At 68.4% G+C, this 458629-nt stretch carries 398 protein-coding genes, 2 tRNA genes and 1 pseudogene (2 of these 401 running past the window's edge); 195 read left to right on the top strand and 206 right to left on the bottom strand.

All coding sequences use genetic code 11. The annotated features are described in order from the left end of the window. Together ACEI37_RS03365 and ACEI37_RS03360 are read left to right on the top strand one after the other, a co-directional pair. A protein-coding gene (locus ACEI37_RS03365) for a hypothetical protein (RefSeq protein ID WP_373377324.1) crosses the window boundary here: on the top strand, window positions 1-311 show its 3' portion. 31 nt of this gene lie to the left of the window's left edge; only the last 311 of its 342 coding nucleotides appear in the window; its start codon lies off the left edge, out of view; its stop codon occupies window positions 309-311. Between the two features lie 37 nt (window positions 312-348). Beyond that, a complete protein-coding gene (locus ACEI37_RS03360) occupies window positions 349-1101 on the top strand; it encodes an SDR family NAD(P)-dependent oxidoreductase (RefSeq protein WP_373377323.1) in 753 nt (250 codons plus the stop codon). A 340-nt stretch (window positions 1102-1441) separates the two neighbouring features. Here the strand turns inward: ACEI37_RS03360 and ACEI37_RS03355 are convergent, their stop codons facing one another. From ACEI37_RS03355 to ACEI37_RS03345, 3 genes are all read right to left on the bottom strand, one after another. Further along, window positions 1442-2998 (bottom strand): amidase family protein, encoded by a 1557-nt coding sequence (locus tag ACEI37_RS03355; protein WP_373377322.1) that lies wholly within the window; start codon window positions 2996-2998, stop codon window positions 1442-1444. Continuing rightward, the gene (locus ACEI37_RS03350; RefSeq protein WP_373377321.1) at window positions 2959-3930 is read right to left on the bottom strand and encodes a Bug family tripartite tricarboxylate transporter substrate binding protein; all 972 of its coding nucleotides are present in this window, start codon (window positions 3928-3930) and stop codon (window positions 2959-2961) included. Before ACEI37_RS03350 ends, ACEI37_RS03355 begins: the two co-directional genes overlap by 40 nt. A 128-nt stretch (window positions 3931-4058) precedes the next feature. Beyond that, window positions 4059-4952 (bottom strand): MBL fold metallo-hydrolase, encoded by an 894-nt coding sequence (locus tag ACEI37_RS03345; protein ID WP_373377320.1) that lies wholly within the window; start codon window positions 4950-4952, stop codon window positions 4059-4061. Between the two features lie 106 nt (window positions 4953-5058). On the opposite strand from ACEI37_RS03345, the gene ACEI37_RS03340 reads away from it, so the two are divergent. Then, window positions 5059-6027, top strand: coding sequence for a LysR substrate-binding domain-containing protein (locus ACEI37_RS03340; protein ID WP_373377319.1), 969 nt, complete (start codon window positions 5059-5061; stop codon window positions 6025-6027). Window positions 6028-6110: 83 nt separating this feature from the next. Here the strand turns inward: ACEI37_RS03340 and ACEI37_RS03335 are convergent, their stop codons facing one another. After that, window positions 6111-7025, bottom strand: coding sequence for a LysR substrate-binding domain-containing protein (locus ACEI37_RS03335; RefSeq protein ID WP_373377318.1), 915 nt, complete (start codon window positions 7023-7025; stop codon window positions 6111-6113). Window positions 7026-7089: 64 nt separating this feature from the next. Between ACEI37_RS03335 and ACEI37_RS03330 the strand changes: the two genes are divergently transcribed. The 3 genes from ACEI37_RS03330 to ACEI37_RS03320 are packed head-to-tail and all read left to right on the top strand — an operon-like array spanning window position 7090 to window position 11070. Beyond that, window positions 7090-8313 carry a M20 aminoacylase family protein gene (locus ACEI37_RS03330; RefSeq protein ID WP_373377317.1) on the top strand — a complete coding sequence of 408 codons (1224 nt, stop codon included), beginning with the start codon at window positions 7090-7092 and terminating at the stop codon, window positions 8311-8313. Then, window positions 8310-9299, top strand: coding sequence for a tripartite tricarboxylate transporter substrate binding protein (locus ACEI37_RS03325; RefSeq protein ID WP_373377316.1), 990 nt, complete (start codon window positions 8310-8312; stop codon window positions 9297-9299). The genes ACEI37_RS03330 and ACEI37_RS03325 overlap by 4 nt, the downstream gene beginning before the upstream one ends. A gap of 31 nt (window positions 9300-9330) precedes the next feature. Further along, window positions 9331-11070 (top strand): amidohydrolase, encoded by a 1740-nt coding sequence (locus ACEI37_RS03320; RefSeq protein WP_373377315.1) that lies wholly within the window; start codon window positions 9331-9333, stop codon window positions 11068-11070. Window positions 11071-11337: 267 nt separating this feature from the next. Here ACEI37_RS03320 and ACEI37_RS03315 read toward each other — a convergent pair whose 3' ends face one another. Continuing rightward, window positions 11338-12648: an MFS transporter gene (locus ACEI37_RS03315; protein WP_373377314.1), complete on the bottom strand. Its 1311-nt coding sequence runs from the start codon at window positions 12646-12648 to the stop codon at window positions 11338-11340. A 342-nt stretch (window positions 12649-12990) separates the two neighbouring features. Between ACEI37_RS03315 and ACEI37_RS03310 the strand changes: the two genes are divergently transcribed. Both ACEI37_RS03310 and ACEI37_RS03305 read left to right on the top strand, forming a co-directional pair. Beyond that, complete coding sequence (locus ACEI37_RS03310; RefSeq protein WP_373377313.1) at window positions 12991-16989, top strand: DUF748 domain-containing protein; 3999 nt, start codon at window positions 12991-12993, stop codon at window positions 16987-16989. A 106-nt stretch (window positions 16990-17095) separates the two neighbouring features. Next, window positions 17096-17293, top strand: coding sequence for a rubredoxin (locus tag ACEI37_RS03305; protein WP_018008339.1), 198 nt, complete (start codon window positions 17096-17098; stop codon window positions 17291-17293). Between the two features lie 44 nt (window positions 17294-17337). Here ACEI37_RS03305 and ACEI37_RS03300 read toward each other — a convergent pair whose 3' ends face one another. Beyond that, window positions 17338-17505, bottom strand: coding sequence for a hypothetical protein (locus ACEI37_RS03300; RefSeq protein ID WP_373377312.1), 168 nt, complete (start codon window positions 17503-17505; stop codon window positions 17338-17340). Window positions 17506-17551: 46 nt separating this feature from the next. Beyond that, window positions 17552-17731, bottom strand: coding sequence for a hypothetical protein (locus ACEI37_RS03295; protein ID WP_041228702.1), 180 nt, complete (start codon window positions 17729-17731; stop codon window positions 17552-17554). 283 nt (window positions 17732-18014) lie between these two features. Between ACEI37_RS03295 and ACEI37_RS03290 the strand changes: the two genes are divergently transcribed. The 6 genes from ACEI37_RS03290 to ACEI37_RS03265 all read left to right on the top strand — a co-directional run bounded on the left by ACEI37_RS03290 (window position 18015) and on the right by ACEI37_RS03265 (window position 23615). Continuing rightward, a complete protein-coding gene (locus tag ACEI37_RS03290) occupies window positions 18015-18518 on the top strand; it encodes a hypothetical protein (RefSeq protein ID WP_111516864.1) in 504 nt (167 codons plus the stop codon). Between the two features lie 212 nt (window positions 18519-18730). Continuing rightward, window positions 18731-20089 carry a cytochrome c oxidase subunit II gene (locus ACEI37_RS03285; protein WP_373377311.1) on the top strand — a complete coding sequence of 453 codons (1359 nt, stop codon included), beginning with the start codon at window positions 18731-18733 and terminating at the stop codon, window positions 20087-20089. A gap of 10 nt (window positions 20090-20099) precedes the next feature. Further along, entirely contained in the window at window positions 20100-21857 is a 1758-nt protein-coding gene (gene ctaD / locus ACEI37_RS03280; protein ID WP_373377310.1) for a cytochrome c oxidase subunit I, read from the top strand. After that, window positions 21854-22501, top strand: coding sequence for a bb3-type cytochrome oxidase subunit III (locus ACEI37_RS03275; RefSeq protein WP_373377309.1), 648 nt, complete (start codon window positions 21854-21856; stop codon window positions 22499-22501). Before ctaD ends, ACEI37_RS03275 begins: the two co-directional genes overlap by 4 nt. A gap of 23 nt (window positions 22502-22524) precedes the next feature. Then, the gene (locus tag ACEI37_RS03270) at window positions 22525-23232 is read left to right on the top strand and encodes a heme-copper oxidase subunit III family protein (RefSeq protein ID WP_373377308.1); all 708 of its coding nucleotides are present in this window, start codon (window positions 22525-22527) and stop codon (window positions 23230-23232) included. Between the two features lie 8 nt (window positions 23233-23240). Then, window positions 23241-23615 carry a cytochrome C oxidase subunit IV family protein gene (locus ACEI37_RS03265; RefSeq protein WP_373377307.1) on the top strand — a complete coding sequence of 125 codons (375 nt, stop codon included), beginning with the start codon at window positions 23241-23243 and terminating at the stop codon, window positions 23613-23615. Between the two features lie 74 nt (window positions 23616-23689). Here the strand turns inward: ACEI37_RS03265 and ACEI37_RS03260 are convergent, their stop codons facing one another. Then, on the bottom strand, window positions 23690-25117 hold the full coding sequence (locus tag ACEI37_RS03260; RefSeq protein ID WP_111516869.1) for an NAD-dependent succinate-semialdehyde dehydrogenase: 1428 nt from the start codon (window positions 25115-25117) through the stop codon (window positions 23690-23692). Window positions 25118-25254: 137 nt separating this feature from the next. Beyond that, window positions 25255-26049 carry an MHYT domain-containing protein gene (locus ACEI37_RS03255; RefSeq protein WP_373377306.1) on the bottom strand — a complete coding sequence of 265 codons (795 nt, stop codon included), beginning with the start codon at window positions 26047-26049 and terminating at the stop codon, window positions 25255-25257. 430 nt (window positions 26050-26479) lie between these two features. On the opposite strand from ACEI37_RS03255, the gene ACEI37_RS03250 reads away from it, so the two are divergent. From ACEI37_RS03250 to ACEI37_RS03235, 4 genes are all read left to right on the top strand, one after another. After that, window positions 26480-27970: an MATE family efflux transporter gene (locus ACEI37_RS03250; protein ID WP_373377305.1), complete on the top strand. Its 1491-nt coding sequence runs from the start codon at window positions 26480-26482 to the stop codon at window positions 27968-27970. Between the two features lie 431 nt (window positions 27971-28401). Beyond that, on the top strand, window positions 28402-28863 hold the full coding sequence (locus ACEI37_RS03245; RefSeq protein ID WP_116341298.1) for a tripartite tricarboxylate transporter TctB family protein: 462 nt from the start codon (window positions 28402-28404) through the stop codon (window positions 28861-28863). 13 nt (window positions 28864-28876) lie between these two features. Further along, window positions 28877-30379 carry a tripartite tricarboxylate transporter permease gene (locus tag ACEI37_RS03240; RefSeq protein ID WP_092310851.1) on the top strand — a complete coding sequence of 501 codons (1503 nt, stop codon included), beginning with the start codon at window positions 28877-28879 and terminating at the stop codon, window positions 30377-30379. A gap of 210 nt (window positions 30380-30589) precedes the next feature. Beyond that, the gene (locus ACEI37_RS03235) at window positions 30590-30916 is read left to right on the top strand and encodes a transcriptional regulator (RefSeq protein ID WP_373377304.1); all 327 of its coding nucleotides are present in this window, start codon (window positions 30590-30592) and stop codon (window positions 30914-30916) included. A 72-nt stretch (window positions 30917-30988) separates the two neighbouring features. On the opposite strand, the gene ACEI37_RS03230 is transcribed toward ACEI37_RS03235, so the two are convergent. From ACEI37_RS03230 to ACEI37_RS03195, 8 genes are all read right to left on the bottom strand, one after another. After that, window positions 30989-31771, bottom strand: a complete 783-nt coding sequence (locus ACEI37_RS03230) for a DUF4397 domain-containing protein (protein WP_373377303.1) — start codon at window positions 31769-31771, stop codon at window positions 30989-30991. Between the two features lie 327 nt (window positions 31772-32098). Further along, window positions 32099-33124 carry a diguanylate cyclase gene (locus ACEI37_RS03225; RefSeq protein WP_373377302.1) on the bottom strand — a complete coding sequence of 342 codons (1026 nt, stop codon included), beginning with the start codon at window positions 33122-33124 and terminating at the stop codon, window positions 32099-32101. Between the two features lie 53 nt (window positions 33125-33177). Continuing rightward, window positions 33178-34215 carry a chemotaxis response regulator protein-glutamate methylesterase gene (locus ACEI37_RS03220; RefSeq protein ID WP_373377301.1) on the bottom strand — a complete coding sequence of 346 codons (1038 nt, stop codon included), beginning with the start codon at window positions 34213-34215 and terminating at the stop codon, window positions 33178-33180. After that, entirely contained in the window at window positions 34212-36509 is a 2298-nt protein-coding gene (locus tag ACEI37_RS03215) for a hybrid sensor histidine kinase/response regulator (RefSeq protein WP_373377300.1), read from the bottom strand. Before ACEI37_RS03215 ends, ACEI37_RS03220 begins: the two co-directional genes overlap by 4 nt. Beyond that, complete coding sequence (locus ACEI37_RS03210; protein ID WP_373377299.1) at window positions 36506-37234, bottom strand: chemotaxis protein CheW; 729 nt, start codon at window positions 37232-37234, stop codon at window positions 36506-36508. Before ACEI37_RS03210 ends, ACEI37_RS03215 begins: the two co-directional genes overlap by 4 nt. After that, entirely contained in the window at window positions 37227-38522 is a 1296-nt protein-coding gene (locus ACEI37_RS03205; protein ID WP_373377298.1) for a CheR family methyltransferase, read from the bottom strand. The genes ACEI37_RS03210 and ACEI37_RS03205 overlap by 8 nt, the downstream gene beginning before the upstream one ends. Further along, window positions 38519-38992: a chemotaxis protein CheW gene (locus ACEI37_RS03200; protein WP_373377297.1), complete on the bottom strand. Its 474-nt coding sequence runs from the start codon at window positions 38990-38992 to the stop codon at window positions 38519-38521. The genes ACEI37_RS03205 and ACEI37_RS03200 overlap by 4 nt, the downstream gene beginning before the upstream one ends. A 39-nt stretch (window positions 38993-39031) precedes the next feature. After that, window positions 39032-40726, bottom strand: a complete 1695-nt coding sequence (locus tag ACEI37_RS03195) for a methyl-accepting chemotaxis protein (RefSeq protein WP_373377296.1) — start codon at window positions 40724-40726, stop codon at window positions 39032-39034. 208 nt (window positions 40727-40934) lie between these two features. Here ACEI37_RS03195 and ACEI37_RS03190 point away from each other — a divergent pair, with 208 nt between their 5' ends. After that, window positions 40935-42263, top strand: a complete 1329-nt coding sequence (locus ACEI37_RS03190) for a putative bifunctional diguanylate cyclase/phosphodiesterase (RefSeq protein WP_373377706.1) — start codon at window positions 40935-40937, stop codon at window positions 42261-42263. 275 nt (window positions 42264-42538) lie between these two features. After that, entirely contained in the window at window positions 42539-45238 is a 2700-nt protein-coding gene (locus ACEI37_RS03185; protein ID WP_373377295.1) for a DUF6600 domain-containing protein, read from the top strand. A gap of 89 nt (window positions 45239-45327) precedes the next feature. Here the strand turns inward: ACEI37_RS03185 and ACEI37_RS03180 are convergent, their stop codons facing one another. The 6 genes from ACEI37_RS03180 to ACEI37_RS03155 all read right to left on the bottom strand — a co-directional run bounded on the left by ACEI37_RS03180 (window position 45328) and on the right by ACEI37_RS03155 (window position 50235). Then, window positions 45328-46500 (bottom strand): ABC transporter substrate-binding protein, encoded by a 1173-nt coding sequence (locus ACEI37_RS03180; protein ID WP_373377294.1) that lies wholly within the window; start codon window positions 46498-46500, stop codon window positions 45328-45330. Between the two features lie 123 nt (window positions 46501-46623). Further along, complete coding sequence (locus tag ACEI37_RS03175; RefSeq protein WP_062803471.1) at window positions 46624-47331, bottom strand: ABC transporter ATP-binding protein; 708 nt, start codon at window positions 47329-47331, stop codon at window positions 46624-46626. Continuing rightward, window positions 47318-48082: an ABC transporter ATP-binding protein gene (locus ACEI37_RS03170; protein WP_012356559.1), complete on the bottom strand. Its 765-nt coding sequence runs from the start codon at window positions 48080-48082 to the stop codon at window positions 47318-47320. The genes ACEI37_RS03175 and ACEI37_RS03170 overlap by 14 nt, the downstream gene beginning before the upstream one ends. After that, entirely contained in the window at window positions 48075-49118 is a 1044-nt protein-coding gene (locus ACEI37_RS03165) for a branched-chain amino acid ABC transporter permease (RefSeq protein ID WP_373377293.1), read from the bottom strand. The genes ACEI37_RS03170 and ACEI37_RS03165 overlap by 8 nt, the downstream gene beginning before the upstream one ends. 10 nt (window positions 49119-49128) lie before the next feature. After that, entirely contained in the window at window positions 49129-49992 is an 864-nt protein-coding gene (locus tag ACEI37_RS03160) for a branched-chain amino acid ABC transporter permease (protein ID WP_025585314.1), read from the bottom strand. A gap of 111 nt (window positions 49993-50103) precedes the next feature. Beyond that, a complete protein-coding gene (locus ACEI37_RS03155) occupies window positions 50104-50235 on the bottom strand; it encodes a hypothetical protein (protein ID WP_373377292.1) in 132 nt (43 codons plus the stop codon). A 373-nt stretch (window positions 50236-50608) separates the two neighbouring features. On the opposite strand from ACEI37_RS03155, the gene ACEI37_RS03150 reads away from it, so the two are divergent. Together ACEI37_RS03150 and ACEI37_RS03145 are read left to right on the top strand one after the other, a co-directional pair. Next, the gene (locus tag ACEI37_RS03150; protein WP_373377291.1) at window positions 50609-51688 is read left to right on the top strand and encodes a glycosyltransferase family 4 protein; all 1080 of its coding nucleotides are present in this window, start codon (window positions 50609-50611) and stop codon (window positions 51686-51688) included. A gap of 32 nt (window positions 51689-51720) precedes the next feature. Next, complete coding sequence (locus ACEI37_RS03145) at window positions 51721-53931, top strand: glycogen debranching N-terminal domain-containing protein (RefSeq protein WP_373377290.1); 2211 nt, start codon at window positions 51721-51723, stop codon at window positions 53929-53931. Window positions 53932-53979: 48 nt separating this feature from the next. Here the strand turns inward: ACEI37_RS03145 and ACEI37_RS03140 are convergent, their stop codons facing one another. After that, complete coding sequence (locus tag ACEI37_RS03140; RefSeq protein WP_373377289.1) at window positions 53980-54930, bottom strand: LysR family transcriptional regulator; 951 nt, start codon at window positions 54928-54930, stop codon at window positions 53980-53982. A 122-nt stretch (window positions 54931-55052) separates the two neighbouring features. On the opposite strand from ACEI37_RS03140, the gene ACEI37_RS03135 reads away from it, so the two are divergent. From ACEI37_RS03135 to ACEI37_RS03125, 3 genes are all read left to right on the top strand, one after another. Next, complete coding sequence (locus tag ACEI37_RS03135; RefSeq protein ID WP_373377288.1) at window positions 55053-56882, top strand: gamma-glutamyltransferase family protein; 1830 nt, start codon at window positions 55053-55055, stop codon at window positions 56880-56882. A gap of 66 nt (window positions 56883-56948) precedes the next feature. After that, on the top strand, window positions 56949-57917 hold the full coding sequence (locus ACEI37_RS03130) for a Bug family tripartite tricarboxylate transporter substrate binding protein (RefSeq protein WP_373377705.1): 969 nt from the start codon (window positions 56949-56951) through the stop codon (window positions 57915-57917). A 1-nt stretch (window position 57918) separates the two neighbouring features. Continuing rightward, window positions 57919-58431: a GAF domain-containing protein gene (locus tag ACEI37_RS03125; protein ID WP_373377287.1), complete on the top strand. Its 513-nt coding sequence runs from the start codon at window positions 57919-57921 to the stop codon at window positions 58429-58431. A gap of 85 nt (window positions 58432-58516) precedes the next feature. On the opposite strand, the gene ACEI37_RS03120 is transcribed toward ACEI37_RS03125, so the two are convergent. Next, the gene (locus tag ACEI37_RS03120; protein ID WP_373377286.1) at window positions 58517-59704 is read right to left on the bottom strand and encodes a CaiB/BaiF CoA transferase family protein; all 1188 of its coding nucleotides are present in this window, start codon (window positions 59702-59704) and stop codon (window positions 58517-58519) included. 89 nt (window positions 59705-59793) lie between these two features. On the opposite strand from ACEI37_RS03120, the gene ACEI37_RS03115 reads away from it, so the two are divergent. The 6 genes from ACEI37_RS03115 (at window position 59794) to ACEI37_RS03090 (ending at window position 65549) form a co-directional block, all read left to right on the top strand. Beyond that, window positions 59794-60933 (top strand): acyl-CoA dehydrogenase family protein, encoded by a 1140-nt coding sequence (locus ACEI37_RS03115; RefSeq protein WP_373377285.1) that lies wholly within the window; start codon window positions 59794-59796, stop codon window positions 60931-60933. An 8-nt stretch (window positions 60934-60941) separates the two neighbouring features. Then, entirely contained in the window at window positions 60942-62087 is a 1146-nt protein-coding gene (locus ACEI37_RS03110; protein WP_373377284.1) for an acyl-CoA dehydrogenase family protein, read from the top strand. Beyond that, a complete protein-coding gene (locus ACEI37_RS03105) occupies window positions 62080-62862 on the top strand; it encodes an enoyl-CoA hydratase/isomerase family protein (RefSeq protein WP_373377283.1) in 783 nt (260 codons plus the stop codon). Before ACEI37_RS03110 ends, ACEI37_RS03105 begins: the two co-directional genes overlap by 8 nt. 46 nt (window positions 62863-62908) lie before the next feature. Continuing rightward, window positions 62909-63871 carry a Bug family tripartite tricarboxylate transporter substrate binding protein gene (locus ACEI37_RS03100; RefSeq protein WP_373377282.1) on the top strand — a complete coding sequence of 321 codons (963 nt, stop codon included), beginning with the start codon at window positions 62909-62911 and terminating at the stop codon, window positions 63869-63871. Window positions 63872-64021: 150 nt separating this feature from the next. Further along, on the top strand, window positions 64022-64693 hold the full coding sequence (locus ACEI37_RS03095) for a TetR/AcrR family transcriptional regulator (protein ID WP_373377281.1): 672 nt from the start codon (window positions 64022-64024) through the stop codon (window positions 64691-64693). A 118-nt stretch (window positions 64694-64811) separates the two neighbouring features. Continuing rightward, window positions 64812-65549: an IclR family transcriptional regulator gene (locus ACEI37_RS03090; protein WP_373377280.1), complete on the top strand. Its 738-nt coding sequence runs from the start codon at window positions 64812-64814 to the stop codon at window positions 65547-65549. Window positions 65550-65563: 14 nt separating this feature from the next. On the opposite strand, the gene ACEI37_RS03085 is transcribed toward ACEI37_RS03090, so the two are convergent. Beyond that, complete coding sequence (locus tag ACEI37_RS03085; RefSeq protein WP_373377279.1) at window positions 65564-66466, bottom strand: CoA ester lyase; 903 nt, start codon at window positions 66464-66466, stop codon at window positions 65564-65566. Between the two features lie 165 nt (window positions 66467-66631). Between ACEI37_RS03085 and ACEI37_RS03080 the strand changes: the two genes are divergently transcribed. From ACEI37_RS03080 to ACEI37_RS03025, 12 genes are all read left to right on the top strand, one after another. Beyond that, a complete protein-coding gene (locus ACEI37_RS03080) occupies window positions 66632-68092 on the top strand; it encodes an MmgE/PrpD family protein (RefSeq protein WP_373377278.1) in 1461 nt (486 codons plus the stop codon). Further along, on the top strand, window positions 68089-68625 hold the full coding sequence (locus ACEI37_RS03075) for a MaoC family dehydratase (RefSeq protein WP_373377277.1): 537 nt from the start codon (window positions 68089-68091) through the stop codon (window positions 68623-68625). The genes ACEI37_RS03080 and ACEI37_RS03075 overlap by 4 nt, the downstream gene beginning before the upstream one ends. A gap of 26 nt (window positions 68626-68651) precedes the next feature. Continuing rightward, complete coding sequence (locus ACEI37_RS03070; RefSeq protein ID WP_373377276.1) at window positions 68652-69866, top strand: acyl-CoA dehydrogenase family protein; 1215 nt, start codon at window positions 68652-68654, stop codon at window positions 69864-69866. Continuing rightward, window positions 69863-70351, top strand: a complete 489-nt coding sequence (locus ACEI37_RS03065; RefSeq protein WP_373377275.1) for a MaoC family dehydratase — start codon at window positions 69863-69865, stop codon at window positions 70349-70351. The genes ACEI37_RS03070 and ACEI37_RS03065 overlap by 4 nt, the downstream gene beginning before the upstream one ends. Next, window positions 70348-71589 carry a CaiB/BaiF CoA transferase family protein gene (locus tag ACEI37_RS03060; RefSeq protein WP_373377274.1) on the top strand — a complete coding sequence of 414 codons (1242 nt, stop codon included), beginning with the start codon at window positions 70348-70350 and terminating at the stop codon, window positions 71587-71589. Before ACEI37_RS03065 ends, ACEI37_RS03060 begins: the two co-directional genes overlap by 4 nt. 56 nt (window positions 71590-71645) lie before the next feature. Then, on the top strand, window positions 71646-72557 hold the full coding sequence (locus ACEI37_RS03055) for a CoA ester lyase (RefSeq protein ID WP_373377273.1): 912 nt from the start codon (window positions 71646-71648) through the stop codon (window positions 72555-72557). Window positions 72558-72652: 95 nt separating this feature from the next. Beyond that, window positions 72653-73690, top strand: coding sequence for a Bug family tripartite tricarboxylate transporter substrate binding protein (locus ACEI37_RS03050; RefSeq protein WP_373377272.1), 1038 nt, complete (start codon window positions 72653-72655; stop codon window positions 73688-73690). Window positions 73691-74031: 341 nt separating this feature from the next. Then, window positions 74032-74544 (top strand): cupin domain-containing protein, encoded by a 513-nt coding sequence (locus ACEI37_RS03045; RefSeq protein ID WP_373377271.1) that lies wholly within the window; start codon window positions 74032-74034, stop codon window positions 74542-74544. Beyond that, a complete protein-coding gene (locus tag ACEI37_RS03040) occupies window positions 74522-75322 on the top strand; it encodes a carboxymuconolactone decarboxylase family protein (protein ID WP_373377270.1) in 801 nt (266 codons plus the stop codon). Before ACEI37_RS03045 ends, ACEI37_RS03040 begins: the two co-directional genes overlap by 23 nt. 326 nt (window positions 75323-75648) lie before the next feature. Then, window positions 75649-76590 (top strand): IclR family transcriptional regulator, encoded by a 942-nt coding sequence (locus tag ACEI37_RS03035; protein ID WP_373377269.1) that lies wholly within the window; start codon window positions 75649-75651, stop codon window positions 76588-76590. Window positions 76591-76639: 49 nt separating this feature from the next. Further along, window positions 76640-77452, top strand: coding sequence for an SDR family oxidoreductase (locus ACEI37_RS03030; protein WP_373377268.1), 813 nt, complete (start codon window positions 76640-76642; stop codon window positions 77450-77452). 95 nt (window positions 77453-77547) lie between these two features. Then, window positions 77548-78525: a Bug family tripartite tricarboxylate transporter substrate binding protein gene (locus tag ACEI37_RS03025; protein WP_373377267.1), complete on the top strand. Its 978-nt coding sequence runs from the start codon at window positions 77548-77550 to the stop codon at window positions 78523-78525. A 223-nt stretch (window positions 78526-78748) separates the two neighbouring features. On the opposite strand, the gene ACEI37_RS03020 is transcribed toward ACEI37_RS03025, so the two are convergent. From ACEI37_RS03020 to ACEI37_RS03010, 3 genes are all read right to left on the bottom strand, one after another. Next, window positions 78749-80140 (bottom strand): MFS transporter, encoded by a 1392-nt coding sequence (locus ACEI37_RS03020; RefSeq protein WP_373377266.1) that lies wholly within the window; start codon window positions 80138-80140, stop codon window positions 78749-78751. 133 nt (window positions 80141-80273) lie between these two features. Continuing rightward, the gene (locus tag ACEI37_RS03015; RefSeq protein ID WP_373377265.1) at window positions 80274-83693 is read right to left on the bottom strand and encodes an ATP-binding protein; all 3420 of its coding nucleotides are present in this window, start codon (window positions 83691-83693) and stop codon (window positions 80274-80276) included. Window positions 83694-83705: 12 nt separating this feature from the next. Beyond that, a complete protein-coding gene (locus tag ACEI37_RS03010) occupies window positions 83706-84353 on the bottom strand; it encodes a response regulator (RefSeq protein WP_373377264.1) in 648 nt (215 codons plus the stop codon). Between the two features lie 407 nt (window positions 84354-84760). Between ACEI37_RS03010 and ACEI37_RS03005 the strand changes: the two genes are divergently transcribed. Next, window positions 84761-84925, top strand: a complete 165-nt coding sequence (locus tag ACEI37_RS03005; protein ID WP_018008406.1) for a zinc ribbon domain-containing protein — start codon at window positions 84761-84763, stop codon at window positions 84923-84925. Between the two features lie 144 nt (window positions 84926-85069). Then, a complete protein-coding gene (locus ACEI37_RS03000; RefSeq protein WP_373377263.1) occupies window positions 85070-85324 on the top strand; it encodes a hypothetical protein in 255 nt (84 codons plus the stop codon). A gap of 17 nt (window positions 85325-85341) precedes the next feature. Here ACEI37_RS03000 and ACEI37_RS02995 read toward each other — a convergent pair whose 3' ends face one another. After that, window positions 85342-85785: a BLUF domain-containing protein gene (locus ACEI37_RS02995; RefSeq protein ID WP_373377262.1), complete on the bottom strand. Its 444-nt coding sequence runs from the start codon at window positions 85783-85785 to the stop codon at window positions 85342-85344. 52 nt (window positions 85786-85837) lie between these two features. Further along, window positions 85838-86596, bottom strand: coding sequence for a GTP cyclohydrolase I (gene folE / locus ACEI37_RS02990; RefSeq protein ID WP_373377261.1), 759 nt, complete (start codon window positions 86594-86596; stop codon window positions 85838-85840). A 296-nt stretch (window positions 86597-86892) separates the two neighbouring features. Here folE and ACEI37_RS02985 point away from each other — a divergent pair, with 296 nt between their 5' ends. Further along, window positions 86893-87084 carry an arsenite efflux pump ArsB gene (locus tag ACEI37_RS02985; protein ID WP_265920447.1) on the top strand — a complete coding sequence of 64 codons (192 nt, stop codon included), beginning with the start codon at window positions 86893-86895 and terminating at the stop codon, window positions 87082-87084. Window positions 87085-87094: 10 nt separating this feature from the next. Here ACEI37_RS02985 and ACEI37_RS02980 read toward each other — a convergent pair whose 3' ends face one another. Genes ACEI37_RS02980 through ACEI37_RS02970 form a run of 3 tightly spaced genes read right to left on the bottom strand, consistent with a single transcriptional unit; the run spans window position 87095 to window position 91487 of the window. Beyond that, window positions 87095-88348 (bottom strand): arsenic transporter, encoded by a 1254-nt coding sequence (locus ACEI37_RS02980; RefSeq protein ID WP_373377260.1) that lies wholly within the window; start codon window positions 88346-88348, stop codon window positions 87095-87097. Between the two features lie 34 nt (window positions 88349-88382). Next, window positions 88383-90491 carry a penicillin-binding protein 1A gene (locus tag ACEI37_RS02975; RefSeq protein ID WP_373377259.1) on the bottom strand — a complete coding sequence of 703 codons (2109 nt, stop codon included), beginning with the start codon at window positions 90489-90491 and terminating at the stop codon, window positions 88383-88385. 42 nt (window positions 90492-90533) lie between these two features. After that, window positions 90534-91487 (bottom strand): alpha/beta hydrolase, encoded by a 954-nt coding sequence (locus ACEI37_RS02970; protein ID WP_373377258.1) that lies wholly within the window; start codon window positions 91485-91487, stop codon window positions 90534-90536. A 191-nt stretch (window positions 91488-91678) separates the two neighbouring features. Here ACEI37_RS02970 and ACEI37_RS02965 point away from each other — a divergent pair, with 191 nt between their 5' ends. After that, a complete protein-coding gene (locus tag ACEI37_RS02965; protein WP_010812795.1) occupies window positions 91679-91921 on the top strand; it encodes a hypothetical protein in 243 nt (80 codons plus the stop codon). Between the two features lie 114 nt (window positions 91922-92035). Here ACEI37_RS02965 and ACEI37_RS02960 read toward each other — a convergent pair whose 3' ends face one another. The 4 genes from ACEI37_RS02960 to ACEI37_RS02945 form a co-directional block, all read right to left on the bottom strand. Next, window positions 92036-93130, bottom strand: a complete 1095-nt coding sequence (locus ACEI37_RS02960; protein WP_373377257.1) for a CaiB/BaiF CoA transferase family protein — start codon at window positions 93128-93130, stop codon at window positions 92036-92038. A gap of 233 nt (window positions 93131-93363) precedes the next feature. Continuing rightward, the gene (locus ACEI37_RS02955) at window positions 93364-94365 is read right to left on the bottom strand and encodes a tripartite tricarboxylate transporter substrate binding protein (RefSeq protein WP_373377256.1); all 1002 of its coding nucleotides are present in this window, start codon (window positions 94363-94365) and stop codon (window positions 93364-93366) included. A 77-nt stretch (window positions 94366-94442) separates the two neighbouring features. Then, complete coding sequence (locus tag ACEI37_RS02950) at window positions 94443-95624, bottom strand: acyl-CoA dehydrogenase family protein (protein WP_373377255.1); 1182 nt, start codon at window positions 95622-95624, stop codon at window positions 94443-94445. A 24-nt stretch (window positions 95625-95648) separates the two neighbouring features. Beyond that, window positions 95649-97202, bottom strand: coding sequence for a long-chain fatty acid--CoA ligase (locus ACEI37_RS02945; protein WP_373377254.1), 1554 nt, complete (start codon window positions 97200-97202; stop codon window positions 95649-95651). A 134-nt stretch (window positions 97203-97336) separates the two neighbouring features. Between ACEI37_RS02945 and ACEI37_RS02940 the strand changes: the two genes are divergently transcribed. Continuing rightward, window positions 97337-98230 (top strand): LysR family transcriptional regulator, encoded by an 894-nt coding sequence (locus ACEI37_RS02940; protein ID WP_373377253.1) that lies wholly within the window; start codon window positions 97337-97339, stop codon window positions 98228-98230. Window positions 98231-98235: 5 nt separating this feature from the next. Here ACEI37_RS02940 and ACEI37_RS02935 read toward each other — a convergent pair whose 3' ends face one another. From ACEI37_RS02935 to flhC, 3 genes are all read right to left on the bottom strand, one after another. Further along, on the bottom strand, window positions 98236-99114 hold the full coding sequence (locus ACEI37_RS02935) for a lipid A biosynthesis lauroyl acyltransferase (RefSeq protein WP_373377252.1): 879 nt from the start codon (window positions 99112-99114) through the stop codon (window positions 98236-98238). Window positions 99115-99391: 277 nt separating this feature from the next. After that, window positions 99392-99772: a hypothetical protein gene (locus ACEI37_RS02930; RefSeq protein ID WP_373377251.1), complete on the bottom strand. Its 381-nt coding sequence runs from the start codon at window positions 99770-99772 to the stop codon at window positions 99392-99394. A 111-nt stretch (window positions 99773-99883) separates the two neighbouring features. Then, window positions 99884-100483, bottom strand: a complete 600-nt coding sequence (flhC, locus tag ACEI37_RS02925; protein WP_373377250.1) for a flagellar transcriptional regulator FlhC — start codon at window positions 100481-100483, stop codon at window positions 99884-99886. Between the two features lie 310 nt (window positions 100484-100793). Here flhC and ACEI37_RS02920 point away from each other — a divergent pair, with 310 nt between their 5' ends. Both ACEI37_RS02920 and ACEI37_RS02915 read left to right on the top strand, forming a co-directional pair. After that, complete coding sequence (locus tag ACEI37_RS02920; RefSeq protein ID WP_373377249.1) at window positions 100794-100997, top strand: hypothetical protein; 204 nt, start codon at window positions 100794-100796, stop codon at window positions 100995-100997. Window positions 100998-101193: 196 nt separating this feature from the next. After that, window positions 101194-102036: a BON domain-containing protein gene (locus ACEI37_RS02915; protein ID WP_373377248.1), complete on the top strand. Its 843-nt coding sequence runs from the start codon at window positions 101194-101196 to the stop codon at window positions 102034-102036. 7 nt (window positions 102037-102043) lie between these two features. Here ACEI37_RS02915 and ACEI37_RS02910 read toward each other — a convergent pair whose 3' ends face one another. The 3 genes from ACEI37_RS02910 to ACEI37_RS02900 form a co-directional block, all read right to left on the bottom strand. Beyond that, complete coding sequence (locus ACEI37_RS02910) at window positions 102044-102883, bottom strand: SDR family NAD(P)-dependent oxidoreductase (RefSeq protein ID WP_373377247.1); 840 nt, start codon at window positions 102881-102883, stop codon at window positions 102044-102046. A gap of 59 nt (window positions 102884-102942) precedes the next feature. Beyond that, the gene (locus ACEI37_RS02905; protein ID WP_115700053.1) at window positions 102943-103215 is read right to left on the bottom strand and encodes a hypothetical protein; all 273 of its coding nucleotides are present in this window, start codon (window positions 103213-103215) and stop codon (window positions 102943-102945) included. 84 nt (window positions 103216-103299) lie between these two features. After that, on the bottom strand, window positions 103300-103791 hold the full coding sequence (locus ACEI37_RS02900) for an NAD(P)H-dependent oxidoreductase (RefSeq protein WP_373377246.1): 492 nt from the start codon (window positions 103789-103791) through the stop codon (window positions 103300-103302). A gap of 253 nt (window positions 103792-104044) precedes the next feature. On the opposite strand from ACEI37_RS02900, the pseudogene ACEI37_RS02895 reads away from it, so the two are divergent. Next, window positions 104045-104338: pseudogene (locus ACEI37_RS02895) on the top strand (M24 family metallopeptidase); the annotation flags it as partial. A 16-nt stretch (window positions 104339-104354) separates the two neighbouring features. On the opposite strand, the gene ACEI37_RS02890 reads toward ACEI37_RS02895, so the two are convergent. The 5 genes from ACEI37_RS02890 to ACEI37_RS02870 all read right to left on the bottom strand — a co-directional run bounded on the left by ACEI37_RS02890 (window position 104355) and on the right by ACEI37_RS02870 (window position 111243). Beyond that, window positions 104355-105377, bottom strand: a complete 1023-nt coding sequence (locus ACEI37_RS02890; protein WP_373377245.1) for a Bug family tripartite tricarboxylate transporter substrate binding protein — start codon at window positions 105375-105377, stop codon at window positions 104355-104357. Window positions 105378-105443: 66 nt separating this feature from the next. After that, a complete protein-coding gene (locus ACEI37_RS02885; protein WP_373377244.1) occupies window positions 105444-106424 on the bottom strand; it encodes a Bug family tripartite tricarboxylate transporter substrate binding protein in 981 nt (326 codons plus the stop codon). After that, window positions 106421-107737, bottom strand: a complete 1317-nt coding sequence (locus ACEI37_RS02880; protein ID WP_373377243.1) for a DUF1254 domain-containing protein — start codon at window positions 107735-107737, stop codon at window positions 106421-106423. Before ACEI37_RS02880 ends, ACEI37_RS02885 begins: the two co-directional genes overlap by 4 nt. Before the next feature lie 12 nt (window positions 107738-107749). Beyond that, window positions 107750-109063 (bottom strand): DUF1254 domain-containing protein, encoded by a 1314-nt coding sequence (locus tag ACEI37_RS02875; RefSeq protein ID WP_373377242.1) that lies wholly within the window; start codon window positions 109061-109063, stop codon window positions 107750-107752. After that, window positions 109060-111243: an acetate--CoA ligase family protein gene (locus tag ACEI37_RS02870; protein ID WP_373377241.1), complete on the bottom strand. Its 2184-nt coding sequence runs from the start codon at window positions 111241-111243 to the stop codon at window positions 109060-109062. The genes ACEI37_RS02875 and ACEI37_RS02870 overlap by 4 nt, the downstream gene beginning before the upstream one ends. 150 nt (window positions 111244-111393) lie before the next feature. Here ACEI37_RS02870 and ACEI37_RS02865 point away from each other — a divergent pair, with 150 nt between their 5' ends. From ACEI37_RS02865 to ACEI37_RS02855, 3 genes are all read left to right on the top strand, one after another. Next, on the top strand, window positions 111394-112131 hold the full coding sequence (locus ACEI37_RS02865; protein WP_373377240.1) for a GntR family transcriptional regulator: 738 nt from the start codon (window positions 111394-111396) through the stop codon (window positions 112129-112131). Window positions 112132-112234: 103 nt separating this feature from the next. After that, on the top strand, window positions 112235-112588 hold the full coding sequence (locus tag ACEI37_RS02860) for a DUF2880 domain-containing protein (protein WP_373377239.1): 354 nt from the start codon (window positions 112235-112237) through the stop codon (window positions 112586-112588). A 143-nt stretch (window positions 112589-112731) separates the two neighbouring features. Next, window positions 112732-113214: a DUF1579 domain-containing protein gene (locus tag ACEI37_RS02855; RefSeq protein WP_373377238.1), complete on the top strand. Its 483-nt coding sequence runs from the start codon at window positions 112732-112734 to the stop codon at window positions 113212-113214. A gap of 3 nt (window positions 113215-113217) precedes the next feature. Here the strand turns inward: ACEI37_RS02855 and ACEI37_RS02850 are convergent, their stop codons facing one another. From ACEI37_RS02850 to ACEI37_RS02835, 4 genes are all read right to left on the bottom strand, one after another. After that, entirely contained in the window at window positions 113218-115491 is a 2274-nt protein-coding gene (locus ACEI37_RS02850; RefSeq protein WP_373377237.1) for a VTT domain-containing protein, read from the bottom strand. A gap of 170 nt (window positions 115492-115661) precedes the next feature. Beyond that, window positions 115662-116000, bottom strand: a complete 339-nt coding sequence (locus ACEI37_RS02845; protein ID WP_373377236.1) for a hypothetical protein — start codon at window positions 115998-116000, stop codon at window positions 115662-115664. A gap of 157 nt (window positions 116001-116157) precedes the next feature. Then, on the bottom strand, window positions 116158-116355 hold the full coding sequence (locus ACEI37_RS02840; protein WP_373377235.1) for a hypothetical protein: 198 nt from the start codon (window positions 116353-116355) through the stop codon (window positions 116158-116160). Between the two features lie 210 nt (window positions 116356-116565). Further along, the gene (locus ACEI37_RS02835; RefSeq protein WP_373377234.1) at window positions 116566-116838 is read right to left on the bottom strand and encodes a DUF2188 domain-containing protein; all 273 of its coding nucleotides are present in this window, start codon (window positions 116836-116838) and stop codon (window positions 116566-116568) included. Between the two features lie 301 nt (window positions 116839-117139). Here ACEI37_RS02835 and ACEI37_RS02830 point away from each other — a divergent pair, with 301 nt between their 5' ends. Continuing rightward, window positions 117140-117283 carry an entericidin A/B family lipoprotein gene (locus ACEI37_RS02830; RefSeq protein WP_012355598.1) on the top strand — a complete coding sequence of 48 codons (144 nt, stop codon included), beginning with the start codon at window positions 117140-117142 and terminating at the stop codon, window positions 117281-117283. A 62-nt stretch (window positions 117284-117345) separates the two neighbouring features. Here ACEI37_RS02830 and ACEI37_RS02825 read toward each other — a convergent pair whose 3' ends face one another. Then, window positions 117346-118332, bottom strand: a complete 987-nt coding sequence (locus ACEI37_RS02825; protein WP_111517074.1) for an AraC family transcriptional regulator — start codon at window positions 118330-118332, stop codon at window positions 117346-117348. Window positions 118333-118479: 147 nt separating this feature from the next. Between ACEI37_RS02825 and ACEI37_RS02820 the strand changes: the two genes are divergently transcribed. Both ACEI37_RS02820 and ACEI37_RS02815 read left to right on the top strand, forming a co-directional pair. After that, window positions 118480-119658 carry an acyl-CoA dehydrogenase family protein gene (locus tag ACEI37_RS02820; protein WP_373377233.1) on the top strand — a complete coding sequence of 393 codons (1179 nt, stop codon included), beginning with the start codon at window positions 118480-118482 and terminating at the stop codon, window positions 119656-119658. Beyond that, complete coding sequence (locus ACEI37_RS02815) at window positions 119655-120230, top strand: flavin reductase family protein (RefSeq protein WP_373377232.1); 576 nt, start codon at window positions 119655-119657, stop codon at window positions 120228-120230. Before ACEI37_RS02820 ends, ACEI37_RS02815 begins: the two co-directional genes overlap by 4 nt. Here ACEI37_RS02815 and ACEI37_RS02810 read toward each other — a convergent pair. Both ACEI37_RS02810 and ACEI37_RS02805 read right to left on the bottom strand, forming a co-directional pair. Next, a complete protein-coding gene (locus ACEI37_RS02810; protein ID WP_373377231.1) occupies window positions 120227-121096 on the bottom strand; it encodes a DMT family transporter in 870 nt (289 codons plus the stop codon). The genes ACEI37_RS02815 and ACEI37_RS02810 overlap by 4 nt on opposite strands. A gap of 18 nt (window positions 121097-121114) precedes the next feature. After that, on the bottom strand, window positions 121115-122050 hold the full coding sequence (locus ACEI37_RS02805; RefSeq protein ID WP_373377230.1) for a 2-hydroxy-3-oxopropionate reductase: 936 nt from the start codon (window positions 122048-122050) through the stop codon (window positions 121115-121117). A gap of 341 nt (window positions 122051-122391) precedes the next feature. On the opposite strand from ACEI37_RS02805, the gene ACEI37_RS02800 reads away from it, so the two are divergent. Further along, window positions 122392-123384, top strand: coding sequence for a tripartite tricarboxylate transporter substrate binding protein (locus ACEI37_RS02800; protein ID WP_373377704.1), 993 nt, complete (start codon window positions 122392-122394; stop codon window positions 123382-123384). A gap of 31 nt (window positions 123385-123415) precedes the next feature. After that, on the top strand, window positions 123416-124879 hold the full coding sequence (locus ACEI37_RS02795; RefSeq protein ID WP_373377229.1) for an aldehyde dehydrogenase family protein: 1464 nt from the start codon (window positions 123416-123418) through the stop codon (window positions 124877-124879). A 13-nt stretch (window positions 124880-124892) separates the two neighbouring features. Here the strand turns inward: ACEI37_RS02795 and ACEI37_RS02790 are convergent, their stop codons facing one another. Then, on the bottom strand, window positions 124893-125972 hold the full coding sequence (locus ACEI37_RS02790) for a maleylacetate reductase (RefSeq protein ID WP_373377228.1): 1080 nt from the start codon (window positions 125970-125972) through the stop codon (window positions 124893-124895). A 152-nt stretch (window positions 125973-126124) separates the two neighbouring features. On the opposite strand from ACEI37_RS02790, the gene ACEI37_RS02785 reads away from it, so the two are divergent. Together ACEI37_RS02785 and ACEI37_RS02780 are read left to right on the top strand one after the other, a co-directional pair. After that, window positions 126125-127156: a LysR family transcriptional regulator gene (locus ACEI37_RS02785; protein WP_373377227.1), complete on the top strand. Its 1032-nt coding sequence runs from the start codon at window positions 126125-126127 to the stop codon at window positions 127154-127156. 119 nt (window positions 127157-127275) lie between these two features. Then, window positions 127276-128151: a LysR family transcriptional regulator gene (locus tag ACEI37_RS02780; RefSeq protein WP_373377226.1), complete on the top strand. Its 876-nt coding sequence runs from the start codon at window positions 127276-127278 to the stop codon at window positions 128149-128151. A gap of 98 nt (window positions 128152-128249) precedes the next feature. Here the strand turns inward: ACEI37_RS02780 and ACEI37_RS02775 are convergent, their stop codons facing one another. From ACEI37_RS02775 to ACEI37_RS02760, 4 genes are all read right to left on the bottom strand, one after another. Continuing rightward, window positions 128250-129248: an NAD(P)H-quinone oxidoreductase gene (locus ACEI37_RS02775; RefSeq protein WP_373377225.1), complete on the bottom strand. Its 999-nt coding sequence runs from the start codon at window positions 129246-129248 to the stop codon at window positions 128250-128252. Window positions 129249-129521: 273 nt separating this feature from the next. Continuing rightward, window positions 129522-130625 carry a malate/lactate/ureidoglycolate dehydrogenase gene (locus tag ACEI37_RS02770; protein ID WP_373377224.1) on the bottom strand — a complete coding sequence of 368 codons (1104 nt, stop codon included), beginning with the start codon at window positions 130623-130625 and terminating at the stop codon, window positions 129522-129524. Between the two features lie 127 nt (window positions 130626-130752). After that, window positions 130753-131037, bottom strand: coding sequence for a hypothetical protein (locus tag ACEI37_RS02765; RefSeq protein WP_373377223.1), 285 nt, complete (start codon window positions 131035-131037; stop codon window positions 130753-130755). 104 nt (window positions 131038-131141) lie between these two features. Then, on the bottom strand, window positions 131142-131897 hold the full coding sequence (locus tag ACEI37_RS02760) for a GntR family transcriptional regulator (RefSeq protein WP_373377222.1): 756 nt from the start codon (window positions 131895-131897) through the stop codon (window positions 131142-131144). Between the two features lie 170 nt (window positions 131898-132067). Between ACEI37_RS02760 and ACEI37_RS02755 the strand changes: the two genes are divergently transcribed. The 6 genes from ACEI37_RS02755 to ACEI37_RS02730 all read left to right on the top strand — a co-directional run bounded on the left by ACEI37_RS02755 (window position 132068) and on the right by ACEI37_RS02730 (window position 140807). Further along, window positions 132068-133288, top strand: coding sequence for an alanine--glyoxylate aminotransferase family protein (locus tag ACEI37_RS02755; protein ID WP_373377220.1), 1221 nt, complete (start codon window positions 132068-132070; stop codon window positions 133286-133288). Window positions 133289-133437: 149 nt separating this feature from the next. Next, complete coding sequence (locus ACEI37_RS02750; RefSeq protein WP_373377219.1) at window positions 133438-136482, top strand: FAD-binding and (Fe-S)-binding domain-containing protein; 3045 nt, start codon at window positions 133438-133440, stop codon at window positions 136480-136482. Continuing rightward, complete coding sequence (locus ACEI37_RS02745; protein ID WP_373377217.1) at window positions 136475-137641, top strand: DSD1 family PLP-dependent enzyme; 1167 nt, start codon at window positions 136475-136477, stop codon at window positions 137639-137641. Before ACEI37_RS02750 ends, ACEI37_RS02745 begins: the two co-directional genes overlap by 8 nt. 80 nt (window positions 137642-137721) lie before the next feature. Further along, complete coding sequence (locus ACEI37_RS02740; RefSeq protein ID WP_373377216.1) at window positions 137722-138717, top strand: Bug family tripartite tricarboxylate transporter substrate binding protein; 996 nt, start codon at window positions 137722-137724, stop codon at window positions 138715-138717. A gap of 71 nt (window positions 138718-138788) precedes the next feature. Continuing rightward, window positions 138789-139295 carry a tripartite tricarboxylate transporter TctB family protein gene (locus ACEI37_RS02735; RefSeq protein WP_373377215.1) on the top strand — a complete coding sequence of 169 codons (507 nt, stop codon included), beginning with the start codon at window positions 138789-138791 and terminating at the stop codon, window positions 139293-139295. A 12-nt stretch (window positions 139296-139307) separates the two neighbouring features. Next, on the top strand, window positions 139308-140807 hold the full coding sequence (locus tag ACEI37_RS02730; RefSeq protein ID WP_373377214.1) for a tripartite tricarboxylate transporter permease: 1500 nt from the start codon (window positions 139308-139310) through the stop codon (window positions 140805-140807). Between the two features lie 45 nt (window positions 140808-140852). Here ACEI37_RS02730 and ACEI37_RS02725 read toward each other — a convergent pair whose 3' ends face one another. The 11 genes from ACEI37_RS02725 to ACEI37_RS02675 all read right to left on the bottom strand — a co-directional run bounded on the left by ACEI37_RS02725 (window position 140853) and on the right by ACEI37_RS02675 (window position 156966). Next, on the bottom strand, window positions 140853-141254 hold the full coding sequence (locus tag ACEI37_RS02725) for a DUF779 domain-containing protein (RefSeq protein ID WP_373377212.1): 402 nt from the start codon (window positions 141252-141254) through the stop codon (window positions 140853-140855). Window positions 141255-141256: 2 nt separating this feature from the next. After that, window positions 141257-142777 (bottom strand): aldehyde dehydrogenase, encoded by a 1521-nt coding sequence (adh, locus tag ACEI37_RS02720; protein WP_373377211.1) that lies wholly within the window; start codon window positions 142775-142777, stop codon window positions 141257-141259. A 382-nt stretch (window positions 142778-143159) separates the two neighbouring features. Then, the gene (locus ACEI37_RS02715; RefSeq protein WP_373377210.1) at window positions 143160-144443 is read right to left on the bottom strand and encodes a c-type cytochrome; all 1284 of its coding nucleotides are present in this window, start codon (window positions 144441-144443) and stop codon (window positions 143160-143162) included. Beyond that, entirely contained in the window at window positions 144443-145003 is a 561-nt protein-coding gene (locus ACEI37_RS02710; RefSeq protein ID WP_373377209.1) for a (2Fe-2S)-binding protein, read from the bottom strand. Before ACEI37_RS02710 ends, ACEI37_RS02715 begins: the two co-directional genes overlap by 1 nt. Beyond that, complete coding sequence (locus ACEI37_RS02705; RefSeq protein WP_373377208.1) at window positions 145000-147834, bottom strand: xanthine dehydrogenase family protein molybdopterin-binding subunit; 2835 nt, start codon at window positions 147832-147834, stop codon at window positions 145000-145002. The genes ACEI37_RS02710 and ACEI37_RS02705 overlap by 4 nt, the downstream gene beginning before the upstream one ends. Before the next feature lie 314 nt (window positions 147835-148148). After that, window positions 148149-150629, bottom strand: a complete 2481-nt coding sequence (locus ACEI37_RS02700; RefSeq protein ID WP_373377207.1) for an FAD-dependent oxidoreductase — start codon at window positions 150627-150629, stop codon at window positions 148149-148151. 99 nt (window positions 150630-150728) lie between these two features. Next, window positions 150729-151580, bottom strand: coding sequence for an EamA family transporter (locus ACEI37_RS02695; RefSeq protein ID WP_373377206.1), 852 nt, complete (start codon window positions 151578-151580; stop codon window positions 150729-150731). 125 nt (window positions 151581-151705) lie between these two features. After that, complete coding sequence (locus ACEI37_RS02690) at window positions 151706-152839, bottom strand: 2-aminoethylphosphonate--pyruvate transaminase (RefSeq protein ID WP_373377205.1); 1134 nt, start codon at window positions 152837-152839, stop codon at window positions 151706-151708. Between the two features lie 49 nt (window positions 152840-152888). After that, window positions 152889-154709, bottom strand: a complete 1821-nt coding sequence (locus ACEI37_RS02685; protein WP_373377204.1) for a putative 2-aminoethylphosphonate ABC transporter permease subunit — start codon at window positions 154707-154709, stop codon at window positions 152889-152891. Continuing rightward, complete coding sequence (locus tag ACEI37_RS02680) at window positions 154700-155839, bottom strand: putative 2-aminoethylphosphonate ABC transporter ATP-binding protein (RefSeq protein WP_373377203.1); 1140 nt, start codon at window positions 155837-155839, stop codon at window positions 154700-154702. Before ACEI37_RS02680 ends, ACEI37_RS02685 begins: the two co-directional genes overlap by 10 nt. Window positions 155840-155931: 92 nt before the next feature. After that, window positions 155932-156966: a putative 2-aminoethylphosphonate ABC transporter substrate-binding protein gene (locus tag ACEI37_RS02675; RefSeq protein WP_373377202.1), complete on the bottom strand. Its 1035-nt coding sequence runs from the start codon at window positions 156964-156966 to the stop codon at window positions 155932-155934. A gap of 264 nt (window positions 156967-157230) precedes the next feature. Here ACEI37_RS02675 and ACEI37_RS02670 point away from each other — a divergent pair, with 264 nt between their 5' ends. The 5 genes from ACEI37_RS02670 (at window position 157231) to gdhA (ending at window position 163474) form a co-directional block, all read left to right on the top strand. Then, a complete protein-coding gene (locus ACEI37_RS02670; RefSeq protein ID WP_373377201.1) occupies window positions 157231-157947 on the top strand; it encodes a phosphonate utilization associated transcriptional regulator in 717 nt (238 codons plus the stop codon). A gap of 83 nt (window positions 157948-158030) precedes the next feature. Beyond that, window positions 158031-159293 carry a phosphonoacetate hydrolase gene (gene phnA / locus ACEI37_RS02665; RefSeq protein WP_373377200.1) on the top strand — a complete coding sequence of 421 codons (1263 nt, stop codon included), beginning with the start codon at window positions 158031-158033 and terminating at the stop codon, window positions 159291-159293. Between the two features lie 76 nt (window positions 159294-159369). Continuing rightward, window positions 159370-160833, top strand: coding sequence for a phosphonoacetaldehyde dehydrogenase (phnY, locus tag ACEI37_RS02660; protein WP_373377199.1), 1464 nt, complete (start codon window positions 159370-159372; stop codon window positions 160831-160833). A gap of 158 nt (window positions 160834-160991) precedes the next feature. Beyond that, window positions 160992-161747 carry a DeoR/GlpR family DNA-binding transcription regulator gene (locus ACEI37_RS02655; protein WP_092310324.1) on the top strand — a complete coding sequence of 252 codons (756 nt, stop codon included), beginning with the start codon at window positions 160992-160994 and terminating at the stop codon, window positions 161745-161747. Window positions 161748-162130: 383 nt separating this feature from the next. After that, window positions 162131-163474, top strand: a complete 1344-nt coding sequence (gdhA, locus tag ACEI37_RS02650; protein WP_373377198.1) for an NADP-specific glutamate dehydrogenase — start codon at window positions 162131-162133, stop codon at window positions 163472-163474. Between the two features lie 45 nt (window positions 163475-163519). Here the strand turns inward: gdhA and ACEI37_RS02645 are convergent, their stop codons facing one another. The 6 genes from ACEI37_RS02645 to ACEI37_RS02620 all read right to left on the bottom strand — a co-directional run bounded on the left by ACEI37_RS02645 (window position 163520) and on the right by ACEI37_RS02620 (window position 166413). Beyond that, the gene (locus ACEI37_RS02645) at window positions 163520-163822 is read right to left on the bottom strand and encodes a hypothetical protein (RefSeq protein WP_373377197.1); all 303 of its coding nucleotides are present in this window, start codon (window positions 163820-163822) and stop codon (window positions 163520-163522) included. A 17-nt stretch (window positions 163823-163839) separates the two neighbouring features. Further along, window positions 163840-164175 (bottom strand): hypothetical protein, encoded by a 336-nt coding sequence (locus tag ACEI37_RS02640; RefSeq protein WP_373377196.1) that lies wholly within the window; start codon window positions 164173-164175, stop codon window positions 163840-163842. Then, window positions 164172-164471: a hypothetical protein gene (locus tag ACEI37_RS02635; protein ID WP_373377195.1), complete on the bottom strand. Its 300-nt coding sequence runs from the start codon at window positions 164469-164471 to the stop codon at window positions 164172-164174. The genes ACEI37_RS02640 and ACEI37_RS02635 overlap by 4 nt, the downstream gene beginning before the upstream one ends. Window positions 164472-164543: 72 nt before the next feature. Next, on the bottom strand, window positions 164544-164972 hold the full coding sequence (locus ACEI37_RS02630; protein WP_373377194.1) for a hypothetical protein: 429 nt from the start codon (window positions 164970-164972) through the stop codon (window positions 164544-164546). Window positions 164973-164998: 26 nt separating this feature from the next. After that, a complete protein-coding gene (locus tag ACEI37_RS02625; protein ID WP_373377193.1) occupies window positions 164999-165904 on the bottom strand; it encodes a hypothetical protein in 906 nt (301 codons plus the stop codon). Beyond that, window positions 165901-166413, bottom strand: a complete 513-nt coding sequence (locus ACEI37_RS02620; RefSeq protein ID WP_373377192.1) for a C39 family peptidase — start codon at window positions 166411-166413, stop codon at window positions 165901-165903. The genes ACEI37_RS02625 and ACEI37_RS02620 overlap by 4 nt, the downstream gene beginning before the upstream one ends. A 440-nt stretch (window positions 166414-166853) precedes the next feature. Between ACEI37_RS02620 and ACEI37_RS02615 the strand changes: the two genes are divergently transcribed. Beyond that, window positions 166854-167159, top strand: a complete 306-nt coding sequence (locus ACEI37_RS02615; protein ID WP_373377191.1) for a DUF1272 domain-containing protein — start codon at window positions 166854-166856, stop codon at window positions 167157-167159. On the opposite strand, the gene ACEI37_RS02610 is transcribed toward ACEI37_RS02615, so the two are convergent. Beyond that, complete coding sequence (locus ACEI37_RS02610; RefSeq protein ID WP_373377190.1) at window positions 167156-167590, bottom strand: phasin family protein; 435 nt, start codon at window positions 167588-167590, stop codon at window positions 167156-167158. The two genes, ACEI37_RS02615 and ACEI37_RS02610, sit on opposite strands and share 4 nt — an antisense overlap. A 281-nt stretch (window positions 167591-167871) precedes the next feature. On the opposite strand from ACEI37_RS02610, the gene ACEI37_RS02605 reads away from it, so the two are divergent. Continuing rightward, on the top strand, window positions 167872-169413 hold the full coding sequence (locus ACEI37_RS02605; protein WP_373377189.1) for a methyl-accepting chemotaxis protein: 1542 nt from the start codon (window positions 167872-167874) through the stop codon (window positions 169411-169413). A 345-nt stretch (window positions 169414-169758) separates the two neighbouring features. Continuing rightward, entirely contained in the window at window positions 169759-171996 is a 2238-nt protein-coding gene (locus tag ACEI37_RS02600) for an NADP-dependent isocitrate dehydrogenase (RefSeq protein WP_373377188.1), read from the top strand. Window positions 171997-172080: 84 nt separating this feature from the next. Here the strand turns inward: ACEI37_RS02600 and ACEI37_RS02595 are convergent, their stop codons facing one another. Next, complete coding sequence (locus tag ACEI37_RS02595; protein ID WP_012356439.1) at window positions 172081-172308, bottom strand: hypothetical protein; 228 nt, start codon at window positions 172306-172308, stop codon at window positions 172081-172083. A gap of 281 nt (window positions 172309-172589) precedes the next feature. Here ACEI37_RS02595 and ACEI37_RS02590 point away from each other — a divergent pair, with 281 nt between their 5' ends. The 4 genes from ACEI37_RS02590 to ACEI37_RS02575 all read left to right on the top strand — a co-directional run bounded on the left by ACEI37_RS02590 (window position 172590) and on the right by ACEI37_RS02575 (window position 174143). Next, window positions 172590-172793 (top strand): cold-shock protein, encoded by a 204-nt coding sequence (locus tag ACEI37_RS02590; protein WP_012356438.1) that lies wholly within the window; start codon window positions 172590-172592, stop codon window positions 172791-172793. A 178-nt stretch (window positions 172794-172971) separates the two neighbouring features. After that, window positions 172972-173271, top strand: coding sequence for a hypothetical protein (locus ACEI37_RS02585; RefSeq protein WP_373377187.1), 300 nt, complete (start codon window positions 172972-172974; stop codon window positions 173269-173271). Between the two features lie 66 nt (window positions 173272-173337). Next, complete coding sequence (locus ACEI37_RS02580; RefSeq protein ID WP_373377186.1) at window positions 173338-173664, top strand: hypothetical protein; 327 nt, start codon at window positions 173338-173340, stop codon at window positions 173662-173664. Window positions 173665-173768: 104 nt separating this feature from the next. Next, on the top strand, window positions 173769-174143 hold the full coding sequence (locus ACEI37_RS02575) for a hypothetical protein (protein ID WP_373377185.1): 375 nt from the start codon (window positions 173769-173771) through the stop codon (window positions 174141-174143). A gap of 53 nt (window positions 174144-174196) precedes the next feature. Here the strand turns inward: ACEI37_RS02575 and ACEI37_RS02570 are convergent, their stop codons facing one another. The 4 genes from ACEI37_RS02570 to ACEI37_RS02555 all read right to left on the bottom strand — a co-directional run bounded on the left by ACEI37_RS02570 (window position 174197) and on the right by ACEI37_RS02555 (window position 176457). Next, the gene (locus ACEI37_RS02570; RefSeq protein WP_018008446.1) at window positions 174197-174451 is read right to left on the bottom strand and encodes a hypothetical protein; all 255 of its coding nucleotides are present in this window, start codon (window positions 174449-174451) and stop codon (window positions 174197-174199) included. Window positions 174452-174534: 83 nt separating this feature from the next. After that, on the bottom strand, window positions 174535-174756 hold the full coding sequence (infA, locus tag ACEI37_RS02565) for a translation initiation factor IF-1 (RefSeq protein ID WP_008646230.1): 222 nt from the start codon (window positions 174754-174756) through the stop codon (window positions 174535-174537). 107 nt (window positions 174757-174863) lie between these two features. Further along, a complete protein-coding gene (locus tag ACEI37_RS02560) occupies window positions 174864-175097 on the bottom strand; it encodes an isochorismatase (RefSeq protein ID WP_373377184.1) in 234 nt (77 codons plus the stop codon). A 451-nt stretch (window positions 175098-175548) separates the two neighbouring features. Further along, entirely contained in the window at window positions 175549-176457 is a 909-nt protein-coding gene (locus ACEI37_RS02555; protein WP_373377183.1) for a LysR family transcriptional regulator, read from the bottom strand. Window positions 176458-176605: 148 nt separating this feature from the next. Between ACEI37_RS02555 and ACEI37_RS02550 the strand changes: the two genes are divergently transcribed. Continuing rightward, window positions 176606-177283, top strand: a complete 678-nt coding sequence (locus ACEI37_RS02550) for an isochorismatase family protein (protein ID WP_111517116.1) — start codon at window positions 176606-176608, stop codon at window positions 177281-177283. Window positions 177284-177369: 86 nt separating this feature from the next. Continuing rightward, the gene (ycaC, locus tag ACEI37_RS02545) at window positions 177370-177996 is read left to right on the top strand and encodes an isochorismate family cysteine hydrolase YcaC (protein ID WP_373377182.1); all 627 of its coding nucleotides are present in this window, start codon (window positions 177370-177372) and stop codon (window positions 177994-177996) included. Window positions 177997-178101: 105 nt separating this feature from the next. Here the strand turns inward: ycaC and ACEI37_RS02540 are convergent, their stop codons facing one another. From ACEI37_RS02540 to ACEI37_RS02525, 4 genes are all read right to left on the bottom strand, one after another. Further along, entirely contained in the window at window positions 178102-179457 is a 1356-nt protein-coding gene (locus ACEI37_RS02540) for an MFS transporter (RefSeq protein ID WP_373377181.1), read from the bottom strand. A gap of 47 nt (window positions 179458-179504) precedes the next feature. Next, window positions 179505-181109 (bottom strand): benzoate-CoA ligase family protein, encoded by a 1605-nt coding sequence (locus ACEI37_RS02535; protein WP_373377180.1) that lies wholly within the window; start codon window positions 181107-181109, stop codon window positions 179505-179507. 96 nt (window positions 181110-181205) lie between these two features. After that, window positions 181206-182753, bottom strand: a complete 1548-nt coding sequence (locus ACEI37_RS02530; protein WP_373377179.1) for a 3,4-dehydroadipyl-CoA semialdehyde dehydrogenase — start codon at window positions 182751-182753, stop codon at window positions 181206-181208. A gap of 8 nt (window positions 182754-182761) precedes the next feature. Beyond that, window positions 182762-183226, bottom strand: a complete 465-nt coding sequence (locus ACEI37_RS02525) for a DUF4863 family protein (protein WP_373377178.1) — start codon at window positions 183224-183226, stop codon at window positions 182762-182764. Window positions 183227-183601: 375 nt separating this feature from the next. Between ACEI37_RS02525 and boxC the strand changes: the two genes are divergently transcribed. From boxC to boxA, 3 genes are read left to right on the top strand one after another with little or no spacing between them, the layout of a single operon-like run. Next, window positions 183602-185260 carry a 2,3-epoxybenzoyl-CoA dihydrolase gene (gene boxC / locus ACEI37_RS02520; RefSeq protein ID WP_373377177.1) on the top strand — a complete coding sequence of 553 codons (1659 nt, stop codon included), beginning with the start codon at window positions 183602-183604 and terminating at the stop codon, window positions 185258-185260. Between the two features lie 45 nt (window positions 185261-185305). Next, window positions 185306-186733 carry a benzoyl-CoA 2,3-epoxidase subunit BoxB gene (gene boxB / locus ACEI37_RS02515; protein ID WP_373377176.1) on the top strand — a complete coding sequence of 476 codons (1428 nt, stop codon included), beginning with the start codon at window positions 185306-185308 and terminating at the stop codon, window positions 186731-186733. Between the two features lie 46 nt (window positions 186734-186779). Continuing rightward, a complete protein-coding gene (gene boxA / locus ACEI37_RS02510) occupies window positions 186780-188060 on the top strand; it encodes a benzoyl-CoA 2,3-epoxidase subunit BoxA (protein ID WP_373377175.1) in 1281 nt (426 codons plus the stop codon). A 97-nt stretch (window positions 188061-188157) separates the two neighbouring features. On the opposite strand, the gene fusA is transcribed toward boxA, so the two are convergent. Both fusA and ACEI37_RS02500 read right to left on the bottom strand, forming a co-directional pair. Further along, window positions 188158-190221 (bottom strand): elongation factor G, encoded by a 2064-nt coding sequence (fusA, locus tag ACEI37_RS02505; protein WP_373377174.1) that lies wholly within the window; start codon window positions 190219-190221, stop codon window positions 188158-188160. A gap of 201 nt (window positions 190222-190422) precedes the next feature. Continuing rightward, on the bottom strand, window positions 190423-191313 hold the full coding sequence (locus ACEI37_RS02500; protein ID WP_373377173.1) for an oxidoreductase: 891 nt from the start codon (window positions 191311-191313) through the stop codon (window positions 190423-190425). 192 nt (window positions 191314-191505) lie between these two features. On the opposite strand from ACEI37_RS02500, the gene gcvA reads away from it, so the two are divergent. Then, window positions 191506-192402, top strand: a complete 897-nt coding sequence (gene gcvA, locus ACEI37_RS02495; protein WP_373377172.1) for a transcriptional regulator GcvA — start codon at window positions 191506-191508, stop codon at window positions 192400-192402. Between the two features lie 145 nt (window positions 192403-192547). Here the strand turns inward: gcvA and ACEI37_RS02490 are convergent, their stop codons facing one another. Further along, on the bottom strand, window positions 192548-193849 hold the full coding sequence (locus ACEI37_RS02490) for an MFS transporter (protein WP_373377171.1): 1302 nt from the start codon (window positions 193847-193849) through the stop codon (window positions 192548-192550). 330 nt (window positions 193850-194179) lie between these two features. Between ACEI37_RS02490 and ACEI37_RS02485 the strand changes: the two genes are divergently transcribed. Further along, a complete protein-coding gene (locus ACEI37_RS02485) occupies window positions 194180-195097 on the top strand; it encodes an NAD(P)-dependent oxidoreductase (RefSeq protein ID WP_373377170.1) in 918 nt (305 codons plus the stop codon). Between the two features lie 44 nt (window positions 195098-195141). Then, the gene (locus tag ACEI37_RS02480) at window positions 195142-196572 is read left to right on the top strand and encodes an aldehyde dehydrogenase (protein WP_373377169.1); all 1431 of its coding nucleotides are present in this window, start codon (window positions 195142-195144) and stop codon (window positions 196570-196572) included. A gap of 152 nt (window positions 196573-196724) precedes the next feature. On the opposite strand, the gene ACEI37_RS02475 is transcribed toward ACEI37_RS02480, so the two are convergent. Then, entirely contained in the window at window positions 196725-197099 is a 375-nt protein-coding gene (locus tag ACEI37_RS02475) for a hypothetical protein (RefSeq protein WP_373377168.1), read from the bottom strand. 113 nt (window positions 197100-197212) lie between these two features. Next, window positions 197213-198112, bottom strand: a complete 900-nt coding sequence (locus ACEI37_RS02470) for a hypothetical protein (protein ID WP_373377167.1) — start codon at window positions 198110-198112, stop codon at window positions 197213-197215. Window positions 198113-198499: 387 nt separating this feature from the next. On the opposite strand from ACEI37_RS02470, the gene ACEI37_RS02465 reads away from it, so the two are divergent. Continuing rightward, the gene (locus ACEI37_RS02465) at window positions 198500-201355 is read left to right on the top strand and encodes a winged helix-turn-helix domain-containing protein (protein WP_373377166.1); all 2856 of its coding nucleotides are present in this window, start codon (window positions 198500-198502) and stop codon (window positions 201353-201355) included. 87 nt (window positions 201356-201442) lie between these two features. On the opposite strand, the gene ACEI37_RS02460 is transcribed toward ACEI37_RS02465, so the two are convergent. The 11 genes from ACEI37_RS02460 to ACEI37_RS02410 all read right to left on the bottom strand — a co-directional run bounded on the left by ACEI37_RS02460 (window position 201443) and on the right by ACEI37_RS02410 (window position 212470). Further along, on the bottom strand, window positions 201443-203653 hold the full coding sequence (locus ACEI37_RS02460) for a xanthine dehydrogenase family protein molybdopterin-binding subunit (RefSeq protein WP_373377165.1): 2211 nt from the start codon (window positions 203651-203653) through the stop codon (window positions 201443-201445). A 13-nt stretch (window positions 203654-203666) separates the two neighbouring features. After that, window positions 203667-204650: a xanthine dehydrogenase family protein subunit M gene (locus ACEI37_RS02455; protein WP_373377164.1), complete on the bottom strand. Its 984-nt coding sequence runs from the start codon at window positions 204648-204650 to the stop codon at window positions 203667-203669. Beyond that, window positions 204650-205336, bottom strand: a complete 687-nt coding sequence (locus tag ACEI37_RS02450; protein WP_373377163.1) for a 2Fe-2S iron-sulfur cluster-binding protein — start codon at window positions 205334-205336, stop codon at window positions 204650-204652. Before ACEI37_RS02450 ends, ACEI37_RS02455 begins: the two co-directional genes overlap by 1 nt. 319 nt (window positions 205337-205655) lie before the next feature. Continuing rightward, entirely contained in the window at window positions 205656-206888 is a 1233-nt protein-coding gene (locus ACEI37_RS02445; RefSeq protein WP_373377162.1) for a CaiB/BaiF CoA transferase family protein, read from the bottom strand. Window position 206889: 1 nt separating this feature from the next. Next, on the bottom strand, window positions 206890-207309 hold the full coding sequence (locus ACEI37_RS02440; protein WP_373377161.1) for a PaaI family thioesterase: 420 nt from the start codon (window positions 207307-207309) through the stop codon (window positions 206890-206892). Next, window positions 207306-208289 carry a tripartite tricarboxylate transporter substrate binding protein gene (locus ACEI37_RS02435; protein WP_373377160.1) on the bottom strand — a complete coding sequence of 328 codons (984 nt, stop codon included), beginning with the start codon at window positions 208287-208289 and terminating at the stop codon, window positions 207306-207308. The genes ACEI37_RS02440 and ACEI37_RS02435 overlap by 4 nt, the downstream gene beginning before the upstream one ends. 32 nt (window positions 208290-208321) lie before the next feature. Continuing rightward, window positions 208322-209125 carry an enoyl-CoA hydratase/isomerase family protein gene (locus ACEI37_RS02430; protein WP_373377159.1) on the bottom strand — a complete coding sequence of 268 codons (804 nt, stop codon included), beginning with the start codon at window positions 209123-209125 and terminating at the stop codon, window positions 208322-208324. Between the two features lie 10 nt (window positions 209126-209135). Further along, window positions 209136-209900 carry an SDR family oxidoreductase gene (locus tag ACEI37_RS02425; protein WP_373377158.1) on the bottom strand — a complete coding sequence of 255 codons (765 nt, stop codon included), beginning with the start codon at window positions 209898-209900 and terminating at the stop codon, window positions 209136-209138. A gap of 1 nt (window position 209901) precedes the next feature. Next, complete coding sequence (locus tag ACEI37_RS02420; protein ID WP_373377157.1) at window positions 209902-211047, bottom strand: thiolase family protein; 1146 nt, start codon at window positions 211045-211047, stop codon at window positions 209902-209904. Between the two features lie 29 nt (window positions 211048-211076). After that, window positions 211077-211430 carry a Zn-ribbon domain-containing OB-fold protein gene (locus ACEI37_RS02415; protein ID WP_373377156.1) on the bottom strand — a complete coding sequence of 118 codons (354 nt, stop codon included), beginning with the start codon at window positions 211428-211430 and terminating at the stop codon, window positions 211077-211079. A gap of 197 nt (window positions 211431-211627) precedes the next feature. Then, a complete protein-coding gene (locus ACEI37_RS02410; RefSeq protein ID WP_373377155.1) occupies window positions 211628-212470 on the bottom strand; it encodes a LysR family transcriptional regulator in 843 nt (280 codons plus the stop codon). Between the two features lie 842 nt (window positions 212471-213312). On the opposite strand from ACEI37_RS02410, the gene ACEI37_RS02405 reads away from it, so the two are divergent. Continuing rightward, the gene (locus ACEI37_RS02405) at window positions 213313-214086 is read left to right on the top strand and encodes an SDR family NAD(P)-dependent oxidoreductase (protein ID WP_373377154.1); all 774 of its coding nucleotides are present in this window, start codon (window positions 213313-213315) and stop codon (window positions 214084-214086) included. Here ACEI37_RS02405 and pdeM read toward each other — a convergent pair. The 8 genes from pdeM to ACEI37_RS02365 form a co-directional block, all read right to left on the bottom strand. Next, window positions 214071-214790 carry a ligase-associated DNA damage response endonuclease PdeM gene (gene pdeM, locus ACEI37_RS02400; RefSeq protein WP_373377153.1) on the bottom strand — a complete coding sequence of 240 codons (720 nt, stop codon included), beginning with the start codon at window positions 214788-214790 and terminating at the stop codon, window positions 214071-214073. The two genes, ACEI37_RS02405 and pdeM, sit on opposite strands and share 16 nt — an antisense overlap. Next, window positions 214787-217492: a ligase-associated DNA damage response DEXH box helicase gene (locus ACEI37_RS02395; RefSeq protein WP_373377152.1), complete on the bottom strand. Its 2706-nt coding sequence runs from the start codon at window positions 217490-217492 to the stop codon at window positions 214787-214789. Before ACEI37_RS02395 ends, pdeM begins: the two co-directional genes overlap by 4 nt. Then, window positions 217489-219162, bottom strand: coding sequence for an ATP-dependent DNA ligase (locus ACEI37_RS02390; RefSeq protein WP_373377151.1), 1674 nt, complete (start codon window positions 219160-219162; stop codon window positions 217489-217491). Before ACEI37_RS02390 ends, ACEI37_RS02395 begins: the two co-directional genes overlap by 4 nt. Next, window positions 219159-220262: a ligase-associated DNA damage response exonuclease gene (locus ACEI37_RS02385; protein WP_373377150.1), complete on the bottom strand. Its 1104-nt coding sequence runs from the start codon at window positions 220260-220262 to the stop codon at window positions 219159-219161. Before ACEI37_RS02385 ends, ACEI37_RS02390 begins: the two co-directional genes overlap by 4 nt. A 234-nt stretch (window positions 220263-220496) precedes the next feature. Further along, the gene (locus ACEI37_RS02380) at window positions 220497-221942 is read right to left on the bottom strand and encodes an NAD(P)/FAD-dependent oxidoreductase (RefSeq protein WP_373377149.1); all 1446 of its coding nucleotides are present in this window, start codon (window positions 221940-221942) and stop codon (window positions 220497-220499) included. Window positions 221943-221958: 16 nt separating this feature from the next. Continuing rightward, entirely contained in the window at window positions 221959-222360 is a 402-nt protein-coding gene (locus tag ACEI37_RS02375) for a nuclear transport factor 2 family protein (RefSeq protein WP_373377148.1), read from the bottom strand. 140 nt (window positions 222361-222500) lie between these two features. Beyond that, window positions 222501-224063: a PLP-dependent aminotransferase family protein gene (locus ACEI37_RS02370; protein ID WP_373377147.1), complete on the bottom strand. Its 1563-nt coding sequence runs from the start codon at window positions 224061-224063 to the stop codon at window positions 222501-222503. A 76-nt stretch (window positions 224064-224139) separates the two neighbouring features. Continuing rightward, the gene (locus ACEI37_RS02365) at window positions 224140-225576 is read right to left on the bottom strand and encodes an amino acid permease (protein WP_373377146.1); all 1437 of its coding nucleotides are present in this window, start codon (window positions 225574-225576) and stop codon (window positions 224140-224142) included. A 334-nt stretch (window positions 225577-225910) separates the two neighbouring features. Here ACEI37_RS02365 and ACEI37_RS02360 point away from each other — a divergent pair, with 334 nt between their 5' ends. Genes ACEI37_RS02360 through ACEI37_RS02350 form a run of 3 tightly spaced genes read left to right on the top strand, consistent with a single transcriptional unit; the run spans window position 225911 to window position 229554 of the window. Further along, a complete protein-coding gene (locus tag ACEI37_RS02360; RefSeq protein WP_373377145.1) occupies window positions 225911-226759 on the top strand; it encodes an IclR family transcriptional regulator in 849 nt (282 codons plus the stop codon). A 48-nt stretch (window positions 226760-226807) separates the two neighbouring features. Beyond that, a complete protein-coding gene (locus tag ACEI37_RS02355) occupies window positions 226808-227836 on the top strand; it encodes an AAA family ATPase (RefSeq protein ID WP_373377144.1) in 1029 nt (342 codons plus the stop codon). Then, on the top strand, window positions 227833-229554 hold the full coding sequence (locus tag ACEI37_RS02350; protein WP_373377143.1) for a cobalt chelatase: 1722 nt from the start codon (window positions 227833-227835) through the stop codon (window positions 229552-229554). The genes ACEI37_RS02355 and ACEI37_RS02350 overlap by 4 nt, the downstream gene beginning before the upstream one ends. Window positions 229555-229567: 13 nt before the next feature. Here the strand turns inward: ACEI37_RS02350 and ACEI37_RS02345 are convergent, their stop codons facing one another. The 4 genes from ACEI37_RS02345 to ACEI37_RS02330 form a co-directional block, all read right to left on the bottom strand. After that, window positions 229568-229897: a 2Fe-2S iron-sulfur cluster-binding protein gene (locus tag ACEI37_RS02345; protein ID WP_111517149.1), complete on the bottom strand. Its 330-nt coding sequence runs from the start codon at window positions 229895-229897 to the stop codon at window positions 229568-229570. Window positions 229898-229930: 33 nt separating this feature from the next. Beyond that, on the bottom strand, window positions 229931-230248 hold the full coding sequence (locus ACEI37_RS02340) for a ferredoxin (protein WP_373377142.1): 318 nt from the start codon (window positions 230246-230248) through the stop codon (window positions 229931-229933). Between the two features lies 1 nt (window position 230249). Then, complete coding sequence (locus ACEI37_RS02335; RefSeq protein ID WP_373377141.1) at window positions 230250-230585, bottom strand: 2Fe-2S iron-sulfur cluster-binding protein; 336 nt, start codon at window positions 230583-230585, stop codon at window positions 230250-230252. Between the two features lie 61 nt (window positions 230586-230646). Beyond that, window positions 230647-232185: a hypothetical protein gene (locus ACEI37_RS02330; protein ID WP_373377140.1), complete on the bottom strand. Its 1539-nt coding sequence runs from the start codon at window positions 232183-232185 to the stop codon at window positions 230647-230649. 317 nt (window positions 232186-232502) lie between these two features. Here ACEI37_RS02330 and ACEI37_RS02325 point away from each other — a divergent pair, with 317 nt between their 5' ends. The 10 genes from ACEI37_RS02325 (at window position 232503) to ACEI37_RS02280 (ending at window position 242336) form a co-directional block, all read left to right on the top strand. After that, window positions 232503-233270, top strand: coding sequence for a sulfite exporter TauE/SafE family protein (locus ACEI37_RS02325; RefSeq protein WP_373377703.1), 768 nt, complete (start codon window positions 232503-232505; stop codon window positions 233268-233270). 56 nt (window positions 233271-233326) lie between these two features. Continuing rightward, window positions 233327-234259, top strand: a complete 933-nt coding sequence (locus ACEI37_RS02320; protein ID WP_373377139.1) for an ornithine cyclodeaminase family protein — start codon at window positions 233327-233329, stop codon at window positions 234257-234259. A gap of 176 nt (window positions 234260-234435) precedes the next feature. After that, window positions 234436-235167, top strand: a complete 732-nt coding sequence (locus ACEI37_RS02315; RefSeq protein WP_373377138.1) for a TenA family transcriptional regulator — start codon at window positions 234436-234438, stop codon at window positions 235165-235167. A 25-nt stretch (window positions 235168-235192) separates the two neighbouring features. Then, the gene (locus tag ACEI37_RS02310; protein ID WP_373377137.1) at window positions 235193-236638 is read left to right on the top strand and encodes an aldehyde dehydrogenase family protein; all 1446 of its coding nucleotides are present in this window, start codon (window positions 235193-235195) and stop codon (window positions 236636-236638) included. A gap of 29 nt (window positions 236639-236667) precedes the next feature. Next, window positions 236668-237147 carry a heme-binding protein gene (locus tag ACEI37_RS02305; protein WP_373377136.1) on the top strand — a complete coding sequence of 160 codons (480 nt, stop codon included), beginning with the start codon at window positions 236668-236670 and terminating at the stop codon, window positions 237145-237147. 21 nt (window positions 237148-237168) lie between these two features. After that, window positions 237169-238170: a 2Fe-2S iron-sulfur cluster-binding protein gene (locus tag ACEI37_RS02300; protein WP_373377135.1), complete on the top strand. Its 1002-nt coding sequence runs from the start codon at window positions 237169-237171 to the stop codon at window positions 238168-238170. 71 nt (window positions 238171-238241) lie between these two features. Continuing rightward, window positions 238242-238952, top strand: coding sequence for a GntR family transcriptional regulator (locus ACEI37_RS02295; RefSeq protein WP_373377134.1), 711 nt, complete (start codon window positions 238242-238244; stop codon window positions 238950-238952). Window positions 238953-239060: 108 nt separating this feature from the next. After that, complete coding sequence (locus ACEI37_RS02290) at window positions 239061-239237, top strand: hypothetical protein (protein ID WP_373377133.1); 177 nt, start codon at window positions 239061-239063, stop codon at window positions 239235-239237. A gap of 259 nt (window positions 239238-239496) precedes the next feature. Beyond that, window positions 239497-240987 (top strand): amidase, encoded by a 1491-nt coding sequence (locus ACEI37_RS02285; protein WP_373377132.1) that lies wholly within the window; start codon window positions 239497-239499, stop codon window positions 240985-240987. Window positions 240988-241031: 44 nt separating this feature from the next. Beyond that, window positions 241032-242336 carry an MFS transporter gene (locus tag ACEI37_RS02280; RefSeq protein ID WP_373377131.1) on the top strand — a complete coding sequence of 435 codons (1305 nt, stop codon included), beginning with the start codon at window positions 241032-241034 and terminating at the stop codon, window positions 242334-242336. Between the two features lie 25 nt (window positions 242337-242361). Here the strand turns inward: ACEI37_RS02280 and ACEI37_RS02275 are convergent, their stop codons facing one another. From ACEI37_RS02275 to ACEI37_RS02240, 8 genes are all read right to left on the bottom strand, one after another. After that, window positions 242362-243132, bottom strand: a complete 771-nt coding sequence (locus tag ACEI37_RS02275) for a sulfite exporter TauE/SafE family protein (protein ID WP_115701393.1) — start codon at window positions 243130-243132, stop codon at window positions 242362-242364. Then, a complete protein-coding gene (pta, locus tag ACEI37_RS02270; RefSeq protein ID WP_373377130.1) occupies window positions 243129-244160 on the bottom strand; it encodes a phosphate acetyltransferase in 1032 nt (343 codons plus the stop codon). Before pta ends, ACEI37_RS02275 begins: the two co-directional genes overlap by 4 nt. A 221-nt stretch (window positions 244161-244381) precedes the next feature. Then, on the bottom strand, window positions 244382-246148 hold the full coding sequence (gene xsc, locus ACEI37_RS02265) for a sulfoacetaldehyde acetyltransferase (protein ID WP_115683707.1): 1767 nt from the start codon (window positions 246146-246148) through the stop codon (window positions 244382-244384). Window positions 246149-246545: 397 nt separating this feature from the next. Then, on the bottom strand, window positions 246546-247721 hold the full coding sequence (locus tag ACEI37_RS02260) for a cytochrome c (protein WP_373377129.1): 1176 nt from the start codon (window positions 247719-247721) through the stop codon (window positions 246546-246548). Window positions 247722-247761: 40 nt separating this feature from the next. Next, window positions 247762-248619, bottom strand: a complete 858-nt coding sequence (locus ACEI37_RS02255) for an ABC transporter ATP-binding protein (protein WP_373377128.1) — start codon at window positions 248617-248619, stop codon at window positions 247762-247764. Then, the gene (locus ACEI37_RS02250; protein ID WP_373377127.1) at window positions 248613-249674 is read right to left on the bottom strand and encodes an ABC transporter permease; all 1062 of its coding nucleotides are present in this window, start codon (window positions 249672-249674) and stop codon (window positions 248613-248615) included. Before ACEI37_RS02250 ends, ACEI37_RS02255 begins: the two co-directional genes overlap by 7 nt. A gap of 4 nt (window positions 249675-249678) precedes the next feature. Then, window positions 249679-250695: an ABC transporter substrate-binding protein gene (locus tag ACEI37_RS02245; RefSeq protein ID WP_373377126.1), complete on the bottom strand. Its 1017-nt coding sequence runs from the start codon at window positions 250693-250695 to the stop codon at window positions 249679-249681. A gap of 39 nt (window positions 250696-250734) precedes the next feature. Then, complete coding sequence (locus ACEI37_RS02240; protein ID WP_373377125.1) at window positions 250735-251832, bottom strand: LLM class flavin-dependent oxidoreductase; 1098 nt, start codon at window positions 251830-251832, stop codon at window positions 250735-250737. 193 nt (window positions 251833-252025) lie between these two features. Here ACEI37_RS02240 and ACEI37_RS02235 point away from each other — a divergent pair, with 193 nt between their 5' ends. The 3 genes from ACEI37_RS02235 (at window position 252026) to ACEI37_RS02225 (ending at window position 255573) form a co-directional block, all read left to right on the top strand. Then, a complete protein-coding gene (locus ACEI37_RS02235) occupies window positions 252026-253237 on the top strand; it encodes an acyl-CoA dehydrogenase family protein (protein WP_373377124.1) in 1212 nt (403 codons plus the stop codon). Between the two features lie 108 nt (window positions 253238-253345). Further along, a complete protein-coding gene (locus ACEI37_RS02230) occupies window positions 253346-253963 on the top strand; it encodes a cysteine dioxygenase (protein ID WP_373377123.1) in 618 nt (205 codons plus the stop codon). Next, on the top strand, window positions 253960-255573 hold the full coding sequence (locus tag ACEI37_RS02225; protein ID WP_373377122.1) for a rhodanese-related sulfurtransferase: 1614 nt from the start codon (window positions 253960-253962) through the stop codon (window positions 255571-255573). The genes ACEI37_RS02230 and ACEI37_RS02225 overlap by 4 nt, the downstream gene beginning before the upstream one ends. 22 nt (window positions 255574-255595) lie before the next feature. Here the strand turns inward: ACEI37_RS02225 and ACEI37_RS02220 are convergent, their stop codons facing one another. Next, entirely contained in the window at window positions 255596-255955 is a 360-nt protein-coding gene (locus ACEI37_RS02220) for a type II toxin-antitoxin system PemK/MazF family toxin (protein ID WP_373377702.1), read from the bottom strand. 5 nt (window positions 255956-255960) lie between these two features. Continuing rightward, on the bottom strand, window positions 255961-256179 hold the full coding sequence (locus ACEI37_RS02215) for an antitoxin of toxin-antitoxin stability system (protein WP_373377121.1): 219 nt from the start codon (window positions 256177-256179) through the stop codon (window positions 255961-255963). Window positions 256180-256488: 309 nt separating this feature from the next. Between ACEI37_RS02215 and ACEI37_RS02210 the strand changes: the two genes are divergently transcribed. The 4 genes from ACEI37_RS02210 to ACEI37_RS02195 all read left to right on the top strand — a co-directional run bounded on the left by ACEI37_RS02210 (window position 256489) and on the right by ACEI37_RS02195 (window position 262851). Continuing rightward, a complete protein-coding gene (locus tag ACEI37_RS02210) occupies window positions 256489-256899 on the top strand; it encodes a cobalt-zinc-cadmium resistance protein (RefSeq protein WP_373377120.1) in 411 nt (136 codons plus the stop codon). 217 nt (window positions 256900-257116) lie between these two features. Continuing rightward, the gene (locus ACEI37_RS02205; protein ID WP_373377119.1) at window positions 257117-258565 is read left to right on the top strand and encodes a TolC family protein; all 1449 of its coding nucleotides are present in this window, start codon (window positions 257117-257119) and stop codon (window positions 258563-258565) included. A gap of 2 nt (window positions 258566-258567) precedes the next feature. Continuing rightward, window positions 258568-259728, top strand: coding sequence for an efflux RND transporter periplasmic adaptor subunit (locus tag ACEI37_RS02200; RefSeq protein ID WP_373377118.1), 1161 nt, complete (start codon window positions 258568-258570; stop codon window positions 259726-259728). A gap of 6 nt (window positions 259729-259734) precedes the next feature. After that, window positions 259735-262851, top strand: a complete 3117-nt coding sequence (locus tag ACEI37_RS02195) for an efflux RND transporter permease subunit (RefSeq protein WP_373377117.1) — start codon at window positions 259735-259737, stop codon at window positions 262849-262851. Between the two features lie 264 nt (window positions 262852-263115). Here ACEI37_RS02195 and ACEI37_RS02190 read toward each other — a convergent pair whose 3' ends face one another. The 5 genes from ACEI37_RS02190 to ACEI37_RS02170 form a co-directional block, all read right to left on the bottom strand. Next, window positions 263116-263700, bottom strand: a complete 585-nt coding sequence (locus ACEI37_RS02190; protein WP_373377116.1) for a class I SAM-dependent methyltransferase — start codon at window positions 263698-263700, stop codon at window positions 263116-263118. An 11-nt stretch (window positions 263701-263711) separates the two neighbouring features. Then, the gene (locus tag ACEI37_RS02185) at window positions 263712-264062 is read right to left on the bottom strand and encodes a hypothetical protein (protein WP_062804128.1); all 351 of its coding nucleotides are present in this window, start codon (window positions 264060-264062) and stop codon (window positions 263712-263714) included. A gap of 169 nt (window positions 264063-264231) precedes the next feature. After that, window positions 264232-265347, bottom strand: a complete 1116-nt coding sequence (locus ACEI37_RS02180; protein WP_373377115.1) for an NAD(P)H-dependent flavin oxidoreductase — start codon at window positions 265345-265347, stop codon at window positions 264232-264234. Window positions 265348-265411: 64 nt separating this feature from the next. Then, window positions 265412-266299 carry a LysR family transcriptional regulator gene (locus ACEI37_RS02175; protein ID WP_373377114.1) on the bottom strand — a complete coding sequence of 296 codons (888 nt, stop codon included), beginning with the start codon at window positions 266297-266299 and terminating at the stop codon, window positions 265412-265414. Between the two features lie 156 nt (window positions 266300-266455). After that, window positions 266456-268921: a DUF3772 domain-containing protein gene (locus ACEI37_RS02170; protein ID WP_373377113.1), complete on the bottom strand. Its 2466-nt coding sequence runs from the start codon at window positions 268919-268921 to the stop codon at window positions 266456-266458. Between the two features lie 382 nt (window positions 268922-269303). Here ACEI37_RS02170 and ACEI37_RS02165 point away from each other — a divergent pair, with 382 nt between their 5' ends. Together ACEI37_RS02165 and ACEI37_RS02160 are read left to right on the top strand one after the other, a co-directional pair. After that, complete coding sequence (locus ACEI37_RS02165) at window positions 269304-269972, top strand: alpha/beta hydrolase (RefSeq protein ID WP_373377112.1); 669 nt, start codon at window positions 269304-269306, stop codon at window positions 269970-269972. A 167-nt stretch (window positions 269973-270139) separates the two neighbouring features. After that, window positions 270140-270871, top strand: coding sequence for a BON domain-containing protein (locus tag ACEI37_RS02160; protein WP_373377111.1), 732 nt, complete (start codon window positions 270140-270142; stop codon window positions 270869-270871). Window positions 270872-270893: 22 nt separating this feature from the next. Here the strand turns inward: ACEI37_RS02160 and ACEI37_RS02155 are convergent, their stop codons facing one another. The 3 genes from ACEI37_RS02155 to ACEI37_RS02145 form a co-directional block, all read right to left on the bottom strand. Beyond that, on the bottom strand, window positions 270894-271616 hold the full coding sequence (locus ACEI37_RS02155) for a GntR family transcriptional regulator (protein ID WP_111517184.1): 723 nt from the start codon (window positions 271614-271616) through the stop codon (window positions 270894-270896). Window positions 271617-271693: 77 nt separating this feature from the next. Continuing rightward, the gene (locus ACEI37_RS02150) at window positions 271694-273022 is read right to left on the bottom strand and encodes an MFS transporter (protein WP_373377110.1); all 1329 of its coding nucleotides are present in this window, start codon (window positions 273020-273022) and stop codon (window positions 271694-271696) included. A 124-nt stretch (window positions 273023-273146) separates the two neighbouring features. Then, window positions 273147-274802 carry a GMC family oxidoreductase gene (locus tag ACEI37_RS02145; protein WP_373377109.1) on the bottom strand — a complete coding sequence of 552 codons (1656 nt, stop codon included), beginning with the start codon at window positions 274800-274802 and terminating at the stop codon, window positions 273147-273149. A 129-nt stretch (window positions 274803-274931) separates the two neighbouring features. Between ACEI37_RS02145 and ACEI37_RS02140 the strand changes: the two genes are divergently transcribed. Next, window positions 274932-275756, top strand: coding sequence for an IclR family transcriptional regulator (locus ACEI37_RS02140; protein WP_373377108.1), 825 nt, complete (start codon window positions 274932-274934; stop codon window positions 275754-275756). 22 nt (window positions 275757-275778) lie between these two features. Here the strand turns inward: ACEI37_RS02140 and ACEI37_RS02135 are convergent, their stop codons facing one another. Next, window positions 275779-276423, bottom strand: a complete 645-nt coding sequence (locus ACEI37_RS02135) for a uracil-DNA glycosylase family protein (RefSeq protein WP_373377107.1) — start codon at window positions 276421-276423, stop codon at window positions 275779-275781. A 181-nt stretch (window positions 276424-276604) separates the two neighbouring features. Between ACEI37_RS02135 and ACEI37_RS02130 the strand changes: the two genes are divergently transcribed. Beyond that, window positions 276605-278098 (top strand): sorbosone dehydrogenase family protein, encoded by a 1494-nt coding sequence (locus ACEI37_RS02130; protein WP_373377106.1) that lies wholly within the window; start codon window positions 276605-276607, stop codon window positions 278096-278098. Between the two features lie 27 nt (window positions 278099-278125). Here the strand turns inward: ACEI37_RS02130 and ACEI37_RS02125 are convergent, their stop codons facing one another. Then, window positions 278126-279136: a tripartite tricarboxylate transporter substrate binding protein gene (locus ACEI37_RS02125; protein ID WP_373377105.1), complete on the bottom strand. Its 1011-nt coding sequence runs from the start codon at window positions 279134-279136 to the stop codon at window positions 278126-278128. A gap of 24 nt (window positions 279137-279160) precedes the next feature. After that, entirely contained in the window at window positions 279161-280342 is a 1182-nt protein-coding gene (locus ACEI37_RS02120; protein WP_373377104.1) for a M20 aminoacylase family protein, read from the bottom strand. A 159-nt stretch (window positions 280343-280501) separates the two neighbouring features. Between ACEI37_RS02120 and ACEI37_RS02115 the strand changes: the two genes are divergently transcribed. The 3 genes from ACEI37_RS02115 to ACEI37_RS02105 all read left to right on the top strand — a co-directional run bounded on the left by ACEI37_RS02115 (window position 280502) and on the right by ACEI37_RS02105 (window position 283101). Next, entirely contained in the window at window positions 280502-281410 is a 909-nt protein-coding gene (locus tag ACEI37_RS02115; RefSeq protein WP_373377103.1) for a LysR family transcriptional regulator, read from the top strand. Window positions 281411-281546: 136 nt separating this feature from the next. Then, window positions 281547-282119, top strand: coding sequence for an AraC family transcriptional regulator (locus tag ACEI37_RS02110; protein WP_373377102.1), 573 nt, complete (start codon window positions 281547-281549; stop codon window positions 282117-282119). Between the two features lie 79 nt (window positions 282120-282198). Further along, on the top strand, window positions 282199-283101 hold the full coding sequence (locus tag ACEI37_RS02105; protein ID WP_373377101.1) for a LysR substrate-binding domain-containing protein: 903 nt from the start codon (window positions 282199-282201) through the stop codon (window positions 283099-283101). Window positions 283102-283124: 23 nt separating this feature from the next. Here the strand turns inward: ACEI37_RS02105 and ACEI37_RS02100 are convergent, their stop codons facing one another. The 3 genes from ACEI37_RS02100 to ACEI37_RS02090 are packed head-to-tail and all read right to left on the bottom strand — an operon-like array spanning window position 283125 to window position 287246. Beyond that, the gene (locus ACEI37_RS02100) at window positions 283125-284657 is read right to left on the bottom strand and encodes a class I adenylate-forming enzyme family protein (RefSeq protein ID WP_373377100.1); all 1533 of its coding nucleotides are present in this window, start codon (window positions 284655-284657) and stop codon (window positions 283125-283127) included. Window positions 284658-284692: 35 nt separating this feature from the next. Continuing rightward, the gene (locus ACEI37_RS02095; RefSeq protein WP_373377099.1) at window positions 284693-285901 is read right to left on the bottom strand and encodes an acetyl-CoA C-acetyltransferase; all 1209 of its coding nucleotides are present in this window, start codon (window positions 285899-285901) and stop codon (window positions 284693-284695) included. Window positions 285902-285941: 40 nt separating this feature from the next. Continuing rightward, window positions 285942-287246 carry an acetyl-CoA hydrolase/transferase family protein gene (locus ACEI37_RS02090; RefSeq protein WP_373377701.1) on the bottom strand — a complete coding sequence of 435 codons (1305 nt, stop codon included), beginning with the start codon at window positions 287244-287246 and terminating at the stop codon, window positions 285942-285944. A gap of 304 nt (window positions 287247-287550) precedes the next feature. On the opposite strand from ACEI37_RS02090, the gene ACEI37_RS02085 reads away from it, so the two are divergent. The 12 genes from ACEI37_RS02085 to yedA all read left to right on the top strand — a co-directional run bounded on the left by ACEI37_RS02085 (window position 287551) and on the right by yedA (window position 302864). Further along, on the top strand, window positions 287551-288717 hold the full coding sequence (locus ACEI37_RS02085) for an acyl-CoA dehydrogenase family protein (protein ID WP_085960217.1): 1167 nt from the start codon (window positions 287551-287553) through the stop codon (window positions 288715-288717). A 299-nt stretch (window positions 288718-289016) separates the two neighbouring features. Beyond that, window positions 289017-292853, top strand: coding sequence for an autotransporter outer membrane beta-barrel domain-containing protein (locus tag ACEI37_RS02080; RefSeq protein WP_373377098.1), 3837 nt, complete (start codon window positions 289017-289019; stop codon window positions 292851-292853). A 170-nt stretch (window positions 292854-293023) separates the two neighbouring features. Further along, window positions 293024-293368, top strand: coding sequence for a hypothetical protein (locus tag ACEI37_RS02075; RefSeq protein ID WP_373377097.1), 345 nt, complete (start codon window positions 293024-293026; stop codon window positions 293366-293368). Window positions 293369-293468: 100 nt separating this feature from the next. Further along, a complete protein-coding gene (locus ACEI37_RS02070; protein WP_373377096.1) occupies window positions 293469-294686 on the top strand; it encodes a TolC family protein in 1218 nt (405 codons plus the stop codon). After that, a complete protein-coding gene (locus ACEI37_RS02065) occupies window positions 294683-295252 on the top strand; it encodes a hypothetical protein (protein WP_373377095.1) in 570 nt (189 codons plus the stop codon). The genes ACEI37_RS02070 and ACEI37_RS02065 overlap by 4 nt, the downstream gene beginning before the upstream one ends. Beyond that, complete coding sequence (locus ACEI37_RS02060) at window positions 295252-296370, top strand: efflux RND transporter periplasmic adaptor subunit (RefSeq protein WP_373377700.1); 1119 nt, start codon at window positions 295252-295254, stop codon at window positions 296368-296370. The genes ACEI37_RS02065 and ACEI37_RS02060 overlap by 1 nt, the downstream gene beginning before the upstream one ends. Before the next feature lie 9 nt (window positions 296371-296379). Further along, window positions 296380-299484 carry an efflux RND transporter permease subunit gene (locus tag ACEI37_RS02055; protein WP_373377094.1) on the top strand — a complete coding sequence of 1035 codons (3105 nt, stop codon included), beginning with the start codon at window positions 296380-296382 and terminating at the stop codon, window positions 299482-299484. A gap of 52 nt (window positions 299485-299536) precedes the next feature. Next, window positions 299537-299923: a hypothetical protein gene (locus ACEI37_RS02050; protein ID WP_373377093.1), complete on the top strand. Its 387-nt coding sequence runs from the start codon at window positions 299537-299539 to the stop codon at window positions 299921-299923. Window positions 299924-300030: 107 nt separating this feature from the next. After that, a complete protein-coding gene (locus ACEI37_RS02045; RefSeq protein ID WP_373377092.1) occupies window positions 300031-300336 on the top strand; it encodes a hypothetical protein in 306 nt (101 codons plus the stop codon). Between the two features lie 167 nt (window positions 300337-300503). Continuing rightward, window positions 300504-301388 carry an SDR family NAD(P)-dependent oxidoreductase gene (locus tag ACEI37_RS02040; protein ID WP_373377091.1) on the top strand — a complete coding sequence of 295 codons (885 nt, stop codon included), beginning with the start codon at window positions 300504-300506 and terminating at the stop codon, window positions 301386-301388. Between the two features lie 189 nt (window positions 301389-301577). Then, a complete protein-coding gene (locus ACEI37_RS02035; RefSeq protein ID WP_373377090.1) occupies window positions 301578-301763 on the top strand; it encodes a hypothetical protein in 186 nt (61 codons plus the stop codon). 225 nt (window positions 301764-301988) lie between these two features. Then, window positions 301989-302864, top strand: a complete 876-nt coding sequence (gene yedA, locus ACEI37_RS02030; RefSeq protein WP_373377089.1) for a drug/metabolite exporter YedA — start codon at window positions 301989-301991, stop codon at window positions 302862-302864. Window positions 302865-302889: 25 nt separating this feature from the next. Here the strand turns inward: yedA and ACEI37_RS02025 are convergent, their stop codons facing one another. From ACEI37_RS02025 to ACEI37_RS02015, 3 genes are all read right to left on the bottom strand, one after another. Then, window positions 302890-303582, bottom strand: a complete 693-nt coding sequence (locus ACEI37_RS02025) for a GntR family transcriptional regulator (RefSeq protein WP_373377088.1) — start codon at window positions 303580-303582, stop codon at window positions 302890-302892. Window positions 303583-303721: 139 nt separating this feature from the next. Continuing rightward, entirely contained in the window at window positions 303722-305335 is a 1614-nt protein-coding gene (locus tag ACEI37_RS02020) for a glucan biosynthesis protein (RefSeq protein WP_373377087.1), read from the bottom strand. 107 nt (window positions 305336-305442) lie between these two features. Then, window positions 305443-306216, bottom strand: a complete 774-nt coding sequence (locus ACEI37_RS02015) for a TerC family protein (RefSeq protein WP_373377086.1) — start codon at window positions 306214-306216, stop codon at window positions 305443-305445. 191 nt (window positions 306217-306407) lie between these two features. Here ACEI37_RS02015 and ACEI37_RS02010 point away from each other — a divergent pair, with 191 nt between their 5' ends. From ACEI37_RS02010 to ACEI37_RS01960, 11 genes are all read left to right on the top strand, one after another. After that, a complete protein-coding gene (locus ACEI37_RS02010) occupies window positions 306408-307385 on the top strand; it encodes a 2-dehydropantoate 2-reductase (protein WP_373377085.1) in 978 nt (325 codons plus the stop codon). A 269-nt stretch (window positions 307386-307654) separates the two neighbouring features. Then, window positions 307655-308374 (top strand): GntR family transcriptional regulator, encoded by a 720-nt coding sequence (locus tag ACEI37_RS02005; protein ID WP_012356329.1) that lies wholly within the window; start codon window positions 307655-307657, stop codon window positions 308372-308374. Between the two features lie 313 nt (window positions 308375-308687). Beyond that, the gene (gene frc, locus ACEI37_RS02000) at window positions 308688-309920 is read left to right on the top strand and encodes a formyl-CoA transferase (RefSeq protein ID WP_373377084.1); all 1233 of its coding nucleotides are present in this window, start codon (window positions 308688-308690) and stop codon (window positions 309918-309920) included. A 169-nt stretch (window positions 309921-310089) separates the two neighbouring features. Then, window positions 310090-310872: a fumarylacetoacetate hydrolase family protein gene (locus tag ACEI37_RS01995; protein WP_373377083.1), complete on the top strand. Its 783-nt coding sequence runs from the start codon at window positions 310090-310092 to the stop codon at window positions 310870-310872. 37 nt (window positions 310873-310909) lie between these two features. Further along, entirely contained in the window at window positions 310910-312469 is a 1560-nt protein-coding gene (locus ACEI37_RS01990; RefSeq protein ID WP_373377082.1) for a Re/Si-specific NAD(P)(+) transhydrogenase subunit alpha, read from the top strand. A 16-nt stretch (window positions 312470-312485) separates the two neighbouring features. Further along, window positions 312486-313883, top strand: coding sequence for a Re/Si-specific NAD(P)(+) transhydrogenase subunit beta (gene pntB / locus ACEI37_RS01985; RefSeq protein ID WP_373377081.1), 1398 nt, complete (start codon window positions 312486-312488; stop codon window positions 313881-313883). A 432-nt stretch (window positions 313884-314315) separates the two neighbouring features. After that, entirely contained in the window at window positions 314316-316055 is a 1740-nt protein-coding gene (gene oxc, locus ACEI37_RS01980; protein WP_373377080.1) for an oxalyl-CoA decarboxylase, read from the top strand. 40 nt (window positions 316056-316095) lie between these two features. Continuing rightward, window positions 316096-317346 carry a formyl-CoA transferase gene (gene frc, locus ACEI37_RS01975; protein ID WP_373377079.1) on the top strand — a complete coding sequence of 417 codons (1251 nt, stop codon included), beginning with the start codon at window positions 316096-316098 and terminating at the stop codon, window positions 317344-317346. Window positions 317347-317502: 156 nt separating this feature from the next. Then, window positions 317503-317940, top strand: a complete 438-nt coding sequence (locus tag ACEI37_RS01970) for a PAS domain-containing protein (protein ID WP_373377078.1) — start codon at window positions 317503-317505, stop codon at window positions 317938-317940. Between the two features lie 241 nt (window positions 317941-318181). Continuing rightward, window positions 318182-318307: a hypothetical protein gene (locus ACEI37_RS01965; protein ID WP_373377077.1), complete on the top strand. Its 126-nt coding sequence runs from the start codon at window positions 318182-318184 to the stop codon at window positions 318305-318307. Between the two features lie 19 nt (window positions 318308-318326). After that, window positions 318327-319607, top strand: a complete 1281-nt coding sequence (locus ACEI37_RS01960) for an Nramp family divalent metal transporter (RefSeq protein WP_373377076.1) — start codon at window positions 318327-318329, stop codon at window positions 319605-319607. Between the two features lie 32 nt (window positions 319608-319639). Here the strand turns inward: ACEI37_RS01960 and ACEI37_RS01955 are convergent, their stop codons facing one another. Both ACEI37_RS01955 and ACEI37_RS01950 read right to left on the bottom strand, forming a co-directional pair. Then, window positions 319640-320539, bottom strand: a complete 900-nt coding sequence (locus tag ACEI37_RS01955; RefSeq protein WP_373377075.1) for a manganese catalase family protein — start codon at window positions 320537-320539, stop codon at window positions 319640-319642. Window positions 320540-320825: 286 nt separating this feature from the next. Continuing rightward, window positions 320826-321380 carry a hypothetical protein gene (locus ACEI37_RS01950; protein ID WP_373377074.1) on the bottom strand — a complete coding sequence of 185 codons (555 nt, stop codon included), beginning with the start codon at window positions 321378-321380 and terminating at the stop codon, window positions 320826-320828. Window positions 321381-321392: 12 nt separating this feature from the next. Between ACEI37_RS01950 and ACEI37_RS01945 the strand changes: the two genes are divergently transcribed. Next, window positions 321393-322673 carry an SDR family oxidoreductase gene (locus tag ACEI37_RS01945; protein ID WP_373377699.1) on the top strand — a complete coding sequence of 427 codons (1281 nt, stop codon included), beginning with the start codon at window positions 321393-321395 and terminating at the stop codon, window positions 322671-322673. After that, the gene (locus ACEI37_RS01940) at window positions 322655-323113 is read left to right on the top strand and encodes a DUF2269 family protein (protein WP_373377072.1); all 459 of its coding nucleotides are present in this window, start codon (window positions 322655-322657) and stop codon (window positions 323111-323113) included. Before ACEI37_RS01945 ends, ACEI37_RS01940 begins: the two co-directional genes overlap by 19 nt. 55 nt (window positions 323114-323168) lie before the next feature. On the opposite strand, the gene ACEI37_RS01935 is transcribed toward ACEI37_RS01940, so the two are convergent. Together ACEI37_RS01935 and ACEI37_RS01930 are read right to left on the bottom strand one after the other, a co-directional pair. Next, window positions 323169-323474 (bottom strand): hypothetical protein, encoded by a 306-nt coding sequence (locus ACEI37_RS01935; RefSeq protein ID WP_012356314.1) that lies wholly within the window; start codon window positions 323472-323474, stop codon window positions 323169-323171. Between the two features lie 116 nt (window positions 323475-323590). Then, window positions 323591-324532: a LysR family transcriptional regulator gene (locus ACEI37_RS01930; protein ID WP_373377071.1), complete on the bottom strand. Its 942-nt coding sequence runs from the start codon at window positions 324530-324532 to the stop codon at window positions 323591-323593. 306 nt (window positions 324533-324838) lie between these two features. Here ACEI37_RS01930 and ACEI37_RS01925 point away from each other — a divergent pair, with 306 nt between their 5' ends. The 5 genes from ACEI37_RS01925 (at window position 324839) to fdhF (ending at window position 332807) form a co-directional block, all read left to right on the top strand. Further along, window positions 324839-325762, top strand: coding sequence for a LysR family transcriptional regulator (locus ACEI37_RS01925; RefSeq protein ID WP_373377070.1), 924 nt, complete (start codon window positions 324839-324841; stop codon window positions 325760-325762). A gap of 135 nt (window positions 325763-325897) precedes the next feature. Next, window positions 325898-326116, top strand: a complete 219-nt coding sequence (locus ACEI37_RS01920; RefSeq protein WP_373377069.1) for a hypothetical protein — start codon at window positions 325898-325900, stop codon at window positions 326114-326116. Window positions 326117-326744: 628 nt separating this feature from the next. Next, entirely contained in the window at window positions 326745-328064 is a 1320-nt protein-coding gene (oxlT, locus tag ACEI37_RS01915; RefSeq protein ID WP_373377068.1) for an oxalate/formate MFS antiporter, read from the top strand. 184 nt (window positions 328065-328248) lie between these two features. Continuing rightward, entirely contained in the window at window positions 328249-329958 is a 1710-nt protein-coding gene (locus tag ACEI37_RS01910; protein WP_373377067.1) for an NADH-ubiquinone oxidoreductase-F iron-sulfur binding region domain-containing protein, read from the top strand. A gap of 26 nt (window positions 329959-329984) precedes the next feature. After that, window positions 329985-332807 (top strand): formate dehydrogenase subunit alpha, encoded by a 2823-nt coding sequence (fdhF, locus tag ACEI37_RS01905; protein ID WP_373377066.1) that lies wholly within the window; start codon window positions 329985-329987, stop codon window positions 332805-332807. 50 nt (window positions 332808-332857) lie between these two features. Here fdhF and ACEI37_RS01900 read toward each other — a convergent pair whose 3' ends face one another. From ACEI37_RS01900 to ACEI37_RS01870, 7 genes are all read right to left on the bottom strand, one after another. Then, window positions 332858-334957 carry a TonB-dependent siderophore receptor gene (locus ACEI37_RS01900; RefSeq protein WP_373377065.1) on the bottom strand — a complete coding sequence of 700 codons (2100 nt, stop codon included), beginning with the start codon at window positions 334955-334957 and terminating at the stop codon, window positions 332858-332860. A 135-nt stretch (window positions 334958-335092) separates the two neighbouring features. Next, window positions 335093-336139 (bottom strand): AI-2E family transporter, encoded by a 1047-nt coding sequence (locus ACEI37_RS01895; protein WP_373377064.1) that lies wholly within the window; start codon window positions 336137-336139, stop codon window positions 335093-335095. 52 nt (window positions 336140-336191) lie between these two features. Further along, complete coding sequence (locus tag ACEI37_RS01890; RefSeq protein WP_373377063.1) at window positions 336192-336410, bottom strand: DUF2188 domain-containing protein; 219 nt, start codon at window positions 336408-336410, stop codon at window positions 336192-336194. Window positions 336411-336582: 172 nt separating this feature from the next. Continuing rightward, window positions 336583-336876, bottom strand: a complete 294-nt coding sequence (locus tag ACEI37_RS01885) for a GYD domain-containing protein (protein WP_252678164.1) — start codon at window positions 336874-336876, stop codon at window positions 336583-336585. Window positions 336877-337307: 431 nt separating this feature from the next. Beyond that, entirely contained in the window at window positions 337308-337640 is a 333-nt protein-coding gene (locus tag ACEI37_RS01880) for a DUF2917 domain-containing protein (RefSeq protein ID WP_373377062.1), read from the bottom strand. A 14-nt stretch (window positions 337641-337654) separates the two neighbouring features. After that, window positions 337655-338671, bottom strand: coding sequence for an alpha/beta fold hydrolase (locus tag ACEI37_RS01875; protein ID WP_373377061.1), 1017 nt, complete (start codon window positions 338669-338671; stop codon window positions 337655-337657). A 166-nt stretch (window positions 338672-338837) separates the two neighbouring features. Next, entirely contained in the window at window positions 338838-339452 is a 615-nt protein-coding gene (locus tag ACEI37_RS01870; protein ID WP_373377060.1) for a TetR/AcrR family transcriptional regulator, read from the bottom strand. 338 nt (window positions 339453-339790) lie between these two features. On the opposite strand from ACEI37_RS01870, the gene ACEI37_RS01865 reads away from it, so the two are divergent. The 3 genes from ACEI37_RS01865 (at window position 339791) to fahA (ending at window position 343181) form a co-directional block, all read left to right on the top strand. Further along, window positions 339791-340174 (top strand): helix-turn-helix domain-containing protein, encoded by a 384-nt coding sequence (locus ACEI37_RS01865; protein ID WP_373377059.1) that lies wholly within the window; start codon window positions 339791-339793, stop codon window positions 340172-340174. A 409-nt stretch (window positions 340175-340583) separates the two neighbouring features. Then, window positions 340584-341903 (top strand): homogentisate 1,2-dioxygenase, encoded by a 1320-nt coding sequence (gene hmgA / locus ACEI37_RS01860; RefSeq protein ID WP_373377058.1) that lies wholly within the window; start codon window positions 340584-340586, stop codon window positions 341901-341903. A 15-nt stretch (window positions 341904-341918) separates the two neighbouring features. Further along, window positions 341919-343181, top strand: coding sequence for a fumarylacetoacetase (fahA, locus tag ACEI37_RS01855; RefSeq protein ID WP_373377057.1), 1263 nt, complete (start codon window positions 341919-341921; stop codon window positions 343179-343181). A gap of 24 nt (window positions 343182-343205) precedes the next feature. On the opposite strand, the gene ACEI37_RS01850 is transcribed toward fahA, so the two are convergent. The 9 genes from ACEI37_RS01850 to ACEI37_RS01810 all read right to left on the bottom strand — a co-directional run bounded on the left by ACEI37_RS01850 (window position 343206) and on the right by ACEI37_RS01810 (window position 353095). Next, on the bottom strand, window positions 343206-343685 hold the full coding sequence (locus ACEI37_RS01850) for a hydroxymyristoyl-ACP dehydratase (protein WP_373377056.1): 480 nt from the start codon (window positions 343683-343685) through the stop codon (window positions 343206-343208). Next, entirely contained in the window at window positions 343678-344490 is an 813-nt protein-coding gene (locus ACEI37_RS01845) for a beta-ketoacyl synthase chain length factor (protein WP_373377055.1), read from the bottom strand. The genes ACEI37_RS01850 and ACEI37_RS01845 overlap by 8 nt, the downstream gene beginning before the upstream one ends. Before the next feature lie 9 nt (window positions 344491-344499). Next, window positions 344500-345702 (bottom strand): beta-ketoacyl-[acyl-carrier-protein] synthase family protein, encoded by a 1203-nt coding sequence (locus ACEI37_RS01840; protein WP_373377054.1) that lies wholly within the window; start codon window positions 345700-345702, stop codon window positions 344500-344502. A 65-nt stretch (window positions 345703-345767) separates the two neighbouring features. Beyond that, the gene (locus tag ACEI37_RS01835) at window positions 345768-346616 is read right to left on the bottom strand and encodes a polysaccharide deacetylase family protein (protein ID WP_373377053.1); all 849 of its coding nucleotides are present in this window, start codon (window positions 346614-346616) and stop codon (window positions 345768-345770) included. Beyond that, on the bottom strand, window positions 346613-349027 hold the full coding sequence (locus ACEI37_RS01830) for an MMPL family transporter (RefSeq protein WP_373377052.1): 2415 nt from the start codon (window positions 349025-349027) through the stop codon (window positions 346613-346615). The genes ACEI37_RS01835 and ACEI37_RS01830 overlap by 4 nt, the downstream gene beginning before the upstream one ends. Next, window positions 349024-349659 (bottom strand): LolA-related protein, encoded by a 636-nt coding sequence (locus tag ACEI37_RS01825; RefSeq protein WP_373377051.1) that lies wholly within the window; start codon window positions 349657-349659, stop codon window positions 349024-349026. The genes ACEI37_RS01830 and ACEI37_RS01825 overlap by 4 nt, the downstream gene beginning before the upstream one ends. A 17-nt stretch (window positions 349660-349676) precedes the next feature. Further along, window positions 349677-350651: an acyl-CoA synthetase gene (locus ACEI37_RS01820; RefSeq protein ID WP_265921207.1), complete on the bottom strand. Its 975-nt coding sequence runs from the start codon at window positions 350649-350651 to the stop codon at window positions 349677-349679. After that, window positions 350645-352366: an AMP-binding protein gene (locus ACEI37_RS01815; RefSeq protein WP_373377050.1), complete on the bottom strand. Its 1722-nt coding sequence runs from the start codon at window positions 352364-352366 to the stop codon at window positions 350645-350647. The genes ACEI37_RS01820 and ACEI37_RS01815 overlap by 7 nt, the downstream gene beginning before the upstream one ends. Before the next feature lie 45 nt (window positions 352367-352411). Continuing rightward, the gene (locus ACEI37_RS01810) at window positions 352412-353095 is read right to left on the bottom strand and encodes an acyl carrier protein (RefSeq protein WP_373377049.1); all 684 of its coding nucleotides are present in this window, start codon (window positions 353093-353095) and stop codon (window positions 352412-352414) included. A gap of 310 nt (window positions 353096-353405) precedes the next feature. On the opposite strand from ACEI37_RS01810, the gene ACEI37_RS01805 reads away from it, so the two are divergent. Both ACEI37_RS01805 and ACEI37_RS01800 read left to right on the top strand, forming a co-directional pair. Next, on the top strand, window positions 353406-353666 hold the full coding sequence (locus ACEI37_RS01805) for a phosphopantetheine-binding protein (RefSeq protein ID WP_062802929.1): 261 nt from the start codon (window positions 353406-353408) through the stop codon (window positions 353664-353666). A 39-nt stretch (window positions 353667-353705) separates the two neighbouring features. Further along, window positions 353706-354524, top strand: a complete 819-nt coding sequence (locus ACEI37_RS01800; protein WP_373377048.1) for a glycosyltransferase family 2 protein — start codon at window positions 353706-353708, stop codon at window positions 354522-354524. Window positions 354525-354623: 99 nt separating this feature from the next. On the opposite strand, the gene ACEI37_RS01795 is transcribed toward ACEI37_RS01800, so the two are convergent. The 4 genes from ACEI37_RS01795 to ACEI37_RS01780 form a co-directional block, all read right to left on the bottom strand. Further along, complete coding sequence (locus ACEI37_RS01795; protein ID WP_092309867.1) at window positions 354624-354800, bottom strand: glycine zipper 2TM domain-containing protein; 177 nt, start codon at window positions 354798-354800, stop codon at window positions 354624-354626. Window positions 354801-354969: 169 nt separating this feature from the next. Continuing rightward, window positions 354970-355848, bottom strand: coding sequence for an NAD(P)-dependent oxidoreductase (locus ACEI37_RS01790; RefSeq protein WP_373377047.1), 879 nt, complete (start codon window positions 355846-355848; stop codon window positions 354970-354972). 289 nt (window positions 355849-356137) lie between these two features. Beyond that, window positions 356138-358450: a cation:proton antiporter gene (locus ACEI37_RS01785; RefSeq protein WP_373377046.1), complete on the bottom strand. Its 2313-nt coding sequence runs from the start codon at window positions 358448-358450 to the stop codon at window positions 356138-356140. Beyond that, window positions 358447-359403 (bottom strand): LysR family transcriptional regulator, encoded by a 957-nt coding sequence (locus tag ACEI37_RS01780; RefSeq protein ID WP_373377045.1) that lies wholly within the window; start codon window positions 359401-359403, stop codon window positions 358447-358449. Before ACEI37_RS01780 ends, ACEI37_RS01785 begins: the two co-directional genes overlap by 4 nt. A 112-nt stretch (window positions 359404-359515) precedes the next feature. On the opposite strand from ACEI37_RS01780, the gene ACEI37_RS01775 reads away from it, so the two are divergent. After that, complete coding sequence (locus tag ACEI37_RS01775) at window positions 359516-360505, top strand: 3-hydroxyacyl-CoA dehydrogenase family protein (protein ID WP_373377044.1); 990 nt, start codon at window positions 359516-359518, stop codon at window positions 360503-360505. Next, on the top strand, window positions 360502-361389 hold the full coding sequence (locus tag ACEI37_RS01770; protein ID WP_373377043.1) for a 3-keto-5-aminohexanoate cleavage protein: 888 nt from the start codon (window positions 360502-360504) through the stop codon (window positions 361387-361389). Before ACEI37_RS01775 ends, ACEI37_RS01770 begins: the two co-directional genes overlap by 4 nt. Window positions 361390-361442: 53 nt before the next feature. On the opposite strand, the gene ACEI37_RS01765 is transcribed toward ACEI37_RS01770, so the two are convergent. After that, on the bottom strand, window positions 361443-361718 hold the full coding sequence (locus ACEI37_RS01765) for a hydroxyquinol 1,2-dioxygenase (RefSeq protein ID WP_373377042.1): 276 nt from the start codon (window positions 361716-361718) through the stop codon (window positions 361443-361445). Window positions 361719-362023: 305 nt separating this feature from the next. On the opposite strand from ACEI37_RS01765, the gene ACEI37_RS01760 reads away from it, so the two are divergent. Then, window positions 362024-362275, top strand: coding sequence for an H-NS family nucleoid-associated regulatory protein (locus ACEI37_RS01760; protein WP_373377041.1), 252 nt, complete (start codon window positions 362024-362026; stop codon window positions 362273-362275). 44 nt (window positions 362276-362319) lie between these two features. On the opposite strand, the gene ACEI37_RS01755 is transcribed toward ACEI37_RS01760, so the two are convergent. Next, window positions 362320-362745 carry a hypothetical protein gene (locus ACEI37_RS01755; protein WP_373377040.1) on the bottom strand — a complete coding sequence of 142 codons (426 nt, stop codon included), beginning with the start codon at window positions 362743-362745 and terminating at the stop codon, window positions 362320-362322. Between the two features lie 209 nt (window positions 362746-362954). On the opposite strand from ACEI37_RS01755, the gene ACEI37_RS01750 reads away from it, so the two are divergent. The 5 genes from ACEI37_RS01750 to ACEI37_RS01730 all read left to right on the top strand — a co-directional run bounded on the left by ACEI37_RS01750 (window position 362955) and on the right by ACEI37_RS01730 (window position 368096). Further along, entirely contained in the window at window positions 362955-363644 is a 690-nt protein-coding gene (locus tag ACEI37_RS01750) for a heavy metal response regulator transcription factor (RefSeq protein WP_018008628.1), read from the top strand. Beyond that, on the top strand, window positions 363641-365098 hold the full coding sequence (locus tag ACEI37_RS01745) for a heavy metal sensor histidine kinase (RefSeq protein ID WP_373377039.1): 1458 nt from the start codon (window positions 363641-363643) through the stop codon (window positions 365096-365098). The genes ACEI37_RS01750 and ACEI37_RS01745 overlap by 4 nt, the downstream gene beginning before the upstream one ends. 117 nt (window positions 365099-365215) lie before the next feature. Next, window positions 365216-365626: a VOC family protein gene (locus ACEI37_RS01740; RefSeq protein WP_373377038.1), complete on the top strand. Its 411-nt coding sequence runs from the start codon at window positions 365216-365218 to the stop codon at window positions 365624-365626. Between the two features lie 14 nt (window positions 365627-365640). Further along, window positions 365641-365928, top strand: coding sequence for a hypothetical protein (locus ACEI37_RS01735; RefSeq protein ID WP_373377037.1), 288 nt, complete (start codon window positions 365641-365643; stop codon window positions 365926-365928). A 62-nt stretch (window positions 365929-365990) separates the two neighbouring features. Beyond that, a complete protein-coding gene (locus tag ACEI37_RS01730) occupies window positions 365991-368096 on the top strand; it encodes a heavy metal translocating P-type ATPase (RefSeq protein WP_373377036.1) in 2106 nt (701 codons plus the stop codon). A 190-nt stretch (window positions 368097-368286) separates the two neighbouring features. Here the strand turns inward: ACEI37_RS01730 and ACEI37_RS01725 are convergent, their stop codons facing one another. The 7 genes from ACEI37_RS01725 to ACEI37_RS01695 are packed head-to-tail and all read right to left on the bottom strand — an operon-like array spanning window position 368287 to window position 375496. Further along, window positions 368287-369192: a polysaccharide deacetylase family protein gene (locus ACEI37_RS01725; protein ID WP_373377035.1), complete on the bottom strand. Its 906-nt coding sequence runs from the start codon at window positions 369190-369192 to the stop codon at window positions 368287-368289. 12 nt (window positions 369193-369204) lie between these two features. After that, on the bottom strand, window positions 369205-370257 hold the full coding sequence (locus ACEI37_RS01720) for a bifunctional UDP-4-keto-pentose/UDP-xylose synthase (protein ID WP_373377034.1): 1053 nt from the start codon (window positions 370255-370257) through the stop codon (window positions 369205-369207). After that, window positions 370254-371195 (bottom strand): formyltransferase, encoded by a 942-nt coding sequence (locus ACEI37_RS01715; protein ID WP_373377033.1) that lies wholly within the window; start codon window positions 371193-371195, stop codon window positions 370254-370256. Before ACEI37_RS01715 ends, ACEI37_RS01720 begins: the two co-directional genes overlap by 4 nt. Further along, entirely contained in the window at window positions 371195-372151 is a 957-nt protein-coding gene (locus ACEI37_RS01710) for a glycosyltransferase (protein ID WP_373377032.1), read from the bottom strand. The genes ACEI37_RS01715 and ACEI37_RS01710 overlap by 1 nt, the downstream gene beginning before the upstream one ends. Then, complete coding sequence (locus ACEI37_RS01705) at window positions 372148-373320, bottom strand: DegT/DnrJ/EryC1/StrS family aminotransferase (protein WP_373377031.1); 1173 nt, start codon at window positions 373318-373320, stop codon at window positions 372148-372150. Before ACEI37_RS01705 ends, ACEI37_RS01710 begins: the two co-directional genes overlap by 4 nt. A gap of 52 nt (window positions 373321-373372) precedes the next feature. Beyond that, window positions 373373-373744: an EamA family transporter gene (locus ACEI37_RS01700; protein WP_012356262.1), complete on the bottom strand. Its 372-nt coding sequence runs from the start codon at window positions 373742-373744 to the stop codon at window positions 373373-373375. 18 nt (window positions 373745-373762) lie between these two features. After that, a complete protein-coding gene (locus ACEI37_RS01695) occupies window positions 373763-375496 on the bottom strand; it encodes a glycosyltransferase family 39 protein (RefSeq protein WP_373377030.1) in 1734 nt (577 codons plus the stop codon). Window positions 375497-375952: 456 nt separating this feature from the next. Between ACEI37_RS01695 and ACEI37_RS01690 the strand changes: the two genes are divergently transcribed. Then, a complete protein-coding gene (locus ACEI37_RS01690; RefSeq protein WP_373377029.1) occupies window positions 375953-376852 on the top strand; it encodes a hypothetical protein in 900 nt (299 codons plus the stop codon). 81 nt (window positions 376853-376933) lie between these two features. On the opposite strand, the gene ACEI37_RS01685 is transcribed toward ACEI37_RS01690, so the two are convergent. Continuing rightward, complete coding sequence (locus ACEI37_RS01685; protein WP_373377028.1) at window positions 376934-377248, bottom strand: amino acid ABC transporter permease; 315 nt, start codon at window positions 377246-377248, stop codon at window positions 376934-376936. A 186-nt stretch (window positions 377249-377434) separates the two neighbouring features. Further along, window positions 377435-378376, bottom strand: coding sequence for an amino acid ABC transporter substrate-binding protein (locus tag ACEI37_RS01680; RefSeq protein ID WP_373377027.1), 942 nt, complete (start codon window positions 378374-378376; stop codon window positions 377435-377437). 359 nt (window positions 378377-378735) lie between these two features. Here ACEI37_RS01680 and ACEI37_RS01675 point away from each other — a divergent pair, with 359 nt between their 5' ends. The 5 genes from ACEI37_RS01675 to ACEI37_RS01655 all read left to right on the top strand — a co-directional run bounded on the left by ACEI37_RS01675 (window position 378736) and on the right by ACEI37_RS01655 (window position 388903). Continuing rightward, the gene (locus ACEI37_RS01675; RefSeq protein WP_373377026.1) at window positions 378736-380937 is read left to right on the top strand and encodes a type I secretion system permease/ATPase; all 2202 of its coding nucleotides are present in this window, start codon (window positions 378736-378738) and stop codon (window positions 380935-380937) included. Further along, window positions 380921-382303 (top strand): HlyD family type I secretion periplasmic adaptor subunit, encoded by a 1383-nt coding sequence (locus ACEI37_RS01670; protein ID WP_373377025.1) that lies wholly within the window; start codon window positions 380921-380923, stop codon window positions 382301-382303. Before ACEI37_RS01675 ends, ACEI37_RS01670 begins: the two co-directional genes overlap by 17 nt. 88 nt (window positions 382304-382391) lie before the next feature. Next, window positions 382392-386996 carry a beta strand repeat-containing protein gene (locus tag ACEI37_RS01665; RefSeq protein ID WP_373377024.1) on the top strand — a complete coding sequence of 1535 codons (4605 nt, stop codon included), beginning with the start codon at window positions 382392-382394 and terminating at the stop codon, window positions 386994-386996. A 173-nt stretch (window positions 386997-387169) separates the two neighbouring features. After that, window positions 387170-388510 (top strand): TolC family outer membrane protein, encoded by a 1341-nt coding sequence (locus tag ACEI37_RS01660; RefSeq protein WP_373377023.1) that lies wholly within the window; start codon window positions 387170-387172, stop codon window positions 388508-388510. Between the two features lie 105 nt (window positions 388511-388615). Continuing rightward, entirely contained in the window at window positions 388616-388903 is a 288-nt protein-coding gene (locus tag ACEI37_RS01655) for a DUF2917 domain-containing protein (RefSeq protein ID WP_373377022.1), read from the top strand. Here ACEI37_RS01655 and ACEI37_RS01650 read toward each other — a convergent pair. Beyond that, a complete protein-coding gene (locus ACEI37_RS01650) occupies window positions 388872-389804 on the bottom strand; it encodes a LysR substrate-binding domain-containing protein (RefSeq protein WP_373377021.1) in 933 nt (310 codons plus the stop codon). The two genes, ACEI37_RS01655 and ACEI37_RS01650, sit on opposite strands and share 32 nt — an antisense overlap. Window positions 389805-389975: 171 nt before the next feature. Between ACEI37_RS01650 and ACEI37_RS01645 the strand changes: the two genes are divergently transcribed. The 8 genes from ACEI37_RS01645 to ACEI37_RS01610 all read left to right on the top strand — a co-directional run bounded on the left by ACEI37_RS01645 (window position 389976) and on the right by ACEI37_RS01610 (window position 398416). Next, window positions 389976-391244, top strand: a complete 1269-nt coding sequence (locus ACEI37_RS01645; RefSeq protein ID WP_373377020.1) for an MFS transporter — start codon at window positions 389976-389978, stop codon at window positions 391242-391244. Between the two features lie 295 nt (window positions 391245-391539). Beyond that, entirely contained in the window at window positions 391540-392664 is a 1125-nt protein-coding gene (locus tag ACEI37_RS01640; RefSeq protein ID WP_373377019.1) for an acyltransferase family protein, read from the top strand. 268 nt (window positions 392665-392932) lie between these two features. Beyond that, complete coding sequence (locus ACEI37_RS01635; RefSeq protein ID WP_373377018.1) at window positions 392933-394171, top strand: GTP cyclohydrolase II; 1239 nt, start codon at window positions 392933-392935, stop codon at window positions 394169-394171. Next, window positions 394168-395463 carry a URC4/urg3 family protein gene (locus ACEI37_RS01630; protein ID WP_373377017.1) on the top strand — a complete coding sequence of 432 codons (1296 nt, stop codon included), beginning with the start codon at window positions 394168-394170 and terminating at the stop codon, window positions 395461-395463. Before ACEI37_RS01635 ends, ACEI37_RS01630 begins: the two co-directional genes overlap by 4 nt. Before the next feature lie 72 nt (window positions 395464-395535). Further along, window positions 395536-396231 carry a uracil phosphoribosyltransferase gene (gene upp / locus ACEI37_RS01625; RefSeq protein ID WP_373377016.1) on the top strand — a complete coding sequence of 232 codons (696 nt, stop codon included), beginning with the start codon at window positions 395536-395538 and terminating at the stop codon, window positions 396229-396231. After that, window positions 396231-396911, top strand: coding sequence for a TetR/AcrR family transcriptional regulator (locus tag ACEI37_RS01620; RefSeq protein WP_373377015.1), 681 nt, complete (start codon window positions 396231-396233; stop codon window positions 396909-396911). Before upp ends, ACEI37_RS01620 begins: the two co-directional genes overlap by 1 nt. Before the next feature lie 32 nt (window positions 396912-396943). Then, window positions 396944-398230, top strand: coding sequence for an amidohydrolase family protein (locus ACEI37_RS01615; protein WP_373377014.1), 1287 nt, complete (start codon window positions 396944-396946; stop codon window positions 398228-398230). Window positions 398231-398329: 99 nt separating this feature from the next. Further along, window positions 398330-398416 (top strand) — tRNA-Leu (locus ACEI37_RS01610). Between the two features lie 240 nt (window positions 398417-398656). On the opposite strand, the gene ACEI37_RS01605 is transcribed toward ACEI37_RS01610, so the two are convergent. Next, entirely contained in the window at window positions 398657-400486 is a 1830-nt protein-coding gene (locus tag ACEI37_RS01605; protein WP_373377013.1) for a GGDEF domain-containing protein, read from the bottom strand. Window positions 400487-400737: 251 nt separating this feature from the next. Here ACEI37_RS01605 and ACEI37_RS01600 point away from each other — a divergent pair, with 251 nt between their 5' ends. Next, window positions 400738-401658 carry a hydrolase gene (locus ACEI37_RS01600; RefSeq protein WP_373377012.1) on the top strand — a complete coding sequence of 307 codons (921 nt, stop codon included), beginning with the start codon at window positions 400738-400740 and terminating at the stop codon, window positions 401656-401658. Between the two features lie 84 nt (window positions 401659-401742). On the opposite strand, the gene ACEI37_RS01595 is transcribed toward ACEI37_RS01600, so the two are convergent. Continuing rightward, a tRNA-Arg gene (locus ACEI37_RS01595) sits at window positions 401743-401819 on the bottom strand. An 80-nt stretch (window positions 401820-401899) separates the two neighbouring features. Next, entirely contained in the window at window positions 401900-403597 is a 1698-nt protein-coding gene (locus ACEI37_RS01590; protein WP_373377011.1) for an MBL fold metallo-hydrolase, read from the bottom strand. A gap of 258 nt (window positions 403598-403855) precedes the next feature. Between ACEI37_RS01590 and ACEI37_RS01585 the strand changes: the two genes are divergently transcribed. The 3 genes from ACEI37_RS01585 to ACEI37_RS01575 all read left to right on the top strand — a co-directional run bounded on the left by ACEI37_RS01585 (window position 403856) and on the right by ACEI37_RS01575 (window position 406247). Beyond that, window positions 403856-404233, top strand: coding sequence for a short-chain fatty acid transporter (locus tag ACEI37_RS01585; protein WP_115713090.1), 378 nt, complete (start codon window positions 403856-403858; stop codon window positions 404231-404233). A gap of 56 nt (window positions 404234-404289) precedes the next feature. After that, window positions 404290-404586, top strand: coding sequence for a YciI family protein (locus tag ACEI37_RS01580; RefSeq protein ID WP_373377010.1), 297 nt, complete (start codon window positions 404290-404292; stop codon window positions 404584-404586). Window positions 404587-404834: 248 nt separating this feature from the next. Continuing rightward, window positions 404835-406247 (top strand): DUF1254 domain-containing protein, encoded by a 1413-nt coding sequence (locus ACEI37_RS01575; RefSeq protein WP_373377009.1) that lies wholly within the window; start codon window positions 404835-404837, stop codon window positions 406245-406247. Between the two features lie 93 nt (window positions 406248-406340). On the opposite strand, the gene metE is transcribed toward ACEI37_RS01575, so the two are convergent. After that, entirely contained in the window at window positions 406341-408719 is a 2379-nt protein-coding gene (gene metE, locus ACEI37_RS01570) for a 5-methyltetrahydropteroyltriglutamate--homocysteine S-methyltransferase (RefSeq protein ID WP_373377008.1), read from the bottom strand. A 129-nt stretch (window positions 408720-408848) separates the two neighbouring features. Between metE and ACEI37_RS01565 the strand changes: the two genes are divergently transcribed. Then, entirely contained in the window at window positions 408849-409772 is a 924-nt protein-coding gene (locus ACEI37_RS01565; RefSeq protein ID WP_373377007.1) for a LysR family transcriptional regulator, read from the top strand. A 16-nt stretch (window positions 409773-409788) separates the two neighbouring features. Here the strand turns inward: ACEI37_RS01565 and ACEI37_RS01560 are convergent, their stop codons facing one another. Beyond that, complete coding sequence (locus tag ACEI37_RS01560) at window positions 409789-410130, bottom strand: AsnC family transcriptional regulator (RefSeq protein WP_373377006.1); 342 nt, start codon at window positions 410128-410130, stop codon at window positions 409789-409791. Window positions 410131-410282: 152 nt separating this feature from the next. Here ACEI37_RS01560 and ACEI37_RS01555 point away from each other — a divergent pair, with 152 nt between their 5' ends. Then, entirely contained in the window at window positions 410283-410753 is a 471-nt protein-coding gene (locus ACEI37_RS01555) for an Lrp/AsnC family transcriptional regulator (protein WP_373377005.1), read from the top strand. Here ACEI37_RS01555 and ACEI37_RS01550 read toward each other — a convergent pair whose 3' ends face one another. After that, window positions 410754-411284 carry a riboflavin biosynthesis protein RibA gene (locus tag ACEI37_RS01550; protein WP_373377004.1) on the bottom strand — a complete coding sequence of 177 codons (531 nt, stop codon included), beginning with the start codon at window positions 411282-411284 and terminating at the stop codon, window positions 410754-410756. It lies immediately after the preceding gene. Between the two features lie 262 nt (window positions 411285-411546). Here ACEI37_RS01550 and ribA point away from each other — a divergent pair, with 262 nt between their 5' ends. From ribA to ACEI37_RS01535, 3 genes are all read left to right on the top strand, one after another. After that, window positions 411547-412143 (top strand): GTP cyclohydrolase II, encoded by a 597-nt coding sequence (ribA, locus tag ACEI37_RS01545; RefSeq protein WP_062802974.1) that lies wholly within the window; start codon window positions 411547-411549, stop codon window positions 412141-412143. A gap of 105 nt (window positions 412144-412248) precedes the next feature. Next, window positions 412249-412728 (top strand): MarR family winged helix-turn-helix transcriptional regulator, encoded by a 480-nt coding sequence (locus tag ACEI37_RS01540; RefSeq protein ID WP_373377003.1) that lies wholly within the window; start codon window positions 412249-412251, stop codon window positions 412726-412728. Between the two features lie 46 nt (window positions 412729-412774). Further along, a complete protein-coding gene (locus tag ACEI37_RS01535) occupies window positions 412775-414145 on the top strand; it encodes a serine hydrolase domain-containing protein (RefSeq protein WP_373377002.1) in 1371 nt (456 codons plus the stop codon). A 39-nt stretch (window positions 414146-414184) separates the two neighbouring features. Here ACEI37_RS01535 and ACEI37_RS01530 read toward each other — a convergent pair whose 3' ends face one another. Both ACEI37_RS01530 and ACEI37_RS01525 read right to left on the bottom strand, forming a co-directional pair. Further along, window positions 414185-414526 (bottom strand): HigA family addiction module antitoxin, encoded by a 342-nt coding sequence (locus ACEI37_RS01530; protein ID WP_373377001.1) that lies wholly within the window; start codon window positions 414524-414526, stop codon window positions 414185-414187. A gap of 15 nt (window positions 414527-414541) precedes the next feature. Continuing rightward, window positions 414542-414784 (bottom strand): type II toxin-antitoxin system RelE/ParE family toxin, encoded by a 243-nt coding sequence (locus tag ACEI37_RS01525; protein ID WP_373377698.1) that lies wholly within the window; start codon window positions 414782-414784, stop codon window positions 414542-414544. 273 nt (window positions 414785-415057) lie between these two features. On the opposite strand from ACEI37_RS01525, the gene uvrA reads away from it, so the two are divergent. The 4 genes from uvrA to ACEI37_RS01505 all read left to right on the top strand — a co-directional run bounded on the left by uvrA (window position 415058) and on the right by ACEI37_RS01505 (window position 422993). Beyond that, window positions 415058-420928: an excinuclease ABC subunit UvrA gene (uvrA, locus tag ACEI37_RS01520; RefSeq protein ID WP_373377000.1), complete on the top strand. Its 5871-nt coding sequence runs from the start codon at window positions 415058-415060 to the stop codon at window positions 420926-420928. A 103-nt stretch (window positions 420929-421031) separates the two neighbouring features. Next, entirely contained in the window at window positions 421032-421400 is a 369-nt protein-coding gene (locus tag ACEI37_RS01515) for an endonuclease (RefSeq protein WP_373376999.1), read from the top strand. Window positions 421401-421435: 35 nt separating this feature from the next. Then, window positions 421436-422323, top strand: a complete 888-nt coding sequence (locus ACEI37_RS01510) for an endonuclease/exonuclease/phosphatase family protein (protein ID WP_373376998.1) — start codon at window positions 421436-421438, stop codon at window positions 422321-422323. After that, window positions 422310-422993 (top strand): BON domain-containing protein, encoded by a 684-nt coding sequence (locus tag ACEI37_RS01505; RefSeq protein WP_373376997.1) that lies wholly within the window; start codon window positions 422310-422312, stop codon window positions 422991-422993. Before ACEI37_RS01510 ends, ACEI37_RS01505 begins: the two co-directional genes overlap by 14 nt. An 82-nt stretch (window positions 422994-423075) precedes the next feature. Here the strand turns inward: ACEI37_RS01505 and ACEI37_RS01500 are convergent, their stop codons facing one another. The 3 genes from ACEI37_RS01500 to ACEI37_RS01490 are packed head-to-tail and all read right to left on the bottom strand — an operon-like array spanning window position 423076 to window position 424168. Next, complete coding sequence (locus ACEI37_RS01500) at window positions 423076-423474, bottom strand: hypothetical protein (RefSeq protein WP_373376996.1); 399 nt, start codon at window positions 423472-423474, stop codon at window positions 423076-423078. 42 nt (window positions 423475-423516) lie between these two features. Further along, window positions 423517-423747: a hypothetical protein gene (locus tag ACEI37_RS01495; protein WP_025585081.1), complete on the bottom strand. Its 231-nt coding sequence runs from the start codon at window positions 423745-423747 to the stop codon at window positions 423517-423519. Between the two features lie 49 nt (window positions 423748-423796). Beyond that, window positions 423797-424168 carry a BON domain-containing protein gene (locus ACEI37_RS01490; protein ID WP_373376995.1) on the bottom strand — a complete coding sequence of 124 codons (372 nt, stop codon included), beginning with the start codon at window positions 424166-424168 and terminating at the stop codon, window positions 423797-423799. Window positions 424169-424634: 466 nt separating this feature from the next. On the opposite strand from ACEI37_RS01490, the gene ACEI37_RS01485 reads away from it, so the two are divergent. Next, window positions 424635-425201: a malto-oligosyltrehalose synthase gene (locus tag ACEI37_RS01485; protein ID WP_373376994.1), complete on the top strand. Its 567-nt coding sequence runs from the start codon at window positions 424635-424637 to the stop codon at window positions 425199-425201. A 10-nt stretch (window positions 425202-425211) separates the two neighbouring features. Here ACEI37_RS01485 and treY read toward each other — a convergent pair whose 3' ends face one another. The 8 genes from treY to ACEI37_RS01445 all read right to left on the bottom strand — a co-directional run bounded on the left by treY (window position 425212) and on the right by ACEI37_RS01445 (window position 446270). Further along, window positions 425212-427881 (bottom strand): malto-oligosyltrehalose synthase, encoded by a 2670-nt coding sequence (gene treY / locus ACEI37_RS01480; RefSeq protein ID WP_373376993.1) that lies wholly within the window; start codon window positions 427879-427881, stop codon window positions 425212-425214. After that, window positions 427878-429881, bottom strand: coding sequence for a malto-oligosyltrehalose trehalohydrolase (gene treZ, locus ACEI37_RS01475; protein WP_373376992.1), 2004 nt, complete (start codon window positions 429879-429881; stop codon window positions 427878-427880). The genes treY and treZ overlap by 4 nt, the downstream gene beginning before the upstream one ends. A gap of 189 nt (window positions 429882-430070) precedes the next feature. Continuing rightward, window positions 430071-432614 carry a glycogen/starch/alpha-glucan phosphorylase gene (locus ACEI37_RS01470; protein WP_373376991.1) on the bottom strand — a complete coding sequence of 848 codons (2544 nt, stop codon included), beginning with the start codon at window positions 432612-432614 and terminating at the stop codon, window positions 430071-430073. A gap of 120 nt (window positions 432615-432734) precedes the next feature. Continuing rightward, complete coding sequence (malQ, locus tag ACEI37_RS01465; RefSeq protein WP_373376990.1) at window positions 432735-434987, bottom strand: 4-alpha-glucanotransferase; 2253 nt, start codon at window positions 434985-434987, stop codon at window positions 432735-432737. Beyond that, window positions 434984-437179, bottom strand: a complete 2196-nt coding sequence (gene glgX / locus ACEI37_RS01460) for a glycogen debranching protein GlgX (RefSeq protein WP_373376989.1) — start codon at window positions 437177-437179, stop codon at window positions 434984-434986. Before glgX ends, malQ begins: the two co-directional genes overlap by 4 nt. Beyond that, window positions 437176-439470, bottom strand: a complete 2295-nt coding sequence (glgB, locus tag ACEI37_RS01455) for a 1,4-alpha-glucan branching protein GlgB (protein ID WP_373376988.1) — start codon at window positions 439468-439470, stop codon at window positions 437176-437178. Before glgB ends, glgX begins: the two co-directional genes overlap by 4 nt. Further along, a complete protein-coding gene (gene treS, locus ACEI37_RS01450) occupies window positions 439467-442820 on the bottom strand; it encodes a maltose alpha-D-glucosyltransferase (protein ID WP_373376987.1) in 3354 nt (1117 codons plus the stop codon). Before treS ends, glgB begins: the two co-directional genes overlap by 4 nt. Window positions 442821-442841: 21 nt before the next feature. Beyond that, complete coding sequence (locus ACEI37_RS01445) at window positions 442842-446270, bottom strand: alpha-1,4-glucan--maltose-1-phosphate maltosyltransferase (RefSeq protein WP_373376986.1); 3429 nt, start codon at window positions 446268-446270, stop codon at window positions 442842-442844. Window positions 446271-446608: 338 nt separating this feature from the next. Between ACEI37_RS01445 and ACEI37_RS01440 the strand changes: the two genes are divergently transcribed. The 3 genes from ACEI37_RS01440 to ACEI37_RS01430 are packed head-to-tail and all read left to right on the top strand — an operon-like array spanning window position 446609 to window position 448092. Beyond that, on the top strand, window positions 446609-446980 hold the full coding sequence (locus tag ACEI37_RS01440) for a hypothetical protein (protein ID WP_373376985.1): 372 nt from the start codon (window positions 446609-446611) through the stop codon (window positions 446978-446980). Between the two features lie 36 nt (window positions 446981-447016). Further along, entirely contained in the window at window positions 447017-447451 is a 435-nt protein-coding gene (locus ACEI37_RS01435) for a PA2169 family four-helix-bundle protein (RefSeq protein ID WP_373376984.1), read from the top strand. 23 nt (window positions 447452-447474) lie between these two features. After that, window positions 447475-448092, top strand: coding sequence for a diguanylate cyclase (locus ACEI37_RS01430; protein ID WP_373376983.1), 618 nt, complete (start codon window positions 447475-447477; stop codon window positions 448090-448092). A gap of 102 nt (window positions 448093-448194) precedes the next feature. Here the strand turns inward: ACEI37_RS01430 and ACEI37_RS01425 are convergent, their stop codons facing one another. Both ACEI37_RS01425 and ACEI37_RS01420 read right to left on the bottom strand, forming a co-directional pair. After that, entirely contained in the window at window positions 448195-448539 is a 345-nt protein-coding gene (locus ACEI37_RS01425) for a hypothetical protein (protein ID WP_373376982.1), read from the bottom strand. Between the two features lie 81 nt (window positions 448540-448620). Beyond that, the gene (locus ACEI37_RS01420; protein ID WP_373377697.1) at window positions 448621-449187 is read right to left on the bottom strand and encodes a CinA family protein; all 567 of its coding nucleotides are present in this window, start codon (window positions 449185-449187) and stop codon (window positions 448621-448623) included. Between the two features lie 295 nt (window positions 449188-449482). Here ACEI37_RS01420 and ACEI37_RS01415 point away from each other — a divergent pair, with 295 nt between their 5' ends. The 4 genes from ACEI37_RS01415 (at window position 449483) to ACEI37_RS01400 (ending at window position 451944) form a co-directional block, all read left to right on the top strand. After that, entirely contained in the window at window positions 449483-450646 is a 1164-nt protein-coding gene (locus tag ACEI37_RS01415; RefSeq protein WP_373376981.1) for a flavodoxin family protein, read from the top strand. A 32-nt stretch (window positions 450647-450678) separates the two neighbouring features. Then, on the top strand, window positions 450679-451233 hold the full coding sequence (locus tag ACEI37_RS01410) for a BON domain-containing protein (protein ID WP_373376980.1): 555 nt from the start codon (window positions 450679-450681) through the stop codon (window positions 451231-451233). 22 nt (window positions 451234-451255) lie between these two features. Further along, window positions 451256-451531, top strand: coding sequence for a BON domain-containing protein (locus tag ACEI37_RS01405; RefSeq protein WP_373376979.1), 276 nt, complete (start codon window positions 451256-451258; stop codon window positions 451529-451531). A gap of 95 nt (window positions 451532-451626) precedes the next feature. After that, a complete protein-coding gene (locus ACEI37_RS01400) occupies window positions 451627-451944 on the top strand; it encodes a hypothetical protein (protein ID WP_373376978.1) in 318 nt (105 codons plus the stop codon). Between the two features lie 120 nt (window positions 451945-452064). Here the strand turns inward: ACEI37_RS01400 and ACEI37_RS01395 are convergent, their stop codons facing one another. Both ACEI37_RS01395 and ACEI37_RS01390 read right to left on the bottom strand, forming a co-directional pair. Then, window positions 452065-453462 (bottom strand): erythromycin esterase family protein, encoded by a 1398-nt coding sequence (locus ACEI37_RS01395; RefSeq protein ID WP_373376977.1) that lies wholly within the window; start codon window positions 453460-453462, stop codon window positions 452065-452067. Between the two features lie 59 nt (window positions 453463-453521). Further along, complete coding sequence (locus ACEI37_RS01390; protein WP_018007233.1) at window positions 453522-453743, bottom strand: DUF2188 domain-containing protein; 222 nt, start codon at window positions 453741-453743, stop codon at window positions 453522-453524. Window positions 453744-453916: 173 nt separating this feature from the next. On the opposite strand from ACEI37_RS01390, the gene ACEI37_RS01385 reads away from it, so the two are divergent. After that, window positions 453917-454225, top strand: a complete 309-nt coding sequence (locus ACEI37_RS01385; protein WP_010814535.1) for a hypothetical protein — start codon at window positions 453917-453919, stop codon at window positions 454223-454225. Window positions 454226-454281: 56 nt separating this feature from the next. Here ACEI37_RS01385 and ACEI37_RS01380 read toward each other — a convergent pair whose 3' ends face one another. From ACEI37_RS01380 to ACEI37_RS01365, 4 genes are all read right to left on the bottom strand, one after another. Further along, window positions 454282-455658, bottom strand: coding sequence for an MFS transporter (locus ACEI37_RS01380; RefSeq protein ID WP_373376976.1), 1377 nt, complete (start codon window positions 455656-455658; stop codon window positions 454282-454284). A gap of 153 nt (window positions 455659-455811) precedes the next feature. Further along, window positions 455812-456036 (bottom strand): DUF2783 domain-containing protein, encoded by a 225-nt coding sequence (locus ACEI37_RS01375; RefSeq protein WP_373376975.1) that lies wholly within the window; start codon window positions 456034-456036, stop codon window positions 455812-455814. Window positions 456037-456072: 36 nt separating this feature from the next. Next, window positions 456073-457815 (bottom strand): FAD-dependent oxidoreductase, encoded by a 1743-nt coding sequence (locus ACEI37_RS01370; protein WP_373376974.1) that lies wholly within the window; start codon window positions 457813-457815, stop codon window positions 456073-456075. A gap of 59 nt (window positions 457816-457874) precedes the next feature. After that, window positions 457875-458629: the 3' portion of an MBL fold metallo-hydrolase gene (locus ACEI37_RS01365; RefSeq protein ID WP_373376973.1), read on the bottom strand. It continues 205 nt past the right edge of the window; the window shows 755 of its 960 coding nt (coding positions 206-960); its start codon lies beyond the right edge, outside the window; its stop codon occupies window positions 457875-457877.

The following is a 458629-nucleotide window of genomic DNA, read 5'->3' as shown; positions in this document are numbered from 1 at the left end:
CGGTCAGACTGGAGCATCGCAGCCGGTTCGATGCGTTCATCAACGCCGAAATCCTGCCGCTGATGAAGCAGTTCCCGGGCGCAGTATCGGTTCGCGTGATGCGGGCAGACACAATCGAGGAGGTGGGACCGTCTCTCTACATGACTTTCGAGACGGTCTATCCTTCTGTGGAAGCCATGGAGTACGCATTCGCGCAGCCGGTCCGGCATCGCTTGAGGCAAAAGCTCAGCGAGATCATGCCCTTGTTTGAAGGACGCGTCTTCCATATCACTCACACCCTGGTCGCAGACGCGATGGTGCCCGCGGAGTAGTGCGTCAGGTTCCCCGCAACTATATGAAGAGAATGCTATGAATCAAGTGAACACATCGGCCTCGGGTCGGGAGATTGCGTTTGTTACCGGAGGGGCTTCGGGCATCGGACGCGCCACGGTCGCGCGCCTCGCAAGAGATGGGTTTCGTGTTGCCGTTATCGATCGGAACGAGAAGGCCGTGAACGACACGGTGTCCGCTCTCCGGGCTCAGCAATTGGACGTCGCTGGCTACGCACTCGATGTAACCGACCGTGCCGGGATTGCACGGGCGATGGACACTGAAGGTCGCGTCGACGTTGTCGTCTGTGCAGCCGGGGTCTATAAGCCGCGTAGTTTTGATCAGGTCACTGACGAGGACTTCCGCCATACGCTGGAAGTGAACCTGATTGGGGTGTTCATTCCGTCCCAGGAGGGTGCCAGAAGGATGCGCGAAGGCGGCCGGATCGTTACGGTATCGTCGCGCGGTGCACTCGGGGGACTCGGTTTTCCCGATTACGTCGCTTCGAAGGCCGGAGTTATCGGGCTGACGCGTGCCATGGCGATGGAACTGCGTAGCAAGAGGATCGCCGTTAATTCGATTGCGCCAGGGTTCACGGATACGCCGATGACCCGCACCATGCCGCCTGAGCAATACGCCGCAGCGGTGGCGCTGGAGCCGGGCAAGGCGCCTGCTTCACCGGAAGACATTGCGAACGCGATCGCGTTCTTTGCCTCTCCGGGCATTAGATTCGTCACGGGACAGACGCTGTTTGTCGACGGCGGTAAATCCTTGGGTGGTCTCGGCCTCTGATTCGAAGCCAGCCGCGACGATCCGCTCGCTTCCCCGCAAATGAAAGTAGCTGTATTCCCCTTCTATTTCTCCTGATGAATGAGGTGGAATACACGCGTTTCCCAAGTACGGCGCTACTGCTGAGTCCTGGCAATCTTCGCGTTGGTGTCCGGCGTGGGGTGCGTTTGCGGTGGTCTCCACACCGGAGTCCCTGTTCGGCCAGTCAACATGGTATTGGCGGGCCCGTGGTGTCACGGGCCACTTTACCCACCACAGTTTCTGTGCCTTAGACGGTGTCTGAGCTAGGACGTTAGGGGGTTGGTCCGCTGCTCCCTATTTCTTGCTGACTCTCAGAAATTCACTACCTCTCCCTGTCTGCACGCGGACCGGGACTTGCGGCGTTTTCCGAGCCAGCATAGGGAAGCGAAGCATGGAGCGCCAACTCGACCTCAATGAGATGCGCTACCTGTATGGATTCGAGGTCAGCACCCTCCCGCGAGACAACCTGGACGCCAATGGGTAAGCCGTCCGGGGATAGGCCAATGGGAACCACCGTGGCTGGCAAGTAGCACATGCCGATGATCCCGGGCCAGAACTCCTGATCGTAGTAATCAATATCGATACCATCCACCTTGAGCAAGCGTGTTTCGGGCGTTCCTTCGTGATAGGTCTCGAAAGCGTCCCTCAGTGTCACCGGACATATTAGAACGTCCCATTCCTTGAAGAATTCTTGCCAGGCATGTCGCAACGCATGGCGAAATTCGTTATACCGGGCCCAGTCAAGGTGCGACATGGTGGCGAAGCTGGCATGGCGTTTTCTTACGCCTTCTGCGGGATCGCTTGCAAGGAATTTGCGATACTCAGCCAACGTGTCGCTTGACTTGCCGGTAATGACGGCCGCTACGCGCAAGGCACTGTAGGCACGCCGCGCTTCCGCGGGGTCGAAGAACGGCTTGAACTGGCTGACTGATTTTGCCTCTTTGGTCAGTGCCTCCAATAGCCTGTGGAGCTGACCTACAACCGCTTCCCCGGTCCTGACTGTCGAGACTTCCGACCATACCGCGATGCGATAATCTTTCAGGGATTTTCCCCGAGGTGCGGTCAAGTCAAAGCGCCAGGCGCTGGCCGCGGGCGAAGCGGAATTGACGAGCACCCGATGAAACAGGGCAAGGTCTGCCGCAGTCTTTGCCATGGGACCGGCAGTCGCAATATCCGATGGTGCGATGTGCCCATGCAGGGAATCGCCTCGCGCCGTCACGGTTCCCCATGTGGGCTTGTGGCCGAATATGCCGCAGAAGGATGCCGGCACACGAATGGATCCGGCACGATCGCTGCCTAGTTCCAGGGGACTCAGCCCCGCGGCCAGCGCAGCGGCCGAACCCCCTGAAGAGCCGCCAGGCGATCTGCCGGTGCGCCAGGGGTTGTGGGTTTCGCCATACACCGCGTTGTCGGTCTGCCAGTCGGCGCACATGAATGGGACATTCGACTTTCCCAGGATAACCGCGCCCGCGCGCCGGACGGTTTCAATTAAGGCGGAATCCCGGTTCACGACCTGTCGGGTGCGCAGCGGATCGCCATAGGTGACAGGAAGTCCGTCGACGAAGAATGACTCTTTCACCGTGATGGGAAGCCCATGCAGCGCACCGATGGGTTCGCCCCGTGACAGCGCAAGGTCGGCAGCTCTTGCGTGGGCCATGGCCCGGTCGAAATCACGCACCGGGATCGCGTTGATATGCCGGTCGTGCTGTTCTATCCGGTCAATGAAATACTGCGTTGCCTCCTGCGAGCTGATTTCTTTCCTGCGGATGGCATCGACAATGGCACCGGCCGATTGCGCATGCATTGGTCCGTCAAATTTTCTCGCGGTCATCTGCTCACCTATTTGGCAATTTTGTCTTCCCGGATCACTTTCGCCCATCTGGCGGTATCCGCCTGGATCACTTTTGCGAAAGCATCCCCCGCCACTCCTGTGATATGCATATCCAGTTGGCCGATGCTGTGCCTTACCTTTTCCTCTTTGAGGATCTCGGCGACTGTCTTTCCAATGCTGTCCGTTACGGCGGCCGGCGTGCCAGCGGGCGCAAGCAATCCATACCATCCTTCTCCGCTGATCAGGTCGAACCCTTGCTCAGCTGCGGTCGGCACCTCGGGAAGCAATTGGGAGCGGTGGTTTGCGAAGATTGCCAAGGGCCGTATCTTGCCGGCTTTGACATAGGGATACTGCGACATGACCGCATCGAACATCAGATCAATCCTGCCGGATAGCAGATCGACGCGCGACTGGCTGCTCGACGTATAGGGAACGAAAAGCATCTTGATTTTCGCCATATTCGAAAACAGCACCGAGTAAAGGTATGGCAAGCCGTACTGATTGCTGACCGACGCATAGCGCAGTTCACCAGGCTTGCTTCGTGCAAGCGCAACCAGCTCGTTCAGATTCCTTGCAGGAACCGCAGCATTGACTGAGAGCGAAACCGCCAACGTGCAGACCTGCGTAATCGGCGCAAATTTTTTCAGCGCGTCATAGTCTGCAATTCCATCCAGGGCGGGACTGATGGTAAGGGCGCCGGCCTGTGTGAACAAAATCGTGTACCCATCCGGCTTGGCGCGACTGACGGTATTGGCTGCAATCAAGCCTCCAGCCCCGACTTGATTTTTCACTGTGACCGGCACCCCCCATCTGGCCGCCAGTCGTTCTGACACTAGCCTCGCCAGCACATCAAGCGAGCTGCCCGGCCCTGCTGGCGTGACGATCTCTACCACACGGGCCGGATAGTCGGCGGCCATGGCGATGCCCGAAAGCATCGATGCCACCATCGCAAGCCCAATCCTGATCAATCGAGTTCTCATGATGAAGATTCCAGCAAATAGGCACCGAAGCTGAGCTGCATCGCTCGTTTCCCGCTTTTCGCCTGCCCCCGGCCCTGACTTCGCCTCGTCGCTCAGCCGATTCGGTTGTGAATCCGCCGTACAAGCGATTAAAGATCGATGCGCATCAGGTCGTGTGCCAGCCGAAGCGGTCCGCGGTAATTCTTGCGAATATCAGCAACGATCTCGTCCATCAGATGTGGCCCCATCAAATCCACCGGCAGATGCTTGGCGGCTGCCCGCTTCAGCACCGGGCTGGTGGAATCAAAATGGCCAAAGTGTGTAGCGACCAGGCTCTTGACCCTGGAGCGAGCCGCGATTTTGCCAAGATCCGTGGGGCTGGTGTGTGAGTACGTTCCCACGCCTGTCTTCGCCCGGTGTGCGATGAAGGATTCGGGGAAGGTGCATTCATGGATCAGCAGATCGGCGTCCTGCGCCAGACCAACCATTGCCTCGCACGGTGCAGTGTCACCGCTGAAGGCAATCACCTTGCCTTCGGCCTCCACCCGCACGCCGAAGCACTCGCATACCTCACGGGGAATGTGTTCAACCCAGTCGACCGTAATCCTGACATGCCCGTCCTCGAACACCACCCCGGGACTGACTTCCCGCACTTCGGGGCGGATCGCTTCCAGGTTCTCCTGACGCGCCGGATAGGCGCTGCGGGCCTGGAAGTCAGTTTGATAGGCACCATGTTCGAATAAATGATCGACGAAATGCCGGGTTCCTTTTGGACCCAGGACCAGCGGTGCGCCCCGCTTGTTGAGCATCCAGCTCGAGATGACGAAATACGGATAGTCGCAGATATGGTCGTGATGCAGATGGGTCAGGAACACGAATCCGACCGATGCCGGATCGATATTCGCCCGCACCATCTGCCGCGTGGCTCCTTCCCCGCAGTCGAACAAGTAGTGTTTGCCATTGTCCAGCGTCAGGAGGATGGCGGACTGCGCGCGGTCCGGGTCAGGCAGGGCGGCTCCGGTGCCAAGCATGGTGATCTTCATGGTGTCTCCGTCACTGTTTTCGTCGTGGTCCCATGAAGTATGTAAGTTTGCAGTGGAAACCGGGTAATGATAGTTTGTGATCCAGTGAAAACTGCCAGGAATTACCATGACCGGCGAACGTGTCGCTAGCAGCCGACAGATCCGCTCTAGGCTTAGAATCAGGCACCTGGAACTACTCCTCGCGCTAGGCGAGTTACGCAGCCTCCACAAGGCTGGAGCTCGGCTTGGCATGACCCAGCCTGCAGCAAGCAAGCTGTTGCAAGAAATCGAGGAAATGTTCGGCGTGCATCTGTTTATCCGCTCCGCGCGCGGCATCGCCCCTACTGAATTCGGCACCGCACTGTTGCGCAAGGCTGAGTTGTTGCTGTCAGACCTGGACAGCGCGCGTGAGGAAATCGACAGCCTGGTACAAGGCGCTGCAGGCCGGATCCGGGTCGGCGCGCTCCAGGTCGCGCTTCCCGCGCTGCTGCCACGCGCGTTTGCCCAGCTGCGATCGACCTATCCGCGCATCAGCTTTCTGTTGCAGGAGGGGGCCAGTGACGTTCTGCTTACCGCCCTGGCAAGGGGCGAACTCGATTGTGTGCTAGGGCGCGTAGCGCCCGAGATCCCGCCCACGGAGCTATTTAGTACGGAGATCCTATATGAGGAACCAGTGTGTGTTGCCGCCCGTGTTGGCCACCCACTCGCGGACACCGATTCCGTCACGCCCGAAGTCCTCGCCCGCCAGGAATGGATACTCCCCGCCCGGGACGCCCCTCTGCGTCATACGATAGAGCGCTATTTCCGTGAGGAGGGCCTCGCGGCCCCCTTTGCGATGATCGAATCTGTTTCCGTGCTGGCTAACGCCATCTTGATGCGCGACACGGATTTGCTGGCGGCGATGCCGCTGGCCGTGGCAAATCACTATGCAGAACTGAATGTGCTCACCATCTTGCGTTTTCGTCCGGACTGGACTCTGCCCCAAGTCGGTATCGTGATGCGCAGCAACGCGCCGGACTCACCTGTGATGACGGCTTTTCTCTCGACTTTGCGCGCAGTTGCTGGCGAGCTTGGGCGGAGGGATGTCTTTGCCTGAAAATTGAATCAATAGGCTAGCGCCGCTCACCTGTCGCCAGATAACAGCCAACTCGCGCGGGCGCTCACAACGCGGCCGTGGCCTTACTCCACCTTCAATTGCCTGACGAAGAGCGCCGCAAGCGGACGCGCGGCACTGCTCAGCGGCACGCCGCGCAGCGTGATCAGTCCCAGCGCCATCGGCGGGGGCAAGGGCTCGATCTCAAAGCGGTGCAACCCCGAGCCGTAGGTCTCGTCGTCAAGCAGCGTGGTCGGACAGAACCCCACCATGTCGGTCCGGCGCATGAGTTCGGCCATCAGCATCGGCGAGGTGCACTTGACGATCTTGCGCGGCATCGGATGCCCATTCTCGCGCAACCATGCCACCAGGGTTTCGCTTTGACTGCCAGCCGAGAAATTCATGACCCACGTGGCCTCCTTCAACGCTTCCCAGCTGCGGGCGCCAGCCAGCGGGTGGCCGCGCCGGCCGGCCGGCAGTGCCACGACGGGCGCCAGCGGCTCAAACACCAGTTCGTAGGGCAGGTCGGCCGGATCAGCGATGGCAACGGCGAAATCCAGCCTCCCTTCCAGCAATGCGGGCACCAGGCTGCTCAGGAAACCTTCGCTGAGCGATAGCTCCGCATCGGGCTGCAGTTGGGTGAAAGCCATTGAAACTTTCGGCAACACCTCGATCGCCAACAAAGGGGAGAGCGCGATCGCCACGTGCGCGCCGGCACCGCCCCGGATGAGCCGAATCTCTTCGCGTGCCTTGTCCAGGACCGACAAAGCCAGCCTCGCATGCGTGAGCAGGGCCTGTCCCGCCAGCGTGAACTCAATGCCCTTGTAGCTGCGGACCAGCAGCTCGGCACCGACATCTTCCTCCAGCTCTCGCAACGCCTTGGTCAGGGAGCTCTGGCTGAGATGCATGGCCCGTGCTGCTGCGCGGATCGAGCCGCTCTCGGCGATCTGGGTGAGGGCGCGTATCTGGTGGTTCTTCATGCACTCTTTGAGTGATTCCATTTGGATGTCACCCCGGAAAAGATATCGCCTTTTGGGTTTCATGCCAAGGTCATAGCATGCTTCCATGCACGAAGAGCTCAACTTCTACATTGACATCGGGGCCATGACGAGATGGCGCCACGCCATTCACCGCCGGCCGGAACTAGGCTTCGAGGAATTCCACACCAGTGCGCTGGTCGCACGCTGCCTTCGCGAGTGGGGCTATGAAGTCACGACCGGCCTTGCCGGAACCGGCCTGGTCGGCACGCTGGTCTTCGGGCCGGGTCTGCGACGCCTTGCCCTGCGCGCCGAGATGGACGCACTGCCGATCCAGGAGACGACGGGCCTTCCCTGGGCCAGCGAGGTACCCGGCCAGATGCATGGCTGCGGCCACGACGGGCATACCGCCATGTTGCTCGGCGCTGCGCAGGCGCTCGCACGCTTGCGCGACGCGGGTACGGATTGGGACGGTACCCTGCACGTGATTTTTCAGCCGGCCGAGGAACTGGGTGGCAGCGGCGGCGCGCAGCGCATGATTAACGAAGGCCTGTTCGAGCGCTTTCCGTGCGACGCCGTATTCGCCATGCATAACCTGCCGGGAGCGCCTGCTGGACACTTCTACTTTCGGGAGGGGCCGTTCATGGCCTCATCCGATCGTGTCCTGCTCACGTTCGGCGGCCGCGGCGGCCACGGTGCGCTGCCGCACCTGGCGGCCGACCCGACCGTTGCCGCGGCGGCCACGGTGATGGCGCTGCAGAGCATCGTTGCGCGCAACGTAGACCCCCTGGCCTCGGCCGTGATCACCGTGGGCCGGCTGCAAGCCGGAAAGACCTATAACGTCATCCCGGAGTTGGCCGAGTTGGAACTGAGTGTGCGCGCGTTGACGCCAGGGGTGCGCGATCTGCTGGAAAAGCGTATCCACGCGGTAGCCGAAGGGCAAGCGCAGAGCTTCGGCCTGACCTGCAGCGTGGATTATCAGCGCGGCTACCCCGTGCTGGTAAACAGCGCGCCCGAAACGCAGCTCGCGCTGCGGGTGGCCCGTAGCGTGTTTGGCACCGCCCATGTCATCGATGGCGCCGACCCGCTGTGCGCAAGCGAGGACTTTGCCTACATGCTGGAGCAGCGCCCGGGCTGCTACCTGTTTGTCGGCAACGGCGATAACGGTTATGCCGATGGGCAGCACTGCGGGCCGTGCAGTGTGCACAACCCGGGTTTTGACTTCAATGACCACAACTTGGGCCCTGGCGCGCGCTTCTGGATTGCGCTGGCCCGCGCCTTTTTTCTTCCCGACCACAAGGAATCGACATGACCCGCATCGGCCGCCTGGCCGCCGCAGCCATCGCGCTCACCGCCGTCCTGGGTGCCAAGCATGCACCTGCCGCCGAGCCTTTCCCTTCCCGTGTCGTGACGCTGCTCGTGCCCTATCCGGCCGGCGGACTGTCGGACTCCATCGCGCGAGCACTGAATGTTTCGCTGGGCCGATCGCTCGGGCAGCAAGTTATCGTCGAGAACCTTGGCGGTGTCAGCGGGGCACTGGCAGCGCAGAAGGTCATCAATGCACCGGCCGACGGCTATCTCATATTTCTGGGCTCACCGAACGAGGTCATCCTATCGCCGCTGGGCAATGCCGCGGTCAAGCTCAAGGCGGAGGATTTCCGCTTGCTGGGGCAGGCCACCGTCAACCCGCTGGTACTGGTTGCACGCAAGGAACTGCCGGTCCAGTCTGCCGATGAACTCATCGCGCTGGCCAAGGCACGAACGGGCAACAGCCTTTCATACGGCAGCGTCGGGATCGGCTCCATGTACCACCTGCTTACGGAAAGCCTAGCCCAGCAGACCGGAATCCAGGTCACGCACGTGCCATACAAGGGAATGGCACCGCTGCTGCAGGACATGGGCGGCAATTCGGTGGACTTCGCGATCCTGCCATATGCAACGAGCTTTCGCGGTCTGGCTGATACGGGCCGCATCAAGTTGCTAGGGTGGCTTGGCAACACGCGCAGCCGCCTCGACCCGGCCGTGCCCGCAGTCGGTGAGGGCAAGACGCTCAAGAACTTCAGCCACGCGACCTGGGCCGGCCTGATGATCAGGAAGGGAACGCCGGACGACATCGTGGCGCGCCTGCACACGGCTTTGAACAAGGCCCTGCAGGATCCCGAGGTGCGTCGCCAATTGGAAGCCACGGGCTCGGAAGTCGCCGCGCCGATGTCGCAGGATGAGGCTGACCGAAAGCTGCGGGAGGAAACCACGAAGTTTCGGGCGATGGCGCGAAGCATTCGTCTGGAGCCGCAATAAGAAGCTCAAATTATAAGGGAGGAGACTAAACATGCACGCCTTGAAATCGCCAGGTTCGTTGTCAAACGCAATTGTCGCCGTTGCAGTCGCCGGCATCGTGTCGGCCTGTGGTAGCGACGATGTACCTCAGGCAGAGGTCGCGGATGCCGTCTACACCAATGCCAAGGTGTTGACCGTCGATGGCAGCAACTCGGTTACCCAAGCGTTCGCGGTCAAGGATGGGCGCTTTCTCGCCGTCGGCGAGAGCGCCGACATCAGGAAACACATCGGCGCCAATACGACGGTCGTCGACTTCGGCGGACGCACCGTAGTCCCGGGTCTTAGCGACGGGCATATCCACGACGTCGGCGGTGGTCCCGGCATAGACCTGTCGCAGACACGCTCGATCGCCGAGATGCTGGCGACGTTGAGCATGGCTGTTGCCAAAGCCAAGCCAGGGGACTTGCTGATCAGCAACCCGGACTGGTATCACGGTCAACTGAACGAACGGCGGATGCCGACCAGGAGCGAGCTTGATTCAGTGGCACCAGGCAACCCGGTGGTGCTGCTTCGTGGCGGTCTGACGGCTGTGCTCAACAGCGCGGCCTTGCAAAAATGGAACATCACCGAGAGTACGCAATCGCCGCCAGGCGGCCTGATCGAGAAGGACGCCAACGGCAAGCTGACAGGCGTCCTCATCAATGCGGCGAAGAACCTTATGTCGCTGCCACCCGATCCTCCGTTCGACGCTACAAGGATGCAAGCGCTTCAGCAAAAGCTGAACGCGCTCGGCATCACCAGCGTGCGCGTGCCCGGGGCCTTCACCGGAACCAGTGTGCCGGCAGCATACAAGCTGATAAGGCAATTGCAGAGCGAAGGTAAGCTGACCCTGCGCTTCGACTTGTTGCTGGATTCGCGAGTGAGTTCTGCCCAGGAGGTTCGCAATATCATGGCCTCCGCCGGCCTTGCTCCAGAAAGCGGAGACGAATGGGCGAGGATCTGGGGTGTAAAGACCTATGTCGACGGAGGTTTCGAAGGCGGCTTCATGACGGAGCCCTTTGCTGAACCCCATGGCCACGACGGCACTTACTTTGGACTGCCGCTTGTCACGGGGGAACAGCATGAGGCCGTGGCCGGAGAATGGGCCAGGAACAAGTATCGGGTAGCCGTGCACGTGGTCGGCGATGCCGCGCTGGATCAGGTCCTCACGAGCTGGGAGAAAATGGAAAGGGCCGCTCCCGGCACGGTGAAGGACTGGGTGATCGAGCACGCGCTCGTGGCCCGGCCGGACCAGATCCCTCGGATCAAGGCCTTGGGCGTCAAGCTATCCATGCAGCCGCACCTGTACTACGCGGCGCCCATCCTGTCGAACCTTTGGGGCAGGCAGCGTGCGGAGACCGTGACGCGAACCAGGGAATTCGTCGAGGCCGGCTTCAAGGTCATGGGAGGATCGGATTCACCGCTGGTTCTGAATCCCTTTCTCACGATGTATCACTTCGTCGTCCGGGACACGATCAATGATGGCATCTACGGAACTCAGGAGAGGATCAGTCGAACCGATGCGCTGCGGATGTTCACCATCAATTATGCAGAGCTGAACCATGAAGCAGCGGACAAGGGATCGATCGAGAGAGGCAAGCTGGCGGACTTCGCAGTTCTGCCCAACGACTACATGACCATGCCGGAGGAGGGTATCAAGCATCTCGCGCCAGTCGCCACATACGTGGGTGGTCGCCAGGTCTACCGGAGCAACTCCGTGACCTTCGGCCAGCACATCGGCAGAAAATACTGATTGAAGCGTGACGAATCCGGCCGGTTCATTATTCCAGGGACCCGGCCGGGCGGCAGTCCGATAACTCGCTGCCCTATCGCGCCTCAGCGAAATGCGAGCGCGATGGCACGCCGATGGCTGCTGCGCTGAGGGCTGAGTTAGTCGTCGTCAGCGGGAACCGCATGCCCTTGGTCCGGTAAGGCCTGCAAGGCAATAGCCGACCCGGCCATTCACGCCCCGCGTAGGGCATTCGCCCTCCCTCTTGACTGGCTTGCCGCGACAGCCCCATCACCCCCGCGCCCGCTCCTTCACAAACAACGCCGTCACCATCCCCAGCACACACAGCGCCACCACATAATGCGCCGGCGCCAGCGGATCGTTCTTCAGCATCAGCGTCACCACCATCGGCGTCAGGCCACCGAAGATCGCATAGGACACGTTGTAGGAGAACGACAGCCCCGAGAACCGCACCTGCGGCGGGAACGCGTTGACCAGCACGAACGGCACCGCGCCGATGGTGCCGACCAGGAAGCCCGCCAGCGCGTACAGCGGCAGCAGCAGGTCGGGGCGGGTGAAGATGGTGGTGTAGAACGCGTAGGCGCAGAGCGCCAGAAGCAAGCCACCGAAGAACAGCGTGCGGCGCGCGCCGATGCGGTCGGCCAGGGCGCCCGAGACGATGCAGCCGACGGTCAGGCACAGCGTGGCCACGCTGTTGGCGACCAGCGCGGTGCGGGCGTCGAAGCCATACAGCTTCTGCAGGAAGGTGGGGGTCATCAGGATCACCACCACGATGCCGGCCGACAGCATCCACGTCAGCAGCATCGACACCGCGACGCTGCCGCCGTGGTCGCGCATCACTGACTTCAGCGGCATTTCCGCCGCCAGTGCCTTGCGCTGCTGCAATTCGGCGAAGACCGGGGTCTCGTGCAGCCAGCGGCGCAGGTACATCGAGGCGATGCCGAACACGCCGCCGATCAGGAAGGGCACGCGCCAGCCGTAGTCGGCCAGTTCGGCGGGGGTGAACACGGTGTTGATGCCGGTTGCCACCAGCGAGCCGAGCAGGATGCCGGCGGTCAGCCCCGCAGTCAGCGTGCCGCAGGCATAGCCGACATGGCGCGCCGGGACGTGCTCGGAGACGAAGACCCAGGCGCCCGGCACTTCGCCGCCGACGGCAGCGCCTTGCAGGATGCGCAGCACCAGTAGCAGCACCGGCGCGGCCAGCCCGATGGACTGGTAGGTTGGCATCAGGCCCATCAGCAGCGTTGGCACGGACATCAGCAGGATCGACAGCGTGAACATCTTCTTGCGGCCGAGCAGGTCGCCGAAGTGCGCCATGATGATGCCGCCCAGCGGCCGCGCCAGGTAGCCCGCCGCGAAGATGCCGAAGGTCTGCAGCTGGCGCAGCCAGTCGGGTACCGACGGCGGGAAGAACAGCTGGCCGATCACCGTCGCGAAGAACACGAAGATGATGAAGTCGTAGAATTCGAGCGCGCCGCCGAGGGCGGCAAGGGAAAGCGTCTTGTAATCCTGGCCGGTGAGGGCGCGCGCGCCGGCGCGCGGCGTGCCGACACCCGCGGCGGTACTGCTGGTGGTAGACATGGAATGGACTCGCATGGAAGAGAACGCATGCGAAGCGCGCAGCACGGAATAACGTGAGGAGTGTGGCCGGGGGGTACAGCGCGGGAGAGGCAGGCACGACGCGGCGGGTAAGCCACAGGCTTGCGACGGGACGCTTCGCAAAGGACGTAAAGATACCAGATCGGCGCTCGGGCCGTTGAGCGGTCAAACCGACGCCGAGTCAACGCCAGCCTCGCGCAGAGCTTCGCCTGGCCAATTTCTTTGCTTTGTCCAAAACCGTTGCCATAATGTCGAAAAATGTGAAATCCGGGGCACAAAGAAGCGTGCAGCGCCGGATTGTGGGGTCGGAATTTCTGGAACGTCATGGCATTCAAGCAATCCATCCAGGCGGCAGCCACGGTGGCTGCCACGCCGCGCGGCCGATTGGCCGTGCGCATTGCGGGCGGCGTGGCGGTGGCGCTGGCGGTGTTCGGGCTGGCGGGGTATTTCGGCGGGCCGCCGCTGATCAAGTACCTGGTCGAAAAGAACGCGACCGAGGCGCTCGGGCGCAAGGTCACGCTGGGGCAGGCCCAGGTGCGGCCGTTCGAGCTGGCGGCCACGCTGACCGACCTGACCATATACGAGCGCGACGGCAAGACGCCGGCGCTGACGCTGGGCGAGGCACAGGCCAATACCTCGCTGGCCTCGGTCTGGCACCTGGCGCCGGTGGTCGACAACCTGCATGTCGACCGTCTGGTCGTGCACGTGGTGCGGGGCGCCGACGGCCGCATGAGCTTCGCCGATGTGCAGGAGAAGTTTGCGGCGCTGCCGCCCAAGCCGGCCGATGCCAAGCCGGCGCGCTTCTCGGTCAACAACATCGCGGTGACCGGCAGCAGCCTGCGCTATGACGACAAGCTGCTCGACACTACCCTGCGCGTCGACAATCTGACGCTGACGCTGCCGTTCCTGTCCAACCTGCCGCACGACGTCGAGATCGTGACCCGACCCACGCTGAGCGCGCAGGTCAATGGCACGCCGCTGGCGCTGGACGGCGAGGTGCTGCCTTTTGCGGATTCACGCCAGACCCGGCTCAACCTCAACCTCGACGGGCTCGAGGTGGCGCGGATGATGGCGTTCGCGCCGCCGTTGCGCGATGCCGAGGTCAAGTCCGGCAAGCTCGATACGCGGCTGACGGTGGCGTTCCGCCAGCAGCAGGACACGCAGGAGATGGTGGTGCTGGGCACCGCCGCGCTGCGCGAAGCCGACGTGCGCACGCGCGCCGGCCAGCCGCTGATCCGCAGCGGCAAGCTGGCGGTCGATATCGCCAGGCTGGAGCCGCTGGCGCATCGCGCGCAGCTGCGCAGCGTCGAGATCGACGGGCTGGCGGTGGAGGCGGCGCGGCGTGCGGACGGCTCGCTGAACCTGGCCACGGCCTTCCTGCCGCAGGCGGTGAGCCGGTCCACCGATGGCGTGGCACCGGCACCGGCACCGGCCTCGGCCCCCGCCGCTGCCTCGGCCGTGCCGGCAGCCCCCGCGACGGCCGCGGCCAAGGACGTGCCGTGGCGCTATGCGGTCGACCGCATCGTGGTCAGGCAGGCCCGGGTCGGATTCGAAGATGCGCTGGCGCCATCGGGCCCCGGCAAGCTCGCGCTCGGACCGCTCGATGCCGAGGTCAAGGGCTTTGCCGGCACCGACGGCGACAAGCCGGTGCGTGTCGAGGCCACCTTGACCGTGGCCGACGGCCAGACCCTGCACCACAGCGGCGACCTGCTGCTGCGCGACGGCTCGATGGCCGGCACGCTGGAAACCACCGGCTTGCGGCCGCAGGGATTTGCCGCCTGGTGGCCGCGCGAGCTGCGCAGCCAGTTCGGCACCACCGCGGTCAACGCCGAGCTGCATTACCGCATGGCGTGGGGCGCGCCGCAGTTCCAGTTCGTGCTGGAAAAATCGCGCCTGGAGCTGGCGCCGCTGTACGTCGCCACGCGCGACCCGGTGGTGATGCCGGCGGCCGCCGCACCGCGCGCCAACGCAGCCGATGCGCATGCCGCGGACAGGCCGCAGGGCGCCGGCCGCCGCACGCGCGACCGCGCCGGCGAGCGCGGCAGCGACCGCGACGGCGCCGCGCTGCCTCTGCTGCAGGCGCAGAAGCTGGTGCTGGACGATATCCAGTTCGACCTCGCCAAACAGACCTTTGCCACCAGCCAGGTGACGCTGGCGCAGCCGCAGATCGCCGCCACGCGCGACCATCGCGGCGAGCTGATCGAGATGGCGCGGCTGTGGGCGAGCGAATCCGCGCAGCAGGCGCGCGCGGCGCCGCGGCGCACGGCCAGCGCCAATGGAGCCAACAGCGCTGCCGCCGGCGGCGGCTGGAAGGCCAATATCGGCAAGGTCGTGGTGGAAGGCGGCAGCGCCCGCCTCGCGGACTACCAGCCGGCGCAGGCCAACCGCGGCCGCCCGGTGATCCACCAGTTCCGCAATATCGCCCTGAGCACCGGCGCGGTGGCCTGGCCGCTGACGCCGGCGGCCGTGCCGGTCAAGCTGCATGCTGAATCCGGCCGCCGTGGCGTGATCGGCATCGATGGCACGGTGTTGCCGGCGCTGCCGGCGAGCCGGCTGCAGCTGGACCTGCGCCAGGTCGACGTGAGCCCGTTGCAGCCTTACCTGGCCGACCGCTTCAACGCCGCGCTGCGCAGCGGCACGCTGACGGTCAAGGGCAGGCTCAATGTCGATGCGCCGGCCGGCAAGCCGCTTGCCGCGCATTTCAACGGCAATGTGCAGACCGGCAACGTGCGCACGGTGGACCGCGTCAGCGGCGACGACTTCCTGCGCTGGCGCTCGCTGGCGGTGTCGGGCATCGACTTTGCGATGGACGAGAGCAAGGGACCGATGCGCGTCACCCTGGGCAAGATCGCGCTGTCCGACTTCTACGCCCGCGTGATCCTGAACGCCAACGGCCGCCTGAACCTGCAGGACGTGATGGCCGGCGGCGCGGAGAAGGGCGAGGCCGCGCCATCCACCAGCCTGACGCAGGCGAATCCGACCTCGACGCCGACCTCGACGCCGACCTCGACGCCGGCTTCGGCCCCGGCCGCGCCGCCGGTGCAGGCCGGCGACACGCGCAGCGCGCAGGTCGAGCAGAAGCCGGGCGGGCCCAAGCCGCAGATCCGCATCGGCGGGGTCTCGGTCGACAAGGGCAACATCAATTTCTCGGACTTCTTCGTCAAGCCCAACTACACCGCCAACCTGACCGGCATGAAGGGCTCGGTGTCCAAGGTATCGTCGGGCGACCCCACGCCCGCCGACCTGGTGCTGGACGGCCGCATCGACGACGACGCGCCGGTCAATATCAGCGGCAAGCTCAATCCGCTGGGCGAGCAGCTGTTTCTCGACATTGCCGCCAAGGCCGCGGGCGTCGAGCTGACCCGGCTCACGCCGTATGCCGCCAAATACGCCGGCTACCCCATCACCAAGGGCAAGCTGACCGTGGACGTGGCCTACAAGATCGAGAACGGCAAGCTCGATGCGCGCAACCACCTGTTCCTCGACCAGCTTACCTTCGGCGAGCGCGTCGACAGCCCCGATGCGACCAAGCTGCCGGTGCTGCTGGCGGTGTCGCTGCTCAAGGACCGCAATGGCGTGATCGATGTGAACCTGCCGGTGTCGGGCTCGCTGTCGGATCCGGAGTTCAGCATCGGCGGCGTGATCGTGCGTGTGATCGTCAACTTGTTGACCAAGGCGATCACCTCGCCGTTCTCGCTGATCGCCTCGGCCTTCGGCGGCAGCGGCGAGGAGCTGGGCTATGTCGAGTTCGCGCCCGGCACCGCCACGCTGACCCCGGCGGCCAGGGACAAGATCGCCAAGCTGGGGCAGGCGCTCAATGACCGGCCCTCGCTGCGCCTGGAAATCAGCGGCCGCATCGATCCCGCCACCGATGAAGCCGGCGCCCGCCGCGCCTGGCTGGATGCGCGCGTGGCCGAGCAGAAGCGGCGCGACCTGCGCGACAACGCACAGGCCGGTGCCGAAGCGGGCGATGACGAGGCCGGCGAGCAGGGCGCCGAGGTCAAGGTGTCGAAGGCCGAGTACCCCAAGTACCTGGAGCAGGTCTACAAGCGCACCTCGATGAAGAAGCCGCGCAACTTCGTCGGCTTTGCCAAGACCTTGCCGCCCGAGGAGATGGAAAAGCTGCTGATGGCCAACGCCACGGTGACCGAGGCCGACCTGAAGCGCCTGGCCGAGCAGCGTGCGCTCGTGGTGAAGCAGTCGCTCGAACGCGAAGGCAAGGTGCCCGAGAGCCGGCTGTTCCTGACCGCGCCCAAGCTCAGCGCCGAAGGCATCAAGGACAAGGGCACGCCCAACCGCGTGGACTTTTCCATCCGCGGCTAGCGCGGATGGCGGCGCCGCAGCGCGCGGCGCCGCCACGGGTCCTGCCGGGAAAACCGGTATGATTCGGCCCGGACAATCCGTTCCATCGCCGAATCAGGAGTGAATTTTGCAGCAGGAGCCAATGGAAGCCGCCGTCGCCTACAAGACGTGGGTGTGCGTGATCTGCGGCTGGGTGTACGACGAAGAGCAGGGCTGGCCGGAAGACGGCATCGCCCCCGGCACGCGCTGGGAGGACATTCCCGACGACTGGCGCTGCCCGGAATGCGACGTCGGCAAGGGCGAATTCGCGATGATCGAGCTGTAAACGGCCCGCTGCGCTCTTTACGACGCCTGGCAGACTCTGGCTGGCTAGCCGTCGTGGCGCCTGTGTCCCGGCCGCCACAGCCCCGCGCGCTGTCGCTGCACCCCGCACCGCCGATACCGCATCCGGTACGGATGACTGCAGCGCCACAGCGCCCGCCACACGGTAATGCACAGCAGCGCCACCATGATGGCGGCAAGCAGGCCGATCGACATAGCGGGGCCCTCCTCCCACTACGTGTGAACCGGACTCCCGCGGGAGTCAGATCAGCAGCGGTAATGCCTCCAGCACCAGCACCGCGACCAGTGCGCCGATCAGCGCGCCCATGGTGCGGCAACTGATGCGCAGGAACTTGGCGGTCACCGGGATCGAGCCCATGGCGATCACGCCTACCAGCGCCATCGGAATCAGGAATACAAGATCATGCGCGGTGAAGTGCATGGCGGTCTCCTGTCTCTCTCTTTTGTGATTCCAGTATAGGCAGTGTGTGCCGTATGAACGGTGTGCGCATCGGGATTGTCCCCGATGCGGCGCTTGCACCCGCCCCTGCAGGTATCGGCGGCCGCACTTGCCTCAGGCGGTCGTTGCGCGACGTACGCAATCCGAGCCTTTTTTCGGCTGGCCGCTGTCGAAGCGCTAAACGCGTGTCCTATGCTGAGCAGAGACGCGGGGCGTGTTTCCCCTTTCGTGCGATGCCCCGCCGACGAGAGAGACGGAGGTGGCTATGGAACTTCACATGCAATCGCACCACTACGTGCGACGACTGCCGGACTGGACCGCGGCAGCGGTGTCGGGGCTGGCGGCGGGCGCGTTGCTGCTGGTGCTGGAACTGTTCTGGTCGTCGATGGTGTCGGGCGTCAACCCCTGGGTGGCCACGCGCATGATCGCGGCGATCGTGATGGGGCCTGAGGTGCTGCAGACCTCGCTGTTCAGCGTCGGCACGGTGGCGGCGGCACTGGTGATCCACTTCGTGCTGGGCGCGGTGCTCGGCATGATCCTCGCGGCGATCCTGGCGCCGTTCACGCTCGACTCCAGCCTGGGCCTGGCCATGCTGGCGGGCGCGGTGTTCGGGGTGCTGGTCTACGTCTTCAACTTCTACGTGATGACGCGGGCGTTCCCGTGGTTTGTCGAGGTGCGCGGCTGGCATACCTTCGTCGGCCACCTGATCTTCGGCATCGCGGCGGCGGCGTGCTACTGGAAGCTGGAAAGCAAGGACGTGTCGCACTGAGCGCGAGCCGGCCGGCACATCTCACCGGCACACCGCAGCGGCGGCGGGGACCACGGGTTCCCGCCGCCGCTTTTTCCTTGTGCGGCGCACTTGTGCAGTGCGACACCAATGCTCCGGCGTGTCGCCTTGCAGTGACCTGACGGCATGCACTAGTCTTATCTCTACCTGCGTGACTTGCGCATCCCTCGCCGCGCGCGAGGAGGAGGGTGGATATGGCGATGGCCATCGCACTCGTCGTCATGGTTGCCGCGTCGGTGCTCTTTCATTTCCTGAGCCCGTGGTGGGCAACGCCGCTGGCGTCCAACTGGAAACAGATGGACGACACGCTGACCATTACCCTCGTCATCACCGGCATTTTCTTTATCGGCATCAACCTGTTCGTCGGCTACATCGTCTGGCGCTTTCGCCATGATGCGCCGCATCCCAACGGCGGCAGCGGCCACCGCGCGTCCTACCACCCCGAGAACAGCAGGCTTGAACTGTGGCTGATCGGCGGCACCACGCTGGGCGTGATCTTGCTGCTGGCGCCGGGTTTGTTCGTCTACGCCGACTACGTGCGCCCGCCGCGCGAGGCCATGGTGATGGAGGTGGTCGGGCAGCAGTGGTCATGGGCCTTCCGCTTTCCCGGCAAGAGCGGGCAGCTGGGCGCGTCCGACGCGCGCTTCGTCACCGGCGCCAATCCGCTTGGGCTGGACCCGGACGATCCTCGCGGGCTCGACAACATCGTCATCGTCGGGCCGGAGGTGCACCTGCCGCTGAACCAGCCGGTCAAGGTGCTGCTGCGCTCCAAGGACGTGCTGCATGACTTCTACGTGCCGCCGTTCCGCGCGCGCATGAACATGGTGCCGGGCATGGTGACGTCATTCTGGTTCACGCCGACGCAGGCGGGGCGCTTCGACATCCTGTGCGCGCAGCTGTGCGGCGTGGGGCATTACAACATGCGTGGCACCGTGGTGGTGGAAGAGCCGGCCGCGTTCGAGGCGTGGCTGGCAAAGCAGCAGACCTTTGCCATGACGCTGGCGAAGGCCGCGGCGCCGCCGGCGGCGATGGCCGCGGCAGCGCCCGGTGCCGCGGGTGCGGCCGGCACCATCGAGAAGGGCCGCGCGCTGGCGCAGAGCAAGGGCTGCGTCGGCTGCCACAGCATCGACGGCAATCCAGGCGTGGGCCCGACCTGGAAGGGCCTGTACGGCAAGACCGAGAGCTTTGCCGATGGCAGCAGCGCCAAGGTGGATGATGCCTTCCTGCACAAGGAGATTGCGGACCCGCATGCGCGGCTGGTCAAGGGCTACGGTCCGGTGATGCCGAAGGTGCCGGTCAGCGACGACGAGGTCGCAGCGCTGACCGCGTATATCAAGTCCGTCGGCAGCGGCGCGGCGGACGCCGGCATGGTGGCGCCGGTGGCGCCGACGGACGTGCCGGCCGGAGCGGCCGCCACCACCAGCGCCGCGACCACGGCGGCCACCGGTTCGGCAGCGCCCGCGGCCACGGCCGGCGCCGCATCCGGCAGCTATACCACTTCGACGGCCGTCGCGGTGCCGCCCACGGCCGCGCCCGCGCCGCCGCGCCAGTAAGGAGACCTGCATGGCCTACGCCGATGACGCTGCCCATCACGCGCCGCAGAGCTTCTGGACGCGCTATATCTGGAGCCAGGACCACAAGGTCATCGCCGTGCAGTACACCATCGTGGCGATCGTGGTGGGCCTGGTGGGCGTGGCGCTGTCCAACCTGATGCGCATGCAGCTGGGCTTCCCCGGCCGCTTCGAGTTTATCGACGTCAACCGCTACTACCAGTTCGTCACCATGCACGGCATGATCATGGTGATCTACCTGCTGACCGCGCTGTTCCTGGGTGGCTTTGGCAACTACCTGATCCCGCTGATGGTGGGGGCGCGCGACATGGTGTTCCCCTTCCTCAACATGCTCAGCTTCTGGGTCTACCTGCTGTCGGTGATCGTGCTGCTGGCCAGCTTCTTCGTGCCGGGCGGGCCCACCGGCGCGGGCTGGACGCTATACCCGCCGCAGGCCATCCTGCCCGGCACGCCGGGGCACGACTGGGGCATCATCCTGATGCTGGTGTCGCTGGCGATCTTCATCGTCGCCGCGACGATGGGCGGGCTGAACTACGTCACCACGGTGCTGCAGGCGCGCACCGAGGGCATGACGCTGCTGCGCATGCCGCTATCGGTGTGGGGCATCTTCATGGCGACCATCCTGGCGCTGCTGGCGTTTCCGGCGCTGTTCGTGTCGGCGGTGATGATGCTGCTCGACAAGACCATGGGCACCAGCTTCTTCATGCCGGCAATGGTGTCGATGGGGCAGCAGTTGCAGTACAAGGGCGGCAGCCCGCTGCTGTTCCAGCACCTGTTCTGGTTCTTCGGCCACCCCGAGGTCTATATCGTCGCGCTGCCGGCCTTCGGCATCGTCTCGGACCTGATCAGCGTGCATTCGCGCAAGAGCATCTTCGGCTACCGCACCATGGTCTGGGCGATCCTGGCGATCGGCGTGCTGTCGGTGGTGGTGTGGGCGCACCATATGTTCGTCAGCGGCATGAACCCGTATTTCGGCTTCTTCTTCGCCACCACCACGCTGATCATCGCGATCCCGACCGCGATCAAGGTCTACAACTGGGTCATCACGCTCTGGCGCGGCGATATCCACTTCACCGTGCCGATGCTGTTCGCCATCGCCTTTATCAGCACCTTCATCATCGGCGGGCTGACCGGGCTGTTCCTGGGCAACGTCAGCGTCGACATCCCGCTGTCGAATACCTACTTCGTGGTGGCGCACTTCCACATGGTGATGGGCGTGTCGCCGATCCTGGTGGTGTTCGGCGGGCTCTACCACTGGTATCCCAAGGTGACGGGGCGGATGCTGGACGACACCATGGGCCAGATCCACTTCTGGGTGACCTTCGTCGGCACCTATGCCATCTTCTTCCCGATGCACTACCTGGGCGTGCTGGGCATGCCGCGGCGCTACTACGCCTGGGAGAACTACGCCTTTATCCCGGAATCGGCGCATGTGATGAACATGTATATCTCGGTGGCGGCGTTCGTCGTGGCCACGGCGCAGCTGATCTTTGTCTTCAACCTGTTCTGGAGCCTGCGGCACGGGCGCAAGGCCGACGGCAACCCGTGGCGCGCGGCCTCGCTGGAATGGCAGACGCCGCAGACCCCGCCCGCGCACGGCAACTGGGGCCCGCACCTGCCGGTGGTGTACCGCTGGGCCTATGCCTACAGCGTGCCGGGCGCGCGCGACGACTATATCGCGCAGAACGCGCCGCCCGAGCAGGGCGGATCCGAGCCTGAACCGCACGCCAGCCGTGGAGCCGTAGCATGAACGCCGACGCCGTCTTCAAGGTCAGCCGCGACGACTTCGGCGGCAACCCGTCCGGCGAGAACGCCGCCAACCGCCACCCGCAGCGCCGCGCGCCGGCGAGCATCGGCCTGTGGGTGTTCATGGGCGTGGTCACGTCGCTGTTCGCGCTGTTCCTGACGGCCTACGCGCTGCGCATGGACAGCCCCGACTGGCACCGCATTGCGCTGCCGTGGCAGGTATGGCTGTCGACCGCGCTGCTGGCCGCGGGCAGCGTGGCGATGGCGGTGGCCTCGCGCGCGGCGGGCCGGGGCGAGATGGCCGCGGCGCGGCGCGCGCTGCGCCTGGGCGGGCTTGGGGCGGCCGCATTCGTCGCCTCGCAGCTGTGGGCGTGGCAGGCGCTGGGTGCGATGCAGGTGATGCCGGCCGGCAATCCGGCCGGCAGCTTCTTCTACCTGCTGACCGCGATGCACGGGCTGCACGTGCTGGGCGGCCTGGCCGGCTGGGGCTTCGCCATGACGGCGCGCGGCAGCGGCGAGGCCGCGGTGCTGCGCCTGCGGCTGTGCGCGCGCTACTGGCATTTCCTGCTGGCGGTGTGGGCGGTGCTGCTGGCGGCGCTGGGATGGCTCACGCCCGAACTGGTGCGCTATATCTGCGGCACGGCCTAGCGCCGGCGGCAAGGAGGACCGGCATGTCCACGCAACTGTCTTCACCATCGGCCGCCCCCGCGGTGGCGCCCGCGCCACCGGTCGGCGGCGTGCGCGGCATGCTGGCCGACTGGTCGTCGGACCAGCAGGCCTTCAAGGTGTCGTGGGGCAAGGCCATGATGTGGATCTTCCTGCTGTCCGACACCTTCGTCTTCAGCTGCTTCCTGACCGGCTACATGACCGTGCGCATGTCGACCACGGTGCCGTGGCCCAACCCGAGCGAGGTGTTCGCGCTGCACGTGGGCGGCGCCGACATCCCGCTGCTGCTGATCGCCATCATGACCTTCGTGCTGATCACCAGCAGCGGCACCATGGCGATGGCGGTCAACTTCGCCTACCGGCGCGCGCGGCGCGAATGCGCGACGCTGATGTTCGTCACCGCGGCGTTCGGCGCGCTGTTCGTCGGCATGCAGGCGTTCGAATGGACCAAGCTGATCGTCGACGAGGGCGTGCGGCCCTGGGGCAACCCGATGGGGGCGGCGCAGTTCGGCTCGACCTTCTTCATGATCACGGGCTTCCACGGCCTGCACGTGTCCTGCGGCGTGATCTACCTGCTGGTGGTGGCCATGCGCGTGCTGCGCGGACGCTACGAGGCCACCGGCAACTACCAGATCGTCGAGATTGCCGGCCTGTACTGGCACTTCGTCGACCTGGTGTGGGTGTTTATCTTTGCGCTGTTCTATCTCTGGTGAGAGTAGCCATGGCATCGAACTCTGCAACCCCCGCGGCGCCGGCAACGCCCCCGCATGCCACGGGCGCGGACGCCGCGCACCACGGCCAGCAGCATCCGATCGGGCTGTACCTGAAGATCTGGCTGCTGCTGTTCGTGCTGTCCGCGATGTCCTACATGGTCGATTACTTCCATGTCAGCGGCTATCTGCGCTGGTTCCTGATCCTGCTGTTCATGGGGCTGAAGGCGGGGCTGATCGTGGCGGTGTTCATGCACATGGCTTGGGAGCGCATGGCGCTGATCTGCGCCATCCTGATCCCGCCGCTGTGCCTGCTGGTGCTGGTCTGGCTGATGGCGGAAGAAGCAAATCATACGTTTTTGACGCGCGGCATCTTCTTCCGCTGACGGGGAGGCGCCGCCGGCCCCGGGGAGGGCGCCGGCGGCATGCCGCCTTGCCGTGTGGGCGCGCGCCCGCGCGCTCAGACCTGGGTGATGAACTTGGTCACCAGGTAGCCGTCGAAGGTCTCCAGGCCGCCTTCGCTGCCGATGCCCGAGTCCTTGATGCCGCCGAACGGGGTCTCGGCCAGCGCCATGCCGAAGTGGTTGATGTTGACCATGCCGGCCTCCAGGCCGTTGGACACTTCGGTCGCGGTCTTCAGCGAGTTGGTGAACACGTAGGACGCCAGGCCGAAGGGCAGGCTGTTGGCGCGGCGCAGCACCTCGGCCGTGTCCTTGAAGCGCGTCACCGGAGCCACCGGGCCGAATGGCTCGTCGGTCATCAGGCGCGCGTCGTCGGGCAGGTCGGTGACCACGGTCGGCGCGAAGAAGTAGCCCTTGTCACCCAGGCGCGAGCCGCCCGCCACCACCTTGCCGCCGCGCTGGCTGGCATCGTCCAGGAACTGCTCCATCGACAGCACGCGGCGCTCGTGCGCCAGCGGGCCCATCTGGGTGCCGTCCTCGAGGCCGTTGCCGACCTTGATCGAGCCGATCACCTCGGTAAAGCGCGCCAGGAAGCGGTCATAGGCCTTCTCCTGGACGTAAAAGCGCGTGGGCGACACGCATACCTGGCCGGCATTGCGCAGCTTGAAACGCGCCAGCATCTCGGCGGCCGGGTCGATGTCGGCATCGTCGAACACCAGCACCGGTGAATGCCCGCCCAGCTCCATGGTCACGCGCTTCATGTGCGCGCCGGCCAGCGCCGCCAGTTGCTTGCCCACCGGCACCGAGCCGGTGAACGAGATCTTGCGCACGATCGGCGATTCGATCAGGTAGGTCGAGACCTCGGCCGGCACGCCCCAGACGATGTTGAGCACGCCCGGCGGCAGGCCGGCGTCGTGGAACAGCTGCGCCAGCGCCACCACCGCGCTGGGCGAGTCCTCGGGCCCCTTCAGGATCAGCGTGCAGCCCGCGCCCACCGCGGCGACGATCTTGCGGATGGCCTGGTTGAAGGGGAAGTTCCACGGCGTGAACGCGGCGCAGACGCCGATCGGCTCGCGCACCACCAGCTGGCGCACATTGGGCTGGCGCGGCGGGATCACGCGACCGTAGATGCGGCGGCATTCCTCGGCGTGCCAGTCGGCGTGCTCGGCACAGACCATGATCTCGCCGACCGCCTCGGCCAGCGGCTTGCCCTGGTCCAGCGTGATATTCCGGCCGATGTCGCGGGCGCGCTCGCGCGCGAGTTCGCCGACGCGGCGCAGGATCTTGCCGCGCTCCAGCGGCGAGGTTTTCTTCCAGCTTTCGAAGGCGCGCTGCGCGGCGGCCAGGGCGCGGTCCAGGTCGGCGCGCGTGGCGTGCGGCAGCTGGCCCAGCACTTCCTGCGTGGCCGGGTTGATGACCTCCTGTTCGCGCCGGTCGCCTCCCTTGATGAATTCCCCGTCGATATAGAGGGCGAGATCCTGGTACATGCGTGTTCTCCTGGTGGGCGGTGAAACCGCAAGCTTAACCCGGCCGCCGCGTTCATGCAGCGCGCCGGGTGCGGGCCAGGCAGGAATGTGCGGGAACGGGCCCGCGGGGGCGTCAGCCCCGGCCCGTGAGCCCGATGTCAGATGGGGTCGCGCGTGCGTGCCATCGCGGCGGTGCCGGTCACGGCGCCGGTGCGCGTCGCTTCCACCACCAGGATCACCAGCAGCGTGATCAGGCTCAGCCCGAACACCGCATAGCCGATGCTGTCGCCCTCGATCGCAAACAGGCTGGGCGCGTAGGTCGGGCTGGTGCAGATCATGGTGCCGGCCGACATGCCGGTGTAGTGCATGCCGCAGACCGCCACGCCCATCACCACGGCCGCCGCCAGTTGCTTGCCGGCGGTCTTCACGGTGGTGGCCAGCCACAGCGCCACCACCGACACCACCACCGCGATCACCACCGACAAGCCGATGATGGCGAGATCCCAGTCGAAGCGGGTGTTGGAGCGGATCGCCGCCATGCCGGTGTAGTGCATCGCCACCACGCCCAGGCCGGTCAGCACGCCGCCCTTGACCACGTTGCCGGTGCGGCCGCCGCGCGGGCGCGAGGCGATCGCCAGTCCTGCCCCGGCCAGCACCATCACCACCAGCAGCGAGGCCAGCGTGGTGAATAGCCCGAACTCGCGGTGGGTGGGGGTCTGGTAGGCCACCATGCCGATGAAATGCATCGACCAGACCGCGCCGCCGCCCAGCGCCACGCTGGCGCACAGCAGCCGGTCGACGTCCAGGCGCCCGTCGGGCTGGCGCACGCGGCGCGACCAGCGCAGGCCGACATAGGCGCCGCACACCGAGATCAGAAACGACAGGCCCACCATCGGCCAGTCATAGGCAAACGGCACCAGGGCGCCGGCAACAGGCTCGAAACCGACAAACATGACCCCACCTCCTTGTTTTGACTGCAACGGAAGGCGCTCGCGCATGCCGGATCCATCCGGATAAGCCCGGATAACCCCGTCCGGCAGCCGGCCCGGGACGCGCTGGTCCCTGCCGGAGTATGCGGCGGCGGCCATCGGCCGGAAATAACTCATTCAGGTAAAAAGCGGGGGCGCAATGCCGTTCAGATAAGGTATCAACCGCTACAGTCATTCCCGCGCAGGCGGGACAATGCGCGGATGCGCATTGGACGTCCGGAGGACGGCCCGCAGGGTGAGCGTCAGCGAGCAATCCAGCGTCTTTCACGTCCCCTCCGGGGAAAAAGTCACTGGGTTCCCGCCTTCGCGGGAACGACGGTGTTTTCGGGGCTGCGTGCTTGTAGGCCCCATGGGGCAGGAATAGACTGGCCGGATTTCCGCCGCGCGAAGCCCCATGAAGCCCGATGCCAGACTGACCACCGGCCCGATCGGCCGGACCTTGCTGCTGTTCTCGCTGCCGGTGCTCGGCAGCAACATCCTGCAGTCGCTGAATGCCTCGATCAATTCGGTCTGGGTCGGGCGCTTCCTGGGCGAGGCTGCGCTGACCGCCACCTCCAACGCCAACATCATCCTGTTCTTCCTGCTGGGCGTGGTGTTCGGCATCAGCATGGCCAACACCATCATGATCGGCCAGGCCGTCGGCGCGCGCGACATCGACGAGGCGCGCCGCGTGGTCGGCACCAGCACCACCTTCTTCGTCGCGCTGTCGGTGCTGGCCTCGGCGCTCGGCTACTTCTACACCCCCGACATCCTGGCAGCGATGCGGACACCGGCCGATGCCGCGCCGCTGGCGGTGGCCTACCTGCGCATCATCTTCCTGGCGCTGCCGTTCATGTACTTCTACAACTTCGTGATGATGACGCTGCGCGGCGCTGGCGATTCGCGCACGCCGTTCTGGTTCATGCTGCTGTCGGTGGTGCTGGACGTGGTGCTCAACCCGGTGCTGATCTTCGGCGTGGGCCCGGTCCCCGCCATGGGCATCGCCGGCTCGGCGCTGGCCACGCTGATCGCGCAGCTGGCGAGCCTGGCGGCAATGATGGCGCTGCTGTACCGGCGCCGGCATTTCCTGCTGCTGCATCGCGGCCAGCTGGCGCTGCTGGTGCCGGACCCGGCGATCCTGCGCGCGCTGGTGGTCAAGGGCCTGCCGATGGGCCTGCAGATGGTGGTGATCTCGTCGTCCGCCATCGTGATGATGGCGTTGGTCAACGCCTATGGCTCGCAGACCACTGCCGCCTATGGCGTGGCGTCGCAGCTGTGGACCTATGTGCAGATGCCGGCGCTGGCGGTGGGCGCGAGCGTGTCGTCGATGGTGGCGCAGAACGTCGGCGCCGGACTATGGCAGCGCGTGGCGCGCATCACGCGCATGGGGCTGCTGTTCAACGTCGCCATGACCGGCGCGCTGGTGGCGCTGATCTACCTGTTCAACCGCCATTCGCTGGGCCTGTTCCTCGGCACCGACGGCGTCGCCATCGGCATCGCGCAGCATATCAACGTGGTGGTGCTGTGGTCGTTCATCCTGTTCGGCTTCACCATCGTCATCTTCGGCACGGTGCGCGCCACCGGCGCGGTGATGGCGCCGCTGGTGATCCTGTTCCTGTCGATGTGGGTGATCCGGCTGCCGTTCGCCTGGGCGCTGGGCCCGCGCATCGGCGCCGACGCGATCTGGTGGAGCTTTCCGCTCGGCTCGGTGGTGTCGCTGGCCTTGGCGCTTGGCTACTACCGCTTCGGCAACTGGCGTGGCAGCCAGATCCTGCCCGCCGTGCCGCATCCGGCAGAGGCGGTGGGGCAGGCGCCCGATACCAGCATGGGCACGCCCTGCGAAGACGCCGGCGAAGTCGTCGAGGCGGCGAGCAACGCCAGGCCAACGGCCGAAGCCGCGCGCTGATTGCCCTGTGATGTCCGCATTGAAAGCCTTCCGAAAGATCGATGTGTCATTGTGTCACCGCTGACACTCCTTCCCAGCACACGCGTGTCCTGCCGCCAGGGCATCGGCGCGCGTCTTTGCGGCCGCGCCCTGCATTGATGCAAGGGCGCGCGCCGTCTTGTTTCGCCTGACGTTCCTGTCGATTTTCCCTTCGGTTTCGTTGCGTCCAAATACATCACAACGTGATGTATTTGCACTTGCCTGATCGCTGGAATTGCCTTGTTTTCAGGGGTTATGGGTAAATACCCCTAAAACCGGACAAATGAAAGGCACCTGAAAGATCACGTCTCTAAGGTTCGGATCAACCGTCGGGGAGCATGCCGCTTGCATGCCTCGCGCCTGAGCCAGTGCGCCCCCGGCACGGCATTTCGTGAACTTTGAGGAGAATCGTTTTGCGCATACGCAGCCAAAAGGACTTTGCCTCCGGCCTGATGTTCGTTCTGGTCGGTCTGGGCTTTTCCTGGGTCGCTCGCGGCTATTCCATGGGAACGGCCGCCAAGATGGGACCCGGATATTTTCCATTCCTGCTGGGCCTGGTGCTCGCCGTGCTGGGCGCGGTGGTGCTGCTGACCTCGCTGTCGCCCAAGGGCGAGCAGGACCACCTGGCCCGCTGGGACCTGAAGACGTTGCTGTGGATCCTCGGCTCGGTAGTGCTGTTCGGGCTGCTGCTCAAGCCGCTGGGCATGGTGCTGTCGGTGTTCGTGCTGGTGCTGGTGTCGTCGATGGCTAGCCACGAGTTCAGCTGGAAGGGCGCGCTGCTTAACGCGGTGGTGCTGGTGCTGATCAGCCTGGGCGCCTTCGTGTACGGCATCAACCTGCAGATGCCGGTGTGGCCGGCGTTCATCACCGGTTAAGGAGCGCCGCATCATGGAATTGTTTGAACACCTCGCGCTGGGTTTTTCCACGGCGCTGTCGCTGCAGAACCTGGCCTACGCCTTCCTGGGCTGTGTGCTGGGCACCCTGATCGGCGTGCTGCCGGGCCTGGGGCCGCTGGCCACCATCGCCATGCTGCTGCCGATCACCTACACGCTGCCGCCGGTGGCCGCGCTGATCATGCTGGCCGGCATCTACTACGGTGCGCAGTATGGCGGTTCGACTACCGCCATCCTGGTGAACCTGCCAGGCGAATCGTCGTCGGTGGTGACCACCATCGATGGCTACCAGATGGCCAGGCGAGGGCGAGCGGGGGTGGCGCTGGCAACGGCGGGCCTGGGCTCGTTCTTCGCCGGCTGCGTGGCCACGCTGATCCTGGCCGCTTTCGCCACGCCGTTGTCGGAGATCGCCTTCAAGTTCGGTCCGGCCGAGTATTTCTCGCTGATGGTGCTGGGCCTGATCGGCGCCGTGGTGCTGGCTTCCGGCTCGCTGCCCAAGGCGATCGCGATGATCGTGCTGGGCTTGCTGCTGGGCCTGATCGGCACCGACGTCAACTCGGGCGCCGCGCGCTTCTCGTTCGACGTGCCGGAGCTGACCGACGGCATCGATTTCGTCGCGCTGGCGATGGGCATGTTCGGCTTTGCCGAGATCATCGCCAACCTGGAGCAGAAGGAAGCTCGCGAGACCTTTACCAACAAGGTCACCAACCTGTTCCCGACCAGGGAAGACTTCAAGCGCATGATTCCGGCGGTGCTGCGCGGCACCGCACTGGGTTCGGCACTGGGCATCCTGCCGGGCGGCGGTGCTTCGCTGGCCTCGTTCGCGGCGTACTCGCTGGAGAAGAAGACGTCCAAGAACGCGCATGAGTTCGGCAAGGGCGCGATCGAGGGCGTCGCCGGTCCGGAGTCGGCCAACAACGCCGCGGCACAGACTTCGTTCATTCCGCTGCTGACGCTGGGCATCCCGCCCAATGCGGTGATGGCGCTGATGGTTGGGGCGATGACGATCCACAACATCCAGCCCGGCCCGCAGGTGATGACCAGCAACCCGTCGCTGTTCTGGGGCCTGATCGCGTCGATGTGGATCGGCAACCTGATGCTGATCATCCTGAATCTGCCGATGATCGGGATCTGGGTGAAGCTGCTGACCGTGCCGTACCGCTTCCTGTACCCGGCCATCCTGGTGTTCTGCGGCATCGGCGTGTACTCGGTCAACAACCAGACCTTCGACGTGTTCATGGCCGCGGGCTTCGGCGTGATCGGCTACCTGTTCCTGAAGCTCAAGTGCGAACCGGCACCGCTGCTGCTCGGCTTCGTGCTGGGGCCGATGATGGAAGAGAACTTCCGCCGCACGCTGCTGCTGTCGCGTGGCGACTTCAGCGTGTTCGTGACCCGGCCGCTGTCGGTGGGCCTGCTGATCGCAGCCGCCGCGCTGGTGGCGGTGGTGGCGCTGCCGTCGATCAAGGCCAAGCGCGAGGAAGCGTTCCAGGAAGACTAGCGCCAGCGAGCGCCCCGGAATGGCGCCGGCCCCGCGAGCGGCCGGCGCGAGCAACGCAAGCTTACGGGGTGCCTTCGCGCACCCCGTTGTCTTTTGCGGGCGGCGCGCGTCCGCCCGCATTATTCCCAGAGAGTGCCCGACTGCGGCAGCAGTCATGGGCTGCGCATGATGATCAGGATTCCCGCACCATCGGGTGCGCCGACAGCGCCCATGAAACCGCCTACCCTTGACCGGTTTTTCTCCAGAATCTATGTGCTCAAGCTGGTCCAGTCGAGCCCGTCGACGGTGCTCAGCCTGGTCGACCGGCTGCGCGAGCGCGGCATCGACAAGAACATCCGCTCGCTGCGGCCGATACTGCGCAGCCTGATGATGGCCCGCGCCATCACCGCCGAACTGGTCGAGGGCAGCGGCCGCGTGTATTGCATCACCGCGCAGGGACGGGCCGAACTGGAGTCGTATATTTCGCACCTGGCCGTGCTGAAGGCGGAGCTGGAGCCGGCCGACGAAGCCCCGGCGCGGCCTGACGCCGAGCCCTGAACAAAAAAAGGCCGGTCCCTCCGGACCGGCCTCCCGCATGCTGCCCGCCTGCCGCGGGCAACCGCGACAGCGTTATTGCGTTGTCACCAGCTCCAGGCCGGCTTGCGATTCGTCGTCGCCGCGCGCCACCAGCACCTTGATCTTGTTCGGCGTCAGGCCCGCGATGCCATCCGACGGGATGGTGGTGATCAGCCAATCGGCGTTGTTCGCCAGCGTCAGCGCGCCCGAGTCGAAGATCACGGTCTTGGTGCCGGCCGGCGTGATGCGCAGGCGGTAAGTGGTGTTGCCGTCCAGGTCGATCGAATCCTGACCCGATGCCGGCGAAGCCTGCTTGTAGCCCACCGCGGCGAAGGTCGGCGCGACCGAGTTCAGGTCGATCGCGGGCAGGGTCACATAGATGTCGATGTTCTGCGCATTGAACGAGGCGTTCAGCGAGCGCACGCGCGCCTTGTTCGACAGCAGGCCCTTGCCGAACGGATCATCGATGGTCACCGTTTCCGCCGTGGCCGCCCCCGGCACGGCCACCACGGTGTACTTGTGGCCGGTGGCCGCCACCAGGCTGGAGCGGGCCAGCTCCGTCTGGGTTCCGGCCGCGTTGAACGAGATCAGCTGGTTGCCGGTTTCCACGTTGAAGTAGGTCGAGACGAACTTGTAGGGCTTGTTGACCATGCTGGTCAGCGCGCCGTTCTGCAGCACGTCGACATTGGGGCCGCCGGTGACGGCGTGGATCACGCGCACGCTCGGCTTGCTCAGGCCGATGCGGTCGTCGATGCCGTCATCGCCGCCGCCGCACGCTGTCAGCACCGCGGTCGCGGCCAGCGCGAGGCCGAGGAAAAGGGTCTTGGATCGAAGCATGGGTCACCTCTTGCTGTTAGAGTCAGAGACGAGCTGGCCCATGCCGGCGCGGTTCGCGGCGGCCGCGTGGCCAGTTGCTATCTGGTATGCAGGCGCGGGATCACGCTTGCCGTGATGCAACGATAGGTTTGAAGCCGTAGGCCAGACAGGCGCGACGCTCCGAATTCAGTGTCGGACGATTCCGACAGGAAGTGATGCCTGCGCGGAGTCAGACGGCGGCGCGCCTTGGCAGCGCGAGCGCGGCGGCGCGGCGGACCACGGCCGCGGGCCGCCATGCCGTCTGCGCAGATGTGTAACCGGTTGTTGCCGCAGCCTCGCCGAAGCGGTTCAGGCCGGCGACATCATGACCTGGTTGCGGCCATTGCGCTTGGCCTGGTACAGGCCCGCATCGGCCGCTTGCACGAGCAGGCTGGGCTGCGCGTCAGGCTGGGGCACCAGCACCGCGCCACCGATGCTGACAGTGACGCAGTCCAGCGTGGGCGAGCCACTGTGGGCGATGGCCAGCCCCTGCACCGCGCGGCGCACCTTCTCCGCCAGCAGCCGCACGCCGCCCGGCGAGGTGGCGGGCAGCACCATGGCGAACTCTTCGCCGCCGAAGCGTGCGGGCAGGTCGGTGGCGCGTGCGCAATTGTCGCGGATCACCGCGGCGACGCGGCGCAGCACGTCGTCGCCGGCGACGTGGCCGTAGGTGTCGTTGTAGGCCTTGAAGGCGTCGACATCGATCATCAGCAGCGCCAGCTCGGTCTGCTCGCGCAGCGCGCGGCGCCATTCCGCGCCCAGGTATTCGTCGAAATAACGCCGGTTGGACAAGCCCGTCAGGCCGTCCGAGTTGGTCAGGCGCTGCAGCTCCAGGTTGGTCTCCAGCAGCTGCTGCTGGCTCTGGCGCAGCGCGCGATAGGCTTCGTCGCGCTGCAGCTGGTTCAGGTACGAGCGCGAGTGGTAGCGGATGCGCGCAATCAGCTCGATGCTGTCCGGCAGCTTGACCAGGTAGTCGTTGGCGCCGGCGGCAAAGGCCGCGCCCTTGGTCGCGGCTTCTTCCTTGGTCGACAGCACGATGATCGGGATATCGCGCGTGGCGGCGTTGTCGCGGTAGCGCTGCACCAGCGTCAGCCCGTCCACGCCCGGCATCACCAGGTCTTGCAGGATCACCGTGGGCTTGGTGCGCTGCGCCACCGCCACCGCTTCATCGGGCTGCGAGCAGTAGTGGAAGTCGATATCGGGCTCGGTGGCCAGCGCGCGGCGCACGGCTTCGCCGACCATGGCCTGGTCGTCCACCAGCAGCACCATGGCAAGGTACTCTTGCTTGTCGGTCGCGGCGGGCATGCCGGCGAGGTTGGATGATTCGGATTGCATGTTCAATTCCTGTTCTCGCGGTCCCGGCGCGGCCTGGGACCGGTTGCATTCTTTCAGACGGGCGGCGCAGGCCAGGTCAGTGCCGCCGGGCCGCACGCCTGCACCAGCCGCGGCGCGATGCGCGGCAGCGGCAGGATCTCGGCGGCGGCGCCGAGCGCGGCGGCGGCCTTGGGCATGCCGTACACGGCGCTGGTGGCGCGGTCCTGGGCGATGGTCAGGAAGCCGCGGTCGCGCATGGCCTTCAGGCCCAGCGCGCCGTCGCGCCCCATGCCGGTGAGCAGCACGCCGACCACGTCGCCGCGCCAGTGTTCCACCACGCTTTCGAAGAACACATCGATGGAGGGGCGGTAAAGGTAGTCGCAGGGTTGTTCGGTGTAGGCCAGCCGGCTCGGGCTGGCCAGGCGCAGGTGGTCGTTGGTGCCGGCCAGCAGCACGGTGCCGGCCTGCGGGGTCTCGCCGGCGCGGGCGATGCGCACCGGCAGCGCGCACTGTCCGTCGAGCCAGTCGGCCATGCCGGCGGCAAAGGCCTCGTCGACATGCTGCACGGTGACCACCGCGGCGCCGAAGTCCGCCGGCAGCGCGCCCAGCAGCGCGGCCAGCGCGGCCGGGCCGCCGGCCGAGGCCCCGATCGCCACCAGCCGCGCCGCGCTGACCGCGCGCGGCGCCACCGCCAGCGCGTGCTGCGGTGCCACCCGTCCCGCCAGCAGGCGCGCGATATTGCGCAGCTTGCGCAGCAGCGGCCCGGCGGCAAGCTGCGCATCGGCCTCGGCCAGCGTGGGGGTGTCGACCGCGTCGATGGCGCCATGGCCCATGGCATCGAACACCTGCGTGGCGTTGCGGCCCAGGTCCATGGTCACCACCACGATGGCGCAGGGGGTGGCGGCCATGATCCGGCGCGTGGCCTCGACGCCGTCCATGACCGGCATCAGCAGGTCCATCAGGATCAGGTCCGGGGTCTGGTGCGCGGCCATCTGCACCGCCTGGGCGCCGTCGCCGGCAATCCACGCGATCTCGAACGACGGATCCAGCGCCAGCGCGCGGCGCAGCGCGGCGACCGCGAGCGTTGAATCATTGACGATGCCGATTTTCATGGACGTGCCTCGCCGATCAGGTCCTGGACCGCGTCGAGCAACGCGGCGTCGTGGAAACTGCCCTTGGCCAGATAATAGTCCGCGCCGGCCTCCAGGCCGCGCTGGCGGTCCTGTTCGCGGTCCTTGTACGACACCACCATCACCGGCAGCTGGCGCAGCGCCGCGTCCTGGCGGATGCGCCGCACCAGTTCGATGCCGTCCATGCGCGGCATGTCGATGTCGGTGATGACCAGGTCGAAGGTCTCGGCGCGCAGCACGTTCCAGCCGTCCATGCCGTCGACCGCCACCGTCACGTCATAGCCGCGTCCGGCCAGCAGCTTGCGCTGCAGCTCGCGCACCGTCAGCGAGTCGTCCACCACCAGCACCCGGCGCGCGCGCGCCTGCGCGCTCGTCGCCGCGCCCTGGCGCACGCCTTCGATGCTGCCTTCGGACACCAGCTTCTCGACCGAGCGGATCATGTCCTCGACATCGAAGATCAGCACCGGCGTGCCGTCGTCAGTCAGGCTGCCGGCCGCGATGTCGCGGATCTTGCCCAGTGCCGCGGGCAGCGGCTGCACCACCAGCAGGCGTTCGCCGAGCATGCGGTCGACCGCGATGCCATAGGTGCGCTCGCCCTCGCCGATGACCACCACCGGGACTTGCTCGTGCGCCGGCGCGTCGGCGCCTGCCCGCTGCAGCACCTGTGCCGCGCTGACCAGGCCGATGGCGCGGCCTTCTTGGCGGAAGTGCTGGTGGCCTTCGGTCTGTTCGATCTCGCCGCGCGCCACCGAGGTCGCGCGCAGCACGCGGCCCAGCGGGAAGGCATAGGCTTCGCCGGCCACGTCCACCAGCAGCGTGCGCACCACCGACAGCGTCAGCGGCAGCTCCAGGCTGAAGTGCAGTCCGTGGCCCGGCTGCTGCGTCAGGCGCAGGCTGCCCCGCACGCGGCGCACCATCTCCTGCACCGCGTCGAGGCCGACGCCGCGCCCGGAGATCTCGGAGACGGTATCGCGCATGCTGAAGCCCGGCAGCAGCAGGAAGTCGAGCAGCTCTGCCTGCGACAGCCGCGCCGCCGTGTCCTCGGAGGCCAGCCGCCGCCGCACGATGGCGCGCCGCAGCGCTTCCAGGTCGACCCCGGCGCCATCGTCGGAGATCTCGATCTGCAGCCGGCCGGCGTTGTGGCGCGCGTGCAGCGTCACCACGCCCTCCGGTGGCTTGCCTTGCGCTGCGCGCACCGCCGGCGCCTCGATGCCATGGTCGACGGCATTGCGCAGCAGGTGAGCCAGCGGCGCATCGAGCGCCTCGAGAATGTCGCGGTCGACCTGCGTGCCGGCGCCGGACAGTTCCAGGTGCACGGACTTGCCCAGCGAGCGCCCCAAGTCGCGAACCATGCGCGTGTAGCCCGCCAGGCCGTCGGACAGCGGACGCATGCGCGAGGCCAGCGCGCTGTCGTAGAGCCGGCGCGCCAGCCGCGTGGCGCGATGGTCGTACTGTTCGAACTCGTCCAGCCGCGCCGCCAGCTGCTGATGCCCATCGTCGAGCAGCTGGCGCAGTTCGGCCAGCGCCGCCTGCGCTGCCGACAGCGCCTGCGCGCCGTCGCCATCCTGCGTTTCGCGCAAGGCCTGCTGCAGCGTGTCGGCCGCGCGCAGCGCGCGCGCCTGCTGGCGCCGCGCCTTCTGCAGCGATGCGCCGAATGGCCGCAGCCAGTGCGATTCGACCATGGCCTCGCCCGACAGCGCCAGCAGCTGGTCCAGCGCATCGGCATTGATGCGCAGCATGCGCTCGTGGCCGTCTGCGGCCGCGGCCAGCGTGCCGGTCGGCGCCGGAGGCACCGGCTCGGGTGCCGACGGAGGCCGCGGGGCCGCCACGGGCGCCGGCGCGTCCGGTGCCGCGGGCTGGGCCGTAACGCCGCCGCCGTCGAGCGAGCTCAGCCGCTGCACCACCGCGTCGATCTCGGCGCGGCCGGCCTGCTCGGACCAGTCCGGGTCGCCGCCGGGCGGATGGCCGATGCGCAGCAGCAGGTCGGTGCCCTGCAGCAGCGCATCGATATGCGCGGCGGCCAGCGGCATGCCGCCCTGCGCGGCGACCAGGCAGTCTTCCATCGCATGCGCCAGCCGCACGCCGCCATCGAGCCCGACGATACGGGCCGCGCCCTTGAGCGAGTGAGCCGCGCGCATGCACGCCTCCAGCTGCTCGGGCGCGCCCGGGTTGCGCTCCAGCGCGAGCAGGCCGGCGTTGAGGATCTCGGCCTGCGCGTCGGCTTCGAGCGCAAACAGCTCCAGCAGCGAGGCGTCGCGCAGTTGTTCGGGGTTCATGCCAGGCTCCGTGCCAGCGCCTGGCGTACCTGCGCGGCGTCTAGCAGGCCGACGCTGCGGCCCTGGTCGAGAAACAGCGCCTGCGTATAGCGGGCCGAGCCCCGTGCCAGCGTGGCGGGCAGCGGCTGCAACGCGGCGCGCCGCACGCGCACGATGCCGGCGATCTCGGCCACCGGCAGGGCGATCGCGGCGCGGCCTTGTCCAAGGATCAGGAAGCGGCTGCCCGCGGCATCGAGCTCGGCCTGCGCGGCGCCCGTGTCGAACAGGTGCGCCAGCGACAGGCAGGCCAGCAGGTTGCCGCGCACCGCGGCCAGTCCCAGCACGGCGGCATCGCGACGGTGGGGCAGCGAATGGACCGGGCACGGCGCGGTGACTTCGCCCAGCGTGGCGGTGGGCAGCGCCAGCCATTCATCGCCGATGCGGAATACCAGGCAGGCCAGCGCGCTGGCGTCGTGCGCATTGTCGTTGCCGCTGCCGTTGCCATTTTCGTCGGCCGCGCTGGCGAGGTCGGCAGCATCCGGCAGTTCCTGCAGGGCCTGGTCCAGCTGCTGGGCCTCCAGCAACATTGCGGCGGCCTGTGCGTAGGTCGGGCAGTTGCGGCAATGCGCGTGCTCGGCCAGCGCCGGGCAGCTGCCGTCGCCGCGCACGCCGATGCGTCGCCAGCAGTCGTCCACGCCTGCGGCGCGCACCATGGTGGCAAAGGGATGGGCCCGGGTCTCAGCCATGGTGCTTGCGGGTGTGGCGCTGCGCGCGCTGGCGCAGGCGCGTGGCGCCGTCGTGGTCGCCTTCGGTGTCCAGTAGCGCGGCCAGGTGATACAGGCTTTCCTGGTGCGACGGATCCAGGTACAGCGCCTTGCGGTAGGCTGCGTGCGCCTGGGCGGTGCGGCCGGCGGCGTCGTGCAGCACGCCGAGCATGCCATAGGCATCGGCCAGCGCGGTGCCATCGGCATCCGGTGCGGCGCGGTCGAGCAGCGCCAGGCAGGCGGCGGTGGCCGCGTCCAGTTCGCCGCGGTCGGCCATGGCAGCGATGGCGGCCAGCGCGTCGGCATGCGCGCCGCCCGCAGGCCTTGCGGCCGGTGCTGCGGTCGGCGCGGGCGCGCGCACCACCGGCGGACGCAGGGTCGCTGGCGGACGCGGCAGCCGGGGCGGCGCGGCCATGCGTGGCGGCTGGGTGGCGTGGACCGGCGGGTGGGACGGAGGCCGCGCGCGCGGCGCCGCGGCCACTGGCTTGCGGAAGGCAAAGGACTGCGGAATGCCGACCGGCTCCAGGCCCTGTGCGCTCAGCACGCTGGCTTCGGCCGGCCCGACGAAGAGCAGGCCGTCGGCCATGGTCAGGCGCACCAGCGTCTGCACCGCCTGGCGTTGCCCGGCGGCGTCGAAATAGATCAGCAGGTTGCGGCAGAACACGAAGTCATAGGGCGCTTCGCCCGCCAGCAGGCCTGGCTCGACCAGGTTACCCTGCAGCAGCCGCACCTGCGCGCGCACGCGCGCGTCCAGCACGTAGCCCGTGGGCGTGGAGGTGAAATAGCGGTCGCGGAAGTCGAGCGGCGCGCTGCGGAAGGCATTGGCGTTGTAGTGCGCCTGGCGCGCACGCGCCAGCGCGCGCGCGCTGATGTCGACCGCATCGATATAGAAGCGCCCCGGCGGCACGCCGGCATCGAGCAGCGCCATGGCGATCGAATACGGCTCTTCGCCGGTGGAGCAGGGCAGGCTCAGCAGCCGCAGCGTGCGCCGGCCGTCGGCAAAGGCGCGCTCGGCGGCAAAGCGGCCCAGCGCCAGCAGGGCTTCGCGGTGCCGGAAGAACCAGGTCTCCGGCACCACCACGGCCTCGATCAGCGCCTGGAATTCGTCGGCGGTGCCCTGCAGCAACTGCCAGTAGGCCTCGGTATCGGGCGCTTGCCGCGCTTGCTGGCGCTCGCGCACGGCGCGCGCCACCGCGCCGCTGCCGATGGCGCCGGCATCGAGCCCGATGCGAGCCTTGAGCAGCGCTTCGATATGCGCGGCGGTGCTCACGCGGCCTCCCCGGCGGCATCGGCGAACAGCATGGCATGGACGTCGTCCGGCAGCAGGGCGCCGACCCTGACCCATTGCACCAGCCCGCGCGCGTCATGCCGCACCGGACCGAGATAGCGCGGACTGGCGCCGGCGATGCCGGCATCGACAAACGACTCCACCGGGCAGCGCAGGGTCTGGGTGGCGGCCTCCAGGCGCAGGCCGAGCAGCCGCACCGGTTCGCTTTCATCGCGGCGGTAATGGACCAGCACCGTGCGCGTGCTGGTGCGCAGCGCGGCGGGCACGCCAGTGGCAAGCGCGGGCAGGTCGATCACCGGCACCGACCGGCCGCGCCGCTGCATCAGTCCCGCCACCCACGCCGGCGCGCCGGGAATCTGCTTCAGGCGCGTCAGCGGCAGCACCTCGGCCACCTCGGCGGCATCGAGCGCGTAGTGGTCGGCGCCAAGGCGGAACAGCAGGAAAAGTTTCATGGCGGCGGCGCGCGACGGCCCGGTGCGGGAACCGGCGGCCTAGACCTTGAAGCGCGACACGCCGCTGCGCAGGTCGTTCGCGACCAGCGTCAGCTCGTCGATCGCCTGGCTCGACTGGCGCAGCGATTCCACGGTCTGCTGCGCGGCCTCGGACAACTGCATCAGCGCCTGGTTGATCTGTTCGGCGCCGCCGGCCTGGGCCTGCATGCCTTCATTGACCATCTGCACGCGCGGCGCGAGCGACTGCACCTGGGCGATGATCTGCGACAGCTGGTCGCCCACCTGCGTGACCTCGGACATGCCGCGGCGCACTTCCTCCGAGAACTTGTCCATGCCCATCACGCCGGCCGATACCGCCGACTGGATCTCGCGCACCATCTGCTCGATGTCGTAGGTGGCGACCGCGGTCTGGTCGGCCAGGCGGCGGATCTCGGTGGCCACCACGGCGAAGCCGCGGCCGTATTCGCCGGCCTTTTCGGCCTCGATCGCGGCGTTCAGCGACAGCAGGTTGGTCTGGTCGGCCACCTTGGCGATGGTGGTCACCACCTGGTTGATATTGCCGGCCTTCTCGTTGAGCGTGGCCAGCTTGGCGTTGACCGAGCCGGCGGCATCCATCACATGCTGCATGGTGCCTTCCATGCGCGACAGCCCGACCTGCCCGGTGCCCGCCAGCCCCGCGGCCTGCCCGGCGGCGCTCGACACTTCGTCGATGGTGCGCACCAGGTCGCGCGCGGTGGCCGAGATCTCGCGCGAGGTCGCGCCGATCTGCGTGGTAGTGGCGGCGGTCTCGGTGGCGGTGGCCTGCTGCTGGCGCGCGGTCGCTGCGATCTCGTTGACCGAGGTGGTGACCTGGATCGCGGTGCGCTGGGCCTGGCCCACCAGCGAGGTCAACTCGCCGGTCATCTGGTTGAAGCCTTCCTCCACTTCCTGGAATTCGTCCTTGCGGCGCAACGCCATGCGCAGGCGCAGGTCGCCGGCGCGGATGCCGGCCAGCAGGCCGACGATCGACTGCATCGGCACCGTGATCGCGCGCAGCAGCAGGTAGCCGCACACCAGCGCCACCACCACCGCCACGATCAGCGCCGCCTCGATGCCGATCTTCGCGGCATTGACGGCATCGTCGATGCCCTGCGCGGCGCGCGCGTTGACGGCGCTGTTGTCGTCCACCAGGTGCTGGGTCGCCTTGCGCGCGTCGAGCCAGCGCTCATGGGCCTCGCCGCGCAGCGCCGCCGCGGCGGCGGCGCTGTTCCAGTCGCCCTGGTGCGACAGGACCTGGGCCGCCTGTTCGTAGCGCGCGCGCAGGTCGCGATAGGCCTGGAAGGCGGCCCGGTCCTCGTCGCGGGTGATTGAGGATTCGTACTGCTGCTCGAGCTTGTCCAGGCGGCTGGCCGCCTCCTGGCCCTGCTGCTGGAAGCGGCGCCGCTCGTTCTCGCTGGTGGCGTTGATGGTCTGCCAGGCCAGCACGTAGCGCTCGCCCCAGACGCCGCGGATGCCGGTGCTGTAGTTCAGTCCGGGCAACGCGTCACGCAGCATCAGCGCGGTTTCGCGCTCGATCGCGACCAGGCGGGTATAGGCGACTACGCCCATCAGGGCCATGACCAGCAGGATCAGCGAAAAGCTAGCCAGGATGCGCGTGCGGATGGTCCATTCATTCACGGTGAGATCCCGGTGATGTTCTTGTTCAGGGCGAGGCCGGTGCCGGAAAGGCGGGCCGCGGGGACGCAGTGGGACCATGCGGCGGGCGGGGGCGGCCCCGATGCGCGGTAGGGTACTGTATGCGGCCGCCCGATTCAACGCGCAGCAGGGTCCCGGCAGGGGCGGCGTTGCGCCGGCGCCTAGGGGTTTAGGCGTGTATCGGAACTGCTTGATTTTTTCCAAGTTTTCGTCACACTTGCTAAATTGCTAGCGGGTAACAATGTCGACAATTACAGATGGGGCAGGGATGGTGGCCAAGTCGGGGGCGAAGTCGGCTGGCGCCTCGCCAGGCTCGGATCTCGATCCGCTGACCGGCGTTGACAATCGCCAGGGCTTTCTGAAGCGGCTGGAGGCACGCCTGCATAGCGAGGCTGTGCCGCGCTGCGCATTGCTGCTGATCGGCATTGACGACTTCCGCGCCTTCAACGACATGCATGGCCATGCCGAAGGCGACATCATCCTGCAGCGCGTGGCCCGCCGCCTGCGCGATGCCTCGCCCCGCGACGCCGTCATCGGCCGCATCGGCAGCGATGAATTCGGCGTGCTGCTGCCCTCCATTGCCGATCCCACGCTGGTGCGCCACGTCAGCGCCGCGATCCTGTCGATGCTGTCCTCCCCCCACGAACATGCCGGGCGCCGCCACCACGTGCTGGCCAGCATCGGCGCGTGCGTCGCGCCCGCGGCCGGCGAACAGGCGTCGGACATGCTGGCGGCGGCCAGCCTGGCGCTGGCGCGGGCCAAGCACGACGGCGGCCGCACCATCCGCTTCTTCAAGCCGCAGATGCGCTCGGACGTGACCACGCGGCTGTCGCTGGTGCAGGCCCTGCACGAAGCCTATGCCCAGCGCCAGTTCGAGCTGCTGTACCAGCCCCAGGTCGACCTGCGCGACGGGCGTGTCCATGGCGCCGAGGCACTGATGCGCTGGCGCCATCCCACCCGGGGGCTGCTGTCGCCGGCCGCCTTCATTGACGCGCTGGCCGGCAGCAGCATCGCCAGCGATGTCGGCATGTGGCTGCTGCAAACGGCCAGCGCCCAGGCGCGTGCCTGGGCGCTGGCCTTTCCGCGGCCGCCGCGCGTGGCGATCAACCTGTTCGCGGCCCAGCTGGCCGAAAGCCGGCTGCTGACCGAGGTGCGCCACGTACTGCGGGCGCTGGAGCTGGCGCCCGACTGCCTCGAGATCGAGATCACCGAGACCATCGCCCTGCAGCAGGGCGACGAGGTCTCGGACCAGCTGCAGGCGCTGCGCCGCGACGGCATCACGCTGACCTGCGATGACTTCGGCACCGGCTATGCCTCCCTCAGCTTCCTGAAGTCGTTCCCGGTGGACCGGCTCAAGATCGACCAGTCCTTTATCCGCAACGTGACCGAAGACCCGGTCGACGCCGCCATCGTGCGCTCGGTGATCAACGTGGGTGCCAGTCTGCACATCGGCGTGGTGGCCGAAGGCGTGGAAACCCCCGAGCAGCGCGATTTCCTGCTCGCCAACGGTTGCCATGAGGCGCAGGGCTACCTGTACGGGCGCCCGATGCCGTCCGAGCGCCTGACCGAGCTGCTGCGCCAGCAATCCGGCCGCTGAGCGGCATCCGGCCCGGACACCCTCTGTCCGGCGCACCGAAGTTGTTTCTACCTTTGACCGCCAACGGGCCCTGGTCAGGGCGGTGCCGCCCGCCGGCCCGCCCGCAGCCTGCCGCGAGGCCGCGCGGCCCAGGCGCCTGGAGAAATACGAGCTTACAAACTGTGCCGCGCCAAACGCGCCGCCGCATCCGGGGCCATGTATGGTGACAATAGGGTGGCCGCCGGCGTGGGCCGGCCTGCCCGCCGACCCGTGTCGGGTCCCGCTCCTGCCCTTCCATGCCTGATCCCTTTCAATCCGCTGGCCGCTATCCAGGCCGTCTTGGCGGCCGGCTGGCGCTGACCGCGCTGGCGGCCGCAGCCGGCCTTGCCGTGGCGGCTGCTGCACTGGCGCAGGTGCCCGCCGCGCCGGGCCAACCCTACCTCGATGCCCCGGTGGCCGACGCCGCGCAGCAGCAGGCCGATCCTTCCTCGCGCATCGCCACGCTGACCGCGGTCGACGGCAACCTGAGCTTCGCGCCCGCTGGCTCGGACGCCTGGGCCGCGGCCGGGCTGAACCGGCCGGTCACCACCGGTGACCGGCTCTGGCTGGAGCCGGGCGGACGCGCCGAACTGCACGCCGGCACGGTGGCGCTGCGCATGGGCGGCGCCACCGCCGCCAGCATCCTGAACCTCGACGACAGCACCACCCAGGTCAAGCTGACCCAGGGCACGCTGCAGGTGCGCGTGCGCGCGTTGCCGCCGGGCCAGACCGTCGAGATCGATACCCCCAACCTGGCCTTCGTGCCGCGCGAGCCCGGCGACTACCGGCTGGACGTGGCGCCCGACGGCAGCACCACCACCGTGACCCTGCGCCATGGCAGCGCGGTGGTCTACGGCGACAGCCGCACCATCGAGCTGCAGCGCGGCGACCGCATGCGCTTTGCCGGCACCGACCTGGCCGATGCGGGCGGCGGCGCGGTGCCCGAAGACGCGTTCGACCGCTGGACCGCGGCGCGCGACGCGCGCGAGGACGCTTCGCAGTCGGCGCGCTATGTGCCGCGCGAGATGCCGGGCTACGCCGCGCTGGACGGCTATGGCGACTGGCAGGAAGACCCGGGCTACGGCGCGATCTGGTTCCCGCGCGTGGTCAGCGCGGGATGGGTGCCGTACAGCGCCGGCCACTGGGCCTGGATCGCGCCGTGGGGCTGGACCTGGATCGACGACGCGCCGTGGGGCTTCGCGCCGTCGCATTACGGCCGCTGGGCTTATGTGGGCTCGCGCTGGGGCTGGGTCCCCGGGCCGCGTGTGCGCCCGTGCTATGCGCCGGCGCTGGTCGCCTTCGTCGGCGCCGCCGGACCGAACTGGAGCGTGCGCGTGGGCAGCGGCCCGGGCGTGGCCTGGTATCCGCTGGGGCCGCGCGACGCCTACCGGCCGGTCTATCGCGCCAGCCCGACCTACGTCGCCCGCATCAACCGGGTTACGGTCAATAACTTCGTGATGGGCGACCGCCGCCCGCCGCCCTACGCCAACCGCAACGTGCCCGGTGCCATTACCGGCATGCCGGCGCGCAACTTTGTCGAGGGACGGCCGGCGCGCGGCCTGCACCGCCCCGAATGGCGCAACCTGCCGGCGGGCGAGGCCCACGGCGCGCCGCCGGTGGCGCCGGTCAAGGGCAGCCTGGTAGGCGCGGCGCCGCTGCGACCGCTGCCGCCGCAGGCGCGCCATGGCTTCGAACGCCAGGCCATCGCCGCGCGCGCGCCGGGCCGGCCGGCCACGGAAGACCTGGCCCGGCGCTTTGCGCGCGAGGGCGGGGTCGTGCCCGGGGCCGGCCCGGCCTGGCGCGGCGGCAACGAACGCCGGCCCGGCCGCGACGCACGGCCGGTGCCGGACGTGCGCATGAGCCAGGCCGCTATCGCATCGCGCGACCACGCTCCGGTCCAGCCGCGCCCCGGGCGTATCGATGCCGACGGCGACGGCCGCGCGGATCGCAACGATGCGCAGGCCCGGGGCGAGCCGTGGCGCGGCCCGGGCCGCGGCCAGAGCACCCGGCCCGACGAGGCGCGCGGCTTTGCCGGGCAGCCGGGGGTGCCGGGGGATGCCCAGCGGCAGCAACAGGGCATGCAGCGCGAACAGCAGCGCCAGCAGATCGAGCAGCAGCGCGCGCTGCGCGAGCAGCAACGGCAGCTGGAAGAGCAACGCCAGCAGCGCACGCCGCCGCGCCAGTGGGCCGATGGGCAGGAACGCCCGGATCCGGCGCGGCAATCGCAGGAGATGCAGCGCCAGCGCTTCGAACAGCAGCGCCAGAGCCAGGAAGCGCAGCAGCGCCAGGCCGAACAGCAGCCGCGGCAGATGCAGGAGCAGCAGCGCGCGATGCAGGAGCAGCAGCGCCAGCAAGCCATGCAGCGGCAGGCGGACCAGCAGCGCCAGATGCAGGATCAGCAGCGCGCGGTGCAAGAGCAGCAGCGCCAGCAGGCCATGCAGCGGCAAGCGGACCAACAGCGGCAGATGCAGGATCAGCAGCGCGCGGCGCAGGAGCAGCAGCGGCAGCAGGCCATGCAGCGGCAAGCCGAGCAGCAGCGCCAGATGCAGGACCAGCAGCGCGCGGTGCAGGAGCAGCAACGGCAGCAGGCCATGCAGCGCCAGGCCGAGCAGCAGCGCCATATGCAGGAGCAGCAACGGGCCATGCAGGAGCAGCAGCGCCAGCAAGCCATGCAGCGGCAGGCCGAACAGCAGCAGCGCCATATGCAAGGGCAACAACGCGCGATGCAGGAGCAGCAGCGGGCGATGCATGAGCAGCAGCGCCAGCAGGCCATGCAGCGCCAGGCCGAACAGCAGCAACGGCAGATGCACGAGCAGCAGCGGCAGATGCAGGAGCGCCAGCGCCAGCAAATGGATCAGCAGCGCCAGCAGCAACAGCAGCAACAGCAGCAGCAACGCGCGCAGCAGGAGCGTGGCCAGATGGAGGCGCGCCAGGGCCGCGACGGCGATCGCCGCTAGTCACGCCCGACCGCCGCAATGAAAAACCCCGGCATGCCTCGCGGCATGCCGGGGTTTGCGCTGGCGCGGTACCGGCCGCGTGTCCCGCTTTACTTCGCCAGTTCCGACAAGCGGACTTGCGAGATCTTGCCGTTCTGCACCCAGCCGACTACGGTGTCGGCCATCGAGCCGCCCTTGGCGTCGATGCCGTCGACTTCGTTGGGATTGACCTCCTTGGCCAGGCCCTTGACCGCATCCGGCATCTTCGCGCGGATCGCCGCGGCGTCGCTGGCGGTGCCGGCCAGCTTCATCGCCCCGGCCAGCGCATACACCATGGTGTAGTTCAGCGACATCTCGGTGGTGGCATCGCGCCCGTCGTGCAGCTTCTTGTACCGGGCGTTGAAGGCCTGCGCGGCGGGGCGGCTGTCATTGACCAGCGGCAGCACCCCGATCGAGCCCTCCAGCATGCCCAGGCCGTTGGTGACGCGGGCCATCTCGTCCATCTTGGCCTGGTCCATCACGATAAAGCCGCCCTTGAAGCCCAGCTCGCGCGCCTGCTTGACCACCAGCGCGGTCGGCTCCGACGGGCCGCCGACGAACATGACGTCCGGCTTCTCGCTGATGGCGCGCGACACGCCGCTGTAGAAGTCGGTGGCCTTGGTGTACGACATCGGGTTGTTCGCCACCACCTTGCCGCCGGCGGCTTCCCACGCCGGCAGGAAGGCCTGCACCCAGGCCTTGGCGTAGTCGTGGTCGGCCGGGGCCAAGGCCACGTTCTTGCCATAGCGCTTCATCTGCGCCTTGATGAACGGCTCGATATAGCCCGTATAGGCCGGCGGGATGCGGATGGTCAGCTTGTTGCCGGCATCGGTGATGCGCGGCACGCTGGAGTAGGCCATCACCAGGAATTTCTCCTGCTCGTTGAAGGCCTGCAGCGCGAAGATGCCGCCCGAATGCGGCACGAACACCGCCGGGGTCTTGTGCTGCTGCACCAGGCGGCGCCCGTTGATGGCGGCCTCGGCGGGCGAGTACTTGTCGTCCAGCGCCACCACCTCCAGCTTGACCTTCTTGCCCTTGACCTCCAGGCCCGAGGCGTTGATTTCGTCCACCGCCATCTGCACGCCCGACAGCACGTTCTTGCCATACAGCGCGGCGCCGCCGGAAAGCGGGCCGGTGTAGCCGATCTTGACCACTTCCTGCGCCAGCGCGGCGCCCGAGGCCAGCATCGCGGCCACGGCGGTGGCGGCCAGCGGGAAGATGCGGCGCATGAGGTTGTTTTGCATGGTGTTGTCTCCTGAAAGTACTGCGCTTTGTTTGTTCCGCGGCCCGTGTCGACCGCTTGTTTTCTCCCCTCTCCCGCTTGCGGGAGAGGGAGTACCCAATCGGGATGGATAAGTCCGTTGCTCTTATCCTCCGATATACGCCTTGCGAATCCCCTCATCCTTCAACAGCGCATCGCGATCCCCCTCCATCACGATCCTGCCGCTCTCGATCACATACGCGCGATGCGCGATCCCCAGCGCCGCATAGGCGTTTTGCTCCGCCAGCAGCACCGTGGTGCCCGCGCGATTGATGCGCTGGATGATTTCGAACATCTGCTTGACCACCAGCGGCGCCAGCCCCAGCGACGGTTCGTCCAGCAGCAGCGCGCGCGGGCGGCTCATCAGCGCACGTCCCAGCGCTACCATCTGCTGCTGCCCGCCGGACAGCGAGCCGGCCGCATCGTCTTTTTTCTGCCGCAGGATCGGGAATAGTTCATAGACCTCGTCCAGCGTCTTGCGGATGCCAGCGCCGTCGCGCCGGTGCACATACGCGCCCAGCACCAGGTTCTTCTCCACGCTCATGGCCGGGAACAGCTTGCGGCCCTCGGGGCAATGCACCAGTCCCGCTTGCACGATCTGCGAGGGCTTCATGCCGGACAGTTCGCGTCCGTCGAAGCGCATGCTGCCGCCACTGATGCGGTGGATCGCGCTCATCGCCAGGAAGATCGAGCTCTTGCCGGCGCCGTTGGCGCCGAGCAGCACCACCAGCTCGCCGGCGCCGGCGTGCAGGGTGATGTTGTCGAGGGCGCGGAAGCTGCCGTACGACAGCGAGACGCGTTCAAGCTGCAACATGGTCGGCTCCCAGGTAGGCCTCGATGACATGCGGATCCTGCTGGATCTGCGCGGGCGTGCCTTCGGCAATCTTTTCACCGTAGTTCAGCACCATGATCTTGTCGGCCAGCCGCATGATCATGTCCATCTTGTGTTCGATCAGGCAGACCGTCTTGCCATGGCGCACCATCTTGCGGATCAGCTCGGCCAGGCCGACGGTTTCTTCCGGGTTGACGCCGCCGGCGGGTTCGTCGAGCAGCAGCAGTTCGGGGTCAGTGGCCAGCGCCAGCGCGAACGCCACGCGCTTGCGCGCCTCCTGCGTGATGTCGGCGGCGACCTCGTGCGCCAGGTGCGACAGGCCGACGAAGTCCAGCGCGGCTTCGGCCTTGTCGCGGCACAGCCGCTCTTCCTCGCGCAGGCGGCGGGTGTTGAACAGCACGTCGCCCAGGCCGGAACGGGTGCGCAGCCGGTGGCCGACGATCAGGTTGTCGAGCACGGTGGCGCGGTCGAACAGGGCCGTGGCCTGGAAGGTGCGGGCCACGCCCAGGCGCGCGATCTGGTCGGCGCGCAGGCCGGCCACGTCCTGGCCCTTGAACAGGATCTGGCCGGAGGAGGGCGCATGGGTGCCCGCGACCAGGTTGAAGAAGGTGGTCTTGCCGGCGCCGTTGGGGCCGATGATGGCGTTGATATGGCCCTGCTCGAAGGTCACCGAGACATCGTGCACCGCGGTCAGGCCGCCGAATTTCTTGGTCAGGTTGCGAATCTCAAGCATGGTCGGCTCCGGCGCGGGTGGTCGGTACAGAGGCGGCGTTGGTCGCGGCGTTGCTCGCGGCAGCGGGCTGGGCCAGCTTGCCGCGCCGCTCGGCGGCGGCCTTGCGCGCCTGCTTTTTCAGGTAAGAACCGACGATGCCGTCGGGCACGAAGATGATCAGCAGCACCAGCACCGGGCCGAACACCAGCATGCGGTAGTCCTGCATGAACTGCAGCGACTGCGTGATCCACGGCACCAGCACCGCGCCCAGCAGCGGCCCGAACAGCGTGCCGATGCCGCCCACCAGCATCGACATCACCATGTCGAAGGTCAGGTCGGTGCGGGCGATGTCCGGGCCCAGGAAGCGCACCTGTCCGGCGTACAGCGCGCCCGCAAAGCCGGCATAGCCCACCGACAGCACGAACGACAGCACCTTGGTGCGCATCAGGTTGATGCCCAGCGCCTCCGCCAGCGCGTCGCTGTTGCGCACGGCCATGAAGCTGCGCCCCAGCAGCGAGGTGACGATGCGGTGCATCAGGAATACGCCGACCGCCAGGAAGGCCAGCACCAGGTAATACTGCGCCTGCACGCTGTCGAAGCTGAGCGGCCCGATCGCCGCCGGCACCGGGATGCCGATAAGACCCACGGTGCCGTGCGTCAGGCTTTCCCACTTTTCGATCAGCAGGTAGATGATGTAGCCCACGCACATGGTGAAGATCGAGAAGTAATGGCCCTTCAGGCGCAGCGACACCACGCCGACCACATAGCCCAGCACCATGCAGATCACACCGGCCAGCACGAAGGCCAGCCAGAACGGCACCTGGTGGTCCACGGTCAGGATCCCCAGCGTATAGGCGCCGATGGCCATGAAGCCGCCGTGCGCCAGATTCAACTGGCCGGTATAGCCGGTGATCAGGTTCAGCCCGAGCGTGGCGATGGCATAGATGAAGGCCAGCGTCATCACGGTCAGGTAGTAGCTGTTGGGCGTGACCAGCGGGAACGCGATGGCCAGCGCCAGCAACAGCATCCAGCCGGTCTTTCCTTGCAGTGCTTTCATGTCGTACTCCTCAGGCTGCCTTGCCGGCAAACAGGCCCTGCGGCCGGATCGACAGGATCACCACCAGTAGCACGAAGGCGATGATGTCCTTGTAGTCGGTGGAAACGTAGAAGCCGCCGAAGCTCTCGGCCATGCCGATGATCAGCCCGCCGACGATGGCGCCGGGGATGCTGCCCATGCCGCCGAGGATGATGATGACGAAGGCCTTGGTGATCACCAGGTTGCCCATGCTCGGGTAGACCAGGTTGATCGGCGCGTACAGCGTGGCGGCGATCGCGGCCAGCGCGCCGGAGATGGCGAACACCAGCAGGGTCACGCGCGTGGCGTCGATGCCGACCAGCGCCGCGCCTTCGCGGTTCTGCGCCATCGCCATGATGGTGGCGCCGGTCATGGTGCGGGTCAGGAACAGGTGCAGCAGCACCATCAGCGCAAAGGCGGCGCCGATGATCAGCAGGCGCTGCAGCGGCGCGGTCAGGCCGAACACGTCGACGATCTGCCCGTACGGCGTGGGCATGCGGTGGAAGTCCGCGCCCCACAGCGCCTGCGCGCCGGCTTCCAGGAACAGCAGGATGCCAATGGCGGCGATCATGTCGTGCAGCTCGGGCGAATTGCGCAGGGGGTGGAACACCAGCCGGTCGGCCAGCATCGACAGCACCGCCACCACCAGCGCCGCGCCCAGCATCGCCAGCCAGTAATTCACGCCCAGCGCGGTCATCAGGTAGTACGACACATAGGCGCCGGCCATGTAGAAGGCGCCGTGCGCAAAATTCGGCACGTGCAGGATGCCGTAGACCAGCGTCAGGCCAAGCGCGACCAGGCTGTACACGCCGCCCAGCGTCAGGCCGTTCAGGATCTGTTGAAGGAACAATGCCACGGGGGTACCTCTTGCGGTTCGGGAAAGCAGGCACGCGCCGGCGATGGCCGTGCGTGTTCCGTCGCGGCGGCGCCAGGCGCGGCCGCGCAGGTGAAACTCGGGCGCAGTAGGTCAGGCCGGCGGCAGCGCGGGCTGTCGTGCCGGAATGCGTGCGACGGTGCGTGCGTCGTTGCGCGGGGGCGCCGAGTCCACGTGCGGGACCAGGCGATGGCGATGCGCAATGCGGTGCTGCGGATACTGCATGGCGGTGTCTCCTGTGCGATGCGGCGCGATGGCCGCCCGGCAAGCCGGACGGCATTGCCGCCCGGTGACGCCGTGTCGGGAAAGCGTTCCCGCACGATCGTTCGTTTTCGCCGACTTTTGCATAGGCGCGCGGGCACCGTCAAGGAAAGCGGCTCGCTATTCCGCACCGCGAAATAGCAGCGGCCGTGCCTCCGGGTAAGCCCTGACGGGCAGGGCCGCCATCATCGCTGCGCTACATGGTTTCCATGCCGCGCCTGCATGGTCCGGACCAGCTTGAAAAAGCCCCCGCCGCTTTCTATGGTGCCTTCATCAGCCCCAGGCACTGTCGCGGCAATCCACCCTGCAGTTTGCTGATAACCAGGGGGGAGAGCCGATGAAGATTGCGCAGATTGCACCACTCGCCGAGCGCTGCCCGCCCAGCCTGTATGGCGGCACCGAGCGCATCGTTTCGTACCTGACGGAAGAACTGGTTCGCCAGGGCCACGAGGTCACGCTGTTCGCCAGCGGCGACTCGGTCACCGGCGCCGAGCTGGTGCCGTGCTGCGACATGGCACTGCGCCTCGATGCGGACGTCGGCGACCATCTGCCTTACTACGTGATGATGCTGGACCGCGTAATGGCTGCCGCCGCGCGCTTCGATGTCCTGCATTTCCATATCGACATGCTGCAATGCCCGCTGCTGCGGCGCCTGCCGGTGCGCGCGCTGACCACCTTGCACGGCCGACTGGACCTGCCGGAGCTGCAGCCCTTCTATGCGCATTTCCCGCAATTCCCGCTGGTGTCGGTCTCCGACGCGCAGCGCGCGCCGATGCCGCCGGTGAACTGGGTGGGCACGGTACACCACGGCATCCCGGCGACGCTGCTGGACTACTGCGCCAATCCGGCGGGCGACTACCTGGCATTCCTTGGCCGCATCTCGCCGGAAAAGCGCCCCGACCATGCCATCGAGGTAGCGGCGCGCGCGGGTTTGCCGCTGAAGATGGCGGCCAAGGTCGACCGGGTCGACCGCACTTACTGGCAGGAAGTGATCCGCCCGCTGGTGGCGGCGCATGCCGAAGTCGAATACATCGGTGAAATCGACGAGTCGGCGAAGTCGGCGTTCCTGGGCAATGCGCGCGCGCTGCTGTTCCCGATCGCGTGGCCCGAGCCGTTCGGCCTGGTGATGATCGAGGCCATGGCGTGCGGCACGCCGGTGATTGCGTTCGATTGCGGTTCGGTGCCGGAGGTGATCGAGCCGGGCATCAGCGGCTATATCGTGCACAGCGTCGATGAAGCGGTGGCTGCCGTCGCCAGCGTGGCCACGCTGCCGCGCGCCGGCGTGCGTGCCGCGTTCGAAGCGCGCTTTACCGCGGAGCGGATGGCGCGCGACTACGTGCGCATTTACCAGGGCTTGCCGAACCCCGGCGACGCCGGCCAGGCACATGGCGAGGCCGACGGACTGGCGCTCGCATAACCGCACACGACCACTGCTGGAGAGACCCCCTCATGCCTGCAGAATCCACGGAACATCCCAACCGCTCGGTGGCGGTCGCCGGCGCCGGCGACGTCGCGCAGTTCTATATCCCGGCGGCGGCGTCGCTGCAGGAGCGGCGCCCGCGCACGCTCAAGCATGGCGACACCTTCGCGCTGTTCGACCATAACGGCGATGCGATCGGTGCGCCGGGCAGCCCGGAGGGGCTGTTCCATTTCGACACGCGCCACCTGTCCTTCCTGCGGCTGACGGTGGAAGGGCAGCGCCCGATGCTGCTGTCGTCAACGCTGCGCGACGACAATGCCGCGCTGACCTGCGACCTGACCAATCCGGACCTGTTCGACCAGGAAGGCGCGCTGTGGCTGGAGCACGACCTGATCCACCTGCGCCGCTCGCGCTTCCTGTGGAACGGCGCGTGCTATGAACGGCTGAGCGTGCGCAATTTCGATGACCGGCCGCGGCGCGTGTGCATCGACATCGCTTTCGATGCGGACTTTGCCGACCTGTTCGAAGTGCGCGGCACGCAGCGGCTGAGGCGCGGCACCATGCACCCGCCGCAAGTCGACGGCGCCGCGGTCACGCTGAGCTATACCGGCCTGGATCAGGCGCGGCGCGAAACCCGGCTCTCGTTCGACCCGGTGCCGCAGGCGCTGAGCGGCAGCCGCGCCAGCTTCACGCTGCTGCTCAAGCCGTCGTGCATGCAGTTGCTGCGCATGGAGATCCGCTGCAAGTCGGTGGACCATGAGGAGCGCGAGGCCCAGTCCTTTCTCGGCGCGCTGCTGCAGTCGAGGCGCGAGCTGCGGCGCTCGTCCGGGCGCGCGGCGTCGATCACCACCTCGAACGAGCTGTTCAACGAAGTCGCGCGGCGCAGCATCTCCGACCTGTACATGCTGCTGACCAACACCGTGCACGGACCTTACCCGTATGCCGGCATCCCGTGGTTCAGCACGGTATTCGGCCGGGATGCGCTGATCACCGCGTTGCAGACGCTATGGCTGGATCCCGAGATCGCGCGCGGCGTGCTGCAGTACCTCGCCGCGATGCAGGCGGAGGCCGTCGACCCCGGCGCCGATGCCGAGCCCGGCAAGATCCTGCACGAGATGCGCCATGGAGAAATGGCGCGCCTGGGCGAGGTGCCGTTCGCGCTCTACTACGGCAGCGTCGATGCCACGCCGCTGTTCGTGCTGCTGGCCGGCGCCTACCTGCGGCGCACCGGCGATGTCGACACCGTGCGCGCGCTGTGGCCCAGGCTGCAGGCCGCGCTGGACTGGATCAGCGAATACGGCGACCGCGACGGCGACGGGTTCGTCGAATACGGCCGCCAGTCGCCGGAAGGCCTGATCAACCAGGGCTGGAAGGACAGCCGCGATTCGGTGTTCCACGAGGACGGGCGGCTCGCCGCCGGCCCGATCGCGCTGGCCGAGGTCCAGGCCTACACCTATGGCGCCTGGCAGGCCGCGGCGCAGATTCGCGCGGCGCTGGACGACAGCGAAGGCGCCGCCCGCTATGCCGCCCGGGCGGAAGTGCTGCGCGACGCCTTTGACAAGCACTTCTATGACCCTGCGCTGGGCACTTACGTGCTGGCGCTGGATGGCAAGAAGCAGCCGTGCCGCATCCGCGCGTCCAACGCGGGCCATACGCTGTTTACCGGCATCGCGCTGCCGGAGCGCGTGCCGTCGGTCGTGGGCACGCTGATGCAGAGTACGTCGTTCTGTGGCTGGGGTATCCGTACCGTCGCCGCGGACGCCGCGCGTTTCAACCCGATGAGCTACCACAACGGCTCAGTCTGGCCGCACGACAATGCCCTAATCGCGGCAGGCATGGCGCGCTACGGCTACCACCCCGAAGCCAGCCGCATTTTCGAGGGCCTGTTCGCGGCATCCAGCTATATCGACCTGCGCCGCCTGCCGGAACTGTTCTGCGGCTTCGCGCGCCAGCGCAGCCAGGGGCCAACCTTCTATCCGGTGGCGTGCGCGCCGCAGGCCTGGGCCGCGGCCGCGCCGCTGCTGATGCTGCAGGCCTGCCTGGGGCTGGATTTCGACACCCAGGAGCCGGCGATCACGTTCGAGAACCCGTCGCTGCCGCCGTTCCTGGACGAGGTGGTGTTCCGCAACCTCGGCGTCGGCGGCGGCAGCGCCGACGTCGCGGTGCGGCGTTCCGGCGAGCGCGTGGTGGTCGACGTGCTGGAGAGGCGCGGGCCGGTGCGGGTGTTGACGCGGAATTGATGCCTGGCCGCGAGCGAGCGCGGGCCTTGCCCGGGCGCCTGCCGCAGACTAGGTGAGGTCTGCCGACAGCGCGCGCAGGCAGGCCACCAGCGCTGCCACCACGTCGTCTTCCACTGGCTGGCGCCGCCACATCACGCCCACCGGCGGCAGGTCCCAGCTCAGCGCATGCGGCAGCGCCACCGCGCCCCTGGCCTCGACCAGTTCGTTAGCGACCGCCCTGGGCACAATGGTCGTTGCTGCCGGATGCCTGCGCATCAGCGTGGCCATGGTCTTGATCGAATAGGTCTCGACCATCGGCGTCGGCTGCGCCACGCCCGCGACCGCGAAGATGGTGTTGATGGTGCGCCGGATCGGCGTGTTGGGCGGCGGCAGGATCCAGTCGCGTTCGGCCAGCCGGTGCCAGTCGAGCGCGCCGCGCGCCAGCCGCGACGCGGCTGCGGTGGGCACGACCAGTGCCGGTTCTTCGCGATACAGCGGCTGCTGCACGATGTCCGCGCCCGGCGCAAAGAAGGTGCGCGCGATAACGCAGTCCAGCTCATGGTCGCGCAGCGCGCTGACCAGCTCGTCGGTGGTGCCTTCGCGCACCAGCACCGACACCCGCGGGGTCTGCGCCAGGCCGAAAGTGCAGGCCGTATCGAGCACGCCGCGGCTGATGTAGGGAATCACGCCCAGGCGCAGCCGGCCCGACAGGCCCGCTTCGATCGCCGCCAGTTCGCGCCCCAGCGCATCGGCATCGGCCAGTGTCAGCCGCGCGTGCGCCAGCACCGCCAGGCCGGTGGGCGTGGGTTCCAGTCCGCGCCGGGTGCGGGTGAACAGCGGCACCATGAAGATGTCTTCGATCTCGCGCAGGGTCTTGGTGACGGCGGGCTGCGACAGGTTGAGCTCGGCCGCGACGCGCGACACCGAACGCTGCCGCGCCAGCTCGAGCAGCAGCGGCAGGTGGCGCAGGCGCAGCCGCGATACCAGGTTGTGGACCAGCTTGTCGGGGGCGATGGACACGGGGGGCGCGCCGGGGGCGGGCGCGATGACGGAATTACCAGATGGTAATACCACAATAACCAAACAGGCACAGCTGGTTATTCCGCAAACCTATACTGGCCGGCATCACAGGAGCATTCCCCATGTTCACCACCCGTCCCGAGATTGTTGGCACCTTTGGCGTTGCGGCGTCGACGCACTGGCTGGCCACGCAGACCGCCATGGGCGTGCTGGAGCGCGGCGGCAACGCCTTCGATGCCGCGGTCGCCGCGGGCTTTGTGCTGCAGGTGGTCGAGCCGCACCTGAACGGCCCCGGCGGCGAAGTGCCGATCCTGTACTGGAGCGAGCGCGAGCGCGCCATGCGCTCGGTGTGCGGGCAGGGCCCGGCGCCGGCGCTGGCCGATCCCGCCACGTTGCGCGCGATGGGCCTGGACCTGGTGCCCGGCATCGGCCTGATACCGGCCGCCGTGCCCGGTGCCTTCGGCGCATGGCTGACCATGCTGCGCGAACATGGCAGCTGGACGCTCGCCGAGGTGCTGGCGCCCGCCATCGGCTATGCGCGCGACGGCTTTCCGCTGGTGCCGCGCATCGCGCGCGCGATCCTGGCGGTGCAGGCGCTGTTCCGCGACGAATGGCACAGCTCGGCCCAGACCTGGCTGCCCGACGGCAAGGTACCGCGCCCCGGCAGCCTGCATACGCTGCCGGTGCTGGCGGCCACCTATACCCGCATCGTCGAGGAGGCGCAGCGCCGCAGCGATACCCGCACCGGCCAGATCGATGCGGCGCTGGACTGCTGGTACCGCGGCTTCGTCGCGCAGGAAATCGATGCGTACTGCCGCAGTACGCCGGTGCGCGACACCACCGGCGACAAGCACGCCGGCCTGCTGCGCCGTGAAGACATGGCCAGCTGGACCCCCGAGATCGAGGCGCCCGCGACCCTGGACTTTGGCCGCTACACCGTAGCCAAGTGCGGCATCTGGAGCCAGGGGCCGGTGTTCCTGCAGCAGCTCGGCATGCTGCGCCATGCCGGCCTGGAACAGCATGCGGTGGATTCACCCGAGTTCGTGCACCGCATTGCCGAGGCCGCCAAGCTGGCCATGGCCGACCGGCTGGCGTGGTACGGCGATCCGCGTTTCGCCGCGAGCCCGCTGGCGGGTTTGCTGGACGATGGCTACCTGGCTGCGCGCGCGCAGCGCATCGGCGCGCATGCGGCGCTGTCGCTCGAGCCCGGCACGGTCAACGGCATCGCGCCGCGCCTGCCCGACCTGGCCGCGGCCACGCGCACGCTGCAGCGCGCCGACGTGCGCTTCGGCGTGGGCGAGCCCACCTTTGCCGAACTGCCGCCGGTGGCCGAGTGGGCCGAACAGGAGATCTTTGTCGGCGATACCTGCCATATCGACGTGATCGACCGCCACGGCAACATGGTTGCGGCGACGCCGTCGGGCGGATGGCTGTCGTCCAGCCCGACCATCCCGGCGCTTGGCTTCGCCCTCAATACCCGCCTGCAGATGACATGGCTGGAGCCCGGGCTGCCCAACACGCTTGCGCCCGGCAAGCGGCCCTGCACCACGCTGTCGCCATCGCTGGCGCTGCGCGACGGCGAACCCTACATGGTGTTCGGCACGCCCGGCGGCGACCAGCAGGACCAGTGGTCGCTGGCGTTCTTCCTGCGCCATGCCGTGCATGGCATGAACCTGCAGGAGGCGATCGACGCGCCGGCCTGGCACGTCGACCACTTCCCGGCATCGTTCTGGCCGCGCCAGACCGTGCTCAACCGCATCAGCAGCGAATCGCGCTTCCCGGAAAGCACGCTGGCCGCACTGCGCGAGCGCGGCCACGACGTGCGCGTGGGCGAGCCATGGTCCGAGGGCCGCATGTCGGCGTGCTCGCGCGAGTTCGATGCCCGCGGCCGGCTGGTGCTGCGCGCCGGCGCCAATCCGCGCGGCATGCAGGGCTATGCCGCCGGGCGCTGACGATCCACCAAGTCCCACCCAATCGACAGACAGACACGAAGACGGAGGAGTAGCACCATGCGATGGATGACCAAGACCCTGCTGGGCGGCATGGCCGCGCTGGCGATGTGCATGACCGGCGCCGCACGCGCGGCCGACAGCTGGCCGCAGAAGCCGATTACGCTGATCGTGCCGTGGGCCGCCGGCGGCTCGACCGATATCCTGGCGCGCGTGCTGTCCGAACACCTGACCCGCTCGCTCGGCCAGCCGGTGATCGTCGACAACAAGCCCGGGGCCTCCGGCAATATCGGTTCGGCCATGGTGGCGCGCGCCCGGCCCGACGGCTACACGCTGCTGGTCGGTTCGATGAGCACGCACGCAATGAATCCGGCGCTGATGCCGAACATGCCGTTCCGCGGGGTGGAGGACTTCACGCCGCTGGGTCTGCTGGCCTACGTGACCAACACGATGGTGGTGCACCCGTCGGTGCCGGCGAACAACGTCAAGGAACTGATCGCCTATGCCAAGGCCAACTCGGGCAAGCTGGCGTATGCCAGCGCCGGCCCCGGCTCGACCAACCACCTGAGCGCGGTGCTGTTCGAGAAGATGGCCGGCGTGCAGATGCTGCACGTGCCGTACAAGGGCGGCGCGCCCGCCGTGGTCGATACCGTGGCCGGCCAGACCCAGTTGCTGTTCTCCGCCGGCACGCAGACGCTGCCGCACGTGAAGGGCGGCAAGCTGCGCCTGCTGGCCGTCACCGAGAGCAAGCGCTCGCCATTGCTGCCCAATGTGCCGACCGTGGCCGAAACCGTGCCCGGCTATGAACTGGCGGTCTGGTACGGTGCTTTCGGTCCTAAGGGCATGCCGGCGGAGCTGGCCGCGCGCCTGAACCGCGAGATCAACGCGGTGATGTCGCTGCCCGAGGTCAAGTCCAAGATGAACGCCATCGGCGTCGAGACCGCGACCTCCACGCCGCAGCAGTTCGGCACCATCCTGCAGCGCGATGCCGACCGCTACGGCAAGCTGATCCGCGAACTCGGCATCAAGGGGGAATGACATGAGCCTGCTGCGTACCGCCTCGCTGGTGGCAGCGGCCAATGTGCTGTGCGACCAGCTGCAACAGGCCCGCGATCCCGGTGCCGCGTTCGACGCGATCGGCGCCGCCACCCTGCAGGCGCTGGGCCCCGGCCTGCTGACCATCAACGCCTGGCATGCCGGGCCGGCCCAGATCGAACGGCTGTGGTCGTCCCACCCGTCCGCTTATCCAATGGGCGGACGCAAGCAAAAGGGCGACAGTCCGTGGCGGCGCCACTTGCTCGAGCGCGGCGAGGTTTTTGTCGGCGAGGGCGATGCCGCGCTGGCGGAGGTGTTCGATGACGTGCAGCTCATCCGCGCGCTCGGCTGCACGGCGGTGGTCAATGTGCCGCTGTGCTGCCAGTCGCGCGTGATCGGCACCTTCAACTATCTGGCGGATCGCTCCGCATGGTTGCCGGCGGAGGTGGCAGCGTTGCGTGTGCTGGGGGCGCTGGCCGCCCCTGCCGTGGGCGACTGGCTGGCGGCGCAAGGCTGACGGCAGCGCCGGGTAACGCTGCCCGGCGCAGCAGGACAGGCTGGCACTGCCCTGTGTGCCAGCGTTGTCGGATACCCCTATCGCGTCACGGCGCGAGGTTCAGGATACGCTCGGTATCCTCGCCCAGGTTAGGCGCTGGCTTATAGATCGACGCAGGCGTTTTCGAAAATAGCGCTGTCGGCCGGGTCGTCACCACTTCGCCTTCGGTGGGGTGCGCCATGGTCTGGAACAAGCCTGTGCTTTGCACCTGGGGATGGTTCTGAATGGTGTGGATCGAGTACATCTCCGCGACCGGGATGTCCATTTCCCGGCAAACTTCCATCATTTCCCTGGTGGTGTATTGCGCGGTGATCTTGCGCAACTCCGCGTAGATGGCCTGGATGTTCTTGTTGCGCTCGATGCGGCTGCTGATATTGAACTGGTCGATGAACTCGCCGCGCCCGAAGCGGTGGAAGAAGGCCTTCCAGTGCTGCTCCGTGTAGGGCAGCACGGCGATATAGCCGTCCCGTGTCGGCGAAGGCTTGCGCCCGCCCTTGAGCAGGCGCGCATAGCCGGCATCGCCGATGGGCGGGTGGAAACCATGGCCGCCCAGGTGTTCCGTCATGGTAAAGGCGACCATGGTCTCGAACATCGGCACTTCCACGTACTGGCCTTCGCCGGTGCGGGCCTTGTGCACCAGTGCGCCGAGAATGGCGTTGGCCGTGGCCAGTCCGGCGATCTTGTCGGCCAATAGCGTGGGCGGATAGTCGGGTACGCCGCTCTCGTGGCCCACCAGATGGGCCAGGCCACAGGCCCCCTGGATGATGTCGTCGAACGCGGGCTGGCCGGCAAAGGCGCCGCCCTCGCCAAAGCCGGTGGCGGCGCAGTAGACGATGCCCGGGTTGATCTGCGCCACCGCATCGTAATCAAAGCCCAGCCGCTGGATCGCCTTGACGCGGATGTTGTGCACCAGCACGTCGCAGCGGCCAATCAGCTGGCGCAGCTGCGCCTTGCCTTGCTCCGTCTTCAGGTCGATGCAGACCGAACTCTTGTTGCGGTTGATATTCATGAAGGTCGAGCTCATGCCGGGTGTGCGGCTTACCCCATTGGCACGCATCAGGTCGCCCTCGGGCGGCTCGACCTTGATCACTTCGGCACCGAAGTCAGCCAGCACCTGGGTCGCGACCGGACCCAGCACCACGGCGGTCAGGTCCAGCACGCGGATACCGGCAAGAGGGCCGCGGGGAACCGTGGCGGAAGGTTGCGTCGGGTCGGTGGTGTCGCTTGCTTTCATGGGGACTGGCTTCTCCTCGTAATTACCTAGAGCGGATTCGATGCATTGACTATAGAGTGTTGCTTGTTCGCAAGCAAGTAAGGATAAACATGGATACGTTGCACATCGCGGTAGGCGACTTGCCGCCGGAATGCGAGGCGCTGCGCGAGGAAGCCAGGACCTTTGCCAGGGAGCACATGACCCGGTATTCCCGCGTCGAGCGGGCGCACAACTGGGCCGGGCGGGATCCCGAATTCTCGAAAAAAATGGGCGAGAAGGGCTGGCTCGGCATGACCTGGCCGACCGAGGTCGGCGGCGGCGGCAAGAGCATGCTGGAGCGCTATGTGATGCTCGAAGAACTGCTGGCCGTGGGCGCGCCGATGGGTGCCCACTGGGCCGCGGACCGGCAGATGGGGCCCCTGCTGATCCGCTACAGCCGCGACAAGCTTGCGCCGAAGATCATTCCGCAGATCCGCCGCGGCGAGGCCTTTATCTGCATCGGCATGAGCGAGCCGGACTCGGGTTCCGACCTCGCTTCGATCCGCACGCGGGGCACCAAGGTGGATGGCGGCTGGAAGATCAACGGCCGCAAGGTCTGGACCTCGGGCGCCCACCATGCGCACTACATGGTGGCGCTGGTGCGCACCAGCGAGCGCGGCGATGACCGCCACGCCGGCATGAGCCAGATCTTCATCGAGATGGACCGGCCGGGTGTAACCGTGCGCCCGATCGTGTCGCAACTGGGCACGCGCATCTTCAACGAGGTGATCCTCGACGATGTCTTTGTTCCCGACGACCACCTCGTCGGCGAAGAGGGCAAGGGCTGGAGCCAGGTCATCAACGAGCTGAAGTACGAGCGCTCCGGCGCGGAGCGCTTCCTGAGCAGCACGCAGCTGCTGCTGGAGATGCTCGACGCCGCCGATGCCGGCAACCGTCAGCAGGCCGTGGCGCTTGGCAAGGTGATCGCGCGCTATGCCACCTTGCGGCAGATGTCGCAGGGCATCGCGCTGATGCTGGCCGAGGGCCAGGATCCGTCGCTGGCCGCCTCCATCGTCAAGGACCAGGGCGCGCTGCTGGAGCAGTCGCTGCCCGACATTGCCTATGAGGTGTTCCCTGACCGGCTGGGCGACGGCAGCGAGTTTGACCAGGTGCTGAACCTGGTAACGCTGGCGGCGCCGTCGTTCTCGCTGCGCGGAGGCACGAGAGAGATTTTGCGCGGAATTATTGCGAAAGGACTGGGGCTGCGATGAGCGACAACATGATTGAAGAAACCGTCAGGCGACTGCTGGCCAACGAGGTGAGCCGCGAACTGCTGACGGCGGTCGAGGCCGGCGCATTCGCCGGCGCGCTGTGGCAAACCATCGCCGAAAGCGGCATGACCAAGATCCTGTGCCGCGAGGCGCACGGCGGCATCGAGGCGTCCTGGCCCGAGGCCTTGCCGCTGTTCTACCAGGTGGGCTACACGCAGGCGCCGGTACCGCTGGCGCAGGCCGTGGTGGGCCAGTACCTGGCATCGCGCTGCGGGCTGGACCTGGCTGCCGACAGCGTGTTCGCGCTTGCGGCGGGGGCGCAGACCCGGTCATTGGTATTGAGCAGCCATGAAGCCGGCAAGCCGGCCACCCTGTCCGGCACCATGACCGCCGTGAAGTGGGCGCGCCACGCTCACTGGCTGGTGGTCGAGACGGCTGGCTGTCTTGCGCTGGTGGATGCCAGGGGGCCCGGCGTGCGGATCGAGCCCAAGGCCGATGCCGCTTCGCTGCCGGCCGACACGGTGGTGCTGGATCTGGCCGTGGTTTCTCATGCGTTGGCTGCCGGCATTGCGGGCCTGAGCCGGCCGCTGGAAGTGTGCTACGCCGCCACCACCGCGGCGCAGCTGACCGGCGCGCTGGACTACGCACTGGACCTGGCGGTGCAGTATGCGAAGGACCGCGTGCAGTTCGGCAAGCCCATCGGCAAGAACCAGGCAATCCAGCAGCAACTGGCGGTGCTGGCCGGCGAAGTGGCCTGCAGTTATGCGGCGGCCACGACGGCGCTGCGCGACTTGCCAGCGATCCACCAGCACAGCGCGCCGCAGGCGGAATTCAGCGCCGCGGTCGCCAAGGTGACGGCCAGCGACGCGGTGCGCACCGGCGCCTCTATCGCGCACCAGGTCCATGGCGCGATTGGCTTTACCTACGAATACCCGCTGAACTTCGCCACCCGGCGCCTGTGGGCCTGGCGCGCCGAGGCCGGCACCAGCACCGAATGGGCCGAGCGCCTGGGCCAGGCCTTTATCCAGGCGGGCTCCGATCAGTTCTGGCCGAACCTGACGGCGCGCACCCTGCCGTCCGCAGATCGCGCGGCAAGCCCGGGTGCCGGGCACGCCGAATCGATGCAAGCAGAAAGGAACGCAACCCATGCCTGACACCACGGACCAAGTCATCCTGAGCCGGCGCGACGGCCATGTCGCCATCCTGGAGCTGAACCGGCCGCCGCACAATTTCTTCGATGTGGACATGATTGCCCGGATCGCCGACGAGCTGGACCGGCTGCAGGGCGACAAGACCTGCCGCGCGGTGCTGCTGCAGGCGGGCGGCAGCGCGTTCTGCGCGGGTGCGGACTTCTCGCGGCGCGATGGCGCGGCGGCACCGCGCAGCGCCTCGCGCATCAATCCCATCTATCTCGAGGCCTTGCGCATTTTCAGCTTCGGCAAGCCGATCGTGGCGGCGATCGAGGGGCCGGCAGTCGGTGGTGGCCTGGGCCTGGCGCTGGCGGCGGATTTTCGCGTGTCGTGCACCGAGGCGCGCTTCTCCGCCAACTTCAACCGTCTCGGCTTTCATCCCGGGTTTGCGCTCTCGTACACGCTGCCCGCGCTGATCGGCAAGCAGATGGCGGCGTGGATGCTGTACACCGGCAGCCGCGTCGATGGGACACGCGCCCGTGAGTTGGGGCTGGTGGACTTCATCGTGCCCAGGGCCGAAGTGCGCGGCGCCGCGCTGGCGCTGGCACGGGAACTGGCCACTTCGTCGCCGCGGGCACTGCAGTCGACTCGCCAGACCTTGAAGGCCGACTCGCTCAGCCATATCCGCAATGCGATCTCGCGCGAGAGCGCGGAGCAGGCGGTCCAGTTTGCCGGGCCGGACCTTGCCGAGGGGGTGAAGGCCATGGCCGAGCGACGACCCCCGGTCTTTGAAGACTGATCGCCTGCAGTGCAGGCCACCACAATCGATAAACGGAGACAAAGACATGCAACGCAGACAATTCGGCGCCACGCTGCTGGCGGGCGCGGCAACGCTGGCATTTCCCGGCATCGCGCGGGCGCAGGGCAAGGCGATTCGCGTGATCGTGCCGTTCACGGCGGGCAGCGGCTCGGACGAGGGCGCGCGCTTTTACGCCGAGCAGATCGGCAAGGCCCTGGGCCGCGCCATCGTGGTCGAGAACAAGCCGGGCGCCAGCGGCCTCATCGCCGTGCGCACCGTGCTGGCGGAACCGGCTGACGGCAACACCATCCTGCTCGGCAGCAACTCGCTGATCGCGGTCAACCCGGTGATGGTGAAGAACCTCGGTTACGACCCGTTCAAGGACCTGGTGCCGCTGCACGGCCTGGCCATCTCTGCCGCGGCTTTCGTGGCCGGCAACGATTCGCCGTACCACACCATTGCCGATGTGGTGGCCCGCTACAAGGCCACCGGCAAGCCGATCTCGGTGGGCAACTATTCCGAAGGCTACCGGCTGGTGGGCGAGTGGCTGGCGCAGGCAACGGGCATCAAGACCACGCCGGTGCCCTACAAGGGCGGCGCGCCGATGGTGACGGACGTGATCGGCAACCGGCTGGACATCGGCCTGAACGATATCACCGGCATCGCGCCCATGGAAAAGGGCAAGAAGCTGCGCGTGCTGGCCATCACCGGCGGGGTGCGCGACAAGCTGTTGCCCAATGTCCCGACCATGAAGGAGCTGGGCTACACCGACTTCGAGTCCTACGTGTGGTCGTCTTTCTCGATGAAGGCCGGCACCCCGCAGGACAAGCTCAACGAGCTTGCCGCAGCCATCTCCGCGGCGCAGAAGACCGAGGAGGCAAAGGCGTACCAGGCCAAGCGCGCCGGGACTTTCCTGAACAAGGCGCTTAGTGACCTGGGCGAATTCCAGCGCGCGGAATACCTGCGCTTCAAGCGTGTGGCGGAAAAGGCCAATATCCAGCCAGCCTGAGCCGCCGGGCATGCACCGCTGCGCCGGCAATTTGCGAAAGCAGAGGCCGGCGTGTCCTGCGCCGCGGCGACCCAGCGCTGCCTGGAAAGCGGACATTGCCCTTCGGTACAATCCGGTACGACACGACTTTGCGTTGAACCACCAGGATCTTTGCTCGACGCGAAGCAGGACGACACCACCAACCATTCGCAGGCGGCATTACATTCACCACCTATGAAGCAGCAATCCAGTCGCACCCAGGAGCAACGGCGTGAAGAGTCCGTCGGCCGCATGGTGCAGGCCGCTATCGAGCTGATTTCCGAGAAGGGCCTGGCGGGGCTGACCATGAATGAAGTCGGCACCAAGGCCGGCTATAGCCGCGGCCTGGCGCACACCCACTTCGGCTCCAAGGAAAAGCTGCTGGCGGAGTGCCTGGAACAGTTGTCGCGTGAGTTCAATGCCCAGCGCAAGAAGGATGGCAGCGATACCAGCGGCATTCATGGCATCTATTCGCTGGTGGACGCCTACACCCAGCGCCCGGAAAGCGCGGTCAACAGTATCCGGGCGATGTTCTTCATCGTGCTGGATTCTTCCGTGGCCGACTCGCCGCTGCATGGCTTTGTCCACGACTACAATGAAAAGAACATGGCCTACGTCGAGTACAAGCTCAACGAGGCCAAGGCCCTGGGGCAGATCCGCGCGGACGTCGATGCAAAATCCGCCGCCTTCATCCTGATGAGCCTGCTGCGCGGTATCTCCGTGCATCGCCTGAACCGGGCCTCGATGGATCCGGCTGCCGTCAGGGCGGAAATCCTTCGGATGATCGGGGAGTGGTTGCTGTAGAAGACCCATCGCCATGGCGATGTTGAGGGGGGCTGAAACGGCAAGCACCTGAGCGACGCCGGCCAGTCCAGGCACGGCAACGCAGCGCCGACCAGGCGCGGGCCAGGGAGGGACGGCTATGGACAGCGGCGTGGTCAAGTCGGCAAATCGCGTGTTCGACCTGCTGGAACTGTTCGAGCGCGTGCGCCGGCCGCTGCGCGTGGGCGAGATCGCCGAGCGCCTCGGCATCCCGCAGTCCAGTGTCTCGATGCTGCTGCGGACCATGGTCGCGCGCGGCTACATGGAGTTCGACGCGCAGTTGCGCACCTATTGCCCGTCGGTGCGGGTCGCCTTCCTGTGTGGCTGGACCACGCGCAGGCAAGGCGCCGGCGCATCAGTGCACGACGCCATGCGCCGCCTGTCGAGCGAAACCGGCGAAACCGTGCTGCTGGGCCGCCAGAGCGGCAACATGCTGCAATACCTGTCCGTGATCGAATCCAGCCATGCGCTGCGTCTGTCGGTTGCATCGGGCATCGTCCGGCCGATGCATCGCACCGCGATCGGCATCATGCTGATGAGCCGCATGGACGACGAGCAGATCGGACGCCTGCTGCGCCGCTACAACGCCGAGGCGGCCACCGGCGAGCCCCCGGCACGGCCCGCCGAGATCCTGCGCGAAGTCGAGCTGGCACGTCGCCAGGGCTTCTACGAATCGGCCAGCCTGGCCACGCCGGGGGCCGGCGTGATTGCCACGCTGATGGCCACACCCATCCGCGGACAGTGGCTGGGCATCGGCACCGGCGGCCCGGTGGCGCGCCTGCACGCGCGCCGGAAGAAACTGCTGGCCGCGGTGCTGGCCGTGGCGCAGGACTGCTGAACGCCGCGGCGCGCTCAGCGGCCGGGCCGTTCACGGCGCGCCCGGATTGCGTCGAGCCGCGCCAGCAGGCGCGTGGCCTGTTCCAGGTGCAGTCGCTCGACCATGCGTCCCTCCAGGTTGATTACGCCCGCGGCGGCATGCTCGGGCCGCGCGAAGGCCGCGACGATGGCCTGCGCCTCGGCCGTGGCGGCGCCCGACGGCGTGAACGCCGCATTGGCCGGATCGACCTGCGACGGGTGGATCAGCGTCTTGCCGTCAAAGCCCATCCTGACGGACTGCAACACTTCATGGTCGAAGCCGTCGCGGTCGCCGAAGTCATTCCACACACCGTCAAGCACGTCCTTGCCATGGCGCTTTGCCGCCAGCACCACCGACATCAGCCAGGGCAGCAGGTACGCACGGTTGTCGCCCGGATAGACGCCGGTTTCCCTTGCCAGGTCATTGGTGCCCACCACCAGGCAGTCCAGTTGCACCTGCCGGCGCTGGCCGGCTTGCAGGATGCCGTCGATATGGTGGATCGCCGCAGCGGTCTCGATCATGGCCCATAGCTTCGGTGCGGCGCCGCCTGTGATGGCGCCGATGGCCGCGGCGAAGCGCTCCAGGTCCGCACCGGTGTCGACTTTCGGCAGCAGGATGGCATCGGCACCGCATGTGGCGGCCATGCGCAGGTCGGCATCGAACTCGGTGGTTGCCAGCGCGTTGACGCGGATCACCGTTTCATGCGCCGCAAATGGCTGCGCGGAAAACGCGCTGGCCAGGTTGTCCCTGGCCTGGGCTTTCATCGTCGGCGCCACGGCGTCTTCCAGGTCGAACACGATGGCGTCGCAGGGTAGCTGGCGTGCCTTCTCGATCGCGCGGGTATTGGTGGCAGGCACATACAGCACGGAGCGGCGGGGTGCGGGCTTGGTCATGGTCATGAGCGGTGGCGTCGTGGACGTGAAAGGTTGACGAAGGCGGGATAGCGCGGCCATGCGCGGCACCTGGCGCCGCGCATGACCACGGACGAGAGTTTCGGTACTGCACGCCCGCGCATCCATCACATATGTGATGGATGCCAGCGATCGGCATTCATCACATATGTGATGCCGCGCCCGTCGGCCTTCGCCAATACTTGGTCCATCGACAACAACATGGCGCCGGCCGATGCGGCGATGCTTCCGGTGGAACCTGACCATACCTTCGACAACACGGCGGACCGCACCGGCTTCACCCGGGCGCTGGCCGACTGGACCAGCACGGTCGACGATGCCGAGCTCGGCGCGCCGGCCTTCGCCTGGGCACGCCATGCCATGCTCGACTGGATCGCGGTGACCCTCGCTGCCGCGCGCGAGCCGCTGGTCGAAATGCTCGTCGCCGAATATGCCGGCCTGAGCGACTTGCCGTGCGCGCTGGTAGGCAGCCCGCTGCGAGCCGAACCGGCGCAGGCCGCGCTGATCAACGGCGCCGCGGGACATGCCCTCGACTTCGACGACGTTGCTTCGGCGATGCGCGGACACCCGACCGTGCCGGTGGCGCCCGCGGCGCTGGCGGTGGCCCAGGTGGCCGGCGCGAGCGGAAAGGAACTGCTGCGTGCACTGATCCTGGGCCATGAAGTCGAAAGCCGGATCGGCGAGGTGGTGGGGGAGGAGCAGTATCGCCTCGGTCTGCACCCGACCGGCACCACCGGCACGCTGGGCGCAGCCGCCGCCTGTGCGCGGCTGGGTGGCCTCGATCCGGTCCGCACCGCCCATGCGCTCGGACTCGCCGCGACGCAAGCTGCCGGGCTCAAATGCATGTTCGGCACCATGGCCAAGCCGCTGCACGCGGGCAAGGCCGCCATGAACGGCGTGATCGCGGCCCGCCTGGCCGCGCGCGGCTTCACTGCCAATGCCAGCGGCATCGAGTGCGAGCAGGGCTTCGGCCGCACCCAGGCGCCCGCTGCGCCGGCGTTTCCGGCCACGTTCGAGCGGCGCGCGGGCATGGCGATCGAACGCACCCTGTTCAAGTTCCATGCGTCCTGTTACCTCACGCATTCCACCATCGAAGCCGTGCGCCAGGCCTGTCGCGAGCATCGTATCGACCTGGACGCGCTCGAGTCGATGACGATCTTCGTGTCCGGCCCGCATCGCGGCGTGTGCGACATCGCCAACCCGCAGACCGGCCTGGAGATCAAGTTCGCGATCCAGCATCTGGCGGCGCTGGCGATGGACGGCGCGCCCACCGCGTCGCTCGCGCTGTACTCGCCCGAGACCGCGCTCGCGCCGCGCTATGTCAGGGCGCGGCAGCGGATCGCGCTGCAGGTGGTGCCCGGTCCGGACCCGGACCTGAACCGCAATGCCGCCACGGTCGAGATCCTGACGCGCGACGGCCGCACGCTGCGCGCGCAGGCCAATGTCGCGGTGCCGGCCGAGGACCTTGCCATGCAGTGGCGGCGCCTGGTCGACAAGGCGCAGGCCATCGTCGTGCCGCGCATCGGCGCGGCCAAGTTCGCGAAGCTGGTGTCGGTGGTCGACACGCTGGACCGGCTTCCTTCCGTCGAACCCTTGTTTGAGGCAATGCAATGACATCCACCCATCCCGCCACCGAGCGCATCGCCGAGATCCCCGCCGATCCGGTCGTCGCGCGCCTGAAAGCCGAGGCCCGGCTGCGCGCCCGCGGCAATCGCTATGAGGACTTCGAGCCGGGCCGGCGCTTCGACCACCACTGGGGCCGTACCGTCACCGCGGCGGACAACACCATGTTCTCGGTGCTGACGCTGCACTACAACCCGCAATACACCAATGAGGCGGTGGCGCGCGTCAACGGGCACCCCGGCGTGCCGGTCAATCCGCTGCTGGTGTTCAACACCGTGTTCGGCCTGTCGGTGGAGGACCTGTCCGAGGGCGGCGGTCCCTTTCTCGGCGTCGACGAGCTGGCCTATCTGCGGCCGGTCTACCCCGGCGAGACGCTCTATGCCAGCTCCGTCGTGGTGTCGCGCAGGCTGGCGAGCAACCGGCCGGGCTACGGCATCGTCACGTGGCACACGCGGGGCACCAATCAGCAGGGCGATGCAGTGATCGAATTCAAGCGTACCAATCTGGTCAGGAAGAGGGGATAAGCATGTCAGGAGACGGTCTGGGATACATGACGGAAGCGCGTTGCATGATCCGCGATGCGGCGCGCGAGTTCACGATGAAAGAGGTGCTGCCGGTGGCCAACGCGGTGGACGGCCCGGATGCGGAGATCCCGATGTCGCTGCGCGACAAGATGGCCGAGATGGGCTACTTCGGCATCACCATCCCGGAGGAGTACGGCGGCCTCGGCCTTGGCATCTTCGAGTATTGCCTGATCTGCGAGCAGCTGTCGCGCGGCTGGATGTCGGTGGCCTCGATCGTGGCCCGTGCGCAGGGCGGCTGGATCATGAAGTCGATGCCCGAGGACATGCGGCGCGAATACCTGCCGCGCGTGGTGCGCGGCGACTTTCTCAACGCCAGTGCGCTGTCCGAGCCGGATACCGGGTCCGACCTGGCGTCGATCTCGTGCCGCGCCGTGCTGGACGGGGATGAATGGGTACTGACCGGCAACAAGTACTGGTGCACCTTCGCCGACGGCGCCGACTACCTGATCGTGTTCGCGCGGACCTCCGCGCCGCCCTCGCCCGAAAAGCGCTGGGAAGGCATTTCGTGCTTCATGATCGAGAAGCAGCGCGGCGCCTTTCCGCCCGGCATGACCGGCTCGCCGATCCCCAAGATCGGGTATTTCGGCTGGAAGACCTTCGAGCTGGCGCTCGACGGCGTGCGCGTGCCAAAGCGCAACCTGATGGGCCCGGAGGGCAAGGCCTTCCTGCTGATGGCCAAGGGGCTGGAGGGCGCCCGCGCGCATACCGCCGCCCGTGCGATCGGGCTGGCGCAGGGCGCGCTGGAAGACGCGATCGCTTATTCGCTGGAGCGCCGCCAGTTCGGCATGCCGATCGCGGAATACCAGGCGATCCGCTTCAAGATCGCCACCATGGCGACCGAGATCGAGGCCGCGCGCCAGTTGCTCTACTTCGTCTGCAACGAGATCGACAGCGGGCGCCGCTGCGACAAGGAGGCGTCGATGGTGAAGTACTTCGCCTCGGAGATGGCGGAGCGCGTGACCTCGCAGGCGCTGCAGATCTTCGGCGGCGCGGGCTATACCAAGCTGTTCCCGGTCGAGCGCTACTGGCGCGACGCGCGCCTCACCAAGATCTTCGAAGGCACTTCGGAGATCCAGCAACGCATCATCGCCAACAGCCTGCTCGGCAAGTCCGAGGTCGAGGGCATGATCGCCAGCCGCGCCTTCGGCGGGCAGGTTCGGCAGTCGAAGGAGGCCGCATGAAACTCTGCGCACTCACCAGCCCAGACGGGTACCTCGAGCACTTCGAGTCCGGCATGCTGATCCGCCATGCGCGCGGCAAGACGGTGACCGAGATGGACAACGTCATGCTGACCAACATGGTCATGAACACGGCCGAAGGGCACTTCAACGAAGACGCGATGCGGCGTGCCGCCGGCGGCATCTTCGCGCAGCGCGTGGTCTTCGGCGCGATCAACCTCTCGATGGTGCTCGGGCTTGCGGCGCAGGACACCGCCGAGCAATGCCTGCAAGAACTGACGCTGGACAAGATCCGCCTGTCGCATCCGGTGTTCCACGGCGACACGCTCTACGCCTTCACCGAGGTGCTGGGCAAGGAGGACTCCGACCGCGAGGATGCGGGCATCGTCCGCTTCCGCCACTACGGCGTAAACCAGGACGACAAGCTCTGCGTGCAGGCGGAGCGCACCGCGCTGGTCAAGCGAAAGAGCCACTGGGGCGGACGATGAGGGCGGATGGCCCCCCCAGGGGCGCGCTCGATGGCATGGTGGTGCTTGACCTGACCCAGATGCTGGCCGGCCCCTATTGCTCGATGATGCTCGCGGACCAGGGCGCGCGCGTGATCAAGATCGAGCCGCCCGGCGGCGACCAGACCCGGCGCAACGGCCCGTATCTCGACGGCGCGTTGCGGATGGAGTCAGGCGGCTTTGGCGGCTACTTCGGCTCGATCAACCGCAACAAGGAATCGCTGGTGCTGGACCTGAAGCAGCTCGCCGGGCGCGAGACCTTGCTGAGGCTCGTACGTAGCGCCGACGTGCTGGTCGAGAACTACCGCGCCGGCGTGATGGAACGCTTCGGGCTGGGCTATGAACGGCTCGCAGAGGAGAACCCGAAGCTGGTGTACGCGGCGCTGCGCGGCTTCGGCGACCCGCGCAGCGGCGAGAGCGCCTACGCCGGCTGGCCCGCCTACGATCCCGTCGCGCAGGCCATGGGCGGCATCATGGGGATTACCGGCCCGCAGCGCGGCGGCGCACCGACCAAGATCGGCCCGGGCGTCGGCGATATCGTGCCTGCCATGTTCCTGGCCTACGGCATTGCGGCGGCTTGCTGGCATGCGCAGCGCACCGGTCGCGGCCAGTTCGTCGATGTGGCCATGGTCGACGCCGTGCTGGCGGTGTGCGAGCGCATGGTGTTCCAGTACAGCGCCTCGGCGCAGGCGCCGGGACCCGAGGGCAACGGCCATCCGCTGCTGTGCCCGTTCGGGCTGTTCCCGGCCAGCGATGGCTATATCAGCCTGGGGGTGCCGAACGACCGCTTCTGGCGGCTGCTGGTGGAACGGATGGGCCATCCGCCATGGGCCGACGATCCGCGCTTTGCCACCAACGAGCTGCGCGTTCGCCACCGCGCCGAGGTGGAGCGGGCGGTCGCCGACTGGACCGTGCGCCACACCAAGCGCGCGCTTGCGGGGATGCTGGGCGGCGAGGTGCCGTTCGGGCCGGTGTTCGATGCCGCCGACATTTTTGACGATCCGCATTTCCGCATCCGCGGGATGCTGGTCGAGGCCGAACAGCCCGGCGCGGCGCGCGCGCTGACGATTGCCGGTAGTCCGGTACGCATGAGCGCCACACCAGGAGGCGTACGGCATCGGGCGCCCATGACCGGCGAGCACACCGACTGCACCCTGGCCGACCTCGGCTTCGATGCCGGCGAGATCGCGGTGCTGCGCGCGCAGGGCGTGGTGCAGTAGGGGCACGCCGCAATGACTGACAGACAACACTAGTACAACAAGCAGGAGACAACATCATGCAGGAAAAGACCAAGCGGCTGCGCCGCTGCCAGCTGTCGGTGCCAGGCTCGAGCGAGAAGATGATGGCCAAGGCCGCGGGCATGGGCGTGGACTTCGTCTTCCTCGACCTGGAAGACGCCGTGGCGCCCAGCGAAAAGCGTCCGGCACGGCGCAAGATCGTCGATGCGCTCAACGGGCTCGACTGGGGACGCACCACGCGCTGCGTGCGCATCAACGACCTGACCACCGAGTACGCCTACGAGGACATCATCGAAGTGGTCGAAGGCGCCGGCCGCAACCTCGATGTCATCATGCTGCCCAAGGCCATGTCGGCGGCGGATGTGCAGTTCGTCGACAAGCTGCTGTCAATGATGGAGAAGAAGCTCGGCCTGCGCCACCGCATCGGCATCGACGTGCTGATCGAGGAGGTCGAGGCGATGATGAACGTCGAGGCCATCGCGGCGTCCACGCCGCGGCTGGAATGCCTGATCTTCGGCATGGGCGACTACTCGGCCAGCCAGGGCGTGTCGATGCGCGACATTGGCGGCAGCGGAGGTTACCCGGGCGACATCTGGCACTACCAGCGCCAGCGGCTGACGATTGCCGCGCGCGCCCACCGGCTCGATGCCGTCGACGGCCCGTTCGCCGACTTCCGCAGCCCCGACGCGTTCCGCGAGGAAGCGCGCCGCGCCATGATCCTCGGCATGGTCGGCAAGTGGGCCATCCATCCGTCGCAGGTCGAACTCGCACAGGACGTGTTCTCGCCGGCCGCTGCCGACGTGGCACGTGCCCGCGACATGATCCGCGCCTATGACGAAGCGCTGTCGCAGGGCCTGGGCGCGGTCCAGTACGAGGGCAAGATGATCGACATCGCCTCGGTCCGCATCGTCAGGAACCTGGTGCAGCGCGCCGACCTGATCGGCATGTAGCGGCATGCCATCCGTGCCGGCCGTGGCGCATTGCCGCGGCCATGGTGCCCGTGGCGCATCGCGGGCACGGGCTTGAAGCATTCGGGAGAAGACCCATGCATTCCATACCTGGTCCGGGCAACGACTTGCCCGCGGATACCGTCAACCTGCGCCGGCGCCAATGGCTCGGCGCCGCGGCGGGGGCGGCTGTGCTGCCCTGGCTGCTGCCACGCCACGCGCTTGCCAGCGACTGGCCCTCGCGTCCCATCCGCATCATCGCGGCGCAGGCGCCGGGCTCGTCCAACGACAGCACCGCGCGCGCGTTCGCCGAGTTCTTCTCCGCCAGGCTGAAGGTGCCGGTGGTGGTGGAAAACAAGCCGGGCGGCATCGGCATGATTGCCGCCGAGGCGGTGGCCCGTGCCAAGCCCGACGGGTGCACGCTGCTGTGCACCTTGCACAGCCAGCTGGCGCAGGCGCCGGTACTGCTGAAGAAGCCGCCCATCGACCCCTCGCGCGAGCTCACCCCGGTCGCGTCGATGAGTACCGGCGTCGGCGTGATGGTGGCGACCAAGGGGCTGCCCGCCAGCACCTTCAAGGAACTGATCGCGCTGGCGCAGAAGCGGCCGGTCAGCGTCGGCAACTACGGCATCGGCTCGGGATGGCAACTGATGGTGGCCCAGCTGAAGAAGCTGACCGGGGCCCAGCTCGACATCATCAACTACAAGGGCACGGGGGCGATGATCGGCGACCTGCTGGCCGGGCATATCGATATCGGCGCCGGTTCGCTGCTCGGCATGTCGGGCGGGCTGGCGTCCGGTGGGCTCAAGCCGCTGCTGGTGATCTCCGGGCCGCGTTCGGCCAAATTGCCAGGCATACCGACCTGGGCGGACGAGGGCATCTCGGACCCCGTGTTCAGCAACCTGGCCGAGTGCAACATGCTGCTGGGGCCCGCCGGGCTGCCTGCCGGCATCGTTTCGACGCTCGCCACGCTGGTGCGGCAGTCGGTTACCGAATCGGAAGCGGTCAGGAATGTGCGCGAGCAGTTGGGCAGCCAGGACACGCCCCTGACCGGTGAAGCGCTGCAGCAGTTCATCGGCCGCACGTGGCCGACCTACCAGGCCATGACGAGGACGGTGGGGCTCAAGATGGAATGATGGTCAACGCGGAACCGGTGCCGCCATTCCTCGGCATGCACCGGTTCGCCAGCTGTCCGGACCCGCTCTGGCGGCTGGGGCGGCGGGGCCTGATGCGACTGTTGATGCGGAATTCAGGGTGGCTGGCTGATGGGGCTATCCAATTATCGGCGCATGGCATTGATTAGCCTCGCTTATAAGGCCTTTAAGCCTCCATTTGCTACTCAGGCCGGCATGAATCCGCGAAGATGCCGATGACAACGCGCGCGGCTTGAACCCTGACGCCTGCCACGCGACGTAGAGGTCGTGTGGGTGCGCGTGTGATCGGCCACCGCCCCGGTTTGAATCCATCAAGGAGGCTCATGCACGTTTTCAAGACAATGGCCTTGTGCGCCATGGCCTTGCCATGCGCAGTCGCCTGCGCTGCAGGCCCGCAAGCGGGGTCGCAGTCAAGTTCGCCGGCGGGCGCGCCCGCCCAGCAGATCGCACGCGCGGGCAGCCAGCACTCGATGGCAGGTCCTGCCGACTACTTTACCGGCCGGGCGCGGATCGATCCGGTCTGGCCGGCCGACCCGCATATCAACGCCTCCGGCGGGCTGGTGACGTTCGAGCCCGGCGCGCGCTCGGCCTGGCACACGCATCCGGCCGGGCAGCGGCTGGTGGTGATATCGGGCGTGGGGCTCACGCAGGAGTGGGGCAAGCCTGTGCAGGAAATCCGCCCCGGCGATGTGGTCTGGTGTCCCCCCGGTGTCAAGCACTGGCACGGCGCTGCGCCCGCCACCGCAATGACTCACCTCGCCGTCACCGGCACCGTGGAAGGAAAGAACGTCACATGGATGGAGAAGGTCACCGATGCGCAATACAATGCCCGCTAGGCCCCGGGGTTTGCGGGCCGGCGTGATCGCAATGGTCTTCAGCTGCGGCGTTGTCGCCGCGAGCCATGCTGCCCCGGCAGCGCAGGAGTCCCTTAACGTGACCAGCTCGCCAGCAGCCGCACCAAGCCCAGCTGAAACACTGACCGCGCGCCAGCAGGCCATCGCACCGATCGGCGCGTTGGGTGCCGCCGGCGATATCGCCAGGCTGAACGGCGCCTTGAACCAGGGGCTGGATGCCGGCCTGACGGTCAATGAGGTGAAGGAAATCCTGGTGCAGCTATACGCCTACGCCGGCTTTCCGCGCAGCCTCAATGCGCTGGCCGAACTGATGAAGGTAGCGGAGGCGCGCAGGCAGCGCGGCATCCAGGACGCAGCCGGCGCGTTGCCGGGCCGCCCCGCGCCGAAGGGCGACGCGCTGCTGGCCGCGGGAACGGCCAACCAGACCCGCTTGTCCGGCGCGCCGGTCAAGGGCGCGTTGTTTGACTTCGCCCCGGCCATCGATGAATACCTGAAGACCCACTTGTTCGGCGATATCTTCGAGCGCGACAACCTGGACTGGCAAAGTCGCGAACTGGCCACGGTCGGCATGCTGTCGGCGCTGCCCGGCGCCGAGTCGCAACTGCAGTCGCATATGCGTATCAGCCTGAATGTGGGACTGACGGCCGGGCAGTTGCGGCAGCTCACCGGGGTACTTGCCGAACGCGTGGATGCCGACAGCGCGCGAAGGGCCGGCGAGGCGCTGGCGCGGCATCTGGCCGCCGTTCCTGGCGCGAAGTAGGACGCTTGCTGGGGCTGCGCCGCAGCGCTTCCGGGCACACCACAAAACTGTACTCCCTGCCCACCCTCCGCTTTGTACACACCGGCCAGCCCGCCGGAAATCTACTCTGGTGTCACCGCAACGAACCGGCCGGTCCTGGCCTCGCAATCCGGGCCATAAGCAATCCGTTAAGTGACGAATCTGGCGCGAGCGATGTAGCCGGCGCCCACACCAGACGGCCGAATGTGTCCATGAACACCGTTTCTAGGCCACATGCTTTCCCTACATAGCGCCCCTGCGGCCGCCGCCTTTGCTGCAATCTAATGGGCCCGCCCGAAGCGCTGCCCATGAAACGCACCACCACCATTCCCACGCCGCCGCCCGATGCCGCGCACATCCTGGTGCCGGCCGACGCGCCGGCGGGCAATGGCGGTGCCGATGACCGCAATTTCGTCACGGCGCTGGCGCGCGGCATGGAGCTGCTGCGCGCGTTCGGGCCGCAGGACGACTACCTCGGCAATGCCGAGCTGTCGCGGCGCACGGGCATTCCGCGGCCGACGGTGTCGCGGCTGACCTATACGCTGGCGACGCTGGGCTACCTGACCTATATCGAAGCGACGGAAAAATACCGGCTGGGGCAGGGCGCGATGGTGCTGGGGCACCGCTATGTCGCTGGCGCCGGCATCCGCGAGATCGCGCAGCCGCTGATGCAGTCGCTGGCGTTTGCGACGGATTGCACGGTGGCGCTGGCAATGCCGGACCGCCATGCCATGGTCTACCTGGAAAGCTGCCAGCCGCGCGGCGCGCTGGTGATCCGGCTGGCGCCGGGCGCGCGGCTGCCGATGGCCACCTCGGCGATCGGGCGGGCGTGGCTGGCGGGTCTGGATGCGGATCACCGCGAGGCTGCGCTGGCGGAGCTGGCGCGCCACTATGGCGCGCGCTGGCCGGCGGTGCGCGCGGGCGTGGAGCGCGCGCTGCGCGACCATGCGCGGCGCGGCTTCTGCGTGGCGCATGCGGAATGGGACCGCACCGTCAGCGGCGCCGCCGCGCCGCTGCGGCTGGCGGGCAGCAGCGAGGTGCTGGCGCTGAATATCGGCGGCGCCGCCGCGCGGCTGTCGCCGGAAATCCTGGAAGCCAACCTGGGTCCGCGCGTGCGCGAGCTGGCGCAGACCCTGCAGGCGCGGCTATGGCAGCCTGGCGGCGCGCGCGCGACTGCGCGCTTTGCGTCGGCGCAGCCGGAACCCGCAGCCGAACCCAGAGCCGAGCCCGGCGCGGCGAAGCGGGCCTGATGCATCCGGCCGCAGAAGCCGGCATTCGAATTCAACGAGGAGACCATCCATGGAAGTACGCAACAAGACCGTCGTCGTGACCGGAGCCGCTACCGGCATCGGCCGTGCGCTGGCACTGGCCTTTGCGCAGGCCGGCGCGCGCGGCGTGGCCGTGGCTGACCTGAACGCGGCCGGCGCCGCCACGGTGGCGGCCGAGGTCCAGGCCGCCGCGCCCGCTTGCCAGGTGTTTGCCCAGCCGGTCGACGTGGCCGATGCGGCCGCGGTGCAGGGGCTGGCCGACATGGCCACGCAGCGCTTCGGCCAGGTCGACATCTTCTGTTCCAACGCCGGCATCATCCTGCGCAAGGGCCTGGACGCCAGCGCCGGCGAGTGGCAGCGCATCTGGGACATCAACGTGATGGCGCACATCCATGCGGCAAAGGCGGTGCTGCCGCAAATGCTGGAGCGCGGCGACGGCTACTTCGTCAACACGGTGTCGGCCGCGGGCTTGCTATCACAGATCGGCTCGGCGCCTTACGCGGTGACCAAGCATGCCGCCATCGGCTTTGCCGAGTGGCTGTCGATCACCTACGGCGAGCGCGGCATCAAGGTCAGCTGCATCTGCCCGCAAGGCGTGCAGACCAATATGCTGTTCGGCGAGAACGGCGAGCGCAAGGGCTTCCTGCAGGAAGGCTCGGTCACCGCCGAGCATGTCGCCACGGTGACGCTGGAGGGCGTGGCCGACGAGCGCTTCCTGATCTTGCCGCACCCGGAAGTGCTTGAGTACTATCGCCGCAAGGGCCAGGACTACGACCGCTGGCTGCGCGGCATGCGTCGCCTGCATGACAAGGTGATGCAGGAGTTCGGCGGCATCGCGGTCTGAAGGCGCGGGCAGCCTGGCAGGTTCCGGCGGCGGCATTGCCGCCGCCTTCACTATGCGCGCGGCCACGCAGCCGCGCGCAACCGGAGGAGCATCCCATGCGTTTCGGTACCGTTGCCGCGGCGGCAGTGCTTGCCGCATCCACCCTGATCAGCCCGGCCGCCGCGCAGGCCCAGGGCTATCCCGCCAAGCCCATCCGCATCGTGGTCGGCTTTCCCACAGGGGGCGCGCCCGACACGCTGGCGCGCATCGTCTCGGAGAAGATTTCTCCCGCCTGGGGCCAGCCCGTGGTGGTCGACAACAAGCCTGGCGCCGGCGGCAATATTGGCGCCGAGGCCGTGGCCCACGCGCCGGCCGACGGCCATACGCTGGTGCTCGGCACCGTCGGCACGCATTCGATCAACGGCGCGCTCTACAGCAAGATGCCGTACGACATGGTCAAGGACTTCACGCCGGTGATCCTGATCGCCTCGACGCCCAACGTGCTGGTGGTCAATCCCGGCGTGCCGGCGAAGAACGTGGCGGAGCTGATCGCGCTGGCCAAGGCCCGGCCCGGCGGCCTGACCTTCGGCACGCCGGGCATCGGCACCTCGCCGCATGTGGCGGGGGAAATGTTCAACGCGATGGCGGGCGTCAAGATCACGCATGTCCCTTACAAGGGCCGCGCCATGGCCATTCCCGACCTGCTCGGCGGCCATATCACCATGATGTTCGACAACCTGCCCTCGGCCCTGCCGGTGGTGCGCGAAGGCAAGCTGCGCGCGCTGGGGATTACCAGCGCCAGGCGCTCGGCGTCGGCGCCGGATATCCCGACGCTGGCCGAGCAGGGCCTGCCGGGCTTCGAGGCCGATTCCTGGTTCGCGGTGTTCGCGCCGGCGAACACGCCGAAGGAGGTGGTGGCCAGGCTCAATGCCGAGCTCAACCGCATCTTCACGCTGCCCGAAGTGCAGGCGAAACTGAAGACGCTGGGACTGGATCCGGTGCTGGGCACGCCGGAAAAACTGGCCGCGTACCAGCGCCAGGAAATCGCCAAATGGGCGCGGGTGGTGAAGGAGTCGGGGGCGAAGGCGGAGTAACCCCAGTTACCACCGGCCTTCCAACTACTGCTTGCGTACTCCCTCTCCCGCTCGCGGGAGAGGGTCGGGGTGAGGGCGGGAATATCGACGAAGTGAAGGCCGTCGCAATTGCCACCGCCGGCCCTCACCCCCAGCCCCTCTCCCGCAAGCGGGAGAGGGGGGCAAACAAGCGGCATCGGAACAGTCAGCAGTGATGGTGGCTCATCGCCCGCAAACAGGGCGCTCACGCATCCGGCTCCACCGCCTCCCGCCCCACCGTCTCGCCACTGGCACCACGCAACCGGCTCAGACTGATCATCGCCCCCACCGCCGCCACGCCCGCCGCCACATACAATGCCATCCGCGCCGCACCCGCCGGCGACAGGCTGAACAGCAGCGCCACCAGTGCCGTGCCGGTGGTCTGCCCCAGCAGCCGCGTGGTCGCCTGCGCGCCGCTGGCGCCGCCGCTGCGTTCCGGCGGCGTGGCGCCGATCATGGCGCGGTTGTTGGGGGACTGGAAGAAGCCGAAGCCGGTGCCGCACATGGCCATGCGCCAGGCGATGTCGAAGCTGCCGGCGTCGGGGCCCAGCGTGGCCAGGCCGACCAGCCCGCCGCCGAGCATGGCCAGCCCGATGCCGGCGAGGATGCTGGCCGGATAGCGGTCCGACAGCCGGCCCGAGACCGCGGCCATCACCGCCACCATCAGCGGCCACGGCGTGATCAGCAGGCCGGTCTCCTGCAGCGAGCGGCCGAGCTGGTATTCGAGGAAGAACGGCAGCGCGATAAAGGACAGCATCTGCGTCATGAACGAGCAGAACGAAGTCCCCACCGCCAGCGTGAAGGCGCGGCTGGCGAACAGATCGACCGGCACCAGCGGCGCGGCGCGGCCGCGCTGGCGCCGCACCAGCAGCCAGCCCAGTCCCACCGCGAGCGCCACGCCCGCGCAGCCGGCCAGGCGCCAGCCGGGGTGGCCAAGGCCATCGACGCTCAGGATAAACATGCCGAACACCAGCGCCGACAGCAGCGCGCTGGGGTAGTCGAAACCGCGCGGCTGCGGCGGCGTATTCGGCAGCGCGGTACGGCTCAGTGCCAGCGCGGCGATGGCCACCGGCACATTGACCGCGAACAGCCAGGGCCAGCTGGCCACCGCCAGGATCAGCGCGCCCAGCGATGGCCCCACGGCGATGGTCACGCCCACCACCAACGCATTGAGTCCGATGCCGCGGCCCAGCCGCGTGGGCGGGTAGATAAAGCGCACCAGCGCGGTGTTGACGCTCATGATGCCGGCGCCGCCGATGCCCTGCAGCACGCGCGCGGCCACCAGCATCGGCAGGTTGACCGACAGCGCGCACAGCAGCGACCCCACCAGGAAGGTCGCTAGCCCCGCGCGATAGACCCGCTTGTAGCCCAGGATGTCTCCCAGCGACGATAGCGGCAGCAGGCATACGGTCACCGTCAGCTGGTACGCGTTGACGACCCAGATGGTGCTGGCGGGATCGGCCTGCAGCTCGCGCGAGATCGACGGCAGCGCGATATTGGCGATCGAGCCGTCGAGCACGGCCATGATCAGGCCGAAGAAAACGGTGAGGATGGCCCAGGTGCGCTGGGGCTGGGGCAGGCCTTGTTCTGGCGGCATGGGGGAGACATTGGAGACAATGCCGCGCCCGGGTCGGATCGGCCAGGCGGGCCACGGCGCGGCGTTGCCATTATGGTCGTGCGTGGGGCTGCTCGCAAATCCGACAATTGTGGTAAGGCGGTGCCGTGAGTGCTCAGGACCCCGCCGCGGCGCCCAGCGCGTAGCGCTGCAGCCGCTTGTACAAGGTGTCTGCCGCTTCAGCCATGGCCGGAGCCCAGGCGGGGGCCGCCTCGCACAGTGCCTCCAGGTCCCGGCATTCCCTGACGATGGACTGGCGCCGCACGATCATGAAGGCGCCCGCCGTGGCATGCACCCAGTGGCGCAGGCCGGCCAGGTCCTGCTGCGCGAGGATGCGGGCCAGCGCCGGCAGGTCTTGCTGCAGCTGCCGGCGCAGCATGTCTTCGTAGCGGCGGCGCGGGGCCTCCGCTGCGGTGGTCGCGTCGCGCGGTTGCGCGCCGGCGTCGGCATCGGTGGCGGCATCGGTGGCGGCATCGGTAGCCGCGCGAGGCAGGCCGCGCAGGCAGGCGTCCAGGTCCTGCAGCGAGGCGGGCTTGGCCAGGTAGCCGGAGAAGCCGCGCAGGCGACCGTCGTGCTCGGGGTCGCTGCATGCCACGGCGCTGAAAGCTATGACCGGCACGCCTGGATACCTCGCCTGCACGGCGTGCAGCAATGCGTGGCCGTCCATTCCAGGCATATGCAGGTCGGTCAGCAGCGCGTCCACGCGCGTGCGCGCCAGCACCGCCAGTGCCTGCCTGCCGTTGCCCGTGACGATGGGGTGGCAGCCGATTGCCTGCAGTTGCTCTGCGACCAGCGACTGATTCAGCGGATTGTCCTCGGCCACAAGGATGGTCAGGGGCGCCGCCGCAGGTGCGGGCAGCGCAGGCGGTGCGGGGGCGGGCATGGGCAGCGTCGCCTGCTGCGTTGCGCCGGTGGCAGCCGCCACGGCGTCGATCAGTGCGCGATGGCTGAATGCCGAGGCCTCCAGCATGCCGGCGCCGTGCTGCCTCGGACGATGCGGGCCGTCGGCTGTCAGCCACACCAGCGGCGCGGACTGGCGCAGCGCATCCAGCGCCGCTGGCGCAAAGTCTTCGGTCGCCACCACGGCAGCGGGCGTGTTGCGCTGCACGCTGTCCTGCGCCGCGGCGATGGAGGCCATCGCCTCGGTGTGCCAGCCCACGGTCTTGAGCCATGCTTCGATCGACGCGCCGGTGCGTTGCTCCTGCGACAGCACCAGCACACGGCCGCTGTGCGCTACGCCAGCCGCCGCTGGCGCGTGCGGCTCTGCATCGGCCGGCGCCAGCGGCACCGACACCGTGAACGCGCTGCCGACATCCGGCACGCTGTCGACGGCAATGCTGCCGCCCATCAGTTCGCACAGCTTCGCGCAGATCGACAATCCCAACCCGGTGCCGCCGTAACGGCTGGCAATCGCGGCATCGCCCTGCACGAACGGCTGGAACACGCGCGCCGCCAGTGACGGCGCCATGCCGATGCCGGAATCGCTGACGCGGCAGACCAGCCGCTGCATGCCATGCGCATCGGCCTGCAGTTCGCCGCTTAGCGTGATGCGGCCGCTGGCGGTGAACTTGAAGGCGTTGTTCAGCAGGTTGTTGAAGACCTGCACCAGCCGCGCGCGATCGCCGATAACTTCCATGTCCAGCGTCGGCGACAGCTGGAGGCAGAAGCGGATCGGGCGTTCCGCGACCATTGGCGCATAGGCCAGTGCCAGGCTCTCCAGTGCCTCCACGGGTCGGAACGGCGCGCTTACCAGCGCCAGCTGCCCCGCGTCGATCTTGGAGAAGTCCAGCACATCGTTGACGATGCGGCGCAGCGAGCCGGCGGCGGTTTCGAGCGCGCGCAGCCGCGCCGCGTGCGGCTCCATGCCGCCGCTGCGCGCCAGCAGTTCGAGGTTGCCGAGCAGCGCGTTCAGCGGCGTGCGGATCTCGTGGCTCATCGCGGCAAAGAAGGTCGAGCGCACCCGCAGCATCGCTTCGGTGGCCTGCTGGGCGGAGCGCAGCTGCTGCTGCAGCGCCTCTTGCGCGGTACAGTCCTGGACCGCGCAGAACAGCACGGCTTCATCGCGGTAGCGCGCGGGGGCATAGGTGAGCTGCAGGAAGCGCGGTGCCGCTTCGGTAGGGCCGGGCGTTTCCGGGGTCGCGACGGTGATGCTGCAGACCGATGCCGGGCCGCCGGCGGCGCCGCATGGCTGCCGCGACAGTGCCCCGGCTATCGCGGCGGGCAGCGCTTCATACGGCCGAGCGGGCAGCAGCGATGCCGCCAGCGGATTGCAGGCCAGCACGGCGTAGTCGTGCTGGCGCACGATGCACAGGCCGACCGGCGTGGCACTGACCAGCACCTGGTTCATCAGTTCGCTTTCCAGCGCGCGGCGGGCTTGCGCATGCGAGCGCCGCAGCAGGTGCCGGCTCCAGTAGCGCGCCGCGAGCACGATGGCGCCGATCAGCAGCAGCATGGCGGCGCCGATCACCGCCAGTTCGGCGGCCAGCGCGCTGAACAGCAGCCGGTACGGCAGGTGGTAGACCAACAGGCCGAAGCCCGGCTGCAACGGCTGCACCAGCGCCACGCCCGAGCGCGTCAGGCGCAGAGCGTTGTGCGGCAGGCCGCGGACTCGCGCGGCGATGTCGCGGGCGCTGGCCGAGGTCAGCGTGCCGGCATGCGGCCACACGTCAATCAGGCGGTCCGCGTCATTGAGCAGCGCCAGGCCGGCGTGGTCCTGGGGCGGCGGCAGGCCGGCCAGGAACGCCTGCACCGGCACGCAGGCGGCCACCAGCATGGTGGCTGAGTCGCCGGCATAGGCGGCGCCGGCCAGGACCATGACGGGGCTGTCGTCCACGGGATCGGGCAGCGGCCCCAGCCAGACGGGCTGGTCGCGCGCCGGCACGGCGTGGCCGGTGCGGTCCAGCAGCGCGCCGGTCAGCTGCGCGCGCAGGCGCGGGATCAGCGCCGGATCGAGCGCCAGCGGCGCGCGCGCGCCGGCCTCGGGCTGCCGGATCACGACCGCGCTGTCCTCGTCCAGCGAGACTGCGTAGGCGCCATGGTCCAGGTCGAAGGCCTGCTGCGTGGCTACCGTGGCCAGCGCGACCTGCCGCAGCCGCGCGAACCGCGCTGGCAGCTCCGCGCCCCAGGCCTGGCGCGTGGCGTCGGCGGCCAGCAGATGGTAATCCTTGCGCACGGCCTCGACATGGGCCGCGGCGGCGCCGGTGCGGCGCAAGGCGTCGACCTCAGGGTCGCGCGACGGCGCCGCGACGGCTGCGCGCACGTGGTAGCGAATGCTGAGCGCGGTGCGGCGCACGAACGAGGCTTCGTTATGCAGCCGCTGCGACACCGTGCCGACATACTGCGCGACCTGGCTGCGCCGGTAGTCCAGGTGCTGGTCCGCCGCCAGCCCGGCCAGCAGCATGCCCGAGCACAGCACGATGGCGATCAGCGCCGCGATGGTCACCGAGTACAGGCGCTGCTGCCGGCGGGTGTGATCGGCCAGCGCGTCGAAGGTGCTGGTCAGGGTGTCGCGGGTGCGCTCGGGGTCTTGCTGCATGGCCCGGGGCGGTCAGATCAGCCCGCTTTCATAGGCGTAGCGGATCAGGCAGGTGTTGGTCTGTACGCCGAGCTTGCGCATGGCCACGGTTTTCTGGCTGGAGATGGTGCTGACCGAGCGGCCCAGCTTCGCGGCGATCTCGGTCAGCTGCGCGCCCTGCGCATAGAGCCGGATGACCTCGAGCTCGCGCTGGGTCGGCTCGCGGGCGGGCGTGGGGGCCAGCGCCGCGCGCTGCAGCACCGCGTGCACCGCGGGCGAGCAGAAGCAGCCCTTGCCGAAGGCCGCGTGGGCGCAGGCGCGCACCACTTCCTCGAGCGGGTCTTCCTTGCTGACGAAGCCGCGCACGCCCAGCTTCATGGCGCGGCGGACGATAGCGGCGTTGGAGCGGGCGCTGATCACTACGACCCGCGTCGCGGGATGGCGCCGCGCCAGCCGGCTGAGCAGGTTGAAGCCGTCCAGCGAGGCATCGCCGTGGCCCATGCAGAAATCGGTAATGGCGATATCGGCCGGGTGCCGCGCCAGCGTGCCGAGCAGCTCGGTGCCGTTGCGGCATTCGGCGCTGATCTGGACGCGCGCGCTGCGCTGCAGGCAGTCGCGCAGCGCGGCCACCACCAGCGGGTGGTCGTCGGCCAGGGCAACGCGCAGGACTTGGTCGTTCATGGGCAATCTCCGGGTGAGACGGCAACCGGGTTCCGGCTGCTGGCGCCGTGCGGTGGCGTCATCACAAGACTCGGATTCTGGCCAGATTCCGCGCCTTGCTGAATCGGAATTCGGCTAGTTCACGGATGCCGCCGGATCGCGCAAAGGACCGGATCCGGCCAATGCAATGACATCTCGGGAAGATAAGCGGCAGGCCGCGTCGGTCTGGCCCGGGATTGCGCAGGATTCCGGCGCTTGTCTTGCGATACCGCCATTGCGGTAGATCAATGCACGGCAAAGTGCCGCTGCGGCGACATCGCCGGCCGCATGCCGGCGGGCCGGAATTTTCGCGCTTGGCGGCCCGGACCGCTGTCCTAGAATGAAGCTGACACGCGCCCCGCGGCGTGTGCACCGCGTGGGGGAATGCCATGCCCGTCTATCAATACCGCTGCGAGAAGTGCGGCCATGTGTTCGAAAAGACCGAACATCTCGCGGAACATGCCTCTGCCCATCCACCATGCCCGAATTGCGGCAGCCAGTCCGTGCAGCACGCACCGGCGCCGTTCGTGGCGGTGACCCAGCGCAAGAGCTGAGTCTCGAACAACAAGATCCCAGAAGGGTGCGGACGTGCCGCCGGCCGGTGGCCGGGGCGCGTCCTGCTTGATGCGTGGCGCCTGCCGTGCCACGCGCGTTCGCGCTGCGCGCAAGCGGCGATCTCAACCTTGACGGAGGATGCCATGGCAACGAGACCGTTCACCGAATTTCCCGCCGACGAGCAGCAGCAGGTCGTGGACGCGTGCAGGCATGTCGGGCTGGCGGCGGAGATGTTCGAGATTACCGACGAGCAAGACGGCGACGGCGCGCGGCGCGTCAGCGTGCGCCGCGTCGGCACCGACAAGACCAGCGTCTATGAGGCCGGCGCCGGCACGGCGTGGATGGAAGAGTTCGAGAGCGACCTCGAATGCGGCCTGTACGGGCCCGTCACGGTCTAGCGGCTCGCCGGCGCGGCTCAGTGCCGTGCGCGCTCGCCGGTACGCGACACCACCGACGCGCCGGCGATCAGCTCCTTGAGCAGCGCCAGCGAGGCCGCGCCGCCTGTGCGGTAGGGATCGAGCTCGGCGCGCGCGGAGAACTTGAGCAGGGTGGCGGTATTGAGCCGCGCCGCATTGACCTGCCCCATCGCCCAGCCGGCGAAGTCGCGCGTGCACGTTTCCTCGAAATGCAGCAGGGTCACGTCGTGGTGGCGCGGATCACGCGCGATCGACTGGAACAGCTGCGAGACCTCCTGCCGGTCGCCCTCCAGCGCCTGCAGGAAGATGCCGTTGCCATGGCACAGCACGCCGGTGATGCCGTGGCGCGGATTGCGTTCCAGGCTGGCGGCCAGGATGGCATCGAGCAGGGCGGCATCGATTGGCTGGCGGGCACGGCTGGCATAGAGCAGGCGGACTAGCATGGTCTTGGCGCTCCGGTAATGGCGCTCCGTGTGGCGGCCGGCGCGCTGGCCGCTAGCCGCGGTTATTGTTCAGCAGCGTGAGGAATTCGCGGCGCAGGCTGTCGTCCTTCAGAAACGAGCCGCGCATCACGCTGTTGGTCATCTTGGCGTCGGTGTCGCGCACGCCGCGCCAGTGCATGCAGAAGTGCTCGGCCTCCATCACGATGGCGAGGCCGTCGGGACTCATCTTTTCCTGCAGCAGGTCGGCCACCTGGGCCACCGCCTCTTCCTGGATCTGCGGGCGGCACATGATCCATTCGGCCAGGCGCGCGTACTTGGACAGCCCGATCAGGTTGGAATGCTGGTTCGGCATGACGCCGATCCACAGCTTGCCGATGATCGGGCACAGGTGGTGCGAGCAGGCGCTGCGCACGCGCAGCGGGCCTACGATCATCAGCTCGTTGAGCTGGCCGACGTTGGGGAATTCCGTCACCGGCGGGGCCTTGGCATAGCGGCCGGCAAAGATCTCCTTCAAATACATCTTGGCCACGCGGCGCGCGGTTTCCTGCGTGTTGTGGTCGTTGTCGACGTCGATCACCAGCGCCCGCAGCACGTCGTGCAGCCGGGCCTGGACTTCGGCCTGCAGCTGCTCCATTTCACCGGGCTCGATATAGCGCGCGATATTGTCGTTGGCGTGGAAGCGCTCCTGCGCTGCCTCCAGCCGCGCGCGGATGCGGGCCGAGACACTGTCGGCGGGATGGCCGGCCCTTTCGCCGCCGGTGTCGCCGGCGTTGCTGTCCTTGGCGCGGTGCGCTGCGTCCTTGCTGTTCATGGATGGGGCTGGTGATGGCGTGAATGACTGCGCAGCGGATGTGTGCCGGATTCACTATATGGCAGATGCCGTGGCCTCACAACCCGCGCGGTGGCTGGGAAAGGACGGTGCGGTGGGCCGGATACGCCACAACCGATGCGCCTTCCATGAAGAGTTCGTGACATCGCTCAAGCCCGCCACGCAGGGCGCCGACAAGCCCACATAATGTCTGCACAACACCAGGCAGCCCGTTGCAGGCTGCCGGCACCCGGCCGCGGCCAAGCGCGGCCTGACGCTTTGTCGGGATCCACCTCATCATGCCGATCGCCTTTCCGTGCAGCAGCCTGATGTTGCTCCATGTGGTGACAGTGCCGGTACCGGCCACGCCGGTGGAAACCGGTGTCGCGGAACACCATGCCAGTGCCGTGCGCCACGGCGCGGGCGGATTGCGCCGGCCCTTGTCGCCGGCGCCGCGCAGCCCCGCGGCACAGGTTCCCGCCAACGGCTGAGGCCGCTGGCCTAAAGCAGCAGCAGCGCCAGTGCCGGCAGCATTGCCGCCGGCATCACCACCGCGCCCACGCGCAGGAACTGGCCGGCGCTGACCATATGCCCCTCGCGCCGCAGCGCCGTGAGCCACAGCAGCGTGGCTAGGGAGCCGGTGACCGACAGGTTGGGGCCAAGGTCGATGCCGACCAGCACCGCGCCGCTGACCGCGTGCGACGCCTGCCCGGCCGCCAGCGCTGAAGCCGAGATCAGCCCGGCCGGCAGGTTGTTGACGACATTGCCCGCCAGCGCCACCACCGCACCCACGCCCAGCAGCGCCAGCGCGCCGCCGTCGCGCGAGGCGGCCGCGACCGCGTCGGCAAGCTGGCCGATCACCACGGTCTGCTCCAGCGCTGCCACCAGCACGAACAGGCCGGCCACCATCGGCAGCACGCTCCACGACACCTCGCGCAGCGTCGGCACCAGCAGTTCGCGCCGGGTGGCGCCGACCAGCAGCAGCGTGGCCACGCCCGCGGCGCAGGTGGGCCAGCCCAGCGCATTGCCGCGCAGCGAGGCCACCAGCAGGATCAGCCCGGTCAGCACGATGCCCAGCGCGCTCAGCCATGCCTGGCGCGACAGCGGCGGCACCGGCACGTCAGCGGCGATGGGCTCGGCCAGCGCCGCACGCTGGGTCCACCACAGCGCCGCCAGCGTGGCCAGGATCGCGGCCAGCGACGGCAGCGCGAAGCTCGCCAGCCATCCGGCCAGCGGCGGCATGCGCTCGCCGAAGATCACCAGGTTGGCCGGGTTGGAGATCGGCAGCACGAAGCTGGCCGCGTTGGCGATAAAGGCGCAGGCGTACAGGTAGGGCAGCGGCTGGCGCACGCGCGCGGCGCGGGTCGCGGCCAGCACCGCGGGCGTCAGCACCACGGCGGTGGCGTCGTTGGACATGAACGCGGTCACCAGCGTGCCGAAGCCGTACACCAGCAGAAACAGCCGCGGTGCCGAGCCGCGCGCCTGGCGCACGGCGAGCGCGGCAACGTGGTCGAACAGCCCGGTCTTGCGGGCCAGTTCCGCGATCAGCATCATGCCGGCCAGGAACAGGTACACGTCGTAGCCGCGCAGCACCGCGGCCAAGGCCTCGGGCAGCGCCATCAGGCCGGTGGCGCACAGCAGCACGGCGCCACCGGCCGCCCAGAAGGCTTCGGGCAGGCGGAAGGGGCGGAACAGGACGCCAGCGGTGGTCAGCGCGGCGACCGACCAGATCAGCAGCGGGCTGTGGCTGGACATCGGGTACGGGACGGAAATCGGGAAAGCCGCAAGTCTACAGCGGGTTTTCGGCCGGCGCTGCCGGCGTGGCGGCGCCTGGCGCCGCGCTGGTGACGGGGGTGGGTGTGGCCGGAGCCGCCGCAGACGCCTGGGAGGTGCTGTCGAGGTTGCTCGCGACCGGATCCACCAACGGCTGGCTGGCCGGCGCCGTGGCCGGCACCGGCGGCGGGAAGCCGATCGCGGCGATGCCCTGGCTGCCGTCGGCATTCTCGGCGTAGATCCAGTCGCCGCCGGCTTGCACGAGGCCGGCGGGCGCCTGCACGTCGGCCTCAGGCACGCCGGCCAGGCGGCCTTCCATGTAGGCGGCCCACACCGGCAGCGCGGTGGTGGCGCCGAACTCATGCTCGCCCAGGCTGCGGTTGTCGTCATAGCCCATCCACGCCACCGTGACCACGCCGCCGCCATAGCCGGCGAACCAGCCGTCGACCGAGTCGTTGGTGGTGCCGGTCTTGCCGGCCACGTCGTCGCGGCGCAGGTAGCGGCGCACGCCGGTGCCGGTGCCGGTGTCGACCACGCTGCGCAGCAGGCTGTCCATCACGAAGGCGTTGCGCGCGCTGATCACCGGCGGCGGCGCGGGGCGTTGCTCCGCGTCCTGCGCGGCGCTGAACAGCACGTTGCCGTCGCTGTCGGTAATGCGCTCGATCAGGTAGGGCTCGACGCGGTGGCCGCCGTTGGCGAACACGCCGTAGGCCGCGGCCAGGCGCAGCGGCGAGGTGGTGCCGGTGCCCAGCGCCAGCGGCAGGTAGCGCGGCAGCCGCCTGGGCGAGAAGCCGAAGCGGCTGGCGAATTCCACCGCATAGGGGATGCCGATCGCCTGCAGCGTGCGGATCGCCGGCAGATTGCGCGATTCGGCCAGCGCCTGGCGCACGCTGACGGGGCCGACAAAGCGCCCGTCGTCGTTGGACGGCTGCCAGCGCGAACCAGCCGGCAGCGGCGCGTCGTTGATCAGCGTGCCGGGCGACACGCCGCGCTCCAGCGCCGCGGCATAGACGAAGGGCTTGAAGGTCGAGCCCGGCTGGCGCAGCGCCTGGGTGGCGTGGTTGAAGCGGCTGGCGGCAAAATCGGCGCCGCCGACCATGGCCTCGATCGCGCCGGTGGCGGTGTCGAGCGACACCAGCGCGGCCTGCGGCCCTTGCGACAGGTCCTTGACGAACTTGCGGTGGCGGCGCGCGTAGCGCTCCAGCCCGCCATGCACGGCATCGTAGGCCAGGGTCTGGCGCACCGACGACACCGTGGTGTAGACATTCAGGCCGCGGGTGTAGGCCTCGTCGCCGAAGCGCTCGCGCGCGAGCTGGCGCGCCAGTTCGGCCACGTACTCCGCATGGCCGGCAAAGCTGCCGGGGCTGTCGTCGCTGATGGCCAGGCGCGCGGCGCGGGCTTCGCGGTAATCGTCCTGGCTGATCATGCCCAGCGCCAGCATGCGTCCCAGCACATATTCCTGGCGCCGCTTGGCGCGGGCGAAATTGACCACCGGGTTCACCGCCGAAGGCGCCTTCGGCAGGCCCGCCAGCATCGCGGTCTCGGCCAGCGACAGCGACGCCAGCGGCTTGCCGAAGTAGGCGTGCGCAGCGCTGCCGAAGCCATAGGCATGCTCGCCCAGGTAGACCTGGTTCATATACAGCTCGAGGATGCGGTCCTTGGGCAGCGCGTGGTCGATGCGCCAGGCCAGCAGCATCTCGTACCATTTGCGCGCCAGCGTCTTCTCGCGCGACAGGTAGAAGGCGCGCGCCACCTGCATGGTGATGGTGGAAGCGCCCTGGGCGTAGCCCTGGCCGAGGTTGGCCAGCGCGGCACGGAACACGCCGGGAATGTCGATGCCCTGGTGCTGGTAGAACTGGTCGTCCTCGGCCGCGAGCAGCGCCTGCACCATTTGTCGCGGGATCTGCTCGAAGGGAATGAACTCGCGGTGCTCGCTGCCGAACTCGCCGATCTGGACGTTGTCGCTGGTGTAGATGCGCAGCGGCACATCGGGCCGGTAGTCGCGCAGCGCATCGACGGGGGGAAGCTGCCGCAGGCTGACCACGGCGGCAAAACCGGCCAGCAAGGCGCCGGCGGCAGCCAGCGCCAGCGCGGCGCCGCCTGCCTTGACTGCGAATTTTTTCATGGGCCGCATTTTACCCGCTGCAACAGACCGACCCGGGCCGGCTCAGCGGCTGGCCGCCAGCGGCAGCGGATTGCCCAGCTCGTCATGGTCGACCGGCTGCGGCGGGGGCGCCGCTGGCGCCGGCTGGGCCGGTGGTGCTGGCTCCGCTGGCTGAGGCCCGGCCTGGACTGCGGCCACGCGCAGGCGCGTCTGGCTGTGCTGGCGGGCGAATTCGCACAGCGACAACCAGGTTTCCTCGCGTTCGATGATGGTGAAGTGATCGGTATCCGGCACGGTCTGCAGCGCCACCGGGCCGGGCCAGGCTGCCATCAGCCGTTCCGAGCACGCGTGCGGCACGACCTCGTCGGTGGCCGCCAGCAGCACCTTGGTGCTTTGCACGACCTTTTTGCAATGCGAGATCGAGTCGAAGTGGTGGCGCATCAACTGGCGCAGCGGCACCAGCGGAAAGCGCTTGCGCACCAGCTCGAGCAGCGAATCGTAGGGGGTGATTAGCTGCAGGCTCTCGAAATCCTGCAGGTCGGCCAGCTGGATCGCCACGCCGGTGCCCAGGCTGCGCCCCACCACGTGCACGCGAGCGTCGGGGAATACGCGCCGCACATGCAGCAGGAACTGGCTGGCGTCGGCCACCGCCGCGCCCTCGGACGGACGCCCGTCGGAATGGCCCAGGCCGCGGTAATCGTAGGTGGCGAAGCCCATGCCGGCAGGCAGCCAGCGTGCGTATTGCAGCGTGTCGAGCACATCTTCGCCGCGGCCGGGCAGGTAGAACAGCAGGTCGCGCACGGTGTCGCCGGGTGCGTGGTAGATGTAGCCGCGCACCACGCCGCCGGGAATCAGGTGCGAATAGCCGATGATGCCGTCGGGCAGGTCGCGCGGCGGGCGCCGGCGCGCGTCGAACAGCAGCCGGTCCTGGTTCAGGGTCAGGTAGGTCCAGTAGCAGGCGAAGCCGCTCGCGGTCATCAGCGCGGCCGCCAGCGCGCGGCGGGTGGTCAATGGCATGGCATTCGTCAGTGGCCGCGGCCAGGCGTGGCGCGTGTGCGCCGGGCCTTGCCGCCCAGCCGCGCAGCCTACCTTATTTTTGCCGGCGGCGTGTACGCGGCGCAAGCCGGCCGGCGGAGTTCTTGTACGATATGCCTCATTCGGGCGCGCGCACCCCACCGAGACGACGCGCCTTCAGGGAGCCAACCGGCATGAGCGAACAGAAACACGAGCAATACCGCGCCGAAGAGGCGCAGGCCATGGAACGCGTGGTTGCGGCCACGCGGCAGGTGCAGGTCGCCTTCACGGCGCTGCAGGCCCACTATCCGCCGCAGGGCAGCGGCAAGCCGTCGAAACTGGCGCTGCAGACCTTCGACGCGGCGCTGCAGGCGCTGGAGGACGCGCAGGCGACCTTCGACGAGATCCTGAACGACCTGCTCGACGAGAAACGCTGACGCGCGGCGGACAAAAACACCCTCGTCATTCCCGCGAAGGCGGGAATCCAGCGTCTTTCAAAGTCACTGGGTTCCCGCCTTCGCGGGAACGACGAGCGGAACGGCATGACGCCGCTACCGCGAATTGTGTTGCCCCACCCCCGCGACAAAATCGTCCCCCTCCGGCAACCCCAACGAGAACTTCACCGGAAAACTCACCGCAATCCCGCCCTCGACCCGCCGCACCACCTCCCGCGCCCGCACATGCGCATCGTCGAACAGCTCGCCAGCCCTCAGCACCGGCGAGAACGGGATATCGAGCGGCGCAAAGAAGTCCTCCCATTCCGCCAGATCGCGCGTGCGGAACACCGCCGCCAGCAGGTCATTGACCTCCACCTTGTGCCCACCGCGCCCGGCGCGCGTGGCGAAGCGCGAATCGCGCAGGGCCGGGAACGCGTCGCCCAGCGCCGCGCACAGGTTGTCCCAGAACTTGTTCTCCAGGATGCCCATCGCCAGGTGCCGCCCGTCGCGGGTTTCGAACAGGTCGTTTTCCGGCATCACGGTGGACGAGGCCCGGGGCGAATCCTCGTGCGCGCGCGCCGTCCACGCGCCATGGGCGGTCCATGACAGCACGGCATCGTGGATCGATACATCGAGATGCTGCCCCTGTCCGTTCTGCCGCGCGCTCATGATCGCCACGGCCAGCGATAACGCGGCGTAGCCCGACGCTGCGTAGTCCGACACCCGCACGCGCGGGCGCGAGACCAGATCGTGCACCTGCACCGGCGTGGCCCAGTATCCCGCCAGCGCGAGATAGTTCAGGTCATGCCCCGCATGGCTGGCGTACGGCCCGGTCTGGCCGAAGCCGGAGACGGAGCACAGCACGATGGCCGGATTGACCGCCGCCAGCGCGTCGTAGCCCAATCCCAGGCGGGCCATCACGCCGGGGCGGAAGCCTTCGACCACGGCGTCGGCATCGCGCACCAGCTCCAGGAAGGCCGCGCGGCCGGCGTCCGATTTCAGGTCCAGCGCCACCGAGCGCTTGCCGCGGTTGAACTGCGCATACACATGCGCGCCCAGTTGGCGCGCGGTGTCGCCGCTGCCGGGCTGCTCGACCTTGATCACCTCCGCGCCAAGCTGGCGCAGCAGGCTGCAGGCGTGCGGGCCGGGCAGCAACTGGCTGACGTCCAGGATGGTGACGTCCTTCAGGCAAGACCATGCTGGCTTCATTGGGAGCCTCCGGGGAAAGGAGAAAACACAAGCGCCGCACGCGCGCGGTGGCGTGCGGCGCAGGGGCAGGCGAGCTGTATCAGCCCCAATGCCGTTCAGCTAAGGTATCAAACACTACTGTCATTCCCGCGCAGGCGGGAATCCAGCGTCTTTCACGTCCCCTCCGGGGAAAAAGTCACTGGGTTCCCGCCTGCGCGGGAACGACGATCGTTAACTGAACGGCATTGGCTGTATCAGCCCAGGTCGCCGGTCATGCCGATCGACTTCATCAGGTCGCCATAGCGCGCGTTGTCGCTGGCCACCATGGTGCCGAATTGCGCCGGCGACGCGCTGCGGCGCAGCTCGCCGGCATTGGCCTTGAGCTGGGCGTCGAACACGCCGGCGGTCTGCAGCGCGCGCACCGCGGCGTGCAGCTTTTGCGCCAGCTCGGGCGGGAAGTTGGCCGGCGCGAACAGGCCGCTCCAGTTGTCGATGACAAAGCCGGGCGGCAGCGCTTCGGCCATGGTCGGCACGTCGGGGAAGTAAGGGGAGCGGGCGGCGGCGGTGACGGCCAGCACCCTGACCTGGTTGTTGCGCAGGTACTGCGTCGCGGTGCCCAGCACCGGCATGCCGAACTGAGTCTGGCCGGTCAGCATCGAGGTGAGGATCTCCGGCGCGCCCTTGTAGGGAATATGCACCGCGTCGCAGCCGGTCTGGTGCAGCATGGTTTCCACGGCCAGATGGGCGATGCTGCCCTTGCCGCCGGAGCCGTAGTTGAACTTGCCCGGCTCCTTCTTCATCGCCGCGACCAGCTCGGCCGCGCTCTTGTAGGGCGAGGACACCGGCACCACCAGCGCCGACGGCCCGCCCGACAGCGCCGTGATCGGCGTGAAGTCCTGGGTCGGGTCGTACGGCATCTTGCGGTACATGTGCACGTTGATGACGTGCGAGTTGGCCAGGATGCCCAGCGTGTAGCCATCAGGCGCGGCGCGGCGCAGCGCGCCGGCGCCGATGATGCCGCCGGCGCCGGGCATGTTCTCGACCACCAGCGGCTGGCCCAGCTTCTTGCCCAGCTCTGCCGACAGCGTGCGCGCGATGTTGTCCGGCGTGCTGCCGGCGATAAACGGCACGATCAGCCGGATCGGGCGGCTGGGGTAAGCGGATGCAGGGGATGCAGCGCTGGCGGCGCGGGCCGGCAGCAGCAGGCTGCCCAGCGCGGCGGCGCCGGCGGTGGCAAGCCAGTTTCGGCGGTTCATGCTTGGTCTCCGTGGTCTTGTCGTATTGTGCTGTGGCCGATTTCAGGATGCCGGCGGCGACCGCGCCGCCGGCACGGTCAGCCCTTCTGCTGCAGCGGTTCCAGGATAGCCCGCGCGATGGTGTTGCGCTGGATCTCGCTGGTGCCGGTGAAGATGCGGAACATGCGCAGCTTGCGGAAGGTCTGTTCCACCGGATGGCCGCGCGTGACGCCGACGTTGCCGTGGATCTGCACGGCCTTGTCCGCCACCTCGAAGCAGCGCTCCGAGACAAAGAGCTTGCACGCCGCGGCCTTCATGCGGAGGTCGGCGCCGGTGTCGGCCAGCGCGGCGGTGTGCGCGATCATGCTTTCGCAGGCCCACAGCGCCGCGGCCATGTCGGCCAGCATGTGCTGGATTGCCTGGAAGCGCGCGATCGGGCCGCCGAACTGGCGGCGCTGGCCGGCATATTCCACCGACGACTCATAGGCCCGCTGGGCCAGTCCCAGCATGCTGGGGCAGTGCAGCAGGCGGTTCACGTTGATGCGCGACATGCCCAGCTTGAAGCCGTTGCCCTCGCCGCCGAAGATGTTGGAGCGCGGCACGCGCACGTTGTCGAAGCGGATATCGCCGTCGATATGCTGGCCGGACATCGGCACATACTCGTTGGTGACGGTCACGCCCGGCAGATCCAGGTCGACCAGCACCGCGGTGATGGCCGGCGGCGTGGCGGTGGCGTCGGTCACGCACATGACGATGGCGAAGTCGGCGAACGGCGCGCCGCTGATGTAGTGCTTGCCGCCGTTGATGACCAGCGCATCGCCGTCGGCAACGGCCGAGGTCCTGATGCTCTGCGCATCGGAACCGGAATGCGTTTCCGTCAGTGCGAAGCAGGTCGACTTCTCGCCGCGGATCACCGGCTTGAAATACCGCTCCAGCTGATCGGGCGTGGCGTATTTCAGCATGTTGCCCACGCGCGGCGGGCCGCCCAGGTCGCCCAGCACATGCGCGGCCAGGGTCGAGGCGCTCGCGGCCAGGTCGGCCTTGAGCGCGCATTGCTCCTGGATGTTCAGGCCCTTGCCGCCGAGCGCGGTGGGCAGGCATGCCGCGTAGAAGCCCAGCTCGCTCGAGCGGCGCCAGACCTGGCGCAGGGTCTCGCGCGGCCACGGGTCCTCGGAACTCAGGCCGAGTTCCTGTTCGAGCGGGCGCAGCTCCTCATCGATAAAACGGCGGATGCCGGCGCGGGTCTCCAGCAGGACGGGGTTGGTCAGGTGATCGAACATGGCGGTTTCCTCGGTGCGGCGGGTTCAGTTGACGCGGCGTCCCACGCCTTGCCAGTAGCGTTCGCGCACGATCTTGCGGGCCAGCTTGCCGCTGGCGTTCTTGGGCAGCTCGGCGACAAAGTCGATCGAGCGCGGCGACTTGTAGTCGGCGATGCGCTCGCGGCAGTGCGCGATCAGCTGCTGCGCGGTGGCCTCGCGCCCGGGGCGCAGCGTGACCACGGCCTTGACGCTTTCGCCCCAGGTGTCGTCCGGCACGCTGATGACGCACGCTTCGAGCACATCGGGATGCTGGTACAGCGTGGCCTCGACCTCGGTCGGGTAGACGTTGAAGCCGCCGGAAATGATCATGTCCTTCTTGCGGTCGACCAGGTACAGGTAGCCGGCCTCGTCCACGCGCGCCATGTCGCCGGTATGCAGCCAGCCGTCGACCAGGGTTTCACGCGTCAGCTCGGGCGCGTTCCAATAGCCGTGGAACACGTCGTCGCCGCGGATCACCAGTTCGCCGATCTCCCCCACGGCCACTTCCTTGCCGTGTTCGTCGACCACGCGCACTTCGGTCTCGCCCAGCGCGCGGCCGCACGACGCCAGGCGCTCCGGATGGTGGGCGATGGCATCGGCATGGTCGCTGGTGGACAGCCGCGTCACGCCGGAGGTCGATTCGCTGGCGCCATAGCCCTGCGACAGGATCGGGCCGATGCGCTCCCAGGCCTCGCGGATGCGCGCCGGCGCCATCGGCGCGGCGCCGTAGGCCAGGGTTTTCAGGCTCGACAGGTCAGCCTGCGCCAGCGTGGGCTCGGCCAGCAGCATGTTGATCATGGCCGGCACCATGAACACATGGGTGATGCGCAGGCGCGCGACTTCGGCCAGAAAGTGCGCCGGCTCGAATTTTTCGAACAGCACCAGCGTGGCGCCCACATACAGGTAGGGCTGCATCAGCATGCCGGACGCATGCGTAACCGGGCCGATCAGCGCCAGCCGGTCACCGGGGCGGGCGGGGCGGTCCATGCCGGACACCATCTTGCGCAGCGCCGCCATGCGGTTGCCGTAGCTTTGCATGGCAGCCTTGATCTTGCCGGTGGAGCCCGAAGAGAAATGCAGCACGGCCAGGTCGTCGGCCGCCGGGGTGATGTCGGGCGCCGTGGTGCCGGCGTTGGCCAGCAGCGCTTCGTATTCGACGTAGCCGGCTGGCGCCGCGCCGATGGCGATAAAGGTCTCGATGCTGCCGAAGCCTGCCGTGGTGCGGTCATAGCCGGTATAGCCCGGGCCCGCTATCAGCACGCGCGGCGTGCAGTTCTCGACCACGTCGCTGGCCTCGGCCGCGGTAAAGCGGGGGTTGAGCGCGGCCTTGACCATGCCGGCCTTGTACAGCGCGCATTCCAGTTCGACCAGCTCGGGCCGGTTGCGCGACTGCACCGCGACGCGGTCGCCGGGGCGCAGGCCCAGCGCCAGCAGCGCATTGGCCAGCCGCGTCGAGCGTTCGTCGAGCTGGCGATAGGTCACGACCTGGTCCTGATAGAGGATGGCGGGCTGGTCGCCCCAGTAACGCGCGGCGCGGCGCAGGAAATACGCGAAACCCATGCTGTCTCCGGTGAAGGCTGAGTGATGTTGCTGCACGCTCGGTGGTGTGCTGGTGCGCTGTAGTCTGTAAGATGGCAGTCATCACCACAATGACGCATTGGCTATAAAGCCATAACCGTCGGGAATGTGAGGCAATGGAGACGCGGGATATCGAATACATCCTCGCCGTGGCGGCGCACGGCGGCATCGGCCGCGCCGCCGAGGCGCTGGGGATCAGCCAGCCGGCGCTGACCAAGGCGGTGCAACGGGTCGAGACGCAGGCGGGGCTGCCGCTGTTCGAGCGCACCGCCAACGGCATCGCCGCCACCTACGCCGGCACCCGCTTCCTCGAGCGCGCGCGGCGCATCCAGCTGGAGTACCAGGACGGCCTCAAGGAGATGCTGGGCATCCGTACCGGCGAGCAGGGCATCCTGCGCGTGGGCTATTCACCGTCGATCCCGGGCGATGTGATCCTGGGCGCGTGCCAGCAGCTGGTGCGCGAGCGCCCGGTGGCGCGCCTGCGGCTGCGCCGCCGGCTGGCGCGCGACCTGCTGGACCTGCTGGCGGCCGGGGAGCTGGACATGGCGGTGGCGCCCACCCCGTCCGGCGCGCTGGCGGACACCTTCGCCGTGCAGCCGCTGTTCGACGACCGACTGGTGGTGGTGGCCGACCAGGGCCACGCGCTGCTGCGGCGGCGCAAGCTGCGCCTGGCCGACCTCGCCGACCAGGAATGGCTGCTGCCGGAGCGGCATATCACGCTGCGCCAGCAGGTCGACGCGGCGTTCCGCCAACGCGGCCTGCCGGAGCCGCAGCCGCGCATCGAGATCGACTTCGGCAGCAGCTCGCTGTTCGCGCTGATGCAGGGCACGCAGATGCTGAGCATTGCCAATGCCGGCGGCGAGGCCATGCAACGTGGCCTGCGCGTGCTGCCGCTGGGCGTGGAGGAACTGGACCTGCGCCGGCGCATCGGCGTGGTCACGCGCGAAGGCGCGTACCTGTCGCCGCTGGCGCAGCGCCTGACGGTGCTGCTGCGCGAGCATAGCGGCTAGCCGCGTCAGTACACCGACGGCATGCCTTCCGGGCGGTTCTTGAAGCGCCGGTGGATCCAGTAATACTGCTCCGGCATGGTGGCGATCTGGGTTTCGAGGAAGGCGTTCATGCGGCGCGAGTCCTCTTCGACGCTGCCGGAGGGAAAGCCCTCCAGCGGGTCGAACACGCGCAGCCGGTAGCCGCGGTAGTCGGGCAGCACTTCGGTGGTGAACGGCACCACGCGCGCGCCGGTCATGCTGGCCAGGCGCGAGGCCGAGGTCAGCGTGCATGCCGGCACGCCGAAGAACGGCACGAACACCGAATCGTTGATGCCGAAGTCCATGTCCGCCGCCAGCATCACCGGGCGGCCGGCACGCAGCGTGCGCACCACCTGCTTGCCGCTGCCGTTGCGCGGGATCATCTCGGCGCCGAAGCGCCCGCGCTGGGTGCGCGAGATCTGCTCCAGCAGCGGGCTGGACATGCGCGTGTACAGCGATGCCACCGGGTGGCGCATCGAATAGAACATGCAGCCGGCCTCGATGCCGACGAAATGAAAGCCCATGAAGATGGTCGGATGCTCCGCGCACGAGGCCAGGTCGATGCGCGAATCCAGTTCGACCAGCTTGCCCAGCCGCTCGGCGTTGCCGAACCACTGCACGCCGCGCTCCAGGTAGCTGCGCAGCACATGGCCGAAGTGGTCACGGGCCAGCCGCTCGCGCTCGTCCGGGGCCATGTCCGGGAAACACAGCGCCAGGTTGGTATGGACGATGCGCCGGCGGCGGCTGGGGATGCGGTACAGCAGCTTGCCAAGGGCGTCGCCCAGGCGGGCGGTCACGCCGTAGGGCAAGGCGGCAAAGAGCTTGAAGGCTGCGATGGTGAGCGCAGCCTGGAGCTGGTGCGTCATGAAGATCCTGGGGACGGCAGCGGCGGTCGGGGCGGACCCGCGGACAGGCGGCTGCACGGCAATGGTTCGGCGCCAAAGGGTGGCGAGCGGCAAGCGCGCGCTACGCTGGCGCGCCATTCCTGCCGGCGCCTGGTTGCGGGCCGCTGGAGTGCGCTATGCGTCGCTGCGCAGCTTTGTGCTGAGGGCGCACTGTAGCACGATGGCAGGGGGCCAGGAACGGCGGTTACGACCGGTATCAAACCGGCAACAGATGCCGGGCACGCGGGCCGCGGTGCCGTCAGCGTTGCTTCAGCTCGCCGAGGTAATAGTTGACCTCGGCCAGCAGCGCCGTGTGGAATTCGGCCGGCAGCACGTGGTCGTCGGTCAGCGACAGCAACTGGTCGATGCGCTGCCGGAACTGCCGCTGGGCGTTGGCGCGCGCATCGGGCGGCAGCGCCACCGCCATGGCGCACAGCATCTCGCGCATCACCAGCAGCCGGGCGCCGTACTGGATCATGGCGTCGCCCTGGGTCTTGAGGTTCTGCGCAAGCTGTTCCGGCATGCCCTTGCGCGGCGCGCCGGCGCCGGACGGCGCGGGCGGTGGCTCGGCGCGGGCCTTGCCGCTGGCCTCGGGCGCGGGTGTGCCCAGCATCTTGCCGAGCATGGGGATCTTGAACATGGGCGAGACTCCGGAGCGCCGGCGCGGGGTGGTCGGGTGCATCCATCATGGAAGGCTGCGGGCGGCCGGACTGTGCGGCAGCAGACAATGGAGCCGGTGCGGCGCCGGCGTTCATGCGCCGGCGGGTCCGGATTTGCGGCACTTGCCGGCGCGTGCCGGCGGCAGGCACAGGCCGCAGGTGTAGCGCTGGCGCGCATCGTGGGCGCATACCACGAACTCGCCGCGGCAGCACTGGCAGCGCGCCAGCTGCAGCATGCCGCGCTCATAGAAGCGGACCAGCATCCACGCGCGGGTAAAGCTGAGCTGGGCGGCCTCGCCGGTGACGCTCAGATGCTCGCGATACATGCGGAAGCCGGCCAGGGTGGCACGGATGCCGTCCAGGTGGCCGGCGCGGACCATGAAACGGTAGGCGCCGAGCAGCATCGAGGCATGGGCGTTGGGGCGCCAGCTCAGGAACCAGTCGGTCGAGAACGGCAGCATGCCCTTGGGCGGCGACGTCCCGCAAAGCTCCTTGTACAGGCGGGTCAGCCGCTCGCGCGGCAGCGACACCTCCGCCTCCAGCACCTGCAGGCGCGCGCCCAGGCCGATCATCTCGATCGCGAGCCGGGTTTGTTCCAGGTCGTGCAGCGCGCTTTTGCGGGCGGGGGCAGGTAAAGGGCGGGCAGCTGCCGCAGCAGAAGCGCCAACAGCGGCGATAGGGTTTGTATCCATGGTCTCCTCCTGCCGGGGGCGTGCCACAGTGCGGCGTTGTCCGCCTGCGTCCCGCGGGTCCGGCTTTGCGTGATGGAGGACGATTTTTCGATCGCAGCCCGCTTATATCCGTGATTCTTGTCAACAATCGCAACTCCACGATCGACGGCATCAAATTTGCCCGGGCCTCTTGTTGGCGCAATTTGTCGGTGTCCGGCACGCCATCCACTGCGACTGTAGGAGAAGCGCCCACAAGCTATCGGACAGACGCCGATTTAACGGTTCTGCCCATGGGCTACGCTGCAAGAACACCAACGACAGGGAGCAACCCATGGCTGCAAACTTCCTGATCAGGCAGACCGCGCAGGGCTGGGAACTGACGGTCGAAAGCGCGCGCAAGGGCCTGGTCCAGTGCGACGACCGCGACGTCGCAGTCAGCATCGGCATGGCCGCGGCCAAGCGGCGCGGTGTGGTGCTGATCGTGCATGAAGACGAGGACGATGCCCCGCACGGCCTCACTCCCCTGGCCGCGTGACGAGGCAACCCCGCGGCAACCCGGTTGCGTGACAACGGCGGGCGCCCTTTACCGGTGGCGCCCGCCTTTGCTTTGGTGCGGGGCGCGCGGCATGCGTGCTGCCATCCATGCCCGCCAATGGTATGGAACTTGCGCCCCGGTGACTGGCTGCGCGGCCCGCAGGGCCGCGCCGGAAGCTCAACCCTTGGAGACAGCGATGCATCCATTCCGAAATGAAGGCGGCGGCTCCTGGTGGCGCGAGGACCGCGACGCCGATGAATCTCGCCGCAACCGCGGTGACACACGCGGCGACGACCCGCGCGGCTACGGCGAGGGGCGCTATGGCCAGCGCGGTGGCCCCGCGCGCGACTACGGCGAAGGCCGCTATGAAGGCCGCCAGCGACACGACAGCGACGTGCGCGAGTCCGGCTACTACGGCGGCCGCTCCAGCCCCGCGCAGCGTGTCTGGGAAACCTCCGCCCGGCGCCCGCCGTGGGAAGAGGATGAAGCCTGGCGCCGCGGCAGCGAGGTGCGCGACGAGTGGGGCGACAGCGGGGGCGACCGCCGCGGCAATGCCTCGCGCGAGATGCCGCGCGGGCGCGACCGCGTCGGCCCCAAGGGCTACCAGCGCAGCGACGAGCGCATCCGCGAGGACATCTGCGAACGGCTCACGCACGCGCGCCATGTCGATGTGCGCGACGTGGAGGTCGAAGTGCAGGGCGGCGTGGTGCGCCTGACCGGCAACGTGCGCGACCGGCGCCAGAAGTACTGCATCGAGGACATCGTCGACGATGTCTTCGGCGTGCAGGAGATCCATAACGCGGTGCGCCTGGGCGCGCCGGGCGCGTTCGGCGTATCGGGCATCACCGAAGGGGCGCAGTCTGGCGGGCAATCTGGCGCGCAGTCCGGCGGCTCCGGCGAGGGGCGCGTCAGCGGCGTCAGCAGTTCCGGCAGCGCCACCGGCTCCAGCGCCAGCAGCTATGGCGGCGGCATGGAAACCGGCAGCGGCGGTCCCGGCCAGGGGCGCGACAGCACCGGCGGCACCACGCGCATGGGCTGATGCGGAATTACGGCGCCGGCGGCTTGTCCGCCGGCGCTGGCGGGGCGCTCCCCAGCGCGTCCTGCGGCTCCGCCATGCGGCGATGCTGCTCGGCCAGCACGTCGGCGGGCGTCACCATGGCGATGGCGGCGCGCAGCTTGTTCTGCCAGCCCGGCACCACCTCGCCCTCGCCGCGCATCATGGCATCGAAGCCGATCCGCGCCACCTCGGCGGGATCGGCCTTTTTCTGCTGGCCGAGGCGGGTATCGAGCAGGTCCGCGCGTTCGAAGAAGTCGGTTTCGGTGGCACCCGGCATCAGGCAGGTGACCGACACGCCGGTGTGCTGCAGTTCATGCCGCAGCGCATAGGAGAAGGAATCCAGGAAAGCCTTGGTCGCGTTGTACACCGCCTGGCAGGTGCCCGGGACGAAGCCGGCGATCGATCCCGTGATCAGGATGCGCCCCTCATGCTGCGCGCGCATGATTTGCCCGATCCGGTGCAGCAGGTGCAGGGTGCCGGTCACGTTGGTCTCCACCACGCGCTGGATCGCCGCGAAGTCCTGGTCCAGGAAGGCGTGGCCGAGGCCGCGGCCGGCATTGGCGCACAGCACGTCGACGCGGCGGGTGCCAAGCGCCGCGCAGACCTGCTCGACCCCTGCAGGCGTGGACAGGTCCGCCAGCAGCGCAGTCACCTCGGTGCCTTCGTCGCGCAACTGCCTGGCGGCGATGTCGATCTGCGGCTCGTCCGCGGCAATCAACAGGTCATAGCCGCGCCGCGCGCAGCAGCGCGCCAGCTCGTAGCCGATGCCGGACGACGCCCCGGTGACGACGGCAAGCAGGCCGGTACGGCCAAGCGAAGTGTCAGGCACCGTATCTCCTCGGGTTTGTGGCGAGTTTTTACTGTGGCGTTGTAAGGATTAGCGACGCATCACCCGACACGCCGCCAGGTGCGCACGCCCATCCAGACCCCCAGCAGCGCCACCAGCGTGACCACCACCGCCAGCGTCACCGCGGTGCCGGGACCGAGCCCGCCGAACCACGCATAGGCATCGGAACGGCGCCACAGCGCCCAGGCCAGGGTGGCGGTGGCGACCACCAGCGCGGTCTGCGTCAACGCATCGACCACGCGCATCACGCCGCGCGCGGTGCCGGCAAGCGGATCGCGCCGGGCTTCTGAAGCGGTAATTTCGGGGTCGTCCATGACAAGGGGCCGCAAAGGGAATGAGTGGGACGTGCAAGTCCCGTTCCCGGTCCGCGCCCCGGCTGCCCGATGGCCGGGAGGGCCTCAGAACACCCCCAGGCCCAGCCCGGCGGCCAGGCCCTCGCCAAGCTCCGCGCACCGCGCCAGGTCGGCGGGCTCGATCTGCTTGGGGGCGAGGATGCGCTCCGGCGTCTGCGCATGCGTGCAGACGATCAGCCCGGGCGCGACCCGGTTCAGGCGCCAGCCGGTGGCGATGCGCTCGAGCTGCCGCAGCGCGTTCTGGCCATCGCTGCCGGCGCAGATCATGGCGGCGTAGGGCCGGCCGTTGATGCGGTCCAGCGCGGCGTAATAGCAGCGGTCGAAGAAGTCCTTCATCATGCCCGCGATCGCGGCCAGGTTCTCCGGGGTGGCGAACAGGTAGCCATCCGCGGCCAGCACATCGTCGGGCCCGGCCTCGGCGGCGGTCTTGAGCAGGACATTAACGCCGGGTTGCCGGCTGGCTGCGTCGGCGGCGGCCGTGGCCATCTGCCGCGTGCCTCCGGTCATGGTGTGATAGACGATCAGCAGCGTTTTCATGCTTGGGGGGGGGGGGGGACGTGTGCGTCCGTCTGACGCACGCTGTGGACTGTAGCACGGCAGTTTCGCCGGGTCGCGCACCGGTCACTCAGGCCCATGGCGGGTATCGTAGAATTCCGGGCTGGCGCCCCTGCCATGACTCCATGCCGAAATCCAGCCCTCCCGCCATCGACCGCTCCGCCAGCGAGCAGGCCATCCAGTTGCTGGATGCCGCCACAGAACATGTCCTAGCCCACGGCCTGGGCGATCACTCAGGCGGGTGTGCGACATGGACGCGGCCGCGCAGGCCGTGATCGAGCAGGCCGGCTGCGGTGACTACGTATTCCACCGCACCGGCCATGCGGTCGGGCTGGTGCTGCATGAATACCCGGAAGACATGGCCTTCAACACCCGCCCGCTGCTGGCAGGCGAGGTGTATTCGGCGGAGCCTGGCCTCTATGTCTACGGCCTCGGCGGCTTCCGTCTCGACGACACCGTGGTGGTCGGCGAACAGCCCGAAGTCATCGTCAAGACGCCGAAAACGCTGGCATACGCTACCGTGGCCTAGCCAGGTCCGGCGCCCCTCAGTCCAGCGTCACCCCCGTATCCGCCGTCAGCTTCAGAACCACCGGCAGGTACGCCTTGTAGGCCGCCTCGGCCTGCGCGGGGGTGGTGCCGAGCGGCTCCGCGCCCATGTCGACGATGCGTCGCTGCATGTCGGCGCTGGAGACCAGGCTCGCTGTCTCGCGGCCGAGGCGGTCGATGATGTCCTGCGGCGTCTTGGCAGGCGCCATCAGCGTGATGGGACCGGTCAGCCGGAACGGTTCGTCGGCGTAGCCGGCCTCGGTGAAGGTGGGCACGTCCGGCAGTGCCTGCGCGCGCCGCGTGCCGGTGACTGCCAGCGGACGCAGCTTGCCGGTGGCGAAATGCTGCTTGAGCGCGGTCACCGAGCCCACCGTCACGTTGACCTGGCCGGCCAGCAGGTCGGTCACCATCGGCCCCTCGCCGCGGTAGGGCACGTGCAGCATGTCGACCTGGTATTGCCTGGCGAAATAGGTCTGGATCGTATGCGGCTGCGTGCCCGCGCCCCATGAGCCCATGCGCAGCTTGCCGGGCGAGGCCTTGGCATAGGCCAGCAGTTCGGCGACGGTCCTGGCCGGCACGCTGCTGTTGACGGCGAGCACCGTGCGCGCGGTGGCGATGTCGGAGACCGGGCGCAGGTCGGTGCGGGGATCGTAGGGCAGCTTCTTGTACAGCGCCAGGTTGGATGTGATCGGGCCGGGAATGGTCATCAGCAGGGTGTAGCCGTCCGGCGCCGCCTTGGCGACATAGTCGGTGCCGATGATGCCGCCGGCGCCGCCCTTGTTCTCGACCACCACGGTCTTGCCCAGCTGGCGCGACAGGCCGTCGCCGACGGCGCGCGCCAGCGTGTCGGTGAGGCCGCCCGGCGGATAGGCGACGATCAGGTGGATGGGCTTGGCCGGGTAGGCGCCCTGTGCCGGCGCGGCTACGGGTGCTACGGCGAGCGCCGCGACGCCGAGCCAGGGCAGCGCGGCCTGCAGCAGCTTGCCTTGCACCCACGGCGAAAAACGGGCAACGGTCTTCATGATGGCGTGGTCTCCTGTTTATGCGATGTCATGGTTTGCCTTGCGCGAACGCCTTGCGTCCCTGCACTAGTCCAGCTTGATGCCGCGCGCCTGGATCAGCTTGCCCCATTTGCCGATCTCCTGGTCGATGAAGGCCGAGAACGCGCTGCCGCGCTCGGGATGCGGCTCCAGTCCCAGGCCAAGCAGCTTGTTGCGCGTCTCCGCATCGGCCAGCACGGCCGACGCCTCGCGGTTGAGCCGCTCGGTGACGGCCGGCGGTGTGCCGGCCGGCGCGACCAGCCCGAACCAGCCGTAGCCGACCATGCCCGGATAGCCCTGTTCGGCGAAGGTGGGCGCATCGGGATAGACCGGCGTGCGCTGCTCCGACGCCACCGCCAGCACGCGCAGCTTGCCGGCCTTGATAAAGGGCAGCGCCGCGGTGATGGCGGTCAGGGTGGCGTCGGCGCGGCCCGCCAGCAGTTCGGTGTAGGCGGTGGCGTCGCCGCGGTAGTGAACGCTCAGCAGCTTGAACTTCCCCACCTGCCCGAACAGCTCGGCGGTCAGGTGCGGGCCCGAGCCGGCGCCCGGCGAGGCCACTGTCACGCCGTCGGGCTTCTCCCTGGCCATGCGCACGAAGTCCGCCACCGTGCGCGCCGGCGAGTTCGCGTTGACGATCAAAAAGATCGGCCCCAGCACGCGCGGACCCACCGCGACGAAGTCCTTGCGCACGTCGTAGCGCTGCGCGATGCCGGCGGCGGTGTTGATGGCGAAGGGCGCGGCCGCCCACAGCAGCGTATAGCCGTCCGGCGCGGCATGCGCCACCTGCTCCGTGGCCAGGCGCGTGCCGGCACCGGGCTTGTTCTCGACCACCACCTGCTGGCCGAGCTTGCCGCCCAGCGCCTCGGCAAGGATGCGAGCCGAGATGTCGTTGGAGCCGCCGGCGCCGTAGGGCGACACCAGCTTGACCGGCCGCGCCGGATAGGTTTGCGCCTGCGCCTGGCTACCCAGGCACAGCAGCGCCACGCCCGCCGTCAGCACGGCCCGGGCGAAGACTATGGTTCGGTTCATAAAGCTTCCTTGATGCGACGGATGGCGGGGTAGCGGAAGGTGCGTTCCAGGTGCGCGCTGCCGGGCACGTACAGGCGCAACGCCACGTAGAACGATTCGGGCGGCGCGGGCAGCCAGTTGCCGGTATCGGCAGCGTCCGCCGGTGCGCGCGTGCCCAGCACGATCCGCAGACTGCCATCCGGCATCGTGCGCAGGCCGGGCGAGCGGTCACCCAGCGAGTAGCGTTGCAGCGGGTTCTCCGCCAGCATGCAGTCAGACTTGCGGTACATGGTCAGCGACCAGAACGCGCCCACCTGCGGCAACCCGTGTCCTGGAAACACCAGTTCGTACTGGTGCATGCCCTCCAGCGGCAGGCCGTCGGCATCGCAATCGGCCATCAGGTACATGGCTTCCTCGATGCCCAGCGCGCCGATGTAATTGCGCGCCACCTCGGCGCGTAGCGCGTAGTGCGAGCCGAATGAGGTGCGGATTTCCACCGGCAAGGACCAGCCGCCGCCCAGCGCGGAAGCTTTGGGCGCGGCCAGTTCCGCATCGACGTGCGCCAGCGCGGCTGCCAGCGCAGTGCGTTGCGTCGGCGTCAGCGGCGTCGCGCTGCCGATGCCGGCGGCGGCGAAGCTGCGCACCAGGTCCGCCTCCGCGGCCGGCGGCGGGTTCTCGGCCAGCATGCGCCGGACGATCGCGGCGTAGCGGTCAGGATCGCCCGGGCGCTCGCCGACGTGCATGCCGGCGTCGATCACGCTCGCGGCGGCGGTGCCATCGGGCCGGCGCAGGCGGATGCCGTCCTGCAAGGCATGCGCGCCCGCCAGGTCGGCGTCGCCGTCGGCCAGGATGCGGCCGATGATCCAGACCGCATCGGTGGGGCAGGGCAGCGGCGTGGCGCCGGCCGGCACTTCGCCGCGCCAGGCCGGCCCGTGCAGCAGCCAGGTGCCGCCTTGCGTGCCGGTGGTGCGGGTACCGATGTAGCCGAACGGGTTGGTATAGGCGTCGAGCAACCCGAGCACATAGTAGCGGCCGTGGCAGTCCGGCACCTCCAGCAGCAGCGGGCCGCGCGACAGGTCGAGCCAGGCGTTGGTGTAGAGCGTGTCGTTGTTCGGCGTGACCACCTGCCGGTGTTGCGGGCCGAGCAATGCGCGCACGTGCGTGACGGTGTTGATCCAGCGCAGCGTGGAATCGGGGCCGTCGCCGGCAAAGGTGCCGGCGCTGTCGCGGCGCGGGCAGGTGGCGGCGCGCATGCGCGCCATTTCGTAGAGCGGCAGCGTGTAGCGCACCGCGTCGCGGGCGAGCGCGTCGAGGGAGGTGTCTTGGGTGGCCATGGGCGGGCTCCTTCAGGCAATGCGCCGCAGCGGCGGGATCACGTAGTCGCCCGCCATGAAGCCGTCGGTGGGGTGGTACAGGCGCAAGATCAGGTAGAACGGCGCGTCGGGTGCCGGCAGCCAGTTGTCCTGTGCCTGCGCGGGGCGCTGGTGCGAGATGGTCAGCGTGAGCCCGCCATCCGCGTCGTATTGCAGCCCCGGGCTGCGGTCGCCCAGCGCATAGCGGCCGATCGCGTTGTCGGTGAAGAAGCGGTCGGCGCCGTAGAGCGAGACCGACCAGAACGCCTGCGCTGGCGGCAGGTGCCCGGCCGGGAAGTGCAGCGCGTAGGTGTGGCGGCCATGCAGCAGCTCGCCGTCGGCATCGTAGTCCGCGGCGGCGTAGACGGCTTCGTCGGCGCGCAGCGCGCCCAGGCCCTTCATCGCGGTCACGGCGCGCTGCATCCAGTCATCGCCATAGCGGCCAAGCTGCAGGCTGTAGGTCCAGCTCTTGCGCGCATGGCTGCGGGTATTGGCTTCGATCAGCGCCATGCCTTCGCGCCAGGCGCGCACCAGGCCCTGCTGCACCGCGGGCCGCAGCGCGCCCACGTCGACGGGCTCGCCCGCACGGATGCCGCACTTGCGCAGCAGCGACAGCAGGCCCGCGGCCGAAGGTTCGGCTGGATATTCGCGCAGCGCGTTGAAGATGTTGGCGAAGAAGTCGAGCGCCGGCTCGCCGCTGTCGTGCCAGTCGCGCACGCAGGCGGGTTGCCGCGCGCTGCCGCCGGACAGGCGGAATCCGTTCTCGAAGGCGCTGGCGGCCGCCAGGTCGTCGGCGCCGGTCACCAGCACGCGGCCCAGCAGCCACACCAGCGACGTGGGGCAATGCACCACGTGCTCGCCCTCGGCATGCTGGCCGGGGCCGGCCAGCACGATGTCGGCGCCGGCGGCGGGCACGTTGCGCGGGCCCAGGTTGTCGAAGTTGTTGGTCCAGGCGTCGAGCAGTTCCACCACGTAGTAGCGGCGCGCATCCGGCAGCGCGGGCACGTGCAGCGTCACGGGCCCGTCGGCCAGGTTGACCCAGGCGCAGAAGTAGAGCAGGTCATTGGCCGGCGTGACGATGTCGCGGTCGAGGTGGGTCCACGGCTGCGTGCTGGCCGACAGCGTGTTGACCGGCGCGCGCCCGTAGCCGGTGGCCTGCGCCACCGACGTCTGCAGCCGGCAGGTGCGCAGGCTTTCAAACAGCGGGTAGGTGGCCAGCACCAGCGGCAGTGCCGCCGCGGCGGTCAGGGCTTCCTGCGGGGTGTCGATGGGAGCGCCGGCAAGGAAAGGCGCAGCGGGTTGGTTCATCGGGTGGTCTCCTCGGTTGGTCTGTTCGTATGGCTGTCGGCGTCCGCCGCATGCAGGGTCACCACGGCATCCGCGGCGACCACGCCGCGGGCGGTAACGATCAGCGGGTTGATTTCGAGTGTGTCCAGCCTCGGCCCCAGTGCCGCCGCGGCCTGCGAGACGCGCACCAGCACCTCGGCGACGGCCTCGGCATCGATCGCGGGATGGCCACGGTGGCCCGACAGCAGGGCCTCGGCACGGCTTGCGCGCAGCATGGTGCGGGCGCGGGCATGGCTCAGCGGCGCCAAGCCGAATGCGGTCTGGCGGAAGATCTCCACCGCGGTGCCGCCGATGCCGGCCAGCGCCACCAGGCCGAACACCGGGTCGCGCCGCACGCCGACCATCAGCTCGCCCCAGCCGCGCACCATGCCGGCGACCAGCGCGCCGTCAAAGCGCGCGGGCGTGCCGTGACTGGCCGCGGCGGCCTGCACCTGCGCAAAGGCGGCGCGGGCCGCCTGCGCGTCGGTCACGTTCAGCACCACGCCGCCGACATCGCTCTTGTGCAGGATGTCGGGAGAGCACAGCTTGATCGCGACCGGATAGCCGATGGTGTCGGCGATGCGAACGGCCTCGTCGGCATCGCGCGCCAGGCCGTGCGGCGCGGTGGGGATGCCGCACGCGGCCAGCCACTGCATGGCTTCGAACTCGGACAAGGCCGTGGTGCCGGGGGGGACATCGGGAACGGGCAGGCTGCCTGCCGCGGCCGCTGTGGGGATGGGCGCGGCCGCCGCGGCTTGCGCGGCGGCACGGGCCAGCACGGCCACGGCCTGCACCGCGTGCGCCGGTTCGCGGAACACCAGCGCGCCGCGCGCTTCCAGCCAGCGGCGCTTGTCGTCATCGGCGAGGCCGCTGAACAGCAATGGTGCCGCAGTGCCGCTGCGGTGCAGGCCGTCGACGGTGTCCTGCAGGCCGGGCCAGATCCGCGGCGAGCCTATGCCGCCGGCCAGGAAGGCGACCACGCTGCCGTAGTCCGGGCTCTGCGCCGCGGCGGCAATGGCGTCCAGTAATACGTCGGGCTGCGCCACCACCTGGCCGGTGACGTCGATGGGGTTGGCGGTGCTGGCGAACGGAATCGCGCTGCGCAGCGCCGCGGCCGGGGCTTCGGGCATCGGCGGCAACGGCAGGTCCAGCGCCTCGGCCTGGTCGGCCATCATGATGCCGACGCCGCCGGAGACGGTGACCAGCGCAACCGGGGTGACGGCATTGGCCGGCTCCTTCGCCGAAGGCTGCCACCGCGTTGGCCGGCGCCCGCGCGACAGCACGTAGCCGAGGCGGAAGAATTCTCCCAGCGTATCGGCGCGGAACACGCCGTACTCGTCGAACACCGCCTGGTAGACCGCGTCTTCGCCCGCCAGGCTGGCGGTATGCGATTGCGCGGAACGCGCGCCGGCTTCGGTGGTGCCCACCTTGGTCACCACCACCGGCTTGCCCGCTGCGCGCGCGGCCGCGAGCGCGCGGCGCAGGCGGGTGCCGTCGCGGCAGCCTTCCAGGTAGGCCAGGATCACGCGCGTGGCGTCGTCGCGGGCCAGCCATTCGATCACGTCCGCCACATGCAGGCCGGCCTCGTTGCCGGTGGTGACCCAGTGGCTCAGGCCCAGCGCGGCCTCGCGCGCCAGCGCGAAGGCATAGGCACCGAACGCGCCGCTCTGGCTGACCAGTCCGACCTCGCCGACCGGCGGCAGTCCGCCTAGCGGGATCGGCGAGAAGGTGGCGAACACCCGCTCGCGCAGGTTCATCGCGCCCAGGCAGTTCGGTCCCAGCAGCGTGATGCCATGGGCCTGCGCCAGCGCCGCCAGTTCCGCCTGCAGCGCGATGCCATCACCGCCGGTCTCGGCAAAGCCCGAGGTGAAGAACACCGCGGCGCGCGTGCCGTTGCGCGCCAGCTGGCGCATCGCGTCGAGGCTGGCACTGACCGGCAGCGCCACGATGGCGAGGTCGGCCGGCACGTCCAGTGCATCCAGCGTCGGCACCGCGGCCAGCCCCTGCACGTCGCTGGCGGTTGCGTGAACCGGGACGATGCGGCCGGCGTAGCCCAGCTCGCTCAGCAGCCGCACCGGCATGCCGCCTACCTTGTCGGGCTGGGTGGAAGCGCCGATCACGGCGATGGTGCGCGGTTGCAGCAATGCGCTAAGGTCTGGCATCGGTCGTCTCCGTATGCGTGCGCCGTCACGTGGGGCCTGGCAGGCTGGCGCGGCTGGTCTTGTCATGGGTGATGCCGGCCGATGTTGTCATAACATGTTATGATGAGTCAATGTTGTTATGATAAGTAGATGCCCGCATGGGCCGTCCCCATGAATCCCCCGAATCTCGTGACAACCAGCTCATTGCCCCGCTTCAAGCAGATCGAAGGCGCGCTGCGCCAGCGCATCGTCAACAACGAATGGACGCCGGGCATCAAGCTGCCGTCGGAGGCCGAGCTGATGGCGGAGTTCGGCGTCAGCCGCATCACCGTGCGCCAGTCGCTGGCGTCGTTGCTGGCCGAGGGGCTGATCGAAACCGTTCACGGCAAGGGTAGCTTTGTCAGCCGCCCGGCGGGGCAGGCGGACCTGGGGCCGCTAACCGGCTTCTATGACTACATGCGCGCCCGAGGCCACGAAGCGCACGGCAAGCTGCTGTCGACGCGGCTGATCACCGCGCCGGCCATCGCCGCGGACGCGCTGCGCATGCCCCCCGGCAGCAAGCTGCTGAGCGTGACCACGCTCAAGTCCGTAGCCGGCACGCCGGTGGCGGTCGGCGCGACCATGGCGCCCGAAGCGCTGATGCGCGCGATCCTCGAGCACGACCTGGAAAACAACGACGCGCTGATGATCGTGGAGGCCCGGCTCGGCTATCGCCTCAAGTACCTGCACACGGAAAGCGCGGCGATCCCCGCGACCGCAGAAAGCGCGCGCCGGCTCAAGGTCGAGCCGGGCGAGCCGCTGCTGCGCATCCGCTTCACGCCGCACGATATTGACGACCGGCCGCTGGCGTTTTCCGAATTCATGTTCCGCGGCGACAAATTCACCTACAAGGCTTGCGTGCGGCGTTAGGGCCGCTGGCTGTGGCGGCAAGGGAACTTTTGCCCGCGCGCCGCGGCCTGAACTGCATCGGTGCCGGGTGCGATCTGGCACCGCCCAGTCGCAGGAGTCCAGGATGTTCTCGCCGCTTTCCCCACGTTTGCTGTCTGCCGCGCTCGCGGTAGCGTTGTCCGCGGGCGTGCCGGCCGCGCTGGCCGCGGCCCAGCACGATGCATCGCGCCCGCCGGGCAAGGAAGGCGCGCCCGAGGCCGCCTGCAAGCAAGCGGTCAAGGCGGCGCTGCCCAATCCCGCCAGCTTCAAGTGGGTGGCCGCCACCGCGCGCCAGATCGACAAGGATAACTACAGCGTGGTGGCCGATGTCGAATACCTGGCCCAGGACGGCGCCGTGCGCGAGGCCAAGGTCCAGTGCGACGTACGCCGCGCCCAGGGCAACCGCTACGCCGTGCCGAAGATGCGGCTGCCGCATTAACCCGCCACTGAGTCGCCTGTGCCGGCTGTTGCAATTTAATGTGGACGCTGTCCATTTCTTTTGCTAGTCTATGTGTACAGCATCCACAAATGCTCGCGGCGAACGCCACATCCCAGCCGTTACCCACTCACTGGAGACCGAACATGCAAATCGAAGCACAAAAGGAACACCGCTGGCTGCAACGTCTGGTTGGCAACTGGATGGCGGAGGGCGAGGCCGTCATGGGACCGGACCAGCCGGTGCAGACCTGGCAGATTCCGGAGCGGGTCAGCGCGATCGGCGACGTCTGGGTGCAGTGCGTGGCCCAGGGCGACATGCCGGGCTGCGGCCCGGCCTCGACGGTCATGACGCTGGGCTACGACCCGGCACGCAAGCACTTTGTCGGCACCTTCATCGGCTCGATGATGACCCACCTGTGGGTCTACGAAGGCGACCTCGACGCGGGCGGCCAGCAACTGACGCTGCGCGCCGAAGGGCCGGACTGCTCGGGCAACGGCCGCATGGTGCAGTACCGCGACGTGATCACGTTCCGCGACGACAACCACCGCGAACTGACTTCGTACATGCAGGGCGAAAACGGCGAGTGGACGCAGATCGTGAAGGCCACCTACCGCCGCCAGCCCTGAGCGTCAGGAGCGCTCCCCGGCCATCCGCGACAGCCGCGACAAGCGCGAGCCCGGGCCGGGCGGATCGTCGTGGCGCCCGGCGCGCTGCCGCGCCGCATTGCGCCGGCGCCGGCGGCGCAGCAACAGCAGCAGCGATGCGGGTACCAGCAGCACCAGGGCCAGCAGCGCAAAGGTGAGCAGCCCCGGGTCGCGCGCCGCCGCGGCGACCCGGTCCACCAGCAAGGCACTGACCACGATGCCCGGCAACATCCCCAGCGCGGTGCCGATCAGGCAATCGCGCAGGCTGATGCGCGACGCACCCACCACCAGGTTGACCAGAGAGAATGGTGCGATCGGCACCAGCCTCAGCACCACCATGGCGACGATGCCGTGCTTGCCCAACTGGTGGCTGACGCGGTTCAGCCGCCTGCCGCCAAAACGGCGCACCGCGTGGCGCCCCAGCAGCCGGCCGGCAAGGTAGCCCGCGCCCGTGCTCAGCACCGTGCCGCACAGCGCCAGCACGGCGCCGTAAAGCGGGCCGAACACCACCACCGTGACCAGGATCAGCAGCGTCACCGGCAGCAACGTCACCGCGCCGGCCAGATAGACACCCATCATGGCCAGCGGCGCGAGCGGCATCTCATCCACGCGCTCGATGGCGCCAAGCAGGGCGCGGAAGTCCGCCCACTCGCGCAGCGGCGTATAGCGCCACGTGAAGAAAAGCCCCGCTACCAGCAGCGCCAGCGCCACCATTGCCCCGACGCGCCCGAGCACGCGCGGTCGCGCCTCGTGGCTGACGAACTCGGCCAGCACCTGGTCGCTGTCGATTGGCTCGATCGGGTCCAGCAGGTTGGCGGCCGGTGACGCGGCATCGACATCGTCGGGCAGCGGCGGCACATAGTCTTCCAGCGAGCGGCCGTCGCTGCGCTGCAGGTTGCGGATCGCGCCAAGCACGCTGCGCGTGGCGGCCACTTCGGCCTGGAACGCTTCGGGCGACACCTCGAGGTGTTCGCCCAGCAGCCGCGCGCGCATTGCAGCGATGGCGGCCTGGATGCGCGGCTCGCCGCCGGAGACCACCACGATATTGCACTCGGTGTCCAGCCCCAGCGAGCGGTTGCTGAGGTTGGCGGAACCGATGGTAAGGAAGTCGTCGTCGATCACCGTCACCTTGCTATGGACGTTGACGCAATCGGGGTCCAGGCCGGGGATCGTCGGGCAGTAAAGGCGGAAGCGGTCGAACTTGTCGGCCGCGCGCAGGCGCCGGTAAAGGCGTGCGCGCAGCACCCCCATGCTGTGCGCCTCGAGCCAGCCGCTCTCGTTGCGGCGCGACACCAGCACGATGTCCGGCCCGTCCTCGTGTCCGAGCCGCGCGGCCAGCGCCTTGGCGATCTCGCCAGAGCTGAAGTACTGGTTCTCCATGTAGACGCTGTGCCGTGCCGAGGCGATGGCATCGCGCAGAAGCATGCGGATTTCGCTGACGCCGGCCTGGTCTTCGCACATCGGCATGGTGCGGGCGATGCCCACGCGCACGTCGGTCAGTTCGGGCGCCAGGCTGGAGGGCCACGGATCCGACGAGGTTGCCGCCGCCGGCCGCGGCCGGCTGCCGCTGGCGCGCAGCCAGCGCTCCGCGCACAGCTGGCCGAGCGCCGCGGCCGCGCTGCCGTCGACCGCGCACTGCACGTCATGGAAGGGCGCGTACGGCCGGCCCTCGGCCATGCGCAGCGGCGCGCCGGGCGCGTGCTGGTTGTCGTCCCAGCGCCGCAACGTCAGGTCCAGCCCGCCGACGAAGGCGACCTTGTTGTCGAGCACCACTACCTTCTGGTGGTGCGATGCGCCGGGAGGATGATTGCCGTCCAGCAGGAACGACAGATGCCGGTGCGCCTGCCAGTGCGCGCTGGCCGAGGGCAGCCATTCGCGCTCCATCGCCATCACCATGGCGTAGTCCCAGCTCAGGATGTAGATGCGCAGGTTGGGGCGACGGTCGGCCAGGGCGCACAGGAAGTCGCGCAGCCCGGGCGGCAGGCCATCGTGCGCGCCGGCGGGGACCAGTTCCATGCGGCTGTCGATGTCCCAGCCCAGAATGAAGATGGTGTGCTCGGCCAGCGGCAGCGCCTCGCGCAGCGCGCGGAAATAGGCGTCGGCGTCGACCAGCATGGCAAAGCGCCGGCACGGTTCGACGCGCCAGCAGTTGCGCCCGGGCTCGAGCTGGAAGCCGGGCGGCGAGGCGGGATCATGCGGTGGTGGCGACGCCGTCGGCGCTGGGAACGCCGTGGTGCCGGGCGGGTTGTATTGCCTCATTGCGCACGCTCAGGGGGAAGCGAAAGCCATAGCCTGGAGCGTCGCGCAAGTTCCATACCCTGCGCAAGCACCCGTTGCTGGCGCACCAGGCGTGGCTTTTGCGTGTGCGCCTTACCTGCCTTTGTAAGAACGGCACGCGCGAGCCAGCGTGCCGCAGGGCGTGGAGCGTGTCAGGACGCGTGGCCGCGCCGCAGCGTGGCGGGCCGGGCGATGCCCCAGACATCCAGCAGCGGCTCGAAGTGCGGGGTGTTGTCGCGCGGCGCGGGAGTGACGCGCCGTGGCGGCGGCAACGGCCGGCCAGTCAGCACCAGCGGAGTTTCGGCCTCGGGCGGCAGGTCGGGCTCGCCCTCGTAGGCGACGACGCCCATCTGGCGGGCGGATTTGAGCGCGCGGGTCAGTTCGGCTGCGCTCAGGCGGCTGGCGGTGGCGAGCCGGTGCCGGGGCATGGGCCCATTGGCACGCAGGCTGGAAATCAACGCCATCACGCATTCCCGGGTGGTTCGATTCATGTCGCTGCGTCAGAAAAATGGTGCGGCAGCGAACCCGCCGATCGGGTTCCTTGCCTGCGGATAACCATTCTTTAGCAGGGGTCATGGTCTTGCCAACCCGATATGACACTTGTTCACATTCGTGCAAGGGAAGGCGAACGTCCTTCGCCATGGCGCATCAGTGCCGCGTTTTCGGGTCGCCGGTGGGAAAGCTGGGCGGCGCGCCGTCATGCCGGGTCAGCATGGAGCCATGCCGGCGCCACTTGCGGGCGTGGCGATCCTGGATGTCTTCGGCAAGATCGTGCAGTTCCGCGACCCTTGCGTCGAGCGGGTCGAGATAGATGTCCAGCGGACGGTATCGGAGAAGAAAACGCATGGCGGGTCTCGGTGGTTCTGGTCGTCGGCCTGTGGCCTGACTCCAGTATTGGCGGTGGACCCGGGGTTTTCAGCAGAAGATGCGCGACACTTTGATGCGGCTCAATGCATCTGGCGCAATGAACTGTTGCGGCCCGCTGTGTCAGCGGGCACGCAAGGCAATGATGGTGAGGCAGCCGGCACCGCGACGGGCCGGCGAGCCGGGGTGGCGCTAGCGGCCGAGGCGGGCGTTGCCGCGGGCATCGCGGCAATAGATCTTGCGTTCACGCACCAGGCCGTCGCGGCCATGGATGCACAGCGACACGCCGTCCTCGCGGGCACGCATCCAGCCGGCAGCGATTGCGGCTTCCTGCGTCGGGAAGTGCAGTGCGGCGTCGTCGGGGCCGCTTTCCAGGCCCTCGATGGTAAGCGCCCATTCCCCCTCGCTGGCGTAATCGGAGTCGCCGTTCGCGGCGGGAAGCACGTGGATGCTGCGTGACGTCATGGTGTTCTCCGTGATGGCTGGCAGTGACATTGGGGTTTTATAGGATCCCGCGGCCGCGGGCTATCGGTCGCAGTCCTACAAGCATTTTCGGGACCAGCCGTCACGCCGTCCTCGGCACCGCCGTAGTGCGGCATGTCGCGCGTTCTGCTGACATCGCGGTAGGACGAATGCCGACTTTTCGTCGTGCCACGGATTGCTACGATCCAATTGCCGGTTGGGCAACAGGCTGCCCGGTCAAGCCATTCCGAGCTCTTCCATCCTGGCGGCGCATGCCGCATCCACACGAAGCAAGGAGATCATCATGAGAAAGCTATACGCACTGTTTGCCCTCGCTGGCATGCTGCTGGTCACGGGTTGCAACACCATGGCGGGCGCCGGCAAGGATATCGAGCGCGGCGGCGAGAAGGTGCAGGGCGCGGCGGAAAGCACCAAGCAGAAGATGTAAGCCACTGGCGGCCACGCTGTGGCCGGTCGACGGCCCGTGCCCCAGGCGCGGGCCGTTTTCATTCATGCGTGCGCCGCTTCGGTGCAATTGCGGCGCCAGCTGGCCGGCGGCAGCCCGAATTCGCGCTTGAAGGCCCGGCTGAAGGCGGCCTCGGAGTCATAGCCGACCGCGCCGGCGACCTCGCTGATGGAGCGGTTGCCGCTGCGCAGTTCTGCCGCGGCGGTGCGCAGGCGCCAGTGCGCGAGGTACTGCATCGGCGGCTGCCCCAGCAGGTCGGTGAAGCGCTGCGCCAGGGCCGAGCGCGACAGCCCCACATTGCCGGCCAGTTCGTCGACGGTCCACGGATAGGCCGGCCGCGCATGCATGCGCGACAGCGCACGTGCCACGTAGCGGTCGCGCAGCGCGGCGAGCCAGCCGCTTTCATTGGCCGGCAAGGTGTCGATGCAGCGTCGCACCGCCTGCACGAAGAGCAGTTCCGACAGCTTGGCCAGCACGGTGGCGCTGCCGGCGCGCGGCTCCGCCGCCTCCGAGGTGGCGAAGGCGAGCGCCGAGGCCAGCCACGCGGATTCCAGCCCGCTGCCCAGCCCCACCTTGAACAGCCGCGGCAGCGATGTCAGCAGCGGATTGCCCATGGTGTCGTCGAAGCCGAGAAAGCCGCAGACCATGCGCGTGTGTTCGCCGCCGCCGCCGTACGAGACCCGCATGACTTCGCCGGGACTGTTGCGCAGCAGGTCATACACCAGCGGCGCGGAAGGCAAGGGCTGCAGATGGAGGTCGCTGCCGAGCACATGCGGCTCGCCCTGCGGCACCACCAGCAGCTCGCCTGCTTCCACGCGCACCCCTGGGCCGGTGTCGTCGACCAGGCGCGCCCAGCAGACCCCTTCGGTGATCAGGTGATAAGAGACCACGCGGTCGGCGCGTGGCAGGAACGCGGCGCGCAATTCAGCATCGGCTTCACTGATCAGGCACCACGGTGATTTGAATTCGCCGTTCAGGAACACTGCACCGCTAAGTTGCACGGCGCGCAAGAGGTCGGACAAGGCATCCATGGCCACATTCCTCCAGATCCGGGGTTTCGCGCAAGAAAGCCGGACGCCCGATCATACGGGCGAGGGGACCGGGCTCCGATACTAGCACCGTGCCCGTGGCCGTACAACGGCGCGGGACACGCCACCTGACTGGACGGAGACAACACCATGGAAACCCTTTCCGCAGCGGATGCCAGCGCCGGCGCGCAGGCCGACTGGATCGGCCTTGCCGCCACGCTGGGCCGCACCTTCGATGGCCGCGCGCCCGAGATCGACGCGAACGAGCAGTTCGTCAGCGCCAACTATGACGACCTGCGCGCGCACCGCTTCTTTGCCGCGGCGGTGCCGCAGGAGCTGGGCGGCGCCGGGCTGTCGCACCAGCAGCTTGGCGCGGTGCTGCGCGAACTGGGCAAGTATTGCGGCTCGACCGCGCTGGCCTTTGCCATGCATACGCATCCGGTGGCCACGGCCGCATGGCGCTGGCGCAATCAGCAAGCGCCGGTGGAGGGCCTGCTCAAGCGCGTCGGCGCCGAGCAGCTGGTGTTGCTCGGCAGCGGCGGCTCCGACTGGCTCCAGGGCAGCGGCAAGGCCACGCGCGTCGACGGCGGCTATCGCGTCGACGGGCGCAAGATCTTCGCCAGCGGCGCACCGGTGGCGGACCTGTTCATGACCTGCGCGGTCTATGACGACCCGGAGGCCGGCCCGACCGTGCTGCATTTCGCGCTGCCGATGAAGACGCCGGGCGTGCGCGTGCTGTCGAACTGGCACACGCTGGGCATGCGCGGCACCGGCTCGCACGATGTCATGCTGGAAGGCGTGCTGGTGCCCGACACCGCCGTTGCCGCGCGACGTCCACAAGGCGTGTGGCATCCGATGATGCATACGGTGGCGATGATCGCGTTGCCGCTGATCTACGCCGTCTACGTCGGCATCGCCGAGGCCGCGCGGGATATCGCGCTGCAGCTGGCCCGCCAGCGGCGCCTGAACGCGCATGCGGTCGAGGCCGCGGGACGCCTGTGCAATGAAGCCGATGCCGCGCAGCTGGCGCTCGATGCGATGTTCGCTGCCGCGGCCGGCCAGGCACCCGGCGCGATCACCACCAACCGCATCATGAGCGCCCGCACGTTGGCGGCGCGCGCGGTGCTGGCGACGGTGGAAGCGGCGATGGACCTTGCCGGCGGCGCGGGCTTCTATCGCGATGCCGGACTGGAGCGGCGCTTCCGCGATGCGCAGGGCGCGCGCTTCCATCCGCTGCAGGCCGGGGCCCAGCAGGAGTACGCGGGACGCATGGCGCTGGGGCTCGATATCGATGCGCCGACCGGCGAGGTGCGCACGGCAGCGCAATGATGTCCGCCCTGGCACAGCTCTCCTACGACACCGAGGCCTGCAATGACAGCGGCCAGGGCGACGACGCCTGCGCCATCGGCCACGATGGCGCGGCGCGGCGCGCCTTGCGCGATGCGCTGGGGCAGTTTGCCACCGGCGTGACCGTGGTCACGGCCGCCGGCGCGGATAGGCGCCCGGTCGGCGTGACGATCAATGCGTTCGCTTCCGTGTCGCTCGCGCCGCCGTTGCTGCTGTGGTGCCTGGCGCGAAGCTCTGGCAGCCTGCCAGTGTTGCGCGCCGCGCCCTGCCACGCGATCAACGTGCTGGGCAGCGGCCAGCTGGAGATGTGCCGACGCTTTGCCGCGCGCGCCGGCGATCGCTTCGCCGGCATCGCGCATCGTCCCGGTCCGTGCGGCACGGTGCTGATCGACGGCACGCTGGCCTACTTTATCTGCCGGCACCGCTCGGTGCGCACGGTGGGGGACCATGTGCTGTTCGTCGTCGAAGTCATGGCCTATGGCGCCGCGCCTGGCGCGCCGCTGGTGTTCCATGGCGGCGGCTTTGCCGGGGCGCGCGAACCCGGCGCCGGTTAGGCGCGCTCGGCCCGCTTGCCCAGGATCACCAGTGCGATGCCGCCCAGCACCGCCGCCGCGCTCAGCGCCAGCCGCAAGGTCAGGGCCTCGCCCAGCCACGCGGTGCCGCCCACCGCGGCGATGACCGGCACGCTCAGCTGCACGGTGGCCGCGGTAGCGGCACGCAGGCGCGGCACCGCGGCGTACCAGATCACATAGCCGAGCCCCGAAGTGATCGCGCCGGACACCACCGCATAGGCGAGCCCCGGTGCATCCAGCGAGCGCTGCGCCTGGATCGCGGCACCGAGGGCCAGCGCCATGGGCACGGCGCGCACAAAGTTGCCAGCGGTGGTCTCGACCGGATCCGCGGCGCGCTTGCCACGCAGCGAATAGACGCCCCACGCGATGCCCGCCGCAATCATCAGCAGCGATGAGGCCAGCGGCGGCGTCGCCAGGCTCGGCAGCATCAGCCACACCAGGCCGGTCAGCGCGAGCGCCAGGCCGACCCACTGCTGCGCGCGCAGCGGCTCGCCGGTGTAGAGCCCGTAGCCCGTCATGGTGGCCTGTACCGCGGCAAACAGCAGCAGCGCGCCGGTGCCGGCGCTGAGGCGCTCATACGCGAACGAGAACGCCGCTGCATAGCAGAACAGCGCCAGCGCCGATACCCAGTTGCCGCCCAGCGTCATGTTGCCCGCGCCGTGGCGTCCGGCCTGCCGCCGCGCCATCACGATCAGCCACAACACCGCCGCCGCGGCGGCAACGCGCGCCAGCGTGAAGGTGCCGGCGTCGATGGTGGTGCCTTTCAGCGCCAGCCGGCACAGCAGCGAATTGCCGGCGAACGCCAGCATCGCCAGCGCGGTCAGCAGCGCGGTGTTTGCATGCGGCATGCGGGCCGGGCGCTGTGCTTAGCCGGCGGGCCTGCCGTTGCCGCTCTCGCTGGTCTCGTCGGAGTCGCCGAGGGCGAATGAAGACAAATGCTCGATCGCCCGGACCAGCCCGGAATGGTCCCAGGCCGCGCCGCCCAGCCCGTTGCAGACATTGAACAGCTGCTGGCACGACGCCGTATTGGGGAGGCCCACGCCAAGTTCGCGCGCGGTCGACAGCGCCAGTTCAAGGTCCTTCTGGTGCAGCGCGATGCGAAAACCCGGTTCGAAGGTACGCCGGATCATCCGTTCGCCATGTACTTCGAGGATGCGCGAACTGGCAAAGCCGCCCATCAGCGCCTCGCGCACGCGGGCCGGGTCGGCGCCGGCGCGGGCCGCCAGCACCAGGGCCTCGCCGACCGCCTCGATGGTCAGCGCCACGATCACCTGGTTGGCCACCTTCGCCACCTGGCCGTCGCCGGCCGCGCCGACGCGCGTGATGTTCTTGCCCATCAGCTGCAGGATGGGCAGCACGCGGTCGAACACCTCCTGCTTGCCGCCGGCCATGATGGACAAGGTGCCGGCCTTGGCGCCGACTTCGCCGCCCGACACCGGCGCATCGATATAGTCCGCGCCGATGGCCTCGATGCAGCGCGCGAACTCGCGCGTCGCGATCGGCGAGATCGAGCTCATGTCGATCACCGTGACGCCGCCCGCGGTATCGACCAGTCCATCGGCGACGCCGCGTTCGCCGAACAGTACCTTCTCCACGTCAGGGGTGTCGGGCAACATCAGGATGATGGTCTCCGACTGCCTGGCCACGTCCTCGGCGCTGGCACAGGCCTTCACGCCCGCATCCTGCAGGTCTTGCGGCACGCCGCTGCGGCTATGGGCGAACACGCTATGCCCGCCGTCGACCAGGTGCCGCACCATGGGCTTGCCCATCACGCCAAGCCCGATAAAGCCGATCTTGCTCATGTCAGTGTCCGGTAGGGTGGCGCGCCGTGCCGGCGCCGGCGCTTATCCAGATGATAGTCCGCATCCCGGGCATCCCCGCCTGGACGCGACCACGCCGCGCTCGCGGCGAGCGCGCGGCCAAGGCGGGCCACGCGCCAATATCTTTGCTTTGGCCGCAAAGGCATTAGGCGGTGCGCAGGTCTTATCGCCCGCCGCACCCGCCCATATTATTGGATCGGCAAAAAAAGCGGCCTCTCATCTTTGCTCAGAAAGCAAGAGGTGCAATGTGCCCGCCACAAAACAAGGCAATGCAAACCGAGGTGAAGCAAATGGAGACGGCATCTGTACGCAAGCAACGTTTCATGGTCCCGCTGGCGGCGCCGCCAGTGCCGGGCGTCCGGTGGCTGGCCCCGGCGCTGGCTGCCCTGGCGCTGGCCCTGCCCGCCGCAACGACCGCGGCCGAGAGCTGGCCGGCCAAGCCGGTCACGCTGATCGTGCCGTTTCCCGCCGGCGGCGTGGTCGACAAGGTCGCGCGCCAGACGCAGGAGGGCCTGCGCAAGCGCCTGGACCAGTCGGTGATCATCGACAACCGCCCCGGCGCCAGCGGCACCATTGGCACGGCCCAGATCGCGCGCAGCCAGCCGGACGGGTACACCATCGGCATGGTGTTCGACAGCTTTGCCACCGAGCGCCACTTCTATCCGAAGCTGCCGTATGACGCGCAGAAGGATCTCGCCGGCGTCTCGTACATGGTACGGGCGCCGATGGTGCTGGTCGTGCCCGCCGCTTCACCCTACAAGACCGTGCAGGAGTACGTGGCGGCGGCACGAACACCGGGCAAGGTGTCGTACGCGTCGGTCGGGTCCGGCAGCTCCAACCAGCTGGTGGCCGAGGCTTTCCACGAGGCGGCCGGCACCAGCGGCATCCATACGCCCTACAAGGGCGGCGGCCCGGCCATCAATGACCTGCTCGGCGGCCACGTCGATTCGATGATCGCCAGCCTGGCGCTGTGCCTGCCGTATGTGCAGGCCGGCAAGCTGCGCGCGCTGGCGATCACGTCGACGCAACGCGACGCCCGCCTGCCCGGCGTGCCGGCCGTGGCGGAACTCTACAAGGGCTTCGAGGCGTACTCGTGGGTTGCCATGATCGCGCCGGCGAAGACGCCGCCCGCGGTCGTCGCCAGGCTTGCCACGGCGGTGACGGCGACGCTGCGCGATCCGGCCGTGGCCAGGCAGCTGACCGATGGCGGCTTCGACATCGTGGCCGGCGACGGCGCCCAGGCGAACCAGCTGGTCCGGCAGGAATCGGCGCGCTGGGGCCGGCTGATCAAGTCCCGCAATATCGTTGCCGACTAGTTCGTCGGCTTTAACCTGTCCACCATCCAGCATGCAGAACAAGCTCTTTATCAACGGGCGTTTCGTCGACGCACTGAGCGGCGCCACCATCGAAGTACTGAACCCGCACGACGGCAGTGTCATCACCCACATCGCGGCGGCGGAGGCGGCCGATGTCGACGTGGCGGTGGAAGCCGCCGCGCGCGCTTTCCCGGCGTGGTCGCGCATGGCCGCCGCGCAGCGCGGGCGCCTGCTGCTCAGGCTGGCGGATGCCATCGAAGCCAACGCCGAAGAGCTGGCACGGCTCGAATCGCTGGACACCGGCCATCCGATTCGCGATTCCCGGGCCCTCGATGTGCCGCGCACGGCCGCCTGCTTCCGCTACTTCGGCGGCATGGCCGACAAGCTCGAAGGCACGGTGGTGCCGGTGGAGCCGGGTTTCCTCAACTACGTGCAGCGGGCGCCGATCGGCGTGGTCGGGCAGATCGTGCCGTGGAACTTCCCGCTGATGTTCACCAGCTGGAAGATGGGGCCGGCGCTGGCGGCGGGCAATACGGTGGTGATCAAGCCGTCCGAGCTGACGCCGCTGTCGTCGCTGCGCATTGCGGAGCTGATGGCCGAGGTCGGCTTTCCGGATGGCGTGGTCAACGTGGTGCCCGGATACGGCCATACGGCGGGCCAGCGCCTTGCCGCGCATCCGCGCGTCGGCAAGATCGCCTTTACGGGCTCGACCGCCACGGGGCGCAGGATCGTCGAGGCCTCGCAGGGCAACCTGAAACGCGTGCAGCTGGAGCTGGGCGGCAAAGGCGCCAACATCGTCTTCGATGATGCCGATCTCGATGCCGCGGTCAACGGCGCGGCCTGGGCCATTTTCCATAACCAGGGCCAGGCCTGCATCGCCGGTTCACGGCTGGTGCTGCACGAGCGCATTGCCGATGCGTTCCTGGACCGGTTTAGCGCGCTGGCGGCTTCGATCCGGATCGGCAATCCGCTGGACCCGGAGACGGAGATGGGGCCTCTCACTTCGGCGCAGCACCGCGACCGGGTGCTGTCGTACGTGGATGTCGCGCGCGAGCAGGGCGGCAAGGTGCTGGCGGGTGGCAAGGCCCCCGCGGTGGCGGCGCTGGCGCAAGGCTACTACGTCGAGCCAACCATCGTGCAGGCGCGGCCCGATGACCGCGTGGCTCAGGAGGAGGTGTTCGGCCCGTTCGTCACCGTGCTGCGCTTTGGCAGCGACGAGCAGGCGCTGGCCATTGCCAACGGCACGCCGTACGGGCTCGGCAGCGGCCTGTGGACCCGCGACCTGTCACGGGCGCACCAGCTGGCCGGCGCCATGCATGCCGGCATGTGCTGGATCAACTGCTACAAGCGTGTCAGTCCCGGCAGCCCGTTTGGCGGCGTCGGACAGTCGGGCTACGGGCGCGAGATGGGCTTCGAGGCCATGCGCGACTACACCGAGGCACGCTCGGTGTGGGTGAATGTCGACGCGCAGATCGCGCCGCACTACCGCCGCTGAGGCGGTGGGCGCGTCAGGCACGCGGCGGCCGCCCCGCGAAGGCATCCTCAAGCAGCGCCCGGATGCCTTCCGGTTCGAGCGGCCGCGGGTTCGGATACTGGTCGCGCAACGCCAGCGCGCAGACCCGGTCGAGATCGGCCGCCGCCATGCCCAGTTCGCGCAGCGAGGTCGGCGCGCCCAGCCGATGGGACAGGTCGAACACGGCGCGCGCGCCGCAAGCGTGCGGAGCGCCCATGGCCTGCGCGATGGCCTGCATGGCTTGCGGCGCGGCGGCGGCGTTGTAGGCCAGCGCGTGCGGCAGCACCACCGTGTGCACTTCGGCGTGCGGCAGGTTCAGCGTGCCGCCCAGCGTGTGGCACAGCTTGTGATGCAGCCCCACCGTGACGCTGCCGAGCACGGCTCCGCACAGCCAGGCCCCATACAGCGCATCGCCGCGCGCCGCACGCAGCGCCTCCGTCGGCGACGCCACGTCGGCAATGACCGGCAGGGCCCGGCTCAACGCCGCGATGCCTTCGCGCGACATCCACTCGCTGACCGGGTTGCGGTCCGCGGCATAGAGCCCCTCGGCCGCGTGCGCGATCGCATTGATGCCGCTGGTCACGCTGATCGCGGCAGGCAGCGCCTGCGACAGCTCGGGGTCATAGATGACCGTGCGCGGCAGCACGCGCGCATCGCGGCCGGTGCGCTTCAGGCCGGCGTCGGTCAGGCCGTAGATCGTGGTCATTTCGGAGCCGGCGTAGGTCGAAGGCACGGCAATCACCGGCAGGTTCGATTCCAGCGCGATGGCCTTGCCGAGGCCGACGGTCGAGCCGCCGCCGATGGCAACCACGGCGCTGGCGCCGCTGCGCGCGGCGGCCTCGCGCGCGCGGCGTGCCTGTTCGATCGGGACGTGCATGACCGCGCCATCGAAGATGCCGGCGCTGCGCGACCCCAGCAGCGCGGCGGCACGTTCGGCAAGGCCGCGCTGGCCGGGGGTGCACAGCACCAGCACGCGGCCGGCGCAGAGTGCGTCGGCTTCATCGGGCAGCCGTGCCAGGCTGCCATGGCCGAACACGACACGCTGGGGCAAGGTCTGGTAGGAAAAGGGATGCATGCAGGACTCGCGTCGGATAACGTGGCCGGCCTTGGCGCTTTGCACGGCGTGCAAAGACTTGTCGCGGGCCTCAATGCCACCGATACTACGGGCAGCGTGATGGCTGCGGGAAGCCGTCTCGGCCGCGCAATGCCTTTGCGAAGGAAGCACAAATGGAATTTGTCCGCTTTGCCGAAAACCTGGCCACCTTTGTCGACGTCGCGCGTACCGGCAGCTTTTCCGCCGTGGCGCGCCAGCGCGGACAGGTGGCGTCGTCGGTGGCGCGCCAGATCGACGCGCTCGAACGCGAAATGGGCGTGGCGCTGTTCACGCGCTCGACCCGGGCGCTGGCGCGTACCGACGCGGGCGACCTGCTGTACGAGCGCGCGGCGCGCATCCTGCAGGACCTGAGCGAAACCCGAGATGCGGTGGCGGCGCTGGAGCAGGGCGTGGCCGGACGGCTGCGTGTCGCCTGCCTGCCGGCGTTCGCCCGCCGCCATGTGGTGCCTCACCTGGGCAGCCTTTACGCGCAGTATCCCGGCCTGTCGGTCGAGCTGGAGCTGACCGAGCGCGTGGTCGACCCGGTGGTCGAGCGCTTTGACCTGGTGATCCGCGTGGGCCAGCAGGCCGACAGCAACCTGATCGCCCGTTCGATCGCCACGCAGCGCTATGTCGTATGCGCGACGCCGGACTATCTGCGCATGCACGGGCGTCCGACGCATGTCGACGACCTGGCCCGGCATCGCTTGATCGACCGCGCGCACAGCACCAGCATGCGCGGCTGGCGCGAGTTGCTGACGCCCGCCCATGCCGCGCGCGTGGCATTCGCGGTCGAGTGCGACGATTGCGATGCCAGGCGCCTGTCGGTGCTGCAGGGGCTGGGCATTGCGCTGATGCCGGACTGGTCCGTGGGCGAGGACATCGGCGCCGGGCGTCTCGAGGAACTGTTGCTGGAAGGCACCTTGCCGCAGCCGCAAAGCAATATCTACCTGCTGCGCGCGGCACCGCGCGCCACGGCGAAGGTCAAGGCGTTCTGCGCCCATCTTGCGCATGGCATCGGCTCGCCGCCGAGCTGGCAACTGGCGATGGTGCCGGCGCGCGAGAGCGGTCGGCGCAGCCAGGCTACACCGTTGCCAGATGGGCCGCGGCGCGCGCCGGCGGTCAATGCCGGGAGCAGGACGACCGCGCGGGAAGCGCGGACATAAGGGCGCGGACATAAGGGCGCGGACATAAGGGCGCGGGGCAGGACTGCGGGATTTCACCGCGGAAGTCCTGCCCCGGCGCATCAGGATGATTCAGAACCGGCGCCAGGCGCCGCATCGAAGTGAACTGGGACGATACTCGAATTTTCCTCGCGCTCCAGCGCGAGCGCACGCTGCGCCAGGCCGCCCGCGTGGCCGGCGTCGACCAGGCGACGGTAGGGCGCCGGCTGGCGGCACTGGAGCATGCGCTGGGCGCCACGCTGTTCCTGCGGACATCCGAAGGCTATGTGTTGACCCCCGCCGGCGAGAACGCGCTGCGCTCGGCCGAGAAAATGGAGAAGTTCGCCCATGACCTGGTCAGGCAGGCCCAGGGCGCGGACAGCCGGCTGGCAGGCGAGGTCAAGGTGACCACCACCGATTCGCTGGCGCTCGAGTTCGTGATCCCGGCGATCGCACGCGTGCATGCCGAGCATCCGGATGTGCGCGTCATGCTGAATACCTCGACGCAGATGCTGAACCTGGCGCGCCGCGAGGCGGATATCGCGATACGCAACATGAAGCCGGAGAATCCGGACCTGGTGGCGCGCCGGCTCGCGCATTGGCCCGTCGGCCTGTTCGCATCGTCCGAATACCTCGCGCGGCGCGGCACGCCCGCGCAGGCCGATGCCTTTGCGGGCCATGACCTGGTGATGTACCAGCCGTACCTGCACGGCAGTGCCGCGCCGACCCTGGTCGGCGAGCCGATCCACACGGGCAGGCTGGTGGCGGCGGTCAATTCCAGCCTGATGCTGCGTACCATGATCCGCACCGGCATGGCCATCGGCGAGGTGCCGGTGCCGCTGGCCGAGCGCGACGGACTGATGCGGATCTGGCCCGAGCGCGAGCGTGCCGGCCGCTACGAAGTCTGGCTGGTCACGCACCAGGACCTGCGGCATACCGCGCGGGTCAGGGCGATGATCGACAGCATCGTCGACGCTTTCCAGCGTCACGGAGGCTAGCTTTCTGCTTCGGCGGTGTTCGCGGCCAACGGCGCCGACTACCGGACCCTGTTCGGCATCGCGCTGGCGGCGCATGTGAAGCCTGCTGGCACTGTCGCCTACGCGGCGCCGTGGCAGTCCACGGCGAGCACGATCTTGCCGATGCTCTGGTTGGACTCCATGCGACGGTGGGCCTCGGCGGCTCGTTCCAGCGGCACCACGCTGTCGACCACCGGCTTCAGTCCGCTGGCCTGGAAGTTCGCCAGCCAGTGCGCGCTGAAGCGGCTGACCATCGCGTGCTTCTCCTCTGGCGTGCGCGACTTCATCACCGTGCCGAGAATCCTGAGATGGCCGTACAGAATGCGTTCCAGCGGCACGCTGGCGCCGCTGCCGCCGCCGAGGAGCCCGACCTGGACCAGGCGGCCGCCATTGGCGAGCGACAGGATATTGCGCTCGAAATACGGGGCGCCGATAAAGTCGACGATGACATCGACGCCACGCCCCGCGGTGGTTTGCTCGACGATGGCCTGGAAGTCGTCGCGCTGGTAATCGATCAGCACGCTTGCGCCGAGTGCATGCAGCGGATCCAGCTTGTGGCCGCTGGCCGTCGCAAAGACCTGCGCCCCGCATGCCGCGGCCAGCTGCACCGCGGCGGAACCCACGCCGCTGGCCGCTGCGTGAATCAGCACGCGCTCGCCGTCGCGGAGCTGGCCAAGGTGAAGCAGGGCCTCGTGCGCGGTGACGAAAGCTTCCGGGATGGCCGCGGCTTGCACGTAGGTCAGGCCCGCCGGGACCGGCATGGCCATGCGATAGTCGATCCGCGCCAGTTCCGCATAGCCGCCACCGCCGACGATGCCCATGACGCGGTCGCCCGGCGCGAAGCCCTGTACCGCGTCGCCAACGGCCAGGACCTCGCCGGCAATCTCCAGGCCCATGAGCCCGGAGTCGCCAAAGTCGGCGCGGCCATAGGCACCCCGCCGCTGGTTGACGTCGGCGCGGTTCACGCCAGCGGCGTGGTTGCGCACCAGCAGGTCGTGGGGGCGTAACGCGGGATCGGGGACCTCGGCCAGTTGCAGGACATCGACATCGCCGAAGGCGGGAAGGGTGATGGCTTTCACTTGGACTCCTGGAGTGGCCTGCGCAGGAGGAAGGGCGCGCAAGCCGATAAGGGAAGCCCAGTATAGGTTGGCGGTTTCGCGGGAATTGCAGGGACTTTTCCCTTGCTGCCATGCAATTCTGCAGCGGCCCGCCAACAGCGCCGCCACGGGGCATCTACGCCTTCACGAAGTCCAGCAGGTCGGCATTGACCGCGTCGGCGCTAGTGGCGATCAGGCCGTGCGAACCGCAGCGGTACTCGCAAGCACGGTGGCGCGCCTTGCGCGCGCCCCGATTCAGACGCGCGCCAGCGCTGACAGCGGCCCGGGGGCGCGATGCCCGCTGGCCCGTGCCGCCGCCACGCGCGCCGCGGCGTCGTCCAGTTGCGCCAGCGTGCCGGCATCGATCGGAATCTGCTGCGCGCGGGCCGCGCGGCACGCGCGCTCCGGTTCGCCGGGCAGCTGGATGCCGGCCTGGCCGGGCTGCCGCCGCGCGCTTTTCATCCAGTCGGCGAAGGCCGCTACTTCATGCCCGAACGAGGTGCTGGTGCCGAGCCGCGCGGGATCGAACACGATCGCCAGCATGTTGTTCCAGACCGCGTGCTCGTGCCGCAGCGTTTCCGGGCGGATGGTATGGCCGCCTGTGACGGCGGCGCCGAGCAGTTCGCACATCACCGCCAGCACGTGGCCCTTGTGCTCGCCGAAGGGCCGCAAGGCGCCTTGCGGCGTGTCGGCGGGCGGGTACATCACGGCGGCATCGGTGGTGGGCTCGCCGTGCGCGTCGAGCAGGCAGCCGGCGCCGACCGGCACGCCCTTGTTGTGGGCCACGCGCACCTTGCCCAGCGCAATGGCGCTGGTGGCGAAATCCAGCACCAGCGGCGGCTCGCCCGCCATCGGCACGCCGATGGTGAACGGATTGGTGCCGTAGCGCGCGTCGTAGCCGCCGTGGGGCGCCACGATTGGCTTGGACAGCACGTTGACGAAGTGGATCGAGATCATGCCCGCGGCCGTAGCCTGCTCGGCCCAGTGGCCGACGCGCCCGAGGTGGTGCGACTGGCGCAGCCCCATTACGCAGACGCCGTGCTCGCGGGCGCGGGCGATGGCCATCTCCATGGCCTGCGCCGTCACTGCCTGCCCCATGCCGCGGTTGCCGTCCAGGCTAAGCAGGCTGCCGGCGTCGTGCAGCACGCTGACCTCACGGTTCAGCTGCAGCTCGTCGGCCTGCCACGCCAGCACATAGCGCGGGGTCATGCCGACGCCGTGGGAGTCATGTCCGCTCAGGTTGGCGCCGACCAGGTGGTCAGCCGTCAGTTGCGCTTCCTGGGTGCTGCTGCCGGCGGCAAGCCAGAGATCGGTGACCCACTGGTACAGGGCGGGGGTGGGAATGCGGAGTTCGCTCATGTCGGCCTTGGAGGAAGAAATAGCGCTGGAAAACAAGAAGCCCCGTGCCGTGTGATGACAACGGGGCTTTGATGATACGTCCGGCGCGCTCCCGACGATCCGCGCGTGGCCGGTGATCGGCAAATGCCTACTGGCGCGGGGCCTCGTGCGCCGGCGTTCTTGCCAGGATTTCTCTGATGCGGGCCAGGTAGCTGTCGCCCACCGCGCGGTGGGTGCGTGCCGTCTCGGCGGCGAACTGGCGCCGGCTGGGCGGGCGGATGCCCAGGCTGCGGCAGATCGTGGACAGATAGGGCTTGCGCGGGCCCGCCAGGCGCTGCACCGCGCTTTGCAGCGCGGCATCTCCGATGCGGCCGCGCAGCCAGGCCAGCACCTGGCGGTCATAGTCGTTTTGCACGCGAATCAAGTGTTCCATGCCAGGACTCCACTGTTCATCCATACAGTTACTGTAAATATATACAGTATCGGCGTGGAGGCAAGAAAAATCCGGCCCTGGCTGGGAAAAAGGCTGCGCTGCGGCTACGCGTCGGTCGCTTTCAGAAGATTCTTGGGGTCAGTGCCGTCGCCCGCCACCAGTGGCAACACGGCGTCGCGCTTCTCCAGCAAGTGGCGCTTCAGTACCGCCGCCAGGCGCTTGCCGTCGCGGGCTTCCAGCGCGTGGATCATCTCTTCATGGTCCTCGACTGCCTCGTCCCACTTGCCGCTTTGCTGGTTGGAGCGAAAGCGCAGCGCCTGCAGGCGGCGGTTGATCGACTGGTAGGTTTGCCGCAGTGCGCCGTTGCGCGCGGCCTCGTTGATGCGGTCGTGGATCTCCTGGTTGCGGCTGTAGTAGCCCGGCAGGTCGTTCCGGGCGCGGCAAGCCAGCATCGCGTAGTGCAGCGCCTTGATCTGCGCGAGTTCCGCCGCGGTGATGCGCTCGCAGGCCAGTTCGCCGGAAAACGCCTCGAGCCCGCTCATCAGCTCGAAGCTCTCCCTGACTTCGGCCTCGCTCATGCGCGAGATGCTGGCGCCGCGGTTGGGCAGCAGGTCGATCAGGCCTTCGGCCGCCAGCACCTTGAGCGCCTCGCGCAGCGGTGTCCGCGAAATGCCCAGGGTCTCGCACAGTTCGCGTTCATTGAGCTTGGTGCCCGGCGCGAACACGCCTTCGACGATGAACTGGCGCAGGTGCTCGACCACGGTGTCGTGCAAGCGCGGGCGCGCCAGGCGCGGCAGCGAGGGCGGCGGAACGTGCCGGACAACGTCCGCCGCCTGGTCATCGCTATATGGTTTTTGCATTCAATGTCCTCTATCTACTTGGCGCGGATTCTACTGCATCTTGCTTCCTGGCTCCAAAACGGGGGTTAACCATCACAAATTGCGGCAAATTTAACCTTGGGCCACACAGCTCGCTCTGCTATAGTCGATTGCATTCAAAATTCATAAAACAACAAGGAGGCACGATTTCCATGGTCCACCTCGATTTCCATCCCTCTGGCCGCCACTTCCTGCAGATCCCGGGCCCGAGCCCGGTGCCGGACCGCATCCTGCGCGCGATGAGTTATCCGACCATTGATCACCGTGGGCCGGAGTTCGGCGCACTCGGCCGCAAGGTGCTGGCGGGCATCAAGGAAATCTTCAAGACCCGGCACCCGGTGATCATCTATCCGGCGTCGGGCACCGGTGCCTGGGAAGCGGCGCTGACCAACACGCTCAGCCCCGGCGACCACGTGCTGATGTTCGAGACCGGGCATTTCGCGACCTTGTGGAAGAAGATGGCCGAGGCGCTGGGCCTGCGCACGGAGTTCCTAGGCCTGCCCGGCATCGAGGGCTGGCGCCGCGGGGTGCAGGCGGACATGATCGAGGCGCGCTTGCGCGAGGACAGCGGCCACACGATTCGCGCCGTCTGCGTGGTCCACAACGAGACCTCGACCGGCGTGACCTCGGATATCGCCGCGGTGCGCCGGGCCATCGATGCCGCCGGGCACCCGGCGCTGCTGCTGGTGGACACGATCTCGGGCCTGGGTTCGGCCGACTATCGCCATGACGAGTGGGGTGTCGACGTGACCGTGTCCGGCTCTCAGAAAGGCCTGATGCTGCCGCCGGGGATCAGCTTCAACGCGCTCTCGCCCAAGGCGATCGCAGCCAGCCAGCACGCCACGCTGCCGCGCGCGTTCTGGGGCTGGGCCGAGATCATCGAGTCCAACAAGAACGGCTACTGGCCGTACACGCCCAACACCAACCTGCTGTACGGCCTGTCCGAGGCGCTCGACATGATCCTGGGCGAGGGCCTGGAGCAGGTCTTCGCCCGCCACCAGCGGCTGGCCGAGGCGACACGCCAGGCCGTGCGCGCCTGGGGCCTGCAGATCCAGTGCGCGGACCCGGCGGTGTACAGCCCGGTGCTGACCGGCGTGATGATGCCCGACGGCGTCGACGCGGATGCGGTGCGCAAGCTGATCTATGAACGCTTCGACATGTCGCTGGGGCAGGCGCTGGGCAAGATGCGCGGCCGCATGTTCCGCATCGGCCATCTCGGCGATTGCAATGACCTGACCCTGATGGCCACGCTCGCCGGTTGCGAGATGGGGCTGAAGCTGGCAGGCGTGCCGCTCGCCGGCAGCGGCGTGGCCGCGGCGATGGCGTCGCTCGCCGCGCACGCCGACAAGCCGGTGCTCAAGGCCGCCGCCTGAGCGAAGCGGATCGCGCCGCACAGGTCAGGCAGGCGCGGTTCGGTCCGCCGCCTGCCTGACTTTCCTGCCGGAGCAACACCACGACATGCGCCCACCGCAGGCGGCCGCATGCATCGCCGTGGGCGCGCAGCCCTTGTTACTTGCATGCCATGAACATGACTTCGTCCTCCCTGCTGGTCAAGCCGATCCACCTGGTGCCCGCGCAGCACCGGGCCACCTCGCCGCTGTCGGCGCTTCTGCGCAAGGAGTTGCGCGGCGACGTGCTGTTCGACCGCGCCGCCCGCGGCCGCTATGCCACCGATGCTTCCATCTACCAGATCATGCCGGTCGGCGTGGTGGTGCCGCGCGACCAGGCCGACCTGGTGCGCGCGCTCGACATCGCGCGCGACCAGCGCGTGCCGGTGCTGGCCCGCGGCGCCGGCACCAGCCAGTGCGGCCAGACCGTGGGCGAGGCGCTGGTCATCGACACCAGCAAGTGGCTCAACAACGTGGTCGCCTTCGATGCCGGCGCGCGCACGGTGACGGTGGAGCCCGGCATCGTGCTGGACCATCTGAACGCCTGGCTCAAGCCGCACGGGCTGTGGTTCCCGGTGGACGTTTCCACGGGGGCGCAATGCACCATTGGCGGCATGGCCGGCAACAACTCGTGCGGCTCGCGCTCGATCGCCTACGGCAACATGGTGCATAACGTGCTGGCGATCGATGCGGTGCTGGCGGACGGCAGCGATTGCCACTTCGGTTCGCTGGCGCGACCGGTGGCGGCAGGACGTACCGAAGGCATCCTTCATGCGCTGCAGCGCATCGCCACGCGCGAGCGCGGCGAGATTGCCGAGCGCATGCCCAAGGTGCTGCGCCGCGTCGCCGGCTACAACATCGACTTGTTCGACTGCCAGAACCCGCGCGCCTATACCGACGACGGCCACGCCAACCTCGCGCATATCCTGGTCGGTTCCGAAGGCACGCTGGCCTGCAGCCGCCAGCTCACGCTGAAGCTGGCGCCGCTGCCGGCGCACAAGGTGCTGGGCGTGGTCAACTTCCCCACCTTCTACCAGGCGATGGACCTGACGCAGCATATTGTCACGCTGCAACCGGTGGCGGTGGAACTGGTCGACCGCACCATGATCGACCTGTCGATGGAAAACCCGGCCTTCCGCCCGGTGGTCGAGCGTGCACTGGCCGGCGATCCGCAGGCCATCCTGCTGGTGGAGTTCGCCGGCGACGACCGCCAGGCGCTGCTGGCGCAGCTGGACCAGCTGGCCGAACTGATGGACGACCTGGGCCTGCCGGGCTCGGTGGTGAAGATGCCGGAGGAGAAGGCGCAGAAGGCGCTGTGGGACGTGCGCAAGGCCGGCCTGAACATCATGATGAGCATGAAGGGCGACGGCAAGCCGGTCTCGTTCATCGAGGATTGCGCGGTGCCGCTCGAGCACCTGGCCGAATACACGCGCCGCTTGACCGAGGTCTTCCACAAGCACGAGACCGAGGGCACCTGGTACGCGCACGCCAGCGTCGGCACGCTGCACGTGCGGCCGATCCTGGACATGCGCCGCGACGGCGCGCTGCGCATGCGCGAGATCGCGGAAGAGGCGGCCGAGCTGGTGCGCGAATACAAGGGCGCCTATTCCGGCGAGCACGGCGACGGCCTGTGCCGCGGCGAGTGGGTGGCCTGGCAATACGGCCCGCGCATCAACGCCGCGTTCAGCGAGATCAAGGCGCTGTTCGATCCCGACAACCGCTTCAACCCCGACAAGATCGTGCGTCCGCCGCGGATGGATGCGCGCGAGAACTTCCGCTTCGCGCCCGGCTACGCCGCGCTGCCGCTGATGCCGGCGCTGGACTGGTCGGCGTGGAACGTGCGGCGTGACCCGATGACGGGCGCGGAGACCGCGCCCGGCACGGGCAACGATACCGCCACGCATGGCCTCGCGTCGGCCGTGGAGATGTGCAACAACAACGGCCACTGCCGCAAGTTCGACGCCGGCACCATGTGCCCCAGCTATCGCGTGACCAAGGACGAGCAGCACGTGACGCGCGGCCGTGCCAACACGCTGCGGCTGGCGCTGACCGGACAGCTCGGCAGCGACGGGCTGGCCAGCAGCGAAGTGAAGGAGGCGCTGGACCTGTGCGTCTCGTGCAAGGGCTGCAAGCGCGACTGCCCGACCGGCGTCGACATGGCGAAGTTCAAGATCGAGGCGCGCCACGCCTGGACCAGCCGGCACGGCATCAGCGTGCGCGAGCGCATGGTCGCATTCCTGCCGCGCTACGCGCCGGCGGCGAGCCGCGTGCCGGGCCTGCTGGCGCTGGCCGACAGCCTGCCCGGGGTCTCCGGCTGGATCAAGCGCGCGCTCGGGTTTGCCCCGCAGCGTTCGCTGCCGCGCTTCGCCGCGCCGTTCCTGGCGGGACGCCGCGGCACACCCGGCGATGCCGGCAGCAACGCCGATGGCCGCGAGGTGCTGCTCTTCGTCGATACCTTCAGCAACTACATGGAGCCCGACAATGCGCGCGCCGCGCAGGCCGTGCTCGAAGCGGCGGGCTATACCGTGCACTTCAACACCCGCGCAGGCGAACGCCCGCTGTGCTGCGGCCGGACCTTCCTGGCCGCGGGCCTGGTGGACCAGGCGAAGGCCGAGGCGCGGCGCCTGCTCGATACGCTGCGCCCGTTTGTAGAGCGCGGCGTGCCGGTGGTCGGCCTGGAGCCGTCGTGCCTGCTGTCGCTGCGCGACGAGTTCCTGGGCTACGGCTATGGCGACGAGGCGCGCCAGCTCGCCAGCCTGTCGTTCCTGTTCGAGGAATTCCTGGTGCGCGAGCGCCAGGCGGGCCGGCTGGCGTTGCCGCTGCAGCCGCTGCAGGTCTCCGAGGCCATCGTGCACGGGCACTGCCACCAGAAGGCCTTCGATGCCTTCACGCCGGTGCAGACTGTGCTGGGGTGGATACCGGGCCTGAAGGTGGCGCCGGTGGAGTCGTCGTGCTGCGGCATGGCCGGCAGCTTCGGCTATGAGGTCGAGCATTTCGAAGCATCGCAGGCGATGGCCGAGTTGTCGCTGCTGCCGGCGGTGCGCCGGCGCAGCGCCGATGCCATCGTGGTCGCGGACGGCACCAGCTGCCGCCACCAGATCCGTGACGGCGCGCAGGCCGAAGCGGTGCATGTGGCAAGAGTGCTGGCGATGGCGCTGGAGGGCGGCCGCCATGACTGAGCCGATGCGCAATTCGGTCCACGACCGTGCCCGCCTGCAGCCGCCGGCGCCGGCAAAGATCGGCGATCGCGTCGAGGACGTGGGTACGCCGGCGCTGCTGATCGACCTCGATGCCTTCGACCAGAACCTCGCGCGGATGCAGGCGCTTGCCGATGCCGGCGGCGTGGCGCTGCGCCCGCATGCCAAGGCGCACAAGTCGGTTGCGATCGCGCAGCGGCAGATCGCCGCCGGCGCGGTCGGCATCTGCTGCCAGAAGCTCAGCGAGGCCTATCCCTTTGCCGCCGCCGGCATCACCAGCATCCATATCAGCAACGAGTTCGTCGGCGCCGACAAGCTGGCGATGGCGGTGGAGCTGGCCCGGCATGTCGACCTGAGCGTGTGCGTGGACGACGTGCGCCAGGTAGCCGCGATCGGCGCCGCGGCGACCGCCGGCGGAGTGCACATCACGGTGCTGGCGGAAGCCGATGTCGGGCAGGGGCGGTGCGGCGTCGATAGCCCCGAAGCGCTGAGCCGGCTGGTCGATGGGATCGGCGAGGCGCCGTCGCTGCGTTTCGGCGGGATGCAGGCGTATCACGGCGGCGCCCAGCACCTGGCGCACTGGACGCAGCGCCGGGACGCGGCCCGGCGCGCCGCCGAACAGGCGGGCGCCTATGCGGCGCACCTGCGTGCCCGCGGCATCGCCTGCCCCGTCATCACGGGCGGCGGCAGCGGCACCGCGGAGTTCGATTGCGAGAGCGGCGTCTATACCGAGATCCAGCCCGGCAGCTATGTGTTCCTGGACGGGCACTATGGCGCCAGCGAATGGCCCGGGCGCTTCCAGCCGCGGCACGGCCTGTTTCTGGCGACCACGGTGATGAGCACCGCGCGCGCCGGCGTGGCGGTGTGCGATGCGGGCCTGAAGTCGCTCGCGGTGGATTCCGGCCTGCCGCGCCTGTGGTCCGGCCCGGGCAGCGAGTGGCTGCGCTATGTCGCGGCCAACGACGAGCACGGCGTGCTGCAGGTGCTGGACGAAGACGGCCAGGGCCTGCTGGGCAGCAAGCTATGGCTGGTGCCCGGCCACTGTGATCCCACCGCGAACCTGCACGCGCAATACGTGTGCTGCCGCGGCGGGCGTGTGGCCGAGCTGTGGGACATCGCGGCGCGCGGCCTGAGCCGCTGATGCCGCGGCAGCGCAGGAAAAAGAAGAGAAGAGAGCCGCAACAAGCGGCACCGGGTAGTCAAAGCCAAAGGAGACCAACGATGCAACGCAACACAGTCAGGAAGACCCTGGCGGCCGTGGTGGGTGCCACGGCCTGCCTGAGCGCGTGGGCATGGGAGCCGGCCAAGCCGGTCGAGATCGTGGTGCCGTTCAGCGCCGGTGGCGCTTCGGACCAGATGGCGCGGTCGATCCAGGGGATCATCGCCAAGCACAAGCTGATGAGCCAGCCGGTGATCGTGCTGAACAAGGCGGGCGCCAGCGGCGCCGAAGGGCTGATGGATACCAAGGCATCGCAGGGCAATCCGCACAAGCTGCTGGTGGCCTCGTCGGCGCTCTACACGGTGCCGATGGTCAGCCATCTGCCGTTCAGCTGGCGCGACCTGACGCCGGTGGCGATGATCGCGCAGGACGAGTTCGTGCTGTGGACCAATGCCGCGGCCCCGTACAAAAACGTCGCGCAGTTCATCGACGCCTCCAGGGCCAGCGCGGGCAAGATCAAGGTCGGCGGCACCAGCTCCAAGCGCGAAGACCAGATCATCAGCGCGCTGGTGCAGAAGAAGACCGGCACCCGTTTCATCTACGTGCCGTACAAGGGCGGCGGCGAGGCCGCCACGCAGCTGTCGGGCCAGCATATCGACGCCAACTTCAACAACCCGTCCGAATCGATCGGCCAGTGGCGCGCCGGCGAGCATCGCGCGCTGTGCGTGTTTGCGCCGGAGCGCATGGCCTACAACGGCAAGGTCACGCAGACCCAGAGCTGGCATGACGTGCCGACCTGCAAGGAACAGGGCCTCGACGTGCAATACCAGATGCTGCGCGTGTTCATGATGCCGGGCGGCGTGACCCCGGAGCAGCAGAAGTACTACGTGGACCTGATGCAGAAGATCGTGGCCACGCCGGAGTGGAAGGAGTACCTGGAGAAGAGCGCGCTGAAGAACGAGTTCCTGACCGGCAAGGCGCTGACCGACTTCCTGGCGCGCGACGAAGCCGCGCACCGCGACATCATCAAGGAGGCCGGCTTCGTCGCCGCGCGCTGACGCTGGCACGGATCAGCAACGGGCTGCGCCGCGCGGCGCAGCCAATGGCCTGAAGCAAGGCGGGGGACAACATGGATTCACAACAGGAAACGGCGCATGCGGGCGCCGGCATCTCGGTCAAGGCGGTGGAACTGGCAGTGGCGCTATGCCTGCTGGCCGGCGCGCTGGTGGTGATCTGGAGCAACTACGGCATCGGTGCCGGCTGGGCACCGGACGGGCCGGAAGCAGGCTATTTCCCGATGCGGGTCGGGATCATCATCCTGGTCTGCAGCGTGCTGGTGGCCGTGCAGGCGCTGCGCGCGGACCGCAGCGCCGTGTTTGCGACGTGGCAGCAACTGCGGCAGGTGGGCGTGATCCTGGTGCCGCTGACCGTGTATGTCGGGCTGATCGGGCTGCTCGGCATCTACGTCGCATCGGCGGCCTTCATCGCGGGCTTCATGGTGTGGGTCGGCAAGGCGGCGTGGTGGAAGGCCGCACTGACCGGTGTCGGCATCAATGCCTTGCTGTTCTGGATCTTCGAGATCCAGTTCCGCGTACCGCTGCCAAAGGGCCCGCTGGAAGCGGCGCTGGGCTACTAGGGAGGGCGGATCATGGATGAACTCAATGCATTGATGGGTGGCTTCGCCGTGGCGCTGTCGTGGCAGAACGTCGGCCTGATGTTCGTCGGCATTCTGCTTGGCATCGTGGTGGGCGTGCTGCCCGGCCTGGGCGGGCCCAACGGCGTAGCGATCCTGCTGCCGCTGACGTTTTCGATGGACCCGGTGTCGGCCATCATCATGCTGTCCTGCATCTACTGGGGCGCATTGTTCGGCGGGGCGATCACCTCGATCCTGTTCAATATTCCCGGCGAAGCCTGGTCGGTGGCCACCACCTTCGACGGCTACCCGATGGCGCAGCGCGGAGAGGCCGGCAAGGCGCTGACCTCGGCCTTCACCGGCTCGTGCCTGGGCGCGCTGGCCGGGGTGCTGCTGATCACCTTCCTGGCGCCGCTGGTGGCCAAGTTCGCGCTGCGCTTCGGCCCGCCCGAGTTCTTCGCGGTGTACCTGCTCACCTTCTGCAGCTTCGTCGGCATGGGCAAGGAGTCCAAGCCCAAGATCCTGATCGCGATGTGCCTGGGCTTCGTGCTGGCGGCGGTCGGCATGGATACGGTGTCCGGCACGCTGCGCATGACCTTCGGCTCGACCGAGCTACTGCGCGGCTTCGACTTCCTGGTGGCGGTGATCGGCCTGTTCGGCATCAGCGAGATCCTGATGACGATGGAAGAGGGCGTGGCCTTCCGCGGCAAGCAGGCACGCATCGACCTGAAGGTGGTGCTGAAGACCTGGGCCGAACTGCCGCGCTACTGGCTGACGGTGCTGCGCTCATCGGTGATCGGCTGCTGGCTGGGCATTACACCGGGCGGCGCCACCGCGGCGTCGTTCATGGGCTATGGCGTGGCCAAGCGCATGGCGAAGGATCCCGATTCGTTCGGGCACGGCAATGTCGAAGGGGTGGTCGCCCCCGAGACCGCAGCACACGCGGCCGGCACCAGCGCGCTGCTGCCGATGCTGGCGTTGGGCATCCCCGGTTCCGCCACCGCGGCGGTGCTGCTGGGCGGCCTGATGATCTGGGGCCTGCAACCGGGGCCGCTGCTGTTCGCCGAGCAGGGGCCGTTCGTATGGGGGCTGATCGCCAGCATGTACCTGGGCAATATCGTCGGGCTGATCGTGGTGCTGTCGACCGTGCCGCTGTTCGCGGCGATCCTGCGCATTCCGTTCTCGATCATCGCGCCGCTGATCCTGGTGATCTGCGCGATCGGCGCGTACACCGTGAACGGCGCGTTGTTCGATGTCTGGCTGATGCTGGGCTTCGGCGTGGTGGGGTATGTGTTGAAGAAGCTGGATTACCCGTTGGCGCCGATGGTGCTGGCGCTGGTGCTGGGGGATCGGGCCGAGGATGCGTTCCGGCAGACCATGCTGGTGTCGTCCGGGGCGTTGGATGTGTTCTGGTCGAATGGGCTGGTGGGCACGATCATGGGGCTGGCTGTGTTTGTGCTGGTGTGGCCGGTGGTTAGTGATTTGAGGATGCGGGGGAGGAAGGGGGTTGCCTGAGGGTCGAGTCGTCGTGCAGGCGCCCGCTTCGTTGGCGCGCCCGCATTACGGTTCCGGCTGCGCCGCCAGCCACGCCGCCTCCGCGTCGCTGAACAGCTCGGAGCGCGTCAGGAACCGTTTGCCCGTGCGTCCCTCCAGCGAGAACATCCCGCCCGCGCCCGGCACCACGTCGATCACCAGCCGCGTGTGGCGCCAGTACTCGAACTGCGCGCGCGTCATGTAGAACGCGGCGCCGCCGATCCGGCCCAGGCAGACATCTCCCGGGCCCACCAGCAATTCGCCGGCGGGATAGCACATCGGCGCGCTGCCGTCGCAGCAGCCGCCGGACTGGTGGAACATCAGCGGGCCGTGCTGCGCGGCGAGCTCGGCGATCAGCGCCAGCGCAGCCGGCGTTGCCACCACGCGCTCCACCGTTACCGCTGGCTGTGCTGAGCTCGCGCCGGCCATGGTCAGAAGAACCCGAGCGCGTTGGGGCTGTAGCTCACCAGCAGGTTCTTGGTCTGCTGGTAGTGGTCGAGCATCATGCGGTGGTTCTCGCGGCCGATGCCGGACTGCTTGTAGCCGCCGAACGCGGCATGGGCCGGGTAGGCGTGATAGCAGTTGGTCCACACGCGCCCGGCCTGGATGCCGCGGCCCATGCGGAAGGCGCGCGCGCCGTCGCGCGTCCAGACCCCGGCGCCAAGGCCATAGAGCGTGTCGTTGGCGATGGCCAGCGCTTCTTCCTCATCCTTGAAGGTGGTGACCGAGACCACCGGGCCGAAGATCTCTTCCTGGAAAATGCGCATCTTGTTATGGCCGGCAAACACGGTCGGCTTGACGTAGTAGCCGCCGGCCAGGTCGCCGTCGAGCACGTTGCGCTCGCCGCCGGTGAGGCACTGCGCGCCTTCCTTGCGGCCCAGGTCGATATACGACAGGATCTTTTCCAGCTGTTCGGCCGACGCCTGCGCGCCGATCATGGTGCCGGTGTCGAGCGGATGGCCCTGGCGGATCGCGGCGACGCGCTTGAGCGCGCGCTCCATGAAGCGGTCGTAGATCGATTCCTGGATCAGCGCGCGCGACGGGCAGGTGCAGACCTCGCCCTGGTTCAGCGCAAACATGGCAAAGCCTTCCAGCGCCTTGTCGAAGAAGGCATCGTCGGCGGCGAGCACGTCTTCGAAGAAGATGTTGGGCGACTTGCCGCCCAGCTCCAGCGTGACCGGGATCAGGTTCTGGGAAGCGTACTGCATGATCAGCCGGCCGGTGGTGGTCTCGCCGGTGAACGCTACCTTGCTGATGCGCGGGCTGGATGCCAGCGGCTTGCCGGCCTCCAGGCCGAAGCCGTTGATCACGTTGACCACGCCCGGCGGCAGCAGGTCGCCGATCACCTCCATCAGTACCAGGATCGACGCGGGCGTCTGCTCGGCGGGCTTCAGCACCACGCAGTTGCCGGCGGCCAGCGCCGGGGCCAGCTTCCAGGTGGCCATCAGCAGCGGGAAGTTCCACGGGATGATCTGGCCCACCACGCCCAGCGGCTCGTGGAAATGGTAGGCGATGGTGTCGCCGTCGATCTCGGAAATGCCGCCTTCCTGCGCGCGGATGCAGCCCGCGAAGTAGCGGAAGTGGTCGACCGCCAGCGGCAGGTCGGCGGCGGTGGTCTCGCGCACCGGCTTGCCGTTGTCGATGCTCTCGGCCACCGCCAGCAGCTTCAGGTTGGCCTCGATGCGATCGGCGATGCGGTTCAGGATATTGGCGCGCTCGGTGGTGGAGGTGCGCGCCCACGCGGCCTTGGCGGCGTGCGCGGCATCCAGCGCGGCGTCGACATCCTGCTGGTTCGAGCGCGGCACGCGCGTGAACGGCTTGCCGGTGATCGGCGTAATGGACTCGAAGTACTCGCCCCCGGCGGGCGGCACCCACTGGCCGCCGATGTAGTTGTCGTACTGCTGCTTGTAGGGGTTGCTGACGCCCAGCTGGGCGATTTCCGCCATGTTCATGTCTCGCTCCGTTCGAGTGATCTGTGTGGTGCCGTCACGGCGTGGGCCGTGCGCACGGGAGCAGATCGCAAGAGGTGTGCCGGGGCGGGAGAGGGCGGAAAAGCGGGGAGAAACCGAAGATCCGGCCGCGGAATCGGGCCAGGTGTGCCAGTGCGTGACAGCGGGTGTTCCAGATTGGAACACTCAATGGATTCGGTGGTTATGCAACAGCGTTCGCGCTTGCTGCTGGCCCGCGCAATCGCTCCCCTCGCCCGCGAGCGGGAGAGGGGTGGGGGAGAGGGCCGGAGCCTCCACGAAGTAAAGCGCGTTGGTATGCCAGCGCCTGCCCTCTCCCCCGGCCCCTCTCCCGCAAGCGGGAGAGGGGAGCAAACCGGCGGACGTTTTAATGCCCCGGCCCGGCCGCGCGCAGCGCCTTCACATCACCCGGCTTCACATCCGCCGCCTGCCCACCCCACGTCGCACGCAGGTAGTTGGCCAGCTGCGCCAGCTCTTCGTCGCTCATGCGTTCGGCAAAGCCCGGCATTTCCTGCATCGCCTCCACGCCCGGAAAGCGCTGCGCCGCGATGCCGTCGAGCATCGACACGATCAGGTTGCGCGCGTCGGCGTTGCGCACTGTCGAGTTGCCGGCCATCGACACCGCCACGTGCGGCTTGCCTTCGCCCTCGCGGCCGTGGCAGCCGGCGCAGACGGCGACATAGTGGCGGCGGCCCGGTGCCAGTTGCGCGGCGTCGGCGTTCACGGCCTTGACCGGTTGCGGCGCTGGCGGCTGGTCGCCGAGCAGGTAGGTGCTCATCGCGGCCAGGTCGGCCTGGTTCAGGTACTGGCTGCTCAGATGCACCACCGGGTACATCTCGCCGAAGGCCGAGCCTTGCGGCGCGATGCCGGTGGCGAAAAACTGCTGCAGGTCGGCGGCGGTCCAGCCGCGCGCGGCCAGGCCGGCGGGCGTGATGTCCGGCGCGCCGACGCGCGCCAGCGCGGAACCGGCCAGCGGCTTCGACAGGTCCAGCCGGCCGAACGCGGCGCGCGGCGTGTGGCATTCGGCACAATGGCCCAGCGCATTGGACAGGTAGCGGCCGCGTTGCCACGATTCCGAATTGCCCTTGGACGCATCCGGCAGCTTGTCCTCGAGGAACAGCAGGTTCCAGCCCGCCAGCGCGAAGCGCAGGTTGTACGGGAACTGCAGGTCGTGCGGGCGGTTGGCCACCGCGGCCGGCTTCACCTGCATCAGGTAGGCGTACATGGCATCGGAGTCCGCGCGCGACAGGCCGCGGTACGAGGTGTACGGCATCGCCGGGTAGAGCTGCTTGCCCGGGGCCTTGCCGTCATGCAGCGCCTTGTAAAAGTCGTCCGCGCTCCAGTTGCCGATGCCGTGGGTCTTGTCCGGCGTGATGTTGGTGCCGTAGAAGGTGCCGAAGGGCGAGGCCAGCTCGACGCCGCCGGCGAACGGCGCGCCCTGCGGCGCGGTATGGCAGGCGGCGCAGTCGGCGGCGCGCACCAGGTAGCGGCCGCGCGCGATCTGCTCGGCGGGCGACAGCTGGCCTTGTGGCGCCTGGTCGGCAGCGGGGGCAATGGCTTCGGTGCGGCTGCCGCAGCCGGCCATGACCGCGGCCGCTGCAAGGGCTGCCAGCGCGGCGCGCATGGCCATCATCAGGGGCGTGCGCTGCATCACTTGTCGCTCCCGCTGTCCAGCACCAGGCCCGGCGTGCTGGTGATCACGTCCTTGACCGCCTCGTAGTAGCGCACGTAGCCGGTGCAGCGGCAGATATGGCCGTCCAGCGCCCGGGTAATGGTGGCCTCGACCTGGTCCTTCGGCACCGGCTTGCGCTTGAGCTGTTCCACCAGGATGGTGGCGCCGTTGACGAAGCCTGGCGTGCAGTAGCCGCACTGGAAGCTGAAATGCTCCAGGAACTTCTGCTGCACCGGCGTCAGCTCGACCACCTCGCCTTGCTCGTTGCGCTTGCCGTGGCCTTCCACGGTGCGCACCTTGCGGCCATGGAACCAGTGCGCGCCGGTGATGCAGCTGCGCACTTCCTCGCTGGTGCCGTCGGGCTTGTCGTGGATTACCACGCAGGCGTGGCAGATGCCCTGGCCGCAGCCCAGGCGCGAGCCAGTCAGGTCCAGGTATTCGTGCAGGAAATCGATCATCATCAGGCCTTCGGGCACGTCGACGGGGCCGACGTCCTTGCCGTTGATGTTGAGCGTGATGGGCTGGGTGGCGATGCTCATGCCAGTACCTCCTGGATCTTGGCCGCCGTCACCGGCAGGTCGGTGAAGCGGTGGCCGATGGCATGCGCGATGCCGTTGACGATGGCGCCCACCACCGGGATCATCACCACCTCGGCGATGCCCTTGGGCGGGTCGGTTTCGGTGACCGGCGGCAGCACCGTGCCGGTCTGGCTCCACACCGCCACGTCGCTGGCGCGCGGCAGGTGGTAGCGGTTGAAGTTCCAGGTGCCATTGCCGGGGCCGTCCTCGTAGAGCGGCAGGTACTCATGCAGCGCGTGGCCGATGCCCATGGCGATGCCGCCCTGCAGCTGGCCGGACACCAGCTGCGGCGACAGCTGCGTGCCGCATTCCATGATCGAGTGGTGCGACAGGATCTCCACCTTGCCGCTGGCCTCGTGCACCGACAGCTCGACGAAGGTGCCGACCGCGCTGTAGTAGGTCACCGCGGCGTTGTTGCGCTGTGTGGGCGCGATATGGACCTTGCTGCGATCGAGCACATGCCAGCCGCCCGGGCTGCGCATGCGCGCCTTGCGTGCAGCATCGGCGCCGTTGCCGTAGCGCACCGACAGGCCATCGACCGGCAGCCGCGCAGCCTGTCCGTTGATGTCGAAATCGGCCTCGCTCCATTGCCAGCGGTTGAAGGCGTGCACGGTGGCGCCGGTCACCAGCCCCAGCTCATGCGCCTTGGCCGCGAGCTGCTCCAGCGGCAGCGCCTGCAGCCCGCCGGCGCTGAGCTTGCCGTCGACCCAGCGCGCGTCTTCCACGCGCACCACCAGCGAAGCGGCCTGGCCGCCCCCGATGCCCTGGCTCCAGATCGCCATCGCCGCCGGCCACAGGCCGTGCAGGAACACCACGCGCGCGGCCTCGCGCGTGCTGTGCGTGAAGTAGTAGGCCGAGTTGGTGGCGCTGGCGGGCGACGCATAGGCCGGCGACCAGCGCGGATTGGCCGACAGCCTGTCCTGCTCGGCCTGGCTCATCAGGTAGGGGTCGCCGGAGGCCGTCACCGGCAGGTCGGTCCAGTCGGTGACGGAGGTGCGCACCTCGCCCGCGGGCTTGCCCAGCCAGCGCGCCACCGCGGCGGCCTGCGAGGTCGACATGCCGGTGCCGATCTCGGCGCCGGAGTGATGCAGCACGATGCTGCCGTCGGCCTTCAGCTCGACCTTGGCGAACGAGGCTTCCGCGCCGGTGCCGAAGTCCTTCTGCACGCAGGCAAAGCCCACGCCATAGCGGCGGCCCGGGTGGGCGGCTTCATACTCCGCCTTCTTGCTGGCGCGATTGGTCCACAGCGGATAGGCCTTGGCCGCTTCCAGCACTTCGTCGACGCGGATCGCGCCGGCCGGGATCGCGCCCTGCGTGTTCTTCATGCCGGAGCGCAGCGCGTTCTTCAGCCGGAACTCGATCGGGTCGAGCTTGAGCTGCTCGGCGAACTCGTCGACCATCATCTCGGTCGCCGCCATGCTCTGCAGCGTGCCGTAGCCGCGCGCCGAGCCCGCGTCGACGGCGCGCGAGGCGATCGCCACCGCGGTCAGGTCGTTGTTGGGGAAGTAATAGATCGATTGCGCCGCGGTGGCGCCGACCATTGCCACCGACGGCGAGAAGTTGGAGCGCCCGCCGCCGTTGGCTTCAAGGTCGCCCTGGAAGGCCTGGAACAGGCCGGTCTTGCGGTCCACCGCGATGCGGTAGCGCATGCTGAAGGCGTGGCGCTTGATCGAGGTCTGGAACTGCTCGTAGCGGTCGTTGGCCAGCCGCACCGGCTTGCCGTCGGCGTACAACGCCGTGACCAGGCCATAGAACGGGAAGTTGTAGTGGTCCTTGGAGCCGTAGCCGACCGTGTAGCACGGGTGCAGGAACACCTGCTTCACCGGGAATGCACCCTTGGCCTTCGCCAGCATCGCGGCCACGCTTTCGGCGACCTCATTGGGGCCTTGCGTCGGCACCACCATGTGCAGCGCCTGCGCGGCGGCGTCGTACCAGCAGTTGGCGTTGTCGGGCTCGAGCGCGGCGGTATCGACCGACTGCGAGTTGTATTCGCGCTCCAGCACCAGCCAGTCGTCGGACGGCTTGGCCAGTTGCGCGCGGATCCGCGCGGCGTGGTGCATGCCCTGTTCGCCAAGCTGGCCGTGGTCCTTGCCGTCCGGCCAGACCGGTTGGTGCTTGCGCATCATGCTGGGGAACACCGGCGCCTGCTTCAGGCTCGAGAACACGTCGTCCGCATAGGGCGTGGCGCCGCCCACGCGCACAAAGCGGAAGGTGCCCCACGGATCGCGTTCCAGCGGCCCGGTCCTGGCGCCATAGCGGATCACGTCGTCGCGGAACTTGAGCTTGTCCTTGGCAAAGCGGAAACGCGCGAAGTCATGGTAGATCAGGATCGCCACCGCATGGCCAAGGTAGGCTGGCGTCTTCCCGGCGGGCAGCAGCATGTCGTCGCCGTAGAAGGCGGGAAAGGCGACGCCGTCGCGGGCCAGGTCGTCGGCGGTGACGACGCGGTCGGGCTTGAGTTCGTCGCCCAGCACACCGAGGTCGAAGCCCGCATAGACGCGGTCGGCCCGGGTTGCGCGCAGGATGAAGGCGTGCGACTGCTGCTGCGGCCAGTGCGGCATGTCGCGCGAGCGGATATCGCGCGCAAACACCTTGGCGCCAGTGACCTTGGCGATGCCGTCGATGCGGAACCGGGGGGCGCCGGCCTTGGCGTCCCACTGCACGGGGGTCAGGATCTTGTCTTCGAACAAGGCCGCGAAAGCCTTGCCGCCGATGGGTGCGATATAGACCGACACCCCGGCCACGACGCTGGCTTTGAGGAAGGTGCGTCGTGAAGGGTTGAAGCTGGGCATGGATTTCCTTGGGGATTGCGCAAGATTGCGCGGCAAGGGCAGCCATCCGCGGGCCAGCCCGGGGGCTGGCGCGGATACGGTTCAGGTGTTCAGGGGACGCGGCCGCGATGGTGCGGCCGCTGCAGGGCATGGCGTGCCGCCAGTCACTACGGCTGCGGCGCGGGTGAATCGGGGCGGGGCATGGTTGTCATGGTCCTGGCGCTGAACGGCTGCGCTGACCCCGCGATTGTCGCCGTGGCCTAGGGTTTACCTCAAGGCGGGGCGTTGAATAGTGGTTATCAGCCGGCGCGAATATTCCCCCGCCGGCTTTCCGGTCAAGCCTTCGGCCGCGCCGACGCCGGATCGTAGGGCGCGCGCAGGTGCACGCGCGCGGGCAGCAGGGCGCCGGCGAGGTCGACGTGGTAGCTGCCGGCTTCCAGCCACGCCGCATCGGCCGGCCCGTCCTCGCGCGCCAGCAGCGCCATGCCGACCGGGCAGCCCAGCGTATGGCCGAAGGCGGCGGAACTGAGCGATCCCACCGCGCGCACGCTGCCGTCGGGGCCGGTGCGCAGCACGGCCTCGCCGCCCCACAGCATGGCATCGCTGGCGCCGTCGACCGACATGACCACCATGCGCCGCTTGGGCGCGCCCGCCTGGCGCAGCCGCAGCAGCGCTTCACGCCCGCGGAAATCGATGCCGCTGGCCAGCTTGCAGGCGAACGACAGTCCCGCCTCGAACGGGTTGACCGACGGCGACAGCTCGCGGCCCCAGGCGCGGTAGCCCTTTTCCAGCCGCAGCGACTCGATCGCGTAGTAGCCGGCATTGACGAGCCCGAGCGTGCGGCCGGCCTCATGCAGGGCCTCGTACACGCCCACGGCGAATTCCACCGGCACGTACAGTTCCCAGCCCAGCTCGCCGACGTAGGTCAGGCGGGTCGCACGTACGGTCGCGTAGCCGAGGTCGATCTCGCGCGAGCTGCCGAACGGGAAGCCTTCATTGGAGAAATCCGCGCGCGACACCTGCTGCAGCAGCTCGCGCGAGCGTGGTCCCATCACTGCCAGCACCGCATACTGGCCGGTGACATCGACGATCACGCAGCGCTTGTCCGCGGGGATCAGCCGCTCGATATAGCTGAAGTCGCGCGTGGTCTGCGCCGAGCCCGTCACCACCAGGTACTGGTCGTGCGCCAGCCGGGTCACGGTCAGGTCGGACTCATAGGTGCCGCGCTCGTTGAGCATCGCGGTATAGACGGTCTGGCCAGGCGGCACCGCCACGTCGTTGCTCATCACGTACTGCAGCACCGCCTCAGCGTCGGCGCCCTTGACCAGATACTTGGAGAACGAACTCATGTCGAACAGCGCCACGCCCTCGCGGCAGGCGCGGTGCTCGGCGCCGCTCCACGGCAGCCAGTTCTGCTGGCCGAAGGCGTATTCGATCTGCGGCGACGTTCCCGCCGGCGCGAAGAAGTTGGGCCGCTCCCAGCCCATCTTGCTGCCGAAATTGGCGCCGGCATCGCGCAGGTGCGCATACAGCGGCGAGCGGCGGAACGGGCGCGCGGTCTCCAGTTCTCGGTTCGGCCATGGCATCGCGTAATGCAGCCCGAGCGTTTCCTTGATGCGGTCGTGCAGCCACCTCTGGTTGCCGTTGAAGCCGGCGAAGCGGCGGATATCGACCGGCCACAGGTCCATGGTGGGCTCGCCCGCGACGATCCATTCGGCCAGCGCCATGCCGGCACCGCCGGCCGAGGCGATGCCCATCGAGTTGAAGCCCGCGCCGACGTAGAAGTTGCGCAGCTCCGGCGCCTCGCCGAGGATAAAGTTGTTGTCCGGCGTGAACGATTCCGGGCCGTTGTAGAACTGCTTGACCTGCGCGGTTTCCAGTGCCGGCACGCGCACCAGCGCGTTTTCCATCAGGATCTGGAACTGGTCCCAGTCGTCGGGCAGCAGCTGGAACTCGAACGGCTCCGGGATGCCCTGCATGCCCCAAGGCTTGGCGTCCGGCTCGAAGCCGCCCATCACCAGCCCGCCCACTTCCTCCTTGAAGTAGATGAAGCCATCCGGGTCGCGCATCACCGGCAGGTCGGGATGCACGCCGGCAATGCGCTCGGTAACGATGTAGTAGTGCTCGGCCGAATGCAGCGGCACGGTCACGCCGCACATCTGCCCCACCTGGCGTGCCCACTGCCCGGCGCAATTGACCACGATCTCGGCTTCGATGCGGCCTTCGTCGCCGGCCTTGTTGCGCCAGCTGACGCCGGTGGCACGGCCATCGCGGGTATGGATCGCGGTGATCTTCGTGTCCTGCGCAATGCGGGCGCCGCGGCTGCGCGCGCCGCGCGCCAGCGCCTGGGTCAGGTCGGTCGGGTTGGCCTTGCCGTCGCCCGGCAGCCAGACCGCGCCGAGCAGGTCGTCGGTGCGCATAACCGGCCACAGTTCACCGGCCTGCGCGGGCGAGATCACCTCGCATTCGACCCCATAGGCGCGTGCCACCGCGGCGGTGCGGCGCAGCTGCGTCATGCGTTCGGCGGTGCGCGCGATCGACAGCGAGCCGCATTGCTTCCAGCCGGTGCCGAGGCCGGTTTCCGCTTCCAGTTCGCTGTAGAGCTGCGTGGAATAGCGGATCAGCCTGGTCATGCTTTCCTGCGAGCGCAGCTGGCCGACCAGTCCGGCTGCGTGCCAGGTCGTGCCGCACGACAGCTGGCCTTGCTCGAGCAGCACCACGTCGGTCCAGCCCAGCTTGGTCAGGTGGTAGGCAACGCTGCAGCCGATGATGCCGCCGCCGATGATAACGACGCGGGTTTGGGAAGGGATGGACATGGTGGTCAACGCGCGGGGCGAAGGCGGTGGAGGATGATTGCCATGGTATGCCACAAAACGCCAATAAACAACGCAAAATGCAACAAGGCCGTCAAAGCTTCAGCGCGCCAGCTGCAATGTGACGATGCCGAGCAGCACCAGTGCGGTAGCCACCACGCGGCGCCGGTCGAAGGCCTCGCGAAGCAGGAAGTGCCCCAGCAGCGCGGCAAAGATCACGCTGGACTCGCGCAGCGCCGCCAGCTTGGCCACCGGCGCCATGGTCATGGCCCACAGCATCAGCGCATACGAGCCCACGCGGTTGATGCCGCCGATGCCGGCGCGCTTCCATTCGGTGCGCAGCAGCGCCAGAAGTGATGTGCCGCGGCGGGCAAAGGCATAGCCGGGCATGAACACATGCGACATCGCCTGCAGCCAGACGATGTAGGTCAGCACCTCGCCATGGCGCTTGACCGCAGTGCCGTCGATCACGGTGCCGCCCGCCAGGCAGGCCCCGGCCAGCAGCGCGAAACCAAGCAGGTCGGGCGCCTGTCGGCGCCAGTGCACCAGGCTGACCAGTCCGAGGCAGATCAGCGCAATGCCGGCATAGCCGCCCGGACCCAGCCGTTCGCTGCCGCTCAGCAACAGCAGCATCGCCACCATCATCGGCGCCGAGCCGCGCATCAGCGGATAGGCCTGGCTGAAGTCGCCGCGGTTGTAGGCGGCCACCAGCGACAGCTTGTAGACCACCTCCAGCGCCACCGTGGCCAGCAGGAACGGCCACACCTGCGGCGCGGGCATGGGCACCAGGAACAGGAAGGGCAGCGCCACCAGCAGGCAGAAGGTGTCGATCAGCGCCATCGACGACAACCGGTCGCCGCCGATCTTGACGATGGCGTTCCACGACGCATGCATCAGCGCCGACAGCATCACGGCGGCAAAGGCGAGGCCGTGGAAATCGGGGGGGAGGGACATGAGGGGGGTGGTTGGTTCTTGGGGTTTGCTGCGTCGGGACGTTTCGCGAACCCGCATGTTTTCTCCCCTCTCCCGCTTGCGGGAGAGGGGAGCTTGCTGCTCGCGATTGGGGGACGCTCAGCCTCTCAGGCCGCCTCCGCCAGCTGCCCCTGCATCTCGATCCCCATCTCCCTTAGCACCTCGCCGATCGCCGTCACCACGTTGCGCATCTCGTTGTCGTCAATGGCGCCGATGCAGCCGACGCGGAAGGTTTCCACCTGGGTCAGCTTGCCCGGATACAGGATATAGCCGCGCTCGCGCACCTTGGCGTAGAAGGTCTTGAAGTCATAGCGTGCATCGGCGGGCGCGTGGAAGGTGACGATGATCGGCGCCTGCACCGCTGCCGGCAGGAAGGCGCGAAAGCCGAGCGCGGCCATGCCCTTTACCAGCGTGTCGCAGTTGCGGCGATAGCGCGCGCCGCGCACCGGCTGGCCGCCTTCTTCCAGGAACTGGTCCAGCGCCGCGCGGAACGCCGCCACCACGTGCGTGGGCGGCGTGAAGCGCCACTGCGTGGTCTTCTGCATGTAGACGTACTGGTCGTAGAGGTCCAGCGCGAGCGAGTGGCTGTTGCCCTGGCTGGCTTCCAGCACGTCCTTCTTCACCAGCACGAAGCCCATGCCGGGCACGCCCTCGATGCACTTGCCGGTCGCGGCCACCAGCGCGTCGAACGGCATGGTGCGCGCATCGATCTCGAGCGCGCCGAACGAGCTCATGGCATCGACGATCAGGCCCTTGCCCAGGCGCTGGCACAGCAGCGCGATATCCTGCAGCGGGTTGAGCACGCCGGCGCCGGTCTCGCAGTGCACCTGCGCCACGTGCGTGATCGACGGGTCGCGCCGCAGCGCTTCCTCGATCAGCGCTGCGCTGGCGGGCTGGTCTTCCGGGATCGGCAGTTCCACGCTGGCGCGGCCGAGCACCTTGCAGATCTTCAGGATGCGCTGGCAGTAGGCACCGTTCTGCGGCACCAGCACCTTGCCGTCGCGCGGCACCACGTTGGCGATCGCCGCTTCCACCGAGAAGGTGCCGCTGCCCTGCATCGGCACGCACACATGGGTGCCTTCGCCGTGAACGATGCGCACCAGGTCGTCGCACAGGCTGCGCGTGATGGTGTTGAAGGCGGCATCCCACGAGCCCCAGTCGCGCAGCATGGCCTGCTTGGTGGCGAGCGAGGTGGTCAGGGGGCCGGGGGTCAGAAGGATCGGGTCGTTGCCGCGAATCATGTTGAGCTCCTGATTGGGAAGGAGTGGGAATAAAAAGCCGGTCGGAAAGTCAGTCGTCGGACTGGCCCTGGCGCCAGGCCTGGGTCTTGCAATCGAGCACGCGTTGCAGCAGGTAATAGAGCAGGCAGGCGCCGGCCGAGGTCAGCACCACCAGCGTGGCCATCGCCGCCGCCGGTCCGATGTCGCCGGACTCGTCCAGGTTGACGATCTCGACCGAGGCCAGCTTGGTGTCGGCGCCGTACAGGAACACCACCGCCGAGACCGTGGTCATGGCATTGATGAACAGGTAGCGCGAGATCTCCAGAATGGCGGGCAGGCACGCCGGCACCGTGACGTTGAAGAAGGTCTTGTAGAACGGCACCTTGAGCGACGCCGACACGGCCTCGAACTCGCTGTCGAGCTGCTTGAGCGCGGTCACCGCGGTCAGGTGGCACGACGCGTAGTAGTGGACGATGGTCACCAGCACCAGGATGCCCAGGGTCTGGTACAGCCCGTGCAAGGGGTTGGCCCGCGGCACGAAGAAGAAGATATAGCCCAGCCCCAGCACCAGCCCCGGCACGCCCATCGGCAGCACTGCCATCAACCGCACGAAGCCGCGCAGCCAGTCCATGCCGCGGGTCTTCTCCAGCAGGTAGGCGGTGGCGAAGATAAAGACCGGCCCGATCACCGCGGCCAGCCCCGCCATGCGCAGGCTGTTCAGGTAGGAATCGACCACGCCGCCCTCGACCAGCCCGACCCGGTAGTGGTTCAGCGACAGCGAGAAGTTGTACGGCCACAGCTTGACGAAGGACGCGTACACCGCCATGCCCATCACCGCCAGCATCAGCGCCGCCATCAGCCAGCAGAACACCGCCATGGCGAGGTCGAAGCGCGGGCTGCGACGCGGCACGTAGGGCACCGAGCGCGCCGACATCAGCGCCATCTGGCGGCGCTGCACACGCGCGTCGACGCAGTAGGTCACGGCCACCGGCACCAGCAGCATCAGCGACACCACCGCGCCCTGCGAGAAGTCCTGCATGCCGATCACCAGCTTGTAGATATCGGTCGCCAGCATATGGAAGTTGCCGCCGATCACCTTGGGGATGCCGAAGTCCGAGATCGCATAGGTGAACACCACCATCGCCGCGCTGACCAGCCCGTAGCGCGCGCCCGGCACGGTGATGGTGAAGAACTTGCGCACGGTCGAGGTGCCCAGCGCATCGGCGGCCTCATACAGCCGCGCGTCGGTCAGCGACAGCGCCGTGATCAGGATCATCAGCGCATGCGGAAAGGTGGCGAACACCAGCGACGCGACGATGCCGAGCGGCCCGTAGATCTGCGTGCTGCCCATCCACGGCTTGAACAGCCCCTGGTTGCCGAACCAGAAGATGAACGAGATTGCAGCCAGCAGCGAGGGCGCCAGCAGCGGGATCAGCGCCAGGTTGCGCAGCAGCCCCTTGCAGGCGATGCGGCTGCGCGTGAGCGCATAGGCAAAGCCGAACGCCAGCGGCACCGTGATGCAGGTGGCCAGCGCCGAGACCCACAGGCTGTTCCACACCGAGCGCAGCAGCGCGGGCGATTCGAAGTAGGCGCGGAAGTGGGCGATGCCGGCCAGGGTGCCGTCGCGGTTCTGCACGCTCTTGGCCAGGATCATCACGATCGGCGCCAGCACGAAGCCGGCCAGCGCCAGCGCGGCCAGCGCCAGCAGCACGTGGGCCAGGCGGTCGGTCCAGTGCGCGCGCACCGCGGTGGCGACCAGCGCTGGCGGCGTGGGCTGCGCGCCAGGGTTGGCGGGCCCCGCCGGCGCACTGGCCGAGGCGGGGGCTAGGGTATCGGTAGCCGGCAGGGTGGCAGACGTGGTGACCGGCGCCGCAGTGAGGCTCATGCGCATGCGTGGCGGAAGATGCGGATACGGTCAGCGGGAATGGCCAGGCGCAGCCGGTCGCCGGTGTGCGGGCGCAGCTCGTGCAGGTCATTGAGCGAGAGGTCGGCATAGAGCGCGCCACCAGGCGCGGCGGCACCGGCTGTCGCGGGCGCGGCGTCGGGCAGCCGCAGCGTCAGCCGCGAGAAGGCGCCGAGGAACTCGATCTTGTCGACGGTGGCCTCCAGCACGTTGGGGCCATGCTGTTCGATGCCGCGCACGCAGACGTCTTCGGGGCGGAAGAACACCTGCACGTCCTCGTCGGGACAGCAGCCGGCCGGCGCGGCGCAGCGCATGCGCACGCCGCCCAGGTGCAGCTCGCCGTCGCCGCAGACGCGCGCGCCCAGCATGTTGGTCTTGCCGACGAAGTCCGCCGCGAACGGCGTGGCCGGGCGCTGGTAGACCTGCGCCGGGGTACCGACCTGCTCGATCGCGCCCTGGTTCATCACCACGATGCGGTCCGCCATCGACAGCGCCTCTTCCTGGTCGTGCGTGACCAGGATGGTGGTGATGTTCAGCCGCTGCTGCAGCGCGCGGATCTCGCTGCGCAGGCGCACCCGCACACGCGCGTCGAGCGCCGACAGCGGCTCGTCCAGCAACAGCAGGCCGGGCGAGGTGGCCAGCGCGCGCGCGATCGCCACGCGCTGCTGCTGGCCGCCCGACAGCTGCGCCGGGTACTGGTTGCCGCGGTCGGGCAGCCCCACCAGCGTCAGCAGTTCCGCCACGCGCGCGCGGCGCTGGTCGCGCGGCATGCGCCGGTTGACCAGGCCGTAGGCGACGTTGTCGGCCACGGTCAGGTTGGGGAACAGCGCATAGGACTGGAACACGATGCCGTAGTCGCGCTCCATCGGCGGCAGCGTGGAGATATCGCGCCCGCCTTGGTGGATGGTGCCGGCGTTCTGCGATTCCAGCCCCGCGATGATGCGCAGCAGCGTGGTCTTGCCGCAGCCCGACGGGCCCAGGAAGCACAGCAGCTCGCCCTGGCGCACGTCGAGGTCGATATTGTGCAGGGCGACGAAGGCGCCGCTGCTGCCGCCGAAGCGCTTGTGGATGCCTTTCAGGCTGAGGTAGGTCTCGGCCGTGGATGTGGAGGTCTGCATGGCGTGGGGCCTGGTGTGTTCTGTGGGGGACCCCGGCGCCGCCTGCCCGAGAGTCGGGCGGGCGGCACCGGGACAAAACGGCGCTCAGGCGCTCAGGGCTGCTTCTCCGACTTGCTGGCATAACGCTTCTGCCATTCGGTCAGCACGCGTTCGCGGTTCCTGGCGATATAGCCGAAATCGTTCTTGACCAGCATCTGCTCGTAGTTGGCCGGGATGGTCTCGACCTTTCTCGCCACGCCGGGGTAGGCGACGATGGCCCAGTCCTTGGCGAACAGCTGATTGGCTTCCTTGCTGGCCAGCCAGTCCATATAGCGCTGCGCGGCCTCCATCTTCTTCGTGCCCTTGACGATGCCGGCCGCCTCGATGTCGTAGCCCAGGCCCTCCTTGGGGAAGATCATCTCGATCGGCGCGCCCGAGGCCAGCGTCTTGTGCGCGCGGAGCTCGAACGAGATGCCGATCGGGAACTCGCCGGAGCCGGCCTGCTTGCATGGCTTGGAGCCGGAATGCGTGTATTGCGCGATGTTCTCGTGCAGCGCGTCCATGTACTTCCAGCCGTCCTGCTCGCCGAACAGCTGCAGCCAGGCGGTCACGTCGAGGAAGCCGGTGCCGGACGAGGCCGGGTTGGGCATCACGATGGTGCCCTTGTAGACCGGCTTGGCCAGGTCCTTCCAGGTTTCAGGGCGCGGCAGGTTGCGCTTCTTCGCCTCGATGGTGTTGAAGCAGATGGTGGCACCCCAGACATCCAGCCCCACCCATGACGGTGGATTGGCCTTGTCGCTGTAGTCGCGCGTCAGCTTCTCGAAGCCCTTGGGGGTGTAGGGCGTGAGCATCCCTTCCTGCTTGAGCAGCTCCAGGCTCGAGGCCGCCAGCCCGGCGATCACGTCGGCCTGCGGGTTGGCTTTCTCGGCCAGCGCCTTGGCGGTGATCACGCCGGTGGAGTCGCGAACGTATTTCAGCTCGATATCGGGCGCCACCTTGGCGAAGCCCTCGGCATAGGGCTTGAGGGTCTCGGTTTCCCACGCCGTATAGACGGTGAGCGTGGTTTTCTGGGCCAGCGCGGTGCCGGAGGCGGCTAACGCAAGCAGGGTCGCGGCGGTGCGCAAGGTGGTGGTGAAGGACGGTTGCATGGGGACTCCTTCCGGCATTGTAGGTGGAGAAATGTGTCAATGTGGTGAATCTGTTGCAATGCCATGGGGCGCGCTGCACAACATCGAATCACCGTGAAACCCTTGTGCTACAACACTTGTAAGACATGTGCCCGACTTTTGGCGCTTGCTTCGTCACCCATCTGACTGCGCCGATGTCTTGATTGTTGACAATATACAAACCGCTTGCTTTAATGGCAATAAGGATTTTCGATACTGCTGAATCCGTCACAAACGGGAGTGTTCATGTCACGCCAAGCCCCGCTGGCGAGCGAAATCACCATCCTGCAGAGCCAGTCGCTGACCACCCTGGTGCAGCGCGAGCTGGAGTTGCGGATCATGTCCGGCGAACTGGCGCCGGGCGCCAAGCTCAACGAGATCGAAGTCGCCGGGCAACTCAATGTGTCGCGCGGCCCGGTGCGGGAGGCCTTCCGTGCGCTGGAGCAGGCCGGCCTGCTGCGCACCGAGAAGAACCGCGGCGTGTACGTGCGCGCGATCTCGGTGGAGGAAGCCGATGAGATCTATGAACTGCGCGCGGTGCTGGACGAATTCATCGGCCGGCAGCTGGCCGCGCGCATCACGCCCGAGGGCCTGCGCGAACTGCGCGCCCTGGTGGAGGCGCTCGACGCGGCGAGCCAGGCGCGCGATGTCGATGAATACACGCGGCTGAACCTGTCGTTCCACGACCGCATGGTCGAGCTGGCCGGCAACCGCAAGCTGCTCGAGACCTACCGGCGCCTGGTCAAGGAACTGACGCTGTTCCGGCGCGAGGCGCTGTCGCGCAGCCACGCCGCCATGCCCGATTCCACCCGCGAGCATCGCGCCATCGTCTCGGCGATCGCCGCGCGCGACGGTGAACTGGCCGCGCGCCTGATGCGCGAGCACGTCGAGCGCGGCCGCGCGCGCATGCATGCCGCGGTGGACCCATCGGCTACCGGCGACGGCGCCGATGCCGCCGCTTGACACGGATCCGGCCTGACCCAATCCAATTCAGCTACCGCCTTACCAACCACCTTAGCGACCGCGATCCCGCACAGGAACCGACCATGCCCGATACCAACGCCCGCACTATTACCGTCAACCAGCGCAGCTATCGCTGGATGCAGCAGCCCGTCGTGGTGGTCTGCGTCGACGGCTGCGAGTTCGATTACCTGGAAGCCGCCGCGGCCAGCGGCAGCGCGCCTTACCTGAAGCGGCTGCTGGAGGCCGGTTCGGCCTTCCGCGGTGCCTGCGTGGTGCCCACCTTCACCAACCCCAACAACCTGTCCATCGTCTGCGGCGCGCCGCCCGCGGTGCACGGCATCTGCGGCAACTACTTCTTCGATCGCAGCGCCAACGGCGGGCGCGGCGAGGAAGTGATGATGAACGACCCCAAGTACCTGCGCGCCGGCACCATCCTGGCCGCCTTTGCCGAGGCCGGTGCCAGCGTCGCCGTGGTCACCGCCAAGGACAAGCTGCGCCGGCTGCTGGGCCACGGCATGCGGGGCATCTGCTTCTCGTCGGAGAAGGCCGACCAGGCCACCGTGGCGGAAAACGGCATCGACGGCGTGCTCGAGCTGGTGGGCATGCCGGTGCCGGACGTCTACAGCGCCGAGTTGTCCGAGTTTGTCTTCGCCGCCGGCGTGCGCCTGATGGAAACACGCCGCCCGGACCTGATGTACCTGTCCACCACCGACTATATCCAGCACAAGTTCGCGCCCGGCTCGGACGGCGCCAATGCCTTCTACGCGATGATGGACAAGTACCTGGCGCGGCTGGACGAAATCGGCTGCGTGGTGGCGCTGACCGCCGACCACGGCATGAACGCCAAGCATGACGCGGCCACCAAGGCGCCCAACGTGATCTACCTGCAGGACCAGCTGGATGCCTGGCTGGGCCGCGGCGTGGAAGACGGCGGCGCGCGCGTGATCCTGCCGATCACCGATCCGTACGTGGTCCACCACGGCGCGCTGGGCTCCTACGCCACCATCTACCTGCCCGACGATGCCGACGCTGCAGCGATCCAGGCGCGCCTGTCGGACCTGCAGGGCGTGGAAAGCGTGCTGACCAACGCCGACGCCTGCGCGCGCTTCGAGCTGCCGCCCGACCGCGTCGGCGACCTGGTGGTCACCAGCGACAAGCACGTGGTGCTGGGCACCAGCCGCAGCCGCCATGACCTGTCCGGCCTCGACGCGCCGCTGCGCTCGCACGGCGGCGTGTCCGAGCAGACCGTGCCGCTGGTGTTCAACCGCGCCACCGCCGGCATTCCCGGCAAGGCCGTGCTGCGCAATTTCGACATCTTCGATGTCGCGCTGAACCACCTGCACTGAACGCCTGCATCGCATCTGTGGGTTCGGGCCGCGACCCGGACCCGCCGCCTGAGCACGCATCTACCGGAGGAGACTCATGAACGCCCCCCAATTTCCCGCTGGCACCGTCAGCCCCCATTTCCGCGCCGAGGCGCTGCGCATCGACGGCCAGAAGATCGTGCGCGATCGCGTGATCGAAGTGCGCAATCCGTTCGACGGCGCGCTGGTGGGCACCGTGCCCAAGGCCACGCTCGAAGACGTGCGCCGCGCCTTCGAAGTGGGCCAGGCCTACCGCGCCACGCTGACCCGCTACGAGCGCGCCGCCATCCTGAACCGCGCCGCGGCCCTGCTGCGCGAGCGCACCGAGGAGGCGTCGGACCTGATCACGCTGGAATCGGGCCTGTCCAAGAAGGATTCGCTGTACGAGATCGGCCGCGTCGCCGACGTGCTGGGCTTTGCCGCCACCGAGGCGCTGCGCGACGACGGCCAGCTGTTCTCGTGCGACCTGACGCCGCACGGCAAGAAGCGCCGCGTGATGACGCAGCGCGAGCCGCTGATGGGCGTGATCAGCGCGATCACGCCGTTCAACCACCCGATGAACCAGGTCGCGCACAAGGTGGCGCCGTCGATCGCCACCAACAACCGCATGGTGCTCAAGCCGTCGGAAAAGGTGCCGCTGTCGGCGTTCTACCTGGCCGACCTGCTGTACGAAGCCGGCCTGCCGCCGCAGATGTTCCAGGTGATCACCGGCGACCCGCGCGAGATCGCCGACGAACTGATCACGCACCCGGCGGTGGACCTGGTCACCTTTACCGGCGGCGTGGCGATCGGCAAGTACATCGCCAGCAAGGCCGGCTACAAGCGCGTGGTGCTGGAGCTGGGCGGCAACGACCCGCTGATCGTGCTGGACGACGCCGACCTGGACCGTGCCTCCGACCTGGCGGTGCAGGGCTCGTACAAGAACTCCGGCCAGCGCTGCACCGCGGTCAAGCGCATGCTGGTGCACCAGGCGGTGGCGGCGCGCTTTACCGAACTGGTGGTGGAGAAGACCCGCGCGTGGAAATACGGTGACCCGATGGACCGTGGCGTCGACATGGGCACCGTCATCGACGAGCAGGCCGCGCAGCTGTTCGAGGCGCGCGTCAACGAGGCGGTGGCGCAGGGCGCGCGGCTGCTGGTCGGCAACCAGCGCAACGGCGCCAGCTACGCGCCCACCGTGATCGATCGCGTGGACCCGTCGATGACGGTGGTGCGCGAGGAAACCTTCGGTCCGGTCTCGCCCATCATCACCTTCCGCGATGTGGACGATGCCATCCGGATTTCCAACGGCACCGCGTTCGGGCTGTCGTCGGGGGTGTGCACCAACAATATCGAGGCCTTCACCAGGATCGCCAATTCGCTGCATGTGGGCACCGTCAACCTGTGGGAGGTGCCTGGCTACCGGATCGAACTGACGCCGTTCGGCGGGATCAAGGATTCGGGGCTGGGGTACAAGGAGGGGGTGCAGGAGGCGGCGAAGAGTTTTACCAATTTGAAGACGATTACGTTGCCGTGGGGGTGAGGCACTGAAGGCATGACCCGGGCGCTGGTTTGCTCCCCTCTCCCGCTTGCGGGAGAGGGAGCCTGCCAGCGGTCGTTTGCAGGGCAGGGTGCCTTCGCACGCCAAGGATAGGCTGCGCTAAAATCAGCCCCCAAGTCCCCGATCCACCCGGAGTCCCCGTGCTCGCCGAACAACGGCAGAAATACATCCTCGACCAGCTGTCCGCGACCGGCGCGCTGGCCATCAGCGAGCTGGTGAGCGAGCTCGACGTATCGCGCGAGACCATCCGGCGCGACCTCAACGCGCTGGCCACGCGCGGGCTGCTGGTGCTGACCCACGGCGGCGCGCTGGCGCCGGACCGGACCGAGCCCGATACCCAGACCCGCGCGCAGGTCAATGCCGAGGGCAAGCGCGCCATCGGCGTGCGCGCGGCCGAACTGGTGCGCGACGGCGCCTCGCTGATCCTTGACTACGGCACCACCACGCATGCGGTGGCGCAGGCGCTGCACGGGCACCACAACCTGCTGGTCTACACCAACGACCTGGCCATCGCCCAGCTGCTGGGCCGGCGCAACGGCAACCGCGTGATCGTGCTCGGCGGCGAGCTGCAGGACAACGAAGATGCCACCCACGGCTGGGACACCATCGAACAGCTGTCGCGCTACCACACCGACTTCGCCTTTATCGGCATCGGCGGTATCACCCCGCGCGGCGAGATCTGTGACTTCTCGCGTGCCGCGGCGGAGCTGCGCAGCCGCATGCTGCTGGCGGCCGACGTGGCCTGCGTGGTCGCCGACCACACCAAGTTCGGCCGCAACACCGGCGTCACCATCAAGCATGCGGAGCTGGCCGCCTGGGTGATTACCGACATGGCGCCGGAGCCGGAGCTGGGCGCGGCGCTGAAGGAACGGGGCAACAAGCTGCTGATTGCGTAACGTGCTGCCCTAAGCCTGTCATTCCCGCGAAGGCGGGAATCCAGCGTCTTTCACGTCCCCTTCGGGGATGAAGTCAATGGGTTCCCGCCTTCGCGGGAACGACGGTGTTTTATTGAGCCGCCATGTCCGCTGATCGCACGCAAATCCGTCCGTCCTCGCACCAAAATGCGGCTTTGACGCCGCTGTCACAGGTGTTTTGACTGTCGTGTGCCCCATGGCGGTGCTAAAGTGCTGGGTTGTCGGACCGGCACGGTCAGCCGTGCCCGTCCGATAAACCGGAGGCGACCCACCTTCCATCGGCGCAACGCCAGACGGCACCGCAGACCGGCATCCAGCCGGCAAGGCTGCCGGATCCAGCCACTCCAGCACAGCAAGAGACATCCGTGAATTCTCCTTCCCTTGAAGCATTTCTGGCGGGGGTAGCCCGCCGCGACCCCAATCAACCCGAATTCCTCCAGGCCGTGAAGGAAGTCATGATGACGCTGTGGCCGTTCGTCGAGCGAAATCCGCGCTACGCCGACCAGGCCCTGCTCGAGCGGCTGGTGGAGCCGGAGCGCGTGATCCAGTTCCGCGTGGCATGGACCGACGACCAGAACCGCGTGCAGGTCAACCGCGCCTTCCGCGTGCAACACAGCTCGGCCATCGGCCCGTACAAGGGCGGCATGCGCTTCCACCCGACCGTGAACCTGTCGGTGCTGAAGTTCCTGGGCTTCGAGCAGACCTTCAAGAACGCGCTGACCACGCTGCCCATGGGCGGCGGCAAGGGCGGCTCGGACTTCGATCCCAAGGGCAAGTCCGACGCCGAGGTGATGCGCTTCTGCCAGGCGCTGGTGACCGAGCTGTACCGCCACCTGGGCCCGGATACCGACATCCCGGCCGGCGACATCGGCGTGGGCGCGCGCGAGGTCGGCTTCATGGCCGGCATGATGAAGAAGCTGTCGAACCAGTCGGCCTGCGTGTTTACCGGCAAGGGCCTGGCCTACGGCGGCAGCCTGATGCGCCCGGAAGCGACCGGCTACGGCACCGTCTACTTCGCCCAGGAAATGCTGCACCGTCGCGGGCGCGGCTTCGACGGCCTGCGCGTGCTGATCTCGGGCTCGGGCAACGTGGCGCAGTACGCGGCCGAGAAGGCAATCGAGCTGGGCGCCAAGGTGCTGACGCTGTCCGACTCCGGCGGCGTGCTGCACTACCCGCAGGGCATGACCACCGAGCAGCTGGCCGAAGTCATGGCGTTCAAGAACGAAGAGCGCGGCCGCCTGTCGGACTTTGCCGCCCGCCAGGGCATGACTTTCGAAGCCGGCCGCACGCCCTGGCACGTGCCCGCCGACGTGGCGCTGCCATGCGCCACCCAGAACGAACTCGACGGCAACGACGCCGAGACCCTGCTGGGCAACGGCGTGATCTGCGTGGCCGAAGGCGCCAACATGCCGTCGACGCTGGAGGCGGTGGACCGCTTTGTCGACGCGAAGATCCTGTACGCGCCGGGCAAGGCCAGCAATGCCGGCGGCGTGGCGACCTCGGGCCTGGAGATGTCGCAGAACGCGATGCGCCTGTCCTGGCACCATGCCGAGGTCGACGAGAAGCTGCACGCGATCATGAAGGACATCCACCAGAACTGCATCCACCACGGCCAGAAGGCGGACGGCTACATCAACTACGTCGAAGGCGCGAACATCGCCGGCTTCGTCAAGGTGGCCGACGCCATGCTGGCGCAAGGCGTGATCTGACGTGAAAGCGGCGGCCGGCGACATGCCGGCCGCTATCACAGGCGGCTACGATTGCCGTCCGCGCTGCTCTGCCATCCAGGCCCGGCGCGCGGCCAGCGATATCCACAGGATCAGCAAGGGAACCGGGTTTGCACCATCTGGGGCAATCTCCAGTCCGCGCGGCAACATGTAACGCAGGAACAGGTAGTTCGTGCCCCAGACGGCTCCCAGCGCCACGGCTGCATGCAGGTAATGGCGGTCTTCCACATACGGGCGTACCAGCAGCCGTGGGACGACGTACAGGAAGACGAAGCACAGGTAGAGTGATTTCAGCAGGAGGGGTCCGCCGAGGACCGGCAATGCGTCCATGTCCGGACATCCCCCGATCAGTTTGCCGGCGGCCGGGTTATGGCCGCGTCAGGGGAGCGGCGAGTCCTGGCCCGATGGCATAGCAGCAGCGACAGGCACAAGCTCAGGCAGGCACCCGCGAACGCTTCATCGAGCGGTAAGCGCGGCCTGCCCGGCATCAGCACGGAATAGACGCAAAGGTTGAGCGCCAGTACGCCGGCCAGCGCAGCGGCCGCCCAGCCATACAGGCGCCGGTAAAGCGCCGGGATGAAACAATACCTTGGCGCCAGCACGATGAGCACGATGACGGTGTAGCCGAACATGGCGATGCCGGGGACGGTGAGCTGGAGGCCTGCGATCGGGTTGCCTGTCATCTGCGATGCTCCGGACTGGTGAAGTAGCCTGGATTATCTTTCTCGATCTTGCAGTGGAGCAGTGCCATCAGCAGGCTCATCACCGGGCCGAAGCATGCGCGGTAGAGCGTTGGCGCGGCTTCGCCGCCGAGGCTCTGCCACAGCACCAGAAAGTTTGCTGCCAGCGCTGCGCACAATATCATCGCCGTGCGCAGATAGCGCTCGGCATACAGGGACGGGAACAGCAGGTACCTTGGCACAAGATAGAAGAAGACCAGGCCGTTGCAGAGCGTCTGAAGCCTTTCGTAGTCAGTCATGCCTGAGTCCATGTCCATGAAAGGTACTGGGCGGCCGGCGGCGATGGCGCCGGCCCGTTAACCTGACGTGCGTCAGCAAGCCAGCCCGGCAGCGCCGCATTTCTGCAGCGGCGGCTGGGGGAGTGTAGGGATAAACGGCGCGGCGCCGGTTACCAGCACGGTACCTATCCTTGGCAAGCTTGACGCGATGCCACCCAGGAAGCCGGAGGTGAAGCCCGTTCCCGCGTTCCACGCCAGTCCGGCTGCGGTGGGGTTGGGCGTATTCACCCAATAGAACCCGCCATTGGCGATCGCGCCGGCCGCCGCCGCAACACCGGCAATGACGACCGGTGCCACCGACCCTTCCACCGATTCCATTTCCGTCGCCGACAGATGGCTGATGTACCGGCCTGACACGGTGTCCGCACGCTCGATCTCTTCGAATGTCACCGCCCCGGCGCAAGCCGTGCCGCCGAGGCCGGCCAGCGCAACCGCGGCCAGGGTCTTCTGAACCAGATCCATGGATGTTCTCCTTAGCTCAAAGCGAGTTATTGCAAACGTTCCCTTGCGGGCATGGCGCCCAGCTTTACTACCGTACCGAGCGTGATCTGCGCACCCCCGCGGCCGCTGATATTGGCGTTGCCGCTAAGTGAAATGGTGGTCCGGTCGCTGGCGCGATAGCCCAGGCCAAAGACCATTGCGGTTTGCGTGCTGCGTTGCGCGGGCAGTCCTTGCGGGTTGCTTTCTGCCTGCTGCAATTGCCAGTTCATGCCGCCGTAGAGCGTGACGGCCTCGTTGGCAGCAAAGCCCACCTGCGGCGTGAGCATCAACACATTGCCTGGCCTGGCGGCGCCGTCATGTCGCGGCAAGTTCAGGCGATAGGAGGCGTTCAGGCTGAGCACGACCGGATCGATGGAGCGATACAGCGTGCCGCCGGCGGTGAAGCTGCTGAAGTACGAGGCGGCATCGCCGGTATGTTCCACCGCGCCAGTTTCCAGGAAGGCGACCAGGCCGGGGCTGCCTTGCTCCTTGAGCAGGCGGTGACTGATGGCCAGGGACAGGCTGGAAAACCTGGTGCTATGGCTGGATTCCTGCTGGATGCCCTCGAACAGCGTCCGCTCACTCGTGTATGAGCCGGTGCCGGAAAACGATAGTTCCGTATTCGCGGAGTAGCCGTAGCGCATGCCGGCATAGGCCACCAGCGAATCGACATTGCGCTTCTTCGGCACGACACCGGTCGCCACGGGGATGATGTTGGGTCCGACCTGGATATAGATCGGACCACGTGCCGCGGTGCTGCTCCCTTCCTGGTTGAAGTAGGACAGACCAGCTTCGGCGCGCCACCGGTTCTGTGCCGTCAGCAAATCTTCCAGCGTGGGTACGATTTGCGACCACGCCGGGCATGGGGCCAATGCCGCCGCGGCGGTGGCTACGCGTGTCAGGCGCCGGATCATGGGAGGAACGGTCTCAGAGCCAGGCCCCCGAACCGGGCTGGAATCGGCCGCATGAAGGCCGGATTTGCGGCCCGCCTTGCGTCGCGCGGCATCACGATCAAGGCGCGGCCGGGATAGTCCCGGCTCAGCCGGGTGGTCCACAGCCTCAGGAAATCCGTAGTGCTGTAGATGCGATTGCCTAGCGAAGGATCGGCTAGTTCCACCGAATGCGCATCGATACTGCGCAGGACGGAAAAGTGATTGTCGTTACCGACGTGGAGAAACACGATAGCAGGCACGTTGATCTGCCGCAGGGCCTCGAGCGACAGCGCATAGCCGCGCGCTTCGTAGCCAAAATGCGTTGCCGCGGCCGACAGGGTGCTGAGCGTGGCCGGGCCTTTGGCGGAGATCTGTTTCAGGACGTCGGCCTCGCTGACCGCTTCGCCGTAGTAGTGCCGCAGCAGCGTGGCCAGTGCCGCGGCGCCGCACGAATAGTCATACTGTTGCCGGACTACGCCGTCATCGCGCATCGCCTTCCATGAGCGCACCGGCGGCTCGACTGCCGTGGCGTAGCTACCCTGTCCAAGTGCCAGCGCCAGGAACGTGATGGTGTGGCGTTGCAGGGCGGACTGTCCGCGGCAAGGCCTCCAGGGGTGAGCACATCGCATGGATGAAAATAATTCTCATTGCAGTAGATGTGCTTCAGGTTAGCGACCCGGCCGCGCTGGCGGCGTTCGCGTATTCAGCAATGGTGTGCAGCCATGGCTGCACACGGTGGCGAGATGTCTGCGGAGAAGGAAGAATCTTCCGGGCGGCCATGCCAGCATCGGCCAGCGCGCCCAGCGGTCGAAGGCGTGGCGGGGGATCGGCGCGCAGCAGCAGGCAGGGCAGGTCAGCTGACCCGCGCGTGCGGAATCCGGCTACGATACCGGGATTCCAAAACCGTTCACAAAATCAGGAAGCGAGCGCCATGCTGGAACTCAGACCAGGCTGCGAACACTGCAACAAGCCCCTGCCGCCGGATTCCACCGAAGCGCGCATCTGCTCGTTCGAATGCACCTTTTGCGCGGGCTGCGTCGAGCTGCTCGGCAATGTCTGCCCGAACTGCGGCGGCGGGTTTGCGCCTCGGCCGGTGAGGCCGGCGCAGGACTGGAAGAACGGCAACTACCTGGGCAACAACCCGGCCAGTGCCAAAATCAAGCACCGGCCGGTGGACCTGGCCGCGCATGCCCGCCTGGTCGAGGCGGTGGGCCAGGTCGTCCCCGAGCGGCGCTAGCCGCGGGATTTCGTTTTCGGCTGGAGCATTTCGCCAGCCTCCTGCACGTTCTGTTCGGCGCGCTTGCTGATCACGGCAAGCGCCTCGGCTTGCGCCTTCTGCGCGGTCTCGGCCAGCGCGCGCATGTTCTCCAGCGCCTGGTGCAGCTGCTGTTGCACGAACTCGCTGTGCCGGGCCATGGCCTCGGCCGGATTGCCCGCCGTGCCGTACTGCTGCGCGGCCGCCTGCAATTGCTGCATGGTCTGGGCGAAGATTTCCTGCTGCTTCCTCACGATGGCCTGCATGCCTTCATAGGCCAGCCGGTTGGCCTCGGTCAGGGCCTCGATGTCCTTGCGGCGCGCTTCGATCACCGCGCTCATGTCCACGCCCGGCAGGCGGAACTGTTCCATCATCCTGGTGAAATCGGCAAAGGGATTGGGAGGCGTGGCCATGCTGGGTCTCCTGGTGGAAGGACTGGCAGGTCGGCCGGCGGCGGGGATGGCGTGCCCTTTGGCCGGGATCCTGTCCACTATAGCCGGTATCCGCACACTACTGGCCGTCAATCGAGGAAGACCCTAAAGTTACCGTCGCCGCTGCCGTTGGCATCCATAGCCCGCCTGTGCGTATGGCCCGACCCGGCCCGCCCGCGGACGATGAGAGCGAAGAGCGTTGCGCCGAGCCGTTTCAGGTGCGGCAGCACTTCGCCATGACCAATGCTAATCAGGTAGAAGAAATGAAGAATCTAGGTATCGGGGTTCGCCTCGGCATCGGTTTTGGGGTGGTATTGCTGCTTGCGGCGCTGATGACGGGCTTGGGCATGCTGCGCCTGCAGCAGGTGGCCGAGCGCACCCACGCGATGATGCAGCAGCCGCTGACCAAAGAGCGGCTGGTCAGCGACTGGTACCGCCTCATGCATACCAGCGTGCGCCGCACCACGGCGGTGGCGCGCAGCGCCGACCCGTCGCTGGGCCAGTTCTTTGCCGCCGAGACCAAGGCATCGATCGAAGGCATTGCGCAGCTGCGCGACAAGCTGCAGCCGATGCTCGGCTCCGAGCAGGAAAAGGCCGCGTTCCAGAAGATCCTGAGCGTGCGCGACCCCTACAACAACGGCCGCGACAAGATCACCAGGCTCAAGCAGGAAGGGCTGACCGAGGAAGCCAACCAGGTGCTGGAGCAGGAGTTCGTGCCCGCCGGCGACGCCTACCTGGCCGAGATCCAGAAGCTGCTCGACATCCAGCGCGCCAGCATCGACGCCACCGCGCGCGAGATCAACGCCATCTACGTCAACGCACGCAACAGCCTGATCGGGCTGGGCGTGGTGGTGCTGGGGATCGGCATTGCGTTCGCGTTCTGGCTGACACGCGGCATCACGGGTCCGCTGCATCGCGCCGTGGCGGTGGCGCGCACCGTGGCCTCGGGCGACCTGACCAGCCGCATCGACGTCGACAGCCGCGACGAAACCGGCCAGCTGCTGCAGGCACTGGCTGACATGAATGCCAACATCCTGCGCATCGTGCGCCAGGTGCGCGCCGGCACCGAGTCGATCGTGTCGGGCACCAGCCAGATCGCGGCCGGCAACACCGACCTGTCGCAGCGCACCGAGGAACAGGCCTCGTCGCTGCAGCAGACCGCGGCCAGCATGGAAGAGCTGACCAGCATCGTGCGCCAGAACGCCGACAACGCGCGCCAGGCCAGCACGCTCGCGGTCAACGCCTCGGATATCGCCGCCAAGGGCGGTGAAGTCGCGGGCAAGGTGGCCGAGACCATGGAAGAGATCAACGGCGCGTCGAAGAAGGTGGTCGACATCATCGCCGTGATCGAGGGCATTGCGTTCCAGACCAATATCCTGGCGCTCAACGCCGCGGTGGAAGCCGCGCGCGCCGGCGAGCAGGGCCGTGGCTTCGCCGTGGTGGCTGGCGAAGTGCGCACGCTGGCGCAGCGCAGCGCGACCGCGGCCAAGGAGATCAAGGCGCTGATCGGCGATTCGGTCGATCGCGTCGAGAAGGGCTCGATGCTGGTGACGCAGTCGGGCCAGACCATGGAAGAGATCGTCGCCGCGGTCAGGCGCGTGACCGACATCATGGGCGAGATCAGCGCCGCGTCGGCCGAGCAGAGCTCGGGCATCGAGCAGGTGAACCAGGCGGTGACGCAGATGGACACGGTGACGCAGCAGAACGCGGCACTGGTGGAAGAGGCCGCGGCGGCGGCGGGTTCGCTGGAGGAACAGGCGCAGCGGCTGAAGGAGGCGGTGGCGACGTTCAGGCTGGCGGCCTGACGGGCCAGCTGCCGTTTTTTCCCTCTCCCCCGAGGGAGAGGGCAACGCGCCCTCAGTGCGGATGTGATCCGTCGGTTGCACTTGCCGGCCAGTCTGCGGGCGCTTGCCTGTCCCCAAATATCAGAGCCGCCGCGTAACGGCACCGTTCAGGTGCAACGAACGCCATCCGGCGCCGCAAGCCGGGTGCCTAGCCAAATTTCTGCCCGATTGCCGCCCCGGATGCGGTGGTTTTCAGATTCCTGAAAGCAAACTGAGGCAAAATTCTACTTTTCGCCTAGTTTGTTGCCCTGACCGTGACCCGGCAGGCAGAAGTCCCACCCACCGATAGAGGATCTGAGAGAAGCAATGAGTACCCAGCAACCCACCATCATCTACACGCTGACCGACGAAGCCCCGCTGCTGGCGACCAGTGCGTTCCTCCCGATCATCCAGACCTTCACCAAGCCGGCCGGCATCAACGTGACCACCAGCGATATCTCGGTCGCCGGCCGTATCCTGGGCGAGTTCCCCGAATTCCTGACCGAAGCGCAGCGCGTGCCGGACAACCTGGCAGAGCTGGGCAAGCTGACGCAGCTGCCGGACACCAACATCATCAAGCTGCCGAACATCTCGGCCTCGGTGCACCAGCTGGTCAGCGCCATCCGCGAGCTGCAGGGCAAGGGCTACAAGGTGCCCGACTATCCGGAAGACCCCAAGACCGACGAAGAAAAGGCGATCCAGAAGCGCTATTCCAAGTGCCTGGGCTCGGCCGTGAATCCGGTCCTGCGCGAAGGCAACTCCGACCGCCGGGCCCCAGCCGCGGTCAAGAACTACGCGCGCAAGCACCCGCACAGCATGGGCGAGTGGAGCATGGCCTCGCGCACGCACGTGGCGCACATGAAGCACGGTGACTTCTACCACGGCGAAAAGTCGATGACGCTGGACCGCGCGCGCGACGTCAAGATGGAGCTGATCACCAAGAGCGGCAAGACCATCGTGCTCAAGCCCAAGGTGTCGCTGCAGGACGGCGAGATCATCGACAGCATGTTCATGAGCAAGAAGGCCCTGTGCGCCTTCTATGAAGAGCAGTTCGAAGACGCGCGCAAGACCGGCGTGATGCTGTCGCTGCACGTCAAGGCGACCATGATGAAGGTGTCGCACCCCATCGTGTTCGGCCACGCGGTCAAGATCTTCTACAAGGAAGCCTTCGCCAAGCACGGCGCGCTGTTCGACGAACTGGGCGTCAACGTCAACAACGGCCTGGTCAACCTGTACGAGAAGATCGAGTCGCTGCCCAGCTCCAAGCGCGAAGAGATCATCCGCGACCTGCACGCCTGCCACGAGCATCGCCCGGAACTGGCGATGGTGGACTCGGCCAAGGGCATCTCGAACCTGCACGCACCCAACGACGTGATCGTCGATGCCTCGATGCCGGCCATGATCCGCATCGGCGGCAAGATGTGGGGCGCCGACGGCCGTCCGAAGGACACCAAGGCGGTGATCCCGGAAAGCACCTTCGCCCGGATCTACCAGGAGATCATCAACTTCTGCAAGACCAACGGCAACTTCGACCCGACCACCATGGGTACCGTGCCCAACGTCGGCTTGATGGCGCAGAAGGCCGAGGAATACGGCTCGCACGACAAGACCTTCGAGATCGCCGAAGACGGCGTCGCCAACATCGTCGACCTGGCCACCGGTGAAGTGCTGCTGACCCAGAACGTCGAGCAGGGCGACATCTGGCGCATGTGCCAGGTCAAGGACGCGCCGATCCGCGACTGGGTCAAGCTGGCCGTCACGCGCGCGCGCAACTCGGGCATGCCGGCGGTGTTCTGGCTGGACCCGTACCGCCCGCACGAAGCCGAGCTGATCAAGAAGGTGGAAACGTACCTGAAGGACCACGACACCAGCGGCCTCGACATCCAGATCATGTCGCAGGTGCGCGCCATGCGCTACACGCTGGAGCGCGTGATCCGCGGCCTGGACACGATCTCGGTGACCGGCAACATCCTGCGCGACTACCTGACCGACCTGTTCCCGATCATGGAGCTGGGCACCAGCGCCAAGATGCTGTCGATCGTGCCGCTGATGGCCGGCGGCGGCATGTATGAAACCGGCGCAGGCGGCTCGGCGCCGAAGCACGTCAAGCAGCTGGTGGAAGAAAACCACCTGCGCTGGGATTCGCTGGGCGAGTTCCTGGCGCTGGCGGTGTCGCTGGAAGACGTCGGCATCAAGACCGGCAATGCCCGGGCCAAGATCCTGGCGAAGACGCTGGATGCCGCCACCGGCAAGCTGCTCGACAACAACAAGAGCCCGTCGCCCAAGACCGGCGAGCTGGACAACCGCGGCAGCCAGTTCTACCTGGCGATGTACTGGGCCCAGGAACTGGCCGCGCAGTCGGACGACGCGGAACTGGCTGCCAAGTTCGCGCCGCTGGCCAGGACGCTGACCGACAACGAGCAGAAGATCGTCGGCGAACTCGCCGCGGTGCAGGGCCAGCCGGTCGACATCGGCGGCTACTACCAGCCGGACGCGGCCAAGCTCAGCGCCGCGATGCGCCCGAGCCAGACGCTGAACGCCGCGCTGGCTTCGGTGGCAGCCTGAGCGCAGTCGGCCCGCGTTGCGGACCGCGCGTGAGCAAAACCCCGGACCCTGGTCCGGGGTTTTTTGTTTGCGCCGCGGCTTCGTCTATTGCTGCGGCGTTTGCGCGGGCAGGTCCCAGCCTTGTTCCGGGCCGCTCTTCTGGTCGCGGTAGGTCCACAGGGCGCCGCAATCCTGGCACACAAAGCTGCTGATGGTGATGGCCGCCGAGCGCGGCGGCTTGATGCGTCGGGTGTCGGTGATGCGCAGCGCGGCATGCCCGGGGGCGCCGCGCACATGGCGTTCAATGGCCTGGCAGGCAGTGCAGAGTGTCATCCGTAGCGTTCCGTTCGATGGGCCACTGTAGCATGCATGCCGCGTGCAGGAGGGGAAGACCCTCACCCCGCACTTTCGGCGCGATTTGACAGCGATCCGGCGAAGTTCGTTGACACGGCAGGGGGCGACCTGTATAAGGGTCGGTGCAGGATCTTTCAAGCAGCAATCTAGAAGTCCAGGTGCTTGCCCACACGGCGCCACTTTTTCTCCTTGTTCTTCCTTGATCGTCATGCCTTGCCAGCGCTATTTGCCGGTGAGAAAAACTTATTGAGGAATCCAACATGGAAACCGGTACCGTCAAGTGGTTCAACGATTCGAAGGGTTTTGGCTTCATTACGCCTGATGCAGGCGGCAACGACCTGTTCGCGCACTTCTCCGAAATCCAGGGCAGCGGCTTCAAGTCGCTGGCAGAAGGCCAGAAGGTGCGTTACGTCGCCGGCGTCGGCCAGAAGGGCCCGGCCGCGACCAAGATCGAGCCGATCTGAGCGCGTCGAACCGAGTTGAGCTGAGCGCCCCGGCGCCAGTTTGATAAGAAAAGCTCCGCTGCGGCGGAGCTTTTTTATTTTGCCGGCATGATGCCGGGTTGATGGCGAAATAAAGCCACTGCGCGGCGGGTAACAGGCGTAGAGTGGGGGCAACACCACGATTGCGCCGGAGGCTTCCATGGATATCTATCCCGCTGCGACATACAAGGGGTATGACCTATATCCCCTGGTGTACAAGCACACCATCACGCGCGTGTGGCCAGAGCCGCGGCCCGACCGCTCGTTCGATGCGGCGGTGGTGATCTGCCTCGAGGGCGAGTCACCCGAAGGCGCGCAGGCGCGCACGTTTCGCCTGGATGCCACGCCGTGGGACAACGTCGGCGGCGCCCGCCGTGGTGCGCTGCGCTATGCCAAAGCCATCATCAACGGCGCGGTGCCCGGCGTGTCGGTAACCTCGTCCGGATTGCCGGCGTCCTGAGCGAAAGCCGGCACCGGTTCGCATTTCCCTTCCCATCAACGCGGCGCGATGCCGCATGGAGCCGTCGTGAGCGACAGCACTCCCAGCCGCAGTCCCGGCAACAATGTTCCCGGCACCACGCCCTTTGCCAGCTACAAGGGTTTTGACCTGTACCCGCTGGTCTACCGCAACCGGCCCGAGCAGGCCTGGCCACGCACCCGGCCCGACAACAGTTTCCAGGCTTCGATCGTGATCTGCCGCGAAGGCTACCGCCCGGGCGAGGACCATGCACGCGTGTTCCCGCTGGGGCAGTCGCGCTGGGAGAACATCGGCTCGGCGCGCCGCGGCGCGCTGCGGTTCGGCGAAGACATCATCAACGGGCTGGTTGCCGGCGAATCCGTGGCGTCGCTGTAGGGCGCTGCTGAAGGGCGCCGGTGTATGCAGCGTGCCGGTCGATCCGGCCCGTTGCGCAACCGGAGGCGCGCGGCGTCATCCGTCAGACTGCAAGGAGTCCGTTCATGGACATGCGTACGGGATCATCCGGTTTTCTATGCACGTTGCCCGGCGAGGGCAAAGGCATCACCTATCACGTGGCCATCTGCTTTATCGATGCCGAGCGTCCCACCGGCGTGCTGTTCACCAGCTTCGTCGGCGTGGGGCGGCGTTCGTTCGGCGTGCTGACCGACCCGGCCGCATTGCGCGGCCAGCTTGCCACCAGCGGCGAGGCGCTGTGCCGGCTGGCCATCGGCCAGGTGGTGCGCGACCAGCTGCACGACAAGGCGCGTGAGGGCGATTATGTGCTGGACCTGGCCGCCGTCCCATGGGACGGCGAGTTGCGCACAGTCGGCGCCGGGCTCAGGACGGCCCGGCCGCATGTGCGCGTGCTTGGCTGACGTGCCAGTGCGCCAGCGGAAACGGTAGCGGCTGCGCGGAGCGCCGGCTGGCGTCAGATCCGGAACACGGGGTCGCCGTGGCGCTCCAGCAGCGCTTCGATCAGCGCCATGTCCGTGATCTCCGGGGTACGGTCTTCCACCGCGCGCGACGGACCGCAATAGGTGGCCGTCACGTGGCGCCTGACGGTCAGCACGCCCGCCGCGGGCGGTGCGATTTCCACCGCCTGCCATGGCGCATGGCGGTAGCTGCCCGGCTGCCAGCCTTCCGGCGTCAGGTGCAGGGCTTCCCATTCTTCGATGACGGACATGATCGGTTCTCCTTGATTGAGGGATGGAGCGTTGCGGGATGGCACGCGCCGGCGCGGCGCATGCCATGGCGAAGTGGTGCCGGCTAGGACTTGTGCCGGTAGTTGATGCGGCCCTTGGTCAGGTCATAGGGCGACATCTCCAGCGTGACGCGGTCGCCTGCCAGTACGCGGATGCGGTTCTTCTTCAGCCGCCCGGACGAATACGCCCAGACTTCGAAGCCGTTTTCCAGGATCACGCGAAAGCGGTTGTCGGGCAGCACTTCCGACACCTTGCCGCCAAATTCGACCAGTTCTTCTTTTGCCAAGGGAGCTCCTTGCTGTAGCCGCGCGGCTAGTGCGCGTGCCGTGGTGGCGGCCAGCCGGTTAGTGGCGGGCCGATGGGATGGGATTACGAGGCGGCTTGCGACGCGGCCTACTGCTGGTGCAGGCGGGCTGCGGCATGTTCGCCCGCGCGGCGGGCTGCCTGCCTGGCGCGGGCTTCGGAGCGATGGGTGTCATGGCGCATGGCCACGTTGGCCACGATGCGTTCGGCGCCATTGCGGTATTCCGCAATCATGTAGGTCGCGAACCAGAGGCCCGGTTCCTGCTCGATCGGATAGACGGAAACGGTATAAGGGCTGTGCTGGATGGAGTTGACTCGATTCAATGTGTTACCTGTTCATGGGCGCGGCCGTGGGCAGCGCGGGCATCGGCATGCCGATGCGGCGCGTGCGCGGTGGCGGCCGTCAGCCGTTGCGATGTGCCAGCATCGGCCTCGCGCGGCAGCACGGGCGTTGCATCTGGCGTGAAGTGGACCATGCCTGCGCAAGCCGAGGCGCCGGCGTACCGGGGCCGGGTACGGGCGATCGTCGCGGAGCGGACCAGCCGCTGGTCGGAAAAGGGTGATGGGCCGTCGGCCCAAGACGCAGCCGGTGTTGGCCCGGCTTTGCGCTGATATGCCGCTACTGAGGTGCTTACAGCAGAGAGATCTGCGGCAGATGCACAGAGGGCGGGCGTTGCCGGTCCGGTCTGCACATGGGAACGCCGATGATACCACTTTCAGGCCAAGGCTGCCCGCGTGACGGCCACTGCCCGTGGCGCGGGGCGCGCCGCCGCTCTCAGGATTCGTTGATCTGCGCGAAGCGCTGCGACAGGAAATCGATCAGCTCGCGCACCGACGGCAGCAGCCCGCGCCGCGACGGAAACACGGCGTGGATCACGCCGCCCTTGACCGTCCATTCCGGCAGCACCTTGACCAGGCGGCCATCGCGCAGCTCGTCGGTCATCATCATCACCGGCAGCTGCACGACGCCCGCGCCGGCCACTGCCGCGGTGCGCAGCATGATCATGTCGTCGGTGACCAGCCTGGGTTTGTGGTGCAGGTCGGCGCTGGCGCCGTCGGGCCCGTATAGCGACCAGGTGTGCGATGGGCGCGGCGGGCCCAGGTCCAGCGTGGGCAGGGCATTCAGGTCCGCCGGCGCCAGCAGCGGTCCGTGCCTGGCCAGCAGCGCCGGGCTGGCGACAAAGCACCAGGCGCGCTGGGCCAGCACGCGCATCACCAGGTCGCTGTCTTCCAGCGGCGGCACGCGCACGCGTACGGCCAGGTCGATGCCCTCGGCCACCACGTCGACGCGCCGGTTGGTGGCCTCCAGGTGCACGATGACCTTGGGATTGGCCGCCATGAAGTCGGCCACCATCACGCCCACGTGCGCATGCAGCAGGGCCACCGGGCAGGTCATGCGCACCAGCCCGCTGGGTTCGGCGCGGCTTTGCTCGATCGCGCTCTCGGCGGCCTCGGCCTCGACCAGCATGGCCTTGCAGTGGGCGTAATAGGTCTGTCCCAGTTCGGTTACGGAGAAGCGCCGCGTCGAGCGCTGGATCAGGCGCACCCCCAGGCGCTCTTCCAGCAGCGCCACGCGCCGGCTGAGCTTGGACTTGGGGATGCCCAGCACGCGGCCGGCCGGGGCAAAGCCCTGGTGGTCGACCACCTGCGCGAAGTAGTACAGGTCATTGAGGTCCGGATGCAAAGGCCGCTCCTGTCGTCCTGCCAGTAGGACGCTGAGGGCAGATTTTCCGGTCTACCGGGCACATTTGCCAAGTCCTATGCTTGCGCAACACGGTCGGTTCCGGATGGTCCGGTCCGCCGGTTTTGCCAACCGCATAGGAGAATGCCAAATGACCACACCCGCCAATTTCAACGGCAAGCGTCCGGCCATCGATCCCGCCGACACGGCAATGCTGCTGATCGACCACCAGAGTGGCCTGTTCCAGACCGTGGGCGACATGCCGATGCCCGAACTGCGCCTGCGCGCCGCCGCGCTGGCCAGGATGGCGACGCTGTCCAAGCTGCCGGTGATCACCACCGCTTCGGTGCCGCAGGGCCCCAACGGCCCGCTGATCCCCGAGATCCATGAAAACGCACCGCATGCCAAATACGTCGCGCGCAAGGGCGAGATCAACGCCTGGGACAACCCCGACTTCGTCGCCGCCGTGCGTGAAACCGGCAAGAAGACCCTGATCATCGCCGGTACCATCACCAGCGTGTGCATGGCGTTCCCCTCGATCAGCGCTGTCGCTGATGGCTACAAGGTCTTTGCGGTGGTCGACGCTTCCGGCACCTATTCCAAGATGGCACAGGAAATCACGCTGGCGCGCATCGTCCAGGCCGGCGTGGTGCCGATGGACACCGCCGCGGTGGCGTCGGAGCTGCAGCAGAGCTGGAACCGCCCGGACGCGCAGCAATGGGCCGAGGTCTATACCAAGATCTTCCCGGCCTACCAGCTGCTGATCGAAAGCTACATGAAGGCGCAGGAAGTCCAGAAGAACAACGAGGTACTGGACTCCCAGCGTTAACGTCCTAACCTGTAGGCACTGCCTCTCAACGCGGGCGCTGCAAGGGATCCCTTGCAGCGCCCGCAATTTCTCCACAGGAGCGTGCCATGAGTAAGCCCTACAAGCGCCTGGACAAGACCCAGGCCGCCGTGCTGATGGTCGACCACCAGGCCGGCCTGCTGTCGCTGGTGCGGGACATCGAGCCGGACAGGTTCAAGAACAACGTGCTGGCGCTGGCCGACCTGGCCAGGTACTTCAAGCTGCCGACGGTATTGACCACCAGTTTCGAGGATGGTCCCAACGGACCGCTGGTGCCCGAGCTGAAGGCCATGTTCCCGGATGCGCCGTTCATTCCGCGCCCGGGCCAGATCAATGCCTGGGATAACGAGGACTTCGTCGCGGCCGTGCGCGCTACCGGCAAGAAGCAGTTGCTGATCGCCGGCGTGGTTACCGAGGTATGCGTGGCCTTCCCGGCGCTGTCGGCGATCGAAGAAGGCTTTGAAGTGTTCGTCGTGACGGACGCCTCGGGCACCTTCAACGAAATCACGCGCGATTCGGCGTGGCGGCGGATGTCAGAGGCCGGCGCGCAGCTGATGACGTGGTTCGGCGTGGCTTGCGAGCTGCACCGCGACTGGCGCAACGACATCGAAGGCCTCGGCACGCTGTTCTCGAACCATATTCCGGACTACCGCAACCTGATCACTGCTTATACGACGGTGAAGGGCGTCCAGTAGAGCCAAAAACCTTTGGCAAGCTGCTGGTTTGCTCCCTTCTCCCGCAAGCGGGAGAGGGAGCAAACAATGGGCATGCGGGAGGACTCAAGTCACAAGCAATATCCCTCAGGCCTCCCGCACAGCCGTCCGCACCGGCGCAGCGACCTCCGCCTGTGCCGAGGCCGACCTGCGGTGGTTGATCATCGACACCGCACCGACCGCGATCACCGCCGGGATCGCCATGGCCATGAAGTTCTGCTGCAGCGGCAGCGACATCCCCACCAGCACGCCAATCACGATCGGCGCCAGGATGGCACCGCTGCGGCCCACGCCCGAGGCCCAGCCAATGCCGGTGCCGCGCACCGCCATCGGGTAGAACTGGCCCGCGTAGGCGTAGGTGACGATCTGCGTGCCGATGGTGGATGCACCCGCCAGGCCCACCACCACGAACAGCGCGGCGCTGGGCATCGGATAGCCGAGCAGCGTGATCGACACCGCCGCCAGCGCATACATGCCGATCAGCACGTGCTTGATCGGCAGCCGGTCGGCCAGCCAGCCGCCACCGATGGCGCCGAGCATCGCGCCGAAGTTCAGCACCAGCACGAAGGTCAGCGCCGAGCCCAGGCTGTAGCCAGCGCCCGCCATCAGCTTGGCCAGCCATGAGCTGAGCGCGTAGACCATGAACAGGCACATGAAGAACGCGACCCAGAACATCACCGTGCTGATGCCGCGGCCGTCCTGGAACAGGCGGCGGATCGGCGTGCTGCCGGCCTTGTCGTCCGCAGCCAGCGTAAAGACGTCGCCGGCTTGCGAGCGATGCGAGGGCACCAGGCGCGATACCACGGATTGCAGCGCGGCGGTCTGGCCGGTGCGGATCAGGTAGGGCATCGACTCCGGCAGCGCGCGCAGCACCAGCGGGATCAGCACCACCGGCAGGCCGGCCGCCAGGAATACCGACTGCCAGCCGTAGCTTTCGATCAGCCCCTTGCCCAGCAGCGCGGCCAGCATGCCGCCAACCGAATAGCCGCTGAACATCAGCGTGACCAGCGTGCCGCGCAGCTTGCGCGGCGAGTACTCGGTCATCTGCGCCACCACGTTAGGCATGACCCCGCCGATGCCCAGCCCCGCGAGGAAGCGCGTCACGCTGAAGCTGACCGGATCGCTGGTCAGGCCGGCCGCCGCGGTGAACACGCTGAACAGCGCGATGCAGATGGCGATGGCGCGCCGGCGGCCGATGCGGTCGGCCACGGTGCCCAGAAAGATCGCGCCGAACATCATGCCGAACAGCGCCGAGCTGACCATGAAGCCAGCGCTGGTGGCGCTCACGCCCATCTCCTTCATGATCGACGGCAGCGCGATGCCGGCAACGGCCAGGTCATAGCCGTCGAAGATGATGATCAGCGCGCACCAGAACAGGATCAGCGCATGGAAGCGGTTGAAGCGGGCCGTGTCGGCCAGCTGGTGGACATCGATCTGACGCATGCTTTGTCTCCAGATGGTTGGGGTGGCGGCAGGGGCGGCGTTGCCGCTCACGCCACCGCGGCGGCACGCTCTGCGGCGGCCTGCAGTTCTCGTTCGCGCAGCATGAAGCGCTGGATCTTGCCGGTGGCGGTCTTGGGCAGCGCCTCGACGAAGGCGATCGCGCGCGGGTACTTGAAGGCGGCCAGGCGTTCCTTGACGAAGGTCTTCAGTTCGTCCTCGCCCAGCTGCGCGCCGGCCTTCAGCACCACGAAGGCCTTGGTCTTGACCAGCCCGTCGTGGTCCGGCACGCCGATCACGGCGGCTTCGAGCACCGCGGGGTGCTGCACCAGCGTGGCCTCGACCTCGAACGGCGACACATAGATGCCGCTGACCTTGAGCATGTCGTCGCTGCGCCCGGCGTAGCTGTAGCTGCCATCGGCGTTGCGCACGTACTTGTCGCCGCTCTTGGTCCAGCCGCCGCGGAAGGTCTCGCGCGACTTCTCGCGGTTGGCCCAGTACATCATCGCGGCGCTGGGGCCCTGGATATACAGGTCGCCGATCTCGCCGTCGGGCACGGGGCGCCCGTCTTCGTCGCGCAGCTCGATGGCGTAGCCCGGCACCGGCCAGCCGGTGGTGCCGTAGCGCACCTGGCCGGGGCGGTTGGACAGGAAGATATGCAGCATCTCGGTCGAGCCGATGCCGTCGATGATCTCGCAGCCGAAATGCGCGGTGAAGCGCTCGCCGAGGTCCGCCGGCAGCGCTTCGCCGGCCGACGAGCACAGCCGCAGTGCCACCTCGGCGCGGGCCGGCAACGCCGGCGACGCGAGCAGGCCGGCATAGCCGGTCGGCGCGCCGAAGAACACCGTCGGCTGGTGCTGCAGCCAGCGACGGAAGGTGGCATCGGGCGTGGGCCGCTCGGCCATCAGCACCACCGTGGCGCCGACGCTGAGCGGAAAGCTGAGCGCGTTGCCGAGCCCGTAGGCGAAATACAGCTTGGCAGCGGAGAAGCACACATCCTGCTCGGTCAGGCCGAGCACTGGCCCGGCATAGAGCGCGGCGGTCCAGTACGGGTTGCCGTGGCTGTGCACCACGCCCTTGGGCTGGCCGGTCGAGCCCGACGAGTAGAGCCAGAAGCCGGGATCGTCGCAACCGGTGGCGGCGGGCGCCGGCAACGGTGCCTGCGCGGCCAGCGCAGTTTCCAGCGTCGCCATGCCGTCGGGCAATGCTGCCTGCGCACGCGATACCAGCACCTGCCGCACCTCATGCCCGGGCCGCGCCAGCGCGTCCTGCAGCACCGGCAACAGCGCGGCCGACACCAGCACCGCCTGGGCGCGGCTGTGCTGCAGCATGTAGGCGTAGTCGTCGGCGGTCAGCAAGGTGTTGACGGCGACGGGGACGATGCCGGCGTACATCGCGCCGAGAAAGCACACCGGCCAGTCGGTGCAGTCGTGCATCAGCAGCAACACCCGCTCTTCGCGGCGGATGCCGGCGCCGAGCAGCGCCGCAGCCAGGCGCCGCACGCGCTGCTCGAGTTCGCCATAGGTGAGCTGGCCGTCGTCGTCGACATAGGCCACCTTGCCGGGGCGCGCGGCATTGCACTCGAGCAGGTACGCGGCAAAGTTGAAGGGGGTGCCGGGTGGCCGGACCGGTGGCGCTGCGGGCGTGGCGTTCATGGGTTGTCTCCCCTGTTGCTGGTGTACGGTGTGCCGCGCGCCGCCATGCGGATGTGGCGGCGCGGGAAAGCGGTGGCCGGATCGCTCAGGCCAGGGTCAGGCCAGGCTGCCGAGCACCGCGGTGCTGGCCTGGATGGCGCTGCGGCGGTGATAGAAGTGCAGGGCGCGCAGGCCGCCCAGCTCTTCGCCGCCGCCGGCGCGGCCCGGGCCCCCGTGCAGCGATTGCGGCATGACGTTGCCGTGGCCGGTGTGCAGCTGCGCCACGTCGGGCGAAATCACATGCACGCGGCCATGGCTGTCTGCCAGCTCCAGCGCGGCGGCGCCGAGCGCGGCCGCGTCGCTGCCATAGAGCGAGGCCACCAGCGAGCCCTGGCCACGGCGCACCAGGTCGAGGGCATGGGCCGTATCCCGATAGGGCAGCAGCGTGGCGACCGGGCCGAACACTTCGGTGTCGTGCACCGCGGCGGCCGCGTCGGCATCGGTCACGCCCAGCAGCGTCGGGCCGATGCAGCAGGCCAGCGCCGGGTCGGCATCGACCAGCGGCTGGCGCGCGCCGTCATGCAGCACCTGCGCGTGCGTGCGCAACTCGGCCAGCCCCGCCTGCACCGCGTCGAACTGCGCGCGGCTGACCAGTGCGCCCATGCGTACCGAATCGTGGCGCGGATTGCCCACGGTTACCTTGGACAGCCGCGCGCCGATGGCCTCGGCGGCTTCGGCGTACAGCGCCTCGGGCACGAACACGCGCCGGATCGCGGTGCATTTCTGGCCGGACTTGACTGTCATCTCGCGCACGACTTCCTTTGCCAGCAGGTCGAAGGCGGCGCTGCCGGGGCCGTCCTGCGGCAGCAGCACGGCGGCATTGATGCTGTCCGCTTCGATGTTCACGCGCACCGAGCGCCGGGCGATGGCCGGATGCGAGCGGATCACCGCCGCGGTGTCGGCCGAACCGGTGAACGACACCACGTCGAACGGCTGCAGCGCGTCCAGCAGCCCCGCGGCGCTGCCGCACACCACCGACAGCGCGCCGGCCGGCAGCACCCCGGCCTCGACCACGTCGCGCACCATGCGCTGGGTCAGCCAGGCCGTCGCGGTGGCGGGTTTGACGATCACCGGCACGCCCGCCAGCAGCGCCGGCGCGGCCTTCTCCCACAGGCCCCAGGCGGGGAAGTTGAAGGCGTTGATGAACAGCGCCACGCCGCGCGTGGGCACCAGCACATGCTGCGACTGGAACAGCGGGTCCTTGCCCAGCCGCGCCGCTTCGCCGTCTGCAAGGAAATGCCGGTCGCCGAGCGTATCGCCCAGCCTGGCGTATGTGCCCAGCGTGAAGATGGCGCCATCGATGTCGACCGCGGAGTCGTTGCGCACGGTGCCGCTGTTGGCGGTGGCGATGTCGTAATAGGCATCGCGATGGGCCTGCAGCACCTTCACCACCTCGGCCAGCAGCGCGGCGCGTTGCCGGTAGTTCAGCGCGCGCAGCGCGGCGCCGCCCTGCTCGCGGGCGAAGGCGAAGCCGGCGGCCAGGTCCAGGCCGGTGGCGTCTACGCGCACCAGTTCGTTGCCGAGCACCGGGTCGAACAGCGCGGTGCCGGCACCGCTGCCATGCTGCCAGGTGCCGCCCAGGTAATTGGAAAGGAGTTCGGTCATGGTGGCTCTCAGCGCGTGAAGTCGATGCGGCCTTGCGGCAGCAGGTACAGCACCAGCGCGCGGCCGTTGCTGACGGTGGGGCGATGGGCGCTGCCCGGCGGGCACACCAGCCAGCCGGCGGGGCGGCCGTCGAAGCGCGCGTCGCCGTCGAGCGGCATGATCAGGTCGATCTCGCCATCGGGATGGGTGTGGTGCGGCCCGGCGATGTCCCGCATGTCGACCACATCGACCGAAAAGCCATGCAGGTCGTCGGCGGGCTTGAACACGCGGCCGTAGCGGATGCCGCCGCCTTCGCGGTCGCACAGCCAGCCTTCGGCCACGCCGGACTGGCATGACGCCATCAACTGCCGGTAGGTGGGGCTGCCGGCGCCGTGCTCGGCGTTGAGCCAGTCATCGAGCGCCGCGTCGAGCGGGCGGCCGGCCAGTTGCGCGGTGAGCTGCGCGATCTGGCTGCGGAATTCGGTGGGGGTCATAGGGAAGGGGGCTCCGTCTTATGCGCCAGTTACCTTCACTGGCGCCATGCATTATTGTGCATGAACGAAAAATAGGGCCGCGTAGAAATCATGTCAAGCACTATATTGCAGAAGTCTGGGTTAACCCGGGCACGGAGCTGCAGCATGGGCGAAGCATCGCGGCTGGAAATGGTCTGAGAGGAACCCTGTTCCCTAGCCTGCGCATGCCGGTGTGACGGGACTGGCGCAATAAGAGTGCGCGGAGGGCACTCCTGGCCTCGTCTTCTGCAATCAGCACAATAGTGCTTGCGAAAAACCCCGTGCATGAACTATAGTGCGTTCAAATCAGATGTTCGTTGATGCACAATAGTGCAGTTTCGCAGAGGAGACCCCGCCGTGACCACCGCCCCCCGCGTCGACTACCAGACCGATCCCTCCCAATACAAGCACCTGAAGCTGGCATTCGACGGTCCCGTCGCCACGCTGGCGGTGGATATCGACGAGAACGCCGGCCTGCGCCCCGGCTACAAGCTCAAGCTCAACAGCTACGACCTCGGCGTCGACATCGAACTGAACGACGCGCTCAACCGCATTCGCTTCGAGCATCCGGAAGTGCGCACCGTGGTCATCACCAGCGGCAAGGACAAGGTGTTCTGCTCCGGCGCCAACATCTTCATGCTGGGCGTCAGCAGCCATGCGTGGAAGGTCAACTTCTGCAAGTTCACCAACGAGACCCGCAACGGCATCGAGGATTCCTCCGCGCACAGCGGCTTGAAGTTCCTGGCCGCGGTCAACGGCGCCTGCGCCGGCGGCGGCTACGAGCTGGCGCTGGCCTGCGACGAGATCCTGCTTGTGGACGACCGCTCGTCGGCGGTGAGCCTGCCGGAAGTGCCGCTGCTGGGCGTGCTGCCGGGCACCGGGGGCCTGACCCGTGTGACCGACAAGCGCCATGTGCGCCATGACCTCGCCGATATCTTCTGCACCACCACGGAAGGCGTGCGCGGCCAGCGCGCCAAGGATTGGCGCCTGGTCGACGATATCGCCAAGCCCGCGGTGTTTGCGCAGAAGGTGCGCGAACGCGCGCTGGCGCTGGCCGCGCAGAGCGACCGCCCGGCCGATGCGCAGGGCGTCGCGCTCGCGCCGATCGAGCGCGTGATCGAAGCCGATGCGCTGCGCTATACGCACGTCACGGTCGAAATCGACCGGGCCGGCCGCACCGCCACCTTCACGGTGAAGGCACCCACCGGCGCACAGCCGCAAGACATTGAAGCCATTGTCGCGGCCGGCGCCGGCTGGTATCCGTTGCAACTGGCGCGCGAGCTGGAAGATGCGATCCTGTCGATGCGCACCAACGAGCTCGACATCGGCACCTGGCTGATCAAGACCAGCGGCGACGCCGCCGCGGTGCTGGCCAACGATGCCACGCTGCTGGCGCACCAGGATCACTGGCTGGTGCGCGAGACCATCGGCCTGCTGCGCCGCACGCTGAGCCGGCTGGACGTGTCGTCGCGCAGCCTGTTCGCGCTGATCGAGCCGGATTCGTGCTTTGCCGGCACCTTCCTGGAACTGGCGCTGGCGTGCGACCGCAGCTACCACCTGGCGCTGCCCGACGACGAGGCGCGCGCGCCCAAGATCACCGTGGCCGACGTCAACTTCGGCCTGTACCCGATGGCCACCGGCCAGAGCCGCCTGGGCCGCCGCTTCTACGACGAGCAGCCCGCGCTCGATGCCGTGCGCGCCAGGGCGGGGCAGCCACTCGATGCCGACGCCGCCTACGCGCTGGGCCTGGTCACCGCCAACCCGGACGACATCGACTGGACCGACGAAGTGCGCATCGCGCTGGAAGAGCGCGTGGCGATGTCGCCCGACGCGCTGACCGGCATGGAGGCCAACCTGCGCTTCAACGGCCAGGAAAACATGTTCACGCGCATCTTCGGCCGCCTGACCGCGTGGCAGAACTGGATCTTCCAGCGCCCCAACGCGGTCGGCGACAAGGGCGCGCTGAAGGTCTACGGCAAGGGCGACAAGGCCGCCTTCGACTGGAACCGGGTCTGACCAGCCCCTGAACTTACCGAATCGCCCCGCATAACGGAGACCACCATGTCCGGCATCGACTACAGCGACAAGATCCCCAACAACGTCAACCTCAGCGAAGACCGCACCCTGCAGCGCGCGCTCGAGCAATGGCAGCCCAACTACCTGAACTGGTGGAACGACATGGGCCCGGAAGGCTCGCACCAGCATGACATCTACCTGCGCACTGCGATCAGCGTCGATCCGCAGGGCTGGGCCCACTTCGGCCACGTCAAGATGCCGGACTACCGCTGGGGCATCTTCCTGAACCCGGCCGAGGCCAACCGCAAGATCCACTTCGGCGACCACAAGGGCGAGGACGCGTGGCAGGACGTACCGGGCGAGTACCGCGCCAACCTGCGCCGCATCATCGTGACGCAGGGCGATACCGAGCCGGCGTCGGTCGAGCAGCAGCGCCACCTGGGGCTGACCGCGCCCAGCATGTACGACCTGCGCAACCTGTTCCAGGTGAATGTGGAGGAGGGCCGCCACCTGTGGGCCATGGTCTACCTGCTGCACAAGTACTTCGGCCGCGACGGCCGCGAAGAGGGCGAGGCGCTGCTCGAGCGACGCTGCGGCCAACAGGACAACCCGCGCATCCTGCAGGCGTTCAACGAACAGACGCCCGACTGGCTGTCGTTCTTCATGTTCACCTACTTCACCGACCGCGACGGCAAGTTCCAGCTGTGCGCGCTGGCCGAGAGCGCGTTCGACCCGCTGGCACGCACCACCAAATTCATGCTGACCGAGGAAGCGCACCATATGTTCGTTGGCGAGAGCGGCGTGTCGCGCGTGATTCAGCGCACCTGCCAGGTGATGAACGATCTGAAGACCGACGACCCGGCCAAACTGCGCGCCGCCGGCGTGATCGACCTGCCGACGCTGCAGCGCTACCTGAATTTCCACTACAGCGTGACCATCGACCTGTTCGGCGCCGACGAGTCTAGCAACGCCGCCACCTTCTACAGCACCGGCCTGAAGGGCCGCTACGAGGAAGGCAAGCGCATGGACGACCATGTGCTGAAAGGCCAGACCTACCGCGTGCTGCAGGCGCAGAACGGCCAGCTGACCGAGAAGGAGGTGCCGATGCTGAACGCGCTCAACGAAGTGCTGCGCGACGACTACATCAAGGACAGCATGGCCGGCATCGAGCGCTGGAACAAGGTCATCGACAAGGCCGGCATCCCGTTCCGCCTGAAGGTGCCGCACAAGGCGTTCCACCGCAATATCGGCGCGCTCGCCGGGGTCAAGGTATCGCCCGACGGCCGCGTGATCTCCGACGCCGAATGGCGCGACTTCCGCGACCAGTGGCTGCCCACCGACGGCGACCGCGCCTTCGTCGCCAGCCTGATGGGCCGCGTGGTCGAGCCCGGCAAGTTCGCCAACTGGATCGCGCCGCCGGTGATGGGTATCAACCGGCAGCCGGTGGATTTCGAGTACGTGCGGTTTAACTGAGCGACATGGCTGCATGCCTGGAAGCCCTCTGATTCTGGAGACCGCCATGGACATGGCAGAAATTCAAGTGATCAAGCAGCACCTGATCGATCCCGAGATCTGCATCCGCTGCAACACCTGTGAAGCCACCTGCCCGGTGGGCGCGATCACGCACGACTCGCGCAACTACGTGGTCGATGCCGGCAAGTGCAACCTGTGCTTGGCCTGCATTGCCCCGTGTCCGACCGGATCGATCGACAACTGGCGCGATGTACCCAAGCTGCGCGCCTATAGCGTCGACGAGCAGCTGACCTGGGACGCGCTGCCGGACGAACTGTCGCCTGAGCAGCTTGCCGACATGGCGCCCGGTGCCGACATGCAGCCGGCAGCGCCGGCGCTGCCCGCGGCATCGCCGCTGGCCGGCACCGCCGAGGAAGCCTTCAACAGTGCCCGCTATGGCGCCACCGTGCCGCCGTGGTCCGCCGCGCATGCCTATACCAACCTCTATGGCGCGAAGTCTGCCCACAAGACCATTACCGCCACGGTGACGGGCAACGTGCGCGTGACCGAAGTCGGCCGCGACTACGACACCCACCACATCGTGCTGGACTTCGGCACCATGCCGTTCCCGGTGCTGGAAGGCCAGTCGATCGGCATCGTGCCGCCGGGCACCGATGCCAGCGGCCGCCCGCATCACGCCCGGCAGTACTCCATCGCCAGCCCGCGCAATGGCGAGCGCCCCGGCTACAACAACCTGTCGCTGACCATCAAGCGCGTGCTGCAGGATCACGACGGCAATCCCGTGCGCGGTGTCGGCTCCAATTTCATGTGCGACCTGAAGGTGGGCGACAAGGTGGAGGTGATCGGGCCGTTCGGCGCCAGCTTCCTGATGCCGAACCATCCCCGCTCGAACATCGTGATGATCTGCACGGGCACCGGCAGCGCACCGATGCGCGCCATGACGGAATGGCGCCGGCGGCTGCGCAAGGCCGGCAAGTTCGACGGCGGCAAGCTGATGCTGTTCTTCGGCGCGCGCACGCAAGAGGATCTGCCGTACTTCGGGCCGCTGCAGAACCTGCCCAGGGACTTCATCGACATTAACCTGGCGTTCTCGCGCACGCCCGGCCAGCCCAGGCGCTATGTGCAGGACCTGATGCGCGAACGCGCGGCGGACCTGGCAGCGCTGCTGGCTTCAGCGGACACGTACTTCTATGTCTGCGGGCTGAAGAGCATGGAAGAGGGGGTGGTGCTGGCGCTGCGCGATGTCGCGCAGCAGGCGGGGTTGAATTGGGAGACGGTGGCTGAGCGGCTGAAGCGGGAGGGGCGGTTGCACCTGGAGACGTATTGAACTTGCTCCGACCGCCGCTCCCTGCCGGTTTGATCCCCTCTCCCGCAAGCGGGAGAGGGAGTACACAATCGCGTGCGCAATGTCCTTGGTCCTTTGCTCAATCCGTATCCGGCTGCGCCTTGTGCCGCGCCGCCATCTTCTCCTGCTGCGCGGGCGGCACGTTGTCGTAGTGGCTGAACTGGATGGTGTAGCTGCCGTGCCCGCCGGTGATGCTGTTCAGCCGTGACTGGTAGTCGTTGAGCTCCGACAGCGGCACCTGCCCGGCGACGATCACCGTGTTGCCGGCCGCGGTGCGGGTGCCATGGACCTGGCCGCGCTTGGTCGACAGGTCGCCGATGATATCGCCCATGGCGCTGCCTGGCGCCGTGACCTCGATATCGACGATCGGCTCGAGCACGCTCGGCCTGGCCTTGAGCACCGCGTCGATAAAGGCCTTGCGCCCCGCGGTGGCAAACGCGACTTCCTTGGAATCGACCGGGTGGCTCTTGCCGTCGTACACGGTCACGCGCACGTCCTGCATCGGAAACCCCGCCAGCGGGCCGCTGTCCAGCGCCTGGCGGATGCCTTTCTCGACCGCCGGAATAAACTGCCCGGGAATCGCGCCGCCCTTGACCGCATCGACGAAATCGAAGCCCGCGCCGCGCGCCAGCGGTTCTATGCGCAGCATCACCTCACCGAACTGGCCGGCGCCGCCGGTCTGCTTCTTGTGCCGGTGATGGCCTTCGGCCCTGGCGCCGATGGTTTCGCGATAGGCAATCTTGGGCGGGCGCGTGGCCACTTCCAGCTTGTACTGTTCGGTCAGCCGCTCCAGCGCGCAGCGCAGGTGGAACTCGCCCAGGCCGAACACCACGGTCTCGTTGGTGCCAGCCGGATGCTCGACGCGCAGGCACGGGTCTTCCGCGCTGAGCTTGTGCAGGACCTCGGCCAGGCGCTGCTCGTTGCCGCGCCGCGCCGGCTCGATCGCCAGGCCATAGATGGGGGTGGGGAACTCCAGCGGGGTCAGGTGGATGTTGCCGTCCTCGGTGGCGTCGTGCAGCACCGCATCGAAGCCCAGTTCATCGACCTTGGCCACGGCGCAGATATCGCCCGGGCCGGCACGCGGCACCTCCTGGGTCTCCTTGCCCTGCAGCCGCAGCAGGTGCGCCACCTTGAACGGCTGGCGTCCTTCGCCGATATAGAGCTGGCTGTCGCGCGTGACCGTGCCCTGGTGGATGCGGAAGATCGCCAGCTTGCCGACATAGGGGTCGATCACCACCTTGAACACATGCGCCAGCACATGCTTGTCCGGCACCGGTTCGGCGCGCACCGCCTGGCGCTGTTCGGTGCCCTCGGCATCCGCGCCGGTGGAGCGGTAGAACAATGGCGGGTTGCCTTCGGTGGGATTGGGCAGCAGCCGCACGAACACGTCCAGCAACGCCTCGATGCCGGCGCCGGTGACGGCCGAGGTAAAGCAGATCGGCACCAGGTGGCCTTCGCGCAGCGCGCGCTCGAACGGCGCGTGCAGTTGCTCCGGGGTGATGGCCTCGCCTTGCTCCAGGTACAGCTCCATCAGCTCGGGGTCGATCTCGATCACCTGGTCGATCAGCGCGTCGTGCGCGGACGCGACCGATAAAAAATCCGACTCGCCGGCCGGATTGAAGAAGCAGTCGACCACCTTGCCGCCGTGGTCGGCCGGCAGGTTGATGGGCAGGCATTCCTTGCCGAAGGCCTCCTGGATCTCCGCCAAAAGCGCGGGCAGGTCGACCTTCTCGCCGTCGATGCCGTTGATGATGATCATCCGGCACAGCTGGCGCGCCTGCGCCCACGCCATGGCGCGGCGCGTGGTCATCTCGATGCCGGTCTGCGCATTGATGACGATGGCCGCGGTTTCCACCGCGGCCAGCGCGCTGATGGCGTGCCCGGAGAAGTCCGGGTAGCCGGGGGTGTCGATCAGGTAGATGCGGGTGTCGCGGTATTCCAGGTGGGCGACGGCGGCGCTGAGCGAGCGCTTGTACTTGCGCTCGAGCGGATCGTTGTCGCACACGGTGGATCCGCGCTCGACGCTGCCAGGCGTGTGCACCGCACCGCCCTTGTGCAGCAGCGCCTCGGCGAGCGAGGTCTTGCCGCTTCCTGCGTGCCCGAGCAGGGCGACAGTGCGGATGGCATCGGGACTCTCGTGCATGGTGGCTCTCGGTTCGTCCGGCAATGACTCTCAGGGCATTATTGGCGAAATTCGGCGGAAGCGACATATATGCGTGCCGACACCGTGCAATGCCCGACGCAAGAGCGACCTCAAGTGAAGAGGCCGGCTCTCCGCCGGCCTCTTCCGGAGACGCGCCGGCTTGGCTGCAGTGCAGCAAACCGTGCGCTGCGCGGAGCAGGCTCAGCCGCGTGCGTCGGCGTGGTCGGTCGACACCGCCAGCGTATGCCACGCGGCCAGCTCGGCTTCCACCTTGCGGTGCTTGTCGGCGATGCGGGCGACCGTGTCGGAACCCAGCGGCAGCCGCACCGGCGGCGTGCTGCTGTCGGCCAGCGCGAGCAGCGCCGCGGCCAGCAGGGCGGGGTCGCCCGGCTGCTGGTGGTTGGCCGAGGCCATGTGCGCGCGCATCGCGCCGACCGTCTCCGCGTATTCGCCGATCTCCGTGCCGACGCGCACCAGCGAACTGGCATCGAGGAAATCGGTGCGGAAGAAGCCCGGTTCGACCACCGTGGCGTGGATGCCCAGCGGGGCCAGCTCGGCCGACAGCGCCTCGGTCAGGCCCTCGACCGCGAACTTGGTGGCGCCATAGACGCCCCAGCCCGGATACGCCGCATAACCGCCGATGGACGAGATATTGACGATATGGCCGCTGCGCTGGCGGCGCATCTGCGGCAGCACCGCGCGCGTCACCGCCAGCACGCCGAACACATTGGTGGCGAACTGCTGCTCGACCTCGCTGGCCGAGGCCTCTTCCACCGCGCCCAGCAGGCCGTAGCCGGCGTTGTTGACCAGCACGTCGATGCGGCCGAAGCGCGCCACCGCGGCCTCGGCGGCGGCGACTGCCTGGGCTTCGCTGGTCACGTCCAGCGCCACGGCGAGCAGGTGTTCATGCCCGCCCACGGCGCCGATCACGGCCTGCGGATTGCGCGCCGTGGCAACGACCCGGTCGCCGCGGGCCAGTGCGGCGCGGGTCAGCTCGAGGCCGAAGCCGCGCGAGGCGCCGGTGATGAACCAGACCTTCGCGTCGGTGCCGGCGGGGTTGGTGGGGATGACTTGGGTTTGGCTGGCGGACATGGTGAATCTCCTTTGCGGTTGCGTGATGTTGGACTGCGATGTCGGATGGCGGGGGCCACGGAGACAAATTTAGGCTGGCGGGCACCGCAACACTAGCCACCACAATCGCGTTTTAATAGCAACCACTAGTTGTCAATGAATCGGCGTCTGCCTCGATTGAGAAAACCTCAACCGTATGGCAGACTCGCTGGCATGGAAAAACTGCCCCCATTGAACGCGTTGCGTGCCTTCGAGGCGGCGGCGCGGCATCTCAGCATCACCGTCGCCGCCGAAGAGCTGCATGTCACGCCTGGCGCCGTCAGCCGGCAGATCCGCGCGCTGGAACAGGGCCTGGGCGTGCAGTTGCTGCATCGCGGCCACCGCCAGATCTCGCTGACCCGCACCGGCGAGGACTACTACCGCGCCGTGACCCGCGCGATGGACGAGCTGCGCGAAGCCACGCGCCGCCTGAGCAAGCGCGCCAGGCGCAGGCAGCTCAAGGTGCGCGCCTATACCACCTTTGCCATGCGCTGGCTGATCCCGCGCCTGTCGAGCTTCCATGCCGCCAATCCCGGCATCGAGGTGCTGCTGACGGCCTCGCTCGATCCGGTCGACTTCCGCAGGGAAGATATCGATGGCGCCATCCGGCTGGGCGACGGCAAGTGGCACGGCGTCAACGCCTACCGGCTGGTGTCGAACATCCTGGTGCCGGTGTGCAGCCCGGCGCTGCTGGACGTGGGGCCGAAAGTGAAGCGCGCCGCCGACCTGCAGCACCAGACCCTGCTGCATTCGATCGCGCGACCCGATGACTGGAGCCACTGGCTCAAAGCCGCGCGCGCCGACAAGGTGGTCGACGCGCGCAGCGGCATGACGTTCCAGAGCTCGGCCATGGCCTACGCGGCGGCGGTCGAGGGCCAGGGTTTTGCGATGGCGCAGCGCTTCCTGGTGGCGGCCGACCTCGATGCTGGCCGGCTGGTGGCTCCGTTCCGCCAGACCGTGGACATGGGCGATTTCACCTACTACCTGCTGACGCCGGCGGACCGCAAGGAGAGCCCGAGCATGGCGGTGTTCCGGCAGTGGCTTCTGGCGCAGTTCGACGCGCAGGGTTGAAGCGCACGGTTGAAGCGGCGCGGGCTTACGCGGCGCGGGCTTACGCGGCGCTCACCGGCGGGGCTGCTTGCGATCGCGCCGCCGGCACCCCGCGGTGGACCGTGCCCGATGCCGCCCGGGCCGCAATTTTCCACAGCAGCCCGGTCTAGTCGAGGGCTTTTCCCTTTGTCTCGGGCATCAAGGCATACACCAGGCAACCCGCTGCGCAGACAGCGGCGATATAGGCCCAGCTATAGTTTGCCCAGCCCGCATTCGACATCGATGTCATGATGTACGGCAGCGAGCCGCCGAACAAGGTCACCGAAATGGCATAGGGAAGCGCCACGCCGGTTGCGCGCACCTCGGCGGGAAACTGCTCCGCCATGACCGCCGCCGCCGTGGCGGAGAAACCGCACGACAGCAGCATCCCCACGCTGACGATCGCGGTCGCCAGCCAGAAGTCGTTGGCGAGGAAGTGCAAGCCGGGCCAGGCAAACAGTGCGGAACCGCCAGCGAATACCAGCAGAACAGGCTTGCGTCCGATCCTGTCGGCCAGCTTGCCAAGCAACGGGATCGCCAGCAGCGACAGGACGATGGATATCACGCTGGCACTGAAGGCGTCCTGCAGGCTAAGGCCGGTTCGTACATGGGCGAGAGTCGGGAACAACACCAGCCAGAGGTAGAGCGAAAGGTTGCCCGCCATGGCGATGCCGATCACGCGTAACGACGCGCGCCAGTGCCGGGTGATGACCAGGAGCGAGGGATGTGCGGCAGCGCGGTGGGCAACCTTTCGCTGGAAGGCCCCGGTTTCCGCTACCGATACCCGGATCCAAAGGGCAACCACGCCCATGAGGCCGGCGACAGCAAATCCGAGCCGCCAGCCCCACGCCGCCATTTGCCCGGTATCGAGCCAGCGCGTCAGCATGTAACCGATCAGGGCTGCCACCAGGACGCCGGCATTGATGCCGAAGTACTGCCAAGAACCCGCGAAGGCCCGGCGCGATGGCGCCGCCGTCTCGACGAGGTAGGTCGAGGCTGAGCCGAATTCGCCCCCGGCCGCGAAACCCTGCACCAGACGCGCCAGCACCAGGATGACGGGCGCGGCCAGGCCAATGGCGGAGTAGGTCGGGCAAACCGCTATCACCACGGTGCTGCCTGACATCAGCGCCACGGAAAGTGTCAGGCCCTTCTTGCGTCCATGCCGATCGGCGTACGCCCCCAGCACGGCACCACCGACCGGCCGCATGATGAAGCCGACTGCGAACACCGCGAACGCGGATAGCAGCGATGCCATTTCATTGTTGGCGGGAAAGAAGTGCCGCGAGAACAACGAGGCAAAAGTGGCGTAGATCACCCAGTCGGCGAACTCCACGATCGTACCGAGGGTCGCTGCCGCAATTGCCTTCTTCTGCGCGCCGGTGAGGGGAAGCGGGCGCTCGGCTACATCTGCTGGCAAGGTCGTTTCCATGCCGTCTCCTTGAATTATCCATTTTGGTTCTCGCGCCGCCAGCGGCTTGGCGCACTCGCGTATCCGGCTCAACAGAGTCCAGCACGTTGGGCATCGTAGGTGGCAAGAGGAGGCCGGCTCAAACGACTTTTCTTGCGGGTGGGCTTGAGTTTTCCGCAACCGAAGCAAGGCACGAAGCCGGGCAAGGCCAGCTTGAGGAGAACTCAATCGAGCCGGTACGAAATGTCGATTGAAGCGGGGCGGCAGTGCCCCTAGTATCCGTGGCACACAGGTGGCGCATCGCGCCATTGACCACAACAGGGCCGCGCTGCAGCGGCAAGGGGACACGGCATGACGACGTTCGGCTTTATCGGCCTGGGTGCCATGGGAAGGCACATGGCGAGGCATCTGGTGCACCACGGACTGCCCGTGACTGTATTCGACAGCAATGGCCAGGCGGTCGATGAACTCGTGCGCAACGGCGCCGCGCGCGGTGCCAGCGCCCGCGACGTTGGCGAGCACGCCGAGGTGGTGATGGTGTGTTTGCCCACGCCAGATATCGTCGAACGGGTAGCCACCGGTGAGGGCGGGATCGCGGGCGCAAGCGCCGTGAAAGTGTTCGTCGACCATTCGACGACCGGCCCGACCGTAACGCGCAGGCTCGCCGCCGCACTGGCGGAGCATGGAGTCCAGGCACTGGACGCCCCGCTGGCGGGTGGCGTGGCGGGCGCTGAGTCGGGCACGCTGAGCGTGATGGTCTCTGGCGATGCCAGTGCCTTCGCCACGGCTCGGCCGGCTCTGGAGGCATTCGCGGGCGACATCGCATATCTCGGTGCGCAGCCGGGGCTGGGTCAGACCCTCAAGCTGGTCAACAACATGATTGCCGGCTCGGCGCTGGTGACCGCGGCCGAGGCTGTGCTGTTCGGTGTGAAGGCAGGCATCCCTGCGGACACAATCCTCGGCGTCCTCTCCAAAAGTGCCACGGCGCGTGGCTTTGCGGTCCAGACCTTGCTTGGAGACAAGGTGCTGTCGCGCAAGTTCGACTTCGGTTTCCGCATGGATCTCATGCGCAAAGACCTGCGGCTGGCACTCGGAGAAGCCGAGGCGGTGGGGGCTCCGATGTTCGCGTCTGCCGTCGTCAAGCAATTCTTTGATACGGCCGTGGCCAACGGTGCCGGCGGCGACGACATGACCCGTGTCGTCCATCAGCTCGAGAAGCTGGCCGGCGCCATGATCGAACCGGTCCCAGGCAGCCAGGAACAGCGCTGATACGACCGCAATACCAACCGCCCGAGTCTTTATCGAGGAAGCGTATGAACAGGGTGCTGAACTACATCAACGGAAACGATGTGCCGCCGTCGACTGGCCGGTATATCGAGAAGACCGACCCGCGCACTGGTATCGCGCTGTCCGAGGTGGCGGATAGCGGCAAGCCAGATGTCAACGCTGCCGTTGCCGCCGCGACGGCAGCGCTGCCGGGCTGGTGCGCCACGCGTCCCGCCGAGCGCGGCCGGATCCTGGTCGAGATCGGCCGTGCGGTGCGCAACAGCATCGACACCCTGGGTCGCATCGAGAGCGCGGAGACCGGCAAGCCCGGCCGCGAGATGCCGCAATTGATGGACTTGATAGCGCAGTATTTCGAGTACTACGGTGGCATCATCAATACGATGGACGGCGAAGTGATCAATGTCGGGCCGGACTATCATGTCTACACGCGACGCGATCCGTTCGGCGTGATCGGCGTTATCCTCCCCTGGAATGCGCCCTTGCATCAGGCTGCCCGTGCCATCGCGCCCGCGCTTGCCACCGGCAACGCGGTCGTTGCCAAGCCATCGGAATTCACTTCCGGTTCGCTGATTGCCTTGGCGAAGCTGGCTGAAGCGGCCGGATTGCCGCCTGGCGTCCTGAACGTGGTGGTTGGGACTGGGCCATCGCTCGGACCGGCAATGGCCGGGCATCGCGACGTGCGCAAGATTTCATTCACGGGCAGCACCCGCGCGGGCCGGGAACTGGGCAGGATCGCTGCAGACCGCATCCTGCCACTGACGCTCGAGCTGGGCGGAAAATCGGCCAATATTGTTTTCGCGGACGCCGACCTGGATGCCGCGGCAAAGGGATGCACGACGGCTTTCACCTGGAATGGCGGACAGTGGTGCGCGGCCGGCACACGCTTGCTCGTCCAGTCGTCGGTACACGACACGTTTGTGGACAAGCTGCTGGCTGCAGTCTCCGGCGTGCGCGTTGGGCCCGACTCCGAAGCGTCCTATGGACCGATGACCACCCGCGCCCAGTTTGACAAGGTCCAGCAAAGCTTTGACCTGGCACACAGCCTCGGGCTTGTACCGGCCGTTGGCGGCCGCATGGCGCAGGCGCCGAAAGCCGGGGATGGCTGGTTCATCGAACCGACCGTCTACCTGGGCGTCACCAATGACATGGAGATTGCGCGTGAAGAAATCTTTGGACCCGTACTCTGTGTCATCAGGTTCGAGGACGAGGCGGACGCCATCCGCATTGCAAACGATTCAGACTATGGGCTGGCTGCCGGTATCTGGAGCCGCGACATCGGCCGCGTCCATCGCGTCGCCGCTGCCCTTGACGCCGGCCGGATCGTCGTGAACGAGTACAGTGGCGGCTTCGTGCAGACGCCGTGTGGTGGCTTCAAGCAGAGCGGCTATGGGCGCGAACAAGGCATGGAGGCGCTTGCGCACTATACGCAGTTGAAGTCGGTAATCGTTCGGCTGTAATGTCTTTGCGGATGCCCGTCGGCATGAGGGAGTCGCTGCCGGCGCCCGCACGATGTCATCGCAGCATCGATCGCGGCGCATGCGGCGACGCCAGCATCAAGCCCGGCCATGGCGGACCGATCAAGCGTGCGGGCAGCGCCGCCGCCCATGGGCTAACGGGACGCGCCGTCGCCCGATCTCGCCCCATCGGTAAATGCGTCACGTGCGCCGGTTCGTGCGCCGTCGGTAAACGGATCGCGCGCGCCGGTCCGGCTGCCATCCGTATAGGGATCGCGTGCGCCTTGCTTGGCGCCTTGCGTGTGCGGATCCACCGCATTGTCGACCGGCACCAGGCTTGAACGGGTATCGATGTGACTGCCCTGCGTATAGGCGTCGAACTTGTCCGACCGTGCGCCTTGTGTGAAGGGATCGCGCTTCTCGTTCGTCTGCGCATTGGCCGTAGCCACCACGCCCATCGCCACGCTAGCGGCAGCGGCCACGCCAAGTACGCTCACCTTCATGGAAATTCGTCTGTCTTTGCGCATCATCTCACTCCTCATAAAATGCGCGGCTTCCGCGCAAGGGGACAAGGAACCGGAACGGTTCCGTGGGGAAAAGCGCCGATCCGCGCTGCCGAGCGAATTCACGCGGGACACTCTTGTCATGCATTGGCATCCAGTTGCGCACGCCATGCAGCCGCGAATTCGTCAGCTCGCTTCAAGCGGTCTCCGTGAACCCCTACTGCGTCGACTCGGCCGCTGCGAATTGCGGTGGCGGCCAGCCCCGCCGTCCACACTCCGGTAACAATGAGCGGTCCGCCGTAATGCAGGCGGACACTCGAGGTAAATGGCTTGCAGTACGTCGCGTGCCCGGATCCTGCCGAGTGAAGATGCAGATAGGCCAGCTTTCCGGCGGCCACGGGCGGGAACAGTGCTTGTTGCCGGTGCAGCTCGGCATCGGTCTTTGGAAGTGTCATGCAGGCACCCACCCGGTCCGGCGGCCAGGCGGCCAGCAGTGTCCGCAATGCATCACAGAGGAATTCCGTGGCCCCCGGACATTCGGTCAGCGCGGCCGGCGCAGCACCGGGCACATCGGCCCATTGTCGATACAACTGATCCGGCAACGTGCCGACCGTCGCGGCAAGCTCGACGCCATCGAATCCGGCATCATAGGCGTTCTCTGCCGCGGACCGGTACGCATCGAGCGCCGAGTCGACCTGATCGGCATTGAGCGCTATTCCGGAGGGCACGCGGCCACCGCCGATTCGCGCCACCACCATGCCGCCGCGATCGTGGACCGCCTGCGTTGCGCGCAACCAGCCGTTGACTTCGGCGGCGCTTGCGATGCCATGGGTGATCCGGTTGAGGTCCTCAGCACAGTCGGCATCCGCGACGGCATAGACGACCAGGCCGCCCTCCAGGGATTGTGCCGGCGTCTTCCCGACCTTTGCCGTCGCGCCATGCCAGAGCGCTTGCGGGCTATTCAGGACGATCCGGTGTCGCAGCTGCAGGGCGCCGAGTTGCAACGGCGCGAACAGGTCTTGGGGAACGGTCTGGCTCATCGCTACGGGCATATCGGGCTGGTGCCAGAAGTCTGGTCGGGCCGTACCCCGCTTGCGAGTTATGCGTTGCTAAGTCTTGTGACGCACCACGCCGCAACCCCTGCCTTTGTTTCATACAATGCAGCGCGCCGGGCCGCTCGCAGCTTCATTCTGTGCCTCCGATTCATGCACATTGCGCCAGTTGGCCGTGCCGCGGATCGCTGATAACGATACTGCAACCGTTATGCTAAATTCGCCGCTTCGGGACCTCGATCAAGCTAGGGACGCCATGTCGGAACGACGTCAATTCCTGATTGCGATAGGGCATCGTGGGTGTGCGGCATGCATGCCGGATCCCTGCGCCGACACCGGCAGCGAGCGCGCACGGACTGGCGGCGAGACATGAGCATGGCAACTGAAGCCGTCCTCCATTTCGGCCCGTTCTGTCTGCTGCCTCGCAAGCGGATCCTGTTGAAAAGCGGTGTTCCGGTCCGACTGGGCAGCCGCGCCTTCGATTTGTTGGTTGCGCTGGCTGAACGGCCCGGCGAGGTGGTCTCCAATGCCGAACTGATCGCTCGCGTGTGGCCGAAGGTGGTTATCGAGTCGGGCGCGCTCCGGGTCCACCTGACCGAGCTGCGCAAGGTCCTTGGCGATCGGCGCGAGTCGGAGCGCTATATCGTGAACGTACCCACCCAAGGGTACTGTTTCGTTGCAGAAGTCACGCATGCGCTCTCTACGGCGAACGCGGACTTGCCGGCGACCCTTGCCACAATCGCGCAGCCTGCGCTGGCTGGGGAGTCCGCCGATGCGCTGGTGGCCGGACCCACCAGTGTCACGCCCGACCTCCCGGTAGCCTTGCCGCTGCCGGCGCAGTTGGCGCGCGTGATTGGTCGCGACGACGTGGTGGCCGACCTTGCCCGCGTACTGTCCTCACGGCGCTGTGTCACCGTTACCGGCCCGGCTGGGATGGGCAAGACCACCGTGGCGCTGGCGGCCGCGCGCAGGTTGTCGGTGTCTTTGGGCCTGCAGGCCGTCTTCGTCAACCTGGCCCCGCTGAACGATCCCGCGCTCGTGACGAATGCCGTGACGGCCGCGCTCGGCGCACCCGCGCTCGAAGCCGTGTCCTTGCGCAGCCTGATCGCCTATCTTCGCACCCGCGGCGTGCTGATCGTGCTGGACAACTGCGAACATGTGATCGAGGCCGCGGCGGAACTGGCGGAGTCCTTGCTGACCGGCGCACCCGAGGTCCATCTGCTGGCTACCAGCCGGGAGCCCCTGCGCATCCAGGGGGAATGGGTGCAACGCCTCGGCGCCTTGCCGGTGCCGCCGTCGCTTGACACGCTGGACGTTCAGCAGGCCTTGCGCTATCCCTCCGCGGAGCTGTTCGTCGAACGTGTCCGCGCGAGCCAGGGCTCGTTCGCGCTGTGCCAGGCAGACGTCCCGGCGCTGGTCGGCATATGCCGCGCCCTCGACGGGATCCCGCTTGCGCTGGAACTGGCTGCGGCGGGCGTGGAGCGGCTCGGCATGCGCGGCTTGTACGCCCAGCTTGGCAACCGCCTGGCGGTGCTGACGCGGGGCCGGCGCACGGCGCTGCCGCGCCACCGGACGCTACGCGCGGCACTGGACTGGAGCTACGCGCTGTTGCCTGAAGACGAGCGGCGGCTGCTGAGAAGCCTGGCGGTGTTCCGTGGCCGCTTTACAGCGGACGGCGCGCGGGCCGTGGCACAGGAGGGGCTGGTGGGCGATACCGACGAGCAACTCCATAACCTGGTCAGCAAGTCGCTGGTGATGTCCGATATTTCCGCAGAATCCGTGCAGTACTGGCTGCTGGAGACGACACGCGAGTATGGCCTCGCGCAACTGTCAGCCTGCCCCGAGCACGGTGAAGTGTCCCGTCTGCATGCCATGCACATGCTGGTGATGGCCGACGAGATGGAGCGTGCTCGGCCGCGCCAGTTGCGGGGCGACTGGCTGGCACGCCACGCTTATCTTCTGGACGACATTCGCCTCGCCCTGCACTGGAGCCTCTCGGAAGGCGGCAATGCCACGCTGGGTGCGGCGCTGGCCGCCGCCTCTGCACCGCTGTGGTATGCGCTGTCGCACATGGCCGAGTATCTCGACATGGTGGAGCGGTTGCTCGAGCGGATGCCAGGCACGGGCGGGCTCGAACCGGCACGGGAAATCGCCTTGCGCGAAGCGTATGGGCATGCGTTGTGGAATATCCGCGGCGCGGGACCCGCTGCCATCGCGGCATTCGAACGCAGCCTCGAGGTAGCGCGCCAGGCAAGCTCTGTTGCGGATCAGCTCCACGCATTGTGGGGACTGTGGCTCATCAGCAATTCCGTTGGCGACTACGGCTCCACCGTCCGCAGGGCGCAGGAATTCGGGGCGCTCGTGGCCCACACCGGCGATCCGGCGCACGCTGTCACTCACGATCGGATGATGACATGGAGCATGCACTTCACCGGCCATCACGAGGAGGCGCTGCGCCACGCCTGGCGCGTCCTTGGCAAGCCGGTGGCCATCCGTCTGAGCGCGCGCCGCAGCGGATTTCAGTTCGATCAAGGGGTGGCGGCACTGACGGCGCTGGCGCGGATCCTCTGGATCAAGGGCATGCCCGAACAGGCACTCAAACATGCCGAAGCCGCGGTGGATCGGGCACAGGCAATCGATCATTCACTCTCGCTATGCTTCGCCATCGCCGTGGGTTGCGCCCCGGTCGCGTTCTGGACCGGCGACCTCGATCGCGCTGCACGCTATACCGCCGCGCTTCGCCATTGCACGATGGAATACTCGCTCACATTCTGGGGCTGTTACGGCGACGGCTATTTCATGGTGCTCAGCCGTTTGCGCGGTGACAGCGGCGTGGTGGAGCTACCGGCGGCATGGCCCCATCCTTTGCGCGACATGCTCTGCACCTTTGACGCCACGCTGGCTTGCGCGGACGATTTCGCACGCGCCAGGCGCGGCCTGGTTCCCTGGAGTTCGCCGGAACTGCTCAGGATCGAGGGGGAACGGCTGCGCGACGCCGGCAACATCGCCGCGGCAGCGGAAAGGATGCGCAGCGGCCTCGACCAGGCCGATGAGCAGGGTGCGCTGTCGCTCTCCCTGAGGTGCGCCATGAGCCTGGCCGCGCTGACCGCGGAAACCGGATCGATCGCGCAGGCGCACGGCATCCTGGGCGCGGTGTACGACCGATTTCGCGAAGGGTTCGATACCGCCGATTTGCGCGCGGCCGCTGCGCTGCTCTGCCGGCTCGGCTGACCCGTTGCACCGTCGCACCGTCGTACGCGGCTTCGCGCCTGTCGCGCCCTGGCGCAAGGCGCCAGGCGTCGCCGAGGGCGCGGGCCCTCAGACCATCAGCTTCTCCTTGGTGATAGGCAGTTCCCGGATGCGCTTGCCCGTGGCGTGATACACAGCGTTCGCCACCGCCGCGGCAAGCCCGGTAATGCCGATTTCACCGATCCCGCGCGCGCCAAATTCATTGAAGCGCAGATCCGGATAGTCGAGCAGGATCACGTCGATCTCCGGCTGGTCTGCGTGTACGGGCACGGCATACTCGGCGTAGTTGTTGTTGCCGGGCATGCCGTTGCGCTCGTCGTACTCGGTGGCCTCGAACAAGGCCATGCCGACGCCCATCACGATTGCCCCTTCCACCTGGTTGCGGGCCGTGACCGGATTGATCACCCGACCGACGTCGATGGCACTGACGACGCGCGCCACCCGCAGGCGGGAAATGCCGGGATCCCAGCGCACCTCGACGAAGTGGGCGCCAAAGGACATGAACGACACCTTGTCCGCTGGCGCCGCGCCGGTGCGCGCGAACCCCTCGGCGCTGGCGAAGCGCTGGGCCGTCAGGACCGACGCATAGTCGACGCTGCGCCGGCCGTCGGTCAGACGGCCCTGCTGCATCTTCAGCGCCTCGGGCTTGGCGCCGGCAAAGGCGCCACCCTCCTGGGTCGCATACGTGCCCAGCTGGGCGATGGCGTTGCGCGTGGCTTCGGCCACCGCGGGAAGCACGCTGGCCGTTGCCCAGGACCCGCCTGCGACCGGTGCAGACGGAAACGAGGAATCGCCGAGCTTGACCTCGATCCTTTCAAATGGAAGCCCTGTCAGCTCGCTGACGGTCTGTGCCACGATGGTGTACATCCCGGTGCCGATGTCTTGTACCGCGCAGGTCACCGACGCGCTGCCGTCGCTGCGCAGGTGGACGCGGGCCTCGGCGGGTGTACGCCAGGCATCCCAGTTGCAGACGGCGACGCCATAGCCGGCGATCTCACTGCCGACCGTCATCGATCCCGGTCGCGGATTGCGCCGGTCCCAGCCGAACTTTCGGCTCGCCTGTTCGATGGCCTCGCGCAGGTGGTTGCTGGACCATGGCAAGTTCATGCTTTCGTCGCGTGTCGACAGGTTGGCGAGCCGGAACCGCACTGGATCCATGCGACAGGCCAACGCTAGCTCATCGATGGCAGACTCCAGTGCAAACAGCCCTGGAGCAGCGCCCGGCGCACGCATGGAAGTCGGCGCACCGCGATGCACATTGGTGGTGTGGTGGCTAACCATCAGGTTGGGACAGGCGTACAGGCTCTGCGTCATGCCCCCGCAATTCTCGACGTACTGTTCGATGAATGAGGTGGTGTTGACAGACTCATGCCGGATCGACGTGATCTTGCCATCCGCACCGGCCGACAAGCGCGCGCGCTGGCGCGTCTCGGGACGCTGGCCGGTGGTAGTGAACATATAGGCACGCGGCACCACCAGCTTCACAGGCTTGCCGGTCATGCGCGCCGCCGCGCTCGCCGCAACGGAATGCGGCCACAGGAACAGCTTCGAGCCAAAGCCGGAGCCGATGAACGGGGCATCGACGGTGACGCGCTCTGGAGTCAGCCCGAAGATCTGTGCGATGGTATTGCGGTGGACGGTTGCCCCCTGGGTCGCCTCATACAGACGCAGGTCGCCGTTCTCCCACCACGCCAGCGTGGCATGCATCTCCATCGGGTTATGCGTCTCGACCGGGGTGCGGTAGGTGACGTCGACCTTGACCGCGGAACGGTCGTAGGCCGACGCCGGTGCGCCGCGCGCATGCCCCCTGCCGCCATCGCGCAGGCCGTTTGCCTTGATGCCGTGTTCCAGGTCGACGACGGGCCGTTCCCCGGCATAGGACGCCTTGACGCGGTAGGCCGCCTCGCGCGCGTGCTCGAAGGTGTCTGCCACCACCAGCGCCACCATCTGGCCGCCGTAATAGATCGTATTGTCTTCGAACGGCAGCCGGTGCTCGTCCGTGATCGATGCCGTCAGGATGTTTGCGCCGGAGATCGGGCTTTTGGGCGTACGGTAGAGGCGTGGAAAATTGCCGTTGTGCAGGATGTCAACCACTCCCGGTACGCGGCGGGCGTCGGCCATGTCAAGGCCGGTAATGCGTCCGCTCGCCACGGTGCTGTATACGCCGTACGCGAACAGCATGCCGGGCAATGCGCGGTCGGCTGTATAGAGGGCGGCTCCGGTAACCTTGAGGCGGCCGTCGATGCGGCGCGGTGACGCGCCGATAGCAGTGTTGTTCACGCGTGCACTCCCTTCAGGCGGTGAGAAGCGACAGGTTCCGTACCACGGCCTGCTGGCCGAGCTTGAGCTTGAAGCCGTTCTGTCCATATGAGCGCGCGCCAGCCATCGCCGCTTCGCCGGTCTGGCGGAGCAGCGCTTCGGAGACCGGCTTGCCACGCAGCACGGCCTCCGCATCGGCGGCACGCCATGGCTTGGTTGCCACGCCGCCAAGCGCAATGCGAATATCACGCACGTTGTTGCCGTCGAGCGCGACGATCACCGCGCTGGACGCCAGCGCGAACTGGTATGAGCCGCGATCGCGCAGCTTGAGATAGGCCGAGCGGCTGCCGGGCATCGGTGCGTCCAGTGTGATGTGGGTGATGATTTCGCCGGCTTCGAGTGCATGTTCCTTCCATGGCGTGTCGCCGGGCACCAGGTGGAAATCCGCGAAGGCAATGTCGCGCCTGCCTCTCGGTCCCTGCACATGCACGGTTGCGCCGATCGCCACCATGGCGACGCACATATCGGAGGGATGCGCCGCGATGCACTGGGGACTGCCGCCCAGCACTGCATGCACGTTGCGGTTGAGACCTTCCACCGCGGCGCACCCGGACCCCGGCGTGCGCTTGTTGCACGGCGAGACGCCGTCGCGGAAGTAGCCGCAACGTACCCGCTGCATCACGTTTCCAGCGGTCGTGGCCTTGTTGCGCAACTGCGTGCTGGCGCCGGACAGCAGCGCCTGCGACAGCACCGGGTAGTGCTGGCGGATATGCTCGTGCCGCGCCAGGTTGGTATTGCTTACCATCGCACCAATGCGCGTGCGCCCGTCGCCCAGCGGTTCGATCTGGTCCAGCTTGAGCTTGTGGATGTCGACCACGCGCGCCGGCTGCGTGATATCGAGTTTCATCAGGTCCAGCAGTGTCGTGCCGCCCGCCAGGTAGACCGTGTCGCTGCCGCGTGCGTGCAGCGCGACAGCCTGGTCGACGTCGGCGGCGCGCGAATATTCAAAGTTCCGCATCAGACGTTCCCCCGTACCTTGCCGCGCGCGTCCTGGATGGCGGACACGATATTCTTGTAGGCACCGCAGCGGCAAATATTGCCGCTCATGGCTTCCTGCACCGACGCGTTGTCGGACGGGATGCGCCGGTCTTGCAGGATGCTCACCGCGCTCATCATCTGCCCAGCGGTGCAATAACCGCACTGGTAGGCATCGTGGTCCCAGAACGCCTGCTGCACCGGATGCAGCTTGCCGTCCCGGGACAGGCCCTCGACCGTGGTGATGTCGTCGCCGTCATGCATGATTGACAGCGACAGGCATGCGTTGACCGAGACGCCATTGACGAGGATCGTGCAAGCCCCGCATTGGCCGTGGTCGCAGCCCTTCTTGGTGCCGGTCAGGTGGACCTTTTCACGCAGGGTATCGAGCAGGATCTCATTGGCCTGCACCATGAGCTGCTGCGTGGTGCCGTTGATAGTCAGTGTCAAAGGATGACCTGCGTTGCCGGAACGCGAACCGGCCGGTTCTCGTGACCCGGGCGCCGCGGTTTCCGCCGACACCGTGCCTGACAGCGCGCCGCTTGCCATGCTCACCCCTGAAACGCCGACGCCCTGCATAAATCGGCGACGGGAAAGAACCGTCGGACCACCATCCTGCCCATCGCCGTGAACCGGCACGTCGACGGGCACATTCTTTGGGGACGCCATTAATGTTCTCCTGTGCATGCTGAAGCTGCTCAAGGTTGCGCCACGAAGCCCGGTATCGTAAGGGCGAGGGTAGCCCGGGCCCTGCTGTACCACTGCGCTCGTTGGCGATGGCACGCGCCGATGACGGCCCGGCAGGCCGAGTGCAATCAGAACCCGCACGATGGGTCGCGGCCCTATCACTCTATTCAGATATCAAGTGGATACAAGGGTGCTTAACAAGACTTAACAGGGCCGAGTACCCGCGTGGGATGCCGGGTAGGCCGTACAGCGCCTTTCCCAGCGTACGGCGGCGCCCGAGGTATGGCTCGCGCCAGGCGGTTCATGATCCCGCGGCCGCCAGGCGCTGCTTGCTGGCATCGGCGCAGTGAATGGCGCCTTGCTTCTCCAGCGCGTCGATCTGCGACGGGCCGTAGCCCAGTTCGGCCAGCACAGGTTTGGTATGCTGCCCGCACGCCGGTGCCGGTCGCGATGGCAGCGCGTTTGCCTGTGCGCTGTTGATCGGGAATCCCGGCATCCGGATTTCACCGAGCGTGTCATGCCGGACGCGCTGCACCATGTGATTGGCGGCCACCTGTGGATGCGCCATGACATCCTCGTAGGTCGCGACGCGCGCGCAAAGGATGTCGGCATCCTCAAGAACGGCGAGCCAGGCATCGGTCGGCCGCTTGACGAACTCGCTGGTCAGCGCCTCCACCATGGCCGCGCGGTTAGCCACGCGCAGCGGCGAGGTGGCAAAGCGCGGGTCGTCGGCCAGCTCGCGCCGGCCCAACACCTCGCACAACCGACGCCAGCGCTCCGGCATGTAGGCGGCCACCATGACCCAGCCGTCGGCAGTGCGGAAGGCCTGGTTGGGCGCGGAATAGGGCGCCGCGCTGCCCACGCGTTCCGGCAGTTGACCGTCGGCGCAATAGCTGGTGATGGACGACTGCTGCAGCGCCAGCGCCGCATTGAGCAGGTTGACATCGAGATGGCCACCCAGGCCGTCGCGCGCGCGCTGCGCCAGTTTGGCCAGCACGCCGGTGCAAGCCACATAACCGGTCATCACGTCGACCACCGGTGCCTGAACCTTGCAGGGCTCGCCATCGGGCAGGCCGATCAGGCTCATCAGGCCGGAGTCCGCCTGCATGATGCCGTCGACGCCAGCGCAATGCGCATACGGCCCCTGCTGCCCGTAGGCGGAGATAGAACAGTAGATCAGCGCGGGATGGGTTGGGGCCAGTTGGGCATGGCCGAGGCCGAGGCGTTCCATCACGCCCGGGCGCATGCTCTCCACCACGATGTCGGCGCTCGCGATCATGCGGCGTGCCACCGCGACGCCGTCAGCGGACTTGAGGTCGAGCGCCACGCCTAGCTTGTTGCGGTTGAAGCCGTGGAACAGCGCACTGTCGTCGCCGAGCCAGCCCGGGCCGAGCCCGCGGCCCAGCTCGCCGCCGGGCGGCTCCACCTTGATGACTCTGGCGCCCATATCGGCTAGCAGCATGGTGCAGGTAGGCCCGGCGCCGATCTGCGTAAAGTCGATGACGGTCAGGCCGTCCAGTGCGTCGCGCAACATTTCATGCCTCCGGAAGGGTGCGGGATCGTTTAAACGTGCCTTGCGCGGTGGCCACCAGCACGCCGGCATCGGTGGTCAGTTCCGCCGCGGCGAAGTACAGGCTCTTGCCGGCGCGTGTGACCTGCGCCGTAGCGCGCAGCCGCCCCGAGCGGGCCTTGCTGAGATAGCTGATCGTCAGCATCACCGTGACCGCGTGGCCTAGCGCGCCGTCAGGGCCGGCGGGCAGCCCGGCGTAACCGCAGGCGGCGTCGAGCAGGGTGGCGGTCACGCCGCCCTGCACGCTGCCCTGGCGGTTCAGGTGGCGCGGCTCAAGCTCTAGCTCGAAGGTGGAGCGGCCGCCGCCGACACTGGCCAGGCGAATGCCCAGGTAGTCCAGCAGCGGGTTGTCCGTTGGCGGTACCGTGGCGGGATGCGCATTCATAGCGCCACCTTGATGCCGTTGTCCTGGATCAGCCGCTGCCATCGCGCCAGGTCCTTGGCGATATGGGCCTTCAGCTCGGCCGGCGACGAGGCCTGCGGCTCGAAGCCTTGCCTGGCCATCTGCTCGGCGATGTCGGGGGACTTCAGCGCGGCGACCAGCGCGGCGTTGAGCTTGTCGACCACCGCGCCAGGCGTGCGCGACGGCGCCAGCAGGCTGTACCAAAGCTCAGCGTCATAGCCGGCCACGCCGGCCTCGGCAAATGTCGGCAGGTCCGGCATCAGCGCGGTGCGCTTCTTGCCGGCAATGCCCAGCGCGCGCAGCTTGCCGGCGCGCACATACTGGATCGCCGAGGCAAAGGTGGCGAAGGAAATCTGCACCTGTCCGCCCATCAGGTCGGTGATCGATGGCCCGGTGCCACGATAGGGCACGTGCAGCAGTTCGGTCTTGTTGAGCTTGGCAAAGACTTCACCGGCCAGGTGCTGCGGCGTGCCGTTGCCCGGGCTGCTGTAGCTCAGCTTGCCGGGATTGGTGCGGGTGTACTGGATAAAGTCCTGCAGCGTGCGGAACGGCTGGTCGGGGTTGGCGACCAGCATGATTGGCACTGACGCGATCCGCCCTACCGGCTCGAAGTCGCGTTCGATGCTGAACGGAATCTTCGTGCCGAGAAACGGGTTCATTGTCACCTGGCTGGATGCGATCACCAGCGTATAGCCGTCCGGCGCGGCATGCGCGACATAGTCGGCGCCAAGGTTGCCGCCGGCGCCCGGCTTGTTCTCGATCACGATGGTCTGGCCCAGCAGCTTGCCCATTTTGGGCGCGATCAGCCGCGCCAGGATATCGTTGCCGCCGCCGGGGGCGAACGGCACCACCAGCGTGATCGGCTTCTGCGCCGGGAAGGGCGCCTGCGCCGCCGCGCCCAGCGCCGTGGCTGCCAGCATGGCAGCCAGCGCCATGCGTGCGAATCGGGTCATGCCAGTCATGGTCTGTCTCCTGTCGATGGGTTCTCGAACGCTCAACGCCCGGTGAAACGGGGCTGGCGCTTCTCGGCGAAAGCCTGTCGGCCCTCGGTACGGTCGGCGGTATCGCGCAGCACGCCCCAGTAGAGCTCGGTGAGCTGCTGGGCGTCGGCTTCGCCAAGGTGGCTGGTCTGGCGCGACAGGCGCTTGGCCGCCTGCACCGCCAGCGGTGCATTGGCGGCGATGCGCGCGGCGATCGCCAGCGCGCGGTCGAGCAATACGTCCGGCGCCACCGTCTCGCTGACCAGCCCGATGCGGGCCGCGTGTTCCGCATCGATCCGCTCGCCGGTCAGCACCATCTGCATGGCATGCGCCGCCGGCACGGCCTTCAGCAGCCGGTGCAGCCCAGACACCGCGGGGATCGAGCCGACCGCCGTTTCGGGCAGGCCGAAGCTCGCCTGTGCCGACGCGATCCGCACATCGCATTGCAGCGCCAGCTCCAACCCCGCGCCGAGGCAGTGGCCGTTGACCGCCGCGATCAGCGGCTTGCACAGGTCCAGGCCGGCAAGGTCCATCAGGCGGATATAGAGCCCCAGGTCGGCGGCCGGCTCCGGCGCACGGAACAGCGCTTGCGCATAGCTGGCGGGCGATTCGCGCGTGCCCTTCAGGTCCGCGCCCGCGCAGAAGGCGCGCGTGCCGGCGCCGGTCAGCACCGCCACGCGCAGGTCGTCGCGGTCGCGCACTTCGGCGAGGTGGTCGCGCAGCTGGCGCAGGGTGGCAACATCCAGCGCATTGAGTGCTTCGGGCCGGTCGATGGTCAGCACCGCGACCGCGCCTTCGAGATGGCGTCGTACAGTCATGGCGGCCTCCTTATACGCTGGGCGAGGACAGGCTGCGCCCGCCGCAGACATAGAGCACCTGCCCGGTCACATACGATGCGCGCGGGTCGAGGAAGAAGCTGACCGCATTGGCGATATCGTCGGCGGTGCCGATGCGCTGTACCGGCACCGATTTCTGCAGGCGCGCCTGCACGTCCGGCGCAAAACCGCGGAACAGCGGGGTATCGACGATGCCCGGCGCCACCGCGTTGACGGTGATGCCCTTGGCCGCGAACTCGATCGCCAGCGAACGCGTCAGGCTGACCACGCCGCCCTTGGCCGCCGCATAGTTGGCCTGCCCGAAGCCGCCCAGCCAGGCGCGCGACGAGATGTTGACCACGCGCCCGTAGCCGCGCTCGACCATGCCCGGCAGCGCCGCGCGGCAGCACAGGAATTGCGAGCGCAGGTTGGTGTCGACGACCAGGTCCCAGTCTTCGTCGCTCATCTTCAGGAAGCGCATGTCGCGCACCGCACCGGCGTTGTTGACCAGGTAGTCGACGCGGCCAGTGCGTGCCTGCACCTGCGCGAAGGCGTCGTTGACCGCGGCCGAGTCGGTCAGGTCGGCACTGGCGCCGAAGGCATTGAAGCCCTCGCCAACCAGCGCGCCGACGGCGGCATCGAGCGCGGCTGCGTCGCGGTCGAGCAGGGCCACGGCCAGGCCCTGGCGCGCCAGCTGCGTGGCGATGCCCAGGCCGATGCCGCGCGCGGCACCGGTCACCACTGCCACGTGCGCGGAATCAAAACGCTGCGTACTCATCTCAGACTCCCAGCAGGTGGACGGAGGAGGCGGCGTGGTCCACGCCCGCGATGCCGCCGCCGGTGCATTGCGTCAGGCCGACGCGGGCCTCCGCCACCTGGCGTGCGCCGGCGCGGCCCTGCAGCTGCCACAGGATCTCGACCATCTGCGCCACGCCGGTGGCGCCCAGCGGATGGCCCTTGGCCAGCAGCCCGCCGCTGGGGTTGACCGGCACGCGCCCGCCCAGGCGCGTCGCGCCAGACTTGAGCAGCGCCACGGCGTCGCCGCGCGGCGCCAGGCCGAGGGCCTCGTAGTAGAGCAGCTCGGCGATGGTGAAGGCGTCGTGCAACTCGACCACGTCGACGTCCTGCGGCCCGAGCCCAGCCTGCACGTAGGCCTGGCGCGCGGCGCGCGCGGTGATCTCGGCATCGAGGATGTCGTCGTCGGCCTCTTCGCGCATGCCCGACACCACCACCGACGACAGCACCTTCACCGGCCGCGCCTGCGCCGGACGGTGCGTGCCTAGCACCAGCGCGGCGGCGCCATCGACCTGCGACGGGCAGCATTGCAGCAGCGTCAGCGGATCGGCAATCATGCGCGAAGCCAGCACTTCTTCGACCGTGGTGGTGTTGCGCTGCTGCGCGTACGGGTTGAGCGACCCGTGGTGGCGGTTCTTGACCGCAACCTCGGCCAGGTCGGCCGGCCGGGCGTCGCGCTCGTACAGAAAGCGCGTGCCGCGCATCGCATAGACCGCGGGCAGCACCATGCCGGACCTGGCATAGAGCTCGGTCTTGTGGTCGTTGCGCTGCAGCGGGATGGTGCCGCCGCCGAGCGCCGTGAGCTGCTCGATGCCGAACACCAGCACCGTGTCGTATTGCCCTGCCAGCAGCGCGTGCCGCGCCAGGTGCACGCCGGTGGCGCCGCTGGCGCAGGCGTTCTCGACGTTGTAGACCGGGATGCCCTTGAGCCCCAGGTCGCGCACGATGAGCTGGCCCAAGATCATGCCGCCGAGCACGTTGGCGCAGTAGACCGCCTGGATGCGGCCGGCCGGCACGTCGGCGTCGGCCAGCGCCTTCAGGATGGCCTGTTGCGCCAGTTCCGGCGCCAGCACGCCGGGATGGCGGCCGAACGGCGTCATCGCGCCGCCGTAGATGTAGATGTCCTGCATGGTGCTTACCTTTTCCTTCTCTCGATCGTTCAGGCCGGGACGGCTTCGAACACATAGCCAAGCTCGGCGTCATGCCGCGGCGCGTAGCGCGCGCCGATGACCGGGCGCGCCGCGCCCAGCAGCCGACCGAAGATGCGCACCGGACCGACGAAATCGACATAGCCGAGCGCGTAGGGCGGCTGCCCGGTCTTGGGCCCGGGGTGGATCACGGTATAGCTGTAGAGCGTGCCGGTGCCGGTGATGGCGACGCCTTCATGGCCCTCGGCCAGCGGCGAGTCGGCGGGCAGCGCCGGGAAGATCCAGGCGCCGGTGGCGCGCTCGCGCGAGGCAAGCAGATGGGGAACGGGTTCCGCGCTCCAGAGCGGATAGGGCTGGTCTGACATGGCTGTCTCCTGCGGTTGGGCCTGGTGTAATGGTTGTCGTCGGCGGGCCCTGCGACAAACGATATTTCAGGCGCTTTCGCTTGAGCAAAAATCAAGCGAAAGGCAACGGCAAGGGCGATGGAAGGGAGCGGGAGTCAGGACCGGGAGAAGGAGAGGGCGCTTCTGGCCGCTGGTGCATGCGGGTGGGTGGCGTGGCATCAGGCCGGCGACGGACGTCTCAGTCCACCACCCCCACCAGCCGCGACAAAGATTGCTCCGCGCCGCGCGAGGCCGCCACCACGAAGTCGATGAAGCGCCGGACCCCGCACCGGCATCTGGCTGCGGTGCGGGTAGTACATGTATAGCCCGACCTGGCTGCTGCTGTATCCGGTCAGGATTGCCCTGAGCCGTCCGCTGACCAGGTCGGCATGGACCATGTAGGCGGGCAGCTGGCCGATGCCGATACCGGCGCGGACCGCCTCGACCTCGGTTTCCACGTCGTTGAAGCTGGCCACCGCCGGCAGCTCCTGGTACACCAGGTTGCCGTCCACCTGCAGTTCCCACGGCACCATGCGGCCGGTGGCGGGGCGGCGGAAGCCGGTGCACTGGTGCCGCGGCAGGTCGTCGAGCCTGGCCGGCTCGCCGTGCCGCGCCAGGTACTCCGGCGCGGCGCAGATCACCAGCGGCAAGTCGCACAGGCGCCGCGCCACCAGGTTCTGACTGGGGCTGGTGCCGACGCGGAAGCCCACGTCGATCCTGGCTTCGACCAGGTCGGTGAAGAGGTCGCTCAGCACCACGTCGAAGCCGATGCCGGGATGCTGGTCGCGGAAGCCCTTGACCAGCGGCACCAGCACGCGGCTGCCGAGCGACGGCGGCGCGGTCAGGCGGATCAATCCGTCATCGTCGCCGCGGCTGGCGCGGACCTGCTCGAGCGCTTCGTCGAGCTGGCGCATGCCGGGCGCGGTCAGTTCGAACAGCCGCGCGCCTTCCTCGGTCAGGCTGAGCCTGCGCGTGGTCCGGTGCAGCAGGCGCACGCCCAGATGGGCCTCGAGCGTGCGCACCGCCTTGCTCGCCGCCTGCGGCGTGACACCGGCCTCGACCGCGCACGCCGGAAGCTGCCGGCGCGCACCACGCCGAGGAAGAGGGTGAGGACCCGGGCCTTGTCCATGACTGGCAACCAGAGGTTGGGAAGGCGCCCATCATAGCGCCAGTCATGACCACGCAGGCGGCCAGGCCGCTAGTGTTCCACCAGGCGCTCGATGCGGAACGGCAGCTCCCGTCAGGCGCGGCGCCACGCCGCCGGCCGATGCCTTGCCGCAGTTGCAGCAAGCGCCGCCGGCCCCCATGTCATGCGTTTGTAATTTAGACCCTGTCTTTCCTTGTAATCCATGGATTCGTGGCGCGCGCAGCGTGTGCTGGTGCCTGCAACGGTCGCTGGTGCGCCGCCCGATGCACCGGCAAACCAAGGCACGAATGTTGCGGCATGTCCTGACAGCGATGGGTTTATCGCTGGCCCGAGAGTCATGTGACCGGGTCGACCATCCACCCGCCACAAGGCGTCGGTTGAGGCCGCGTCGGGACCTTTCGGACAAGGAGAGCTGTCATGAATATCGTCTGGCTTGTTGGGGCCGTAGTCATCATTCTCGCGGTACTCAGCTTCTTCGGCCTGCGCTAGGCCACATCGCGTAGCGTACCGCGCAGCGCCACCGGCATGCCTGCCGCGGCGTGCGCGTATCGCGGGCATCGGACGATGCCCTTGCTGCAGTGCGGCGTGGCAGCGCCACGCCCGCTTCTCTGTTCCCTTTCCCCTTGAGCAATTTCATCTGTTCCGACGACGAGCTTTTGCGCCTGTCCAGCCAACAATGTCCGGCCAAGACAGCGACAAACCATCGAGGAGACAGACATGAGCAAGCATCCGTTCGACCTGACCGGCAAGGTGGCACTGGTGACCGGCGGCAATGGCGGCATCGGCCTCGGCATGGCAGAAGGGCTGGCCGCGGCCGGTGCCGATATCGCGATCTGGGGCACCAACGCCGACAAGAACGCCGCTGCGGCGGACCGCCTAAGCCGGCACGGGCGCAAGGTGCATACGGAGCTTTGCGACGTGGGCGACGAGCAGGCGGTCGACGCGGCGATGGCGCGCACGGTGGCGGCGCTGGGACGCATCGACGGCTGCTTTGCCAATGCCGGCGTGGGCAGCGGCAGCAAGGGACCTTTCGACCAGATCCCGACCGAGGCCTGGCGCCGGACCCTGCGCGTCAACCTGGACGGCGCATTTTTCACGCTGCGCGCGGCGGTGCGGCAGATGCTGGTGCAGGGCGAGGGCGGCGTGCTGTGCAGCACGGCCTCGGTCGCCGCTATCGAAGGCGCGCCGCGTGCCGAGCATTACGCCGCCACCAAGGGTGGCGTGATCTCGATGATGCGCGGGCTGGCCGTCGAGTATGCGCGCAAGGGCATCCGCGCCCATTCGATCCTGCCGGGCTGGATCAAGACCGAGATGACCAGCGCGGCGCAGGGCAACGATGCCTTCCAGGAGATGGTGCACAAGCGCGTGCCGATGCGCCGCTGGGGCGAGGGCAGCGACTTCGCCGGCATCGCGGTCTACCTGATGAGCCCGGCCTCGGCCTACCACACCGGCGATACCTTCGTCATCGACGGCGGCTATACGTTGTTCTGACCGCTGTTCTGACGCCTGGGGCCCACCGGCCAGACCCTGCCGCCGCCGACCACATAGGCGCGCTCGTCGGCCTGCGGCCGCACCGTGGCATGGCCGGTGAAGGCGCCGAACGCGGGCAGGATGGCGCCGCGCGGCCCGAACAGAAAACAGGGCAGGCGCAGGCTGTCGGCGCCGCTGCCGCGCAAGCGGCAGGCCGGGTGCAGGTGGCCCGCCAGCACATAGCCCAGCGGTGAAGTGCCGGGCATATGGCATAGCGCAAACGGGCCCGCCACGGCTGGCTCCGACACCACGGCAATATCAAGCGATGCGGGCGGATCGCCGGCGCGCGCGTCGTGGTTGCCGCGCACCAGCGTGCAGCGCAAGGGCGAGGGCAATTCTTGACGCCAGTCGTACAGCGCCTGCAATACCGACGGCGTGCGCGACGCGCGCGCGTGCAGGAAGTCGCCCAGGAACACCAGTTCATCCACAGGTAACTGCCGTACCAGCCGGGTTAGCAGCGCCAAGTTGTCGCCGGTGGTGCCGTGCGGCACCGGCTGCCCCAGCGCGCGGAAGGCCGCGGCCTTGCCGAAGTGGACGTCGGCCACCATCAGCATGCCGGCCGCCGGCCACCACAGCGCCTGTTCGGGCAGCAGCCACAGCGTTTCGCCGGCGGCTGAAACTGCCAGCGCGCCGCCCTGCTGCAAGGTGCGGACGTCGGGATTCATAGCAGCGGCAACGGCTTCGACGGCTTGCGCGGGCGCCGCGGCCGGCGCGCGGTGCGGGCAGATGGGCCGGCATGGTCGGCCATGCCGAAGCGCGCGGCTTCGGCCACGGCATCGGCCATCACCCCGGCCGGCATGCCGGCGGCTTCGCCGGGCTCGGGCCCGGCCGCCAGTTCCAGGTCGGCCAGCATCCGGGCGATGCGATCGGCAAGCTTTTCGGTGCTGAGCTTCTCGCGCAGGAATTCGACGACCAGCGGGAACGACAGCGGCGTCGGCCGCTTCAGCGCGTGCAGGTCCAGCTTCAGCGCGGACAGCCGCTCCAGCGTCGCGGCGAGCCGGTGCGCGTCCAGCTCCTGCATCAGCACTTCGCGTTCGGCCTGGCCCAGCAGCAGGTTGGCGGGATCATGCTTGCGGAAGACCTCGTAGAACAGGCTGGAGGAGGCCTGCAGCTGGCGCGCGCTCTTGGGCGCGCCGGGGTAGCCCTGGAAGATCAGCCCGGCGATGCGGGCAATCTCCCGAAAACGCCGCAACGACAGCTCGCCCGCGTTGAGGCTGCCCAGCACGTCCGCGGCCAGGTCGCGCCGGCGCTCGTCGGCCAATACCTGCGGCAGCCAGCGGGACCACTCCACCGGCGCCGACGCCAGCAGTTCGAGCCCGTAGTCGTTGACCGCCACCGAGAACGTGGCCGGCACCTGTTGTCCCAGCCGCCATGCCAGCAGGCTGCCCAGTCCAAGATGGACCGAGCGCCCGGCGAACGGGTAGAGGAACAGGTGCCAGCCCTCGCGCGAATGCAGCGATTCAGCCAGCAGGGTATGGCGCGAGGGCAGCGCCGACCATTGTGCCTGCAGGTCCACCAGCGGCTGGATCAGCGGCAGTTCTGGCGTGTCGCGCGGATCCAGCCGGCCCGCCGCGGCGGCGGCGAGCGTGTCGATCACGGCCTCGGCCAGCTCGGTCGACATCGGCATCTTGCCGCCGTTCCAGCGCGGCACCACCGGGCGCCGGCCGGTCGCGCGGCGCACGAAGGCGGTCATCTCCTGCACCCGCACCAGCTCCAGCAGCCGGCCGCCGAACAGGAAGCAGTCGCCGGGCGCAAGCCGCGCGATAAAGCCTTCTTCCACCGAGCCCAGCGAGGCGCCGCCGCTGCCAGCGCGGCTCCAGTAGCGCACCTGCATGGTGGCGTCGCTGACGATGGTGCCCACGCTCATGCGGTGGCGCCGCGCCAGCCCCGCATCCGGCACGCGCCAGACGCCGTCGTCGTCGGGCACCGCGCGGCGGAAGTCCGGGTAGGCCGACAGCGTGGCGCCACCCTGGCGCACGAAGTCGAGGCACCACTGCCATTCCTCGCCGGTCAGGCTGCGGTAGGCCCAGGCGGAGCGCACCTCGGCCAGCAGCGGTTCGGGCCGGAAGCCGCCGCCCAGCGCCACCGTCACCAGGTGCTGCACCAGCACGTCGAGCGGTTTGTCGGGCGACTCGCGTGCCTCGATCCGCCCCGCCTGCACCGCATGCCGCGCGGCCACGGCCTCGACCAGTTCCAGGCTGTGCGTGGGCACCACCGTTACGCGCGAGGCGCGGCCCGGCGCATGGCCCGAGCGCCCGGCGCGCTGCAGCAGGCGCGCCACGCCCTTGGGCGAGCCGACCTGCAGCACGCGCTCCACCGGCAGGAAGTCCACGCCGAGGTCAAGGCTTGAGGTGCAGACCACAGCGCGCAGGGCGCCGTTCTTCAGGTTCAGCTCGACCCATTCGCGCACCGCGCGGTCGAGCGAGCCGTGGTGCAGGGCAATCTCCCCCGCCCAGTCCGGCCGCGCGTCGAGCAGCGCCTGGTACCACAGCTCGGCCTGCGAGCGCGTATTGAGGAACACCAGCGTGGTGCCGCTGTGCGCCAGTTCTTCGACCACGTGCGGCAGCATCGACAGGCCCAGGTGGCCGGCAAACGGGAAGCGGCTGGCGCTGTCGGGCAGCAGGGTGTCGATCACCAGTGTCTTGGGCGTATGGCCATGCACGAGCACGCGCCGCTCGTCCGGTATGCCGCTCAGCAGCACGTCGGCCGCGTGCGGCAGGTTGCCGAGCGTGGCCGACAAGCCCCACACCATCAGCGCTGGCTGCCATTGCCGCAGCCGCGCCAGCGCCAGCTGCACCTGCACGCCGCGCTTGTTGCCGAGCAGCTCGTGCCATTCGTCGACCACCACCATGCGCACGCGCCGCAGGGTGTCGTGCGCATCGGCACGGGTCAGCATCAGCGTCAGGCTTTCGGGCGTGGTCACGAGGGCGGTCGGCAAGCGCCGCTGCTGCGCCGCGCGCTCGGCGCTGCCGGTGTCGCCGGTGCGCAGCGCGACGGTCCAGTCGAGGTCCAGCTCCGCCAGCGGCGCCTGCAGCGCGCGCGTGGTGTCGGCCGCCAGCGCGCGCATCGGCGTCAGCCACAGCACGGTCAGCGGCGGTGCGGGCTTGTCGTGCGACGGGGCCGCGCGCGGCGTGGCGAACGCCATCAGCGCGCCCAGCCATGCCGCATAGGTCTTGCCGGTGCCGGTGGTGGCATGCAGCAGTCCGCTCTGGCCCCGCGCGATCGCGGTCCACACTTCGCGCTGGAAGGCGAAGGGCTGCCAGCCGCGCGCGTCGAACAGCGCCTGCATGCCCTGGGCCACGGTCAATGGATGCGGGGTGGGCGCCGGGTCGATCGCGGGCTGGCGCGCGCCGCGCGGCGGGCTCATGCCGCATCCTCCCGCGGCGTGCCGGCAACAGGCAGCATCGCTTCGAGCGTGGCCAGCGTGTCGGCCTCTTCGATCGGCTTGTCGGTGCGCCAGCGCAGCATGCGCGGAAAGCGCACCGCGATGCCGCTCTTGTGGCGGCCGCTGCGGGCAATGCCTTCGAAGCCGAGCTCGAACACCTGGGTCGGCTCCACGCTGCGCACCGGGCCGAACTTCTCCACCGTGGTGCGGCGAACGATGGCGTCGACCGCGCGCATCTCGGCATCGGTCAGCCCGGAATAGGCCTTGGCGAACGGCACCAGGGCGCGGCCCGGCGTACCGGGCGGGCCGTTCCAGACCGCGAAGGTGAAATCGGTATAGAGGCTGGCGCGGCGGCCGTGGCCGCGCTGCGCGTAGACCAGCACGGCATCGACCGAGTACGGGTCGATCTTCCACTTCCACCAGACCCCGACATCCTTGGTGCGTCCCGCGCCATAGGCCGCGTCCGCGGCCTTCAGCATGAAGCCCTCCACGCCCAGCTCGCGCGAAGCGTCGCGCAGGCGGGCATAGTGCTCCCAGCTGTCGGCCTCGACCAGCGGGCTCAGTTCCAGCGGGGGGTGGACGTACGCCGCCACCACTTGTTCCAGCTGCGCACGGCGCTCGGCTTGCGGGCGGGTGCGCCAGTCTTCGCCCTGCCACTCGAGCAGGTCGTACGCCATCAGGATCGCCGGTGCCTCGCGCAGCAGCTTTGCGCCCAGCGTCTTGCGGCCGATGCGCTGCTGCAAGAGCGCGAACGGCTGCACGCGGCCCTGCTGCCAGATCACGATCTCGCCGTCGAGCACGGTGCCGTCCGGCAGCGGCGCGGCGGCTTGCTGCAGTTCCGGGAAACGTTCGGTGATCAGCTCCTCGCCGCGCGACCACAGCCAGGTCTGGCCGCCGCGCCGTACCAGCTGCGCGCGGATGCCGTCCCACTTCCACTCGACCAGCCACGCGCCGGGCGCGCCCAGCACGGTGTCGAACTGCTCGGCCGGGGCCTGCAGCGGATGGGCCAGGAAAAATGGATACGGCTGGCCGCCGGCGCGCAGCGGGCGGTCGTCTTCGTCCTCGGGCGCCAGCAGCGCCAGGAACCGCGCCGCGTCGGGCCGCGCCGACAGGTCGGTGTAGCCGACCATGCGCTCGGCCACGCGCTTGGGGTCGATACCGGCCACCTCGCCCAGCGCGCGCGTCACCAGCAGCCGCGACACGCCCACGCGGAAGGCGCCGGTGATCAGCTTGAACAGCACCAGCCGGCCATGCGCATCGAGCGGGCGCCACAGCGCATCGAGCCGCGGCATCAGCGCTTCCGGCGGCAGCCCGCGCAGCGGCAGCAGCCGTTGCTCGACCCATTCGGCCAGCCCGGCGTGGTCGGCATCGCGCGGGTCCGGCAGCAGCAGCGCGATGGTTTCGGCGAGATCGCCGACGGCCTGGTAGCTCTCTTCGAACAGCCAGTCGGGCAGGTCCGCGGCCTGTCGCGCCAGATCGCGCAGCAGCGACACCGGCACGATCTGGCGCGGCTTGCCGCCGGCCAGGAAATAGACGGCCCAGGCGGCATCCTCGGGCGGCGCGGCGCGCAGATAGTCGACCAGCGCGGCCAGCCGGGCCTTGGTGGACGTGGTGCCGTCCAGCGCGGCGTAGAGCTCGGCGAAGGCCTTCATGGCGCGGCCTCTTGCTGATCCGTTTCCGTGGACGCCGCCGCGTCCGGGCGCGCGGCTTCATCGTCGTCGCCGTATTCGGTGTCGAAGGCCTGCGCCTGCCAGCCGCGTTCGTTCAGATAGCGCACCATCACCGGCACATTGCCGTGGGTCACGATGATGCGGCCGGCGCCGGTGGCGCTGATGGCCTGCATCAGCCCCGGCCAGTCGGCATGGTCGGACAGCGCAAAGCCGCGGTCGACGCCGCGCCGGCGGCGCGTGCCGCGCAGCTGCATCCAGCCGCTGGCGAAAGCATCCGAGGCATCGCCGAAACGCCGCAGCCACGGCGAGCGCTGTGCCGACGGCGGCGCCACCACCAGCGCCTGGCGCAGCAGCGGGCTGCGCGCCGGCAGTTCGGTGGCCAGCGCCATCGGCGGCAGCTCGACGCCGGCCTCGGCGTAGGCGGCGTTGAGCTGCGTCAGTGCGCCATGCACGATCACCGGCCCGGGCATGCCATCCGCGCCGGCATGCCGCAGCAGGCCGTGCAGGATGCGCTGCGCCTTGCCGAAGGTATAGGCGTAGACGATGCTGGCGCGCCCGGCGCGGACGTTGGCCTGCCACCAGTCGAAGATCTCGGCCATCAGCGTCGCCTGCGGCGGCCAGCGGTAGATCGGCAGGCCGAAGGTGCTTTCGGTGATGAAGGTATCGCAGGGCACCGGCTCGAACGGGTCGCAGGTGCCGTCGGCTTCCAGCTTGTAGTCGCCCGAGGCCACCCAGACCTGGCCGCCATGCTCCAGCCGCACCTGCGCGGAACCCAGCACGTGCCCGGCCGGATGCAGACTCAGCGTGACGCCGTGGTGCGTGATGCGTTCGCCGTAGCGCAGGGTATCGAGCTGGATGCCGGGCAGCCGCGCCAGCAGCACGCCGCGGCCCGGCGCGGCGCACAGGTAGTGCGCATGGCCGAAACGGGCGTGGTCGGAGTGGGCGTGCGTGATGACGGCGCGCTCGACCGGACGCCATGGATCGATGTAGAAGTCGCCGGGCGGGCAATAGAGCCCTTCCGGCCGGGCGACGATCAGGTCGCCGGGGCGGGCGGAATCCGGGAATTGCCGGGTCGTGTCCAAGCGTGCCTCCTGATGCACTGCGGCCGGCGCGCGGCCGCGATGCTCCCGCGGAGGGAGACCTGGGCATCATACTGCGCGGCGTTGCCGGGTGTGGAGGCGGTGGGGGCTGGTTCGGGTGTCGGTGGGGGTCTGACAAGCGGCGGGCAGCTCCCCTCTCCCGCAAGCGGGCGAGGGGAGCGATCGCGACGGGCGGCAGGGATGGCGTGCGCTTTCAGCCGGCAGCCGCCAGACTGCTTACAACACGTCGTCCTTCATGTGATACCAGTGATACAGCACCCGCTGCCCCAGCCTCCGGAACGGTGCAAACATCTGCGATTCCACCATCTCGCGCACGTTCGGGAACGGCAGCGGCGACCGGAAGATCGGCAGTTCCGGCAGCGCCGACGACTTGCCGGCGATCAGCGCGGCCAGGCGCTTGCCGGCCTGGGCGGAATACATCACGCCGTTGCCGCCGTAGCCCATGGCGTAGTAGATCGACTGCGCGGGGTCGGGCTGGGTGATGCGCGGCATCATGTCGTGGCTGACGTCGACCCAGCCCCACCAGGAATAGTCGATCTGGATGCCCTGCAGCGCGGGGAATTTGCGGTGCATGTCGGCAATCAGCTTCTGCTTGTACTGGTCCTGCGGCGCGTCGTTGCCGGTGATGGCGCTGCGGCTGCCGATCTGCAGGCGGCCGTCGGGCATCAGCCGGTAGTAGTGGCGCAGGATGCGGGTGTCGGTGATGACCTGCGTGGTGCGGAAGTTGCACGCGGCCAGTTCGTCTGCGGTGAGCGGGCGCGTGACGATGGAGTTCGACAGGATCGGGAACAGCCGGTTCTTTAGCTCGCGGTGCAGCGACTGCGAGGTGTAGCCGCCGGTGGCCACGCCCACGGCGCGGGCGCGCACGATGCCGCCGGGGGTGCGCAGGTAGTGCACGCCGTTGCGTGTTTCCCAGGCGGTCACGGGGCTGGACGGATGCACCCTGGCGCCCAGTTCGCGCGCGCGGCGCAGGTAGCCGAAGGCGAGCTTGCCGGCATGGATGCCGATGCCTTCGGGTTCGTGCATGGCGCCGGCGGCTTCCTTGTCGTCGACGTATTCGCGCCGCACGGTGTCGGCATCGAGAATGCGCGCGTCGTAGTTGAACACCTCGCGCAGGATCTTTGCTTCCTTCTCCAGCGCGGGCATCACCTTGTCGCGGTGCGCGATATAGAGGTGGCCGCCGGGCTGCGGATCGCAGTCGATATTCTTGATCAGGCCCTTGAAGGTCTCCATGCCGTCGCAGACTTCCTGGTGCAGCCGCAGCGCGGTATCCAGGCCGTAGCGCTGGATCCACTGCGAGCGCTTGAGCCGCCCCGAGGCGCATTGCGCCTGGCCGCCGTTGCGCGTGCTGCAGCCCCAGCTGACGCGGTTGGCCTCGAGCACGGTGGCCTTGATGCCGTATTCCTGCGCCAGGAAGATGGCGCAGGTCAGGCCGGTGAAGCCCGAGCCGATGATGGCGACGTCGACGTCGATGTCGTGGGTGATCGGGCCGTCGTCGGCGGGCGGCTCGCCGGCGGTGCCGATCCAGTAGGTCGGGGCGTATTCACGGCCGTGGCCGGGCGTGGGCGTGTGCAGCGGATCGTAGGCGGGGTCGTACGGCCGGGTCGGCGCGGTCGACTGCTCGCCGGCCAGGAGGCTGCTGCGGGGAGCTACGGCTTGCATGGCGCGTCTCCTCGCTTCAGGCCGCGGCTACCACCGGCGGGCGGTCCTTGCGGTAGGCGTTCTTCACCGCGATCTTGCCGCTGCGGAAGGTGAACACGTCGACCATGCGCGCCTCGATGCGGGCGCCGTCGGCGCGGGTGCCGCGGAAGGTGGATTCGCTGACGCCGCGGTCGCCGACGACGAAGTGGTCGCCATCGACCCATTGCGCATCGGGGAAGGTCTGCCAGGCCAGCTGGAAGCCTTCGCGCACGGCCTCGCGGCCGACGAAGCTGCGGCCCAGCAGGTCGGGACCGGCCACGCCGTGGAACACGCAGTCGTCGGCCATGCAGGCCATCAGCGCGTCGATGTCGTGGCGGTTCCAGGCGTCGTTGAAGGCTTGCAGCAGTTCGATGCCGGCGGCGGTGTTGTCCTTGGACATGGCTTGGTCTCCGTGAGTGTTGTGGGCCGGTCCGTGGGGAACCGGCCATGACTCGAGCATAGGGAAACCGGCCGCGGCGCTGTAGCGCCAGTTCGGGACTATCGCTTGGGCCAGCGGCGCCAGCGCGGCCCCGGCCCTGCTCAGGCGGCGGGGCGGGCCCGCGAAGTGACGGCGGCGGGGGCCGTTGCGCTGCCGGCCGTGGCCTGCAGTTCACGCGCGACGCCGGCCAGCACGCGGATGCCGGGCTCGATGCGGTCCAGCGAGATCGACGAGTAGCCCAGCCGGAAGCCGTTGCGCGGCGCGGGCTCGGCCATGAAGAAGACGCTGCCGGGCTCGATCAGCACGCCTTGCAGCTCCGCCAGCCGCGCCAGCGCGTCGGCGTCGAGCCAGGACGGCCCTTCGATCCAGCAGGAGGCGCCGCCGGCGATCGGCACTGCGTGGAAGTCAGGCATATGCGCGGCCAGCGCCGCCAGCACCGCTTCGGCGCGGTCGCGGTGCGCCGCGGCCAGCCGGCGCAGGTGCGCGTCATAGTGGCCCAGCGACAGGAACAGCGAGAAGGCGCGCTGGATATACGCCGACGGATGCCGCAGCATCAGCCGGCGCGCGCCGCGCAGTTCGGCGATCAGCGCGGCGGGGCCGACGATGTAGCCGATGCGCAGGCCCGGCGCCAGGCTCTTGGACAGGCTGCCGACGTAGATCACGCGGTTGCTGCGGTCCAGGCTCTTGAGCGTGGGCGTGGGATCGCCCTCGAAGCGGCTCTCGGCCTCGTAGTCGTCCTCGATCAGCACGAAGTCGGCTTCCTCGGCCTGGCGCAGCAGCGCCTGGCGCCGCGCCAGCGGCATGGTGACGGTGGTCGGGCACTGGTGGCCGGGGGTCACGTAGACGTAGTCGCAGGCGCGCTGCGCGTCGGACAGCATCAGGCCCTCGTCGTCGACCGGCAGCGGCACCAGGTGCGAGGTGTGCGAGCCGAAGATATTGCGCGCGTCCGGATAGCCGGGGTCCTCGATGCCCACCGGCGTGTCGGGGCTGACCAGCAAATCGGCCAGCAGGTAAAGCGCCTGCTGCGCGCCCACGGTGATCACGATTTCGTCGGTGCCGGCCCAGACCCCGCGGCGCGGCAGCACGCGGGTGCGGATCTGCTGCACCAGCGACTCGTCGTCGCGCAGGATCATGTCCTGGGCCCAGTCGTGGATGTCGAGCACGCTCAGCGCCTTCAGGCAGCATTCGCGCCAGTCCGCGGTGGGGAACAGCGCCGGGTCGTACTGGCCGTAGATGAAGGGGTAGGGATAGTCGCGCCAGTTGGCGCGCTTGACGATATTGCGCTGCTGCGTGGGACGGAACACGAAGCGCCGTTCCCAGTCCGGCTCGCCGCCGCGCGCGGGCACCGGCTCGCCGCGCAGCGAGGCCACGCCGCTGACGCGGGTGCCCAGGATCTCGGGATTGACGAAGTAGCCGCTGCGCTCGCGCGCCACCAGGTAGCCCTCGTCGACCAGCTGCTGGTAGGCCAGCACCACCGTGTTGCGCGCCACCCGCAGCTGCGCCGACAGCTCCCGGCTGCTCGGCAGCGGCTCGCCCTGCGGCAATTGCTCGTCGAGGATGGCCGAGACCAGCATCTGCCGGATCTTGCCCTGCAGGCTCAGGCCCGACAGCGCGTGCTGCTGGAACAGCTGGGACCACATGGTGGCGGGGGACTTGAGGCTCATGGTGCGGGGGCAATAACAGCGACACTGCAAACGACACAGCGCGCCAGCTTACTGCACTGGCGCGCCGCGTGGCACATCAATACTTGTGGAGGTCAGGCCCTGGCATCTCGGCCAGCGGCACTACCGGCTCGGCGCCACGGCGAAACAGTTGCCGCGCGCCGTAGGCAAGCAGCAGGATCAGCAGGCTGATGACCCCGAGCGCAAGCGGCGTGCGCTGGTCGGGGATAAAGGCCATGGCGACCACGATGCCGAGCATGCCGAGGATCGCGACATAGGTGAGGTACGGGTAGCACCACATGCGCACGCGCAACTGGCCGGGGGCCTCGCGCTCCAGCCGCGAACGCAGGCGCAGCTGCGAGATCGCGATCAGGATGTAGACGAAGATCGCCACCGTGCCGTACGAATTCACCAGGAAGGCGAACACCGTATCCGGCGAGACATAGGACATCACCACCGCGCCGTAGCCGAACAGCGTCGCCACCAGGATCGCGCGCACCGGCACGCCGTTGCGGCTGACGCGGGCCAGCGACTGCGGCGCGTCGCCACGGCGGGTCAGCGCAAACAGCATGCGCGACGACGCGTACAGGCCCGAGTTGAGCGCCGACAGCACCGCGGTCAGCACGATCGCGTTCATGATCTGCGCGGCCGCCGGCACGCCCATCACGTTCAGCGCGCTGACGTAAGGGGTGGCGATGCCGGTGGAGTTCCACGGCACCAGGCAGACCACCAGCAGGATCGAGCCGACATAGAACACCAGCACGCGCGTGATCACCGAGCTGGTGGCCTTGGCCACCGCCTTCTGCGGCTCGGCGGTCTCGGCCGCGGCGATGGTGACGATCTCGGCGCCGAAGTAGAAGCCGGTGGCCGCCACCGCGCCGGTCAGCACCGGCACGATGCCGTTGGGCATGAAGCCGCCGTTGGCGGTCAGGTTGGCCACCTCCATGCCGTGCGACCCGGGGGCCAGGCCCAGCACGTAGACGCCGGCGACGAACAGGAACACCATGATCGCGGCCACCTTGATCGAGGCGAACCAGAACTCGAACTCGCCGAACGACTTGACCGAGACCAGGTTGGTCAGGGTCAGCATCACCAGCAGCACCAGGCTGATGATCCAGTTGGGCACGTCTGGCAGCCAGTAGCGCACCAGGTCCGCGCCCGCCACCGCTTCCAGCGCCACCACGATGACCCAGAAGTACCAGTACATCCAGCCGGTCAGGAAGCCGGCCAGGTTGCCGACCGCCGGGCGATCGCGCCAGGCTTCGCGTGCATACTCGTAGAAGCCGCCGCCGCCGGGCATGGCGCAGGCCATTTCGCCCAGCATGCGCATCACCAGCACCACCAGCAGGCCGGTGATCAGGAAGGAAAGGACCGCGGCCGGGCCGGCCGACTTGATGACGACGCCGCTGCCGACGAAGAGGCCGGCGCCGATCACGCCGCCGAGCGCGATCATGGTCATGTGGCGTTGCTTGAGGCCGTGGGATAGTCCGTTGCCGGACGGTGATTGTTGGATCATGTTGTGTCTCCTGTGCTGCGCTTGCTGTCGGTACTGCGTTGCAGCCAGTCCAGCGTTTAAGGCAGGCGCCACGGCTTCTCTTCGGTATAGGCGGCAGGGCAGTAAATGCCAGCCTGGGCCGTGGTCGTTCAGTATTTGCAATCCCCGGGAGAGGTTGGCCTATCCGTACATGTCGACTTGTCTCCGGTGTTCGCTTAAAAAATGGAACCAAAAGTTCCAAAAAATTATTGTTTAACCGGAATGTAGGCCGTCCGAGCGGGAAGGTCAACCAGAAGTTTCGATAATTGATATGATTTGACTCTGAAAATGAAACTTACCTATGATGGAGCCAGGCATGAACGATATGCGCCTCGCCAAAAGTGAAGCCAGGCCGGACGGAGACACGCCGGCGCTGCGCTTGTTCGGCCTGCTCGAGGTCATCGCGGAGAAGGACCAGTCCTTCAACCTGCAGGCGCTGGTGGAAGAAACCGGCCTGCCCAAGCCCACGCTGCACCGCATGCTGCAGCAGCTCGAGGCGGCCGGACTGATCCAGCGCAACGGCGACGGGCGGCAATACGGCACCGGCCTGCGGCTGCGCCGGCTGGCGGAGAACCTGTTGCTCAACAGCACCTCGCACGGCGCGCGCCACATGGTGCTGCGCCGGCTGGTGGAAGAGGTGGGCGAGAGCTGCAACCTGACCGCGTTCTCCGGCGGCGAGGTGCTGTACCTGGATCGCGTCGAGACCGCGGCGCCGCTGCGCTTCTACCTGCATCCGGGTTCGCGCGTGCCGGCGCACTGCTCGGCCACCGGCAAGCTGTTCCTGGCGCAGCTGGCGCCGGCGCAGCGGCAGCGGCTGCTGGCCAACGTCGAGCTGGAACGCTACACGCAGAACACGCTGACCGACCATGGCCAGCTCGAGGCGGAACTGGAGCGCGTGAAGCGCGACGGCTACGCCATGGACGATGAGGAATTCCTGCCGGGGCTGGTGTGCATCGGCGTGCTGGTGCCGGCTGCCGACGGCGGCAAGTCCAACCTGGGGCTGGCGCTGCAGGCCCCGGTGATGCGCGTGCCGCGCGACAAGGCAGTGCAGCTGCTGCCAGCGTTGCAGCGGGCGGCGGCGGCACTGGCGAAGATCGAGGCCGACAGCGCCGGCCACTGGCAGGGCGGCGCCGAGGCCACGGACGCCGCGGAAGAGGACGAATAGCGCACGGCGTCACGCGGCATTGCTCCGCTTGCCGCCGTGCCGATCGGCATGGATGGCGAGAAGCCACAAGGCAACGAGGAGCACAAGGTGACGCAAGAGCAGTTTGGCAAGCCGGACCGGATGATTCCGGTGCGCAGCGTGTTCGGCATCGATTCCGGCCTGATGGTGCCGGCCTTCAGCCAGCGCGACGACCACGTGCCGGAGATCGATCCGGCCTACCGCTTCCAGCCCGAGGTGACGCTGGCGATCCTATCCGGCTTTATGCGCGACCGGCGCGTGATGGTGCAGGGCCTGCACGGCAGCGGCAAGTCGACCCATATCGAGCAGGTGGCGGCGCGGCTGAACTGGCCCTGCGTGCGCGTCAACCTGGACGGCCACATCAGCCGGCTCGACCTGGTCGGCAAGGACGCCATCGTGGTGCGCGACGGCCGCCAGGTCACCGAGTTCCAGGAAGGCATCGTGCCGTGGGCGCTGCAGCGCCCGGTGGCGCTGATCTTCGACGAATACGATGCAGGCCGGCCCGACGTGATGTTCGTGATCCAGCGCATCCTGGAGCGCGACGGCAAGTTCACGCTGCTGGACCAGAATCGGGTGATCCGTCCCCATCCTTCGTTCCGTCTCTTCGCCACCTCCAACACCGTCGGGCTCGGCAACGTCAACGGCCTCTATCACGGCACGCAGCTGCTCAACCACGCGCAGATCGACCGCTGGAACGTGGTGGCGACGCTGGACTACCTGCCGCATGATGAAGAGGCCGGCATCGTGCTGGCGCGCGTGCCGGAGCTTGACGACGCCGACGGGCGCGCGCTGGTCGATGCCATGGTGGCGCTGGCCGGCCTGACCCGGCGCGGCTTTGCCGCGGGCGATGTGTCGGCGCTGATGTCGCCGCGCACCGTCATCAGCTGGGCCGAGAACTGCCAGATCTTCCGCGATCCCGCGCTCGCCTTCCGGCTGACCTTCCTGAACAAGTGCGACGAGGCCGAGCGCCCCGTGGTGGCGGAGTACTACCAGCGTTGCTTCGGCCACCTGCCGGGCGAGGCCGCGGGCGTCAGCACCGCGTCGGAGCCGGCGCAATGAATGCCGCGGCGCTCGCACAGCGCTTGCGCCGGCGCCAGCGGCAGGATGAGCTGTCCGGCGCGGCCGTGCGCGCGCTCACCGGCGATGCGGCGCTGCATTTCCGCGACGGCCAGCTGTGGCGCGCGTTGCGTCCGGTGCCGCAGCATGCGCCGCACCTGCGCACCGATCCGGACACCGACACCGCTGCGTGCCTGCGCGGCGCCGCCGATGGCGCCGCGCTGCGCCAGGCGCATTCCGACGCCCCACTGCATCGGCGGCTGTGCCCGGCCGATGCGGTCGAGCGCCTGGTGTTCGAGCTGCTCGAGCAGCTGCGCTGCGAGACGCGCCTGCCGCGCGGCATGGCCGGGGTGGAGGCCAACCTGCGCCATCGCTTCCTGGCATGGTCGCGCGCCTTCCATCGTTCCGGGCTGACCGACGGGCATCTCGGCATCCTGCTCTATACCGTAGCGCAGGTGGCGTGGTCGCGCCTGAGCGGCGAGCCGGTGCTGGAAGAAACCGAAGACCTGATCGAGGCCACGCGCGCTGCCATCGTGCCGATGCTGGGCACCCCGCTGGCGGGGCTGCGCGCGCAGCGTCACGACCAGGCCGCCTACGCAGCGCATGCACTGGCGCTGGCGCGTGCGGTGGCGCAGATGATCCGCACCGAAGCGCCCGGCGCCGGCGAAGACGACGACCATGCCGCCTCCGCCGCGCGCGCCGGGTTTGCGCTGTGGCTCGACTTCGACGAACCGCCCGCGGAGGACTTCGCCCTGGCGGACAGCGGGCATAGCCGCGTGCTGGCCGACGCCACCGACGGCTACCGCATCTACACCACCCGCTACGACCGCGAAGTGCGCGCCGCCACGCTGGTGCGGCGCGCGTTGCTGGACGAGTACCGCACGCGGCTGGACGCGCGCATCGCGCGCGCCGGGGTCAACCTCGCCCGGCTGGCGCGCCGCCTGCGCGCCGCGCTGTCGCAGCCGCGCGTGGACGGCTGGTCGTTCGGCGAGGAAAGCGGCCGCATTGACGGCCGCCGGCTGGCGCAGCTGGTCAGCTCGCCCGCGGAGCGCAGGCTGTTCCGCCAGGAAGCGCACAAGGCCCATGCCGATTGCGTGGTCGGCTTCCTGATCGACTGCTCCGGCTCGATGAAGGCGCAGGCCGAGCCGCTGACCCTGCTGGTCGACCTGCTCACCCGCGCACTGGACCAGGCCGGCGTCGCCACGGAGGTGCTGGGTTTCACCACCAACGCGTGGAACGGCGGCCGCGCGCGCAGCGACTGGCTGGCGCGCGGCCGCCCGCAGCACCCGGGCCGGCTCAACGAGACCTGCCACATGGTATTCAAGGACGCGCAGCGCAGCTGGCGCCGTGCGCGCACCGACATCACGGCACTGCTGAAGGCCGACCTGTTCCGCGAAGGCGTCGACGGCGAGGCGGTGGAGTGGGCCTGCGCGCGCCTGCATGCCAGCGGCAAGGCACGCCGCATCCTGGTGGTGGTGTCCGACGGCAGCCCGATGGATACCGCGACCGGGCAGGCCAACGACGCCTGCTACCTCGACAACCACCTGAAGGCCGTGGTGGCGCGGCACGCGGCGCTGCGGGATGTCGAAATACTTGGTGTGGGGGTCGGCCTGGACCTGAGTCCTTATTACCGGCACACGCTCGCGCTGGACCTGTCGCAGCCGGTGGATATGGCGATGCTGGATGAGGTCGCGGGGCTGGTGGGGGCCAGGCGGCGCTAGCGGCGGTGCCCGCTTATTCGTCGCTGGCGGCGGCCGGCTGCGGCCGCCCGGCCATCGCCTTCGGCTGCCACGAGACCGCGACATCGCCGGCCATGAAGGTCTGGCATGCCAGCCGGAAGCCATCGGCCAGCTCCGCTTCCGTCAGCAGCTTCCGCTCCTTTGGCTTGACTGCATCGGTATGCTCGCGGCCTTGCTCGATGCGGCACTTGCAGGTGCCGCACAGGCCGCCGCCGCATTTGAACGGGATGCCGCCCTGTTCGCGCAGCGATACGCGCAGCAGGTTGCTGTTGGCCGGTGCCGTGACGGTCTTGCCGTGGTTGGTGAGGAAGGTGATCTGGATCATGGCGATAGATGCCTGGCGGGCAGGCGTGAGACTTCAGGCGCGGCCGTCCGCGGCAACCGGCACGGCTACCAGTGCGATATCCATGCTGCCGAAGCTGGCCAACTGGCGCAGCGCGTCGCGGGCGGCTTCGAGCGTGGCGTACTTGTCGAGGAAACGGGTCGAGACCAGGTTGACGATGCCTGGCGGCGTTTCCTCACGTACCCGGATCTTGGTATCGGCGGCCAGTTCGGCAATGACGAAGCGCGCGGTGGGCTTGCCGTAGAAGACGTAGTCGTAGGCCTCGACGGCGGTCATGCCGTCGGTGGGTTCGGTACGGAACTGGCCGGGGCGGCTGGTCAGCAGCACGAACATGTCAGGCCCCCGCGCTTGCCCCGGCCAGCGCGGCCGCGGCCGGCACCTCGTCCTGGGCCAGTTCGATGTCATGCTCGATCCACAGCTGGCAGGCCAGGCGATAGCCTTGTTCGAGCCTTTCGCCAAGCTGCTTCTTTTCCTTCCAGTTGGGCGGCGGCAGGTGCTCGGCGCCGGCGATCACGCGGCACGCGCATTTCGAGCACTTGCCCATGCCGCATTCATAGCGCAGGTTGGGGTAGGGGAACTGCCGGATGCCGGCGCGGACCACCAGGTTGGTGTTGGGGCCGACCTCGTCGGTAAAGGTCTGGCCGAACTTGTGCAGGATGACTTTTGGCATCGTTGGTCTGGGCAAGGGTCGCGAAACAGGTCAGGGAAATTCGTCGCGGTGCTGCGTCCGCCTACGACCACAGCACCATCGCCGCCACGGTGGAGCAGGCCAGCCCGATCAGCACCGGGATCAGCAGCGCGCGCACCGCTTCCAGCACCGGCACGCGGGCAAAGCCGGCCACCGCGATCAGCGACGACCACGCCACCAGCGTGCCGCCACCGGTCCAGACCGCGCCCATCTGGCCGACCGCCGCCAGCGTTGCGGGGTCGAAGCCGACCACCGGGCCCAGTGCGCCGGCCAGCGTGCCGGTCAGCGGCAGGCCGGCGAAGCCGGAGCCGTCGATGCCGGTGATCATGCCGACCAGCAGCACGCCGAAGGCGACCAGCATGTGGTTGTCGGGGATCAGATGCTGGTAGGCCTGGATCAGCTCGAACAGCAGGCTGGGCGCCTTGCCCGGCGGCAGGCCCAGGATGTGCGCCGCGGTCTCGCCGGCGCCGACGAAGAAGAAGCCCGCGATCGGCAGCACCGACCCCATGGCCTTGAAGGCGAAGACGAAGCCGTCGGTGATGTGCTCGGGGCAGACATCCAGCATGCGGCGCGGGCCTTCCGCGGCCAGCGTCGCCAGCATCATCAGCACCGCCGCGACCCCGCCCACCAGCGCGGCCGCTTCGCCGCCCTTCAGGTCGTGCACGCCGGCGCCGAGCTTGGGCAGCACCATCACCGCGACCACCGCGAGAAAGGCCAGCGGCGTCACGATGGCAAAGCACTTGGACCACTTCACCCGCCGCCGCGCGACCATCGACAGGCTGGCTTCGATATTGCTGTCGGTGCCGAGCGGTTCGGCGTGGGCGGTGCCCTTCGCGATCTCGGCCTTGTCGAAGGTGATGCCGCCATCGATGGCTTCGGCGCTGCCGCCGGCGCGCGCCTGCCAGCGGTCGAGCAGCGTGCCGCAGGCCGGCACGATGTGCTTGCGCATCGACAGGTAGGCCAGGCACAGCGCGATGCCGCCCGTGATCAGCGACAGCGCCAGCGCGCGGTCGGCCACCACCGCGGCGCTGACCGCCGCGCCGGCAGCCTTGGCGCTGATGCCGGGCGCGACGCCGATCACATAGTCCGACGACAGCGCCATGCCTTGCCCGGCGATGGCAATCGCCATCGCGCCCGCCAGCGGCGGCAGTCCGGCTGCGATCGCGGCCGGCAGCAGGATGGCCGACACCAGCGGCACCGCCGGCGTCGGCCAGAAGAACAGCGAGATCAGGTAGGTGATGCCGGCCAGGATAAAGAACGCCGAATGCCCGTTCTTCATCACCACGCGGAAGGGCTCGACCATGCGGATGTCCGAGCGCAGCGTCTTGAGCGCATTGAGCAGCGCCGTCATGAAGGCGATCACCAGGAAGATGTTGAACAGCTCCCGCGCGGCGACCAGGCTGGCCGAGAACACCCCCGCCAGTGCCGACACCGGGCTGCCGGTCAGTGCAAACACGACCAGGGCGGTGCCGACGATCGAGGGGACGACGACATTGGCGCGCAGGATCATCGTCAGCACGATGACTGCTACCCCTGACAGATAGATCCAGTGCGCGGCACCGATCACGACTTGTTGTGACATGAAGACTCCCTGGGGGCGGAGGGGTTTGAGGGCGGTTCGCTCGGACTGCGTTGGTCCGTGTCGGTATACTATATTCCAGTGTCGTCACGCGCCAAGCGAATTTTCATCGGGACTTACGCGGATTCCGGATCGGTGCAATGTGCCTGTGAGCCGCACATTTATTGGGATTGCAGGGTTGTCGGGTGCTGTGCAATGGTGCATTGGCCCGGCCGCGCGTTGCTCATAGCCACGCCAATATGTAGACTGTATACAAACAGAGCTCTCTAGAAACGCGTGATGCGCTCCAGCCGTCTTGCCGCCATGCTGTTCCCATGCCCATGACCGACGCCATGCCCGCCGCCTTGCTGACGCTGCTGCCTCCAGGCCTTTCCGCTCCGGACTACCTGTGGATGGGCGCGCTCATCCTGGCCGGCGCATGCCTGCAGGGCGTGGGCGGGATCGGCTTTGCCATGCTGTGCGCGCCGCTGGGCGCGATCTTCTTTCCGGAACTGGTGCCGGGGCCGCTGCTGGCCATGGGTTGCTGCCTGTCGCTGATGGGCGCGCTGCGCGAGCGCGAAGCCATCGTCTGGCCGGTGGCAGGCTTTGCCCTGGTAGGGCGAGCAGTAGGCGGCGCGGCAGCGGTGCTGACCATCGCGTGGCTGGCGCCCGGGCCGTTGGCAGTGCTGTTCTCGCTGTCGATCCTGGCTGCCGTAGCGCTGAGCCTGCTCGGCTGGCGCCTGCTGCCCGCTCCTCGCAACGTCGTAATTGCGGGCACGCTGTCCGGCTTCATGGGGACCATCACCTCCGCCGGTGCGCCGCCGTTCGCGCTGGTCATGCAGCACATGGCGCCCGCGCCGATGCGCGCGACCATGGGCACCATCCTGTCGGGCGGCGCCGTGCTGTCGCTGGCCATGCTGACGCTGGCCGGGCGCTTCGGCATGCCGCAACTTTTACTGGCACTGGCGCTCGCGCCGTTCCTGCTGGCCGGCTTCGCGCTGTCGAACCGGCTGCGCGGGCGCGTTTCCGCCCAGGCCGTGCGCCGCTTGCTGCTGGGCCTGTGCGCAGCCGGCGCGCTGGGCGTGCTCGGCCGCGCGGCGTTCGCCTGAGACGGCGTGCCACACGGATTTTCTCGCTTTGCAACTAACCCACCAGCGGAGTTTCCATGCAGCACATCACTGATGCCATGATCGATGCCCATGTCACGCCGGAAGCGGCCCTCGACGTCATGGCGTCCGCCTTTTCCAGCTTCGGGCGCGGCGATGCCGCGATGCAGGCGCGGATCCGCACTGAGGCGGGCGGCGTCAAGCTGTCGACGCTGGGCGCGGTGATCCCGCAGCAGGGCGTGGCCGGGGCCAAGGTCTACACCACCATCAACGGCCAGTTCTCCTTCGTCATCCTGATCTTCTCGTCCGAAGACGGCCGTCCGCTCGCTTCGCTCGACGCCGGCGCCATCACGCGGCTGCGCACCGCGGCCTGCACCACGCTGGCGGCGCAGCGGCTGGCCCGCGCCGGCGCGCGCACGCTGGCCCTGTTCGGTGCCGGCACGCAGGGCGCGCAGCACGCGCGCCAGCTCAGCGCCACGCTCGGGCTCGAGCGCATCCTGGTGTCCGATCCGCATGCCGACGCCGGCATGCCGGAACGGCTGTCGGCGCAGTGCGGCATCCCCGTGACGCTGGCCGAGCCCGATGCCGCGGTGGCCGAGGCCGACATCATCGTCACGGCCTCGCGCGCGACCACGCCGCTGTTTTCCGGTGCGGCGATCCGGCCCGGGGCGTTCGTCGCCGCGATCGGCTCGAGCCTGCCGCACACGCGCGAACTGGACGATACCGCGCTGCGCCGCGCCGCCGCCGTGGTGGTGGAGTGGCGGCCGCAATCGACGCGCGAGGCCGGCGATATCGTGCTGGCCGGTCCCGGCGCGCTGCCGCCGGAAAAGATCGCCGAACTGGCCGACGTGGTGCTCGGCAAGGTGTCGCCGCGGCGGCGCGATGACGACATCGTGATCTACAAGTCGGTCGGCGTGGGGCTGGAAGACGTCGCACTGGCGGGATACGCGTGGTCGCGCATCGCGGGCGACGCGGATCGCCGCGCTAGCTGACGCTCGCCGCCTGGACGGGCTCGGGTAAACACTGATGTGGATGAGTCAACAGAGCCCTTGTCGTCGCGGATTGACTGTATATAGTATACAAACATGCCGGGGCTGCTCCGAAGCGAGCTTAGCTCCGGCATCCCACCCATCGCATCGCCCCACATCGCCAACCAGGAGCCCCCGTCATGGCCGAACTGATGAACCGCGAAGACTTCCGTGCCGCCCTCGAAGAAGCCATCAAAGGCAAGAGCGCCAACCAGGCGCCGTTCAGCGTGGCCTGGGCCAGCGGCAAGCTGACCCGTGCCCATCTCGCGCGCTGGGCCGAGAACCACTACCACTACGTCGGACCGTTCGCGGATTATCTTGGCTACATCTATGCGCGCACGCCGGACCGCTATACCGAGGCCAAGGACTTCCTGCTGGCCAATATGTACGAGGAGGAGATCGGCGGCGATCGCCACACCGACCTGCTGATCCGTTTTGCCGAAGCGTGCGGCACCACGCGCGAGCGCGTGATCGACCCGGACAATATGTCGCCCACCACGCGCGGCCTGCAGAGCTGGTGCTACGCGGTGGCGATGCGCGAGGACCCGATCGTGGCCGTGGCCGGCCTGGTGGTGGGACTGGAATCGCAGGTGCCGTCGATCTACCGCAAGCAGACGCCGACGCTGCGCGACAAGTACCAGTTCACCGACGAAGAGGTCGAGTTCTTCGACCTGCATATCGTCTCGGACGAGATCCACGGCGAGCGCGGCTACCAGATCGTGCTGGAGCACGCCAATACGCCGGAACTGCAGCAGCGCTGCCTGAAGATCTGCGAGATTGGCGCACAGATGCGGCTGCTGTACACGACCGCGCTCTATCACGACTACGTCGAGAAAGAGCTGCCGCTGCCCGAACTGGACATGGCGGCCTGAGCGGCGCCACGCAACGGGATCGACGATGACTGTGTTCCTCAACCATATCGACGGCGAATGGACGGCCTGCCAGTCGGGCCGGACCTTCGACAACGTCAACCCGGCCGACACCGCCGACCTGGTGGGCCGCTTCCAGGCCTCGTCCGCGGTGGATGCGCAGGCGGCCGTGGCGGCTGCGGCCGCGGCCGTTGCCGGCTGGAAAAAGACGCCGGTCGGCAAGCGCGCCGCCATGCTCAATCGCGCCGCCGACCACCTCGAAGCCAATGCCGACAGCATCGCGGCCGAATTGACGCGCGAGGAAGGCAAGGCGCTGGCGCTGGCGCGCGACGAGGTGCTGCGCTCGGCCCAGACGCTGCGCTTCTATGCCGTGGAAGGGCAGACCTTCACCGGCGAGGTGTATCCCAATGACGATCCCGACCAACTGGTCTACAGCCAGCGCGAGCCGCTCGGCGTGGTGACGGTGATCGCGCCTTGGAACTTCCCGGTGTCGATTCCCGCGCGCAAGATCGCGCCGGCGCTGGTCACCGGCAACACGGTGGTGTTCAAGCCGTCGTCCGAGGCGCCGCTGTCGGGCTACCGGCTGGCCGAGGCGCTGGTGCAGGCAGGGCTGCCCAAGGGGGTGCTCAACTTCATCACCGGCAGCGCGGGCGAGATCGGCGCCGCCATCACCGAGGCGCCCGCGGTGCGCGCGATCTCGTTCACCGGCTCGTCACGCGCGGGCGAGCAGATCCACCGGGCGGTGCCGCTGACCACCCGCACGCAGATGGAGCTGGGCGGCAAGAACCCGTTGATCGTGATGGAAGATGCCGACCTCGACCGCGCGGTGGACCTGACCATCAAGGGCGGCTTCTCGCTGTCGGGGCAGGCGTGCACGGGAACCAGCCGCGTGCTGGTGGCCGAATCCGTCAAGGCGGCATACACCGAGCGCCTGCTGGCCAGGGTTGCCACGCTCAAGGTCGGCAGCGGCATGACGCCGGGCATGGACCTGGGGCCGCTTGCCTCGGCCCGCCAGCTGGAGACGGTGCTGCGCTACCTCGACATCGGCAAGGCCGAGGCGACGCTGCTGTGCGGCGGTGCGCGGCTGACCGGCGGCGATTATGACAAGGGTTACTACGTCGCGCCGACGGTATTCACGGACGTGACGCCGCAGATGCGGATCGCGCGTGAAGAGATCTTTGGCCCGGTGATCGCCATCCTCGGCTTCACCGACTACGCCGACGCCATCGCCAAGGCCAACGATACCGAGTACGGCCTGGCCGCGGCCATCGTCACCAGCAACCCGCGCCACATCCACCACTTCGCCAACGACATCGAGGCGGGCACGGTCAAGATCAACCGCACCACCACCGGCAACCTGGTCAACGCGCCCTTCGGCGGGGTCAAGCGGTCGAGCACGTCGACCTTCCGCGAATCGGGCCGCACCGGGCTGGAGTTCTATACGCAGGTCAAGACTGTCTATCGGGGCGCATGAGCTGCGTCCCGCAGCAAGGAGTCATCGTGATGAAGAAAGCCATCAAGCTGGAACTGCGCGAAGCGCGCCACATGGTTGCCGCCGCGATCCGGCGCTCGGAAGAGATCGGCGTGCTGGAGTCGATCTGCGTAGTCGACGAGGGCGGTTATCCGCTCGCGCTCGAGCGCATGGACGGCGCCCGCATCACCGGGCCGCAGATCGCGTGGAACAAGGCGTTCACCGCCGCGGGCCACAAGCGCTCGACGCACCTGTTCACCACGCCGCCGAACGGGCCGGCGCTGCCCGGCAACGAGGCCTTCGGCATCCAGTGGAGCTTCGAGGGCAAGTTCGCCGCCTTTGTCGGCGGCTTCCCGATCGTGGTCAACGACGAAGTGATCGGCGGCATCGGCTTGTCCGGCGGCAACGGCGAGCAGGACACGCAAGCCGGCCTGGCCGCGCTGCAGGCGCTGGCCGAACTGCTGGCACCGCAGGAGCTGCGGGTGCTGGTGCAGGCCGACATCAAGAAGTAAGCACGCTTGCCGGGAGGTTCCATGTCGTACCGCATCCAGGTCGCCGAAACGGAGCAGGTCTTCTTTGTCGAGCGCGGCGAGACGCTGCTGCAGGCGGCGCAGCGCGCCGGCGTTGCCTTGCGCCACGACTGCCAGCTGGGCGGCTGCGGCACCTGCCGCATCCGCCTGCTCGATGGACAGGTGCGCTACGACGAGGAACCGTTCGGCCTGGCCCCCGACGAGGCCGCGGCCGGTTACGCGCTGGCGTGCACGGCGCAGCCGCAGGCCGACCTGGTCATCAGCACGGCGCGCGACGACGAGGCCTGCGCCGAACCGGCGCGCCATCGCGCGGTGGTGCGGGCGCTGCGCCCGCTGTCGGCCGATGTCATGCACGTCGAGCTGGAGGTGCCCGACGCGGGTGCGCTGGACTACCGGCCCGGCCAGTATTTGAAACTGTTGAGCGGCGACGGGCTCGCGCGCAGCTTCTCGATGGCTTCGGTGCCGCGCGACGGGCGCATCGACCTGCACGTGCGGCGCATTCCCGGTGGCGCCTTTACCGATGGCATCCTGCCGCGCATGCGCGCCGGCGATGCGATCGAGGTCGAGCTGCCGCTGGGCAGCTTCTTCTACCGCGCCAGCGACTACCGGCCGCTGCTGATGGTGGCCACCGGCACCGGCCTGGCGCCGATCAAGGCGATCCTGGAATCGCTGATGGACGATCCCGATTGCCCGCCGGTGTCGTTGTACTGGGGCATGCGGCAGGCGCAGGACCTGTACCTGCACCGCGAGATTCCGGGCTGGGGCGAACGGCTCTACGAGTTCCGCTACGCGCCGGTGCTGTCGCGCGCCGGCGCGGACTGGCAGGGCCGGCGCGGCTATGTGCATGACGCGGCCCTGGCCGACCTGGGCGACCTGAGCGAATACGCGATCTACCTGTGCGGCTCGCCCGACATGATCCGTGACGCGCGTGCCGCCTTCATCGCGCATGGGGCCAGTCCCGAGCGCCTGTACGCCGACAGCTTCACGTTCCAGCACCCTTGTTAAGACATGGCGGTATGGCATAAATGGCTGGTATACAATGACGCCAGCCTTTCCGCTTACGCCTCTGCCGACCCATGTCCCTCACTCCGTCCCCTGCAGTGCCTGCCGAGCCGCTGAGCCTCGGTGCCAGCCACTCGCCGCTGTTCGCCCTTGTCACCGACAAGCTGCGCGAAGGCATCCTGAACGGCAAATATGCGCCGGGCGAACGGCTGGTGGAGAACAAGCTCTCGGCGGAACTGGGCGTATCGCGCATCCCGGTGCGCGAGGCGCTGCGCGCGCTCGCCAGCGAAGGGCTGGTGGTGATCGAGCCGCGCCGCGGCGCGACCGTGGCCAGCCTGTCGCCAGTGATTGCGCGCGAGATGGTAGAAGTGCGCGCCACGCTGGAGGGTCTTAACGCCAAGCTTGCGGCGCAGCGGCGCGACCCGGCGCTGGTGGCGGAGCTGGAAACCGTATTGCGGCAGGGCATGGAGGCCGCGGCGCAGGGCCGCGCGGATGAGCTGCTGGCGCTCAATACGCGCTTCCACGAGGTGCTTGGCAACATCGCCGCCAACAGCGTGTTGCAGGAAATGATGCGTTCGCTGCGCGAGCGCACCGCGGTGCTGTTCGGCCCGGCCAACGTGGTGCGCGCGCGCCAGAACTGGGACGAGCACGCGCAGATCCTGCAGGCGGTGATCGCCGGCGACGCCGACCTCGCGGCACTGCTGGCCGCGCGCCATGTCTACAGCGCCGCCAAGGCAGCTGACCTGCCGGTGGGCGGGCAGGGCAGCGCGGCGCAGGCTGCCTGAGCGTTTAAGCTTGCATTGATTCCCGCCCGCAGGGCATGCCCTGCCCCGATATGACGCAGTGCACCAATTCAGTGTATACTGTAGTCATTCAAGGTTACGAGATTTGCCATGCAGTCGCCCGAACAACGCTACCTTTCTCAACCCGTCGGCCAACAGTTACTGGGCCACTTTGCCGCGCGCGACGCGGTGCGCCATGCCACGCCGCTGCTGCCGCTGCGGCTGCGCGATATCGGTCGCTTCTTCCTTGCGCTGGGCGGCCGGGCGCCGCGACGCGGCCATTGCTGACCCATACTGAATGACCGCGCGGCGGAGCCCCGCCGCGCGGCCTTGTTGTTCCCGCCTTCCTCCCTGGCACGCGTCCTGCGGGCCGTTCTTCCCTGTCATCCCAGAAAACCGGCGCACGCCGCTTGCATGGCGCCCGTGCGCATTGTCCTTGCACTGCGCGCGATACGGAATATAGTATACCAAAGCAGTCGAAGTAGACCTGAGCCCCTCATACGCCCCCACCGCGCCGCACGAGCGCGGATCAAGACAAGGAGCCGATGTGAACCTGCCGGACTGGACGACTGGCGGCTTTCCGCCGCTATGGGAGGTGGCGCAGCGGCTTGCCGCTGGCACGGTTTCGTCGGAGCAACTGGTGGATGCCTGCGAGGCGGCGCAGCGGCAATGGCACGGCATCATCAACGCGCTGGTGCTGTGGGATTTCGATGCGGCCCGCGCGGCGGCGCGCGACAGTGACCGGCGCCGTCGTGCCGGCCAGGCACGCGGCGTGCTCGACGGCGTGCCGTTCTCGGTCAAGGAGTCGTTCGACGTCGCCGGCTGGCCCACCACCTGCGGCAATCCGGCCCTGCGCGGGCACGTGGCCGGGCGCGACGCGGTGGTGGTGCAGCGGCTTCGCGACGCGGGCGCGATCTTGCTCGGCAAGACCAACGTCCCGCTCGGCCTGCGCGACTGGCAGAGCTACAACGCCATCTACGGCACCACGCGCAACCCGCACGATCCCACGCGCACGCCGGGCGGCTCGTCGGGCGGCAGCGCCGCGGCGGTCTGCGCCGGCCTGTCGTTCTTCGACGTGGGTTCCGACATCGGTTCCTCGCTGCGCAATCCGGCGCACTACTGCGGCATTTTCTCGCTCAAGCCGAGCCACGGGCTGGTGCCGCTGGCCGGCCATGGCACTGGTGCCGCGCGCTTCGGCGAGCAGGACATCAATGTCGCCGGCCCGCTGGCGCGCAGCGCGCGCGACCTGGAACTGGTCTTGCGCGTCATCGCGGGCCCGGACGGTGACGACGCGCTGCCATACCGCTTGCAGTGGCCGGAATGCCCGCACCGCCGGCTCGCCGACTTCCGCATCGCCGTGCTGCCTACCCATGCGCAGGCGGAAGCGGATGGCGAGGTCGCCGCACAGATCGAACAACTGGGCCACTGGCTGGCGGAGCAGGGTGCCCACGTCGGCTGGCACGAACGGCCGGACTTCGACGCCGGCGAGCTATGGCATGCCTACGTGACGCTGCTGCGCGCCACCACCTCGGTGCACATGGATGACGCCGCCTTCGCCGATGCGCTGGCCCGCAGCGCCACCGCCACCGCCGGCGATCAAGACTACGCGACCCTGCAGTACACCGGCGCGACGCTGCGCCACCGCGACTGGCTGCGCCTGCAGGTGGCGCGCGAACGCTTTGCCGCCGCCTGGCGCAGCTTCTTCACCCGCTACGACGTGCTGCTGTGCCCGGCCGCCGCCACTACCGCGTTTGCGCTCGACGAGGCCGGCGAGCCGTGGCAGCGCACGCTCACCGTCAACGGCCGCCCGCAGCCGATGACCACGCAGTTGTTCTGGGCCGGCCACTCCGGGCTGTGCGGGCTGCCTTCTGCGGTGGCGCCGATCGGCCCCGGTGCCGGCGGATTGCCGGTCGGCGTGCAGATCGTCGCCGGCCGCTTCCAGGATCTCACCGCCTTGCGTTTTGCCTGCCTGCTGGAGGAAGCGGGCTATGCGTACCGGACGCCAAGGCCGCCGCAGTCCGCGGCGCACCGCAACTGACCACTACCAACCACAACACATCACACACCACAGGGGAGGGGATCATGTTCGATTGGTTCCGTGATTTGTCGCGCATGGAGCGCAAGGGATTCTATGGCGCGTTCCTGGGGCATGCCGTCGACGTGTTCGACTTCATGATCTATTCCTTCCTCATCTCCACGCTGCTGTCGCAGTGGGGCATGAGCAAATCGACCGCGGGGGCGATCGTCACGTGGACGCTGGTGTCCTCGCTGGTCGGCGCGATCGGCGCGGGGATCCTGGCGGATCGCTACGGCCGCGTGCGCGTGCTGCGCTGGACCATCATCGTATTCGCCGGCGCGTGCTTCCTGTGCGGGCTTGCGCAGTCGCCCGAGCAGCTGATGGTCTTCCGCATGATCCAGGGGCTGGGGTTCGGCGGCGAGTCGTCGCTGTGCATGGTGCTGGTGACCGAGATGATCCGCAACCCGGCGCACCGCGGCAAATACTCTGGCTTTACCGCCAGCAGCTATTCCTTCGGCTGGGGCGCGGCGGCGATCGTGTATGCGATCACGTTCAGCGTGCTGCCGGCGGAGACGGCATGGCGCGTCTGCTTCTTCCTCGGCATCCTGCCGGCGCTGGTAGTGATCTACCTGCGCCGCAACCTGGAAGAGCCCGAGATCTTCCTGAAGAGCCGCGCCGCCGGCACCCAGGGCTCGGCGCTGGCGGGGCTGGGCCGGCTGTTCCGCGGCCCGCTGCTGGCCAAGACGCTGCTGTGCAGCCTGCTGTCCGGCGGCATGCTGGGCGCTTACTATGCCATCGCCACGTGGCTGCCGACCTTCCTCAAGACCGAGCGCGGGCTGTCGGTGTTCGGCACCAGTTCCTACCTGACGGTCACCATCATCGGCTCACTGGCCGGCTACGTGGCGGGCGCCTATGCCACCGACCGCTGGGGCCGGCGGCTGACGTACATCGTCTTCGCCGCGGGCGCGTTCATCGCCGCGCTGGTCTACATGGTGATCCCGGTGTCCAACACCTCCATGCTGTTCCTCGGCTTCCCGCTGGGCGTATTGATGCAGGGCGTGTTTGCCGGCATCGGCGCGACCATCGCCGAGTCCTATCCCAACGATATCCGCGCGACCGGGTACGGCGTCTCGTACAACGCCGGCCGCGTGATCGGCTCGCTGTTTCCGCTGTCGGTGGGATGGCTCAGTTCAGGGCACACCTCGCTGCCGACCGCGATCGCAATTGTCGCGGGGGTCGGCTATGCGATGGTGGTGGTGGCCGCCGCGCTGCTGCCCGAAACCACCGGCATGGACCTCGAGCAGGCTGGCGGCAGTGGCGGCAAGGAAGACGCCGCGCCGCTGGGGCGGCCGGCGGGGACGGTGGCCTGAGAGCGAGGGGGACTGTGCCGGCGCCTCAGCGCACCCACGCCGATATCGCCGGCAGCATCAAACTGACCCCGATCCCGATCAGCACCCCGAACGCGACGCGACGAGTCGTGGTCGGCGAGAACGGCGGCGGAAAGCGCCGACCCAGCAGCGTGGCAATCACCACCACCGGCACCCCGACCGCGGCCTGCAGCCAGATCGCGGCGTCGAGTTGACCCTGCCACGCCGAGAACAGCGTGCGCACGGAAGAGGTCACGGTGAATACCAGGATCAGCGCGCAGCGGATTTCCACCGGCTTCATCGGCTGCCGGTAGAACTGGAAGATCAGCGGCGGCCCGGAGACGCCGAACATGCCGCTCAGCAAGCCGCCGAAGACGCCGCTCATGAAGAAGCTGCCGTCGCCTGAACGTTGCGGCAGCGGCTCGGGTTTGAAGGCGGCGCTGAGGCCGCCGTACAGGATCACCGCGCCCAGCAGCAGCTGCAGCAGCGTGGCCGCGGTGCTGCTCAGGTATTCCAGCACCAGCACGCCGACCAGCACCGAAGGCAGGATGCCGATCGCCGCAGCGCCCACGGCGCGCCAGTCGATGTGCTGGAACTTGCCGGGCAGCGCGCAGGCGCTGTTGGCCAGCGTTACCAGGCTGACTACGGCGGCCACGGTGGCCACCGGCGCCAGTCCCAGCCCGCTGGTGGCGCCCATCACGATCATGCCGAGGCCAAAGCCGGTCACCGTCTGGAAATAGGTGCCGGCACCGAGCAGGGCTTGCAGGCCCAGCAGCGGCAACAACAATTCCGCTTTCATGCCGCCTGCTCGCCTTTGGTGGCCTGTGCCGCGACGGCCTGCGCCTGGACCACCGTGACGGCGATCACATGGAACACGTCGTCGGCGCTGCAGCCGCGCGAGAGGTCGTTGGCCGGCTTGTTCAGGCCTTGCAACATCGGACCGATGGCCTTGGCGCCGCCGACGCGCTCGGCCAGCTTGTAGCCGATATTGCCGGCCTCCAGGCTGGGGAACACCAGCACGTTGGCGTGGCCATTCACCTGCGAATGCGCGACCTTGCGCGCGGCGATCTCGGCGACGATGGCGGCATCGAGCTGCACGTCGCCGTCGATGGCCAGGCCGGGGCGCTGCGCGCGCACGCGCTCGGTAGCGGCCACGACCTTGTCCACCGCGGCGTGGTGGGCGCTGCCGCTGGTCGAGAACGACAGCATCGCCACGCGCGGCTCGTCGTTCAGCAGCGCGCGCGCGCTGTCGGCGGCGGCCATGGCGATATCGGCCAGCGCCTCGGCATCGGGGTCTACCACCAGGCCGCAGTCAGAAAAGATCAATCCGCCCTTGAGCGTGTGGAACGGCTCGCACAGCATCATCAGGAAGAAGCTCGACACCAGCCGGAAGCCGGGGGCCAGCCCGATCAGCTGGATCGCGTTGCGCACGACGTCGGCGGTAGTGTGGGCGGCGCCCGCGACCGAACCGTCGGCATGGCCCAGGCGCACCATCAGGTTGGCGAAGCACAGCGGGTCCAGCACAGTGCGCTTTGCTTCCTCGAGCGTCATGCCCTTTTTCTGGCGCAGCGCGAACAGTTGCTGGGCGAATGAGGGCGTGAGCGCCGAGGTGGCGGGGTCGACCAGCGTCATGCCGTCCAGTGCGATGCCGTGGATGGCCGCGGCGGCGTTGATCTGGCGCGGATTGCCAACCAGCACGATGCGCGCAATGCCTTCCTGCGTGGCGCGTTGCGCGGCCTGCAGGATGCGCGGGTCGTCGGCCTCGCACAGCACGATGCGGCGAGGTGCGGCGCGGGCGCGGTCGATGATGCGGAGGATGGGTTTCATGGTGGTTGGCTCGGTAAAACTGAAAAAAGGGCCAGCGTCCGACGCTATGCCCTTGGTGTTCTCCCCTCTCCCGCTTGCGGGAGAGGGGCCGGGGGTGAGGGCAGGCGCTCGCCATGCTGAAGCCTCACTTCGTGGCCGCTCCGGCCCTCACCCCAACCCTCTCCCGCAAGCGGGAGAGGGAGTACGCCCATCGCAAGCGATGCGCCTGTGCAAGCTCGGACTCAGACGTAATCCTTGTACTTGTCCAGGTAACGCACCGGCTTGGCCAGCGCATCGCGGCGGAACGGGTCGCCCAGCTCGCGCGTGCACATGATCTCGATGATGGTGGTCTTGCCGTGGTTCATCTGCAGGTCGATGGCGCGCTTCAGTGCCGGGCCCACGTCTTCCAGGCGGTCGACCACGATGCCTTCGGCGCCCATCGCCTTGGCGATGCCGGCGAAGCTCTGGTTGTCGAGCTCGCCCGCGACGAAGCGGCGGTTGTAGAAGTCCACCTGGTTCTTCTTCTCCGCGCCCCACTGGCGGTTGTGGAACACCACCGCGGTCACCGGGATGTTGTGGCGCACGCAGGTCATGGTTTCCATCAGGCTCATGCCCCAGGCGCCGTCACCGGCGTACGACACGGCCGGGCGATGCGGTGCCGCGACCTTGGCGCCGATGATAGTGGGGAAGGCGTAGCCGCAGTTGCCCCAGCTCATCGCCGCGAAGAAGCTGCGCGGCTTCTCGAAGCGCAGGTAGCTGTTGGCCACCGAGTTGATGTTGCCGATGTCGGTCGACACCATCACGTCTTCCGGCATGGCCTTTTCCAGCTCGCGCAGCACCTGGCGCGGATGCAGGTAGTGGCCGCCGGTGGGCGTGCGCTCGTTCTTCTGCTCTTCGATCATGTCGAGGCTGTACGGGTCGCGCTCGTGCGTCCAGTCGTCCAGCTCCTTCTCCCACGCCGCCTTCTCGTTGGCGATTTCGGTGGCGCGGCCGTCGCGGGTCGCGTCGCAGGCCAGCGTGCGGCCGGCCAGGCGCTGGGTCAGCGCGATCGCGGCGGCCTTGGCGTCGCCGCAGATGCCGACCGAGATCTTCTTCACCAGGCCCAGCATCTTGTGGTCGGCGTCGATCTGGATGATCTTGGCGGTCTTGGGCCAGTAGTCCATGCCGTGCTGCGGCAGCGTGCCGAACGGCCCCAGGCGCGAGCCCAGCGCCACCACCACGTCGGCGCGCGAGATCAGCTTCATCGCCGCCTTCGAGCCCTGGTAGCCCAGCGGGCCGCACCACAACGGGTGGCTGGCCGGGAACGAGTCGTTGTGCAGGTAGCTGTTGACCACCGGTGCGCCGAGGCGCTCGGCCAGCGCCTTGCATTCCTCGATGGCATCGGCCATCACCACGCCGCCGCCCGAGATGATCACCGGGAACTTGGCGTTGGCCAGCAACTCGGCCGCTTCGTTCAGGCTCTGCTCGCCGCCGGGGCCGCGGTCGAGATGCTGCGGCTTCGGGATTTCGGCGGTGATCTTGCCGTAGAAGTGGTCGCGCGGGATGTTCAGCTGGGTCGGGCCCATTTCGGCCTTGGCGCGGTCGAAGCAGCGCGCCGTGAACTCGGCCATGCGCGCCGGGTTGGTGACGTGGCCCTGGTACTTGGTGAACTCCTGGAACATCGGCAGCTGGTTGGCTTCCTGGAAGCCGCCCAGGCCGATGCCCATGGTGCCGGCCTCGGGGGTGACGATCACCACCGGGCTGTGGGCCCAGTAAGCGGCGGCGATCGAGGTCACGCAGTTGGAAATGCCGGGGCCGTTCTGGCCGATCACCACGCCGTGGCGGCCCGACACGCGAGCGTAGCCGTCCGCCATATGGCCGGCGCCTTGCTCGTGCACCACCGGGATCAGGCGGATGCCGGCCGGCGCGAAGATGTCCATCGCGTCCATGAAGGCCGAGCCCATGATGCCGAACATGTCGGTCACGCCGTTGGCGGCCAGCGTTTCGACAAAGGCTTCGGACGGGGTCATGGTCTGCGGGCCGGCGGGCACCTGGTCTTTCGCGGCGGCCGAGCCACCGGAAACGGCGGGCTGCTTGGTGGTTTCGAGGTCGCGCATGGCGTTGTCTCCTGATGAGGGTGTTATAAAGTGGAACAAGGCGTTCCGGAAAATTGCTTGTTGGGGGAAATGTAGGCGGAAGACTTCCGTTGGTCAATAGGAAGTTTTGGTTTACGGAATGAAATTAACGAAAAAATGAGACAAAAAGCCATTTCGAGTGCTTCATGAGGCATTCAGGAGCTCTGGCATGAGGCGTTCGACCTCGTGCAGCTACCCGCCGGGCGCAAAAGGCCCAGCGTCAGCTGTAAAAAAATGGTGAAGGTCGAGCGGATGGACCGCACGCGGATCGGTGCGGGCCGGTGACGGCAGCTCAGTGAATGAAGCCGCCCTTGACGAAGCGGACGGGCTCGGCGTCCATGCGCAGAAGCAGCGCTGTCAGCCCGTCGGTAACCGCGGCGGGCGCGCCTTGCGTGCCGGCTTGCGGACCGGACACGCACACCAGGTCTGCGTCGGACCATGGCCGGTCTGGCGTGCCGCGCGCGCGCAGCCAGCCGGCGCGGTCCGCCAGCAGTTGGGTGCCGGCCAGGTGCGCAGGCGGCCGGCCAGAGATGGCTGCGATGGCTTGCCATGCCTGCGCGGAGGCCGCGGTGCAGCCAGCGCGGAAGCGCGGCACCTGCGCCGGCGGGCGGCCGTCGGGCGTGACCAGCACGGTCAGGAAGCGCGGATCGTCGAATGGCAGCGCGGTGCCGCTGTCGACCGCCACCAGCCGCACGCGCTGCCCGCCGCGCCAGGCGGACAGGGCCATCGGCGCGGCGTCGGCGCAACGGACCGTCATCTCAGGCAGTTGCAGCGGCACCGGCCAGTTGCCGTCGCCGCCGCTGCCCGCCGACAGCGCCTTCATGTAGTCGATCACGGCCCAGGCCTCGGCATCGCCAAGCCGGTCGCGGAAGGCCGGCATGGTGGGTTGCCCGAGCCGGTCGCGCATGCCGGCCAGCACATGCCAGAACAGCTCGCCGTCGGCGCGCCGCGCCAGCAGCGGGCTGGCCAGCGTGGGCGGCCACACTGCCAGGCCGGCGGCGAGCGGCCCTTCGCCGCGTCCGTCCGTGCCGTGGCAACTGGCGCAATGCTGCGTATAGACGCGCGCGCCCAGGGTAATGGTGTCGACGGAAAAACGCGCCGGGCTGGTGTGAAAGCTGGTGGGCGCGGCCGGCACCCACAGCAGCGAGATGCTGGGCCACGGCGCCGCCACCAGTGCCAGCGCACCGGCGGCGAGCAGCACGCCGCGACGGCGGCGCCAGGCCAGCGCCAACGCCACGGCCAGCACGGCAACGGCCAGCGCGCACAGGGTCAGGCCGAGCTGGCGTGCCAGGCCCAGGTCGATCAGCAGGGTTTCGCCGGCCACGCGTCGCGCCCACGGCCAGGCGGGCTGGCCGTGGCTGTCGCCGGTCAGGCCCAGCGCATGCCAGAGCGACAGCAGGCCGCGCTGCAGCGCCTCGACCAGCACCAGCAGCGCATTCAGCCAGGCCTGCGGCGGCAGGCCGCTCATCGGGCGGCCAGCGCGGGGAAGTACGGCGCCACGCGTGTCATTACCAGCTGGCGTCGAGTCCCAGGTGGCGCAGCGCCTCATGGCGCAATGCGGTCAGGCGCGGATCCCCGCGATGGCGCGGATAGGGCAGGTCGACCCGCAGCTCGGCCGCGATGCGCGCCGGGCGCTGGCTGAACACGATCACGCGCTGCGCCAGGAACAGCGCCTCTTCCACGTCATGCGTGACCAGCAGCGCCGAGAAGCGCGAGCGCTGCCACAGCTCGACCAGCTCGCTCTGCATCGCCAGTCGCGTCAGGGAATCCAGCTTGCCCAGCGGCTCGTCCAGCACCAGCAGCCGCGGCTCGTTGACCAGCGCGCGCGCCAGCGCCACGCGCTGCGCCATGCCGCCGGACAGCTGGTGCGGGAAGGCGCGCGCGAACGATTCCAGCCCGACCCGGCGCAAGGCGTCGTCGACGCGATCGCGCTGCTGCGCGAGGATGCCCTGTGCCTGCAGCCCGAGCGCGACGTTGTCCCAGACCCGGCGCCACGGGTACAGCGTGGGGTCCTGGAACACCACGATGCGCGAGGGATCCGGCTCGGTAATCGGCGCGCCATCCTGCAGGATCTCGCCCGACGTAGGCTGGTCCAGCCCCGCGACCAGCCGCAGCAGCGTGGATTTGCCGCAGCCGCTGGGGCCGAGCAGGGCGACGAATTCGCCCGGCGCCACACCAAGGTCGACGTTGTCAAGGACCTGCAGCCGCTCGTTGCCCTGGCCGAACCAGTGGCTGACCTGCCGGATATCGATACGGGCGCCGGTCGGCACTCCTGCGTCTTCGCTCTGCGCGTAGCGGGAAAGGGAAGCCTGCTTCGCGCGCGGAAAAGATCCCGATGACTTCAACCGCTCCACCACGCTCACCATTTCACCGTCCCCTTCTGCCAAGACAACACGCGGTCGCGCGCGGCGAACAGCAGCGTGATCACGCCCGAGAACAACAGCGCCATCACGATCAGCGCCGCATACATGTTGACGTACGAGGCCCAGCCCTGGGCCCAGGTCAGGTACCAGCCGAGGCCGGACTTCACGCCCATCATTTCCGCGGTGACCAGCACCGAGAACGAAGCGCCGAGCCCCATGAACAGGCCGACGAACACCTGCGGCAGCGCCGCCGGGATCGCCACGCGCAGCACCAGGAACCAGCCCGATGCGCCCAGCGTGCGCGCGACGTCGTAATAGCTCTTGTTGACGCCGGCCACGCCCGACCACGTCAGCACCGCGACCGGGAACGCCGTGGCCAGCGCAATCAGGAACACCGCGGCGGAATAGCTGGACGGAAAGAAGTAGAAGGTCAGCGGCAGCAGCGCGGTCGATGGCAACGGCCCCAGCACGCGGAGTACCGGATGCACCCAGTAGCCGATGCGCCGCGACCAGCCGATCGACACGCCCACCAGGAAGCCCGCCAGACCGCCATACGCGACACCCAGCCCCAGCAGCTTCAGCGTGTTCAGCGCACTCTCGCCCAGCCGCGGCCAGTCGTCCGCATACACCTCGATCAGCGCCTGCGGCGGCGCGAAGAACGGCGTGGGCAGGATCGCGGTCTTGGCGGTCAGGATTTCCCAGGCCGACAGCGCGACGGGCAGCGCCACCAGCCACGGGCCGGCGGTGCGCAACGCCGCCAGTGGACGTTGCGCGGCCCGGGCCCGCTGGCCGGCGAGCGCCACCACGGCGAGCACGGCCGCGCCCGCCAGCGCCGCGATGCCAAGCTCCGCGGTATAGGCCCAGTCGCTGAAGCCAACTGCCTGGTTGGGCCATCGCCATGTCAGCGCACCGAACGCTGCCCACGCCAGCGCGGCAAGGATGCCGGTGGCCCAGATCGGGCCGGCGTGGCGGGATGCGGCTGCGGTTGCGTACGGTGCGGGCGCAGCGGAGGACGGGCGCCCGAGACCTGGCTCGAACGCGCTTTGGCTTGTGGTCATGGCATTACCCCAGCACGTTGGCGTAGACATGCTGCGCCAGGCGTTTGGCATCGGTGGACTTCTTCAGCACGCCGATGCGGCGGAAATCGTCGGCATAGAACGCGATCTCGTCGCGCAGGTCGACGCCGGTCGGGTGGTGGGTGTAAGTCAGCGTGGCGTAGAGCTTGCGCAGGTCATCCGGGCGGATCTTGGGGGAATACTTCGCAAACACCCTGGCGGCTTCGTTGGGGTTCTCGTTGACATAGTCGGTGGCCTGCACGATGGCGCGCGCCAGCGACGTCGCCGCGGGGCGGTCGTTGCGCACCAGTTCGCCGCGCGCGCCGACCACGCAGCAGACCTTGCGCGCGTACTCGCCGGTAAGGTTGGTGGCCAGTTCCACGTAGGCGCCGTTGGTGCGCTTTTCCAGCAGGTAGAGATTAGGGTCGCCGTCGGCGATGGCCTGGATCTCGCCCTTGTCGACCGCCACGCCGAGCAGGTCGGCCGGGTACTGGCGCCACGTCACGTCCTTGTCGGGGTCGATGCCATTCTTGGCCAGCAGGATGGTGAAGAAGTGCTTGCCGGGCGCCGCCAGGTCGCTGACGCCAACGGTCTTGCCCTTCAGTTGCTGCAGCGTGGTGACGCCCGCGGCCTTCGATCCCACCAGCCGCACGCAGCCGCCATGCGAGCTGCCGATGATCTTGACGTCGAAGCCGGCCTCGAGCGGCTTGAGCCAGCGGTGGATCATGCCCACCGCGGCATCGGCCTTGCCGGTGGCGATCGATTCGAGCAGCTGGTCGGTGGAGCCGCTGTAGTTGATCAGGTCGACCTGCAGGCCGTTCTTCTCGAAGAAGCCTTTCTCCTGCGCCACCACTACCGGTGTCAGGCAAAAGGAATTCTGGTTCCAGGCAAAGGTCAGTTTGCGCGGCGCCGACCAGGCCTGCCGGCCAAGGATCAGCGCGGGCGCGGCCACGGCCGCGGCGCCGGCAAGGCGCAGCACGCGGCGTCGTCGCGGGTCGGCATGGTTGCTGTGGTTGTGGCTCATGTGGGATTCTCGTCTTCGTGGTGTGGTGTGGGGGTGCGTTCAGGCGGCCTGGCGCTGTGTCCCTTGTGCGGCGTCGTGCTGGGCCACCAGGGCACGCACGCGCGGGATCAGTTCGCGGCCGTAGTCGATGGCGTCTTCCAGCGGATCGAAGCCGCGGATCAGGAAGGTGGTGACGCCCAGCTCGTAGTAGGCCAGCAGCGCCTGCGCGACCTGCTCGGGCGTGCCGACCAGCGCGGTGGAGTTGGAGCGTCCGCCGGTCTCGCGCGCAATCGCGGTCCACAGGCGCTGGTCGACGCGATCGCCCCGGTCGGCCGCTGCCAGCAGGCGGCGAGCCCCCTCGCTCTGCTGCGGGCCGCCGCGGCTGTAGCCGGCCTGCACGCGCAGCGCGCGGGTGCGTTCGAGAATGCGGTCGGCGCGCGCCCAGGCCTGGTCTTCGGTCTCGGCCAGGATCGGCCGGAACGATACCGAGAAGCGCACCGTGCGGCCGTGGCGCGCGGCTTCGGCGCGCACGCGCGTAGTCAGCTCGCGCACCTGGTCGAGCGACTCGCCCCACAGCGCGTAAACGTCCGCATGCTTGCCGGCTACGGCCAGCGCGGCGGCCGAGGCGCCGCCGAAATAGATCGGCACATGCGGCTGCTGTGCCGGCTTGACCTCGGAGAAGCCCTGCGTAAAGCGATAGAACTGGCCTTCGTGGTCGAACGGCGTGGTCTCGGTCCAGATGCGGCGAAGGATGTGCAGGTACTCGTCGGTGCGCGCATAGCGCTGGTCATGGTCGAGGAAGTCGCCGTCGCGCTGCTGCTCGCTGTCCGAGCCGCCGGAGATGAAGTGCACGCCAAGGCGGCCGCCGCTGAACTGGTCGAGCGTGGCGATCTGGCGCGCAGCCAGCGTCGGCGCGGTAAAGCCGGGGCGGTGCGCCAGCATGAAATGGATGCGCTCGGTCACGCTGGCGGCGTAGGCAATGGTCAGCGTTGCCGACGGACCGGTGGAGTGGTGCGGCACCAGGATGCGGTCGAAGCCGGCCTGCTCGTGCGCCTGGGCAAATGCGCGCACGTAGTCGCGATCGATCACCGGGCCTGACGGGGGATGGATCTCGGATTGCTTCTGGCTCTGGATCATGCCGATGAAATCGACGCTCATATGCGTTCTCCTGGAAGTCGGTGTCGGGTTGGATTGGGCTGAGGCAGAAAGTACGACAGCGGCGCGCCTGCGCTAACGAATAAAAACGACGCTCCATATTCAATAAGCATCGTTTTCGCCGGGCGCCGGCGGCGCTACGCTAGGCGGCATTCGGTGCGCACCGCGCGCTCATCTCTTACCGGAGTCTTGCTTCATGTCCCTGACGTCTGCCCAGCGCCGGCTGCCTGCCAGCGATGCGCGCCTAGGCGAGGTGCTGTCGGTGCTGTCCGCGCGCTTTGCCGCCGCTGCCGGCGCGCACGATGCAGCGGCCAGCTTCCCGCACGACAACTTTGCGCAGCTGCACGCCCATGACCTGATTGCGCAGGTGGTGCCGCGCGCTCATGGTGGCGGCGGCGCGGGCCTGGTGCAGGCGCGCCGCATCGTGGCAGCGCTGGCCGGCGGCGACGCCGCGACCGCGCTGGTGCTGACCATGACCTACCTGCAGCATCGCGCCATTGCGCGCGCCGATTCGCACTGGCCGGCGGCGCTGCGCGAGCAGGTCTTCGCCAGCGCGGTGCAGGAGGGCGCGCTGATCAATTCGCTGCGGGTGGAACCGCAACTGGGCTCGCCCGCGCGCGGCGGCCTCCCGGCCACGGTGGCGACGCGCGTGGCCGACGGCTGGCGCGTCAGCGGCCGCAAGCTGTACAGCACCGGCATCCCCGCCTTGCGCTGGCTCGCGGTGTGGGCGCGCACCGACGAGCCGCAGCCGCGCGTCGGCGTGTTCCTGGTGCCGGGCCCTGCGTCGGGTATCGCCGGCGTGCGCATCGTGGAGAACTGGAACCACCTTGGCCTGCGTGCCTCGGGCAGCCACGAGACCGTGCTCGACAATGTCTGGATCCCGCCGGACCACGCCGTCGATATCCGTCCGCCCTCGGCGTGGGCGCCGGCCGGCGCCAGCCAGGCGGACGCAGACGCCAATGCGGACCAGCAGGCCTGGATGGTGGTGTTGCTGGGCAGCCTCTATGACGCGGTGGCGCGCGCGGCGTCGGCGTGGCTCAACGACTTCGTGCGCGAGCGCGCGCCCGGCAGCCTGGGCGCGCCGCTGGCGACGCTGCCGCGCGTGCAGGAGGCCGTCGGCGAGATCGCCGCGCTGCTGCGCGTCAACCAGGTGCTGCTCGACGATGCCGCGGCGCGCACCGACGCGGGTGCTCCGCCGGCAAGCGCCGACAGCGGCCTGCTGAAGTTCACCGTGACCGGCAACGCCATCCGCGCGGCGGAGCTGGCCCTGCAGCTGTCGGGCAACTACGGGCTGAGCCGCAACCACCCGCTCGAGCGCCACTATCGCGACGTGCTGTGCAGCCGCATCCATACGCCGCAGAACGATTCGATCCTGCTCGCCGCCGGGCGCGCGCAGCTGGGCGTGTAAGCGCCGCCGCGCCCGCCATGCTATGTTTGCGGGGCCAGCGCCCCGCAGAGGGCCGCGCGGCTGGCCCCGGCGGCCGGCAACCACAACGAGACACTCCGGAGCATTCCCATGGGCAGTTCCCCCGATCCCAACGCGCTGGCGCCGCTGCGCGATTTCATCACCGGCCTGGCCGCGCTGCTCGACCAGCATCCCGACGAGCCGCGCATCCTGCGTGAAGGCGGGGCGTTGCTGGCGACGCTGGTTGCGCGCGATGACTGGCTGCCCGAGGCGTGGGCCCAGCCGCACCCCGAGTACTACCAGCAGCACCTGCTGCATTGCGATTCCGCCGAGCGCTTCTCCATCGTCAGCTTTGTCTGGGGACCGGGCCAGCGCACGCCGATCCACGACCACACCGTGTGGGGCCTGATCGGCATGCTGCGCGGCGCGGAAGACGCGCAGGCGTTCGCGCTCGACGCCGCCGGGCGTCCGGTTGCCAGCGGCGCGAGCGTGCGCTTGCTGCCAGGGCAGGTCGAAGCCGTGTCGCCGGCCGTGGGCGATATCCATCGCGTCAACAACGTCTACGACGACCGCGTCTCGGTCAGCATCCATGTCTACGGCGCCAATATCGGCGCGGTGCGCCGCTCGGTCTACACCGAGGATGGCACCCGCAAGCCCTTTGTCTCCGGCTATTCCAACCAGACCCTGCCCAACCTGTGGGACCGCTCCCGCGAACTTGCCCAGTCATGACCAACGTTTCCGCTACGCCGGCCTTTCCGACGGTTTCTCCCGAAGCCGTGCGCAACGCCTTGCGCAACCGCGACGAGATCGCACTGATCGACGTGCGCGAGGAAGATCCCTTCGCTCAGCAGCACCCGCTGTGGGCTGCCAACTTCCCGCTATCGCGGCTGGAGCTGGACGCGTGGGCGCGCATCCCGCGCCGCGATAGCCTGGTCGTGGTCTACGGCGAGCATGCCGGCGCTGACCTGGCGCCACGCGCGGCAGCCGTGCTGCAGGGCCTGGGCTATACCCGCGTGCATCTGCTCGAAGGCGGCCTGCGTGCGTGGATCGATGGCGGCGGTGAAGTGTTCCGCGACGTCAACGTGCCGAGCAAGTCGTTCGGCGAAGTGGTCGAAGCCGCGCGCCATACGCCGTCGCTGGCGGCCGAGGAAGTGCAGGCATTGATCGACAGCCGGGCCGATGTGGTGATCGTCGACGCGCGCCGCTTCGACGAGTACCAGACCATGAGCATCCCCACCGCCACCAGCGTGCCGGGCGCCGAGCTGGTGCTGCGCGTGCGCGAGCTGGCGCCCGATCCGCGCACGCGCGTGATCGTCAACTGCGCGGGCCGCACGCGCAGTATCATCGGCACGCAATCCTTGGTGAACGCGGGGATCCCGAACCCGGTGGCGGCGCTGCGCAACGGCACCATCGGCTGGACCCTGGCCGGCCAGCAGCTGGATCATGGCGCCAGCCGCCGCGCCCCGGCCACGGTCAGCGATGCCAACCGCGACAGCGCCCGCCGCGGCGCGCGCGAGATCGCCGACCGGGCCGGCGTGCGGCGCATTGCGCTGGCACAGTTGGACACGCTGCAGACGCCTGGCCGTACGGTGTACCGCTTCGATGTGCGCACACCCGAGGAATTTGCCGACGGCCATCTGCCGGGTTTCGTCAACGCACCGGGCGGGCAACTGGTGCAGGAGACCGACCACAGCGCGCCGGTGCGCGGCGCGCGCATCGTGCTGGCCGACGACGATGACGTGCGTGCCAGCATGACGGGCTCCTGGCTGGCACAGATGGGCTGGGAGGTATGGGTGGTGGAACCGGTGGCCGCGTCGGCGCGTAGCGAAACCGGTGCGGTGGCCGCGCCCGTGCCAACGCCAGCGCCCGTCGCCAACGTCGGCACGGCGCAGCTGGCTGCGTGGCTGGAGGCAGGCGACGGCAGCACCGCCGTGCTGGATTTCACTACCAGCGCCAACTACGTCAGGCGCCATATCCCGGGCGCGTATTTTGTCATTCGCGCCCAGCTGGCCGACGCGCTGGCCCGCATCCCGCGGCCGCAGCGCTACGTGCTCACCTGCGGCAGCAGCCTGCTGGCGCGCTTTGCCGCCGCCGACCTGCGGCGCCTGACCGATGCGGAGATATTCGTGCTGGAAGGCGGCACCCAGGCCTGGATCGCCGCGGGGCTGCCGCTGGAGAGCGGCGAGACGCGCCTGGCCTCGGACCGCACCGACCGCTATCGCCGTCCCTATGAAGGCACCGACAACCCGCGCGAGGCGATGCAGGGCTACCTGGACTGGGAATTCGGCCTGATCGCGCAACTGGAGCGCGACGGGACGCATGGGTTCAGGGTGGTGTAGGGCGTCTGCGTCGCGGCAACACCTACAGCCGCAGCAGCAGGCGCATGGCCTCTTCCACCTTGCGCAGGTGATTGGGCGCCAGCGTCGCCACCGGGCGGCTGCCCATGAAACGGCGATTAGATATCGCGCGGACCTGGTCGATCAACAGGTCCGTTTCATGGGCCAGCCCCGGCAGCTTCCCCAGCGCCACGCGCAGCGGAAAGCAATCCTCGGACTCGGTCTGTGATGTCCCGGGCACGACGATCGTAGTCGGATGGCCGGCATCGTTGAGCAGATCGGTCTGCAGCACCAGCGCCGGCCGGTTGCGCTTAGCCGGCTCTTCCCGGTGGCTCTGGGGATTGAAGTCCACCTCCCAGACCTGTCCCCGCCTCAGCTTAAGCAATGCCGTCATCCGGCGGTGCTGTCCATCTCTTCGTTGGCAGCCAGGTGCTTCGCCCCTAACTTGCGCGACAGCATCGCGATACGGTTGGCCATCTCGCGCTCGTTTTTCTCGCGGACGGCGTCGCGGATATAGTCCGATGTCTTCTGGCCCGCCGCAGTCGCCAGCGCGCGGGTTTGCTCAGCCAGTTCTTCGCCTGCGCGGAATGACAGGGTCGTGCCTTGCATGAGTGGCTCCGACAATGGGTAATACGCAATTATAGCGCTCATTTGTCACTCGTTCCTGTATTACGAAATTGCAGACGATACCCTGCGCCGCTTGGGCGAAAGGTGAAAGAAGCCTACGGAGACGGGCAATGGCGGGAAAGGGGAGGAGTCTGAAAGACGTGAAAGGCGCGCACTCTCTCTACAGCAAGGGAACGAACGTAACGATTCCCTGTCAATCGTAATCGTTCAGTTACAATGCTGTCCTGCAGCATCCCTGGTAGCCCCGCAACACCCCTGGCCACCGGCGATGCCGTCAATGCCCCCGACCCAATGCGACTGTTGTTCCTGCTGCTGACTGCCATGTGCTTGTCGCTGCTCTCCTTCGGAGCAGCGGCGGACGCGCGCGCGGCGTTGCCGGGGACGCAACAGGCGGGGGTGGACCTGATCGACATGGCGGCGTCCCAGCCTGTCGACGATCTGGGCCGCATCGTTGTGCCCGGCGACGACGGGCTGCACGACGACGATATCTGCGATGACCCGCCCCCCGGGTACTGCAATATCTGGTCGGCCGACCTGCTCGATCCGCTCGACCTGCTCGACGAGATCGAAGAATCCAGCGCGCTGTTTGCGTTGCCGCCGGTGAAGCTGCTGCTGCCCAGCGGTGACGTGGCCCAGCGCCCGCCCGGCCGCGCCGACCCGCCGCCTTCGGCCTTTTTCCGGCCGCCCATAGCCCAGGCCTGACCGCTTTCCTGCGCCCGCACCGTGCGCGCTGCCGCATGCAGCCGCCCAGCCGCGGGCCGCGCCCCTTTGCCTGATATCGCCAGCCTGCCTGCCGCCTGACCGCGCCGGCATGCCGCCGCCGTTGTGCGTCCTGCCGTGATTGCGTCCCCGTGACAGCGTCACCCGGGGCGGGCGGCAGCGTGGCGAGAGGCAGACGTATCGCTTGCTTTCCCGACTCATGACAACAACCAAGCTGACCCTGATCGCGTCGCTTTCGCTGATGGCGCTTGCCGCGGCCCCGGCCCAGGCCGGAGCCCAAGGCGGCACGTCCGCAAAGGCGACGGACCTGGCCGGTGCCGCGCCCGCGGCCCGCGCACCGCTGTCCAAGCCGGCGGCCGCGCCGCTGCCGGGCGCCGCCATCCTGGCGGCCGCCGCCGTACCGAAGACCGCTGCTGCCGGCGCCGCCGCCGAAGGCCCCGCCTACTCGCTGCCCCAGCTGCTCGACCTGGCCCAGTCCACCAACAAGGGCGTGGCCGCCGCCGAAGCCAATGTCGACGCGGCCAGCGCCGCCATCAGCAGCGCCCGCGCCTATCCGAATCCGCAGGTCGAGGTGATGTATGGCCGCATGTCCGGCAAGCAGCCGGGCGTGGCCAGCGGCAATGCGCCCAGCTATGCGGTGGTGCAGAAGTTCGACTACCCGCACCAGCGCAGCCTGCGCGAGGCCATGGCGACCCGCGGGCTGGAATCGTCGCAGGCGCTGCGGCAGGGCTTTCGCGCCGACCTGGCCGCGCGCGTGAAGACCGCCTACTACGACGTGCTGCGCCGCGAGAGCGAGCTGCATGCGGCCGAGGAGGACCTGGCGATGATGCGCCAGATCCACTCGCGCGCACGCCTGCGCGTGGAAGTGGGCGAGGCCCCGCGCTACGAGCTGATCAAGGCCGAGACCGAACTGCTGGCGTCGCAGAAGAGCCAGCAGACCGCCGAGCTGCGCGTCAACCAGGCCAAGGCCGCGCTGCGCCAGCAGGTGGGCGGCGCCATGCCGGGGCAGTTCTCGCTGGCGGGCACGCTCGGCCAGGCGCCAGACGTGCCGCCGCTGCCGGCGCTGCGCGACACCATGACCGCCAGCAACGCCGAACTGGTCCAGCGCCGCATGGAGCTGGAGCGCGCGCAGCTGGGCGTCGATTACCAGAAGTCGCTGCGCTGGCCGGAAGTGGCGCTGCGCGCCAGCACTGACCGCCAGCCCGACAACAACGTCTCGCAGATCGGCCTGATCCTGACCATCCCGCTGTGGGACCGCCGCCGCGGCCCGGTGGGCGAAGCCACGGCACAGGCCACGCAGGCGCGCAGCGCGCTGGAGATGCGCGAGTTCGAGCTGACGCAGGAACTGGAAGCGGCCTACCGCCAGTACGAGATCAACCAGGCCCAGGTGACCGCGCTGGAGTCCGGCATCGTGCGCGAGGCCGAGTCGGCGCTGGGCGTGGCCGAGGCCGCCTACCGCTTCGGCGAGCGCGGCATCCTGGACTACCTCGATGCCCAGCGCGTGCTGCGTGGCGCGCGCAATGAGCTGATCGCCGCGCAGTATGACCTGCAGCTGGCCGCGATCCAGATCGAAAAGCTTATGTCGACCGCCCCGGGCGCCACCGCCGCGCCGGGCCTGCAGCCGACGTCCAACATCGAACAGAAATAACCATGCGTCCCAATTTCCTGCTTTCGCTGACGGCCGCCGCCGTCCTGACGTTCAGCCTGGCGGCCTGTTCCGACAAACCTGAGCCGGTGGCCGAAGCGCCCAAGCTCCCGCCCGGCGTGATCCAGCCCGAGGGCAACCTGCAGAAGGGCCTGAAGGTGGCCCCGGTGGCCACCTCCCCGTTCAGCGAGATGCTGCGCGTGGCCGGCCGCGTCGATTTCGACGAACAGCGCGTGTCGCGCATCGGTGCCAGCGTGACCGGCCGCGTCACCGACCTCTATGCCACGCTGGGCCAGGAAGTGAAGGCCGGCCAGGTGCTGGCGCGCCTGCACAGCAGCGAGCTGGGCGCGGCGCAGATGGCGTTCCTGAAGAGCGAGGCGCAGACCGAGCTGCAGGGCCGCAACGCCGAGCGCGCGCGCCAGCTGTTTGCCGCCGACGTGATCGGCCGCGGCGAACTGCAGCGCCGCGAGAGCGAACTGGCGATCGCCTCGGCCGAGATGCGCGCCTATCGCGACCAATTGCGCGTGCTGGGCATGTCGGCAAGCTCGATCGCCCAGCTGGCCAAGAGCGGCAGCATCAACTCGCACTCGCCGGTGTATTCCAGCATCAGCGGCACCGTGGTCGAGCGCAACGTGGCGCAGGGCCAGGTGGTGCAGCCCGCCGACGCGCTCTACACCGTGGCCGACTTGTCGCGCGTCTGGGTGGTGGCCGAGGTGCCCGAGCAGCAGGCCGCGCAGGTGGCCGAAGGCCAGAGCGTGGAGATCGAGGTGCCGTCGCTGGCCAATGGCGCCGGGCGCCAGACCATCACCGGCAAGCTCATCTACGTGGGCCGCACGGTCAGCCCGCAGTCGCGCACGGTGCTGGTCCGCACCGAGCTGGAGAACCGCGAGGGCCGGCTCAAGCCCGCCATGCTGGCGAGCATGCTGATTGCCGGCAAGCCGGTCGACCAGCTGGTGATTCCGGCCTCGGCGGTGGTGCGTGATGGCAACGACGAGCTGGTCTATGTCGAGATGCCGGGCAACAAGTACCGCCTGACCCGCGTCAAGCTGGGCGCCGAGAGCGATGGCATGCGCGTGGTCCAGAACGGCGTGAAGGCCGGCGACCGCATCGTGGTCGAAGGCGCCTTCCACCTGGACAATGAGCGCAAGCGCCTCGAACAAGGGTAACCGGCCATGATGAAATCCCTAGTCGAAGCCGCCATCAAACAGCGGCTGGTGGTGTGCGTCCTCGCCGTGGTGCTGTTCTTCTTCGGCCTGCGCGCTGCCACCAAGCTGTCGGTGGATGCGTTCCCGGATGTGACCAACGTGCAGGTGCAGATCGCCACCGAAGCCGCGGGCCGTTCGCCCGAGGAAGTGGAGCGCTTTGTCACCGTGCCGGTGGAGATGGCCATGACCGGCCTGCCCGGGCTGGAAGAGATGCGTTCGCTGAACAAGGCGGGCCTGTCGCTGATTACGCTGGTGTTCACCGATGCCACCGACGTGTACTTCGCGCGCCAGCTGGTGATGGAGCGCCTGATCGAAGTGGGCGGGCGCATGCCCGAGGGCGTCACGCCCGTGCTGGGGCCGGTCTCGACCGGCCTGGGCGAGGTCTACCAGTACACGCTGGACCGCGCCGACGACGGCAACCGCGAACTGACCCAGGAAGAGCTGGCCGAGCGCCGCATCGCCCAGGACTGGGTGGTGCGTCCGCTGCTGCGCTCGATTCCCGGCGTGGCCGAGATCAACTCGCAAGGCGGCTACGTGCGCCAGTACCAGGCGCTGGTCAACCCGGAGCGCATGCGCCATTACGGCGTGTCGATCCAGCAGGTCTACGAGGCGCTGGCGCGCAACAATGCCAACTCCGGCGGCGGCGTGCTGCCGCACTACGCCGAGCAGTACCTGATCCGCGGCGTCGGCCTGGCCAAGGGCGTCGAGGACCTCGGCAGCATTGTGCTGAAGGAAGTCGACGGCACGCCGGTCTACCTGCGCGACGTGGCCAACGTCACCATCGGCCATGAGGTGCGGCAGGGCGCGCTGGTCAAGAACGGCCAGACCGAGGCGGTCGGCGGCATCGTCATGATGATGCGCGGCGGCAATGCCAAGGAGGTGGTCAGCCGCGTCAAGGCCCGCGTGGCCGAGATCAACGAGCGGGGCATGCTGCCGGGCAAGCTGCAGATCGTGCCGTACTACGACCGCAGCGAACTGGTCGACGCGGCGCTGTGGACCGTGACCAAGGTGCTGCTCGAGGGCGTGGTGCTGGTGGTGATCGTGCTGTTCCTGTTCCTGGGCGACGTGCGTTCGTCGGTCATCGTGCTGGCCACGCTGGTGCTGACGCCATTGCTGACCTTCATGGTGATGAACGAGGCGGGGCTGTCGGCCAACCTGATGTCACTGGGGGGGCTGGCGATCGCCATCGGCCTGATGGTCGACGGCTCGGTGGTGGTGGTCGAGAACGCGTTCGAGCGGCTCGGCCACAAGGAGCCTGGACTGACCAAGACCGAGATCCTGGTCAAGGCGGTGCAGGAGGTGGCCACGCCAGTGATCGTCGGCGTGGGCATCATCATCCTGGTGTTCCTGCCGCTGATGACGCTGTCGGGCATGGAAGGCAAGATGTTCGCGCCGCTGGCGTTCACCATCTCGATTGCGCTGGCGATCTCGCTGTTCCTGTCGCTGACGCTGTCGCCGGTGCTGTCGTCGTACCTGCTCAAGGGCGGTGCCGAGCATGACACCTTCCTGATCGCCTTCATGAAGCGCCATTACCTGCGCCTGCTGCACTGGGCGCTGGGGAACAGCCGCAAGACCGTGCTCAGCGCCGTTGCCGCTTTCGTCGCCACGCTGCTGATCGTGCCGCTGCTCGGTACCTCGTTTATCCCGGAGATGAAGGAAGGCTCGATCGTGCCCGCGATCGACCGCGTGCCCAACATCTCGCTGGAGGAGTCGATCAAGCTGGAGAAGGAAGCCAACAAGCTGGTGCTGGGCGTGCCGGGCGTGAAGTCGGTGGTGTCGGGCGTGGGCCGCGGCGAAAGCCCGGCCGACCCGCAGGGCCAGAACGAATCGACCCCGATCGCCAGCCTGAAGGACCGCGACGAGTGGCCCGACGGCTGGACCCAGGACGATATCGCCAACGCCATCCGCGAAAAGCTCAAGGCCATTCCGGGCGTGCAGATCGTGATGGCGCAGCCGATCTCGGACCGCGTCGACGAAATGGTCAGCGGCGTGCGTTCCGACGTGGCGGTGAAGGTGTTCGGCGATGACCTCGACAAGCTGCGCGAGCTGGCGGGCGAGATCGCCCGCGTCGCAGGCGGCATCCAGGGCTCGCAGGATATCCGCATCGAGCGCGTGTCGGGCCAGCAGTACCTGTCGATCGAGATCGACCGCCAGGCGATCGCGCGCTATGGGCTCAACGTGTCGGACATCCATGACGTGATCGAGATCGCCATCGGCGGCAAGCGCGCCACGGATATCTTCGAAGGCGAGCGCCGCTTTGCGGCGGCCGTGCGCCTGCCGGATGAGTTCCGCAACAACGTGCAGTCGATCCGCCAGCTGCTGGTGAACACGCCGGACGGTACGCAGGTGCCGCTGCAGAGCGTGGCCAAGATCGAAGTCAACGACGGCCCGGCGCAGATCAGCCGCGAAATGGCCAAGCGCCGCGTGGTGGTGATGATCAACGTGAAGGACCGCGATCTCGGCGGCTTCGTCGCCGAGCTGCAGCAGGCTGCTGAATCCAAGGTGAAGCTGCCCGAAGGCTACTACCTCGAGTGGGGTGGCCAGTTCCAGAACATGGAACGCGCCATGGGCCACCTGAAGATCATCGTGCCGGTCACCATCGCCGCGATCTTCTTCCTGCTGTTCCTGCTGTTCAACTCGCTGCGCTTCGCCACGCTGATCATCACGGTGCTGCCGTTCGCGTCGATCGGCGGCATCATCGGGCTGTTCGTCACCGGCGAATACCTGTCGGTGCCGGCGTCGGTGGGCTTTATCGCGCTGTGGGGCATGGCGGTGCTGAACGGGGTGGTGCTGGTTTCGTATATCCGCACGCTGCGCGATTCGGGCCTGTCGCTCGATGAAGCGGTGGTGCAGGGCGCGACCCAGCGTTTCCGCCCGGTGATGATGACCGCGACCATCGCCATGCTGGGCCTGGTGCCGTTCCTGTTCTCGACAGGGCCCGGCTCGGAGGTGCAGCGGCCGCTGGCGGTGGTGGTGATCGGCGGGCTGATTACGTCGACGCTGCTGACGCTGGTGATGGTGCCGACGCTGTATCGGTGGTTTGATGATCGGAAGCCGGACCCGACTCGGGATGTGCCGGTGTAAGACGAGCTCGCTGGCCTAACCGGCCCGCTGATTTGCTCCCCTCTCCCGCCTGCGGGAGAGGGGCCGGGGGAGAGGGCAGGCACTGGCATACCGACGCGCATCACTTCGTCGATACACCGGCCCTCTCCCCAACCCTCTCCCGCAAGCGGGAGAGGGAGTACCCAAGCGGTCGATCAAGAACCGGCGTGCCTGGCAATTGCTCCAAAGACAACGCCCCATGCAAGTCGCTGCTTGCATGGGGCGTTTTTCTTTTCCGTGGTGAATCTACGCCAGCCGCATCTCCAGCTGCCTTGTCCACAGCTCCAGCACGAAATCCGGCTCCTCGTGCCGGATATGCCGGTACAGCCCGCGCTGCGCGCCGATGGCTTCATGCACCGCCTGCGCGGTGATCTGCTGCTCGGCGAACGGATGCCGAAAATGGCAGGCGACGATGACGCCGTCGTCGGCCAGCGCGCGCGCGGCCATGGCGGCGACCTCGTGCCAGTCGGGCTTGGGAAAGTAGTAGCCCAGTTCGGAAAACACCATCAGGTCGAAGCTGCCGTCGGGCCACTGCTGCGGCAGTTCGCCGGTCAGCACGCGTGCGTGCGGGAACGGCGCGAGTCGTTGCCGCGCCTGCTCGGCGGCGCTTTCGGCCAGTTCCATTGCCACCAGCGCGTCGCAGCGCGGTGCCAGCGCCACGCTCAGGTGGCCGCCGCCGCAGCCGGGCTCGAAGGCGCGGGCGAAGCGCTCGCGCGGCAGCGTGGCCAGCAGCAGGGCGCGCTTGCGCGCTTCGTACCAGCGCGTGCCTATGCCCCACGGGTCCTCATTGCGGCCGTACAGGCCGTCGAAATAGTCGCGGTCGACCGGCATGGCGGCAGGCCTCAGTAGCCGTAGTACGGCGCCTCGCGGTAGTAGCCGGAAGGCTGCGGGCCGCACGGCACGTAGGCGCGGTCGTAGTCGCGGTAGCAATAGCCTGGGGGCACCGCCGGCGCCGCGTACGAGACCGGCGCGGGGGCGTAGGTGACGGGCGGCGGCGCGACCGGTGCCGCCACCACCGGTCCCGAGGCCAGCATGGCGCCCAGCGCCAGGCCCGCCAGCGCGCCGACCGCCAGCACCGCGCCGGCGTTGGAGCCGCCGTGGTGGTGGTGCCGGCCGCGCGCCGAGGCGGAACCGGCGGCTACCAGGGTCGCGGCCAGGACCGCCGCGGCGACGATGCGGGTGGAGGGGCGCATTTCGAACTCCTTGTCATGCACAGCTTGTGTTCCTGAATGATGGACGCAAAGCGGCGATCAAGGTGTTTCGGGCCCCGGGTCGACTTGTTAGCTTTGTAACTGCGGCTTTTAAGACCTGCCTTTTTTAATGCGGTGTAAGACCCGGTAAAACGGCCGTGTCCGAAACCGCTTATCCGAGCGTTTCGGTCAGCGTCCCCAGCCCGCGCGCGCTGGCGGCGAGTTCGCGGGCCAGCACCGCGACCAGTTCCGCCGCCGGCAGTGCCCGGGCCAGCGGCACCGCCTGGCCGGCCCACTGCGCGGCAAAGTCGGCGCTGCCGTGCGCCTTGGCGGCGGCGTGCAGGGCCTTGCCGGCATCGTAGGCGGTGGGATAGTCGGGCGTGGCGGGCGCGCCGGCTGCCGCACCCAGCTCGGTGAAGCGGTTGGCCAGGCCGCGGGCATGGCGGCCGGAAATGGCCCGCGTCAGCACGGTCGGCTTGCGTGCCTGCAGCAGCGCCTCGCGGTAGGGACCGTCGGCCATCGTCTCGGGGCAGGCGATAAACGCGGTGCCGAGTTGCGCGGCTTGCGCGCCGAGCGCCAGTGCCGCGGCGATGCCGGCACCGTCCATGATGCCGCCCGCGGCGATCACCGGCAGGCGTGTCTGCGTCGACAGCACGCGCACCAACGCAAAGGTGCCCATTCCCTCGTCGACGGCGGACGGGTCGAACACGCCGCGATGGCCACCGGCCTCGATGCCCTGCGCGACGATCGCGTCGATGCCCGCCGCCTCGATCGCGCGCGCCTCGCCGAGCGAGGTGGCGCTGGCCAGCAGCACGATGCCGGCATCGCGCAGCGCGCGAATCCGGCCCGCATCGGGCAGCCCGAAATGGAAGCTGACCACGGCCGGGCGTTCTTCCAGCAGCATCGCATGCATGGCGTCGTCGGTGACGTAGCTGCGGTAGATCTCGCGCAGCGTCGCCGGCGGGGTCGCACCGAATTCGGCAAAGCGCGGCGCGAGGTAGGCCAGCCACGCCTGCTCGCGCGCGGCATCGGCAACAGCCGGCGCATGACAGAACACATTGACGTTGAACGGTCCGCTGGTCAGCGCACGGGTCTCGCGGATGGCCTTGCGCGCTGCCTCGGCATCCATGGCGCCCACGCCGAGCGAGCCCAGCCCGCCGGCATTGGTGACGGCGGCGGCGAGAGCGGGCGTGCTCACACCGGCCATGGGTGCCTGGATGATCGGGGTGCGGATGCCGAGCCTGCGCAACAAGGGCAGCCGGTCAGCGGGGGAAGTGGAGTGGGTCAATTTGCGCTCCTTGGCAGGGTCGATGGCGATGGTGCGACGCTGGTACAGCGAGGGGGCGGCAGGGTCAGCCGTCGCGCAGTTCGCGCACGAAGGCGTCGCAGGCGTGCGTGGCATAGCCGGCACGCTTGACGAGATAGGTGTGCACCGCGCGCACCGGCACGGTCTGCACGTCGACCGCGTCGCGGTGCAGCGCCAGCAGCGAGCGGGGCAAGATCGCCATCGCGGTGCCGGCGCTAACGCAGGCCAGCATGGCGTGGTACGACGGCATCTCGGTGATGGCCAGGCGCTGGCGCATGTCGTCGCTGCCCTGCGCCAGCCAGGCTTCGGCGCACTGGCGGTAGGTGCAGCCCTTCGGGAAGGCGGCCAGGCGGCGCAACGCGACGTCCTGCGGCCCGCGCACCTTTGGATGGCTGGCCGGCAGCACCAGTTGCAGGTGCTCGGTGAACAGGTAGGTGCCTTCCAGGCCGGGGGCCAGTTCGTCCATGTCGGCCGCGCGCGCCGGCCCGTCGCCCGGGTGCGCGACCACGGCGCAATCGAGCCGGTGGTCGAGCACGGCATCGACCAGCGCGCGCGTGGTGCCGGTGCGGATCTCGATTTCCACGCCGGGCCAGGCCGCGTGGAAGCGCGCCAGCGGCATCGGCAGGCGGTTGGCGGCGGCGCTTTCCATGGTGCCGATGCGCAGGCGGCCCGACGGCGCGGCGCCCTGCACCGACTGCCGCGCTTCTTCGGCCAGCGCCAGCATCTGGTTGGCATAGGCAAGCAGCCGGTGCCCCTCGGGCGTCAGCAGCATGCGCTTGCTGTCGCGCTGGAACAGCGCCACGCCCAGCGCTTCTTCCAGTTGCTTGACGCGCGTGGTGACGTTGGACTGCACCCGGTCCAGCAGGCGAGCGGCGCGGGTGATGCTTTGCTCGGTGGCTACGGCGCGGAAGATTTCGAGTTCAGCCAGTTCCATCGGCGGTCGGGCGGCGGGAAAGACGTCGTTTGGATATTCTCGTGTGGAGAATATATCAAAACAAATAATCTTTCCAAGAGAATGTAGAAAGCGACGCCGCCGGCATCGACTGCCTCAGGCCGGCGCCCTCTCTCTGAGCCAGCCTGCCACCGGCGATCAGCCGGTCGCCAGCGCGCGCTCCGGTTCCGGTCCGAACGGCGGCATGTTCTCCAGCCGCAGCGACTGCGGCACCGACAGCGAGATGCCGGCGGCGCGCAGCCGCTTGAGGATCTCGAACAGCAGGTCGCTGCGCGTATTCGCGGCGATGCGCGGGCTGCCGACATAGCCGGTCACCGACAGCGTGATGCCGTTGGGCGCCAGCTGGCTGAACATCACCGACGGGGCCGGTACGTCGAGGATGCTTTCGTTCTCGCGGTAGACGTCGAGCAGCAGGTCGCGCAGTTGCTCGGGGTCGGTGTTCAGCGGGAAGGTGAGCTGCAGCGAGGCCACCCCCTGGGTGCTGTTGCTCATGGTGACGTTGCGCAGGTTCTGCGAGATCAGCTGCGAGTTGGGCACGATCACCGTGGAGCGGTCGCCCAGCTGGATCTCGGTGGCGCGCACGTTGATGCGGCGGATGTCGCCCTCGACGCCGGCGATGCTGACCATGTCGCCCACCTTGACCGGGCGCTCGGTCAGCAGGATCAGCCCCGAGACGAAGTTCTTCACGATCTCCTGCAGGCCGAAGCCGATGCCGACCGACAGCGCGCTGACGATCCACGCCAGGTTGTCCCAGCGCACGCCCAGCAGCGACAGCGTCAGCAGCACCAGCAGCACGTAGCCGACATTGCTGAACAGCGTGATCAGCGACGCGCGCAGCCCGGGCTCCATGCACAGCTTGGGCAGCAGCTCCGCATCGAGCCAGCGCCGCACCGTGCGCAACAGCCAGATGCCGACGCCCAGCGCGACCAGCGCATTGAGGATGCGCTCGGGCATGATGTTCAGGCTGCGCAGCTTTTCACCGCCCAGCACGGTGACCAGGCTGTTGACCAGGTCCGCGGGCGTGGTGCCGAAGCCCCCCGTCAGCAGCGCCACCACCGCCAGCAGCAGCAACAGGCTGGCGCCGATGCCGGACAGGATGGTGGCGGCTTGCTCCAGGCGCGCATCGTCGACGCCGAACAGCTGCTTGATCACCTGGCCGCTGGCGTGCTGGGTCGAGAACAGGCTTTCGAACAGGTCGCGCGTGACCTGGGTCAGCAGGTACAGGCTGCACAGCACGATGTCGAACCAGACCAGCTCATAGGTCAGGAAGCGCGCAAAGCTGATATAGCCCGCCAGCAGCGCCACCATCGACACGATCACGATCAGCGTGACGCCGGCGTGGATCATGCCCGCCAGCGTGGCGCGCGCCTCGGGCTGCTCGCCGGCCGCGGCCAGCTCGTTGCGCACGCGGTTGGCGCGCAGCAGCGCCGCGCCGATGGTCAGCACCACCACCAGCGAGACCAGCCCGCGCCCCAGCAGCGTGACCTGCACGCTGGTATCGGCAATGCGGTTGAGCTGTTCCAGCGTGCCGGCCAGCAGCAACAGCCCGGCCAGCACCGCGGGGAACGGCTTCATCGCCCGCGCCACGGGATCGGCCAGCGCGGGCAGCCGCCACGACGGATGCCGCGTGCACAGCAGCGCGCGCCCGAGGCCGGCGATCAGCGCGCTGGTCAGGGTCAGCTTGACCAGCCCGCCGTACAGCGTCATCAGGTCCGGCGGCAGTTCATAGTTGCGGGTGAAGGCGTTGTAGACGATCTGCACCGCCAGCCCCGTGGTCGCCACCGTCGCGATGGTGGTGGCCAGCGCCAGCGCACTGCGCCGCAGCCGGGTCGGCGGCAGCTTGTTCAGGCAGAACCAGGCCAGCGCGCGTTCGGCCAGGCGCTTGCCCAGCAGCCACACGCCCAGCGCGAGCAGCAGCAGCGCGATGGTGGCGGCGCGCTGCGACGGCTGCCACGCCAGCTGCACCATCGGCTCTACCTGGTCCATAAACGCGGCCATGCGCGCGCGGTCCTCGGCGGCGGGGCTGACCATCGGCTTCCAGAACTGCGGGTTCAGGATGCTTTCCGAGCGCAGCGCCAGCTGGTCTTTCATCTGGCTGCGCTGCAGCCTGGCGATCTGACCGCTCAGGTTGGCGATGTTTTCCTTGCTCTCGGCGGCCTGCTTGAGCTGCGCATCGAGCTGCAGGCGCCGCGCGTTCAGTTCGGCGCGCTGCCGCACCACCGCCGGAGCCTCCCTGGTGATGCCGTCCGACGGCGGCGGGCCCAGCACGTCGAGCTGCGCCTGCAGTTGGGCGCGCTGCGGCGCCAGTGCGGCGGACAGCTTGTCGACATCGGCATCGAGCTTGTGCAGGTCGTGGTCGAGCTCATCGAGCTTGATGGTGCCGTCGGGGTCGGAGGCCTGCTGCTTGATGCGGTCCTGCTCGGTCTGCAGGCGCTTGAGTTCGGCGGTGGCTTCGGCGTGCGTGAGGGCGGGGGGCTGCTGTGCCTCGGTGGCGGAGGCGGCCTCGGATGCCGGCGCCGCGATCGCGGCGGGCAAGGTGGCTGGCATCAGGTGGCATAGCGCTGCGAGCGCAAGGCCCAGTGCGAGCCGTGAAACGTTGCTCATGGCGGAATCTCGTCGGATGCGGGGTGGCCGGAACGCCGGCGATGATCAGGCGAGGGGACCGCTGCTCGCTGGCGATCCTCTCGGCGCATGGTGTGGCAAGGCGCGATGCGGCCCACGCAGGTGCATCGCAGCGCTTGGCCGCGGGCGGCAGGACCGGTGCAACCGGCCCCGCCGCGATTCGCGAAATTATAGAAAAGCCCATCCGCCACACCGCCGCATGCTGCGGCGGATCGGGCACACTGTGACAAATTGATACGCATCCATGTGCGCGCCGCCGACGCGGCCCACGTCGGCATGCTCGCCGCCATCGCAGTAACATCACGGGCTTCGGGCCCTGCCCGGGCCGCATTGGCTCAGTCACTCAACCTCTTCTGGAGAACGCATGGCGCTTGCGTCAGGCACCGAAAAGACCAGGCTCGACGGCGACGCCGGGCCGATTGAAATGCTGGTCGACCGACCGAAAGGCGAGCCGCGCGGCATTGCCGTGGTGGGCCATCCGCATCCATTGCTGGGCGGTTCGGCCACGCACAAGGTGCCGCACCAGCTGGCCAAGGCGCTGGTGGCGCGCGGCTACCTGGCCGTGCGGCCGAATTTCCGCGGCGTGGAGGGCTCCGGCGGCGCCCATGACCAGGGCCGCGGCGAGGCGCAGGACATGCTGGCGGTGGTGGCCCACCTGCGCGCGGCGCATCCCGGCCTGCCGCTGGCGCTGGCCGGGTTTTCCTTCGGTGCCTTCGTCATGACCCACGTAGCCGCGGCCCTCTCGGCGCAGTCCGTGCCGATCCGCCACCTGGTGCTGACAGGCACCCCCTACGGCGTGGTGAAAGGCCATCGCAGCTATGACACGCCCGCCGTGCCGGCCGATTGCCTGGTAGTCCATGGCGAGCGCGACGAGCGCGCGCAACTGGCCGCGCTGTTCGACTGGGCCCGGCCCCAGGCGCTGCCGGTGGTGGTGGTGCCGGGCGCGGATCACTTCTTCACCGGCAAGTTGCCGCTGCTGTTGCGTATCGTCGGCGGCTACCTCGACCGGCCCGCACACGGCGCCACCGTGTAAAAACTTCGATCGTTGCCGCGCTTGCGCGGTGCGCGCCGGCGGGGCGGTCCGCCGCGCGCGAGCCGCCGCGCGCCGCGGTGACGGATTGCGAGGCATGGATGATGCTACCGATAGCAGACACGGCGCCAGATATGGCGCAACACGCGCGTTCAGATCGGAGGCAATCCATGAATGACTATCCACCGTCGGAAATCAGGGAAACGTGGCGCAACCGCGGCTATGGCGAGCCGGGCGATACCCGCCAGGCACATCACTGGCGCAGCGGCAATCCGGGCGGCGCAGGCTTTGGCTACGGGCAGGCGCGCTATGGCACGGAAGCCGGCGAGGGCCCGGAAGACCAGTACCGTCCCGGCATCCCGGCGCGGACGGCATCGCGCCGGCTGCCCAAGAACTACCAGCGCACCGACGCGCGCATCCGCGATGACCTGTGCGAACGGCTGGCACATGCCGACGACGACGTCTCGGACGTGACCGTCGACGTCGGCTCGGGCATCGTCACGCTGACCGGCACCGTGGCCGACCGCGGCATCAAGTACCGCATCGAAGAGCTGGCCGAAGACGTGCTGGGCGTCAACGAGGTGCGCAACAACCTGCAGGTGGCGCGCCGCGCGGGCGGCACGGACGACGGACAGCAGGAGGCCGGCGCCGGCGGCAGCGTGCCCGGACAGCGGCGCCTGGGCCAGCCGGCCGGCTGGCGCCAGCCGGTGGGCGAGGTTGGCGCGGACGTGCTGTATATCGTCCAGTCGCGCGACGGGCGCTTCCTCGGCGCGGAATCCGGCGAGGCCGTGCTGGTGCCGGGAATTGCCCAGGCCGGCTTGTTCGACGATCCGGATGAAGCCCGCGCCGCGGCGCAGGAGCATTGCAGCCGCGGCTACCGCATCCTGGCGACGCGGCGCTGACGGCGCTGACGGGGCGGGACGCTCAGGCGTTGGGCACGGCAGGCGCGCTGGCCGGATCCGGGTGGATCTGCATCACCGCGGCGCGCTTTTCCAGCAGGTGCTGGCGCAGGATGGACGCCAGCCGCTTGCCGTCGCGCGCCTCCAGCGCGCGGATCATTTCTTCGTGGTCGTGCACCGCGCGGTCCCACTTGTCGGTCTGGTGGTTGGAGCGGAAGCGCATCGCCTTGAGCCGCCGGTTCAGCGTCAGGTAGGTCTGCAGCAGGGTCTGGTTGCGCGCCGCCGCGGCGATGCGGTCGTGGATTTCCTGGTTGCGGCTGTAGTAACCGGGCAGGTCGTTGCGCGCATGGCAGGCCAGCATGGCGTAATGCAGCGCCTTGATCTCGGCCAGTTCCGGCGCGGTGATGCGCTCGCATGCCAGCTCGCCGGCAAAGGCTTCCAGGCCGCTCATCAGCTCGAAGGCCTCCCACGCCTCGGCCTCGCTCATGCGCGAGACGCTGGCGCCGCGGTTGGGCGAGATCTCGATCAGCCCTTCGGCGGCAAGCACCTTGAGCGCCTCGCGCAGCGGCGTGCGCGAGATCCCCAGCGTTTCGCACAGTTCGCGCTCGTTCAGCTTCATGCCGGGCGCCAGCACGCCTTCGACAATGAAGTTGCGCAGGTGGTCGACCACGGTGTCGTGCAGCCGCTGGCGCACCACCTTGGGCAGAAGCGGGGCGGCTGTCGTGCCGGTGCCGTCCGAAGGTTGCATGCAATGTCCCTGTCATTAGCGTGGTGCCATTCTAAGACATTGCCGGCCTGCCGCAACGGCGGCCGCGACCGTTGCGCTCAGCGCGCCGGGCCGCGCAGCGGCACGCCGCTTTCGCGCGGCGCCCCGGCGCCCGCGTTCCGTCCGATCAGCGCCACCGACAGCGCCGACACCAGTCCCGCGAACGCCACGTAGGCGCAGATCTGCCACGGTTGTCCGCCGCCCGACTTGAGCAGCGCCGTGGCGACGATGGGCGTGATGCCGGAAGCGAAGATGCCCGAGAACTGGTAGACGAACGAGATCCCGGTGTAGCGCACCCGGGCATCGAACAGCTCGCAGAACAGCGCCGCCTCCGGCCCGTACACCGCGGCGTAGAGAATGCCGAACGGCACCACGATCGACAGCCACAGCAGCATGGTGTTGCCGCCGCTGTTCAGCATCAGCCAGAACGCCGGGAAGGCCGACAGCGCCGTGATCAGCGAACCCCAGAAATACACCCGCGTGCGGCCGATGCGGTCAGACAGGTGGCCGAAGAACGGGATGAAGAAGCACATCGCGATCGCCGCCGCCATCACCCCGACCAGCGCCTGCGTGCGGCTGATATTCACGGTCTGGGTCAGGTAGGTGATCGAGAACACGCCGAAGATGTTGAAGAAGACGCCGTCGATATAGCGCGCGCCCATGCCCTTGACGATATTGCCGGGGTAGCGCCGCATCATGTCGACAAAGGGAATCTGCGTTTCGGCATTGCGCTGCTTGATCACGGCAAATTCCGGCGTTTCCTTCACGTTGAGCCGGATATACATGCCGACGAACACCATCGCGGCCGAGATCAGGAACGCCACGCGCCAGCCCCACGCCAGGAACTGTGCATCCGTCAGGGTCAGCGACAGCAGCGCGACCACGCCCGAGGCCAGGCACAAGCCGATTGCCAGTCCGATCTGCGGCAGCGACGCGTAGAAGCCCTTGCGGTGCGCCGGCGCGTACTCGTACGCCATCAGTACCGCGCCGCCCCATTCGCCGCCCAGGCCGATGCCCTGCAGCACGCGCAGCAGCAGCAACAGCACCGGTGCCAGGATGCCGATGCTGTCATAGGTCGGCACCAGCCCGATCAGGAAGGTCGAGACGCCCATGATCATCAGCGTCATCACCAGCATGCTCTTGCGCCCGACCTTGTCGCCGAAGTGCCCGAAGATGACGCCGCCAAGCGGCCGCGTGACAAAGCCCACCGCAAAGGTGGTGTAGGCCAGCATGGTGGCCACCAGCGGGTCGTCGCCCGGAAAGTAGAGCTTGTTGAAGACCAGGCCGGCGACCACGCCGTACAGGAAGAAGTCATACCACTCGATGGTGGCGCCGATCACGGACGCCAGCGCGACCTTGCGGATCGCCTGTTCGTTGGGGCTAGTCATGCTTGTCTCCTCTGGTGGTGGACGGCGTCCTCTGGAAGGAATGGTTATGGACGCCGATGCGCTGCGGGGCCAGGACTGGTGGTTATCGATGCCCGGCCCCGCCGGTTTGCCGCTTCGGGTTGCTTCAGGCCGCGGCGGCCATCGGCGCGACCACGTCGGCGTGGTGGATCTCGCGCCGCGCGTCTTCACGGATCAGGTCTGCCGCGCGCTCGGCCATCATCACCACCGGCACGTTGGTATTGCCCGAGACCAGCGTGGGCATCACCGAGCAGTCCACCACGCGCAGCCCGCCAACGCCGTGCACGCGCAGGCGCGCATCGACCACCGCCAGCGGATCGGCGGCCGGTCCCATTTTTGCCGTGCCTGACGGATGGAAGATGGTGGCGCCGTACTCGCGGCAGAAGTGCAGGATCTCGTCATCGCTGCGCACGGCGTCGCCGGGCCGGAATTCGCGCTTCATCAGGCCGCGCATCGGCTCGGTCTGCGCCACGCGCCGCGCATAGCGCACCGCCGCGATAGTGCAGCGCCGGTCCAGCTCGGCCGACAGGTAGTTGGGCTGCATCGACGGCGGCTCGAACGGATCGGTCGAGCGGATGCGCACGGTGCCGCGCGACGCCGGGCGCAGCTGGCACACGGAATAGGTGCAGCCCGAGAACGGATGGACCGTGCCGCCGGCCATGTCCGCCGACAGTGTCGAGAAATGGAACTGCGTGTCCGGCGTGGCGCTTTCATGCGGCAGGGCGCGGCAGAACATCGCGCCCTGGTTGATGCCGATTGCCAGCGGGCCCTTGCGCAGCAGCAGCCATTCCAGGCCCATGCGCGCCTTGCCCGCCAGCGTGCGCAGCTGGTCGTTGGTGGTGATGGGTCTGGCCACTTCGTAGATCAGCCGGATCTGCAGGTGATCCTGCAGGTTTTCGCCGACGCCCGGCAGCGCATGCAGCACCGGTACGCCCAGGTCCTGCAGCAGCGGCGCCGGGCCGATGCCGGACAGCTGCAGCAGCTGCGGCGACTGCAGCGCGCCGGCGCACAGGATCACCTCGCGCCGCGCCCGCAGGATATAGGGCTGGCCATGCCGGGTGTAGCGCACGCCCACGGCGCGCTTGCCTTCGAACAGGATGCCGGTGGTGTGCGCATCGGTCTCGACGCGCAGGTTGGCGCGCCCGCGCGCCGGGCGCAGGTAGGCCACCGCAGTGGAGCAGCGCCAGCCGTTGCGCGTGGTCAGCTGATAGTAGCCCACGCCCTCCTGGTCGCCGCTGTTGAAGTCGGCCTGGCGCGGCAGGCCCAGCGCCTGGCCGGCCGCGATGAAGGCATCGACCAGCGGGTGGCGCCGGTCGATCGAGGTGGCATTGAGCGGGCCATCGGTGCCGCGCGTGGGCCCGGCGCCGAGGTCGTTGTGCTCGAGCTTGCGGAAGTAGGGCAGGCAGTCGTCCCAGCCCCAGCCCGGATTGCCCAGCGCGGCCCAGTGGTCATAGTCCTCGCGCTGGCCGCGCACGTAGATCAGGCCGTTGATGGCGCTGCTGCCGCCCAGCGTGCGCCCGCGTGGCCAGTAGATGCGGCGGTTCAGCATGTTGGGATCGGGATCGGTATAGAAGCCCCAGTTCACCTGCTTGTGGAACATGGTCTTGCCGTAGCCGATCGGGATATGGATCCACGGGTAGCGGTCGGGCGGGCCCGCCTCGAGCAGGCAGACCGAATAGCGGCCGTCTTCGCTGAGCCGGTTGGCCAGCACGCACCCGGCCGAGCCAGCGCCCACCACGATGTAGTCAACGGTTTGCGACATCGTCGCTGTCTCCTGTTCTGGCCGGCGGGCGCGCGGCCTGCGGCCTGGATTTATAATCTGAAACGTTCTGTTCCGGATTTTATTTTGCAGAGCCGGAATGGAAAGCCCAATCGCGAGGAGACGTCGGTTGTGAAACAGAACATGCCAATCCCGTTTCAGAATCGCACTGCAGCAGAAGACGGCGCGTTGGAGGAGGACGCCCGCAGCCTGCGCGTGCTGGCGGTGCTGTCCAGCCTGGCGCGGGCGCAGCAGCCGCAGACGCTGTCGCAACTGGCGCAGCGGCTGCATGTGCCGAAGGCGACGCTGATGCGCCTGCTGGCGGCGATGGAGCGCAGCGGCTTCGTGGTGCGGATGCCGGCCGAGCGCGGCTATGTGCCCGGGCCGGCCGCGGCGGCGTTGTCGCTGCAGACGCTGCGCAGTCCGCCGCTGCTGCGCGAATGCCGCGGCATCCTGGCCCGGCTGGTGGCGCGGCTGGGTGAGACGTGCAACCTGACCGCGCTCGACGGCGACCGCGTGCTGTACGTCGAGCGCGTGGAAACCCACGAGCCGCTGCGCCTGCAGCTGTCGCCCGGCATCCATGTGCCGCTGCATTGCACCGCCAGCGGCAAGTTGTTCCTGTCAGCGATGAACCGGCTGGAACGCCAGCAGACGCTGCGGCGCCTGGACCTCGTCGCGCACACGCCGCGCACGCTGTCCGACCTGCCGGCACTCAATACCGAGCTGGACCGGCTGCGTGCGCGCGGCATCGGCGTCGATCACGAGGAATTCGTGCGCGGCATGTGCGCGGTCGCGGTGCCGGTGCGCGAACCGGACAGTGCCGGCCCGGGCCGCGTGGTCGCGGCGATCGCCTGTCATGCGCCGACGGCGCGGGCCTCGCTGGAAGCGTTGCTGCAGGCGGTGCCAACGCTGCAGGGTGCGGCGAAGGAGATGGCGACGGTGCTGTGCATGCGCTGAGCCGGGCGACGGCGCTGCGCGTTCAGCCGGATGCCTTCCCATGCGGCAATATCCGCGCGACCCGCTCCCGCAGCATCGGCAGCACCTCGCTCTCGAACCAGGGATGCTGCTTGAACCACGGCTGGTTGCGCGGCGACGGGTGCGGCAGCGGTATGAAGCCGGGCGCGTAGTCCTGCCATGCCCGGACGGTTTCGGTCAGCGTGGGTTTGCGGCGTGCGCCGAGGAAATGCCGTTGCGCGTACTGGCCGACAAGCAGGGTCAGCGCGATCGACGGCAGTTGCGCCAGCAGGCGGTCCATCCATAGCGGAGCGCATTCCGGACGCGGCGGGTTGTCGCCGCCCTTGCCGCGGCCCGGATAGCACAAGCCCATCGGTATGATGGCGAATTGCGAGGCATCGCAGAAGGTGGCGTCGTCGACGCCGAGCCACTGCCGCAACCGGTCGCCGCTGGCATCGTTCCATGGAATGCCGGTCTCGTGCACGCGCGTTCCCGGTGCCTGCCCGACGATGAGGATGCGCGCGCCGGCGCCGGCGCACACCACCGGCCGCGGCCCGAGTGGCAAGTGCTGCGCGCAGGCGCGGCAGGCGCGGACCTCGGTCAGCAGGGTTTCAAGCGCGGTGGGTTGGTAACGCTGGGTCTTGTCAGGCGGGGGCGGCTTGGCTGGCATCGCTGGTTGTCCGGAATGCGTGCTTTCGAGCGGATCCGCAGTGGTTGGCCGATGCCGCGCGCATGACGTATTTTACAGGGGCAAGGCGCCCCTGCCGCCGGATCCGCCGGCGCAAGGTATGCGCGGCCGCGACGCGGTTCCCGCATGCCAGGCGGTGCCGCGGCCGTCACAGGAGCCCGCCATGCTCGACGCACTTCGCCACGCGCTTCGCCACCCGCTACGCGGCTTCGCCATCGCCTGTTGTCTGGGCCTTGCAGCCTGCGGAGGCGGTGGTGGCGGAGGCGAAAGCGGCGGTGCGGGCGAGGCCGGCGGCGGCGGTGGTGGTGGGGGCAACGGCTCGCTGACGCTGTCGATCTCGGGCCTGCCGTCCGGGACCTCGGCGGCCATCATCGTATTGGGGCCGGGCCAGTTCCGCCAGGCCGTGACCCAGTCGGCCACGCTGTCCAACCTGCCGCCGGGCAGCTATACCGTGACGGCCACGAGCGTGCTCACGGGTGGCTCGCTGCGCAAGCCGCAGCCGCCGTCGCAGACCGTCGCGGTGGCCGCGGGCGCGGTGGCCCTGGCCAGCGTCGCCTATGGCTCGCCGGAATCGATGCAGTTGTCGTTGACGCAGGTGCCCGGCGAATTCTCCGCGCCGATCTTCCTGACCGCGCCCGCCGGCGATGCGCGACTGTTCGTGGTGGAGCGCGCCGGCCGTATCCGCATCGTGCGCGACGGTGCGCTGCTGGCCACGCCGTTTCTCGATATTTCAGCGCTGACCACCACCGACGGCGAGCGCGGACTGCTGTCGATGGCGTTCGACCCGGACTACGCGGCCAACGGCCGCTTCTACGTCTATTACACCGACACCGGCGGCGCCATCACCATCGCCCGCTACCACGTCTCGGCCGCGAATCCGGACCTCGCCGACACCGCGGGCACGGTGCTGTTGTCGATCCCGCACCCGACCTTCTCCAACCATAACGGCGGCCAGCTCGCGTTCGGGCCCGACCGCATGCTCTATATCGGCACCGGCGACGGCGGCGGTGGCGGCGATCCGGCGGGCAACGCGCAGAACGCGGCGACGCTGCTCGGCAAGATGCTGCGCATCGATGTCAGCGGCGCGGCGGGCTACGGCGTGCCGGCCGGCAACCCGTTCATCGGCCAGTCCGGCAGCCGCGGCGAGATCTGGGCGCTCGGGCTGCGCAACCCGTGGCGGTTCTCGTTCGATGCGGGTTCGTTGTTTATCGCCGATGTCGGCCAGGACCAGCGCGAGGAAGTCAATGTCGCGCCGTCGACCAGCGCCGGGCTGAACTACGGCTGGGACATGACCGAGGGCACCGCGTGCGTGGACGCGGCCGCCTGCGACAAGACCGGGCTCACCATGCCCGTGTTCGAGTACGGCCGCGAGGCAGGCGGCTGTGCCATCGTCGGCGGCTACGTGTATCGCGGCAGCGCCAGCCCGGCGCTGCAGGGGCGCTACTTCTATTCCGATCTGTGCACCGGCAAGCTGCAGAGCTTCGTGTACCGCGATGGCGTTGCCACCGAGCCGGTCGACTGGAACGTCACGGCGCCGGGCAGCGTGTTCTCGTTCGGCGTGGATGGCGCGCAGGCGCTTTATGTGCTGGCCGATCCGGGCACGTCCGCGAGCAGCGGGCGGGTCTACCGGATCGATGCCTCGGGCGGCACGCCTTGATGCCTTGCCGCAGCGCCTCCCCGCGCCTCAGGCCGCGTTGGTCTTGCGCCCGACGCCCTGGATCAGCTTGTTGACGCGCGCCAGGTACTGCTCGAACATCCGGTTCGCCTGTTCCTGGCTGTCGATCGGCTGCAGCACGGTGCGGCCCTCGGCTTCAAGCTTCGCGCGTATCTCCGGCTTGGCCAGGGCTTCGCCGATGGCCTTGCGCAGCACCGCCACGCGGTCTGCCGGCGTGCCCTGCCTGACGAAATAGCCGCCGCCGATGGTGTATTCGAAATCCGGCACCAGCTTGCTCTGCGAGATCAGCGGGACCGACTTGAGCGCGGGCGGCAAGGCGCGCGAGAAGCTGGTCAGTATCTTCAGCCGGCCCTGCTGCTGCATGCTGTCGAAGCTGGACTGGTAGGGCAAGATGGCAAAGTCGACCTCGCCGCCGGCAAGGCCCTGCAGCGCCGGCGCGCCGCCCTTGTAGGGCACGTGCAGGAACGTCACGCCGAGGCGCGCGGCCAGCGCGTCGCCCATCAGGTGATAGATCGAATCGATGCCGACGGTGGCGTAGGTCAGCGACTTGCCCTTGCCCTGCCGCGCGAAGTCGATGAACTTGTCCAGGCTGTCCACGGCGATGCCGTTGCGCACCATCAACACGATATTGGCGTCGCTGATCGGCGCGGCCAGCAAAAAGTCCTGCGGCTTGTAGCGCGCCGCGGGGTTCAGCAGCGGCGCCAGGAACACCTCGTTGATCGAGCCGTGGAAGAAGGTGTAGCCGTCGGCCGGCGCCGCCAGCACCTTGTTGGCGCCAATCAGCCCGGTGCCGCCGCCGTAGTTCTCCACCACCACCTGCTGGCGCACGCTCTTGCTGATCGATTCGCCGAAGATGCGCGCCGACGCATCGCTGGCGCCGCCGGCGGGGTAAGGCACCACCAGCGACAGGGCCTTGGCGGGAAAGGTCTCCGCGGCAAACGCCGGCAGGCCGGACAGTACGGAAGCACCGGCGGCAAGGCCGGCGTGCTGCAGGAAGCGGCGGCGGTTCAGGGTAGCCATGGGTTTGTCTCCTCGGTTTCTTTTTCAGACCAGATAGCTTTGCGCCAGGTGCGCCCAGAATGCGGCGCCGACCGGCAGGGCCTTGTCGTTGAAGTCGTACAGCGGGTTGTGCACCATGCAGCCGCCGTCTTCGCCCAGGCCATTGCCCAGCCGGATATAGGCGCCGGGCCGATGCTCGAGCATGTAGGCGAAGTCTTCGCTGCCCATCACCGGCGGGCGCTCGACCACGTTGTCGGCGCCCACCAGCCGGATCGCCGCCTGGCGCGCGAATTCGGTCTGCGCGGCGTGGTTGACCAGCACCGGATACTTGCGCTCGTAGACCACCTCGGCCTCCAGGCGGAAACTCTGCGCCTGCGCCGCGACGAAGGCCTGGATGCGCTCTTCGACCAGCGTGCGCACGCGCGGGTCGAGCGTGCGCACGCCGATCTTGATGGTGGCGGTCTCGGGCACCACGTTGTAGGTGCTGCCGGCCTGCAGCGCCCCCACGGTGATGACCGCCGACTTGAGCGCATCGATCTCGCGGCTGACGATCGATTGCAGCCCCAGCACCATGCTGGCCGCGCCCTGCATCACGTCGATGCCGTGGTGCGGCATGGCGCCGTGCGCGCCGCGCCCGCGCAGCGTGACGGTGGCGCGGTCGAACGAGGCCATGGCGGGGCCGGCGATAACGCCGATCTGTCCCACCGGCATTCCCGGCGAGTTGTGCAGCGCGTACACCTCGTCGCACGGGAAACGCTCGAACAGCCCGTCCTCCAGCATGCGCAGCGCGCCGCCTTCGTTCTCTTCGGCGGGCTGGAAGATCAGGTTCAGCGTGCCGTTGAAATCGACCGACTCGGCCAGATGGCGCGCGGCGCACAGCAAGATCGCGGTGTGGCCGTCGTGGCCGCACGCATGCATCTTGCCCGCAATGGTGCTGGCATAGGCCAGGCCGGTCTGTTCCTGGATCGGCAGCGCATCCATGTCGGCGCGGATGCCCAGCGCCTTGCTGCCGTGGCCCTTGCGCAGCGTGCCGACCACGCCGGTGGTGCCCAGGCCGCGATGCACGGCGTAGCCCCATGCCGCGAGCTGTTCGGCGACAAGGTTGCTGGTCTGGCGTTCTTCGAAGGCCAGTTCCGGATGCGCGTGGATCTTGCGCCGGATCGCGACGAACTCCGGCGCGAGGGTCTGGATGGATCGCTGCAGGTCGGCGGGCAGGGCAGGGGTCATGGCGGCAGGGAACGTGTTGGTTCACGGCATTCTCTCCGCACCCGCGCGCCGAAACCATGACAACGGTAGCGGCAAATCGTTGTATAGAATGCAACGATAAGACATCGCGCGGCGCCGCCGGTAGGACACCGCTGCTGCGCCCCTGGAGGAGACCAAGACATGGAAGACGTGCTCGACCGCAAGCGGGCGCTGTGCCTGCTGCAGATCATCGAGACCGGTTCGGTGCGCGGCGCCGCCGAAGTGCTGGAACTGGACCCCTCGGTGGTCAGCCGTGCCGTGGCCAAGCTGGAGCAGGACACCGGACTGACGCTGCTGGAGCGGCGCGGGCGCGGCGTGGTGGCCACCGACGCGGGGCGGCTGCTGGCGCTGTTTGCCCGGCGCCAGCAGGACCTGAACGACACCTTCGTGGCCGAGGTGAACAACCTGAAGAACGCCCAGCGCGGCCATGTCGAACTGTCCTTTGGCGAGGGTTTTGTCGACCTGGTGCTGGAGCCGGTGCTGCAGGGCTTCCTGCGCAAGCATCCCGACGTCACTTGCAGCATCCAGGTGGCGGGCACCGACGAGACCGTACGCCTGCTGCTGGAGGACCTGGCCCATATCGGCTTCGTGTTCCAGCCGCCCGACGATGCGCGGCTGCACTCGCACTACTCGCGGCTGTCGCCGATCCGCGCGCACGTGCACAAGGACCATCCGCTGGCACGGCGCCGCCGCGCGCTGACGCTGGCCGACCTGGCGCAGCACCAGGGCGCGTTCCTGGCGGGTTCGTTCGGCGTACGCAAGCACGTGCAGGCCGCCGAGCTGGACGAGCACATCACGCTCAAGCCGATGCTGGTCACCAACTCCTTCAAGGTGCTGTGGGAGTACGCGGCAATGGGGCTGGGCTATATCCTGACGGCACGCTCGGTGCCGCTGAAGGAACCGCAGCTGCGGCAGCTGGTATCGCTGCCGCTGGCCAATCCCATCCTGAACAACAGCCGCATCCACATCCTGACGCGTGCCGGCCGGCACTTGTCGCCGGTCGCGGACGCCCTGCTGCGGCACCTGGTCAAGGCGTTTCCGGCCGCCTGAACCGGCACCGGCATGCGGCAGGGGCGAACGGAGTGTTCGGGAATGGCAGAGGCGCGCGGGCCGGATTGCGGCGATCATGCAGTCTGATCCTGTCCGCCCCTCGCGCTCCCCCATGCATGTCCATCTGCAGTCTTCCATGCACGCCAGCCTGCAGCAGCTGTTGCTGGCGTTTCCGCTGTCGGTCGGTGCCGAGCGCGGCCGGGTGGTGGTCAGGCGGCGCGGCTACGAACGGGTGCTGCTGGCCGGCCAGCAGGCTATCGTCGATCCGTTCGAAGCCTTTGCGCTGCGCCTGGACGGCAGCAGCGCCCAGCCGGCGGCATGCACACTCGAGATGCGGGGGCTGGCCCCGGCACACCCGTCGGAATGCCTGCACCACCGCATTGCCAAGCGCGTGTTCCTGCAGCCGCAGTACGCCTGGAGCGCGGCCTTTATCGCGGAGCGGCTCGGCATGTCGGCGGCACAGCTGCGCCGCGCCTTGTTCGCGCAGGGGACCGCGCTGACCGACCTGTGCCGCACGCAACGGCTGATGCGGCTGCTGTTCGACGTGATGGCGGGCGACGCGGCGCTGGGCGAGGCCAGGCGGCGTGTCGGGTGGCCGGCCAACAGTGATGTCGATAGCGCATTCTATGACCGCTTCGGCGTCTCGCTGGAAGCCGCGCGGCGGCTGGCCGGCGCCCCCGCGATGCCGCGGCAGCGCTCGGTGGCATGACGCGTGCGGCGCGGTTTGCGAGATAATCCGGCGAGCGATTCCGGCGAAACACGCCGCCGTTGTGCCCAGGAATGATGTCATGCGCTTTGATCTGGTCGACCTGAAACTGTTCACGCATATCGCGGAGGCACAGAGCCTGACCGGCGGGGCACAGCGCTCGCACCTGTCGCTGGCCGCGGCCAGCACCCGCATCAAGAACCTGGAGGAACACGTTGGCGTCAAGCTGCTGAGCCGCAGCAGCCAGGGCGTGAAGGTGACCGGTGCGGGCGAGACCCTACTGGCCCATGCGCGCCGCGTGCTGCGCCAGCTGGAGCAGCTCAGCGGCGACCTGCAGGAATACGCGGCAGGCGTCAAAGGCCACGTGCGCGTGTTCGCCAATACCACCGCCATGAGCGAGTTCCTGCCGGCGGTGCTGCGCAGCTACCTGGTCAGCCATCCGGACGTGACCATCGACATGCACGAACGGCTCAGCCCGGATATCGTGCGCGCGGTGCAGGAGGGCATCGTCGATATCGGCATCATCGCCGGCAACGTGCGCACCGAAGGGCTGGAGGTCATGCCATACCGGCGCGACCGGCTGGTGCTGGCGACCGCGCTGAGCCATCCGCTGGCCGAGCGCGGCCGCGTGGATTTCATCGATACGCTCGACTACGACTTTATCGGCCTGCCCGAAGACAGCGCCATCCACAACTTCCTGAAGCGGGCCGCGGCGGACCTGCAGCGCACTCTGCGCTGGCGCGTGCAGGTCAGCAATTTCGAGACCGCGTGCCGCATGATCGAGGCCAACGTCGGCGTCGGCGTGCTGCCCGAGACCACCGCGCGCCGCCATGCCAGGGCCATGGCGCTGCGCATCGTCCAGCTCGACGACGAGTGGGCCGAGCGCCAGCTGCAAATCTGCGTGGCCGACCTCGATGCCTTGCCGCTGTTCGCGCGCAAGCTGGTGGACCTGCTGGTGGAAGATGGCCAGGGACGCCAGGACTGAACCCGCGCCCCCGGCTGGGCGGGCTATGCCTGGCCCGCGAGCGACTGCCGCAACTGGTGCTTGAGCAGCTTGCCGCTGGCCGTGGTCGGCATCGCCGCCACGCGCACGATGCGCTGGGGGCGCTTGTAGGGCGACAGGCGCCCGGCCAGGTAGTCATGCAACGCCGGCGCGTCGAAGCGCTGGCCCTCGCGGATCTCGACGAAGGCGACCACTTCCTCGTTGCCGTCGGCAGCGGATTGGCCGATCACGGCCGACACGCGCACCGACGGATGCGTGTTGAGCACCGATTCGACTTCGATCGGGTAGACGGTGAAGCCCGAGCGGATGATCAGGTCCTTGGTACGGCCGACGATAAACAGGGCGCCGTCGGCATCCAGCCGGCCGATATCGCCGGTGTTGAGCCAGCCGCCGGGGCGCAGCGCTGCGGCGGTCAGATCCGGCGCGCGGTAGTAGCCGCGCATCACGCCCGGCCCGCGGATCCAGAGTTCGCCGGGCTGTCCCGGCGGCACCGGCTGGCCGTCGGGACCGACCACCTGCAGGTCGGCGCCCGGGACGATCTCGCCCGCGGCGCAATCGGTGCGCGGCCGGTCCAGGCGCGTCACGAACATCGAGCCGGCGTACTCGGTCATGCCGTAGCCATGGTGCAGCGGCTGGCCGAATGCGGCCTCGACATCGCGCTTGAGGGTAGGGTCGAGCGGGCCGCCGCCGGTGTAGAGATAGCGCAGGCGGGGCGACGGTTGCAATGGCGCACCGGTGGCCCGAACGTGGGCCAGGAAACGGCTGAACATGGTCGGCACGCCCTGCAGCAGCGTGATCGCGCCCTCGCGGATCGCCGCGGCCAGGTCCGCCGCGTTGAAGCGCGCGCACAGGTACAGGCTGGCGCCGGCGTGCAGCGTCGACACCAGCAGCGTGCCCAGCCCGAACACATGCGAGATCGGCATCACCGCGTAGGCGCAGTCGTCCGGCTGCATGCGGCGCGAGGCCACGGTCACCTCGGCAAAGTGCAGCAGGCCGCGGTGAGTGACCATCACCCCCTTGGGCTGTCCGGTGGTGCCCGAGGTGTAGATCAGCGCGGCCACGTCGCGCGCCAGGGCTTCGGGCTCGCGCGTGGCGGTCTCGTCGACGGCGCCAGCCATCAGCGGGCCCAGGCCGATCGGCGCAATTTCGCGGGCGCGGTAGCGCACGCCGTGGCGCAGCGCATCCGGCGACGCCGCGTGGGTGAACAGCATCAGCCGCGGCTGGCAGTGGGCGCGGATCACCTCGATCTCTCGCTCGGACAGGCGCGCGTTGACGACCACCGGCCATGCGCCCAGCTCCGCCAGGGCGAATACCAGCGTGATCACCGCCAGGCAATTCTCGGCCACCACCAGCACCCGGTCGCCCGTGCCAACGCCCTGCGATTGCAGATAGCGCTGCGCGTCCTCGATGCCGGCCCACAGTTGTGCATAGGTGGTGCTCCGGTCTTCTTCGAAGACGGCGACATGGCCGGGCGTGCGCGTGGCCCAATGGCGCGGAATGTCGCTGATGCGGGTGAGAGGAGCTTGGTCCGGTGGCATGTTTCAGGCGTCCTTGTCCAGGGCAGCGTGCGACGTCAATAGCGTTCGAACACCGCGGCAATGCCCTGGCCGCCGCCGATGCACATGGTTTCCAGGCCGTAGCGGCCGCCGCGGCGCTGCAGTTCGTGCAGCAGCGTGGCCAGGATGCGCACGCCGGTGGCGCCGATCGGATGGCCCAGCGAGATGCCCGAACCGTTGACGTTGAGCTTCTGCTCGATCGCATCCTGGTCCTGCCAGACCCAGCCCTTGAGCACTGCCAGCACCTGGCACGCGAAGGCCTCGTTCAGCTCGACCAGGTCCATCTGGTCCAGCGTCAGGTTCAGGCGCGCCAGCAGCTTCTTTACCGCCGGCACCGGGCCGATGCCCATGTGCGAGGGCTCGCAGCCGGCAGCGGCCCAGCCCACCAGCGAGGCCATCGGGGTCAGGCCGAGTTCGGCGAGCTTGTCCTCGGCGACGATCAGGCAGGCGGCCGAGGCATCGTTCTGCTGGCTCGCGTTGCCCGCGGTGACGGTGCCGTTCGGCATCAGCACGCGCAGCTTGGCCAGGCTCTCCAGCGTGGTCTGCGGACGGAAGCCTTCGTCGCGCGTGAACGCCACCGGCTCGCCCTTGCGCTGCGGCACCTGCACCGGGACGATCTCGGCGTCGAAGCGCCCGGCTTCCCACGCCGCAGCGGCGCGCTGGTGGCTGCGCACGGCAAAGGCATCGGCGTCCTCGCGGCTGATGCCGTAGTCGCGCGCCAGGTTCTCGGCGGTCTCGATCATGCCGGAGATCTTGCCGAAGCGCTCCACCGGCTGCGAGCGTTCGCGGCCGCGGTCGAGCCGGTCGAAGAAGCGCACATTGCCGGAGCGCGCGCCCCAGCGCATATCGGTGGTGTAGTACTCGATATTGCTCATGCTCTCGACGCCGCCCGCGATCACCACGTCGGCGGCGCCGCTCTGCACCATCATCGAGGCCGTGACGATGGCCTGCAGGCCGCCGCCGCAGCGACGATCCAGCTGCATGCCCGGCACTTCCACCGGCAGGCCGGCCTGCAGTGCGGCCCAGCGGCCCACGCACGGCACTTCGCTGTTGGCGTAGGACTGGGCGAAGACCACGTCGTCGATGCGCGCCGGGTCGATGCCGCTGCGTTCCACCACCGCGCGCACGGCGGTCGCGGCCAGTTCCTCGACCGGAACCGGACGCAGGCTGCCGCCGAAGGTGCCGACGGGGGTGCGAAGGGGGGTGACGATTGCAGCTCTGCGCATGGAAGTCTCCTTGGAATTCGGGATCGGGTGAACCATCAAGTTAGTCGGTGGGCGCCGTCCCCGGAAGGGCGACGAAGGCCGCGCCGCACTGGCGCAGCAGCGTATGGGCCTGGCGCTCCAGATCGGCGCGGTGTTCGGGGGCAGCGATGTCCAGCATGCGTTGCACGCGCTGCGACAAGGTCAGGCCGCGCAGGTCGGCCACGCCATGCTCGGTCACGATCAGGCCGGCATCGGCGCGCGGCGTGCTGACCGGGCCGGACAATTGCGCGACGATGCGGCTCGCGCCCTTGGCGGTGGCGGGCAGCGCCACGATCGGCAGGCCACCGCGGCTGCGCGCGGCGCCGCGCAGGAAATCCACCGCGCCGCCGACCGCGCCGACATAGACGCCGGCTGCCACTTCGGCATTGACCTGTCCGGTCAGGTCGACCTCGATCGCCGAATTGATCGCGGTCAGCTTGTCCACGCCGGCGAGCACTTCGGGGTGGTGGGTATAGGCGGTCTCGCGCAACTGCAGTTGCGGATTGCGATGCGCCCAGCGCCGCAGCCGCTCGCTGCCCATCAGGATGCCGCCGATGCCGATGCCCGTATCGATGCTCTTGCGTGCGTTGGTCAGCACACCGGCCTGGGCCAGCGCGGCAATGCCGTCGCCGACCGCGCCGCTGTGCAGCCCCAGGTCGCGGCGGTCATGCAGCGCCGCCACCACCGCCTCGGGCAGGTTGCCGATGCCCATCTGCAGGGTCGCGCCGTCTTCGACCCAGCCGGCGATATGGCGGGCGATGGCCTGCTCGGCCGGACCGGGAGCGCTGCGCTCCAGGCTGATGGGCGGGCACTCCGCCTCGACCCGCAGGGCGATCTGGTCGGCGGTGAGATAACGGCTGCCGTGGGTCCACGGCACCTCGGGGTTCACTTCGGCAATGATCACGCGGGCCCGGTCTAGCGCGGCGGGCAGGTATTCATGCACCAGGCCCAGGCTGTGGCGGCCCTGTTCATCAGCCGGCGAGACCTGCACCAGCACCACGTCGGCGCGTAGCGTGCCGTGCCGGATCAGCCCGGGCAGGTGCGAATAATGGCTCGGCACGATGTCCAGCACGCCCGCACTGGCGAGCCGGCGGTGCGGCCCGCTGGCGGCATAGCCGAAGAAGTCGATGACGTCGGCCTGTTCCGGCTGCAGCGTGTCCGACTGGCCAATGCCGACGAAGACGCTGAAGCGCCCGCCGCGCGCGATGGCATGGCGATGCGCCACCAGCGCGCGCGTCAGCGTCAGCGGCTCGGCGGTGGCTTGTCCCCACCAGAGGTGGTCGCCGCGGCGGATCAGGGTTTGCAGTCGGGAGGCCAGGTCGTGCATGTCCACGGGAAACGTTCGGTCGGCACGCGGCCGGAGATAAGGCGGCGGGTGCCGGATAGCCCGAAGCATGTCGCCAAAGCCGCGTTTGCGCTATTCGACAATGCCAATGGCCGGCTTTGGCGATTGCGAAACTGGCGAAAGGCAAGAATGAGGCGCCGCCTGCTCCGACTTAAGCCGCGTGGAAGGCGCGCTTTCGGAATCGCTGATTGTCCCCCCGGCCGAACGCCGCGACCATTGCGGCTATCACGCGGCGTCGGCCATCCGCCACGCCGCCACCGACACAGACCGACCGCAAGGCAGCGCCATGATCGAACAGACCCTCTCGAACAATTTCCACGAAATCCGCGATGCCATCCGTGCGCTGTGCGCCGAGTTTCCCGACGAGTACTTCCGCAAGGTGGATGAACAGCGCGCCTATCCGGAGGCCTTCGTCAATGCGCTGACCGCTGCCGGCTGGCTCGCGGCGCTGATTCCGCAGGAATACGGTGGCTCCGGCCTGGGCCTGACCGAAGCCTCGGTCATCATGGAAGAGATCAACCGCTGCGGCGGCAATTCCGGCGCCTGCCATGGCCAGATGTACAACATGGGCACGCTGCTGCGGCATGGGTCCACGGCGCAGAAGGAGAAGTACCTGCCCAAGATCGCCTCGGGCGAATGGCGCCTGCAGTCGATGGGCGTGACCGAGCCCACCACCGGCACCGACACCACCAAGATCAAGACCTCGGCGGTGAAGAAGGACGGCCGCTACGTCGTCAACGGCCAGAAGGTGTGGATCAGCCGCGTGCAGCACAGCGACTTCATGATCCTGCTGGCGCGCACCACGCCGCTGGCCGACGTGAAAAAGAAGAGCGAGGGCATGTCGATCTTCATGGTCGACCTGCACGAGGCGCAGAAGAAGGGCCTGACCGTGCGCCCCATCCCCAATATGGTCAACCACGAGACCAACGAACTGTTCTTCGAGGACCTGGAAATTCCCGAGGAGAACCTGATCGGCGAAGAGGGCAAGGGCTTCAAGTACATCCTCGATGGCCTCAATGCCGAGCGCACGCTGATCGCGGCCGAGTGCATCGGCGACGGCTACTGGTTTATGGACCGGGTCACCAAGTACGTGAAGGAACGCGAAGTGTTCGGCCGCCCCATCGGCCAGAACCAGGGCGTGCAGTTTCCCATCGCCGAGTCGTTCATCGAACTCGAGGCGGCCAACCTGATGCGCTGGAAGGCCTGCGAGCTGTTCGACAAGCACGAGTCCATGGGCGCGCAGGCCAACATGGCCAAGTACCTGGCCGCCAAGGCCAGCTGGGAGGCCGGCAATGCCTGCCTGCAGTTCCACGGCGGCTTCGGCTTCGCCTGCGAGTACGATGTCGAGCGCAAGTTCCGCGAGACCCGCCTGTACCAGGTGGCGCCGATCTCGACCAACCTGATCTATTCCTTCGTCGCCGAACACGTGCTGGGCCTGCCGCGCTCGTTCTGACGGGCATGCCGGGCTGAGCCGGCATCTGAAAAAAATAACTTAATTGGCAGGCAAGAAACACTAACTTGATTTTCGGCATTCTTGGCGCAAGCTACAAGTGGCGAATGCGAAGCCTGGCTTCGCGGCCACTGGCCGGTCTCCGGCACCGACCCCAGAGCTGAACTGCCGGACTGGCGCTGCGCTGCGCCGCGCGCGTGCCGGTGCTGTCCGCTTGGGGGGACTGTAGCGTCCGTCAAGGGATAAGCACTATGCCGAAGGAGCAGCATCGCCCGCGCGTTGTCCGCAAGCGGGACGCCGGATTGCATTTCCGTCTGACGCCGCTTGCCGGCGTGGTCGCCGGACTGGTGTATGCAGGCGGCGTGCAGGCGCAATCCAATGTCACGCCGTCGGGTACCTACGGCCCCGGCTCCTATGGCACCGCGTTCCAGTTCTTCGGCACGGACGGGGTTGTCCAGGGCAGTACGACGATTTACCCCAAGCCGCCCTATCCACAGAACTTCGGCGGCGCCGGGGTGTCCGTGGCCACGCGAGGCTCGGCCACCATCAATCCCGATCTCGGTCCGGCACCGGGCGATATCTTCATCGACTCGGACTATCGGCAAGGCGCGCCCAACACGGCGCTGTACGTGGCCAACGGCACGCTGACCGTCGTCGGCAGCAGCGTTGCGGGCCGCCTGACCTACGCCCGTGGCCACGGGCAGTCGGCGCATGGCGTCTATGTCCCCGGCGAGACCGGCCCTTCGGTCTTTACCGGCGCGCGCATGTACATGTCGGCCGACGGCCCCAGTGCCTACGCGATCCATGCCTACGGCGGGTTTGCGTCGGTGGATGTCAGGGACTCCACGCTGGTCACCTCCGGCAGCGGGCATGGCGTGCTGGCCTGGAGCAACGCGTCGGTGAAACTGGCCAACACCGATGTCACGGTGCAGGCGGCGGACGTCTACGGCATCTACGCCACCAGCGGCGCCAGGATCGAAACCACCGGCGGCAGTGTGAATGCCACCCTCAACGGCGCGCGCGGGGTCGTGATCAACGGGGCGACCGGCGTGTTGACCGGTACCAATGTGAGCACGCAAGGGACAAGCGGCTATGGGCTCTGGGCCATCGGCTCGACCGTTTCCGTCACCGGCGGGACGATCCGCACGCAGGGGGCCAGCGCCCACGGCATCGTCGTCAGCAGCGGCACCTTGAACACGCAGGGCGCCACGGTGACGGCCACGGGTGCCAGCGCCCGGGGCCTGTACGTCGCCGCAGGCGCCACCGCCGTGGCCAGCCAGAGCCAGTTCTCCGCGCAAGGTGACGGCGGCATAGGCGCCTGGGTCAACGGCGCCGGATCGTCGCTGACGATGACCGGCGGCGCGCTCAGCGGCGCGCTGGCCAATGGCCACGGCGCCTACGTCAATGCGGGGGGCGCCTTGAGCGCCACCGATACGGCGATCTCCAGCGCCGCCGGGGTCGGCGTCTGGGCCGTCGGCACCTCGGTGGAACTGACCCGCGGCACGGTGTTCGGGGGTGCCTATGGCATCTACCTGAGCGACGGCGCAACGCTGCGCGCCACCGGCACGGCGATCACCAGCGGCAGCGGCGCGACGCGCGGCGTGCAGGCCGTGGCATCGACGCTGGACCTGACCGATGTCTCGGTCAGCACCGCGACGGCGGAAGACCATGCCATCTATGCCTACAACGGTTCCACCTTGCAGGCGCGCAACCTGACGCTGACCACCCAGGGCGATAACGCCTACGGCTTGCGGGTGGTCGGCGCGCCCACGGCGCAGATCGACGGCATGGTGGTGCGCACGGCAGGCGCCGGCGCGCACGGGGCGGTGTTCGACGGGGGCGCCAGCACCTATGCCGGCAGCCATTTCGATATCGGCACCAGCGGCGGCGGCATGGGCATCTATGCCTGGCAGGGCAGCGCGTTGCGCCTGGCGGGCGGCCGGGTCGATACCGGTGCCGCGGCCAATGCCCACGGCATCTATATCAACGATGCCACGGTCGAACTGACCCCGGACGCGCAGGGTGCGGGCGTTGCCGTCAATACCGGCGGCGTCGGGGCGCATGCGGTCCGGGTCAGTTCGGGCGGCCGCTTCAGTGCCACGGGCGCATCGTTGCATACCGCCGGTGTCGATGCGGCGGGCATCCATCTGCTTGGGGTCGCGGATGCGGCTTCCGCCAGCGCCATCGCCAACGCGGCGCCGGCGCCGGGCCCCGTGGCACCGCCCGACGATGACGGCTCGCCGGCACCGGTGGCGTCGGCACCGCCGATGCCGTCGCTGGGGCAGGCGCTGAATACGACCGAAACCGTGACGCTCGCCAACAGCTCGGTGGTGTCGGACGCCGGCGCGGCGATCAGCATCGCGGGCGGTTCGGCCACCATCGCGGCAAACAACACCACCATCCAGGGCGTGGCGGCGCTGCAGGTGCTGGGCCGGCAGGAGTCGTCCGGCGGCACGCCGGTGATCGTGCCGGGGGTGGCGACGCTGAACGCCAGTGCCTCGACCCTGACCGGCGCCGCGGTGACCGGCAACGGCAGCCAGTCGACCCTGAACCTTTCCAATGGCAGCCGCTGGAACGTGACCGCCAGTTCGGTGCTGACCCATGTTGGCAATGACGACAGCGTGATCGACGTACAGGCGGCACCGGGGTTGCCGCTGGGGCGACGCCGTTCGCTTCTGGCAAGCCCGATCGCGGGCAATGCCTACCGGTCAGTCAGCGTCACGGGCGACTATGCCGGCAACAACGGCGTGGTGGCCCTGAACACCTTCCTCGACGCGGGCGGCAGCCTGGCGCAGCAATTCACCGACCGCCTGCTGATCAACGGCGCGGCCAGCGGCACCACCACGCTGCAGATCAAGCCGGTCGCCACCAGCCCGGGCGCGATCACCTCGCCCAGCGGCGTAGTCAACGCCACCGAAGGCATCTCGGTGGTCCAGGTCGCCGGCAGCTCCACGCCGGACGCGTTCGCGCTCAAAGGCGGCTATGTCACCGCCGCCAATTCGCCCTACGCCTACCGGCTGTACGCCTATGGCCCCGGTTCGTCGATCAGCGCGGCCGATGCCAATGCGTCGCTGGTCGGCAATGCGTCCGGCTACTGGGACTACCGGCTGCAAAGCACTTATGTCGAGCCCGATGGCCCGGTGGTGCCCGACCCGGACCAGCCCCTTCCGCCGGATGCCCGTCCCGCGGTGGCGCCGCAGGTGGCGTCCTACGTCACCGCGCCGGCCGCGATGCTGCACGCCGGCATGCTCGACCTCGACAGCCTGCACCGCCGCCTGGGCGAGGTGCGCGACGACCGCGCGCTGGCGCGCGACCAGGGCCCCGGCGAGATGTTCTTCCGCGCCTATGGCGGCAATTTCCGCTACACCAGCAACCAGTCGTTCGAACGGTACGGCTACGATGCCAATGGCGATTACGCGGCCATCCACCTCGGCGGCAATCTGTTCCGCCAGGACGGCGAGACCGGCCTGTGGCGGTTCGGCCTGGCCGGTTCGATCGGATGGCTGCACTTTACGCCGCATGCCGTCGACGGGCCGAGCCGCACGCGCGCCACCATCTATCGCATCAGCGGCTACGGCACCTACCAGAGCCACCAGGGCTGGTATGTCGACGGCATCCTGTCGGGCGGATGGTTCGACGGCGATGTCTCGACGCAGGCGCGCGGCCGGGCCGGTTCGATGGACGGCGGGCTGTTTGCCGCGTCGATCGAAGCCGGCTATCCGTTTGCCATGCCCTACGGCCTGAACCTGGAGCCGCAGCTGCAGCTGATCGGGCAGCATGTGAGCTTCCGCAACAACATCGACGTCGACGAGCTGGAGGTCAACATCGGCTCGCAGAACCAGCTGGTGGGCCGCGCCGGCGTGCGCCTGACCCGGCCGGTTGCCGTCGCCGGGGGCAGGCTGACGCCATACCTGGGCTTCGACCTGTTCCATGCGTTCACCGGCGGCACCAACGTGCACGTCGGCGAAGTGCAGTTCGAATCCGGCAAGCTGGGCGACGCGTTCCAGTTGTCACTGGGGATCAACGGGATGCCGACAGGGCGGCTGTCGCTGTATGGCCGGGTCTCGTACCAGCATGCGATGGGCAGCGGCGGCATCCAGGGATGGCTGTTCAATGCCGGCGCCCGATATTTGTTCTAGCGGATGCACGCGGGCCGCTCGCCGCATGCGCGCCACCGGCCGGAAGCGGAGTGCATGCCACTTTCGATGCCACGGCGAGCGTTTCCCGTTGAATACACGGTTACACGGTCTTACCGTCGCCCGCGCACCACGCTGGCTCGGCTCAGGTAGAATCCCGCGCTATGTCGCGCATGATTGCCTTGCTCCTGATGCTGATCCTGCCGCTGCAGGCGTTGGCCGCAGCGCAGCGGCAACTCGCGCACGCCGCCGGCTTCCCGCCGGACCACATGGCCGCGCACGCCGGGCACATTCCGCATCACCATGATGAGGATGGCGAAATCGCCTTCGACGATTCCACCGCGTCCGCGTCGCACCAGCTCGACTTCGACTACGGCACCCACTTGCAGGCGCCATTGCCGGCCGGCATGGTGCCGCCGCTGACGCTGCAGACGCAGCGAGAGCCGTCATTCCTCGGCGGCCGCATCCCCGACCCCGGCGGCAGTCCCCCGTTACGCCCTCCTCACGCGCCCGCCTGACGGCGGGGCACTGATCTGCTGATTGCCTGCCGTGGCGCAATGTCTTTGCGCCGCGCCCCGCCGCATTGCCTGTGTTGTCGCAATCTGCGTTGGGGATTCCATGCACAAGTTTTTTATCTCCGTGGTGGCGTCGGTGTTGCTGATGCCCGCGGCCCATGGCCAGTCCGCGCCGGCCGATCTGCGCGCGCTGTTCGATGCCGCCTGGGAGCGCTCCGTCGCTTTCCAGGCCACCGAGGGGCGGCGCCTGGAGGCCGCGGCCAGCCGGGTTCAGGCCGACTCGCTGATCGCCGGGCCGCCCACGCTCGGCCTGCTACACCGCGACGACCGCTGGACCGAACGGCGCGGCCTGCGCGAGAGCGAGGTCCAGCTGGGCGTGCCGGTGTGGCTGCCGGGCCAGCGCGCCGCGCGCGGCGACCTCGCCGATGCCCACGCGGCCGAGGCCGAGGCTGGCGCCGCGCTGGCGCGGCTGAATCTGGCCGCGGAAGTCCGCGAGCGCGTCTGGCAACTGGCGGCCGTGGAAGGCGAGCGCGAGGTGATGCGGCGCCGCGCCGGCATCGCCGCGTCGCTGCGCGACGATGTGCGCCGGCGCGTCAATGCCGGTGACCTCGCGCGCACCGACCTGCTGCTGGCGCAGCAGGACGACCTGGCGGCACAAGGCCTGCTCGCCGACAGCGAGGCCCGCGTGGTCGAGGCGAAGGCGCGGCTGCTGCAAGCCACCGGCGTCGCCGCGCTGCCGTCGCGGTACGACGAAACGGCTGCGCCGGCGGCAGACCCGGCCGCCCATGCCGCGAGCCATCCGCGCCTGCAAGCGGTGCAACAAGCCGTGCTGCGCAGCGAACGCCAGCTGGGCTACCTGCGCAAATCACGCCGCGACCCGCCCGAAGTCGGCGTGATGTACCGCAACGACCGGGCCGGCGGCGGCATGCCCGGCGACCAGACCGTCGGCCTGTTCGTCAGGATCCCGTTCGCTACGGATGCGCGCAACCTGCCGCGCGAAACCGCCGCGCAGACCGAGCTGATGACAGCGCGGGCCGAGCTCGCGCGCACCGAACGCAACGTGCGTGCCGAGATCGACGCGGCACAGGCCGCGCTGCGGCTGGCCGAACAGCAACTCGTCCTGACGCAAGAGCGCAGCGCCACGCTGTCCGAACGGGCGGCGCTGCTGCGCAAGACCTTCAATGCCGGCGAGATCGGCTTGCCGGAAGTGCTGCGCGCACAGAACCAGGCGCTCGAAGCCGAGGCCGACCTCGTACGCCAGCGTGCCCGCCGCGGCATCGCCATTGCCACCCTGAACCAGGCGCTCGGAGTCCTGCCATGATCCGCCAGTTGTTTCTTGTCCTGTTCCTGACCCTCGCGCTTGCCGTGCCGGCAGCGCACGCGGGCCCCGGTGCCCACGGCCCCGATGGCGAGCACCTGGACGCACCCGCCGACGCCGGCGCGGCGGCCCACGCCCAGCCGACCATCGAAGCCAATACGGAGGCGTTCGAACTGGTGGGCACCCTCGCCACGGACGAGCTCTCCGTCATGGTGGACCGCTACGTCACCAACGAGCCGGTGCTCGACGGCACCCTGGAGGTCGAGTTCAACGGCATCAAGGCCCAGGGCAAGCTGCACGCCGATGCCGGCGACTATGCCTTTACCGACGAGAAGCTGCTGCAGGCGTTGCGCCGGCCCGGCCAGCATGCGCTGGTGTTTACGCTCGTCACCGGCAACGAGTCGGACCTGATCGAAGGCACCCTGAACGTTGCCACGGACGAACACGACCACCGCATGCCGTGGTGGCAGGCGCGCTGGCCGTGGCTGGTCCTGCTTGCTGCGGTCGTGGCAGCAGGCGCCTGGGGGGTGAAGCGCCGCGTTGGCAAAAGGAACGGAGGCACGGCGTGATGAAGACTACCAACGTCGCAACCCTGGCCATTGCACTGGTCGCCTGGACAACCATGCCGGCGCTGGCCGGTCCCGGCGCGCACGGCCCGAATGGCGAACACCTCGATGCACCGGCCGCGGTGTCGGGCAGTGGCCTGGCGCGGCTGCCCGACGGCAGTGTCCAGGTGCCCAAGCTGGCCCAGCGCCGCATGGGCATACGGACCGCGATGCCGCAGCAAGCCGCGCACCCCGTCACCGTTGAACTGAACGCCGTGGTGGCGATCGATCCGAACGCGGGCGGGCGCCTGCAGGCGGGCCACCCGGGCTGGATCGAACCGCCGCCGGGCGGCTTCCCGGTGCTGGGGCAGCGCGTCAGCAAGGGCCAGGTGCTGGCCGTGCTGCGCCACAAGAGCGAGCCCTTCGACGTCGGCAACCAGCAGGCGCAATTCGCCAACCTCAGCGCCAGCCTGAAGCTGGCGCGGCAGCGGCTGCAGCGGCTGGAGTCGCTGACAGACAGCATTCCGCGCAAGGAAATCGAAGCGGCCCGCGCCGAGGTCCAGAGCCTGTCCGGCCAGCGCGATGCGGTCGGCAAGAGCCTGCACCAGACCGATACGCTGACGTCGCCGGCCAGTGGCGTGGTTGCCAGCGCCAACGCCATGGCTGGGCAGGTGGTTGCCGCCGGGGACGTGCTGTACGAGGTTGTCGACCCCGCCCGCCTGCTGATCGAGGCCAGCACCGCGGACAGTTCGCTGGCCAACCGCATCAAGGGCGGAGCCCTGGCCAGCGGCACCGGCGGCAAGCTGGAATTCGTCGGCGCCGGCCGCAGCCTGAAGAACGGCGCGGTGCCGTTGACGTTCCGGCTGAGCGGCAACGAGGTGCCGCTGGCCGTCGGCCAGCCCGTGACGGTGGTCGCCACGCTGAGCGATACCGTGCAAGGCATCGCACTGCCGAGCGAGGCGCTGGTGCGCAACGCCAGCAACCTGCCGGTGGTGTGGATCAAGTCCGGCACGCAGCGCTTTATCGCGCAGCCGGTCGAGGCGCGCGTGCTCGATGCGCGCACCGTGGTCGTGATCCGCGGACTGTCGCCGGAGAACCGGGTGGTGGTGTCCGGCGCGGCGCTGATCAACCAGATTCGCTGAGGGGCGCGCATGTTCAACTGGACCGTTCGCGCCAGCCTCGGCAACCGGCTGCTGGTACTGGCCGTCGCCCTGATCCTGATGGTCTACGGCGGGCTCACCGCATGGCGCACGCCGGTCGATGTGTTCCCGGACCTGAACAAGCCGCTCGTGACCGTGATCACCGAAGCGGGGGGCATGGCGCCGCAGGAAGTCGAGCTGCTGGTGTCGTTCCCGATCGAGACCGCGCTGAACGGCATGCCCGGCGTCACGCGGGTCCGCTCGGTGTCTGGCGTCGGCCTGTCCATCGTCTACGCCGAGTTCGACTGGGGCAGCGATATCTACCGCAACCGCCAGCTCGTGTCGGAGCGGCTGGCGCTGGTGAAAGAGCAGTTGCCGGGCGGGCTCACGCCCATCCTCGGGCCAGTCTCGTCGATCATGGGCGAGATCATGCTGATCGCCTTGCCGATCGACCCGGCCCGCGCCAGCCCGATGCAGGCGCGCGAGTACGCCGACTTCGTGCTGCGTCCGCGCCTGCTGTCGGTGCCCGGCGTGTCGCAGGTGATCCCGATCGGCGGCGAGGTGCGGCAACTTCGAGTCGAGCCCGATACCGCGCGCATGGCGCAATTCGGCGTGGCGCTGGCACAGGTGCAGGGTGCCCTGCGCGACTTCGCCGCCAATACCAGTGGCGGCTTCATCGACCTGAACGGACGCGAATACCTGATCCGCAACCTCGGCCGCACCAACCGGGTCGACGACCTCAAGGGCGTTGCGGTTGCCTACAAGGACGGCGTGCCGGTGCTGCTGGAGCAGGTGGCCAATGTGCGCTACGCCGCGGCGCTCAAGCGCGGCGACGCCGGCTTCAACGGCAAGCCGGCGGTGATCGTCAGCGTGCAGAAGCAGCCCGCGGCCGACACTGTGCGCCTGACGCACGACCTGGAAGCCGCGCTGGGCGAGCTGAAGCAGGGGCTGCCGCAGGGTTTGTCCGCGCCGCAGGTGCTGTTCCGCCAGGCCGACTTTATCGAGGCCTCGATCGGCAACGTGGTCGAGGCGCTGCGCGACGGGGCCATCATGGTGACGGTGATCCTGTTCGCCTTCCTGCTGAGCGCGCGCACCACCGCGATCTCGCTGGTGGCGATACCGCTGTCGCTGGCCGTGTCCGCGCTGGCCTTCCACCTGCTGGGCCAGTCGATCAACGTGATGACGCTGGGCGGCCTGGCTATCGCCATCGGCGAACTGGTCGACGATGCCATCGTCGACGTCGAGAACATCCAGCGCCGGCTGCGGCAGCGCGCCGCCATGGACGACCCGCCATCGGTGCTGGAGACGATCTGGCGCGCCTCGGTCGAAGTGCGCTCCGGCATCGTCTATGCCACGCTGGTGGTGGTGCTGGTGTTCGTGCCGCTGTTTGCGCTGCCGGGCATCGAAGGGCGGCTGTTCGCGCCGCTGGGGATCGCCTACATCGTGTCGATCCTGGCATCGATGCTGGTGTCGATGACGGTGACGCCGGTGCTGTCGTACTACCTGCTGCCGCGGATGAAGCGGCTGGAACATCCGGACAGCCCGCTGGTGGCGTGGCTCAAGCGGGCCGATGCCCGCATCCTGGACTGGTCGTTCCCGCGCGCGCGGGCCGTGCTATCGGTGGCCGCGGTCGCGGTGGTGCTGGCGGCCGCCACCGTGCCGTGGCTGCCGCGGGCCTTCCTGCCGGGCTTCAACGAGGGTTCGATGGTGATGTCGCTGATGCTCAATCCCGGCACCTCGCTGGCCGAAGCCAACCGCATCGGCGCGCTGGCGGAAACGCTGATCCGGCAGGTTCCGGAAGTGACACGGGTGGGCCGCCGCACCGGCCGCGCCGAACTGGACGAACATGCCGAAGGCGTGCATGCGTCCGAGATCGACATCGACCTGAAGCCTTCCGCCCGCGGCCGGGAGCAGGTGATGGCCGCCATCCGCGCGCAGCTTGCCGGCCTGCCGGCGTCGGTGGCGATCGGCCAGCCGATTTCGCACCGGCTCGATCACCTGCTGTCCGGCGTGCGGGCGCAGATCGCGCTGAAGATCTATGGCGACGATCTCGATACGCTGCGCGGCCTGGCGGAGAACGTGCGCGGGCGCCTGGCCACGATCCCCGGCCTGGTCGATATCACGGTCGAGCGCCAGGTGCTGATTCCGCAGGTCAATGTGCGGCTCGACTATCGCAAGGCCGCGCAGTACGGCATTCCGGCCGGCGAGGCGCTGAAGGCGCTGCAGACCTTGTCCGACGGCACGCGCGTCACGCAGCTGATCGATGGCGTGCGCCGCCACGACCTGGTGGTGCGCCTGCCCGATAGCGGCCGTACGCCGCAGGACCTGTCCCGGGTCATGCTGGATTCGCCGCGCGGCGCGGTGCCGCTATCCGCCATCGCCAGCGTGGAGGAGGGCGACGGCCCCAACCAGATCGGACGCGAGAACGGCCGGCGCCGCATCGTGGTCTACGCCAATACCGACGGCTCCGATATGTCGAAGATCGTCGGCGCGGTGCGCGAAGCGGCGGCGCGCGCCGGGCTGCCCGGTGGCTATTTCGTCAGCATCGAGGGCCAGTTCCAGGCGCAGGAGCAGGCCACGCGGCGCATCGTGCTGCTGTCGCTGGTGTCGCTGGCGCTGATCTACCTGGTGCTTTACTCGCGCTACCGCTCCGCGACCCTGACGCTGGTGATCATGGCCAATATCCCGTTCGCCTTGATCGGCAGCGTGATCGCGATGTGGCTGGCGGGGCTGAGCCTGTCGGTGGCGTCGATGGTGGGCTTTATCACGCTGACCGGCATTGCCACGCGCAACGGCATCCTGAAGGTCAGCCACTACATCAACCTGTGCCGCTTCGAAGGCGAGACCTTCGGCATCCCGATGATCGTGCGCGGCTCGCTCGAGCGGCTGACGCCGGTGCTGATGACGGCGCTGGTCGCGGCGTTCGCGCTGGTGCCCTTGCTGGTGTCGGCCGATGCGCCCGGCAAGGAGATCCTGCATCCCGTGGCGGTGGTGATCTTCGGCGGGCTGGTCAGTTCGACGCTGCTCGATTCCATGCTGACGCCGCTGGCGTTCTGGCTGTTCGGGCGCCGTCCGCTGCAGCGGATCCTGTCGCAGCGGTCGGAGGATACGTATTGATTCAGGGCTTTGGCAGCGGCGCCCGCAAGCCGCTGCAGCAACGGAGTAAGCGATGAAGAAACAGATCTCGGCCATGGTGTTTGCCGGCAGTCTCGCACTGTGCGGGTTTTCCGGCGTGGCCATGGCGCACGGCGCCAAGCCCGCGCAATACGGCGGCATTGTCCAGGTCGCCAGCGACCTGCAGTTCGAACTGGTCAACCGGGATGGCGCGGTCACGATTTATGTCGACGACCATGACAGGAAGCTGCCCGTGGCCGGTGCCAGCGGCAAGCTGACGGTGCTGACCGGCACCCGCAAGACCGAAACGGCGCTGAACCCGGGCGCGGACAATGCGCTGGTCGCGGCCGACAAGGTTCAGCTCCAGGCCGGCTCGAAGCTGGTGGCGACGATCCGCTTTGCGGATGGCAAGACCGTCACGGCGCGCTTCGTGTCGAAGTGACGCGCGCTCCCGGGCGGGCAGCGTTACGCTGGTAACTGGTTTGATACAGTTGCCCGCGTCATGGTGTGCTAGCCTCACATTAACTACGTACACATATCGGGTCTCCCATGTTCCGCTCCACTGTTGCTCTGCTGGTATTGCCCATCGTGCTGGGCACCGCATCGTTCTCCGTGCAGGCCGACCCGTGGAAAGACGAGTCTGGCCATGGCTACGGCAGGAAGCACAAGGGCGGCGACTACAAGGAGGAGTACTGGGACGGGCGCTGCAAGGTCGAGCGCAAGTGGGAAAAGAGCGGTGAGTTCAAGGAAGAGCGCAAGTGCAAGGACCGCCCGGCCGCTTACCACCCGCCCGGCGCCGTCTACTACCCTGAGCCGGCGATCGTGATCAGTCCGCAGGTGGTGATCCGGCCCTGATACTAAACCGTCACATCAAGAAACCGCTGCCATGTGCAGCGGTTTTTTTTGGGTTGCGTCCGGCAGGGCGCATTGACTTCGGGGTGCCCCCTTGACTCTCAGCCCTACGTGGCAACACTTGAGTGATTCGCCTGTTTCAAAAAAATTCATGCTAAGCCGGGGGCGCCATGGACCGTCGCAAACTCATTCTGAACGGTGCGCAACTGGGCGCCAGCCTGGTCGTGGCGCCGCTGCTGACCGTCGCTGCGGCGATGGCGCAATCCCCATCCGGTCCGACGAAAAAGCCCGCCATGACGCCCGCTCAACGAAGCCCTGGACGAAGGTCCCGCATCTTCATCACTGGCTCGTCCGACGGTCTCGGCCATGCGGCGGCGCGGACGCTGCTCGGCGACGGGCATGAGGTCGTGGTGCACGTTCGCTCCCAGGCGCGGCTGCCTGCCGTCAGGGAGCTGGTGGAGCAGGGCGCCATCGCAACGATCGGCGATCTTTCCGACCTGGAGCAGACACGGGACCTGGCCCGTCAGGTCAACGCCATTGGCACGATGGACGCGGTGATCCACAACGCGGGGATCCTCTCCGGGCGCGACGTCCTGGTTGTGAACGTCGTCGCGCCGTACCTGCTTACCGCACTGATCCGGCGCCCCCGGCGGCTGATCTACTTGAGCAGCAGCATGCACAAAGGCGCCCGGGTGAGTCTTGACGGCATCGACTGGTCCGGGCGTACCGGGACAGCTGCCTATTCGGAAAGCAAGCTTTTCATCACGACCCTGGCGGCTGCCGTGGCGCGGCTGTGGCCAGACGTGTACAGCAACGCAGTCGATCCGGGCTGGGTTCCCACCAAGATGGGCGGCGCGAATGCGCCGGACGACCTTCGACTGGGACATCTGACCCAGGAGTGGCTGGCAACCAGCAACGATCCGCGGGCGCTGACCAGCGGCGGGTATTGGTACCACCAGCGGCTGCAGGAGCCGCACGCTGTCGTCCGCGACAGGAAATTTCAAGAGCGGTTGCTGAGCGAGTTGGCCCGCGTGACAGGAACGAGGCTGGCCTGATGCCAGGAATCCGGAGATCCAGCACTCGGATCTCCGTCTTAACCGGCACACAACCCATGGAGAGGTAATTCATCTGGCACAGCTTGTGGTGTCCCAGCATACGTACTTTCACCTAATGCTGCATTGCGACAATTCTTTTGCTACAATCAGGGAAAACCCCATAAGGGTAATCCCGAAAGGAAGGACGCCATGAACACCCAATCCGATATCAAGCTGACCGATCAACTGGAACGCCAACTCATCGAGCGCGAGCTCGGCACGCAAGGCCTGGGCTTCGCCCACGACGTCAAGCGCGCCATCGCCACCGTGCAATCGGTGATCGAGCGCCTGCAAAGCCAGGCCCGCAAGGCCAAGGTGGTCTACGCCAACGGCTGATCGCTGGCACCCGCAGTACGGTAGTTGCGGCCCCCCAGGGCTGCGTTGAAGAACCGGCCATACGTGCGCCCACCCGGGTGAAACGCGGCCGGTTTTGTTGTGCCTGTGGCGGTGGAGTGCTTTGTGAGCAACGTTCACAAGGCTTGCCAGCGCTTTTCGTTTTGCCGCGTCGGCGGACGCGGCTATCTTGGATGCCTTTCCCGAACCTCATCCGCGCGTCCGCTCATGTCCCCGCTCGTGCTCCTGTGCCTGTTGATCACCTATGTGGTGTGGGGCACGACCTACCTGGCAATCCGCTTTACGCTGGAGAGCTTTCCGCCGCTGTTCATGATGGGCACGCGCTTCCTTTGCGCGGGCCTGTTGCTGGCCGCGTGGCTGGCCTGGCGCGGCACGCCGATGCCGTCGGCGCGGCAATTGCGCCATTGCGCGGTGCCGGCGCTGTTTCTGCTGGTGGGCGGCATGGGTCTGACGGCCATTGCCGAGCAGACCATTTCCTCAGGCGCCACCACGGTGATGATCGGGTCAATGCCAATCTTCGCGCTGATCTGGGGCGCGTGCTTCGGCAACCGGCCGAAGTGGTATGAGTATGTGGCGATTGCCATCGGCAGCGCAGGCATCCTGGTGCTGACCGCGGGCGCGGAGTTCCAGGTCAGCACGGGCGGCGTGGTGGCGCTGCTGCTGGCGGTGGCGAGCTGGTCCTTCGGCTCGCAACTGGCGCGCCGGCTGGACTTGCCGCCGGGAGCGGCGGCGTTTGCCGCGGAGATGGTGATCGGCGGCGCGGTGCTGATGGCGCTGTCGCTGCTGCGGCAGGAGCCGTGGCCGTCTTCCGTCAGCGCCCAGGCCGGCTGGGCCTGGGTCTACCTGGTGGTGGCGGGGTCGCTGGTCGCGTTCTCCGCCTACATGTACCTGGTCTCGACGGTGAGCCAGACCCTGGCGGCGAGCTATGTCTACGTGAATCCGCCGGTGGCGCTGGCCATGGGCGCGTGGCTGGGCGGCGAACAGATCGCGCCGCAGACGCTGGGCGCGGTGGTGCTGATCCTGGCGGCGCTGCTGGTGCTGAGCCTGGGCACGCTGCGCACGGCGCGGACCCAGGCGGCCTGAACGCGCCGCGGGGTTGGGGCGGGCCTCAGCTACCCGACTGCTCCTGGATCCACAGCGACAGCCGCACCTTATAGGCCTGCTGGATATGCCGGCGCGCGATCTGCTCGGCCAGCGTCGGATCGCGCTGTTCCAGTGCTTCGACCAGCGAGATGTGCTCTTCGTATGAACTGCGCGCGCGCCCCGGCACCGCCAGCGTCGTGCGGCCCAGCAGCGCCATCGACTCGTGCAGCGAGCGCAGCGTCTTCAGCAGGTAGCGGTTGTGGGCGCAGCGGTGCAGGGTTTCATGGAACAGCCGGTTGTTCAGCGCGAGCCGGTCGGGGTCGTCGGCGATGGCGAGGTCGCGCTCGACGATATCGCGCAGCAGCGAGATCTCGACGTCGGTGGCGTGGCGCGCGGCCAGCGCGGCGGCGGTGCCTTCCAGCACTTCGCGCATCACGTACAGCTCGCTGACCATGCTGGCGTCGAGCTGCGTCACCATCATGCCGCGATTGGGCTCGTTGACGACCAGGCCCTCGGATTCCAGCCTGGACAGCGCTTCACGCACCGGCGTGCGCGACAACCCCAGCGATTCGGCCAGTTCCACCTCGCGCAGCCGGGTGCCGGGGGAAAGCTGGCCGGCCTGGATGGCGGCGCGCAGCTGCTGGTAGGCGCGCTCCGAGCGCGGGAGCGATGCAGCCTGGCCGCCCTCGGCGGCGCCGGCGAACTCTTGAGAAATCATGTGAGGCTGGCGGATGCGGTGGAACTGTCGTAGCCAGCCATCATACCCGCTCGCGCCCGCCTGACATCACGGTGTCGCAATAAGGTGTAAAGGGCTGGCCCGGCGCCAGCCCCGCGCGGCTCGGTGATCGAAAGGGGCGTCAGCCCGCCGGCGACTGGAACGGGTGGTACTGGTACAGCCAGGTTTCCGACAAGGGCTTGCCGTTCAGGCGCAGGAACAGCCGCAGGTCGACCGGCTGGGTGCCATCGGTGGTCAGGTCGAACTGGGCGCGCCAGTGGCCGGCCACGCCGTTGGGCACGGCTTCGGTGAAGACATAGGAAAAGGTGCCGCGCGAGGCGGTCAGCACCGCTTCGGGCTTGACGCCGAACGGCAGTTTCTCCAGCGGCGCGCCCTTGAACTCGACCATGAACTTGCGCACCCCCTTGGGCCGCGGCTGGCCGGGCTGGCCGCCGTTGCCCAGGCGCGTGGCCAGGCAGCGCGCCAGCGGCGACGGGTAGGGTTCGTCGGCCGCCCAGTGCAGCCGGTAACGCAGCCGGTAGGTGTTGCCGGCCTTGGCCGGCGCCTTCGGCACCCACATGGCGACGATGTTGTCGTGGATCTCGTCGTCAGTGCGCAGCTCCACCAGCTGCACCGAGCCGGCGCCCCAGCCGTCGCGCGGCTCCACCCACAGGCTCGGACGGCGTTCGTAGTTGACGCCATCCTGGTAATGGTCGAACAGGCGGTCGCGCTGCAGCAGCCCGAAGCCCTTCGGGTTGTCGTCAGAGAAGGCCGACGCCGTGGTCTGCGGGGGGTTGTTCAGCGGGCGCCAGATATGCTCGCCGGCGCCGTTCCACAGCGCCAGGCCGTCGGAGTCGTGCACTTCGGGGCGCCAGTCGACCGCGGTCCCCTTGATGCTTTCGGAGAACCAGTACATCGAGGTCAGCGGCGCCAGCCCCAGCCGCGCCACGTCCTTGCGCAGGAACAGCACGCATTCGACATCCATGATCACGGCCTTGGCGCGCTGCATGACGAAGCGGTACGCGCCGGAGATGCTCGGTCCATCCAGCAGGGCGTAGACCGTGACGGTGTCGCTGTTGCCCTCGGGGGTTTCGAACCAGAAGTGGGTGAAGGCCGGGAATTCTTCCTGCTTGCCGGCCTCGGCCACGTCGATGGCGATGCCGCGCGCGGACAGGCCGTACTGGTACAGCTCGCCGATGGCGCGGAAATACGAGGCGCCGAGGAAGGCCACCCAGTCGTTCTTGCGCCAGTCGCGGGTTTTCTGGTCGCCCAGGCGGCTTTCCTGGAAGCGGAAGCCGGCAAAGCCGCTGCCCGGCGGCAGCTTGTGCGCGGGGCTGTCGGCCGGCATGTCGAAGTAGGCATCGTCGTAGACGATCTCGCGGGCCTTGCCGGTGCCGCCTTTGGCGCGCTCGATCACATGCATGCGCACCGGGCTGCGGAAGTAGGTGCCGAGGTGGAAGAACGTGACCGGGAACTGACCCGGGCCGCTGGCAAAGAGCGCGTCCTCGGTACGGAAGCGGATCTTGCCGTGGGCGTCGTAGTCGATGCGCGACAGCACGTCGGCAGGCGGGGCGGGCGGCGGCGCGTAAGGCTTGGCGGCCAGTCCGCGGGCGCGCTCGATCAAGGCGTCGAAGCCGAACGGCTGGGCCTCGCCTAGCTTGATCCGGCTGGCTGCCAGCACCGATGGGGTAATGCCGAGGGCGGCAAGCGCGGCAGAGGCGGTGGCGGAGACCAGCAGGGTTCGGCGATTCATCATGTGGTGAAAGCGTCCTTTTATTGTCCGGGATTGTGCAGAACTGTAAAAGACGCCGGCGCCGCGGAAAAGTTCGGACACCCTCTGTTACAGCGGGTGGCGCCGGCGCCTCACTGCAACTCGCGCAGCTCGCTTGCCTCCCGCGCGGCGCGGCGCTGCCGGCGCCGTTGCCGTGCCAGCATGTTCAGCCCCTCGACCGCGGCCGAGAACGCCATCGCCGTATAGATGTAGCCCTTGGGCACGTGCGTGCCGAGGCCTTCGGCGATCAGCGTCATGCCGATCATCATCAGGAAGGCCAGCGCCAGCATCACGATGGTCGGGTTGCGGTTGATGAAGTTGGCCAGCGGCGTCGCCGCGAACAGCATCGCCATCACCGCCGCGATCACGGCCACGAACATGATCTGCACGTGTTCGGTCATGCCGACCGCGGTGATGATGCTGTCGATCGAAAACACCAGGTCCAGCACCAGGATCTGGCCGATGGCGGCGGCAAAGCTGTGCACCGCCTGGGTCGTGCCGCTTTCCTCGCCTTCCTCGGCGGCGGTGACGTGGTGATGGATTTCGCGCGTGGCCTTCCACACCAGGAAGCCGCCGCCCGCGATCAGGATCAGGTCGCGCCACGACAGGCCATGGCCGAGCACGGTGAAGAGCGGCTGGGTCAGCGTGACGATAAAGGCGATGGTCGCCAGCAGTCCCAGGCGCAGCAGCAGCGCCAGGCTGATGCCGATCTTGCGGGCCTTCTCCCGCATCTCCGCGGGCAGCTTGTTGGTCAGGATCGAGATGAAGATCAGGTTATCGATCCCCAGCACGATTTCCATCGCCACCAGCGTGGCCAGTGCCGCCCAGGCGGCGGGATCCTGCAGCAATGCCAACGTCGCTTCCATGGAGGCTCCGGAGTGATGGGAGGGCGCATGCAGGCTTCATGTTAGCGCAGCGCCGCTTGGCCGCGCGCAGCGTGTCACAGAAAGATGAAGGCGGGTTCGACGAGATTACGGTGCAGGTTGCCATGTGCCGGCATGGAATATAGTATGTGATATATCAAAAGATCCCAATCGAGCCATCAAGGAGGCAGCATATGAAAGTCTGTATCTACGGCGCCGGTGCCATCGGCGGCTATGTCGGGGCGCAGCTGGCGCGCGCGGGGGCCGAGGTCAGCTTCGTCGCGCGCGGACCCCACCTCGCGGCGATGCAGGAGCACGGCGTCAAGCTGCTGATCGATGGCGAGGAGCGGATGGCGAAGGTGCGCTGCACCAGCGATCCGCGTGAGCTCGGGCATCAGGACTACGTGTTCATCACCCTCAAGGCGCATTCGGTGCCCGGCGTGGTGGACCAGATGCAGCCGCTGCTCGGGCCGGACACCGCGATCGTGACCGGCGTCAATGGCATTCCTTACTGGTACTTCTACAAGCATGGCGGCGAGCTGGCCGGCCGCACGCTGGAAAGCGTCGATCCCGGCGGGCGCCAGTGGCAGCGCCTGGGGCCGGAGCGGGCCATCGGCTGCGTGGTCTATCCCGCTGCCGAAATCGTCGCGCCTGGCGTGATCAAGCATGTCTACGGCAAGAAGTTCCCGTTGGGCGAGCCGGACGGCAGCCGCTCCGCGCGTGTGACCCGGCTCAGCGAAATGATGATGGCCGCGGACCTGGATGCACCCGTGCGCGACAACATCCGCGACGAGATCTGGCTCAAGCTGTGGGGCAACCTGTGCTTCAACCCGATCAGCGCGCTGACCCACGCCACGCTCGACGTCATCACCGCCGACCCCGCCACGCGTGCGCTGTCGCGCCAGATGATGGTGGAGGCGCAAGGCATCGCCCAGCGCTTCGGGGTGAAGTTCCGCGTCGACGTAGAGCGGCGCATCGACGGCGCCGGCGCCGTGGGCGCGCACAAGACCTCGATGCTGCAGGACCTGGAGGCGGGGCGGGCCATGGAAATCGACCCGCTGCTGACCGTGGTGCAGGAAATGGGGCGGCTGGTGGGCGAGCCGACGCCGATGTGCGATGCGGTGCTCGGGCTGATCAAGCAGCGCGACGCGATGGCGAAGCTGGCCGCCTGAGGAGCACGGGACGCCGACGGGGTCCGGCGTTCTCCGCAGCGCGAGCCGGGCACGCAACGTGACGCTTGCCCGGCTCGCAAAGCCGGAAGGCAGGGCGATTGTGATATACCATATACGACAGGCCGCGCACCGCTTTTGTGCCGATGCATGTGGAGCGCGCATCGTTTGATGCGTTTTCATAATGGGTCAGGCGTTTTTGCTAAGCTGTGCAGCAATGCGGCGGGCAGCCATTCCGGCCGCCCGGCCGCCGGTCTCACACGAGCACATTCATGTCTGCGCAAAGCCAATCCATCGTCCAGCCCAACGGGCTGTCCCTGTCGGTACAACCGATCAACGCCGGCGCCAGTCTGCGCGACCAGGCCTACGCCATGCTGCGCCAGGCCATCGCCGACGCCGACATCTACCAGTCGCGCGACGAGATCCGGCTGGATGAGCGGGTGCTGAGCGAGGCCATGGGCGTGAGCCGCACGCCGATCCGCGAGGCCATGACGCTGCTGGAGCAGGAAGGCTTCCTGCGCACCGTGCCACGGCGCGGCATCTACATCATGCGCAAGACCAAGCGCGAGATCGTCGAGATGATCCAGATGTGGGCCGCGCTCGAAAGCATGGCAGCCCGGCTGGCCACCGAGAACGCTACCGACGCCGAGATTGCGCAGCTGCGCAGCATGTTCGACAGCTTCCGCGACTCGACCCCGGCCGAACACATCGAAGAGTATTCCGACGCCAATATCGCGTTCCACCAGGCGATCGTGCAGCTGTCCAAGTCGCAGATCATCATGGACACGATCCGCAACATCTTTATCCATGTGCGCGCGATCCGGAAGATGACCATTTCGCAGAGCGACCGCGCGGCGCGCTCGATCGTCGACCACCTGCGCATCATCGAGGCGCTGGAAAGGCGGGACACTGAACTGGCGGAGCGGCTGGTGCGCCAGCACTCCCTGGACCTCGCCGACTACGTCGAGAAGCACTGCGATTTCCTGGACTGAAGCAGCCAGGACGAGGTTATAGAAAGCGGCGGACTTCGGTCCGCCGCTTTGCTTTTGGGCCGCGCCATGCATGCGAAGGACATTTCGCTAAATGGTGTGTGATATATCAATGTGAAACGCGGTTCGGCCTTTATGCCAGCACAGCGCTGAAAACGCCCGCTCTTATGCTTTCCTTGACTGGATCGGCCGCGCGTGCTGCGTCGCATCGTCGATATTTGCCTCGAAAGCACCAAACTCCTCTTGCTCTCTTCTGATATATCACATACCGTATGTCATCAGAGACTACAAATAGCGGAAGAGGAGACCCTTCGCAATGGAAACCAAAGCCCTGCAAGGAGTGCGCATCCTGGACATGACCCACGTCCAGGCGGGCCCGTCGGCGACGCAGTTGATGGCGTGGCTGGGCGCGGACGTGATCAAGGTGGAGATGCCGGGACGCGGCGACATCACGCGCAGCCAGCTGCGCGACGTGCCGAACGCCGACAGCCTGTATTTCACGATGCTCAACTCGAACAAGCGCAGCCTGACGCTGAACATGAAGACGCCTGAAGGCAAGGCGCTGCTCGAGGACCTGATCCAGCGCAGCGATGTGCTGATCGAGAACTTCGGTCCAGGCGTGCTGGCGCGCGCGGGCTTCGACTGGGACCACATGCAGGACCTGAACCCGCGCCTGGTCTATGCCTCGATCAAGGGCTTCGGCCCGGGCCCGTACGCGGACTGCAAGGCCTACGAGAACGTGGCGCAATGCATGGGCGGCTCGGCTTCCACTACCGGCGAGGCCGACGGCGTGCCCATGGTGACCGGCGCGCAGATCGGCGATTCCGGCACCGGCGTGCATGCCGTGGTCGGCATCCTGGCCGCGCTGCTGCATCGCGAGCACACCGGCCGCGGCCAGCGCGTGGAAGTGGCGATGCAGGACGCGGTGCTGAACCTGTGCCGGGTCAAGCTGCGCGACCAGCAGCGCCTGGCCAACGGGCCGCTGCGTGAATATCCCAACGAAGAATTCGGCGATCACGTGCCGCGCGCGGGCAACGCCTCGGGCGGCGGGCAGCCGGGCGCAGCGCTGCGCTGCGCCCCGGGCGGCCCCAATGACTATGTCTACGTCATCATCCAGCCGCAGGGCTGGGAGCCGCTGATGCGCCTGTGCGGGCGCGAGGACCTGATCACCAACCCAGACTACGCCACGCCCGAAGCGCGCCTCAAGCATCTGGCCGACTGCTTCGCCGTGATCGAGAAATGGACGCGCGGCATCAGCAAGTTCGAGGTGATGGCGGCGCTGAACGAGGTCGACGTGCCGTGCGGCCCGATCCTGTCGATGAAGGACCTGATCGAGGACGAGTCGCTGTACCAGCGCGGCTACCTGGTCGAGCTGGAGCACCCGCAGCGCGGCAACTACGTGCAGCTGGGTTGCCCGATCACGTTGTCGGCCTCGCCGGTGCAGGTGGAACGCTCGCCGCTGCTGGGCGAGCACACCGAGGAGATCCTCGAGTGGCTGGGCCGCACGCCCGCGCAGATCGCCGCGATGAAGCTGGCCGGCGCGGTATGAGGCGCTTGCCAGCGATTGCGTGAGCGTACCGACGTCATTCCCGCGCAGGCGGGAACGACGGACGGACCCGTCGACCTCGCGCTCACTCTTCCTTCCATTTTTCTTGACGATCCCTGCAACCGACATCGGCGCAGGCGGGGCCTTCCTTTGCCTGCGCAAGGAGCATGCTGTGCAAACCTGGATTCGTTTTCGCCGCGCCGACGGCAGCATCGGCCATGGCCGCATCGATGAGGCAGACCACAACCGCGTGGTCGAATATGACCGCGACGGCTTCGACCATCCCAGCCCCACCGGCGCCGTGCATGACCGCGCCGCGCTGACCGTGGTCGCGCCGTGCGCGCCGGGCAAGGTGGTGGCGCTGTGGAACAACTTCCACGCGCTCGCGCGCAAGCTGGAAAAGCCGGTGCCGACGCACCCGCTGTTCCTGATCAAGCCGGCGACATCGCTGGCCGGTCCCAACGACGCCGTGCAGCGCCCCAAGAGCTACGACGGCAAGATCGTCTACGAGGGCGAACTGGGCATCGTCATCGGCAAGAAGGCGCGCAACGTGACGGTGGCGGAGGCCGGCGCCCACATCTTCGGCTACACCATCGTCAACGACGTGACCGCGGCAGAGCTGATCACGGCCGATCCCAATTTCCCGCAATGGACCCGCGCCAAGGGCTTCGACACCTTCGGCTGCATCGGCCCGGCCATCGTCACCGGCTTCCCATGGAAGAGCGCCAGCGTGGTCACGCGGCTGGATGGGGTAGAGCGGCAGAACTACCCGCTCTCGGACATGATCTTCTCGCCCGAGGAGCAGGTCAGCCGGATCTCGCAGGACCTGACGCTGATGCCGGGCGATGTGATTGCCGTGGGCACTTCGCTGGGCGTGGGTTCGATGAAGGACGGCGCCGTGGTCGAGGTGTCGATCGCCGGCATCGGCTCGCTGGTCAACCACGTGCGCGGCTGAGCCGGCGCCAGATCCCTTTCCTGAAACGGTGAATGCCATGCCAATGACGATCGGTGTGCCGCGCGAGGTCCACCCGGGCGAGCGGCGCGTTGCCGCCACCCCGGACTCGGTCAAGGAACTGCTCAAGCTCGGCTACCAGGTGGTAGTGGAGACCGGTGCCGGGCTGGAAGCGTCGTTCTCGGACGACGACTACCGCGCCGCCGGCGCGGCCATTGTCGATGCGGCCAGCCTGTGGGCCTCGGTCGACGTGGTGGTCAAGGTGCGCCCGCCGCAGGTCCATCCCAGCCTGGGGGTGGAAGAGGCAGCGCTGCTGAAGAAGCATGCCACGCTGATCGGCTTTGTCTGGCCGGCGCAGCAGATGCCGATGCTCGAGCGGCTGGCGCAGCGCGGTGCCACGGTGCTGGCGATGGACTGCGTGCCGCGCATCTCGCGCGCGCAGAAGCTGGATGCGCTCAGCTCGATGGCCAACATGGCCGGCTACCGCGCGGTGATCGAAGCCGCGCATGCCTTCGGCCGGCCCTTTGCCGGGCAGATCACCGCCGCGGGCAAGATCCCGCCGGCGCGCGTGCTGGTGATCGGCGCCGGCGTGGCGGGGCTGGCGGCGATCGGCGCGGCGCGCAGCCTGGGCGCAGTGGTGCGCGCCTTCGATACGCGGCCGGTGGTGCGCCAGCAGATCGAGAGCCTGGGCGCGGAATTCCTCACCGTAGAGATGGAAGAGGACGGCAGCGGCAGCGGCGGCTACGCCAAGGAGATGAGCCCGGCCTTTATCGAAGCGGAGATGCGGCTCTTTGCCGAGCAGGCGCGCGAGGTCGACATCATCATCACCACCGCGCTGATTCCCGGCAAGCCGGCGCCCAAGCTGCTGGAGGCCGGTACCGTCGGGCTGATGCGCGCCGGCAGCGTGGTGGTAGACCTGGCCGCCGAGCAGGGCGGCAACTGCGTGCTGACCGTGCCGGGCGAAAGCGTGCGCCGCGACGGCGTCACGATCATCGGCTACACCGACCTGCCCAGCCGCATGGCGGCGCAGGCCAGCCAGCTCTATGGCACCAATATCCGCCACCTGCTGAGCGAGCTGACGCCGGGAAAGGACGGCCAGCTGGTGGTGGACATGGACGACGAGATGATCCGCGGCGCAACGGTGCTGCACCAGGGCGCGGTGACCTGGCCGCCACCGCCGCTGACCGTGGCGGTGCCGCAGCAGCAGGCGCCGGCAGAGGTGCCGCCGCCGGCCGAAGCCGCGCCGCCGCGCCGCCGCACCGGCACGACGCTGATGGCACTGGCACTGGCAGCCGCTGCGCTGCTGGGTCTGGGGGCGGTCGCGCCACCCGCTTTCATGGCGCATTTCACGGTGTTCGTGCTGGCGATCTTCGTCGGCTACCAGGTGGTGTGGAACGTCACCGCGGCGCTGCACACGCCGCTGATGAGCGTGACCAATGCCATCAGCGGGATCATCGTGGTGGGGGCGCTGGTGCAGCTGGGCAAGCCGTCGCTACTGACGGCGGTGATCGCGGGCTGCGCGGTGCTGGTGGCCACCATCAATATCGCCGGGGGCTTCCTGGTGACGCAGCGCATGCTGAAGATGTTCCAGCGCGACTAAGGCCAGGGAGAGAACCATGCCATCCGGAATCAGCAATATCGCTTACCTCGCCGCCAGCGCGCTGTTCATCCTCAGCCTGAGCGGACTGAGCCATCCCGCCACCGCCCGGCGCGGCAACATGCTCGGCATCGCCGGCATGGTGATCGCGGTCATGACCACGGTGCTGGCGGGCAGCCCCGACGGCATCGCCATCATCATCGCGGCGATGGTGGTGGGGGGCATTGCCGGGGCCATGCTGGCCAAACGCGTCGAGATGACGCAGATGCCGCAGCTGGTGGCGGTGCTGCACAGCTTCGTCGGCCTGGCCGCGGTGCTGGTCGGCTATGCCAACTACCTGGAGCCAAGCACGCTCAGCGGCGTCGAGAAGGCGATCCATGAGGTCGAGACCTACCTCGGCATCCTGATCGGCGCGGTCACCTTCACCGGGTCGATCATCGCCTTCCTCAAGCTGCAAGGCACCATGGGCGGCAAGCCGATGCTGCTGCCGGGGCGCCATGTGCTCAACGCCGGCGCGCTGCTGGTGTGCGTGTGGCTGGGCTATGCCTTCCTGAGCGCGCTGGACCCGCAGCAGGGGCTGGTGCCGCTGGCCGCGATGACGGTGATCGCGCTGCTGGTCGGCGCGCACCTGGTGCTGGCCATCGGCGGCGCCGACATGCCGGTGGTGGTGTCGATGCTGAACAGCTATTCCGGCTGGGCGGCGGCGGCCACCGGCTTCATGCTCGGCAACGACCTGCTGATCATTACCGGCGCGCTGGTGGGGTCGAGCGGCGCCATCCTCAGCTACATCATGTGCAAGGCGATGAACCGCAAGTTCCTGTCGGTGATCCTTGGGGGATTCGGCGCGGTGCAGGCGCAGGGCGCGGCGACCGAGCAGGGCGAGGTGCTGCCGGTGTCGAGCGAGGAAGTCAGCAGCCTGCTCAAGGACGCCAACGAGGTCATCATCGTGCCGGGCTACGGCATGGCGGTGGCGCAGGCACAGGGCACCATCAGCGAGATTGCGCGGCGCTTGCGGGCGCAGGGCGTCAACGTGCGCTTCGGCATCCACCCGGTGGCCGGCCGCCTGCCGGGGCACATGAACGTGCTGCTGGCCGAGGCGCGGGTGCCGTACGACATCGTGCTGGAAATGGAGGAGATCAACGACGATTTCGAGAAGGCCGACGTGGTGCTGGTGGTCGGCGCCAACGACATCGTCAACCCGGGGGCGCTGGAGGACCCCGCCAGCCCGATTGCAGGCATGCCGGTGCTGGAGGTGTGGAAGGCCAAGACCGTCGTGGTGTCCAAGCGCAGTATGGCGGCGGGCTACGCCGGCGTGGACAACCCGCTGTTCTACAAGGACAACACGCGCATGTGGTTTGGCGATGCCAAGGGCAGCGTCGATGCGCTGCTGCGGCAGCTGGAGGAGGTACCCGTCTGACAGGGGGCGAAGCCGTTCCGTCAGCCAGAAACGCTGTATGTAATATATCTGCTGACTGAAATCGCCTCTTAAGTCGATTTCAGATCCAACTTATGCATTGGTGAGAATTGCGAATAAATGGCGTGAATTGAGCAATTACGCCTATTTACGCGCCGATCCAGCCAGGTTTGCTGCAGTGCACTGACGAAAGTTGGTCGCAGAGGTGGAAAATAGCTTGCCGTTCTCTGATATATCACATACCGTATGTCATCAAGACCGGTCGAACGAACCGGACCGACCGCAGCAGGGCACAGCGCCCGCGCATCACGAACACAAGTCCAAAAGGAGACCAAGCATGTCGGAAGTCGTAGCGAAGCGGGCCCATAGCACTCCCGCGGCAGCCTGAGTCACAAAAATTCCCACCCCAGTCAATTTGCATAGAAGGAAGCAACCATGGCAGAAGTCGGAAACGAGCTGCAGCGTCACGCCGCGGAAGAGCATCAGGCACAAACCGATGGTTTTCATCTGGTCATCGACGCGTTGAAGCTGAACGGCATCGAAAACATCTACGGCCTGCCCGGCATCCCGGTCACCGATCTGGCCCGTCTGGCGCAAGCCAACGGCATGCGCGTCATCAGCTTCCGCCATGAGCAGAACGCCGGCAACGCCGCGGCGATAGCGGGCTTCCTGACGCAGAAGCCGGGCGTTTGCCTGACCGTCTCCGCGCCGGGGTTCCTGAACGGGCTGACGGCGCTGGCGCATGCGACCACCAACTGCTTCCCGATGATCCTGATCAGCGGCTCGAGCGAGCGCGAGATCGTCGACCTGCAGCAGGGTGACTACGAAGAGATGGACCAGCTGGCCATCGCCCGTCCGCATGCCAAGGCGGCGTTCCGCGTGCTGCACGCCGAAGACATCGGCGTAGGTGTCGCGCGTGCCATTCGCGCCGCTGTGTCGGGCCGCCCGGGCGGCGTGTACCTGGACCTGCCGGCGAAGCTGCTGGGCCAGTCGCTGGAAGCCGAAAAGGGCAAGCAGTCGCTGATCAAGGTGGTGGACCCGGCGCCGCGCCAACTGCCTGCACCGGATTCGGTCGACCGCGCCGTCGCGCTGCTGAAGACCGCCAAGCGCCCGCTGATCCTGATCGGCAAGGGCGCCGCGTACGCGCGCGCCGAGGCTGACCTGCGCAAGCTGGTCGAGAAGACCGGCATCCCGTACCTGCCGATGTCGATGGCCAAGGGCCTGCTGCCCGATACGCATCCGCAATCGGCCTCGGCCGCGCGCTCCTATGTGCTGGCGGAGGCCGACGTGGTGCTGCTGGTCGGCGCCCGCCTGAACTGGCTGCTGTCGCACGGCAAGGGCAAGACCTGGGGCAAGCCCAAGCAGTTCATCCAGGTCGACATCGCGCCGACCGAGATGGACAGCAACGTCGCCATCGCCGCGCCGGTGGTGGGCGACATCGGCTCGTGCGTCACAGCGCTGCTCGACAAGATCGGCAATGACTTTGCCAAGCCGGGCGCCGAGTGGCTGAACGCGGTCGCAGACCGCAGGGACACCAACCTGGCGAAGATGGCCGAGACCCTGGCCAAGGCCAGGGATGCCGCGCCGATGAACTTCCACGGCGCGCTGAGCGTGCTGAAGGACGTGGTCAAGGCCAACCCGGGCATCTCGTTCGTCAACGAGGGCGCCAACACGCTGGACTACGCCCGCGCCGTGATCGACATGTACGAGCCGCGCAAGCGCCTGGACGTGGGCACCTGGGGCGTGATGGGCGTGGGCATGGGCTACGCGGTGGCCGCGGCGGTCGAGACCGGCAAGCCGGTGCTGGCGCTGTGCGGCGACAGTGCGTTCGGTTTCTCGGGCATGGAAGTCGAGACCATCTGCCGCTACAACCTGCCGGTCTGCATCGTCATCTTCAACAACAACGGCGTCTACAAGGGCATCGACAAGAACCCCACCGGCGGCACCGACCCGGCGGTCACGACCTTCGTCCCGGGCGCGCGCTACGACAAGATGATGGAAGCGTTCGGCGGTGTCGGCGCCAACGTCACCACGCCGGCGGAACTCGAGGCCGCGGTGAACGAGGCGCTGCGCTCGGGCAGGCCGACGCTGGTCAACGCCGTCATCGATCCGGCAGCCGGCACCGAAAGCGGCCGCCTGACCAACCTCAATCCGCAAAGCTCGGCCAAGAAGTAATCCACGCGAATTTCACCCCCTAATCCAATAGGAGACGAACGTGAACCTCCCACTCAACGGCATCAAGATCATCGACTTCACGCACGTCCAGGCGGGTCCCGCCTGCACCCAGCTGCTGGCATGGTTCGGCGCCGACGTGATCAAGGTCGAGCGCCCGGGTTCCGGCGACGTGACGCGCACCCAGCTGCGCGACATCCCGGATGTCGACGCGCTGTACTTCACCATGCTCAACAGCAACAAGCGTTCGCTCACGCTGGACACGAAGAAGCCGGAAGGCAAGAAGATCCTGGAGCAACTGATCCGCGAGTCGGACGTGCTGGTCGAGAACTTCGGCCCGGGCGCGCTGGACCGCATGGGCTTTTCGTGGGAGCGCATCAACGAGCTCAACCCCAAGATGATCGTGGCTTCGGTCAAGGGCTTCAGCGACGGCCATCACTATGAAGACCTGAAGGTCTACGAGAACGTGGCGCAATGCGCCGGCGGCGCGGCCTCGACCACCGGCTTCTGGGACGGCCCGCCCACGGTTTCCGCCGCGGCGCTGGGCGATTCCAACACCGGCATGCACCTCGCGATCGGCATCCTGACCGCGCTGATCGGCCGCGACAAGACCGGCAAGGGCCAGAAGGTGGCGGTGTCGATGCAGGATGCGGTGCTGAACCTGTGCCGCGTCAAGCTGCGCGACCAGCAGCGCCTGGACCGCCTGGGCTACCTGGAAGAGTACCCGCAGTACCCGCACGGCACCTTCAGCGACGTGGTGCCGCGCGGCGGCAACGCGGGCGGCGGCGGCCAGCCGGGGTGGGTGCTGAAGTGCAAGGGCTGGGAGACGGATCCCAACGCCTATATCTACTTCACCATCCAGGGCCATGCCTGGGAGCCCATCTGCAAGGCGCTGGGCAAGCCGGAATGGATCGACGACCCCAACTACGCCACCCCCAAGGCGCGCCAGCCGCATATCTTCGATATCTTCAACACCATTGAGGAATGGCTGGCCGACAAGACCAAGTACGAGGCGGTCGACATCCTGCGCAAGTTCGACATCCCGTGCGCGCCGGTGCTGTCGATGAAGGAGATTGCCGCCGATCCGTCGCTGCGTGCCAGCGGCAGCATCACCGAGGTGCCGCACAAGGAGCGCGGCAGCTACCTGACGGTGGGCAGCCCGATCAAGTTCTCCGACCTGAAGCCGGAGATCACGGGTTCGCCGCTGCTGGGCGAGCATAGCGAAGAGGTGCTGGCCGGCCTCGGCTACGGTGCGGAAGACATCAAGCGCCTGCGCGAGTCCCAGGTGATCTGACGCCGACCGCCGGCACCCGTGCCGGCGCCGACGCCGGGGCCGCGCGTACAGCGGGCTCCGGCGTTTTTGCTTGTGGCGCCGCGATGTGGCACGCTACCTTGATGGCACCGGCGCGCCCCGGCCGCTGCCGTTTGCAGATGACGAGAGGGAATCCCCATGACAGAGCAGATCGACTACGCGCAACTGGTGTCCGCCATCGGCGACGCCATCATCATCTCCGACGCCAAGGGCGCCATCACGCTGTGGAATCCGGCGGCCGAGCGCATGTTCGGCTTCACCCAGGCCGAGGCCATGGGCCAGTCGCTGGACCTGATCATCCCTGAGCGGCTGCGCGGGCGGCACTGGGAGGGCTACGACAAGACCATGGCGACCGGCATCACGCGCTACGGCCATGACCTGCTCAAGGTGCCGGCGGTCGGCAAGGACGGCAAGGCGATGTCGATCGCCTTCACCGTGGCGCTGCTCAAGGACGCCGCCGGCGCCATCACCGGCATCGTCGCGGTGATCCGCGACGAGACCGCGCGCTTCCAGGAGGAGCGGGCGCTGAAGAAGCGGCTGGTCGAGCTGGAAAGCCAGGTGAAGGAACAAGCCTAGCCGGCGTAGGATGCCCCTGCTGGTGCGCCTGGCTGACGGATGACTGCCGCGCCGGCTGCGGCACGTGGCAGGGGCGCGTAAAGCTTGCAAACGGGCGCGCACGCCGCAGCGCCGGAATTACCACGCAGCGCACCGCATGCGCCGCAGCGAGCGCGTGACCAGCTTTGCCGCGCGGGAACGATCCTTGCGCTGCGCCAAGTCTGCCGGCACCGCGGTGGTCCGGCCCATCGGGAGAGTGGCGATGGATCGAGACGACTGGTTCTGGCGGCGCTGGCGCTGCCATCCCGTGCGCATGACCGTGGGCCTGTTCATCGTCGCGGCGGGCGCCGCCTCCATGCTGGCGCGGCTGCTGCCGCTCCCGGTGTAGCGCTGCCGGCGGTGCGCTGATGCCCCCGGAACTGGCCGCCGCGCCGCCGGCCCGCGCGTGGCGCGACTTCGCGCGCTTTGCCGGCCCCGGCTACCTGGTCGCGGTCGGCTATATGGATCCCGGCAACTGGGCCACGGATCTTGCCGGCGGCTCGGCCTACGGCTATCGCCTGCTGTGGGTGGTGGCGATGGCCAGCGCCATGGCCATGCTGCTGCAGGTCATGGCCAGCCGCCTCGGCCTGGTCAGCGGGCTGGACCTGGCGCAGGCGTGCCGCCGGCATGCGTCGCCACTGTCGGCGTGGTCGCAATGGGTGCTGTGCGAAGTGGCCATCTGCGCCGCCGACCTGGCCGAAGTGATCGGCACCGCGATTGCGCTGAACCTGCTGTTCGGACTGCCGCTGCCCTGGGGCGTGGCGCTGACGGTGCTCGACGTGCTGCTGGTGCTGGTGCTGCAGCAGCGCGGTTATCGGCGGCTGGAGGTCTTCGTCATCAGCATGGTGGTGCTGGTGCTGGGCTGCTTCCTGCTGATGCTGGCGCTGGCGCAGCCCGCGTGGCCGGATCTGGCGGCCGGCCTGGTGCCGCGCATGGCGGTGCTGGGCGACGCTGGCGCGCTGTATATCGCCACCGGCATCATTGGCGCCACGGTGATGCCGCACAACCTGTACCTGCACTCCGCCGTGGTCAAGACGCGCTTGCCGCATGCGGACCGGCAGGGCACCGAACGCGCGCTGCGCTATATCGCCTTCGATACGATCACTGCACTGGCGGTTGCGTTCGTCATCAACAGTGCGATCCTGGTCACCGCCGCCGGGGTATTCCATGCGGCCGGCCGCACCGATGTCGCGGAGATCCAGGACGCCTATCGCCTGCTCAGTCCGCTCACCGGTGCCACCTGGGCCAGCGTGGTGTTTGGCGTCGCACTGCTGGCGTCGGGGCAGTGCTCGGCCGTGACCGCCACGCTGGCGGGGCAGGTGGTGATGGAAGGCTTTATCCGCACGCGGTTGCCGCCGTGGGCGCGCCGCCTGCTGACGCGCTGCGTGGCGATCGTCCCCGCGCTGGTGGTGGCCCTCCTGTTTGCCGAGCGCGGCATGGCGCAGCTGCTGCTGGTCAGCCAGGTGATCCTGAGCCTGCAGCTGCCGTTCGCGGCGATTCCGCTGCTGCGCTTTACCAGCGACCGCAGGCTGATGGGCCGCTACGCCAATTCGCGCACGGTGTTCCTGCTGGCCACGCTGGCCGTCGGCATCATCGTCGCCATGAACGTGGCCATGGTGGCGATGACGCTGACGGCGTGGCGGCCGTAGTGCCCTCGCAGTGGGCCCCGCCCGCGCTCATGTCAGGCCGGCGGGTTCTCTTGCTGCTGCCCGGCGTCGGCTTCGCCTGACCCCAGTTCCGCACCGGTCAGCGGATCGCTCTGCGGGTCGGAGGCGCCGCGCATCGCAAACGCTTCCAGCGTGCCCTGCTGCTCGGCGGGCAGGTCGACCTGGGCGGTGCCGTCGCCGCCATCCACCGCGGGCGTCGGGCTTTCGACAAAGACGAAGCTGCGGTCCGCATTCCATGGCCCGCGCATCGCCTCGCCCTGCGACATCTTGAAGTAGACGTTGGCGAACTGCGGATCGCCCGGCGTCTTGCCCGGCGGGAAGCTGGGCGTGATCGAGTACAGCGCCTTCTCGAACGACTTCTGGTGCGAGATCTCGCGCGTCATCAGGAAGCCCAGGGCCTCCTGCACGCTGGGGTCGTCGGTCACGTTCATCAGCCGCTCGTAGATGATCTTGGCGCGCGCCTCGGCGGCGATGTTGGAACGCAGGTCGGCGGTGGGCTCGCCGATGGTGTCGACATAGGCGGCCGTCCACGGCACGCCCGCGGAATTGACCAGCGCCGGCCCGCCGCCGAACAGCACCTGCGTCACGTGGCTGTCGTTGCCTGCGCCTTGCAGCGAGCGGTAGAGCTCGGCTTCCTGGTCCAGGCCCTCAGCCAGTTCACCCTTGGCGCCGCGGTTGAGCATGGCGATGATCGAGCCGATCACCTCCAGGTGGCTCAGTTCTTCCGTGGCGATATCGAGCAGCATGTCCTTGCGGCCGGGATCTTCCTCGGCCAGGGCCTGCGTGAAGTAGCGGCATGCCGCGGCCAGCTCCCCTTGTGGGCCGCCGAACTGCTCCAGCAGCAGATTGGCCAGGCCAGGGTCGGGACGCGATACGCGCACGGTGTATTGCAGTCGCTTGTTGTGCATGAACATGGTGGTCTCTCCGGTTGGGGTGAGCGGGGCGCGGCCGCTGCGGTGAGGCAGGCGGTGTGAAGGAACGACGGCCCGGCCGGGCGCTCGCCGCCGCAACGATCATGCCCGGTTGTCACAACCCGAGGGCGCGGTGGCGTGGAGCTTGCACGGCTGGTGCAGGGCGTTGCCGGGCGCAACGCGAAGGCCCGCCCGGACGCGGCGGGAACGGTAAAAGCGGGAGAGCCGTGTGAAAATTACTGGCGCTGCGTGCAGCAGGACGGACCAGGACCGCGGGCGGGGGCCGGACTCAAGCGCGTTTTGCGGCGCGCCGCAGCAGCATCGCACCCAGCGGCAGCGCGAGCCCGAACGCCACGTAGACCAGCGCCAGCATGCCGGGCGACAGCCGGCGCTCGAACCCAGGGGTGAGGCGATGGGGTGTGCACTTCAGGTCGACGAAGCACGCAATGCCGGCAATTGCCAGGCCGCCGAGCACGCGCGTCGGCGTCGTGGGGGATGCGGCAGGGCGCGTGCTGGGGCGGACATCGCCATGTGTGGCGCTGATGGCCATCGCACCTTCGTAGAACGCTGCCCAGAACACCGACATCGCATGATGGATGACATAGCCCAGCACGGTATGCCGTACCGACGGCCGGTTGGTGTGAATGGCCCGATCGCCCCAGATCCAGTGGCTGACGGCGTTGACGGGCGCGAAGACGCTGCCGCAGTCGACGCTGCCGCCGCAGGCGAGCATGCCGGTGGACAACAGGCTGGCGCAAGTGCCCGAGACCGCGGCCCGGCGCAGCACGGTGGCCGCATCCAGCGCGTGCTGGTGCTCGGCGCCAGCGGCTTTATCGGCCGGCATGCCTGTGCCGCGATGCTGGCTGGAGGATTCCATGTGATAGCGGGAGTGCGGCGCGTGCCTGCGCACGATGCACCGGAAGCGCCGCATGGCGGCCATGCCTGCACGGCAAGCGAATTTCGTGCCGTCGATTTCGCGCGGATGACGGCCGCGGCGGACTGGGCGCCCCTGCTGGCCGATGTCGATGCGGTGGTCAACCTGATAGGCATCTTCCGCGAGACCGCGACGCAGCGCTTCGACGTGCTGCACCGCGCCGCGCCACAGGCGCTGTTCGATGCCTGCCAGCGCCAGCGCGTGCGGCTGGTGGTGCAGATGTCGGCGCTGGGTGCCGACGAACGCGCGCTCACCGATTTCCACCGCAGCAAGCGCACGGCCGACCAGCACCTGCTCGGGCTCGGCATCGATGCCGTGGTGCTGCAGCCGTCGCTGGTATTCGGTGCCGACGGCACCAGTGCGCAGCTGTTCTGCGCGCTGGCGACGCTGCCTTGCCTGGCGCTGCCCGGCGGCGGCAGGCAACCCGTGCAGCCGGTCCATGTCGACGACGTGGCGCAGGCCATCGTGGCCTTGCTGGCCGAGTGGGGCGGCGCAGCACCCTGGCGCTCCGGCCGGCTCGCGCTGGTGGGCCCGGCGCCGATGCCGCTGGCCGGCTACCTGCAGGCGTTGCGCCATGGGCTGGGTTTGCGCGGCAAGGCCTGGCTGTTGCCGCTGCCACGCGCGCTGGCCCGGGCGGCGATGCCGCTGGCCGAACGCGCCACCGGCGGCGTGCTGGGGCGCGATGCGCTGACCATGCTGGACCAGGGCAGCGTGGCGGACCCGTCGGGGCTTGAGCGCGTTCTCGGGCGGCCGCCACGGGCGGTGGCTGCGTTCATTCCCCCCGGGCTGCGCGGCGCCTTGCGCGCCCAGGCGCTGCAGCGCTGGATCCATCCGCTGTTGCGCTGGAGCCTGGCCTTTGTGTGGATCGTCACCGCGGCGGTTTCGCTGGGGCTGTATCCGGTGGCTGACAGCTATGCATTGCTGGCGCGCGCGGGCGTGCCGCCGGCGCTGCAGCCGCTGGCGCTGTATGGCGCGGCGCTGCTGGACCTGGTGTTCGGCGTGCTGTGCGTGCTGCCGCGGCGCCCGCGCTGGCTGTGGCTCGCGCAGATCGCGCTGATCCTGGGCTACACGGCCATCATCAGCGTGCGCCTGCCGGAATACTGGCTGCATCCGTATGGCCCGCTCAGCAAGAACGTGCCGATGCTGGCCGTACTGTGGTGGCTGCACCTGAGCGAGGAGCGGGCATGGACTACGTCACGCTGAAATGGCTGCATATCCTGTCGGCCACCTTCCTGTTCGGCACCGGCGTGGGCAGCGCCTTCTACCTGGTCGGCGCGACGCTGACGCGCAACGTCCGCACCGTCGCCGCGACCGCGCGCATGGTGGTGATCGCCGACTGGATCTTCACCGCTTCCACGGCGATCCTGCAGCCGCTGACCGGCTATGCGCTGGTGAAGATGGCGGGGTTCTCGTGGTCGGTGCCGTGGCTGAAGTGGTCGGTGGTGCTTTACGCCATCGCCATTGCCTGCTGGCTGCCGGTGGTCTGGCTGCAGAAGCGCATGCGCGACGTGGCGCTGGACTGCACCGCACCCCAGCTGCCGCGGGCCTACTGGCGCCTGTTCTGGTGGTGGTTCGGGCTGGGTTTTCCGGCGCTGATCTCGTTCCTGGCCATCTTCTACCTGATGGTGGCCAAGGTCAGCTGAACAAAAAACGGCGAGGCCGCTGTCGCGCACCTCGCCGTGAACCGATCGGGCCCGCTCAGTTGAGGTGGCCGACCGCGCGCAGGTACTCGTTCTTTTTCTCGAAGATCAGCCCGCTCAGGAACGCGGCGTCGTAGGCGGCCAGCAGGTGAGGGTGATGTTCCTCGATATAGCGGGCGACCCGTCCCTTTTCGCATTCGATGCCGCACAGCCATTCATACATGGCGGCATCCCAGCGAAAGCGCAGCCCCAGTTCGATGAAGGCCGCGTTATACGCCGCGAGCTGGGTCTCGCGCGGGATCGGCTGGTTGTCGGCACCGACGGTGATGGCGGCGTGGCGGCTTTCCTGCTGGGCTGGGTTCATGCTGGTCTCCTCGGATGCGCGCTGGCAGTTGGGTTGAGACAAGCATAGGGACGTTGAACGATTTACGATAATTAAAGTTTCATCGCGAAATCATAAGTCATCGTTTATGATTCCGCTCAGGCGTCCTGGCGGATCAATCCTTCCACGCCCGTGATGGTCTGGATCAGGTCGGCGCCTTCTTCCATCAGGAACTGCTTGAACGCCAGCGCCACCGGCGGCAGCCGCTTGTTCTTGCGGTGCACCACGTACCAGTTGAGCATCACCGGAAAGCCTTCGATATCGAGCACGGCAAGCTTGCCGGCCTGCAGCTCCAGGCCCACGGTATGGGCTGACAGGAAGGCAATGCCCATATTGGCGATCACGGCCTGCTTGATGGTCTCGGTGCTTTTGATCTCCATGGCGATGCGCAGGTTCGCCAGGCGGCCGGCAAAGCCCTCCTGCATCGAGTTCCAGGTGTCCGAGCCCTTCTCGCGCGAGACAAAGGCCTCGTCGGCCAGTTCGGCCAGCGGGATATTGCGCGCGCCCACCAGCGGATGGCTGGGCGCGGCGACGATCACATAGGGGTGCGGGGCAAAAGCCTCGTTGATGGTGTCCATGCCCTCGGGCGGGCGCACCATCACGGCGAGGTCGGTCAGGTTGCCGGCCAGCTGGTGCAGCAGTTCTTCGCGGTTATGCACGGCCAGGTTCAGCGTCACGCCCTCGTGGCGGTCCATGAATTCCGCCAGCAGCCGTGGAAAGAAATAGTCGCCGGCGCTGATCACCGCGACACTCAGGCGCCCGCCGGAGATGCCCTTGAGCTGCGACATGGCGTCTTCGGCCTCGCGGAACTGCTGGATGATGCTGCGGCTGTAATGCAGCATTTCGTGGCCAGCCGGGGTCAGGTAGATCTTCTTGCCCAGTTGCTCGAACAGCGGCAGCCCCACGTGGTGCTCCAGTTGCCGCACCTGGGTCGATACCGCGGGCTGCGTCAGGTGCAGTTCCTCGGCGGCGCGGGAAAAGCTCATATGGCGGGCAACTGTCTCGAAGACCTTCAGTTGCCGCAGCGTGGCATTCTTCATCCTGCTCCCGTCCTATAAACGATCGGCTATATAAACGATAAAAAACTTTATGCAGTGCTGATCTTAGATTCAAGTAGCATCAATCGTCCGTTCGACATTTCCCGCCAGAATCCGGCACTCCGGCAGCGCAGGAGCCAGCCGCCGGCCATCATCATGGCCGACAACAACGATGGCTGCCCACAGCCACGCAAACCAGGAGACAACCGTGACCGGATTGAACGCAACCGTGCGTGCACCACGGCGCCATGCCGTGCCTGAAGACAGGATTCACCCCGGCCATGCCGGCGCGGGGCAGGGGGGCAGGCCATGAATATCTCGCTCCCGCAACTGAAGGCCTTTGCCGCGGTGGCGCGGCACAAGAGCTTTACCCGCGCCGCTGGCGAACTGGGCCTGACGCAATCCGCGGTCAGCCGCAGCGTGCGCGAGCTGGAAGAAGAGATCGACCAGCGGCTGTTCGACCGCACCACGCGCCAGGTTGAGCTCACCGACGCGGGCCAGCACCTGTCCCAGCGCATCTGCCACCTGGTCGAGGAAGTGGAGCAGACCTTGCGCGACAGCCAGAGCGCCAGCCGGCCATGCCAGGGCCTGGTGCAGATCGCGTCGGACCCGGTGCTGAGTTCGATGTCGCTGCCGACCTGGCTGGCCGGCTGCCGGCAGGCGTGGCCGGCGATCGCCATCCACCTGAGGGACCGTCCGCAGGAATCGGTGCTGCAGAGCGTGCGCAGCGGCGAGGTCGACTTCGGCATCGCCACCGATCCGCGCGCCGGCGACGACCTGTATTGCGAGCCCTTGTGCGTCGACGTCTATCACGCCGTGCTGCCCGCCAAGCACCCGCTGGCCCAGCACGACACCGTAGGATGGGGCGACTTGTGCGATGCCAGCGTACTGACGCTGGACCAACAATGCGGCGTGCAGCCCGTGGTGGAAAAGGCGCTCAGCAGCTATCACGTGCGTGCGGGCTCGCTGCAGCTGCTGGGCCATTTCGCGGCGGTGTTCGGCATGGTGGCGCTGGGGCTGGGCATCGGCGTGGTGCCGTCGCGTGCACAGGCCGGCGGCATGCACCCGGCAGCCGTGATGCGGCCACTGCGGCCACAGGTGACATCGACGGTGATGCTGGTGCGGCGCAAGAGCCGTTCGCTCAAGCCCAATGCCGCCGCGATCTGGGATGCCTTGCGCGGCCAGGAGTACCAGGAGCCGCCTGTTCGCAGGCGCGAAGCGACCACGATGTAAACCAGGAGGGCAGGCAAGGGGCGGTGTTGGATTAGTGCAAAACCTCTACTGATATATTACATACAGGATATTTACACATAGTGCGGCGCAGCATATAATGAAAACTCCTGATCACAACGCTACTGGAGTTTTCAAATGGAAGTCGCTCTTCTCGTCGCCCTTGGCCTGGCCCTGATTGCTGTCGGTGTGGGCGTGACCACGCTGCTGGCCACGCGCCTGCCCATGGATGTGCTGGTCACCGCGCAGGATCACGGCCGCTTTGCCGGCCTGGGCTCGGACCAGCACCGCGACGGCGTGGGCCGCGCCAGCGCGTCGCGCATCGTGCCCGCCGCTGGTGAACTTGCCTATGCCTGAGGCCGCCAGGCGCGCGGCGCGTTAGCGCTGCTGCGCTGAAGGCAAGGGCTGTAGCGGCCGGCATCCCTTGCGTCCATCACCGCGAGCACGGCCGCCATTCCCCGTCACTGCCTTCTCTTTCCCTCTGTTTGCAATAGCGAACGTCCTGGCGCCTCCTAACGCGCTGTCCACCATCGGCACTGTGCGTGCCACGCCCTGCGTAGATTCCCCGACATTCCATATCGTTACGGATACGGCCGGATATCCATGTCTGCATCTAGGGACTTTCCCGAACCGATCGTTTTCCCGGTTTTTCGATGGCGCGATCCCCGGCATGCTTGCGGATGCCGTGCGCTGGCCGATCTATGACCCGGCGCACGGCAACTGCTTGATTTCCAAGGACTCTTGATGCTGCCGGGACAGCCATTGATGGAGCTTGCGCACCAGTCGCAGACGATCCGTGGCGGCCACGGCACCAGGTAACGCGGCTTCATGCTGCACAGCCGCGACGAATACGCTTGACTTACCTGATATATCACATACCGTATAGCACTAGAACGGCTCAGCTGTTCTTCGACCGAGAGTCACGCAGAGGCGTCTGAAGGCGCCCATCTTCCACCTTGGCGGTTCGCCGCTATAAGGAGACATCATGGAATTGCAGCAGAGGGAGTCCACGTCGCGCTTTGCGTCGCCGTGGGTGCAACTGGTATTCGGCGTGATCTGCATGGCGATGATCGCCAACATGCAGTATGGCTGGACCCTGTTCGTCAACCCGATCGACGACAAATACGGCTGGGGCCGTACCGCGATTCAGGTCGCATTCACCATCTTCGTTGTGACAGAAACCTGGCTGGTGCCGATCGAGGGCTACCTGGTCGACAAGTACGGCCCGCGCCCGGTGGTGGTGGGCGGCGGCCTGCTGTGCGCGGTGGCCTGGGCGCTGAACTCGGTGGCATCCTCGCTGCCCATGCTTTACGTCGCGGCGGCCATCGGCGGCCTGGGCGCGGGCGCGGTGTATGGCACCTGCGTGGGCAATGCGCTGAAGTGGTTCCCCAATCGCCGGGGCCTGGCGGCGGGCATCACCGCGGCGGGCTTCGGCGCCGGCTCGGCACTGACCGTGGTGCCGATCGCCAACATGATCAAGACCTCGGGCTATGAAGCGGCCTTCCTGTGGTTCGGCCTGGGCCAGGGGCTGGTGGTGTTCATCCTCGGCATGGCCCTGTACCCGCCGTCGGCCAAGATCCTGAGCGAGGTCAAGAGCACCCTGAAGGCGGCAGCCACCTACAACGCGTCGCCGCGCGAGGTGCTGAAGTCGCCGATCTTCTGGGTCATGTACGCGATGTTCGTGATGATGGCCGCCGGCGGCCTGATGGCCACCGCGCAGCTGGGCCCGATCGCCAAGGATTTCGGCCTGCATGAGGCGCCCATCTCCATCCTCGGCCTGACGCTGCCGGCGCTGACTTTCGCGCTGACCATCGACCGCGTGCTCAATGGCCTGACGCGTCCGTTCTTCGGCTGGATCTCTGACCATATCGGCCGTGAACGCACCATGTTCTTCGCCTTCGCGGTCGAGGCCGTCGGTATCCTGTTGCTGTCGAAGTACGGGCACCATCCGGTCGCCTTCGTGATCCTTACCGGCGTGGTGTTTTTCGCCTGGGGCGAGATCTACAGCCTGTTCCCGGCAACCTGCGGCGACACCTTTGGGCCCAAGTTTGCCGCCACCAATGCCGGCCTGCTGTACACCGCCAAGGGCACGGCGGCATTGCTGGTGCCGTTCTCCAGCGTCATCACCGCCGCCACCGGCAGCTGGCATGCGGTGTTCATGGTGGCCGCGGGCATGGCGGCACTGACCGCGGCGATGGCGCTGTTCGTCCTCAAGCCGATGCGCGAGGCCCATGCCCGCAAGTACGTGCATGCCAACACCGCTGCGCCGATGGGCTACCGTACCGTGCCCGAAGACCTGACCTGATGAAGAAAGCAGTACGGCGCCCACCGGCGCCGGCAGTACCCGGGCGCGTGCGGCTGCGATGCCTGCACAGCTGCCGCGCGCGGTAGAGCACAATACGACAACAACAAGGCACGACAGGAGGGCGGCCCGCCGGGCGCCTTCCTGATCGCGCAGCGCAACCCCACAAACAACATCCAGGCACGCCATGAACCAGGTTGTCATTCCCCTCGAGGCGACGGGTCTCAGCCGGCAGCGCAAGCGCCGCCAGCCCAAGGGCCGGCAAGTCGACGCGGCCGCGCTGGCCGAAGTGCGCGTGGCGCTGGGCGACATGCCCCGCCGGCGCGACCTGCTGATCGAACACCTGCACTGCATCAACGACCGCTACGGCCAGCTCGCCATGCCGCACCTGGTGGCGCTGGCCAGCGAGCTGCGCCTGTCGATGACCGAGGTCTACGAGGTTGCCACCTTCTACCACCACTTCGACGTGGTGCGCGAGGATGCCGACGGCCAGATCGCGCCGCCGCCCGCGCTGACCGTGCGCGTATGCGAGGGCATTGCCTGCGAGCTGGCCGGTGCGCAGGCGCTGATCGACAAGCTGCCGGCGCTGCTTGGCACCGAGGTGCGCGTCATCGCCGCGCCCTGCATCGGCCGCTGCGAGAAGGCGCCGGCCGCGCTGGTCGGGCAGAACCCGGTCGATGCGGCGACGGCCGAGGCCATCGGTGCCGCCGTGCAGGCCAAAGCGGTGCGCCATGCGCCAGAACCCCATATCGACTACGCCGCCTACCGGCGCGACGGCGGCTATGCCTTGCTGAAGGACCTGGCCGGCGGCGGGCTCGACCCGGCCGCGGTGCTGGCCACGATGGAGGATTCCGGCCTGCGCGGCCTGGGCGGCGCGGGCTTCCCGACCGGGCGCAAATGGCGCATCGTGCGTGGCGAGGCCGCGCCGCGGCTGATGGCCATCAATATCGACGAGGGCGAGCCCGGCACCTTCAAGGACCGCGTCTACCTGGAACGTGATCCGCACCGCTTCGTGGAAGGCATGCTGATCGCGGCGCACGTGGTCGATGTGGCGGCGATCTACATCTACCTGCGCGACGAATATGCCGGCTGCCGCGCGCTGCTGGCCGAAGCCTTGCAGCAGCTGCAGCAGGACCCTCCGGTACCGGGCCTGCCGCGTATCGAGCTGCGCCGCGGCGCCGGCGCGTATATCTGCGGCGAAGAATCGGCGATGATCGAATCGATCGAAGGCAAGCGCGGCATGCCGCGTCTGCGTCCGCCCTACGTGGCGCAGGTTGGCCTGTTCGGCCGGCCGACGCTGGAGCACAACTTCGAAACCCTGTACTGGGTGCGCGACATCATCGAGAAGGGCGCCGAGTGGTTTGCCTCGCAAGGCCGCAACGGCCGCAAGGGCCTGCGCTCGTTCTCGGTCTCGGGGCGGGTCAAACGCCCCGGCGTGCACCTGGCGCCGGCCGGGATCACGGTGCGCGAGCTGATCGACGAATACTGCGGCGGCATGCTCGACGGCCATGCGTTCTACGGCTACCTGCCGGGCGGCGCGTCGGGCGGCATCCTGCCGGCGGCGATGGGCAATATCCCGCTCGACTTCGATACGCTGCAGCCCTACGGCTGCTTTATCGGCTCGGCCGCGATCGTGATCCTGTCCGACCACGACAGCGCCACGCAGGCGGCACGCAACCTGATGCACTTCTTCAAGCACGAGTCATGCGGGCAATGCACGCCGTGCCGCACCGGCACGGCCAAGACGCTCGACCTGATCCGCCAACCCAAGTGGGACCTGGCGGCGCTGGATGACCTGTCCGCGGTGATGCGCGATGCCTCGATCTGCGGCCTGGGACAGGCCGCGCCGAACCCCGTCGACTGCGTGATCAAGTACTTCCCGCACGAACTGGCCTGATGCTGGCCCGAGCCTGAGAGACAGACATGAATGCACTGACCCGCGCCGAACGCGCGCTAGTCGAATCCGCCGAGCCAGCCGTCACCTTCACCCTCAACGGCCGTGAAGTCAGCGCGCAGCCCGGCGAAAGCCTGCTGAAGGTGGCGCAGCGCGAAGGCTTCGACGTGCCGCACCTGTGCTACAAGGACGGCCTCGAGCCCGCCGGCAATTGCCGCGCCTGCATGGTCGAGATCCAGGGCGAGCGCGTGCTGGCGCCGTCCTGCTGCCGCTATCCCGCTGCAGGGATGCAGGTGCAGACCGAATCCGAGCGCGCCCGCCGTGCCCAGCGCACGGTGCTGGAACTGCTGCAGTCGGACATGCCGGAAGCGGAATACACGCGCAACAACGAGCTCGACCAATGGGCCGCCCGGCTGGAAGTCGGCAAGCCCCGCTTCGCCCCGCGCGAACGCGTGGCGGCGGACCTGTCGCATCCGGCCATCGCGGTCAACCTGGATGCCTGCATCCAGTGCACCCGCTGCCTGCGCGCCTGCCGCGACGAACAGGTCAACGACGTGATCGGCCTGGCGCTGCGCGGCGACGATGCGCGCATCGTGTTCGACATGGATGACCCGATGGGCGCCTCCACCTGCGTCGCCTGCGGCGAATGCGTGCAGGCGTGCCCGACCGGCGCGCTGATGCCCGCGCGCGATGCCGCGCTGGCGGTGCCGGACAAGCAGGTGGAATCGGTGTGCCCATACTGTGGCGTCGGTTGCCAGCTCACCTACAACGTCAAGGACAACCGCATCCTGTTCGTCGAAGGGCGCGATGGCCCGGCCAACCACCAGCGCCTGTGCGTGAAAGGCCGCTACGGCTTCGACTACGTCCAGCATCCGCAGCGGCTGACGGTGCCGCTGGTGCGCCGCGACGGCGTGCCGAAGCAGGGCGATTTCGTGATGGATCCCGACCACGTCATGGACGTGTTCCGCGAAGCCAGCTGGGAAGAAGCGCTGGCGCTGGCCGGCGGCAAGCTCGCGCAGATCCGCGACACCCATGGCAAGCGCGCGCTTGCCGGGTTTGGTTCGGCCAAGGGCAGCAATGAAGAGGCCTACCTGTTCCAGAAGCTGGTGCGCACCGGCTTCGGCAGCAACAACGTCGACCACTGCACGCGGCTGTGCCATGCCTCCTCGGTGGCGGCGCTGCTGGAAGGGATCGGCTCGGGCGCGGTGTCGAACCCGGTGATGGATGTCGACAAGGCCGAGGTGGTGATCGTGATCGGCGCCAACCCGACCGTGAACCACCCGGTCGCGGCCAGCTGGATCAAGAACGCCGTGAAGAACGGCACCAAACTGATCGTGGCCGATCCGCGCCGCTCCGACCTGGCGCGCTTCGCCTGGCGCTTCCTGCAGTTCAAGCCCGATGCCGACGTGGCGCTGCTCAACGCGATGATGCATGTGATCGTCAACGAGGGCCTGGTCGACCAGGACTTCATCGACAGCCGCACCATCGGCTTTGAAGAACTGCAGCGCAACGTGGCCGCCTACAGCCCCGAGCTGATGGCGCCGATCTGCGGCATCGACGCCGAAACCATCCGCGAGGTCGCGCGGGTCTATGCCACCGCGAAGAGTTCGATGATCCTGTGGGGCATGGGCGTGTCGCAGCACGTGCACGGCACCGACAACGCGCGCTGCCTGATCGCGCTGGCGCTGATGACCGGCCAGATCGGTCGGCCCGGCACCGGGCTGCATCCGCTGCGCGGGCAGAACAACGTGCAGGGCGCTTCCGACGCGGGCCTGATCCCGATGATGTACCCGGACTACCGGCGCGTCGACGATCCGCTGGCGATCGCCAGCTTCGAGGCGCTGTGGGGCATGCCGCTGGACCGCCAGCCCGGCCTGACCGTGGTCGAGGTGATGCAGGCGATCGAGCGCGGCGAAGTGCGAGGCATGTACATCATGGGCGAGAACCCGGCGATGTCCGATCCCGACGCCGAGCATGCGCGCGAAGCGCTGGCCTCGCTCGACCACCTGGTGGTGCAGGACATCTTCCTGACCGAGACCGCGTACCTGGCCGACGTGGTGCTGCCGGCCTCTGCCTTCCCCGAGAAGACCGGCACCTTCACCAACACCGACCGCACCGTGCAGCTCGGCCGGCAGGCGCTGAATCCGCCGGGGCAGGCGCAGCAGGACCTGTGGATCATCCAGCAGATGGCGGCGCAGCTGGGTCTGGACTGGCACTACGACAGCGTCGAGGACGTGTTCAACGAGATGCGGCAGGCGATGCCGAGCATCGGTGGCGTGACCTGGGAGCGGCTGGAGCGCGAGCACGCGGTGACGTATCCGTGCAAGGAAGAGGGCGATCCGGGCGAGCCGGTGATCTTCACCGACAGCTTCCCGACCGCCAGCGGCCGCGGCCGGTTCGTGCCGGCGGACATCATTCCGGCGGCGGAGCGCCCCGATGCGGACTACCCGATGGTGCTGATTACCGGGCGCCAGCTCGAGCACTGGCATACCGGCAGCATGACGCGGCGCGCCGGCGTGCTCGATGCGATCGAGCCGGACCCGGTGGCGCTGGTGCATCCGCTGGATCTCGACGCGCTCGGCGGCACGCCCGGCGGCGTGGTCACGCTGTCGTCGCGGCGCGGCGAGGTCACGCTCTATGCCCGCGCCGATGCAGGCACGCCGCGCGGCGCCGTGTTCGTGCCGTTCTGCTACTACGAGGCGGCGATCAACAAGCTGACCAACGCGGCGCTGGACCCGTTCGGCAAGATTCCCGAGTTCAAGTATTGCGCCATCAGGATGACGGCGGGCGGAGCGGTGCCGGTGCAGTCCAGCTATGGCGGCGGGCAGATCCTGGAGCCCGCTTCGGCTTAGCCGCAAGGATCGGTGGTGTTTCGCATCGCAGGCGGGACACCACCGCAGCCTCAGTAATTCATCGTCACGTTGAGCATGGCGACGCGCGGATTGCCCACCGGCAGCACGTTGTTGTTCAGGCCGCCCGCGTAGTACATCTTGTCGAACACGTTCTTGACGTTGAATGCCGCGCGCCAGTGCGAGGCCACGTAGCCGACGGCAAGATCGGCCACGGCATAGCCCGGCACGGTGTAGTTGAAGCTGTAGCCGCGCTTGGCGCTCTCGCCCCGCACGCCGGCGCCGACATACCAGCCGGCCAGCGCGCCGCGCAGGCGATACTGGCTCCACACCGAGAAGCTGTGCCGCGGCACGCTGTTCAGCGGCTTGCCGACGTTGGCGGCGGTGGTGTCCTCGGTGACTTCGCTGGCGATATAGGCATAGGCCGCCGACATGCTGAGGCCGTTGCCGAGATCCTGCGTCAGTTCCACTTCCAGCCCGCGCGAGCGCTGTTCGCCGACGGCCACGCTGAAGCCCGTATTGACCGGGTCGCTGCTTAGCACGTTGGTGCGCGTCAGGTCGAATGCGGCCAGCGTCAGCAGGCCGGTCTTGCCCGGCATGTCGAACTTGACGCCCACCTCGTACTGGCGGCCCTTCTCGGGCCTGAAGGTGGCGCCGCTGGCATCGGTGCCGGCGTTCGGCAAGAACGACGTGGCGAAGCTCGCGTAAGGCCGCGCCCAGTTGGTCAGGTCGTACATCACGCCCGCGCTGCCGGTGACGGCGTTGCTGTCGTTGGTGAAGCGCGATGATGCCCGCCGGTCGGTGGTGCCGGTCCGCGCGGATTCGTAGCGCACGCCGCCGGTCACAGTCCAGCGCTCGGCCAGGCGGGCCTGGTCGCGCAGATAGAGGCCGAGCGCGTCCAGCGTATCGGTCGCATCCAGGTTATAGGCGGACGGGCAGTTGATGCTGGCGCCATAGACCGGGTTGTAGACGTTCAGCGCGGCGACGCGGCAGGTCTTCTGCAGGCGGTCTTCCCTGGTATGCCGGTAGTCGATGCCGAAGGTCACGCTGTGGGCGTGCCCCGTGAACGCAAACGTCCGCTGCACGTTGGTGTCGACGCCGAACGAATTGCCCGAAAAGTTCTGCTGCGTGCCGCTGCGGTTCATCGACTGGCTGTTGAGCGCCATGGTGCCGGCCGATACCAGCGTGCCGGTCAGCGACGAGGTCTGGTAGCGCAGGTTCTGGTTCAGGGTCCAGCCGGAGTCGAAGCGGTGCGTCAGCGCGTAGCCGATGCGGTTCTGCTCGCCGTCATAGGACGGCGCATTCGGTTCGCCGATAAAGCGGTTGGCCGGCACCACGCCATTGCGGTTCGGCACCAGCGTGCCATTCACGGGCAGGCCCTGCTGGCGCACGTAGTTGCGCTGGTTGTGGCTGGCCAGGATGGTGAAGTCGGTGCGTGCGCCGAGGTCGAGCGTCAGCGACGGCGCGATCCAGCGGTTGCGGTACCAGACAAAATCGGTCGGATCGTCGCTGTTCATCATCAGCCCGTTCAGGCGGAACGCGGCCTTGCTGTCCCTGGCCAGTGGCGTGCCCACGTCGACCGTCATCTGCCGGAAGCCATAGTTGCCGACGGTCAGGCCCAGTTCGCCGAACAGTTCCGCGCGCGGGCGCTTGCTGACCATGTTGACCAGGCCGCCGGGCTGCACTGCGCCGAACAGTATCGAGGCCGGCCCCTTGAGCACTTCCACGCGCTCCACGCCGAACAGCTCCTGCGCCACGCGGTTGTTGGTGTCGACCAGCAGTCCGTCGGCAAAGATCGATTCCGAGGCACGCTGGCCGCGGATGATGAAGTCGTCCCAGCCGCGCCGGCCATAGGTGTTGGTGACCACGCCGGCCGAATTCTGCAGCGCGTCGCTGAGGTTCTGTGCCTGCTGGCTGTCGAGCAGGTCGCGCGTGATCACGGTGATCGATTGCGCGGCGTCGGCCGCGGCTTCGTCCGACTTGGTCACGCCGGCCGCCCGGCGCGTGGCGAAACCGATGTCGGTCTGGCCGTCGGCGGCGGCGCTGACCGTCACGGACGGCAGCGTGGCGGGTTCTTCGGCGGCGTGGGAGACAACGGCAGGCAGCAGCAGCGAACTGGCGGCGGCAGGTATGGCAAGACGGCGGAAAAGCATGACGGCCCGGGGCGAAAGCAAAGGCCGAATAATAAATGAGAATAATTCTTGTTTCTAGGGATTTTATCGGCGCATTACCGGTTGTGTCGTCAACGCAGTGAACACCACGATATCGCGACATGGCGGCATCGCCGTTCACATGGTCTCGTCGCGATCCTCGATCACCGAAATATCCCAGCACGACATAAACAGCGCCGCAATCAGCGGACCTATCACAAAGCCATTGATGCCAAACACCGACATGCCGCCCAATGTCGAGATCAGCACGACCCAGTCCGGCAACTTGGTGTCCTTGCCAACGAGGATCGGGCGAAGCACGTTGTCCACGGCGCCAATCACCAGGGTACCGATGGCAATCAGCGCGATGCCTTTCCAGGCCGGGCCTGCCAGCAAGAAATAAATCGCGGCCGGGCCCCATACCAGCGCGGCGCCAACGGCCGGCAGCAGCGACAGGAACGCCATCAGCGTGCCCCACAGCAGCGCCCCGTTGATGCCCAGCAGCAGGAACATCAGGCCGCCCAGTATCCCCTGCACCGCCGCCACCACCACGTTGCCCTTGACCGTGGCGCGGACCACGGTGGTGAAGCGGCCGACCAGCCGGCGGGTGTGCGCGTCGCTTAGCGGGATGGCCTCGCGGAAGCGATGGGAAATCACCGCGCCGTCCCGCAGCAGGAAAAACACCAGGTACAGCATGACGCCGAGGCCGACGGCGAATTGCAGCGTGTTCTGGCCTATGGCGACGGCCTGGGCCGCCATGAACTGGCTGATACGGGCGGCACCTTCGGTCAGCTTCGCCTGCAACCCGGCTACGTCGGCAAGTCCCATCTCATTCAGCCAGGCCTCGACCGAAGCCGGCAGGGCCTGCACGGCGGTCTGGAAGTATTGCCCGAAGTCCCATTTGCCGGTCCGGATCTGCTGGTAGGCAAAGGCCGCTTCCTGCGCGAGCGTGGCAATCATCAGAAACACCGGGACAATGGCCATCAGCACGCAGACCAGCAGCGTGGTCAGCGCTGCGAGATTTTCCCGGTTGCGGAATCGCACCGTCAGCTTGCGGTGCATGGGATGAAACAGGATGGCCAGTATCGTGCCCCACAGGATCGCGCTGTAGAAGGGCAGCAGTATCCAGATAAACGCAATGGTGACGGCGACCAGAAGGATGTAAAAACCTTTCAAATTGCGCATCGGGTTGTCGCGAGTAGATTGGCCCAGGAACAATGCCGATGGTGCCACGCAATTACCCGTCGGCGTCACCGTTTCCGAATGAGTTGCGCTCCATGATCTGGTGATCCCTGCCATGGATCAGCAGCTCGACCTTTGCACGCCGGGCTTTCTCCGTGCCGGTAGCAATCGCATGAGCCATCGAGGTGAATCGCTGCTGGTTGCCGGAGCGTCCTTCCGCTTCGACGGCCCAGCCGTTATGGGTCGGCACGACATGGATATTCTTGCCTGGCATGGCGCTCTCCGGAAGTTGGCAGTATGAGTGTCAGCGCTGTGCCGCAGCCCAGGTATCGGGTGCCGTCTGACAAGGCCGTCGGATATCCGGAAAGAGCGCGCCAGCCGCAGCGACAACGCCCGCCAGGCGCCATGGCGGGCGTTCTTCATGACAAGGGCAGTGCCAGGGCGGCTCAGCTCATCTTGTCGATGATCTCCTGCATCTCGTCGAGGTTGAAGGCGCGCAGCGTTTGCGTGCGCACGTTGCCCAGCGCTCCGACCGCGAGGCCGAACGCGGTCATGCTGGCGTCATCCTGGGCCTCGACGGTCAGCACGATGTCGTATTTGCCGAGGGTCCAGTAAATGTCTTTCATCTGCACCCCGAAGCGCGCACCCATCTCGCGCACCGCGGCGGCGCGCTTGGTGGTGTCCTTGACGGCGCGGATGCCCTGGTCGGTGAAGCTGGCTAGCACGATATAGCGGGTCATGGCGGGATCTCCGGTAAAGGATCGATCGAACGCCGTCCCGGCTGCGCGCACGCGACCGATCGCAGCAAGCCGGGGCAGTGGTCCAGGGTGTCCCGGCACAGCGCCAAGGCCCCTGAGCAACCCCACACCGACGCATATCGCGCGCCAGCCGGCGTGGCGCGCCGCGCAGCGGCGAATGCCGCGGTGCATGCCACCGCGGCGCGGCCTACTTTGTATCAGTCCTGATACAGCGCTACGCCTCAACCGATAGGCCAGTTCCATGCGCGCGGTAGTGGTGAACTCTGCCTCGTCTGGCGTGCGCCCCTGCACGGTCATCGACGATTGCGAAGGTCGATTCCGCAATTAACCGCCATGCAGCCCCATCCATCCACGCGCGGGCGCGGCAGCTGGCAGGGTTCGTTGGCGGATGGCAGACGGAGCAGCGGCTCGGGTCAGTGCCCGGCGCCGGTATAGCCGTGGCCGCGCGGGCCAAGCCAGCGCCATAGCCGCTGCCGCCATGCATCGCGAGACGGGTCCGGCGCTGCCTTGCAGCGGGTGACATGTAGCGAGGCGGCGGTGATCGCATACAGCTCGACATGGCCGGCGTCGGATAAGGTAAAGCATTCGCTTGCCATCAGCGCCGTGTCCTTGGGATCGCCATCGCGAATCAGCCACAGCTCGCCGGCGGTGCAGCGCACCGCCACCCGTTCGCCGGGCCCGGCGACCAGCCGCAGCGAACTGCGGGCGGGCAGGGTGGCAGTCACATCGTTGCTTACCAGGTACATGATGGTCTCCTGGTTCAGGCCAAGGCCAGGCCGGCGGATACCGGCACCTGGCGCGGCCCGGATGGCGGCCGGATGAATTCGGCGATGCGCTGGATTACCGCGGGATCGCGCAGGATGCGGCGATGGCCGAGGTCGGAGGTGGTCTCCAGCCGTGCGCCGGGCCAGGCGCCGGCGATGGCCGCGCCGTCTTCCCAGCGCACTTCCTTGTCGTCGCGGTCATGGATCACCAGCGTCGGCGGCACCGGGCGGTCGCGGCCCAGGTCCGGCACGTTGAAGGCTGACCACGGCATGCCCAGCCAGCGTTCGCTGTGGCGTTGCATGCGGCCGAGCACCGCCGGCGCCACGCCCAGCTGCCACGCCAGCGCGGCGCATGCCGCGCGCATGTCGGCGGGCGCGCCCAGCAGCACCGCGGCGCGTGCCGGCAGGCCTTCGCGCAGCGCCAGCGCCGCCGCCGCACCGCCGAGGGAATGCGCTACCACGGCATGGATCGGACCGGCATGCCACGCTGCCGCCAGCAACGAGCGCGACATCTCAAGCACCGAAGTCTGCGCGGCGCCGCGCGCGCCGGCATCGGATGCGCCGTGCGACAACGCATCGAAGGCGACGACGCGCATGCCCGCCGCCAGCAGCCCGTCGATCACCGCATGCCACTGTCCTGCATGGCCGCCCCACCCATGGGCGAGCAGCACCACCGGACCGGCGCTGCCCCAGCGGTAGACCCGCACGCGCCGGCTGGGCCCATGGCCGGTCACCAGGGCCCAGTCGGCGCGCGCAGCGTCCAGCGCATGCCGGGCGGCGGACGTGGCGGCAGCGCGCGGCGGGCAGAACCAGATGCGCTCGAGCCGGCGTGCCGTCGCCGCAGGCATCAGCAAGCTGCCGGCTTGCCAGCGCAAGCGCTGCAGGCCCAGCAGGGCACGCCGCACGGTGCCGTCGCGGCTGACTGGAGGCGAGGCATCGGTGGTGCGCAATGCCGCCGCCGCCACGGCGGGAGAAGGGGAAACTGGGGAAGGAGAAGAGACTGCTTGCGTCACGACCTGCACCTCCAATGGATTCTGGATTGCGCGGCGTCATCGGAACCGGGCTGGCCGGAGGCGTCTCGCGCTTCTTTAAAGACCGACCAGTCGTGCTTTTTTCGGTACAAAAAAAGCCCGCCGGAGCGGTTTGCTGCCCGCCGGCGGGATAGCGCCGGCGCCGATGTCATGTCCCCGCGGGATGAGGCGCGCCTGCCGCGGCGCGCGCGACCAGGGCCGCGAAGGCGTGCCGCGCCATCGCTTCCGCATCCTGCCGGCCCAGCAGCTTGAACGACTGCTGGAAGGCCATGCCGATGCCGGACAGTTCGAAGGCGAACTGGCGCGGGTCGACGTGCGGCCCGAACTGGCCTTCCTCGATGGCGTCCCCCACCACCCGCGCGATGGTGCTGTGCCAGTCCTTCAGCGACTGCACCACCAGGTCGCGGATAGAGCCGGGGCGGTCGCGGTATTCCTGCCCCAGCGCGGTAAACAGGCACCGTCCCTGCGTCACCGTGCCGCCCAGCCATTCCAGGTAGCCTTCGAACAGCGCCTGCAGCCGCGGCATGCCGCGTGGCTGGCGCATCGCCGGCCGGATCACGATGTCGCCAAAACGCTCCACCGCCAGGTCCAGCACTGCCTGCTGCAGCATCTCCTTGGACTTGAAGTGCGCGTACAGGCCGCTCTTGGACATATTGGTGTCGGCGGCCAGCGTCGCCAGCGACAACTGCTCGAAGCCGACCTTGGCGGCGGCGTCCAGCGCCTGCTCGATGATGGCTTTGCGGGTGAGGTGTCCTTTCTGCATGCAACGAAGAATAGCACGACCGGTCGGTTTGTCAACGAAACCGGATGCATGGTAGTTGCCCCGACTTGCGTTGTTGTGCTCGGGAGGCCATAACGTCATACAGCTATGCATGTGACGTCAACGCAAATTCGGAGCGCCCGTTACTGTCAAGGCGGCGCGAAGGCGTTGTGCTCTCTCGGACGCTTGGATGGACGCCTTTCGGTAGATGCCGGCGCAAGATGACGGGCCAGCAAGAAATCTGCACAAAGTGTTTCGGCGGTTACATACGGAACGCTTTGCGTGCTCTATACTCGAATGCACGTCCGCGCACTTTTTTTCACTGGTGACTGGAGACCGACATGAACAGTACAGCCGTGCCGAGAGGCGCTAGCGAACCGTTCCGGCAACTGCGGGCGCTGCGCCGCGCGCGCAAGCTCAAGCAGGAGGACGTTGCCCGCAAGGCGGGCATTTCCCGGGAGGCCTACCTCCGGGCAGAATCAGGCCAGGCCGACCCCCGCATGTCGACCTTCCTGGCGGCCTGCGAGGCGCTGGGCCTTGAAGTGGTGCTGGCGCCGCAGCACCTTGCCGCTGACGTCAACGCTTTCATTGCCAGCCGCAACGGCGGCGTGACCGCTGCCTCGATGGCCGGCCAGCCCGCTGGCAGCGCGCCGGCACCGGCCGCGACACCGGCCTCCGGCGGCGGTTTCGGCCCCGGCTCCGGCGAGGGCCACAAACCGGTCTGATCCGCCTTCTGCCTGGCCGGTCGCATGCTTGTGCAGGCCGGTCCGGCAGCGGGCCTCCAGGCCACCCTCCGCAAGCGGCGCGTGCCCTCCGGCGCGCGCCGAGCCGCTTTTGTCCCGAGAGCCGTTTCTGGCACCGGACAGCCATGACGCCGCAGGTCTGACTGCCTGAGCCGGCGCTTTCAAGCCTTCCCGTCTTTCTGCCGCTCCGGCGCCCGCCGGCGGCATCCTCCCAATTTCGCGGTTCGCCGCCTACAACTGCAAGAGCGGCGCGTGCTGCCCGTGCGCATCCGCGGTTTGACACGTCCGCTCCCGGTGATTACGATATGGTAAATTCATTGCACAATACGTAATTCAAGCGCCGTGCGGCCAGCGCTGCGCTGATGGACCCACCGGAGACGCAAACAACACCATGGACCTCACGCATACCCAGCTTGCCGAGCGCGGCTATATGTCGGGCTTCGCCAACGAATTCGCCACCGAGGCACTGCCCGGCGCGCTGCCGGTGGGCCAGAACTCGCCCCAGCGCGCGCCCTATGGCCTGTATGCCGAGCAGTTGTCGGGCACGGCGTTCACCGCGCCGCGCGCACACAACCGCCGCTCGTGGCTGTACCGCATCCGCCCGGCGGCAATGCACAAGCCCTTCACGCTGATCGAACAATCGCGTTTCCTGAGCCGCTTCGACCAGGTGCCGCCGTCGCCGAACCAGATGCGCTGGAGCCCGCCGGCGATGCCGTCCGTGCCGACCGACTTTGTCGATGGCATCGTCACCATGGCCGGCAATGGCGGCCCGGAGGCGATGACCGGCTGCGGCATCCACCTGTACCTGGCCAACCGCTCGATGCAGGACCGCTTCTTCTACAACGCCGACGGCGAGATGCTGATCGTGCCGCAGCAGGGCCGGCTGCTGATGGTGACGGAACTCGGCCGCCTGGAAGTCGAGCCGCATGAGATCGTGGTGATCCCGCGCGGCGTGCGTTTCCGCGTGGAGCTGCCCGACAGCGAGGCGCGCGGCTATATCTGCGAGAACTACGGTGCGCTGTTCCGGCTGCCCGACCTGGGCGTGATCGGCTCGAACGGCCTGGCCAATCCGCGTGACTTCCTGACACCGGTGGCCAGCTACGAAGACCGCGAAGGCGCGTTCGAACTGGTGGCCAAGTTCCAGGGCAACCTGTGGCGCGCCGACATCGGCCACTCGCCGCTCGACGTGGTGGCCTGGCATGGCAACTACGCGCCGTACAAGTACGACCTGCGCCGCTTCAACACCATCGGCTCGATCAGCTACGACCATCCGGACCCGTCGATCTTCCTGGTGCTGCAGTCGCCGTCGGACACGCCGGGCGTCGACACCATCGACTTCGTCATCTTCGGGCCGCGCTGGCTGGCCATGCAGGACTCGTTCCGCCCGCCCTGGTTCCACCGCAATATCGCCAGCGAGTTCATGGGCCTGATCTCGGGCGTCTATGACGCCAAGGCCGAAGGCTTCGCGCCCGGCGGTGCCAGCCTGCACAACTGCATGAGCGGCCATGGCCCGGATGCGGAAACCTTCGAGAAGGCCAGCGTCGCCGACACCTCGACGCCGCACCACATCGAAAACACCATGGCGTTCATGTTCGAAACCCCGGGCGTGATCCGCCCGACGCCGTACGCCGCGCAGTCGGCGTCGCTGCAGCAGGAGTACTACACCTGCTGGCAGGGGCTGAAGAAGCATTTCAACCCGAACACCCGCTAAATCCCGGAGCACCCGATGACCGCCCCCCAAACCAGCTGGATCGACAGCGCCAACGACGGCAACACCCATTTTTCGCTGCAAAACCTGCCCTACGGCGTGTTTTCCACCCAAGGCCAGGCGCCCCGTGTCGGCGTCGCCATCGGTGACCAGGTCGTGGACCTCCACGTTCTGGACCAGGCCGGCCTGCTGCCAGAAGCGGCCCGGGGCACCTTTGCCGCGGCCAGCCTCAATCGCTTCATCGCGCTGGGCCAGCCGGTCTGGAGCGAAACGCGCCGGCGCCTGACGGCGCTGCTGTCGGGTGCGGACGCCGCGTTGCGCGACAACGCCGCCTTGCGCGGCCAGGCGCTGGTGCCGATGTCGGCCGCGACCCTGCACCTGCCGGTCGAGATCCCGGGTTACACGGACTTCTATTCGTCGAAGGAACACGCCACCAACGTCGGCCGCATGTTCCGCGATCCGGACAATGCGCTGCTGCCGAACTGGCTGGAAATCCCGATCGGCTACAACGGCCGCGCCAGCTCGGTGGTGGTGAGCGGCACGCCGCTGCATCGCCCCAACGGCCAGATCAAGCTGCCGAACGAGGCGCGCCCGGTTTTCAGCGCCTGCCGCAAACTGGATTTCGAACTGGAGATGGGCTTTATCGTCGGCAAGCCCTCGGCCCTGGGCGAGCCGGTCAGCACCGCCGACGCGCCGGCGCATATGTTCGGCATGGTGCTGCTCAACGACTGGAGCGCGCGCGATATCCAGCAATGGGAATACGTGCCGCTGGGGCCCTTCAACAGCAAGGGCTTCGGTACCTCGATCTCGCCGTGGGTGGTCACCATGGAAGCGCTCGAGCCGTTCCGCCGCGACAATCCCGCGCAATCGCCCGAGCCGCTGCCCTACCTGCAGCAGCAGGGCAAGAACGCCTACGACATCGCGCTGGAAGTCGCGCTGCAGCCCGCCGGCGCGGCGGCCCCCAGCACCATCTGCCGCACCAACTTCAAGGCGATGTACTGGACCATGGCACAGCAGCTGGCGCACCACACCGTGTCGGGCTGCAACGTGCGCGTGGGCGACCTGATGGGCTCGGGCACGATCAGCGGCACCACGCCGGACTCTTACGGCAGCCTGCTCGAGCTGACCCGCAATGGCGCCGAGCCGCTGACGCTGGCCGATGGCAGCCAGCGCAGCTTCCTGCAAGACGGCGACGAGGTGATCATGACCGGTTACTGCCAGGGTGACGGCTATCGCGTCGGCTTCGGTACGGTGTCGGGCAAGATCCTGCCGGCACGTTGAAGCGAGGGCGCTGGCCGGCAGGCTTTAGCCGGCGTCAGCGCCAAGTGCGGCGGCATCCAGGATGACTGCCGCGCGGCCCGACAGCAGCATACGTTCCGCGGCGCTGACGGCGAAAGCGTAGAGCACGGTGGCACCTTCGCCGCTGATGCGCTCCGCCGAGACTTCCAGCGGCGCCGCGATGTCGTCGAGCCGTTCCACCTGCAGCACCAGCTTGCGCACGCTCGCAAGATAGCCCGTGCGCGGGCGCTGCGGCGCGCCGCCTGCCTGCGCGGCCTCGGCCAGCAGGGCGCCATGCACGGCCATGGCCTGCGCGGCATATTCGATCCCGCACACCGCTGCCAGCCGGTCCTGCGCGCGCAGCGGATTCTCCGCATGCGTGTGGCTGGTTGCCGTGCAGCGGATCGATGCCGCGTCCCACGCCACCACGCCGTCGAGCAGGCACATGCTGCCCTGGTGCGGAATGCGCGCCGCGATCCAGGCGCGGTCCTTGATCGCTTCAGGCATGGGCCTGGCTGCCGAGGCTGGTGACTTCGGCTTCGATCCGCAGCGTGTCCAGATAATCCAGTACCACCGTGCCGCTCTCGCCGCGAGCGATCGCGGCCAGCAGCGGCAGCACGCGCGCGGCCGGGGCCGACTGGCGCAGCGCTTCCAGCGCGGCGTCCGGCATCACGGTGGCCGGCGCCTGTGTCAGCGCCACGGCGATGCGCGCCAGCGAGCGCGGGCTCGGTTGCGGCGTGAGCAGCAAGGCCACGCCGAACGGATCGGGAATCGGCCGGCAGCTGTGCAGCGGCTCCGGATAGCCGGTGTCATAGGCAATCAGCAGGCAGGGCTCGGCATCGGCGCTGGCCTGCAGTACGCCTTCCAGCAGCCCCGCGCCAAAGCTGCCGTCCATCGCGCACAGCACGTTGGAGGCGCGCATCGCGCCGGCGGCGATCGACCAGTAGCCGGCGGTCGCGTTGTGCACGGAGTTGTGGAAGCGCGTGGGCGACATCAGCGGCTCCGGCTGCGCCAGCGCTTCACAGATGGCATGGAAGTTGTGGCCATCGCTGCTGGACGAAGTAAAGATCGTGGGCAGTTGCGCGGCATCGCAGCCGCTCGCGGCCACCGCCTGCTGGCCGACGCCCAGCGCCAGCCGGACCGTGGGTCCGGTGCGGCGTCGCTCGGCCGGTGGCAGGCCCGACGGCAGCGGCAGCTCGGTGGCCGCGTGCGCGTAGGGCACGCGCCCGGCGAGCACGGCACTGGCTTGCTGCCAGCCGCCCAGGCCGGGGCCGAGCAGGCCGATGCTTTCGAGATAGACGGGCTGGGGCATGGCGCGGGCTCAGTGAGCAACCGCGTCCGCGCGGGCGAACAGCAGGCTGCAGTTGGATCCACCGAAACCGAACGCATTGCTCATCGCGTAGCGCAAGTCGGCGTCCTGATTGGCGAGCTGGTAGTTCACGTCGAGCGCGGGATCCGGCTGCGTGGTGTTGATGCCGGCCGGCACCAGGCCGTGGCGCAGCGCCAGTGCGCAGATCACCGCCTCGAGCGCGCCGGCCGCGCCCAGCGCATGGCCGGTGGCGCCCTTGGTCGAGCTGCATGGCGTGCCGGGCAGCACCGCGGCCATGGCCAGCGCTTCGGCGGCGTCGTTGCTGCGCGTGGCGGTGCCGTGCAGGTTGACGTAGCCGACTTGCTCCGGCGCAATGCCTGCGCCGGCCAGCGCCTGCGCCATCGCCATGCGCGCGCCGAGCCCCTGCGGGTGCGGCGTCGACATATGGTGGGCGTCGCTCGATTCGCCGATGCCTGCGAGCAGGATGGCATCGTCCGCCACTGTGCCGGTCACGCGTTCGAGCAGGCCGAACACCGCGCCCTCGCCGATCGAGATGCCATTGCGGGCCACGTCGTAGGGCCGGCACGGCTGGCGCGACAGCAACTCCAGCGCATTGAAGCCGTACAGCGTGGTGTGGCACAGCGAGTCGACGCCGCCCACCACCGCCGCATCGATCAGCCCGGCCTCGAGCATGCGCCGCGCCGAGCTGAACACCTTGGCTCCGGACGAGCACGCCGAGGACACCGCTGCCGCGGGCCCGGTCAGGCGCAGCTGCTGCCGCAGGAACGCCGGCAGCGAGTAGGGGTTGTGCGTGCCGCCGTAGTGGAAGTCCGGCGGCAGCGCGCCGCTGGCCGGATCGCGCTGGCGGTAGCCCAGTTCCGTCTGCAGCACGCCCGCGGTGCTGGTGCCGAGAAAGACACCGATGCGGTGGGCGCCGTAGCGCGCCGCCGCCTCGCGCACGCGTGCAGCAAAGTCATCCTGCTCGAGCGCCAGCTGCGCCAGCCGGTTGTTGCGGCAGTCGAACTCGGCCAGCGCTGCCGGCAGCGTGACGGCGTCGAGGCCGGCGACTTCGCCGACATAGGTATCGAGGGCGACGTCGCCGAAGCGGCAGGGCGCCAGGCCGGCGCGCTGCGCGCGCAGCGCCGCCAGCGTGGCGTCGAGGCCGGCGCCGAGGCAGCTGGTGGCCGTGAAATGCGAGAACAGGAGCGGGGACACAGCTTCGGTGAGGCGAATGGAAGGAATCTCGGAAGGCAGCGCCAATTGTAACAAGCCGCGCCGGCTCAGCCCGGCGGCACCGCGGCGCGCAGCGTCACGCAGCGCAGCCCGGCCCGCTCGATCGCGGCCAGCAGGCCCGGCAGCACGGTGATGCAGTGGGGGTGGCCGGCCGGGTCCAGGCCGGGGTTGCCGTCGTGCAGCAGCAGGATGTCGCGCCCGGCCAGCCTGCCGGCAAGACACTGCGCCACGCGGGCGGCGTGGTTACCGTCGAGGGTATCGAAGCCGCGCCGGGTCCAGGCCGCCAGTTGCAGCCCAAGCCGGCACAGCACCGGCTCCAGGAAGGGATTGCGCAGGCCCGCCGGGGCGCGGAAGAAGCGCGGCGCCTGGCCGGTGAGTTCCGTCAGCACCTGCTGCGCGGCGGCGATGTCGCGCTGCATGCGGCCTGGCCCGAACGTGGAGAAGTGCAGCCGGTGGTACATGCTGTGGTTTTCCACGGCATGGCCGCGGCGCACGATCTCGCGCACCAGTTCGGGATGCGCCGCGGCGCGCTCGCCGATGCAGAAAAACGTCGCGCTGGCGCCGTGCTGGTCCAGCAGGTCGAGCACCCGCGGCGTCAGGTCCGGGTTGGGGCCATCGTCGAAGGTCAGCGCCACGCAGCCCTCCGCCGATGGCGGCAGGCGCAGCAGGTTGGGACCGAGCCAGGTGCTGCGCGGCCACAGGCCGGCCGCGCACATCGCCGCATGGGTCGCGCCGATCCCGGCCACGGCCCAGCCCACGCCCTGCGGGTAAGCCAGCATCGCGCCGACCGCGCCTACATGCACCGCAGCCGCGCCATAAAGCAGCGGGGTGGGCCGCCAGGGGCGGCTTGGGGAACCCCCGGGCAAGGCGACGCCCGGTGCGGATAGCGGTTTCATGTTGCACTCCCGGCCTTGCCCGCTGCCGCGGACGGGACCGCGGGCGCGAGGATGGCCGAAAACCACAGCGCCAGCACGGCGCCGGGGCCGACCGTCAGGCCGAATGCCTGCAGCAGCGGCAGGCTCGACAGCGACAGCAGGCCGAACGCGGCGACCGTGGTCAGGTTGGCCAGCAGCAGCGACACCAGCGTGTGGGGCGAAGCGCCAGCCGCCTGGCCGTCTGCCGCCGGGCCATTAAAGAATAGTGCGTAGTTGGAGCCGACCGCTGCCAGCAGCAGCAGGCCCACCAGGTGCAGCAGCGTCAGCGGCTGGCCCAGGGCCGCCAGTCCGCCCAGCACTACCACCGCGGCGGCGGCCAGCGGCAGTACCGTCGCCAGCACCCGCCGCGGCGAGCGCAGCGCCAGCGCCAGCAGGGCGATGATCGCCAGCAGTCCGGCCAGCGACAGCAGCAGGGCCTCGCGCAGGTAGCTGGCATAGAGCCGGTCGGATTCGCCCTTCAGGTCGACGAACAGGGTATCGGGCACGCCCGCCCGCTGGATCGCGGCACGCACCGCGGCGCTGTCGACGCCGTCGGCGGCGCTGGCATGGTCTGGGGCATGCACCGGCGCGCGCAGGGGCAGCGTGGCGCTCCAGCGGCCATCGCGCTGCACCAGCAGGGCATCGACCGCCAGTGCCATCGAGGTGCCGCGCAGGCTCTCGCGCTGCAGCAGGGGCCCGGTGCGGGCCGCTTCGGCCTGCGCCAGGAAGGGCGCGAACACCGATGCGCGCACCGGCTGCGCGGCGATCGCGGCATGCAGCCGCTGCGCCAGCACATCAGGGGGCGGCAGGCTGGCCTGGCGCTCGCGCTGAGTCGCGGCGCTGGGCAGGTAGCGCGCCGGGCTCTCGTAGCCGCCGATAAAGTTCTGCGCCACCAGCGGTTCCAGTTCATGCGCCACGCGTTCCGCACCCTGCAGCACGGATTCCTGGTCCGGCCCCGACACCACCACCAGGTAACGCACGTCCGGTGCGCCCAGGTTTTCGCGCAGCGAGGTATCCAGCGCCTGGTCGCTGGACGATACCGGGCTCAGCGCCTGCAGTTCCCGGCCCCACAGCGTGCCGCGATGCTGGACCAGCACCACGCAGGCGCCCACTACCAGCAGCAGCACCAGCCAGCGCAGCCGGGGTGCGCGCTCGGACAGCCATTGCAGCTTGCGGCCGAGCGGTGCGACATCGCGCAGCTGCAGCGTGGCCGGCACCAGCTGCGGCAGCACGAAGCGCGTGACCAGCGCGGCGGTGACAAGCCCCGCGATCGAATACAGGCCCAGCTGCGCCAACCCCGGGAAGCCCGACAGCAGCAGCGATGCGAAGCCGCACACCGAAGTCAGCACCCCCAGGCGCACCGTGGGCCAGAAGCCGCCCAGCCAGGCGCGTTCGTCGCGCCGGCCATTGCGGGTGTACTGCGCAGACTGCACGAACAGGTAGATCGAATAGTCGACCGCCTCGCCGATCAGCGTGGTGCCGAAGCCCAGCGTCAGGCCATGCACCGCGCCGCCGAAGCCCAGGCTGACCGCGGCGATGCCTGCCAGCGCGCCGCTGAGCACGGGCACCAGCCCAAGCACCAGCAGCGGCACCGAGCGGTACACCGCCAGCAGCAGCGTGACGATGATGGCCAGCCCGATGGTCGAGAGCCGCTCGACATCATGCCGGATGGTGTCGCGCGCCTTGACCGAGAACACGCCCGGGCCCGTCATCACCAGCTGGTAGGGGCCGTTCGCGGCGGCGCTGGCAAAGGCTTGCTGCACGGCCGCCATCGCCTCTGCCTGCGCGTCGGTATCCGAGCCAGCGCCGGCGGTCTGCGCCAGCAGCAGCGCGCGCTTGCCGTCGCGCGAGGCCCACGCGCCCGCATGCATCGGCACGCGCTGGCCGGCATCGAGCTGCGCCAGCATCGCCGCGACTTCGCCGGTGGGATCGCGCGGCAGCAACGACTTGGTGAAGAGCCCGGCGGAAGAGGCCAGCAGCGCGAACGAATCATTGACCGCCTGGGCCAGCCCGTGTTCGCTGAACCGCTCCGGCGTGACCGCGGGGCTGAGCAGGTAGCGGTGCGCGAACACGTATTCGCGGTCCGCCGACTGGTTGACCGGCTCGCCGTTCTGTACCGAGGCGAAGCGTGGGTCGCTACGCAGTTGCGCCGCCATCGCGCGCGAGACCCTGGCGCGGCCATCGGCATCGCCGCCTTCGATGCCGACCAGGATCAGGCGCGATACCAGCCCGTCGCGCAGCTGGTTCACCAGCAACTGCTGTTCGGCGCTGGGCAGCCGCGGCAGGAAGGCGGACAGGTCGGCGGTGAAGCTGGTGCGGCTGACGACCGCGGCGCAGGCCAGCAGTGCCAGCACCCACAACGCCAGCGCCAGGCGGCGCGGTGCCGCGCTCATCGGTTGGCGGCCGGCCGGATCTTCATCACCGAGCGGTCACCGTCGGCCTGCCGGATCTCGACCTGGTCCAGCACATCCTGCCGGCCGTCGATGCGCACCTGGCTGACGGCCGCGGCCATGCGCGAGTCGGCCGGCGTCAGCGTCAGCGTCCAGCGGCTGGCACGACCCTCGACGCCAAGCTTGTAGTAGCGCTCCAGCGCATCGCGGTTGCCCGCCAGCGTGGCGCGGATGCTCTCGATAAACGCGGCGATCTCGGGGTAGTTCTGCAGCGGCATGGTGTAGCGCTTGCCGTCGCGCTCGACTGTCAGCATGTCGCCGTCCAGCAGCAGGTTTTCCGCCTTGGGCGAGAGCGTGCGCTTTTCCAGGTGGTCGGGCGCGGTGAAGCGCAGTTCGCCCGACGACTGCACCGGCTTGTCGAGCAGCGCCAGGTACTTGGTCTCGGTAAACAGCACGCGCCCCGACTTGCGCTGCGCCAGCGTGGACATCAGCTGGTCGACGCCGAACGCGGCGGTGGCGGCCGGCGCGGCGGATGAGGCGGGTGCTGCCGTGGCCCCCAGCGGCGCCAGCGCAAGCAGTGCGCTTGCCAGCAGGGTCGACAACGAATAGCGGAAAGGGCGCGCGGAGAAGAACATCAATGGCGGCTCACGGGTTAGGGCTCGTTGCCCGGCGGCGGCTGCTCGGACAGCGGCGGGCCGGCGTGCCAGAAGTCATAGAAGTTGAACCAGTTGTACGGGGCGCTGCGGCTGAACCGCTCCAGCAGCCGCACGTAGTCCGCCAGCGCCGCCTGCACCGCCGTTTCGCGCTGGCCGCGCGCGGTCCCGGTGAAGTCCGCCAGCGGCACGAAATGGACATCGTAGCGGTTGCCGCCGCGGTACAGGCCGGTGATGAAGAACACTGGCCGGCGCAGCATGGCCGCCATGCGCAGCGGGCCGGTGGGGAAGCCGGTCGGCGCGCCGAGGAAATCGCACTGCTGCACGGGGTCGGTGGCGCGCTGCGACAGCGTGCGGTCGGCCAGCATGCCGATCATATAGCCGCGGTCCAGGTAGTCGCGCACGCGCAGCATGGTGTCGAAGCGGCCCAGCGCGATCACGTCCTGGCGCATTGCCGGGTTGATCGACTGCAGCACGTCGTTGAGCTTGTGCGCGTTTTCTTCGTACATGGTGATCGCGACCTCCATGTCCGGATGGCGCCGTCCGAGCGCACGCACCACCTCGAAACTGCCCAGGTGCGCGCCCAGCAGGATGGCGCCGCGGCCGCGCGCCATCGCCGCTTCCAGCAGGTGCTCGCCATGCAGGCGGATGTCGAACAGGTCGAAGCGGCCGTTGAGCAGGTAGATGCGGTCGTGGATGGTCGAGGCGAAGGTGAACACATGCCGGTAGCCGTCGCTCCAGCCGGCCTGGCGTCCGAGCACGCGGTCCAGGTACGCGCGTGAGGCATGGCGCGCGGCGGGCGCGAACAGCATGAAGTAGGCGGCAATCGCGCGCAGCACCACGCGCCCGGCGGGCCGGCCCAGCGCCAGCGAGATCCACGTCATGACGCGCAGCAGCGTGATGCTGCCGCGCTCTTTGCGGCTGGACCATTCCGTATCCAGCGGCGCCTGGCGCCGCCACAGCCAGCTCAGCATGGCAAGGCTCCGGCTTGCGGCGCGCTGTCGCGCACCTGCAGCGTGCCGCTGGCGACATCGCGCCCGGCGCTGCGCAGCGTGAAGCGGATGGTCTCGGCGCCATCGCCGGCCGCCTCGGACTGGTGCAGCACCTCCACGCGCTCGCCCGGGCGTACCGGGCTCAGGAACTTCAGCAGGCTCGCCTGCGCGACGGCAAGCGGGCGGCCCAGCGCGGTGCCGAGCGTCAGCACGGCATGGTCCAGCAGCACTACCCCCGGCACGATCGGATGGCCCGGGAAATGGCCGGCCATGGCAGGGTGGCCGGGGTCGATGACAAAGCCTGGCGGCGGCGCGGCAGGGCGGTCCTGCGGACCGGACAGCGCTGTCACCAGCGCCGCAAGCGCCTCGCGCGGCAGCTTGCCCGCGGCATTGCGCGGCAGGCGCTCGGCAAAGTACAGCGGGCGCGGCATGAAGGCCGGGTCGATCCGTTCGCGCAGCGCCTGCTGCAACCGGGCCGGTGCCACGCCGGGGGCCACCACCACGGCCACCAGCCGCACCACCTGCCCGCGCGCGTCGCCTTCATGCGCGTCGTCCGGCATGAAGAACGCCCCGTCGCGCACGCCGTCAATCGCGGTGAGCTGGTGATTCAGGTAGCCCAGCGAAGTCCGCTTGCCGGCAATGTTGAGCAGGTCGGCCTTGCGCCCATGCAGCAGGAAGCGCTGCGCGTCGAGCGGGGCGATGGCGTCGCCCAGCGGCACCGGCTGCTCGATATGGCCGCCCTCGGCCCAGGTCTCGGTATCGTCGCCGGCGGCGTTAGTGCGGAGTTGCAGCCGCACCCCCGGCACCAGCGTCCATGTGTCTTCCTGGGCGGTGCGGCGGATGGCCAGTTGCCCGGTCTCGGTGCTGCCGTAGATCTCGCGCAGCGGCGCGGCGAACAGCGCCTCGGTCTCGGCGGCGAGCTGGCGTCCCAGCGGCGCGGTGGCGCACAGCACCAGGTCGGCCGCCGGCATCGCCTGGCCGGATTGCACCAGCGTGCGCAGATGCACCGGCGAGCTGACCAGCGCGCGCGGCGCCGGCACCGCGGCCAGCGCCGCGCTGACATCGGCCGGATAGAACGCCGGCGCGGCCACCAGCGCCGCGCCGCCCTGCAGCACCAGCATCACGGTGGCTTCGAGGCCGAACATATGCTGCGGCGGCACCGTGCCCGCCAGCGTCCACGCGCGCCCGTCGAGCAGGCCGAGCCTCTGCGCCGCGGCGCGCGCGCTGCCGGCCATGGCGCCCCAGGTCTTGCGGTGCGGCACCGGCGTGCCGGTCGAGCCGGACGTGAACACGTAGGCCATGACCTGCGCCACCGGAATCTGCGGGATCTCGACGGGGCCGTCGGCGGCGGTGGCGGCCAGGCCATCGTGGTAGTGCAGCGCCGGCATGGCGAAGTCCGCGTCGGGCTGGTCATGCAGGCAGAAGGCGTCGGGCGCGAAGGCCAGCAACTGGCGCACCGTCTCGGGTGTGTGCGACGGCGGCAGCAGCGTGGGCTTGCCCGTCAATAGCGCCGCGCACAGGCCGACGGTAAAGCGGTAGCGGTCGGTGCAGGCGTTGAAGACGTGGCCGCCGGCGGGTAGGGCCGCTGCCAGCGCGGCCGCATCGGCCAGGAACTGCCGCACGGTGACGGGCCGTCCGTGCACCCAGGCGATGATGTCGTCGGGCCTGGCGTGGGCAACGATGGGGAATGAGGTCATGGACGAAGCCTGTGCCTGTTGCGCGGGGCTGCGGATGGCGGCGCGTCAGCGCGGCAACCCGGGCCGGGCCGCACGGGCCGTCATCAGCGCGCGGTAGCCGTGCACGGCATCGAGCAGGCCGCGGTGGCGCATGTCCGGAAAGGCGATGCGGCGGTACAGGGCCTCGCCCGCGAACATCAACGCGATCAGCAGCGGCGTGGCCAGGTTGGCGAAGCTGGACCAGGCCGCCACCGGCGCAAGCACGAACAGCAGCGTCGACACCCCCACCATGGCCGCGAAGAACAGCGTCCAGGCCTGGGTCACGCGCACCGTGTAGCGCGCATGCGCGCCGGACAGCGGGCCGTGGATGGCGGTGGCGATCTGGGTGCAGAGCGGGGTGCGGCCGCGGCGCAGGCTGAGCGCGAACATCGCCCCCAGCGCGGCATTGGCGCCCGCATGCTGCAGGTAGTAGGTCCAGCCGAAATGGCCCGACAGCGGCGCGCGCCACAGCCACAGCGCCGCGCACGCGGCGAGCAGCGCCAGCAGGGCCGGGGCCGTCCCGGCCAGCCGGCGGCAGGCGACGAAGCCGAGCAGCAGGAACGGCGCCGCGCCGAGCCACAGCGCGGCCACCTCGGCGCCCGGCTGGTGCGCCGCGCGATGCAGGGCCGACTCGTAGACCACGAAGGCTGCCACCGCGCCGATCCAGGCATGGCGCCGCCACCACGCGGCGGCAGCGTCCGGCGCAGGCATGGCGGCGGGCGGGGAACGGCGGTCGACGGGCTGGCTCGAAGGCATCGGTGGGAGCTTGGTGTGTTGCGTAAGGCGCTTGGAGTGCGGTACGCCGGGAAGGCGCCAAGTGGCACGCGAAGCGAACGCTTTATACCCCAAAAGACCCTCCGGACGCGATCAAGATTCCCCAATAGGTCGTTGATGTTGTTACTAAACTTCTCTCGAGTGGCCCGGCAATGCCCCGTTTGATAGCATTCGGGTGCCCGACGCCCGCACCGGGATCGAACTGCCCGGCACGGGCGGCGCAGCGGCGTTCCAGCCATCTAGCAACATGACCGAACTCGAAACCGAACTTGCCCGCCTGATCCTCGACGAACTCGACATCGCCGAACTGCGGCTGGAGGACATCACCGCCGCCACCCCGCTCTACGGAGAAGGCTTCGGGCTGGACTCGATCGATATTCTCGAGATCGCCCTGCTGGTATCGCGCAAGTACGGCGTCGAGCTGCGCTCGGACAATCCCGACAACAAGACCATCTTCACCTCACTGGGCAGCCTGGCCGCCTACCTGGCGCAACACCGCACGCGCTAGCCCAGCCACCGTTACCTCCAGCCCGGACAGGACCACGACATGCCGCAGCAAGCCACGCCCGCGCCGGCGCTGGTGGAAGGCGGTGTCCCGCCTTCGGCAACCCACCTGGTGCTGATCCCCAGCTATAACCCCGGCGAGCGCCTGCACGAGGTGCTGCGCGGCGCGCGCGCGGCCTGGACCCCGGTTTGGGTCGTGGTCGACGGCAGCACCGACGGCAGCACGCAATGGCTGCAGGCGCAGGCCGCCGCCGACCCCGGGCTGCAGGTGCTGGTGCTGCCCAGCAACCAGGGCAAGGGCGCCGCGGTGCTGCACGGCATCGAACAGGCCGCCGCGGCGGGCTACACGCATGTGCTGGTGATGGATTCCGACGGCCAGCATCCGGCCCACCTGATCCCCGCATTCATGGCGGCATCGCAGCGCGACCCCGGCGCGATGGTGCTGGGCCGCCCGCGCTTCGACGCCAGCGCACCGCGCGAGCGGGTCTACTGGCGGCGCATGTCCAATTTCTGGGTGGATGTGGAGACGCTGTGGACCGGCATCGGCGATTCGCTGTTCGGCTTTCGCGTCTACCCGATCGCGCCGCTGCGTGCGGTGATGCAGGACAGCCGCTGGATGCGGCGCTTCGATTTCGATCCGGAGGTGGCGGTGCGCTTGTGCTGGCGCGGCGTGCGTCCTGTCAACCTCGACGCGCCGGTGCGTTACTTCGGCCGGGGGGAGGGCGGCGTCTCCCACTTCCGCTACCTGCGCGACAACCTGCTGCTGACCGGCATGCACCTGCGGCTGCTCGCCGGCTTCGTGGTGCGGCTTCCGATGCTGCTGTGGCGGCGCTTGCGCCGGCCGTCCAGCTACGCGGCGTAGCCCACAGGGAAAAAAACCAGGCCGCACGCAGCGGCCTGTTGCCGGTTAACGGTCCAGCGGGTTCGGCGGGTTCAGCGGGTTCCGCGGTCAGTCGGGCCGTCAGTCGCTGAGCTCGTGGCCGATCACACCGCCCACCACGGCGCCGCCGATGGTGCCGGCGGCACTTCCATCGGTCAGTTCATGGCCGGCGACACCGCCGGCTACCGCGCCCGCCGCCGTACAGCCGGCCAGCGCCATGCTTGCGCCTACCAGAAGCGCGCCTGCGAGTTTCCACATGATGGTCTCCTGCCTCGTGGCCGGGCCCGCCGCACGACGACTTGAAAAGACATCGCAGCGGCCGGCCCTCATGCGTCCACTTTAGGTGTGTGACGCGGCGCGGCCCTTCCGTGAAGCGCCGATTGCCCTGTAGGAATCGGACGACGGCAGGGGTGGCGCGCCCGTGGCCTCAGCCCTTGGCGCTGTGCTGGCGCAGCCGCTTGATCAGCGACGAGGTGTCGGCGCGGCCACAGCCCATCTGCTGCAGGTCGGCGTAGAACTGGTCCACCAGCGCCGTCACCGGCAGGCCCGCGCCGTTGCGGCGGGCCTCGTCCAGGCACAGGCCAAGGTCCTTGCGCATCCAGTCCACGGCGAAGCCGAAGTCGAACTTGTTTTCGATCATGGTGGGACCGCGGTTCTCGAGCTGCCAGGAACCGGCCGCGCCCTTGCTGATGACATCCAGCACCAGGCGCATGTCCAGGCCCGCGCGCTCGCCGAAGGCGATGGCCTCGGACAGGCCCTGGATCAGGCCGGCGATGCTGATCTGGTTGACCATCTTGGCCAGCTGCCCGGCGCCGGATTCGCCGATGCGGGTGACCGCGCGCGCGTAGGCGGCGATGACCGGCTCGGCGCGCGCAAAGGCGTCGGCGTCGCCGCCGCACATGATGGTCAGGATGCCCTTTTCCGCGCCCACTTCGCCGCCCGAGACCGGGCCATCGACAAAGTGCAGGCCGCGTTCGCCGGCCGCCGCGTACAGCTCGCGCGCAACGTTGGCGCTGGCGGTGGTGTGGTCGACGAAGATGCAGCCGCTGGGCGCGCCGAAGAAGGCGCCGTCGCGCCCGGTCAGCACCGCGCGCAGGTCGTCGTCGTTGCCGACGCAGGAGCCGACCACCTGCGCATCGCGCACAGCCAGCGCGGGGGTGGCGGCGGCCTTGCCGCCGAAGCGCTCGACCCAGGCCTGCGCCCTGGCGGCGGTGCGGTTATAGACCGTGACCTCGTGGCCCTTGGCGGCGAGGTGGCCGGCCATATGGAAACCCATCACGCCCAGTCCGAGGAATGCGACACGCATGCTGCTGCTCCGTTGCTTGTTTGATGTTTGGAATCGGTGAGGCGCGGCGGGGCAAGGTCCAGCGGCGCCGGTCCCCGAGTATACGGGTCGGGTGGCGCCCCGGACAGATACAGAGCCGCCGAGAATCGATCATGACACCCCCGTGCGGCGGCAAAGGCCCTGACACGTCACAAGCGGGTCAGAACCCGCCTACGCCAGCATCCGCCCTTGTCCTATCCCTTGCGCCGCGCACGCTGCCTACATTGAACACAGGTTGCACTCCCGAAGGAGCGGACTCATGTCATTCGCGCTATATCTCATCGGCCTGCTGGTCCTGGTGGGCGGCATTGCCTGGGGCCTGTCGACGGCCGGGCTGGCGCCGGTCTATATCGGCATTGCCTGCCTGATCGTGCTCGGCATCGGCATCATGGCGGCCGTCTCGCGTACCCGCACCAAAGACCCTTCCTGACACCCCTGCGGTTACCCCTGCTTGCGGCTGCGGACCCGGCGCCACGCCGGGCCCGGCCGCGGGTTCCGTCACGCCGCGCAGCGGCGGGCGCACCAGGCTGGCCTTCCACGCCTGCTGGATCACCTGGGCGACCTGGTTGAACGCTTCCTTGGAAATCACCGCCTCCTCGCGCATCGCTTCCAGCGACAGCCGGCCCTTGCGCAGCGCGAACAGCATCAGCAGGCGCCGCTCCAGCGCCTCGGTATAGGCGCCGAACTTGCCGCGCATGTCGGCCAGGCCTTCGGCGGCCGCGCGCGAGCGGTCTTCCAGCACGCCGTCGAGCACGGTCGCCATGCGCGCGCCGAACACCGGCGTCAGCATCGAGCGGTTGTAACGGCGCAGGCGGTCCAGCACGGTCTGGCGACAGATCAGCAGTTCAAAGCGGTCGGCCAGCGCGCGCGCCAGCGGGCGGTCGATGCCGAGCCGGCGATGCAGGAACAGCGCCAACTTAAAGCCCAGGTGATAGTCCAGGATATGCCGCGCGGCGCGGTTGTAGCCGATGCGGCCGCGCTCGCGCGCCGCGTCGATCATCTGCGCGGTGTTGCGCATCATCGCGTCGAGGTTGGCCACCGAGATCACGCCGTCGCCGTATTCCGGGATCAGCTCGCGCTCGCGCGTGGCCAGCGTGACCAGGCCGATGCTGAGGCGGTCGCGCTCGGACAGGGCGGTGTCGAAGTCGAATTCCGCCGAGCCCAGCTCGATGCCGTGCCGGTACTTCTGCGCCGCTTCGCGCGCGACCGCCGGGGGCAGGTCGAACGAGTCGGCCACGCGCGCCATCATGGCCTCGACTTCCTCGGTGGAGAGGCGGATCGCCTGCAGCTGCAGCGCGCGCTCCTGCGGCGAAAGCTGGTCCAGGCCGAGCCGGTGGATCAGCGCGCGCAGCGTGGTGCCGTTGAGCAGCAGGCTGACCAGCACGAAGCCGGTCGACAGGATCGCGACGAAATGCCGCGTTTCGTAGGGCAGGTCGCTGTTCTCGGCGATGCCCAGCGCCAGCACCAGGGTCACCGCGCCGCGCAGCCCGCCCCAGGCGATCGCCAGCTTGAAGGCGCCGTCGATGGGCGCGCTCAGCCGCAGCCCCGACAGCAGCGGCAGCAGCCCGAACAGCGTCAGCAGGCGCGCCGCCAGCGCCGCGAGCACCAGCGCCAGCAGCAGCCAGCCATGATGCGCGCTCACGCCCGTCAGCAGCGACGGCACGCGCACCGCGGCCAGCAGGAACACCACGGCGCCGGCAATCCCGGCGAACTGCTCCCACATCATGCGCAGGTGGCGCCAGTTGGGCGGCGCCAGCCGCGTGGGGCCGAGGGCGCTGACCATCAGGCCGGCGCACACCACCGCGACCACGCCCGACACGCCCAGCAGTTGCTCGGCCAGCAGGTAGAGCGGGTAGGGCAGCGCCAGCGTCAGCGCGCTTTCCGCCATCGCCAGGCCGGCCAGCCGCGGCAGCAGGTCGGACACCAGCCGCCCGGCCAGCGCGCCGCACAGCACGCCACCGGCAAAGGCCCAGGCCAGTTCGCGCAGGCCCGCCGCCAGCGTCGCCTGCGCGCCGTGCCCGGTCAGCATCGCCACCAGCACGCCGACGATGGCGATGGCGGCGGCATCGTTGAGCAGGCTTTCGCCCTCCACCAGCCGGATCAGCCGCGCCGGCGCGCCGACGTCGCGGAAGATCGCGATCACCGCGGCCGGGTCGGTGGTGGCGACCACCGCGCCCAGCAGCAGGCACACCGCCAGCGGCATGCCGCTGGCCGCCGCGGTGGCCACGCCGATGACCCCGGTGGCCACCACCACGGCCACCACCGCCAGAAGCAGGATCGGCGCCGCGTCGGGCAGCATGCCGCGCACGTCGGCGGTGAGCGCGGCGTGGAACAGCAGCGGCGGCAGGAAGATCCACAGGTAGGCCTCGGGCGGCAAAGCCGGGTCGATCAGCGGATGCAGGAAGTGCCGGGCAAAGTCGGGGTGGGCGGCGTCGATCGCCACATAGCCCGCGCCGATGGCGATGCCGATGGCCGACAGCAGCGTCGATTCCGGCAGCACCAGCCGTGCCGCGGCCACCTGCACCACGGCAACGATGGCCAGCAGCACGCCGGCCAGGATCAGGATATCGACGATGATGCTCATGCGCCGGCCTCCGGGCCAGCCGCCGCCGCTGCTGGCTCCGCATCCTGCAGCGGCGGGATGGCCAGCCGCGCGCGCACGGCCGCCGCCAGTTCCGCCGCCGCCGGCGACAGGCTGCGGTTGCGCGCGGTCACCAGGCCGATCGAGCGCTCGGTCACCGGCGCGGTCAGCAGCCGCTCGACAATGCCGGGCTGGCGCACCGTGCCGGCGGCGATCTCGGGCAGCGCGGCCACGCCGAAGCCGCATTCGACCATGGCCGCGATGGTGGCCAGGCGTTCGGCCTCGAACACCGGCTGGAAGCGGATACGGTTCTGCAGGAAGGCCCATTCCGCGTACTGGCGCACGCTGCTGGGATGAGTCATCGACACATGCGGCGCGTCCGCGGTATCGGCCCAGCGCAGCGGGCCAGGCCTGCGCGCCAGCGGGTGCGCCGACGGGATCAGCAGCACGAAGCGGTCCGACAGCAGCGGCTCGTACTGCAGGTCCGCCTGCTGCGGGTTGGCGGCGGTCAGCGCGAAATCCACATCGCCGGCGCGCACCAGGTCGAAGGCCGGCCCGGACAGGGTGTCGAACACCTTCAGCGCGACCTCGGGACGGGCCTGGTGGTAGGCCATCAGTACCCGCGGCAGCACTCGCGCCGCCAGCGACGGCAGCGCGGCCACCGCCACCTGGCCGCGCTCGGCGCTGGCAATGCCGGTCACGGCGTCGATCGCGCCGCGGAACGCCGCCTGCAGCAGCGCGGCCTGCTGCATGAAGACCTGGCCCGCCGCGGTCAGGCGCACGGTGCGGGTGGTGCGGTCGAACAGGCGCACGCCCAGCGCTTCCTCGATGCGCAGGATCTGCGTGGACAGGGCGGATTGCGACAGGTGCAGCTGGCCGGCGGCCTGGCGGAAGTTCAGCGTGCGGCCCAGCACCAGCGTGGTTTCGATGTCGCGCATCGACAGGTTGATGTTCATGCCCGTTAAGTCGATTCAGTCGATTGATCTGTTTTGGTGATCATTTTATCCAGAGAATCGGCTTCTTCAATCAAAGCGGGTTCTCTACACTGGCGGGATGCCAGGAGAGACCATGCCCGACTCCACCCCCGACTCCACCCCAGTCGCAACGCCATCCACCCTGAGCCGGCCGGGCGCCGCCCATGCCGTGGTGGTGGGGGGCGGCACCATGGGCGCCGATGTCGCCGTGGTGCTGACCCGCGCGCTGTGCCGCACCACCATTGTCGAACCCGATGCCGGGCGGGCCGGCGCGCTGCCCGCGCGCGTGCGCGCCAACCTCGCCGCGATCGGCCGTGAAGCGGGCGCGGAACGCCTCGCGGTGGCGGCGACGCTCGACGCCGTGGAATGGGCCTCGGTCGACCTGGTGATCGAATGCATTCCCGAGGACCTGGCACTGAAGCAGGCGCTGTTTGCCGAACTGGTGGCGCGTGCGCGCCCGCACACGCTGCTGGCCAGCAACAGCTCCAGCTTCCCGATCAGCGCGATCGGCGCCGGACTGGACACGCGCGACCGCATGCTCGGCCTGCACTTTTTCATGCCGGCGCACCTGGTGCCGCTGGTCGAGGTGGTGATGGGCGAAGCCAGCGACGAGCGCCATGCCGACGCGCTGGCCGCTTTCATGCGCCGCTGCGGCATGGTGCCTGTGAAGGTGCGCAAGGACCTGCCCGGCTTCCTCGCCAACCGGCTGCAGCATGCGCTGTCGCGCGAGGCCTTCAGCCTGATCGACCGCGGCATTGCCTCGCCCGAGGACGTCGATGCGGCGGTGCGCTTCGGCTTCGGCTTCCGCTTTTTGGTGGCGGGACCGGTGCTGCAGCGTGACCACGCGGGCATCGACGTGCATGCAGCCGCCGGCGCCACCATGTACCCGACCTTTTGCAACGACGACCATCCTGCGCGCTGCCTGTCCGAGCGCGCCGCCGACGGCCGCCACGGCATGAAGCGCGGGGAGGGCTTCTACGCATGGACGCCTGAAACCATTGCCGCCGAGCGCGCGCGCTACGACCACCTGTTGCGCGCCGGCCTGGCGCTGATCGCGCCCGAACTGCCCGAGATCCAGCCATGACCGATTCCCCGGCCCAAGCCGCCAACCAGCCTGTCCCGCAGCGCGCCGCGCTGGCCGAATCGCCGCTGATCGTCACCGTGGCGCCCAACGGCGCCTACAAGCGCGCCAGCGACCATCCCGCGGTGCCGCTGACCGCCGCGGCGCTGGCGGCGGAGGCGCGCGCCTGCCTCGATGCCGGCGCCGCCATGATGCATATGCACGTGCGCGATGCCGAGGGCCGCCATTCGCTCGATGTGCAGACCTACCGCGACGCGCTGGCGGCGGTCAGGCAGGCGGTCGGCGACGCGCTGCTGGTGCAGGTGACCAGCGAGGCCGCCGGCGTGTACCATGCCGCCGAGCAGATGGCGATGGTGCGCGCGCTGCGCCCCGAGGCGGTCTCGGTCGGCCTGCGCGAAGTCGCGGTGCCGGAGATCGCGGACGGCGAGCTGGCGGCGTTCTTCGCCTGGCTGGCGCGCGAACGGGTGATGACGCAGGTGATCCTGTACGACGCGGCCGACGTGCGGCGCTGGCAGCAAATGCGCGCGCGCGGCATGGTGCCGCCGGGCGCGTGGTCGGTGCTGTATGTGCTGGGACGCTATGCGGCGGGACAGGTATCGTCGCCGCACGACCTGCTGCCGTTCCTGCAGGCCGCGGCCGACGGCGGCGATGCGCTGCCGTGGGCGATCTGCGCGTTCGGTCGCGAGGAGAATGCCTGCGTGACCGCGGCCGCCGCGTTCGGCGGCCATGTGCGGGTGGGCTTCGAAAACAACCTGCTGTTGCGCGACGGCAGCCTTGCGCCCGGCAACCACGCGCTGGTGGCGCAGGCGGTGCAGGGCGGGCTGACGCTGGGCCGGCCGATTGCGGATGCGGCCGATGCGCGGCGTATCTACGGCGAGGTGCGCTGAAGCGGGCGCGCCGCGCGGCGCTTCAAGGGACCGTCAGGGACCGTCAGGGGCCATCAGGCGCCGTCGCTGAAGCTGTCGCGCGGGCCGTTGGGGTTGTGGGCACCGTCGGCGAACGGGTTGCGCGCACCGGTGGCGGTGTGCTCGCCGTCGGTAAAGCTGCTGCGGGTGCCGGTGGCGGTGTTGGCACCGTCGGTGAATGGGCTGCGCGTGCTGGTAACGCTGTGCGCGCCATCGCTGAACGGATCGACGCTGCGTGGCGCGGCTTGCGCGGCGCCGGCAACGCCGGCAATAAGGGCGGTGGCGACAAAGACTTGCCTGAGTGCATGCATGGATCGCTTCTCCGTAAGGTTGCCGTCCCGGAATGGGCGGCGGTGTGGCTAGTCTAGGTGCCGGCCACCCACACGAGCATGACCGCCACATGACAATGCCGTCATCCCGCGGGCATTAGTCGGCACCGCCAGCACGCCGGAGAAGCTGCCGCCGGGCAAAGGCTGTAGAATCATGGCTGTCCGACCGGCCTGTGGTTCCATCGCCGGTTTTTCATTGCCCGCGGAAATGCAGCGGGCCTCTCACAAGAGTCATGTCCGAGTCTGATTCAGCCAAACTCGCTGCGGTGGCGTGGATCCGCGAGCAAATGGACCGTCATGCCCTGACCCTCGACGACCTCGTCGAGGCCGGGTGCTTCGACAACGTTGCGACGGCATCGGCAGGCGCCGAAGCACCCGCGCCGTCGGCGCCCACCGCCGCGGCGCCGAAGCCCGCGGGCGGGCGCCCGCTGTACCGCAATGCCCTGGGCCAGAGCTGGGACGGGCAGGGCGAATATCCTGACTGGCTGCAGCGGGCGGTCAACGCCGGGCAGTCGATTGAATTCTTCCGCGTTGATTAAGCCGCGCGGTTAAATCGCCTTTTAATCCCTGCGCAGCGTCGCGCTCAGCAGTGCGGGGGCAGCAGCCGCAGCACCGGCAGCATCGGCAGGATGCCGGTGAATGCCGCCGGCGTCGCCATGGGCGCCACGTGAGAGCGGTGCACGAAGACCTCGGGCGGCAGCTCGCGCAGCACGTCGGCAGCCGCGGCGGGCTGCGGGGCAGTGTCCTGCGGAGCCTCCGGTTCGCCCAGCTGCAACGGCGCGCCGGCGCCGGTGGGTTCGGCCATCACGCGCACCGCGCTGCCGCCGCAGCCTGCGTCGGTAGCGCCATCCAGCGACGCTTCCGCTGCCAGCTTGGCCGCGACGTGCCGGTCCGGCAGCGACAGGCCAGCCGCCTGCACCGCGCCGCACATCCGGGCGTCCGCCGCGATGCCCGCAGCGGGCGCAAGCAGGGCAAGGGACAGCAACAACGAGCTAGGCAGGCGTTTCATCGCAGGGAAACCGGCAGAATGGGAGACGATGCGCGTGGGACAGTCGCGCGCACGGGAGGTGAGCGCGCATTCTACCGGGGATTTGCGCGGCCATGCCGAGGCAATGCGCCGGCATGGCGATGACATTTCTGCAATCTTTACCCATTTGCCGCCATCCTCGGCTAGCGTTACGCCATGGCGGCACTGGGCCGCCCGAAAGTGATTGAATCATGCGTATCCTGATTGTCGAGGACGAACCCAAGGCAGGCGACTACCTGCACAAGGGGCTGACCGAATCCGGCTTCGTGGTGGACCTGGCGCGCGACGGCGCGGACGGCCTGGCCCACGCGCGCGAGCATCCCTATGACCTGATCGTGCTGGACGTGATGCTGCCCGGCCTGGACGGCTGGGAGGTGCTGCGCGAACTGCGCCGCGAGCGCGACACGCCGGTGCTGTTCCTGACCGCGCGCGACGAGCTGTCGGACCGACTCAAGGGCCTCGAGCTCGGCGCCGACGACTACATGGTCAAGCCCTTTGCCTTTGCCGAGCTGGTGCTGCGCATCCGCACCATCCTGCGCCGCGGCCCGCTGCGCGAGAGCGAATTCATCGAAGTGGCCGACCTGCAGATCGACGCGATCCGCCGCCGCGTAGTGCGCGCCGGCCAGAAGATCGACCTCACCTCGAAGGAGTTCGCACTGCTGTACCTGCTGGCGCGCCGCCGCGGCGAGGTGCTGTCGCGCTCGCTGATCGCCTCGCAGGTGTGGGACGTCAATTTCGACAGCAACACCAATGTGGTCGACGTGTCGATCCGGCGCCTGCGCGCCAAGGTCGACGACCCGTTCCCGCGCAAGCTGATCCATACGCGCCGCGGCATGGGCTATGTGCTGGACGATGGCGACGAGCGGGTGCAGGACGCATGATGCGGTTGCCGTCTTCGCTTACCACGCGGCTGGCGCTGGCCTACGGGCTGGCCACCGCGGCGATCCTGGCCAGCGTGGCGGCCTACCTGTCGAGCGCGCTGTCGGCGCAGCTCGAAGGACGCGATGAAAGCGAGCTGGTGGGCGAGGTGCTGCTGGTGCGCCACCTGCTGCGCGAGGTGCGCAGCGAGGCCGAGATCCGCGCCGATACCCACCGCTTTGCCGATATCGCGATGGGCCACGAGGGCCTGATCCTGGTGGTGCGCACGCGCCAGGGCGAGCCGCTGGTGACGCTGAACCCGCGCAACGAGATCGTGCCGCCGCTGCGCGTGCTGCCGGCCACCACGCAACCCGAGAAAAGCATGCTGCAGACCTGGCGCCCCAAGAACGGCGTGCCCTCGCGCGGCATTGCCGCGCTGGGCCAGCTGGGCGACTCGGACAAGGCCGTCGAAATCGTGGTGCTGCGCGATGCCGGCTATCGCGTCGCGCTGATCCGCGAGTATCGCCACCAGCTGCTGTGGGCCACGCTGTGCGGCGCCGCGGTGGCCGCCGGACTGGGCTTTGCGCTGGCGCGGCGCGCGCTGCGGCCGCTGCGGCGCATGGCCGCCGATGCCGCCGCGGTCACTACCAGCCGCCTTGCCACGCGGCTCGACGTGGGCAGCGCGCCGGCGGAGCTGCGCGAGCTGGCGGCCGCGCTCAACGACATGCTGGCGCGGCTGCAGGACAGCTTTTCGCGGCTGTCCGAGTTCTCGGCCGACCTCGCCCATGACTTCCGCACGCCGATCAGCAACCTGATCGGGCAGACCCAGGTCACGCTGGCGCAGAGTCGCAAGACCGCCGAGTACGAGGCACTGCTCGAGTCCAACCTGGAAGAATACGAGCGCCTGGCCCGCATGATCGAGAACATGCTGTTCCTGGCGCGCGCCGACCATGCGCAGGTGGCGCTGGACGTGCGCACGCTGGACGCGCGCGAGGAGCTCGACAAGATGGCCGAGTACTTTGAAGCCGTGGCGGCGGACCGCGAGGTGGTGCTGACGGTCTCCGGCTCCGCGCCGGTGGAGGCCGACCAGACCCTGCTGCGGCGCGCTGTGACCAACCTGCTGGATAACGCCCTGCGCCATGCGCCGGCGGGCAGCACGGTGCGGGTCGACGTCGCACGCGTGCCGATGGCGGCTGGCAGCGATGCGGGCACCAGCATCCGTGTCAGCAACCCGGGCCCGGCGATCCCGCCGGAGACGCTGCCGCATATCTTCGGCCGCTTCTACCGCGCCGATCCGTCGCGGCGCAACTCGGCGGCGTCGACCGGGCTGGGCCTGGCCATCGTCGACACCATCATGCGGCTGCACGGCGGCAGCGTGACGGTGCGCAGCGTCGACGGCCTGACCGTGTTCACGCTGCAGTTCCCGGCCGAGCCGGTGCCGATGCCGCTGCCCTCCGCCGCCGCTCCCGTATCCTGAATCCGCCCTTGCACTGGCCCCGCGCGCGCGGATAATGGCGCGCGTGCCGGCCGCGCCCGCTGCGGCGCGTCCGGCAGTTCCATGTCATGCAACCCGATGGATAACCAGGAGAGCAACATGCAGGTGCAACCCTATCTGGACTTCGGCGGCCGCTTCGACGAGGCGGTGGCCTTTTACGGCAAGGTGCTGGGTGCGCAGGTCACGTTTGCGATGCGCTACAAGGAAGCGCCGCAGGACCAGGGCATGGCGGTGCCCGATGACTGGAAAGACAAGGTGATGCACGCCAATCTGCAGATCGGCGAGAACCAGGTGATGGCCTCCGACGGCCGTCCTGGCGAGCGCCCGGCGTTCAGCGGCTTCAGCCTGTCGGTGGGCGGGGTCAGCCGCGACGAAGGCCAGCGCATTTTCGAGGGCCTGAGCCAGGGCGGCCAGGTGGTGGTGCCGTACCAGAAGACCTTCTGGGCCGAAGGCTTCGGCATGCTGGTGGACCGCTTCGGCATGTCGTGGATGGTCAACTGCGAGCACTAGCGGCCCGCCGCGGCATGACCGCCATCACGGCGGCCATGCCGCTTGACTCTGTAGCCACTACAGGGTCTTCAATGTCATCAGGTCAAACCAGCGCGAACAACAAGACATGGCTCGCACGTCACCTGAAGACGCTCTTCCACACGATCAAGCCCTCAAGCACGATGGGCAGCATGGCGCCTGCCATGCGCATGACTACGCTCATCACGACCACGATCACGGCCACGACCACGGCCACCCCCATGACCCTGAACCGGCGGCTGCCGCGTGTTGCGGCGGGGGGTGTGCGTCCAGCGTCGCGCTGACGCCGCCGGCTCGGGTCGAGGTACCGGCCGGCGCCAGCGCCGTCGCCTGGCGCATCGACGCCATGGATTGCCCCACCGAGGAAACGCTGATCCGCAGCAAGCTGGGCGGCATGGCCGGCATCGCCGCGCTGGAATTCAACCTGATCCAGCGCGTACTCACGGTGCACCACACGCTGCCCTCGGCGGAGCCGGTGGCCAGGGCCATCGAAAGCCTGGGCATGCGGCCGGTGCCGCTCAGCGCCGAAGCCGTGCAGCACGTGCTGCCCGAAACCGCCGCGCGCAAGCCGTGGTGGCCGCTGGCGCTGGCCGGTGTCGCCGCGCTGGGGGCAGAGGCGACGGAATGGCTGGGCCTGGGTTTGCCGTGGCTGCCGGCGGTGCTGGCGCTGGCAGCGGTCGCGCTGGGCGGGCTTACCACCTACCGCAAGGGCTGGATCGCGCTGCGCAACGGCAACCTGAACATCAACGCGCTGATGAGCATCGCCGTGACCGGCGCGCTGCTGCTGCGCCAGTGGCCCGAAGCGGCGATGGTCATGGTGCTGTTCGCGCTGGCCGAGCGCATCGAGGCGGCGTCGCTGGACCGGGCCCGCAATGCCATCCGCGGCCTGATGGCGATGGCGCCGGAGCTGGCCACGGTGCGGCAGGCCGATGGCAGCTGGGACACCGTGCCGGCCGCCGGCGTGGCGGTCGGCACGCTGGTGCGGCTGCGCCCGGGCGAGCGCGTGGCGCTCGACGGCAAGGTCGTGCGCGGCCAGTCGGCGCTGGACCAGGCGCCCATCACCGGCGAAAGCGTGCCGGTCGACAAGGCCGAAGGCGATGCGCTGTACGCGGGCTCGATCAACCAGTCGGGCGAACTCGAGTACACCGTGACCGCTCCCGCCAGCGACTCGACGCTGGCGCGCATCATCCATGCGGTGGAGGCCGCGCAGGGCAGCCGCGCGCCCACGCAGCGCTTTGTCGACCAGTTCGCGCGCATCTACACGCCCACGGTGTTCGCGATCGCGCTGGCGGTGGCGGTGGTGCCGCCGCTGCTGGCGGATGGCGGCTGGGTGGACTGGATCTACAAGGCGCTGGTGCTGCTGGTGATCGCATGCCCGTGCGCGCTGGTGATCTCCACCCCGGTCACCATCGTCAGCGGGCTGGCCGCGGCCGCGCGGCGCGGCATCCTGGTCAAGGGCGGGGTTTACCTGGAGCAGGGCCGCGGGCTGGCCTGGGTGGCGCTGGACAAGACCGGCACCATTACGCACGGCAAGCCCGCGCAGACCGACCACGCGCTGCTGACCGACGATGTCCCGCACGCACGCGCCATTGCCGCCAGCCTGGCGGCGCGCTCCGACCATCCGGTCTCGCGCGCGGTGGCCGCGGCGGCACAGGCCGACGGCATCACCACGCTGCCGGTGGAGGCGTTCGAGGCGCTGGCCGGGCGCGGCACGCGCGGCACGGTGCAGGGCGTGGAATACCGGCTCGGCAACCACCGGCTGGTGCATGAGATGGGCGCGTGCTCGCCGGCTCTGGAGGCGCGGCTGGAGGCGCTGGAGCGCGAGGGCAAGACCGTGGTGCTGCTGGCGCGCGTCGACGGCCGGGGCGCGGCCATGGCGCTGGCGCTGTTCGCGGTGGCAGACACCGTGCGCGACACCAGCCGCCAGGCGATTGCCGAGCTGCATGCGCTGGGCGTCAAGACGCTGATGCTGTCCGGCGATAACCCGCACACCGCGCAGGCGATCGCGGCGCAGGTCGGCATCGACGAAGCGCGCGGCAACCAGCTGCCGCAGGACAAGGCCGATGCCATCGCCGCGCTGGCCGACGCCGCGCATGCCCGCGGCGGGCGCATCGGCATGGTCGGCGACGGCATCAACGACGCCCCGGCACTGGCGCGTGCCGATGTTGGCTTCGCCATGGGCGCCGCCGGCACCGACACCGCGATCGAAACCGCCGACGTGGCGCTGATGGACGACGACCTGCGCAAGATCCCCGCTTTCGTCCGGCTGTCGCGCCGCACCGCCAGCATCCTCAGGCAGAACATCGCGCTGGCGCTGGGCATCAAGGCCGTATTCCTGGTGCTGACGGTGCTGGGGATGGGGACGATGTGGATGGCGGTGTTTGCCGATATGGGGGCGAGCTTGCTGGTGGTGTTCAATGGACTGCGGGTGGGGGCGCGGCGCGGGGGGTGAGCACTGCAAGGAGGTGTATTACGCTCGCGGTTTGCTCCCCTCTCCCGCCTGCGGGAGAGGGGCCGGGGGTGAGGGCAGGCGCACGGCAAGCACGACAAGGCTTGCACTTCGTGGACGCTCCTGCCCTCTCCCCCACCCCTCTCCCGCGCGCGGGAGAGGGGAGCCCCGTTCATACGGCGTGGGCTGCGATTCAGCGCAATGCCACGTTGGGCTGCACGATCAGCTCCCCGCTCCGCCCCGGAATCTCTCCCCACGTCACCGGCAGGCGTGGCAGCGTCGCGCAATCCAGTCCGCGATACCACGTGCCCATCGACACCAGCTCGTGCCCCTGCGCACGCCAGCCCGCCAGCAGCCGTTCGAATACGGGCGCGAGCTTGCCGCCTTCGAGCTCGGCATGCAGCGTGAACACATGGTCGCGCTGGCCTTCGGTCAGCGCCAGCAGGGCCGTGTGGACGTTGTCCTCGGTCAGGCCGTCGGTGCCGATCAGCTCGTCCAGCGTTGGCAGCGTGGTCGGCATCTGCACGTGGCGGCAGGGCACGCCGCCGATGGTGGGGATATAGGGCGCGGTGCCGCGGCCGTCCGAGGCATAGGCCATGTCCCAGATATCGATCTGGCGGAACGCGGCCTCGTTCATCTGCCAGCCGGCGGCGCCGTGCGTGGCCGGGGGCTCGCCGAAGATCTCGCGAAAGCGCGCGAAGGCGCGCTGCATCTGGTCGCGGGTCCAGGCGGCATCGCGCTCGCGCACGTTGTCCTGCCAGTAGACGTGGTCCCAGGTGTGGATGCCGCATTCATGCCCGGCGGCGCGCGCCGCGCGCATCTCGGCGGCGCCCTTGCGGCCGATATCCGGGCCGGGCAGCAGCACCCCGTACATCAGCGTGCGCAAGCCGTAGTTCGACACCACCGAAGTGCGCGACACCTTGCGCAGGAAACCCGGGCGGAACACGCGCCGCAGCGCCCAGCCGGTATGGTCCGGGCCCAGGCTGAACAGGAAGGTGGCCTGCGCCTGCGCGGCCGCCAGCAGCGACAGCAAGCGGGGCACGCCTTGGCGCGTGCCGCGCAGCGTGTCGACGTCGACCTTCAGGGCGATTCGTGCCATGTGCGTGCGCGCTCAGTTGCCGGAATCGACCAGCGTGCGGGCCTCGACCACCTTGCCCCGGTACGCCTCGAAGATGCGGCGCAGCGCCGCTTCCATGCCGATCTCGGGGTGCCAGCCCAGCTCCTCGATGGTGTTGTCGATCTTCGGCACGCGGTGCTGCACGTCCTGGTAGCCCTTGCCGTAGAAGTCGCCCGACGAGGTCTCAACGATCTGCGTGTGCTGCGCCTCCTGCGCGTATTCCGGGTAGTCGGCGGCCATCTTCAGCATCATCTCGGCGAGTTCGCGCACCGAGTGGATATTGTCCGGGTTGCCGATGTTGTAGATCTTGCCGCTGGCCACGCCGCCGGGATTCTCGATGATGCGCATCAGCGCGCTGATGCCGTCGGCGATGTCGGCGAAGGCGCGTTGCTGCGCGCCGCCGTCGACCAGCCTGATCGGTTCGCCGCGCACGATATGGCCGAGGAACTGCGTCACCACCCGCGACGAGCCTTCCTTCGATTCGAAGATCGAATCCAGCCCCGCGCCGATCCAGTTGAAGGGGCGGAACAGCGTGTAGTTGAGCCCCTGCTCCATGCCATAGGCGTGGATCACCCGGTCCATCAACTGCTTGGAGCAGGCGTAGATCCAGCGCGGCTTGTTGATCGGGCCGTAGACCAGCGGCGAGGCGTCGGGGTCGAATTCCTCGTCGCCGCACATGCCATAGACCTCGGAGGTCGACGGGAACACCAGGTGCTTGCGGTACTTGACCGCGGCCCGCACGATTGGCAGGTTGGCTTCGAAGTCCAGCTCGAACACGCGCAGCGGCTGGCGCACGTAGGTGGCGGGGGTGGCAATGGCGACCAGCGGCAGCACCACATCGCACTTGCGGATGTTGTACTCGATCCACTCGCGATTGATGGTGATGTCGCCCTCGAAGAAGTGCATGCGCGGGTGGTCGATGAGGTCGCCCAGGCGGTCCGTGTTCATGTCCATGCCGTAAACCTCCCACGGCGTGGTTTCGAGGATGCGGCGAGTCAGGTGGTGGCCGATGAAGCCGTTGACGCCGAGAATCAGGACCTTTTTCATCGGTTTCCCTCGTTGGACTGTTCGGTATGGAGGTGCCCGGCAAGCGCCTGCGGCGTGACGGACGTGCCGTCCGGTGCCAATAGCTGCGTGACGATGACCAGGCCGCCGTCGCCGCATACGCCGACGACCTGGCCGTCGCGCACCTGCAGGCCGGTTGCCGTGCCGGCGGGCATCGACGGCACCGCACCCGGCAGCGGCCGGCGCGCCTGCGCCACGATGAAGCGCTGTCCGCCAACTTCCGTGAACGCGCCGGGGTAGGGCGGCGCGACCGCGCGGATCAGGTTGTAGACCTCGGCGGCGGGCCGGTTCCAGTCGATGCGGCCGTCCTCGGGCTTGCGCCCCGAGTAATAGCTGCCGTCGGCCAGCCGGTTCGGGCGGCGCGGCGCTTGTCCTGCCATCATCGCGGGAAGCGCGCGCCACAGCGTCTGCTCGGCCGCCACGGTGACCTTGTCGAACACTTCGCCGGCGGTATCGTCGGGCAGGATCGGCACGGCGGTCTGGTCGACGATATCGCCCGCGTCCGGTTTTGCTTCCATCACGTGCAGCGTGGCGCCGGTCTCGGTCTCGCCGTGCAGCACCGCCCAGTTGACCGGCACGCGGCCGCGGTACTTCGGCAGCAGCGAGCCGTGCATGTTGAACGCGCCGCCCGGTGCCAGCGCCAGCACGCCGCCGGGGATCATGGCGCGATAGTAGAACGAGAAGATGACATCCGGGCGTGCGTCGCGCACGGCCTGTGCGATGGCGGGATCGGCCGGGTCCTCGCCATAGAGGAACGGCACGCCCAGCTCGGCGGCGGTGTCGGCGACGCGGCGGAACCAGATGTTCTCGTCGGGCCGGTCGCGGTGGGTGATCACCAGCGCCACTTCCACGCCGCGCGCATGCAGCACGCGCAGGCAGCGGTCGCCGACATTGTGGTAGGCAAAGACGACGGCGCGCATCACGTCTCCACGGTGCGGGCCGGGTCGGCCTCGAGTATGGCCTTGATGCGGTAGCGCGGGCGGTCGCGCACTTCCTGGTAGATGCGGCCGACGTATTCGCCCAGCAGTCCCACGCCGAACAGCAGGATGCCGATCAGGAAGAAGTTCATGGCGAACAGCGTGAACACCCCCTGCACTTCGGAGCCAAGCACGAAACGCCGCACCAGCAGCACCACGAACAGCACCCCGGACAGCAGCGACAGCAAGGTGCCGATGGCCGAGAACCACTGCAGCGGCACGATCGAGAAGCCCGTGACCAGGTCGAAATTCAGGCGGATCAGCTGGTACAGCGAGTACTTCGATTCCCCCGCGTGGCGCTGCTCGTGGCCGACTTCGATCTCGACGGGGTTCGAGGCAAAGGTGTAGGCCAGCGCCGGGATGAAGGTATTGACCTCGCGGCACGCGTTGATGGTGTCGATCACGGTGCGGTCATAGGCGCGCAGCATGCAGCCCTGGTCCGTCATGCGGATCTTGGTGATGCGCTCGCGCAGCCGGTTCATCGCACGCGAGGCATAGCGGCGGAACGCGGTGTCGTTGCGCTGGCGGCGGATGGTGCCGACGTAATCGTGGCCGGCGCGCATGGTCTCGACCAGGCGCGGGATCTCTTCGGGGGGATTCTGCAGATCGGCGTCGAGCGTGATCACGATCTTGCCGCGGGTGTGCTCGAAGCCCGCCAGGATCGCCATGTGCTGGCCGAAATTGCCATTGAACAGCACCACCCGGGTCACGTCCGGGCGCTTGTGGAACTGCGCGGCCAGCAGCTGCGCCGAGCGGTCGACGCTGCCGTCGTTGATGAAGATGATCTCGTAGGATTCGCCGAGGCCATCCAGCGCCGGATAGAGGCGATCAAACAGGGCTTGCAGCCCCTCTTCTTCGTTGTAGACCGGAATGACGACCGAGACCTGGACCGGGCTCATTGGGAAAGACGTTTGCATGTTTCGCTGAGGATTGCGCAGACCCGCTCCACGTCCGAGGCTTGCATTGCCGGGAACAGCGGCAGCGTGACGATGCCGCGCCCGATGCGCTCGGCGTGCGGCAGCATGCCTTCGCGCCAGCCGAGTGAGCGGTAGTAAGTGAAAAGATGGACCGGCGGATAGTGCACGCCGGTGCCGATGCCGCGCTCGCGCATGGCTTCCATGAGCTTCTGCCGCGCCTGCATCGGGCCGCCCTGCATGCGCTCGGTGGGCAGCACCACCTGGAACATATGCCAGTTGGTGGTGGCCGCCAGCGGGTCCAGTGCCTGCGGCAGCTCGATGCCGAGGGCCTGCAGGCCGCTGTCGGCGGCGCAGCGGAAATAGGTGTCGGCCAGTTCGGCGCGGCGCGCGGTGATGGCGTCGAGCCGCTCCAGTTGGGCCAGGCCGACCGCGGCGTTGACATCGGTCAGGTTGAACTTGCCGCCCGGCTCCTCGACATCCATGCCGTCCAGGCCGGTGCGGATCACGCCCTGCAGCCGCAGGCGCTCGGCGCGCACGGCTTCCTCGGGCGTGTTCATCACCAGGCAGCCGCCTTCGATGGTGGTGATGTTCTTGTTGGCCTGGAAGCTGAAGCTCACCAGGTCGCCGAAGGCGCCGATGCGCTGGCCGCGCCAGCGTGAGTCGATCGCCTGGGCCGCGTCTTCGATCACGCGCAGCCCATGCCTGGCGGCGATCGCGTACAGGCGGTCCATGTCGACAGGCAGGCCGGACAGGTAAACCGGCATGATGGCGCGCGTGCGCGGCGTGATGGCTGCCTCGACCGCGTCGAGGTCGAGGTTGCGCGTGCGCGGGTCGATGTCGACGAACACCGGCTTCGCCCCCACGGCCACCACCACGTTGGCGGTGGCGACCCAGGTGATCGGCGTGGTGATGACTTCATCGCCGGGGCCGATATCGGCGATGCGCAGTGCGATCTCCATGGTCGCCGAGCCGTTGGCGAAGGTGCGCACCGGACGCCCGCCGAACAGGTCGGACAGCGCGGCCTCGAAGGCCTGCATCTTCGGACCGGAGGTGATCCAGCCTGAAGCCAGCACCTTGCCGACGTCGGCAATGGCGGCGGCGTCGATCTCGGGCCGGACAAACGGCAGGAAGGCAGGAGCGGAGGCGGTCATGGCAGGCGAAGGAGGCAGCGGCGGTCAGGCCAGGCGAGGGCGCGGACAGCCTTCAGGAGCGGGCGATCAGGAAGACGCCCGCCAGTATCAGCAGGATGCCGGCCACGCGCAAGGGGCCGATGATCTCGCCGAACAGCCACCAGGCCGCGAGCGCATTGACCACGTAGCCCAGCGACAGCATCGGATAGGCGATCGACACATCGACGCGCGACAGGCCCACGATCCAGACGCCCACGCTGACCACGTACAGCGTAAGACCGGCCAGCACCGGCCATTGCGTCAGCACGCGCAGCGCCGTCACCAGCAGCGTGCCGCGGTCGAGCGTGATGGCGCCGACGGCGTTGACGCCGGCCTTGAGCAACAGCTGCGCCGCTGCATTGAGCAGCACGCCGGTCAGGATGAAAGCAAAGGTGGAAAGCGTCATGGCAAGGCGGTTGGCGGATTACGGTGCTTGCGTCTGTGCTGGCTGTCCGGGCAGGGCGAAATTGGCGACGGCCACGCGCCGGCGGTCGCCGGCGATCTTGTGCATCGGCACGCCGCGCGCGGCCAGCTCGGCGTAGGTCTGCGGCGCCATGATCGCCACCGCGCGCTGGCCATCCTGCCAGCGCGCGAGGAACTGGTCGACGCTTGGGATCCACTTCTGCGGTTCCTGTCTGATGCCGAATTCGAGTTCGTCCGGATGTCCGACCAAGACCGTGGTGCGGCGCAGGTAGAACGGCAGCGTGTGGTCCAGCAGCCGCACGCTGTACAGCGGCATGTCGGGCGCCAGCACGGCATTGATCGCGGGCACCAGGTCCGCGCCGGAGCTCGGCCGGCCCATCACTTCGTGGGCGCGCAGTCCGACCGTGGCGCACAGAAACATGGCCAGCGCATAGGCCACCACGCTCGGGAACACCCCGCGCGTGCGCAGCAGCCGGCGAGCCAGCAGCGCGCCGCCCAGCATCACGGCGAAGGCGATGGCCAGCCATTCCGCGAACTCACGATACACCGCATTGGGCGTGCCCGGCTTTTCCATCATGCCGACGAACGGGATCGCGATCAGCCCGATCACGCCGAGCGCAACCATGGCATTGACCTGCCAGCGCCACGCGCGTTCCGTGGTGGTGTCCAGCGCCACGCCGGCGAGCAGCGCCAGCGCCGGGAAGATCGGCACGATATAGCCCGGCAGCTTGGAGCCGGACAGGCTGAAGAAGACGAAGATCGCCACCGCCCACAGTCCGGCCAGCAACGCCGGCTGGAACGGCCGCGGCGCATTGCCGCGCGCCACACCGGCGCGCTCGCGCACCGCCTGCCACATCTGTGGCACCAAGCCCAGCCACGGCAGGAAGCCGGCCAGCAGCAGCGGCACGAAAAACCAGAGCGCGCCCTCGCGGTGGTGCACGTTGGAGGTGTAGCGCTGCCAGTGCTCGTGGATAAAGAAGAAGCGCAGGAACTCCGGGTTGCGTTCGGACACCAGCCAGAACCACGGCACCGTGACCGCCAGCAGCACCGCGACGCCGGCCGGCAGATGCAGGCGGCCCCACAGCTTCCAGTCGCGCGTCGCCAGCGTATAGACCACCAGCACCAGCCCGGGCAAGGCCAGCCCGACCAGTCCCTTGACCAGCACCGCCACCCCCATCGCCGCCCAGCACGCCAGCATCCAGTTGCGCCGCACCGCCGGCGTGGCCGCGGGATGCTGGGCCAGCAGCATGCAGGCGAGTACGCACGCCATGGCCCCGGACAGCGTCATGTCGAGCGAATTGAAGTGCCCGGCGACATTCCACATCGGCGTCGACACCAGCACCAGGCCGGTCAGCATCGCCACGCGGCAGCCGTACCAGCGCGCCGCCGCCAGCATCGACGCGCCGATGCCCAGCATGCCGGACAACGCCACGCACAGGCGCGCCTGCCAGTCCCCGACTCCGAACAAGGTGTAGGCCAGCGCCGTCACCCACATGTGGAAGGGCGGCTTCTCGAAATACTTGAGCTCGTGGTAGCGGATCGTGACCCAGTCGCCGGTGGCGACCATCTCGCGGGCAATCTCGGCGTAGCGGCCTTCATCGGAACGCAGCAGGTGGCGCATGTCCAGGGTACCGAACCAGACCAGCAGTATCAGCAGGCCAACCAGCATGACGGTACTTGCGGTGGCTCCGATGGACGGCGCGGCGACAAACCGCGAGGTCGATGAACTACGCATGGATCTCCTGGAAGAACGCGGCGAACCAGGTCTCGGGCGACGCGCGGTGACGGGCAAGCCATCACAACGCAGAGCGGGGGCCGGCGGTGGACAGCGGACCAGAATATCCGCGAGGACGCGCCGCAGGCACGCCGGAACCGCCAGGCGCCGGGGACGCCACAACCGCTGGAATACGCGAGGCGCGCAATGGTAGCACGGCGGCCAAGTCACTCCGGACGGTTTCCCGGCGTGGCGGCAGCGCCGGTTTTGGGCCAGATGCGGTGTATAAAGCATATGCGGCCAGGCTGAACCCGTGGTTGGCCCCGGCATCCTCGTCGGCATGCCCGTTAGACCGGCGCAGGCTTGAAATGAGCAGTTACACGCGCAACAAAAACGCGATAATTCCGATTGCCAGTCAGTCAGTTGCCAGCCAGGCAGGGGCTGCATGGGGGCCGGCCAATCCAGACGGGGATCGAGGTGAAGACAAAGGTTCAGCAAATCCGGCAGGCCGGCCTGGTGGCGTGCGCGGCGGCATGCGTGGTGCTAGCTCCGCAATCTGCCAGCGGCCAGGGCATGCCAGTGCTGCCAGGTACCGGCGGCGTCGCCCAGGCGGCGGCCAGCCAGGCGCAGGCCGCCGCCGCGGCGGTGCTGTGCAATGCGCCGTGGTTCCGCTCCGGGTCGCATGTGCAGATGGAAGGCGACGGCGTGATGCCGATGTCGATCCGCATGACCCTGCGCGACGTCGAGCGCAGCCCGACCGGCTGCCGCGCCCAGCTCGAGGTCAATTCCAAGTCGGCGCTGTCCGCGCTGATGGGGCCGCCCGTGATTACCAACCAGGTCCACGAGGTGGCGATCGAACGCAGTGCGCCCGAGGCGCAGACCAGCATCGAAAGCCAGCATGCGGTCATCAACGCGCGCGCCCGTTACGCCCGCATGTATGGCGAGGCGGCGTTCCGCGGCAAGGGGGTATTCAATTACGCCGGCTTGGACCTGCGCGAAGGCACCACGCTGGAGGGCGAAGTGTTTCACTCCAGCGTCTCGCTCAAGGTCTATCCGCTCGGCTCCGATGAGGCGGTCAGCACCATGGAGGCGCAGCGTGCCACCATCCATATCGGTTCGCGCCACGTGGGCAAGCTGCAGATGATCGACACCCTGATGGGGCGCAAGGAATGCCAGCCGATTTCCTACGACAAGCGCACCTCGCTCGGACCGCTGATGATCGGTGGCGAACTGGTGCAGGTCGAGCCCACCGTGATGCACGTCACCGACTGGTACTGCCCGGCCGAGGCCTTCGTGCTGCGCACTGAAGTGCGCCAGGATGACAAGGTGCAGCGCGTCGACGTCACCGCGCTGGAGCGCGATACGCAGGCGCCGTAGCCGGCGCCATGGCCAATCGCCCGCGAGGGCACAAAAAAACCCGCCGCGGCGGGTTTCCTTGTATCCGGCGGCAGCCGTGGTTCAGCTGGCGGCCGGAGCGGGGGTGGCTTTCTTCTTGCTGCTCTTGTTGTTCTTTTTCTTGGTACCTTGCTTGGCCGGCTTCTTGTCGGCGGACGGGTCGGTCAGGTCGGTGCGGGTGCTCTTGTTCGCGCCCTGGCTGTACGGATCGAACTTGTCGCCGGCCTTGGCGCCCTGGCTGTACGGGTCGAACTTCTCGCCCGACTTGGCACCCTGGGAATACGGATCGAACTGCTGCTTGCCGCCGGTTTGTGCCTGCACGGCCAGCGATGCGGCGCCAAGGCAGAGTGCGATCGCGGTCGCGACGAACTTGTTCATGGTTTCTCCTGAGATATGCCGCCGTCGGGCGGTCGTGTCTATGGCCTGCCCTGTACAGGGGCGGCTTGGGCCAGTGTCGCCAACATCATTCATGACTGTCAACTTGGGGCTTGCCCGGCGCGGCAACCTCATGGAAACCCTGAATTGCGGCGCCAGCGCGATTGCGCATGGCGCCGCCGGCACGGCTTATTCGGTGACCGCGTCGGACGGATGCTTCCAGGCCGCGCGCACCTCGCCCGAAGGCGCCAGCGCCAGGTTGATGCCGCGGCTGCCGATGGGTTGCTGGAACCAGCGCTGCTGCAGCGCCGTGACCTCGGGGCCGGCAAAGGCCGTGGCCAGGGTCTGGTCGACCAGGCGCTTCCATTCCGGATCGGCCTTGGACAGCATCAACGCGTTCTGCTCGATCGACAGCGCTGGGCCCACGATGACGAATTGCGAAGGGTCCTTGGCGCGCGCGCGCAGGCCGGCCAGCAGCACGTCGTCCATCACGAAGGCCTGGGCCCGACCCGATTCGAGCAGCAGGAACGATTCGCCGTGGTCCTTGGTGTAGACGTCGTGATAGCCGTACTGGCCCTTGAAGCGGCGCACGTGGCGGTCGCCGGTCGAGCCCGCGCTGGTGACCACGGTCTTGCCGCGCAGGTCGCCGAACGAGCGGATGCCCGAGTCCGCCCGCACCAGCATGCGCACCGTCGACACATAGTGCGAGACGCTGAACGCAACCTGCTTCTGGCGCTCGAGCGAGTTGGTGTTGGGGGCGCAATCGAGGTCGACCAGCCCGTTCACCACCGCCGGGATGCGGTTCTGCGGCGTCAGCGGCATCCAGCGCACCTTCAGGTCCTTCAGGCCCAGCTTCTGGCGCGCCGCCTCGGCCGCGCGCAGGCACAGGTCGACGGCATAGCCGGCCGGCTGGCCCTTGTCGTCGGCAAACGAGAACGGCAGCGCGGATTCACGGTAGCCCAGCACGATGGTGCCGGCGTCGCGGATCTTGTCGAGCACCGGGCTCTGGGCGCGTGCCGCGGCCGGGGCCAGCATGGCGACTGCAGCGCCGGCGGCGAGCAGGATTGCCGCGAGCGGGCGGCGGGCGCTGGTAAGGCGGGCGGTCACGGCAGGCAAGGCGAAGGCGGTCATGCGGGAGAAACTGGAAAACAGCCGGCAATCCGGCGAAGACGCTAGGGTATACCCCAGCGCGCGCGGGGCGAAGGATATTGTCGTCATAAGCAAATTCCCAAGGTCGGCCCCGGTTCCCCGCACCGATTGCATTGGTGAAACGCCAAACGGATGAGGCCCGCTGGGCATTGGAGGCGCCGGTTGCGCCATCCGGACGATGGGCGACGGTGTCGGGCTCACCTACGCTTGCAAAAAACGACATGGCAACGGGACGGGGGGCACCATGGCAGCAAGCAACCGCGGGCGCACGACGATGGCGGCAGGTGCCATCGGCCGGCAGCGTCCTGGTCCACCGTCGCGGTAACACCGGGACCTGTGCCATGCACGCGGCCGCCACGCATGCGCGCGAGATCCGGCATGCCGTCCCGGGTCAGCCCGGCGACGCGCGTCCTGACGATGCGCTGCTGGACTGCCTGCTCTGGCTGGCCCGGCATTTCCACCAGCCGGCCTCCGCCGAGGCCCTGGTCGCCGGGCTGCCGCTGGAGGACCATCGCCTGACCCCCGCGCTGTGCGCGCGTGCCGCGGCGCGCGCAGGCCTCTGCGCGCGGCTGGTGCGACGCAGGCCCGACCAGATCCCTGACCGCGTGCTGCCCGCGATGCTGCTGCTGGACCAGGGCGAGGCCTGCATCCTGGTGCGGCGCGCAGAGCAGGGCATGCTGGTGGTGGTGCTGCCGGAGTTCGGCGACGGCGAACAGGCCGTGCGCGCCGAAGACCTGCTGGCGCGCTACACCGGACACGCCATCTTCGCCCGGCCCGCGTACCGTTCGGATGCCCGGGCTGCCATCGATGCCGCACCCGATCTCGCACCCGGTCAAGTACCGCAGGCATGGTTCTGGGGCGTGATGCGGCAGTGCTGGCCGGTCTATGGCGAGGTGCTGGTGGCTTCCTTGCTGCTGAGCCTGTTTGCGCTGGTGATGCCGCTCTTCACCATGAACGTCTACGACCGCGTGGTGCCGAACCATGCGCTGGAGACCCTGTGGGCGCTTGCCGTGGGCGTCGGCCTGGTGCTGCTGTTCGAGCTCGCCATGCGCATGCTGCGCGGCTACTTTGTCGACGTGGCCGGCAAACGCATCGACGTGACGGTGTCCGCCACGGTGTTCGAGAAAGTGCTGGGCATCGAGATGCGCTCACGGCCCGCCTCGGTCGGCAGCCTCAGCAGCCAGTTGCAGGAATTCGAATCGGTGCGCGATTTCCTGACCTCCGCCACCATCACCACGCTGGTCGAGCTGCCGTTTGCCGCGGTCTTCATCGCCGCGATGTTCTGGGTGGGCGGCCCGCTCGCATGGGTGCCGCTGCTGACGGTGCCGCTGGTGCTTGGCCTCAGCCTGGCGCTGCAGGGACCGCTGTCGCGCGCGGTGCGTGCCAGCAGCGCCTGCGCGGCACAGCGGCAGGCGGCGCTGGTGGAGACGCTGGTGGGGCTGGAGACCATCAAGACCACGGGCGCGGAAGGTGTCGCGCAGCGGCAATGGGAGCAGGTGGTGGGGCAGATGGCCCGGCTGGCGCTGCGCTCGCGCTGGCTGTCGGCGTGCGTGATCAACGCGGCGCTGTTCGCGCAGCAGGCCGCCACGCTGGCGGTGGTCGTCGTTGGTGTCTACCAGATTGCCGCCGACCGCCTCACCATGGGCGGCCTGATCGCCTGCACCATCCTGGCCGGACGTGCGCTGGCGCCGCTATCGCAAATGGCCGGGCTGACCACGCGCTATCACCAGGCGCGCACCGCGCTGGCCGCCCTCGACCGGACCATGGCGTTGCCGGTCGAGCGCCCGCCCGGCAAGCACTTCCTGCACCGCCCGCCGCTGCGCGGCGAGATCGAATTCCGCGCGGTCAGCTTCCGCTATCCCGGCCGCGACGGTGCCGCGCTCGACGGGGTGTCATTCCGCGTTGCCAGCGGCGAGCGGGTCGGGCTGATCGGCCGCATCGGCTCGGGCAAGACCACCATCGAAAAGCTGATCCTGGGCCTGTATCCGCCCGATGCCGGCTCGGTGCTGGTCGACGGTGCCGAAGTGCGCCAGCTCGACCCGGCGGCGCTGCGGCGCGGTATCGGCTATGTGCCGCAGGACGTGATGCTGTTCAGCGGCACCGTGCGCGACAACATCGTGATGGGCGCGCCTTACGCCGACGATGCCGCCGTGCTGCGCGCCGCGCGACTGGGCGGTGTCAGCGATTTTATCGAGCGCCTGCCCGAGGGCTATGACTTGCGCCTGGGCGAGCGCGGCGAAGGGCTTTCGGGTGGACAGCGGCAGGCCATCGCGATCGCGCGCGCGGAGCTGTTGCAGCCGCCGCTGCTGCTGCTCGACGAGCCCAGCAGTGCCATGGACAACCGCACCGAAGAGCAGTTCAAGGCTCGGCTCGCGGCAGCGCTGGGCGAGCGCACGCTGTTGCTGGTGACCCACCGCGGCTCGCTGCTGAGCCTGGTCGATCGCCTGATCGTGATGGACCAGGGCCGCATCGTCGCGGACGGGCCCAAGGCCGAGGTGCTGAACGCGCTCGCCGGGAGAAAGCTCCATGTCGCCTCGGCCTGAGCTCCGCACCCTTGCGCGTCGCATGGCCGCCGCGCTGCGGCCGTACGACGACGACACCGCCTTCATGGATGCGCGCGACGCGGCGGCGCTGTCGCGGCCCCGCTGGTTCGCGCACTGGATCCTGTGGTGCGCCGTGGTCTTCGTCATCGTTGCGCTGAGCTGGGCGGCGCTGGCACGGGTCGATGAGGTGGCGGTGGGCGAGGGCAAGGTGATTCCGTCGAGCCAGGTGCAGGTGGTGCAGAACCTGGAAGGCGGGATCGTGGCGCAGATCATGGTGCGGCCCGGACAGGTAGTCAGCAAGGACGAGCCGCTGATGCGCATCGACGATACGCGCTTTACCGCCTCGTACCAGGAAGGCCGTACCAAGGACGATGCGCTGGTGGCACGCATTGCGCGCCTGAGCGCCGAGGCCGCCGGCACCGAGTTCGTGTCCAGCGCGGGCGGCGACGGCGATACGCGCCGTTTCGTGGCCGAGGAACGCTCGCTGTTCGCCTCGCGCAAGCATGCGCTGGAAGCGAACCTGGCCGTGCTGCGCCAGCAGTCGGAGCAGCGCCGGCAGGAACTGGCCGAAAAGCGCTCGCGCGAGCAGCAACTGCGGCAGAGCCATCGCCTGGTGGCGCAGGAGCTGGCGATGATGCGGCCGATGGTGGCGCAGGGCGTGGTTTCCGATGTCGATGTGCTGCGGCTGGAGCGGCAGACCAATGACCTCAAAGGCGAGCTCGACGCGTCGCGGCTGGCGATGCCGCGCCTCGAAGCGGCCTATCGCGAGAGCCAGCAGAAGCTCGATGAAGCGAGCGCGCATTTCCGCGCCGAGGCCATGCGCGAACTCAACCAGGCCAGGGCCGAGCAGGCAGCGCTGAGCGCGACCAACACGGCCTTGCAGGACCGAGTCGATCGCACGCTGGTGCGCGCGCCCCTGAGCGGGATCGTCAAGCAGCTCAAAATCAACACCGTGGGTGGCGTGGTCCAGCCGGGCATGGACCTGGTGGAAATCGTGCCGCTGGAAGACACGCTGCTGGTCGAGGCGCGCATGCGTCCGGCGGACATCGCCTTCCTGCGGCCGGGACAGCCTGCCGTGGTCAAGCTGTCGGCCTACGACTTCTCCGTCTACGGCGGCTTTGCCGGCACCGTCGAACATATCAGCGCCGATACGCTCACGCCGGAGCGGCCCGGCGAGCGGCCGGAGAGCTATTACCTGGTGCGCGTGCGCACCCGCGACAACCGGCCGGCAGGCAGTGCGGTGCAGGTTCCGATCCTGCCCGGCATGGTCGCCACGGTGGATGTACTGACTGGCCAGAAGACGGTGCTCCATTACCTGCTCAAGCCCATCATCAAGACCCGGGACATGGCGTTCCGTGAAAGGTAGGGACCGCGCTCGCACGCGAGCCTTTTTGCAACGATAACAAGCAAGGCATGGCCGCGAGGCCTGCATTCAGGAAGGAGAGAGAACCACCATGGCAACCGTGACTGGCACCAACGGCAGCGACAGCCTCATCGGCACCGCAAGCAGCGACACCATTCTGAGCGGCAACGGCAACGACTATGTCAGCGCGGGCGATGGCAGCGACTATGTCGATGCCGGCAACGGCGACGATATCGTCGAGGGCGGCGATGGCAACGACACGCTGCTGGGTGCCAACGGCAAGGACCGCGTGTTCGGCGGGCGCGGCAACGACAGCCTGTCCGGCGGCAACGGCACCGACGCGGTCTATGGCGGCAGCGGCGACGACGTGATCGGCAGCGGCGACGGTGCGTCGACGCTCTACACCGGCGACAACGGTGGCGATACGCTGTATGGAGACGGCTACGACAGCCATGCCGACTATCTGCGCGGGCGCGGGCATGAATCGGCCCAGCCCGGCAATGACCGCATCCAGGGCGGCAATGGCGACGACCTGATCTTTGGCGACAACGGCGACGGCGCCGTCGTCGGCGGCGACGACATCATCGCCGGCGGCAATGGCAGGGACACCGTCTACGGCGAAGGCGGCAACGACACCATCGCCGGTGGGGGTGGCGGCGACATGCTGGGCGGTGGCAGCGGCCGCGACACCTTTGTCTACAACGCTGTTTCCGATTCCACCGCGGCCGGCATGGATGTCATTGCCGACTTCCAGCGCGGCACCGATCGCCTGGACCTGCGCCCGGTGCTGGGCGACACCGGCTTCCAGTGGGGCGGCCTGACGCCGACTGCCCATGGTGCCTGGTACCAGCAATCGGGCGGCAACACCTTTGTCTACGTCGATGTCGACGGCAATCCCGCCACCGCTGAAATGGTGATTCGCCTTGATGGCCTGCACGACCTGACCAAATCCGATTTTGCCGGCTACGACAACCATGCCCCTACCGCCGCGGCCGATGCCAACGCCATTAGCGAAGACAACCATCCGAACCCGGTTACCGGCAACGTGCTGGCCAATGACAGCGACGTCGATGCCGGCAATGTGCTGGCCGTGGCCAGTCCCGGCACCTATGCCGGCCAGTACGGCACGCTGCAGATCAACGCCGACGGCAGCTACAGCTACACCCTGGACAATGGCAATCCGCTGATCCAGTCGCTGCGCCTCGGAGACCATGTCGATGAGTCGTTCGGCTATAGCGTGACAGACGGCCAGGCTTCGGCCGCATCGACATTGAGCATCCGGATCAACGGGGCCAACGATGCGGCGACCATCACCGCGTCGGCGAGCGAAGATACGGAGGTGACCGAAGCGGGTGGTGTGGCAAACGCTAGCGGAGGCGACGCCTCGGCCAGCGGCACGCTGACGGTGAGCGATGTCGACACCGGCGAAGCGCACTTTGCTACGGTGGCGCCGGACAGCCTGGTCGGGCAGCACGGAACCTTCACGTTCAACAGCACCACCGGTGCGTGGACCTACACGCTGGACAACAGCAAGGCCGATGCGCTGATTGTCGGACAACAGGTCAGCGATGCGCTGACCGTGTCCTCGGCGGACCAGACCGCGCAGCAGACGATCACGGTCAATATCACCGGCACGAACGATGCCGCCACCATCACCGCGTCGGCGAGCGAAGATTCGACGGTGACAGAAGCTGGTGGCGTGGCGAACGCGATTGCCGGAGATGCCACTGCCAGCGGAACGCTGACGGTGAACGATGTCGATAGCGGCGAAGCGCACTTCGCTGCCGTGCCGGCGGACAGCCTGGTCGGGCAGTACGGCACCTTCACGTTCAACACCACCACCGGTGCGTGGACCTACACGCTGGACAACAGCAAGGCCGATGCGCTGATTGCCGGTCAACAGGTCAGCGATGCGCTGACGGTGTCCTCGCCGGACCAGACCGCGCAGCAGACGATCACAGTCAATATCACCGGCACCAACGATGCGGCGACGATAACCGCGTCGGCGAGCGAAGATACGGCGGTGACCGAAGCGGGTGGTGTGGCAAACGCCACCGCAGGCGACGCCTCGGCCAGCGGAACGCTGACGGTGAGCGATGTCGATAACGGCGAAGCGCACTTCGGCGCGGTGGCGCCGGACAGCCTGGTCGGGCAGTACGGCACGTTCACCTTCAACAGCGTCACCGGCTCGTGGACTTATGCGCTGGACAACAGCAAGGCCGATGCGCTGATCGCCGGACAACAGGTCAGCGATGCGCTGACCGTGTCCTCGGCGGACCAGACCGCGCAGCAGACGATCACGGTCAATATCACCGGCACGAACGATGCCGCCACCATCACCGCGTCGGCGAGCGAAGATTCGACGGTGACAGAAGCTGGTGGCGTGGCGAACGCGATTGCCGGAGATGCCACTGCCAGCGGAACGCTGACGGTGAACGATGTCGATAGCGGCGAAGCGCACTTCGCTGCCGTGCCGGCGGACAGCCTGGTCGGGCGGTACGGCACCTTCACGTTCAACACCACCACTGGCGCGTGGACCTACACGCTGGACAACAGCAAGGCCGATGCGCTGACCGCCGGCCAACAAGTCAGCGATTCGCTGCTTGTGTCTTCGGCCGACCAGACCGCGAACCAGACCATCACGGTCAATATCACCGGCACCAACGATGCCGCCATCATCACCGCGTCGGCTAGCGAAGACACGACGGTGACCGAAGCCGGCGGCGTGGCAAACGCTAGCGCAGGCGACACCTCGGCCAGCGGAACGCTGACGGTGAGCGATGTCGATAGTGGCGAAGCACACTTTGCCGCGGTGGCGCCGGACAGCCTGGTTGGGCAATACGGCACCTTCACGTTCAACAGCACCACCGGCGCGTGGACATATGCGCTGGACAACAGCAAGGCTGATGCGCTGATTGCCGGGCAGCAGGTCAGCGATGCGCTGACGGTGTCCTCGGCGGACCAGACCGCGCAGCAGACGATTACGGTCAATATCACCGGCACGAACGATGCCGTCGTCAACAGCGTTCCGGCCGCGCAGTCGGTCAACGAAGACACGCCGCTGGTGTTCAGCACGGCCAACGGCAATGCGCTCGGCTTCTTCGATGTGGACGGCAGCAGCCACACGGTAACGCTGACGGCGAGCGGGGGCACGATTACGCTGAACGGCACGGCCGGGCTGCAGTTCCTGGCCGGAGATGGCAGCGCGGACGGCACCATGACCTTCACCGGCAGCGACGCGGCGATCCATGCCGCACTGGACGGGCTGCAGTTTGCCGGCGACAAGGACTATGCCGGCACGGCCTCGCTGCAGATGCAGACCAGCGATGGCGCGGCGACCGACACCGATGCGGTGGCGATCGCCGTCAATCCGGTCAATGACGCGCCGGTGGCTGCCGCGGACGTGGTCTGTGTCTCGAACAACACCGCCAGCATCGTGATACCGGTCAGTGCCTTGCTCGCCAATGACGGCGACGTCGATGGTCTGGCACTGACGATAACGGCGCTCACCGGGGCCACCGGAGCCGTCAGCAACCTGAGGGTCGCGCCCGGCACCAATGACAGCTACATCATGTTCGACTCCAGCAACTCGGCGACAGGAAGCTTCAGCTATACCGTCTCCGACGGTGCGGGCGGCACCAGCACGGCTACCGTGACGGTCAATGTCTCGTCGACCAATGGCGCGGCTGCGGTGACCCTGGCAGGCCAGACTTACCAGGCTTCCTACCTCGACGGCGGCAGCAATACCGATGTGCTGACCGGGGCCGCAGCCAGCGATATCTTTATCGGCGGCGCAGCGAGTGACACATTGCGCGGCGACGCGGGCGATGACGTGCTGCGAGGCGGCGCCGGAGACGATACGCTCGATGGCGGCGCCGGCATCGACATGCTGGACCTGTCCGATGCCAGCAGCGGGCTGGCATTTACGCTGGCGCAGGGCAGCAGCACGCTGGTCAACCTGTCCGGCGTGGGGCTTGGCAGCGATAGCTACAGCAATATGGAAGGCGTGGTCGGGTCGCGCTTCAATGACACGCTGACGGGCAGCAGTGCCAACGACATCCTGCGCGGCGGCGCGGGCAACGACACCCTCGATGGCGGCGCGGGCATCGACCTGCTGGACTTCTCCGATGCCACCGGCGCGATCGATTTCACGCTGGTCCAGAGCAGCAGCGCGACGTCGGTCAATCTTGGCAGCGTGAACCTGGGCACGGACAGCTATAAGGGCATGGAGGGCGTGATCGGGTCGGCCTTCAATGACACGATCAACGGCTTGGCCGGCAACGATGCGCTGCGTGGCGGCGCCGGCGATGACCACCTGACGGGTGGGGCGGGCAATGACCTGCTCGTCGGCGGCGCCGGGGCGGACACGCTCGCGGGCGGCGCCGGCAGCGACACCTTCCGCTTCCTGCGCGCGGATGCCGCCTCGGTCGACACGATCACTGACTTTGACTTCGCTCCCGCCGCTGGCGGCGGCGATGTGCTGGATCTTTCCGACCTGCTGTCGGGCGTCAGCGTGACCAATGCCAACGCGTCGCAATTCGTGCGGCTGGCGGAAGTCGATGGCAATACCGTGGTCAGCCTGGACCGGGACGGCGGTGGCACTGCCGGCGGGTTCCAGGATGTGGCCGTGCTGCAGGGCGTGGTAGGGCTCGACCTCAATACGCTGCTGAGCAACGGCAATATTCATACGGCCTGAACCAGGCGCCATCAAGGGGGACGGAGCAAGCAGGAACGGGGCAGAGACCGCGAAAGCGGCAAGGCAGGACGGCAGCAGTGCTGCCGGCAGTGTCAAAACCATAATAAGCGGGTAGGGCGCCGCGTTCGGACGCGTATAGCGTGCGAACGCGGTGTACCCGGGCAGGGGGAAGCATGACGACGACATGGTGCCGGCTGGCACCCGTGCTGCTATGGACGGCGCTGGCGCTGCCGGGGTATGCGGCGGCCCAGGCGCTGCCCCAGGCGGTCGACCTGGCCGTGCACAGCAATCCCGAGGTGCTGGCAGCGGGTAGCCGCCGCCTGGCCGCCGACGAGGGACTGAAGCAGGCACGTGCCGGCTACCTGCCTCGGATCGATATCGGCGGCGCCACCGGCCGCGTGCGGCTCGACAGCCAAAGCAGCCGCGTGGCCGGGATGTCGGACGCCTCGTATGGCCGCCATGCCGCCGACGTCACCATCACGCAGATGCTGTTCGACGGTTTCGGCGTGAGCAGCGATGTCGAGCGGCAGGGCGCCCGGATCGATGGCGCTGCCTACCGCGTCGGCGCTACCGCCGAAGACATCGCGCTGCGCACCGTCGGCGTCTATGTCGAGGTCCTGCGCCGGCAGGAAACCGTGGCGATCGCCATCGCCAATCTCGAGGCGCACCAGCATACTCATGACCAGATCCGGCTTGGTGCCGATAACGGCGTACTGCGCCGCGCCGACCTGTACCAGGCGGAGAGCCGGCTGGCCCTCGCCAAGGCCAGCCTGCGGGCGGAGCAAGGCGCGCTGCAGGATGCCGAGGCGGCGTTCGTGCGCGTGGTCGGGACCACACCGGAGCGCTTGTCCCGCCCGGAATCGCTGGCTGCCGTACTGCCCCCGACCGAGCGCGAGGCCCAGCAAGTGGCCAGTGCCAGCCACCCTGCGCTGGGCGCGGGCCAGGCCGATATCGCCGAAGCCGAGGCGGCCCGCGCGCTGGCGCGCTCGGCCTTGTGGCCAAGGCTGGAACTGGAGGTGGGCGGGGCACGCGACCGCGACCGTGTGCTAGGCACCACTGACGAGCGCCGGGTGATGCTGCGGCTGCGCTATAACGTGTTCCGCGGCAATGCCGACAAGGCCCGCATCAGCGAGGCTGGCTTCCAGATCCAGGAAGCCGAGCAGAACCTGGAGCGGCTGCGGCGGCAGGTGCAGGAAAGCGTGTCGCTGGCGTATAACGCCAACCGTACCGCGCAGGACCGCCTGGCCAGCCTGCAGCAATATGTGCAGGCAAGCGATGCCACGCGGCTCAGCTACGGCAGGCAGTTCCGCATCGGGCAGCGCAGCCTGCTGGACCTGCTCAATGCGGAGAATGAATACTTCAGCGCCCGCACCGCTTATGTGACGGGCCAGTACACGGAACTGGCCAGCCAATACCGCATCCTGGCGGGCATGGGGCTGCTGCTGTCGACGCTCAACGTCGCGCCCCCCGGCGAGGCGCTGGTCCAGGCCGGGGCGCGCGCGGGGCAGCGCTAGCCATGCTGGGCTCGCATGCCGCTGCCAGATGGCTGGCCGACGCATTGCTCATGGCAGCCTGAGACGCCGTTCAGCACAATGAAAAGGCCCTCACCGGAGCCTTTCATGTCACGCACTATTTCCCTGGAAGCGGAATGTCTCGGCCTGCGACTGCGCGCCGGCACGGAACTGGTCTGCCGCGGCGGCAACCTGTGGCTCATCTTCGAGGTGCCGGGGCGGCCGTCTCCCGATGTGTTGCTGGCGCCGGGCGAGCGCCATCGCCTGCAAGCCGACGCCGAGGTGTTCGTCGCGGCGCTGCACGGCGCGGGTCCAGCGCGGTGCCGGATCGAGGCGCCACCGCGCCGCGCCGGCCCGCTGCGGTTCAGGTGGCTGCGGGGTGCACGGGCGTCTTGACCGTGCGCGCGGCTTCCTGGCTGATCCATTGCGCCACGCGCTTGACGTCGGCGCGCGGCTGCGCGGCGGCCTGGATCAGCCAATAGGCATTCGGGCTTGGCGGCGCCTGCCGCGCGGTCGGCACCAGCGCCAGCTGGCCGCCGTCGACCAGCGGCCGCACCAGTTCAAGCCGTCCGAGCGCGACGCCTTGCCCTGCCAGCGCCGCCTGGATGACCTGGTCATACTGGTTGAAGCGCAGCATGCCGCGCTGGCTGGCCTGGCGCAGGTCGCGCGCGGCCAGCCAGCTGCGCCACTGCAGCCACGGGCGCGGATCGTCGAATTCCAGCAGCGGCAGCTGCAGCAGCGCATCGCCGTGCGGCGCGAGCGCGGCCAGCAGCGACGGATGCGCGATCGGGGCGATGTGCTCGCCGAACAGGCGCACGGCATCGGGCGGCGCCGCGGCGTCGCGGCAATAGCGCACCGCCAGGTCGATCCCCTCTTCACGCAGGTCGCTGATACGGTTGCTGGCCGACAGGCGCACATCGAGGTGCGGATGGGCTTTCTGCAGGCTGCCCAGCCGCGGCAGCAGCCACAGGCCGGTCACGCCGATGCTGGCGGTGACGGTGACCGGCTGCCGGCCCTCGCTGCGGCGCACCTCGGCCACCACGTCCTGCAGCTGCTGCAACGCGCTGTCGGCGCTGCGGAACAGGCGTTCGCCCTCGGCGGTGAAGGCGACGCCGCGATGCTTGCGCACGAACAGCTGCACCTTCAACTGCGCCTCCAGCGCATGGATCTGCCGGCTCACCGCCGACTGGGTCAGGCACAGGTCGTCCGCCGCCTGCGTAATGCTCATGCGCCGGCCGACGGCGACGAAACCCTTGAGCAGGTCGAGCGAGAACAGGCGAACCAGCGGGGTGGACATGCAGTGAGCTCCGGGCAGATGCGCGAGACCTCATTACAGCACGATCCGGGGCGCTCCTGCCATGCATCTAACGCATGGCAGCACGACCGAAAGATCGGTTGAAGGAAGGCCTGCCGTCGCTTGCAATAGAGCCATTGCGCTGCGGGCGCCATCGAACGACAAGGGGCCGTCATGACCATCCATTTGCCACGCTCGTCCGGTTCCGGCGCCACGCCCTGGTGGCGGCAACTGTGGGTGCTGGTGCTGGCCGGTGGCGTGCTGATGGGGATGGCGCTGGGCGTGCGCCATGTGCAGGGGCTGTTCATGCTGCCCATCATTGCCGAGCGCGGCTGGACCCGCGAGACCTTTGCCTTTGCCATGGCGGTGCAGAACCTGGCGTGGGGGCTGGCGCAGCCCTTCACCGGCATGCTGGCTGACCGCTACGGCTCGTGGAAGGTGATGGCGGGCGGGCTGGCGCTGTATGCCGCGGGGCTCTATGGGATGACGCAGGCGCATACGTCGACGGCGCTGGTGTGGTCGGCGGGCCTTTGCCTCGGCGTGGCCTTGTCCGGTACCACCTTCGGCGTGGTCTACGGCGCGCTCAGCCGGATGACCGGGGCCGCGCAGCGCAGCCGCGCGCTGGGGCTGGCCGGCGCAGTCGGCGGCATCGCCCAGTTTGCGCTGGTGCCGGGTGTCCAGGCGTTGCTTGCGGGGACCGGATGGGCGGGTGCGCTGCTGCTGCTTGCCGTGGCGTTGGCCGTGCTGGTGCCCCTGGCGCTGCCGTTCCAGGACCGCGGCGCGGCGGCGGCGCCGGACCACCACGCGGCGGACGCGGCCGCGGGCCAGCCGCTCAGCGCCGCCGTGCGCGAGGCCTTCGGCCATTCGGGCTTCTGGCTGCTCAACCTGGGCTTTCTTGCGTGCGGCTTCCAGCTGGCCTTTATCGCCAGCCACCTGCCAGCGTATCTGCTGGACCGCGGCATGCGTCCGGCCGACGGCATGGCGGCACTTGCCATCATCGCGCTGGCCAATGTGGCCGGCGTCTATGTGTGCGGGCTGCTGGGCGGGCGCCACAGCAAGAAGTACCTGCTCGCCGGCATCTACCTCGCGCGCACCGCGGCGATGGCGCTGTTCCTGCTGCTGCCGCTGAGCCCGGCGACGCTGTACGCCTTCAGTGCGGCGATGGGATTGCTGTGGCTGGGCACGGTGCCGCTCACCAACGGCATCCTGGCCCAGGTGTTCGGCGTGCGCTATCTCGCCACGCTGTTCGGCTTCGTGTTCCTGGGCCATCAGCTCGGCTCTTTCCTGGGCGTGTGGCTGGGTGGGCTGGTGTTCGAGCTGACCCGCTCGTACGACACGGTCTGGTACGGCGCCATGGCGCTGGGTATCGTCGCCGCGGCGCTGCACTCGCCGATCGACGACCGCCAGATTGTCCGGGGCGGCCTGGCGCCGGCACGGCCGTGAGACCCGGTATCCCCGCGCTGGGAGCCTGGCTATCGGTTCTCGGCCTTGCCACGCTGTGCGCGGTGGCGCTGGCGGGATGGCTGGATCCGGCCCATGCCTATGCGTGGATAGCGCTGCTTTCGCTGTGCCAATAGCCCTCGCCACCGGCCGCTGCGACATTGCAGCGGCCGTCGAACTGGCAACAAGCACGGCCACTGTGTAACCAATCCGCAAAATGTATGCATTGCGCCACATTGAGTGGTGGCGCAGCGGGTAGAATCGCGCCTTCCGCGCCCTTTGCATCATCCCTATAACAATGAGCTCCCGCCCGTCGCGCCTGCCGTGCATCGACGCCCTCAAAGCCGTCAGTTCGCAACTGATCGTCCTGCACCACCTCGCCTTCTATGGACCGATGTCCGACGCCGCGTACCGCCTGGCGCCGGGGCTGGTGGACTGGCTCTATGACTACGCCCGCATCGCGGTGCAGGTGTTCCTGGTGATCAGCGGCTTCCTGGCAGCGCGCAGCCTGGCGCCCGACGGACGGCTGGAGATCCGCCAGCATCCGCTGTCGCTGCTGTGGCGCCGCTACCAGAAACTGGCGGTGCCGTTTGCCGCGGCAATCCTGCTCAGCATTGCCGGCGCAGCCGTGGCGCGGCACTGGATGACGCATGACTCGATCCCGGCGTCGCCCACGCTGGGCCAGTTGCTCGCGCACCTGACGCTGCTCCATGACATTGTCGACGTCGACGCGTTGTCGGCCGGGGTCTGGTACGTGGCCATCGACCTGCAACTGTTCGCGCTGCTGCTGGGCACGCTGTGGGCGGCGCGCGCAGTGTCGCGGGGCAGGGCGCCCGCGGGCGTGGCGGTCAGCATCGGCCTGGTGGCGCTGGCGGTCGTGGCGTCGCTGTTCTGGTTCAACCGCGATGCCGCGTGGGATATCTGGGCGGTGTACTTCTTCGGTGCCTATGGCATGGGCACGCTGGCCTACTGGGCGTCGACGCCCGGCCGGTCGTTGCTGCCGCTGCTGTTGCTTGGCGCGGTGGCGCTGGCCGCGCTGGTACTGGACTTCCGGCTGCGCATTGCCGTGGCGCTGGCCACCGCGCTGCTGCTGGCGCTGGCGCGCCGCGGCGAATGGCTGGAACGCTGGCCGCGGGCGCGCGTGGTGGGCTACTTCGGGCGCATTTCTTATTCCGTGTTCCTGATCCATTTCCCGGTGTGCCTGGTGGTCAATGCGCTGGTATCGCATTTCGCACCGGGCCAAGCGGTGCTGAACGCGCTGGGCATGGCGGCGGCGTGGGCCCTGAGCAATGTGGCGGGCGCCTTGTTCTACCGCTTCGTCGAAAGCGCGCAGCCGTTCGCGGCACTGCGGGCGTTGCTGGGCGGCCGCGGTGACGCGGCAGGCGACTCCGACCCCGGCTCGGCGAGCCGCCCGACCATGTAAGCCTTGCAAGCATCGCCGCGCGGCACTACGCGGCTGCTCCGCCCGTGGCATGCCCGCCCGCGGCATCCGGGTGGTGCACGCAAGCCGCCGGCGTGGTGCCGTGGGCACGCCGGGCGTGCATGGCACTGCCGCGGACTTGCGTTGGGCGCCACACACACCGGCGCCACACTGGCGTAAATGGGCATTGGGCGATGGCACAAAGGTTGCCTAGTATGGAATCGTAAACCTGACCGATTGGTCAGGATTCCATCGGGAACCCGAGGGTGTCATGTCCGACCATATCGTCCTGACTTCGCACGCGCGCCGCGACAAGCCGGCCGAGCCGATCCACTGGGGTGCCCCCACGGCGGCCGAGCGCGGACCCGTGATCGCCAGCCTGGGCAACCCGGCGCAGCGCAATGTGATCGGCACCCACGCCGGCGCGTACGCCATCTACCGTGCGCTGGCGGTCGCCTCCGGCACGCTGCAGCGCGACCATCGTCCCGACCTGACCGATACCGCACCCGCCGAAGCCATCGGCCCGCATCCGCAATGGGGCGACCCGGACAAGATCGTCTCGCTCGACCCGTGGGGGCACCTGGTTTCCAGCGTCTTTGCCGACCGCATCGCCGCCGGCGTCGATATCCGCCCGACCATCGCGGTGACGCGCGCGCACATCAATATGCCGGAGCTGGTCTCGGCCATCGCCGCGGGCCGGCTCAAGCCCGACGGCGACCTGTTGCATGCCAATGGCGACGTGCGCGTGACCAAGGCGGCGGTCGATCCGGTGTGGTACCTGCCAGGCATGGCGGCCCGGTTCGGCATCAAGGAAAGCGTGCTGCGCCGCAGCCTGTTCGAGCAGACCGGCGGCATGTTCCCGGAACTGGTGACGCGGCCGGACCTGAAGGTTTTCTTGCCGCCGATCGGCGGCATGACGCTGTATTTCTTCGGCGATGTCAGCCAGCTGGGCAAGCCCGAGACCCGCGTGGCCTGCCGCGTGCACGATGAATGCAACGGATCGGATGTGTTCGGGTCAGACATCTGTACCTGCCGGCCGTACCTGGCACACGGCATCGAGGTGTGCATCGAGATGGCGCAGCAGGGCGGTGTCGGGCTGGTGGTCTACAACCGCAAGGAGGGGCGCGCGCTGGGCGAGGTGACCAAGTTCCTGGTCTACAACGCCCGCAAGCGCCAGGTTGGCGGCGACCGCGCCGAGACTTATTTTGCCCGTACCGAATGCGTGGCGGGCGTGCAGGACATGCGTTTCCAGGAGCTGATGCCGGATGTGTTCCATTGGCTGGGCATCCGCCGCATCGACCGCTGGGCGTCGATGAGCAACATGAAGCATGGCGCGCTGGTGGCGCAGGGCATCGAGGTGGTCGAGCAGGTGGCGATCCCCGAGGCCCTGATCCCCGCCGACGCCCGTGTCGAGATCGACGCCAAGGTGGCCGCCGGCTACTTCACGCACTACACGCCGCCGGATGCGAACGAACTAGCCCTGGCAAAGGGCAGGGGGTTGAACGAATGACGAGGTATCCCGAGGACAGTGCCGGCAACGAAGGCCATGGCAATGGCTGGCTGAGCCCGGTGCCCGAAGGGCATCCCGCAGCGGCGCTGCTGTGCGCCGAGGCGGTGCGCACCCATTGCGCGGCGGTCACCGAACACGTGGCCAGCGGCGCGTCCGAGCACTTCACCTGGCACCCGGACCGCGTGCATGCGATTGCCGATTACGTCGCCAGCACCATCCGGCAGCGCTATCCGGACCTGCAGGTGCCGTATCACAGCCGCTGGCGCCATTTCGAAAGCGGCGCGGGCGACCAGCGCACGGACCGCTGGCAGGTGCTGTGCGAGCGCGCGGCGCTGAGCGGTCCCGAGCATCGCGAGGAGCGCGCCCGCATCGGCATCGACCTGGTGATCCCCAGCGTGCTGCTGGATGCGGGCGCCGGGCCGGAGTGGCGCTACCGCGATCCGGCCAGCGACCTGGTGCTGACGCGTTCGGAAGGACTGGGCGCGGCCAGCTTCGACCTGTTCGCGCGCGGCGGCTTCTCCGCCGCGCCGGGCGACCCGCTGCGTGCCGATGCCGAGCGCCTGCAACGCATCGATGCCGACAGCATTGCCCATGCCTTCCAGGTCGCGCAGCACAACCCGCTGGTGGGCCTGGAAGGCCGCGCCGGGCTGCTGCGCCGGCTGGGCGAGGTGATGGACGCGACCCCGGCGCTGTTCGGCCGGCCGGCGCGGCTGGGCAACCTCTATGACTACCTGAAGGCGCACGCCGTCGGCGGCCAGCTCGATGCCGGCTTCCTGTTGCGCACGTTGCTGGTGGGGCTGGGGCCGGTGTGGCCCGGGCGGATCGTGCTAGAAGGCGTGTCGCTGGGCGACTGCTGGCGCCATCCGGCGGCCCCGGGCGGGCTGGTGCCGTTCCACAAGCTGACCCAGTGGCTGACTTATTCGCTGCTGGAGCCGCTCGAGGATGCCGGCCTGACCGTGACCGGCCTCGATGCGCTGACCGGCCTGCCCGAGTACCGCAACGGCGGCCTGCTGTACGACTTCGAGCTGATGGTGCCGCGCGACCACGGCTTTGCCGCCGAACCGCATGCGGTGGATGAGCCCGTCATCGTCGAATGGCGCGCGCTGACCGTCAGCGGCCTGGACCTGGTGGCCGATTGCGTGCGCCAGGCGCTGGGACTGGAGGAAGCGCAGTTCCCGCTGGCGCGCGTGCTGGAAGGCGGCACCTGGGCGGCGGGACGGCGCATCGCCGCCAAGCGCCGGCCGGGCGGCGCGCCGCCGTTTGCCATCACCAGCGACGGCACGGTGTTCTGAACGCGCCGCCCGCGCCGCGGGCGGCGTCGCCAACAGGCAAGGCTTGTGCAACGTGGCTTCAGGAGCGTCACCATGAACGACATGACCGCTGTTCCCGCAGTCGAGGCGCGCGCGCCGGATCCCGCCGACCTAGCCAGCCTGTCAGGCGTGATGGTAGTCGACCATCCGCTGGTGCAGCACAAGGTCACGCTGGTGCGCAGCGAGGAGACCACCACCGACAACTTCCGCCGCCTGGTGCGCGAGATCAGCCAGCTGCTGACGTACGAGGCCACGCGCGACCTGGCGATGGAGACCATCGCCATCCGCACGCCGATCGCGGCCACGCAGTCGCGCGTGCTGTCCGGCAAGAAGCTGTGCCTGGTGTCGATCCTGCGCGCGGGCAACGGCTTTATCGATGGCATGCTCGACCTGCTGCCGGCGGCGCGCGTCGGCCATATCGGCCTGTACCGCGATCCCGAGACGCTGGAGCCGATCGAGTATTACTTCAAGATGCCCGAGGACATCCAGGAGCGCATGGTGATCGTGGTCGACCCGATGCTGGCCACGGGCAATTCGGCCATCGCGGCACTGAACCGGCTGAAGGAGGCCGGCGTCACCACCATGAAGTATGTGTGCCTGATCGCCTCGCGTCCGGGCCTGCGCGCGCTGCGCAGCGCGCATCCGGACGTCGGCATCGTCACCGCGGCCATCGACGACACCCTCAACGAGCACGGCTATATCGTGCCGGGCCTGGGCGACGCCGGCGACCGCCTGTACGGCACGCGCTGATGGACTCGCGCGCCGGCCTGGCGCCGACACTGCGCGCGCCGCCCGCGCGCGCGGCGGCGGGCGGCCGCATCCGGCAGGAGAACCAGGCCATGATCCTGCGCGCGGCCGAGCATGTGTTCGCGCGCGCCGGGTTTGCCGGCGCCACCATGGCGGAGATTGCCATGCGCGCGGGGGTGCCCAAGTCGAACCTGCATTATTACTTCCGCACCAAGCAGGCGCTGTACCGCGCGGTGCTGGCGCACACGCTGCAGCTGTGGCTCTCGGAGGCCGAGGTAATCCGCGCCGAGCTGCCGCCGCAGGTGGCGCTGGAGCAGTACATCCGCGCCAAGATGCGGCTGTCGGCCAGCCATCCGGATGCGTCGCGGGTGTTCGCCAACGAGCTGCTGCACGGCGCGCCCGAGATCGGCGAGGTTTTGCGCCACGCCCTGCGCGAACTGGTGTCGCGCAAGGCCGCGGTGGTGCAGCACTGGATCGACCGCGGCCAGATGGCGCCGGTCGATCCGCAGCACCTGTTCTTCACCATCTGGGCCGCCACCCAGACCTACGCGGACTTTGAGTCGCAGGTCTGCGCGGTGCTGGGTATCAGCCGGCTGCAGCCACAGGACTATGCGCACGCCACCGAGCACGTGGTGGTGATGCTGCTGCGCGGCTGCGGCCTGGCACCGGCGCCGCTGGGCTGAGTTCATCCATACCGGATACCACGACACGACCCATGCTAGACCTGATCCTGCGGCATTGCAGCCTGCCCGACGGGCGCACCGGCATCGATATCGGCATCGCAGATGGACGCATCGCCGCCATCGAGCCAGCCCTGGCCGCGCGCGCGGGCGAAGAGATCGATGCCGCCGGCCAGCTGGTGACGCCGCCGTTCGTCGATGCGCACTTCCATATGGACTCGACGCTGTCGTACGGGCTGCCGCGCGTGAACCAGTCGGGCACGCTGCTGGAAGGCATTGCCTTGTGGGGCGAACTGAAGCCGTTGCTGACGCAGGAGGCCATCGTCGAGCGCGCGCTTGCCTATTGCGACTGGGCCGTGGCGCGGGGGCTGCTGGCGATCCGCTCGCATGTGGATGTGTGCGATCCGCGCCTGCTGGCGGTGGAGGCGCTGCTGCACGTGCGCGAACGCGTGCGGCCATACCTGGACCTGCAGCTGGTGGCGTTCCCGCAGGATGGCGTGCTGCGCGCGCCCGGCGCGCTTGCCAACCTGAAGCGCGCGCTGGAGCTGGGCGTCGACGTGGTCGGCGGCATTCCGCATTTCGAGCGCACCATGGCGCAGGGGGCGGAGTCGGTGCGGTTGCTGTGCGAGCTGGCGGCGGAGCGCGGCCTGCGCGTCGACATGCATTGCGACGAGAGCGACGATCCGCTGTCGCGCCATATCGAGACGCTGGCCAGCGAAACCGTGCGGCTGGGCCTGCAGGGCATGGTGGCGGGATCGCACCTGACGTCGATGCATTCGATGGACAACTACTACGTGTCCAAGCTGATCCCGCTGATGCGCGAGGCCGGCGTCGCGGCGATCGCCAATCCGCTGATCAACATCACGCTGCAGGGACGGCACGATACGTACCCCCGGCGCCGCGGCATGACGCGCGTGCCCGAGCTGATGGCGGCCGGCGTCCCGGTAGCCTTCGGCCACGATTGCGTGATGGACCCGTGGTATGGCCTGGGCTCCGGCGACATGCTGGAAGTGGCGCACATGGGCCTGCATGTGGCGCAGATGACCGGGCAGGAGGCGATGCGGGCCTGCTTCGACGCGGTCACCGCCACGCCGGCGCGCATCCTGGGGCTGGAGGGCTATGGCCTGGCGCCGGGCTGCCGTGCCGACCTGGTGCTGCTGCAGGCGCGCGATCCGGTCGAGGCGATCCGGCTGCGCGCCACGCGCCTGCGCGTGCTGCGCGCCGGCAAGACCATCGCCACCATGCCGCCGGCGACCGCGGCGCTGGCACTGCCGGGACGGCCCGCACAGGTGGATTTCCGGCGGGGCAGCGGTGCGGCATAGCCAGCACAAAGTTTTTTGCAGGCAGGTGTTGACAGTCCCGGCAGCACTCGGCATAATTTCGTTCTTCGCATCGCAGCCGCATCGTAGCAGCGACACGAAGCCCAGATGGCGGAATTGGTAGACGCACTAGGTTCAGGTCCTAGCGGTGGCAACACTGTGGAGGTTCGAGTCCTCTTCTGGGCACCAAAATTCGGAAAGGCTCGCGCAAGCGAGCCTTTTTTCGTTTCAGGCCATGCTCCATGGCAGCCACGTCCGCGCGAATCAATCCCGTCGTTCCCGCGCAGGCGGGAACCCAGTGACTTTCAAAGACGCTGGATTCCTGCCTGCGCGGGAATGACAGTAGGGTTTGATGCCTTAACTGAACGGTATTACGGCGCGAGCGGGTTTTTTTGTCCGTAGTCCTCGGCCATTGCCCGGGCCGTTGGTTCAGCGTGCCGGCGTCCCGTCGAGGTCCTGCGCCTCGCGCACGCAGTTGCGGCCCTCCGCCTTGGCGCGGTACATGGCCGCGTCGGCCGCGCCGAACAGGCGTTGCCAGTGACTCGCGCCGCCATGGCCGACGGCCACGCCAAAGCTGGCGGTCACGCCAAGCTGCGTGGTGCCGGACAGGTAGACCGGCCGCGAGGCAATGGCCGCACGCAGCGTTTCGGCCAGCGCCGCGGCTTCGCCGGGCCGGCCGTGCGGCAGCCACAGCGCAAATTCCTCGCCGCCGAAGCGGGCCAGCACGCCCTCGGCCGGCACCAGCGCGCGCATCTGCGCGGCGATATTGCGCAACACCTGGTCGCCGGCCGCATGGCCGTGGCGGTCATTGATCTGCTTGAAGCGGTCGACGTCGATCAGCACCAGGCTGGCGGTCTCGTGCGCCCCGTAGCCGGTCGCCAGCAGTTCCAGCGCGCGCCGGTTCAGCAGGCCGGTGAGGCTGTCGGTGCGGGCCTGCTGCTCCAGCTGCGCGGTCAGCGCGGCGCGCTCGCGCAGCTTGCGGCGCAGGATGTCGATGGCATCGAACAGGCGCCGCATCTCCGCGGCCTGGCCCATGCGCCTGGCCTGCATGGCGGCATCGCGTGGCTCGTGCGGCTCGTGCGGCTCGCCGCGATCCTCGGCCAGCGCGATCACCTCCGCCCGCGCGCGCAGCAGGGGCAGGAACACCGCGCGCCGCGCGAACACCAGCATGTAGCCCAGCACCGCGAGGATCAGCGCCGAAGTGCCGCACGCGGCCGCGAGCCGGCGCAGCGCGCGCTCGCGCGTGCTGGTGAAATGCGCCACCACCTCGTCCAGGAACACGCTGCGCAGCCGCTCCAGCGGCTCCAGCGTGGGCACGTAGCGGTTGGTCAGCTCGGTGGGCGTCATCGAGTAGTTGCCAGAGATGCGCCCCTGCGCGACCAGGCTGTCGACCATGGCCACGCCGCGGCCGAAGAACTGGTGGGCGGCGTCGGCATAGGCCTGTTCGAGCGCCGGTGCGGCGCCGAACATGTTGTACGCCGGCCCGGCCAGCTGCCACAGCTCCAGCAGCCGCCCGCGCGAGCGCGTCGCGTCGACCAGGCTCTGCACCGGCATCGGCTGGCGCGCCGCCACCGGCGCCATGATCTGCGATGCCATGCGCCCGGCGTACTCGCGCAGGTCGCCCAGCATCTTGCCGGTCAGCGCGGGCGCGGCCAGGCCGTCATCGCAAACGGAAAGCTCGCGCACCTGCCAGGCGATGGCCGGCTGCAGCGCGTCGACGACCTCGAACATGCCTTCGATGGCGTGGCGGATCTCGTCCATGTCGCGCTGCTGCGGCGCGCGCGCGGCAAGTTCGTCGATCTCGGCGCGCGCCCGCGCCAGGCGCTCGCGCACGCGCTCGACCATCAGCGGCGGCAGGTGATGGCTGTGCAGGCCGAAGGGGGCCGGCGGCGGCGCGGACAGCCGCGCCAGCGCGGCGTCGCTGCGGGCGCGCAACGCCTGCAGGCGCGCGCGTGCCGCGCTGTGGGGCGAGGGCGGTTCGCCCAGCACGCTGTTGGCCGGGCCGCGTTCGGCGGACAGCGTGTTGGCGGCGTCGAGCACGTCGCGGTACGCCGAGATGTCGTACAGGTTCTGCCGGGCCGCGGCGAAGTCGCCGTACGAGGCGGCGATCACCAGCGCCGCCAGCACCACCGTGCACAGGCCGCCCACCGTGGTCGCCACCGCCAGCTTGCGCTGCAGGCTGCGGCGCGGTCCGTTGCCGGCGGTCAGGGCGGTGCGGGTGCCGGGATCAAGCTGTTGGGCGCGTTGCCGCAGGGCCATGCTGTCTCCACCCGGCTGCCAGTGGCCGGGCCATGCGTGAAATTTCTGACAATCCCGACATTATTGACGAAAAGGCCGCGGCACCTGTCCAAATCTTCCGCGATTCGCGCCGGCGACAGCGGCCCCGGCCGCTCTTCTGCGGGCTTTCGCGGGCGCGCGCAGCCGAACATTCGCGGCTAACGCTGGCGGGGCATTTGACCTATGCTCAAGCTCATCGGGCAGGCATTTATAACGTCCCGAAGGTGGTTGCCATGACTGTGGTCTTGTCATCATCGAGAGAGAGGGAGGCGGGCACGAGCCCCGGATGGCACGGCTGTGCCGCGCATCCCGGCATCGTCCACCATCACCTGCATTACTGCGCCATGCTGGCCATGCTGATGTGTGCGCTGGCCCACGCAGACGAAGCCTTGCCGGATATCCACGGCGCTTCCGGCTCTGATCCGCCGCTGCAGGCAAGCCTGGCGCAAGCCGGTCCTGCGGAACCGGCGCAGGTTTCCGGGCCGCCGGCCGCCGGCTCCGAAGCGAGCGGCTGGATGGTCCAGCCGCTGGAACCGGTGGTGGTCGAATACGCGGCGGTGGCGCCGCCATCCTCATTCCCAACTTCTTCCGCATCGCCACGCGCGCTCGGCGCCGGGCCCGATGACGATGCCCCGGGCCTCGCCGCCGTGGATCGCGAGACCGCGGCCATGCCCGAGCGTGCGCGCCGGTTGGCGCTGCATCTCGACGACATCACCACCGCCAGCGGCTTTGCCGACAATCGCGTGCGCACCATGGCGCTGGCAGTCGATGCCGTGGTGCCGCGCGCCGGCGGGCTGACCATCCAGCCGCGGCTGCAGCTGGCCTACCAGCCCGGCACGAGCGCGGACCCGAACAAGCTGGCGCAGGCGATGCCCGGCGATGCCAGCGCCACCGGCATCGGCGTGCGCCTGTACGGCGCGCAGCCGACGCGGCTGGCCGGCATCTATCCGTTCGTCGAGGCCGACTGGTGGCAGGAGAGCCGCAAGCAGGTCATCAATATCAACGGCACCAAGATCGATGCCGACCTGCTGCGCGGATTGTTCTCGTTCAATATCGGCGCGCATGGCAATACCAAGACCGGCGTGAAGCTGTGGTTCAAGGTCAGGGCGGGGCGCAACCCGAGCGGCACCGTCGGTGCGCGCTATCGATGGTAGCGCTGTTGGGGGCAGTCGCGCGCAAGGCGCGCGGCAACAAAAAAGGGCTTCCGTTTCCGGAAGCCCTTTTTCTTTCTGCATAGGTGGCGCGGCTGGCAGGATTCGAACCCACGACCCCTTGGTTCGTAGCCAAGTACTCTATCCAACTGAGCTACAGCCGCACACGAGAGGCGCAATTGTATCGCAATTATTGATTTGCGCAAGCCCCCCGCCGAAAAATCTTCAACGGCCGCCTCCGGCCTCAGCCCGCGGATTCCGACCAGACGCCGTCCGCTTCCCGCGCCTTGCCTTCGTCGCGCAGCTTGATCAGGTGCGCCAGCAGCGAGCGCTGCGCGACCGGGTGCATGCGGGGCGGCACATCGTCATAGACACGCAGCACCAGTTCGCCGAGCGCGGCAGGGCCGAGTTCGCGCAGCGCGCCGGCGACCTTGGCCTCGCGCTGCAGGCGGTGCCGCACCAGGATGCGGATAGCGTCCTGCGGGCGCGCGATCAGGAAGCCGTGTCCCGGCGCCAGCCACTCCAGGTCTTCTTCCTGCAGCGCCGCGAGCGAGTCGAGGTAGGCGCGCATGTCGCCATCGGGCGGGCCGATCACCACCGTCGATCCCTGCATCACGTGGTCGCCGGTGAAGAGCGTCTTTTCTTCCTCGAGCAGGTAGCAGAGGTGGTTGGACGCATGGCCGGGGGTGTGGCAGACCCGCAGCGTGCAATCGTCGGCGAGGGCCAGGCGTTCGCCGTGCTGCAGTTCGCGCTGCGGGGCGAAGGTGGTGTCCTGCCAGGGGCCGGCGGGAGCGGCGCGCCCCAGCGCGGTGGCACCGGTGGCGGCCTGCAATGCCGCCGCCGCGGGCGAATGGTCCAGGTGCGTATGCGTGGCGAGGATCCAGCGGATCGGCCCGGGCGCAGCTTCCAGGATGGCGTGCACATGCTCGCCATCATCCGGGCCCGGATCGATCACGGCCCATTCGTTGCGCGCTCCGCCGCCGACCAGGTAGGTGTTGGTGCCCGGGCCGGTCATCACGCTGCCGTTGTTGGCCGTGACGCGCCATACCCGCTGCGACAACTGCACCGGCACGCCGGGGGCCAGTTCGTAGCGCCCGTGTACCTTGCCGTCGGGATCGATGCGGCCGATCTCGGCGTAGCAGGGCTCGTTCGGCATCACCGGGCGCACGCCCGCCGCACCGGTGGCCAGCCGCGGCATGATGCAGGCGATGCCGCGCAACTGCGAGAAGTACGCAAAGCAGGCCGCGGCGGTCTCGAACTGCGCGATCGAGCCGAGCGTGCGGCGCGTGACATGCATCATCGGCAGGCCGCTGGCCGGGTCGGCGGCCTCGGCCGGGCGCACCCAGCGGTGCTCGACGATTTCGGTGCCGTCGGGCACGGCCAGCTGGCCCTCCGGAGCGATGGCGACAAAGAAGCGGGTATCGAAGCGCTTGGGCAGGCCGGGCGGCGTCAGCCAGTAGCTGTGATAGGCCAGGCGGTCCGCCGCCAGGCGCAGGCCGAGCTGCTCGCAGGCGTGGGCCAGTCCGGGACCGCCGCGTTGCACGGCGTCGCGCAGCAGCGCCTGCTGCGCGGCATCCAGTTCGTGCGGCGCGCGCAGGCGCCCCTCATGATCGCAGGCGAACAGCAGGCCGGCCTCTTCGAAGCATTCGCGTACCGCGGCGAGGTAGAAGTCCAGGCCGCTGGCCGGCAGGCCCAGGCGCTCGCTGGCGATCGCGTCATCGAGGCCGTGGGCGTGCGCGTGCAGGTGACGGTCTTGCGCATCGAGGGTGCCGCCCGGAAAAACATAGGCGCCGCTGCTGCGGTCGTTGGCGCGTTCGACGCGGCGCACCAGCAGCACCTCCATGCCGGCGGGAGCATCGCGCACCACCAGCAGGCTGGCGGCCGTGCGCAACAGCGGGGTGGGGTTGGCAGGGCGGTTGCCGCTTGTCTCTGTGGTTGTCATTTGTCGGCATCGTGGGTTGTACGCGCGTCGCGCCGGGGGCAAGGCAGGCCAGGCCAGGCGCGGCCGCGTGCGCTAGTTTAGCCGCGTTCGCGGATTCGAAAGTCCGGGGAATCCCGGCGCCGCGGTCGCTGCCATGGTCTCCGGACCCGGCGGCCCGAGCGGGCCGGCTTTGGCTTTTCCGGCCACAGGCAGTAACCTGATAGCTCCGCTTCACTTTCCGGAGCGCCACCGCCGGCGCTCCCATCGGAGGAGGTCCGCGTGATCCGAGCTTCTTACCTGTGCCTGACGGTTGCGTGCCTGGTGGCGGCCTGCGAGACGCCGCCGCAGCTGGCTCCGCGCCCGGTGCCGCCGCCCACCACCCGCATCACCGTCGATCCCCAGGCCATGTCCCGCGCGGCATCCGCGGCCTGCGAGCCGGCGGTGGCGGAAGCGCTGCAGCGCCGCTATCCGCAACCCGGCAGCGTCATGCTGATGGCCGATCGCGAGCAGTACTACCAGCGCCCCAACGCGCAGACCTCGGTCAACGGCGAGGGCGTGTTCGAGCCGGACGACAGCTCGTCCGCGATCGGCTTCCACTACGCCTGCCTGTACAACGCCCGCACCGGCAAGGTCGATGATGTCCAGATGCGGTACTGAACCGCACCGTCTTGCCTGACTTTGATACCCGGCCGCAAGGCTGACAGGAGAACCGCATGCCATACCTGATCGAAACCGTCGACAAGCCCGACCACCAGCACGTGCGCCAGGCCGCCCGCGCCAGCCACCTGGACTACCTCGACGCCCACAAGGCGCTGCTGCTGGCCTGCGGTGCCAAGCTCAACGATGACGGTTCCGACGCCGGCGGCGGCGTCTATATCGTCGACGTCGACAGCCGCGAGGCCGCGCAGCGTTTTATCGACGCCGACCCGTTCGCCGCGGCGGGCCTGTTTGCCGAGGTGCGCATCGTGCGTTGGCGCAAGGCCTATCTCGACGGCACCCGCCGTCTCTGAGCGACCGCGCAGGCTGCTCATCCGCCGTGCCGGGCCTTTTCGTAGCCTGGCCGCGTGGCTTATCATGCACCCCTTCGCCGTAGGGTCTTACCCTTGGTGCGCCCGGTCTCGGATCCCCGCATTCGAGTCATTGACAGGGTCGTAGCACGCGGACAAGATGCGACGGACAGATGCGCCTTCGGGACGACATGCCGGCAGTCATAGCCGAAATGCCCGGAGAACAAGCAAGAACTTTGGGAATCGGGGTCATGAAGCCTATCTTTCGTCAATTGGCGGGCGCGGTCACGCTCGCCGTCATGCTGTCCGGCTGCGCCACCGGGCCAGACTATGCTGGCAACCCGGCGGCGGCCGAGCAGCCGCCTTCCGACCAGGCCATGAAGGCCTTGTCCGCCGAGGTTTTCACCTTTGCCTATCCGATGGTGCTGATGGACGTGACGCGCGAACTGATGACGCTGCGCACGCCCGTCAACACCTTCAGCCACAAGCGCACCTTCCCGGACGCGACCTTCACCGATGTGGTCAGCCCCAATGCCGACACGCTGTACTCGTCGGCGTGGCTGGACCTGTCGCGCGAGCCGGTGATCCTGTCCGTGCCCGATACGCGCGGGCGCTATTACCTGATGCCGCTGATGGATGCCTGGACCAATGTGTTTGCCGCGCCGGGCAAGCGCACCACCGGCACCCGCCGCGGCAACTTCGCCATCACCGGTCCGGACTGGCGCGGCACGCTGCCCAGGGGCGTGCAGGAGATCCGCTCGCCCACGTCGATGGTCTGGCTGATTGGCCGTACGCAGGCCAGCGGCAAGCAGGATTTCGCGGCGGTGCACCGGCTGCAGGACCAGTACCGGCTGACGCCGCTGTCGGCCTGGGGTGGCGGCCGCCGCGTGCCGGACAAGGCAGCCGCACGGCCCGCGCTGGACCCCAACAGCGCCCCGGTCGAGCAGGTGGCGGCCATGGACGCGCAGGCGTTCTTCACGCGTTTTGCCGCGCTGCTGCCGGCCAACCCGCCGGCGCCGGCCGACAGCGCCATGGTCGAGAAAATGCGCCGCATGGGCATCCGCCCCGGTGTGCCATTCAAGACCACGGTGATGGAGCCGTCCACCGCGCGGGCCGTGCAGGAAGGGGCCACCGCCGCGCTGGCGGCGATCGAGCAGGCGGCGCGCAAGGGTAATGCCGATGCGGGCAACGGCTGGGTCATGCATCGCGACCTGGGCACCTACGGCACCAGCTATGGCCGACGCGCGGTCACGGCGTGGGTGGGGCTGGGCGCCAACCTGCCGGAGGATGCGATCTACGCCTCTACCCGCACCGATGCCAACGGCAAGCCGCTGCAGGGCGGGGCGCGCTACGTGCTGCACTTCGACAAGAACCAGCTGCCGCCGGCGCGCGCGTTCTGGTCGCTGACGCTGTACAACGAGCGCCAGGCCTTTGTCCCGAACCCGATCCAGCGCTATGCCATCGGCAGCCGCGACCGCCTGCGCTACAACCGCGACGGCTCGCTCGACATCTACATCCAGCATGAGCGCCCGGCCGGCGCCAAGGCCGCCAACTGGCTGCCGGCGCCGCCCGATGGCCTGAACATGATGCTGCGCGCGTACTGGCCGGAACAGGCGCTGCTGGACGGCAGCTGGATGCCGCCGCCGGTGATGCGTGTGAACTGATCGGCCGAGGGCCGGCAGGCAAACAGGCCGCATGCCCCGACGGGCATGCGGCCTGTTTTTTTACGCCGCGGTGATCTGCGTAAGGGTGGCTTGTCAGTGCGCTTGCGTGGCGCAGGCGGTGCAGGCGCCGGCCGCGTGCGGAACTGGTGCCGCGCCGGCTGCGGGGGTGCGCTCGACGCGCTTCCATGTCGCGATCTCCGGCGCCGACAGGCGCTGGCGCAGCGCGCGCGCCGCGCTGACCATGTTGGCCAGCGCCGCTTCGGTTTCTTCCCAGCCGCGTGTCTTCAGCCCGCAGTCGGGGTTGACCCACAGCCGCTGCGGCGGCACCACCTCGCAGGCACGGTCCAGCAGCCGCTCCATCGCCTGCACCGACGGCACGCGCGGCGAGTGGATGTCATAGACGCCCGGACCGATCTCGTTGGGATAGTCAAAGTCGCCAAAGCCTTCCAGCAGTTCCATCGCCGAGCGCGAGGTCTCGATGGTGATCACGTCGGCGTCCATTGCCGCGATGGCGGGCAGGATGTCGTTGAATTCGGCATAGCACATATGCGTGTGGATCTGGGTCTGGTCCCGCACGCCGCTGGCCGACAGGCGGAACGCGCTCACCGCCCAATCCAGGTAGGCGTCCCAGTCGGCGCGGCGCAGAGGCAGCCCTTCGCGCAGCGCCGGCTCATCGATCTGGATCACGCGGATGCCTGCCTGCTCGAGGTCGCAGACCTCGTCGCGGATCGCCAGCGCGAGCTGGCGCGCGGTGGTTGCGCGCGGCTGGTCGTCGCGCACGAAGGACCACTGCAGCATGGTGATGGGGCCGGTCAGCATGCCCTTCATCGGCCGTTCGGTCAGCGACTGCGCGTAGCGGGCGGTGTCGACCGTGATCGGTTCCGGGCGGTACACGTCGCCGTAGATCACCGGCGGCTTGACGCAGCGCGAGCCGTAGCTCTGGACCCAGCCGTTCTCGGTGAAGCCATAGCCGCACAACTGCTCGCCAAAGTATTCGACCATGTCGTTGCGCTCAGCCTCGCCATGTACCAGCACGTCCAGCCCCAACGCTTCCTGCTTGCGCACCGCCAGCGCGATCTCGGCGCGGATGCGCTCGAGGTATTCCAGCGCGCCGATCTCGCCGCGCTTGAACGCCGCACGGGTCTGGCGGATCTCAGTGGTCTGCGGGAACGAGCCGATGGTGGTGGTCGGCAGCAGTGGCAGCGCAAGGGCCTTGCGCTGGCGTTCGATGCGCTCGGCGAAGGGGCTGGCGCGGTGCGCCATCGCGTCATCCACGCCAGCCAGGCGCTGCTGCACGCGCGGATTGACCACGCGCCGCGAGGCCCGGCGCGACGCCTGGGCGGCGTCCGACGCGCTCAGGGCATCGGCGACGGCACCGTCGCCCTGGTTCAGCGCGCGGGCCAGCACCGACAGTTCATCGAGCTTTTCGGTGGCGAAGGCAAGCCAGGATTTCAGCTCGGCATCCAATCGCGTTTCATGTGCCAGCGACACCGGCACATGCAGCAGCGAGCACGACGGCGCCAGCCACAGGCGCTCGTCCAGCGCGCCGTGCAGCGGGCGCAGCAGGTCCAGCACGCGGCGCAGGTCGGTGCGCCAGATATTGCGGCCGTCGATCACGCCCAGCGACAGCACCGCCTGTTCGGGTAGCACGGCCTGCCATGCCGCCAGCTGCGCGGGGGCGCGCACCAGGTCGATATGGAAGCCGTCGACCGGCAAGGCAGCCGCGCGTTGCGCGTGGTCGGCGGCTGTATCGAAGTAGGTGGCCAGCAGCAGCTTCGGTCCCGCGCCTTGCAGCGTGGCGTAGGCAGTATCGAAGGCATCGAGCCACGCCGGTGCCAGATCCAGGCACAGCGCCGGCTCGTCGATCTGCACCCATTCGATGCCGCGTGCCTTCAACTGGCCCAGGATGCGGCGATATGCCTGCAAAAGCCGCGGCAGCAGCGACAGCCGGTCGAAGCCGGGCACATGGCTCTTCGACAGCCACAGGTAGGTGACCGGGCCGATCAGCGCCGGACGCGCGCGCAGCCCTAGTGCCAGCGCTTCATCGGTTTCCTCGAAGAACCATTGCGGGCCGCCGTCGAAGGTGGTGTCGGCGTCCAGCTCCGGCACCAGGTAGTGGTAGTTAGTGTCGAACCACTTGGTCATTTCCATGGCCGGCTGCTCGCGGTTGCCGCGGGCCAGCTCGAAATACTGCGCCAGCGTCAGTTGCGCCGGGTCGAAACCGAAGCGGCGCGGCAGCGCGCCCAGCAGCGCGGTGAGGCTCAGCATCTGGTCGTACCAGGCAAAGTCGCCGGTGGCCACGGTGTCCAGGCCGCGCTCCGCCTGCAGTTGCCAGTGGCGGCGGCGCAGTTCGGCGGCCGCGGTGCGCAGTTCGGCCTCGGTGCGTTCGCCGCGCCAGAACGCTTCCTGCGCGAATTTCAGTTCACGGCGTTCGCCGATGCGGGGAAAGCCGAGGATATGGGTGCGTGCCATGGTGTTGCTCCGGTAGAGGTCTGGCGCACAGTGTCGGTTTGCCCTTAAAATGAATCAAGCGACAAGTTTTAAACAATATATGAACCGATTTCATATCAAGGCGAAAGAGCGGCAGCGCGGGTACCGGGCATGATCGAAGTCCGCCATTTGCGTTCGCTGGTGGCCATTGCCGAATCGGGCAAGCTGGCCACCGCGGCCGAGCGCGTGCATGTCAGCCAGTCCGCGCTGTCGCACCAGATCAAGGCGATCGAATCGCACTACGGCTTGCCGCTGTTCGACCGCACCCGCCAGGGCCTGCGCTTCACGCCAGCGGGCGAGCGCCTGCTGGCGCTGGCGCGCGAGGCGCTGGCCGCGGTCAGCGCGGCCGAGCGCGATATCGAACGGCTCAAGGGCGACACCCGCGGCGAGTTGCGCGTGGTGCTGGAATGCCATACGTGCTTCGACTGGCTGATGCCGGTGATGGACGAATTCCGCCGGCGCTGGCCCGAAGTGGAGGTGGACCTGGTCGCCGGTTTCCATGCCGATCCGATCGCGCTGCTGCGCAACGGCCGCGCCGACATGGTCATCGGCTCGCAGCCGGCGGCGCGGCGCGGGCTGGAGGTGGCGCCGCTGTTCCGCTTCGAGATCCTCGCAGTCATGGCCAACGAACACCGGCTGCGCAACAAGCGCCGCATCGAAGCCGCCGACCTTGCCGGCGAAACGCTGATTACCTACCCGGTGCCCGAGTCACGCATCGACCTGATCCGCGAGGTGCTCGAACCCGCCGGCATCCACCTGGAGCGGCGTACCGCCGAGCTGACGGTGGCGGTGCTGCAACTGGTGGCCAGCCGCCGCGGCGTGGCGGCGCTGCCCAACTGGGGCGTCAAGAACTACGTCGACCACGACTACGTGCTGGCCAAGCGCATCGGCGCCAAAGGGCTGTGGAGCGAACTCTACGCGACCGTGCCGGCCGCGATGGCGCGGCGGCCCTACGTGGCGGATTTTGTCGCGATCGTGCGCGATACCTGCGCGGCGCAGCTCGACAGTATCGAGCTGCTGGCGCCGGCGGCGTAGCGGCGCCTGGATCGATTCAGGCCGTCAGCATCAGTTCGGCGGCGCGGTCGCCACGGGTGACGGCGCGCGGCGCCGGCTCGGCCACCGTGTCGTCGTCCGGATCCTCGACGTCCGCCAGCAGCAGCTCCACGTCGTAGCCGTTATCGAGGCGGCGGAGGAACAGCCACAGCAGTCCGGCATCGTCTGCCGTCAGCGTGGCATGCATCACGGCCTGCGCGGCGGCGTCGAAGCTCAGCTGCTGCAGTGACAGCCCGGTACGGCGCGCATTGGCCAGCACCCATTCCATCGCGCCGAACAGATCGGCAGGGGCGAGTCGCAGCGACAGGCGCAGGGTGGCGAGAGGGCAGGTGGCTGGCATGTGTCGTTTCCGGCAGTGGATCTATGCAGGTAAATTTACCAGCCGTGCCGCAGAATTGGCTTTCTGATTTTCTCGGTATCCGGGGCAATATCAGTTGATTCCTCTTGATTTGATAGAATCTGCGGGAGATTATTCCTGAGCGATGGTTCTTGATGGCACAGTCACCCAAACTTGACGACACCGACCGCCGCATCCTGCGCGAACTTCGGCGCGACGGCCGCCTGTCCAATGCGCGCCTGGCGGAGCAGGTGGGCCTGTCCGCCACGCCATGCTGGAACCGCGTGCGCGCGCTGGAAGAAAGCGGGGTCATCGAAGGCTACGCCGCGCTGCTGAACCAGAGGGCGCTGGGCTTGCCCGACACCGTGCTGATCGAAGTCACGCTGGAGCGGCACGACGACGACATGCTGTACCGCTTCGGCAAGGCCCTGGCGGAACTGCCGGAGGTGATGGAGGCCTACCTGCTGACCGGGGAATACGACTACCTGATCAAGGTGGCGGTGGCCGGCACGCAGGGCTATGAGGAATTCCTGCGGCACAAGCTCTACAAGCTGCCCGGCCTGCGCCACAGCCGCTCGACCTTCGTGCTGCGCACCCTCAAGCGCGAGACTTCGGTCGAGCCGTGATCAGGCGGTCCTGAGCACTTCGCTGGTGGTGTTGCGCAACGCGCGCAGGGCCTCGTTGCATTGCTGCGGCGTGGTGGGGTGCACCAGCACCGCCCAGCGGCCATGCTGCACAGCCTCGCGTACCGGCGTGATCACCAGCTGGTGGTCCGGCCGAGCGGTCATCAGGCCCGCCAGCAGCATGCCGAACACCACCCCCAGGAAGATCGCCGCGCCGGCCGCCAGGCCCGGGCTCTGCATCACGGCATCCACTTCCTGCCGGTGCAGGATGCCGATCACGGCGAGGCCGATAATGGCGCCCAGCGCCGCAATGATCAGGTGCGAGCGCACCGCGGTGTGGACGATGCCATCATTCTCGGGCTCGAGCTTGCGGCCGAAATGGGCCTCGTAGGGGTGCACCAGCCGTACCTGCCCCCGCTTCAGGTGCGCCTCGTAGCAAACGCGCTCGGCGGCGCTGCTGGCGGCGAGCTTGGTGTCGAACAATGCTGCGAGCTTGGTGCCTGCGGCCTCGGCACTCAATGGATTGGCTGTCATGGCGAACTCCTGCTGCGGCCGTCCCGCGAGGCGGGTGGTGCGCATTGTTTCCGTGCCCGCCGGGGACGACCCATGTCCTGTAAACCGAGTCTAGAGACCCGTTTGAAGCGGCTGCATAAGTCGACGGCGCTTGCGCTTGTAGGAATTGGCCGACCACCCCGCAGCCCGGCCCGGCGGGGGAATTCCAGCGCGAACGTCCGATTCCGCTCATAATGTCGGCGGTGCCGGGCTGCGCCCCCGCCTTTTGACCAAGAATTCCGGTATGAACGACACAGAAATTGAGCTGATCGACTCGGCGCGCCTGCCGACGCGATTCGGCGACTTCACGGCGCACGCCTTCAAGGGCGCCGATTCAGGCATCGAGCACCTGGCCCTCAGCGTGGGCGATGTGGCGGGCGACAACGTGCTGATCCGCATGCATTCCGAATGCCTGACCGGTGACGTGTTCGGCTCTTGCCGCTGCGATTGCGGGCCGCAGCTCGAACTCGCCATGGAAAAGATCGCCGCCGAGGGCCGCGGCATCCTGCTGTACCTGCGCGGCCATGAAGGTCGTGGCATTGGCCTGGCGGAAAAGATCCGGGCCTACCGCCTGCAAGACGGCGGCCTCGACACCGTCGACGCCAACCTGGCGCTGGGCCAGGCCATCGATGCCCGCAACTATGCCTTTGCCGCGGACCTGCTGCACCAGTGGGGCGTCAAATCCGTGCGCCTGATGAGCAACAATCCGCTGAAGGCCGCCGCGCTCGAGAAGGCCGGCATTACCGTCTCGGAGCAACTGCGCCATATCGTGCCGTCCAACGCCGAAAACGAGAAGTACCTGGCGACCAAGCGAACGCGGATGGGACATCTGCTCGACTGAAAGCGCTGAAGCGCGTTTGCCCCGGCAGGGGCATTTATTGGCCCATATAGTTGCCAATGGAAACTATTGAACATAGAATCTATCGGCCGCCCACTTACCGCCCACATGTCTAACGCCGCCCCCTCCACCCATTCGATCCTCGAATTCATGTCGTTCCGCCTGAACCGGCTCTGCGAAATGACCAAGAACTCGGCCTCCGGCTTCTACGAGCGTGAATTCGGCATCGGCCTGCGGGAACTGCGCGTGTTGCGATTCGCCGGGTTGGAGCCGGGTTTGACGCTGACTCGCTTGATGGAACTGGTGCTGCTGGAGAAAACGGTGACGTCGAAGCTTGTCACCGCGCTGGCAAAGCGGGGCCTGCTGCGCCGTGAAGTGGGTGAAGCCGATGCCCGGCAGCTCAACCTCTACCTGACGCCGGCCGGCGAAGCGCTGGTGGCGCAGACCTACCAGCGCGGGGACATGCTGGAGAAGATGTTCCTGTCCGTGCTGACCGAGGCCGAGGTGAAGACGCTGGATCGCTGCATCGACAAGCTCACCAACGCCCTGATCGCACATCAGCAGGGCGCGGAGGCAGCGGCGGACTGAGGCGAGGGCGGCGACCCCCGTTCAAAAAATAATGCAAGGAGACAGCATGTCGTTGAAGCCCTATCGGAAATCCCCGCGGTCATGGCGCCGCCTGGCTGGCGTGGCCCTGTTCGCGGCGAGCGTGCCGGCGTGGAGCCAGACCGCCGCCAGCGCGGCCAGCGCAGCGCCTCCGGCCGCCATACCGGCGACGACGGTGGCGGCGGCGCTGGCCACCGATCCGAACCTCATGGGCTGGATGCAGGGCTTTCCGCCGCCGCCAGACAAGCTGATCACCCATGTGCCGGGCGGCAACAGGTTTCCGCGCAACCGGTGGCTGTTTTCGCACGTGCGCGAGCTGGTGCCGACTGCACCGGTATGGCGCGGACCAGGCCCGGCCAGTGCGCTGCCGCGCGCGGAGCAGGCCATCGGCGCGCTCCCGTTCACCGATGCCGACGGTACCCGCCGCACCTTCGACGAGATGCTGGCCCTGACCTATACCGACGGCATCCTGGTGATGCACCAGGGCAAGGTCATCTACGAGCGCTATTTCGGCGCGCTCGACAGCCATACGCCGCATATCGCGATGTCGGTGACCAAGTCGTTCGTCGGCACGCTGGCCGCCATGCTGGCGGCAGAGGGCAAGCTCGACCCGGCCGCGCCGGTGACGCGTTACCTGCCGGAGCTGGCCGGTACCGCATATGGCGATGCCACGGTGCGGCAGGTGATGGACATGACCATCGGCGTGCGCTACTCCGAGGACTATGCCGATCCCAAGGCCGAGATCTGGGACTACGCGCGCGCCGGCGGCATGCTGGCGCGTCCTGCCAACTACAACGGCCCTGGCACGTTCTATGACTTCCTGAAGACGCTGCAGAAGGACGGCAGCCACGATGCCGCGTTTGCCTACAAGACCGTCAATGCCGAGGTGCTGGCGTGGATCGTGCGCCGCGCCTCGGGCCAGTCGCTGGCGAAGCTGCTGTCCGAGCGGATCTGGCAGCCGATGGGTGCCGAGCAGGATGCGTATTTCACCGTTGACAGCATCGGCACGGAGTCCGGTGGCGGCGGCCTGAACACCACGCTGCGTGATCTCGCGCGCTTTGGCGAGACCATCCGCGGCAACGGGCGCTTCAACGGCAAGCAGATCATCCCGGCGTCGGTGGTGGCCGATATCCGCCGCGGCGGCAGCCGCGAGCTGTTCGCCAGATCCGGCAGCGCGGCCGCGTTGCCGGGCTGGAGCTATCGCGACATGTGGTGGGTCTCGCACGACAGCCACGGCATGTTCCAGGCTGCCGGCATCCACGGCCAGCGAATCTACATCGACCCGCAAGCCGAACTGACCATCGTGCGTTACGCCTCGCACCCGGTGGCCGGCAATGCGGCCAACAACGCGATCACGTTCCGGGCCTTCAGGGCGGTGGCGGAAGCGTTGTCGCGGTAGCCCTGCGCACGGGGCGGCGCGCCGCCCCGGACCGCGCTTTTACTTGGCCCCCTGGATTTGCACTGCTTGTGTTGCGGACGGGTCGCGCGGCGTGATTTCCGCCTGGATGCGCTCGCCATGGTCACGCTCGGCGACCTTCAGGTCATAGTTGATCTGCAGGTTCAGCCACGACCGCGCATCGCCGCCAAAATAGCGGGCCAGTCGCAGCGCCGTGTCGGGCGTGATGCCGCGCTCTTCGCGAACGATCTCGTTGATGCGGGCCGCGGTTACGCGCAGGGCTACGGCGAGCGCATTGGCGCTCATCTCCAGCGGCACGAGGTATTCCTCGCGCAGGATTTCACCGGGGTGGACGGGCCGCATGCCATCCTTGAAATACGCCATGGTCGTTCTCCCTTCTCAGTGATAGTCGATGATCTCGACGGCGGCGGGGCCGTCGTGGGTCCAGATAAAGCAGATCCGCCACTGATTGTTGATGCGGATGCTGTAGCAGCCCTGGCGCTCGCCGCTTAGCCGTTCCAGCCGGTTGCCCGGCGGCGCGCGCAACATATCAACCGTGGTCGCTTCGTGGAGCATCAACAGCTTGCGAACGGCGACCGCATGGATATTGGCAAAGCGAGGCACCCCGCGGCCCTTGAACAGTTCAAACGTGTCAGAGCATCAGAATGATTGCAATATATCGTATACCGGTATTCGATAAATAGCAATACAAGGAAAAACAGAGAAAGGCCGGTGGGTGCCACTGGCGCGAACCTGCAATCAAATCCGCTGGCGCATCCGCCCGCACCGTCAGTTGTCTCATTCACCGCGAGGCGACCGATACGAATTCCTTTCCAACCTGATAGACTGTATGGATGTACAGTGGTCCGGGACTCTCCCGGCACTCCCTTAACGTCCTGATCCGAAAGAGAAACCGTGTCGAGCAAGCAGCTAATCCGCATTCGCGGCGCCCGCCAGCACAACCTCAAGGATGTCGATCTCGACCTGCGTCCAGGCGAGATGACCGTGGTGACGGGGCCGTCCGGCTCCGGCAAGTCCAGCCTGGTGTTCGACACGCTCTATGCCGAAGGCCAGCGGCGCTACGTCGAGACCTTCAGCGCCTACGCGCGCCAGTTCCTGGACCGGATGGACCGGCCGCAGGTGGAGCGCGTCGATGGCGTGCCGCCGGCGATTGCCATCGACCAGACCAACCCGGTGCGCAGCTCGCGTTCGACGGTCGGCACGATGACCGAGCTGAATGACCACCTGAAGCTGCTGTATGCGCGCGCCGCGGAGCTGTTCGACAAGCAGACCGCACAGCCGGTGCGGCATGACTCGCCCGAAACCATCTACGCCGACCTGGTCGCGCGCACGGCCGCGGGCCAGCCGCATCACGACGCACGGCTGGTGGTGACGTTCCCGGTGGAGCTGCCGGAATCGGCCAGCGACGAGGAAGTCCAGCAGTGGCTGTCGGTCAGCGGCTATACGCGCGTGCAGGCGCAGCGCGTGGTGCAGTCGTCCACCGGCGCGCGCAAGCTGCTCGACGTGGTCGCGGACCGCTTCCGCATCGGCAATGCCGAGAAAGTGCGCGTGGTCGAGGCCATCGAAGCCTCGCTCAAGCGCGGCGGCGGGCGCGTCAACATCTACGTGCTGACCGATGGCGACGATGGCCCGGTGTGGCGCTATTCCACCGGCCTGCACAGCCCGGACAGCGACCTGCGCTATGCTGACCCGCAGCCCGCGCTGTTTTCCTTCAACTCGGCCTACGGTGCCTGCGAAACCTGCCGCGGCTTCGGCCGCGTGATCGGGGTCGACCTCGGCCTGGTGATTCCCGATGCGCGCAAGACGCTGCGCGGTGGCGCGATCAAGCCGATGCAGACGCCGGCCTGGAAGGAATGCCAGGACGACCTGATGCGCTATGCCGGCAAGGCCGGGATCCCGCGCGACACGCCCTGGTCGGAGCTGACGGAGGCCGAGCGCGATTGGGTCATCCACGGCTCGCCGGACTGGAACGGGCAGTGGAACAAGCAGTGGTACGGCGTGATGCGGTTCTTCAACTACCTAGAGTCGAAGGCCTACAAGATGCACATCCGCGTGCTGCTGTCGAAGTACCGCAGCTACACGCCATGCGAGACCTGCGGCGGCGCGCGCCTGAAGACCGAGTCGCTGCTGTGGCGCCTGGGCTCGAAGGACAATGCCGACGCCGTGCTGGCGCCACAGCGCCGCTTCCTGCCGCGCGGTGTCGACTGGGACCGCACCCGGCTGGAAGCGCTGCCGGGCCTGACCGTGCATGACCTGATGCTGCTGCCGATCGAGCGGATCCGCCGCTTCTTCGACGACCTGTCGCTGCCCAGCGCGATGCTGGACGACGCGCTCAAGCTGCTGCTGGCCGAGGTGCGCACGCGGCTGAAATACCTGTGCGACGTGGGCCTGGGCTACCTCACGCTGGACCGCCAGAGCCGCACGCTGTCCGGCGGCGAGGTGCAGCGCATCAACCTGACCACGGCGCTGGGCACGTCGCTGGTCAACACGCTCTTTGTTCTGGACGAGCCCAGCATCGGCCTGCACCCGCGCGACCTGAACCGCATCGTCGAGGCCATGCACCGGCTGCGCGACGCGGGCAATACGCTGGTGGTGGTGGAGCATGATCCGTCGGTGATGCTGGCCGCCGACCGCCTGATCGACATGGGCCCCGGCCCCGGCGAGCGCGGTGGCAACATCATCTTCGACGGCACGCCGGCGGCGATCCGCCAGGCCGGCACGCTGACCGGCGACTACCTGGGCGGGCGCCGCCGCGTGGCCGATGCCTCGCACTGGCAGCGCCGCCCCGTCGACGAACAGCAGCCGCGCATCGTGCTGGGGGGCGCGACCGAGCACAACCTGCAGGACGTCACGGTGGAGATCCCGCTGCAGCGGCTGGTATGCGTGACCGGCGTGTCCGGCTCGGGCAAGTCGACGCTGCTGCAGGACGTGCTGTATCCCGCCATGGCGCGGCACTTCGGCAAGGCCACCGAGTCGCCAGGCGCGTTCCGCCAGCTGACCGGCGCGGAGCTGGTCGACGACGTGGTCTTCGTCGACCAGTCGCCGATCGGCAAGACCGCGCGTTCCAATCCCGCCAGCTATGTCGGCGCCTTCGACGAGATCCGCAAGCTCTTCGCCAGGGCCCCGCTGGCGCTGCAGCGCAGCTATACCGCCGGCACCTTCAGCTTCAACTCGGGCGACGGGCGCTGCCCGACCTGCGGCGGCTCCGGCTTCGAGCACGTCGAGATGCAGTTCCTCAGCGACGTCTACCTGCGCTGCCCGGACTGCGACGGCACCCGCTACCGGCCCGAAGTGCTCGAGGTAAAGATCGAGCGCGCCGCGCCCGGCCAGCCGCCACGCCTGCTCAGCATCGCCGATGTGCTGGAACTTACCGTCAGCGAGGCCGCGGCCTGCTTTGCGGGCGATGCGGCGGTGCTGCGCGTGCTGCAGCCCATCGTCGATGTCGGGCTCGAATACATGAAGCTGGGCCAGCCGGTGCCGACGCTGTCGGGCGGCGAGGCGCAGCGGCTCAAGCTGGCGGGCTTCCTCGCCGAAGCCGCGCAGGCGACGCCGTCGCGCACCCGGCCCAGCACCATGCCGCGCCGGCTGTTCATGTTCGACGAGCCCACCACGGGCCTGCATTTCGACGACATCGCCAAGCTGATGCGGGCCTTCGGCAAGCTGCTCGACGGTGGCCATTCGCTGATCGTGATCGAGCATAACCTGGACGTGATCCGCGCCGCCGACTGGCTGATCGACCTGGGCCCCGAGGGCGGTGATGCTGGGGGGCGCGTGGTCTGCACCGGCACCCCCGAAGACGTCAAGCGCTGCGCCGGGTCGCATACCGGCCAGGCGCTGATCCACTATGACGCGGCCCTCGGCGAGGCCGGCACGCTGGCCGCCGAACGCGCCGAGACCGAAGGCGTGCCGCTGCAGGCCGCGCTGCAGGCGCGCCGCGCGCGCCGCGAGGTCGAAGGCGAGGACGTGGTGCGCATCGTCAATGCGCACGAGCACAACCTGAAGGCGCTGAACGTCGACATCCCGCACGGCAAGTTCAACGTGGTCACCGGTGTGTCGGGTTCCGGCAAGTCGACGCTGGCGTTCGACATCCTGTTCCACGAGGGCCAGCGCCGCTACCTGGAATCGCTCAACGCCTATGCGCGGTCGATCGTACAGCCCGCGGGCCGGCCCGAAGTGGACGCGGTCTACGGCATCCCGCCGACGGTGGCAATCGAGCAGCGCCTGTCGCGCGGCGGCCGCAAGAGCACGGTGGCAACCACCTCCGAGGTCTGGCACTTCCTGCGCCTGCTGTATGTCAAGCTGGGCATCCAGCACTGCGTGCATGACGGCGCGCCGGTGACGTCGCAGAGTCCCGAATCGATCGCCGCGCAGCTGCTGCGCGACCATCGCGGCCAGCATGTGGGACTGCTGGCGCCGCTGGTGGTCAACCGCAAGGGGGTCTACACGGACCTGGCCAAGTGGGCCAAGGCGCGCGGCAATACGCACCTGCGCGTCGACGGCGAATTCCTGCCGGTGGACCCGTGGCCGCGGCTGGACCGATTCCGCGAGCACACCATCGAGCTGCCCGTCGGCGACCTGGTGGTGTCGGCAGACAACGAGGCCGAGCTGCGCGCGCTGCTGGCGCAGACGCTGGAAGCCGGCAAGGGCGTGATGCACCTGCTCGCGCCGCTGGACGGTCTCGACCATGCCATGCACAACGGTGGCACCGCGCACGTGGGCGAGGTCAAGGTGTTCTCGACCAAGCGTGCCTGCCCGCAATGCGGCACCAGCTATCCGGAACTGGACCCGCGCATGTTCTCGTACAACAGCAAGCACGGCTGGTGCGGCACCTGCGTCGGCACCGGGCTGGCGCTGACGCGCGAGCAGCGCGCGGCCTTCGACGACACGGTGCTGGCCGACGATAACCGCGGCCGCGAGCAGAGCCTGCCGTCGGAAGAGCAGGAACCCGAAGGCGTGGTCGACACGCCGTGCCCGGACTGCCACGGCACCCGCCTGAACCCGGTGGCGCGCGCGGTGACGTTCGATGAAAACGCGATCGTCGACGTGGCGCAGTGGACCGTATCGGAGACCCGCCGCTGGGTCGACGGCCTGCGCCTGTCCGGGCGCGAGGCCGAGATCGCGCGCGACGTGGTCAGCGAGATCGGCAGCCGCCTGCAGTTCCTGGAAGAAGTGGGGCTCGGCTACCTGAGCCTGGACCGTGCCGCGCCCAGCCTGTCCGGCGGCGAGGCGCAGCGCATCCGCCTGGCGGCGCAGCTCGGCAGCAACCTGCAGGGCGTGTGCTACGTGCTGGACGAGCCCACCATCGGCCTGCATCCGCGCGACAACCAGATCCTGCTGGACGCGCTGCGCAAGCTGGGCGACAAGGGCAACACGCTGGTGGTGGTGGAGCACGACGAAGACACCATCCGCCGCGCCGACCACATCATCGACATCGGCCCGGGCGCGGGCAAGCGCGGCGGCACGCTGGTGGCGCAGGGCGGCGTGGCCGAGCTGGCCGCGGCGACGGCTTCCACCACCGGCCAGTTCCTGGCCAACCCGATCGTCCACCCGCTGCAGCCGCGGCGCAAGGTCAGGCCCGGCGCCGCGGGCAAGCCCGCGGATCCGCCGGAATGGCTGACGGTGCACGGCGCGTCGCTGCACAACCTGCGCAATGTGACCGCGCGCCTGCCGCTGTCGCGGCTGGTGGCGATCACCGGGGTGTCGGGCTCCGGCAAGTCGACGCTGGCGCGCGATGTGCTGATGACCAACCTGCTCGATGCGGTGGGCCGCTCGGTGCTGTCGTCGCCGGCGACCCGGCGCGCGCGCAATGCGGCTAAGGATGACAATGGCGCGGGCAAGGCCAGTGCCAGGAAGCCGCTCAACGTCCAGCACAACTGGCATGGCTGCGAGGCGATTACCGGCTGGGAAACCATCGACCGCGTGCTGGAAGTGGACCAGACTCCGATCGGCAAGACCCCGCGCTCTTGCCCGGCAACGTATATCGGCGTATGGGACACCATCCGTCGGCTGTTCGCCGATACGCTGGAAGCGCGCGCACGCGGCTACACCGCCTCGCGCTTCTCGTTCAACACCGGCGACGGGCGCTGCCCGGCGTGCGAGGGGCAGGGCGTGCGCACCATCGGCATGAGCTTCCTGCCGGACGTGAAGGTGCCGTGCGATGTCTGCCACGGGCAGCGCTTCAACCCCGAGACCCTGGCCGTGACCTGGCGCGGCAAGAATATCGGCGAAGTGCTGACCATGGAGATCGACGAGGCGGTGGAGTTCTTCTCCGCCATGTCGAACATCGCCCATCCGCTGCAGTTGATGAAGGACGTGGGCCTGGGCTACCTGACGCTGGGCCAGCCCTCGCCGACGCTGTCCGGCGGCGAGGCGCAGCGCATCAAGCTGGTGACCGAGCTGAGCAAGGTGCGCGACGACGTCACTCGGCGCGGCCAGAAGGCGCCGCACACGCTGTACGTGCTGGACGAACCGACCGTGGGCCTGCACATGGCCGACGTGGCGCGCCTGATCCGCGTGCTGCACCGGCTCACCGACGGCGGCCACAGCGTGGTGGTGATCGAGCATGACCTCGATGTGATTGCCGAGGCCGACTGGATCATTGACCTCGGTCCAGAAGGCGGCGCGGGCGGCGGCACCATCGTCGGCGCGGCCGATCCGGAAGCGCTGTCGCGCAACCGCGCCAGCCATACGGGCGCGGCGCTGGTGCCGGTGCTGGCGCGGGGCAACGCCGAGGCGAGGAATGGGGGCAAGGTGAGTATCGCCTGAGGCCGGGCGCGGCACGGGGCGTGGCGGAGCGAAAGGCGTACGGGCACGCCTTTCGCTTGCCCATGGTTACTGGCGCGCACATCGCGCCCCAACGGAGGTAACCATGAAGCATATCCGCACCAGCCGACTGCTCGCTGCCATCGCCGTGGCGGCGGCCGCCATGCCCGCCATGGCACAGACGCCGGGTACGCCGCGCGGCTCCTACGACCCGTATTCGCAGGGCGCGCGCAGCACCGACAAGTTCGACCCTTATACGCAGGGCGCCAATGCGCCGACGCGTACTGACCTCGCCCCGACGGCACCTGCGGCCACCGCGCCGGAGGCCCAGCCGTCGACCATGCCGGCGCAGCCTGGCATGCCTGGCACCACCATGCAGCGCACGCCGGACCCGTATATGGAAGGCGCCCGCTGGGAAAGCCCTGACCTGGGCCGCCGCACCGGCAGGCCCAATCAGTTCCTCGACGGGGCCTGAGGATCGCGCCTTCCAATCGCTGCTCGAGACCGGCCATGCGAATGCACCCGGACTTACCGTCCCTTGTAAATCCTGCCCACGCGCGTGAGCCCGGCGATACCCCGGCCGTGGCCGGGGCCGCCGGGGCGTTGCATTGCCCGCCGACACGCGCGTCGGGGCTGGCTCAGATGACGGTGGTCAGCTACAACATCCACCGCGCCGTCGGCATCGACCGCCGCTATCGCCCCGACCGCATCGCCGCCGTGCTGGCGGAACTCGACGCCGACATCGTTGCGCTGCAGGAAGTGGAATCGGGCAGCAGCAACGACCATACGCTGGAATACCTGGCGGAACACACTGGCATGCACGTGGTGTCCGGTTTTACGCGGGTGCGCGGCAGCGCCGACTACGGCAATGCACTGCTGACGCGCTTCGCCCCCGAGGCCGTGAACCAGATCGACCTGACCGTCAAGGGCTGCGAGCCGCGCGGTGCCATCGACGCCACCGTTGCCTGCACCGCCTCCGGCTGCGCCAATCCGCTGCGCGTGATCGCCACGCACCTGGGCTTGCGCCCGGGCGAGCGCCGACACCAGGTGCAGCAGTTGCTGAACTACGTCGCCGCGGCGCCGCCGCTGCCGACCATCCTGCTTGGCGACGTCAATGAATGGTTCTTGTGGGGCCGGCCGCTGCGCTGGCTGCACGCGTATTTCGAACACACGCCGCACACGGCGACTTTTCCATCGCGGCTGCCGTTGTTCGCGCTGGACCGCATCTGGGTGTCGCCGCGCGCGCACCTGGTGTCGGTGGCAAGCCACCGCTCGCCGCTGGCGCGCGTGGCCTCGGACCACCTGCCGCTGGTGGCCTGTTTCGAGGTGCCGGAGGGCGGGTGGAATGAGCGGCGTACCACTGCGCCCGCGAAGGAGGACTTCAATGAAACACCGTGACGATGAATACCTGCGCAGGCGCCCCGATCACCAGTACGGCAGCAATGACCAGGGTTATAGCGGCATTCCCGCGCAGGCACGCAACCGCAGGCAGCGCAACCTGACCGCGGGCCGCTATGGCAATACCGCAGAGCGGCTGCCGCGGGATGACACCCGTCCGCTGGAAGGCGCGGAAGAGGGCCGGTATGGCAGGGTGGTCGAATCCTGGCGCTGGGGGCCCGCGACGGAACCCTGGGACGAGGCCCGCTATGAAGACGAATGGTCGCGGCGCCGCGTACCGTATGGCGCAGAGCGGTGGGAGGGCCGGCGCGACTGGTACGGCGGGCCTGCCGGCGCGCCTTACGGTAGCGCGGGCGGCGCGGGCGGTTATGGCGCCGACGACTGGGACGCGCCTGCGTACCAGGGCTACCGCCGCGGCGGCCCGAAGAACTACCGCCGCGGCGACGACCGCATCCATGATGAAGTCTGCGACCGGCTCGCGCATGCGCAGGAGCTCGATGTCAGCGAAGTCACGGTGCGGGTGCAGGACGGCCTGGTGACGCTGGAGGGCCACGTCGGCGATCGCCGCAGCAAATACGACATCGAAGAGATTGCCGAGCGCGTGTTCGGCGTGCAGGACGTGATCAACCACATCCGCGTGCGGCCCTACGGCATCCTGGCCTCCGAATGACTCAGGGCGGCTCCGTCACCTCCGGAGCCGCCCGGCCCTGAGGTTCTGCGAAGCCGCGCTGTCGGGTTACTCCAGCGTCGGGTTAATCCACCCGGGGCGGGCGCGGCGGGTTTTCTTCGCGCTCGTCGGTGCGGTCGGCCTTGTCGACCGGCACGTCGCTCGGCAGTGCCTCGGCCGCGCGCACCACTTCATCGGCGATCTCTTCCTCGGGGGTTTCCTCTTCCTCGGGGCTGTGCGCGTCCTCATCGCGCTGCTCGAGTTCGTTCTCGATATCGTTGGTTTCCTGGTCGAGGTCTGGATCCAGCGTGCTGGGGATGTTGCCGGCGTCGGCGCGCGCCGCACCGGTGGCCGTGTTCTGGCGCGAACGGCCGCGGCCGGAGGCGGCTTGCGCGCCTTCGCGCCGGCCCGCCGACGGGCTGCCCACGCGATCGGTGCGGGTGCCGGCATGCCGGGTGGGGCCGGTACGTACGGTCTTGCTCATCATGCCTCCTGTTCGGGTGAGTGCAAGGCGGGTCGCCGTGGTTCAGTAGTTCTCGACCGGCGGCTCGCTTTCCTCGGGCTTGCCGCCGGGGCGCCTGACCGAGGGCGGCTCGCCGTTCTCGTCGGGAATGTCGTGCTCGCGCTCGACATCGTGGCGTCGGTCGCGTCCCGGCTTGCCGCGCTCGTGCTCGGTGTCGGGGCCGCCCTTATGCGGGTCGCGTGGCTCGCTGCGGCGGCGGGTGGTGTCGTGGTCGGGCTGGCGATGGGTGCTCATCACGTCTCCATCAAGGTTGGCATGGCGCTGCCGGACAGGCGACAGGTCGTCAATCGGTGCCGGCGCGCAGTTCATCCGAAACCGCGCTGACGCCGCGCACGGAACGCGCCAGTTCCATGGCCATCGTACGCTGTTTGTCATCGCGCACGGTGCCTTCGAGCTTGACCACGCCGTCGGTGGTCGAAACGCGGATCCTGGCGGGGTCCAGCGCGCGCGCATTGGCCAGGCGCGCCTGCACCTCGGCAGTGATGGCGCGGTCGCTGGCGGCAGCGGTGTCGCGCGGTGCCGCGGTGCGGCCCGTGGAAGACGGTGCCGCGGGCGCGTCGGTCGGTGCCGCCCGGCCCGGTTCGGAGGCCGCCGTGGCCAGCACTGCCAGCGGCAACGCCAGCGCGGCGATGCGGGAACGATAGCGTGCGGTCATGAGGCCCTCCTGTACATCTGGCGGGCCTGCGGTTCAGCCCGCACCTGCAATTTGCCTGCAAGCTCCGTTCCCGCATGGCCATGGGCGCGGGCACTGCCGCCAGCGCGCCGATGCTGCGCCACGGCGCGGGCTGTGCGCCAGGCGCCGCCGTCGCCGTCGCGCCGTGGTGGCGCATGCGCCGTAGTTTTTACAGGCGCTGCAGAAACTGCATGGCGTGCGTGGCTGAGCCGGCGCAGGGCGTACTGCGCTGCGCAGGGCCGCGGCGCGCCGGCTGGCGTGCCGCTTGCGTTCCGTCCTGTGCTGGCGTGCGGCCCTGTCTATAGTGAAGGAAATGCTGGCAACAACTGGCGTGCGGCAAGTGCCGGCGAGCACCCGCAACGCCGGCCTTCCCGCCGCGGCGCAGCTTGCGGCCGTGTGCTGCCGGGCCCGACAGCGCGGGGGAGCGTATAGCCGTTGCGAGGAAGCTATGAACCTAGCCAGCATTCTGTCCACCGTGGTCCTGGCCTCGTCGGTATCGGTGTCGTCGGCACCGGTCGAGCGCCAGCTGCTTGCGATCACGCCTTCGGACTTTGCCCAGCGTTTCAACACCGTCGCGCAGGACACCGGTTCCGGACTGGCCCTGCCCAGCTTCAAGGTCAAGCCGGGATGGCACCGCGCCGTGCCCAGTGCAGGGGTGTCGGTGCTGGTGCGTGCCAGCCGCGCCGGCTATGCCATCGATGAAGTGGTGGTGGTGTGCCGCGAGGTCGAACGCTGCTTCCTGACCATCTGCACCGCCGCACTCGCGATCGACGACAGCGTCAATCCGATGCTGCTGCAGCGCTTTATCGTGGCGCGCATCGCCACCGAGCTCGGCGAGGTCGGCCTGGTGATGTCGGGGCTCGCGTACATCGTGGTAACGCCCAAGGAAGACGACTACGTGGCCGTGGTGATCCGGCCCTACCTGCCGCAGGAACGCAGCGCCTCGCCCACTCAGGCCGGGCGCGGGCCGTTCACGCCGGTGGTATGGCAGCCGACGGCGCCGCCGCACTCCTGAGCCCGACGCGTCAGGGCTCGCGCAGCAGCAGCGCGACCGGCAGGCCGCCCAGCACTTCGCGCAGCCGCAGGCGGCCCATGGGCGCGTCGATGACATGGCCGGTCAGGGCATCGGTCCAGCGGCTCCGTTGCGGCGCACCGACGTTGAGCGTGGTATCGCCCCAGGCCGCTTGCGGAATGCGCGGCAGGTCGGGGTCGACGCGCGCGGCGGCAAGCCGGGTCACCACGGTGATGGCCTGGCGCCCGTCGGCGCTGCGCGCGAACGCCAGCACCTGCGGCACCAGCGCCCCCTGCGCGGCCAGCATGCTGTATTGGCCGTCGGCGAACAACGCCGCATGCGCGCGGCGCACCGCCAGCACCTGGCGCACCAGCTGCTGCTTGATGCGGCCGTCGCGCCAGTGCGCCAGCCAGTGGGCCCAGCCCGCGCTGCAGCTCAGCCGTGCCTGTAGCCGCGCGTAGTCGGGCGGGCGCCGGTTGTCGGGGTCGACCAGGCTCAGGTCCCAGCCTTCGCAGCCCTGGTAGCGGTCAGGAATGCCGGGCGCGGTCAGTTGCACCAGCACCTGCGCCAGGCTGTTCAGGGCCCCGGCCGCGGCAATGCGCTGCGCGAACTGGCCGATCTGCGCCAGCACACTGCCGGTTCCGCCCGCTGGCGCGTGTGCGGAAAGGCCGTGCAGGAAGGCCTCGCATGCGGCTTCGTAATCGGTGTCGGGGCAGGTCCAGTTGCCATGGCGCTTGGCTTCGCGGATGGCCTTGCGCTGCCACGCGCTCACGCGCTCCAGCAAGGGCTGCGCGGCGCCGGCATCGTCGGCAAGGTTCAGGTCTTCCATCGGCCAGGCGCCGACCAGGGTCTGGTACAGCATCAGCCGGTCGCCGGGGTCGGGCGCGTGCGGCAACGTGGCCAGCAGCGGTGCCGACGCGGCCTCCCACGCGGCCACGGCATCGGCCCACGCACCCGGCACCTCGCTCAGCACCGCCAGGCGCATGCGCGCGTCTTCGCCGCGCTTGTGGTCGTGGGTCGCGGTGGCGAGCATGGCGTAGGGGCAGGCCAGCCGCCGCGCCGCCATGCGGGCGTGGAAGTGCGCCGGCGGCATCGCCAGCCGGGCCGGATCGCTGCCGACTTCGTTGCGCGACAGCAGCCGGCCGTAGCGGTAGAACGCGGTGTCCTCGCCGGCCTTCGCCGCCAGCGCCGGCATCAGCTGCTGCAGCCGGCGGCGCAGCGCGCCGGTCTCGCTGTCGGCCGGCGCGGCGGTGCGCAGGCAGCCGCCGATAAAGGCCAGCGCCACCGCTTCGTCGGGCGCCAGGCCGGCGCGCGCGGCGCGCATGGCTTGTTCGAGCATGGCGTCATCGGCAAGCGCCGCGGCCCCGTCGCGTTCGGCCGGACGCGCGTCGAAGTAGCTGCGATACACCGGCACCGCCGCCATCAGCGCGGCCAGCGCACGCCGCAGCGCCGCCCGGGTCAGGTCGCGCGTGCCGGGCTCCTGCTCGGCGCAGTCGCGCAGGCAGGCGGCGGCGCCTTCGAATTCCGTCACCAGGTGCCGCTCCAGCACCTGGCGCCGCGCGGCTTCGACATGCGCGGGAAAGTCGCGCGCATCGCCGCTGACCGCGGCCCACAGCGCATCCAGCGGCGCCTCGCCGTCGCCGTCATGCAGCACCGCGGCGATCTCGTCCATGAAGTCATAGCCGGTGGTGCCATGCACCTGCCAGTCCGGCGCCAGGCGCTCGCGCGGGCCCAGGATTTTCTCGACCACCAGCCACGGATGTTGCAGCCGCAGCGTGGGCGGACGCGCGGCGGCGTGGCGGTCCAGCTCGGCGCGCAGCCGGCGGCAGTAGCCGGCGGGATCGGCCAGGCCGTCGACGTGGTCGACGCGCACGCCGTCGATCCAGCCTTCGCGCAGCAGCCGCAGGACCAGCGCATGGACTGCATCGAACACCCGCTCGTCCTCCTCGCGCACGCCGACCAGGTCGCTGATCTCGAAGAAGCGGCGCCAGTTCTGCGCGGCGGCGGCGGTGCGCCACCAGGCCAGCCGGTAGTGCTGGCGTTCCAGCAGGGCATGGAGGCGGCCGCGGCCGTCGGCACGCGTGGCGTCGTACCAGGCGGGGCCGTCGCGCTCGGCCTCGGCGTCGACGCTGCCCGGTGCCAGCGGCAGCGTGTGGTCGAAATAGCGCAGGTGGGCGGGGGCATCGTCGCTGGCCGGCACCCAGCGCAGTTCCCCGGCCACCACGGTGTCCCAGTACGACTGCCCCAGGATCGGCAGCAGCACCTTGCCGTGCAGCGCCGGGTCGCGCGGGGTCCAGTCGATGTCGAAGGTGGCCGCGCAAGGGCTGCCGCGGCCATGCGCCAGCACGTCGCGCCACCAGGCGTTGTGGGTGGGGTCGGCCGCCATATGGTTGGGCACGATGTCGACGATCAGGCCGAGGCCGGCGTCGCGGGCGCGCGCGGCCAGCGCTTTCAGCCCGGGCTCGCCGCCCAGCTCGTCACGCACCGCGGTGAAATCGGTGACGTCATAGCCATGGGTGGAACCGGGCCGCGCACCGCATATGGGCGACAGATAGAGGTGGCTGACGCCTAACGCAGCGTAGTAGCCGACCACGGCGGCGGCATCGGCAAAGGTGAAGCCCGGGTGCAGCTGCAGCCGGGCGGTTGCGCGCGGCAGCGCTTGCGTCGCACCGTCAGGCATCATCGCGCGCGGGCCGCGGCGGGCTCGCACACGGTGGCCACGCACGAGCGCTGCGGCAGCAGCCCGGCCGACAGGGCCGCGGCCGCGCCGGCGCTGCTCTCATGCAGCGCGGTGCTGCGATCGTGGCACGGCCGCGTGCACGGCACGGCTTCGTTGCCCAGGTTGAGCCACAGGCTCAGCTCGACGCCGTCCATCAGCCGCCAGCGCGCGCACAGCGCCGCCGGCCCCAGCACGTCGACGCCGGCGCTCTGGCAGCCGGCCAGCCGGTGCAGCAGTTCGCGCCGCCGTACGGCGAGCAGTTCGCGGTAGTACGGCGTCCAGTCGCCGTCATCGTCGAAGCTTGGGCGCGAGGCTTCAAATGTAGCGGGGTCGTTGGGATCGGGGATGGTCGCGGCGCGGTCGTCGTCGCTGAACGCGGCGGTCGCGGCGAACTCGCGCCGGCGTCCGTCGCGCACGGCCCGGGCCAGCTCGGGCGGATGGCTGGTGAAATACAGGAACGGCTGCGCGCTGCCGGTTTCCTCGCCCATGAACACCAGCGGCACCTGCGGGCACAGCAGCTGCATGGCGATCGCCGCGCGCAGCGCGTCAGGATCGGCCAGTTGCACCAGCCGTTCGCCGAGCGCGCGGTTGCCGGTCTGGTCGTGGTTCTGCAGAAAGCAGACAAAGGCCGTGGGCGGCAGGTGCGCGCTGGGCTGGCCGCGCCGCACGCCCTCCGCCATCGCGGGCAGGGCGGCCGAGCGGAACGCCGAGCGTTCGCCCTGGTAGGCAAAGCCTTCGCCCAGCACGCGCGCGAGGTGGCGCAGCGCAGGCAAGCCGCGCCCGGCGGCGGCGCTGTCGCCATCGCCGCTATCGACTGTATCCGGCGTCGCGCTGTAGTCGCGGTAGTAGCCATCGTCCTCGCCGGTCAGCAGCACGTGCAGCGCGTGGTGCGCGTCGTCGTTCCACTGCGCGTCGTAGCCCGCGGCCAGCAGCGCGGCATCGTTGTTGTCGTTCTCCAGCACCAGGTGCAGATGGCGACGAGGGCCATCGCCATCGGCCAGCGCGGTGCGCAGTTCGCCCGGCAGCGCCGCCAGCCAGCCTTCGTCCTCGATGGCATGCACGGCGTCCAGGCGCAGGCCGTCGAAGCGGAACTGCTCGAGCCAGTAGCGCGCGTTCTCGGTAAAGAAGCGCCGCACCTGCGGCCGGCGGAAATCTATGGCCGGCCCCCATGGGGTCTGGCGGTCCGCACGGAAGAAGGCGCTGGCGTAGCGGTGCAGGTAGTTGCCTTCCGGCCCGAAATGGTTGTAGACCACGTCCAGCAGCACCATCATGCCGAGCTGGTGGGCGCGGTCGACCAGCGCCCGCAGGTCGTCGGGCGCGCCGTAGCCGGACTCCGGCGCAAACGGCAACACGCCGTCATAGCCCCAGTTGCGCGTGCCGGGAAACTCGGCCACCGGCATCAGCTCGACCGCGGTGAAGCCCAGCGCGGCCAGCCGCGGCAGCTGCTGTGCGGCGCCCGCGTAGCCGCCGCACAGGCCCACATGCATTTCATAGACGATGGCTTCGTGCCAGGGGCGGCCACGCCAGTCGGGGCAGGTCCATGCAAACGCGCTGGCGGCGTCGCGTGCCGGCACGATGCTGGGGCCGTGGACATCGTCGGCCTGCCAGCGCGAGGCCGGGTCCGGCACGGTGGTGCCGTCGTCGAGCCGGAACCAGTAGCGCGCGCCCGCGCAGCCAGGCACGATCGCCTCGAACCAGCCGTTGGCGCCGCACGCCATCGGCACCGGGCCCAGCCCGGCGATTTCCACGCGCACCGCCTGTCCCTGCTCGGCGGCGTCGGGTGCCCACAGGCGGAAGCGTACCCGCCCGTCCGGCAGCCAGGCCGGCCCGAACAGGTAGTCCTGCGTGGGTTCGTCATGCGAGCTGAAGGCGGATGCCGAAGGCGCGGCAAAGCAGTCGAACGGCGCCAGCGGTGGCACGGCAGAGCGCGTGCCGGGGGCGAGGAGAAAGGGGTCGGCGTTCAAATTCGGCTCCTGCCTTCTGGGGGAAATCGGATCCTTGCGCAATGCGAACTCCATGCCAGCAGAACGGCGCATTCGCGGCGCCACCGGCAAGCCCGCGGCGCAGCGCGGCGCGGGCTTTGTTACCTGTGGCATTGTAGAAACTACCCTGCGCCAACGCCCGTGCCATCGGCGCAGGCAACTGTTCGCGCCTCAGGCCGCGCGCGGTCCGCTGACGCCGGCCTCTACCTGCCAGGGCTCGCCGCTGGCGCGGTGCAGCAGCCGCACCGGCACCGGCTCGACATGCCAGATGCGCTCGCAATATTCGCGGATGGCCCGGTCCGACGAGAAGCGCCCGGAGCGCGCGCACGACAGCACCGACATGCGCTGCCAGCGCGCCTGGTCGGCATACGCGGCCGACACCTTCTGCTGGCAATCGATATAGGAGGCAAAGTCCGCCATCAGCAGGTAGGGGTCGTGCCCATGCTGCGGCTCGAACAAGGGCCGGAACAGGCCGGGCTCGCCGCGCGAGAAGAAACCCTGCTGCACCAGGTCGATCACCGCGCGCAACTGCGGGTTGCTGTGGTAGTACGCGGCCGGGTCGTAGCCGCTTTCGCGCAGCGCATAGACCTCCGGCGCGGTCAGGCCGAACGGGAAGAAGTTGTCATGGCCCACCGCTTCGCGCAATTCGATATTGGCGCCGTCCATGGTGCCGATATTCAGTGCGCCGTTCATCGCGAACTTCATGTTGCCGGTGCCGGAGGCTTCTTTGCCGGCCAGCGAGATCTGCTCGGCCAGGTCCGCCGCCGGGTAGATGCGCTGGCCGTAGGTGACGTTGAAATTGGGCAGGAACACCACCTTGAGCCGGTCGCGCACCTGCGGGTCGCGGTTGACCACGTCGGCCACCGAGGTGATGAAGCGGATCATCAGCTTGGCATAGGCGTAGCCGGGCGCGGCCTTGCCGCCGAACAGGAAGGTGCGCGGCTGGATCTGCGCGCCGGGATCGGACTTGATGCGGTGGTACAGCGCAATCACATGCAGCACCGCCAGGTGCTGGCGCTTGTATTCGTGGATGCGCTTGACCATCACGTCGAACATCGACGACGGGTCGATCACCACGCCCGTGGTGTCGCGCACCAGTTGCGCCAGGTCGCTCTTGTTGGCCAGCCGCGCCGCCTGCCACGCGTCGCGAAAGCCGGCGTCGTCGGCATACGGCTCCAGCGCGCGCAGCTGCTCGAGGTCCGAGATCCAGCCATCGCCGATCGCATCCGATACCAGCCGCGTCAGCCGCGGGTTGGACAGCGCCAGCCAGCGCCGCGGCGTCACGCCATTGGTGATGCTGGTGAACTTCTCGGGCCACATCTCGTAGAAGTCCTTGAGCACGTCCTCGCGCATCAGGCGCGAGTGCAGCTCGGCCACGCCATTGATGGCATGGCTGCCGACGCACGCCAGGTTGGCCATGCGCACATGGCGCTGGCCATGCTCGCTGATCAGCGACAGCCGCGCCAGGCGCGATTCGTCGCCGTAGAAGCGGATCCGCACCTCGTCCAGGAAGCGCGCGTTGATCTCCAGGATGATCTCGAGGTGGCGCGGCAGCACCCGCCCGAACAGCGGCAGCGGCCACTGCTCCAGGGCCTCGGGCAGCAGCGTGTGGTTGGTGTAGGCGAAGGCGCTCTGGGTGATGTGCCACGCCTCGTTCCAGGGCAGGTCGTGCTCGTCGACCAGCAGCCGCATCAGTTCGGCAATGCCCACGGCGGGGTGGGTGTCATTGAGCTGCACCGCGAACTTCTCGTGGAAGCGCGTCACCGGGATGCCGTCGACCGCGAGCAGCCGCAGCATGTCCTGCAGCGAGCAGGCGACGAAGAAATACTGCTGCTCGAGCCGCAGCTCCTTGCCCTGCGTGGTTTCGTCGTTGGGGTAGAGCACCTTGGTCAGGTTCTCGGAGGTCACCTTCTTGCTGACGGCGCCAAGGTAGTCGCCGCGGTTGAAGGTGTGGAAGTCGAAGGCCTCGGTTGCGTCGGCGCGCCACAGGCGCAGTGTGTTCACGGTGTTGACGCGGTAACCCAGGATCGGCGAATCGAACGGCACGCCGACCACGGTCTTGGCCGGCACCCAGCGCACGCGGTAGTGGCCGCGGTCGTCGGTGTAGTGCTCGGTGTGTCCGCCCAGGCGCACCTGCACGGCCCATTCGGAGCGCTGGATTTCCCACGGGTTGCCGTTGCGCAGCCAGGTGTCGGTCTTCTCGACCTGCATGCCGTCCATGATGGTCTGCTGGAAGATGCCGTACTCATAGCGGATGCCGTAGCCCAGCGCGGGAATCTCCAGCGTCGCCAGTGAATCCATGAAGCACGCCGCCAGCCGGCCCAGGCCGCCGTTGCCCAGCCCCGGCTCGACTTCCTGGTCGAGGATGCGGGCGAGGTCCAGTCCGGCCTCCTCCATGGCCTCGCAGACCTCCTCGAAGATGCCCAGGTTGATCAGGTTGTTGCCCAGGTGCGGGCCCATCAGGAATTCGGCGGACAGGTAGGCCACCGTGCGCGAGGGCTGGCCCAGGTAGGCCTCGGCGGTGCTGATCCAGCGCTGCACCAGGCGGTCGCGCACGGTATGCGCGGCGGCCTGGTAGAGGTCGTTCTGGCTGGCGTGCCCGGGCAGCTTGCCCTGGGTATGGAACAGGTGGTCGAGAAAGGCCTGGCGCAGGCTGGCGCCGGACAGGGCAGTGCGGGTGTCATCGGCATGCTCGGGCCGGATGGCTTCGTTCATGGCGGGGCTCCTGCGCATGGGGGTGGGTCAAGCTTAGCGGATCGAAAGGCGGTTGCACGATCGATGCGGACGGCGGTTCCGGGCACAGCACATTGGCGGTGGCGGTGGGGCTTGTGGCCCTCATCGCTGCTCCGGCGGATGGCGTGCGCCGGGGCGGATGCCTCGCCATGCGTCGGCCCGCGCGCGCAGCGCCGGGGTGCCGAACCACGCACGCACCTCGGTATCGAGCCGGCGCTGCCAGTTGGGATGGCCGCTGGTGGTGCCCGGCAGGTTGGGCTGTTCGGCCAGGCCGAGCAGGTCTTCCACCGGCAGCAGCCGCATCGCGGTGCGCGCCGTGCCCAGCCAGGCCAGCACCGCGTCCAGCGGCGCATGCTGCGGGGCGGGCACGGCGCCGCTGCATAGCCCGGCGTGGCACAAGGCCTGCCAGAGCGCCGCGCGCTCGCGCGCGCGGCCGGCCTGTGCCTGCGCCAGGGTTTTGCCCGGCGCCAGCAGCCGCAGCCGGTCGCGCCACGCCAAGTCCTGGCCGGCCCACCAGCCGGCAACGGTGGGCAGGTCGTGCGTGGTGGTGGTGGCGACGGCATCCGGGGGCCAGTCTTGCGGCGGCACGAAGGCCGCCGGCTCCGCCTCCGGGCCGGTCACGTCGCCGGTATCGGCCGGTGCCGCATCCTGAGTCTCGTTTTGCGCGGGCGCCTCGCGCTGGAACCACAGCACGTCGATGCCCAGCACGCCGCGCGCCGACAGTGCCGCATTCAGCTCCGGCGGCACCGTGCCGAGGTTCTCGCCGATGATGATGGCGCGATGCCGCCACGACTCCAGCGCCACCAGCCGCAGCAAGTCCTGCAGCGGATAGCGCAGGTAAGCGCCGTCGCTGGCGGGCGCGCCGGCCGGCACCAGCCACAGGCGCGCCAGGCCCAGCACGTGGTCGATGCGCAGTCCGCCGGCGTGCGACAGGTTGGCGCGCAGCATCTCCAGGAACGCCCCGTAGCCGTGCCGGCGCAGCCCCCGCGGCGAGAACACCGCCACGCCCCAGTCCTGCCCGAGCGGGTTGTACAGGTCCGGCGGCGCGCCGGCATGGAAGCCTGCCAGCGTTTCGGCCTGGCGCGTCCAGGCCTGGCTGCCGCCGGGGTCGGCGCCGACGGCAAGGTCGCGGATGATGCCGATGGCCATGCCGGAGTCCCGCGCCGCGCGCTGCGCCCGCGCCAGGCCATCGTCGGCGAGCCATTGCAGGAAGGCGTGGAAGGCCACGTCGTCGGCGTGAGCCTGCGCGAAGGCGGCCACTGCGGCATCGGCCGGCGAGCGCAGCGTAACCGGCCAGCAGCGCCAGTCCGGCGCGGCCTGCTGGTTGTTGCCGTTGCCGCTGTCGCCGAGCCGTCGGGCCTGGATTGCCTCATAGCAGGCATGGGCATGCAGCGCTGTGCCGCCGCGCGCGCGGAACGCGGCATAGTCCTCCAGCGCCGCGCGCGGCAGCAGGTTCTCGCGCCGCTGCCACAGCCAGCGCAGGATGGCGTAGCGCAGCGGCGCCAGCGCGATCCAGTCGATCTCGCCGCGGGCGTCGAGCGCCTGCAGCGTGTCGCCCGCGCCAAGGCCGGCGATGGCGGCGTCCACCGCGGCCTCGCCGAACACCGTGGCAGGGTCCGCATAGAGCGGGTTCAGGAACAGCCGGCTCGACGGCGCATACGGGCTGTAGCGCTCAGGCAGCGCGGCGAAGGGCGCGTGCAGCGGGTTGATGGCGATGGCGTCCGCGCCGGCGCGCGCGGCGCTGGCGCAGCCTTCGGCCAGCGCGGTCAGGTCGCCCATGCCGCAGGCCGCGCCGCGGCGCAGGCTGTAGAGCTGCACCGCCAGGCCCCACGGCGGCGTGCGCGCGCCGTCGCCGTTGCCCTCCTTGCCGCGGCCGGCATGCCGCAGCGCGTCGGCGACGCCGTAGCAGCGCCGCGGCGCCACCGCAAGCGTGGCATGGGCATTGCCGAGGTCCAGCCGGTGATAGCCGCAGACGTCGATGGCGGGCAATTGAAGCAGCACGGCGTCGGCACCCGCGCCGCGCACCGCGGTGCCGGCGATGATCGCGCCGTCTTCCAGCGTCACCCGGTAGGCGCGCTGCGGCACGGTATGCGGCCACGGCACCGTGACCGGCTGGCCGCGCTCCGCGGTCAGCAGCGGCGGCACCGCATGGGCCGCGTCGTCGGCGGCCAGCCATGCATGCGAGGCGGCGCACTGGCCCGGGCTGCCGCACGGCAGGCCCAGTCCTTCCAGCACGCGCCGCAGTGCGGCGTCGCCGACCTCGCGCGGCTGGTCCCAGGCATCGGTCCAGTGCGGCTGCAGGCCGGCGCGCAGCGCCAGCGCCTGCAGCGGCGAAGGCGTGCCGGCGCGGCTCACGCGTGGTCCTCCCGCGGCGTGGGCGCCTGCGCGGCCAGCAGCACCAGCGAGTGGGCGGCAACCGGCTGGGATTCGCCCACCTGTGTGCCAGCCAGCTCGGCGTCGCTGGCCTCGGGCCGGCTGCTATCGAACAGCAGGGCCCACGGCAGCGCGGGCTCGGGCAGCTGGAAGGTGGCATCGCTGTCGCCGGCGTTGAGCAGCAGCAGGGTCACCTGCACCGCGCGGGCGTCGCCGGACGCCGCTTGCGCCAGCGTACCCAGCATCGGGCGCTCCGGCTGCGGCGGGGCGGCGGCGCGCCGCAGCGCCAGCGTGCGGATCTCGGGGTCGGCCCATTCCTCCGGCGTCGGCGGCTTGCCGTCGGTATCGAACCAGGCGATGTCGGCAATGCCCGGCGCCGGTTCTTCGCGCCCGTGGGCAAAGCGGTCGCCGCCCAGCGCATGGAGCCTGCGCCGCAGCGCCAGCAGCCGGCGCACCATCTGCTGCATCGGCTGCGCGCCGGGCGCCTGGGTCTGCTTCCAGTCCAGCCACGACAGCTCGTTGTCCTGGCAATAGGCGTTGTTGTTGCCGGCCTGGCTGCGGCCCCATTCGTCGCCGGCAGTCAGCATCGGCGTGCCTTGCGCCAGCAGCAGCGTGGCCATCAGCGCCTGCGCCACGCGGCTGCGGCGCTGCAGGATGTCGGGGTCGTCGGTGGGGCCTTCGACGCTGCCGTCCGGGCTCCAGTTGGCGCTGGCGTTGTCGTCGGTGCCGTCGCGGTTGTCTTCGCCGTTGGCTTCGTTGTGCTTGGCGCTGTAGCTGACCAGGTCGGCCAGGGTGAAGCCATCGTGCGCGGTGATGAAGTTGATGCTGGCCCACGGGCGCCGGCGGCGGCGGTCGAACAGGTCGGCGGAGGCCGCCAGCCGCGCCGCCATCTCGCCGCGGTGCCCGGCGTCGCCGCGCCAGAAGCGGCGGCTGACGTCGCGGAACTTGTCGTTCCACTCGGCAAAACCGGGCGGATGGTTGCCCAGCTGGTAGCCGCCCGGGCCCAGGTCCCAGGGCTCCGAGATCAGCTTGACGCGGCTCAGCACCGGATCCTGCATCAGCGCGTCGAAGAAGCCGGAGCCCGCGTCGAAGCCGTTGCCTTCGCGCCCGAGCGTGCTGCCGAGGTCGAAGCGGAAACCGTCGATGTGGTAGCACTGCACCCAGTAGCGCAGCGAATCCAGCACCATCTGCAGCACGCGCGGGTGCGACAGGTTGAGCGTGTTGCCGCAGCCGGTGTCGTTGATGTAGTGGCGCTCGTCGCCGGGCATCAGCCGGTAGTAGCTGGCATTGTCGAGTCCGCGCCAGGACACCGTCGGCCCCAGCTCGTTGCCTTCGCAGGTGTGGTTGTAGACCACGTCCAGGATCACTTCGATGCCGGCGGCGTGCAGGCGCCGCATCGCCACCTTGCATTCCTGCAGCTGCCCGGTGCCGAGGTAGGCCGGCTCGGGGGCGAAGTAGGACAGCGTGTTGTAGCCCCAGTAGTTGCGCAGTCCGCGCTCCAGCAGGAAGCGGTCCTGCAGGATGGCGTGCACCGGCAGCAGTTCGACGGTGGTCACGCCCAGCTGCACCAGGTGGTCGATAAAGCGCGGGTCGCACAGCGCGGCAAAAGTGCCGCGCAGGTTGGGCAGCAGGTCGTCGCGCAGCATCGACAGGCCGCGCAGGTGGGCCTCGTAGATCACGGTGGCGGGCCACGGCACGGCCGGTGGCCGGTCGTCGCCCCAGTGGAAGCTCTCGTCCACCACCACCGCCTTGGGCATGGTCGGTGCGCTGTCGCGGCGGTCCAGGGTGAGGTCGCCACGCGCGCTCTGCAGCCGGTAGCCGAACAGCGCATCGGACCAGCGCACCGGGCCGCTCAGCTGGCGCGCATACGGGTCCAGCAGCAGCTTGTGCGGGTTGAAGCGGTGTCCGTGGCCGGGGTCGTAAGGGCCGTGCGCGCGATAGCCGTACAGCGTGCCCAGTGCCGCGTTGGGCAGGTAGCCATGCCAGATCTCGTCGGTGCATTCCGGCAGCGGCAGGCGGACCAGTTCCTTGCGGCCGTTGTCGGAGAACAGGCACAGGTCGATGCGCGAGGCGTGCGCCGAGAACACCGCGAAATTGACTCCCAGCCCGTCCCAGTGGGCGCCCAGCGGAAACGGCTTGCCGGGCAGCAGCCGGTCGGCGAACTGGCGCGTCATGTCGCGGCGCCTTCGCTGCCGTCACCCCGGTCGAAGCGCAGCACCAGCGTGGCCAGCGGCGGCAGCGTCAGCACCAGCGAAGCCGGCTGCCCGTGCGAAGGCACGTCGATGGCCGTCACGGCGCCGCCGTTGCCGAGATTGCTGCCGCCGTAGACCGCGGCATCGGTATTCAGGCATTCCCGCCACGTGCCGGCATAGGGCACGCCGACACGGTAACCCTGGCGCGGCACCGGCGTCATGTTGACCACCGCCAACACCACTTCGTGGCTGTCCGCCCCCGCGCGGCGCAGCCATGCGAACACGCTGTTGTGGTTGTCGTCGCCGACCACCCACTGGAAGCCTTCGGGGCTGTGGTCCAGCGCATGCAGCGCGGGCAGCTCGCGGTAGAGCCGGTTCAGGTCGCGCACCAGCGTGTGCATGCCGCGGTGCATGGACTGGTCCAGCAGCGGCCAGTCGAGCTCGGCGTCGTGGTTCCATTCCTGCCACTGCGCCAGCTCGCCACCCATGAACAGCAGCTTCTTGCCCGGATGCGCCCACATGAAGCCGTAATAGGCGCGCAGGCCGGCAAAGCGCTGCCAGTCGTCGCCCGGCACCTTGCCGATCATCGAGCCCTTGCCGTGCACGACCTCGTCGTGCGACAGCGGCAGCACGAAGGCTTCGGACCAGGCGTAGACCAGGCCAAAGGTCATGTTCTGGTGGTGCCAGGCGCGGTGGACCGGCTCGTGGCCAAGATACTTCAGGGTGTCGTGCATCCAGCCCATGTTCCATTTGAAGTCGAAGCCGAGCCCGCCGCTGGCCACGCTGGCGGTCACGCCGGGCCAGGCGGTCGACTCTTCGGCGATGGTCAGCGCGCCCGGGCAGCGTTCATGGACCACGGCGTTGAGTTCGCGCAGGAAGTCCACCGCTTCGAGGTTCTCGCGGCCGCCGAAGCGGTTCGGCACCCACTGTCCGGGCTGGCGGCTGTAGTCGCGGTAGAGCATCGAAGCCACCGCGTCGACGCGCAGGCCGTCGGCGTGGAAGTGCTCGAGCCAGTGCAGCGCGCCGGCCAGCAGGAAGCCGCGCACTTCGTTGCGGCCAAGGTTGTAGATCAGCGTGTTCCAGTCCTGGTGGAAGCCTTCGCGCGGATCCTGGTGCTCGTACAGCGCGGTGCCGTCGAACTGCGCCAGCCCGTGCGGATCGGTGGGGAAGTGCGCCGGCACCCAGTCCAGGATCACGCCGATGCCGGCCTGGTGGCAGCGATCGATAAACGCGGCAAAGGCCTGCGGCGGTCCCAGCCGCGCGGTCGGCGCGTACAGGGACAGCGGCTGGTAGCCCCACGAGCCACCGAACGGGTGCTCGGTGATGGGCAGCAGCTCGATATGGGTGAAGCCCAGTTCCTGCACGTAGGGCACCAGCCGGTCGGCCAGGATGTCCCAGCCGTGCTGCGCATCGTTGGCCGCGCGCAGCCACGACAGCACATGGACTTCATAGACCGACATCGGCGTGCGGTATGGGTCGCGCTCTTGGCGGCTGGCCATCCAGTCGTCATCGTGCCAGGTGAACGGGGGCGCGCCCTGGCCGGGACCGGTCACGACCGAGGCGGTGGCGGGCGGCGGCTCGGCGGCCAGCGCCAGCGGGTCGGCCTTGTCGGGCAGCTCGGTGCCGTGCGGGTCGAGCAGGTCGTACTTGTAGCGGCTGCCCGGCTGCGCGCCCAGCGCGGCGGGGACGAACAACTCCCAGATACCGCTGGGATGGCGCAGCCGCATCGGATGCCGCGCCGGGTGCCAGCCGTTGAAGTCGGCGATCACCGAGACCCGCCGCGCATTGGGGGCCCACACCGCGAAGCGCACGCCGTCGATGCCGTCGACGCGCTGGCATTGCGCGCCCAGGCAGGCGCCGAGCTCGAAGTGCCGGCCCTCGGCGATCAGGTGCAGGTCCAGCTCGCCCAGCAGCAGGCCGAAGGCATAGGGGTCGGCGCTGCACTGCTCGGTGCCGTCGGACCATTGCACGCGCAGCCGGTAGGCCGCGGCGCCGTTTCCGGCCGCGCGCGGCAAGCGGGCGGCGAACACGCCGCCGCCGTGCAGCCGCTCCATCTCCGCCAGCGGCGCGCCGCCGGCATCGGCCAGCTGCACCGAGGCCGCCCCGGGCAGGCAGGCGCGCACCAGCGTGGCGTCGCCATCCGGATGGGGTCCCAGCACGCCGAACGGGTCGGGGTGGCGGCCGCCCAGCAGGGCGTCGAGTTCATGACCGGGCAGCTGGCCTGCCGGCTTGCCGGCGGTTGTGCCGCTACCGGTACTGGCGGGAGGGCTCATGCCGGTTCTCCGGTCGGGGCCAGCTTGCGCAGCAGGCGGGCCAGCCCGCTCGTGGGCAGGTCGATCCACGCCACGCGGTTGGCGGCTTCATATTCGACTTCATACGCCGCCCGCTCCAACAGGAACAGGTCGAGCAGCGGTTGCAGCTGGTCAGGTGCCACCCACGGGTCGGGCGCGCCTTCCATGTGCTGGCGGTAGCAATTCAGGAAGGCTTCATTGGCGGTGGTGCGGAAGCGTTCCAGCAGCACCGCGCGCCGTTCGGCCAGCTGCGGCGGCAGCTCGCTGTGGGTGCGTTCGCGGCGGTCGGTGCCGACCGTGGCCGCGGCATAGTCGAGCGAGCGCAGCAGCCCCGCCACGTCGCGCAGCGGCGAGGTCTTGCGCCGGCGCCAGTCCAGCGGCAGGCCCGGTTCGCCCTCGAAGTCGACCAGGTAGGTGTCGTTCTGCGCGACCAGCACCTGGCCCAGGTGGAAGTCGCCATGGATGCGGGTTTGCAGGCTGCCGGGGGCGGCGGCGGCAAGCTTCTCGACCAGCCCGGGCAGCGCATCGCGCGCGGCCATCAGGGTTTGCACATCGGCCTCGAAGGCCGGGCTGGCGGTCTCGGTGGCGGACGGTGCCTGCAGCCGGCTCAGGGCGCGCTGCAACGCGTCCATCGCCTGCCCGGCCCAGGCGCGCGCATCGTCGTCGGTGGCCGGCAGCGGCGTGAAGGCGTCGTCGTCGGTGGGGCGCGCCAGCACCGCGTGCAGTTCGGCCAGCCGTCGCCCCAGCGTGCCGGCCAGCGCGGCGTAGCCGTTCATGGCCTCGGCGAACTCGTCCTCGCTGTCCTGCGACGGCAGTGCATCGTCGATGGCGCGGCCCAGGTAATCGAGGGTCCAGTCCCAGCCGTTGCCCTGGTTCAGGATATAGCCCTGCAGCAGCATCATGGTATGCGGCACGCCGTCCGGCCCGGTGCGCACTACCTCGCCCAGCAGCGCCGCGGCATGCGCATAGCCCTGCGCGGTCAGGTAGCGCGTCATCTCGGCTTCCGGGTGGATGCCGCCCGAGAGCCGGCGCACCAGCTTGAGCACGGCGGTGTTGTTGTACGACAGCGAGCTGTTGGACTGTTCGGCCGACATGTACTCGATCGGGTCGCGTTCCAGTTCCAGCGCGGCCAGGCCGGGCTCGGCGCGGAAGTGGATCAGGTCGTGGCCGGCGTGCACCTGCAGGCCGTTGCGCAGCGCGCGCACCACCTCGCGCGCGAAAGGCTCGACCACGAAGCCGTCGGTGGCCAGGCCGACGCGGCTGCCCTGGCGCACACGCGCCATCGACAGCCCATGCGCCAACTGCGAGACCCCGTCGGCGCTTTCGCGGTCCCACAGGATGCCAACCGGCAACTGGTAGCGCTCAGTGCGCCCGGGCAGCGCCACTTCGACCTCGCCCAGGTAGATGTCCTCGCCGCCGCTGCCGCGCGCGAACGGCAGCAGGTAGGCCAGCGCGACGCGCTCGATGCGCTCGTGTTTGGCGCCGAACCAGCGGCGCCGGCCGATGTAGTGCGGCAGCACTTCGCTGGCCATCAGCCGGCGCGAGGCCTCGGTCAGCTCGGGCCGGCCGGTGTTCTGCATCACAAGGGTGATCTGGTCTGGCATTTGTTCGGGCGCCTCCACGTGCCACGACGGCGGCTGCGCCTCGTCGCTCAGCACGAACCAGTAAAAGCCATAGGGTGGCAGCGTCAGCAGGTAGGTCAACGTGCCGATCGCCGGGAACGGCGTCGCGCCCATCATCTCCACCGGCACGCGGCCGTTGAACGCCGACAGGTCGAGCTCCACCGCCTGCGGCGCGCGCGACAGGTTGGCCACGCACAGGATGTGCTCGCCTTCGAACTCGCGCAGGTACGCCAGGATCTTGCGGTTGCCGGGAAACAGGAAGCGCAGCGTGCCGCGGCCGAAGGCGCGGTGCTTGCGCCGCAGCGCCAGCATGCGTCGCATCCAGTTCAGCAGCGAATGCGGATCGCGTGCCTGGGCCTCGACATTGACCGCCTCATAGCCGTACAGCGGGCCCTGCAGCGGGGGTAGCACCAGGCGCTCGGGATCGGCGTGCGAGAAGCCGCCGTTGCGGTCGGGCGACCACTGCATCGGGGTGCGCACGCCGTCGCGGTCGCCCAGGTGGATGTTGTCGCCCATGCCGATCTCGTCGCCGTAGTAAATCACCGGCGTGCCCGGCATCGAGAACAGCAGGCTGTTCATCAGCTCGATGCGGCGCCGGTCGCGTTCCATCAGCGGCGCCAGGCGGCGGCGGATGCCAAGGTTGATGCGCGCGCGGCGGTCGGTGGCGTAGACCTCCCACAGGTAGTCGCGCTCGCTGCTGGTCACCATCTCCAGCGTCAGCTCGTCATGGTTGCGCAGGAAGATGGCCCACTGGCAGTTGGGCGGCACCTCCGGCGTCTGGCGCATGATGTCGGTGATCGGAAAGCGGTCTTCGCGCGCGATGGCCATGTACATGCGCGGCATCAGCGGGAAGTGGAACGCCATGTGGCATTCGTCGCCTTCCGGCTCGGGCCCGGTCAGGCCGAAGTACTGCTGCGCGTCTTCCGGCCACATATTGGCTTCGGCCAGCAGCATGCGGCCGGGGAAGTGCTGGTCCAGGTGCGAGCGGATGCTGCGGATGACGGCGTGGGTCTCGGGCAGGTTCTCGTTGCTGGTGCCTTCGCGCTCGACCAGGTAGGGCACCGCGTCCAGGCGCAGGCCGTCGACCCCCATGTCCAGCCAGAAGCGCATTACCGACAGCACTTCGTTGAGCACCTGCGGGTTGTCGAAGTTCAGGTCCGGCTGGTGCGAGTAAAAGCGGTGCCAGAAATACGCGCCCGCCACCGGATCCCAGCTCCAGTTGGATTTTTCGGTATCGCAGAAGATGATGCGCGTGCCGGCATAGGCCTGGTCATGATCCGACCATACGTAGTAGCGGCGCGCCGCCGAGCCGGGCTTGGCCTTGCGCGCGCGCTGGAACCACGGATGCTGGTCGGAGGTGTGGTTGATCACCAGCTCGGTGATCACGCGCAGGCCGCGCGCGTGCGCGGCGGCGATAAAGCGCCGCGCGTCGGCCAGCGTGCCGTAGTCGGGGTGGACATTGCGGTAGTCGGCGATGTCGTAGCCGTCGTCACGGCGCGGCGACGGATAGAACGGCAGCAGCCATACCGTGTCTACGCCCAGGTTGACGAGGTAGTCGAGCTTGCCGAGCAGGCCGGCGAAGTCGCCCACGCCATCGCCGTTGGCGTCGAAGAAGGACTTGATGTGCAACTGGTAGATGACGGCGTCCTTGTACCAGAGCGGATCGGCGTTGAGCAGGGCGGCGCTGGCGGTTTCGGTAAGGCGTTTCATCCGTGTCTCCACGTATGCCTGTCAGGCGCCGTGCGGGTCGGTCGAGACCGGCGCAGCAGGTGGGCGGGGGGCGGGACGTTCCAGCGGCTGCACATGCCAGACCGCGAACGGCAACTGAGCCGGGTCGAGGCGGATGCGCTGGTGCTTGCCGCGCAGCTGGAAGCGCTGGCCGCGCATCAGTTCCTGCACCGCCAGGCCGGCCTGGTCGGGCAGGCCCCATTCCCACAGCGGGATTTCGATATCGGCATCGTGCGCGGTGCGCGGGTCGAGGTTGATTGCCACCAGCAGCACGTCGTCGCCGAACAGGTAGTCCGTGCCCGGCACGAAGCGCGCGAACCACAGCACCGCGTCGCTGCCGGCATGGTAGAAGCGCAGCCCCAGGTGGTTCTGCAGCGCCGGGTGGCCGGCACGGATCTCGTTGAGGCGCGAGATCTCGGCGACGATGTTGCCCGGCTGCTGCCAGTCGCGCACGCGCAGCTGGTATTTCTCTGAGTCCAGGTATTCCTCGCGCACCTTGCCGTCGAGCACGAAGGGTGCGCTCTCGCACAGCTCGAAGCCGCTGTACATGCCCCACAGCCCCGACAGCAGCGTCGCCAGCGCCGCGCGGATCAGGAATGCGGGACGGCCGCCGTGATGCAGGAAGTAGGGGTTGATGTCGGGTGTGTTGACGAAGAAGTGCGGCCGGAAAAAGTCGCGCAGCGGGCTCTGCGTCAGTTCGGTCAGGTACTCCGTCAGCTCCCACTTGGTGTTGCGCCAGGTGAAGTAGGTGTACGACTGGCTGAAGCCAAGCTTGGCCAGCCGCGCCATCATCTTGGGCCGGGTGAAGGCCTCGGCCAGGAAGATGGTGTCGGGATGGCGCGCGCGCACGTCGGCGATCATCCATTCCCAGAACGGCAGCGGCTTGGTGTGCGGGTTGTCGACGCGGAAGATGCGGATGCCGTGGTCGGCCCAGAACATCACCACGTCGCGCAGGGCCTGCCACAGCGCGGCACCGGCAGGCGGCGCGGCGTAGAAATCGACGTTGACGATGTCCTCGTATTTTTTCGGCGGGTTCTCGGCGTAGCGCAGCGAGCCGTCGGGCCGGTGCGCGAACCACTCCGGATGGTCCTTCAGCCACGGATGGTCGGGCGAGCACTGGATCGCGAAGTCCAGCGCCAGCTCCAGGCCGTTGGCCGCGGCGGCGTCGATCAGCCGGCTGAAGTCCTCGAACGTGCCCAGCTCCGGATGCAGCGCATCGTGGCCGCCTTCGGCGCCGCCGATGGCGTAGGGGCTGCCGGGGTCGCCCGGCTCGCTGCGCAGGCTGTTGTTGCGGCCCTTGCGATGGGTGCGGCCGATCGGGTGGATCGGCGGGAAGTACAGCACGTCGAAGCCCATCGCTCGGATCGCGGGCAGGCGCGCGATGACGTCATCGAAAGTGCCATGGCGCTGCGCGTCGTTGCTTTGCGAGCGCGGAAACAGTTCATACCAGCTGGCGAACCGCGCCGCCAGCCTGTCGGCCTCGACCGGCATCGCCACCGGATGGCGCGACGCGAACGGGCGTCCGGCCGGGGTCTGCATCGCGGCCTGCATGGCCGCGGCGGTGCGCTCGGACAGCAGCAGCTGCAGGCGCCGTTCGTCATCGCCGGCGGCGGCGGTCAGCTCGTCGACGATGGCGGAGAGTTCGCTGTCGGTGGCGGTCTCCTGGCTATCCTTCTTGCCGGACTTCCTGCCGTTGCGCGCTTTTTTATTTCCACCCGGCCGCAGCAGCGCGTCGGCCACCAGCCGCGCGCCTTCCTCGATCTCGAGCGCGACGTTGAGTCCCGCCGCGCGCTTCTTGCCGATCTCGTCGAGCCAGCTGGCGTAGGTGTCGCGCCAGGCCTCGACCGTGAATTCATGCCGGCCCAGCGCCACCAGCGGGAAGCTGCCTTCCCAGCGGTCGTTGATGCCCGGCTGCATCGGCGTTTCGCGCCAGTCGCTTTCGCCGGGCGCGCGCCACAGCACTGCCGCGGCCAGCTTGTCGTGGCCGTCCATCCAGATATCGGCGCTGACGGTGACGCGTTCGCCCACCACACGGCGCACGGCGAAGCGGCCGGCGTCGCAGGCGGGCTCGACCTGTTCGATGGCGATGCGCGGCGCCTCCATGGCGGCGACCACGCTGCCCAGGCCGGTGACCGCCAGGGTTTCGTGGCCGTGCGGCGCGGTCGCGTCCGGCCGCGGCATGCCGGGCCGGCTCAGCGGCACCGGCGGCACTTCGTAGAGGCGGATATCGGCCGGTGCCAGCGTGATGCTGGACAGCGCATCCAGGCGGCTGGTGCCGTCAAGCGTGCCGCCCGGGCCGCCCGCGGCGGGCTCCAGGCGGGCGCTGGCATGCGGCATGGCACTGAGCACGCGGTCGGCGCCGAGGCTGGCCGGCTCCATCGGATCGGGGTTGAGCACTACCGCCAGCGCGGGGCCGGCGTCCGGCACGGCGGGATCATCGCGGTGTGGCGCGGCATCGGGGCCATTGCCATGGCCGTCGGGGGCGGGCAGGCGCGCCAGCACCGTCAGCGGTGCGTCGGGCCCGCTCAGCAGGCGCACCGCCAGCGCCGGCGCGGGATCGCGCGCGGCCAGCCAGGTGTTGGCCTCGAGCACTTCATGGGTGATGTCGTAAGGCACGCCGTCGTGCGCGTGGCCGTCCGGCGCCAGCGGATCGCGCGCCTGCGCGCCGCCGGTCTCGAATCCCGCCGGCACCAGGATGCCGTCGCCGATCGCGGCGGCAGTCCACAGCGCGCGCCGCGCGCTGAGCGCGTCATGGCGCGCCGGCGCCAGCGCCGGCGCCGCCAGCACCCGGCCAAGCCGACGCAGCCGCGCCATTTCCTCGGTCAGCCAGGCGCTGCGGTAGTCCCACCACGGCAGCGAGCAGAAGGCGCCATCGAAGCCGGCGGGCGCCAGCTCGTCCAGCTGTGCCGGCGTCAGCCCCGGGGTCCAGGCGAGAAAACGCGGCGTGCCGCGCGCCGTTTCGGGCACCGCATCGCCACGCAAAGTTGCAAGCAGGGCGGCCCAGGACTCACCGGGCACGCGTGCCGGCGCGCGGCAGCAGAAGCCGGCCGCGCCGGCGGCCCACGCCAGGCGCAGCCGTGCCGCCCACCATTGCACCAGCGCCTCGGCGATCTGCCGGTCATGCCAGCGCAAGCGCGAGCCGGGGATATGGTTGTCGGTCTCATGCGGCGCGAAGGCGGGCGCCGCGGTGTCGATCCAGGCCGCATCGGGAAGGTCGTCGGTCCCGGCGGCGCCGTCCGCCATATAGCGGTCGAGTGATATATCGAGCAGCGGGGCCAGTCCATGCCGGGCGCACGCCGCGAGCGTGTCGTCCTCAGGCAGGTGCGGCCAGCCGCCGATCAATACGTGGTCGAACCCCAGTGCCGCCACGCGCTGCAGCGCATGCTGGTCGGCTTCGGGCGTTCCGGTCAGGTCGATCTGGCAGATCCGCACATGTCCTCCCGGTGTTTCGCTCCGGCGGAGCAACAAAAATCCCGGAGCGGCGCCTTGCGGCCAGCCGCCGGGATGGCTCTGCCATGCGAAGTGCGTGCCAGCGCGCCCGCGCGCGGCGATGGGCCGGTTCTCGCAGGCAGCGCAAGGCGTGCGGCGCGGCGGCGCATGTGCCGATCCGGCAACGGCTTGTAAAAAATACTGGTGGCCGCCGCGTTGATGGAAATATCGCGCAAGGCCGCGCGGGCACTGCCGGCCTATGCATTTCCCGGTATGGTTCTTGCCCCTGTGAGCCCATACGTGCCATCGCCGGCACGGTGAAAAGCCATCTAAGGGGACCCATGGATCAGTGGCTGGAGGCGGCGCAATGGCCGGCAATGGTGGTGACGGTAGTGGCGACGTGGCTGGTCGGCTCGCGCTCGATCACGCGGCGGCGCGCCGGCTTCTGGGTGTTCCTGGGCAGCAACGTGTTGTGGATTGCGTGGGGCTGGCACGGCGACGCGTATGCGCTGATCGTGCTGCAGCTGGCGCTGATCGCCATGAACCTGCGCGGCATGCGCGAGGCGCGCAAGGCGTGGCGGGCCGCCGCGCAGCACGCCTTCGCCGCAACTGGCGCTGCGCGGGGCCAGCCGCTATCCTTGGACCAGTCCGGCATGCGCGGCATTTCCGGCGCCAACGCGCAACCGCCGGCAAGCGCCGGCTCCGATCGGTGACTTCACGGTCCGCCCGCGGACCAGGGCAGGTGTGCCATGGCGAAGAAAAAAATCCTGTTGCTCAACGCGCTGATCGCGGCCTCGCGCGAGGGCGAGCTGGGCTGCCGCCGCGCCGCCACCGCGGCGGCCAACCCCCATCTGAAATCCGTGCTGACCAGCCGCGCCAATGCGTTCGCGCAGGCCGCGCATGAGCTGAAGGCGTGCCTGCTCGACCTGGGCGAGGTGCCGGAGGCCTTGCCGGCCCCCGCGGCCCAGGCGATCGGCAAGCACAGTTCCGACCGTTCCATCGTGCAGGCCATCAGCAAGCGCGAGCACGCGGTGCAGCGGCGTTATGCGCGGGCGCTGCGCGCGCATGTGCTGGGCTCGCGCCTGCGCGCCGTGGTGCGCAGGCAGTATCGCGGCGTGCAGTTGAACCACGAGCTGTTCCGGGTGCTGCGGCAGCAGTACCGCGCGCCGCAAGAGCGGCCTTAGGGCGTGCAGCGCGCCACAGCATCATGCCGACCGACCTCCCTGCCTTCGAACATGCCGCCCGGCTCGTGCTGATGTACGGGCTGGTGCCGCTGTGGCTGCTGGCGGGTGTGGGCGACTGGCTGTGCCACCGGGCCACGCAGATCGAACGCAACGCCGGCGTCACCGAATCGCTGCTGCACATGCTGATGCTGGCCGAGGTGGGCCTGCCGCTGCTGCTGGTGCTGTTTCTGGAGGTCAACGCGCTGCTGATCGCGGTGGTGCTGGCGGCGCTGGTGATCCATGAGATCACCGCATGGTGGGATGTGCATTACGCCAGCAAGCGTCGCCATATCGCACCGGTCGAGCAGCACATGCACAGCCTGCTGGAAGTGCTGCCGCTGGCCGCGGCGTCGTATGTGGTGGTGCTGCACTGGGACCAGTTTCTGGCCTTGTTCGGACGCGGCACCGAGCCGGCGCGGATGACGCTGGCGCTGAAGGCCGTTCCGCTGCCGCCGGCGTATCTGGCCGGCCTGCTGGTGGCGGTGGTACTGCTGGCGGGGCTTCCGTATCTGGAGGAGCTATGGCGCTGCGTGCGCTGGCGCCGGCGTGAACGCGAGGCCCTGCTGGCACAGGCGACGCGGGCCATGCGCGGCGGCGGCTAGCCTGCCGCGACGCCCGTCATCGCGATGATTCCTCCGGTTGCGGGCGCTGCAGAGACCAGCCGGCGCGCACGGCGCGCGGCGTGTTCAGGATCGATCAGGCCTTTACTGCTTCGGCGCCGGATCCGGCGAATCGCCCTTGGGGCCGCTCGGCGCATCGGCGGTCGGTGAAGCGGGCGCGCCTTGCTCGCGCGGCTTCTTGCTGCGCGCGGTGTTCGACGCCTTGTCCGACTTGGACTTGGACTTCTTCATGGTGTCCTTGGCGCCGGGGGCGGAAGCGGAGCCCATCTCGGTAGCGGCGGGCTGGTTGCGCGAGCCCGGAGGGGAACCTTCGATCGGCGGCGCGCTGGGGTTCGGCGCATTCGGCGACGCGGGTGCTTGTTGAGCAAAGGCCGGCAGGCAGAGCGCGGTGCCGACGACCAGTGCCGTGGTAGCGAGAGTGCGTTTCATTATGGTCTCCATTGCAAGACTACGTCGGTCGGGCCCAGGGCCCTCGGGGTTGCCGGCATGCCGTTTCGGCGCGCCGGCGATTCATGGGCGCGCGTCGCGGCCTTGCCCGCTGCGCGCCAGTTCGTGGTAGTGGCAGATGCGTGCCAGCGCCCAGTCGGCGGCGGCTTCGCGCACGGCGTTGCGCGCGCCGGCAAAGCGGCGTGTCTCGGTAAAGGCTGCGATGCCCTCCGCGTGGGACACCACGTCGTGCGCGGCATGGCCGTGGCGGCGGAACACCCAGGCAAAGCACTGTGTGCCGGCGGGGATATCGCCGTCGCCGCCGCCATCGGCAACGCCGGTGTTGGCGATGGCCAGGTCCGCGCCGGTCAGTTGCATGGCGCCACGCGCCATCGCCAGCGAAACCGCCTCGCTGGTCAGGCCATGGCGCCGGATGGTCTCGGCCGGGACGTGCAGCAGCTGTTCCTTGGCGGACGGCGAGTAGGCCACGATGGCACAGCGCAGCACGTCGCCGCAGCCAGGCACCTCGGCAATGCGCGAGGCGATCAGGCCGGCGGTGCAGGATTCCGCCGTGACCACGCGCAGCCCATGGCGCAGCAGGTAGCGCGCAATGCCGACGTTATCGCTGCCGCCGGCGCCGCGGTGCCTCATCGCAATCACTCGCATGTTCTCCTTTGCGCTATCCGCAGTCGATTTCCCGCAGGGCGGCAGGTTCCGTGCCAGCCAGTGGATAGCGCCCGCGCGGCGCTGCAGGGACAGCGTGCGCCGGCTGGCGGCAGCGCCGGGTGCAAATGCGGGGAAAAATGTACATGCAGCGCCGGAGCGCGCCTGTAAAAGCTGCGCGGCGCGCGCGGCGCACACCTTGCACGGCGGTGGCGCTCATCTTGCATGTCCGGTGCGCAACGACCTGTACGGACCCCCTGTACGGACCATCACGGAGACCGACATGCCCGAGCAGCCGCCGAAGCCGTCCATACCAACCGCGCCCCCGGACCGTCCCGCGCACGATGCGCCGCGCGCGCCGCGCCACGCCGGCAACCCCGAGGATGTGCGCAAGGGCCAGGTCACCAGTCCGCTGCCGCGCGAAGTGTTTCGCCAGCGCTTCCTGGCGCGCTTTACCGACCCCGCCTACCGGCAGGAGGACGAAGCGCTGGATCGCCTCGAGCGCATTGCCTGGGATGCCTACGCGCAAAGCCGCAAGGCGCCGCTCACGCACAAGGCCGGCGCGGGCTATGCCGATCCCGAATACGATCTCTCCGACGAATGGCGCGCGGCCAGCGAGGCGGTGCGCGTGGCCCAGCAGCGGCAGGCCGACCCTGCCACGCGCTCGCGCGTGCTGCTGGTGTGCGCGGCCTCGCGCAACGACTACACCTGCCCGGGCGAAATGTCGAAATCCTGGCGCCTGGCCGGGCGCGCGCGCGAGCGGCTGGAAGCGCAGGGCATCGAGGTCGACCTGCTCGACCTGAGCCACCTGACTTCCGACGCGCAGCTGCATATCCATCCGTGCAAGGGCTGCGTATCGACCGCGATGCCGCTGTGCCACTGGCCGTGCAGCTGCTATCCCAACCATGCGCTGGGCCAGGTCAATGACTGGATGAACGAGATCTACCCGCGCTGGGCCGCCTGCCACGGCGTGCTGATCGTCACGCCGGTGTACTGGTACCAGGCCAGCAGCCCGCTCAAGCTGATGATGGACCGGCTGGTCTGCGCCGATGGCGGCAACCCGGATCCCACCAGCACGCGCGGCAAGGACGTGACAAGGGCCAAGGCGATCGAGCTGTCAGGCTGGGACTATCCCAAGCACCTGGCCGGGCGCGCCTATGGACTGGTGGTGCATGGCGACGTCGCCGGCATCGAAGGCGTGCGCCGTGCGCTGTCAGACTGGCTGGACTGGATGGGACTGATCGATGCCGGCGCCCAGGCGCGGCTGGACCGGTATATCGGCTACTACGAGCCTTATGCCACCAGCCATGTCGCGCTGGACCAAGATACCAGCGTGCAGGGCGAAGTCGACAATGTGGCGCGTGCGCTCGCCTGCGCGGTCGAGCAACTGCGCCATGGACAGCTGCGCACCGCCGACCACGGGCTGGTACCGCCGCGGCTGAAGTAGCGTAAAGAGCCGCGACAACAACGGAGGCAACAATGGATCGCAGAGACAACTGGCGCGGCCCGCCCTGGCACGAAAGCGCCGTGCCCGAGGCTGATATGCGCAGCCACTACGTGGGTGCCTATGGCGTGTACGACTATGACCAGCCGGTGGACCCGGGCGAGTTCGGCGGCGGCCGCGGCGCCGGGGAATGGCGGCCGCACGAGACCGGGCCCCACCAGGCCCGCGGCATGGCCGATCCCTATCGCCAGTTCACCGGCTACAACGAGCGCATGGATCTCTACCGGGGCGGCAGCGAACACTGGCGGCCGGTCGGGCCCCGCAACTACCAGCGCAGCGACGAGCGCATCCTGGAAGACTTGTGCGAGCAACTGACGCGCAGTGGCCGGCTGGACCTGAACGAGGTCGAGGTGCGGGTCGAGCAGGGCGTGGTGACACTGGAGGGCAGCGTGCCGGATCGCCACCAGAAGTACCGCATCGAGGATATTGCCGACGAGGTTTTCGGGGTCAGGGACCTGGTCAACCACTTGCGCGTGGCAAGGCCGGCCGGGGCCGAGGGCCATCCCGGCCACGGCATGCGCATGTACTGAGCCGCGGCGCGGAGACGTTCCCATGCCTGTCTCCCCGAAGACGGACACCAACCCGCGCGGCAACGCCTTCGGCGCGGCCGACACGGCGCTGCAGGCCACGCTGTGCGAGCGCTTGTGGGAGAGCGGCCTCGACGTCAGCGAGATTGCGCTGGACGTGGCGCAGGGCCGCATCACCCTGCGCGGCGCGATCGGCAGCGCCGCCGACCGCGATGCGATCGAGGCCTGCGTGCGCGCGCATGCCGGCGGGCGCGAGGTCGTCAATCGCATCGAGGTCGCGCCCGATCGCACCGGCGGTTGAGTGTGCGCTGGCATGGCTTTCGCAACGGAGCCAGTTCCGGCCACTGCCGGATGCCGCTGGCTATCAGCGATGGATTAACGAGGAAGGAGACTGCCATGAGACACACCGCGATTTTTGCGCTGGCCGCGCTGCTCAGCGTGCCCGCGTGGGCCCAGACCACCACCACGCGCCCTGGCGCCGACACGCGCGCGCCAGGCACGTCGGCCTCGGATGTCATGCCGGGCCAGGGCGACACGCGGCGCGCTACCCCCGCAACGCCGGCCACACCCGCCACGCCGGGCGGCCCGGGCACCCGCGCCACACCGGCAACACCTGCCACGCCGGCCAGCCCCGCGGTCAACGAGGGGCCGCAATCGCCGCAACGGTATGACTATCCGGCTTCGGAACCGAAGGCGCCGAAGAGCCGCAAATAGTGGATGCAAAGCGGGCCGGCAAGCGTAATGCCGTTCCGTTAACCTCTGTCGTTCCCGCCTGCGCGGGAACGACAGTAGAGTTTGATGCTTTGACTGAGCGGCATCAGGCCGGCAAGCGTTTCAGAGACCCGAAGGCCAGGTCTCGGGCGCGCCCGGTGCCGGCGGCTCGGGCAGCGCCGGTACCGCGCTGCTGCGGTCGAACCACGCCAGCACGTCGAACTGCCGCGGCAGGATGGCGCGCGCGTAGTGGCTCTGCAGTTCCGTTTCCGGGCGGTAGATCACGCCGATAAAGCGCTCCTGCCGCGCCGGCATCAGCAGTTCGCGCAGGTCGGCCTGGACGGCGCTGCCGTTGCCGTCGCCAGCACCGTCACCTCGCAAATCCGTCCAGCCCTGCGCATGACCGGCGGCGTGGAACAGGTGCTCGTAGCTGTCGGCCCGCGCGGGACGCACCTGCTTGATTTCCATGGGACCGTCCCATGACGTCGCCGCCGCGACGGTGCCGTCGTAGGTACTGAAGCCCACCAGCGCGGCCGCGTCGCCGAAGGCCTCGCGACATAGCTGGCCGATATTCAGCTGGCCCTGGCTGGTGCCCATCTCGGTCTGCGACGCATCGCCGATATGCGAGTTGTGCGCCCACACCACCGCGCGCGATGCCGGCCCATGGGCGTGCAGCAACTGCTCCAGGGTCTCGAACATGTGCGTGTCGCGCAGGTTCCAGCTGTCGTCGCTGCCGTGGTACATGACGCGGTAGTAGCGCTCGGCCGATGCCACCAGGCGCGCATTCTGCGCGGCATCGAGGAAGTCCTCGTGCCCGTCGCGCGCGTAGGCGAGACGCTTGTCGAGCAAGGCCTGCAGCTGTTCGACCACCGCGTCCTCGCAGTCGGCATGGGTGCCGTGCAGCACGGCGCGGCCGTAGCGCGCGGGGTCGCGCCGCCACGGTTCCAGGCAGCCATAGCGTTCGCGCGCGGCCTGCGCGGCGCGGGGATCGACGCCTTCCAGGTAAGCCAGCACCGCAGCCATCGAGGCGCCCAGGCTGTAGATATCGAGGCCGAAGAAACCGGCGCGCCGGGCCGGCGCCAGCGCGGCATTGTGCGCGTGCAGCCAGCGGATAAAGCGCGCCACCTCGAGGTTGCGCCACATCCAGACCGGGAAGCGCGTGAACGCGGCGCCAGGTGATTCGGCGGGCCGCGGCGGGCGCCCGCGCACATGGCGGTCGACCGCCGCGGCGTCAGGCCAGTCCGCCTCCACCGCGATGATGCCAAAGCCGTGCCGGGCCACCAGTTGCGCGGTGAGCGCGGCGCGGGCGTGATAGAACTCGGCGGTGCCGTGCGTGCTTTCGCCCAGCAACACCACGCGGTGGCTGCCGAGCCGATCCGCCAGCGCCGCGGCGCCGTTGGCGAAGGGGCCGGTGAACGGACTCTCGGCCGCGTGGTCGATCGCCGGCCACGGCACGGTCGCCGCCGCGATCGCGGACACAAGCGCAGCCACGGCGTGCGGGTCGGCCCGATGTTGTGGCATGGTGGCGCGAACTGCCGGCAGCGTGCCGGCGTTCTCAGCGTTGCCGCAAGCAGCGCGGGTCAGCCGTGAATGGTGCGGGGATCGTGGCCGAAGCTGTTGCGCGAGCGGATCTGGCCGTCGCGGCCATGGATCAGCAATTCGACATGCTCGCGCTGGGCCTGCGAGGTGCCGGCGGCGACCGCCTCTTCCTGCGTGGCGTGGTGCGATTCGGCGTAGCGTGCGCCTTCGTGGATGACGTCCCAGCCTTCGTCGTGCGGAACGACGTGTATGTTGCTGCCCATGTCGGGTCTCCTCGGATAGCGGTCCTTTTATTGTGGTCGATCTGCGCGCGCTGTCTATCCGGCGGCGTCTGACAGCCGCGAAGCGCTTCCGGTTCCACTTTCCGATGGAAATCCCTGGTTATTTGTCCGGCCTCTTGTAAGCTGGACTTGGATCGCAATCAGAGGAGCGGACCATGCGTGCAAGATTTGCCAGGGGGCTGACGCAGTCGCCGGTGACCGTGGTGGCCCGGGCGTTCGACGGAGAAGCGGTGCGCACTCCCCAGGTGGGCGACCTGGTGACGGTGTATAGCCAGGATCAGGACACCGAATTCAATATCCGCCTGTGCGAGGCCGTCGAGCCCGGCCGCTGGCGCGGCGTGGTCTACGCCATCGGGCGCGGACAGGACGTGCTGGTCACCGCCGAGGGGCTGGAAATCGACGATGTGGTCGAGGTGATGCGGGAGGAAATCGCCTCCGTGATTCCCTGCGGCCGATCCCACTGAACGCCGCACCCGCGCGGGTGCGGACCATCCGGAATTGAAGTTTCCCGAGGCCTGGCTCACGCCGGCCGCGCGGGCTGTTTCGGCACGCCCAGCCACATCGCCAGGCCGCTCGCCAGCAGCAGCGCCGCCAGCAGGTAGAGCGCATGGTCCAGGCTGCCGGTGCGGGTCTTGATCTGGCCGATCACCCACGGGCTGACGATGCCGCTGGTGATGCCGATGCTGCTGATGAAGGCGATCCCGGCAGCAGTGCCGGCGCCCGGCAGATAGCCCGGCGGCAGTGCCCAGAACACCGGCAGCGCGGCAAAGATCAGCACCGCCGCCACCGACAGGATGGCCAGCATCGCCGCCAGCCCCGGCAGCGGCAAGGTCAGCGCGGCCAGTGCCAGCGCGCCGCCCGCGGTGCACAGCAGGAAATGGCGATGGCGCTCGCCGGTGCGGTCCGAATGCCGCGCAATCAGGATCAGGCCGACCGCGCCCACCGCATTCGGCACCACCGAATACAGGCTCACCGACATCACGTCGGTCACGCCGAAATCGCGGATCATCAGCGGCATCCAGAAGCTGAGCGCGAGCGAGCCGCAGGTCAGCGAAAAATAGATAAAGGCGAACAGGTACACGCGCGGGTTGCGCAGCACCTGGCGCAGCGCGTGCAGCGAATGGCCGCTGCCCTGGGTGTGCGCGGCAGTGTCGCGCAGCAGGTGGGCGCGTTCGCGCTCGCTCAGCCAGCTGGCCTGCTGCGGCCCGTCGACCAGCAGGCGTGCGGCCGCCAGCCCGAGAAGCACCGCCGGCGCGCCTTCGATCGCGAACATCCATTTCCAGCCCTGCAGCCCCAGCACGCCGGCCATGTCGCGCATGATCCAGCCGGACACCAGCCCGCCCAGCACGCCCGCCACCGCCACCCCGGCAAAGAAGATCGCCATCACCGCGGCACGCCGGCGCGCGGGGAACCAGTAGGTCAGGTACAGCACGATGCCGGGGAAGAAGCCGGCCTCGAACACGCCCAGCAGGAAGCGCAGCGCGTAGAACTGCGCGGGCGTCGACACGGCCATCATCGCCACCGACACGGTGCCCCACAGCACCATGATGCGGGTAAAGGTGCGGCGCGCACCGAAGCGCGCCAGCAGCATGTTGCTTGGCACTTCGCACAGCACGTAGCCGACGTAGAACACCGCGGCGCCAAGGCCGTACATGGCGTCGCTGAAGCCCAGGTCGTGCTTCATCTGCAGCTGCGCGAAGCCGATGTTGATGCGGTCGAGGAACGACACCACGTAGCAGACGAACAGGAAGGGAATGATGCGCAGCCAGACCTTGCGGTAGAGCGCGTCCTCGTCGCGCGCGGCGAGTGCTGCGGGGGCTGTAGCGGCTGTAGGGGCCGGGGCGGGAGGCGCCAGGCTGGATAGGGACGAAAGCTCCCCTGAGACCGGATGGCTCATCGATGTTGTCTCCGTGCGGTGGTGGCTGCGGCGGCAGGCAGCCGGGCGGTTGCCGCCAGTGGGCCGCGTCTGGTGCGCGTTGGCCCGGGATGTCTTGAAGGACAGCGCGTGGCGCAGGCCCGGACAGGGCCGCGCCTGCGCCTGGCTATCCGGTCAGGCCGGCGCCGTGTCGGGGCTGGCGACGACGCCGGCGCGCGCTTCGGCCATCGCCGCCAGCAACACGTCGTGGTCGCCGATATGGTTGGCCAGCAGCAGGATCAGCTGCGCGTTGGCGGCCTGGCTCTGGGACTCGTCGAGGTCGCGGTGCATCTCGATCAGCGCTTCGTAGAAGGCGTCGGGGCGCGCCAGGTTGGGCTGTGTGTTGAGCGGGTTGGGCATGGCTATCTCCGTGGGGCAGGGCTGGCGTCCGGGCGATCAGGCGGCCATCCGGCCTGGCTGCGGTGCGCGCAGGTCGGCGCCGGTGGCGCGCGCCAGCGCGGCGCGGATCGCGGCGGGGTCGGGATGGTGCCAGCGTGCGCACACATGCTGGTCCGGACGGACCAGGTAGCAGGTGCCGGGCGTGGCGCCGTAGCGCGCCGCCGCCAGGCCTTCGTCGTCGCGCAGCACAGTGGCGTGGCTACAGGTCATGGGGGGTTGCGCGGCGTCGGTCACATAGACCAGCTGCAGCGGCGTGCCGGCCTGCTTCAGCGCGGCCAGGTCCGCCAGCGTGCCGGCATCGAAGGCCTCCGGACTGCCGAACACCAGCAAGGTGAAATCGCCGCCGAGGTACGACAGCAGCCAGCCCGCGCCGCCTGCGCCGGACACCGGCGCATCGCAGCAGACCGCACCCGGCACCAGCTTGCCGCCAGCATCCGGGGCAGCATCCTCGGTGTTCAGTGGCGAGTCATGCAGCACCGCCGGCACCGACAGCCTGCCGCTGTTGACGAGGGCGCGCGCGAACGCATGATGCCTCGACAGCGCCAGCACCGCGTCGCGGAACACGCGGCTGGCGGCGCTCTTGGGCGTGATGAAATCGGTCGAGCGGGTGGAATTGCGGATGTTCTCGTCGGCGGCGAATTCGCGCTCGCTGGCGTAGGTGTCGAGCAGCCGGTCGCAGGCATGGCCCTGCAGCACGTAGGCCAGCTTCCACGCCAGGTTCTCGGCGTCCTGGATACCGCTGTTGGCGCCGCGCGCGCCGAACGGCGAGACGCCGTGCGCGGCATCGCCGGCGAACAGGATATTGCCGTGGCGGAAGCTGTCCATGCGCTGGCAGGAGAAGGTGTAGACGCTGACCCACTCCAGCTCGAACTTCGCGTCCTTGCCCAGCAGCGCCTGCACCCGCGGGATCACGCGCTCCGGGGATTTCTCCAGCACCGGGTCGGCGTCCCAGCCCAGCTGGAAGTCGATGCGCCAGACATTGTCCGGCTGCCGGTGCAGCAGCACCGACTGGTGCGGATGGAAGGGCGGATCGAACCAGAACCAGCGCTCGGCCGGGAAATCGGCCTCCATCCTGACGTCGGCAATCAGGAAGCGGTCGCGGAAGGTGCGGCCCTTGCTGTCCAGCCCCAGCAGCTTGCGCATTGGGCTGCGCGAGCCATCGGCGGCGACCACATAGCGCGCGGCCAACGGGTAGCAGCCATCGGGGGTATCGACCGTCAGCACCACGCCGGCGTCAGACGCGGGGCGGCTTTCCACGCCGACCACCTTGTTGTGCCAGCGGATCTCGATATTGGGCAGCGCCTGCGCGCGCTCCAGCAGATAGCCTTCGAGGTAGTACTGCTGCAGGTTGATAAAGGCCGGGCGGCGGTGCCCGGTCTCTGGCAGCAGGTCGAAGCTGTAGACCTGCTCGTCGCGCAGGAACACCCTGCCGACATGCCAGCGCACGCCCTTGTCGACCATGCGTTCGCCGCAGCCCAGGCGGTCGAAGATATCGAGCGTGCGCTTGGAAAAGCAGATCGCGCGCGACCCGGTGGACAGCGTGCAGTCGTCGTCCACCAGCACCACGGGCACGCCGCGTTGCGCCAGGTCGATGGCGGTGGCCAGCCCCACCGGGCCGGCCCCGACCACGACCACCGGATGCACCGCCGCGGGCGCGGCATCAGCGGATGGCCCGGCGCGCTGCTGTTCCGCGCAGGGCTGGTAGGCGAACGTCAGCCGCTGGTAATCGCTGCTGCTCATGCTTGTGTCTCCTCCACCTGAAAAGCTCTGTTGTGCGATGGCTGGTTGGTGTGCCGGGGTCAGTCCTGCAGCGCGGTCCACATCTCCTTGTCGCGCTGGGCGGTCCAGATGCGGGGATGGCGCATGCCGCTGGCCTCGTCGTAGGCGCGTGAGACATCGAACGGCAGGCAATGCTCGTAGATGAAGACGTGGCCGAACTTCGGATCCATGGTTCGGCGCGTGTGCGCCATCGCGGCCTTCAGGTCGAGCTTTTCGGCCACCGCTTCCTGGCCGGCGGTGAACAGCGTGGTGACGAAGTCCTTGGTGTAGGCAATGCCCTTCTTCACTTCATCCGGCGTGGTCAGCGCAGGGCCGCGGCCAGGGACAAGCTTCTCGGGATTCAGCGCCTGCAGCGCGTCGAGGGTGGCGGGCCACTCGGCCAGCTGCGCGTCGCCGCAGTAGCAGGCGGCGTCGTACTCGACCAGGTCGCCGGAGAACAGCACCTTCTGCTGCGGCAGCCACACCACGGTGTCGCCCTTGGTATGGCCCGAGCCCAGGTGGGCAATGCGCACTTCCAGCTGGCCCAGGAACAGGGTGATTTCCTTGTCGAACACCAGCGTCGGCCAGGTCAGGCCGGGCACCGTTTCCACGCCGGCGAACAGGCGCGGGAAGCGTTCGATCTCGGACTTCATGTCGGCCTCGCCGCGCTCGACGATCATCTCGTAGGTGCCGCGGCTGGCGATGATCTGCTGCGCGCCCTCGGCAAAGTAGGCCGAGGCGCCCAGCACGCGCACGGCGTGGTAGTGCGACAGCACCACGTACTTGATCGGCTTGT

The organism is Cupriavidus nantongensis, assembly GCF_041726985.1.
GTDB lineage: Bacteria > Pseudomonadota > Gammaproteobacteria > Burkholderiales > Burkholderiaceae > Cupriavidus > Cupriavidus nantongensis_A.
The sequence above is the reverse complement of the archived record's forward strand: the minus strand, read 5'-3'. Positions and strand labels throughout refer to the sequence as shown.

Coding starts and splice junctions, on each gene's coding strand:
- ACEI37_RS01830 (WP_373377052.1), bottom strand. CDS start 349,027: ATGAGCGCGGCACCGCGCCGCCTGGCGCTGGCGTTGTGGGTGCTGGCA.
- ACEI37_RS02985 (WP_265920447.1), top strand. CDS start 86,893: ATGCCGATCGCCTTTCCGTGCAGCAGCCTGATGTTGCTCCATGTGGTG.
- ACEI37_RS01700 (WP_012356262.1), bottom strand. CDS start 373,744: ATGACGCTTTCCACCTTTGCTTTCATCCTGACCGGCGTGCTGCTCAAT.
- ACEI37_RS02970 (WP_373377258.1), bottom strand. CDS start 91,487: ATGCCATTGACCACCCGCCGCGCGCTGGCGGCCGCGCTGATGACCGCG.
- ACEI37_RS02110 (WP_373377102.1), top strand. CDS start 281,547: ATGCACGCCAGCCTGCAGCAGCTGTTGCTGGCGTTTCCGCTGTCGGTC.
- ACEI37_RS02905 (WP_115700053.1), bottom strand. CDS start 103,215: ATGGACGACCCCGAAATTACCGCTTCAGAAGCCCGGCGCGATCCGCTT.
- ACEI37_RS01770 (WP_373377043.1), top strand. CDS start 360,502: ATGACCGATTCCCCGGCCCAAGCCGCCAACCAGCCTGTCCCGCAGCGC.
- ACEI37_RS03005 (WP_018008406.1), top strand. CDS start 84,761: ATGCCCGTCTATCAATACCGCTGCGAGAAGTGCGGCCATGTGTTCGAA.
- ACEI37_RS03000 (WP_373377263.1), top strand. CDS start 85,070: ATGGCAACGAGACCGTTCACCGAATTTCCCGCCGACGAGCAGCAGCAG.
- ACEI37_RS01400 (WP_373376978.1), top strand. CDS start 451,627: ATGAGACACACCGCGATTTTTGCGCTGGCCGCGCTGCTCAGCGTGCCC.
- ACEI37_RS02435 (WP_373377160.1), bottom strand. CDS start 208,289: ATGACTGGCATGACCCGATTCGCACGCATGGCGCTGGCTGCCATGCTG.
- ACEI37_RS02840 (WP_373377235.1), bottom strand. CDS start 116,355: ATGCGTTTTCTTCTCCGATACCGTCCGCTGGACATCTATCTCGACCCG.
- ACEI37_RS02785 (WP_373377227.1), top strand. CDS start 126,125: ATGGAATTTGTCCGCTTTGCCGAAAACCTGGCCACCTTTGTCGACGTC.
- ACEI37_RS02405 (WP_373377154.1), top strand. CDS start 213,313: ATGAGCAAGCATCCGTTCGACCTGACCGGCAAGGTGGCACTGGTGACC.
- ACEI37_RS02085 (WP_085960217.1), top strand. CDS start 287,551: ATGATCGAACAGACCCTCTCGAACAATTTCCACGAAATCCGCGATGCC.
- ACEI37_RS02755 (WP_373377220.1), top strand. CDS start 132,068: ATGGTCCACCTCGATTTCCATCCCTCTGGCCGCCACTTCCTGCAGATC.
- ACEI37_RS01795 (WP_092309867.1), bottom strand. CDS start 354,800: ATGTGGAAACTCGCAGGCGCGCTTCTGGTAGGCGCAAGCATGGCGCTG.
- ACEI37_RS01850 (WP_373377056.1), bottom strand. CDS start 343,685: ATGCCTGAAGCGATCAAGGACCGCGCCTGGATCGCGGCGCGCATTCCG.
- ACEI37_RS02260 (WP_373377129.1), bottom strand. CDS start 247,721: ATGAGCGGCCTGCCGCCGCAGGCCTGGCTGAATGCGCTGCTGGTGCTG.
- ACEI37_RS02535 (WP_373377180.1), bottom strand. CDS start 181,109: ATGAACGCCACGCCCGCAGCGCCACCGGTCCGGCCACCCGGCACCCCC.
- ACEI37_RS02525 (WP_373377178.1), bottom strand. CDS start 183,226: ATGACCCCCACCGAATTCCGCAGCCAGATCGCGCAGCTCACCGCGCAA.
- ACEI37_RS02210 (WP_373377120.1), top strand. CDS start 256,489: ATGCGACTGTTGTTCCTGCTGCTGACTGCCATGTGCTTGTCGCTGCTC.
- ACEI37_RS02175 (WP_373377114.1), bottom strand. CDS start 266,299: ATGGAACTGGCTGAACTCGAAATCTTCCGCGCCGTAGCCACCGAGCAA.
- ACEI37_RS02685 (WP_373377204.1), bottom strand. CDS start 154,709: ATGCGCATGAGCCTCACTGCGGCGCCGGTCACCACGTCTGCCACCCTG.
- ACEI37_RS02915 (WP_373377248.1), top strand. CDS start 101,194: ATGCATCCATTCCGAAATGAAGGCGGCGGCTCCTGGTGGCGCGAGGAC.
- ACEI37_RS02480 (WP_373377169.1), top strand. CDS start 195,142: ATGAACAGGGTGCTGAACTACATCAACGGAAACGATGTGCCGCCGTCG.
- adh (WP_373377211.1), bottom strand. CDS start 142,777: ATGAACATGGCGGAAATCGCCCAGCTGGGCGTCAGCAACCCCTACAAG.
- ACEI37_RS02185 (WP_062804128.1), bottom strand. CDS start 264,062: ATGCGCCCCTCCACCCGCATCGTCGCCGCGGCGGTCCTGGCCGCGACC.
- ACEI37_RS02350 (WP_373377143.1), top strand. CDS start 227,833: ATGAATGCCGCGGCGCTCGCACAGCGCTTGCGCCGGCGCCAGCGGCAG.
- phnA (WP_373377200.1), top strand. CDS start 158,031: ATGCCCGATACCAACGCCCGCACTATTACCGTCAACCAGCGCAGCTAT.
- ACEI37_RS03300 (WP_373377312.1), bottom strand. CDS start 17,505: ATGTCGATCGGCCTGCTTGCCGCCATCATGGTGGCGCTGCTGTGCATT.
- ACEI37_RS03145 (WP_373377290.1), top strand. CDS start 51,721: ATGCCTGCAGAATCCACGGAACATCCCAACCGCTCGGTGGCGGTCGCC.
- ACEI37_RS02355 (WP_373377144.1), top strand. CDS start 226,808: ATGGATGGCGAGAAGCCACAAGGCAACGAGGAGCACAAGGTGACGCAA.
- pdeM (WP_373377153.1), bottom strand. CDS start 214,790: ATGAATCCCGACGTCCGCACCTTGCAGCAGGGCGGCGCGCTGGCAGTT.
- ACEI37_RS01640 (WP_373377019.1), top strand. CDS start 391,540: ATGAGCTCCCGCCCGTCGCGCCTGCCGTGCATCGACGCCCTCAAAGCC.
- ACEI37_RS02335 (WP_373377141.1), bottom strand. CDS start 230,585: ATGCCAAAAGTCATCCTGCACAAGTTCGGCCAGACCTTTACCGACGAG.
- ACEI37_RS01500 (WP_373376996.1), bottom strand. CDS start 423,474: ATGAGCAAGACCGTACGTACCGGCCCCACCCGGCATGCCGGCACCCGC.
- ACEI37_RS01665 (WP_373377024.1), top strand. CDS start 382,392: ATGGCAACCGTGACTGGCACCAACGGCAGCGACAGCCTCATCGGCACC.
- ACEI37_RS01385 (WP_010814535.1), top strand. CDS start 453,917: ATGCGTGCAAGATTTGCCAGGGGGCTGACGCAGTCGCCGGTGACCGTG.
- ACEI37_RS01685 (WP_373377028.1), bottom strand. CDS start 377,248: ATGAACAAGTTCGTCGCGACCGCGATCGCACTCTGCCTTGGCGCCGCA.
- ACEI37_RS02960 (WP_373377257.1), bottom strand. CDS start 93,130: ATGAAGCCAGCATGGTCTTGCCTGAAGGACGTCACCATCCTGGACGTC.
- ACEI37_RS02670 (WP_373377201.1), top strand. CDS start 157,231: ATGTCACGCCAAGCCCCGCTGGCGAGCGAAATCACCATCCTGCAGAGC.
- ACEI37_RS03110 (WP_373377284.1), top strand. CDS start 60,942: ATGATTGAAGAAACCGTCAGGCGACTGCTGGCCAACGAGGTGAGCCGC.
- ACEI37_RS02010 (WP_373377085.1), top strand. CDS start 306,408: ATGAAAGTCTGTATCTACGGCGCCGGTGCCATCGGCGGCTATGTCGGG.
- ACEI37_RS01930 (WP_373377071.1), bottom strand. CDS start 324,532: ATGAAGAATGCCACGCTGCGGCAACTGAAGGTCTTCGAGACAGTTGCC.
- ACEI37_RS02195 (WP_373377117.1), top strand. CDS start 259,735: ATGATGAAATCCCTAGTCGAAGCCGCCATCAAACAGCGGCTGGTGGTG.
- ACEI37_RS01710 (WP_373377032.1), bottom strand. CDS start 372,151: ATGAGCCCGGTCCAGGTCTCGGTCGTCATTCCGGTCTACAACGAAGAA.
- ACEI37_RS02945 (WP_373377254.1), bottom strand. CDS start 97,202: ATGGGTTTCGCGTATTTCCTGCGCCGCGCCGCGCGTTACTGGGGCGAC.
- ACEI37_RS02600 (WP_373377188.1), top strand. CDS start 169,759: ATGAGTACCCAGCAACCCACCATCATCTACACGCTGACCGACGAAGCC.
- ACEI37_RS02725 (WP_373377212.1), bottom strand. CDS start 141,254: ATGGCCGGCGCGAGCTCAGCACAGCCAGCGGTAACGGTGGAGCGCGTG.
- ACEI37_RS02770 (WP_373377224.1), bottom strand. CDS start 130,625: ATGAGCGAACTCCGCATTCCCACCCCCGCCCTGTACCAGTGGGTCACC.
- ACEI37_RS01440 (WP_373376985.1), top strand. CDS start 446,609: ATGGATCAGTGGCTGGAGGCGGCGCAATGGCCGGCAATGGTGGTGACG.
- ACEI37_RS02345 (WP_111517149.1), bottom strand. CDS start 229,897: ATGATCCAGATCACCTTCCTCACCAACCACGGCAAGACCGTCACGGCA.
- ACEI37_RS01705 (WP_373377031.1), bottom strand. CDS start 373,320: ATGACCGCCTCCGCTCCTGCCTTCCTGCCGTTTGTCCGGCCCGAGATC.
- ACEI37_RS03115 (WP_373377285.1), top strand. CDS start 59,794: ATGGATACGTTGCACATCGCGGTAGGCGACTTGCCGCCGGAATGCGAG.
- ACEI37_RS01430 (WP_373376983.1), top strand. CDS start 447,475: ATGCCGACCGACCTCCCTGCCTTCGAACATGCCGCCCGGCTCGTGCTG.
- ACEI37_RS02275 (WP_115701393.1), bottom strand. CDS start 243,132: ATGAAAGCGGAATTGTTGTTGCCGCTGCTGGGCCTGCAAGCCCTGCTC.
- ACEI37_RS02540 (WP_373377181.1), bottom strand. CDS start 179,457: ATGCGTCAGATCGATGTCCACCAGCTGGCCGACACGGCCCGCTTCAAC.
- ACEI37_RS02615 (WP_373377191.1), top strand. CDS start 166,854: ATGCTGGAACTCAGACCAGGCTGCGAACACTGCAACAAGCCCCTGCCG.
- ACEI37_RS02280 (WP_373377131.1), top strand. CDS start 241,032: ATGTTCGATTGGTTCCGTGATTTGTCGCGCATGGAGCGCAAGGGATTC.
- ACEI37_RS01410 (WP_373376980.1), top strand. CDS start 450,679: ATGGATCGCAGAGACAACTGGCGCGGCCCGCCCTGGCACGAAAGCGCC.
- ACEI37_RS03335 (WP_373377318.1), bottom strand. CDS start 7,025: ATGGAATCACTCAAAGAGTGCATGAAGAACCACCAGATACGCGCCCTC.
- oxlT (WP_373377068.1), top strand. CDS start 326,745: ATGGAATTGCAGCAGAGGGAGTCCACGTCGCGCTTTGCGTCGCCGTGG.
- ACEI37_RS01615 (WP_373377014.1), top strand. CDS start 396,944: ATGCTAGACCTGATCCTGCGGCATTGCAGCCTGCCCGACGGGCGCACC.
- ACEI37_RS02950 (WP_373377255.1), bottom strand. CDS start 95,624: ATGTTCGATCACCTGACCAACCCCGTCCTGCTGGAGACCCGCGCCGGC.
- ACEI37_RS03050 (WP_373377272.1), top strand. CDS start 72,653: ATGCATTCCATACCTGGTCCGGGCAACGACTTGCCCGCGGATACCGTC.
- ACEI37_RS03315 (WP_373377314.1), bottom strand. CDS start 12,648: ATGTCTACCACCAGCAGTACCGCCGCGGGTGTCGGCACGCCGCGCGCC.
- ACEI37_RS02395 (WP_373377152.1), bottom strand. CDS start 217,492: ATGAGCCCGCCGCGCGGCGCGCGCCAGCCCGCGATCGACCCGGCGCCC.
- ACEI37_RS02305 (WP_373377136.1), top strand. CDS start 236,668: ATGAAGAAAGCCATCAAGCTGGAACTGCGCGAAGCGCGCCACATGGTT.
- ACEI37_RS01760 (WP_373377041.1), top strand. CDS start 362,024: ATGGACCGTCATGCCCTGACCCTCGACGACCTCGTCGAGGCCGGGTGC.
- ACEI37_RS02680 (WP_373377203.1), bottom strand. CDS start 155,839: ATGCAGACCTCCACATCCACGGCCGAGACCTACCTCAGCCTGAAAGGC.
- ACEI37_RS02965 (WP_010812795.1), top strand. CDS start 91,679: ATGAGCGAACAGAAACACGAGCAATACCGCGCCGAAGAGGCGCAGGCC.
- ACEI37_RS03240 (WP_092310851.1), top strand. CDS start 28,877: ATGGAATTGTTTGAACACCTCGCGCTGGGTTTTTCCACGGCGCTGTCG.
- ACEI37_RS03125 (WP_373377287.1), top strand. CDS start 57,919: ATGAGCCTGCTGCGTACCGCCTCGCTGGTGGCAGCGGCCAATGTGCTG.
- ACEI37_RS02165 (WP_373377112.1), top strand. CDS start 269,304: ATGGCGCTTGCGTCAGGCACCGAAAAGACCAGGCTCGACGGCGACGCC.
- ACEI37_RS01870 (WP_373377060.1), bottom strand. CDS start 339,452: ATGCAGAAAGGACACCTCACCCGCAAAGCCATCATCGAGCAGGCGCTG.
- ACEI37_RS03290 (WP_111516864.1), top strand. CDS start 18,015: ATGGAACTTCACATGCAATCGCACCACTACGTGCGACGACTGCCGGAC.
- ACEI37_RS01940 (WP_373377072.1), top strand. CDS start 322,655: ATGGACTACGTCACGCTGAAATGGCTGCATATCCTGTCGGCCACCTTC.
- ACEI37_RS03135 (WP_373377288.1), top strand. CDS start 55,053: ATGTTCACCACCCGTCCCGAGATTGTTGGCACCTTTGGCGTTGCGGCG.
- ACEI37_RS02805 (WP_373377230.1), bottom strand. CDS start 122,050: ATGAGCAAGATCGGCTTTATCGGGCTTGGCGTGATGGGCAAGCCCATG.
- ACEI37_RS02045 (WP_373377092.1), top strand. CDS start 300,031: ATGTTCCGCTCCACTGTTGCTCTGCTGGTATTGCCCATCGTGCTGGGC.
- ACEI37_RS02790 (WP_373377228.1), bottom strand. CDS start 125,972: ATGCATCCCTTTTCCTACCAGACCTTGCCCCAGCGTGTCGTGTTCGGC.
- ACEI37_RS01890 (WP_373377063.1), bottom strand. CDS start 336,410: ATGCCAGGCAAGAATATCCATGTCGTGCCGACCCATAACGGCTGGGCC.
- ACEI37_RS02885 (WP_373377244.1), bottom strand. CDS start 106,424: ATGAACCGAACCATAGTCTTCGCCCGGGCCGTGCTGACGGCGGGCGTG.
- yedA (WP_373377089.1), top strand. CDS start 301,989: ATGTCCCCGCTCGTGCTCCTGTGCCTGTTGATCACCTATGTGGTGTGG.
- ACEI37_RS03155 (WP_373377292.1), bottom strand. CDS start 50,235: ATGCAGTATCCGCAGCACCGCATTGCGCATCGCCATCGCCTGGTCCCG.
- ACEI37_RS01960 (WP_373377076.1), top strand. CDS start 318,327: ATGCCCCCGGAACTGGCCGCCGCGCCGCCGGCCCGCGCGTGGCGCGAC.
- ACEI37_RS02800 (WP_373377704.1), top strand. CDS start 122,392: ATGGTCCCGCTGGCGGCGCCGCCAGTGCCGGGCGTCCGGTGGCTGGCC.
- ACEI37_RS03120 (WP_373377286.1), bottom strand. CDS start 59,704: ATGAAAGCAAGCGACACCACCGACCCGACGCAACCTTCCGCCACGGTT.
- ACEI37_RS02975 (WP_373377259.1), bottom strand. CDS start 90,491: ATGAAAAAATTCGCAGTCAAGGCAGGCGGCGCCGCGCTGGCGCTGGCT.
- ACEI37_RS02995 (WP_373377262.1), bottom strand. CDS start 85,785: ATGCTAGTCCGCCTGCTCTATGCCAGCCGTGCCCGCCAGCCAATCGAT.
- ACEI37_RS02445 (WP_373377162.1), bottom strand. CDS start 206,888: ATGTTGCGCGACGCACTGGACGGCCTGACCGTCATCGACTTTACGCAG.
- ACEI37_RS02765 (WP_373377223.1), bottom strand. CDS start 131,037: ATGGAACACTTGATTCGCGTGCAAAACGACTATGACCGCCAGGTGCTG.
- ACEI37_RS02825 (WP_111517074.1), bottom strand. CDS start 118,332: ATGGATGCCTTGTCCGACCTCTTGCGCGCCGTGCAACTTAGCGGTGCA.
- ACEI37_RS01895 (WP_373377064.1), bottom strand. CDS start 336,139: ATGCGCAATTTGAAAGGTTTTTACATCCTTCTGGTCGCCGTCACCATT.
- ACEI37_RS02115 (WP_373377103.1), top strand. CDS start 280,502: ATGGAAGACGTGCTCGACCGCAAGCGGGCGCTGTGCCTGCTGCAGATC.
- ACEI37_RS02795 (WP_373377229.1), top strand. CDS start 123,416: ATGCAGAACAAGCTCTTTATCAACGGGCGTTTCGTCGACGCACTGAGC.
- ACEI37_RS01965 (WP_373377077.1), top strand. CDS start 318,182: ATGGATCGAGACGACTGGTTCTGGCGGCGCTGGCGCTGCCATCCCGTG.
- ACEI37_RS02390 (WP_373377151.1), bottom strand. CDS start 219,162: ATGAAGGCCTTCGCCGAGCTCTACGCCGCGCTGGACGGCACCACGTCC.
- ACEI37_RS03285 (WP_373377311.1), top strand. CDS start 18,731: ATGGCGATGGCCATCGCACTCGTCGTCATGGTTGCCGCGTCGGTGCTC.
- ACEI37_RS03260 (WP_111516869.1), bottom strand. CDS start 25,117: ATGTACCAGGATCTCGCCCTCTATATCGACGGGGAATTCATCAAGGGA.
- ACEI37_RS02310 (WP_373377137.1), top strand. CDS start 235,193: ATGACTGTGTTCCTCAACCATATCGACGGCGAATGGACGGCCTGCCAG.
- ACEI37_RS02605 (WP_373377189.1), top strand. CDS start 167,872: ATGAAGAATCTAGGTATCGGGGTTCGCCTCGGCATCGGTTTTGGGGTG.
- ACEI37_RS01435 (WP_373376984.1), top strand. CDS start 447,017: ATGGCGAAGAAAAAAATCCTGTTGCTCAACGCGCTGATCGCGGCCTCG.
- ACEI37_RS03360 (WP_373377323.1), top strand. CDS start 349: ATGAATCAAGTGAACACATCGGCCTCGGGTCGGGAGATTGCGTTTGTT.
- ACEI37_RS03200 (WP_373377297.1), bottom strand. CDS start 38,992: ATGAAACTTTTCCTGCTGTTCCGCCTTGGCGCCGACCACTACGCGCTC.
- ACEI37_RS02415 (WP_373377156.1), bottom strand. CDS start 211,430: ATGTCAGACCAGCCCTATCCGCTCTGGAGCGCGGAACCCGTTCCCCAT.
- ACEI37_RS02325 (WP_373377703.1), top strand. CDS start 232,503: ATGACCGACGCCATGCCCGCCGCCTTGCTGACGCTGCTGCCTCCAGGC.
- ACEI37_RS03020 (WP_373377266.1), bottom strand. CDS start 80,140: ATGCCGCCAGAACAAGGCCTGCCCCAGCCCCAGCGCACCTGGGCCATC.
- ACEI37_RS02835 (WP_373377234.1), bottom strand. CDS start 116,838: ATGACGTCACGCAGCATCCACGTGCTTCCCGCCGCGAACGGCGACTCC.
- ACEI37_RS01515 (WP_373376999.1), top strand. CDS start 421,032: ATGAAGCATATCCGCACCAGCCGACTGCTCGCTGCCATCGCCGTGGCG.
- ACEI37_RS01575 (WP_373377009.1), top strand. CDS start 404,835: ATGAAGCCTATCTTTCGTCAATTGGCGGGCGCGGTCACGCTCGCCGTC.
- fusA (WP_373377174.1), bottom strand. CDS start 190,221: ATGCACGAGAGTCCCGATGCCATCCGCACTGTCGCCCTGCTCGGGCAC.
- ACEI37_RS03340 (WP_373377319.1), top strand. CDS start 5,059: ATGACCGGCGAACGTGTCGCTAGCAGCCGACAGATCCGCTCTAGGCTT.
- ACEI37_RS01865 (WP_373377059.1), top strand. CDS start 339,791: ATGAACAGTACAGCCGTGCCGAGAGGCGCTAGCGAACCGTTCCGGCAA.
- ACEI37_RS01380 (WP_373376976.1), bottom strand. CDS start 455,658: ATGAGCCATCCGGTCTCAGGGGAGCTTTCGTCCCTATCCAGCCTGGCG.
- ACEI37_RS02500 (WP_373377173.1), bottom strand. CDS start 191,313: ATGTCCGCCAGCCAAACCCAAGTCATCCCCACCAACCCCGCCGGCACC.
- ACEI37_RS02005 (WP_012356329.1), top strand. CDS start 307,655: ATGTCTGCGCAAAGCCAATCCATCGTCCAGCCCAACGGGCTGTCCCTG.
- treY (WP_373376993.1), bottom strand. CDS start 427,881: ATGATGCCTGACGGTGCGACGCAAGCGCTGCCGCGCGCAACCGCCCGG.
- ACEI37_RS02155 (WP_111517184.1), bottom strand. CDS start 271,616: ATGCAACCTTCGGACGGCACCGGCACGACAGCCGCCCCGCTTCTGCCC.
- ACEI37_RS01645 (WP_373377020.1), top strand. CDS start 389,976: ATGACCATCCATTTGCCACGCTCGTCCGGTTCCGGCGCCACGCCCTGG.
- ACEI37_RS01540 (WP_373377003.1), top strand. CDS start 412,249: ATGTCTAACGCCGCCCCCTCCACCCATTCGATCCTCGAATTCATGTCG.
- ACEI37_RS02440 (WP_373377161.1), bottom strand. CDS start 207,309: ATGAATGCGCATCCCGCCACGGTACCGCCAACGGACAACCCGCTGCTG.
- ACEI37_RS03215 (WP_373377300.1), bottom strand. CDS start 36,509: ATGAACCCCGAACAACTGCGCGACGCCTCGCTGCTGGAGCTGTTTGCG.
- ACEI37_RS03190 (WP_373377706.1), top strand. CDS start 40,935: ATGGTGGCCAAGTCGGGGGCGAAGTCGGCTGGCGCCTCGCCAGGCTCG.
- ACEI37_RS01390 (WP_018007233.1), bottom strand. CDS start 453,743: ATGGGCAGCAACATACACGTCGTTCCGCACGACGAAGGCTGGGACGTC.
- ACEI37_RS02455 (WP_373377164.1), bottom strand. CDS start 204,650: ATGCGGAACTTTGAATATTCGCGCGCCGCCGACGTCGACCAGGCTGTC.
- ACEI37_RS02955 (WP_373377256.1), bottom strand. CDS start 94,365: ATGAACCGCCGAAACTGGCTTGCCACCGCCGGCGCCGCCGCGCTGGGC.
- flhC (WP_373377250.1), bottom strand. CDS start 100,483: ATGGATACAAACCCTATCGCCGCTGTTGGCGCTTCTGCTGCGGCAGCT.
- ACEI37_RS03330 (WP_373377317.1), top strand. CDS start 7,090: ATGCACGAAGAGCTCAACTTCTACATTGACATCGGGGCCATGACGAGA.
- ACEI37_RS01550 (WP_373377004.1), bottom strand. CDS start 411,284: ATGACAGCCAATCCATTGAGTGCCGAGGCCGCAGGCACCAAGCTCGCA.
- ACEI37_RS02465 (WP_373377166.1), top strand. CDS start 198,500: ATGGCAACTGAAGCCGTCCTCCATTTCGGCCCGTTCTGTCTGCTGCCT.
- ACEI37_RS02090 (WP_373377701.1), bottom strand. CDS start 287,246: ATGCACGACCTGGCCTCCCGACTGCAAACCCTGATCCGCCGCGGCGAC.
- ACEI37_RS03320 (WP_373377315.1), top strand. CDS start 9,331: ATGCACGCCTTGAAATCGCCAGGTTCGTTGTCAAACGCAATTGTCGCC.
- ACEI37_RS03015 (WP_373377265.1), bottom strand. CDS start 83,693: ATGCAGCAAGACCCCGAGCGCACCCGCGACACCCTGACCAGCACCTTC.
- ACEI37_RS02070 (WP_373377096.1), top strand. CDS start 293,469: ATGCACAAGTTTTTTATCTCCGTGGTGGCGTCGGTGTTGCTGATGCCC.
- ACEI37_RS03105 (WP_373377283.1), top strand. CDS start 62,080: ATGCCTGACACCACGGACCAAGTCATCCTGAGCCGGCGCGACGGCCAT.
- ACEI37_RS01720 (WP_373377034.1), bottom strand. CDS start 370,257: ATGAAAAAGGTCCTGATTCTCGGCGTCAACGGCTTCATCGGCCACCAC.
- ACEI37_RS03080 (WP_373377278.1), top strand. CDS start 66,632: ATGCCGCGCCCGTCGGCCTTCGCCAATACTTGGTCCATCGACAACAAC.
- ACEI37_RS02255 (WP_373377128.1), bottom strand. CDS start 248,619: ATGGTGAGCGTGGTGGAGCGGTTGAAGTCATCGGGATCTTTTCCGCGC.
- ACEI37_RS01535 (WP_373377002.1), top strand. CDS start 412,775: ATGTCGTTGAAGCCCTATCGGAAATCCCCGCGGTCATGGCGCCGCCTG.
- ACEI37_RS02855 (WP_373377238.1), top strand. CDS start 112,732: ATGCAAATCGAAGCACAAAAGGAACACCGCTGGCTGCAACGTCTGGTT.
- boxA (WP_373377175.1), top strand. CDS start 186,780: ATGGACATGGCAGAAATTCAAGTGATCAAGCAGCACCTGATCGATCCC.
- ACEI37_RS02490 (WP_373377171.1), bottom strand. CDS start 193,849: ATGGAAACGACCTTGCCAGCAGATGTAGCCGAGCGCCCGCTTCCCCTC.
- ACEI37_RS01485 (WP_373376994.1), top strand. CDS start 424,635: ATGAACCTAGCCAGCATTCTGTCCACCGTGGTCCTGGCCTCGTCGGTA.
- ACEI37_RS02160 (WP_373377111.1), top strand. CDS start 270,140: ATGAATGACTATCCACCGTCGGAAATCAGGGAAACGTGGCGCAACCGC.
- ACEI37_RS02595 (WP_012356439.1), bottom strand. CDS start 172,308: ATGACACTCTGCACTGCCTGCCAGGCCATTGAACGCCATGTGCGCGGC.
- ACEI37_RS02715 (WP_373377210.1), bottom strand. CDS start 144,443: ATGCAGCGCACGCCCCTGATGATGGCCATGCGCGCCGCGCTGGCAGCC.
- ACEI37_RS01925 (WP_373377070.1), top strand. CDS start 324,839: ATGAATATCTCGCTCCCGCAACTGAAGGCCTTTGCCGCGGTGGCGCGG.
- ACEI37_RS02475 (WP_373377168.1), bottom strand. CDS start 197,099: ATGATGCGCAAAGACAGACGAATTTCCATGAAGGTGAGCGTACTTGGC.
- ACEI37_RS01565 (WP_373377007.1), top strand. CDS start 408,849: ATGATCGAAGTCCGCCATTTGCGTTCGCTGGTGGCCATTGCCGAATCG.
- ACEI37_RS02870 (WP_373377241.1), bottom strand. CDS start 111,243: ATGCCAGACCTTAGCGCATTGCTGCAACCGCGCACCATCGCCGTGATC.
- ACEI37_RS02730 (WP_373377214.1), top strand. CDS start 139,308: ATGGATGAACTCAATGCATTGATGGGTGGCTTCGCCGTGGCGCTGTCG.
- ACEI37_RS03070 (WP_373377276.1), top strand. CDS start 68,652: ATGACGGAAGCGCGTTGCATGATCCGCGATGCGGCGCGCGAGTTCACG.
- ACEI37_RS01420 (WP_373377697.1), bottom strand. CDS start 449,187: ATGAGGCACCGCGGCGCCGGCGGCAGCGATAACGTCGGCATTGCGCGC.
- ACEI37_RS02820 (WP_373377233.1), top strand. CDS start 118,480: ATGGAAACCCTTTCCGCAGCGGATGCCAGCGCCGGCGCGCAGGCCGAC.
- ACEI37_RS02105 (WP_373377101.1), top strand. CDS start 282,199: ATGCGCTTTGATCTGGTCGACCTGAAACTGTTCACGCATATCGCGGAG.
- ACEI37_RS02375 (WP_373377148.1), bottom strand. CDS start 222,360: ATGTCCAAGGACAACACCGCCGCCGGCATCGAACTGCTGCAAGCCTTC.
- ACEI37_RS03310 (WP_373377313.1), top strand. CDS start 12,991: ATGGCATTCAAGCAATCCATCCAGGCGGCAGCCACGGTGGCTGCCACG.
- ACEI37_RS02940 (WP_373377253.1), top strand. CDS start 97,337: ATGGAGACGCGGGATATCGAATACATCCTCGCCGTGGCGGCGCACGGC.
- ACEI37_RS02095 (WP_373377099.1), bottom strand. CDS start 285,901: ATGCGCAGAGCTGCAATCGTCACCCCCCTTCGCACCCCCGTCGGCACC.
- ACEI37_RS02485 (WP_373377170.1), top strand. CDS start 194,180: ATGACGACGTTCGGCTTTATCGGCCTGGGTGCCATGGGAAGGCACATG.
- ACEI37_RS02050 (WP_373377093.1), top strand. CDS start 299,537: ATGAAGAAACAGATCTCGGCCATGGTGTTTGCCGGCAGTCTCGCACTG.
- ACEI37_RS02575 (WP_373377185.1), top strand. CDS start 173,769: ATGGACATGCGTACGGGATCATCCGGTTTTCTATGCACGTTGCCCGGC.
- ACEI37_RS02290 (WP_373377133.1), top strand. CDS start 239,061: ATGCAGTCGCCCGAACAACGCTACCTTTCTCAACCCGTCGGCCAACAG.
- ACEI37_RS02170 (WP_373377113.1), bottom strand. CDS start 268,921: ATGAGCAACGTTTCACGGCTCGCACTGGGCCTTGCGCTCGCAGCGCTA.
- ACEI37_RS02340 (WP_373377142.1), bottom strand. CDS start 230,248: ATGTTCGTGCTGCTGACCAGCCGCCCCGGCCAGTTCCGTACCGAACCC.
- ACEI37_RS02330 (WP_373377140.1), bottom strand. CDS start 232,185: ATGTCACAACAAGTCGTGATCGGTGCCGCGCACTGGATCTATCTGTCA.
- ACEI37_RS01825 (WP_373377051.1), bottom strand. CDS start 349,659: ATGTTCTTCTCCGCGCGCCCTTTCCGCTATTCGTTGTCGACCCTGCTG.
- ACEI37_RS03045 (WP_373377271.1), top strand. CDS start 74,032: ATGCACGTTTTCAAGACAATGGCCTTGTGCGCCATGGCCTTGCCATGC.
- ACEI37_RS01560 (WP_373377006.1), bottom strand. CDS start 410,130: ATGCCAGCCACCTGCCCTCTCGCCACCCTGCGCCTGTCGCTGCGACTC.
- ACEI37_RS01910 (WP_373377067.1), top strand. CDS start 328,249: ATGAACCAGGTTGTCATTCCCCTCGAGGCGACGGGTCTCAGCCGGCAG.
- ACEI37_RS02845 (WP_373377236.1), bottom strand. CDS start 116,000: ATGAATCGAACCACCCGGGAATGCGTGATGGCGTTGATTTCCAGCCTG.
- ACEI37_RS01740 (WP_373377038.1), top strand. CDS start 365,216: ATGCAGGTGCAACCCTATCTGGACTTCGGCGGCCGCTTCGACGAGGCG.
- ACEI37_RS02530 (WP_373377179.1), bottom strand. CDS start 182,753: ATGACCGAACTCCTTTCCAATTACCTGGGCGGCACCTGGCAGCATGGC.
- ACEI37_RS03220 (WP_373377301.1), bottom strand. CDS start 34,215: ATGAAAATCGGCATCGTCAATGATTCAACGCTCGCGGTCGCCGCGCTG.
- ACEI37_RS02690 (WP_373377205.1), bottom strand. CDS start 152,839: ATGATTCGCGGCAACGACCCGATCCTTCTGACCCCCGGCCCCCTGACC.
- ACEI37_RS01880 (WP_373377062.1), bottom strand. CDS start 337,640: ATGTACCTGGTAAGCAACGATGTGACTGCCACCCTGCCCGCCCGCAGT.
- metE (WP_373377008.1), bottom strand. CDS start 408,719: ATGGCACGCACCCATATCCTCGGCTTTCCCCGCATCGGCGAACGCCGT.
- ACEI37_RS01425 (WP_373376982.1), bottom strand. CDS start 448,539: ATGAAACGCACTCTCGCTACCACGGCACTGGTCGTCGGCACCGCGCTC.
- ACEI37_RS01730 (WP_373377036.1), top strand. CDS start 365,991: ATGGATTGCCCCACCGAGGAAACGCTGATCCGCAGCAAGCTGGGCGGC.
- ACEI37_RS01505 (WP_373376997.1), top strand. CDS start 422,310: ATGAAACACCGTGACGATGAATACCTGCGCAGGCGCCCCGATCACCAG.
- ribA (WP_062802974.1), top strand. CDS start 411,547: ATGAACGACACAGAAATTGAGCTGATCGACTCGGCGCGCCTGCCGACG.
- ACEI37_RS02450 (WP_373377163.1), bottom strand. CDS start 205,336: ATGGCGTCCCCAAAGAATGTGCCCGTCGACGTGCCGGTTCACGGCGAT.
- ACEI37_RS03255 (WP_373377306.1), bottom strand. CDS start 26,049: ATGTTTGTCGGTTTCGAGCCTGTTGCCGGCGCCCTGGTGCCGTTTGCC.
- ACEI37_RS02215 (WP_373377121.1), bottom strand. CDS start 256,179: ATGCAAGGCACGACCCTGTCATTCCGCGCAGGCGAAGAACTGGCTGAG.
- pntB (WP_373377081.1), top strand. CDS start 312,486: ATGCCATCCGGAATCAGCAATATCGCTTACCTCGCCGCCAGCGCGCTG.
- ACEI37_RS01790 (WP_373377047.1), bottom strand. CDS start 355,848: ATGCGTGTCGCATTCCTCGGACTGGGCGTGATGGGTTTCCATATGGCC.
- ACEI37_RS02040 (WP_373377091.1), top strand. CDS start 300,504: ATGGACCGTCGCAAACTCATTCTGAACGGTGCGCAACTGGGCGCCAGC.
- ACEI37_RS03295 (WP_041228702.1), bottom strand. CDS start 17,731: ATGCACTTCACCGCGCATGATCTTGTATTCCTGATTCCGATGGCGCTG.
- ACEI37_RS02100 (WP_373377100.1), bottom strand. CDS start 284,657: ATGCCACCGGACCAAGCTCCTCTCACCCGCATCAGCGACATTCCGCGC.
- ctaD (WP_373377310.1), top strand. CDS start 20,100: ATGGCCTACGCCGATGACGCTGCCCATCACGCGCCGCAGAGCTTCTGG.
- ACEI37_RS01650 (WP_373377021.1), bottom strand. CDS start 389,804: ATGTCCACCCCGCTGGTTCGCCTGTTCTCGCTCGACCTGCTCAAGGGT.
- ACEI37_RS01635 (WP_373377018.1), top strand. CDS start 392,933: ATGTCCGACCATATCGTCCTGACTTCGCACGCGCGCCGCGACAAGCCG.
- ACEI37_RS02295 (WP_373377134.1), top strand. CDS start 238,242: ATGTCCCTCACTCCGTCCCCTGCAGTGCCTGCCGAGCCGCTGAGCCTC.
- ACEI37_RS01655 (WP_373377022.1), top strand. CDS start 388,616: ATGTCACGCACTATTTCCCTGGAAGCGGAATGTCTCGGCCTGCGACTG.
- ACEI37_RS01945 (WP_373377699.1), top strand. CDS start 321,393: ATGCTGGCTGGAGGATTCCATGTGATAGCGGGAGTGCGGCGCGTGCCT.
- ACEI37_RS02035 (WP_373377090.1), top strand. CDS start 301,578: ATGAACACCCAATCCGATATCAAGCTGACCGATCAACTGGAACGCCAA.
- ACEI37_RS03075 (WP_373377277.1), top strand. CDS start 68,089: ATGACATCCACCCATCCCGCCACCGAGCGCATCGCCGAGATCCCCGCC.
- ACEI37_RS02075 (WP_373377097.1), top strand. CDS start 293,024: ATGATTGCCTTGCTCCTGATGCTGATCCTGCCGCTGCAGGCGTTGGCC.
- ACEI37_RS03350 (WP_373377321.1), bottom strand. CDS start 3,930: ATGAGAACTCGATTGATCAGGATTGGGCTTGCGATGGTGGCATCGATG.
- ACEI37_RS03275 (WP_373377309.1), top strand. CDS start 21,854: ATGAACGCCGACGCCGTCTTCAAGGTCAGCCGCGACGACTTCGGCGGC.
- ACEI37_RS02130 (WP_373377106.1), top strand. CDS start 276,605: ATGCTCGACGCACTTCGCCACGCGCTTCGCCACCCGCTACGCGGCTTC.
- ACEI37_RS01375 (WP_373376975.1), bottom strand. CDS start 456,036: ATGCCCAACCCGCTCAACACACAGCCCAACCTGGCGCGCCCCGACGCC.
- ACEI37_RS03165 (WP_373377293.1), bottom strand. CDS start 49,118: ATGAAAGCACTGCAAGGAAAGACCGGCTGGATGCTGTTGCTGGCGCTG.
- ACEI37_RS01900 (WP_373377065.1), bottom strand. CDS start 334,957: ATGCTTTTCCGCCGTCTTGCCATACCTGCCGCCGCCAGTTCGCTGCTG.
- ACEI37_RS01765 (WP_373377042.1), bottom strand. CDS start 361,718: ATGCATGCACTCAGGCAAGTCTTTGTCGCCACCGCCCTTATTGCCGGC.
- ACEI37_RS01805 (WP_062802929.1), top strand. CDS start 353,406: ATGACCGAACTCGAAACCGAACTTGCCCGCCTGATCCTCGACGAACTC.
- ACEI37_RS02900 (WP_373377246.1), bottom strand. CDS start 103,791: ATGAAAACGCTGCTGATCGTCTATCACACCATGACCGGAGGCACGCGG.
- ACEI37_RS03090 (WP_373377280.1), top strand. CDS start 64,812: ATGGACAGCGGCGTGGTCAAGTCGGCAAATCGCGTGTTCGACCTGCTG.
- ACEI37_RS01490 (WP_373376995.1), bottom strand. CDS start 424,168: ATGACCGCACGCTATCGTTCCCGCATCGCCGCGCTGGCGTTGCCGCTG.
- ACEI37_RS02920 (WP_373377249.1), top strand. CDS start 100,794: ATGGCTGCAAACTTCCTGATCAGGCAGACCGCGCAGGGCTGGGAACTG.
- ACEI37_RS02425 (WP_373377158.1), bottom strand. CDS start 209,900: ATGAGTACGCAGCGTTTTGATTCCGCGCACGTGGCAGTGGTGACCGGT.
- ACEI37_RS02745 (WP_373377217.1), top strand. CDS start 136,475: ATGACTGAGCCGATGCGCAATTCGGTCCACGACCGTGCCCGCCTGCAG.
- ACEI37_RS01405 (WP_373376979.1), top strand. CDS start 451,256: ATGCCTGTCTCCCCGAAGACGGACACCAACCCGCGCGGCAACGCCTTC.
- ACEI37_RS01810 (WP_373377049.1), bottom strand. CDS start 353,095: ATGCCTGCGCCGGACGCTGCCGCCGCGTGGTGGCGGCGCCATGCCTGG.
- ACEI37_RS03025 (WP_373377267.1), top strand. CDS start 77,548: ATGCGTTTCGGTACCGTTGCCGCGGCGGCAGTGCTTGCCGCATCCACC.
- ACEI37_RS03085 (WP_373377279.1), bottom strand. CDS start 66,466: ATGACCATGACCAAGCCCGCACCCCGCCGCTCCGTGCTGTATGTGCCT.
- ACEI37_RS02300 (WP_373377135.1), top strand. CDS start 237,169: ATGTCGTACCGCATCCAGGTCGCCGAAACGGAGCAGGTCTTCTTTGTC.
- ACEI37_RS02880 (WP_373377243.1), bottom strand. CDS start 107,737: ATGGCCACCCAAGACACCTCCCTCGACGCGCTCGCCCGCGACGCGGTG.
- ACEI37_RS03210 (WP_373377299.1), bottom strand. CDS start 37,234: ATGGCTGAGACCCGGGCCCATCCCTTTGCCACCATGGTGCGCGCCGCA.
- ACEI37_RS01885 (WP_252678164.1), bottom strand. CDS start 336,876: ATGACCCGCTATATCGTGCTAGCCAGCTTCACCGACCAGGGCATCCGC.
- glgX (WP_373376989.1), bottom strand. CDS start 437,179: ATGACGCGCCAGTTCGCCGACCGGCTGCTGCCCGGCAAGCCGTTTCCG.
- ACEI37_RS02430 (WP_373377159.1), bottom strand. CDS start 209,125: ATGACTGTACGACGCCATCTCGAAGGCGCGGTCGCGGTGCTGACCATC.
- ACEI37_RS02635 (WP_373377195.1), bottom strand. CDS start 164,471: ATGACTGACTACGAAAGGCTTCAGACGCTCTGCAACGGCCTGGTCTTC.
- ACEI37_RS01510 (WP_373376998.1), top strand. CDS start 421,436: ATGCGAATGCACCCGGACTTACCGTCCCTTGTAAATCCTGCCCACGCG.
- ACEI37_RS02590 (WP_012356438.1), top strand. CDS start 172,590: ATGGAAACCGGTACCGTCAAGTGGTTCAACGATTCGAAGGGTTTTGGC.
- ACEI37_RS03235 (WP_373377304.1), top strand. CDS start 30,590: ATGAAACCGCCTACCCTTGACCGGTTTTTCTCCAGAATCTATGTGCTC.
- ACEI37_RS03040 (WP_373377270.1), top strand. CDS start 74,522: ATGCGCAATACAATGCCCGCTAGGCCCCGGGGTTTGCGGGCCGGCGTG.
- ACEI37_RS02640 (WP_373377196.1), bottom strand. CDS start 164,175: ATGACAGGCAACCCGATCGCAGGCCTCCAGCTCACCGTCCCCGGCATC.
- ACEI37_RS01725 (WP_373377035.1), bottom strand. CDS start 369,192: ATGGCACGAATCGCCCTGAAGGTCGACGTCGACACGCTGCGCGGCACG.
- ACEI37_RS01590 (WP_373377011.1), bottom strand. CDS start 403,597: ATGACAACCACAGAGACAAGCGGCAACCGCCCTGCCAACCCCACCCCG.
- ACEI37_RS03180 (WP_373377294.1), bottom strand. CDS start 46,500: ATGCAAAACAACCTCATGCGCCGCATCTTCCCGCTGGCCGCCACCGCC.
- ACEI37_RS01715 (WP_373377033.1), bottom strand. CDS start 371,195: ATGCGCGCCGTCGTCTTTGCCTACCACAATGTCGGCGACCGCTGCCTG.
- ACEI37_RS02370 (WP_373377147.1), bottom strand. CDS start 224,063: ATGAGCCTCAAGTCCCCCGCCACCATGTGGTCCCAGCTGTTCCAGCAG.
- ACEI37_RS03060 (WP_373377274.1), top strand. CDS start 70,348: ATGAGGGCGGATGGCCCCCCCAGGGGCGCGCTCGATGGCATGGTGGTG.
- ACEI37_RS03130 (WP_373377705.1), top strand. CDS start 56,949: ATGACCAAGACCCTGCTGGGCGGCATGGCCGCGCTGGCGATGTGCATG.
- ACEI37_RS01675 (WP_373377026.1), top strand. CDS start 378,736: ATGCACGCGGCCGCCACGCATGCGCGCGAGATCCGGCATGCCGTCCCG.
- ACEI37_RS03030 (WP_373377268.1), top strand. CDS start 76,640: ATGGAAGTACGCAACAAGACCGTCGTCGTGACCGGAGCCGCTACCGGC.
- ACEI37_RS01660 (WP_373377023.1), top strand. CDS start 387,170: ATGACGACGACATGGTGCCGGCTGGCACCCGTGCTGCTATGGACGGCG.
- frc (WP_373377084.1), top strand. CDS start 308,688: ATGGAAACCAAAGCCCTGCAAGGAGTGCGCATCCTGGACATGACCCAC.
- ACEI37_RS01745 (WP_373377039.1), top strand. CDS start 363,641: ATGATGCGGTTGCCGTCTTCGCTTACCACGCGGCTGGCGCTGGCCTAC.
- ACEI37_RS02315 (WP_373377138.1), top strand. CDS start 234,436: ATGGCCGAACTGATGAACCGCGAAGACTTCCGTGCCGCCCTCGAAGAA.
- ACEI37_RS01990 (WP_373377082.1), top strand. CDS start 310,910: ATGCCAATGACGATCGGTGTGCCGCGCGAGGTCCACCCGGGCGAGCGG.
- ACEI37_RS02190 (WP_373377116.1), bottom strand. CDS start 263,700: ATGCCGGTCGACCGCGACTATTTCGACGGCCTGTACGGCCGCAATGAG.
- ACEI37_RS02830 (WP_012355598.1), top strand. CDS start 117,140: ATGAGAAAGCTATACGCACTGTTTGCCCTCGCTGGCATGCTGCTGGTC.
- ACEI37_RS03175 (WP_062803471.1), bottom strand. CDS start 47,331: ATGTTGCAGCTTGAACGCGTCTCGCTGTCGTACGGCAGCTTCCGCGCC.
- ACEI37_RS02200 (WP_373377118.1), top strand. CDS start 258,568: ATGCGTCCCAATTTCCTGCTTTCGCTGACGGCCGCCGCCGTCCTGACG.
- boxB (WP_373377176.1), top strand. CDS start 185,306: ATGTCCGGCATCGACTACAGCGACAAGATCCCCAACAACGTCAACCTC.
- ACEI37_RS01695 (WP_373377030.1), bottom strand. CDS start 375,496: ATGCGTAGTTCATCGACCTCGCGGTTTGTCGCCGCGCCGTCCATCGGA.
- ACEI37_RS03250 (WP_373377305.1), top strand. CDS start 26,480: ATGAAGCCCGATGCCAGACTGACCACCGGCCCGATCGGCCGGACCTTG.
- ACEI37_RS02230 (WP_373377123.1), top strand. CDS start 253,346: ATGGGCAGTTCCCCCGATCCCAACGCGCTGGCGCCGCTGCGCGATTTC.
- ACEI37_RS02620 (WP_373377192.1), bottom strand. CDS start 166,413: ATGCGCGATGACGGCGTAGTCCGGCAACAGTATGACTATTCGTGCGGC.
- ACEI37_RS02380 (WP_373377149.1), bottom strand. CDS start 221,942: ATGCAAGCCGTAGCTCCCCGCAGCAGCCTCCTGGCCGGCGAGCAGTCG.
- ACEI37_RS01920 (WP_373377069.1), top strand. CDS start 325,898: ATGGAAGTCGCTCTTCTCGTCGCCCTTGGCCTGGCCCTGATTGCTGTC.
- ACEI37_RS02930 (WP_373377251.1), bottom strand. CDS start 99,772: ATGTTCAAGATCCCCATGCTCGGCAAGATGCTGGGCACACCCGCGCCC.
- ACEI37_RS02550 (WP_111517116.1), top strand. CDS start 176,606: ATGACCACACCCGCCAATTTCAACGGCAAGCGTCCGGCCATCGATCCC.
- ACEI37_RS02235 (WP_373377124.1), top strand. CDS start 252,026: ATGTCCCTGACGTCTGCCCAGCGCCGGCTGCCTGCCAGCGATGCGCGC.
- ACEI37_RS02360 (WP_373377145.1), top strand. CDS start 225,911: ATGAACGATATGCGCCTCGCCAAAAGTGAAGCCAGGCCGGACGGAGAC.
- ACEI37_RS01470 (WP_373376991.1), bottom strand. CDS start 432,614: ATGAACGAAGCCATCCGGCCCGAGCATGCCGATGACACCCGCACTGCC.
- ACEI37_RS03345 (WP_373377320.1), bottom strand. CDS start 4,952: ATGAAGATCACCATGCTTGGCACCGGAGCCGCCCTGCCTGACCCGGAC.
- ACEI37_RS02710 (WP_373377209.1), bottom strand. CDS start 145,003: ATGAGCATCGCCACCCAGCCCATCACGCTCAACATCAACGGCAAGGAC.
- ACEI37_RS02420 (WP_373377157.1), bottom strand. CDS start 211,047: ATGCAGGACATCTACATCTACGGCGGCGCGATGACGCCGTTCGGCCGC.
- ACEI37_RS01950 (WP_373377074.1), bottom strand. CDS start 321,380: ATGCCGGCCGATAAAGCCGCTGGCGCCGAGCACCAGCACGCGCTGGAT.
- ACEI37_RS01955 (WP_373377075.1), bottom strand. CDS start 320,539: ATGTTCATGCACAACAAGCGACTGCAATACACCGTGCGCGTATCGCGT.
- ACEI37_RS02865 (WP_373377240.1), top strand. CDS start 111,394: ATGAATCCCCCGAATCTCGTGACAACCAGCTCATTGCCCCGCTTCAAG.
- ACEI37_RS02240 (WP_373377125.1), bottom strand. CDS start 251,832: ATGAGCGTCGATTTCATCGGCATGATCCAGAGCCAGAAGCAATCCGAG.
- ycaC (WP_373377182.1), top strand. CDS start 177,370: ATGAGTAAGCCCTACAAGCGCCTGGACAAGACCCAGGCCGCCGTGCTG.
- ACEI37_RS02890 (WP_373377245.1), bottom strand. CDS start 105,377: ATGAAGACCGTTGCCCGTTTTTCGCCGTGGGTGCAAGGCAAGCTGCTG.
- ACEI37_RS02625 (WP_373377193.1), bottom strand. CDS start 165,904: ATGATCCGGCGCCTGACACGCGTAGCCACCGCCGCGGCGGCATTGGCC.
- ACEI37_RS01755 (WP_373377040.1), bottom strand. CDS start 362,745: ATGAAACGCCTGCCTAGCTCGTTGTTGCTGTCCCTTGCCCTGCTTGCG.
- ACEI37_RS01800 (WP_373377048.1), top strand. CDS start 353,706: ATGCCGCAGCAAGCCACGCCCGCGCCGGCGCTGGTGGAAGGCGGTGTC.
- ACEI37_RS01415 (WP_373376981.1), top strand. CDS start 449,483: ATGCCCGAGCAGCCGCCGAAGCCGTCCATACCAACCGCGCCCCCGGAC.
- ACEI37_RS03225 (WP_373377302.1), bottom strand. CDS start 33,124: ATGCAATCCGAATCATCCAACCTCGCCGGCATGCCCGCCGCGACCGAC.
- ACEI37_RS01780 (WP_373377045.1), bottom strand. CDS start 359,403: ATGAACATCAACCTGTCGATGCGCGACATCGAAACCACGCTGGTGCTG.
- ACEI37_RS01750 (WP_018008628.1), top strand. CDS start 362,955: ATGCGTATCCTGATTGTCGAGGACGAACCCAAGGCAGGCGACTACCTG.
- fahA (WP_373377057.1), top strand. CDS start 341,919: ATGACCGCCCCCCAAACCAGCTGGATCGACAGCGCCAACGACGGCAAC.
- ACEI37_RS02470 (WP_373377167.1), bottom strand. CDS start 198,112: ATGAGCCAGACCGTTCCCCAAGACCTGTTCGCGCCGTTGCAACTCGGC.
- ACEI37_RS01670 (WP_373377025.1), top strand. CDS start 380,921: ATGTCGCCTCGGCCTGAGCTCCGCACCCTTGCGCGTCGCATGGCCGCC.
- treS (WP_373376987.1), bottom strand. CDS start 442,820: ATGAAACGCCTTACCGAAACCGCCAGCGCCGCCCTGCTCAACGCCGAT.
- ACEI37_RS02630 (WP_373377194.1), bottom strand. CDS start 164,972: ATGGATCTGGTTCAGAAGACCCTGGCCGCGGTTGCGCTGGCCGGCCTC.
- ACEI37_RS02810 (WP_373377231.1), bottom strand. CDS start 121,096: ATGCCGCATGCAAACACCGCGCTGCTGACCGCGCTGGCGATGCTGGCG.
- ACEI37_RS02145 (WP_373377109.1), bottom strand. CDS start 274,802: ATGTCGCAAACCGTTGACTACATCGTGGTGGGCGCTGGCTCGGCCGGG.
- ACEI37_RS01630 (WP_373377017.1), top strand. CDS start 394,168: ATGACGAGGTATCCCGAGGACAGTGCCGGCAACGAAGGCCATGGCAAT.
- ACEI37_RS01395 (WP_373376977.1), bottom strand. CDS start 453,462: ATGCCACAACATCGGGCCGACCCGCACGCCGTGGCTGCGCTTGTGTCC.
- ACEI37_RS02205 (WP_373377119.1), top strand. CDS start 257,117: ATGACAACAACCAAGCTGACCCTGATCGCGTCGCTTTCGCTGATGGCG.
- ACEI37_RS02935 (WP_373377252.1), bottom strand. CDS start 99,114: ATGACGCACCAGCTCCAGGCTGCGCTCACCATCGCAGCCTTCAAGCTC.
- ACEI37_RS03265 (WP_373377307.1), top strand. CDS start 23,241: ATGGCATCGAACTCTGCAACCCCCGCGGCGCCGGCAACGCCCCCGCAT.
- gcvA (WP_373377172.1), top strand. CDS start 191,506: ATGGAAAAACTGCCCCCATTGAACGCGTTGCGTGCCTTCGAGGCGGCG.
- folE (WP_373377261.1), bottom strand. CDS start 86,596: ATGAACAGCAAGGACGCAGCGCACCGCGCCAAGGACAGCAACGCCGGC.
- ACEI37_RS02125 (WP_373377105.1), bottom strand. CDS start 279,136: ATGGCTACCCTGAACCGCCGCCGCTTCCTGCAGCACGCCGGCCTTGCC.
- ACEI37_RS01600 (WP_373377012.1), top strand. CDS start 400,738: ATGACTGTGGTCTTGTCATCATCGAGAGAGAGGGAGGCGGGCACGAGC.
- ACEI37_RS02750 (WP_373377219.1), top strand. CDS start 133,438: ATGAACATGACTTCGTCCTCCCTGCTGGTCAAGCCGATCCACCTGGTG.
- ACEI37_RS02570 (WP_018008446.1), bottom strand. CDS start 174,451: ATGTCCGTCATCGAAGAATGGGAAGCCCTGCACCTGACGCCGGAAGGC.
- ACEI37_RS03355 (WP_373377322.1), bottom strand. CDS start 2,998: ATGGGCGAAAGTGATCCGGGAAGACAAAATTGCCAAATAGGTGAGCAG.
- ACEI37_RS03170 (WP_012356559.1), bottom strand. CDS start 48,082: ATGCTTGAGATTCGCAACCTGACCAAGAAATTCGGCGGCCTGACCGCG.
- ACEI37_RS01735 (WP_373377037.1), top strand. CDS start 365,641: ATGACCGCCATCACGGCGGCCATGCCGCTTGACTCTGTAGCCACTACA.
- fdhF (WP_373377066.1), top strand. CDS start 329,985: ATGAATGCACTGACCCGCGCCGAACGCGCGCTAGTCGAATCCGCCGAG.
- ACEI37_RS03055 (WP_373377273.1), top strand. CDS start 71,646: ATGCAGGAAAAGACCAAGCGGCTGCGCCGCTGCCAGCTGTCGGTGCCA.
- ACEI37_RS02020 (WP_373377087.1), bottom strand. CDS start 305,335: ATGATGAATCGCCGAACCCTGCTGGTCTCCGCCACCGCCTCTGCCGCG.
- ACEI37_RS02245 (WP_373377126.1), bottom strand. CDS start 250,695: ATGAGCCACAACCACAGCAACCATGCCGACCCGCGACGACGCCGCGTG.
- ACEI37_RS01835 (WP_373377053.1), bottom strand. CDS start 346,616: ATGAAACCGCTATCCGCACCGGGCGTCGCCTTGCCCGGGGGTTCCCCA.
- ACEI37_RS01845 (WP_373377055.1), bottom strand. CDS start 344,490: ATGCCCCAGCCCGTCTATCTCGAAAGCATCGGCCTGCTCGGCCCCGGC.
- ACEI37_RS02135 (WP_373377107.1), bottom strand. CDS start 276,423: ATGCCAGCCAAGCCGCCCCCGCCTGACAAGACCCAGCGTTACCAACCC.
- ACEI37_RS02815 (WP_373377232.1), top strand. CDS start 119,655: ATGATGTCCGCCCTGGCACAGCTCTCCTACGACACCGAGGCCTGCAAT.
- ACEI37_RS03035 (WP_373377269.1), top strand. CDS start 75,649: ATGAAACGCACCACCACCATTCCCACGCCGCCGCCCGATGCCGCGCAC.
- ACEI37_RS02610 (WP_373377190.1), bottom strand. CDS start 167,590: ATGGCCACGCCTCCCAATCCCTTTGCCGATTTCACCAGGATGATGGAA.
- ACEI37_RS03010 (WP_373377264.1), bottom strand. CDS start 84,353: ATGAACGACCAAGTCCTGCGCGTTGCCCTGGCCGACGACCACCCGCTG.
- ACEI37_RS02025 (WP_373377088.1), bottom strand. CDS start 303,582: ATGATTTCTCAAGAGTTCGCCGGCGCCGCCGAGGGCGGCCAGGCTGCA.
- ACEI37_RS03195 (WP_373377296.1), bottom strand. CDS start 40,726: ATGGTCCCACTGCGTCCCCGCGGCCCGCCTTTCCGGCACCGGCCTCGC.
- ACEI37_RS01970 (WP_373377078.1), top strand. CDS start 317,503: ATGACAGAGCAGATCGACTACGCGCAACTGGTGTCCGCCATCGGCGAC.
- ACEI37_RS02120 (WP_373377104.1), bottom strand. CDS start 280,342: ATGACCCCTGCCCTGCCCGCCGACCTGCAGCGATCCATCCAGACCCTC.
- ACEI37_RS01820 (WP_265921207.1), bottom strand. CDS start 350,651: ATGCTGAGCTGGCTGTGGCGGCGCCAGGCGCCGCTGGATACGGAATGG.
- ACEI37_RS03100 (WP_373377282.1), top strand. CDS start 62,909: ATGCAACGCAGACAATTCGGCGCCACGCTGCTGGCGGGCGCGGCAACG.
- ACEI37_RS02320 (WP_373377139.1), top strand. CDS start 233,327: ATGCAGCACATCACTGATGCCATGATCGATGCCCATGTCACGCCGGAA.
- ACEI37_RS03185 (WP_373377295.1), top strand. CDS start 42,539: ATGCCTGATCCCTTTCAATCCGCTGGCCGCTATCCAGGCCGTCTTGGC.
- ACEI37_RS01775 (WP_373377044.1), top strand. CDS start 359,516: ATGCCCGACTCCACCCCCGACTCCACCCCAGTCGCAACGCCATCCACC.
- ACEI37_RS01555 (WP_373377005.1), top strand. CDS start 410,283: ATGGCACAGTCACCCAAACTTGACGACACCGACCGCCGCATCCTGCGC.
- ACEI37_RS02735 (WP_373377215.1), top strand. CDS start 138,789: ATGGATTCACAACAGGAAACGGCGCATGCGGGCGCCGGCATCTCGGTC.
- ACEI37_RS01785 (WP_373377046.1), bottom strand. CDS start 358,450: ATGAGCATCATCGTCGATATCCTGATCCTGGCCGGCGTGCTGCTGGCC.
- ACEI37_RS02760 (WP_373377222.1), bottom strand. CDS start 131,897: ATGCAAAAACCATATAGCGATGACCAGGCGGCGGACGTTGTCCGGCAC.
- ACEI37_RS02015 (WP_373377086.1), bottom strand. CDS start 306,216: ATGGAAGCGACGTTGGCATTGCTGCAGGATCCCGCCGCCTGGGCGGCA.
- ACEI37_RS02645 (WP_373377197.1), bottom strand. CDS start 163,822: ATGGACGCATTGCCGGTCCTCGGCGGACCCCTCCTGCTGAAATCACTC.
- ACEI37_RS01620 (WP_373377015.1), top strand. CDS start 396,231: ATGGACTCGCGCGCCGGCCTGGCGCCGACACTGCGCGCGCCGCCCGCG.
- ACEI37_RS03065 (WP_373377275.1), top strand. CDS start 69,863: ATGAAACTCTGCGCACTCACCAGCCCAGACGGGTACCTCGAGCACTTC.
- phnY (WP_373377199.1), top strand. CDS start 159,370: ATGAACGCCCCCCAATTTCCCGCTGGCACCGTCAGCCCCCATTTCCGC.
- ACEI37_RS02225 (WP_373377122.1), top strand. CDS start 253,960: ATGACCAACGTTTCCGCTACGCCGGCCTTTCCGACGGTTTCTCCCGAA.
- ACEI37_RS03325 (WP_373377316.1), top strand. CDS start 8,310: ATGACCCGCATCGGCCGCCTGGCCGCCGCAGCCATCGCGCTCACCGCC.
- ACEI37_RS02705 (WP_373377208.1), bottom strand. CDS start 147,834: ATGCCCAGCTTCAACCCTTCACGACGCACCTTCCTCAAAGCCAGCGTC.
- ACEI37_RS02700 (WP_373377207.1), bottom strand. CDS start 150,629: ATGTCCATCCCTTCCCAAACCCGCGTCGTTATCATCGGCGGCGGCATC.
- xsc (WP_115683707.1), bottom strand. CDS start 246,148: ATGACCCCGTCCGAAGCCTTTGTCGAAACGCTGGCCGCCAACGGCGTG.
- ACEI37_RS02675 (WP_373377202.1), bottom strand. CDS start 156,966: ATGCAACCGTCCTTCACCACCACCTTGCGCACCGCCGCGACCCTGCTT.
- ACEI37_RS02585 (WP_373377187.1), top strand. CDS start 172,972: ATGGATATCTATCCCGCTGCGACATACAAGGGGTATGACCTATATCCC.
- ACEI37_RS02365 (WP_373377146.1), bottom strand. CDS start 225,576: ATGATCCAACAATCACCGTCCGGCAACGGACTATCCCACGGCCTCAAG.
- ACEI37_RS03270 (WP_373377308.1), top strand. CDS start 22,525: ATGTCCACGCAACTGTCTTCACCATCGGCCGCCCCCGCGGTGGCGCCC.
- ACEI37_RS01580 (WP_373377010.1), top strand. CDS start 404,290: ATGCCATACCTGATCGAAACCGTCGACAAGCCCGACCACCAGCACGTG.
- ACEI37_RS01530 (WP_373377001.1), bottom strand. CDS start 414,526: ATGGCGTATTTCAAGGATGGCATGCGGCCCGTCCACCCCGGTGAAATC.
- ACEI37_RS01935 (WP_012356314.1), bottom strand. CDS start 323,474: ATGAACCCAGCCCAGCAGGAAAGCCGCCACGCCGCCATCACCGTCGGT.
- upp (WP_373377016.1), top strand. CDS start 395,536: ATGAACGACATGACCGCTGTTCCCGCAGTCGAGGCGCGCGCGCCGGAT.
- pta (WP_373377130.1), bottom strand. CDS start 244,160: ATGAAACCCATCCTCCGCATCATCGACCGCGCCCGCGCCGCACCTCGC.
- ACEI37_RS02875 (WP_373377242.1), bottom strand. CDS start 109,063: ATGAACCAACCCGCTGCGCCTTTCCTTGCCGGCGCTCCCATCGACACC.
- ACEI37_RS01815 (WP_373377050.1), bottom strand. CDS start 352,366: ATGACCTCATTCCCCATCGTTGCCCACGCCAGGCCCGACGACATCATC.
- ACEI37_RS01370 (WP_373376974.1), bottom strand. CDS start 457,815: ATGAGCAGCAGCGATTACCAGCGGCTGACGTTCGCCTACCAGCCCTGC.
- ACEI37_RS02065 (WP_373377095.1), top strand. CDS start 294,683: ATGATCCGCCAGTTGTTTCTTGTCCTGTTCCTGACCCTCGCGCTTGCC.
- ACEI37_RS01495 (WP_025585081.1), bottom strand. CDS start 423,747: ATGAGCACCCATCGCCAGCCCGACCACGACACCACCCGCCGCCGCAGC.
- ACEI37_RS02695 (WP_373377206.1), bottom strand. CDS start 151,580: ATGTCCCTCCCCCCCGATTTCCACGGCCTCGCCTTTGCCGCCGTGATG.
- ACEI37_RS03150 (WP_373377291.1), top strand. CDS start 50,609: ATGAAGATTGCGCAGATTGCACCACTCGCCGAGCGCTGCCCGCCCAGC.
- oxc (WP_373377080.1), top strand. CDS start 314,316: ATGGCAGAAGTCGGAAACGAGCTGCAGCGTCACGCCGCGGAAGAGCAT.
- ACEI37_RS02150 (WP_373377110.1), bottom strand. CDS start 273,022: ATGACTAGCCCCAACGAACAGGCGATCCGCAAGGTCGCGCTGGCGTCC.
- glgB (WP_373376988.1), bottom strand. CDS start 439,470: ATGAGCCCTCCCGCCAGTACCGGTAGCGGCACAACCGCCGGCAAGCCG.
- ACEI37_RS02860 (WP_373377239.1), top strand. CDS start 112,235: ATGTTCTCGCCGCTTTCCCCACGTTTGCTGTCTGCCGCGCTCGCGGTA.
- ACEI37_RS02850 (WP_373377237.1), bottom strand. CDS start 115,491: ATGAGGCAATACAACCCGCCCGGCACCACGGCGTTCCCAGCGCCGACG.
- ACEI37_RS03230 (WP_373377303.1), bottom strand. CDS start 31,771: ATGCTTCGATCCAAGACCCTTTTCCTCGGCCTCGCGCTGGCCGCGACC.
- ACEI37_RS02055 (WP_373377094.1), top strand. CDS start 296,380: ATGTTCAACTGGACCGTTCGCGCCAGCCTCGGCAACCGGCTGCTGGTA.
- ACEI37_RS02060 (WP_373377700.1), top strand. CDS start 295,252: ATGAAGACTACCAACGTCGCAACCCTGGCCATTGCACTGGTCGCCTGG.
- ACEI37_RS01680 (WP_373377027.1), bottom strand. CDS start 378,376: ATGACCGCCTTCGCCTTGCCTGCCGTGACCGCCCGCCTTACCAGCGCC.
- hmgA (WP_373377058.1), top strand. CDS start 340,584: ATGGACCTCACGCATACCCAGCTTGCCGAGCGCGGCTATATGTCGGGC.
- ACEI37_RS02980 (WP_373377260.1), bottom strand. CDS start 88,348: ATGTCCAGCCACAGCCCGCTGCTGATCTGGTCGGTCGCCGCGCTGACC.
- ACEI37_RS02740 (WP_373377216.1), top strand. CDS start 137,722: ATGCAACGCAACACAGTCAGGAAGACCCTGGCGGCCGTGGTGGGTGCC.
- ACEI37_RS02250 (WP_373377127.1), bottom strand. CDS start 249,674: ATGACCACAAGCCAAAGCGCGTTCGAGCCAGGTCTCGGGCGCCCGTCC.
- ACEI37_RS01605 (WP_373377013.1), bottom strand. CDS start 400,486: ATGGCCCTGCGGCAACGCGCCCAACAGCTTGATCCCGGCACCCGCACC.